Source organism: Citrobacter sp. Cf132 (assembly GCF_030333885.1).
In the GTDB taxonomy this organism is placed as follows: Bacteria; Pseudomonadota; Gammaproteobacteria; order Enterobacterales; family Enterobacteriaceae; genus Citrobacter; species Citrobacter freundii.
On the sequence record NZ_JAOWFA010000057.1, the window covers coordinates 228,797 to 690,169 of the forward strand.

At 51.5% G+C, this 461,373-nt stretch carries 443 protein-coding genes, 6 tRNA genes, 6 pseudogenes, 1 riboswitch and 1 other annotated feature (2 of these 457 only partly in view); of the genes and pseudogenes, 255 read left to right on the forward strand and 200 right to left on the reverse strand.

The genetic code is table 11. From position 1 onward, the window contains the following. Together nrdA and ubiG are read right to left on the reverse strand one after the other, a co-directional pair. Positions 1-1,960, reverse strand: partial view of a class 1a ribonucleoside-diphosphate reductase subunit alpha gene (nrdA, locus tag OGV85_RS14480; protein WP_003027604.1) — the 5' portion only. The gene continues 326 nt to the left of window position 1, outside the view; 1,960 of the gene's 2,286 nt are visible here — the first part of the coding sequence; the start codon lies at positions 1,958-1,960; its stop codon lies beyond the left edge, outside the window. A 488-nt stretch (positions 1,961-2,448) separates the two neighbouring features. Continuing rightward, positions 2,449-3,177: a bifunctional 2-polyprenyl-6-hydroxyphenol methylase/3-demethylubiquinol 3-O-methyltransferase UbiG gene (gene ubiG / locus OGV85_RS14485; RefSeq protein WP_003027601.1), complete on the reverse strand. Its 729-nt coding sequence runs from the start codon at positions 3,175-3,177 to the stop codon at positions 2,449-2,451. A gap of 158 nt (positions 3,178-3,335) precedes the next feature. On the opposite strand from ubiG, the gene gyrA reads away from it, so the two are divergent. Next, positions 3,336-5,972 (forward strand): DNA topoisomerase (ATP-hydrolyzing) subunit A, encoded by a 2,637-nt coding sequence (gene gyrA / locus OGV85_RS14490; protein WP_003027598.1) that lies wholly within the window; start codon positions 3,336-3,338, stop codon positions 5,970-5,972. 121 nt (positions 5,973-6,093) lie between these two features. After that, on the forward strand, positions 6,094-8,940 hold the full coding sequence (rcsC, locus tag OGV85_RS14495) for a two-component system sensor histidine kinase RcsC (RefSeq protein ID WP_061548526.1): 2,847 nt from the start codon (positions 6,094-6,096) through the stop codon (positions 8,938-8,940). A gap of 112 nt (positions 8,941-9,052) precedes the next feature. On the opposite strand, the gene rcsB is transcribed toward rcsC, so the two are convergent. Together rcsB and rcsD are read right to left on the reverse strand one after the other, a co-directional pair. Beyond that, entirely contained in the window at positions 9,053-9,703 is a 651-nt protein-coding gene (rcsB, locus tag OGV85_RS14500; RefSeq protein ID WP_003027592.1) for a response regulator transcription factor RcsB, read from the reverse strand. A gap of 16 nt (positions 9,704-9,719) precedes the next feature. Then, positions 9,720-12,389, reverse strand: coding sequence for a phosphotransferase RcsD (rcsD, locus tag OGV85_RS14505; RefSeq protein ID WP_061548527.1), 2,670 nt, complete (start codon positions 12,387-12,389; stop codon positions 9,720-9,722). Between the two features lie 738 nt (positions 12,390-13,127). Between rcsD and OGV85_RS14510 the strand changes: the two genes are divergently transcribed. The 6 genes from OGV85_RS14510 (at position 13,128) to mgtE (ending at position 20,448) form a co-directional block, all read left to right on the forward strand. Continuing rightward, positions 13,128-14,225 (forward strand): porin OmpC, encoded by a 1,098-nt coding sequence (locus OGV85_RS14510; RefSeq protein ID WP_061548528.1) that lies wholly within the window; start codon positions 13,128-13,130, stop codon positions 14,223-14,225. 115 nt (positions 14,226-14,340) lie between these two features. Continuing rightward, positions 14,341-15,393 (forward strand): FAD:protein FMN transferase ApbE, encoded by a 1,053-nt coding sequence (gene apbE, locus OGV85_RS14515; protein ID WP_003027586.1) that lies wholly within the window; start codon positions 14,341-14,343, stop codon positions 15,391-15,393. Between the two features lie 79 nt (positions 15,394-15,472). Then, positions 15,473-16,537 (forward strand): bifunctional DNA-binding transcriptional regulator/O6-methylguanine-DNA methyltransferase Ada, encoded by a 1,065-nt coding sequence (gene ada, locus OGV85_RS14520; RefSeq protein ID WP_061548529.1) that lies wholly within the window; start codon positions 15,473-15,475, stop codon positions 16,535-16,537. After that, positions 16,537-17,187: a DNA oxidative demethylase AlkB gene (alkB, locus tag OGV85_RS14525; RefSeq protein WP_057064267.1), complete on the forward strand. Its 651-nt coding sequence runs from the start codon at positions 16,537-16,539 to the stop codon at positions 17,185-17,187. The genes ada and alkB overlap by 1 nt, the downstream gene beginning before the upstream one ends. 75 nt (positions 17,188-17,262) lie before the next feature. Then, a complete protein-coding gene (locus OGV85_RS14530) occupies positions 17,263-18,906 on the forward strand; it encodes a multidrug ABC transporter permease/ATP-binding protein (protein WP_054528603.1) in 1,644 nt (547 codons plus the stop codon). Positions 18,907-19,011: 105 nt separating this feature from the next. Next, positions 19,012-20,448 carry a magnesium transporter gene (gene mgtE / locus OGV85_RS14535; protein ID WP_003027576.1) on the forward strand — a complete coding sequence of 479 codons (1,437 nt, stop codon included), beginning with the start codon at positions 19,012-19,014 and terminating at the stop codon, positions 20,446-20,448. On the opposite strand, the gene OGV85_RS14540 is transcribed toward mgtE, so the two are convergent. Beyond that, positions 20,411-21,658, reverse strand: a complete 1,248-nt coding sequence (locus OGV85_RS14540; RefSeq protein WP_032950910.1) for a SulP family inorganic anion transporter — start codon at positions 21,656-21,658, stop codon at positions 20,411-20,413. The two genes, mgtE and OGV85_RS14540, sit on opposite strands and share 38 nt — an antisense overlap. Before the next feature lie 278 nt (positions 21,659-21,936). Here OGV85_RS14540 and mqo point away from each other — a divergent pair, with 278 nt between their 5' ends. Next, entirely contained in the window at positions 21,937-23,598 is a 1,662-nt protein-coding gene (gene mqo / locus OGV85_RS14545; RefSeq protein WP_016150680.1) for a malate dehydrogenase (quinone), read from the forward strand. Between the two features lie 92 nt (positions 23,599-23,690). Here the strand turns inward: mqo and eco are convergent, their stop codons facing one another. Continuing rightward, positions 23,691-24,188 carry a serine protease inhibitor ecotin gene (gene eco / locus OGV85_RS14550; protein WP_003027568.1) on the reverse strand — a complete coding sequence of 166 codons (498 nt, stop codon included), beginning with the start codon at positions 24,186-24,188 and terminating at the stop codon, positions 23,691-23,693. Positions 24,189-24,600: 412 nt separating this feature from the next. Here eco and napF point away from each other — a divergent pair, with 412 nt between their 5' ends. The 15 genes from napF (at position 24,601) to OGV85_RS14625 (ending at position 36,786) form a co-directional block, all read left to right on the forward strand. After that, positions 24,601-25,092 (forward strand): ferredoxin-type protein NapF, encoded by a 492-nt coding sequence (napF, locus tag OGV85_RS14555; RefSeq protein WP_003027564.1) that lies wholly within the window; start codon positions 24,601-24,603, stop codon positions 25,090-25,092. Further along, the gene (napD, locus tag OGV85_RS14560; protein WP_003027560.1) at positions 25,082-25,345 is read left to right on the forward strand and encodes a chaperone NapD; all 264 of its coding nucleotides are present in this window, start codon (positions 25,082-25,084) and stop codon (positions 25,343-25,345) included. The genes napF and napD overlap by 11 nt, the downstream gene beginning before the upstream one ends. Continuing rightward, the gene (gene napA / locus OGV85_RS14565; RefSeq protein ID WP_003027558.1) at positions 25,342-27,828 is read left to right on the forward strand and encodes a nitrate reductase catalytic subunit NapA; all 2,487 of its coding nucleotides are present in this window, start codon (positions 25,342-25,344) and stop codon (positions 27,826-27,828) included. The genes napD and napA overlap by 4 nt, the downstream gene beginning before the upstream one ends. 6 nt (positions 27,829-27,834) lie before the next feature. Further along, entirely contained in the window at positions 27,835-28,530 is a 696-nt protein-coding gene (gene napG, locus OGV85_RS14570; RefSeq protein ID WP_003027555.1) for a ferredoxin-type protein NapG, read from the forward strand. Continuing rightward, positions 28,517-29,380 (forward strand): quinol dehydrogenase ferredoxin subunit NapH, encoded by an 864-nt coding sequence (napH, locus tag OGV85_RS14575; RefSeq protein ID WP_003027552.1) that lies wholly within the window; start codon positions 28,517-28,519, stop codon positions 29,378-29,380. The genes napG and napH overlap by 14 nt, the downstream gene beginning before the upstream one ends. After that, positions 29,377-29,826: a nitrate reductase cytochrome c-type subunit gene (gene napB / locus OGV85_RS14580; RefSeq protein WP_003027550.1), complete on the forward strand. Its 450-nt coding sequence runs from the start codon at positions 29,377-29,379 to the stop codon at positions 29,824-29,826. The genes napH and napB overlap by 4 nt, the downstream gene beginning before the upstream one ends. Positions 29,827-29,835: 9 nt before the next feature. Beyond that, positions 29,836-30,438 (forward strand): cytochrome c-type protein NapC, encoded by a 603-nt coding sequence (gene napC / locus OGV85_RS14585; protein ID WP_003027548.1) that lies wholly within the window; start codon positions 29,836-29,838, stop codon positions 30,436-30,438. Between the two features lie 20 nt (positions 30,439-30,458). Further along, complete coding sequence (gene ccmA, locus OGV85_RS14590; protein WP_003027545.1) at positions 30,459-31,079, forward strand: cytochrome c biogenesis heme-transporting ATPase CcmA; 621 nt, start codon at positions 30,459-30,461, stop codon at positions 31,077-31,079. After that, positions 31,076-31,735, forward strand: coding sequence for a heme exporter protein CcmB (ccmB, locus tag OGV85_RS14595; RefSeq protein WP_003027542.1), 660 nt, complete (start codon positions 31,076-31,078; stop codon positions 31,733-31,735). The genes ccmA and ccmB overlap by 4 nt, the downstream gene beginning before the upstream one ends. Before the next feature lie 76 nt (positions 31,736-31,811). Continuing rightward, on the forward strand, positions 31,812-32,549 hold the full coding sequence (locus OGV85_RS14600; RefSeq protein WP_003027538.1) for a heme ABC transporter permease: 738 nt from the start codon (positions 31,812-31,814) through the stop codon (positions 32,547-32,549). After that, on the forward strand, positions 32,546-32,758 hold the full coding sequence (gene ccmD, locus OGV85_RS14605) for a heme exporter protein CcmD (protein ID WP_003027536.1): 213 nt from the start codon (positions 32,546-32,548) through the stop codon (positions 32,756-32,758). Before OGV85_RS14600 ends, ccmD begins: the two co-directional genes overlap by 4 nt. Beyond that, positions 32,755-33,234 (forward strand): cytochrome c maturation protein CcmE, encoded by a 480-nt coding sequence (gene ccmE / locus OGV85_RS14610; protein WP_016150677.1) that lies wholly within the window; start codon positions 32,755-32,757, stop codon positions 33,232-33,234. Before ccmD ends, ccmE begins: the two co-directional genes overlap by 4 nt. After that, positions 33,231-35,186, forward strand: a complete 1,956-nt coding sequence (locus OGV85_RS14615) for a heme lyase CcmF/NrfE family subunit (protein ID WP_003027529.1) — start codon at positions 33,231-33,233, stop codon at positions 35,184-35,186. Before ccmE ends, OGV85_RS14615 begins: the two co-directional genes overlap by 4 nt. After that, positions 35,183-35,740: a thiol:disulfide interchange protein DsbE gene (gene dsbE / locus OGV85_RS14620; RefSeq protein ID WP_061548530.1), complete on the forward strand. Its 558-nt coding sequence runs from the start codon at positions 35,183-35,185 to the stop codon at positions 35,738-35,740. Before OGV85_RS14615 ends, dsbE begins: the two co-directional genes overlap by 4 nt. Beyond that, complete coding sequence (locus OGV85_RS14625) at positions 35,737-36,786, forward strand: cytochrome c-type biogenesis protein CcmH (RefSeq protein ID WP_003027521.1); 1,050 nt, start codon at positions 35,737-35,739, stop codon at positions 36,784-36,786. The genes dsbE and OGV85_RS14625 overlap by 4 nt, the downstream gene beginning before the upstream one ends. 101 nt (positions 36,787-36,887) lie before the next feature. Here the strand turns inward: OGV85_RS14625 and narP are convergent, their stop codons facing one another. After that, positions 36,888-37,535: a nitrate/nitrite response regulator protein NarP gene (narP, locus tag OGV85_RS14630; RefSeq protein ID WP_003027518.1), complete on the reverse strand. Its 648-nt coding sequence runs from the start codon at positions 37,533-37,535 to the stop codon at positions 36,888-36,890. A 208-nt stretch (positions 37,536-37,743) separates the two neighbouring features. Here narP and OGV85_RS14635 point away from each other — a divergent pair. Continuing rightward, positions 37,744-37,866, forward strand: a pseudogene (locus tag OGV85_RS14635) (transposase); the annotation flags it as partial. Between the two features lie 322 nt (positions 37,867-38,188). Here OGV85_RS14635 and OGV85_RS14640 read toward each other — a convergent pair. After that, on the reverse strand, positions 38,189-38,431 hold the full coding sequence (locus OGV85_RS14640) for a DinI-like family protein (RefSeq protein ID WP_286553692.1): 243 nt from the start codon (positions 38,429-38,431) through the stop codon (positions 38,189-38,191). Positions 38,432-38,650: 219 nt separating this feature from the next. On the opposite strand from OGV85_RS14640, the pseudogene OGV85_RS14650 reads away from it, so the two are divergent. Beyond that, positions 38,651-38,792, forward strand: a pseudogene (locus tag OGV85_RS14650) (S24 family peptidase); the annotation flags it as partial. Positions 38,793-39,168: 376 nt separating this feature from the next. On the opposite strand, the gene OGV85_RS14655 reads toward OGV85_RS14650, so the two are convergent. The 3 genes from OGV85_RS14655 to OGV85_RS14665 form a co-directional block, all read right to left on the reverse strand. Further along, a tRNA-Pro gene (locus OGV85_RS14655) sits at positions 39,169-39,245 on the reverse strand. 74 nt (positions 39,246-39,319) lie between these two features. Next, positions 39,320-41,080, reverse strand: coding sequence for an LPS biosynthesis-modulating metalloenzyme YejM (yejM, locus tag OGV85_RS14660; protein ID WP_003027509.1), 1,761 nt, complete (start codon positions 41,078-41,080; stop codon positions 39,320-39,322). A 31-nt stretch (positions 41,081-41,111) separates the two neighbouring features. Further along, entirely contained in the window at positions 41,112-41,339 is a 228-nt protein-coding gene (locus tag OGV85_RS14665) for a YejL family protein (RefSeq protein WP_003027506.1), read from the reverse strand. Positions 41,340-41,473: 134 nt separating this feature from the next. Here OGV85_RS14665 and yejK point away from each other — a divergent pair, with 134 nt between their 5' ends. Next, the gene (gene yejK / locus OGV85_RS14670) at positions 41,474-42,481 is read left to right on the forward strand and encodes a nucleoid-associated protein YejK (RefSeq protein WP_003027504.1); all 1,008 of its coding nucleotides are present in this window, start codon (positions 41,474-41,476) and stop codon (positions 42,479-42,481) included. Between the two features lie 120 nt (positions 42,482-42,601). Here the strand turns inward: yejK and rplY are convergent, their stop codons facing one another. Continuing rightward, positions 42,602-42,886 (reverse strand): 50S ribosomal protein L25, encoded by a 285-nt coding sequence (rplY, locus tag OGV85_RS14675; RefSeq protein WP_003027502.1) that lies wholly within the window; start codon positions 42,884-42,886, stop codon positions 42,602-42,604. A gap of 124 nt (positions 42,887-43,010) precedes the next feature. Beyond that, complete coding sequence (gene radD, locus OGV85_RS14680) at positions 43,011-44,771, reverse strand: DNA repair helicase RadD (protein WP_044701147.1); 1,761 nt, start codon at positions 44,769-44,771, stop codon at positions 43,011-43,013. 150 nt (positions 44,772-44,921) lie between these two features. Between radD and rsuA the strand changes: the two genes are divergently transcribed. From rsuA to OGV85_RS14695, 3 genes are all read left to right on the forward strand, one after another. Continuing rightward, entirely contained in the window at positions 44,922-45,629 is a 708-nt protein-coding gene (gene rsuA, locus OGV85_RS14685; RefSeq protein ID WP_003027496.1) for a 16S rRNA pseudouridine(516) synthase RsuA, read from the forward strand. 15 nt (positions 45,630-45,644) lie between these two features. Beyond that, a complete protein-coding gene (locus tag OGV85_RS14690; protein WP_061548532.1) occupies positions 45,645-46,835 on the forward strand; it encodes a Bcr/CflA family multidrug efflux MFS transporter in 1,191 nt (396 codons plus the stop codon). A 333-nt stretch (positions 46,836-47,168) separates the two neighbouring features. Next, entirely contained in the window at positions 47,169-47,513 is a 345-nt protein-coding gene (locus OGV85_RS14695) for a YejG family protein (RefSeq protein ID WP_085951589.1), read from the forward strand. Between the two features lie 3 nt (positions 47,514-47,516). On the opposite strand, the gene yejF is transcribed toward OGV85_RS14695, so the two are convergent. From yejF to OGV85_RS14740, 9 genes are all read right to left on the reverse strand, one after another. Next, positions 47,517-49,106 (reverse strand): microcin C ABC transporter ATP-binding protein YejF, encoded by a 1,590-nt coding sequence (gene yejF / locus OGV85_RS14700; protein WP_061548533.1) that lies wholly within the window; start codon positions 49,104-49,106, stop codon positions 47,517-47,519. A 1-nt stretch (position 49,107) separates the two neighbouring features. Then, entirely contained in the window at positions 49,108-50,133 is a 1,026-nt protein-coding gene (locus tag OGV85_RS14705) for an ABC transporter permease (RefSeq protein WP_003840055.1), read from the reverse strand. Next, positions 50,133-51,227 carry a microcin C ABC transporter permease YejB gene (locus tag OGV85_RS14710; RefSeq protein WP_032949670.1) on the reverse strand — a complete coding sequence of 365 codons (1,095 nt, stop codon included), beginning with the start codon at positions 51,225-51,227 and terminating at the stop codon, positions 50,133-50,135. Before OGV85_RS14710 ends, OGV85_RS14705 begins: the two co-directional genes overlap by 1 nt. Further along, positions 51,228-53,042, reverse strand: coding sequence for an extracellular solute-binding protein (locus tag OGV85_RS14715; RefSeq protein WP_061548534.1), 1,815 nt, complete (start codon positions 53,040-53,042; stop codon positions 51,228-51,230). Between the two features lie 100 nt (positions 53,043-53,142). After that, positions 53,143-54,702 (reverse strand): cyclic di-GMP phosphodiesterase, encoded by a 1,560-nt coding sequence (locus OGV85_RS14720; protein WP_177711677.1) that lies wholly within the window; start codon positions 54,700-54,702, stop codon positions 53,143-53,145. A 172-nt stretch (positions 54,703-54,874) separates the two neighbouring features. Then, complete coding sequence (gene mepS / locus OGV85_RS14725) at positions 54,875-55,444, reverse strand: bifunctional murein DD-endopeptidase/murein LD-carboxypeptidase (RefSeq protein ID WP_003027474.1); 570 nt, start codon at positions 55,442-55,444, stop codon at positions 54,875-54,877. Positions 55,445-55,857: 413 nt separating this feature from the next. Next, on the reverse strand, positions 55,858-56,571 hold the full coding sequence (locus OGV85_RS14730) for a phosphatase PAP2 family protein (protein ID WP_061548536.1): 714 nt from the start codon (positions 56,569-56,571) through the stop codon (positions 55,858-55,860). Positions 56,572-56,605: 34 nt separating this feature from the next. Continuing rightward, on the reverse strand, positions 56,606-57,592 hold the full coding sequence (locus OGV85_RS14735) for a CobW family GTP-binding protein (RefSeq protein WP_003027465.1): 987 nt from the start codon (positions 57,590-57,592) through the stop codon (positions 56,606-56,608). 119 nt (positions 57,593-57,711) lie between these two features. Next, entirely contained in the window at positions 57,712-59,178 is a 1,467-nt protein-coding gene (locus OGV85_RS14740) for a mannitol dehydrogenase family protein (protein ID WP_061548537.1), read from the reverse strand. Between the two features lie 202 nt (positions 59,179-59,380). Between OGV85_RS14740 and uxuA the strand changes: the two genes are divergently transcribed. Then, positions 59,381-60,571 (forward strand): mannonate dehydratase, encoded by a 1,191-nt coding sequence (gene uxuA, locus OGV85_RS14745; RefSeq protein ID WP_003027459.1) that lies wholly within the window; start codon positions 59,381-59,383, stop codon positions 60,569-60,571. A 45-nt stretch (positions 60,572-60,616) separates the two neighbouring features. Here the strand turns inward: uxuA and pdxR are convergent, their stop codons facing one another. Continuing rightward, the gene (pdxR, locus tag OGV85_RS14750) at positions 60,617-62,089 is read right to left on the reverse strand and encodes a MocR-like pyridoxine biosynthesis transcription factor PdxR (RefSeq protein WP_181522751.1); all 1,473 of its coding nucleotides are present in this window, start codon (positions 62,087-62,089) and stop codon (positions 60,617-60,619) included. A 164-nt stretch (positions 62,090-62,253) separates the two neighbouring features. Here pdxR and torC point away from each other — a divergent pair, with 164 nt between their 5' ends. The 3 genes from torC to torD are packed head-to-tail and all read left to right on the forward strand — an operon-like array spanning position 62,254 to position 66,517. Continuing rightward, positions 62,254-63,387 carry a pentaheme c-type cytochrome TorC gene (torC, locus tag OGV85_RS14755; RefSeq protein WP_032939215.1) on the forward strand — a complete coding sequence of 378 codons (1,134 nt, stop codon included), beginning with the start codon at positions 62,254-62,256 and terminating at the stop codon, positions 63,385-63,387. Positions 63,388-63,396: 9 nt separating this feature from the next. After that, positions 63,397-65,895 carry a trimethylamine-N-oxide reductase TorA gene (gene torA / locus OGV85_RS14760; RefSeq protein ID WP_061548539.1) on the forward strand — a complete coding sequence of 833 codons (2,499 nt, stop codon included), beginning with the start codon at positions 63,397-63,399 and terminating at the stop codon, positions 65,893-65,895. Beyond that, positions 65,885-66,517 carry a molecular chaperone TorD gene (gene torD / locus OGV85_RS14765; protein WP_003840076.1) on the forward strand — a complete coding sequence of 211 codons (633 nt, stop codon included), beginning with the start codon at positions 65,885-65,887 and terminating at the stop codon, positions 66,515-66,517. Before torA ends, torD begins: the two co-directional genes overlap by 11 nt. Before the next feature lie 715 nt (positions 66,518-67,232). Here the strand turns inward: torD and yeiP are convergent. Then, positions 67,233-67,805, reverse strand: coding sequence for an elongation factor P-like protein YeiP (gene yeiP, locus OGV85_RS14770; protein ID WP_003027452.1), 573 nt, complete (start codon positions 67,803-67,805; stop codon positions 67,233-67,235). Positions 67,806-67,962: 157 nt separating this feature from the next. Here yeiP and OGV85_RS14775 point away from each other — a divergent pair, with 157 nt between their 5' ends. Beyond that, positions 67,963-68,217 carry a YkgJ family cysteine cluster protein gene (locus OGV85_RS14775; protein ID WP_003027451.1) on the forward strand — a complete coding sequence of 85 codons (255 nt, stop codon included), beginning with the start codon at positions 67,963-67,965 and terminating at the stop codon, positions 68,215-68,217. On the opposite strand, the gene setB is transcribed toward OGV85_RS14775, so the two are convergent. Then, a complete protein-coding gene (setB, locus tag OGV85_RS14780) occupies positions 68,214-69,395 on the reverse strand; it encodes a sugar efflux transporter SetB (protein WP_003027450.1) in 1,182 nt (393 codons plus the stop codon). The genes OGV85_RS14775 and setB overlap by 4 nt on opposite strands. A gap of 368 nt (positions 69,396-69,763) precedes the next feature. On the opposite strand from setB, the gene fruB reads away from it, so the two are divergent. Genes fruB through fruA form a run of 3 tightly spaced genes read left to right on the forward strand, consistent with a single transcriptional unit; the run spans position 69,764 to position 73,537 of the window. Next, complete coding sequence (gene fruB / locus OGV85_RS14785) at positions 69,764-70,894, forward strand: fused PTS fructose transporter subunit IIA/HPr protein (protein ID WP_044711441.1); 1,131 nt, start codon at positions 69,764-69,766, stop codon at positions 70,892-70,894. Then, a complete protein-coding gene (gene fruK, locus OGV85_RS14790) occupies positions 70,894-71,832 on the forward strand; it encodes a 1-phosphofructokinase (RefSeq protein ID WP_003027446.1) in 939 nt (312 codons plus the stop codon). Before fruB ends, fruK begins: the two co-directional genes overlap by 1 nt. 16 nt (positions 71,833-71,848) lie before the next feature. Further along, positions 71,849-73,537 (forward strand): PTS fructose transporter subunit IIBC, encoded by a 1,689-nt coding sequence (gene fruA, locus OGV85_RS14795; RefSeq protein WP_057064016.1) that lies wholly within the window; start codon positions 71,849-71,851, stop codon positions 73,535-73,537. 85 nt (positions 73,538-73,622) lie between these two features. On the opposite strand, the gene OGV85_RS14800 is transcribed toward fruA, so the two are convergent. After that, positions 73,623-74,921, reverse strand: coding sequence for an anaerobic C4-dicarboxylate transporter (locus OGV85_RS14800; protein ID WP_054528595.1), 1,299 nt, complete (start codon positions 74,919-74,921; stop codon positions 73,623-73,625). A gap of 75 nt (positions 74,922-74,996) precedes the next feature. Beyond that, a complete protein-coding gene (gene cuyB / locus OGV85_RS14805; protein WP_003027440.1) occupies positions 74,997-75,716 on the reverse strand; it encodes a cysteate racemase in 720 nt (239 codons plus the stop codon). 349 nt (positions 75,717-76,065) lie between these two features. Here cuyB and hypT point away from each other — a divergent pair, with 349 nt between their 5' ends. Beyond that, on the forward strand, positions 76,066-76,977 hold the full coding sequence (gene hypT / locus OGV85_RS14810; RefSeq protein ID WP_044711435.1) for a hypochlorite stress DNA-binding transcriptional regulator HypT: 912 nt from the start codon (positions 76,066-76,068) through the stop codon (positions 76,975-76,977). Positions 76,978-77,016: 39 nt separating this feature from the next. On the opposite strand, the gene nfo is transcribed toward hypT, so the two are convergent. Both nfo and OGV85_RS14820 read right to left on the reverse strand, forming a co-directional pair. Further along, a complete protein-coding gene (gene nfo / locus OGV85_RS14815) occupies positions 77,017-77,874 on the reverse strand; it encodes a deoxyribonuclease IV (RefSeq protein WP_003027428.1) in 858 nt (285 codons plus the stop codon). Positions 77,875-77,939: 65 nt separating this feature from the next. Continuing rightward, complete coding sequence (locus OGV85_RS14820; protein ID WP_003027424.1) at positions 77,940-78,989, reverse strand: YeiH family protein; 1,050 nt, start codon at positions 78,987-78,989, stop codon at positions 77,940-77,942. 178 nt (positions 78,990-79,167) lie between these two features. Here OGV85_RS14820 and yieE point away from each other — a divergent pair, with 178 nt between their 5' ends. Together yieE and lysP are read left to right on the forward strand one after the other, a co-directional pair. Continuing rightward, positions 79,168-80,049: a DNA-binding transcriptional regulator YeiE gene (gene yieE, locus OGV85_RS14825; protein WP_003027421.1), complete on the forward strand. Its 882-nt coding sequence runs from the start codon at positions 79,168-79,170 to the stop codon at positions 80,047-80,049. A 195-nt stretch (positions 80,050-80,244) separates the two neighbouring features. After that, positions 80,245-81,714, forward strand: coding sequence for a lysine-specific permease (gene lysP / locus OGV85_RS14830; protein WP_003027419.1), 1,470 nt, complete (start codon positions 80,245-80,247; stop codon positions 81,712-81,714). Between the two features lie 65 nt (positions 81,715-81,779). Here the strand turns inward: lysP and OGV85_RS14835 are convergent, their stop codons facing one another. Further along, the gene (locus tag OGV85_RS14835; RefSeq protein ID WP_032949650.1) at positions 81,780-83,765 is read right to left on the reverse strand and encodes a ligand-gated channel protein; all 1,986 of its coding nucleotides are present in this window, start codon (positions 83,763-83,765) and stop codon (positions 81,780-81,782) included. A gap of 279 nt (positions 83,766-84,044) precedes the next feature. Next, the gene (gene fghA / locus OGV85_RS14840; RefSeq protein WP_032949649.1) at positions 84,045-84,881 is read right to left on the reverse strand and encodes an S-formylglutathione hydrolase; all 837 of its coding nucleotides are present in this window, start codon (positions 84,879-84,881) and stop codon (positions 84,045-84,047) included. A 322-nt stretch (positions 84,882-85,203) separates the two neighbouring features. Between fghA and folE the strand changes: the two genes are divergently transcribed. From folE to mglC, 6 genes are all read left to right on the forward strand, one after another. Further along, a complete protein-coding gene (gene folE, locus OGV85_RS14845; protein ID WP_003027410.1) occupies positions 85,204-85,872 on the forward strand; it encodes a GTP cyclohydrolase I FolE in 669 nt (222 codons plus the stop codon). 14 nt (positions 85,873-85,886) lie between these two features. Further along, a complete protein-coding gene (yeiB, locus tag OGV85_RS14850) occupies positions 85,887-87,044 on the forward strand; it encodes a DUF418 domain-containing protein YeiB (RefSeq protein WP_061548540.1) in 1,158 nt (385 codons plus the stop codon). A gap of 144 nt (positions 87,045-87,188) precedes the next feature. Next, complete coding sequence (galS, locus tag OGV85_RS14855; protein WP_003027402.1) at positions 87,189-88,214, forward strand: HTH-type transcriptional regulator GalS; 1,026 nt, start codon at positions 87,189-87,191, stop codon at positions 88,212-88,214. Between the two features lie 292 nt (positions 88,215-88,506). Continuing rightward, positions 88,507-89,505 (forward strand): galactose/glucose ABC transporter substrate-binding protein MglB, encoded by a 999-nt coding sequence (mglB, locus tag OGV85_RS14860; protein ID WP_003027399.1) that lies wholly within the window; start codon positions 88,507-88,509, stop codon positions 89,503-89,505. Positions 89,506-89,576: 71 nt separating this feature from the next. Beyond that, the gene (gene mglA, locus OGV85_RS14865; RefSeq protein WP_003027396.1) at positions 89,577-91,097 is read left to right on the forward strand and encodes a galactose/methyl galactoside ABC transporter ATP-binding protein MglA; all 1,521 of its coding nucleotides are present in this window, start codon (positions 89,577-89,579) and stop codon (positions 91,095-91,097) included. A gap of 15 nt (positions 91,098-91,112) precedes the next feature. Continuing rightward, positions 91,113-92,123 carry a galactose/methyl galactoside ABC transporter permease MglC gene (mglC, locus tag OGV85_RS14870; protein WP_003027393.1) on the forward strand — a complete coding sequence of 337 codons (1,011 nt, stop codon included), beginning with the start codon at positions 91,113-91,115 and terminating at the stop codon, positions 92,121-92,123. A 57-nt stretch (positions 92,124-92,180) separates the two neighbouring features. Here the strand turns inward: mglC and preA are convergent, their stop codons facing one another. The 8 genes from preA to OGV85_RS14910 all read right to left on the reverse strand — a co-directional run bounded on the left by preA (position 92,181) and on the right by OGV85_RS14910 (position 99,144). Further along, on the reverse strand, positions 92,181-93,416 hold the full coding sequence (gene preA / locus OGV85_RS14875; RefSeq protein WP_003027389.1) for an NAD-dependent dihydropyrimidine dehydrogenase subunit PreA: 1,236 nt from the start codon (positions 93,414-93,416) through the stop codon (positions 92,181-92,183). Beyond that, the gene (locus tag OGV85_RS14880; protein ID WP_032949646.1) at positions 93,410-94,651 is read right to left on the reverse strand and encodes an NAD(P)-dependent oxidoreductase; all 1,242 of its coding nucleotides are present in this window, start codon (positions 94,649-94,651) and stop codon (positions 93,410-93,412) included. Before OGV85_RS14880 ends, preA begins: the two co-directional genes overlap by 7 nt. A gap of 233 nt (positions 94,652-94,884) precedes the next feature. Beyond that, complete coding sequence (locus tag OGV85_RS14885; RefSeq protein ID WP_061548541.1) at positions 94,885-95,124, reverse strand: DUF2542 family protein; 240 nt, start codon at positions 95,122-95,124, stop codon at positions 94,885-94,887. 2 nt (positions 95,125-95,126) lie between these two features. Beyond that, the gene (sanA, locus tag OGV85_RS14890; protein ID WP_003027383.1) at positions 95,127-95,846 is read right to left on the reverse strand and encodes an outer membrane permeability protein SanA; all 720 of its coding nucleotides are present in this window, start codon (positions 95,844-95,846) and stop codon (positions 95,127-95,129) included. A gap of 134 nt (positions 95,847-95,980) precedes the next feature. Then, positions 95,981-96,865, reverse strand: coding sequence for a cytidine deaminase (cdd, locus tag OGV85_RS14895; RefSeq protein WP_048218239.1), 885 nt, complete (start codon positions 96,863-96,865; stop codon positions 95,981-95,983). 148 nt (positions 96,866-97,013) lie between these two features. Further along, positions 97,014-97,709 (reverse strand): CidB/LrgB family autolysis modulator, encoded by a 696-nt coding sequence (locus tag OGV85_RS14900; protein ID WP_003027380.1) that lies wholly within the window; start codon positions 97,707-97,709, stop codon positions 97,014-97,016. Next, on the reverse strand, positions 97,706-98,104 hold the full coding sequence (locus OGV85_RS14905) for a CidA/LrgA family protein (RefSeq protein ID WP_003027379.1): 399 nt from the start codon (positions 98,102-98,104) through the stop codon (positions 97,706-97,708). The genes OGV85_RS14900 and OGV85_RS14905 overlap by 4 nt, the downstream gene beginning before the upstream one ends. Positions 98,105-98,235: 131 nt before the next feature. Continuing rightward, positions 98,236-99,144 (reverse strand): LysR substrate-binding domain-containing protein, encoded by a 909-nt coding sequence (locus OGV85_RS14910; RefSeq protein ID WP_003027378.1) that lies wholly within the window; start codon positions 99,142-99,144, stop codon positions 98,236-98,238. 126 nt (positions 99,145-99,270) lie between these two features. Between OGV85_RS14910 and mhbT the strand changes: the two genes are divergently transcribed. From mhbT to dusC, 6 genes are all read left to right on the forward strand, one after another. Next, the gene (gene mhbT / locus OGV85_RS14915) at positions 99,271-100,629 is read left to right on the forward strand and encodes a 3-hydroxybenzoate transporter MhbT (protein WP_003027377.1); all 1,359 of its coding nucleotides are present in this window, start codon (positions 99,271-99,273) and stop codon (positions 100,627-100,629) included. 11 nt (positions 100,630-100,640) lie between these two features. After that, entirely contained in the window at positions 100,641-101,678 is a 1,038-nt protein-coding gene (gene gtdA / locus OGV85_RS14920; RefSeq protein ID WP_003840127.1) for a gentisate 1,2-dioxygenase, read from the forward strand. A gap of 15 nt (positions 101,679-101,693) precedes the next feature. Then, positions 101,694-102,395, forward strand: a complete 702-nt coding sequence (locus OGV85_RS14925) for a fumarylacetoacetate hydrolase family protein (protein ID WP_016150651.1) — start codon at positions 101,694-101,696, stop codon at positions 102,393-102,395. An 8-nt stretch (positions 102,396-102,403) separates the two neighbouring features. Next, a complete protein-coding gene (gene maiA, locus OGV85_RS14930; RefSeq protein ID WP_061548542.1) occupies positions 102,404-103,048 on the forward strand; it encodes a maleylacetoacetate isomerase in 645 nt (214 codons plus the stop codon). Between the two features lie 14 nt (positions 103,049-103,062). Continuing rightward, positions 103,063-104,256, forward strand: coding sequence for a 3-hydroxybenzoate 6-monooxygenase (locus OGV85_RS14935; RefSeq protein ID WP_061548543.1), 1,194 nt, complete (start codon positions 103,063-103,065; stop codon positions 104,254-104,256). A gap of 61 nt (positions 104,257-104,317) precedes the next feature. Continuing rightward, positions 104,318-105,256, forward strand: coding sequence for a tRNA dihydrouridine(16) synthase DusC (gene dusC / locus OGV85_RS14940; RefSeq protein ID WP_016150649.1), 939 nt, complete (start codon positions 104,318-104,320; stop codon positions 105,254-105,256). 68 nt (positions 105,257-105,324) lie between these two features. Here dusC and yohP read toward each other — a convergent pair whose 3' ends face one another. Together yohP and OGV85_RS14945 are read right to left on the reverse strand one after the other, a co-directional pair. Beyond that, on the reverse strand, positions 105,325-105,408 hold the full coding sequence (gene yohP, locus OGV85_RS24570; protein ID WP_015572324.1) for a small membrane protein YohP: 84 nt from the start codon (positions 105,406-105,408) through the stop codon (positions 105,325-105,327). Between the two features lie 70 nt (positions 105,409-105,478). Next, positions 105,479-106,213, reverse strand: coding sequence for a class I SAM-dependent methyltransferase (locus tag OGV85_RS14945; RefSeq protein ID WP_032949642.1), 735 nt, complete (start codon positions 106,211-106,213; stop codon positions 105,479-105,481). Positions 106,214-106,382: 169 nt separating this feature from the next. On the opposite strand from OGV85_RS14945, the gene mdtQ reads away from it, so the two are divergent. Further along, positions 106,383-107,822: a multidrug resistance outer membrane protein MdtQ gene (gene mdtQ / locus OGV85_RS14950; protein ID WP_054528583.1), complete on the forward strand. Its 1,440-nt coding sequence runs from the start codon at positions 106,383-106,385 to the stop codon at positions 107,820-107,822. A gap of 37 nt (positions 107,823-107,859) precedes the next feature. Here mdtQ and OGV85_RS14955 read toward each other — a convergent pair whose 3' ends face one another. Further along, positions 107,860-108,429 (reverse strand): DedA family protein, encoded by a 570-nt coding sequence (locus OGV85_RS14955; protein WP_061548544.1) that lies wholly within the window; start codon positions 108,427-108,429, stop codon positions 107,860-107,862. A gap of 242 nt (positions 108,430-108,671) precedes the next feature. Between OGV85_RS14955 and OGV85_RS14960 the strand changes: the two genes are divergently transcribed. After that, complete coding sequence (locus tag OGV85_RS14960; protein ID WP_003840142.1) at positions 108,672-109,259, forward strand: Yip1 family protein; 588 nt, start codon at positions 108,672-108,674, stop codon at positions 109,257-109,259. 180 nt (positions 109,260-109,439) lie between these two features. Then, on the forward strand, positions 109,440-110,387 hold the full coding sequence (pbpG, locus tag OGV85_RS14965; protein ID WP_003027363.1) for a D-alanyl-D-alanine endopeptidase: 948 nt from the start codon (positions 109,440-109,442) through the stop codon (positions 110,385-110,387). Positions 110,388-110,451: 64 nt separating this feature from the next. On the opposite strand, the gene dld is transcribed toward pbpG, so the two are convergent. Beyond that, positions 110,452-112,161: a D-lactate dehydrogenase gene (gene dld, locus OGV85_RS14970; RefSeq protein ID WP_003027361.1), complete on the reverse strand. Its 1,710-nt coding sequence runs from the start codon at positions 112,159-112,161 to the stop codon at positions 110,452-110,454. A gap of 232 nt (positions 112,162-112,393) precedes the next feature. On the opposite strand from dld, the gene bglX reads away from it, so the two are divergent. The 5 genes from bglX (at position 112,394) to OGV85_RS14995 (ending at position 118,641) form a co-directional block, all read left to right on the forward strand. Then, positions 112,394-114,691, forward strand: a complete 2,298-nt coding sequence (gene bglX, locus OGV85_RS14975) for a beta-glucosidase BglX (RefSeq protein ID WP_049015356.1) — start codon at positions 112,394-112,396, stop codon at positions 114,689-114,691. 195 nt (positions 114,692-114,886) lie between these two features. Continuing rightward, positions 114,887-115,804: a glycine betaine ABC transporter substrate-binding protein OsmF gene (gene osmF, locus OGV85_RS14980; RefSeq protein WP_003840148.1), complete on the forward strand. Its 918-nt coding sequence runs from the start codon at positions 114,887-114,889 to the stop codon at positions 115,802-115,804. A 15-nt stretch (positions 115,805-115,819) separates the two neighbouring features. Further along, positions 115,820-116,986, forward strand: coding sequence for an ABC transporter permease (locus OGV85_RS14985; RefSeq protein WP_061548545.1), 1,167 nt, complete (start codon positions 115,820-115,822; stop codon positions 116,984-116,986). Further along, complete coding sequence (locus OGV85_RS14990) at positions 116,979-117,926, forward strand: ABC transporter ATP-binding protein (RefSeq protein ID WP_061548546.1); 948 nt, start codon at positions 116,979-116,981, stop codon at positions 117,924-117,926. Before OGV85_RS14985 ends, OGV85_RS14990 begins: the two co-directional genes overlap by 8 nt. Further along, entirely contained in the window at positions 117,910-118,641 is a 732-nt protein-coding gene (locus OGV85_RS14995) for an ABC transporter permease (RefSeq protein WP_048218229.1), read from the forward strand. The genes OGV85_RS14990 and OGV85_RS14995 overlap by 17 nt, the downstream gene beginning before the upstream one ends. On the opposite strand, the gene OGV85_RS15000 is transcribed toward OGV85_RS14995, so the two are convergent. Beyond that, entirely contained in the window at positions 118,622-118,729 is a 108-nt protein-coding gene (locus OGV85_RS15000) for a protein YohO (RefSeq protein WP_003027354.1), read from the reverse strand. The two genes, OGV85_RS14995 and OGV85_RS15000, sit on opposite strands and share 20 nt — an antisense overlap. 51 nt (positions 118,730-118,780) lie before the next feature. Next, positions 118,781-119,512, reverse strand: coding sequence for an HTH-type transcriptional regulator MlrA (mlrA, locus tag OGV85_RS15005; RefSeq protein ID WP_003027351.1), 732 nt, complete (start codon positions 119,510-119,512; stop codon positions 118,781-118,783). 225 nt (positions 119,513-119,737) lie between these two features. Between mlrA and OGV85_RS15010 the strand changes: the two genes are divergently transcribed. From OGV85_RS15010 to OGV85_RS15020, 3 genes are read left to right on the forward strand one after another with little or no spacing between them, the layout of a single operon-like run. Continuing rightward, positions 119,738-121,423: a sensor histidine kinase gene (locus OGV85_RS15010; RefSeq protein WP_003027348.1), complete on the forward strand. Its 1,686-nt coding sequence runs from the start codon at positions 119,738-119,740 to the stop codon at positions 121,421-121,423. Continuing rightward, a complete protein-coding gene (gene btsR, locus OGV85_RS15015; protein WP_003027347.1) occupies positions 121,420-122,139 on the forward strand; it encodes a two-component system response regulator BtsR in 720 nt (239 codons plus the stop codon). Before OGV85_RS15010 ends, btsR begins: the two co-directional genes overlap by 4 nt. Positions 122,140-122,185: 46 nt before the next feature. Further along, positions 122,186-122,656 (forward strand): YehS family protein, encoded by a 471-nt coding sequence (locus OGV85_RS15020; RefSeq protein ID WP_003027346.1) that lies wholly within the window; start codon positions 122,186-122,188, stop codon positions 122,654-122,656. 41 nt (positions 122,657-122,697) lie between these two features. Here OGV85_RS15020 and OGV85_RS15025 read toward each other — a convergent pair whose 3' ends face one another. Together OGV85_RS15025 and metG are read right to left on the reverse strand one after the other, a co-directional pair. Further along, positions 122,698-123,156, reverse strand: coding sequence for a YehR family lipoprotein (locus OGV85_RS15025; RefSeq protein ID WP_057064672.1), 459 nt, complete (start codon positions 123,154-123,156; stop codon positions 122,698-122,700). Positions 123,157-123,362: 206 nt separating this feature from the next. Then, positions 123,363-125,396, reverse strand: coding sequence for a methionine--tRNA ligase (gene metG / locus OGV85_RS15030; RefSeq protein ID WP_003027344.1), 2,034 nt, complete (start codon positions 125,394-125,396; stop codon positions 123,363-123,365). Positions 125,397-125,560: 164 nt separating this feature from the next. On the opposite strand from metG, the gene apbC reads away from it, so the two are divergent. The 6 genes from apbC to OGV85_RS15060 all read left to right on the forward strand — a co-directional run bounded on the left by apbC (position 125,561) and on the right by OGV85_RS15060 (position 132,259). Continuing rightward, a complete protein-coding gene (gene apbC, locus OGV85_RS15035) occupies positions 125,561-126,670 on the forward strand; it encodes an iron-sulfur cluster carrier protein ApbC (RefSeq protein WP_003027343.1) in 1,110 nt (369 codons plus the stop codon). 264 nt (positions 126,671-126,934) lie between these two features. Beyond that, positions 126,935-127,216, forward strand: a complete 282-nt coding sequence (locus tag OGV85_RS15040; RefSeq protein WP_032949634.1) for a DUF2574 family protein — start codon at positions 126,935-126,937, stop codon at positions 127,214-127,216. A gap of 276 nt (positions 127,217-127,492) precedes the next feature. Continuing rightward, positions 127,493-128,044, forward strand: coding sequence for a fimbrial protein (locus tag OGV85_RS15045; RefSeq protein ID WP_072291337.1), 552 nt, complete (start codon positions 127,493-127,495; stop codon positions 128,042-128,044). A 52-nt stretch (positions 128,045-128,096) separates the two neighbouring features. Continuing rightward, a complete protein-coding gene (locus OGV85_RS15050) occupies positions 128,097-128,780 on the forward strand; it encodes a fimbria/pilus periplasmic chaperone (RefSeq protein ID WP_061548547.1) in 684 nt (227 codons plus the stop codon). A gap of 12 nt (positions 128,781-128,792) precedes the next feature. After that, positions 128,793-131,273 carry a fimbrial biogenesis outer membrane usher protein gene (locus OGV85_RS15055; protein WP_061548548.1) on the forward strand — a complete coding sequence of 827 codons (2,481 nt, stop codon included), beginning with the start codon at positions 128,793-128,795 and terminating at the stop codon, positions 131,271-131,273. An 8-nt stretch (positions 131,274-131,281) separates the two neighbouring features. Further along, positions 131,282-132,259 carry a fimbrial protein gene (locus tag OGV85_RS15060; protein WP_181522754.1) on the forward strand — a complete coding sequence of 326 codons (978 nt, stop codon included), beginning with the start codon at positions 131,282-131,284 and terminating at the stop codon, positions 132,257-132,259. Between the two features lie 71 nt (positions 132,260-132,330). Here the strand turns inward: OGV85_RS15060 and OGV85_RS15065 are convergent, their stop codons facing one another. The 4 genes from OGV85_RS15065 to OGV85_RS15080 all read right to left on the reverse strand — a co-directional run bounded on the left by OGV85_RS15065 (position 132,331) and on the right by OGV85_RS15080 (position 136,045). Next, entirely contained in the window at positions 132,331-132,663 is a 333-nt protein-coding gene (locus tag OGV85_RS15065) for an RcnB family protein (protein ID WP_153983721.1), read from the reverse strand. Between the two features lie 251 nt (positions 132,664-132,914). Then, on the reverse strand, positions 132,915-133,844 hold the full coding sequence (locus OGV85_RS15070; RefSeq protein WP_003027336.1) for an alpha/beta hydrolase: 930 nt from the start codon (positions 133,842-133,844) through the stop codon (positions 132,915-132,917). Between the two features lie 21 nt (positions 133,845-133,865). Beyond that, positions 133,866-135,380: an alkaline phosphatase D family protein gene (locus OGV85_RS15075; protein ID WP_003027333.1), complete on the reverse strand. Its 1,515-nt coding sequence runs from the start codon at positions 135,378-135,380 to the stop codon at positions 133,866-133,868. Continuing rightward, positions 135,380-136,045 carry an SLATT domain-containing protein gene (locus tag OGV85_RS15080; protein WP_181522755.1) on the reverse strand — a complete coding sequence of 222 codons (666 nt, stop codon included), beginning with the start codon at positions 136,043-136,045 and terminating at the stop codon, positions 135,380-135,382. The genes OGV85_RS15075 and OGV85_RS15080 overlap by 1 nt, the downstream gene beginning before the upstream one ends. Positions 136,046-136,572: 527 nt before the next feature. Here OGV85_RS15080 and OGV85_RS15085 point away from each other — a divergent pair. Further along, positions 136,573-137,400: an RES family NAD+ phosphorylase gene (locus tag OGV85_RS15085; protein ID WP_094762035.1), complete on the forward strand. Its 828-nt coding sequence runs from the start codon at positions 136,573-136,575 to the stop codon at positions 137,398-137,400. A gap of 102 nt (positions 137,401-137,502) precedes the next feature. After that, on the forward strand, positions 137,503-138,378 hold the full coding sequence (locus OGV85_RS15090) for a TFIIB-type zinc ribbon-containing protein (protein ID WP_094762014.1): 876 nt from the start codon (positions 137,503-137,505) through the stop codon (positions 138,376-138,378). 265 nt (positions 138,379-138,643) lie between these two features. Here OGV85_RS15090 and OGV85_RS15095 read toward each other — a convergent pair whose 3' ends face one another. From OGV85_RS15095 to OGV85_RS15155, 13 genes are all read right to left on the reverse strand, one after another. Then, positions 138,644-139,870 carry a site-specific integrase gene (locus OGV85_RS15095; protein ID WP_128361332.1) on the reverse strand — a complete coding sequence of 409 codons (1,227 nt, stop codon included), beginning with the start codon at positions 139,868-139,870 and terminating at the stop codon, positions 138,644-138,646. Between the two features lie 317 nt (positions 139,871-140,187). Then, positions 140,188-140,376 (reverse strand): hypothetical protein, encoded by a 189-nt coding sequence (locus OGV85_RS15100; RefSeq protein ID WP_128361331.1) that lies wholly within the window; start codon positions 140,374-140,376, stop codon positions 140,188-140,190. Beyond that, a complete protein-coding gene (locus tag OGV85_RS15105; RefSeq protein ID WP_094762017.1) occupies positions 140,373-141,083 on the reverse strand; it encodes a phage baseplate protein in 711 nt (236 codons plus the stop codon). The genes OGV85_RS15100 and OGV85_RS15105 overlap by 4 nt, the downstream gene beginning before the upstream one ends. Before the next feature lie 38 nt (positions 141,084-141,121). Then, complete coding sequence (locus tag OGV85_RS15110) at positions 141,122-141,256, reverse strand: hypothetical protein (protein ID WP_254922078.1); 135 nt, start codon at positions 141,254-141,256, stop codon at positions 141,122-141,124. A 24-nt stretch (positions 141,257-141,280) separates the two neighbouring features. Continuing rightward, positions 141,281-141,550, reverse strand: coding sequence for a hypothetical protein (locus OGV85_RS15115; RefSeq protein ID WP_128361330.1), 270 nt, complete (start codon positions 141,548-141,550; stop codon positions 141,281-141,283). After that, a complete protein-coding gene (locus OGV85_RS15120; protein ID WP_094762019.1) occupies positions 141,525-141,719 on the reverse strand; it encodes a hypothetical protein in 195 nt (64 codons plus the stop codon). The genes OGV85_RS15115 and OGV85_RS15120 overlap by 26 nt, the downstream gene beginning before the upstream one ends. Then, positions 141,719-142,051 carry a hypothetical protein gene (locus OGV85_RS15125; RefSeq protein WP_128361329.1) on the reverse strand — a complete coding sequence of 111 codons (333 nt, stop codon included), beginning with the start codon at positions 142,049-142,051 and terminating at the stop codon, positions 141,719-141,721. Before OGV85_RS15125 ends, OGV85_RS15120 begins: the two co-directional genes overlap by 1 nt. 158 nt (positions 142,052-142,209) lie before the next feature. Next, the gene (locus OGV85_RS15130; protein ID WP_128361328.1) at positions 142,210-142,785 is read right to left on the reverse strand and encodes a hypothetical protein; all 576 of its coding nucleotides are present in this window, start codon (positions 142,783-142,785) and stop codon (positions 142,210-142,212) included. Continuing rightward, positions 142,782-143,132 (reverse strand): hypothetical protein, encoded by a 351-nt coding sequence (locus tag OGV85_RS15135; RefSeq protein WP_128361327.1) that lies wholly within the window; start codon positions 143,130-143,132, stop codon positions 142,782-142,784. Before OGV85_RS15135 ends, OGV85_RS15130 begins: the two co-directional genes overlap by 4 nt. After that, complete coding sequence (locus tag OGV85_RS15140; RefSeq protein ID WP_094762023.1) at positions 143,129-143,596, reverse strand: DUF5681 domain-containing protein; 468 nt, start codon at positions 143,594-143,596, stop codon at positions 143,129-143,131. The genes OGV85_RS15135 and OGV85_RS15140 overlap by 4 nt, the downstream gene beginning before the upstream one ends. 627 nt (positions 143,597-144,223) lie before the next feature. Next, positions 144,224-145,771: a hypothetical protein gene (locus OGV85_RS15145; RefSeq protein WP_128361326.1), complete on the reverse strand. Its 1,548-nt coding sequence runs from the start codon at positions 145,769-145,771 to the stop codon at positions 144,224-144,226. Positions 145,772-145,858: 87 nt separating this feature from the next. Continuing rightward, positions 145,859-146,065 carry a helix-turn-helix transcriptional regulator gene (locus tag OGV85_RS15150; protein WP_159162431.1) on the reverse strand — a complete coding sequence of 69 codons (207 nt, stop codon included), beginning with the start codon at positions 146,063-146,065 and terminating at the stop codon, positions 145,859-145,861. Positions 146,066-146,154: 89 nt separating this feature from the next. Continuing rightward, complete coding sequence (locus OGV85_RS15155; protein WP_128361324.1) at positions 146,155-147,393, reverse strand: tyrosine-type recombinase/integrase; 1,239 nt, start codon at positions 147,391-147,393, stop codon at positions 146,155-146,157. Positions 147,394-147,596: 203 nt separating this feature from the next. Here OGV85_RS15155 and thiM point away from each other — a divergent pair, with 203 nt between their 5' ends. Genes thiM through OGV85_RS15170 form a run of 3 tightly spaced genes read left to right on the forward strand, consistent with a single transcriptional unit; the run spans position 147,597 to position 149,971 of the window. Continuing rightward, positions 147,597-148,379, forward strand: a complete 783-nt coding sequence (thiM, locus tag OGV85_RS15160) for a hydroxyethylthiazole kinase (protein ID WP_032949629.1) — start codon at positions 147,597-147,599, stop codon at positions 148,377-148,379. A 2-nt stretch (positions 148,380-148,381) separates the two neighbouring features. Then, the gene (gene thiD / locus OGV85_RS15165) at positions 148,382-149,182 is read left to right on the forward strand and encodes a bifunctional hydroxymethylpyrimidine kinase/phosphomethylpyrimidine kinase (protein ID WP_061547678.1); all 801 of its coding nucleotides are present in this window, start codon (positions 148,382-148,384) and stop codon (positions 149,180-149,182) included. A 42-nt stretch (positions 149,183-149,224) separates the two neighbouring features. Next, positions 149,225-149,971, forward strand: coding sequence for a GntR family transcriptional regulator (locus OGV85_RS15170; RefSeq protein ID WP_061547679.1), 747 nt, complete (start codon positions 149,225-149,227; stop codon positions 149,969-149,971). Here OGV85_RS15170 and OGV85_RS15175 read toward each other — a convergent pair. Genes OGV85_RS15175 through OGV85_RS15185 form a run of 3 tightly spaced genes read right to left on the reverse strand, consistent with a single transcriptional unit; the run spans position 149,945 to position 153,185 of the window. Beyond that, positions 149,945-150,910, reverse strand: coding sequence for a PfkB family carbohydrate kinase (locus tag OGV85_RS15175; protein WP_061547680.1), 966 nt, complete (start codon positions 150,908-150,910; stop codon positions 149,945-149,947). The two genes, OGV85_RS15170 and OGV85_RS15175, sit on opposite strands and share 27 nt — an antisense overlap. Beyond that, positions 150,907-151,911 (reverse strand): ADP-ribosylglycohydrolase family protein, encoded by a 1,005-nt coding sequence (locus OGV85_RS15180; protein WP_032949627.1) that lies wholly within the window; start codon positions 151,909-151,911, stop codon positions 150,907-150,909. The genes OGV85_RS15175 and OGV85_RS15180 overlap by 4 nt, the downstream gene beginning before the upstream one ends. Next, positions 151,908-153,185, reverse strand: a complete 1,278-nt coding sequence (locus OGV85_RS15185; protein WP_032949626.1) for a nucleoside permease — start codon at positions 153,183-153,185, stop codon at positions 151,908-151,910. Before OGV85_RS15185 ends, OGV85_RS15180 begins: the two co-directional genes overlap by 4 nt. Before the next feature lie 252 nt (positions 153,186-153,437). Between OGV85_RS15185 and fbaB the strand changes: the two genes are divergently transcribed. After that, positions 153,438-154,490 (forward strand): class I fructose-bisphosphate aldolase, encoded by a 1,053-nt coding sequence (gene fbaB, locus OGV85_RS15190; protein ID WP_003027312.1) that lies wholly within the window; start codon positions 153,438-153,440, stop codon positions 154,488-154,490. Positions 154,491-154,512: 22 nt separating this feature from the next. Here fbaB and yegS read toward each other — a convergent pair whose 3' ends face one another. The 7 genes from yegS to OGV85_RS15225 all read right to left on the reverse strand — a co-directional run bounded on the left by yegS (position 154,513) and on the right by OGV85_RS15225 (position 160,146). Continuing rightward, positions 154,513-155,412 (reverse strand): lipid kinase YegS, encoded by a 900-nt coding sequence (yegS, locus tag OGV85_RS15195; protein WP_061547681.1) that lies wholly within the window; start codon positions 155,410-155,412, stop codon positions 154,513-154,515. Between the two features lie 131 nt (positions 155,413-155,543). Continuing rightward, positions 155,544-156,275 (reverse strand): arginine ABC transporter substrate-binding protein ArtJ, encoded by a 732-nt coding sequence (gene artJ, locus OGV85_RS15200; protein WP_286553729.1) that lies wholly within the window; start codon positions 156,273-156,275, stop codon positions 155,544-155,546. A gap of 262 nt (positions 156,276-156,537) precedes the next feature. Continuing rightward, the gene (gene artM / locus OGV85_RS15205; RefSeq protein ID WP_061547682.1) at positions 156,538-157,206 is read right to left on the reverse strand and encodes an arginine ABC transporter permease ArtM; all 669 of its coding nucleotides are present in this window, start codon (positions 157,204-157,206) and stop codon (positions 156,538-156,540) included. Next, the gene (artQ, locus tag OGV85_RS15210; protein WP_040231854.1) at positions 157,206-157,922 is read right to left on the reverse strand and encodes an arginine ABC transporter permease ArtQ; all 717 of its coding nucleotides are present in this window, start codon (positions 157,920-157,922) and stop codon (positions 157,206-157,208) included. The genes artM and artQ overlap by 1 nt, the downstream gene beginning before the upstream one ends. A gap of 6 nt (positions 157,923-157,928) precedes the next feature. Next, entirely contained in the window at positions 157,929-158,660 is a 732-nt protein-coding gene (gene artI, locus OGV85_RS15215; RefSeq protein ID WP_003027298.1) for an arginine ABC transporter substrate-binding protein ArtI, read from the reverse strand. Positions 158,661-158,676: 16 nt separating this feature from the next. Then, positions 158,677-159,405 (reverse strand): arginine ABC transporter ATP-binding protein ArtP, encoded by a 729-nt coding sequence (gene artP, locus OGV85_RS15220; RefSeq protein ID WP_003027295.1) that lies wholly within the window; start codon positions 159,403-159,405, stop codon positions 158,677-158,679. Positions 159,406-159,630: 225 nt separating this feature from the next. Continuing rightward, the gene (locus OGV85_RS15225; RefSeq protein WP_061547683.1) at positions 159,631-160,146 is read right to left on the reverse strand and encodes a lipoprotein; all 516 of its coding nucleotides are present in this window, start codon (positions 160,144-160,146) and stop codon (positions 159,631-159,633) included. A gap of 126 nt (positions 160,147-160,272) precedes the next feature. Between OGV85_RS15225 and OGV85_RS15230 the strand changes: the two genes are divergently transcribed. Continuing rightward, positions 160,273-160,596, forward strand: a complete 324-nt coding sequence (locus OGV85_RS15230) for a heavy metal-binding domain-containing protein (protein WP_001160725.1) — start codon at positions 160,273-160,275, stop codon at positions 160,594-160,596. After that, the gene (locus OGV85_RS15235; protein WP_003027275.1) at positions 160,593-161,423 is read left to right on the forward strand and encodes an N-acetylmuramoyl-L-alanine amidase; all 831 of its coding nucleotides are present in this window, start codon (positions 160,593-160,595) and stop codon (positions 161,421-161,423) included. Before OGV85_RS15230 ends, OGV85_RS15235 begins: the two co-directional genes overlap by 4 nt. A gap of 105 nt (positions 161,424-161,528) precedes the next feature. On the opposite strand, the gene OGV85_RS15240 is transcribed toward OGV85_RS15235, so the two are convergent. From OGV85_RS15240 to poxB, 4 genes are all read right to left on the reverse strand, one after another. Beyond that, positions 161,529-162,542: a 3-beta-hydroxysteroid dehydrogenase gene (locus OGV85_RS15240; protein ID WP_061547684.1), complete on the reverse strand. Its 1,014-nt coding sequence runs from the start codon at positions 162,540-162,542 to the stop codon at positions 161,529-161,531. A 97-nt stretch (positions 162,543-162,639) separates the two neighbouring features. Then, positions 162,640-164,070 (reverse strand): SDR family oxidoreductase, encoded by a 1,431-nt coding sequence (locus OGV85_RS15245; protein ID WP_061547722.1) that lies wholly within the window; start codon positions 164,068-164,070, stop codon positions 162,640-162,642. Positions 164,071-164,080: 10 nt separating this feature from the next. Continuing rightward, positions 164,081-165,082, reverse strand: a complete 1,002-nt coding sequence (gene ltaE / locus OGV85_RS15250; RefSeq protein ID WP_061547685.1) for a low-specificity L-threonine aldolase — start codon at positions 165,080-165,082, stop codon at positions 164,081-164,083. A 36-nt stretch (positions 165,083-165,118) separates the two neighbouring features. Then, entirely contained in the window at positions 165,119-166,837 is a 1,719-nt protein-coding gene (gene poxB / locus OGV85_RS15255; protein ID WP_003027264.1) for a ubiquinone-dependent pyruvate dehydrogenase, read from the reverse strand. 152 nt (positions 166,838-166,989) lie between these two features. On the opposite strand from poxB, the gene OGV85_RS15260 reads away from it, so the two are divergent. Further along, positions 166,990-167,424 carry a DoxX family protein gene (locus OGV85_RS15260; RefSeq protein WP_032949620.1) on the forward strand — a complete coding sequence of 145 codons (435 nt, stop codon included), beginning with the start codon at positions 166,990-166,992 and terminating at the stop codon, positions 167,422-167,424. Positions 167,425-167,499: 75 nt separating this feature from the next. On the opposite strand, the gene OGV85_RS15265 is transcribed toward OGV85_RS15260, so the two are convergent. From OGV85_RS15265 to aqpZ, 5 genes are all read right to left on the reverse strand, one after another. Next, on the reverse strand, positions 167,500-169,113 hold the full coding sequence (locus tag OGV85_RS15265) for an FAD-NAD(P)-binding protein (protein WP_181522765.1): 1,614 nt from the start codon (positions 169,111-169,113) through the stop codon (positions 167,500-167,502). A gap of 193 nt (positions 169,114-169,306) precedes the next feature. Further along, entirely contained in the window at positions 169,307-170,275 is a 969-nt protein-coding gene (hcr, locus tag OGV85_RS15270) for an NADH oxidoreductase (protein WP_003027256.1), read from the reverse strand. 10 nt (positions 170,276-170,285) lie between these two features. Beyond that, the gene (hcp, locus tag OGV85_RS15275) at positions 170,286-171,938 is read right to left on the reverse strand and encodes a hydroxylamine reductase (protein ID WP_003840204.1); all 1,653 of its coding nucleotides are present in this window, start codon (positions 171,936-171,938) and stop codon (positions 170,286-170,288) included. 155 nt (positions 171,939-172,093) lie between these two features. Further along, positions 172,094-172,993 carry a LysO family transporter gene (locus OGV85_RS15280; RefSeq protein ID WP_003027250.1) on the reverse strand — a complete coding sequence of 300 codons (900 nt, stop codon included), beginning with the start codon at positions 172,991-172,993 and terminating at the stop codon, positions 172,094-172,096. Between the two features lie 144 nt (positions 172,994-173,137). Then, positions 173,138-173,833 carry an aquaporin Z gene (aqpZ, locus tag OGV85_RS15285; RefSeq protein ID WP_003840208.1) on the reverse strand — a complete coding sequence of 232 codons (696 nt, stop codon included), beginning with the start codon at positions 173,831-173,833 and terminating at the stop codon, positions 173,138-173,140. Positions 173,834-174,204: 371 nt separating this feature from the next. On the opposite strand from aqpZ, the gene OGV85_RS15290 reads away from it, so the two are divergent. After that, positions 174,205-175,863 (forward strand): ATP-dependent endonuclease, encoded by a 1,659-nt coding sequence (locus tag OGV85_RS15290; RefSeq protein ID WP_061547688.1) that lies wholly within the window; start codon positions 174,205-174,207, stop codon positions 175,861-175,863. Here OGV85_RS15290 and OGV85_RS15295 read toward each other — a convergent pair. Beyond that, the gene (locus OGV85_RS15295; RefSeq protein ID WP_061547689.1) at positions 175,860-176,807 is read right to left on the reverse strand and encodes a VirK/YbjX family protein; all 948 of its coding nucleotides are present in this window, start codon (positions 176,805-176,807) and stop codon (positions 175,860-175,862) included. The two genes, OGV85_RS15290 and OGV85_RS15295, sit on opposite strands and share 4 nt — an antisense overlap. A 159-nt stretch (positions 176,808-176,966) precedes the next feature. On the opposite strand from OGV85_RS15295, the gene macA reads away from it, so the two are divergent. Together macA and macB are read left to right on the forward strand one after the other, a co-directional pair. Further along, a complete protein-coding gene (gene macA, locus OGV85_RS15300) occupies positions 176,967-178,082 on the forward strand; it encodes a macrolide transporter subunit MacA (protein ID WP_003036818.1) in 1,116 nt (371 codons plus the stop codon). Beyond that, positions 178,079-180,025: a macrolide ABC transporter ATP-binding protein/permease MacB gene (gene macB / locus OGV85_RS15305; protein ID WP_003036815.1), complete on the forward strand. Its 1,947-nt coding sequence runs from the start codon at positions 178,079-178,081 to the stop codon at positions 180,023-180,025. Before macA ends, macB begins: the two co-directional genes overlap by 4 nt. Positions 180,026-180,099: 74 nt before the next feature. On the opposite strand, the gene cspD is transcribed toward macB, so the two are convergent. Then, positions 180,100-180,324, reverse strand: a complete 225-nt coding sequence (gene cspD, locus OGV85_RS15310) for a cold shock-like protein CspD (RefSeq protein ID WP_003036813.1) — start codon at positions 180,322-180,324, stop codon at positions 180,100-180,102. 323 nt (positions 180,325-180,647) lie between these two features. Here cspD and clpS point away from each other — a divergent pair, with 323 nt between their 5' ends. Next, positions 180,648-180,968: an ATP-dependent Clp protease adapter ClpS gene (gene clpS, locus OGV85_RS15315; protein ID WP_003036810.1), complete on the forward strand. Its 321-nt coding sequence runs from the start codon at positions 180,648-180,650 to the stop codon at positions 180,966-180,968. Positions 180,969-180,998: 30 nt separating this feature from the next. Next, complete coding sequence (clpA, locus tag OGV85_RS15320) at positions 180,999-183,275, forward strand: ATP-dependent Clp protease ATP-binding subunit ClpA (protein WP_003036804.1); 2,277 nt, start codon at positions 180,999-181,001, stop codon at positions 183,273-183,275. 269 nt (positions 183,276-183,544) lie between these two features. On the opposite strand, the gene trhP is transcribed toward clpA, so the two are convergent. The 8 genes from trhP to OGV85_RS15360 all read right to left on the reverse strand — a co-directional run bounded on the left by trhP (position 183,545) and on the right by OGV85_RS15360 (position 196,515). Beyond that, positions 183,545-184,906 carry a prephenate-dependent tRNA uridine(34) hydroxylase TrhP gene (gene trhP, locus OGV85_RS15325; protein WP_003036803.1) on the reverse strand — a complete coding sequence of 454 codons (1,362 nt, stop codon included), beginning with the start codon at positions 184,904-184,906 and terminating at the stop codon, positions 183,545-183,547. A gap of 159 nt (positions 184,907-185,065) precedes the next feature. After that, positions 185,066-185,398 (reverse strand): YegP family protein, encoded by a 333-nt coding sequence (locus tag OGV85_RS15330; protein WP_003036800.1) that lies wholly within the window; start codon positions 185,396-185,398, stop codon positions 185,066-185,068. Positions 185,399-185,533: 135 nt separating this feature from the next. Then, positions 185,534-186,256 carry an envelope stress response regulator BaeR gene (gene baeR, locus OGV85_RS15335; RefSeq protein ID WP_003036797.1) on the reverse strand — a complete coding sequence of 241 codons (723 nt, stop codon included), beginning with the start codon at positions 186,254-186,256 and terminating at the stop codon, positions 185,534-185,536. Beyond that, positions 186,253-187,656 carry an envelope stress sensor histidine kinase BaeS gene (gene baeS / locus OGV85_RS15340; protein ID WP_003844344.1) on the reverse strand — a complete coding sequence of 468 codons (1,404 nt, stop codon included), beginning with the start codon at positions 187,654-187,656 and terminating at the stop codon, positions 186,253-186,255. The genes baeR and baeS overlap by 4 nt, the downstream gene beginning before the upstream one ends. Beyond that, positions 187,656-189,068, reverse strand: coding sequence for an MFS transporter (locus tag OGV85_RS15345; protein ID WP_044711356.1), 1,413 nt, complete (start codon positions 189,066-189,068; stop codon positions 187,656-187,658). The genes baeS and OGV85_RS15345 overlap by 1 nt, the downstream gene beginning before the upstream one ends. Beyond that, positions 189,065-192,145: a multidrug efflux RND transporter permease subunit MdtC gene (gene mdtC / locus OGV85_RS15350; RefSeq protein WP_061547691.1), complete on the reverse strand. Its 3,081-nt coding sequence runs from the start codon at positions 192,143-192,145 to the stop codon at positions 189,065-189,067. The genes OGV85_RS15345 and mdtC overlap by 4 nt, the downstream gene beginning before the upstream one ends. Next, a complete protein-coding gene (locus OGV85_RS15355; protein ID WP_061547692.1) occupies positions 192,146-195,268 on the reverse strand; it encodes an MdtB/MuxB family multidrug efflux RND transporter permease subunit in 3,123 nt (1,040 codons plus the stop codon). It abuts the gene before it with no gap. Beyond that, a complete protein-coding gene (locus OGV85_RS15360; RefSeq protein ID WP_061547693.1) occupies positions 195,268-196,515 on the reverse strand; it encodes an MdtA/MuxA family multidrug efflux RND transporter periplasmic adaptor subunit in 1,248 nt (415 codons plus the stop codon). The genes OGV85_RS15355 and OGV85_RS15360 overlap by 1 nt, the downstream gene beginning before the upstream one ends. Before the next feature lie 278 nt (positions 196,516-196,793). Between OGV85_RS15360 and OGV85_RS15365 the strand changes: the two genes are divergently transcribed. After that, entirely contained in the window at positions 196,794-196,853 is a 60-nt protein-coding gene (locus OGV85_RS15365; protein WP_106672390.1) for a type I toxin-antitoxin system Ibs family toxin, read from the forward strand. 99 nt (positions 196,854-196,952) lie between these two features. Here the strand turns inward: OGV85_RS15365 and yegD are convergent, their stop codons facing one another. Then, positions 196,953-198,305, reverse strand: a complete 1,353-nt coding sequence (gene yegD, locus OGV85_RS15370; RefSeq protein ID WP_061547694.1) for a molecular chaperone — start codon at positions 198,303-198,305, stop codon at positions 196,953-196,955. 136 nt (positions 198,306-198,441) lie between these two features. Between yegD and alkA the strand changes: the two genes are divergently transcribed. After that, positions 198,442-199,311 (forward strand): DNA-3-methyladenine glycosylase 2, encoded by an 870-nt coding sequence (alkA, locus tag OGV85_RS15375; RefSeq protein WP_061547695.1) that lies wholly within the window; start codon positions 198,442-198,444, stop codon positions 199,309-199,311. Here the strand turns inward: alkA and OGV85_RS15380 are convergent. Continuing rightward, positions 199,279-202,608 (reverse strand): diguanylate cyclase, encoded by a 3,330-nt coding sequence (locus OGV85_RS15380; protein WP_061547723.1) that lies wholly within the window; start codon positions 202,606-202,608, stop codon positions 199,279-199,281. The two genes, alkA and OGV85_RS15380, sit on opposite strands and share 33 nt — an antisense overlap. 315 nt (positions 202,609-202,923) lie before the next feature. Between OGV85_RS15380 and udk the strand changes: the two genes are divergently transcribed. The 3 genes from udk (at position 202,924) to asmA (ending at position 206,118) form a co-directional block, all read left to right on the forward strand. Continuing rightward, the gene (udk, locus tag OGV85_RS15385; RefSeq protein ID WP_003036776.1) at positions 202,924-203,565 is read left to right on the forward strand and encodes a uridine kinase; all 642 of its coding nucleotides are present in this window, start codon (positions 202,924-202,926) and stop codon (positions 203,563-203,565) included. Between the two features lie 91 nt (positions 203,566-203,656). Then, the gene (dcd, locus tag OGV85_RS15390; protein WP_003036774.1) at positions 203,657-204,238 is read left to right on the forward strand and encodes a dCTP deaminase; all 582 of its coding nucleotides are present in this window, start codon (positions 203,657-203,659) and stop codon (positions 204,236-204,238) included. Between the two features lie 26 nt (positions 204,239-204,264). Beyond that, complete coding sequence (gene asmA, locus OGV85_RS15395) at positions 204,265-206,118, forward strand: outer membrane assembly protein AsmA (protein ID WP_032949611.1); 1,854 nt, start codon at positions 204,265-204,267, stop codon at positions 206,116-206,118. A gap of 44 nt (positions 206,119-206,162) precedes the next feature. On the opposite strand, the gene OGV85_RS15400 is transcribed toward asmA, so the two are convergent. Continuing rightward, positions 206,163-207,746: a TerC family protein gene (locus OGV85_RS15400; RefSeq protein ID WP_003841782.1), complete on the reverse strand. Its 1,584-nt coding sequence runs from the start codon at positions 207,744-207,746 to the stop codon at positions 206,163-206,165. A 656-nt stretch (positions 207,747-208,402) separates the two neighbouring features. On the opposite strand from OGV85_RS15400, the gene OGV85_RS15405 reads away from it, so the two are divergent. From OGV85_RS15405 to ugd, 34 genes are all read left to right on the forward strand, one after another. Then, complete coding sequence (locus OGV85_RS15405) at positions 208,403-209,542, forward strand: polysaccharide export protein (RefSeq protein WP_003036765.1); 1,140 nt, start codon at positions 208,403-208,405, stop codon at positions 209,540-209,542. Between the two features lie 5 nt (positions 209,543-209,547). Then, a complete protein-coding gene (gene wzb, locus OGV85_RS15410; RefSeq protein ID WP_048218108.1) occupies positions 209,548-209,997 on the forward strand; it encodes a low molecular weight protein-tyrosine-phosphatase Wzb in 450 nt (149 codons plus the stop codon). Further along, positions 209,994-212,156, forward strand: a complete 2,163-nt coding sequence (gene wzc, locus OGV85_RS15415; RefSeq protein WP_061547696.1) for a tyrosine-protein kinase Wzc — start codon at positions 209,994-209,996, stop codon at positions 212,154-212,156. The genes wzb and wzc overlap by 4 nt, the downstream gene beginning before the upstream one ends. Before the next feature lie 72 nt (positions 212,157-212,228). Continuing rightward, on the forward strand, positions 212,229-213,071 hold the full coding sequence (gene wcaA, locus OGV85_RS15420) for a colanic acid biosynthesis glycosyltransferase WcaA (RefSeq protein ID WP_049014348.1): 843 nt from the start codon (positions 212,229-212,231) through the stop codon (positions 213,069-213,071). 2 nt (positions 213,072-213,073) lie between these two features. After that, positions 213,074-213,562 carry a colanic acid biosynthesis acetyltransferase WcaB gene (gene wcaB / locus OGV85_RS15425; RefSeq protein ID WP_003036758.1) on the forward strand — a complete coding sequence of 163 codons (489 nt, stop codon included), beginning with the start codon at positions 213,074-213,076 and terminating at the stop codon, positions 213,560-213,562. After that, complete coding sequence (gene wcaC, locus OGV85_RS15430; RefSeq protein WP_003036756.1) at positions 213,559-214,776, forward strand: colanic acid biosynthesis glycosyltransferase WcaC; 1,218 nt, start codon at positions 213,559-213,561, stop codon at positions 214,774-214,776. The genes wcaB and wcaC overlap by 4 nt, the downstream gene beginning before the upstream one ends. Continuing rightward, positions 214,751-215,968, forward strand: coding sequence for a colanic acid polymerase WcaD (gene wcaD, locus OGV85_RS15435; protein ID WP_061547697.1), 1,218 nt, complete (start codon positions 214,751-214,753; stop codon positions 215,966-215,968). Before wcaC ends, wcaD begins: the two co-directional genes overlap by 26 nt. A 5-nt stretch (positions 215,969-215,973) precedes the next feature. Then, on the forward strand, positions 215,974-216,720 hold the full coding sequence (wcaE, locus tag OGV85_RS15440; protein WP_048218101.1) for a colanic acid biosynthesis glycosyltransferase WcaE: 747 nt from the start codon (positions 215,974-215,976) through the stop codon (positions 216,718-216,720). 9 nt (positions 216,721-216,729) lie between these two features. Further along, positions 216,730-217,284: a colanic acid biosynthesis acetyltransferase WcaF gene (gene wcaF, locus OGV85_RS15445; RefSeq protein WP_003036750.1), complete on the forward strand. Its 555-nt coding sequence runs from the start codon at positions 216,730-216,732 to the stop codon at positions 217,282-217,284. A gap of 24 nt (positions 217,285-217,308) precedes the next feature. Continuing rightward, complete coding sequence (gene gmd / locus OGV85_RS15450; RefSeq protein WP_003036748.1) at positions 217,309-218,430, forward strand: GDP-mannose 4,6-dehydratase; 1,122 nt, start codon at positions 217,309-217,311, stop codon at positions 218,428-218,430. A gap of 2 nt (positions 218,431-218,432) precedes the next feature. Then, positions 218,433-219,398, forward strand: a complete 966-nt coding sequence (gene fcl, locus OGV85_RS15455; protein WP_061547698.1) for a GDP-L-fucose synthase — start codon at positions 218,433-218,435, stop codon at positions 219,396-219,398. A gap of 2 nt (positions 219,399-219,400) precedes the next feature. After that, complete coding sequence (locus OGV85_RS15460) at positions 219,401-219,880, forward strand: GDP-mannose mannosyl hydrolase (RefSeq protein ID WP_016150604.1); 480 nt, start codon at positions 219,401-219,403, stop codon at positions 219,878-219,880. Beyond that, positions 219,877-221,100, forward strand: a complete 1,224-nt coding sequence (wcaI, locus tag OGV85_RS15465; RefSeq protein WP_003036742.1) for a colanic acid biosynthesis fucosyltransferase WcaI — start codon at positions 219,877-219,879, stop codon at positions 221,098-221,100. Before OGV85_RS15460 ends, wcaI begins: the two co-directional genes overlap by 4 nt. Before the next feature lie 2 nt (positions 221,101-221,102). Further along, positions 221,103-222,539 (forward strand): mannose-1-phosphate guanyltransferase, encoded by a 1,437-nt coding sequence (cpsB, locus tag OGV85_RS15470; protein ID WP_061547699.1) that lies wholly within the window; start codon positions 221,103-221,105, stop codon positions 222,537-222,539. A 136-nt stretch (positions 222,540-222,675) separates the two neighbouring features. Further along, the gene (cpsG, locus tag OGV85_RS15475) at positions 222,676-224,046 is read left to right on the forward strand and encodes a colanic acid biosynthesis phosphomannomutase CpsG (RefSeq protein ID WP_061547700.1); all 1,371 of its coding nucleotides are present in this window, start codon (positions 222,676-222,678) and stop codon (positions 224,044-224,046) included. Between the two features lie 54 nt (positions 224,047-224,100). After that, positions 224,101-225,495: an undecaprenyl-phosphate glucose phosphotransferase gene (wcaJ, locus tag OGV85_RS15480; RefSeq protein ID WP_061547701.1), complete on the forward strand. Its 1,395-nt coding sequence runs from the start codon at positions 224,101-224,103 to the stop codon at positions 225,493-225,495. A 1-nt stretch (position 225,496) separates the two neighbouring features. Continuing rightward, a complete protein-coding gene (wzxC, locus tag OGV85_RS15485) occupies positions 225,497-226,975 on the forward strand; it encodes a colanic acid undecaprenyl disphosphate flippase WzxC (protein WP_181522767.1) in 1,479 nt (492 codons plus the stop codon). 23 nt (positions 226,976-226,998) lie between these two features. Then, positions 226,999-228,279 (forward strand): colanic acid biosynthesis pyruvyl transferase WcaK, encoded by a 1,281-nt coding sequence (gene wcaK / locus OGV85_RS15490; RefSeq protein WP_061547703.1) that lies wholly within the window; start codon positions 226,999-227,001, stop codon positions 228,277-228,279. Next, positions 228,276-229,496 carry a colanic acid biosynthesis glycosyltransferase WcaL gene (gene wcaL / locus OGV85_RS15495; RefSeq protein WP_061547704.1) on the forward strand — a complete coding sequence of 407 codons (1,221 nt, stop codon included), beginning with the start codon at positions 228,276-228,278 and terminating at the stop codon, positions 229,494-229,496. The genes wcaK and wcaL overlap by 4 nt, the downstream gene beginning before the upstream one ends. 11 nt (positions 229,497-229,507) lie before the next feature. Further along, positions 229,508-230,902, forward strand: coding sequence for a colanic acid biosynthesis protein WcaM (gene wcaM / locus OGV85_RS15500; RefSeq protein ID WP_061547705.1), 1,395 nt, complete (start codon positions 229,508-229,510; stop codon positions 230,900-230,902). 165 nt (positions 230,903-231,067) lie between these two features. Next, on the forward strand, positions 231,068-231,961 hold the full coding sequence (galF, locus tag OGV85_RS15505; protein WP_049002535.1) for a GalU regulator GalF: 894 nt from the start codon (positions 231,068-231,070) through the stop codon (positions 231,959-231,961). 373 nt (positions 231,962-232,334) lie between these two features. After that, positions 232,335-233,420, forward strand: coding sequence for a dTDP-glucose 4,6-dehydratase (rfbB, locus tag OGV85_RS15510; RefSeq protein WP_049002536.1), 1,086 nt, complete (start codon positions 232,335-232,337; stop codon positions 233,418-233,420). After that, positions 233,420-234,319, forward strand: a complete 900-nt coding sequence (gene rfbD, locus OGV85_RS15515) for a dTDP-4-dehydrorhamnose reductase (protein WP_061547706.1) — start codon at positions 233,420-233,422, stop codon at positions 234,317-234,319. Before rfbB ends, rfbD begins: the two co-directional genes overlap by 1 nt. A 51-nt stretch (positions 234,320-234,370) precedes the next feature. Continuing rightward, positions 234,371-235,249 carry a glucose-1-phosphate thymidylyltransferase RfbA gene (gene rfbA / locus OGV85_RS15520; RefSeq protein ID WP_049002538.1) on the forward strand — a complete coding sequence of 293 codons (879 nt, stop codon included), beginning with the start codon at positions 234,371-234,373 and terminating at the stop codon, positions 235,247-235,249. Position 235,250: 1 nt separating this feature from the next. Further along, a complete protein-coding gene (rfbC, locus tag OGV85_RS15525) occupies positions 235,251-235,805 on the forward strand; it encodes a dTDP-4-dehydrorhamnose 3,5-epimerase (RefSeq protein WP_061547707.1) in 555 nt (184 codons plus the stop codon). 44 nt (positions 235,806-235,849) lie between these two features. Beyond that, complete coding sequence (locus OGV85_RS15530; RefSeq protein ID WP_072291300.1) at positions 235,850-237,058, forward strand: flippase; 1,209 nt, start codon at positions 235,850-235,852, stop codon at positions 237,056-237,058. A 7-nt stretch (positions 237,059-237,065) separates the two neighbouring features. Beyond that, positions 237,066-237,971, forward strand: coding sequence for a glycosyltransferase family 2 protein (locus OGV85_RS15535; RefSeq protein ID WP_061547709.1), 906 nt, complete (start codon positions 237,066-237,068; stop codon positions 237,969-237,971). Beyond that, positions 237,968-239,008 carry a WaaS/CpsH family glycosyltransferase gene (locus OGV85_RS15540; protein ID WP_061547710.1) on the forward strand — a complete coding sequence of 347 codons (1,041 nt, stop codon included), beginning with the start codon at positions 237,968-237,970 and terminating at the stop codon, positions 239,006-239,008. Before OGV85_RS15535 ends, OGV85_RS15540 begins: the two co-directional genes overlap by 4 nt. A 5-nt stretch (positions 239,009-239,013) precedes the next feature. Then, on the forward strand, positions 239,014-240,108 hold the full coding sequence (locus tag OGV85_RS24435; RefSeq protein WP_061547711.1) for an EpsG family protein: 1,095 nt from the start codon (positions 239,014-239,016) through the stop codon (positions 240,106-240,108). Beyond that, entirely contained in the window at positions 240,096-241,118 is a 1,023-nt protein-coding gene (locus tag OGV85_RS15545) for a glycosyltransferase family 2 protein (protein WP_061547712.1), read from the forward strand. The genes OGV85_RS24435 and OGV85_RS15545 overlap by 13 nt, the downstream gene beginning before the upstream one ends. Before the next feature lie 4 nt (positions 241,119-241,122). Continuing rightward, on the forward strand, positions 241,123-242,226 hold the full coding sequence (gene glf / locus OGV85_RS15550; RefSeq protein WP_061547713.1) for a UDP-galactopyranose mutase: 1,104 nt from the start codon (positions 241,123-241,125) through the stop codon (positions 242,224-242,226). Then, the gene (locus tag OGV85_RS15555) at positions 242,223-243,146 is read left to right on the forward strand and encodes a glycosyltransferase (protein WP_061547714.1); all 924 of its coding nucleotides are present in this window, start codon (positions 242,223-242,225) and stop codon (positions 243,144-243,146) included. The genes glf and OGV85_RS15555 overlap by 4 nt, the downstream gene beginning before the upstream one ends. An 87-nt stretch (positions 243,147-243,233) precedes the next feature. Then, positions 243,234-244,640 carry an NADP-dependent phosphogluconate dehydrogenase gene (gene gnd, locus OGV85_RS15560; protein WP_061547715.1) on the forward strand — a complete coding sequence of 469 codons (1,407 nt, stop codon included), beginning with the start codon at positions 243,234-243,236 and terminating at the stop codon, positions 244,638-244,640. A gap of 198 nt (positions 244,641-244,838) precedes the next feature. Further along, positions 244,839-246,005, forward strand: a complete 1,167-nt coding sequence (gene ugd, locus OGV85_RS15565; protein WP_003030115.1) for a UDP-glucose 6-dehydrogenase — start codon at positions 244,839-244,841, stop codon at positions 246,003-246,005. 59 nt (positions 246,006-246,064) lie between these two features. Here ugd and OGV85_RS15570 read toward each other — a convergent pair whose 3' ends face one another. After that, a complete protein-coding gene (locus OGV85_RS15570; RefSeq protein WP_061547716.1) occupies positions 246,065-247,069 on the reverse strand; it encodes an NAD-dependent epimerase in 1,005 nt (334 codons plus the stop codon). Positions 247,070-247,468: 399 nt separating this feature from the next. On the opposite strand from OGV85_RS15570, the gene wzzB reads away from it, so the two are divergent. Further along, positions 247,469-248,452: an LPS O-antigen chain length determinant protein WzzB gene (wzzB, locus tag OGV85_RS15575; RefSeq protein ID WP_061547717.1), complete on the forward strand. Its 984-nt coding sequence runs from the start codon at positions 247,469-247,471 to the stop codon at positions 248,450-248,452. 55 nt (positions 248,453-248,507) lie between these two features. Here wzzB and hisIE read toward each other — a convergent pair whose 3' ends face one another. The 9 genes from hisIE to hisL form a co-directional block, all read right to left on the reverse strand. Next, on the reverse strand, positions 248,508-249,119 hold the full coding sequence (hisIE, locus tag OGV85_RS15580) for a bifunctional phosphoribosyl-AMP cyclohydrolase/phosphoribosyl-ATP diphosphatase HisIE (protein WP_003030122.1): 612 nt from the start codon (positions 249,117-249,119) through the stop codon (positions 248,508-248,510). Further along, entirely contained in the window at positions 249,113-249,889 is a 777-nt protein-coding gene (gene hisF, locus OGV85_RS15585) for an imidazole glycerol phosphate synthase subunit HisF (RefSeq protein WP_019077116.1), read from the reverse strand. Before hisF ends, hisIE begins: the two co-directional genes overlap by 7 nt. Continuing rightward, a complete protein-coding gene (hisA, locus tag OGV85_RS15590; RefSeq protein WP_061547718.1) occupies positions 249,871-250,608 on the reverse strand; it encodes a 1-(5-phosphoribosyl)-5-[(5-phosphoribosylamino)methylideneamino]imidazole-4-carboxamide isomerase in 738 nt (245 codons plus the stop codon). Before hisA ends, hisF begins: the two co-directional genes overlap by 19 nt. Continuing rightward, complete coding sequence (hisH, locus tag OGV85_RS15595; protein ID WP_001103544.1) at positions 250,608-251,198, reverse strand: imidazole glycerol phosphate synthase subunit HisH; 591 nt, start codon at positions 251,196-251,198, stop codon at positions 250,608-250,610. Before hisH ends, hisA begins: the two co-directional genes overlap by 1 nt. After that, positions 251,198-252,265 (reverse strand): bifunctional histidinol-phosphatase/imidazoleglycerol-phosphate dehydratase HisB, encoded by a 1,068-nt coding sequence (gene hisB / locus OGV85_RS15600; protein WP_061547719.1) that lies wholly within the window; start codon positions 252,263-252,265, stop codon positions 251,198-251,200. The genes hisH and hisB overlap by 1 nt, the downstream gene beginning before the upstream one ends. Further along, positions 252,262-253,341, reverse strand: a complete 1,080-nt coding sequence (gene hisC / locus OGV85_RS15605; protein ID WP_061547720.1) for a histidinol-phosphate transaminase — start codon at positions 253,339-253,341, stop codon at positions 252,262-252,264. Before hisC ends, hisB begins: the two co-directional genes overlap by 4 nt. Then, positions 253,338-254,642 carry a histidinol dehydrogenase gene (gene hisD, locus OGV85_RS15610; RefSeq protein WP_061547721.1) on the reverse strand — a complete coding sequence of 435 codons (1,305 nt, stop codon included), beginning with the start codon at positions 254,640-254,642 and terminating at the stop codon, positions 253,338-253,340. The genes hisC and hisD overlap by 4 nt, the downstream gene beginning before the upstream one ends. A gap of 5 nt (positions 254,643-254,647) precedes the next feature. Beyond that, complete coding sequence (gene hisG, locus OGV85_RS15615) at positions 254,648-255,547, reverse strand: ATP phosphoribosyltransferase (RefSeq protein ID WP_003030161.1); 900 nt, start codon at positions 255,545-255,547, stop codon at positions 254,648-254,650. 45 nt (positions 255,548-255,592) lie between these two features. Then, positions 255,593-255,715, reverse strand: a sequence feature (His leader region). After that, positions 255,691-255,738, reverse strand: coding sequence for a his operon leader peptide (gene hisL / locus OGV85_RS15620; protein ID WP_100250077.1), 48 nt, complete (start codon positions 255,736-255,738; stop codon positions 255,691-255,693). (Overlaps the previous feature by 25 nt.) Positions 255,739-255,912: 174 nt before the next feature. Between hisL and OGV85_RS15625 the strand changes: the two genes are divergently transcribed. From OGV85_RS15625 to plaP, 4 genes and pseudogenes are all read left to right on the forward strand, one after another. Continuing rightward, on the forward strand, positions 255,913-256,737 hold the full coding sequence (locus OGV85_RS15625; protein ID WP_003030163.1) for an SDR family oxidoreductase: 825 nt from the start codon (positions 255,913-255,915) through the stop codon (positions 256,735-256,737). Between the two features lie 41 nt (positions 256,738-256,778). After that, positions 256,779-257,763: pseudogene (locus tag OGV85_RS15630) on the forward strand (LysR family transcriptional regulator). Positions 257,764-257,925: 162 nt separating this feature from the next. After that, on the forward strand, positions 257,926-257,988 hold the full coding sequence (gene yoeI, locus OGV85_RS24440; protein ID WP_099045591.1) for a membrane protein YoeI: 63 nt from the start codon (positions 257,926-257,928) through the stop codon (positions 257,986-257,988). Beyond that, a complete protein-coding gene (gene plaP / locus OGV85_RS15635) occupies positions 257,978-259,339 on the forward strand; it encodes a putrescine/proton symporter PlaP (RefSeq protein WP_003030167.1) in 1,362 nt (453 codons plus the stop codon). The genes yoeI and plaP overlap by 11 nt, the downstream gene beginning before the upstream one ends. Before the next feature lie 59 nt (positions 259,340-259,398). Here plaP and sbcB read toward each other — a convergent pair whose 3' ends face one another. Continuing rightward, positions 259,399-260,823: an exodeoxyribonuclease I gene (sbcB, locus tag OGV85_RS15640; RefSeq protein WP_003838973.1), complete on the reverse strand. Its 1,425-nt coding sequence runs from the start codon at positions 260,821-260,823 to the stop codon at positions 259,399-259,401. A 400-nt stretch (positions 260,824-261,223) separates the two neighbouring features. Here sbcB and phsA point away from each other — a divergent pair. From phsA to OGV85_RS15675, 7 genes and pseudogenes are all read left to right on the forward strand, one after another. After that, positions 261,224-262,959, forward strand: a pseudogene (gene phsA, locus OGV85_RS15645) (thiosulfate reductase PhsA). 14 nt (positions 262,960-262,973) lie between these two features. Beyond that, on the forward strand, positions 262,974-263,552 hold the full coding sequence (gene phsB / locus OGV85_RS15650; RefSeq protein WP_061548011.1) for a thiosulfate reductase electron transport protein PhsB: 579 nt from the start codon (positions 262,974-262,976) through the stop codon (positions 263,550-263,552). Then, on the forward strand, positions 263,549-264,316 hold the full coding sequence (gene phsC, locus OGV85_RS15655; RefSeq protein ID WP_003838979.1) for a thiosulfate reductase cytochrome B subunit: 768 nt from the start codon (positions 263,549-263,551) through the stop codon (positions 264,314-264,316). Before phsB ends, phsC begins: the two co-directional genes overlap by 4 nt. A 139-nt stretch (positions 264,317-264,455) precedes the next feature. Beyond that, on the forward strand, positions 264,456-265,628 hold the full coding sequence (gene dacD / locus OGV85_RS15660) for a serine-type D-Ala-D-Ala carboxypeptidase DacD (RefSeq protein WP_061548012.1): 1,173 nt from the start codon (positions 264,456-264,458) through the stop codon (positions 265,626-265,628). A 123-nt stretch (positions 265,629-265,751) separates the two neighbouring features. Then, complete coding sequence (gene sbmC / locus OGV85_RS15665) at positions 265,752-266,219, forward strand: DNA gyrase inhibitor SbmC (RefSeq protein WP_003030184.1); 468 nt, start codon at positions 265,752-265,754, stop codon at positions 266,217-266,219. Positions 266,220-266,326: 107 nt separating this feature from the next. Beyond that, positions 266,327-267,385, forward strand: a complete 1,059-nt coding sequence (locus OGV85_RS15670) for an FUSC family protein (protein ID WP_003030186.1) — start codon at positions 266,327-266,329, stop codon at positions 267,383-267,385. Between the two features lie 238 nt (positions 267,386-267,623). Continuing rightward, entirely contained in the window at positions 267,624-267,959 is a 336-nt protein-coding gene (locus tag OGV85_RS15675) for a DUF496 family protein (protein WP_003030187.1), read from the forward strand. Between the two features lie 40 nt (positions 267,960-267,999). Here the strand turns inward: OGV85_RS15675 and OGV85_RS15680 are convergent, their stop codons facing one another. The 21 genes from OGV85_RS15680 to pduA all read right to left on the reverse strand — a co-directional run bounded on the left by OGV85_RS15680 (position 268,000) and on the right by pduA (position 284,760). Further along, complete coding sequence (locus OGV85_RS15680; protein WP_057063971.1) at positions 268,000-268,866, reverse strand: GHMP family kinase ATP-binding protein; 867 nt, start codon at positions 268,864-268,866, stop codon at positions 268,000-268,002. 92 nt (positions 268,867-268,958) lie between these two features. Continuing rightward, the gene (locus tag OGV85_RS15685; protein WP_061548013.1) at positions 268,959-270,173 is read right to left on the reverse strand and encodes an acetate/propionate family kinase; all 1,215 of its coding nucleotides are present in this window, start codon (positions 270,171-270,173) and stop codon (positions 268,959-268,961) included. Beyond that, positions 270,158-270,610: a propanediol utilization protein PduV gene (pduV, locus tag OGV85_RS15690; protein WP_003030195.1), complete on the reverse strand. Its 453-nt coding sequence runs from the start codon at positions 270,608-270,610 to the stop codon at positions 270,158-270,160. Before pduV ends, OGV85_RS15685 begins: the two co-directional genes overlap by 16 nt. Before the next feature lie 4 nt (positions 270,611-270,614). Then, the gene (gene pduU, locus OGV85_RS15695; RefSeq protein WP_003030198.1) at positions 270,615-270,965 is read right to left on the reverse strand and encodes a propanediol utilization microcompartment protein PduU; all 351 of its coding nucleotides are present in this window, start codon (positions 270,963-270,965) and stop codon (positions 270,615-270,617) included. Then, complete coding sequence (pduT, locus tag OGV85_RS15700; protein WP_003030201.1) at positions 270,965-271,519, reverse strand: propanediol utilization microcompartment protein PduT; 555 nt, start codon at positions 271,517-271,519, stop codon at positions 270,965-270,967. Before pduT ends, pduU begins: the two co-directional genes overlap by 1 nt. Before the next feature lie 2 nt (positions 271,520-271,521). Next, a complete protein-coding gene (gene pduS / locus OGV85_RS15705; protein WP_061548014.1) occupies positions 271,522-272,877 on the reverse strand; it encodes a cobalamin reductase PduS in 1,356 nt (451 codons plus the stop codon). Beyond that, on the reverse strand, positions 272,874-273,986 hold the full coding sequence (locus OGV85_RS15710; RefSeq protein WP_048218037.1) for a 1-propanol dehydrogenase PduQ: 1,113 nt from the start codon (positions 273,984-273,986) through the stop codon (positions 272,874-272,876). Before OGV85_RS15710 ends, pduS begins: the two co-directional genes overlap by 4 nt. Positions 273,987-273,996: 10 nt before the next feature. Further along, the gene (gene pduP / locus OGV85_RS15715) at positions 273,997-275,382 is read right to left on the reverse strand and encodes a CoA-acylating propionaldehyde dehydrogenase PduP (RefSeq protein ID WP_003030206.1); all 1,386 of its coding nucleotides are present in this window, start codon (positions 275,380-275,382) and stop codon (positions 273,997-273,999) included. Continuing rightward, a complete protein-coding gene (pduO, locus tag OGV85_RS15720) occupies positions 275,379-276,386 on the reverse strand; it encodes a two-domain cob(I)yrinic acid a,c-diamide adenosyltransferase PduO (RefSeq protein WP_003030208.1) in 1,008 nt (335 codons plus the stop codon). The genes pduP and pduO overlap by 4 nt, the downstream gene beginning before the upstream one ends. An 8-nt stretch (positions 276,387-276,394) precedes the next feature. Next, positions 276,395-276,670 carry a EutN/CcmL family microcompartment protein gene (locus tag OGV85_RS15725; RefSeq protein ID WP_003030211.1) on the reverse strand — a complete coding sequence of 92 codons (276 nt, stop codon included), beginning with the start codon at positions 276,668-276,670 and terminating at the stop codon, positions 276,395-276,397. A 3-nt stretch (positions 276,671-276,673) separates the two neighbouring features. Beyond that, positions 276,674-277,165 carry a microcompartment protein PduM gene (pduM, locus tag OGV85_RS15730; protein WP_061548015.1) on the reverse strand — a complete coding sequence of 164 codons (492 nt, stop codon included), beginning with the start codon at positions 277,163-277,165 and terminating at the stop codon, positions 276,674-276,676. Beyond that, positions 277,162-277,794, reverse strand: a complete 633-nt coding sequence (locus OGV85_RS15735; RefSeq protein WP_061548016.1) for a phosphate propanoyltransferase — start codon at positions 277,792-277,794, stop codon at positions 277,162-277,164. Before OGV85_RS15735 ends, pduM begins: the two co-directional genes overlap by 4 nt. Then, complete coding sequence (locus OGV85_RS15740; RefSeq protein ID WP_016150574.1) at positions 277,794-278,258, reverse strand: BMC domain-containing protein; 465 nt, start codon at positions 278,256-278,258, stop codon at positions 277,794-277,796. Before OGV85_RS15740 ends, OGV85_RS15735 begins: the two co-directional genes overlap by 1 nt. 24 nt (positions 278,259-278,282) lie before the next feature. Then, entirely contained in the window at positions 278,283-278,558 is a 276-nt protein-coding gene (gene pduJ, locus OGV85_RS15745; RefSeq protein ID WP_001057752.1) for a propanediol utilization microcompartment protein PduJ, read from the reverse strand. A gap of 19 nt (positions 278,559-278,577) precedes the next feature. After that, positions 278,578-278,928 (reverse strand): glycerol dehydratase reactivase beta/small subunit family protein, encoded by a 351-nt coding sequence (locus OGV85_RS15750; protein ID WP_048218033.1) that lies wholly within the window; start codon positions 278,926-278,928, stop codon positions 278,578-278,580. Then, positions 278,918-280,750: a diol dehydratase reactivase subunit alpha gene (locus OGV85_RS15755; protein ID WP_061548017.1), complete on the reverse strand. Its 1,833-nt coding sequence runs from the start codon at positions 280,748-280,750 to the stop codon at positions 278,918-278,920. The genes OGV85_RS15750 and OGV85_RS15755 overlap by 11 nt, the downstream gene beginning before the upstream one ends. Positions 280,751-280,765: 15 nt before the next feature. Beyond that, positions 280,766-281,284 carry a propanediol dehydratase small subunit PduE gene (gene pduE / locus OGV85_RS15760; RefSeq protein WP_003030243.1) on the reverse strand — a complete coding sequence of 173 codons (519 nt, stop codon included), beginning with the start codon at positions 281,282-281,284 and terminating at the stop codon, positions 280,766-280,768. A gap of 14 nt (positions 281,285-281,298) precedes the next feature. Further along, positions 281,299-281,973: a propanediol dehydratase medium subunit PduD gene (gene pduD / locus OGV85_RS15765; protein WP_061548018.1), complete on the reverse strand. Its 675-nt coding sequence runs from the start codon at positions 281,971-281,973 to the stop codon at positions 281,299-281,301. A 10-nt stretch (positions 281,974-281,983) separates the two neighbouring features. Further along, complete coding sequence (gene pduC, locus OGV85_RS15770; protein WP_003030249.1) at positions 281,984-283,648, reverse strand: propanediol dehydratase large subunit PduC; 1,665 nt, start codon at positions 283,646-283,648, stop codon at positions 281,984-281,986. An 18-nt stretch (positions 283,649-283,666) separates the two neighbouring features. Then, a complete protein-coding gene (pduB, locus tag OGV85_RS15775; protein WP_003030252.1) occupies positions 283,667-284,479 on the reverse strand; it encodes a propanediol utilization microcompartment protein PduB in 813 nt (270 codons plus the stop codon). Beyond that, the gene (pduA, locus tag OGV85_RS15780; RefSeq protein ID WP_003030255.1) at positions 284,479-284,760 is read right to left on the reverse strand and encodes a propanediol utilization microcompartment protein PduA; all 282 of its coding nucleotides are present in this window, start codon (positions 284,758-284,760) and stop codon (positions 284,479-284,481) included. Before pduA ends, pduB begins: the two co-directional genes overlap by 1 nt. Positions 284,761-285,285: 525 nt before the next feature. Between pduA and pduF the strand changes: the two genes are divergently transcribed. The 23 genes from pduF to ldtA all read left to right on the forward strand — a co-directional run bounded on the left by pduF (position 285,286) and on the right by ldtA (position 305,350). Then, positions 285,286-286,095 (forward strand): propanediol diffusion facilitator PduF, encoded by an 810-nt coding sequence (pduF, locus tag OGV85_RS15785; RefSeq protein ID WP_003030258.1) that lies wholly within the window; start codon positions 285,286-285,288, stop codon positions 286,093-286,095. A 203-nt stretch (positions 286,096-286,298) separates the two neighbouring features. Then, positions 286,299-287,210 carry a transcriptional regulator PocR gene (pocR, locus tag OGV85_RS15790; RefSeq protein ID WP_003030260.1) on the forward strand — a complete coding sequence of 304 codons (912 nt, stop codon included), beginning with the start codon at positions 286,299-286,301 and terminating at the stop codon, positions 287,208-287,210. A 332-nt stretch (positions 287,211-287,542) separates the two neighbouring features. After that, positions 287,543-287,717: riboswitch (cobalamin riboswitch) on the forward strand. 88 nt (positions 287,718-287,805) lie between these two features. Continuing rightward, a complete protein-coding gene (locus tag OGV85_RS15795) occupies positions 287,806-289,185 on the forward strand; it encodes a cobyrinic acid a,c-diamide synthase CobB (RefSeq protein WP_003030262.1) in 1,380 nt (459 codons plus the stop codon). Further along, on the forward strand, positions 289,182-290,141 hold the full coding sequence (gene cbiB / locus OGV85_RS15800; RefSeq protein ID WP_003030265.1) for an adenosylcobinamide-phosphate synthase CbiB: 960 nt from the start codon (positions 289,182-289,184) through the stop codon (positions 290,139-290,141). The genes OGV85_RS15795 and cbiB overlap by 4 nt, the downstream gene beginning before the upstream one ends. Positions 290,142-290,151: 10 nt before the next feature. Further along, positions 290,152-290,784: a cobalt-precorrin-8 methylmutase gene (locus OGV85_RS15805; protein WP_003030267.1), complete on the forward strand. Its 633-nt coding sequence runs from the start codon at positions 290,152-290,154 to the stop codon at positions 290,782-290,784. Beyond that, entirely contained in the window at positions 290,781-291,917 is a 1,137-nt protein-coding gene (gene cbiD / locus OGV85_RS15810) for a cobalt-precorrin-5B (C(1))-methyltransferase CbiD (protein ID WP_003030269.1), read from the forward strand. Before OGV85_RS15805 ends, cbiD begins: the two co-directional genes overlap by 4 nt. Beyond that, the gene (locus OGV85_RS15815) at positions 291,911-292,516 is read left to right on the forward strand and encodes a cobalt-precorrin-7 (C(5))-methyltransferase (RefSeq protein ID WP_003030270.1); all 606 of its coding nucleotides are present in this window, start codon (positions 291,911-291,913) and stop codon (positions 292,514-292,516) included. The genes cbiD and OGV85_RS15815 overlap by 7 nt, the downstream gene beginning before the upstream one ends. Continuing rightward, entirely contained in the window at positions 292,506-293,075 is a 570-nt protein-coding gene (locus OGV85_RS15820; protein WP_003030273.1) for a decarboxylating cobalt-precorrin-6B (C(15))-methyltransferase, read from the forward strand. Before OGV85_RS15815 ends, OGV85_RS15820 begins: the two co-directional genes overlap by 11 nt. Next, entirely contained in the window at positions 293,068-293,841 is a 774-nt protein-coding gene (locus OGV85_RS15825) for a cobalt-precorrin-4 methyltransferase (protein WP_003030275.1), read from the forward strand. The genes OGV85_RS15820 and OGV85_RS15825 overlap by 8 nt, the downstream gene beginning before the upstream one ends. Continuing rightward, a complete protein-coding gene (cbiG, locus tag OGV85_RS15830) occupies positions 293,822-294,877 on the forward strand; it encodes a cobalt-precorrin 5A hydrolase (RefSeq protein WP_003030276.1) in 1,056 nt (351 codons plus the stop codon). Before OGV85_RS15825 ends, cbiG begins: the two co-directional genes overlap by 20 nt. Further along, a complete protein-coding gene (locus OGV85_RS15835) occupies positions 294,877-295,602 on the forward strand; it encodes a precorrin-3B C(17)-methyltransferase (protein ID WP_003030278.1) in 726 nt (241 codons plus the stop codon). Before cbiG ends, OGV85_RS15835 begins: the two co-directional genes overlap by 1 nt. Further along, positions 295,599-296,384 carry a cobalt-precorrin-6A reductase gene (locus tag OGV85_RS15840; protein WP_046670006.1) on the forward strand — a complete coding sequence of 262 codons (786 nt, stop codon included), beginning with the start codon at positions 295,599-295,601 and terminating at the stop codon, positions 296,382-296,384. Before OGV85_RS15835 ends, OGV85_RS15840 begins: the two co-directional genes overlap by 4 nt. 10 nt (positions 296,385-296,394) lie before the next feature. Then, entirely contained in the window at positions 296,395-297,189 is a 795-nt protein-coding gene (gene cbiK, locus OGV85_RS15845) for a sirohydrochlorin cobaltochelatase (protein ID WP_003839033.1), read from the forward strand. Beyond that, positions 297,186-297,899: a cobalt-factor II C(20)-methyltransferase gene (locus OGV85_RS15850; protein WP_003030285.1), complete on the forward strand. Its 714-nt coding sequence runs from the start codon at positions 297,186-297,188 to the stop codon at positions 297,897-297,899. Before cbiK ends, OGV85_RS15850 begins: the two co-directional genes overlap by 4 nt. Then, the gene (gene cbiM / locus OGV85_RS15855) at positions 297,896-298,633 is read left to right on the forward strand and encodes a cobalt ECF transporter S component CbiM (protein WP_003834098.1); all 738 of its coding nucleotides are present in this window, start codon (positions 297,896-297,898) and stop codon (positions 298,631-298,633) included. Before OGV85_RS15850 ends, cbiM begins: the two co-directional genes overlap by 4 nt. A 2-nt stretch (positions 298,634-298,635) precedes the next feature. After that, the gene (locus OGV85_RS15860) at positions 298,636-298,917 is read left to right on the forward strand and encodes an energy-coupling factor ABC transporter substrate-binding protein (protein WP_003030289.1); all 282 of its coding nucleotides are present in this window, start codon (positions 298,636-298,638) and stop codon (positions 298,915-298,917) included. Then, positions 298,904-299,581 (forward strand): energy-coupling factor ABC transporter transmembrane protein, encoded by a 678-nt coding sequence (locus OGV85_RS15865; protein ID WP_061548019.1) that lies wholly within the window; start codon positions 298,904-298,906, stop codon positions 299,579-299,581. The genes OGV85_RS15860 and OGV85_RS15865 overlap by 14 nt, the downstream gene beginning before the upstream one ends. An 8-nt stretch (positions 299,582-299,589) precedes the next feature. Further along, the gene (locus OGV85_RS15870; RefSeq protein WP_003839037.1) at positions 299,590-300,405 is read left to right on the forward strand and encodes an energy-coupling factor ABC transporter ATP-binding protein; all 816 of its coding nucleotides are present in this window, start codon (positions 299,590-299,592) and stop codon (positions 300,403-300,405) included. Beyond that, positions 300,402-301,922 (forward strand): cobyric acid synthase, encoded by a 1,521-nt coding sequence (locus tag OGV85_RS15875; RefSeq protein WP_003030293.1) that lies wholly within the window; start codon positions 300,402-300,404, stop codon positions 301,920-301,922. Before OGV85_RS15870 ends, OGV85_RS15875 begins: the two co-directional genes overlap by 4 nt. Then, the gene (gene cobU / locus OGV85_RS15880) at positions 301,919-302,464 is read left to right on the forward strand and encodes a bifunctional adenosylcobinamide kinase/adenosylcobinamide-phosphate guanylyltransferase (RefSeq protein ID WP_003030294.1); all 546 of its coding nucleotides are present in this window, start codon (positions 301,919-301,921) and stop codon (positions 302,462-302,464) included. Before OGV85_RS15875 ends, cobU begins: the two co-directional genes overlap by 4 nt. After that, the gene (gene cobS, locus OGV85_RS15885) at positions 302,461-303,204 is read left to right on the forward strand and encodes an adenosylcobinamide-GDP ribazoletransferase (protein ID WP_061548020.1); all 744 of its coding nucleotides are present in this window, start codon (positions 302,461-302,463) and stop codon (positions 303,202-303,204) included. The genes cobU and cobS overlap by 4 nt, the downstream gene beginning before the upstream one ends. A 24-nt stretch (positions 303,205-303,228) precedes the next feature. Further along, positions 303,229-304,293: a nicotinate-nucleotide--dimethylbenzimidazole phosphoribosyltransferase gene (gene cobT, locus OGV85_RS15890; RefSeq protein WP_061548021.1), complete on the forward strand. Its 1,065-nt coding sequence runs from the start codon at positions 303,229-303,231 to the stop codon at positions 304,291-304,293. A 127-nt stretch (positions 304,294-304,420) separates the two neighbouring features. Continuing rightward, the gene (gene ldtA / locus OGV85_RS15895) at positions 304,421-305,350 is read left to right on the forward strand and encodes a L,D-transpeptidase (protein ID WP_061548022.1); all 930 of its coding nucleotides are present in this window, start codon (positions 304,421-304,423) and stop codon (positions 305,348-305,350) included. A 24-nt stretch (positions 305,351-305,374) separates the two neighbouring features. Here the strand turns inward: ldtA and OGV85_RS15900 are convergent, their stop codons facing one another. From OGV85_RS15900 to mtfA, 5 genes are all read right to left on the reverse strand, one after another. Beyond that, positions 305,375-306,058, reverse strand: a complete 684-nt coding sequence (locus OGV85_RS15900) for an ABC transporter ATP-binding protein (protein WP_003030299.1) — start codon at positions 306,056-306,058, stop codon at positions 305,375-305,377. Positions 306,059-306,068: 10 nt separating this feature from the next. Beyond that, a complete protein-coding gene (locus tag OGV85_RS15905; protein WP_003844223.1) occupies positions 306,069-307,757 on the reverse strand; it encodes an ABC transporter permease in 1,689 nt (562 codons plus the stop codon). After that, positions 307,741-308,778 carry an extracellular solute-binding protein gene (locus OGV85_RS15910; protein ID WP_003030303.1) on the reverse strand — a complete coding sequence of 346 codons (1,038 nt, stop codon included), beginning with the start codon at positions 308,776-308,778 and terminating at the stop codon, positions 307,741-307,743. Before OGV85_RS15910 ends, OGV85_RS15905 begins: the two co-directional genes overlap by 17 nt. Before the next feature lie 259 nt (positions 308,779-309,037). Continuing rightward, positions 309,038-309,113: transfer RNA gene (locus OGV85_RS15915), tRNA-Asn, on the reverse strand. A 132-nt stretch (positions 309,114-309,245) separates the two neighbouring features. Further along, positions 309,246-310,010, reverse strand: a complete 765-nt coding sequence (gene mtfA, locus OGV85_RS15920; RefSeq protein WP_061548023.1) for a DgsA anti-repressor MtfA — start codon at positions 310,008-310,010, stop codon at positions 309,246-309,248. 93 nt (positions 310,011-310,103) lie between these two features. On the opposite strand from mtfA, the gene OGV85_RS15925 reads away from it, so the two are divergent. Next, positions 310,104-310,193 (forward strand) — tRNA-Ser (locus tag OGV85_RS15925). A gap of 27 nt (positions 310,194-310,220) precedes the next feature. Here OGV85_RS15925 and OGV85_RS15930 read toward each other — a convergent pair. Continuing rightward, positions 310,221-310,400 (reverse strand): annotated as a pseudogene (locus OGV85_RS15930) (hypothetical protein); the annotation flags it as partial. A 296-nt stretch (positions 310,401-310,696) separates the two neighbouring features. On the opposite strand from OGV85_RS15930, the gene OGV85_RS15935 reads away from it, so the two are divergent. Beyond that, complete coding sequence (locus OGV85_RS15935; protein ID WP_003839058.1) at positions 310,697-311,029, forward strand: EmrE family multidrug efflux SMR transporter; 333 nt, start codon at positions 310,697-310,699, stop codon at positions 311,027-311,029. Between the two features lie 102 nt (positions 311,030-311,131). On the opposite strand, the gene ompC is transcribed toward OGV85_RS15935, so the two are convergent. Continuing rightward, positions 311,132-312,319 carry a porin OmpC gene (gene ompC, locus OGV85_RS15940; protein WP_003030408.1) on the reverse strand — a complete coding sequence of 396 codons (1,188 nt, stop codon included), beginning with the start codon at positions 312,317-312,319 and terminating at the stop codon, positions 311,132-311,134. A 442-nt stretch (positions 312,320-312,761) separates the two neighbouring features. Here ompC and OGV85_RS15945 point away from each other — a divergent pair, with 442 nt between their 5' ends. The 3 genes from OGV85_RS15945 (at position 312,762) to OGV85_RS15955 (ending at position 315,409) form a co-directional block, all read left to right on the forward strand. Continuing rightward, positions 312,762-313,454, forward strand: a complete 693-nt coding sequence (locus OGV85_RS15945) for a phosphohydrolase (protein ID WP_181522770.1) — start codon at positions 312,762-312,764, stop codon at positions 313,452-313,454. A gap of 76 nt (positions 313,455-313,530) precedes the next feature. After that, positions 313,531-314,961: a DNA cytosine methyltransferase gene (locus OGV85_RS15950; RefSeq protein WP_054528525.1), complete on the forward strand. Its 1,431-nt coding sequence runs from the start codon at positions 313,531-313,533 to the stop codon at positions 314,959-314,961. Continuing rightward, positions 314,942-315,409, forward strand: coding sequence for a very short patch repair endonuclease (locus OGV85_RS15955; RefSeq protein ID WP_003030411.1), 468 nt, complete (start codon positions 314,942-314,944; stop codon positions 315,407-315,409). Before OGV85_RS15950 ends, OGV85_RS15955 begins: the two co-directional genes overlap by 20 nt. On the opposite strand, the gene yedA is transcribed toward OGV85_RS15955, so the two are convergent. Beyond that, positions 315,401-316,321, reverse strand: a complete 921-nt coding sequence (yedA, locus tag OGV85_RS15960) for a drug/metabolite exporter YedA (RefSeq protein ID WP_003839069.1) — start codon at positions 316,319-316,321, stop codon at positions 315,401-315,403. The genes OGV85_RS15955 and yedA overlap by 9 nt on opposite strands. Positions 316,322-316,496: 175 nt before the next feature. Between yedA and OGV85_RS15965 the strand changes: the two genes are divergently transcribed. Both OGV85_RS15965 and OGV85_RS15970 read left to right on the forward strand, forming a co-directional pair. Next, complete coding sequence (locus OGV85_RS15965) at positions 316,497-317,411, forward strand: DUF808 domain-containing protein (protein ID WP_181522814.1); 915 nt, start codon at positions 316,497-316,499, stop codon at positions 317,409-317,411. Positions 317,412-317,488: 77 nt separating this feature from the next. Then, the gene (locus OGV85_RS15970) at positions 317,489-317,674 is read left to right on the forward strand and encodes a YodC family protein (RefSeq protein WP_003030415.1); all 186 of its coding nucleotides are present in this window, start codon (positions 317,489-317,491) and stop codon (positions 317,672-317,674) included. Between the two features lie 206 nt (positions 317,675-317,880). Here the strand turns inward: OGV85_RS15970 and yodD are convergent, their stop codons facing one another. Further along, positions 317,881-318,108, reverse strand: coding sequence for a YodD family peroxide/acid resistance protein (gene yodD / locus OGV85_RS15975; protein WP_003030417.1), 228 nt, complete (start codon positions 318,106-318,108; stop codon positions 317,881-317,883). A gap of 163 nt (positions 318,109-318,271) precedes the next feature. Between yodD and dsrB the strand changes: the two genes are divergently transcribed. Then, entirely contained in the window at positions 318,272-318,460 is a 189-nt protein-coding gene (gene dsrB / locus OGV85_RS15980) for a protein DsrB (protein WP_003030419.1), read from the forward strand. 54 nt (positions 318,461-318,514) lie between these two features. Here the strand turns inward: dsrB and rcsA are convergent, their stop codons facing one another. From rcsA to fliF, 14 genes and pseudogenes are all read right to left on the reverse strand, one after another. Further along, the gene (rcsA, locus tag OGV85_RS15985) at positions 318,515-319,138 is read right to left on the reverse strand and encodes a transcriptional regulator RcsA (protein WP_003030421.1); all 624 of its coding nucleotides are present in this window, start codon (positions 319,136-319,138) and stop codon (positions 318,515-318,517) included. A 278-nt stretch (positions 319,139-319,416) separates the two neighbouring features. Continuing rightward, positions 319,417-320,212, reverse strand: a pseudogene (fliR, locus tag OGV85_RS15990) (flagellar biosynthetic protein FliR). 8 nt (positions 320,213-320,220) lie between these two features. Then, positions 320,221-320,490, reverse strand: a complete 270-nt coding sequence (fliQ, locus tag OGV85_RS15995; RefSeq protein ID WP_003030425.1) for a flagellar biosynthesis protein FliQ — start codon at positions 320,488-320,490, stop codon at positions 320,221-320,223. A gap of 9 nt (positions 320,491-320,499) precedes the next feature. Next, positions 320,500-321,237: a flagellar type III secretion system pore protein FliP gene (fliP, locus tag OGV85_RS16000; protein WP_003030427.1), complete on the reverse strand. Its 738-nt coding sequence runs from the start codon at positions 321,235-321,237 to the stop codon at positions 320,500-320,502. Further along, positions 321,237-321,614, reverse strand: a complete 378-nt coding sequence (gene fliO / locus OGV85_RS16005; protein WP_086503965.1) for a flagellar biosynthetic protein FliO — start codon at positions 321,612-321,614, stop codon at positions 321,237-321,239. Before fliO ends, fliP begins: the two co-directional genes overlap by 1 nt. Continuing rightward, positions 321,614-322,027 carry a flagellar motor switch protein FliN gene (gene fliN / locus OGV85_RS16010; protein ID WP_003030433.1) on the reverse strand — a complete coding sequence of 138 codons (414 nt, stop codon included), beginning with the start codon at positions 322,025-322,027 and terminating at the stop codon, positions 321,614-321,616. Before fliN ends, fliO begins: the two co-directional genes overlap by 1 nt. Continuing rightward, on the reverse strand, positions 322,024-323,028 hold the full coding sequence (gene fliM / locus OGV85_RS16015; protein WP_048218013.1) for a flagellar motor switch protein FliM: 1,005 nt from the start codon (positions 323,026-323,028) through the stop codon (positions 322,024-322,026). The genes fliN and fliM overlap by 4 nt, the downstream gene beginning before the upstream one ends. Before the next feature lie 4 nt (positions 323,029-323,032). After that, positions 323,033-323,500: a flagellar basal body-associated protein FliL gene (fliL, locus tag OGV85_RS16020; protein WP_003030435.1), complete on the reverse strand. Its 468-nt coding sequence runs from the start codon at positions 323,498-323,500 to the stop codon at positions 323,033-323,035. Positions 323,501-323,604: 104 nt separating this feature from the next. Beyond that, a complete protein-coding gene (fliK, locus tag OGV85_RS16025) occupies positions 323,605-324,819 on the reverse strand; it encodes a flagellar hook length control protein FliK (RefSeq protein WP_048218011.1) in 1,215 nt (404 codons plus the stop codon). Then, positions 324,816-325,259, reverse strand: a complete 444-nt coding sequence (gene fliJ, locus OGV85_RS16030; RefSeq protein WP_003030438.1) for a flagellar export protein FliJ — start codon at positions 325,257-325,259, stop codon at positions 324,816-324,818. Before fliJ ends, fliK begins: the two co-directional genes overlap by 4 nt. A gap of 21 nt (positions 325,260-325,280) precedes the next feature. Then, positions 325,281-326,651, reverse strand: coding sequence for a flagellar protein export ATPase FliI (gene fliI, locus OGV85_RS16035; protein WP_003030440.1), 1,371 nt, complete (start codon positions 326,649-326,651; stop codon positions 325,281-325,283). Beyond that, positions 326,651-327,358 (reverse strand): flagellar assembly protein FliH, encoded by a 708-nt coding sequence (gene fliH / locus OGV85_RS16040; protein WP_003030441.1) that lies wholly within the window; start codon positions 327,356-327,358, stop codon positions 326,651-326,653. Before fliH ends, fliI begins: the two co-directional genes overlap by 1 nt. Further along, positions 327,351-328,349 (reverse strand): flagellar motor switch protein FliG, encoded by a 999-nt coding sequence (gene fliG, locus OGV85_RS16045; RefSeq protein ID WP_003030443.1) that lies wholly within the window; start codon positions 328,347-328,349, stop codon positions 327,351-327,353. Before fliG ends, fliH begins: the two co-directional genes overlap by 8 nt. After that, positions 328,342-330,015, reverse strand: coding sequence for a flagellar basal-body MS-ring/collar protein FliF (gene fliF / locus OGV85_RS16050; protein ID WP_003030446.1), 1,674 nt, complete (start codon positions 330,013-330,015; stop codon positions 328,342-328,344). The genes fliG and fliF overlap by 8 nt, the downstream gene beginning before the upstream one ends. Before the next feature lie 216 nt (positions 330,016-330,231). On the opposite strand from fliF, the gene fliE reads away from it, so the two are divergent. Further along, entirely contained in the window at positions 330,232-330,546 is a 315-nt protein-coding gene (gene fliE, locus OGV85_RS16055) for a flagellar hook-basal body complex protein FliE (RefSeq protein ID WP_003030448.1), read from the forward strand. A 55-nt stretch (positions 330,547-330,601) separates the two neighbouring features. Here fliE and yedF read toward each other — a convergent pair whose 3' ends face one another. Further along, positions 330,602-330,835 carry a sulfurtransferase-like selenium metabolism protein YedF gene (gene yedF / locus OGV85_RS16060; protein ID WP_000790504.1) on the reverse strand — a complete coding sequence of 78 codons (234 nt, stop codon included), beginning with the start codon at positions 330,833-330,835 and terminating at the stop codon, positions 330,602-330,604. Further along, positions 330,832-332,037 (reverse strand): selenium metabolism membrane protein YedE/FdhT, encoded by a 1,206-nt coding sequence (gene yedE / locus OGV85_RS16065; RefSeq protein WP_181522771.1) that lies wholly within the window; start codon positions 332,035-332,037, stop codon positions 330,832-330,834. The genes yedF and yedE overlap by 4 nt, the downstream gene beginning before the upstream one ends. Before the next feature lie 185 nt (positions 332,038-332,222). Here yedE and yedD point away from each other — a divergent pair, with 185 nt between their 5' ends. Further along, positions 332,223-332,636 carry a lipoprotein YedD gene (gene yedD / locus OGV85_RS16070; RefSeq protein WP_003030454.1) on the forward strand — a complete coding sequence of 138 codons (414 nt, stop codon included), beginning with the start codon at positions 332,223-332,225 and terminating at the stop codon, positions 332,634-332,636. 40 nt (positions 332,637-332,676) lie between these two features. Here the strand turns inward: yedD and amyA are convergent, their stop codons facing one another. The 4 genes from amyA to fliD form a co-directional block, all read right to left on the reverse strand. Continuing rightward, positions 332,677-334,164: an alpha-amylase gene (gene amyA / locus OGV85_RS16075; RefSeq protein ID WP_181522772.1), complete on the reverse strand. Its 1,488-nt coding sequence runs from the start codon at positions 334,162-334,164 to the stop codon at positions 332,677-332,679. Between the two features lie 68 nt (positions 334,165-334,232). Further along, positions 334,233-334,604 carry a flagella biosynthesis regulatory protein FliT gene (gene fliT / locus OGV85_RS16080; RefSeq protein WP_181522773.1) on the reverse strand — a complete coding sequence of 124 codons (372 nt, stop codon included), beginning with the start codon at positions 334,602-334,604 and terminating at the stop codon, positions 334,233-334,235. Then, a complete protein-coding gene (fliS, locus tag OGV85_RS16085) occupies positions 334,604-335,011 on the reverse strand; it encodes a flagellar export chaperone FliS (RefSeq protein ID WP_079223690.1) in 408 nt (135 codons plus the stop codon). The genes fliT and fliS overlap by 1 nt, the downstream gene beginning before the upstream one ends. Before the next feature lie 15 nt (positions 335,012-335,026). Continuing rightward, the gene (gene fliD, locus OGV85_RS16090) at positions 335,027-336,427 is read right to left on the reverse strand and encodes a flagellar filament capping protein FliD (protein ID WP_181522774.1); all 1,401 of its coding nucleotides are present in this window, start codon (positions 336,425-336,427) and stop codon (positions 335,027-335,029) included. A gap of 255 nt (positions 336,428-336,682) precedes the next feature. Here fliD and OGV85_RS16095 point away from each other — a divergent pair, with 255 nt between their 5' ends. From OGV85_RS16095 to sdiA, 8 genes are all read left to right on the forward strand, one after another. Further along, positions 336,683-337,945, forward strand: coding sequence for a FliC/FljB family flagellin (locus OGV85_RS16095; protein WP_181522775.1), 1,263 nt, complete (start codon positions 336,683-336,685; stop codon positions 337,943-337,945). A 162-nt stretch (positions 337,946-338,107) separates the two neighbouring features. Then, positions 338,108-338,827 (forward strand): RNA polymerase sigma factor FliA, encoded by a 720-nt coding sequence (locus OGV85_RS16100; protein WP_003030465.1) that lies wholly within the window; start codon positions 338,108-338,110, stop codon positions 338,825-338,827. Positions 338,828-338,884: 57 nt separating this feature from the next. Beyond that, a complete protein-coding gene (gene fliZ, locus OGV85_RS16105) occupies positions 338,885-339,436 on the forward strand; it encodes a flagella biosynthesis regulatory protein FliZ (RefSeq protein ID WP_016150547.1) in 552 nt (183 codons plus the stop codon). Between the two features lie 100 nt (positions 339,437-339,536). Further along, a complete protein-coding gene (tcyJ, locus tag OGV85_RS16110; RefSeq protein WP_003030469.1) occupies positions 339,537-340,337 on the forward strand; it encodes a cystine ABC transporter substrate-binding protein in 801 nt (266 codons plus the stop codon). Between the two features lie 108 nt (positions 340,338-340,445). Beyond that, positions 340,446-341,432, forward strand: coding sequence for a D-cysteine desulfhydrase (dcyD, locus tag OGV85_RS16115; protein WP_003030471.1), 987 nt, complete (start codon positions 340,446-340,448; stop codon positions 341,430-341,432). A 21-nt stretch (positions 341,433-341,453) separates the two neighbouring features. After that, positions 341,454-342,122 (forward strand): cystine ABC transporter permease, encoded by a 669-nt coding sequence (gene tcyL, locus OGV85_RS16120; protein WP_003030474.1) that lies wholly within the window; start codon positions 341,454-341,456, stop codon positions 342,120-342,122. Beyond that, positions 342,119-342,871 carry an L-cystine ABC transporter ATP-binding protein TcyN gene (gene tcyN, locus OGV85_RS16125; protein WP_003030477.1) on the forward strand — a complete coding sequence of 251 codons (753 nt, stop codon included), beginning with the start codon at positions 342,119-342,121 and terminating at the stop codon, positions 342,869-342,871. The genes tcyL and tcyN overlap by 4 nt, the downstream gene beginning before the upstream one ends. A gap of 230 nt (positions 342,872-343,101) precedes the next feature. After that, the gene (sdiA, locus tag OGV85_RS16130; protein ID WP_003030480.1) at positions 343,102-343,824 is read left to right on the forward strand and encodes a quorum-sensing transcriptional regulator SdiA; all 723 of its coding nucleotides are present in this window, start codon (positions 343,102-343,104) and stop codon (positions 343,822-343,824) included. Between the two features lie 66 nt (positions 343,825-343,890). Here sdiA and OGV85_RS16135 read toward each other — a convergent pair whose 3' ends face one another. Both OGV85_RS16135 and OGV85_RS24575 read right to left on the reverse strand, forming a co-directional pair. Then, complete coding sequence (locus OGV85_RS16135; RefSeq protein WP_003030482.1) at positions 343,891-344,115, reverse strand: DUF2594 family protein; 225 nt, start codon at positions 344,113-344,115, stop codon at positions 343,891-343,893. Positions 344,116-344,134: 19 nt separating this feature from the next. Further along, on the reverse strand, positions 344,135-344,278 hold the full coding sequence (locus tag OGV85_RS24575) for a hypothetical protein (protein WP_418219448.1): 144 nt from the start codon (positions 344,276-344,278) through the stop codon (positions 344,135-344,137). 296 nt (positions 344,279-344,574) lie between these two features. Between OGV85_RS24575 and uvrY the strand changes: the two genes are divergently transcribed. The 9 genes from uvrY (at position 344,575) to OGV85_RS16180 (ending at position 349,947) form a co-directional block, all read left to right on the forward strand. Beyond that, a complete protein-coding gene (uvrY, locus tag OGV85_RS16140) occupies positions 344,575-345,231 on the forward strand; it encodes a UvrY/SirA/GacA family response regulator transcription factor (protein WP_003030486.1) in 657 nt (218 codons plus the stop codon). Further along, positions 345,228-347,060 (forward strand): excinuclease ABC subunit UvrC, encoded by a 1,833-nt coding sequence (gene uvrC / locus OGV85_RS16145; RefSeq protein WP_003030488.1) that lies wholly within the window; start codon positions 345,228-345,230, stop codon positions 347,058-347,060. The genes uvrY and uvrC overlap by 4 nt, the downstream gene beginning before the upstream one ends. A 55-nt stretch (positions 347,061-347,115) precedes the next feature. Then, positions 347,116-347,664, forward strand: coding sequence for a CDP-diacylglycerol--glycerol-3-phosphate 3-phosphatidyltransferase (gene pgsA / locus OGV85_RS16150; RefSeq protein ID WP_003030490.1), 549 nt, complete (start codon positions 347,116-347,118; stop codon positions 347,662-347,664). 151 nt (positions 347,665-347,815) lie between these two features. Then, a tRNA-Gly gene (locus tag OGV85_RS16155) sits at positions 347,816-347,891 on the forward strand. A gap of 51 nt (positions 347,892-347,942) precedes the next feature. After that, positions 347,943-348,016, forward strand: a tRNA-Cys gene (locus tag OGV85_RS16160). Positions 348,017-348,028: 12 nt separating this feature from the next. Next, a tRNA-Leu gene (locus tag OGV85_RS16165) sits at positions 348,029-348,115 on the forward strand. Positions 348,116-348,305: 190 nt separating this feature from the next. Then, complete coding sequence (locus tag OGV85_RS16170; RefSeq protein WP_176490915.1) at positions 348,306-348,461, forward strand: hypothetical protein; 156 nt, start codon at positions 348,306-348,308, stop codon at positions 348,459-348,461. Positions 348,462-348,773: 312 nt separating this feature from the next. Then, a complete protein-coding gene (locus OGV85_RS16175; RefSeq protein ID WP_061548592.1) occupies positions 348,774-349,463 on the forward strand; it encodes a LolA family protein in 690 nt (229 codons plus the stop codon). A 13-nt stretch (positions 349,464-349,476) separates the two neighbouring features. Further along, complete coding sequence (locus OGV85_RS16180) at positions 349,477-349,947, forward strand: SRPBCC family protein (protein WP_003034572.1); 471 nt, start codon at positions 349,477-349,479, stop codon at positions 349,945-349,947. A gap of 19 nt (positions 349,948-349,966) precedes the next feature. On the opposite strand, the gene OGV85_RS16185 is transcribed toward OGV85_RS16180, so the two are convergent. Then, positions 349,967-350,992, reverse strand: a complete 1,026-nt coding sequence (locus OGV85_RS16185; protein WP_061548591.1) for a patatin-like phospholipase family protein — start codon at positions 350,990-350,992, stop codon at positions 349,967-349,969. Positions 350,993-351,323: 331 nt separating this feature from the next. Here OGV85_RS16185 and OGV85_RS16190 point away from each other — a divergent pair, with 331 nt between their 5' ends. The 4 genes from OGV85_RS16190 (at position 351,324) to OGV85_RS16205 (ending at position 353,953) form a co-directional block, all read left to right on the forward strand. Beyond that, positions 351,324-352,466, forward strand: coding sequence for a transglutaminase-like domain-containing protein (locus tag OGV85_RS16190; protein ID WP_061548590.1), 1,143 nt, complete (start codon positions 351,324-351,326; stop codon positions 352,464-352,466). Beyond that, positions 352,444-352,800, forward strand: coding sequence for a mercuric transporter MerT family protein (locus OGV85_RS16195; protein ID WP_003034578.1), 357 nt, complete (start codon positions 352,444-352,446; stop codon positions 352,798-352,800). The genes OGV85_RS16190 and OGV85_RS16195 overlap by 23 nt, the downstream gene beginning before the upstream one ends. Continuing rightward, positions 352,797-353,078 carry a heavy-metal-associated domain-containing protein gene (locus tag OGV85_RS16200; RefSeq protein WP_061548589.1) on the forward strand — a complete coding sequence of 94 codons (282 nt, stop codon included), beginning with the start codon at positions 352,797-352,799 and terminating at the stop codon, positions 353,076-353,078. The genes OGV85_RS16195 and OGV85_RS16200 overlap by 4 nt, the downstream gene beginning before the upstream one ends. Positions 353,079-353,287: 209 nt before the next feature. Then, on the forward strand, positions 353,288-353,953 hold the full coding sequence (locus OGV85_RS16205; protein WP_003034581.1) for a YecA/YgfB family protein: 666 nt from the start codon (positions 353,288-353,290) through the stop codon (positions 353,951-353,953). A gap of 26 nt (positions 353,954-353,979) precedes the next feature. On the opposite strand, the gene tyrP is transcribed toward OGV85_RS16205, so the two are convergent. After that, positions 353,980-355,191, reverse strand: a complete 1,212-nt coding sequence (gene tyrP, locus OGV85_RS16210) for a tyrosine transporter TyrP (RefSeq protein ID WP_032949537.1) — start codon at positions 355,189-355,191, stop codon at positions 353,980-353,982. A 226-nt stretch (positions 355,192-355,417) separates the two neighbouring features. On the opposite strand from tyrP, the gene OGV85_RS16215 reads away from it, so the two are divergent. After that, entirely contained in the window at positions 355,418-355,657 is a 240-nt protein-coding gene (locus OGV85_RS16215; RefSeq protein ID WP_003034586.1) for a YecH family metal-binding protein, read from the forward strand. Between the two features lie 45 nt (positions 355,658-355,702). Here the strand turns inward: OGV85_RS16215 and ftnA are convergent, their stop codons facing one another. Both ftnA and yecR read right to left on the reverse strand, forming a co-directional pair. Beyond that, positions 355,703-356,200, reverse strand: a complete 498-nt coding sequence (gene ftnA, locus OGV85_RS16220) for a non-heme ferritin (protein ID WP_003034588.1) — start codon at positions 356,198-356,200, stop codon at positions 355,703-355,705. 194 nt (positions 356,201-356,394) lie between these two features. Beyond that, positions 356,395-356,730 (reverse strand): YecR family lipoprotein, encoded by a 336-nt coding sequence (yecR, locus tag OGV85_RS16225; protein WP_003034590.1) that lies wholly within the window; start codon positions 356,728-356,730, stop codon positions 356,395-356,397. A 267-nt stretch (positions 356,731-356,997) separates the two neighbouring features. On the opposite strand from yecR, the gene OGV85_RS16230 reads away from it, so the two are divergent. Continuing rightward, entirely contained in the window at positions 356,998-357,636 is a 639-nt protein-coding gene (locus OGV85_RS16230) for an RpiB/LacA/LacB family sugar-phosphate isomerase (protein ID WP_061548588.1), read from the forward strand. A gap of 33 nt (positions 357,637-357,669) precedes the next feature. Here OGV85_RS16230 and OGV85_RS16235 read toward each other — a convergent pair whose 3' ends face one another. Then, positions 357,670-359,091 carry an MFS transporter gene (locus tag OGV85_RS16235; RefSeq protein ID WP_061548587.1) on the reverse strand — a complete coding sequence of 474 codons (1,422 nt, stop codon included), beginning with the start codon at positions 359,089-359,091 and terminating at the stop codon, positions 357,670-357,672. Between the two features lie 130 nt (positions 359,092-359,221). Here OGV85_RS16235 and OGV85_RS16240 point away from each other — a divergent pair, with 130 nt between their 5' ends. Next, on the forward strand, positions 359,222-359,473 hold the full coding sequence (locus tag OGV85_RS16240; protein WP_003034595.1) for a DUF2766 family protein: 252 nt from the start codon (positions 359,222-359,224) through the stop codon (positions 359,471-359,473). Positions 359,474-359,612: 139 nt separating this feature from the next. Here the strand turns inward: OGV85_RS16240 and OGV85_RS16245 are convergent, their stop codons facing one another. Beyond that, a complete protein-coding gene (locus tag OGV85_RS16245) occupies positions 359,613-360,116 on the reverse strand; it encodes a non-heme ferritin-like protein (protein WP_003034597.1) in 504 nt (167 codons plus the stop codon). 553 nt (positions 360,117-360,669) lie between these two features. Here OGV85_RS16245 and OGV85_RS16250 point away from each other — a divergent pair. The 6 genes from OGV85_RS16250 to otsA all read left to right on the forward strand — a co-directional run bounded on the left by OGV85_RS16250 (position 360,670) and on the right by otsA (position 367,538). Further along, on the forward strand, positions 360,670-361,227 hold the full coding sequence (locus OGV85_RS16250; protein WP_003034599.1) for a DJ-1/PfpI family protein: 558 nt from the start codon (positions 360,670-360,672) through the stop codon (positions 361,225-361,227). A gap of 315 nt (positions 361,228-361,542) precedes the next feature. Next, positions 361,543-362,532, forward strand: a complete 990-nt coding sequence (locus OGV85_RS16255) for an arabinose ABC transporter substrate-binding protein (protein WP_003034602.1) — start codon at positions 361,543-361,545, stop codon at positions 362,530-362,532. 115 nt (positions 362,533-362,647) lie between these two features. Continuing rightward, positions 362,648-364,162 (forward strand): arabinose ABC transporter ATP-binding protein AraG, encoded by a 1,515-nt coding sequence (gene araG, locus OGV85_RS16260; protein WP_016150536.1) that lies wholly within the window; start codon positions 362,648-362,650, stop codon positions 364,160-364,162. A gap of 14 nt (positions 364,163-364,176) precedes the next feature. Next, on the forward strand, positions 364,177-365,163 hold the full coding sequence (gene araH, locus OGV85_RS16265) for an L-arabinose ABC transporter permease AraH (protein WP_003034609.1): 987 nt from the start codon (positions 364,177-364,179) through the stop codon (positions 365,161-365,163). Positions 365,164-365,338: 175 nt separating this feature from the next. Further along, positions 365,339-366,142, forward strand: a complete 804-nt coding sequence (gene otsB / locus OGV85_RS16270; protein WP_061548586.1) for a trehalose-phosphatase — start codon at positions 365,339-365,341, stop codon at positions 366,140-366,142. Then, a complete protein-coding gene (otsA, locus tag OGV85_RS16275; RefSeq protein ID WP_061548585.1) occupies positions 366,117-367,538 on the forward strand; it encodes an alpha,alpha-trehalose-phosphate synthase in 1,422 nt (473 codons plus the stop codon). Before otsB ends, otsA begins: the two co-directional genes overlap by 26 nt. Positions 367,539-367,555: 17 nt before the next feature. Here otsA and uspC read toward each other — a convergent pair whose 3' ends face one another. After that, on the reverse strand, positions 367,556-367,984 hold the full coding sequence (gene uspC, locus OGV85_RS16280; protein WP_061548584.1) for a universal stress protein UspC: 429 nt from the start codon (positions 367,982-367,984) through the stop codon (positions 367,556-367,558). A 793-nt stretch (positions 367,985-368,777) separates the two neighbouring features. On the opposite strand from uspC, the gene flhD reads away from it, so the two are divergent. From flhD to cheW, 6 genes are all read left to right on the forward strand, one after another. Further along, positions 368,778-369,119 (forward strand): flagellar transcriptional regulator FlhD, encoded by a 342-nt coding sequence (gene flhD / locus OGV85_RS16285; protein ID WP_003034622.1) that lies wholly within the window; start codon positions 368,778-368,780, stop codon positions 369,117-369,119. Continuing rightward, positions 369,116-369,700, forward strand: coding sequence for a flagellar transcriptional regulator FlhC (gene flhC, locus OGV85_RS16290; RefSeq protein WP_008785071.1), 585 nt, complete (start codon positions 369,116-369,118; stop codon positions 369,698-369,700). The genes flhD and flhC overlap by 4 nt, the downstream gene beginning before the upstream one ends. Positions 369,701-369,824: 124 nt before the next feature. Continuing rightward, entirely contained in the window at positions 369,825-370,712 is an 888-nt protein-coding gene (gene motA / locus OGV85_RS16295; protein ID WP_003034628.1) for a flagellar motor stator protein MotA, read from the forward strand. Next, positions 370,709-371,638 (forward strand): flagellar motor protein MotB, encoded by a 930-nt coding sequence (motB, locus tag OGV85_RS16300; protein ID WP_003034631.1) that lies wholly within the window; start codon positions 370,709-370,711, stop codon positions 371,636-371,638. Before motA ends, motB begins: the two co-directional genes overlap by 4 nt. Positions 371,639-371,642: 4 nt before the next feature. Continuing rightward, positions 371,643-373,679, forward strand: coding sequence for a chemotaxis protein CheA (gene cheA, locus OGV85_RS16305; RefSeq protein WP_061548583.1), 2,037 nt, complete (start codon positions 371,643-371,645; stop codon positions 373,677-373,679). 20 nt (positions 373,680-373,699) lie between these two features. Then, positions 373,700-374,203, forward strand: coding sequence for a chemotaxis protein CheW (cheW, locus tag OGV85_RS16310; RefSeq protein WP_003034638.1), 504 nt, complete (start codon positions 373,700-373,702; stop codon positions 374,201-374,203). Positions 374,204-374,279: 76 nt separating this feature from the next. Here the strand turns inward: cheW and OGV85_RS16315 are convergent, their stop codons facing one another. Further along, the gene (locus tag OGV85_RS16315) at positions 374,280-375,539 is read right to left on the reverse strand and encodes a dicarboxylate/amino acid:cation symporter (protein WP_003034641.1); all 1,260 of its coding nucleotides are present in this window, start codon (positions 375,537-375,539) and stop codon (positions 374,280-374,282) included. A gap of 406 nt (positions 375,540-375,945) precedes the next feature. Here OGV85_RS16315 and tar point away from each other — a divergent pair, with 406 nt between their 5' ends. From tar to bglB, 10 genes are all read left to right on the forward strand, one after another. Beyond that, positions 375,946-377,601, forward strand: coding sequence for a methyl-accepting chemotaxis protein II (tar, locus tag OGV85_RS16320; protein ID WP_003833879.1), 1,656 nt, complete (start codon positions 375,946-375,948; stop codon positions 377,599-377,601). A gap of 43 nt (positions 377,602-377,644) precedes the next feature. Continuing rightward, entirely contained in the window at positions 377,645-379,246 is a 1,602-nt protein-coding gene (gene tap, locus OGV85_RS16325) for a methyl-accepting chemotaxis protein IV (RefSeq protein ID WP_057101305.1), read from the forward strand. A 19-nt stretch (positions 379,247-379,265) separates the two neighbouring features. Then, positions 379,266-380,138: a protein-glutamate O-methyltransferase CheR gene (gene cheR, locus OGV85_RS16330; RefSeq protein ID WP_003034649.1), complete on the forward strand. Its 873-nt coding sequence runs from the start codon at positions 379,266-379,268 to the stop codon at positions 380,136-380,138. Then, positions 380,135-381,184, forward strand: a complete 1,050-nt coding sequence (locus OGV85_RS16335; protein WP_003034651.1) for a protein-glutamate methylesterase/protein-glutamine glutaminase — start codon at positions 380,135-380,137, stop codon at positions 381,182-381,184. The genes cheR and OGV85_RS16335 overlap by 4 nt, the downstream gene beginning before the upstream one ends. Before the next feature lie 17 nt (positions 381,185-381,201). Further along, a complete protein-coding gene (cheY, locus tag OGV85_RS16340; protein ID WP_003034656.1) occupies positions 381,202-381,591 on the forward strand; it encodes a chemotaxis response regulator CheY in 390 nt (129 codons plus the stop codon). 10 nt (positions 381,592-381,601) lie between these two features. Beyond that, positions 381,602-382,246 carry a protein phosphatase CheZ gene (gene cheZ, locus OGV85_RS16345; protein ID WP_003034659.1) on the forward strand — a complete coding sequence of 215 codons (645 nt, stop codon included), beginning with the start codon at positions 381,602-381,604 and terminating at the stop codon, positions 382,244-382,246. Positions 382,247-382,404: 158 nt separating this feature from the next. Further along, positions 382,405-383,556: a flagellar biosynthesis protein FlhB gene (flhB, locus tag OGV85_RS16350; RefSeq protein WP_003034664.1), complete on the forward strand. Its 1,152-nt coding sequence runs from the start codon at positions 382,405-382,407 to the stop codon at positions 383,554-383,556. Beyond that, on the forward strand, positions 383,549-385,627 hold the full coding sequence (flhA, locus tag OGV85_RS16355; RefSeq protein WP_003034666.1) for a flagellar biosynthesis protein FlhA: 2,079 nt from the start codon (positions 383,549-383,551) through the stop codon (positions 385,625-385,627). The genes flhB and flhA overlap by 8 nt, the downstream gene beginning before the upstream one ends. Beyond that, complete coding sequence (flhE, locus tag OGV85_RS16360; protein ID WP_046669985.1) at positions 385,627-386,019, forward strand: flagellar protein FlhE; 393 nt, start codon at positions 385,627-385,629, stop codon at positions 386,017-386,019. The genes flhA and flhE overlap by 1 nt, the downstream gene beginning before the upstream one ends. Before the next feature lie 308 nt (positions 386,020-386,327). Next, the gene (bglB, locus tag OGV85_RS16365; protein WP_003034669.1) at positions 386,328-387,467 is read left to right on the forward strand and encodes a beta-galactosidase BglB; all 1,140 of its coding nucleotides are present in this window, start codon (positions 386,328-386,330) and stop codon (positions 387,465-387,467) included. Here bglB and mrdA2 read toward each other — a convergent pair. Both mrdA2 and argS read right to left on the reverse strand, forming a co-directional pair. Then, positions 387,439-389,376 carry a peptidoglycan DD-transpeptidase MrdA2 gene (gene mrdA2, locus OGV85_RS16370; protein ID WP_061548582.1) on the reverse strand — a complete coding sequence of 646 codons (1,938 nt, stop codon included), beginning with the start codon at positions 389,374-389,376 and terminating at the stop codon, positions 387,439-387,441. The genes bglB and mrdA2 overlap by 29 nt on opposite strands. A gap of 227 nt (positions 389,377-389,603) precedes the next feature. Next, positions 389,604-391,337, reverse strand: coding sequence for an arginine--tRNA ligase (gene argS, locus OGV85_RS16375; RefSeq protein WP_061548581.1), 1,734 nt, complete (start codon positions 391,335-391,337; stop codon positions 389,604-389,606). Positions 391,338-391,575: 238 nt separating this feature from the next. On the opposite strand from argS, the gene OGV85_RS16380 reads away from it, so the two are divergent. Both OGV85_RS16380 and cutC read left to right on the forward strand, forming a co-directional pair. Beyond that, complete coding sequence (locus tag OGV85_RS16380; RefSeq protein ID WP_003034677.1) at positions 391,576-392,142, forward strand: VOC family protein; 567 nt, start codon at positions 391,576-391,578, stop codon at positions 392,140-392,142. A 2-nt stretch (positions 392,143-392,144) separates the two neighbouring features. Further along, entirely contained in the window at positions 392,145-392,891 is a 747-nt protein-coding gene (gene cutC, locus OGV85_RS16385; protein WP_061548580.1) for a copper homeostasis protein CutC, read from the forward strand. A gap of 163 nt (positions 392,892-393,054) precedes the next feature. On the opposite strand, the gene cmoB is transcribed toward cutC, so the two are convergent. The 5 genes from cmoB to OGV85_RS16410 are packed head-to-tail and all read right to left on the reverse strand — an operon-like array spanning position 393,055 to position 396,633. Beyond that, the gene (gene cmoB / locus OGV85_RS16390) at positions 393,055-394,023 is read right to left on the reverse strand and encodes a tRNA 5-methoxyuridine(34)/uridine 5-oxyacetic acid(34) synthase CmoB (RefSeq protein ID WP_003034682.1); all 969 of its coding nucleotides are present in this window, start codon (positions 394,021-394,023) and stop codon (positions 393,055-393,057) included. Next, positions 394,020-394,763, reverse strand: a complete 744-nt coding sequence (gene cmoA / locus OGV85_RS16395; protein ID WP_003034686.1) for a carboxy-S-adenosyl-L-methionine synthase CmoA — start codon at positions 394,761-394,763, stop codon at positions 394,020-394,022. The genes cmoB and cmoA overlap by 4 nt, the downstream gene beginning before the upstream one ends. A 40-nt stretch (positions 394,764-394,803) precedes the next feature. Then, on the reverse strand, positions 394,804-395,199 hold the full coding sequence (locus tag OGV85_RS16400) for an MAPEG family protein (protein WP_003034689.1): 396 nt from the start codon (positions 395,197-395,199) through the stop codon (positions 394,804-394,806). 52 nt (positions 395,200-395,251) lie between these two features. Next, the gene (locus OGV85_RS16405; protein ID WP_008323693.1) at positions 395,252-396,070 is read right to left on the reverse strand and encodes a DUF72 domain-containing protein; all 819 of its coding nucleotides are present in this window, start codon (positions 396,068-396,070) and stop codon (positions 395,252-395,254) included. After that, a complete protein-coding gene (locus OGV85_RS16410; RefSeq protein WP_061548579.1) occupies positions 396,067-396,633 on the reverse strand; it encodes a hydrolase in 567 nt (188 codons plus the stop codon). The genes OGV85_RS16405 and OGV85_RS16410 overlap by 4 nt, the downstream gene beginning before the upstream one ends. A gap of 288 nt (positions 396,634-396,921) precedes the next feature. On the opposite strand from OGV85_RS16410, the gene aspS reads away from it, so the two are divergent. The 6 genes from aspS to ruvB all read left to right on the forward strand — a co-directional run bounded on the left by aspS (position 396,922) and on the right by ruvB (position 402,178). After that, positions 396,922-398,694 carry an aspartate--tRNA ligase gene (aspS, locus tag OGV85_RS16415; protein ID WP_003034862.1) on the forward strand — a complete coding sequence of 591 codons (1,773 nt, stop codon included), beginning with the start codon at positions 396,922-396,924 and terminating at the stop codon, positions 398,692-398,694. Position 398,695: 1 nt separating this feature from the next. Continuing rightward, positions 398,696-399,139 (forward strand): dihydroneopterin triphosphate diphosphatase, encoded by a 444-nt coding sequence (nudB, locus tag OGV85_RS16420; RefSeq protein WP_003034863.1) that lies wholly within the window; start codon positions 398,696-398,698, stop codon positions 399,137-399,139. Between the two features lie 28 nt (positions 399,140-399,167). Continuing rightward, complete coding sequence (locus tag OGV85_RS16425; protein ID WP_003034865.1) at positions 399,168-399,911, forward strand: YebC/PmpR family DNA-binding transcriptional regulator; 744 nt, start codon at positions 399,168-399,170, stop codon at positions 399,909-399,911. Between the two features lie 34 nt (positions 399,912-399,945). Then, positions 399,946-400,467 (forward strand): crossover junction endodeoxyribonuclease RuvC, encoded by a 522-nt coding sequence (gene ruvC / locus OGV85_RS16430; RefSeq protein WP_003034867.1) that lies wholly within the window; start codon positions 399,946-399,948, stop codon positions 400,465-400,467. 80 nt (positions 400,468-400,547) lie between these two features. Then, positions 400,548-401,159: a Holliday junction branch migration protein RuvA gene (gene ruvA / locus OGV85_RS16435; RefSeq protein WP_003034869.1), complete on the forward strand. Its 612-nt coding sequence runs from the start codon at positions 400,548-400,550 to the stop codon at positions 401,157-401,159. Positions 401,160-401,167: 8 nt separating this feature from the next. After that, a complete protein-coding gene (ruvB, locus tag OGV85_RS16440; RefSeq protein WP_003034872.1) occupies positions 401,168-402,178 on the forward strand; it encodes a Holliday junction branch migration DNA helicase RuvB in 1,011 nt (336 codons plus the stop codon). 78 nt (positions 402,179-402,256) lie between these two features. On the opposite strand, the gene znuB is transcribed toward ruvB, so the two are convergent. After that, complete coding sequence (gene znuB / locus OGV85_RS16445) at positions 402,257-403,042, reverse strand: zinc ABC transporter permease subunit ZnuB (protein WP_003034874.1); 786 nt, start codon at positions 403,040-403,042, stop codon at positions 402,257-402,259. After that, a complete protein-coding gene (gene znuC, locus OGV85_RS16450) occupies positions 403,039-403,794 on the reverse strand; it encodes a zinc ABC transporter ATP-binding protein ZnuC (protein ID WP_286495593.1) in 756 nt (251 codons plus the stop codon). The genes znuB and znuC overlap by 4 nt, the downstream gene beginning before the upstream one ends. A 78-nt stretch (positions 403,795-403,872) precedes the next feature. On the opposite strand from znuC, the gene znuA reads away from it, so the two are divergent. The 3 genes from znuA (at position 403,873) to lpxM (ending at position 407,243) form a co-directional block, all read left to right on the forward strand. Then, a complete protein-coding gene (gene znuA, locus OGV85_RS16455; RefSeq protein WP_003844151.1) occupies positions 403,873-404,817 on the forward strand; it encodes a zinc ABC transporter substrate-binding protein ZnuA in 945 nt (314 codons plus the stop codon). A 15-nt stretch (positions 404,818-404,832) separates the two neighbouring features. Next, on the forward strand, positions 404,833-406,152 hold the full coding sequence (mepM, locus tag OGV85_RS16460; protein WP_003034883.1) for a murein DD-endopeptidase MepM: 1,320 nt from the start codon (positions 404,833-404,835) through the stop codon (positions 406,150-406,152). Positions 406,153-406,271: 119 nt separating this feature from the next. Beyond that, positions 406,272-407,243 (forward strand): lauroyl-Kdo(2)-lipid IV(A) myristoyltransferase, encoded by a 972-nt coding sequence (lpxM, locus tag OGV85_RS16465; protein WP_003034887.1) that lies wholly within the window; start codon positions 406,272-406,274, stop codon positions 407,241-407,243. Positions 407,244-407,286: 43 nt separating this feature from the next. Here the strand turns inward: lpxM and pyk are convergent, their stop codons facing one another. Both pyk and OGV85_RS16475 read right to left on the reverse strand, forming a co-directional pair. Then, a complete protein-coding gene (pyk, locus tag OGV85_RS16470) occupies positions 407,287-408,729 on the reverse strand; it encodes a pyruvate kinase (protein ID WP_003034890.1) in 1,443 nt (480 codons plus the stop codon). Between the two features lie 118 nt (positions 408,730-408,847). Further along, positions 408,848-409,717 carry a MurR/RpiR family transcriptional regulator gene (locus OGV85_RS16475; protein ID WP_003034893.1) on the reverse strand — a complete coding sequence of 290 codons (870 nt, stop codon included), beginning with the start codon at positions 409,715-409,717 and terminating at the stop codon, positions 408,848-408,850. Positions 409,718-410,084: 367 nt separating this feature from the next. Between OGV85_RS16475 and zwf the strand changes: the two genes are divergently transcribed. The 3 genes from zwf to kdgA all read left to right on the forward strand — a co-directional run bounded on the left by zwf (position 410,085) and on the right by kdgA (position 414,281). Further along, entirely contained in the window at positions 410,085-411,560 is a 1,476-nt protein-coding gene (zwf, locus tag OGV85_RS16480; RefSeq protein ID WP_003034896.1) for a glucose-6-phosphate dehydrogenase, read from the forward strand. Positions 411,561-411,793: 233 nt separating this feature from the next. Continuing rightward, positions 411,794-413,605, forward strand: coding sequence for a phosphogluconate dehydratase (gene edd, locus OGV85_RS16485; protein ID WP_057064580.1), 1,812 nt, complete (start codon positions 411,794-411,796; stop codon positions 413,603-413,605). Between the two features lie 34 nt (positions 413,606-413,639). Further along, positions 413,640-414,281, forward strand: coding sequence for a bifunctional 4-hydroxy-2-oxoglutarate aldolase/2-dehydro-3-deoxy-phosphogluconate aldolase (gene kdgA / locus OGV85_RS16490; RefSeq protein WP_003034901.1), 642 nt, complete (start codon positions 413,640-413,642; stop codon positions 414,279-414,281). 67 nt (positions 414,282-414,348) lie between these two features. Here kdgA and purT read toward each other — a convergent pair whose 3' ends face one another. Further along, positions 414,349-415,527, reverse strand: coding sequence for a formate-dependent phosphoribosylglycinamide formyltransferase (gene purT, locus OGV85_RS16495; RefSeq protein ID WP_003034904.1), 1,179 nt, complete (start codon positions 415,525-415,527; stop codon positions 414,349-414,351). Positions 415,528-415,658: 131 nt separating this feature from the next. Here purT and yebG point away from each other — a divergent pair, with 131 nt between their 5' ends. The 4 genes from yebG (at position 415,659) to ptrB (ending at position 419,319) form a co-directional block, all read left to right on the forward strand. After that, complete coding sequence (gene yebG / locus OGV85_RS16500) at positions 415,659-415,949, forward strand: DNA damage-inducible protein YebG (protein ID WP_003034906.1); 291 nt, start codon at positions 415,659-415,661, stop codon at positions 415,947-415,949. A gap of 121 nt (positions 415,950-416,070) precedes the next feature. After that, the gene (yebF, locus tag OGV85_RS16505; RefSeq protein ID WP_003034909.1) at positions 416,071-416,424 is read left to right on the forward strand and encodes a protein YebF; all 354 of its coding nucleotides are present in this window, start codon (positions 416,071-416,073) and stop codon (positions 416,422-416,424) included. Positions 416,425-416,518: 94 nt separating this feature from the next. Continuing rightward, positions 416,519-417,178 (forward strand): tellurite resistance TerB family protein, encoded by a 660-nt coding sequence (locus tag OGV85_RS16510; RefSeq protein WP_061548578.1) that lies wholly within the window; start codon positions 416,519-416,521, stop codon positions 417,176-417,178. Between the two features lie 86 nt (positions 417,179-417,264). Beyond that, positions 417,265-419,319, forward strand: a complete 2,055-nt coding sequence (gene ptrB / locus OGV85_RS16515) for an oligopeptidase B (RefSeq protein ID WP_003034916.1) — start codon at positions 417,265-417,267, stop codon at positions 419,317-419,319. On the opposite strand, the gene exoX is transcribed toward ptrB, so the two are convergent. The 3 genes from exoX to OGV85_RS16530 all read right to left on the reverse strand — a co-directional run bounded on the left by exoX (position 419,310) and on the right by OGV85_RS16530 (position 420,989). Continuing rightward, positions 419,310-419,972, reverse strand: coding sequence for an exodeoxyribonuclease X (gene exoX / locus OGV85_RS16520; RefSeq protein ID WP_048217917.1), 663 nt, complete (start codon positions 419,970-419,972; stop codon positions 419,310-419,312). The two genes, ptrB and exoX, sit on opposite strands and share 10 nt — an antisense overlap. A 23-nt stretch (positions 419,973-419,995) precedes the next feature. Beyond that, positions 419,996-420,652 carry a carbon-nitrogen hydrolase family protein gene (locus tag OGV85_RS16525; RefSeq protein WP_003034921.1) on the reverse strand — a complete coding sequence of 219 codons (657 nt, stop codon included), beginning with the start codon at positions 420,650-420,652 and terminating at the stop codon, positions 419,996-419,998. Between the two features lie 106 nt (positions 420,653-420,758). Then, positions 420,759-420,989 carry a DNA polymerase III subunit theta gene (locus OGV85_RS16530; protein ID WP_003034925.1) on the reverse strand — a complete coding sequence of 77 codons (231 nt, stop codon included), beginning with the start codon at positions 420,987-420,989 and terminating at the stop codon, positions 420,759-420,761. Between the two features lie 143 nt (positions 420,990-421,132). Between OGV85_RS16530 and yobA the strand changes: the two genes are divergently transcribed. The 4 genes from yobA to pphA all read left to right on the forward strand — a co-directional run bounded on the left by yobA (position 421,133) and on the right by pphA (position 423,796). Next, positions 421,133-421,507: a CopC domain-containing protein YobA gene (yobA, locus tag OGV85_RS16535; protein ID WP_003034928.1), complete on the forward strand. Its 375-nt coding sequence runs from the start codon at positions 421,133-421,135 to the stop codon at positions 421,505-421,507. 3 nt (positions 421,508-421,510) lie between these two features. Beyond that, positions 421,511-422,383 (forward strand): copper homeostasis membrane protein CopD, encoded by an 873-nt coding sequence (gene copD, locus OGV85_RS16540; RefSeq protein ID WP_061548577.1) that lies wholly within the window; start codon positions 421,511-421,513, stop codon positions 422,381-422,383. A gap of 20 nt (positions 422,384-422,403) precedes the next feature. Next, complete coding sequence (locus tag OGV85_RS16545) at positions 422,404-422,742, forward strand: YebY family protein (RefSeq protein ID WP_061548576.1); 339 nt, start codon at positions 422,404-422,406, stop codon at positions 422,740-422,742. Positions 422,743-423,154: 412 nt separating this feature from the next. Then, positions 423,155-423,796, forward strand: coding sequence for a protein-serine/threonine phosphatase (pphA, locus tag OGV85_RS16550; RefSeq protein WP_016150398.1), 642 nt, complete (start codon positions 423,155-423,157; stop codon positions 423,794-423,796). Here the strand turns inward: pphA and OGV85_RS16555 are convergent, their stop codons facing one another. The 5 genes from OGV85_RS16555 to yebS form a co-directional block, all read right to left on the reverse strand. Further along, positions 423,797-423,988 carry a YdfD/YebW family protein gene (locus OGV85_RS16555; protein WP_003034941.1) on the reverse strand — a complete coding sequence of 64 codons (192 nt, stop codon included), beginning with the start codon at positions 423,986-423,988 and terminating at the stop codon, positions 423,797-423,799. It abuts the gene before it with no gap. Between the two features lie 102 nt (positions 423,989-424,090). Beyond that, entirely contained in the window at positions 424,091-424,327 is a 237-nt protein-coding gene (locus OGV85_RS16560) for a YebV family protein (protein WP_029139506.1), read from the reverse strand. Positions 424,328-424,427: 100 nt separating this feature from the next. Further along, a complete protein-coding gene (rsmF, locus tag OGV85_RS16565; protein WP_072291341.1) occupies positions 424,428-425,849 on the reverse strand; it encodes a 16S rRNA (cytosine(1407)-C(5))-methyltransferase RsmF in 1,422 nt (473 codons plus the stop codon). Between the two features lie 79 nt (positions 425,850-425,928). Further along, positions 425,929-428,562, reverse strand: a complete 2,634-nt coding sequence (locus tag OGV85_RS16570) for a PqiB family protein (protein ID WP_003034947.1) — start codon at positions 428,560-428,562, stop codon at positions 425,929-425,931. Then, positions 428,531-429,814, reverse strand: coding sequence for a membrane integrity lipid transport subunit YebS (gene yebS / locus OGV85_RS16575; protein WP_003841983.1), 1,284 nt, complete (start codon positions 429,812-429,814; stop codon positions 428,531-428,533). The genes OGV85_RS16570 and yebS overlap by 32 nt, the downstream gene beginning before the upstream one ends. A 128-nt stretch (positions 429,815-429,942) precedes the next feature. On the opposite strand from yebS, the gene msrC reads away from it, so the two are divergent. The 4 genes from msrC (at position 429,943) to htpX (ending at position 434,365) form a co-directional block, all read left to right on the forward strand. Continuing rightward, on the forward strand, positions 429,943-430,440 hold the full coding sequence (gene msrC / locus OGV85_RS16580; RefSeq protein ID WP_003034953.1) for a free L-methionine (R)-S-oxide reductase MsrC: 498 nt from the start codon (positions 429,943-429,945) through the stop codon (positions 430,438-430,440). A 96-nt stretch (positions 430,441-430,536) separates the two neighbouring features. Continuing rightward, entirely contained in the window at positions 430,537-431,223 is a 687-nt protein-coding gene (gene proQ / locus OGV85_RS16585; protein ID WP_061548575.1) for an RNA chaperone ProQ, read from the forward strand. Positions 431,224-431,242: 19 nt separating this feature from the next. Beyond that, positions 431,243-433,291, forward strand: a complete 2,049-nt coding sequence (prc, locus tag OGV85_RS16590; RefSeq protein WP_003034960.1) for a carboxy terminal-processing peptidase — start codon at positions 431,243-431,245, stop codon at positions 433,289-433,291. Positions 433,292-433,483: 192 nt separating this feature from the next. Beyond that, entirely contained in the window at positions 433,484-434,365 is an 882-nt protein-coding gene (gene htpX / locus OGV85_RS16595) for a protease HtpX (RefSeq protein ID WP_003034964.1), read from the forward strand. Positions 434,366-434,411: 46 nt separating this feature from the next. Here the strand turns inward: htpX and OGV85_RS16600 are convergent, their stop codons facing one another. Next, positions 434,412-435,785: an MFS transporter gene (locus OGV85_RS16600; RefSeq protein ID WP_032935396.1), complete on the reverse strand. Its 1,374-nt coding sequence runs from the start codon at positions 435,783-435,785 to the stop codon at positions 434,412-434,414. Between the two features lie 174 nt (positions 435,786-435,959). Here OGV85_RS16600 and kdgR point away from each other — a divergent pair, with 174 nt between their 5' ends. Then, positions 435,960-436,751 (forward strand): DNA-binding transcriptional regulator KdgR, encoded by a 792-nt coding sequence (gene kdgR / locus OGV85_RS16605; protein ID WP_003833778.1) that lies wholly within the window; start codon positions 435,960-435,962, stop codon positions 436,749-436,751. Positions 436,752-436,865: 114 nt separating this feature from the next. Here the strand turns inward: kdgR and OGV85_RS16610 are convergent, their stop codons facing one another. Continuing rightward, entirely contained in the window at positions 436,866-437,105 is a 240-nt protein-coding gene (locus OGV85_RS16610) for a YobH family protein (protein ID WP_003034975.1), read from the reverse strand. A gap of 164 nt (positions 437,106-437,269) precedes the next feature. Between OGV85_RS16610 and mgrB the strand changes: the two genes are divergently transcribed. The 6 genes from mgrB to rlmA all read left to right on the forward strand — a co-directional run bounded on the left by mgrB (position 437,270) and on the right by rlmA (position 441,612). Further along, positions 437,270-437,413 carry a PhoP/PhoQ regulatory lipoprotein MgrB gene (gene mgrB / locus OGV85_RS16615; RefSeq protein ID WP_003034977.1) on the forward strand — a complete coding sequence of 48 codons (144 nt, stop codon included), beginning with the start codon at positions 437,270-437,272 and terminating at the stop codon, positions 437,411-437,413. Between the two features lie 74 nt (positions 437,414-437,487). Next, positions 437,488-437,772 carry a YebO family protein gene (locus OGV85_RS16620; protein WP_032935398.1) on the forward strand — a complete coding sequence of 95 codons (285 nt, stop codon included), beginning with the start codon at positions 437,488-437,490 and terminating at the stop codon, positions 437,770-437,772. Between the two features lie 636 nt (positions 437,773-438,408). Continuing rightward, positions 438,409-438,552 carry a DUF2627 domain-containing protein gene (locus tag OGV85_RS16625; RefSeq protein ID WP_003034983.1) on the forward strand — a complete coding sequence of 48 codons (144 nt, stop codon included), beginning with the start codon at positions 438,409-438,411 and terminating at the stop codon, positions 438,550-438,552. Positions 438,553-438,564: 12 nt separating this feature from the next. After that, complete coding sequence (gene cspE, locus OGV85_RS16630) at positions 438,565-438,774, forward strand: transcription antiterminator/RNA stability regulator CspE (RefSeq protein ID WP_001062678.1); 210 nt, start codon at positions 438,565-438,567, stop codon at positions 438,772-438,774. 219 nt (positions 438,775-438,993) lie between these two features. Beyond that, positions 438,994-440,739, forward strand: coding sequence for a peptidoglycan DD-transpeptidase FtsI2/PBP3(PARA) (ftsI2, locus tag OGV85_RS16635; protein ID WP_003021017.1), 1,746 nt, complete (start codon positions 438,994-438,996; stop codon positions 440,737-440,739). A 63-nt stretch (positions 440,740-440,802) separates the two neighbouring features. After that, a complete protein-coding gene (rlmA, locus tag OGV85_RS16640; protein WP_003841628.1) occupies positions 440,803-441,612 on the forward strand; it encodes a 23S rRNA (guanine(745)-N(1))-methyltransferase in 810 nt (269 codons plus the stop codon). Here the strand turns inward: rlmA and mntP are convergent. The 5 genes from mntP to manX form a co-directional block, all read right to left on the reverse strand. After that, entirely contained in the window at positions 441,609-442,175 is a 567-nt protein-coding gene (gene mntP / locus OGV85_RS16645; RefSeq protein WP_003021013.1) for a manganese efflux pump MntP, read from the reverse strand. The two genes, rlmA and mntP, sit on opposite strands and share 4 nt — an antisense overlap. A gap of 432 nt (positions 442,176-442,607) precedes the next feature. After that, a complete protein-coding gene (locus OGV85_RS16650) occupies positions 442,608-443,066 on the reverse strand; it encodes a DUF986 family protein (RefSeq protein WP_003021010.1) in 459 nt (152 codons plus the stop codon). Between the two features lie 60 nt (positions 443,067-443,126). Next, the gene (locus tag OGV85_RS16655) at positions 443,127-443,978 is read right to left on the reverse strand and encodes a PTS mannose transporter subunit IID (protein WP_008322630.1); all 852 of its coding nucleotides are present in this window, start codon (positions 443,976-443,978) and stop codon (positions 443,127-443,129) included. A gap of 12 nt (positions 443,979-443,990) precedes the next feature. After that, the gene (locus OGV85_RS16660; RefSeq protein ID WP_003021004.1) at positions 443,991-444,791 is read right to left on the reverse strand and encodes a PTS mannose/fructose/sorbose transporter subunit IIC; all 801 of its coding nucleotides are present in this window, start codon (positions 444,789-444,791) and stop codon (positions 443,991-443,993) included. A 58-nt stretch (positions 444,792-444,849) separates the two neighbouring features. Next, a complete protein-coding gene (gene manX, locus OGV85_RS16665) occupies positions 444,850-445,812 on the reverse strand; it encodes a PTS mannose transporter subunit IIAB (RefSeq protein WP_003021002.1) in 963 nt (320 codons plus the stop codon). A gap of 313 nt (positions 445,813-446,125) precedes the next feature. Between manX and OGV85_RS24580 the strand changes: the two genes are divergently transcribed. Both OGV85_RS24580 and yoaE read left to right on the forward strand, forming a co-directional pair. Continuing rightward, a complete protein-coding gene (locus OGV85_RS24580; protein WP_370766360.1) occupies positions 446,126-446,284 on the forward strand; it encodes a protein YoaL in 159 nt (52 codons plus the stop codon). Beyond that, positions 446,272-447,831 carry a CNNM family cation transport protein YoaE gene (yoaE, locus tag OGV85_RS16670; RefSeq protein ID WP_003020999.1) on the forward strand — a complete coding sequence of 520 codons (1,560 nt, stop codon included), beginning with the start codon at positions 446,272-446,274 and terminating at the stop codon, positions 447,829-447,831. Before OGV85_RS24580 ends, yoaE begins: the two co-directional genes overlap by 13 nt. A gap of 6 nt (positions 447,832-447,837) precedes the next feature. On the opposite strand, the gene pdeD is transcribed toward yoaE, so the two are convergent. The 4 genes from pdeD to pabB form a co-directional block, all read right to left on the reverse strand. After that, positions 447,838-449,439 (reverse strand): cyclic di-3',5'-guanosine monophosphate phosphodiesterase PdeD, encoded by a 1,602-nt coding sequence (pdeD, locus tag OGV85_RS16675; protein ID WP_003020996.1) that lies wholly within the window; start codon positions 449,437-449,439, stop codon positions 447,838-447,840. 130 nt (positions 449,440-449,569) lie between these two features. After that, positions 449,570-450,934 (reverse strand): L-serine ammonia-lyase, encoded by a 1,365-nt coding sequence (gene sdaA, locus OGV85_RS16680; RefSeq protein WP_003020994.1) that lies wholly within the window; start codon positions 450,932-450,934, stop codon positions 449,570-449,572. Positions 450,935-451,117: 183 nt separating this feature from the next. Continuing rightward, the gene (locus OGV85_RS16685) at positions 451,118-451,696 is read right to left on the reverse strand and encodes a CoA pyrophosphatase (protein WP_003020991.1); all 579 of its coding nucleotides are present in this window, start codon (positions 451,694-451,696) and stop codon (positions 451,118-451,120) included. Positions 451,697-451,699: 3 nt separating this feature from the next. After that, entirely contained in the window at positions 451,700-453,061 is a 1,362-nt protein-coding gene (gene pabB, locus OGV85_RS16690) for an aminodeoxychorismate synthase component 1 (protein ID WP_003841618.1), read from the reverse strand. A gap of 83 nt (positions 453,062-453,144) precedes the next feature. On the opposite strand from pabB, the gene OGV85_RS16695 reads away from it, so the two are divergent. Next, on the forward strand, positions 453,145-453,324 hold the full coding sequence (locus OGV85_RS16695; protein WP_003020986.1) for a YoaH family protein: 180 nt from the start codon (positions 453,145-453,147) through the stop codon (positions 453,322-453,324). A 6-nt stretch (positions 453,325-453,330) separates the two neighbouring features. Here the strand turns inward: OGV85_RS16695 and OGV85_RS16700 are convergent, their stop codons facing one another. Continuing rightward, positions 453,331-453,675, reverse strand: a complete 345-nt coding sequence (locus OGV85_RS16700) for a RidA family protein (protein ID WP_003020984.1) — start codon at positions 453,673-453,675, stop codon at positions 453,331-453,333. A 140-nt stretch (positions 453,676-453,815) separates the two neighbouring features. Between OGV85_RS16700 and yoaA the strand changes: the two genes are divergently transcribed. The 5 genes from yoaA to rnd all read left to right on the forward strand — a co-directional run bounded on the left by yoaA (position 453,816) and on the right by rnd (position 460,249). Then, complete coding sequence (gene yoaA, locus OGV85_RS16705) at positions 453,816-455,726, forward strand: DNA repair helicase YoaA (protein ID WP_061548574.1); 1,911 nt, start codon at positions 453,816-453,818, stop codon at positions 455,724-455,726. A gap of 58 nt (positions 455,727-455,784) precedes the next feature. Further along, entirely contained in the window at positions 455,785-456,480 is a 696-nt protein-coding gene (gene tsaB, locus OGV85_RS16710) for a tRNA (adenosine(37)-N6)-threonylcarbamoyltransferase complex dimerization subunit type 1 TsaB (RefSeq protein WP_032949466.1), read from the forward strand. A gap of 94 nt (positions 456,481-456,574) precedes the next feature. Next, positions 456,575-457,159 (forward strand): Slp family lipoprotein, encoded by a 585-nt coding sequence (locus tag OGV85_RS16715; protein ID WP_003020975.1) that lies wholly within the window; start codon positions 456,575-456,577, stop codon positions 457,157-457,159. Between the two features lie 204 nt (positions 457,160-457,363). Further along, positions 457,364-459,049 (forward strand): long-chain-fatty-acid--CoA ligase FadD, encoded by a 1,686-nt coding sequence (gene fadD, locus OGV85_RS16720; RefSeq protein ID WP_003020970.1) that lies wholly within the window; start codon positions 457,364-457,366, stop codon positions 459,047-459,049. A gap of 84 nt (positions 459,050-459,133) precedes the next feature. Continuing rightward, positions 459,134-460,249: a ribonuclease D gene (gene rnd, locus OGV85_RS16725; protein WP_060854772.1), complete on the forward strand. Its 1,116-nt coding sequence runs from the start codon at positions 459,134-459,136 to the stop codon at positions 460,247-460,249. Positions 460,250-460,299: 50 nt separating this feature from the next. Here rnd and OGV85_RS16730 read toward each other — a convergent pair whose 3' ends face one another. Continuing rightward, positions 460,300-461,373, reverse strand: the 3' portion of a protein-coding gene (locus OGV85_RS16730) for a tartrate dehydrogenase (protein WP_061548573.1). Its footprint extends 12 nt past the window's final position; only the last 1,074 of its 1,086 coding nucleotides appear in the window; its start codon lies beyond the right edge, outside the window; its stop codon occupies positions 460,300-460,302.

Below are 461,373 nucleotides of genomic sequence, written 5' to 3' on the forward strand. Positions count from 1 at the left end.
GACGCAGAATTCCATCTTTCGATGCTTTGATGCTCACGTAACCGCGTGGTGGTTCAATACCGTTGGTGGCGTTGGAGATCTGCGAAGAGGTCTCGGACGGCATCAGAGCGGAGAGCGTGGAGTTACGCAGACCGTGAGTTTTAATTGATTCGCGCAGGCTTTCCCAGTTGTAATGCAGGGATTCGCTGACGATAGCATCCAGGTCTTTTTTATAGGTATCGATCGGCAGAATGCCTTTCGCATAGGTGGTTTCGTTAAACCACGGGCATGCGCCTTGCTCTTTCGCCAGCTCGTTAGACGCTTTCAGCAGGTAATACTGAATCGCTTCAAAGGTTTTGTGAGTCAGGTTATTAGCGCTGCCGTCAGAGTAGCGTTTACCGTTTTTCGCCAGCCAGTAGGCATAGTTGATAACGCCAATACCCAGCGTACGACGCCCCATCGCACCGCGTTTGGCGGCCGGAATCGGATAATCCTGGTAATCGAGCAGCGCATCCAACGCACGTACCGCCAGTACGGCCAGCTCTTCCAGTTCGTCCAGACTTTCGATAGCGCCCAAGTTAAATGCGGACAGCGTACACAGCGCAATTTCGCCGTTTTCATCGTTAACGTCGGTCAGCGGTTTGGTCGGCAGGGCGATTTCCAGGCACAGGTTGGACTGGCGTACCGGCGCGACAACCGGATCAAACGGGCTATGGGTGTTGCAGTGGTCAACGTTCTGAATATAGATACGACCAGTAGAGGCACGTTCCTGCATCATCAGTGAGAACAGCTCAACCGCTTTCACGCGCTGTTTGCGGATGCTGTCGTCGTTTTCATATTGTGTATACAGACGTTCGAATTCGTCCTGATCGGCGAAGAACGCATCATACAGGCCCGGAACGTCGGACGGACTGAACAGGGTGATGTCGCCGCCTTTCAGCAGGCGGGTGTACATCAACTTGTTGATTTGTACGCCGTAGTCCATGTGACGAACGCGGTTGCCTTCGACGCCACGGTTGTTTTTCAGGACCAGCAGGCTTTCAACTTCCAGGTGCCACATTGGGTAGAACAGCGTGGCTGCACCGCCGCGTACGCCACCCTGAGAGCAGGATTTCACCGCAGTCTGGAAATGCTTGTAGAACGGAATACAGCCAGTGTGGAACGCTTCACCGCCGCGAATCGGGCTACCCAGCGCACGGATGCGACCGGCGTTAATGCCGATACCGGCACGCTGAGAAACGTATTTCACAATCGCGCTGGAGGTTGCGTTGATGGAGTCAAGGCTGTCGCCGCACTCGATCAGTACGCAGGAGCTGAACTGACGCGTTGGGGTACGCACGCCGGACATAATCGGCGTCGGCAGCGAGATTTTGAACGTAGAAACAGCGTCGTAGAAACGTTTTACATATTGCAGACGTGTTTCACGCGGATAGTTAGAAAACAGGCAGGCTGCTACCAGAATGTAGAGGAACTGTGCGCTTTCATAGATCTCACCGGTAACACGGTTTTGCACCAGATATTTGCCTTCTAACTGCTTCACCGCAGCGTAGGAGAAGGTCATATCACGATCGTGTACGATGAACGAGTCCATCTGCTTGAACTCTTCTTCCGTGTAGTCTTCCAGCAGATGATTGTCGTATTTGCCCATTTCAACCATTTTCACGACATGGTCAAACAGTTTTGGCGGTTCAAACTCGCCGTAGGCTTTTTTGCGCAGATGGAAAATCGCCAGACGGGCGGCCAGATACTGATAATCCGGCGCTTCGCGGGAGATCAGGTCGGCGGCAGCTTTGATGATTGTTTCATGGATATCGGAGGTCTTGATACCGTCATAAAACTGAATGTGGGAGCGCAGCTCGACCTGAGAGATCGATACGTTATTCAGTCCTTCTGCCGCCCAATCCAGAACTCGGTGGATTTTGTCGAGATTGATGCGCTCTGTACTACCATCACGCTTTGTCACCAGCAGACTCTGATTCATGTGGTTTTTTACCTGTCCGTGAAAGAAAAAATATCCCCCATATTATCCACAGAGTCATGTTGTGACTAAGTCTGTGGATAAATACTATATGTAGGGGTTGTTTGATAAAATAGACGCTATATGGTGAGTATTCTAGTAGGGATTCTTTTCAGCACAAGAGTTGATTTTGAGGTTAAATTGAGGTTGCAAAAGGGTGAGAATCGCTAAGTGCGCGTCTTATAAGGCCTGGCGGGGATGTCAATAATTGAGAAAAAAAATAGAAATTTTGATCGAGTGCTGATTTCTTCATCTAAGGTAAGGAAAGTTCTTATGATCTGGCGCAAAAATTGCTGTACCGGTACTACTCAGGATTAGTAGGCGATGCGTAATAACGCAGGCCTGATAAGCGAAGCGCCATCAGGCGTTAAAGCCCGGAGTCATGCCGGATGGCGGCGCTGGCGCGCTTTATCCGGCCTACAATCCAGCGTCATAAGGCCATGAGCGCTGGTTTATTCGCTTTTGGCGGTGGTATGCACCATATAGTTCACATCAACGCCCGGACCGAGTTTGAAGGTGTTGGTGATGGGGTTGTAGTGCAGGCCGGTCATATGACGCTCTTTCAGCACGGTCTGGTCAACCCACTCTAACAGTTCAGCGGGCTTAATGAATTTTTTCACATCATGCGTGCCTTTCGGCACCATCCGCAGAATATATTCCGCTCCGACCACCGCCATCAGCCAGGATTTGCCGTTGCGGTTAAGCGTGGAAAAAAAGACTTCGCCGCCCGGTTTAACCAGTCTGGCGCAGGCCCTGACCACCGACTGCGGATCTGGTACGTGCTCCAGCATTTCCATGCAGGTCACAACGTCATACTGATGCGCATGCTTATCCGCATGTTCCTCGACAGTTTCTTGTACGTACTCCACCTGGATGCCGCTCTCCAGCGCATGCAGTTTTGCGACCTGTAACGGTTCAAAGCCCATGTCCAGCCCGGTGACGGTTGCGCCTTCGCGCGCCATGCTTTCCGCCAGAATGCCGCCGCCGCAGCCGACGTCGAGAACCTTTTTACCAAACAGGCCGCCTGAGCGTTCAGTAATGTAGCCCAGACGCAGCGGGTTAATACGGTGCAGTGGCTTAAATTCACCCTCAAGATCCCACCAGCGTGACGCGACTGCTTCAAACTTGGCAATTTCTTCATGGTCAACGTTGTGAGTAACCGGGGGTTTTTCGGCATTCATTGGGGCTTCTACTCCTAAATTTGCGATGCAAATGAGTATATCAGCCTGACGGGATGAATAAAGCCTCTGTCAGGGGGAATCCATTTACCTGAATCTTCACGTATGTGTTATAATTTGCGACCTTTGAATCCGGGATACAGTAGAGGGATAGCGGTTAGATGAGCGACCTTGCGAGAGAAATTACACCGGTCAACATTGAGGAAGAGCTGAAGAGCTCCTATCTGGATTATGCGATGTCGGTCATTGTTGGCCGTGCGCTGCCAGACGTCCGAGATGGCCTGAAGCCGGTTCACCGTCGCGTACTTTACGCCATGAACGTATTGGGCAACGACTGGAATAAAGCCTATAAAAAATCTGCCCGTGTCGTTGGTGACGTAATCGGTAAATACCACCCTCATGGTGATACCGCCGTTTACGACACCATTGTTCGTATGGCGCAGCCATTCTCCTTGCGTTACATGCTAGTAGATGGTCAGGGTAACTTTGGTTCTGTCGATGGCGACTCCGCAGCGGCGATGCGTTATACGGAAATCCGTATGTCGAAAATCGCCCATGAGCTGATGGCTGACCTGGAAAAAGAAACGGTTGATTTCGTCGATAACTACGACGGCACCGAACAAATTCCTGACGTCATGCCGACCAAAATTCCTAACCTGCTGGTGAACGGTTCGTCCGGTATCGCGGTAGGTATGGCGACCAACATTCCGCCGCACAACCTGACTGAAGTGATCAACGGCTGTCTGGCATATATTGACGATGAAGACATCAGCATTGAAGGGCTGATGGAACATATTCCGGGTCCGGACTTCCCGACTGCAGCGATCATCAACGGTCGTCGTGGTATCGAAGAAGCCTACCGTACCGGCCGTGGCAAAGTGTACATTCGCGCACGTGCGGAAGTCGAAGCGGATGCCAAAACGGGTCGTGAAACCATCATCGTCCACGAAATTCCGTATCAGGTAAACAAAGCGCGCCTGATCGAGAAAATCGCCGAACTGGTAAAAGACAAACGCGTTGAAGGCATCAGCGCACTGCGTGACGAGTCTGACAAAGACGGTATGCGCATCGTGATTGAAGTGAAACGCGATGCGGTCGGGGAAGTGGTTCTGAACAACCTTTACTCCCAGACCCAATTGCAGGTTTCCTTCGGTATCAACATGGTTGCATTGCACCATGGCCAGCCGAAGATCATGAACCTGAAAGATATTATTGCCGCGTTCGTACGTCACCGCCGTGAAGTCGTAACTCGTCGTACTATTTTTGAACTGCGTAAAGCCCGCGACCGTGCGCACATCCTTGAAGCGCTGGCGATTGCGCTGGCGAACATCGATCCGATCATCGAACTGATCCGCCGTGCGCCGACCCCGGCAGAAGCGAAAGCCGCGCTGGTTGCGCGTTCGTGGGAACTGGGCAACGTTTCCGCCATGCTGGAACGTGCTGGTGATGACGCCGCGCGTCCTGAATGGCTGGAGCCGGAATTTGGAGTGCGTGACGGTCAGTACTACCTGACTGAACAGCAGGCTCAGGCTATTCTGGATCTGCGTTTGCAGAAACTGACCGGCCTTGAGCACGAAAAACTGCTCGACGAATACAAAGAGCTGCTGGAACAGATCGCTGAACTGCTGCACATTCTGGGCAGCGCAGATCGTCTGATGGAAGTTATCCGTGAAGAGATGGAGCTGATTCGTGAACAGTTCGGCGACGCGCGTCGGACCGAAATTACCGCGAACAGCGCTGACATCAACATCGAAGATCTGATTAACCAGGAAGATGTTGTCGTGACCTTGTCTCATCAGGGCTACGTGAAATATCAGCCGTTAACCGATTACGAAGCGCAGCGTCGTGGCGGTAAAGGCAAATCTGCAGCACGCATTAAAGAAGAAGACTTTATCGACCGCCTGCTGGTGGCCAACACCCATGACACGATCCTCTGCTTCTCCAGCCGTGGTCGTCTGTACTGGATGAAGGTTTATCAACTGCCGGAAGCGAGCCGTGGTGCGCGTGGACGTCCAATCGTTAACCTGCTGCCGCTGGAAGCTAACGAACGTATCACCGCAATTCTGCCGGTACGCGAGTACGAAGAGGGCGTCAACGTCTTCATGGCAACCGCCAGCGGTACCGTGAAGAAAACGGCATTGACCGAATTCAGCCGTCCGCGTTCTGCCGGTATTATCGCCGTCAACCTGAACGAAGGCGACGAACTGATTGGCGTTGATCTGACGTCCGGTAATGACGAAGTTATGCTGTTCTCTGCTGCCGGTAAAGTGGTGCGTTTTAAAGAGAACGCAGTTCGCGCGATGGGTCGTACGGCGACCGGTGTTCGCGGGATCAAACTGGCAGGTGAAGACTCCGTTGTTTCCCTGATCGTTCCACGCGGTGAAGGGGCAATCCTGACCGTTACGCAGAACGGTTACGGTAAGCGTACAGCGGAAAGCGAATACCCAACCAAGTCTCGTGGTACGCAGGGTGTTATCTCCATCAAAGTCACCGAGCGTAATGGCTCCGTTGTTGGCGCAGTACAGGTTGAAGATACCGACCAGATCATGATGATCACCGATGCAGGTACGCTGGTACGTACTCGCGTGTCGGAAATCAGCGTGGTAGGGCGTAATACCCAGGGTGTTATCCTTATCCGTACTGCGGAAGACGAAAACGTTGTGGGTCTGCAACGCGTTGCTGAACCGGTTGATGATGAAGAGCTCGACTCCATCGACGGAAGTGCAGCTGAAGGTGACGAGGATATCGCGCCTGAAGCGGAAAGCGATGATGATGCAGCGGATGACGCTGAAGAGTAATTAAAACGTAATAAGAAGGGCCGGAGAACTCCGGCCCTTTTTTTAATGGCATTGCGACAAAAGACATTTACCGCTACCTTAACCACACTCTATTAATGCCCTGAGGCGGAGCTTCGCCCCTTTGAAATACCTTGCTTCCGTTCATTCAACCCTAAAAGTCTCACGCTACCTGTTCAGAGCGCTGGCGTTCGTTATCTGGTGTCTGATTGCGTTTGCCTCCGTGTTCTACATTGTGAATGCGCTGCACCAGCGAGAGTCTGAAATCCATCAGGAGCTTAATCTCAGTTCCGATCAGGCCCAACGTTACATTCAGCGCACCTCTGATGTGATTAAAGAGCTGAAATATATTGCCGAAAATCGCTTAACGGCGGAAAACGGCGTGATGTCGTTGCGGGCGCGAGACGATAAAACCGTCGTGCCTAATTTTGAGCCGCTGTTTGCCGACTCCGACTGTTCCGTAATGGGCAACGCCTGGCGAGGTTCTCTGGAATCACTGGCATGGTTTATGCGCTATTGGCGCGACAACTTTTCCGCTGCTTATGATTTAAATCGAGTGTTCCTGATCGGCAGCGACAACCTCTGTATGGCCAATTTCGGTTTGCGTGATATGCCCATCGAACGAGACGAGGCCCTGAAGGCTCTGCATGAGCGCATTATTAAGTATCGCAATGCAACGCAAGAAGAAAACGGCAACAACTTGTTCTGGATTAGCCAGGGGCCGCGTCCGGGAGTAGGGTACTTCTATGCACTGACGCCGGTTTACCTCGCCAATCGCCTCCAGGCACTGTTGGGCGTAGAGCAGCCTATTCGCATGGAGAATTTCTTCACGCCGGGTAGTTTACCGATGGGCGTGACCATCCTCGACGAAAATGGCCATGCGCTAATTTCTCTCACCGGCCCTGAAGGGAATATTAAGGCTGAGCCCCACTGGATGCAGGAGCGCTCCTGGTTTGGTTACACGCCGGGTTTCCGCGAGCTGGTATTGAAGAAAAATCTGCCTCCGTCCTCCCTGAGCATCGTGTACTCCGTTCCTGTCGACCTGGTACTGGAGCGGATCCGCATGATGATCCTGAACGCTATATTGCTGAACGTGCTGGTCGGGGCGGCATTGTTTATGCTCACGCGCATGTATGAACGGCGTATTTTTATTCCAGCGGAAAGTGATGCTCAGCGGCTGGAAGAACATGAGCAGTTTAACCGTAAAATCGTGGCTTCTGCGCCGGTAGGTATTTGTATTCTGCGCACCATGGATGGCATTAATATCTTGAGTAACGAACTGGCGCACACCTATCTGAACATGCTGACGCATGAAGACCGTCAGCGGTTAACGCAAATTATTTGCGGCCAACAGGTCAATTTTGTTGATGTGCTGACCAGCAACAATACCAATCTGCAAATCAGCTTTGTGCACTCGCGCTATCGTAATGAAAACGTGGCAATTTGTGTCCTTGTTGATGTCAGTGCGCGCGTTAAAATGGAAGAGTCGTTGCAGGAGATGGCACAGGCGGCGGAACAGGCTAGCCAGTCAAAATCGATGTTCCTTGCGACGGTGAGCCATGAGCTACGTACACCGCTGTATGGCATTATCGGTAACCTTGATTTGTTGCAAACCAAAGAGTTACCGAGTGGGGTGGATCGTCTGGTAACGGCGATGAATAACTCTTCCAGCCTGCTGCTGAAAATTATCAGCGATATTCTCGACTTCTCAAAGATTGAATCTGAACAGCTGAAGATTGAACCGCGAGAGTTTTCACCGCGTGAAGTCATGAACCATATTACGGCTAACTATTTGCCGCTGGTGGTCCGCAAGCAATTGGGGTTGTACTGCTTTATCGATCCGGATGTGCCTGTGGCGCTGAATGGCGATCCGATGCGTTTACAACAGGTGATTTCTAATCTACTGAGTAACGCAATCAAGTTTACCGATACCGGTTGTATTGTGTTGCACGTGCAGTGCAGCGGCGACTACCTGAGCATTCGAGTGCGTGATACCGGTGTAGGGATCCCTGCCAAAGAGGTGGTTCGGTTGTTCGATCCTTTCTTCCAGGTGGGGACTGGCGTACAGCGTAATTTCCAGGGAACGGGACTTGGTTTGGCGATCTGTGAAAAACTGATCAGCATGATGGATGGGGATATTTCCGTCGATTCCGAGCCGGGAATGGGGAGCCAGTTTACGCTGCGTATTCCGCTTTATGGCGCACAGTATCCGCTGAAAAAGGGTGTTGAAGGATTGGCTGGCACGCGCTGCTGGCTGGCAGTACGTAATGCGTCACTGTACCATTTCCTCGAATCCAGCCTGACGCGTAATGGGATGACGGTGCTGCGATATGAGGGACAACAGCCCGATGCGGATGACCTGTTGGTGGCCGACGATGTGCTGGAACAGGCCTGGCAGGGGCGAGCAGCGGTGATTTTCTGCCGCCGACATATTGGCATTCCGCTGGAAAGAGAGCCTGGAGAATGGATACACAGCGTGGCGTCACCGCACGAACTGCCTGCGCTGTTGGCACATATCTACAGTGTAGAGTTGGGGAGTGAAGAGCTCTCCACGGCGCTGCCAACCCCGGATAAAGCCGGTGCGACGAACGATGACATGATGATCCTGGTTGTTGACGATCACCCTATAAACCGGCGCTTACTGGCCGATCAATTGGGATCGTTGGGATATCAGTGTAAAACCGCGAATGACGGTGTGGATGCGCTCAATGTGCTCAGCAAAAATCATATCGACATTGTGCTGAGTGACGTCAACATGCCAAACATGGATGGTTATCGCCTGACCCAGCGTATCCGCCAGTTAGGGTTAACGCTACCGGTTGTCGGCGTGACGGCCAACGCGCTGGCCGAAGAGAAGCAGCGTTGCCTGGAATCGGGTATGGATAGCTGTCTGTCTAAGCCAGTGACGTTGGATGTATTGAAGCAAACGCTGACAGTCTATGCGGAAAGGGTGAGGAAGGCGCGGGAATAACAGATGCCGGATGGCGGCGCTTGCCTTATCCGGCCTACGGAACACGCACCACGCAGTGTCATTCGTAGGCCTGATAAACGGCGTGCCATCAGGCACTTTGGTGTTAAAAGAATTACTCTTTGTCTGAGGGACTCAGCGTTACGGAAGAGAGGTAATTCAACAGGGCGATATCGTTTTCCACACCGAGTTTCATCATTGCCGACTTTTTCTGGCTGCTGATGGTTTTAATACTGCGGTTGAGTTTTTTCGCGATTTCAGTAACCAGGAAACCTTCGGCAAACAGACGCAGAACTTCACTCTCTTTCGGTGACAGACGTTTGTCGCCATAGCCGCTGGCGCTGATTTTTTCCAGCAGACGAGACACGCTTTCCGGGGTGAATTTCTTACCTTTCTGCAGTGCGGCAAGCGCTTTCGGCAGATCGGTTGGCGCACCTTGCTTCAGTACGATCCCTTCAATATCGAGATCCAGTACCGCGCTCAGAATAGCCGGATTGTTGTTCATGGTCAGAACGATAATCGACAGGCTCGGGAAATGACGCTTGATATATTTAATTAACGTGATCCCATCACCGTATTTATCTCCCGGCATGGAGAGGTCGGTAATCAACACATGCGCATCCAACTTAGGCAAATTGTTGATCAGTGCAGTGGAGTCTTCAAATTCGCCGACAACATTTACCCACTCGATTTGCTCAAGTGATTTACGAATACCGAACAGTACAATCGGGTGGTCATCGGCAATAATTACGTTCATAGTGTTCATGTATTGGGCTACCTTGCTACAGCAAGCTCTTGACGTAAACGTCAATGTCGCTGATGTATTTTTCTATACCTGGAGCATCTTTCTCTTGAATAAGATGTTCCAGCGCTTCACATAACTGCTTGCCGGGTACCAGATTAAGCATGGCAAACACGCCTTTCAGGCGATGGGCCGTTTGGGCTAACGCAGCGAAATCGCTGATAGCCGCCTCAGTATACAACCTCTTAACATCATCCGGTACTGTGTCTACAAAGAGAGCGTAGTAACCACTGGCATGAAGTTCGGCGTTTTCATCTCCGCCGAGGGGGAGTTCCTGGAACCCTTCTTGCGCCAGTTGCTCTTCAATCAGCTCAAGGACAGCTTCCTGCATAGCATTGCTCATATTAAAGTTAACGCGCAGTTGGCCAGGGCCAATTTTCCGCACGCCAGACTCATCATCGCTTAAAAGTAGGCCTGAAGCAGTAAGATTAGACGGATTATCCGTTAAAAAGAGATCATATTCTTGACTATTCAACCGTTCATCGGGCGTGATGCAGGTTGCCCCCCAGTTTTCCAGCTGACGTAATACAATGCTACGTACGTCATTTGAGGTGACATCAACCATTACGCAGACGTCATCCAACAGGCGCTCTTCACTATCAGCATGTTGATCGTGCAGCGGCATTTTAACATGGACGATATAACGTGTTCCAAGTTCTTCCCGCGCTTTGATATTAAGGTGTCCGCCAAGCTTACGGGCTAACTGATCGCACAACCAGAACGTCAGAGGGTTGGCTTTGCCATACCGATCGCCCTGCGTGTCATTGATGAACGGGAAATGGAGATTATCAACTTCATTCAATGTGACGCCTTGCCCGGTATCCAGAATGCGGAAGGTCAGGCGTTCAGCCTCTGACTCATCCTGGTCGACTTCCAGCGTGATTTTACCAATCTGCGTGGTGGTTACCGCATATTGGATCAACAGCAGCAAAATACGGCGCAAGGCATCATGGTCGCCACGGCGTTCATCATGGGCGCTAAGGTGATTTTTAATCAGTAGCTGCAGCCCCTTACGCTTAATGGCTGGCAGAACCTCCGGAACTACGTCGTCAATTAATGCCTGCACGGAAAACAGTGTGGATTCACCTTTCCAGGCATCGTTCTCCAGCAGGTTGGCTAGCTGGATTTCGTCCACCATTCGCACCAGAACGTCGGCCTGATTTGCCAGTTTCTGGCTGTCCGGTGTATTGAGCGCGGCGGCATTGGCAGCCAACGTTTTCGCGGGGTCTTTCAGCGCGCTGCCAATATTCTGCATAAAGGCCGCGCGGGCCTGCTGATTTTTCTCATACAGCCGCTGCGCTTGTTTCAGCTTCTTATTGACCAGCACTTCGCGGTCCTGGTCACGAATGATAAAGATCTGCGTTCTCGGGGAGATCTGGCTGCGAAACAGTCTGATTTCATACAGTTCATTATTGATGGTGGCCTGAATGATTCCCTGATGCTGCTCTGCCATGTTGGTAATGTTTTGCAGATTTAAATGCGGCAGCAGGTGATCGGCAATTTTGTTGCTGATAACCGTACGATTTGCTTCCTGATCGTGTACCAGTAATCCCAGCGGCAGAAGGGAAACAATCTCTTCGTTGATTGCGCGAAGAACGCGCAGTTCATTATTTGCCGCAAGGTTTGGCGCCACTTGGGTGGAACGGACTGGGAGGTGGCGAAAAGTGGTATAGCCAAATAGCGCCAGGGCCAGCAACGCAATGTTCAGCAAAAGCGGTAGCAGAATGCTTTGCAATGTGTCGAGCAGCAATGAGCCAAACGGAACCTGCCATACCAGCCGCATATCCGTTGAGTTTAGCGCCGAAGAGATCTCAATTTTACTGTTGTTGAAATTAATGCTGACGCTGTCAGGCGACTCTTTTTCATTCAGGTGCTCGGTCGTTGAGGTGGCATCAGGTTCCAGATGGAAACTGTCCAGCGGCATACCGGGCGGGATCAAGTCATTAATCGGCAGGTCAAAGGCGACAACCGTTGCCAGATGTCCTGGCTGATTAAAGGTCGTGCGTAGCGTGAAGTAATGCCCGTTCTGCCAGGCCAGACGGCGTAGTGAAGAGAAGCTTTCACGTTCATCTAGCGCATTAGCCTGTTGCAGCATCTCAGCGCGCCGGGAATCGACAATATTGCCAATCGTCGATTCTTTAAAACCGGAGGTAAGATCTTTCAGCGGTAACGTCGAGATTAGGATCAGGCTGTTGTCCTGACCATTCAGGTAATACATTGACCAGGGGACATTCTCCGCGCCCCACAACGTATCCAGATATGTTGAAATGCGCTGGGTCATTTCCAATGTAGAACTGTCATGCGAGCCGAAAATCAGTGCCTCGGTCTTTCTGCGCGGCTTCTCAAGATAATAGACGTCTTGTTTCAGACGCGTTTCCTGCAGCCCTTCTGCACCCGGCGAACTGGTTGAGGCGGCAATATTGTCATAGATTTGCCAGGTCACGTATCGCCAGGTATCGACCCTTTTATGAATGGCATGGGTAATATCGACGATCTGATAGCTCTTATCTTTTAACCAGGTGTTGACGGCGCTTTGGACCATAACACCCATCATCACCAACAGCACAACGATCAGTAATAAGAAGAAACGGGTAATACTTCCTGGCAACAGGGAGAATCGGGTGGAAACCGTTGTGTCAGACTGACTCATTCGTGTTTATGACCTGTTAAACGACGCGAAAGATGAAGGGGCAGTATAAAGGGTAATGTATGAATTACCACACTTACACCGCACGGCAGGGCTTGCATTTTTTACGCCTCATTTGGTTGCAGCCGTGACGGTGCAAAGGTGTACAGTGGATAACGGCGGGTACAAATATTCGTACGGAAAGTATACATTTAGCATTAAATAACAATCAATTATTTGTCAGGCTTATATCTGAGCGCAGTGCTATGAGATAGTTAATAGTCGTTATAGTTTTGCATCGGTAGCACAGAAAGGTAAGTTTTGTGTAAAGAAGGGTAAAAAAAAACCGAACGCTGAGCATTCGGTTGAAATAGGGGTAAACAGACATTCATAAATGAATGACGGTAATAAATAAAGTTAATGATGATAGCGGGTCTATTTTAGTTGCGAGTGAAGATTTTTTTTTGTCATTCAGTGCTATAAGATTTTTTCGTGTAACTTGTTGATTTTAAATAGCATCAATATGATTCTTGATTATTTGTGCTTATTTTGCCTATTTTTTGATTTTAAAAAAGTTCCCTTGCATTAATATTTTGAAACATCTATGCAGATAAATGAAACACCTTAAAAGTTTTAGTATCATATTCGTGTTGGATTATTCTGTGTTTTTGCGGAGAATGAAGTTGCCGACTGGTTAATGACCTTAATCAGTATGCAGTGGCATAAAAAAGCAATAAAGGCATATAACAGAGGGTTAATAACATGAAAGTTAAAGTACTGTCCCTCCTGGTACCAGCACTGCTGGTAGCAGGCGCAGCGAATGCGGCTGAAATTTATAACAAAGACGGCAACAAATTAGACCTGTACGGCAAAGTCGACGGTCTGCACTATTTCTCCGATGACAAAAGCGCTGATGGTGACCAAACCTATATGCGTATCGGCTTCAAAGGCGAAACCCAGGTTAACGACCAACTGACCGGTTACGGTCAGTGGGAATACCAGATTCAGGGTAACTCCTCTGAAAGCGAAAACAACGCCTGGACCCGTGTGGCGTTTGCGGGTCTGAAATTCGCAGACGTGGGTTCATTCGACTACGGTCGTAACTACGGCGTAGTTTACGACGTAACGTCCTGGACCGACGTTCTGCCGGAATTCGGCGGCGACACCTACGGTTCTGACAACTTCATGCAGCAGCGTGGTAACGGCTTCGCGACCTACCGTAACACCGACTTCTTCGGTCTGGTTGATGGCCTGAACTTTGCTCTGCAGTATCAGGGTAAAAACGGTAGCGTTAGCGGCGAAGGCATGACCAATAATGGTCGTGGCGCGCTGAAACAGAACGGCGACGGCGTTGGCGGATCTATCACTTATGATATCGGTGAAGGCTTCTCCCTGGGTACCGCAGTCACCAGCTCCAAACGTACTACCGATCAGAACAACACCGTTAACTACATTGGTAATGGCGACCGTGCTGAAACCTATACCGGTGGTATTAAATACGACGCGAACAACTTCTACTTTGCTACTCAGTACACTCAGACCTACAACGCAACGCGTGCGGGTACTTTGGGCTGGGCTAACAAAGCACAGAACTTCGAAGCGGTTGCTCAGTACCAGTTCGACTTCGGTCTGCGTCCGTCCGTGGCTTACCTGCAGTCTAAAGGTAAAGACCTGGGACGTGGCTATGGCGACCAGGACATCGTGAAATATGTTGATGTTGGCGCGACTTACTACTTCAACAAAAACATGTCCACCTATGTTGATTACAAAATCAACCTGCTGGATGACAATCAGTTCACCCGTGACGCAGGTATCGGTACCGATGATATCGTAGCGCTGGGTCTGGTTTACCAGTTCTAATCTACATTTATTGTTATCAAAGGCCCTGCGGGGCCTTTTTTAATGCTGTTTTTCCGCCGTACAAACAACGATTTTTGGTGTACTCTTGCGCGCGTTCGCATGAGGATAATTACGTATGGAAATGAAATTTTATCGCGCAGCGCTGCTGGCGGTGACGATTTTTTTTGTCGGGTGCGATGAAGCCCCGAAACCTGCTCAGACCACAACGCCAGCCACCGTTCTGGAAGGTAAAACCATGGGCACTTTCTGGCGGGTCAGTGTCGTGGGCGTCGATGCAAAACGCGCCGCAGAACTACAGGTGAAGATCCAGACTCAGCTTGATGCCGATGATCAACTGCTCTCCACCTATAAAAATGACTCTGCATTGATGCGCTTTAACTTATCGAATAGTTTGTCACCATGGCCGGTTAGCGACGCCATGGCGGATATCGTGACCTCGGCGCTACGCATTGGTGCAAAAACCGATGGGGCTATGGATATCACTGTGGGGCCGTTAGTCAACCTGTGGGGCTTTGGCCCGGATCAGCAACCGTTGCATATTCCCACCCAAGGGCAAATTGACGCTGCAAAAGCGCAAACCGGACTTTCACATCTGAAGGTCGTGAATGAAGCGCATCAGAACTACCTGCAAAAAGACTTGCCGGATCTGTATGTGGATCTCTCTACCGTTGGCGAAGGGTACGCCGCCGATCATTTGGCTCGATTAATGGAGCAGGAAGGGATCGCCCGTTATCTGGTTTCCGTTGGTGGTGCGCTAAACAGCCGCGGTATGAATGCTGAAGGGCATCCGTGGCGAGTCGCAATTCAGAAACCGACCGATCGTGAAAACGCGGTGCAGGCGATTGTAGACATTAACGGGCATGGCATTAGCACCTCCGGCAGCTACCGTAACTATTATGAGCTGGATGGCAAGCGTCTTTCCCATGTTATCGATCCGCAAACCGGTCGTCCGATTGAACACAACCTGGTGTCCGTAACGGTGATTGCCCCAACGGCGCTGGAGGCCGATGGCTGGGATACAGGATTGATGGTGCTCGGCCCGGAAAAGGCCAAAGAAGTTGTGCGTCGTGAAGGGCTTGCGGTCTATATGATTATGAAAGAGGGCGAGGGGTTTAAAACCTGGATGTCGCCGCAGTTCAAAAGCTTTCTGGTCAGCGAAAAAAATTAAAAAGCAAGATTGCAGGTTTTTGTATCCGCCTGTGGGGACACACTGAGGCTAAGCGCTATGCTTAACAAAGGAGTCCGAAATGAAAAATCGTTTACGCATCACTGACGATGACCGTTGGCAGTCCGTTTTGGCTCGTGACGCCGACGCCGACGGTCAGTTTGTTTTTGCCGTCCAGACCACCGGTATTTTCTGCCGTCCGTCCTGTCGGGCAAAACATGCGCTGCGCAAAAATGTCTGCTTTTTCTCTGATGCTCAGCAGGCGCAGGCTGCCGGGTTTCGCCCCTGTAAGCGCTGCCAGCCGGATAAAGACAGCGCGCAACAGCATCGACTGGACAAAATTGCCCGCGCCTGCCAGTTGTTGGAGCACGAGTCACCTCTTACGCTGGACGAGTTGGCACAACAGGTGGCAATGAGCCCGTATCACTTACATCGCTTGTTCAAAGCTACGACAGGCATGACCCCGAAAGCGTGGCAGCAGTCCTGGCGTGCCCGCCGTCTGCGCGATGCTCTGGCGAAAGGTGTTCCGGTTACGCAGGCGATTCTCAACGCCGGATTCCCCGACAGCAGCAGCTATTACCGCAAAGCGGATCAGACATTAGGCATGACCGCAAAGCAATTTCGTAAAGGTGGCGACAACGTTTTTGTACGCTATACCCTCGCAGATTGCGCTCTGGGTCGTTGTCTGGTGGCAGAAAGCGAGCGGGGTATCTGTGCGATCTTACTTGGTGATGATGACGCCACGTTAGTTGCGGATCTGCATGAGCTGTTTCCCGCCGCGCAGGATGTTCCTGCAGATGCCGATTTTCAGCAGCACGTGCGCGAAGTGATCGCCGCGATCAACTCGCGTGATGCGTCGCTATCGCTACCCCTGGATATCCGGGGCACCGCATTTCAGCAGCAGGTGTGGCAGGCGCTGCGCGCAATTCCGTGCGGCGAAACAATGAGCTACCAACAGCTGGCCAGCGCCATCGGCAAACCGAAGGCGGTACGCGCGGTGGCCAGTGCCTGTGGGGCCAACAAACTGGCGATTGTTATACCGTGTCACCGGGTGATCCGTGGTGATGGCGCACTTTCGGGCTACCGATGGGGTATTGCGCGCAAGGCGCAGTTACTGCAACGGGAAACTACTGGCGAGGAAACATAATGCTCGATCTTTTTGCGGATGCTAAACCCTGGCAGGAGCCGCTGGCTTCAGGTGCGGTTATTCTGCGACGTTTCGCTTTTGACTCTGCACCCAATTTACTGCAGGCGATAGCGGCTGTCGCCAGACAGTCGCCGTTTCGTCAGATGGTAACGCCCGGCGGCTATACGATGTCGGTGGCAATGACCAACTGCGGCCATCTGGGCTGGACGACGGATCAGCATGGCTATCTTTATTCTCCGTTTGATCCACTCACCGGCGTGCACTGGCCGCCGCTGCCGGATGCATTTGCTGACCTGTGTCAACAGGCGGCGACGGCGGCGGGCTATGCTGATTTTCAACCCGATGCCTGCCTGATTAACCGCTACACGCCAGGGGCAAAACTGTCCTTACATCAGGATAAAGACGAGCCCGACCTGCGGGCGCCGATTGTCTCTGTATCGCTGGGGCTACCGGCCATCTTTCAATTTGGCGGATTGCGCCGTAATGACCCTTTAAAGCGTTTGCTGCTGGAGCATGGCGATGTCGTGGTGTGGGGCGGTAATTCGCGGCTGTTTTATCATGGGATCCAGCCGCTTAAAACGGGGTATCATCCGTTGACCGGAGACTGTCGTTACAATCTGACGTTTCGTCAGGCAGGTAAAAAAGAATAAAAATAAGAATTATTATTGCTGTCAGCGAAGAGATGTTTAAACTGCGGGCTGTTATTACTTGCCCGGGTTGTTCGCATGGAACTTTTACTTCTTGTCTGGCGGCAGTATCGCTGGCCATTTATCAGCGTGATGGCGCTCAGCCTCGCCAGTGCCGCGTTGGGGATTGGGCTGATTGCGTTTATCAACCAGCGTTTGATTGAAACGGTCGACACCACGCTGATGGTGCTACCGGAGTTTCTTGGCCTGCTGCTGTTATTGATGGCCGTCACCCTCGGTTCACAACTGGCGCTCACCACGCTGGGACACCACTTTGTCTACCGACTGCGTAGCGAATTTATCAAACGGATTCTGGACACCCACGTCGAGCGTATCGAACAGCTTGGCAGCGCCTCGTTGCTGGCGGGTTTAACCAGCGACATCCGCAACATCACCATCGCCTTTGTCCGCCTGCCTGAGCTGGTACAGGGGATTATCCTGACCGTCGGATCGGCGGCGTATCTGGCGATGCTGTCGACTAAAATGCTGCTGGTGACGGTAATCTGGATGGCAATCACCATCTGGGGCGGATTTGTGCTGGTGGCGCGGGTGTATAAACACATGGCTACCTTGCGCGAAACTGAAGATAAGTTGTACAACGATTATCAAACGGTGCTGGAAGGGCGCAAAGAGCTGACGCTCAACCGTGAGCGTGCCGAGCATATCTTTAATCAGATGTATGTCCCGGATGCCAAAGAGTACCGTCACCATATTATTCGCGCCGATACTTTCCACCTGAGCGCGGTCAACTGGTCGAACATTATGATGCTGGGCGCCATTGGCCTGGTGTTCTGGATGGCTAACAGTCTGGGATGGGCCGATACCGCCGTAGCGGCGACCTATTCGCTGACGCTGTTATTCCTGCGCACGCCGCTGCTCTCTGCCGTTGGCGCGCTACCGACGCTGCTCACCGCGCAGGTGGCCTTCAACAAGCTGAACAGGTTTGCCCTTGCGCCCTTTAAGGCCGAATTCCCGCGTCCAAATGCGTTTCCGAACTGGCAGACGCTGGAGTTACGTAACGTGGTATTCCACTATCAGGATAACGCCTTCTCCGTTGGACCAGTGAATCTGACGATTCATCGCGGTGAACTGATCTTTCTGATTGGCGGTAACGGTAGCGGGAAATCTACGCTGGCGATGTTACTGACCGGTCTATACCAGCCGCAGTCAGGCGAAATATTGCTTGATGGTAAGGCCGTTGCCGTTGAAAAACCGGAAGACTACCGCAAGCTATTCTCCGCCGTGTTTACTGACGTCTGGCTGTTCGACAAACTGCTGGGGCCGGAAGGTAAAGAGGCTAATCCGCAGTTGGTCGCGAAGTGGCTGGAACATCTGAAGATGGGGCACAAGCTGGAGCTGAGCGATGGCCGTATCCTCAATCTGAAACTGTCGAAAGGGCAGAAGAAACGCGTGGCGCTGCTGCTGGCTCTGGCGGAGGAGCGCGACATCATTCTGCTGGACGAATGGGCTGCCGATCAGGATCCCCATTTCCGCCGGGAGTTCTATCAGGTGCTATTGCCTTTGATGCAGGAAATGGGCAAAACCATTTTCGCCATTAGCCACGACGATCACTATTTTATTCACGCCGATCGTCTGCTGGAAATGCGTAACGGACAGTTGAGTGAACTGCTGGGCGATGAACGTGAAGCCGCCTCGCGTGACGCGGTGGCTCGCACAGCCTGATCCCACGTGCCGCCGGTTTTTTAGCCACCCGGCGGCACTGTTTATTGTTATTTACATAAATCGGCATCATGATTAATGATATTTCATATCATGGATTTATGATTAATGTCCGTAATAAACAAAAACAGCGCCAGGCTGCGTGATGAAGAGCGTGCGCGCCTTATCTGGCTGCTGACCACTGATAAAGCCATTATTTCAACACTGTTGGGCAAGCTTACCCTGGCTGAGCAATATGACGTCGGTACGTTAGCCGACGATATTGCTGAGGTAGGGGCGCTGGTCGCCCACCTGCCGCCTCCCGATTTAGCCGATACCCTCGAAGCATTACCTTCAGAAGAGCGTCACGCCCTGTGGCGACTGGTCGAAAGTGAAAAGCGTGGTAACGTCCTGCTTGAGGCGTCTGAAAACGTCTGGGACGACCTGATCGATGAGATGAGTGACCGCGAAATACTGGATGCGCTGCAATATCTCGATATCGATGAACAGATTTATCTGGTGCAGCATCTCCCGCGTAACCTCACTGGACGGTTGCTGGCGACGTTACCAGCCGAAGAGCGGGCGCGTGTCCGCCAGGTAATGCATTACGAGAAGAATCGCGTCGGCGCGATTATGGAGTTCGAAGTCATCACCGTGCGTCCGGACGTGACGCTGGAAGTGGTGCAACGCTACCTGCGACGGTTGGGCAAAATGCCGGAGAACACCGATAAACTCTTCGTGACCGATCGCAATAAAGTGCTGGTTGGCGAATTGACGCTAACCTGTATTCTGCTCAATGATGTGCAACGCAAAGTCAGCGAGGTGATGGAAGATGACCCGCTCACCTTTTCTCCGGACGATATCGCTGAAAACGCTGCACGTACCTTCGAACGTGACGACCTGGTCAGTGCTGCAGTCGTTGACCCTTCAGGCAAGCTGATGGGCCGCTTAACTATCGATGAGATCGTCGATGTGGTTTATGAAGAAACTGATACCGATTTACGTCGAATGGGGGGCTTAAGCGCCGGAGAGGATGTGTTTGCGCCCGTTACCAAAGCGGTAAAAACCCGTTGGGCGTGGCTGGCCGTTAACCTCTGTACCGCCTTTATCGCCTCGCGGGTGATCGACGGTTTTGAACATACGATTTCGCAACTGGTGGCGCTGGCCTCGCTGATGCCAATTGTGGCGGGAATTGGCGGCAATACCGGGAATCAAACCATCACCATGATCGTTCGAGCGCTGGCGCTACAAAATATTCAGCCGGGGAACCTGACGTTTTTGATCCTGCGCGAAATGGGCGTGGCAGTGATTAATGGCCTCGTATGGGGCGGAATTATGGGCGGTATTACTTGGTGGCTGTACGATGACATGGCGCTCGGCGGAGTAATGACCCTGGCGATGATGCTTAATTTGTTGATGGCAGCATTAATGGGGGTCATCATTCCGATGACGATGGTGAAGCTCGGGCGCGACCCGGCGGTCGGCTCGAGCGTGATGATTACGGCTATCACCGATACCGGGGGATTCTTTATTTTTCTCGGTCTGGCAACGCTGTTTCTGATGTAGCTGCGCGTTTGTTTCTGACGATACGCGGCAGAATGAGCATCGCCATTACCCCGGCAACCACGCCAATCGCCAGGTTGCCGGTGGACACCGTGGCAGCGACGGTCACCAGCATCACCAGCGTTTCAGTGACGGGGAGTTTCCTCAGCGTGGTGGGCTGAATGCTGTGCCAACTGAAGGTTTTTACCGCCACAATCGCCATAATTCCCGCCAGCACCGACATGGGTATTTCTGCCATCACTTCGCTTAATCCAGTGACTAACAGTAGTAATACCAGTCCGGCGGCAACCGTCGAGACGCGGCTGCGTCCTTTGCCCATCTCGACGTTAACGATGGTTTGACCAATCATCGCGCACCCGGCGATGCCGCCATAAAATCCGGCCAGAATATTGGCTATCCCCAGCCCAGCACTCTCGCGATTCTTATTCGACGGCGTCACCGTCAGGTCATCCACCAGACGGGCAGTTAACAGCGACTCCATCAAACCAACAAAAGCGATGCTCAGCGCGCAGGGCCAGATAATCGCTAGCGTTTGCAGGTTGAGCGGAACCAACAACTGGGTGAAACCCGGCAGGCCGCCGCTCATCGAACCTTCGTCACCGACGGTCGGTAACAGTTGCCCGCTGGTGACAGTGAATAAGGTCAGTAGCACGATGGCGATAAGCGGTGCGGGGATGGCTTTAATAAACCGCGGAACCCACAGCACAATCAGCAGCGTCAGGACAAACAGCCCCCAGATGAGCGGGCTTTTCCCCCAGAAATGAGGGACCTGGGCAAAGAAAATCAAAATACCTAGTGCGTTGACAAATCCGGTCATCACCGCCGTAGGGATGAATCGCATCAGACGTGCCATTCCCAATACACCAAACAGGATCTGAATCATCCCGGCCAGCACCACTGCAGGCAGGATGTATTGCACGCCGTGTTGATGCACCATCGGACCAATCACCAGCGCAACCGATCCTGCAGCGGCGGTAACCATTGCGGGACGACCACCTAAAAAGGACATCGCCAGGCACAGTACGACGGAGGCGATCAGACTGACTTTAGGATCAACGCCTGCGATAACGGAAAACGAAATCACTTCCGGGATCAGCGCCAGGGCGGTTACCACACCGGCCAGTGTTTCGCGAACCAGCAGACGGGGTTGGCGGAGCACGGCACGGGTCGCGTTTTCCGCGACTGCGACAGAGGAATGTTGAGTTGCAGACATAGTTACACTCAGGTCAAAAATGGCCTGATACAGCAGACCGACAGGCATCCGTGCGGTGAATAGCAAAGCGCAGCATAGTACCCGTCTGACGGACTGGTTTCCAGAAATGATTGTCAATAACCGTATAAACTATCAACGTATTAATAACATTTTTAAAAATTAAATATAATTTATAAACAATATTTAATTATTTTTACTTAAGTGTTACCGTTGATGCCGCTCGATTTTCACCTGCATTAAAAGCAAAAAAGCGATACTAAAAGTAAGGCATTAACATTATGAAAAAAGTGACTGCCATGCTCTTCACCATGGCTGTAGGGCTGAATGTTGTCTCGATGGCGGCAAAAGCGAAAGCGGCGGAAGAGCAGGAAACGGATGTACTGTTGATTGGCGGCGGCATCATGAGCGCCACGCTGGGAACCTATTTACAGGAGCTGGAGCCGCAATGGTCAATGACCATGGTTGAGCGACTGGATGGTGTAGCGCAGGAAAGCTCAAACGGCTGGAACAACGCCGGAACGGGACACTCCGCACTGATGGAGCTGAACTACACGCCTAAAAAGGCAGACGGTAGCATCAGCATTGAAAAGGCAGTCGACATTAACGAAGCCTTCCAGATTTCCCGCCAGTTTTGGGCATATCAGGTTAATAATGGCGTGATGCATGAACCACGCTCGTTTATCACTACCGTTCCGCACATGAGTTTTGTCTGGGGTGACGAGAACGTCAACTTCCTGCGTGCCCGTTACGCCGCATTGCAACAGAGCACGTTATTCCGCGGTATGCGTTATTCTGAAGATCACGCGCAGATTAAAGAGTGGGCGCCGCTGGTCATGGAAGGTCGTGATCCAAAACAGAAAGTCGCAGCAACGCGTACCGAGATTGGTACTGACGTGAACTACGGCGAAATCACGCGCCAGTTGATTACCTCATTGCAGAAAAAGCCCAACTTTGCGCTGCAGTTGAGCACCGAAGTGCGCGGTTTTAAGCGTAATGCCGACAATAGCTGGACGGTCACGGTCGCCGATCTGAAAAATAACGAAGCGGAACATGATATCAAGGCGAAGTTTGTCTTTATCGGTGCCGGTGGCGCTGCGCTGAAGCTGTTGCAGGAAACCGACATTCCGGAAGCGAAAGGCTATGCCGGATTCCCGGTGGGCGGGCAGTTCCTGGTTGCGGACAATCCGGACGTAGTCAACCGCCACCTGGCGAAAGTGTACGGTCAGGCCTCCGTTGGCGCGCCGCCGATGTCCGTACCGCACATCGACACGCGTATCCTTGATGGCAAGCGCGTTGTGCTGTTTGGGCCATTCGCGACATTCTCCACCAAGTTCCTGAAAAACGGTTCATTGTGGGATCTGCTTAGCTCGACCACCACGTCGAACTTTATGCCGATGGTCAACGTGGGTCTGGATAACTTCGATCTGGTGAAATATCTGGTGAGCCAGGTGATGCTCAGCGACGACGACCGTTTTGCTGCGCTGCAAGAGTACTATCCGCAGGCGAAAAAAGAAGACTGGCGTTTATGGCAGGCGGGCCAGCGTGTGCAGATCATCAAAAGCGATGCGGAGAAGGGCGGCGTGTTGCGTCTGGGTACTGAAGTCGTCAGCGATAAAGAAGGCACGATTGCTGCGCTGCTGGGAGCTTCTCCGGGCGCATCAACCGCGGCACCGATCATGCTGCATCTGATGGAAAAAGTGTTTAAAGATAAAGTGGCCAGCCCCGAGTGGCAGGCGAAGCTGAAAACCATCATTCCGTCTTATGGTACTAAGCTGAACGGTAACGTTGAGGCTACGGAACAAGAGCTGCAGTACACCAGTGAGGTTCTGGGTCTGAAATATGACAAGCCGCAGGTTGCTGATGAAGCGCCGAAACCACAGCTGAAACCTCAGGCACAACCGCAGCCTGAACAGAAAGCCGTCGCGGATATCGCACTGTAAATACAATGCCGGATGGCGCTGCGCTTATCCGGCCTGTTTTATGCGTCTGTAGGCCGGATAAGGCGGTACGCCGCCATCCGGCACATCCTGACTTAGCGCGCGACTGCGTCCTGAATTTTATCTTCTGCTTTCCAGATACGGTATTTAACGTCCACGTTTTCCGGGGTGTAGACCACAATCGGCAGCTTGCTGTTGTAACGGAGCATGCCGTCATCACCCAGATACGCAGTAATGAATTTCTTCTCTTTCTTACCGTCCGGGCAGGCCATCATGGTTGAAACCGGAGATGTGACTTTGTCGAAGACGTAGTAGTCATATCCCCAACCTTCCAGCGTTTTGCTGTCCAGTTCGCCGCCAAGGCGGTGTTGGTTGCAGTCAACTTCCAGCGTTTGTCCGATCAGCAGTTCTACTTTCAGAGTAGATTCATCTTTCTCAGGGGTAAGCTGGATAACCTGGCGCTTCATACCCTTTTCCGCCTTAGGATAAGGGGCGACTTTTTCCAGCGGTTGAGCGCCGGCTTCGTTACTGGCAGCCCATGCAGAGGTGCTGGCAAAGGCGGCGAAAAGTACGGCAGGGACAATTGTCTTCATCTTATTGTTCACAGTGTTTCCTTTCTTCTGTCTTTTGAACGAGTCTGGGGCAGGTTAACATATTCGCATCATCAATTAATCTGTATTTACTTATATTTTAAGTGTATCTAGCAATGGTTTACGTTCAATGTAGTGATATATTCTAAGAATTATCTTAAATGTAAGATTATTCTCTTAATATTGAACCGCTATATACATGGCTATATAACTCATTGAAATGTGAGCAAAAGCGCATTTTTTCCCGCCAACTCAACACTCCTTTGATCCGGCAACAGCATTTACCCCAATTGGGGTATGCACCTCTAACACATCCTGAAATATCTTACGGCTAAAAATAACTACTCATAAATAGTGCAGTTTTTTATGTCGTTCAACCCGCCGAGGGAGGGCGTCATTATGGAAGGACAATGTCATGGTTGATTTATCCCGTCGAGGCATGTTGACAGGCAGTTGGCGAAACGCCAGCGCAGGGATCCGTCCGCCGTGGAGCAAGGAAGACTCTCACTTTCTGGCCCATTGCCTCCGTTGTGACGCCTGCATCCAGGCGTGCGAAACCGACATCCTGCAGCGAGGCCAGGGTGGTTACCCGAGCGTAAATTTCAAACACGGCGAGTGCAGCTTTTGCTATGCCTGCGCAGAAGCCTGTCCCGAATCACTTTTTCTTCCGCGCCACACCAGGGCATGGGATCTGAACTTTACGATTGGGGAAAACTGTCTCGCACATCAGTCAGTTGAATGTCACCGCTGTCAGGATAGCTGTGAGCCCATGGCAATAACCTTTCGCCCCACGCTGTCCGGCATTTATCAGCCGCAGCTCGACAATCAGGACTGTAACGGATGTGGCGCCTGTGTCGCTATCTGCCCGGTATCAGCCATTAACGCGGAGTACAACCATGGACAATAACTGGCAGGTCTGCAGCCTGGTCGTTCAGGCCAAAAGCCAGCATATCAACGATATCGCCACGCAGTTGCGTTCCTTTCCCGGTTGCGAAGTTGCCCTCAGCGATGTGGAAAGTGGTCAGTTGATTGTGGTGGTGGAAGCTGAGCAAAGTGAAACGCTAATGAAAACAATTGAGTCAGTGCGCAACGTTGCGGGCGTGCTGGCGGTGTCGCTGGTTTATCACCAGCAGGATGAGCAAGGTGAGGAAACACCATGAAACTCAGTCGTCGTAGCTTTATGAAAGCTAACGCCGTTGCGGCCGCTGCGGCGGCTGCCGGGTTAAGCGTGCCGGGCGTTGCCCGCGCGGTAGTCGGTCAGCAAGAAGCCATCAAATGGGACAAAGCCCCGTGCCGTTTTTGCGGGACGGGCTGCGGCGTATTGGTCGGAACGCAGCAAGGGCGTGTTGTGGCATGCCAGGGCGATCCGGATGCGCCGGTTAACCGTGGGCTTAACTGCATCAAAGGTTACTTCCTGCCGAAAATCATGTACGGGAAAGACCGTTTAACGCAGCCGATGCTGCGCATGAAAGACGGCAAATATCACAAAGAAGGCGAGTTCACCCCGATTAGCTGGGACCAGGCTTTTGACGTGATGGAAGAGAAATTCAAAACGTCGATGAAAGAGAAAGGCCCGGAATCTATCGGCATGTTCGGCTCTGGCCAGTGGACGATTTGGGAAGGTTATGCCGCTGCCAAATTGTTTAAAGCGGGTTTCCGTTCCAATAACATCGACCCGAACGCACGTCACTGCATGGCCTCAGCGGTAGTCGGCTTTATGCGTACCTTCGGTATGGATGAACCGATGGGCTGCTATGACGATATCGAACATGCAGACGCCTTCGTCCTGTGGGGCGCGAATATGGCAGAGATGCACCCGATCCTGTGGTCGCGCATCACCAACCGTCGTCTGTCCGATCCTAACGTCAACGTCGCGGTTCTCTCCACTTTCCAGCACCGCAGCTTTGAGCTGGCGGATAACGGTATGGTCTTCACGCCGCAAACCGATCTGGTGATCCTCAACTACATCGCGAACTACATCATTCAAAACAATGCGATTAACCAGGATTTCTTTAGCAAGCACGTCAACCTGCGTAAAGGCGTGACGGACATCGGCTACGGTCTGCGTCCGACCCATCCGCTGGAAAAAGCGGCGAAAAACCCGGGATCCGATGCCTCTGAACCGATGAGCTTTGAGGATTACAAAGCCTTCGTTGCTGAGTACACGCTGGATAAAACCGCCGAAATGACCGGCGTACCAAAAGATCAGCTGGAACAACTGGCGCAGCTGTATGCCGATCCGAAGAAAAAAGTCATCTCCTACTGGACGATGGGCTTTAACCAGCACACCCGCGGCGTATGGGCTAACAACCTGGTCTATAACCTGCACTTGCTGACTGGCAAAATCTCCCAGCCAGGCTGCGGCCCGTTCTCTCTGACCGGCCAGCCTTCCGCATGCGGCACCGCGCGTGAAGTCGGTACATTCTCCCATCGTCTGCCTGCGGACATGGTGGTGACAAACGAAAAACACCGCGATATCTGCGAGAAGCACTGGAATATTCCGTCAGGGACCATTCCGGCAAAAATCGGTCTGCACGCCGTGGCGCAAGACCGCGCGCTGAAAGATGGCAAGCTCAATGTCTACTGGGCGATGTGTACAAACAACATGCAGGCTGGTCCGAACATCAATGAGGAGCGTATGCCGGGCTGGCGCGATCCGCGTAACTTCATCATCGTCTCCGATCCGTACCCGACGGTCAGCGCCTTGTCTGCTGACCTGATCCTGCCGACAGCGATGTGGGTAGAGAAAGAAGGTGCCTACGGTAACGCTGAACGCCGTACACAGTTCTGGCGTCAGCAGATTAAAGCACCGGGCGAATCGAAGTCGGATCTGTGGCAACTGGTGCAGTTCTCTCGTCGCTTCAAAACAGAAGAAGTGTGGCCCGAAGAGCTGTTGGCACAAAAACCGGAGCTGCGTGGCAAAACGCTGTATGACGTGCTGTTTGCCACGCCAGCAGTGACAAAATTCCCGGTGACTGAACTGGCTGAAGATCAACTGAATGATGAATCCCGCGAGCTGGGCTTCTATCTGCAAAAAGGGTTGTTCGAAGAGTACGCCTGGTTTGGTCGCGGTCACGGGCATGACCTTGCGCCATTTGACGATTACCACAAAGCCCGCGGTTTACGCTGGCCGGTCGTCGAAGGCAAAGAGACCCAGTGGCGCTACAGCGAAGGCAACGACCCTTACGTGAAAGCAGGTGAAAGCTACAAGTTCTACGGTAAACCGGACGGTAAAGCGGTTATCTTCGCGCTGCCGTTTGAGCCTGCTGCTGAAGCGCCGGATAAAGAATATGACCTGTGGCTATCCACCGGACGTGTTCTGGAACACTGGCATACCGGCAGTATGACGCGTCGTGTGCCTGAACTGCACCGCGCTTTCCCGGAAGCTGTGCTGTTTATCCACCCGCTGGATGCAAAAGCACGCGATCTGCGTCGTGGCGATAAGGTCAAAGTGATTTCCCGTCGTGGCGAAGTGATTTCGATTGTTGAAACACGCGGTCGTAACCGTCCGCCGCAGGGGCTGGTGTACATGCCGTTCTTCGACGCCGCACAGCTGGTGAACAACCTGACGCTGGATGCGACGGATCCGCTCTCCAAAGAGACGGATTTCAAGAAGTGCGCCGTAAAACTGGCGAAGGTGTAACGCGTTATGTCCCGGTCAGCAAAACCCCAAAATGGCCGCCGCCGCTTTCTGCGCGATATGGTTCGCGCAGCGGGCGGGCTGGCCGTCGTTGGCGTGGCGCTGGGGTTGCAACAACAAACCGCACGCGCAACCGGCGTGCGGTTGCGCCCGCCAGGTGCACTGAGCGAGGAGGCATTTGCCAGCGCTTGCGTACGTTGCGGTCAGTGCGTTCAGGCATGTCCGTATGACACGCTGAAGCTGGCGACGCTGGCCTCCGGGCTGGCGGCTGGTACGCCATATTTTATCGCCCGTGATATTCCCTGCGAAATGTGTGAGGACATTCCGTGCGCCAAAGTCTGCCCCAGCGGCGCGTTGGACAGAGAAATTGAATCCATTGACGATTCGCGTATGGGGCTGGCGGTACTGCTGGATCACGAAAACTGCCTCAACTACCAGGGATTACGCTGTGATGTTTGCTATCGCGAGTGCCCGAAAATCGATGAGGCGATCACCCTGGAGCTGGACCGTAACATGCGTACCGGCAAGCATGCGCGGTTTATTCCTACCGTGCACAGCGATGCCTGTACCGGCTGTGGGAAATGCGAAAAAGTCTGCGTACTGGAGCAGCCAGCAATAAAAGTGCTGCCATTGTCGCTGGCGAAAGGGGAGTTAGGACACCATTACCGCTTCGGTTGGCTGGAGGGGAACAATGGCAAATCGTAAACGTGATGCCGGGCGTGAAGCACAGGCAAAAAAAGGATGGTGGAAGAGTCATCGCTGGCTGCTGCTGCGTCGTCTGAGTCAGTTTCTGATACTGGCGATGTTCCTTAGCGGCCCGTGGCTTGGTGTTTGGATCCTGCATGGCAACTACAGTAGCAGCCTGTTGCTGGACGCTATCCCATTCACCGATCCGCTGATTACTCTGCAAAGCCTTGCCAGCGGGCATCTGCCGGCGACGGTGGCGTTAACGGGGGCAGCCATCATTACGGTGCTGTATGCCCTGGCCGGTAAGCGACTGTTTTGCAGTTGGGTTTGTCCCATGAACCCGGTCACCGATTTAGCCAGCTGGTTGCGCAGAAGGTTTGACCTGAATCAGTCCGCAACCCTGCCGCGCCATATACGGTACGTCCTGCTGGTGGTTATCCTGGTCGGTTCCGCCCTGACCGGTACGCTGCTGTGGGAGTGGATAAACCCGGTTTCTTTGCTGGGACGTAGCCTGGTAATGGGATTCGGTAGCGGAGCGCTGCTGATCCTCGCGCTGTTTTTATTTGATTTACTGGTCGTTGAGCATGGCTGGTGCGGGCATCTCTGCCCACTGGGTGCGCTGTATAGCGTGGTGGGAAGCAAAGGTGCATTAACCGTTTCGGCAAAAGAACGTAACAGATGTAACCGCTGTATGGATTGTTTTCATGTTTGCCCGGAACCGCATGTGCTACGTGCGCCGGTGCTGGATGAGCAAAGTCCGGTGCAGGTAACCAGTCGCGATTGCATGGCCTGCGGTCGCTGTGTGGATGTCTGTTCTGAGGATGTTTTTACAATAACAACACGATGGAGTTCGGGAGCGAAATCATGAAAAGCCATGACCTGATTAAAGCGCTGAGTCAATGGATGGCCGCGCTGGCCTTGCTAGTCAGTGGGGCAGTTTGGGCTGCAAACGGAGTGGATCTGAGCCAGTCACCGGAAGTCTCAGGAACACAGGAAGGGGCGATTCGCATGCCGAAAGAGCAAGAGCGCATGCCGCTGAACTATGTGAATCAGCCGCCGATGGTTCCGCATAGCGTTGAAGGGTATCAGGTGACGACGAACACTAACCGGTGCCTGCAATGCCACGGTGTGGAAAGCTATCGCACCACCGGTGCGCCGCGCATCAGCCCGACGCACTTTATGGACAGCGACGGCAAGGTATTGGCTGAGGTTGCGCCGCGTCGTTATTTCTGCCTGCAATGTCACGTTCCGCAGGCTGACGCCGCGCCGATTGTTGAAAATACCTTCACCCCCTCGAAAGGTTACGGGAAATAAGAGGTCATTATGGAAAATTCTAACCGTAAACCAGGCTGGATTAAGCGCGTCTGGCAATGGTGGCGTCGCCCCAGCCGTCTGGCGCTCGGCACGCTGTTGTTAATCGGCTTTGTGGGCGGCATTATTTTCTGGGGCGGCTTTAATACCGGTATGGAAAAGGCCAATACAGAAGAGTTCTGCATTAGCTGTCACGAAATGCGCAATACGGTGTACCAGGAATACATGGAAACCGTACACTACAACAACCGCAGTGGTGTGCGAGCGACTTGCCCTGATTGCCACGTCCCACACGAGTGGGGCCCGAAAATGATCCGTAAGATCAAGGCCAGTAAAGAGCTGTACGCGAAAGCACTGGGGTTAATAGATACACCGCAGAAATTTGAAGATCATCGTTTAACGATGGCGCAAAATGAGTGGCGGCGTATGAAAGATAACAATTCGCAAGAGTGTCGAAACTGTCACAACTTCGAGTTTATGGATTTAACCGCCCAGAAAGGCGTCGCGGCCAAAATGCACGACCAGGCCGTGAAAGACGGGCAAACCTGTATTGACTGCCATAAAGGGATAGCGCACAAACTGCCTGATATGCGCGAAGTCAAACCGGGCTTTTAACAGGATGTAGATAACCAGGTATGCTTGAAGCCAGAGAATTACTTTGCGAGCGGGATGACAGAATACTATTCAGCGAGTTGTCATTTCGCGTCAACGCAGGGGAATGGGTACAAATTACCGGCAGCAACGGCGCAGGGAAAACCACTCTGCTGCGGTTGCTTACCGGGCTGGCGCGTCCCGACGCAGGGGAGGTTTGCTGGCAAGAGCAACCTCTGCATCACGTGCGGGACAGCTACCATCAGCAACTACTGTGGATCGGACATCAGCCGGGGATAAAAACCCGGCTTTCGGCGTTGGAGAACCTGCGTTTCTTCCATCATGACGGCGACATCGCGCAGTGTCTGGCTGCGCTGGCGCAGGCGGGACTTGCCGGATATGAAGATATCCCAGTGAACCAACTTTCCGCCGGACAACAGCGGCGCGTGGCGCTGGCCCGTTTGTGGCTGACCCGCGCCCGACTGTGGATCCTCGATGAACCCTTTACCGCCATTGATGTTAACGGCGTTGAGCGACTGACTCAGCGTATGGCGCAGCATACGGAGCAGGGCGGTATTGTTATTCTCACCACCCACCAACCGCTCAATGTTGAAACCGATAAAGTGCGACGTATTGCGCTGACCAGTGAGAGGGCAACGCAATGATGTGGCGAATCTTTCGTTTAGAACTGCGAGTTGCGTTTCGTCATAGTGCGGAAATTGCTAATCCTTTATGGTTCTTCCTGATTGTTATTACGCTGTTCCCCCTGAGTATTGGGCCGGAGCCACAGCTGCTGGCGCGCATAGCGCCGGGCATCATCTGGGTTGCGGCGCTACTGGCGTCATTGCTGGCGCTGGAACGGCTATTTCGTGATGACTTACAGGATGGCAGCCTTGAGCAACTGATGCTGCTGCCGTTACCGCTACCGGCCGTGGTGCTGGCGAAAGTGATGGCGCACTGGGTCGTGACAGGTCTGCCGCTGCTGATCCTCTCGCCGCTGGTGGCGCTGTTGCTGGGCATGGATATGTACGGCTGGAAAATTATGGCGCTGACCTTGTTACTCGGAACGCCGACGCTGGGTTTTCTCGGCGCGCCGGGCGTGGGGTTGACGGTGGGCTTAAAGCGCGGCGGCGTGCTGTTAAGCGTGCTGGTACTCCCGCTCACCATACCCTTACTGATTTTTGCGACCGCCGCGATGGATGCGGCTTCTATGCACTTACCGGTTGAAGGGTACATGGCGATTCTGGGGGCGTTGCTGGTCGGCAGCGCCACGTTAAGCCCGTTTGCCACAGCCGCGGCGTTACGGATAAGCGTGCAGTAACGAGAATTAGATGTGCAGGCCGGGCAAGGCGCTCCGGCACAACGGATTTTAATTTATGGAGTCTGGTGACTGAACTATGTGGAAAACACTTCATCAATTGGCGATGCCCCCTCGGCTCTATCAGATCTGTGGCTGGTTTATCCCGTGGCTGGCGATTGCCAGCGCGGTGGTACTGATAACGGGATGGGTCTGGGGCTTTGGTTTTGCGCCTGCAGACTATCAGCAGGGGCAGAGCTATCGCATTATTTATCTGCACGTTCCGGCGGCAATCTGGTCGATGGGCATTTACGCCTCGATGGCCGTTGCCGCGTTTATCGGCCTGGTCTGGCAGATGAAAATGGCCAATCTGGCGCTGGCTGCGATGGCGCCGATTGGTGCAGTGTTTACCTTTATTGCGCTGGTGACAGGTTCCGCATGGGGCAAACCGATGTGGGGAACCTGGTGGGTTTGGGATGCCCGACTCACCTCTGAACTGGTGTTGCTGTTTCTCTACGTTGGCGCCATTGCTCTGTGGCATGCCTTTGATGACCGCCGTCTGGCAGGTCGTGCCGCCGGTATTCTGGTGCTGATTGGCGTGGTCAACTTACCGATTATCCACTACTCGGTTGAGTGGTGGAATACGCTGCATCAGGGTTCTACCCGCATGCAGCAAAGCATCGATCCGGCGATGCGTACGCCGCTGCGTCTGGCGATCGTCGGCTACCTGTTACTGTTTGTCACGCTGGCGCTGATGCGCATGCGTAACCTGATTTTGATGATGGAAAAACGCCGCCCGTGGGTGAGCGAACTGATCTTAAAAAGAGGCCGCCAATGACCCCTGCATTTGCATCATGGAGTGATTTTTTCGCGATGGGCGGCTACGCCTTGTATGTCTGGCTTGCCGTAGCGATGAGCGTTATCCCGCTGGTGGTGCTGGTAGTGCATTCCACGTTACAGCATCGCGCAATTTTACGCGGTGTAGCGCAGCAGCGGGCGAGAGAAGCACGTATGCGTGCGGCGCAAGTGCAACGGGAGGCGGCGTGAATATTCGACGTAAAAATCGGTTATGGATAGCCTGTGCGGTACTGGCGGGTCTGGCTTTGACCATTACGCTGGTGCTTTATGCGCTGCGTTCCAATATTGACCTGTTCTATACGCCGGGAGAGATACTCTACGGTAAGCGCGAAACGCAGCAGATGCCTGAAGTCGGTCAGCGCCTGCGCGTGGGCGGTATGGTGATGCCCGGTAGCGTAAAGCGCGATCCGCAGTCGTTGAAGGTGAATTTCAGCATCTATGACGCCGAAGGTGTAGTGGATGTAACCTATGAAGGTATTCTGCCGGATCTGTTCCGCGAAGGGCAGGGTGTTGTTGTTCAGGGCGAACTGAACGAGGGAAATCATGTACAGGCCAAAGAGGTTCTGGCCAAACATGATGAAAATTACACCCCGCCGGAAGTTGAAAAAGCGATGCAGGAAAACCATCGTCGTCCGGAAAGCGTGTATAAGGATAAAACGTCATGATGCCTGAAATTGGCAATGCGCTGTTGTGCCTTGCGCTAGGCGTGGCGTTACTGCTGTCGGTCTATCCGCTGTGGGGCGTAGCGCGCGGCGATGTGCGGATGATGGCTTCCGCGCGGCCCTTTGCCTGGGTGTTATTTATCTGTGTGATGGGCGCGTTCCTGATTCTGGTCAACGCCTTCGTGGTTAATGACTTTACCGTCACCTACGTCGCCAGCAATTCCAATACCCAGCTTCCGGTCTGGTATCGGGTGGCAGCAACCTGGGGCGCGCATGAAGGCTCTCTTCTGCTGTGGGTGCTGCTGATGAGCGGCTGGACGTTCGCCGTTGCGGCATTCAGCCAGCGTATGCCGCTGGACATCGTCGCCCGCGTGCTGGCGGTGATGGGGATGGTCAGCGTTGGCTTTCTGCTGTTTATTCTGTTTACCTCCAATCCATTTGCCCGTACGTTGCCCAACTTCCCTATTGAAGGGCGCGACCTGAACCCGCTGTTGCAGGATCCGGGGCTTATTTTCCATCCGCCGTTGCTGTACATGGGGTATGTCGGTTTCTCCGTGGCCTTTGCGTTTGCGATTGCCGCGTTGATGAGTGGCCGACTGGACAGTACCTTCGCCCGTTTTTCGCGTCCGTGGACGCTGGCGGCGTGGGTGTTCCTGACGCTGGGTATTGTGCTCGGTTCCGCCTGGGCCTATTACGAGCTGGGCTGGGGCGGCTGGTGGTTCTGGGATCCAGTTGAAAACGCCTCGTTTATGCCATGGCTGGTGGGAACGGCGCTGATGCACTCGTTGTCGGTCACCGAACAGCGTGCCAGCTTTAAAGCCTGGACGCTGCTGCTGTCAATCTGCGCCTTCTCGCTTTGCCTGTTGGGGACTTTCCTGGTGCGCTCCGGCGTGCTGGTGTCGGTGCATGCTTTTGCCTCCGATCCGTCGCGCGGGATGTTTATTCTGGCCTTTATGGTATTAGTGATTGGCGGCTCCTTGCTGCTGTTTGCGGTTCGCGGTCACAAGGTCCGCTCACGGGTAAACAACGCGCTGTGGTCGCGTGAATCTCTGCTGTTGGGCAACAACGTTCTGCTGATTGCCGCCATGCTGGTGGTGCTATTGGGTACGCTGCTGCCGCTGGTGCACAAACAGCTGGGGCTGGGTAGCATTTCGATTGGCGAGCCGTTCTTCAACACCATGTTTACCTGGCTGATGGCACCGTTCGCGCTGTTGCTGGGAATAGGGCCATTAGTGCGTTGGGGCCGTGACCGACCGCGTAAGCTGAAAACACTATTGCTTGTCGCGTTTGTCACCACGCTTGTTATGTCGCTGCTGCTGCCGTGGCTGTTTGAGGATCGCATTGCGGCGATGACCGTCGTGGGTCTGGCGATGGCATGCTGGATATTTGTGCTGGCGGTGTCCGAAGCGTTCCTGCGTGTTTCCCGCGGAACGAAGTTAACACCAAGCTATTGGGGCATGGTGTCGGGCCACGTTGGGCTGGCGATTACTATTGTCGGTATTGCCTTTAGCCAGAACTACAGTGTTGAACGCGATGTGCGCATGAAGGCAGGTGATAGCGTCAGTATCCATAACTATCAGTTCACGTTCCGCGAAGTGAAAGATATTACCGGACCTAACTACCGGGGCGGTGTCGCCATTATTGGCGTTACCCGAGATGGTAAACCAGAAGCCACGCTGCATGCGGAAAAACGCTTCTATAACAGCACCAGTTCGATGATGACCGAAGCGGCAATTGACGGCGGATTCACACGCGATCTGTACGCTGCGCTGGGTGAAGAACTGGATAACGGCGCATGGGCTGTGCGTCTGTACTACAAACCGTTTATTCGCTGGATTTGGGCCGGAGGATTGCTGATGGCGCTGGGCGGATTGTTCTGCCTGTTTGATCCACGCTATCGTCAGCGCACGCGTCCTCGCGCCGCGGTGCAAAAAAATGCGTCGGAGGCTGTATGAAGCGCAACGCACTGTTAATTCCGTTTATTATTTTTCTGATCATTGCGGCGGCGCTGCTGTGGCAGCTGGCGCGTAACGCTCAGGGGGACGATCCCACTAATCTGGAGTCGGCGCTGATCGGCAAACCCGTTCCGACATTCCGCCTGGAGTCGCTGGAAAATCCGGGTCAGCATTATCAGGCCGATGTGCTGACCCAGGGCAAACCGGTACTGCTGAACGTCTGGGCGACCTGGTGTCCGACCTGTCGCGCCGAACATCAGTACCTGAATCAGCTGTCTGCGCAGGGCGTGCGGGTAGTGGGTCTGAACTATAAAGACGATCGTCAGAAAGCCATTGTCTGGTTGAAGGAGCTGGGCAATCCTTACTCATTAAGCCTGTTTGACGGCGACGGTATGCTTGGTCTGGATCTTGGCGTGTACGGCGCGCCGGAGACGTTCCTGATCGACGGTAACGGTATTATTCGCTATCGCCGCGCCGGTGATTTGAATGCCAGGGTGTGGGAGAGCGAGATCAAACCGTTGTGGGATAAGTACAGTAAGGAGGCTGCGCAATGAGATTTTTACTGGGCCTGCTGATGCTGGTTATCTCGGGATCCGCGCTTGCGACCATCGATGTGATGCAGTTTAAGGATGAAGCGCAGGAGCAGCAGTTCCGTCAGCTTACCGAACAGTTGCGCTGTCCTAAATGTCAGAACAACAGTATTGCCGATTCTAACTCGATGATTGCCACCGACCTGCGTCAGAAAGTGTACGAACTGATGCAGGAAGGAAAAAGTCAGAAAGAGATTGTCGACTACATGGTGGCGCGCTACGGCAACTTCGTCACTTACGATCCGCCGTTGACGCCGCTTACTGTGCTTTTGTGGGTGATGCCGGTGGTCGCGATTGGTCTGGGTGGCTGGATTATTTTCGCCCGTACTCGCCGACGTGTCCGGGTGAAACAGGAAGAGTTTCCTGATGACGTTATCCCGGATGGCAAGCGCGGTGGATTCGGGTTGTTTGTGCCCGGCATCGTGGTGGCGCTGGTCGTGGGTGCGGTGAGCTATTATGAAACCGGCAACTATAAGCAGGTTCAGGTCTGGCAACAGGCCACCGCTCAGGCTCCGGCGCTGCTGGAGCGGGCGTTGGATCCAAAAGCTGATCCGCTCAATGAAGAAGATATGACGCGTCTGGCGTTGGGTCTGCGCACTCGCTTACAAGCCGATCCTACCAACGTTGAAGGTTGGATCATGCTTGGGCGCATTGGCATGGTACTTGGTAACGCCAGTACGGCCACTGAAGCCTATGCCAATGCTTATCGACTGGATCCGAAAAACAGCGATGCTGCGCTGGGCTATGCGGAAGCGCTGACCCGTTCTTCCGATCCTGACGATAACCGTCGAGGAGGGGAGCTGCTACGCCAGTTGGTACGCGGCGAACATGCCAACGTGCGGGTTCTCAGCATGTATGCGTTTAACGCTTTTGAACAGCAGCGCTTTGGCGAGGCGGTTGCGGCATGGGAGATGATGCTGAAATTATTACCGGCCAATGATACCCGTCGGGCGGTGATAGAACGCAGCATTAAGCAGGCGATGGAGCAGCTAACGCCGCAGGAGAAGTAAGAGTGGAAGATGCCGGATGGCGACGCAAAGCGTCTTATCCGGCCTACTGATGCACGTGACTTGTAGGCCCGATAAGCGTAGCGCCATCGGGCAATATCTGATTACTGCATGCCGCGTGTTTGTAAAAATAGAATGGTGGCAGCTACACGAGAACGCACGTTGAGTTTGCGCAGCAGATTGCGAATATGCACCTTCACCGTCTGTTCAGAAATATTCAGTACTGATGCAATCTGTTTGTTCGACAGCCCCTGAGCAAGTTCATGTAACACATCCAGTTCGCGTTCGGTGAGAACGCTGAATGGGTCTTCCTGAGCGCCAAACAGGTCGCGCTCGCGCAAATATTCGCTGACGCGGGTACTAAAGGCTTTACCACCTTTGGCACCACTGCGAATAGCCTCCAGCAGGACTTCAGGATCACTGTCTTTAAGCAAATAACCATCCGCGCCGGCATCAATTAGAGCATACACATCGTTGGCGGCATCCGATACGGTAAGAATAATAATTTGCGCGGTGACGCCATCCCGACGCAGCGCATTCAGGGTATCCAGTCCGCTCATCCCTTTCATATTGAGATCCAGTAGGATCACATCAAGGTCCAGGCGGTTTGCCAGGTCGATAGCGCTGGCGCCATCACCCGCTTCCGCGACTACGTTAAAGGCGGGATCAAGTTGCAATAATTGACTAATTCCTCGCCGCATCAGTGGGTGGTCGTCAACAATCAGCACCCGAAAAGGCGTTGCTTCAGGCATACTATTCTCCTGAGTTTTTATTAGTATCATTATTGTTTTCAGCGCATCAATCGTCCAGATTCATCACGCTGATGAGAGGATAAATTTTACCCCAATTTGTGCATGGGTAAGTAGTAAAACCTGTACAGATGTAAGTATCCCACATAATCGTGCCATTCATATTTAGAGATCCTCCGGCATAATCAATCTGCCAACAAAGGAGATCACTATGCGTAAAGCCCGTTTTACTGAGCATCAGATCATTGCCGTAATTAAATCGGTTGAATCCGGACGAACCGTTAAAGATGTCTGCCGGGAGGCCGGTATTTCTGAAGCCACCTACTATAACTGGTTGTTGCAAAGGATTGTTCAATGGTGAATAATTTTCATTGGTATTATTTTTCTTGAAGTTGTCGCTTTGTTCTAATATATGATAACCATAGGTTACTGAATCATATCAAGCAGTGTTCCTTTGCCGATATTTGGCGTAATAACGGAAATCATTAAAGATGACCTGGCTGGCCAATTGATGGTGAGTCGTAACGAGAGTTGCCGCAACCACACCGTATGCAAGAGCATGATTGCGGCCGACTGGCGAACGCTCGATAGTGCGAGTATTGAATGATTGCCAGTCACGGCGGATTGTACTTAAGCAATATGACGGTTCAAGGCGTTTAATCTGAAACCAGCCACATATCAACCTCTTCAAACATTTCCTGAACAGTACGGCTTATCTGCTCCTTCTCATGCTTACTGGCGTCAGTATTGATCGCCGGTAGTGTCATCATCGGTTTAACCCGAACATCAGCATCGGGGAAGATTCGCTGAACCCTCTTAGTAAATTCTCCCAGAATGATATCTTTTGCTCCGGGCAAACCATCAAAATTCCTTTTGTCATAAACGAGTTCCACGAACATTGCTTGTAGCTTCTCTACTGGATGTATATACAGTATTTATACTGTGTTTTTATCCGGTATTCAAGAGGGGTTAATTGGTGCTACGACGCAGCGATATTGAAATGGCCTGGCATGCTTCGATACAGAAAGAACCTAGTGGCAGGAAGACCGTCACCACATAGCGGTTTGTCCAGGAACTGAGCAAGGTTAACTGGAACTGGACAATGAAGCCACCTTTAGCCCCACCTGATAAATCTGGAGAACGGGAGCGCTGCCAGAAGATGGTGATGGCTACAATTCCTCACACGCAATATTTGGAGTTATCACGTACATCATTAATGATGCCAGGAACGCGGAGTTTGATGACTGCCCGATTATGTAGATAGAAACACACCAATGGGAAAGGATAATTATGCTTGTTTGATGGTTATTTAACCACTCATGAAATTGGTAATATTTTAGTTAAAAATATTAGATATCAATCACAAAGATTTAATGACAATTGTCTTTGAAATGACTATAAATCTACCCACTCGCTACGGATATAGCGTATCCAATATGCACTGCTGTGTGATTACGGGTGTCTGTGGATGTCAGCAGGCACCCGGTTTTTCATCATCGACTACACGCAGCAGCTACCATGCCTGGCAAATTCTATATTTGAGCGGTGTTTCTCCCCATTCATTCCCCAGAGCTTCCCCACTTAGAAAACAGGCATAAAAAAACCAGCCGTAACAGGCTGGTTCTTAGAGGATTTTTGGTCGGCACGAGAGGATTTGAACCTCCGACCCCCGACACCCCATGACGGTGCGCTACCAGGCTGCGCTACGTGCCGACGCTATGGCTGCTAATACTACTGCTTTCCGCTACGAATGCAAGAGCATGTCTCGCTAACTGATTTATAATTAATCAGTTAGCAATAAATCGCTTCTCATCCGTCAGAACCTGTAACAGCAGACTTAGCTGCGGTTTCTGATCTTTTATTTTCTCGCCGCGCAAATTATAGGTCTGATAATTACCGTTGTTGTTCAGCACCAGCGTCATCTCGGGTGTGGTAACGGCCATCGTGCTGCCGTCAGCGGCAGTAACCCAGTAATGGCGGCGAGTTGCATTGAACAGATCCTGCCCCTGCGAGTATTCGTTAGCAGGTGTACTGACGTGCAGTAGGCGCTGCATCAGCGTTGTCATCAGGTCCGTATGATCGGTAAGACTATTGATGCGCTGTGCAGGCGTTCCCGGCCAGTGAATAACCAGAGGAACCTGCAGATGGCCTCGCGACCAGGCAAAGTTGTTCTCTTCCTGCGTCAGTGGCACGCCCCGACCTGCGGTAATAATCACCACCGTGTTGTTCAGTTTGCCGGAGTCGCGCAGGGCGCTAATAACGCGGTTGATGTTGGCATCCACATCCTGAGCGGCGCTGGCATAGCGTTTGGCAAAATTCTTCTGGTTACTCTCATCAAGGTTGGTCCCGTTAAAGGAGACCCACGAGAACCAGCGGTTATCTTCCTGCGCGTAGCGTCCCAGCCAGTTAATCCACTGGCTTGCAGTTTGCTCGTCAGATTGCGTTTGCACGCTTGGCATGGAGAAATCTGATAGCAGCGCCTGGCGATAAAGCGGGCTGGTAAAGCCATCCGAGGAGAATAGCCCTAACTGATAGCCCTGCTGGTTCAGCGCGGAAATCAACGCCGCAGGCGTTCGGGTCGATAAAATCCCATCCATGTAGCTTGGTGAGACGCCGTAGAACAGGCCAAAAATCCCGTTATCTGTGGTGTTACCGGTGCTCATGTGACGCGTAAAGGAGATATTCTGCCCGGCGAATTCAGCCAGCGCAGGCATCTGCTTTTCAAAGCGTGAATAGTTCAGGCCGTCGACGGTGATTAGCAGGACGTTCTGGCCGGTGCCCATATCGCGATAGCGCAGTTCGCTCAGCGGGTACTGCACGGAAACTGCTTCCGGATTCCCCTGCTCGATCAGGCGACGCTGATACTCTTGCGCATCCAGCAGACCATGTTTTTCCAGGAACTTACGCGCCGTCATCGGGTAGGAGAGCGGCAGGTTCGCGCGCTGCATGGTAATCGGGCGATAGAAATTGGCATCCGCCCAGATATACACCACGTGCGAGGCGATAAAGCAAATGAAGAAGAATGCGGCTAATGGTTTGGCGAAGTGGCGACGACGCGTCAGGCTACGCAGCTTTTGCCAGCTCCAGGTCGCAAACAGCATTTCAATTAACAAAATCACTGGCACGCTGATAAACATCAGTTGCCAGTCACGCGCCGCTTCATTCTGGTCAGGATTGATGACCAGTTCCCAGACGATCGGGTTGAGGTGCAAATGGAAGCGGGTGAAAACTTCGCTGTCGATTAGCAACAGCGTCATGCCCACCGTCGCCAGAATAGCTGATAAGAATCGCATCAGCCTCTGGGACATGACGATAAACGTCAGGGGAAACAGGATTAGCAGATAGGTGGCAAACACCAGAAAACTAAAATGTCCGACCAGGCTTACATAGGAATAAATACGACCTGCAAGCGTTGTCGGCCAGTCGGCGACAAACAGGTAACGGCTACCGAGTACCACGGCCAACAGAATGTTGAACAAGGCAAACCAGTGCCCCCAGCTAACCATCTGGGAGACTTTCTCACGGTAGCGCTGACGATGAGTTACCATAAACTGTTGTTCGTTTCCCCGGAGCAGGCTCTTAATGCGCTTGGTCGTCGTTTACCGAAGACTGTAATGCGCGGGCAAAAGAGTTGGCAATCGCCTGGCGCTGGGCCGGTGCGATGCTTGTATTGATAAGGTTAGTCACCATATTTCCCAGTACCATCAGGGAAAGGTCGGTCGGCGCCTTATGTTTTTCCAGTACGTTGAGCATCTCATTCAGCAGTTGTTCAACGTGTTCGTCACTATAGCGGGAAATTTGTGGCATAAATCGAAATCAGTCTGTTCATGAAAGGGCAACATATTACCGTACAGACAGTTTTTTTTCTGCTTTTTTATCTTCTATTGCGTCACTGCCCGGCAGGTGGTTGAATACCGCCCGGTCTAAAAGGAGAGTTTATCATGAGTCTGGATATCAACCAGATTGCCCTGCACCAGCTTATCAAACGTGACGAGCAGAACCTTGAGCTGGTCTTGCGCGATTCATTACTGGAACCGACAGCGACGGTTGTCGATATGATGGCTGAGCTGCATCGGGTATATAGCGCCAAGAATAAAGCTTATGGCCTGTTTAGCGAAGAGAGTGAACTGGCACAAACGCTGCGTTTACAGCGTCAGGGCGAAGAGGATTTTCTGGCATTTAGTCGTGCCGCGACCGGACGCTTGCGGGACGAGCTGGCGAAATATCCTTTTGCCGACGGCGGCATTGTCCTGTTCTGCCATTACCGCTATCTGGCGGTAGAGTATCTGTTGGTCGCCGTGCTGAACAATTTAAGCAGCATGCGCGTCAATGAAAATCTGGATATCAATCCGACGCACTATCTGGACATCAATCATGCGGATATCGTGGCGCGTATTGATTTAACCGAATGGGAAACCAATCCGGAGTCCACGCGCTATCTGACGTTCCTGAAAGGGCGGGTAGGGCGCAAAGTCGCCGATTTCTTTATGGATTTCCTCGGTGCCAGTGAAGGTCTGAACGCCAAAGCGCAAAACCGTGGCCTGCTGCAGGCGGTCGATGACTTTACTGCCGAGGCGCAGCTCGATAAAGCTGAACGCCAGAACGTGCGTCAGCAGGTGTACAGCTACTGCAACGAACAGCTACAAGCCGGTGAAGAGATCGAGCTGGAGTCGCTGTCCAAAGAGCTTTCCGGCGTCAGTGAAGTTAGCTTCAGCGAATTTACCGCTGATAAAGGCTACGAGCTGGAAGAGAGCTTCCCGGCAGATCGCAGTACGCTGCGTCAGTTAACCAAATTTGCCGGAAGCGGCGGTGGGTTAACCATCAACTTTGACGCCATGCTACTGGGTGAACGTATTTTCTGGGATCCGGCTACAGATACTTTGACCATCAAAGGTACGCCGCCGAACCTGCGCGACCAGCTGCAGCGTCGCACGTCGGGCGGGAAATAAAACCGTTTGCCGGGTGAGAGCGTAAACGCCTTATCCGGTCGACGAGAACCATCAGTATCGATTACAAAATCCCATAAAAAAACCCCGCCTTGGCGGGGTTTTTCTTCAACTTGTTTGCGATTACGCGCGAACGAAGTCGATGTGAGACAGCTTCGGCTTGAACGGGTGACGCTGTACAGCCTGAGCTTTAACTTTAACTTCTTTACCGTCAACAACGATGGTCAGAACTTCGCTGTAGAATTCAGCTTTAGCTTGCATGTTCATAACTGCATCGTGATCCAGTTCGATAGCAATCGGGGCTTCTGCGCCACCGTAGATGATTGCCGGGAACTTGTTAGCGGCACGCAGGCGGCGGCTCGCACCCTTACCCTGCTCTTTACGTACTTCAGCGTTGATAGTAAACATTTAAATCTCTCTTTAATAATTCCTGCTACAGGCGACCCAGCAACAGGTAAGTGATCTGCTTTGCGTATGCAAAAGCGGGCGAGATTCTATACTCAAACGGCTGGTACATCAATCAAAAGTACGATTAACCGCGTAATTCATGTGCCCGACGAAAGCGTCCTTCATAATCGAAGACCTTTTCACGGACCTGCCAGTACTGACCTTTCATGCGCGCGACCACGAAATCAGGATGACGTAACAGCGCCTGCTGGGCGAGGATATCGGCGGCGGTTATCCAGCGTAAGGGAATGCCAGGCGTTCGGGTATGCGGGCGAATAAACAGTTGCTCGAAGGCTGTACGCTGCGCGGGAGTATGCAGGCGAAAGCGTTCGCTGACGTCAGCGCCATCTTCATCGTAATAGGTAATTTTCAGCCATTCGCCTTTTTCATCCTGCCCATTTTGTAGCGCCATCCCGCTGCAGCGCAGAACCAGCGCATCTTTAAGCCTGAGCGCGGCTTTCAGCATGTCATCCGGGTCAACCAGAACTGCGTCGCACTCCCTACAACGGCGGGCGGCGATGTCATTTTCCGCGTTGCACTGCGGGCAGTTTTTAAAACGGAAACGAAAATCGCACTGTTCGCGATGGCCGTCATCATCTTCAAACCATCCCTGACAGCGGCGGCCAAAGTGCTCAATCAGCGTGCCGTCGGCCGTTGTTTTGCCCCAGAAGGTGTTGGCGAAGCCGCAGGCAGGACAGAACACCTGTACTGGAACGTTGTCGCTTTTCCCTTTCGGCGCACCAACTTCCGGCGCGTACAGGTCGTGCGGGTTGCCAGCGTAATCGAGGATCAGACAGTCGGTTTTACCCGGCGCCAGGCGCAGCCCACGACCGACAATTTGTTGGTAAAGGCTAACTGACTCGGTCGGGCGCAGAATGGCGATAAGGTCGACGTGCGGGGCATCGAAGCCAGTGGTCAGGACCGACACATTCACCAGATAGCGAAAACGTTGGGCTTTGAACTCTTCAATCAGCACGTCGCGTTCGGCGCCAGGCGTGTCTCCGGTGATAAGTGCGGCGTCGTCAGCAGGCAGCAGACCCAGAATTTCTTTGGCGTGTTCAACTGTGGCGGCGAAAATCATCACCCCTTTACGCGTCTGGGCAAACTCGACAATCTGGCTGATGATATGCGGCGTTATTCGCTGCTGCTTTTTCAGCTCCTGATTCAGGTCCGCTTCGCTAAACAGGCCGTTACTTTGCGCCTGCAGGCGGCTGAAGTCATATTGCACTACCGGCATGTCGAGGCGTTCTGGCGGCGTCAGGTAGCCGTGTTTAATCATGTAGCGCAGCGGTAATTCATAAATGCAGTCGCGAAACAGTGCTTTTTCATCGCCGCGTACCATTCCGTGATAATGAAAATGATAAATCCAGCCTTTGCCCAAACGAAAAGGTGTGGCGGTAAGTCCGAGCAGGCGTAAGTGAGGATTTACTTTGGTCAGGTGAGTGAGGATTTGCTGATACTGACTCTCTTCATCATCGCCAATGCGATGGCATTCATCGACGATAAGCAGGGAGAATTCTCCCTGAAAGGCGTCCAGATTACGCGCTACCGACTGTACGCTGCCAAATACCACTTTTCCGTGGCTCTCTTTACGCTTCAGGCCTGCGGCAAAAATATCGGCTTCCAGCCCCAGCGCACAATATTTCGCATGGTTTTGTGCGACCAGTTCTTTGACGTGCGCCAGTACCAGTACGCGACCACGCGCTACGCGGGCCAGCTCGGCAATCACCAGACTTTTGCCCGCGCCGGTTGGCAGGACGATAACCGCCGGGGTGCGGTGGTGGCGAAAATGGTTGAGCGTGGCGTCCACGGCTTCTTTTTGGTACGGGCGAAGAGTAAAAATCATGGGCTCACTATGATAAACAATAACAAGGAGTAGTATGCCATGAATCATTTCTCTTGAGGGATGGTGTAACGCCGCTATACTGGGCGGATAACGGTCCCACTTTTCGGGCGTAAACCCGATTCTCGTATTTTTACAGGCAAAATCACACACATGCGACTTGATAAATTTATCGCTCAGCAACTCGGCGTCAGCCGCGCTATTGCCGGGCGTGAGATCCGTGCTAACCGCGTTACCGTCGACGGTGAAATCGTCAGAAATAGCGCTTTTAAGCTGCTGCCAGAACACGACGTAGAATATGACGGTAATTCCCTGGTTCAACAAAATGGCCCGCGCTATTTTATGCTGAATAAGCCTCAGGGTTATGTTTGCTCAACGGATGATCCCGATCACCCGACGGTTCTCTATTTCCTTGATGAACCGGTTGCCTACAAACTGCATGCGGCAGGGCGTCTGGATATCGACACCACTGGACTGGTACTGATGACCGATGACGGACAGTGGTCGCATCGCATCACCTCTCCTCGTCACCATTGTGAGAAAACCTATCTGGTGACGCTGGAGTCGCCAGTGGCAGATGATACCGCCGAACAGTTTGCCCATGGCGTACAGTTGCACAATGAGAAAGACCTGACCAAACCGGCCGTGCTGGAAGTGATTACGCCAACTCAGGTGCGCTTGACCATCAGCGAAGGGCGCTATCATCAGGTTAAACGTATGTTTGCCGCGGTGGGTAACCACGTTGTGGAACTGCACCGTGAACGGATTGGTGACATCAGGCTTGATGAGGATCTGGCGCCAGGTGAATACCGTCCTTTGACTGAAGAAGAAATCGCCAGCGTTAACTTAACCCCGCGTTAATTTCAGGAGCTAAATGTGACCACCCGGCAGAACTCGTCAATTGCCATTGTCTTTATCCTTGGCTTGTTAGCCATGTTGATGCCGTTGTCGATTGATATGTATCTTCCGGCGCTGCCTGTTATCTCTGAACAGTTTGGTGTGCCAGCAGGTAGCGCGCAGATGACCCTCAGTACCTATATTCTGGGGTTCGCAGTGGGGCAACTGTTCTATGGTCCAATGGCAGATAGCCTTGGACGCAAGCCAGTGATCCTGGGCGGGACGCTGGTGTTTGCGGCGGCGGCAGTGGCCTGCGCACTGGCGCAAACCATCGATCAACTGATCGTGATGCGTTTCTTCCACGGCCTGGCTGCGGCGGCGGCGAGCGTGGTTATCAACGCCCTGATGCGTGATATCTATCCGAAAGAAGAGTTTTCGCGCATGATGTCATTCGTTATGCTGGTCACGACAATTGCGCCATTAATGGCACCGATTATGGGTGGCTGGGTGCTGGTATGGCTGAGCTGGCACTATATCTTTTGGATCCTCGCCATGGCAGCTATTCTGGCGTCGGTGATGATCCTTACACTGATCAAAGAGACTCTGCCGGTAGAGCGTCGCCAGCCGTTTCGCCTGCGTACTACTATTGGCAACTTTGCCTCGCTGTTTCGTCATAAACGTGTGCTGAGCTATATGCTGGCCAGCGGATTCAGTTTTGCCGGGATGTTCTCGTTTCTGAGCGCCGGACCCTTTGTCTACATTGAGATCAACCACGTTTCACCGCAACATTTCGGTTATTACTTCGCACTGAACATCGTATTCCTGTTCGTGATGACTATCATCAACAGCCGCTTTGTGCGTCGGGTTGGGGCATTGAATATGTTCCGTACCGGTCTGTGGATCCAGTTCGTGATGGCTGGCTGGATGGTCTTTAGCACACTGTTTGGGTTGGGGTTCTGGGCCCTGGTTGTGGGCGTTGCGGCGTTTGTTGGCTGTGTGTCGATGGTGTCATCTAACGCCATGGCGGTTATTCTGGATGAATTTCCACATATGGCAGGAACGGCGTCATCGCTGGCAGGGACATTCCGCTTCGGCATTGGCGCCATCGTTGGGGCGCTGTTGTCTCTGGCGACCTTTAACTCGGCCTGGCCAATGATATGGTCGATCGCATTTTGCGCTACCTGTTCAATTCTCTTCTGTCTTTACGCCAGTCGCGCCCAAAAACGGTGATCTATTACACATCCTGGGGGCCTTAAGGCCTCCAGAGTTGATATACATCAACCGCAAATCTATCATTTCCCCCGGTTATGTTTATTTTATGTAAAATCAATTTATGTAAAAAGTCACATCATTGTAGTTAAAAAGGTTGAGTTAGATCGCAGAAACGAGTACATATAGCCCGGAAATATGCCAGAACCATTGAATAATTTTAATTACCTGGTTCGGAAAGCGGCATAAAGACAGGGTGTAAACGTTTACCAACTGTCTGAAGACGTATTGTCAATGATGTGTTAATATTGATGTAAAGTAATTGTGAAGTGATTGTGCTTCCAGGGAAAGAAAGTGATGACATTACAACTCTCAATCGTTCATCGTCTGCCGCAGAGCTATCGTTGGTCGGTGGGTTTCGCAGGTTCAAAGGTTGAACCGATTCCGCAAAACGGTCAGAGCAATGAGAACAGCCTGGTGGCGCTCAAATTGCTCAGCCCTGATGGTGACAGCGCATGGTCAGTCATGCATAAGCTCAGCCAGGCCCTCAGCGACATTGAGGTTCCTTGTTCCGTACTGGAATGCGAAGGGGAGCCGTGCCTGTTTGTGAATCGCCAGGATGAATTTGCCGCGACCTGCAGACTGAAAAACTTCGGCGTGGCCATCGCAGAGCCGTTTTCAAATAACAATCCGTTTTGAGCGTCAGCTTAGCGCAAGCAGCTGACGCGTATAGGCTTGCTGTGGCGCGTTAAATACGTGCTCGCATTGCCCTTGCTCCACAACCTCTCCCTGACGTAGCACAATAACCTGATGGCATAACGCGCGTACTACGTGCAAATCATGGCTGATAAAAATATAAGCCAGCCGATGCTTTTCCTGTAAGGACTTTAACAACGTCAGGATTTGCGCCTGTACGGTTCTGTCTAGCGATGATGTTGGCTCATCCAGGATAATCAAGGAAGGTTTGAGAATCAATGCTCTGGCGATGGCAATACGTTGACGCTGACCGCCGGAAAACTCAGCCGGGTAACGATGCCGCGTTTCGCTATCCAGTCCCACTTCCGTCATCACCGCTTTCACCTGCGCCTCGCGTTGTTCGGCTGACAGGGTTGGCTGATGAACGCGTAACCCCTCCTCGATAATCTGTAGCACGCTCAGGCGTGGGTTAAGCGAGGAGTTGGGATCCTGAAATACCACCTGAATACGGTGACGGACCGGCAACAGCTGGCGACGATTTAAGGTATGCAGCGCCTGACCATCGAACACAATACTTCCCTGTGAGGAGATTAACCTCAGGAGCGCCAGTCCGGTAGTGCTTTTCCCCGACCCAGACTCACCTACCAACCCCAGCGTTTCACCGGGCCGAAGAGAGAAACTGATATTGTTAACCACGACGTTGTGGTCCACCACACGCTTCAGGATACCTTTGCGGATGGGGAAGGCGACGTGCAGTTTTTCCACTTCCAGCAGCGGGGCTTGTCCGGCCGGTAAAGGTACCGGGTCGCCGGAAGGTTCACTGTTTAGCAATTTCTGCGTGTAGGGATGCGTGGGCGCAGTGAGCAACTGTGCTGCTTTATTTTGCTCAACGCACTGACCGTTTTGCATGACTGCCACGGTATCGGCCAGCTTTTTCACAATGCTGAGGTTGTGGGTGATGAACAGTAATCCCATGTTCAGCTCGCGCTGTAGTTCCCTCAGCAGTTGCAGGATCTGTGCCTGAACGGAAACGTCCAGCGCGGTAGTCGGTTCATCGGCAATCAGCAGCTCCGGTCGTGTTAGCAATGCCATGGCAATCATCACGCGCTGGCGTTCCCCGCCGGACAGTTGGTGCGGGTAGTCTGCGAGACGTTTGGCCGCCTGACGGATGCCGACGCGATCCAGACAGGTCAGGATTTCTGCTCGCGCGGCCTCCCGACGCATTCCCCTATGCAGCGACAGCACTTCATAAAGCTGTTTTTCCAGATTGTGGAGCGGGTTCAGTGACACCATTGGTTCCTGGAAAATCATGGCGATTTTATTCCCCCGCACGCCGCGAAGCGTTTGCTCATCGGCGTGAAGTAATGATTCACCATGAAAACGGATGTCGCCGGAAAGGTAGACGACCGGAGGGGAGGGCAATAACCGTAAAATAGATAGCGCGGTCACGCTTTTACCTGAGCCGGACTCACCCACCAGTGCCAGCGTTTGTCCGGCATCAACGCGCAGTGACAGACTGTTGACCACGATGCGCACGGTCTCTTGTTGACGAAAACCTACCGATAAATTGTCAATAGCTAACAGAGGTTGTGTCATCTTAAATCGCCTTGTTGGGATCGAACGCGTCGCGTACCGCTTCACCAATAAAGATCAGAAGCGATAAGAGCAGGGCAACGGAGATGAACGCGGTAATGCCAAGCCACGGTGCCTGCAGGTTGTTTTTACCCTGTAACAGAAGTTCTCCGAGCGATGGCGAGCCAAGCGGTAAGCCAAACCCAAGAAAATCCAGCGAGGTTAGAGTGGTTATCGAGGCGCACAAAATAAACGGTAAAAAGGTCAGAGCGGCAACCATCGCATTGGGTAGCATATGGCGCAGAATAATACTGCTATCGCTCACGCCGAGCGCCTGAGCGGCACGAATATAATCAAAGTTTCGGGTACGTAAAAACTCCGCGCGCACCACGCCAACCAGGCTCATCCAGCCAAACAACACCGTAATACCCAGCAGCCACCAGAAGTTAGGCTGGACAACGCTCGACAGTAGAATGATGAGAAACAGCGTTGGCATACCGGACCAAACTTCAATGAATCGTTGCCCCCACAGGTCCACCTTGCCGCCATAATAGCCCTGTATTGCGCCAGCCATAATGCCCATCACGCTCGAACACAGGGTGAGCATTAAGCCAAATAAGACCGAAATACGTGTGCCGTAGAGGATCCGTGCCAGTACATCACCGCCGTTGGCGTCTGTTCCCAGCCAGTTTTGTGCAGAAGGCGGGGAAGGGAAGGGCTTATCGGTGGCAAAGTTAATGCTGGTGGCCCCAAAGCGTATTGGTGCCCACAGGATCCAGCCCTGGTTTTCCAGGCGCTGCTGTAGCCACGGATCCTGATAATCAGCCCGGGTCGCCAGCGGTCCGCCGAAGTCGCTTTCACTGTAGTTTTTGAACAGGGGGAAATACCAGCTATTGTCGTAGCGCACCAGTAACGGCTTATCATTGGCAATCAGCTCTGAACACAGACTAAGACCGAACAGCACCAGAAAAATCCACAGCGACCAGTAGCCGCGACGGTTGTGGCGAAAGCGCGCCCAGCGGGCCTGATTGACGGGGCTTAATCGCGACATTAGCGTCCCTCAAAATCAATACGGGGATCGACCAGCGTATAGCTGATGTCGCTGAGGATATTCAGCAGCAGACCGATCAGGGTGAAGATATAGAGTGTGCCAAACATTACCGGGTAGTCGCGTGATACGGTGGATTCATACCCCAGTAGTCCCAGACCGTTAAGCGAGAACATCACTTCAATCAGCAGCGAACCGGTAAAAAACATGCTGATAAACGTCGCCGGGAAGCCGGCGATCACCAGCAACATGGCATTGCGAAACACATGTTTCCACAGAATATTTTTCTCGCTGACTCCTTTAGCGCGTGCGGTGACGACATACTGTTTGCGCACCTCATCCAGAAATGAGTTCTTGGTCAGCATAGTCAGCGCGGCAAACCCACCAACTACCGTCGCCAGCACCGGCAGGGTAATATGCCAAAGGTAGTCAGTCACTTTCTGATACCAGGGCAGGGAGTCAAAATTGGCGGAAACCAGCCCGCGCAGCGGGAACAGGTCGTAGTAGCTGCCCCCGGCAAAAAAGACGATCAGCAAAATGGCAAACAGAAAGGCCGGAATGGCATAGCCAATAATAATAAATGCGCTACTCCAGATATCAAACCGGCTGCCGTTGTGAACCGCTTTGCGGATCCCAAGCGGTATTGACACCAGATAGATGATGAGCGTACTCCATAGGCCCAGCGTAACGGAAACCGGCAGGCTGTCTTTGATAAGCGTCAGCACAGAGGCGCTACGAAACAGGCTGTCGCCGAAATCGAAACGAATATAGTCCCAAAGCATTTTGAAATAACGCTCATGAATGGGCTTATCGAACCCGTAGCGCCGAGTGATTTCCGCGATGACTTCCGGGTCCAGACCCCGGCCGCCGCGATAATTACTGTCGCTGATGTTACCAACGCCGGTTTGCGCATGGCTGGCGCGAACGCCTTCGCTACCCGCGCCAGGTAATGCCCCGCTTTGCCCGAACTCAATGGCGGCGACGGCCTGTTCAACCGGACCGCCGGGGGCAATTTGCACGATAAAAAAGTTGATGGTGATGATGGCCCAAAGCGTTGGGATCACCAGCAGCAAACGTCGAATCAGATAAGCGCCCATCTATTCTCCCTGCCGTCTGGCTGCGGGCAGTTTCGCCGCTTTGTTGACGTCATACCACCAGTTGTCGAGGCCAATGGTATAAATTGGGCGAATAGCCGGATGCGAAAATTTGTCCCACCAGGCGATACGATCCTCGGCCATAAACCACATCGGCAACATGTAGTAATTCCAGGTTAAAACTCTGTCCAGTACCCGGCCGAGTGGGATCAGTTTGGCTTTATCACCTTGCGCGGCAATGATTTGACCGATCAGCTTATCGATAACCGGGCTTTGCACACCGGGGGCGTTATAGCTGGAGTCAATATATTGAGAAGCCCACAGAATTTGCAGGTCTGAACTCGGCCACGGCATTGCGCGATACAACCTTGGCATCATGTCATAGTCGCGACTGCGTAAGCGGTTGGTAATTTGTGAGTTATCAACCTGGCGGATGTTCATGGTAATGCCTAAGCGTTGCAGGTTGTGCTGGAACGGCAACACCCACTGACTGTTGCTGCCCGCCGGGAGCAATAGTTCAAAGCTCAGAGGTTTACCGCTGACGCTGTTTACGCGCTGCTGCCCCTTGAGTACCCATCCGGCTTGTTCCAGCAAGGTATCGGCTTTCAGCAAGTTCTCACGATCGTAGCCATCGCCTTTTGATTTTGGCGGCTGATAGATTTGGCTGAAGACCTCAGGAGGGAGATCTTTTTTCAAGGGCGCGAGTACCACCAGTTCATCTGCATCGGGGTATTTTGTCGCAGCATATTCGGTATTCTGAAAATAGCTGTTGGTCCGGCTCCAGGCGTTATAGAACAGGGCTTTATTCATCCATTCAAAATCAAAGGCCAGCGTGATGGCTTCCCGCACCCGTCGGTCACTGAACACCGGACGCTGAATATTAAAAGCCAGCCAGCGCGTATCCTGGGCGGATTCATTTTTTTGTTCATCTTTGATGATGTAATGATTCGCAAAATTTTTCCCGGTATAACGCGTCGCCCAGTTTTTGGCATCATTTTCAAGACGCAGATCAAACGCACCGGCCTTAAACGCTTCAAAGGCGACGTTATCATCCAGATAATAGTCGTAGCGGATGGTATCGAAGTTCCAGCGTCCACGATTGACGGGTAGATTAGCGGCCCAATAATCTTTGACGCGCGAATAGACAATATATTGGCCCATCTTCCATTTGGTAATGCGATAAGGGCCGCTGGCGAGCGGTGGCGATGATAAGGGATCGCTGAGCTTATGGTCTTTCCAGTACTTCTCTGGCATCACGGGTAATGAAAACAGGCTGAGCATGTCCTCTTTACTCGGTTTGGCTAATTCAATGCGTACGGTTAATGGCGCGATGGCTTTTACCGTTGTTCCCTTGTAGACCAGACGAAACTGTGGCACGCCTTCAGTCATAAATTTGTGGAAGGTGAATGCGACGTCGCGGGCGGTAATGGGTGATCCATCGTGAAAACGCGCTCGTGGATTAATGGCAATTTCTACCCAGGAATAGTCGTCAGCATAGCGTGCGCTGTCGGCAATGAGCGGGTAATAGCTACCAGGCTCATCGTCAGAGGTTGTAAACAGCGTATCGTAAAGCGTTTCGGTACGTGCGCCTGGATTACCGCGCATTGCATAGCGGTTAAAGTTGTCAAATGTGCCAATGGCGGAGAGGGTGATTTGACCACCTTTAGGGGCTGCGGGATTAACATAATCGAAGTGATTAAAGTTAAATGCGTACTTAGGTTCACCCAGTACAGCAAAAGCATAGCTTTCTTTGATGGATTGCGCCTGAGCGTTAAACCCGATGAGGGCGATAAACAGAAGCAGTACGCGAGGGATCATATAAAAGCGATTTCCTTTTCCTGCCACAACCCGACGGGCATCATGCCTGAAAGATAAGGGATGTAGTGGCGAGTGAGAGTATATGAATCGCATACTGCGATCACCACGTCGGCTTATTGGGCTGTGCCATCCAACGCACGAAATCAGCAAGCTTTAATGGTCGGCTAATCCAGTATCCCTGGAAAAAATGTACTCCATGTTCGCGCAGCCAACGGGCTTGCTCAGGTGTTTCTACCCCTTCAGCAACCGTCAGCATATTGAGACGTTTAGAGAGTGTCAACACGGCGTCCAGAACCGGAGAGGTCAGGGTTTCCGTCCCAATGGCGTTAATAAAGCCGCGATCGATTTTCAGGTAGTCAACGGTAAAGCGTTCCAGATAAATAAGCGCACTATGACCGGTGCCAAAATCATCAATGGCAATCTCAAAACCTGCGGAATGCAGCCATTCAAATAGCTTTGTAGCCTCGTGCTGATTGAGCATATCTCGTTCAGTGATTTCCAGTACTATCTGAAAATAGTTTGCGGGAAGCGAAGCGTGCAGGTGCCGAATGTCGTCCTTAAACGTCTCGCCGTGTAAGTGCGTTGGCGCGATATTGATCCCCAATTTTGCGCCAACGGGTAACACTTTTTGCAGCGCCGGCGCGTCCAGGGCTATCAGCTTGAAGAGGTGCTGAGTTAGCGGCACAATCATTTTCTGTGATTCAGCGTAATGAATAAAGGCATCCGGTGGGATCTCACCCGTTGTTGGGTGATTCCAACGTAACAGTACCTCGACGCCTTTCACCTCGAGCGTTTGCATCTCTACGACTGGCTGGTACACCACATAAAACTGGTTATGTTTGATGGCGTTGAGGATATCTTTGCCTGGGCGTAAACGGATGCTGTAGATGTAGTACCAGAGAAGGAGGGCGGTCATGATCCCGGCCATGCATCCGAGCATGATGGCGTATCCCACATCTTTATATGTCCACCGATCCGCGTAAAAACGCACCTCCAACGGGAATGTAGACAAGGCTGCATTATATGATGGGAGAGCAGGGAGTTCAGACACGGGGATTAATTGTTTGGAAAACGTGGTGATAGCCGTCTTCCCGACGATGAGTGCCACACCGTTGAAATCATCTTGCCGGGCGTTATAGAGAAGATAGGGTGCCAGGTTAACATTCAGGGTGGCAAAAACGCCGCTGTTCTGTAATGAATGATTGCGATACCAAATGAGTATTGCCGGTTTATTCGGCATCATTGGCGTACCGGGCTGGAGATCCATATCGATATCTTTCGTCATGTCCAGCACGGGAACCAATTGCTGAAGAGGCGTATTCATTGAACCGGTTGCTGAAGAGCAGAAAGCGATACCGTCTTTTACCAGCAAAAAGGCCCGCACATTCAGGCTAAACGCGGCGCTGGAAGTGAGTTGAGCTGAAGCTTGCGAGCAGGTGTCTTTTACCAGAGGTTGTAGTGTGTTGGTGGTGGTTTCAAGGTCAGCGAAGAAACTTTCAATATAGTTTTGTATGTTAGACGTTAGCGTGTCGTACTTTGCGTTTCGTTGATGCCATGACATAAAAAACTGCAGTGAGCTGACGAGTAACGCGACGACTATCCCCGTTATAACGCAGGTGAGCAGGAGTTTCCGATCGGAAGAAGAGGAGCGCCTTAACATAGTTCCTTATGTTTACCTGAAGTAACCACTTATCCTGTATGAATATAACCTGAAATGACTCATGTTGTGAGATTTTTCTTAGTCACAAGGGCAAAGCAAAAAAAAGCACCGCCGTAGCAGTGCTTTTTTATATGTCTCATCAGGATAGCCAAGGGATAGCTGCCAAACGAAATTAACTGCGGCTCAGAACCCGGCGAGCTTCGTTGTAACGTTTTTTCCAGTAAGGCTCGTTCATGCTGGAAATGATAACGCCACTGCTGGTCGAGGCATGTACGAACTGGTTGTTGCCGATATAAATACCGACGTGTCGGCCAGTAGAGCCAGCACGGAACAGAACCAGATCGCCTGTACGCAGATTAGTGCGCGAAACGGATTTACCCGTTTCCTGTTGTTCATAGGTTGAGCGAGGAAGCTCTAAACCAAATTGCTCACGAAACGTACGTTGTACGAAGCTTGAACAATCAATACCTTTTTTGGTGCTGCCGCCAAGGCGGTAACGCACGCCTTTCCAGTCAGCATATTGGTCCATAATACGTGATTTAACATCGATATTACGTACCATATTTTCAAATTCATCCTGAGAGGCTTGCAGTGAAGAGTTATCTCCATTGCCCACAGCATGCGTCTCAGAATGCATATTCCTGGCGGTGTTCGTTGTGCTACATGCAGAAAGCAGAACCGCAACTGCTATCGCGGGTATGCCCCGCAAGATATATCTCAAAATCGGTTGAGATTTGACCATTTTGTTTGTTTTCCCTTGAAGTCCTTAACGATAAATATCGTTATAAAAAATGCCAAACGTGACGAGACTAATTACCATCGCACGATGAGACAATTCCTTAAGGTCAAATCTGTGGCAGAACGCACAAATTTATTCTGAAAGGGAATAATTATCCTGCGAGGCAAAACGTGTTCGAGATTACCCGATCGTTCCGGTCAATGCGAGTGATTTTACGTGATTTCTTATAAGAAAAATTGATACAGAAAGTGAATAAACGGCATTGTCTAAATTAAGAACAATCAGGGTGAAAAATACGCAACTTACTCATTTTAAACATGAATAAGATGACAGGAGAATGACAATCAGAATGATGAAATATTGACAGGCATCATCAGGGAATCAGAAGTATCCCTGATGATGTTAATTACTCTGTGTTATTTGTTTAAAAATTGTTTGTTTTTGCCGGGTAGATAATTCACGAACAGAGTGACTAAGCGGTCGCTTATTGGCGTCATTAGCCACCAGGGAAGGCCAATCAGGACCACCGTCATGGAACCAACCACGATATCGGTGAGCCAGTGGGCGCCAATCATTACGCGTGGGAAGGCAAAAACCACAGCGATAATAAGGCCGATTATTCCTGCGACTTTTCCGAAATAACGCAGCATGAATGCGGAAAAAATAAGCAACATCATGCCGTGATCGCCAGGAAAACTGTCTTTCGACGCATCTTTGGTCGGAATATGCAGCAGTTCACTGACGCGATAAATATTATCCAGCATCAGGGTTGGGCTGGCACGTTTAACGGGAATAAGCGCCTGGCCCAGCTGATTTAATATCACTGCGGTAAGCAGCATAACCAAACCGATAGCCACAATGCGTCGGCGACCTTCCGATGTCTCTTTGAGCCAAAAGTGCAGCATCAATGCGCCCATTGCCAGCAATGAGCAGCCATCAAATGCCCGGTTATTGGTTATAGCAACAACCCATAAGAACAGCGGGCTTTCCACCAGTTTATGGTTAAAGAAGCGGAAAACGCCCGTATCCAGTGAAGACCAGAACCCATGCCCGGCTGGAATATACCAGGACAGAAACAGTGCCAGGCCCACAATATTAAGCAGGAGGATTAGAGGGTATCGGGTTTTCATCGTCGTTTACCATTGCTAAAAAACGAAGGCAACCTTACGCGCTAGCGCCTAAACGAAGTCTCAACAATGCGCTCTGTAGCGCATTCCAGTCGGTCTCGGTATCGGCGATGAGTTCAATACGACTATCTGGTGGCGCGACGTTTTGCGTCTCTATATGCCAGTCGTCTCCCTGGCGGTTAATGCGTACCAGTCCTTCTTTAATACGCATTACCCCCTTCACACGTCCAACAGGAGCGAGACGCGACCATTCCAGCAGACCGATAGTATCGAACACCGTATCGGCGTCAAAAATCCAACCGCAGGCCTGATGGCCCTGTCCGCTGTTCAGGCTACGACGCCAGCGCTGCTGTGCGGGTAGACTCAACGCTGCCAGCCCCTTTTTGTCGGCATGACTATGGGCGTGCTCCGCGCTTGCAGGAAGCTCTGCCAGGTTTAGTCGGGGCAAATCCAGTAGCTGTCCGTCAATTTGTCCATGGTCGGCATGAACTAACTGGCGATTACCTCCATAGTGTTGCCACCAGCTTTGTAGGGCGTTTTCGCTTTCCGTCGTGGCACGGTCGGTTTTGTTGGCAACAATGATATCTGCGGCGGCCAGCTGATCGCGGAAATTGTCATTGGCGACGCTTTTTTCATCCAGTAACAGCCGCGGGTCAAGAATACAGAGGGTCGCACGCAGATCGATCCACGGTTCGTAAACCGGTGCGGTGAGTAAATCCAGAATCTGTTTAGGGTGGCCGAGGCCGGTGGGTTCAATGAGCAGACGGTCAGGTTTTCCCTGACGTAGCAGCGTATTGAGACCAACCTGCATCGGCAGACCGTTAACGCAGCACATACAGCCGCCGGGGATCTCTTTTAGCAGTGCGCCGCTGTTAGCCAGTAGCGCGCCATCAATGCCAACTTCGCCAAACTCATTAACCAGCACGGCCCACTTCTCAGCAGGATCTTTGTTTGCCAATAAATGAAGAATAGAGGTGGTTTTGCCACTGCCGAGAAAACCGGTGATGAGATTGGTTTTAGTCACATTTACTCCAGAATCATAAATTACCGTAATGGCATTTAACAATCCTGGCGAAAAACGGTGAAAAAGAGAAGGGGTGAGAGGACGAAGACGCGCTTCGTCCTGTTTAATGGCAGAAATCGTTAACTTTTTAACGTATCAATGACAGCCTGATGCGCACCGTATTGGGCAATTCGTTGCCAGGCCTGCTGAATGCCCGCGACAAACTGCGGATTCTGGACGAGATCGGTAGCGAAAATTTCGCGCAGCGAAAGCAGGGCGCTGACACGTTCTGATTCAGTACTCTGTTTAACCAGATCGGCAATTTTCTCACTTAGTGGGTCACGAATATCAATTGCGGCGCCTGAGTCATCCACGCCGCTCACATAACGCATCCAGCCTGCGACACCGAGCGCCAGCAATGGCCACTCACTTTGGCGGGCTAAATGTACGCGGATCCCTTCCAACATGCGCTGGGGTAATTTCTGGCTACCGTCCATCGCAATTTGCCAGGTTTTATGTTTCAACGCTGGGTTGGCAAAACGCTCCAACAGGCTAAGGGCATACTGGTCTAAATCAACGTCGATAATTTGCAGCGTAGGCGCCTGTTCGTTGAGCATCAGACGGTAGGCGGCTTCACGAAATGCGCTGTCCTGCATGCAGTCGCTGATGTGCTGGAACCCGGCCAGATAACCGAGATAAGCCAGAAACGAATGACTGCCGTTCAGCATCCGCAGTTTCATTTGTTCCCACGGCAAGACGTTTTCGACCATCTGAACACCCGCCGTTTCCCATTGTGGGCGGCCACACACAAAATTATCTTCAATCACCCACTGGATAAACGGTTCGCAGCTGATTGCGCAAGGATCGGCAACGCCCAGCTCGCGTGCGATTTCAGCCAGTGACTCTTCGGTAGCGGCAGGAACAATGCGATCCACCATGGTACCCGGGAAGCTGACATGCTCCTGAATCCAGGTTGCCAGTTCTGGTGAACGTTTTTCCGCCATTCCCAGTACGGCGTTTTTTACCACATGACCATTGTCCGGGATATTATCGCAAGAGAGGACGGTAAACGGCTGTAGCCCGCGTTCACTCCGGCGGTGTAGCGCTTCAACAATAATTCCGGGGACAGAGTGCGGTTCAGTCGGTGTTTGCAGATCGTGAGCAATACGTGGATTACTGAGGTCTAACGAGCCTGTCGCCGGATCGATGCAGTAGCCTTTTTCCGTAATGGTTAACGAGACAATAGCCACCTGAGGCTCGCAGAATTTTTCAATAATAGCCGCCAGTGAATCCAGCCTGGCGTTGAGACATTCGTTGACGGAGCCGATAACAATCGGTTGGTTGCCGTTGGCCCCTTTCTCCAGCACGGTAAATAAATGATCCTGTTCGCGCAGTTGGCTCATCAGTCGATCGCCGCTGAACAGACTGATCTCACAAATACCCCAGTCTCCACCCTGCGCATTCAGCACCCTGTCGGTGAGTAACGCCTGATGGGCGCGGTGAAAAGCACCGAAACCAAAATGTACAATCCGCGTTTTTAATTGCTGGCGGTCGTACTGCGGCATCATGACATTTTCCGCCAGTGGCGCTGAGGCAATAGTTTTCATTAAATACACCTGATTAACCATTAATTAACAATGGCAGTATAAAGTTATATGACAGCAAATTGAATTGGTGTGCCTCATTTATCCGGGGAATGTGAGCTTGATCAACCAATCATCGGCAATGTGTTGATCATCTAACGGATGCCTGTATGGTAGTCGTCATTAAGGTGATTTAATTTGGTATAACAACTTGTGGGGTAAAACAATGGAACAAACCTGGCGTTGGTACGGACCTAACGATCCGGTATCGCTTGATGATGTGCGTCAGGCTGGCGCAACGGGTGTTGTAACCGCCTTGCACCATATTCCTAACGGTGAAGTGTGGCCGGTGGAAGAAATTCAACAGCGTCAGGCCATTCTGGCTGAAAAAGGGCTGACCTGGTCGGTGGTGGAAAGTATCCCTGTCCACGAAGATATCAAAACGCGTTCAGGTCAATATCAAACGTGGATTGCCAACTATCAGCAGAGTATCCGTAATCTTGCGACCTGCGGCATCGATACCGTGTGCTATAACTTCATGCCGATCCTCGACTGGACGCGTACCGACCTCGAATATCAGCTGCCGGATGGTTCCAAAGCGCTGCGTTTTGACCAGATTGCCTTTGCGGCTTTCGAACTGCACATTCTGCAACGCCCGGGAGCTGAAGCGGATTATACCGACGAAGAACAGCGCCAGGCGCTGGACTACTTCAATGCCATGAGCGATGCAGAAATTGAAAAGCTGACACGCAATATCATTGCTGGCCTGCCTGGTGCAGAAGAGGGCTATACGCTGGATCAGTTTCGTGCGCGCCTTGCTGAATATGACGGCATCAGTAAAGACGATCTGCGCGAAAATATGGCGGTATTCCTGCGGGCGATTGTGCCAGTGGCAGAAGAAGTCGGCGTGCGTCTGGCCGTGCATCCTGACGATCCGCCGCGCCCGATCCTCGGCCTGCCGCGTATCGTTTCGACTATCGAAGATATGCAGTGGCTGAAAGAAACCGTCGACAGTATTAATAATGGTTTCACCATGTGTACCGGTTCTTACGGTGTGCGCGCTGATAACGATCTGGTGAAAATGATCGAAACCTTTGGCGATCGTATCCACTTCACGCACCTGCGCTCGACCTGTCGTGAAGATAACCCGAAAACGTTCCACGAAGGTGCGCACCTGCAGGGTGATGTGGATATGGTATCGGTGGTGGCTGCCATTTTGAGCGAAGAGCAGCGGCGTAAAAAGGCGGGCGACCTGCGTCCTATCCCGATGCGTCCGGATCATGGACACCAGATGCTTGACGATCTGCACAAGAAAACCAATCCGGGCTACTCGGCAATTGGTCGCCTGAAAGGACTGGCAGAAGTCCGCGGCGTTGAGCTGGCGCTGAAAAAAACGCAGTTCCGCGACCTGCTGTAAGTCTAACAACAGGGATTGCGCTACAGGTGCAATCCCTGTTATTCATCAAGGCTGCGCGAGCGCCTGCTCCAGCACTGTCAGCACTTTATTGATCTGCTGTATCTGCAATCCACCAAATCCAAAAAACATAACAGCATCGCTGTTTTCTTTGCGCCATGCGGCTTCTGATCCATTTTCTATATCCGGCAGAGTGTCGAAACGGATCCCAGCCAACAGGCAGCTTTGTTGCAACCTGGCGATGAATTCGGTATGTCTGGCAATGCGTAACGAGAGGTGCAGACCTGCCGTTGCGCCAGCGATTTTCCCTTCGGGAAACAGAGTGGACAGGCCATCGCGTAACAGAGTGAGGCGCGTCGCATAGCTGCAGGCCAGCTTGCTGATATGCGTATAAAAAACCTGATTTTGCATCAGTTCGGCTAAAAATTGCTGCAACAACCACTGACTGCCGTTGTTATTGAGCGCTTTCATATTCTGTACCGCCGGAAGCAGTTCATCAGGGCAAATAAGATAGCCAAGCCGTGCGCCTGGCCCCAGCGTTTTAGAAAATGTCCCCATATAGATAACCCGGTTGTGATAATCCATGGCTTTCAGCGCGGGAAGGGGATTGTCCCCATAGGTAAAAACGGCATCGTAATCGTCTTCAATGATGTAAGCGCCGACGCGTTGCGCCCACGTTAATAATGACTGACGGCGCTCCAGCGAAAGCACACTTCCCATCGGATACTGATGAGCTGGAGTAACATAACAAAGCTGGGTTTCATACTCGGGTAAATTATCTGTTTGCAGCCCGTGGTTATCTACGGCAATTGACGTAATGTCTGCACCGTAATAATTAAAGAGATGCCATGCGCCAGAATAACAAGGGGATTCGGTCACAATATGGCACTTTTTTTGCTGACTGACAGCATGATGAATAATAAATATTTGGCTGAGTAGTGATAATCCTTCCTGAATCCCGTTGGTAATGATGATGTTCTCTGCTCGGGTATTAATTCCGCGGGATAAATTAAGGTATCTGACCAGTTGCTCACGTAGTGAAAATAATCCATTTGGTGAATGATACCGGGTAAATAATTGTTCTTTAAGTATGCTTGGAGCATTATTCCATTTCCGCCAGCTTGACCAGGGAAAAGCGTTGGGGTCGGGGACGCCCATCCGGCAGTAGCACTCTCGTCCAGGCTCGGCGTAAACATCGGTAGAGACCCCGGCAGCTTTAGGTTTTACCGGTGGGGAGCCTTGGGTTACGGTCACATGAGTTGGGGTTATACGTACAGGCGTGGTGAATATCACTTCATAGCCAATGCCGTGTCGGCTCTTGATTAACCCAGCCGCCATCAGCTTATCATAGGCCATCACTACCGTTATTTTAGCAACGTGCAATACCTGAGCCTGCTCGCGAATAGAGGGGAGTTTGTCTCCACAAAGCAAATCACCCTGCTGAATTGCCTGGAAATAAAATTGAAATATCTGCAGTTGCAGCGGAGTACGGCTTTCTCTATTGAGCGTCAGTGTTAGCATAAGAAATTCCTTATTTACAGATGGTCACTATATTACGAATTTCTGATCTTTACTATTTGACTCACCTCATAGAGTGGCTGCTGTTCCTATAATCTGCTTTCGCTGTCTCTATTTTTGATTTTTATTATCCCTTAGCGTGTCGCTATTAAAAAATGGAGGCAAGCATGTCGTGGATAAGAAAGAACGCATTGTGGTGCGCATTCGTCGGGGCGGTAGTAATGGCCTTGGCTATTTGGGGAACGTGGCAAGGCGTTCATTACACCAGTACCACCGAATTTTGTTTATCGTGTCACTCGATGCGCACGGCTGGAGAGGAATATAAAACCAGCGTGCATTTTCGCAACGCGTCTGGCGTGCGGGCTGAGTGTAAGGATTGTCATATTCCACCGGGCGTTGTGCCAACGCTTATTCGTAAAACTGAAGCCTTAAACGATCTCTATCACACCTTTATTTCTCCTTCTATCGACACTCCGGAAAAGTTTGCTGCCAAACGCTCGGAGCTGGCCCAACGGGAGTGGGCGCGCATGAGCGCGAATAATTCAGCGGCGTGTAAATCCTGCCATAGCTATGAGGCCATGGATCATGGCAAGCAATCGGCAAATGCGGCGGCGCAAATGACCGCGGCGGCAGCAAAAGACAGTAACTGTATCGATTGCCACAAAGGAATAGCCCATCACAAACCCGATATGAGCAGCGGTTTTCGCGATCGCTTTAAGCAGCTACAGCGTCAGGGAGATACGCCAACGGATGCGTCCACACTGTTCTCATTAAGCGAAAAATCATTGGCGGCAACGGCAGAAAGTCCGGCAGGGAAGGCGCTGTTATTTCCCGCCACCGAGGCCAAGGTGCTGAAAAAAGAAGGCAGTAACGTCCAGCTCGAAATTACGGGCTGGCGTGAAAGCAAAGGGCGTGGACGGGTGATCACCCAGTATATGGGGAAACGCGTTTTCTCCGCCGTGCTCGATGAGCCCCTGATGGCGAACGTAAAAGTGCTACAAACCCAGGTCGATCCTGATTCACATCAGGAATGGCAGCAGGTGAGCGTCACCGCCTGGACCACCGATCAGGACTTTATCAGCACACTTGCGCCAATCTGGGAGTACTCAGATCAAATGCTGCAATCCACCTGTAGCGCCTGTCATAGCACTCCTCCTACGACCCGATATACCGCTAATGGCTGGATCGCTGGATTGAAAGCCATGTCGACCTATTACCGGCTTAATCCGGTGGAGGAACGTACTTTGTTGAAATACCTCCAGACCCACGCCAGCGATGTGTCTGACACCAACAAAAAGTAAGGATAATGTATGGATATTCATGACTTTAATCCGTCCCGCCGCCGTTTTCTCAGCGGTATGTTGGCGGTGGGTGCTGCCAGCGCACTGGCGCCTAATCCGCTGATATCAAAAGTGTGGGCGGCGGGGGAAAATCCCGAACAGTGGATTCAATCAGGTTCGCACTATGGCGCTTTTGAAGCCAAAGTGGTCAACGGTGAGTGGACCGAAATCCGTCCGTTCAAACATGACAAATATCCCTGCGATATGCTGAACGCGGTGCGTGAAGTGGTCTACAACCCGTCGCGGGTGCGCTACCCGATGGTGCGTCTGGACTGGCTGCTTAAACGTGAGAAGTCGGATCGCAGCCAGCGCGGAGATAACCGTTTTGTACGGGTCAGTTGGGATCAGGCGCTGGATTTGTTTTACGAAGAGCTGGAGCGGGTGCAAAAAACCTATGGTTCATCAGGCGTATTTACCGGGCTTGCTGACTGGCAAATGGTGGGCAAATACCATAAAGCGGGCGGGGCGATGGACCGGGGACTTGGCCTGCATGGTAGCTATGTGACAACTGTCGGCGACTATTCTGCGGCAGCGGCCCAGGTCATTTTACCGCATGTGATTGGTTCACTGGAAGTTTATGAGCAGCAGACGTCACTCCCGCTGGTGATTCAAAACAGCAATACCATCGTGTTGTGGGGTTGCGATCCGATCAAGAACTTGCAGATCGAGTTTTTGGTTCCCGATCACGATGCGTTTGGCTACTGGCAGCAGATTAAAGAGGCGGTAGCGCAGAATAAGATGCGCGTTATCAGCGTTGATCCAGTGCGTAGCAAATCTCAAAACTATCTTGGCTGCGAGCAATTGGCGTTGCGGCCACAAACCGACGTCGCGTTAATGCTGGCACTGGCGCATACCCTGTACGAAGAAAAACTGTACGACACGGCGTTTATTACCGATTACACCGTCGGCTTTGAACAGTTTTTACCGTACCTGCTGGGCGAGAGTGATAAACAGCCGAAAAATGCCGAATGGGCGGCAGAAATCTGCGGGCTGACAGCAGAGCAGATCCGAGACTTCGCCCGCCTGTTGGTGAAAGGCCGGACACAGTTTATGGGCGGTTGGTGCGTACAACGCATGCACCACGGTGAGCAGTATCCGTGGATGCTGGTGGTACTGGCCAGCATGGTCGGTCAAATTGGTTTGCCCGGCGGCGGGGTCGGATTTGGCTGGCACTATAACGGCGGTGGGACGGTAACATCGACCGGGCCAGTGCTCTCCGGGCTGGGGAGTATTACTAATCCCCCGCAGGCGAAGTACAAAGCGGATTTTCGCGGCGCATCGGAGCATATCCCCACTTCGCGTATCGTTGACTGCCTGCTTGCGGCAGGCAACAAGATTGCCTTCAACGGTGAGACGTTAACGTATCCTGACATCAAAATGGCGATCTACAGTGCGGCCAATCCATTCCACGCCCAGCAGGACAGGAACCGTATGATTGAGGCATGGAAGAAGCTGGAAACCGTGGTGGTGTTAGATCACCAATGGACCGCGTCGTGCCGTTTTGCCGATATCGTTCTGCCTGTGACCACCCGTTTTGAACGTAACGATATTGAGCAGTTTGGCACGCATTCGAATAAAGGGCTGATGGCGCTGCATCAGATTGTTAAACCGCAATACGAAGCGCGGCATGATTTTGACATCTTTGCCGGGCTGTGTAAGCGATTTGATAAGGAAGCGGTGTACCGTGAAAACCGGAATGAAATACAGTGGATACAGGCTCTTTATGACGAAGGTGTGAAGATGGGGGCGTCGCTCGGTGTTACCTTACCGGACTTTACAACGTTCTGGCAGGGTGACGGATATATTGAATATCCGCCGGGTCAGCCGTGGGTACGTCACGGCGAGTTTCGTGAGCAGCCAGACCTGAATCCGCTGGGAACGCCGTCAGGTCTTATTGAAATCTACAGCAAAACCATCGCGGGCTTTGCCTATGAGGATTGTCCGGGGCATCCGGTGTGGATGGAACCCTTTGAGCGTACCCATAGCGGCAAAAAAGATAAATACCCGCTGCATTTGCAATCCTGCCATCCAGATAAACGTCTGCATTCCCAGTTGTGCTCAAGCGAGGCGTTTCGCAACACCTATGCAGTTGCCGGAAGAGAGCCGCTTTATATCAGCGAACAGGATGCCACCACTCGTGGCTTAAAAGCCGGTGATATCGCCCGCGTTTTTAACGCTCGTGGTCAGGTACTGGCTGGCGTGGTAATCAGTCCGGATTTTACCCCTGGCGTGGTCCGTATTCATGAAGGCGCGTGGTACTCCCCGCAGGAAGGGGGGAAAGCCGGGACATTATGCACCTATGGCGACCCGAACGTGCTGAGTGCGGATATCGGTACTTCACAGCTGGCTCAGGGGCCTTCAGCACATACCGTGCTGGTGGAGGTCGAGCGTTATCAGCAGAAAGCCCCGCAGGTGACGGCTTTCGGTGGTCCGCAGATTGTGAAAGAGGAGGGGACCAGTGCAGCATAATCAAATTCATCAGCAGCGGGCGGCTGTGTACCAGTGGTTTTCGCAACTGTTATTTCGTGAGCTGGATGAAAAACAGCTCGCCAGTCTGGAAAATGGCAATAGCCAGGCATGGATTGCCTCACTTGAGGCGATCCCCGGATTATCTGCCAATGTTAAACGTTTTGAGCGTAGCCTGGGCCGGGTTCTGCGGCGCGACTCCCGACAGCTGGAGTTGGCCGCAGATTTTGCCTCGTTGTTTCTGCTGGCCCCGCCGGCTAGTGTTTCTCCCTATGCGGGGCACTATCCACACACGACGGCGGCAGAAGAACGTCTGCAAATGAATGTACTGCTGGTTGAGCAAGGGCTGGCGGCGCGGGAGAATGAACCCTCCGATCATATTGCCGTACAGTTGGCATTAATGGCGAGGATGGTTGCTAAAGAGGAGAAATTCTCCGCGCAGTATTACTTTTTGCATCATCATATTCTGTGCTGGGCACCGTTATTTCGCGACGCTTGTCTGGTGCGGGATAACGAGGGGTTTTATCCTCAGGCGGTTAATCTGATAGTGCGTTTTATGCAAGAGGATGAACAGTATCTGGAGTCGCTGCTGATGGATGATTTTTATTTCAGCAGTCAGCGCTGAAAATGACAAAGGGACAGCCTGCGCTGTAATGCCAGTCAGTAAAGCATTATGGAGAATATTTGATTGCGGCATAGGGTTCCGTTCACCTCAGTGGAGTCATTTCTCTGAAACGCCGTTACCCGTGAACGTGCAAGGGAGGCTCACCGCCGCCTCCCTTGCATCCCAGGCTCCCGGCGGGAAAATCGTCGCTGCGCGAGTTATTCGTCTTATGCCGTCTGCCTGTCGGGTCGGTGCCGAGCCTGCATCCTTGCAGGCCGTCCCCTCTGCCCGCATCCCTGCGGGCAGCCCCGGTCTGCCGTCAACGCCTCATCGATTTTCAGCCGGACCGGGGTCATCGCTTTAACGCTCTGGCTTCCAGTTAAATCTGTTTTGCTGTTTAAACAAAAAACGCAGGTGGTCAGGTGTGGGCTGGTCCGGCTGAAAATTGCCGACGTGTTTCCGTAAGGCCGGGAGAACCCGCATGGATGCGGGTTCAGGGCGCGTTTTGCAGGGACGCTACCTCGCGCCCGGCCCGGTAGCCTGGAGGAATAAGCGGAGGGAACCACGAAGTGGCAATTTTCCCGCCGGGAGCCGGGATTGTTAAGGGTACGGCGATAGTACCCTTAACACGTTCACAGGCAGTATGGTTTCAGAGAAGTGATACCACTAAAGTGAACGGAACATTTTGCCAGAGATAACATGCCATTATCTTTGGTTCACCTGTAACGACAGGAGATTAATCTGCACGGCCCATATAGCGACGCTCTTCGATATGAATACGGATTTTTTCACCCGCACTCAAATACTCAGGAACCTGGATCACCAGACCGGTGCTCAGGGTTGCTGGCTTGTTGCGCGCACTCGCTGAAGCACCTTTAATACCCGGTGAGGTTTCAACGATTTCCAGGTCTACGGTCTGCGGCAGTTCAAGCGCCAGCAGTTGGCCGTCCCAGGTCAGTACCTGCATATCCGGCATACCGCCTTCCGGCATGAACAGCAGCTCTTCTTCAATCTGGTCTTTGGTGAAGGTATACGGGGTATAGTCTTCTTTATCCATAAAGATGTATTCGTTGCCATCGACGTAGGAGAAATCAACCCCGCGGCGGCTCAGGGTGACGGTATCCACGATATCGTCGCCTTTGAAGCGCTCTTCAACTTTCAGACCGGTACGCACATCAGAAAAACGCATTTTGTACAGCGTAGCTGCACCACGTGCAGACGGTGATTGAATATCGATATCTTTTACAATCAGCAGCTTGCCGTTGTAGTTTAGTACCATACCTTTTTTAATTTCGTTCGCTCTTGGCATCGAAAAAATCCTGTAGTGAGGAGTGTCTAAAATATCGCGTAAAACTACTCGCGCCGGGGCATTCAGGCAAGCGGAATTCATGCTTTTGCTGGTGCCAAAAAGGTGGTACTGTGCGCTTCCCGCACAATCCGATGGTTTACGATAAAGAGAGTACTGTATGGAATGCCGTCCGGATTGTGGTGCATGCTGCACCGCGCCTTCAATCTCCAGTCCCATTCCTGGCATGCCTGATGGCAAACCTGCTAATACGCCATGCGTTCAGCTGGATGAATCCCTGCGTTGCAAAATTTTTGCTTCGCCGCTACGACCAAAAGTGTGCGGCGGTTTACAGCCCAGTGCGGAAATGTGCGGACAGACGACGCACCAGGCCATGGTATATCTCATCGAGCTTGAAGCGCTGACCGCGCCTTAAGCGTCCTTGATGCGCGCCAGGCACACAACGGTGGCGACGATCATCACCAGCGCAAACCAGAACACCGCGTGATAGTTCCAGATTTCAGCGGCAATCCCCGCCAGCGATCCGGCAATAATCCAGCCCACGCGAATGGTATTCGTATACAGGGTCGTTGCTGAGCCTGCCTGTCCTGGCATCAGATCCTGGAAATAGAGCATGCCAATTCCGCCGAGGATGCCGATGTAAATCGCGTTCAGCAGCTGTAAGCCAAGTAATATCGCCGGAGAGTGAGCCAGCAGCATACCGGCATAAAAGAAGAACCCGGCGACGACAGCAATTCTCATCAACAGACGTTTGCCCAGACGCTTTGCAAAATAGCCAGCAATCAACATGGTCGGGATTTCCAGTCCGGCTGCGGTACCCATCATGATGCCAGCCAGTTTTTCCGGCAGATGCAGTTCGTTGATGATAAACAGCGGCATATTAATGATATAGAGACTATTAGTGCCCCACATTAATGTGCAGATAACAAACAGCAGCAGCGTGTCGCGTCGATTGCGGCGTGGGGCCTCAACTGCGCCTGTTGCGAGCGGCACGTTTTTACTCATCGAAGGTAAAAATAACCAGACCATTACGCCGCAGACAACAAACGCCACCGCTGCGCTGAGATACATCACCGTAAAGCTGAACCCCATGGCCAGCGCGTAGGCCAGCGGTGGGCCAATTACCCAGGCCAGCGAAACCTGCGCACGTAATATTGAGCTGAACATGACGGCTTCCCGACCTGTGCGGTCGGCGTGTTCACGGGCGAGAGCGAACATTTGCGGGTTGGCAGTCGATCCAAAGCTGCTGAGGAATACCCCGATAAACAGCAGAATAAAATAGTTACGGTTCCAGGCGAACAGCACGCAGGCCAGCATCCCCAGCACGCAGCAAAACACAATCAGGTTTTTGCGATCGCCTTTTTTATCCGAGCGCCCGGCCAGAAACTGACTCACCAAAATGCCGATCACGGCGCTGCCGGTAAAAAAGAACCCGACCATGCCGGGACGGGCATGGACTTCATCCGTCAGAAAAAGGCTAAGCGTTGGCGTCTGCAACGCACCGGCGATACCCGTCAGAAATGCGACAAGCAGGAACGCCGAAGACGTTAAATCAAACGCCTTGGGTGTGGCGGCTACGGGGGTGTTATGCATGTTTTGATATCAATGATGTGAAGAGACGCGGAGTTTACGCCGCTTGTCAGAAAATAAACAGGGAGCCAAATCAAAATCGGCATCAAAAATCAAAATAGCATTTCAGTCAAAGAATGCTGTTTGCTGACGTTGCTGAATCTGACAAGCTGACGCCGTTTTTCCGTCAGCAGTTTTTTCTCCTTCGCAGAGAAAATGTGCGTTATCTCTAAATTCAGCAAGTAATTTGTCAACTTTACTTGTGTGCTGAAGAAAAAAGAGCAAGACTTCTTGAAACGTTTCAGCGTCATCTCGCCATAACTGATGGAGTCAGGTGACGCCTTTTTTCTCATGTTAGCTGAATCGTTTCAAATCAGCGGGAGAGGAGAACCATGTTCCAGTTATCTGTTCAGGATATTCACCCGGGCGAACAGGCCGGGAATAAAGAAGAGGCTATTCGCCAGGTTGCCGCTGCCTTAGTGCAGGCGGGTAACGTCGCGGAAGGCTACGTCGATGGCATGCTGGCGCGCGAACAACAGACGTCCACGTTCCTCGGCAACGGTATTGCGATTCCGCACGGTACGACGGACACGCGTGATCAGGTGCTGAAAACCGGTGTGCAGGTTTTTCAGTTTCCGCAGGGCGTGACCTGGGGCGAAGGGCAGGTTGCTTATGTGGCAATCGGCATAGCCGCAAGCTCTGATGAACATCTCGGTTTACTGCGTCAGCTGACACACGTGCTGAGCGATGACTCTGTCGCTGAACAGCTGAAATCTGCGACCACGGCGGAAGAACTGCGTGCGCTGCTGATGGGCGAAAAGCAAAGCGAACAGCTGAAGCTTGATAACGAAACGCTGTCGCTGGATGTCGTGGCCAACTCGCTGGTGACGCTGCAGGCACTCAACGCGGCACGACTGAAAGAAGTCGGTGCGGTTGACGCCACCTTTGTGGCCAGAGCAATCAATGAGCAGCCGATGAATCTCGGTCAGGGGATCTGGCTGAATGACTGTGCTGAAGGCAACGTGCGTAGCGCTGTTGCGGTCAGCCGTGCAGCAACAACATTCGATGTAGAAGGTGAAGCGGCAGCCCTGCTGGTGACCGTCGCCATGAATGACGATCAACCGGTTGCCGTGCTGAAGCGCCTTGGCGATCTGCTGCTGAATAATAAAGCTGACCGTTTGTTGAAAGCCGATGCGGCAACGGTGCTGGCGCTGCTGACCAGCGATGACGCCTTAACTGATGATGTACTGAGCGCCGAATTTATTGTGCGCAATGAGCATGGTTTACATGCCCGCCCGGGCACCATGCTGGTGAATACGATTAAACAATTTAACAGTGAAATTACCGTGACAAATCTTGATGGAACCGGCAAACCGGCGAATGGACGCAGTCTGATGAAAGTTGTGGCATTAGGCGTGAAAAAAGGACATCACCTGCGCTTTACCGCCCAGGGTGAAGATGCTGAACAGGCGCTGAAGGCGATTGGCGAAGCCATCGCGGCAGGTCTGGGGGAGGGCGCGTAATGAGCAGACGTGTTGCGACTATCACCCTTAACCCGGCTTACGACCTGGTGGGTTTTTGCCCGGAAATTGAACGCGGTGAAGTGAACCTGGTTAAAACTACCGGTCTGCACGCGGCAGGGAAAGGAATTAACGTCGCTAAGGTTTTGAAGGATTTAGGTATCGATGTCACTGTGGGCGGCTTCTTGGGTAAAGACAACCAGGATGGTTTTCAGCAGTTGTTCAGCGAGCTGGGTATTGCCAACCGTTTTCAGGTTGTACAAGGGCGTACCCGTATCAACGTCAAACTGACCGAAAAAGACGGTGAAGTATCTGACTTTAATTTCTCCGGCTTTGAAGTCACCCCGGCTGACTGGGAACGCTTTGTGAATGACTCGCTGAGCTGGCTGGGCCAGTTCGACATGGTGTGCGTCAGCGGCAGTTTGCCGACCGGCGTGAGCCCGGAAGCCTTCACCGACTGGATGACGCGCCTGCGCAGTCAGTGTCCTTGCATTATCTTTGATAGTAGTCGTGAAGCGTTGGTGGCGGGTCTGAAAGCGGCACCGTGGCTGGTGAAACCAAACCGTCGTGAGCTGGAAATCTGGGCAGGCCGCAAACTGCCGGAAATGAAAGATGTGATTGATGCGGCGCATGCGCTGCGCGAGCAGGGTATTGCTCACGTGGTGATTTCACTCGGCGCGGAAGGTGCGCTGTGGGTTAACGCTTCAGGTGAATGGATTGCTAAACCGCCGTCAGTTGAGGTGGTCAGCACCGTCGGCGCGGGTGATTCAATGGTTGGCGGTCTGATTTACGGCCTGCTGATGCGTGAGTCCAGTGAACATACCCTGCGTCTGGCGACGGCTGTTGCCGCCCTGGCAGTAAGCCAAAGTAATGTAGGCATTACCGATCGTCCTCAGTTGGCCGCAATGATGGCGCGTGTCGACTTAAAACCGTTTAACTGACAGCAGGAGAGGCATAATGAAAACGCTGCTGATTATTGACGCTAATCTCGGCCAGGCTCGCGCTTACATGGCGAAAACCCTGCTTGGAGCGGCGGCACAGAAAGCACATCTGGAAATTATTGATAATCCGAATGATGCCGAACTGGCAATTGTTCTGGGCGATACGCTTCCTGCCGACAGTTCGCTGAACGGCAAAAAAGTCTGGCTGGGCGACATTGGTCGTGCGGTTGCGCACCCTGAACTGTTCCTCAGCGAAGCGAAAGGCCATGCAAAACCTTACAGTGCCCCGGTTGCAACAGCACCTGTGGCCAGCAGTGGTCCAAAACGCGTGGTGGCAGTGACGGCGTGTCCGACCGGCGTTGCTCATACGTTTATGGCTGCTGAAGCGATTGAAACAGAAGCGAAAAAACGTGGCTGGTGGGTGAAGGTCGAAACTCGAGGTTCTGTTGGCGCAGGCAATGCCATTACGCCGGAAGAAGTGGCTCAGGCGGATCTGGTGATTGTGGCAGCTGACATTGAAGTTGATCTGGCGAAGTTTGCCGGCAAACCGATGTACCGCACCTCTACGGGTCTTGCGTTGAAGAAAACCAAGCAGGAGCTGGACAAAGCGCTGGAAGAAGCAACCCCGTACCAGCCAACCGGTAAAACGCAGACTTCAGCAACCGAAAGTAAGAAAGAGAGCGCGGGGGCATATCGTCACCTGCTGACGGGCGTCTCTTACATGCTGCCGATGGTGGTTGCTGGCGGTCTGTGTATTGCACTCTCGTTCGCTTTTGGTATCGAAGCGTTTAAAGAGCAGGGTACGCTGGCGGCGGCGCTGATGCAGATTGGCGGTGGTTCAGCTTTTGCGCTGATGGTGCCGGTTCTGGCAGGTTATATCGCGTTTTCCATCGCTGACCGTCCTGGTCTGACGCCGGGTCTTATCGGCGGTATGCTGGCGGTGAGCACCGGTTCCGGCTTTATTGGCGGGATTATTGCTGGTTTCCTTGCCGGTTATGTGGCGAAGCTTATCAGCACGAAGTTGAAACTCCCGCAGAGTATGGAAGCGCTGAAACCGATCCTGATCATTCCGCTGTTCTCAAGCCTGGTGGTTGGTCTGGCCATGATTTACCTGATCGGCAAACCGGTGGCTGGCATTCTGGAAGGTCTGACCCACTGGCTGCAAACCATGGGTACGGCGAATGCGGTGCTGCTTGGAGCGATTCTTGGCGGCATGATGTGTACCGACATGGGTGGTCCGGTTAACAAGGCGGCGTATGCTTTCGGTGTGGGTCTGCTGAGTACGCAAACTTATGCGCCGATGGCGGCCATCATGGCGGCAGGTATGGTTCCCCCGCTGGCTCTGGGTTTAGCAACGCTGGTTGCGCGCCGTAAGTTCGACAAAGCTCAGCAGGAAGGCGGCAAAGCTGCGCTGGTACTGGGCCTGTGCTTTATCACCGAAGGGGCTATTCCATTCGCAGCCCGTGACCCGATGCGCGTTCTGCCTTGCTGTATCGTTGGTGGTGCGATTACCGGTGCTATTTCGATGGCAGTGGGTGCGAAGCTGATGGCGCCACACGGCGGGCTTTTCGTCCTGTTAATTCCAGGTGCAATTACGCCGGTACTGGGCTACCTGCTGGCCATTATTGCCGGTACGCTGGTAGCCGGTCTCTCCTACGCGGTGCTGAAGCGCCCGGAAGATGAGGTTGTGGCAAAAGCGGCATGATTTAATGCTGACATCAGGGGCAGAGATTTCTCTGCCCCTTTTTTTATCGATTAACTGCTGCCTGAAGATAGATATGTAAAACGGTTCAGGCAATCATTGGCGCTATGATAAAACCAAAGGCAACGCCAGCAATGATCCCACCCAGTCCTGGCAGCATAAACGGATGGTTTAAGACATACTTGCCCACGCGTGTTGTTCCTGTGGTGTCGAACTCCATTGCCGCCAGCGAAGTCGGGTATGTTGGTAGAACAAACACCCCGGTTACCGCCACATAGGAGGCCAGAATCGCCCATGTAGGTACGCCGAGTGCAACGGCCAGAGGGATAATCAGCGGCGTTGTGGCGCCTTGCGAGTAGAGAAGCGCGCAGGTACCAAACAGCACCAGCGCCAACAGCATCGGATAAGCCTGTAGAATATCGCCTGCGATATCCTTAATCTCCGCTAAGTGGGCATCAATGAAGGTCGTTCCCAATGTAACAATCCCGAGAATGACGGCCAGTGAACTCATCCCTGCTCGAAATGTGGAGGTCAGGACAATAGCATCGGTTGATGTTTTGCATAACACCACCATCAGGCAAGCGGCAGATAGCATACAAATAATGATGATATCCCGGGTATTCATTGGGTTGCCGGCATCAAATCCGGGGCGTAGCTGCGGGCAGGCGGCAAGAATAACGATGACGACCGTTGCCAACATGAACAGGGCGACTGAGAGTTTGGCACCCGGTACAGTGCTGTTTTGCCCTTCATATTTACGCACCAACCCTTTTTGCAGGCGTTCAAGATAGACTTCATCATCTTGTAGCTCGCATCCCTGACGTGAGGCGATAAAAGCGGCGGCCATCGCGGCAACAAACGAAGCTGGCAGACATACCGCCATAACCTGGATAAAGGTGACACCGTTGCCTTCCATAATGGTCAGCATCGCCGCCATTGCGGCACTGATCGGCGAACCGGATATCGCCACCTGAGAGGCGACCACGGAGCCGGCGAGCGTACGAGAAGGGCGGATACCGGACTCTTTGGCGACTTCGGCAATCACCGGTAGGGTAGAAAATACAATGAACCCTGTTCCGGCCATAATGGTCATCGACCAGGTGATAATCGGTGCAATAATATTGATATATTTAGGATTACGCCGCATGAAATTACCAGCTACGCGAACCAGATAATCCATACCTCCGGCGGCCTGTAGCGCCGATGCTGCCACGACAACTGTCATAATAATGAGAATAACGTCAACGGGGGGCGAACCAATTTGTAGATCAAATCCCAATGTTAAAATAGCCAGCCCCAGCCCGCCGCATAAACCGATACCTATTCCGCCGAGGCGGATACCAAAAAATATTGCACCCAACACGACGATAATTTCTAACCAAACCATAATGGCCTCCGCCAGAGAATAATTTGTTATTAAAATAAGTGTTTGTCTAATGCTTTATTAATCTGGTGACGGCTGTTATTGCGCCAGAAGATGATGTTTGCCAACCCGTTTTTCGTACCATTTAATACCGGCGCGTACTAATGAACCGGTTGAGTCAATATATTTATCTGGGGAGTTTTTGACTGCGTTGGCAAGAATGACGGGGACTTCAGTACATCCCAGTACAATGACTTCTGCACCGCGTGAAAAGAGCATTTCAGCCTGTTCATTCATCAGCGTTTGTGCCCGCTTAAGATCGCCGGCTTTTAAGCAATAAATACTATCCATGACTTTTTCCTGACCGGATGAATCAGGGCTGACACAGGTTAAGCCAAGAGATTCTATGCCTTTTTGGTAGAGTCCCATGTAAAGGGTGGCGTTGGTAGCAAGTAAACCGATACGCGATTTTCCGCAGTTTTTGACTTCATTCATGGTGGTTTCAACGATACTGAGTAACTCTGTATGACAGCACTCTTTTAATTCATTAAACCAAAAGTGGGCAGTATTACAGGGGATCACAATACACTCCGCACCAGCATCTTCCAGTTTATGCATATAATCACGCATTGCCGGAAGTGGGGAATGACCATGATGCATTAACGCATCAGTTCGATCTGGAATATCAGGGATGGATGAAATAATTAATGGGATATGTTCCTGATCGCGTTGCGCTGCGGTAAAGGTGACGAATTTATTAAAAAGATCGACGGTTGCAGCAGGTCCCATACCACCAAGTACGCCAATTAAACCTTTCACAATATATACCTCTATTACCGATATTTAATATCAGGGCTGGTGTGTGTCTGGTGTCTATGTTTAACAGCAGTGTGTCGTGAGGAGAAATGCAATAATGTATGGTTCAATGCAAAAACTGCATGGGTGCAGTTTCTTTTGCCACCTCAGCAGGCCAGTAATCAGGCTGGTGTCTGAAATTCCGCGGCGATAAGCGGTCGTGGTCGATGGGTAAAGAAACATGTTAATGTCAAAAACGAAGGTGTTATGCAAAAAACGAATCACCAGATGCTGATGTTGAATATCATCTCCGGGCATATTCAGGCATGATGCTTAAGACTAATTGACATATTTAAACATCCGCGTGACAGGCATGAAAAATATCGAGACAAAATGGTTATATGATTTTTTGACGCTGGAAGCGTGTCGTCATTTTTCCCAGGCCGCGGAGGAGCGCAACCTATCCCAACCGGCATTTAGCCGGCGGATCAAGGCGCTCGAATCCGCCGTTGGGGTGTTGCTGTTTGACCGTACGACGAGTCCACTGCAGCTGACGGAGGAGGGTAAGTTATTCCATTCGCAGACTCGTAGCCTGCTGCAACAGCTGGAATGTAACTTAGATGAGCTTAGTGGTCACAACCTGCTTGGCGTTCCCAATATCAAAATAGCGGCAGCGCATTCTCTGTCGCTGACGATGTTGCCCAGATTAGTACATTCAATGTCGGCATGGGGCGAGGAGTTTGTGTACCACGTCGAAGCGATTGACGTAGTCCAGGCAGTGAATACGCTGCGCGAGGGGAAAAGTGATTTCATTATCTCCTTTCGCGATGAAGACTTAATGCAGTCACCTTTCTGCGGCTTGAAGGTGTTTGAGTCTGAGCTGTATCCCGTCTGTGCTGCGGATTCACAGGGTCAGGCGTTGTTTGATATCTATCAGCCGCAGGTGCCGATACTGAACTATACCAGCACATCCTACATGGGAAGATTGGTTAACCGTCACCTGGCGGAGGTGGGGAGTATTTCAGCGCGTACGCTGTTTATGTCTTCGATGAGTGAGCTATTGAAGAATATGGCATTGGATGGGCATGGTATTGCCTGGCTGCCAGCGTGGACGATCGTGAACGAACTACGCGATAAACGCCTGGTTTGTCTGGACACGCCGGAGTTGATGGTGCCTATTCAGGCCTATATTTATAGAATGGATACACGTTTGAATAAAACCGCTGAGCACTTCTGGCGGATTTTGTACAACCATATGCCAGAGGATCTGGTTTCACTTAGTTGATACGCGCCAGTTCGCCTGGCGCGTCTGAAAAACCTCGGGTTAGGCCACCGCTTTTTCTGTTTGCTGGGCTTTCAGCCAGGCAATCTCTTCTGCCCAGATATCTGGATTAATGGTTTCCAACACCAGCGGAATGCCGTCAAAACGATTGTCCTGCATGATCCAACGGAAGGCATCGTGGCCAATATTGCCTTCACCTAAGCTGTGGTGACGGTCAACGCGGCTGCCAAACGTGCTCTTGGCGTCGTTCAGGTGCATACCGCGCAGATACTTGAAGCCGACAATTCGTTCAAATTCCGCAAACGTCTTTTCACATTCCTCAACGGAACGCAAATCGTAACCGGCCGCGAAGGCGTGGCAGGTATCAATACAGACGCCGACACGGGATTTATCTTCTACGCCGTCGATAATGGCGGCCAGGTGCTCAAACTTAAAGCCAAGGTTACTGCCCTGTCCGGCGGTATTTTCAATGACCGCCGTAACGCCCTGGGTCTGGGCAAGGGCAATGTTGATCGATTCCGCAATGCGCGCCAGACATTCATCTTCCGGAATCTGCATCAAATGGCTGCCCGGGTGAAAGTTCAGCAGGGATAAGCCAAGCTGTTCGCAGCGTTGCATTTCATCAAGAAACGCGTCACGCGATTTTTCCAGCGCATCGCTGACCGGGTGACCGAGGTTAATCAGGTAGCTGTCGTGAGGCAGGATTTGTGCGGAAGTATAGTGATACTTCTCGCAGGCAGATTTGAAATCATCAATGATTTCGGTGGTCAGCGGCGCGGCACGCCACTGACGCTGATTCTTGGTGAACAGGGCGAATGCGGTCGCTTCGATTTCTGCGGCTCGAATAGCGGCGTTAGCCAGACCGCCAGCGGCGCTTACGTGCGCTCCAATATATTTCATAAATTAAACCCGCCATACTCAAAAGGGGAGAGTATAGCGGGTTAATGGGGGGGAGTCGTGCTCGTTTATGCCATCAGCGCGTGGATAGCGAGGTTAATCGCGCCACCGCCCACAATCAGCCAGACAAACAGCAGCAGGGCCATCAGTAACGGTTTAGCACCGGCTTTTTTCAGGGCGCTAACGTGAGTGGTCAGCCCCAGTGCGGCCATCGCCATTGCCAGCAAAATGGTATCCAGTGTTACCAGCATGTTCACTACCGACTGCGGCAGAAAGTGGAACGAGTTAAAAATCGCGACCACAATGAACAGGATGGCAAACCACGGAATGGTGATTTTGCTCTTCTCACCACCGGAGGCCGGAGACAGCTGTTTAACGCGAGCGGCCAACAGGATAAGAAACGGTGCCAGCATCATGACGCGCAGCATTTTGGCAATAACTGCGGCATTTTCCGCATCCGGGTTAATGGCGTGCCCGGCAGCCACTACCTGTGCCACTTCATGCATGGTGGAACCAATGTAAATGCCGTAGGTTTCCGGGCTAAACCAGTGTGCCAGCAGCGGATACATTGCCGGATACAGGAAGATAGCGATGGTACCGAAGATCACTACGGTGGCGACAGCGACGGTTACCTTACTGGCTTCCGCCTTCACTACCGGCTCGGTTGCCAACACGGCGGCGGCACCACAAATGCTGCTCCCCGCGCCAATCAGCCAACTGGTGTGGCGGTCCAGACCAAACACTTTTTGCCCCAGGAAACAGGCAATCATAAAGGTACTGCTTAGCGTTAACACATCTATCACGATACCGCTGACGCCGACGTCAGCAATTTGCGCGAAGGTGAGGCGGAAGCCGTAGAGGATGATCCCCAGACGTAATAAATGTTGTTTAGCAAACAGCACACCGCCGTCACAGCTTTTCCAGATGTGCGGATAGACGGTGTTGCCGAGAACCATCCCCAGTAAGATTGCTAAGGTGAGGGCGCTGAACCCGGCACCTGCAACGGCGGGAATGGATCCACCCCATAAGGCGACCCCAGTGATAACTGCACTCAGGGCGAGCCCCGGAATAAAATGCCACGCTGTACGACGATGAGTCTGCAAGGTGAGTTCTGTCATATCCTTCTCCTTTATCTGGGTAAAAGAGTACGGCGAAGTGGTTTAAAAATAAAATTGATTATATATTTATAATTAATCTATATAAGTGGTATACCCGTCATACTTCAGGTTGCATGTGCGCTGGCTGCAACTCGAATTATTTAGGGTATAAGTAACGGTTATCCGGTGGAAAACGACTATGCATATCACCCTGCGACAACTTGAAGTGTTTGCTGAGGTATTAAAAAGCGGCTCAACGACCCAGGCGTCTGTCATGCTGGCATTGTCGCAGTCGGCGGTGAGTGCGGCACTTACCGATCTGGAAGGGCAACTCGGCGTGCAACTGTTTGACCGTGTTGGTAAACGACTGGTGGTCAACGAACACGGGCGCTTGCTCTACCCACGGGCGCTGGCGCTACTCGAGCAAACGACCGAAATCGAACAGCTTTTCCGCGAAGATAATGGCGCTATCCGGGTTTATGCCAGTAGCACCATTGGCAACTATATTCTCCCTGCCATGATCGCCCGCTATCGGCATGATTTCCCTGATTTGCCGCTGGAGCTTAGCGTGGGCAACAGCCAGGACGTGATCAATGCGGTGCTGGATTTCCGGGTAGACATCGGGCTGATTGAAGGGCCGTGTCACAGTACGGAAATTATCTCTGAACCGTGGCTGGAAGACGAGCTGGTGGTGTTCGCCGCACCGTCGTCACCGCTTACAAAGGGACCCGTTACGCTGGAACAACTGGCTGCTTCGCCGTGGATCCTGCGTGAACGAGGATCGGGTACGCGTGAACTGGTGGATTACCTGCTGTTGTCTCATTTGCCGAGATTTCAGATGGCAATGGAGTTGGGTAACTCCGAGGCCATTAAGCATGCGGTGCGCCATGGCCTCGGGATCAGCTGTTTGTCACGGCGGGTCATTGCCGAGCAGTTACAGGCGGGAACGCTGAGCGAAGTTCCTGTGCCGCTTCCACGTTTGGTCCGCACGCTGTGGCGTGTTCATCATCGACAAAAACATATCTCCAATGCCATTACGCGCTTTTTGCGCTACAGCGACCAGGTAGAGCAGGGGGAATAGGACGTTCACTGTCGTAATGACTCCTTTTTGCATAATGGCGGTTACGTTTTAACCGCCTTGCACCCTCTATTTTCTGCTTTACTTATAATCCGCGGCCAGTCATGAAGGTCTCTTATAACAGCGCATTTGTGCCGGAAGAATGCCGTTTCGTCTGCTACAATCGCGCCTCATTTTTTGGATGGATAGCATTTTCACATGGTTTCCGAAACTAAAACCACAGAAGCGCCCACGCTACGTCGTGAACTGAAGGCGCGTCACCTGACGATGATTGCCATTGGAGGCTCCATCGGTACAGGTCTTTTCGTTGCATCTGGTGCAACTATTTCTGCAGCGGGTCCTGGCGGCGCGTTGTTCTCTTATATTCTGATCGGTCTGATGGTGTATTTCCTGATGACCAGCCTCGGTGAACTGGCGGCCTATATGCCGGTTTCTGGCTCGTTTTCCACCTACGGTCAGAACTACGTAGAAGAAGGCTTTGGCTTCGCGCTGGGCTGGAACTACTGGTACAACTGGGCGGTAACGATTGCCGTTGACCTGGTGGCCGCACAGCTGGTGATGAGCTGGTGGTTCCCGGACACGCCGGGTTGGATCTGGAGTGCGCTGTTCCTCGGCGTGATCTTCCTGCTGAACTACATTTCCGTTCGCGGATTTGGTGAAGCGGAATATTGGTTCTCACTGATCAAAGTTACCACCGTCATTATCTTCATCGTAGTTGGCGTAATGATGATTTTCGGTATCTTCAAAGGCGCTCAGCCGGTGGGCTGGAGCAACTGGACGACCGGTGATGCACCGTTTGCCGGTGGTTTTGCTGCGATGATTGGTGTGGCGATGATCGTCGGCTTCTCCTTCCAGGGGACGGAGCTTATCGGTATCGCGGCAGGTGAATCTGAAGATCCTGAAAAGAACATTCCACGTGCGGTACGTCAGGTATTCTGGCGAATCCTGCTGTTCTATGTGTTCGCGATTTTGATTATCAGCCTGATTATTCCGTACACCGATCCAAGCCTGCTGCGTAACGATGTGAAAGACATCAGCGTTAGCCCGTTCACGCTGGTATTCCAGCATGCGGGTCTGCTGTCTGCGGCAGCGGTGATGAACGCAGTTATCCTGACGGCGGTGCTGTCTGCAGGTAACTCCGGGATGTACGCTTCCACGCGTATGCTTTACACCCTGGCATGTGACGGTAAAGCGCCACGTATTTTCGGCAAACTGTCTCGCGGCGGCGTACCGCGTAACGCGCTGTATGCGACCACCGTGGTGGCGGGGCTGTGCTTCCTGACCTCGATGTTTGGCAATCAGACCGTATACTTGTGGCTGCTGAATACTTCCGGAATGACGGGCTTTATCGCCTGGCTGGGGATCGCCATTAGCCACTATCGCTTCCGTCGCGGTTATGTGCTGCAGGGCCACGATGTGAAGGATCTGCCGTACCGTTCTGGCTTCTTCCCGCTGGGTCCGATCTTCGCCTTTGTGCTGTGCCTGATTATCACTCTCGGCCAGAACTACGAAGCGTTCCTGAAAGACAGCATTGACTGGGGCGGCGTGATGGCTACCTATATTGGTATCCCGCTGTTCCTGATTATCTGGTTTGGCTATAAGCTGACCAAAGGAACCCATTTTGTTCGCTACAGCGAAATGAAATTCCCGGGTCGCGTAAAAAAATAACAGTATAAAAAGCATAACAAAAACCCCGGCATGATGAGTGCCGGGTTTTTTTTATTGCGTCAAACTTAGAAGCTGTAAGTCATGCCAACCGTGTAACGACGACCATCGAGAACGGTGTCGTAGGTATCGTAATCGATTTGCTTATCCAGCACGTTATACACGCCAGCGGTCATCAACAGATCCTTGGTGGCATAGTAACGTAAACCCACATCGACCTGCGTATAGGACGGCGTACCCTGTGCCATGGAAGTACGGCTCAGGTATTCAGACGTTTTTCCACGCAGATTCAGGCGGCTCCAGAAACCGAGATCCTGCGTGGCCTGCCAGTCCAGCGTCGTGTTAAACATATGCTTCGGCATTTTGTTCAACGGCTGGCCGGAGAACTGACCGCTTTTCTGCTCAGATTCCGTGTAGGTGTAGTTCGCGGTCCAGTTGATGTCAGAGGTTATTTTCCAGCCGAAGGTGGATTCTACGCCACGCATATTGGCTTTATCGACGTTAACGCGATCGCTGACGAAGTCATAATGGGTATTGCCGATGGTGCAGGCCGGATCGGAACTGCTGTTACAACGGCGCACTTCAGTGATTTTGTTCTTGAAGTCGGTATTGAACAGGGTGACGCCCGCGTTGAGGTTATCGCCGTTATCCCACAGTAAGCCGATTTCTTCGCTGAGGCTTTTCTCCGGCTTCAGGTCCGGGTTGCCGACAATGATTCCGTTCAGACGACCGCCGCCGGTGACCTGTCCCCAGTTTGCTGATGACTGGCGCAGGTCTGGCGCACGGTAGCCCGCTGAAACGCCGCCTTTTAAGGTCCATTGATCGCTCAGATGCCATACGCCATAGCCGCGTGGCGTCCAGTTGTCACCGTAGTTTTCATCCTTATCCATACGCAGACCGCCGGTCAGCGTAAAGGTATCGGTAACGGCCCATTCATCTTCAGCAAACAACGCCCAGCTCCAGCGGGTCAGTTTGTTCAGCCCATCAGCCGCTTGCAGCTGGTTGCCGTTATCGCGCAGTTTTTCATAACGGTATTGCCCGCCTAGCGTCAGGGTATGCGCTCCAAGGAATACCTGATTCTGGTTATTGAAAATCGTGTTGTAGGACTTCATCTGGCGACCCGGGTTTTCGCTCTCTTCCTGCTGGACATAGCTGGTGGAGTTGAAGTCGTCGTAATAACCGCTGTGGGTTAGTGAATATGTGGTGTGCACATACTTGCTTTCGCTTTTGCTGTTCGGCTTACAGCTTCCGTTACGACAGTTTTCCTCAGCCATAGATTTGCCTGGGGTACTGTCGCGATCCTGCAATTCACGTGCGTAATCGAAATCGATATCGTTTTTATCGTCTGGCGTAAAGTTCAGGGTTAAGCCCCCGTTACGCATACGCTGTTCATTGTAGCCATTGAGGATTTTATCTTCCGCCCGATGGGAGAATAACCCGGTCACCTTCGCGCCAAGTAATCCGTCAATCAGTGGCCCAGACGCATAGGCGTTGGTCTGGTAAATATCACCGGAGTCTCTGTCTTCCTGGAAAGTGGCATCGCCGTGCAGAGAACCGGTCCAGGCTTTGGTATTCGACACTTTCTTGGTGATGACGTTAATGACACCGCCCATCGCGTCGGAGCCGTATAGTGATGACATCGGGCCACGGATGACTTCGATACGCTCGATGGATTCAAGCGGCGGCAGCCAACCTTGTTCAATACCTGAGTTGTCGCTATTAGGACGTGTGCCGCGGGTGCTGATGCGTTTACCGTTGACCAGGAAGAGCGTGTATTGCGAAGCCATACCGCGAATACTGATATCGCTGCTGCTCCCCCCGCCGGTGACGACGACGCCAGGGACATCTTTTAGCGCATCGGTGACATCGCGATAGGCTTTGTCCTCAATCTGCTGCTTGGTAATAACAGATATCGAAGCCGGGGCATCCTGAATTTTCTGCTCAAAGCCGGTAGCGGTAACTACCACGGTATCTTGTTCAGCGGCATGGCCGAGTGATGGGAGACTGGCGACGCATACTGCGGCAGCTACAGCCTTAACGTGAGGTATAGTCATTTGTATCATTCCATTTAAATGAATCAAACTGCGCGTCATGTGAAAGGCCATGACAATTGTATGTATTTGTCTTTTAAGGACTCTTTTCAGTAAAGAAGCGGGAGGATTGTACAAAAGTATGAATATTTGTAAACACAAATGATAATAGAAATCATTTGTGTTTGATGTGATTTGGGGTGAAATACTTTTTTAATCAATAAGATAGTGAAGGAAGAAAAAAGGAGAAAAAGTGAAGGAATGATGGAGAAATGAAGAGGGCTTACGCCCTCAACTCAGAAATTACTTCAGCAAATACTGGGCGTGGAAGCGCAGGTGATCCTCAATAAACGACGCAATAAAGTAATAGCTGTGGTCGTAACCTGGCTGGATGCGTAGCGTCATTGGCCATGCGGTCTGACGGGCTATTTCGGCCAGCACTGCTGGCTGCAACTGATCGGCAAGAAACTGATCGCTGTCTCCTTGATCAATTAGCGTCGGAATCGCGTCTGTGGGCTTACTGGCCAGCATTAACGCGCAGCTATCCCACTCAGTCCATTGTGTTTTATCTTCACCCAGATAAGCGCTAAAAGCCTTCTCGCCCCACGGAACGCGACAAGGGTTTACGATCGGCGCAAAGGCTGAAACGCTGGTGTATTTCCCGGGATTTTTCAGCGCCATAATCAATGCGCCGTGCCCCCCCATAGAGTGCCCGCTGATGGCGCAGCGATCGCTGACGTTAAACTGCGAATGAATCAGTGCCGGAAGCTCATCACGCAGATAGTCATACATACGAAAATGCGTTGCCCATGGCTGCTGAGTGGCATTGAGGTAAAATCCCGCGCCCTGGCCTAAATCGTAGCCATCATCGTTGGCAACCTGCTCGCCGCGCGGGCTGGTGTCTGGCATCACCAGAACAATACCGAGCTCAGCCGCGATGCGCTGTGCGCCGGCTTTGGTGGTGAAGTTTTCATCATTGCAGGTCAGGCCCGACAGCCAGTACAGCACCGGAGGCGGGGCGTTATCGCGGGGTGGTGGAAGAAAAATACTGAAGGTCATGGCGCAATTTAACGTGGCGGAGTCGTGACGCCAGCGTTGCTGCCAGCCTTCAAAACAGCGGTGCTCTTCAAGCATTTCCATGCGTGGCTCCTTGTTGTGTTGAACCTGTATGTGTTTGCGAACTCACCATAATACAGATTATTCATTGCACTGTGAGTAACTTTCACTTCCGCATTGAGCAAACATACTTCATCATCTATATAACTTTACATTAACACTCGACGTCACCGGGCTGAACAGAAAGTGAAGTTGCTACAGCTGAAAGGCTGTGCCAATTTCAATAATTATCGCGGTGAATACTGGATTATGTGCGCCGCCTCACGCACAATGTTCTGGCTGTGATACAGCCTAAAAACTTTGCCCCATGCAGGGCAGAGGCGCCCCACCTGCAGGAGAAGAAGAAATGTCATCACTCAGTAAAGAAGCGGCACTGGTTCATGAAGCGCTGGTTGCGCGTGGTCTCGAAACCCCGCTGCGCCCGCCCGTGCAAGAGATGGATAACGAAACACGCAAACGTCTTATCTCTGGCCATATGACCGAGATTATGCAATTGCTCAATCTCGATTTGAGCGATGACAGTCTGATGGAAACTCCGCATCGCATTGCGAAAATGTATGTCGATGAGATTTTCTCCGGCCTCGATTACGCCAACTTCCCGAAAATCACCGTCATTGAAAATAAAATGAAGGTGGACGAGATGGTCACGGTCCGCGATATTACGTTGACCAGCACCTGCGAACACCACTTTGTCACTATCGATGGCAAAGCGACGGTGGCGTATATTCCGAAAGATTCGGTTATTGGTCTGTCGAAGATTAACCGCATTGTGCAGTTCTTCGCCCAGCGCCCACAGGTACAGGAACGCCTGACCCAGCAAATTCTCACCGCGCTGCAAACGCTGCTCGGGACGAATAATGTGGCGGTGTCGATTGATGCGGTGCATTACTGTGTGAAAGCGCGCGGCATTCGTGATGCGACCAGTGCGACCACCACCACTTCTCTTGGTGGATTGTTTAAGTCCAGCCAGAACACGCGTCAGGAATTCCTGCGCGCAGTACGTCATCACAACTGATTAGGGCAGGAACCATGGAGCGTAATGTCACGCTGGATTTTATTCGTGGCGTCGCCATTCTTGGTATCCTACTTCTCAATATTAGCGCCTTTGGCTTGCCAAAGGCGGCATATCTCAATCCTGCGTGGTATGGCGACATCACCTTATCCGATGCCTGGACCTGGGCGCTGCTCGATCTCTTTGCGCAGGTAAAATTCCTCACGCTGTTTGCGCTGCTGTTCGGTGCCGGTCTGCAAATGCTGCTCCCACGCGGTAAACGCTGGATCCAGTCACGGCTTACGCTGCTGGTGCTATTGGGTTTTATTCACGGTTTACTCTTCTGGGATGGCGATATCCTGCTGGCATATGGCTTGATCGGCCTGATTTGCTGGCGGCTGATCCGGGATGCGCCGTCGGTAAAAAGCTTATTTAACACTGGTGTGCTGCTGTATCTGGTGGGCGTTGGCGTACTGCTGCTGTTGGGTGTGATCTCCGGGAGCGAAACCAGCCGCGCCTGGACGCCGGATGCTTCAGCGTTGCTGTATGAAAAATACTGGAAAGTGAACGGCGGAATGGAAGCAATCAGCAATCGCGTGGATATGATGTCCAATAGCTTGCTGGCGTTGGGTGCTCAGTACGGCTGGCAACTGGCGGGGATGATGCTGCTCGGCGCGGCATTAATGCGCAGCGGTTGGCTAAAAGGGCAGTACAGTTTGCAGCACTATCGACGTACCGGCGTGCTGCTGGTCATCGTTGGGATGGCGATAAACCTGCCTGCTATCATCGCTCAGTGGAATCTGGACTGGGCCTACCGCTGGTGTGCTTTCCTGTTACAAGCCCCGCGAGAGCTGGGAGCGCCGATGCAGACCATTGGTTACGCCGCGCTGATGTACGGTTTCTGGCCGCAGCTTAGCCGTTTAAAATGGGTCATTGCCGTCGCCTGTGTGGGACGCATGGCGTTAACCAACTATCTGTTACAAACCTTAATCTGTACCACGCTGTTCTATCAATTCGGCTTATTTATGAAATTCGACCGGCTGGAGCTGCTGTATTTCGTCATCCCGGTCTGGGTCATTAACTTACTTTTCTCCGTGATATGGCTACGTTATTACCGCCAGGGCCCGGTGGAATGGCTGTGGCGTCAATTAACCCTGCGTGCTGCAGGGACATCATTACCGCGAACATCCAGATAACGATCTGGATCACATTCATTAACAAAATGGATGTAAGCGCTTTCATTCCTGTGACATCACTCACGCAGTCCGTTTCATTGTGCTGACAAAATACCCAGCCTGGGGTGTCTGCGGGCAGCCGCAATCTAAAACAGGGCAGTGAATATGGTAACCATTCGTGATGTGGCACGGCAGTCTGGCGTTTCTGTAGCGACCGTTTCCCGCGTACTGAACAACAGTGCGCTGGTGAGTCCCGATACGCGTGAAGCGGTAATGAAAGCAGTCACTCAGCTTGGCTATCGACCTAATGCCAACGCACAAGCGCTGGCGACGCAGGTAAGCGATACGATTGGTGTTGTCGTCATGGATGTATCAGATGCGTTTTTTGGCGCGCTGGTAAAAGCCGTGGATATGGTTGCCCAGCAGCATCAGAAGTATGTCCTGATTGGCAACAGCTACCATGAGGCGGAAAAAGAACGTCATGCCATTGAGGTGTTGATTCGCCAACGCTGTAACGCATTGATTGTACACTCTAAAGCACTGAGCGATCGGGAACTGGCCGAGTTTATGGATCAAATCCCCGGCATGGTGCTGATCAATCGCCTGGTACCGGGTTACGCCCACCGTTGCGTCTGCCTGGATAACATCAGCGGCGCTAAAATGGCGACCCGTATGTTGCTGAATAATGGTCATCAACGCATCGGTTATCTGGCATCAAGCCATCGCATTGAAGATGACACCATGCGCAAAGAAGGGTGGTTAACTGCTCTGAAAGAGCAGGGGATTGTTGCGGCAGAAAGCTGGGTCGGCACCGGTTCGCCCGATATGCAGGGCGGAGAGTCTGCGATGGTGGAACTGCTGGGGCGCAATTTACAACTGACGGCAGTCTTCGCTTATAACGACAATATGGCCGCTGGCGCGCTGACCGCGCTAAAAGATAACGGTATCGCTATTCCATTACACCTTTCAATTATTGGCTTCGATGATATTCCCATCGCGCGTTACACCGATCCGCAGCTAACCACCGTGCGCTATCCCATTGCCTCTATGGCAAAAATGGCGACGGAGCTTGCACTACAGGGCGCGGCTGGCACGTTGGATCCGCAGGCGACGCATTGCTTTATGCCGACGCTGGTACGTCGCCATTCAGTGGCGCTGCGGCAGAATGCGGCACCGATCACTAACTTATAACGCAGCGCGATGTAACCGCTTTCAATATGTGAGTAAATTCACAGTATATTAACAATGCGATAGCTATGATGACACTGTTTGTTGCGCTGTAACTACTATGTAACGGTGAATAATCACTTTCATCGAGGTATAGCTGCCTTAAACGATAATTAAAGCCTGTTTTGGGAGCGTTGCCAGACACGGAAGAAATATTTTTAAAAGTGAGCTTCGGCGTTCAGTAACACTTCAGTAACGTTCTGCCTGCCGAGCATTTATCTCAAGTACTACCCTGCATAATAAAACCGGAGATACCATGAATAAGAAGGTGTTGACCCTGTCTGCTGTAATGGCAAGCATGTTATTCGGCGCGGCTGCGCACGCTGCTGATACCCGTATTGGTGTGACTATCTATAAGTATGACGATAACTTTATGTCAGTGGTACGTAAGGCTATTGAAAAAGATGCCAAAGCGGCGCCAGATGTACAACTGCTGATGAACGACTCGCAGAACGACCAGTCCAAACAAAACGATCAGATCGACGTGCTGCTGGCAAAAGGCGTTAAAGCACTGGCGATTAACCTGGTTGACCCGGCAGCTGCAGGCACGGTCATTGAAAAAGCACGCGGACAGAACGTACCGATCGTGTTCTTCAACAAAGAACCTTCTCGCAAGGCGCTGGACAGCTATGACAAAGCGTATTACGTCGGTACTGACTCTAAAGAGTCCGGTATTATTCAGGGTGATTTGATTGCCAAACACTGGGCAGCTAACCCGAACTGGGACCTGAACAAAGACGGCAAAATTCAGTTTGTTCTGCTGAAAGGCGAACCGGGACACCCGGATGCTGAAGCACGTACTACTTACGTGATTAAAGAGCTGAACGACAAAGGCATTAAAACTGAGCAACTGCAGTTAGATACTGCAATGTGGGATACCGCTCAGGCGAAAGATAAGATGGATGCGTGGATGTCCGGTCCGAACGCGAACAAAATCGAAGTCGTTATCGCCAACAACGATGCGATGGCAATGGGCGCAGTTGAAGCGCTGAAGGCACACAATAAAACCAGCGTACCGGTATTTGGCGTGGATGCCCTGCCTGAAGCACTGGCGCTGGTGAAATCTGGCGCTATGGCCGGTACCGTGCTGAACGATGCTAATAACCAGGCGAAAGCCACCTTTGATCTGGCGAAAAACCTGGCTGATGGCAAAGGTGCGGCAGATGGCACTAACTGGAAAATTGAGAACAAGATTGTTCGCGTTCCGTACGTAGGTGTCGATAAAGATAATCTGGCCGAGTTCACCAATAAGTAAATACTCCGTCTGTGGGCGCAATTTCATTGCGCCCTTAATAACGCACTCTGCAAGGCCAACAAGGTATAATTATGGTCAGCACACATACTCAGTCGTCAGGCGAATACTTGTTGGAAATGACCGGCATCAACAAGTCCTTCCCCGGCGTTAAGGCGCTTGATAATGTCAATTTAAAAGTCCGCCCGCATTCTATTCACGCCTTAATGGGGGAGAATGGCGCGGGGAAATCAACATTATTGAAATGTCTTTTCGGCATCTATCAAAAAGATTCCGGCAGTATTTTATTTCAGGGTAAAGAAATCGACTTTCATTCTGCTAAGGAAGCGCTTGAGAATGGTATTTCGATGGTACACCAGGAATTAAACCTGGTATTACAACGCTCTGTGATGGACAACATGTGGCTGGGACGCTATCCCACCAAAGGCATGTTTGTCGATCAGGAAAAAATGTACCGCGATACCAAAGCGATATTTGATGAACTGGATATTGATATCGATCCGCGTGCGCGCGTCGGCACATTATCCGTTTCACAAATGCAGATGATTGAAATTGCGAAGGCGTTCTCCTATGACGCCAAAATCGTCATCATGGATGAACCAACTTCATCGTTAACCGAGAAAGAAGTTAATCATCTGTTCACTATCATCCGTAAGCTGAAAGAGCGTGGATGCGGTATTGTTTATATTTCTCACAAAATGGAAGAAATTTTCCAGCTGTGTGATGAAATTACCGTTCTACGCGACGGCCAGTGGATTGCGACCCAGCCGCTGGAAGGGCTGGATATGGATAAGATCATCGCCATGATGGTAGGGCGTTCACTGAACCAACGTTTTCCGGATAAAGAAAACAAACCTGGTGAAGTCATTCTGCAAGTGCGTAACCTGACCTCGCTGCGTCAGCCGTCGATTCGTGATATCTCGTTTGATTTACACAAAGGGGAAATTCTCGGGATTGCCGGTCTGGTCGGCGCAAAACGCACGGATATTGTTGAAACGCTTTTTGGTATTCGTGAGAAATCATCGGGTACGATTACGCTACACGGCAAAAAGATTAATAACCACAGTGCAAATGAAGCCATCAACCATGGTTTTGCGCTGGTCACGGAAGAGCGCCGCTCAACCGGTATTTATGCGTATCTGGACATTGGTTTTAACTCGTTAATTTCTAATATCCAAAATTACAAAAACAAAGTCGGTCTGTTGGATAATTCCCGCATGAAGAGTGATACCCAGTGGGTAATTGACTCCATGAGGGTGAAAACACCAGGCCATCGTACGCAAATTGGTTCACTTTCTGGCGGTAATCAGCAAAAGGTGGTTATTGGTCGTTGGTTATTAACGCAGCCAGAAATTCTGATGCTGGATGAACCGACGCGTGGAATCGATGTTGGCGCGAAATTTGAAATTTACCAGTTAATTGCTGAACTCGCGAAAAAGGATAAGGGGATTATTATTATTTCCTCTGAAATGCCGGAGCTGCTGGGTATTACCGATCGTATTCTGGTGATGAGCAATGGTCTCGTTGCCGGAATTGTTGACACTAAAACAACAACGCAAAACGAAATCCTCCGTCTTGCGTCTTTGCACCTTTAAGATTAGGGGCTCCTCATGAGTGCGTTAAATAAGAAAAGTTTTCTTACTTACCTGAAAGAAGGCGGAATTTACGTTGTTCTTTTGGTTTTGCTGGCGATTATTATTTTCCAGGATCCCACTTTCTTAAGCTTACTAAACCTGAGTAATATTCTCACACAATCCTCGGTGCGTATTATTATCGCATTGGGTGTGGCTGGACTGATTGTTACCCAAGGGACCGACCTGTCGGCGGGGCGTCAGGTTGGCCTGGCGGCAGTGGTTGCAGCGACTTTGTTGCAGTCGATGGAGAATGCCAACAAGGTGTTCCCGGAAATGGCGACGATGCCGATCATTGTAGTGGTGCTGATTGTCTGCGTGATTGGTGCCATTATCGGTCTGGTGAACGGTATTATCATTGCTTACCTGAACGTGACGCCGTTTATTACCACCCTGGGTACGATGATTATCGTTTACGGGATCAACTCCCTGTACTACGACTTCGTCGGTGCATCGCCAATCTCTGGCTTTGATAGCGGATTTTCAACCTTTGCACAGGGCTTTATTGCACTGGGCAGTTTCCGACTCTCCTACATCACCTTCTACGCGCTGATTGCCGTGGCCTTTGTGTGGGTGCTGTGGAACAAGACCCGCTTCGGTAAAAACATTTTCGCCATCGGCGGAAATCCGGAAGCAGCGAAAGTGTCTGGGGTAAACGTTGCGCTGAACCTGTTGATTATCTATGCGTTGTCTGGCGTGTTCTATGCCTTCGGTGGTTTGCTGGAAGCCGGGCGTATCGGCTCGGCGACCAACAACCTCGGCTTTATGTATGAGCTGGATGCGATTGCGGCGTGCGTGGTTGGTGGCGTGTCGTTCAGCGGCGGGGTAGGTACCGTGTTTGGCGTGGTGACCGGTGTGATTATCTTCACCGTCATCAACTACGGTCTGACCTACATCGGCGTAAACCCTTACTGGCAGTATATTATCAAGGGCGGCATTATCATCTTCGCGGTTGCGCTGGACTCACTGAAGTACGCGCGTAAGAAGTAATCGTACAATGTAAAAAGCCCGGTGCAGCGCAACCTGCACCGGGCTTTTTTATCTGCGTTACAACGTTAACGCATGTTCTTTCTCTCCGGGTTTAAATTTCACCTCGCCCAGATCAATACAGGCTACCGGGCAAACGTGACCGCACAATAAACATCCCACACATTTTTCCGTATTGCAGTGCGGTGTACGGGTTTCCTCATTCCATTCCATCGCCTGATGCCCGCCGTCATAGCAGGAGATGTAGCAACGACCACAGCCGACGCATTTATCAAGATGGATGTTCGGATAGACAATGTAGCTACGGTCAAGCTCCTCGGCGGGGATGATATTGGCATTGGCCAGACCCACCATCTCCTCCAGTGAGTCAAACCCTTGATCGGCGAGGTAATGTGACAGCCCGCTGATCATGTCCTCCACAATCCGATATCCATATTGCATGATCCCGGTGGTCACCTGCAGCGTGGCCGCGCCTAACAGTAAAAACTCGGCGGCATCTTCCCAGGTCTCAATTCCTCCAATGCCGCTAATCGGAAAATCCCGCAGTTCAGGGTGCATGCGTAGTTGTTGGATAAATCTCAAAGCAATAGGTTTAACGGCCTTGCCGGAGTAGCCGGAAATACTAGATTTACCGTTGACGACCGGCATCCCGATTTTCCTGTTCAGGTCGATATTAGTGATGGATTTAACCGTATTGATGGTCGCGATACCGTCGGCTCCTCCGCGTTTTGCCGCCAGCACCACCTCACACATATCACCAATATTTGGTGTCATTTTAGCCAGCATTGGCAGGGACGAACCGCGTTTAACCGCCCGACAGTATTTTTCAACCAGCTCAGGGCTTTGTCCTACATCGCTGCCCATAGCATGCGAGGTCATTTGCGGGCAGGAGAAGTTACACTCGATCATATCTGCACCCGCTTCTTCAACCAGGCGGGCCAGTTCCTGCCATTGCTGCTCATTTTCCCCCATGATCGACGCAATCAGAACCTTATCCGGGTAGTCTTGTTTCAGTCGCCGAATAGCAGCCAGATTCTCCTCCAGCGGATGCTCGGCAATTTGCTCCATGTTTTTGAAGCCAATAAAGCCGGTATCTTCTTTGCTGAGATGGTCAAAACGTGGGGAAACTTCATTCGCAATAAAGAAACCGATCGTTTTAAAAACAATGCCGCCCCAACCGCTATCATAGGCTTTGGCGCACATTTCATAACAGTTGCCCACCGGGGAGGAAGAGAGGCAGAACGGGTTGGGAAATTTGACGCCGCAAAAGGTAATAGAAAGATCTTTCGTTAACATGAGCAAGCTCCCTCTAAATAGTGATGAATGGCCTGAGCGGCTTCTTTTCCGGTTTTCACGGCGTAAACGACCGTTTTATCGCCTTCAACAATATCGCCTGCAGCAAACAGAACCGGATCAGCAGTTTGGTAGTTTTGCGTATTGATTAGATTGCGCTGTGGCTTTAACGTGGCGAAATTATCAAGCTGAGCGTGTTGACCAACGGCAAGAATAATGTGCTCGGCTTCTAGCATGAGTTCGCCTGGCAGGCGTACGTGCTTAAAGGTAACTTGATTTCCGCTTACCGCCACGGGCGTGAAACCGTCAATAATCGACACGCCTAATGCCTGGGTGCTGCTGAATTCTTTATCGCTGGCCGGAAAATCAGCCAGTTCTTCACGCGCGACACAGGTGACTGACGGGCAGCCCAGCAGTTTCAACGTACTGGCGACATCCATCGCCACGTCGCCACCGCCGATGATCAATGCACTTTTGGCGACGGTAATATCGCCGCTTGATTGCCGGGCGCGTTGCAGAAAATCGACGGCAATTTCAACGTGATTCGCTTTCTCAAAAAGAGGCAATGTTGAGCCGTAAGACATACCTGGGGTAACCAGTACGGCGCGATATTCTGCTTTGAGTTGCTCAACGGAAAGGGCATTGCCGACTTCACAATTGCACTTGATGGTCACGCCCATTTCAACGATACGGGCAATTTCATGATCCAAAACCGAATGCGGCAAACGAAACTCTGGGATGCCATAGCGCAACCAGCCGCCTGGCTGAGCCTGTTTTTCGAAGATGGTTACGTCATAACCAAGATTGCTCAGCGTTACGCTGGCCTGTAATCCTGCCGGACCTGCACCGATAATAGCGACCTTGCCCAGCGTTTTTGTTGCCGGCTGATAGATTTTCATCGCGGTTTGCTGTTCAAAATCGGTAATAAAGCGCTGCAGACGCGCAATATCGATAGGTTTATCAATTCCTGAACGCGTACACCCGCGCTGGCATAATTTTTCGGTTGGGCAAACTCGAGCGCACACCGCACCGAGCGCATTATTTTCGCGGATAGTTTCGGCTGCGCCTTTAAAATTACGGAAATAAATGGAGCGAATAAATTTCCCCGGGTCGGTTTGCGCCGGGCAATCCTGACTACAGGGGGCATCGTGACATAATAAACAGCGGGAAGCCTCTTTTATTGCTAATAATGGGGTAAAAGCAGGCGTGAGCTCATCCAGATAATTTTGTTGTGGCATATTTTCTTCCTTAATGCTTGAGTAAATTAAGGCAAACCGTTAATAACAAAATATAAAAAGTGAAAGGCTATTCTTAAGGCTAAGCACTGCAGGAAGAGTATTCTGTGAAAGGATTCACAAATAGAAGATAGTTTGAGGGAAATGCTGACGGGCAGCATTAATCCCTTATCTTGAAATGGTAACTATTATCAAAATATTAGCTATTCTCAAACGCTAATATAAAGGCAAATGCGTTATCGATAAAAAACTAAGTAAATAACCATACCGAAGGATAAGCACCCGCATCCAGCATAAACCAGTACGTAAGACCAAAATTGCAGCGTCTCTTGATTGCGATAAGCGAAAACCGGTTCGCGCGCATTCTTTTTAATTTTATCTACGGCTCCCGAGCGCCAGCCTTTCCAGGCTTCACGAAAACAAAACACGGGAATGAGCAGAAAGGCCAACACGACGAAAAGGGTTTGTACATCCATGCTTATTTTCCTTGTTTCTTTTGTAATTCGAGCAGTTGTTCAGGCGTGACTGCCGGATATCCCTGTGCATCGTCCGGTACCTGATGCATGGTTGGGATAGGGACCAGTGGGCCTAAAAAGCGGGGTTCACGTTTAAAAATGTAGAGATCGGCAAGTGCGCCAAAACGGGCGCCAAATTCACGTACCCGCACGGTGAGCATATCTTTTGGCGAAGGTACGGCGTAGCACTGGGCCTGGATACCCATATGGAGCGCAATAAACAAGGCACGTTCACAGTGGAATCGCTGGGTAATAATGATGAAATCGTTGGTATCGAACACCTTACGGGTACGCACGATGGAGTCGAGCGTTCGGAACCCGGCGTAATCAAGCACGATGTCAGCGGGATCGACGCCTGCGGCAATCAGATCTTTACGCATCGTCATGGGTTCGTTGTAGCTTTGCTGTGCGTTGTCGCCGCTTAACAGCAGATAGTTTACCTTCCCGCTGTTATAGGCGTTCAATGCGCCCTGAATGCGGTAGCGGTAATACTGATTGATGACGCCGGTGCGGTAATACTTCGCCGTGCCCAGAACCACTCCTACCTGGCGGTAGGGTAAATCCTGCAGTTCGTCGTAAATGTAGGGAGCAGTCTTCCAGCTCATCCACCGATCGAGTCCAAGCACAGTCAAAAGCAGCAAGCCCAGCAGGACTAACAGGCTGTAAAACACGCGCTTTAACATGCAGAAAACTCGTTATTTGGATGGAATTTCAATCAGGCTACTGTACCGGAAGACGTAGCGCAAGAAACAGTAATCTGATTGAGGGGATTTTAGTCACTGTTGCCCGATGACGTTACGCCATCGGGCAACACGACTTAGTCGAGTAGCACGCGCTCTATATTGTCGCAGCCCAGTGCTTTCAGCGTGGCAGATGTCGCATCCCACTGAATTAACGGCGCATCGGCTTTTTCAGCCAGCACGGCGCGTTGGATATCTGAATAATCATAACCGTTCAGATTTAACAGGTTCAACGCGCCTTGCAGTGGTGGCAGGGTTGGGTTAAAAGCGGCATTTTCAGCATAGCTGCCGCTAAAAATACGACCATCTTTACACTCCAGTGCCACGCCGCTTGGGGATTTGCTGTACGGCATATGACATCTATTGGCAGCGGTGATTGCTGCCTGGGTCAACGCATCGCCCTGCAGTGCGAAGCCGTGATCCTGATCGTCCATCAGCAGCGTTTTAATCTCCAGATCCTTCGGGCCGAAGGCATCTGGCAGATAATCGCGCAGCACGTGTGGCGCACGTCCCGGCAGATGAATACGTAAATCCAGTCCGCTGTTTAGTTCGTTCATAAACTGGCGACAGTGACCGCACGGCGTGTAGTTGACGGTGATGGCAGCGAGCCCTTTTTCACCGCGCAGCCAGGCGTGGCTGATAGCGCTTTGCTCGGCATGAACAGTTTGCTGCATGGTCGCGCCCAGGAACTCCATGTTCCCACCGAAGTACCAGTTGCCGCTGATGCCGCGAGAAATAGCCCCAACGTTGAAATTGGACAGTGGAGTACGTGCGCAGGCCGCAGCCAGCGGCAGCAGAGCGAATGCCAGCGCGTCTTCGTCCAGTCCCGATTCGCGTTTCAGCAAAGAGACCTGCTCAGCAGTCAGCATGGCGGGGAAATGCGCATCCGCCAGAACAGGGGCCAGGGCTGATTGCAAGTTATCCGCGAGTTGGGCAAAAGCAGTTTGAAAACGTGGATGCATGGCGATGCCTCATAACAATGTAATGGAATCGTAGTTTACGGACCTGTTATGGCTTTATATGTGATCTAAATCCCATTACGTATGCAACTTATGAAACTTAAATGAAAAATGTGCAACGCATCGCAAATAAATAGCTAAAAAATGAAGGTTAACCCACCACCGCCAGAATAATCGGGAACAGGAATGGGGCAACCAACGAGGTGATAATGCCGCAAATAACCAGCGCCAGAGAACTAAACGCGCCTTCCTGGTAGTCCAGTTCTGCACAGCGTGCGGTACCCAGGGCGTGCGACGCGGTGCCCATTGCCAGCCCCCGAGCGGCCTTGGTGCGAATGCGCATCGCATTAAGCAACGTATGACCAAATACTGCCCCGAGGATACCGACAAAAATAACGCATACGGCGCTGATAGCCGGAATGCCGCCAATACTGCCTCCCACGGCCATAGCGATAGGCGTGGTGACCGATTTTGGCATGATAGACGCGGCAATTTGCGGTGATGCGCCCATCAACAAAGCGATTGTTGTACCTGTTACCATCGCCACAACGCTCCCGGCAAAACAGATAGCAATGATTGATTTCCAGCGGGCGCGAATTTGGTGCAACTGTTCGTATAACGGATAGGCCAGCGCGACCACGGCAGGTTGCAGTAAATCGTTCAGTACTTCGCTGCCTTTGAAATAGTGATCGTAGGGAATGCCGGTCAGCAGCAGAATGGGAATAATCACCACCATGGCAACCAGCAGCGGGTTCAATAGCGGCATTTTAAATCGTGCAGCCAGCTTACGTGCGCCAAAAAACACCGCCAGCGTAAGAGGTAACGACCACCAGATATACGACATCATTCTTTAGACCCTTTTTGCCCAACGATTTTGCGTTCACCGTGCACAATGTGCGAGCTCCAGCTCACCACCAGGAAAACGACCAGCGTACTGATGGTACAGGACACCACTACCGGACCAAATTGTGCGCGGAGCAGGTCAAAGTACTGCATGATCCCCACGCCAATCGGGACAAACAGCAGGGCCATATAACGAATCAGCACGTAGCAGCCAGGGTTAACCCATTTTGCCGGTAACACCTGCAAAGCCAGTAAGACAAACAGAATCAGCATGCCGATAATGCTGCCCGGAATGGTGATAGGAAGTAGCGACGCAAGAAAAATACCTGCGTAGAGGCAGGCATAAATCAGGACGAATGCGCGCAAATATTGCCAGATAACGTTCAGTGCTTTGCTCATAGTTGAAACCCTTGACGAGACTGATTCATCATACAATTAAACTTAAAAACGTGCTACCGATCACATCATGAATTCTAAGCATAGAGGAAATAGATATCTGGAACATCGGGCGATGGCCCTAACTCTCCGCGCTAAGCCTGTGCCAGATAATACAAAAAACGATTCAGGGCGGTAGTAGGTGTTTCGTTGTTGCGCCAGAAGACGCCGACGCTGCCTTTTTGTTCAATCTTCGGCAGATTCAGAATAGCCAGCTGTCCCTGGGCGGCATACCGTTGTGCCAGACGCAAAGAAAGAATAGAGATCATATCGCTACTTTGCAGCAGGTTGGTACTGACGTTGATCGACGCCGATTCAATGATGTTTTCCGGCAACATGACGCCGTTATCAACCAGCGCGTTATCAATGCTTATCCGGATAGGGGTTCCTGTCGGCCAGACAATCCAGCGCCAGTTCGCCAGATCGTGCCAGGTGAGCAAGGGATATTTTGCCAAGGGATGATCGGGACGGGCGACGAAACAGACCGGCTCGGTATACAGCACCTGGTAATTGAGCGGCAACTGAAGCGCCCGGCCACCGACGCGACCGACGACGACATCCACCGAACCCGCGAGCAGATCGTGCAGCAGCGGGGTCATCACTTTCTCTTCGATATTAAGGTTCAGGGTTGGCAACTCTTTGAGCAAACCCAGTATTGCCATTGAAACGCAGTCGGTCGCCACGGGTGAGCAGCCAATCTTCAGACTTCCCACCAGGCCGCCTTGCTTAAAACGGGCGATTTCATATTGCGAACGTTCCATATCATTGAGCAGGCGTTGGGCATGCTGCAGTAGCAGTTTGCCGCCTTCGGAAGGACGCAAGCCTTTGCTATGACGTTCAAAGAGGGTGATGCCAATCTCATCTTCGAGCTGTGATAACCATTTTGACAACGCTGGCTGGGTGATATTCATCATCCGTGCGACGTGAGTCAGATTTCCCTGTTCGCCCAGCGCGATAAGCGTTTGCAGGTGTTGCAACTTAAGTTTCTGCGCCCAGTTTGCCATTTGCTATAACCTCCAGGTTATGCCTCTGCATGAAAAGCCATTGTACATTTCATCTCCAAACATACAAAGTCGCAACATACCTAAAACAAAACAGACATCTACTCTACCTGCACTGAGGCATTCACTATGACTCATCAACGTGATCTACAAGCACTGATCGATTCCGCTCCCGTCGGTAAGACCCAGTGGCGCGTTATCATTTGCTGTTTTCTGGTCGTCATGCTCGACGGATTTGATACCGCAGCTATTGGCTTTATCGCTCCCGACATTCGTACTCACTGGCAGCTGACTGCCGGCGATCTGGCGCCGTTGTTTGGCGCAGGCCTGTTGGGGCTAACCGCTGGCGCATTGCTCTGCGGCCCATTGTCTGACCGTTTTGGCCGCAAACGGGTGATTGAACTCTGCGTGGCGCTGTTCGGCGCCCTGAGCCTGATTTCGGCTTTTTCTCCCGATCTACAAACGCTGGTTATTTTGCGCTTTCTTACCGGGTTAGGTCTGGGCGGCGCGATGCCAAATACCATCACCATGACGTCAGAGTACCTGCCAGCGCGGCGGCGTGGCGCGCTGGTGACCATGATGTTTTGTGGATTTACTCTGGGGTCGGCGATGGGTGGAATTGTGAGCGCGCAACTGGTGCCGGTCATTGGCTGGCACGGCATTCTGGTGCTGGGAGGCGTTCTACCACTCATGCTGTTTGTGGCTCTGCTGTTTGCGCTTCCGGAATCCCCGCGCTGGCAGGTTCGTCGCCAACTGCCGCAAAACGTGATTGCCAGAACCGTTAGCGCCATCACCCGGGAACGTTATGACACTACCCATTTTTATCTCAACGAGGGCACCGCGATTGCTAAAGGAAGCATTCGCCAGCTGTTCGTCGGGCGACAGCTGCCTATTACCCTGATGCTATGGGTAGTGTTCTTTATGAGCTTGCTGATTATTTATCTGCTTTCCAGTTGGATGCCAACGCTGTTAAACCATCGTGGAATTGATCTGCAGCATGCCTCATGGGTAACTGCCGCCTTCCAGATTGGAGGAACGCTGGGGGCGCTGGCGCTGGGCGTGCTGATGGATAAATACAATCCTTTCCGCGTGCTGGCCGTGAGTTATGCACTGGGCGCAGTGTGCATCGTCATGATTGGCCTGAGCGAGAACGGTCTGTGGTTGATGGCTCTGGCTATTTTTGGCACCGGCATTGGTATCAGCGGTTCTCAGGTTGGTCTAAATGCGTTAACCGCCACGCTATATCCGACACAAAGCCGGGCGACGGGCGTCAGCTGGTCTAATGCGGTGGGGCGCTGCGGCGCGATTGTCGGCTCGCTTTCTGGCGGCGTGATGATGGCGATGAATTTCTCATTCGATAACCTGTTTTTCATTATTGCCGTCCCGGCGGCCATCAGCGCGGTGATGCTTACGCTGCTGACGGTTGTTATCCGCCAGTCGGCCTCTGCCTCAAATACTCTGCCTCGCGCAGGTGTTGTGAATGAATAAGGAGAATCCCTATGTCTGAACTGAATCAGGATGTTAAGAACAGCCGTCAACAGTTTTACCAGCATATTTCCGGGCAGAATCTGACCCCTCTGTGGGAGTCGCTGCACCGCCTGGTGCCGCCAACACCGAACGCACATTGCGCGCCTGCGTACTGGAACTATCAGGAGATCCGCCCTCTGCTGTTAGAAAGTGGCGATCTGATTGGCGCGAAAGAGGCGATTCGCCGCGTGCTGGTGCTGGAAAACCCAATGTTGCGCGGACAGTCTTCAATCACCCCAACGCTGTACGCAGGATTGCAGTTAATTATGCCGGGCGAGGTTGCGCCGAGTCACCGCCACAACCAGTCTGCGCTGCGCTTTATTGTCGAAGGGAAAGGGGCATTTACCGCTGTGGATGGCGAGCGCACCCAGATGCATGAAGGCGATTTTATTCTGACGCCGCAGTGGCGCTGGCACGATCACGGCAACCCGGGCAGTGAACCGGTGGTGTGGCTGGACGGTCTGGATCTGCCGCTGGTGAACCTGCTGGGCTGCGGCTTTGCGGAAGACTACCCGGAAGATCAGCAGCCGGTCACGCGCCAGGAAGGGGATTACTTACCGCGCTACGCGGCCAATATGCTGCCGCTGCGCCATCAGAAGGGTAACTCATCGCCGATTTTTAACTATCGCTACGATCGCAGCCGTGAAGCGCTACATGACCTGACCCGTATGGGCGACGCCGATGAGTGGGACGGTTACAAGATGCGTTACGTCAACCCGGTAACCGGCGGTTATCCCATGCCTTCGATGGGAACCTTCCTGCAACTGTTGCCGCAGGGCTTTTCCTCACGAATGGCGCGTACCACTGACAGCACTATCTATCACGTGGTGGAAGGAAGTGGGCAGGTCACCATCGGTAACGAGACCTTCAACTTTTCGCCAAAAGATATTTTTGTGGTGCCGACCTGGCACGGCGTGTCGTTCCAGACCCACGAAGATACCGTCTTATTCAGTTTTTCGGACAGACCGGTTCAGGAAGCGCTGGGGCTGTTCCGTGAAGCACGCTATTAATTTGGGAGAGAGAAAATGACGCAATATGTATTCGAACCACAAGCACCTGTTACCGTTCCGGTGGTTGGTAGTGATGAACAATTTCCCGTACGCCGCGTTTATTGTGTGGGCCGTAACTATGCCGCTCATGCGCGTGAAATGGGCTTTGATCCGGATCGCGAACCCCCGTTCTTCTTCTGTAAACCTGCTGATGCGATAGTCCCGGTGGCAGCTGGTCAGATCCTTGAACTGCCGTACCCATCGCAGACCGATAACTATCACTATGAGATAGAGCTGGTGGTGGCGATTGGTAAAAAGGGCAGCGATATTCCGCTGGAAAAAGCGCACGAATATATCTGGGGCTATGCCACCGGTCTGGATATGACCCGCCGTGACCGGCAGATGGAGATGCGTCAGATGGGGCGTCCATGGGAAATCGGCAAAGCGTTTGATCTCTCCGCGCCCATCGCGCCGTTGCATAAAGCCAGCGAAAGTGTGGATGTTAACCATGCGCCAATCTGGTTGCAGGTCAACGGCGACGATCACCAGCGTAGCGATATTCGCCACCTCATCTGGTCTGTGAATGAAACCATCAGCTATCTGTCAGGCTTTTTCGAACTGCAGCCAGGCGATCTAATCTACACCGGTACACCCGAAGGCGTAGGGGCGGTAGTGAAAGGGGATGTGATCACCGGAAACGTAGACGGTTTAACCCCCATCGCCGTGAAGATTGTCTGAGGTGCATAATGAAGCTGTACAGTTTCTTTAATAGCTCCGCGTCATATCGTGTACGCATTGCGCTGGCGCTGAAGGGGCTCGATTACCAGACGGTGGGCGTCAATATTCGCATTGGTCAGCAGAACGAACTGGCCTATCGGCGAATGAATGCGGTGGGACTGGTGCCGACGCTGGTGACCGATGACGGAGAATCACTCGGGCAGTCTCTGGCGATAACCGACTGGCTGGATGGCCACTTTCCGCAGTCGCCGCTGCTGCCTGCTGACTTCCCGACGCGCAGTAAGGTGCTGGAAATTGTTTATGCCATCGCCTGTGATATTCACCCTGTAAACAATCTACGGGTGCTGCGCTACCTGAGCGAAGAGCTAAAGGTCAGTGAAGAAGATAAAAAACGCTGGTATGCCCACTGGATCCAGCAAGGGTTAAGCGCGGTGGAACAGATGTTGCGCCAGAGTCACTCGGGGACGTTTTGCGTGGGGGACGCACCGACGCTGGCGGATTGCTGTCTGATCCCGCAGTGGGCAAACGCGTTGCGGATGGGTTGCGATCTGAGCGGATATCCACGCTGTAAGGCGGTATATGATGCCTGTACCCAGCTTCCGGCGTTTATCGCCGCCGCGCCCGAGAATCAACAAGACAAAATTCCAGCCTGATAAGGAGAACGACAATGGCTAAAGTGACACGCGCAATTATCGTGGGTGGCGGGATTGGCGGCGCGGCGACCGCGCTATCGCTGGCCCGTCAGGGCATTAAAGTGATGTTGCTGGAGAAAGCGCACGAAATTGGTGAAATTGGCGCGGGTATTCAGCTCGGGCCGAATGCATTTTCTGCTCTGGACAGCCTTGGCGTGGGGGAAGTTGCCCGTCAACGCGCCGTTTTAACCGACCACATCACGATGATGGATGCGGTAAATGCGAAAGAGGTAGTACGCATTGAAACCGGGCAGGCGTTCCGCGATCACTTTGGCGGTCCTTATGCGGTTATCCATCGGGTTGATATTCACGCCAGCGTTTGGGAAGCGGCGCTGGTGCATCCTAACGTTGAGTATCGCACTTCAACTAACGTGGTTGATATTCGCCAGACAGAGAATGACGTGACGGTATTTGACGAACACGGCAACAACTGGACGGCGGATATTCTGGTGGGCTGTGACGGTGTAAAATCGGTTGTTCGTCAGTCTCTGATTGGCGATGCTCCGCGGGTTACCGGGCACGTGGTCTATCGCGCCGTGATTGATTGCGATGATATGCCGGAAGATTTGCGCATTAACGCGCCGGTATTGTGGGCCGGACCGCATTGTCATCTGGTGCACTACCCACTGCGCGGCGGCAAACAGTACAACCTGGTGGTGACCTTCCACAGTCGTCAGCAGGAGGAGTGGGGGGTGAAGGATGGTAGCAAAGAGGAAGTGCTCTCCTATTTTGCGGGTATTCATCCACGCCCTCGTCAGATGCTGGATAAACCGACGTCATGGCGGCGCTGGTCAACCGCCGATCGTGAGCCGGTAGAGAAATGGGGAACCGACCGCATCACGCTGGTGGGAGATGCCGCGCACCCGGTGGCGCAATATATGGCGCAAGGAGCCTGTATGGCGCTGGAAGATGCTGTCACGCTAGGTAAAGCGTTACAGCAGTGTGACGGCGATGCGGCTGATGCCTTCGCGCTGTATGAGTCGGTGCGTATTCCGCGTACCGCACGCATCGTCTGGTCAACCCGCGAAATGGGACGCGTCTACCATGCCGCAGGCGTCGAGCGTCAGGTGCGTAATCTGTTGTGGAAAGACAAGTCGCAGGCGGAATTTTATCGCGGTATGGAGTGGTTATACGGCTGGAAAGAAGATAACTGCCTGCTGCCACGCTGAGCCTCTTTAATCTCCCGAACGGAGGCGCTACCATAGCGCCTCTTTTTTTGCGGGTGACGATATGCGTGTTTTACTGGCGCCGATGGAAGGCGTGCTCGACTCACTGGTGCGCGAGCTGCTGACTGAAGTGAATGATTACGATCTGTGCATCACCGAGTTTGTGCGCGTGGTGGATCAGCTCCTGCCGGCAAAAGTATTTCATCGACTCTGCCCGGAACTGCATAACAACAGCCGGACGCCATCCGGCACGTTGGTTCGCATTCAGCTGTTGGGGCAGTACCCGCAGTGGCTGGCGGAGAATGCGGCGCGTGCGGTAGAACTGGGATCGTACGGTGTCGATCTGAACTGTGGTTGTCCGTCGAAGCTGGTGAACGGCAGCGGCGGTGGCGCAACGTTACTGAAAGATCCTGAGCTTATCTACCGGGGCGCAAAAGCTATGCGCGAGGCGGTCCCGGCTCATCTCCCGGTGACGGTGAAAGTGCGTCTGGGCTGGGATAACAGCGATCGGCAGTTTGAAATTGCCGATGCCGTGCAGCAGGCTGGCGCCAGCGAACTGGCGGTGCATGGTCGAACCAAGGAACAGGGCTATAAGGCAGAACATATTAACTGGCAGGCGATTGGCGAGATCCGCCAGCGACTGACTATTCCGGTTATCGCGAATGGCGAAATCTGGGACTGGCAGAGCGCCCAGGATTGTATGGCCATCAGCGGATGCGATGCGGTGATGATCGGACGTGGCGCATTAAATATTCCAAACCTGAGCCGCGTGGTGAAATACAACGAGCCGCGTATGCCGTGGCCTGATGTTGTGACGCTGTTGCAAAAATATACCCGTCTTGAAAAGCAGGGGGACACCGGGCTGTATCATGTAGCGCGGATTAAGCAGTGGTTAGGGTATCTGCGAAAAGAATATTCAGAGGCAACCGCGCTGTTTCAGGAAATTCGTGCGTTAAACAATTCGCCGGATATCGCGCGTGCGATTCAGGCTATTACCCTTTGAACACAGCTGATGCGCCAGACCGGATTAAATGTTAATGCCTTATCCGGGCTGGCTGATAGGCAGCAATATCAAAAAATCATCTTAAACACGCCTGTTACCACCAACAGTCCAATCAGAAAAATAATCAGAATAACCCACAGCAGAATTTTCATTAACTTTCCTTTTTTTGGTAAGTTCAGATTGAGTATAGGAAAGTATTAATCATTCTGCCTGGAGGCGCTGTTATGCTGGTTTACGTGCGCTGAGCAGAAACACCATCGGCCGCTCTTTTTCTTCATCTAACGCTGGGTTTTCAGCAATCTGTTGCGCGGAAGGTCCCCATTCATCGACACAAACCATGTCGAATCCGGCCCCAATCAGCGCATTAATCCAGGTCGCCAGCTTACGGTGCTGTTTTTTGACGCCCTCAGCAAACCAGTTACTGATGCGCTCACCTTCCTGCTGATAATGATTAATCGGCCAGGAGAGTTGCCCGGTTTTATCTTTGATCCAGCCCTGGTTAAGCGGTGCGGTATAAATTGGATGCTCAGCAGAGAAAACCAACATGCCTCCCGGTGTTAATGACTGGTAAATGGTTACGAATAATCGTTCTATATCGTGCAAATAGTGCAGGGCAAGCGAGCTATAAACCAGATCAAAGGAATTTGGGGACAAGGTAAGCGTTTCAAGATCTTCACGCTGATAAACGATGCCATTACCCTGCGTCATACTGTGCGCCTGAGTTAACATTTTTTGTGAAATATCCAGTCCCACTACACTGGCAGCCTGATTATCGCGTGCGTAGCGGCAAAACCAGCCATATCCACAGCCCAAATCAAGAATGTTTTTGCCTTGAAGAGAGGGGAGCATCGCTTGTATTGTCGGCCATTCTGGCGCGCCGTCGAGCCCCTTTACTGAACGATCCAGTGTGGCATATCCAGCAAAGAACTCAGGATCGTCATAGATATTCTGTGACATAAAATCTCCATCCATTAATTATTAAAACTATTTAACCTATATTATTCGCGAGGTGTATATTTTTCTGATTTTATATTTTTATTGCCAAAGATGTATTGCCACGCGTAACTAAAAAAGCAAAAGCGACAAGTCGTAATCTCTGCACATCTTTTCTTACCTGTATATCTCCATGAATCGTAATTCTGTGTTTATCACCACGGCATTGTTGCCGCTTTTTGTTCTGATGGCAGGCTGTGCGCCTATGCATGATGACCGCCAGTCTCTGTCACAGCAGACCCCTGCTGCGAATGTCGATACCACATTGCCTGCCGCGTTAAAAAATGGCTGGCCGGACAGCCAGTGGTGGAGGGCATATCACGACCCACAACTTAATGCGTTGATTGACAGCACGTTGCGAAATTCTCCTGATATGCAGGTAGCGGAACAGCGCATTCAACTGGCGGAGGCGCAGGCTAAGGCCGTGGAAGCACAGGATGGCCCGGAGATCGACTTCTCCGCAGACGTTGAGCGTCAGAGAATGTCAGCTGAGGGTCTGATGGGACCGTTTGCCATTACCGATCCGGCCGCCGGAACAACAGGACCGTGGTACACCAATGGAACCTTTGGTTTAACCGCTGGCTGGAATCTGGATCTGTGGGGTAAAAATCGGGCTGAAGTGACGGCGCGTATTGGGGCCGTTAAGGCACGTGAGGCTGAGCGCGAGCAAACCCGGCAGCTGCTGGCGAGCGGTGTCTCCCGCCTTTACTGGGAATGGCAGACGCAGGCGGCGCTGAAAACCGTACTGACGCAAATCGAAAGCGAGCAGCAAAATGTGATAAGCGTCGATCGTCAGCTGTATCAAAACGGTCTAACTTCTTCAGTGGAAGGCGTTGAAACTGATATTGACTCCAGCAAAACAGAGCAGCAGTTGAATGATGTCAGCGGCAAAATGAAGGTGATTGAAGCACGGCTGAGCGCGCTGACCAATGCCCAGTCCACGGCCCTGAAGCTCCATTCGACCCCACTGCCCGCGGTCGAAAGCCAGCTCCCGTCACAATTGGGTTACTCGCTACTGGCCCGCCGCCCGGATTTACAGGCGGCGCACTGGTACATTGAGTCATCACTGAGCAGCATTGATGCGGCGAAAGCGGCGTTTTATCCCGATGTGAATCTGATGGCATTTTTACAACAGGATGCGTTACATCTGAGTGACCTGTTCCGCCATTCCGCGCAGCAAATGGGCGTAACCGCCGGGCTGACACTGCCTATCTTTGACAGCGGCAGGCTGAACGCGAATCTCGACATAACGAAAGCGCAAAGCAACCTGACGGTGGCGAATTACAACAAAGCTGTGGTGGATGCGGTGAATGACGTGGCACGTGCTGCATCGCAGGTAGAAACATTAGCGCAGAAAAATCAGCATCAGCAGCAGATTGAACATGACGCTCAGCGCGTAGTGGGGCTGGCTCAGGCGCGCTTTAATGCGGGTATTATTGCGGGCTCCAGGGTCAGCGAGGCAAAGATCCCGGCATTACGTGAGCAGTGCAACGGTCTGCTTTTGCAAGGCCAATGGCTGGATGCCTCAATTCAGTTGACCAGTGCGCTGGGCGGCGGTTATCACGCGTCCTGATTAATCAGCCCGACGGTGTTCCGCTGTCGGGCCATCTTCATTGCGCTTTACGTGTGCTTCGCCGTTTCATCCACCAGCGGATGCCCGCGACAATCCCGATAACCAGCACCAGCCAGATGCCATGCTTGATATGCTGGTCAAGGCTGTGCAGCCACGGCGCTATCACTTCACCACCGATGTAGCCCAGGGTGGTAAATAACGATGCCCAGACAAACGCGCCAAGAATATTTAGCGGTAAAAAGATCTTCGGCGGCAGGTGACTGGCGCCAATCAGTAAGGGACCAATAACGCGAAAGCCGTACATAAAGCGCGTACCGACCACAAACAGGTAAGGACGTCGCTGGATCATCTTCTGTGCGTAATCAATTTTCGCCTGGTGGCGCGAGAAACGCTGCAAAATTTTGCCGCCAAAACGACGTCCGAGTAAATAAAGCAACTGATCGCCAATCATCCCGCCCAGCGCGACCGAGAGTACCACCAGAGGAAATTTCAGGACGCCCTGATGCGCCGCAACGCCGCCTAACAGGGTAATGGTTTCGCCTTCCGCCAGACTGCCGATGATTAACGCAGCATAGCCGTATTGCGCAACATAATGATTTATATCCATACGATTGTATGACCTCCACTGCTAATAGCATACACCCTATGATTATTTGATGCCGGAAAAGCCGCGTAGTAGCGCTTAAGGTCGCTCAGCTCTCCAATGCCTGATGGCGCTTCGCTTATCATGCCTACGCCTGAACAAACTTTTTACCCGGCGCTTCGGTATTTTTTCGGTGTACATAAAATAATCAAAAGCTGAATTATACTTGAAGTGTTGAGGTCCGGAGCTGACAACAAGGGGGCGGTATGAACCATGTCTGGGGGCTGTTTTCCCATCCCGATCGTGAAATGCACGTGATCAACAGCGAAAACGAAAGCGTTTCGCATCACTATACCCACCATGTACTGCTGATGGCGGCAATCCCGGTGGTTTGCGCATTTATCGGCACCACGCAAATCGGCTGGAATTTTGGCGATGGCAATATCCTGAAGCTGTCTCTGTTGACCGGATTTGCGATGGCAATTCTGTTTTACGGGGTGATGCTGGCGGGCGTTGCCGTCATGGGACGGGTTATCTGGTGGATGGCGCGTAATTACCCGCAGCGCCCATCGCTGGCGCATTGTATGGTTTTTGCAGGATATGTCGCGACGCCGCTGTTTTTAAGCGGACTGGTCGCACTTTATCCGCTGGTCTGGCTGTGCGCATTGGTGGGGACCATCGCGTTGTTTTACACCGGCTATTTACTTTATCTCGGTATACCTACGTTCCTGAATATCACACGCGAGGAAGGGTTAAGTTTTTCCAGTTCGACGCTGGCGATCGGTGTGCTGGTACTGGAAGTTCTGCTGGCTATTACGGTAATCCTGTGGGGTTACGGCTACCGATTATTCTGACGGATAAACCTGTCTGCGCTGCGTTGTTGACGTAAAAGTCAGCAACGCAGCATTTCGAGACGATTCTCCTGTGGCGGCAAACCTGCCGGATCGCTATGATGCCTGAGCTAGCTTGAGATAATACTTAGTCTCTGGCGGTGTGCGTTGTGACGTGCGTGAACCATTATCAGAAATCTCATCATGCTGAAATTCCGAGTTTCATTATTAAGCCTTGCCCTGGTGCTGGCCGTTCCTTTTGCACCCCAAGCCGTGGCGAAAACGGCAACTACCGCAGCGGCTTCTCAACCTGAGATAGCGTCCGGTAGCGCGATGATTGTTGATCTGAATACCAACAAAGTTATCTATTCGAACCACCCGGACCTTGTGCGTCCGATTGCGTCGATTACCAAATTAATGACCGCGATGGTGGTGCTTGATGCACGACTGCCGTTGGATGAGAAACTGAAAGTTGATATCAGTCAGACACCGGAAATGAAAGGCATCTACTCTCGTGTGCGACTGAACAGTGAAATTAGCCGTAAAGACATGCTGCTGCTGGCGCTGATGTCGTCAGAAAACCGTGCGGCAGCCAGTCTGGCGCATCATTACCCTGGCGGTTATAACGCGTTTATTAAAGCCATGAATGCCAAAGCGAAAGCGCTCGGCATGACTCAGACACGCTTTGTGGAACCAACCGGCTTATCGATTCATAACGTCTCGACAGCTCGTGATTTAACCAAGCTGCTGATCGCCAGCAAGCAGTATCCGCTGATTGGCCAGTTAAGCACTACGCGTGAAGATATGGCGACCTTTGCCAACCCGGCTTATACGCTGCCATTCCGTAACACCAACCATCTGGTATACCGCGATAACTGGAATATTCAGTTAACCAAAACCGGATTTACCAATGCGGCAGGCCACTGTCTGGTGATGCGCACCGTGATCAATAACAAACCGGTGGCGCTGGTGGTGATGGATGCGTTCGGTAAATATACCCACTTTGCCGATGCCAGCCGTTTACGCACCTGGATTGAAACCGGCAAGGTGATGCCGGTTCCGGCGGCAGCGCTGAGCTACAAAAAGCAAAAAGCGGCGCAGATGGCGGCGGCAGGTTCAGCTACGGGTGAGCAAACCGCGCAAAACGATTAAACCGTAGGCTGGCCAAGCGAAGCGCCCCCGGCAACGTGCCCGATGGCGCTTACGCTTATCGGGCCTACGATTCTTTCCAGAACTTTTGCTTACTCGTTTTACCAATACCCGGATTCATACTGTTGGTGGGGTCATTCTCGCGGTAAAAACGGGTTAATGTTTCCGGTGCTTTATACAGATGTCCGACGTTATGCTCTGCCGGATACTGTGCTCCGCGTTCGTGCAGAAGCTCCAGCATCTGCTCTTTCAGCGCATGTGCATCCACGCCTTTTTTCACGATGTAATCCTGATGGAATACATAGCACATAAAGTGACCGTAATAGAGCTTATGCACCAGTTGACTGTCGATTTCTGGCGGCAGATGCTCATACCATTCGGTGTCGTTACGACGCAGCGCGATATCCAGTGCCAGAATATCTTCTACTTCATCGGCATGTACGGCCTGATAACGAATCGCCGCGCCAGCCGCCGCAAAGCGATGCAAAAACGCCTTGCTGCCTTCTTCTGGGGTACAGGCAAAGAAGTCGCCTTCAGCGGTTTTGAAATATTCGCTGAGCCAGTTTTGCGCTTCAGCCACGCCGCCACCGGCCATTTTTAACAGCAGGTGATGCTCGTACTTATCGCGCCAGCTTTTCATGCGTGCCGGTAAGTGGCTGGGGAACAAATGACCAAATTTCTGCATTGCCCGGTCGGTGAAATGCGGACGGAAAATTTTCACTTTTTCCAGCATCGCATCGGTGCGACCTTTCAGGGTGAAAAAGAACGGCATTTTGTCGGTGCCGAGCTTGTCGATCATCAGAAACGTATCTTTGCCATATTGCTCGGCGATGTCGTAAATATCGCGGTGCATATATTCACCGGCGACCGGCAGGTGCTCAAATTTTGCCAGAATATGACGGCGGATTTCCGTCAGCACTTCAGGCTGATTGGTACCGATGTAAAAGACCTGCTGATTTTTTTCGGCTTCGAAGGTGTCCAGACGCACGGCGAAAACCGCGAGCTTTCCTGCACAACCGGATGATTCAAACAAGCGATCCGGGTCGGCGTTATAGCGGGCAGGCGTGTCCGCCTCAATATCTCTGACGCGGGTGACATAGTCGTGATCGTGCGCGTGTCGCCCGTCGTGGCGGACATCGTCATCTTTAATCCGCTCGTCATCAAGTTTGCTAAGGATCTGTTCCGGGGTCTGGCCCAGCTCGATACCCAGATGGTTGACCAGCTGCAATTTGCCCTGTTCGTCAATACGCGCAAACAGCGACATCTCGGTATATGCCGGGCCGCGCTGTACCAGCGAGCCGCCGGAGTTGTTGCAAATGCCGCCAATTACCGAAGCGCCAATACAGGATGACCCGATCACAGAATGTGGCTCACGGCCAAACGGTTTGAGCGCCTTTTCCAGCGAATACAACGTTGTACCGGGATAAGCCAGCACTTGTTCGCCTTTGCCGATGACGTGCAGTTTATCCAGGCGCAGGGTGCTGATAATGACAATTTCGCGGTCGTAATCATTTCCGCTCGGCGTAGAGCCTTCGGTCAGGCCGGTATTGGCGGCCTGCATCAGGATAATTTTATCTGCGGCGACGCAAGCATTGAGAACGCGCCACAGCTCTAAAAGCGAGCCGGGGAACACGACGGCGAGCGCTTCGCCCTGGCCGGAGCGGAATCCCTTGCGATAGCGGGCTGTTTTAGCAGGTTCAGTGAGCAGGTGAGAATGACCAACCAGACGGGTCAGTTCATTCAGGAAAGCTTTATTATCTGTTGTAATGGAAGACATTCTCCACTCCTTGTGGTGGGACTCAATATCAGGAACAAGCATAGCGCTTTGTATGACAATACGCTTTCTCATTCATATTGTCTCTGGTTCGTCTTCTAATGATTTGCGCTGGTTTTGAAAATTAGGAGAATAACCTTAGCTTTCTTTATCGCTCCCGTTTAGTCTTACGGCAAACTGCGGTTTTTGTTATATTTTCGCTGCCTCGTCGGGAAAAAATAAAGAGAGAATCAACATGAAATGGCTATGTTCTGTAGGTGTCGCGGTGAGTCTGGCGTTGCAACCAGCGCAGGCGGACACGCTGTTTGGTAACCATCCTCTGACGCCAGAAGCGCGGGATGCATTCGTTACCGATTTACTTAAACAGATGACCGTGGATGAGAAAATTGGGCAACTACGCTTGATAAGCGTCGGGCCTGATAACCCGAAAGAAGCCATCCGCGAGATGATCAAAGACGGGCAGGTTGGGGCAATTTTTAACACCGTCACGCGCCAGGATATCCGCAAAATGCAGGATCAGGTGATGGAACTCAGCCGCCTGAAAATTCCTCTCTTTTTTGCCTACGACGTATTGCACGGCCAACGTACCGTGTTCCCGATAAGTCTCGGCCTGGCATCCTCTTTTAATCTCGATGCGGTCAGAACCGTTGGCCGTATTTCCGCGTATGAAGCCGCCGATGATGGTCTGAATATGACCTGGGCGCCAATGGTCGATGTCTCTCGCGATCCGCGTTGGGGCCGTGCTTCAGAAGGTTTTGGTGAAGACACGTATTTAACGGCTACGATGGGTAAAACCATGGTTGAAGCGATGCAGGGTAAAAGCCCGGCGGATCGCTATTCGGTGATGACCAGCGTCAAGCACTTCGCCGCTTATGGCGCGGTTGAAGGTGGCAAGGAATATAACACCGTCGATATGAGCCCACAGCGTCTGTTCAACGACTATATGCCGCCGTATAAAGCCGGGCTGGACGCTGGTAGCGGTGCGGTAATGGTAGGACTTAATTCGCTAAACGGTACGCCTGCAACCTCAGATGCATGGCTGCTCAAAGACGTGCTGCGTGATGAATGGGGCTTTAAGGGTATTACCGTTTCCGATCACGGCGCGATTAAGGAACTGATTAAGCACGGTACTGCCTCCGATCCTGAAGATGCGGTGCGCGTGGCGATCAAGTCCGGCATCAATATGAGTATGAGCGATGAGTATTACAGCAAATATCTTCCGGGCTTGATTAAATCCGGCAAAGTGACGATGGCGGAGCTGGATGACGCCGCGCGCCACGTGCTGAACGTGAAATATGATATGGGGCTGTTTAACGACCCGTACAGTCATCTGGGGGCCAAAGAATCTGACCCACAGGACACCAACGCGGAAAGCCGTTTGCACCGTAAAGAGGCGCGTGAAGTAGCGCGAGAAAGCCTGGTGCTGCTGAAAAACCGTCTGGAAACGTTGCCGCTGAAAAAATCCGCCACCGTGGCAGTCGTCGGTCCGCTGGCCGACAGCAAGCGTGATGTGATGGGCAGTTGGTCCGCTGCCGGTGTTGCCGATCAGTCGGTAACGGTACTGACGGGGATTAAAAATGCCGTCGGCGATCAGGGCAAAGTGCTGTACGCCAAAGGGGCGAATATCACCAACGACAAAGGCATTGTCGATTTCCTCAATCTGTATGAAGAGGCGGTGAAGGTTGACCCGCGCTCGCCGCAGGCGATGATCGATGAAGCCGTGAACGCAGCGAAGCAGTCTGACGTGGTGGTTGCGGTAGTCGGCGAAGCGCAAGGTATGGCGCATGAAGCTTCCAGCCGCACCGATATCACTATTCCACAGAGTCAGCGTGACCTGATTGCCGCGCTGAAAGCCACCGGTAAACCTCTGGTTCTGGTACTGATGAACGGACGTCCGCTGGCGTTGGTTAAAGAAGATCAACAGGCCGATGCGATCCTCGAAACCTGGTTTGCCGGGACGGAAGGCGGTAACGCCATCGCCGATGTGCTGTTTGGCGATTACAACCCGTCAGGCAAGCTGCCGATGTCTTTCCCGCGCTCTGTCGGACAGATCCCGGTCTATTACAGCCATCTCAATACCGGTCGCCCGTATAACGCAGATAAGCCGAACAAGTACACGTCGCGCTACTTTGATGAAGCGAATGGTCCGTTGTATCCCTTTGGTTATGGCCTGAGTTACACCACGTTCACGGTTTCTGATGTGAAGCTCTCTTCTCCAACGATGAAGCGTGACGGGACCGTGACGGCCAGCGTGCAGGTGACCAACACCGGCAAGCGCGAAGGTGCGACGGTGATTCAGATGTACTTGCAGGACGTGACCGCTTCCATGAGTCGTCCGGTAAAACAGCTGAAAGGTTTTGAGAAAGTGAATCTTAAGCCGGGTGAAACCCAGACTGTCAGCTTCCCGATTGACATTGACGCGCTGAAGTTCTGGAATCAGCGTATGCAATACGATGCAGAACCTGGCAAATTTAACGTTTTCATCGGCGTGGATTCCGCCAGAGTGAAGCAGGGCGAATTTGAACTGCTGTAATTGATTAGCGAGTAAAGGCCGGGTTTCCGGCCTTTATCTTTAGGTGTATGCGCCGCGTCTGCTTCTTATTTCTCATCACGTTATTGCTAACGAATCCCTCTCTTACTCCCCAATTGCCAGGTTAAGCCCTGATTTTTCGACTATGCTTTTTCCTCAAGTCTCTGAAAAGGGCCGCAAAAGGATGAGGAGTACAGCATGATAATCTCAAAAGTATCGGTGGGTTCGCTGGCGCTGTTAGCTGCGATAAGCCTACCCTTACAGGCCGCGTCACCCGTCACGGTCGGTTCAAAAATAGATACCGAAGGGGCGCTGCTCGGCAACATTATTTTGCAGGTGCTCGAAAGCCATGGCGTGAAAACCGTCAATAAAATACAGCTTGGTACCACCCCAGTGGTGCGTGGGGCAATCACCTCCGGTGAGCTGGATATTTATCCGGAATATACCGGTAATGGCGCATTCTTTTTTAAAGATGAAAATGATCCCGCGTGGAAAAATGCGCAGGCTGGATTCGACAAAGTGAAAAAGCTGGATGCAGAGCAAAATAAGCTGGTCTGGCTAACCCCTGCACCCGCCAACAACACCTGGACCATTGCAGTACGCCAGGATGTTGCGCAAAAGAACAAACTTGAGTCCCTTGCTGATTTAGGCCGTTACCTGAAGGACGGAGGAACGTTCAAACTTGCCGCCTCTGCTGAATTTATCGAACGGGCTGACGCGCTGCCTGCGTTTGAAAAAGCTTATGATTTCAAACTGAATCAAAATCAGCTGTTGTCGCTGGCTGGGGGAGATACCGCGGTGACGATTAAAGCGGCGGCGCAGCAGACCTCCGGAGTCAATGCGGCGATGGCTTATGGCACCGATGGCCCGGTTGCGGCGCTCGGTCTGCAAACTTTAAGCGATCCAAAAGGTGTCCAGCCCATTTATGCGCCAGCACCCGTCGTACGTGAGTCGGTGCTAAAAGACTATCCGCAAATGGGAGAGTGGCTGCAACCGGTATTTGCCAGCCTGGATGAAAAAACGTTGCAACAACTGAATGCCAGCATTGCCGTGGAGGGACTGGATGCGAAAAAAGTCGCAGCAGATTACCTGAAGCAAAAAGGATGGGTGAAGTAACGGCGTTTGCAGCGGGTGGGTGTTTTGTCGAATATTTCAGTCAATCGGGTGCTGTTGTTGCTGGTGCTTCTTACTTTCGCGTCGGCAGCGCTGCCTTTCATTAGCTATGCACCTAATCGTCTGGTGTCCGGCGAAGGTCGTCAACTCTGGGATATCAGCTCCGACACGGCGTGGGGATTGGCGGTGGCCTGTTTGCTGCTATGTCTTCTGAGCGTTGTACCGGGAAAGCCCGGCAATATATTGGCGCTTATCGTTTGCCAACTGTTGGTGATCGCCGCGCTGGTAACCGCAGGTACAACGGCAACGTATCTGGCGAAGACAGGGAGTCCGCTGGCCAGAACCAGTCTGGGCAGTGGATTCTGGTTGGGCGTGGGGCTGATGCTGCTGGCCGCCAGTGACGCTATTCGTCGCATCACCGCTCAGGCACTGTGGCGTTGGGCGCTGCATGCTCAAATATTCATTGTGCCGCTGGTGCTTTTGTTCTCCGGCACGTTTAACGATCTATCCCTGCTTAAAGAATATGCCAACCGCCAGGATGTCTTCAACGACGCCCTGGCGCAGCATCTGACAATTCTGTTCGCTACCGTGGTGCCCGCGCTGCTCATTGGTGTGCCACTGGGCATCTGGTGTGCTTTCTCTGTCGCCCGTCAGGGGCCGGTATTTGCACTACTGAACATCATCCAGACCATTCCCTCCGTCGCGCTGTTTGGCCTGTTAATTGCGCCACTTGCCGGGTTGGTGAAGCACTTTCCTTTATTGGGCAAGTTCGGCGTCGCGGGAACTGGTATGACGCCTGCGCTTATTGCGTTGGTGCTGTATGCGTTGTTACCGCTGGTACGTGGCGTTGTGGCTGGGTTGAATCAGGTACCGCGGGATGTACTGGAAAGCGCACGAGCGATGGGAATGAACACTTTCCAGCGATTTGTCTCGGTGCAGTTCCCCCTGGCGCTGCCGGTCTTCTTACGCAGTTTACGGGTAGTGATGGTCCAGACGGTGGGGATGGCCGTGATAGCCGCTCTGATTGGCGCAGGGGGATTTGGCGCGCTGGTCTTTCAGGGATTGCTCAGTAGCGCCGTCGATTTAGTGCTGTTGGGCGTGATCCCGGTCGTTGTGCTGGCAGTGTTGATTGATGCGCTGTTTGATTTAGGTCTCGCGCTGCTAAAGGTATCGAATAATGATTGAATTTCGCCACGTCAGTAAAACCTATGGTCAGCAAAAAGCCGTTGATGACCTTAATCTGCATTTAGGGGAGGGCAGCTTTTCGGTGCTAATCGGCACGTCAGGTTCGGGGAAGTCCACCACGCTAAAGATGATTAATCGGCTGGTTGAACATGACAGTGGACAGATCCGCTTTGCCGGAGAAGAAATTCGTAGCCTGCCGGTGCTGGAGCTACGACGGCGCATGGGGTACACGATTCAGTCTATTGGCTTGTTTCCCCACTGGACCGTCGCACAGAACATCGCCACCGTACCGCAACTGCAAAAGTGGTCGCGCTCACGTATTGATGACCGAACAGACGAACTGATGGCGCTGCTGGGTCTTGAGGAAAGTTTGCGCCACCGTTATCCGCATCAGCTTTCCGGCGGACAGCAGCAGCGGGTCGGGGTTGCGCGTGCCCTTGCGGCAGATCCGCAGGTGCTATTGATGGATGAGCCTTTTGGCGCGCTGGACCCGGTCACCCGCGGTGCGCTGCAGCAGGAGATGACGCGTATTCACCGTCTGCTCGGGCGTACCATTGTGCTGGTGACGCATGATATCGACGAGGCGCTAAGGCTGGCGGAGCATCTGGTGCTAATGGATGCAGGAAAGGTCGTGCAGCAAGGCACGCCGCTGTCGATGCTCACTGCGCCAGCGAATGATTTCGTACAAACCTTTTTTGGCCGCAGTGAACTGGGCGTACGGCTGTTGTCGCTGCGTACGGTAGGCGATTTTATCCGTCGCGGAGAACACTCAGACGGCGAGCCGCTGGTGGATGAGATGACGCTTCGTGATGCGTTATCGGTGTTCGTGGCGCGCGGTTGCGACGTTTTACCGGTCGTGACGCTGCAGGGGTTACCCTGCGGAACGCTCCATTTTCGCGATTTGCTTTCGGAGATGCCGACCCGTGAAACGTCTTGCTGATCCACTGCTGTGGCTTGTTGCGTTGTTTCTGATCCTGTTGGTTGGATTGCCTCACAGTCAGACCCTGTTTAGTTCGCTGTTTCCTGAGCTGCCACGTCCCGTGTATCAGCAGGAAAGTTTTACGGCGTTGGCGCTGGCCCATTTTTCTCTGGTGGGGATTTCAAGCCTGATCGCCATCATTATTGGCGTTGGGGCGGGAATTGCGGTAACCCGACCCTGGGGCGCGGAATTCAGGCCGATAGTGGAAACGATTGCCGCCGTGGGGCAGACATTTCCGCCAGTTGCGGTGTTGGCGATCGCTGTACCGGTGATGGGATTTGGTCCTGAACCGGCAATTATTGCGCTGATCCTGTATGGGGTATTACCGATCTTGCAGGCAACCCTGGCGGGACTTGGCGGCATTTCTTCCAGCGTGATGGATATTGCCAGTGGAATGGGCATGAGTCAGGGGCAACGGCTGCGTAAAGTAGAGTTACCGCTGGCGGCCCCGGTTATTCTGGCCGGGATTCGCACGTCGGTGATTATTAATATAGGCACCGCAACCATCGCCTCAACCGTTGGAGCGAACACGCTGGGTACGCCGATTATTATCGGGCTGAGTGGGTTCAATACCGCCTATGTAATTCAGGGGGCGCTGTTGGTCGCGCTGGCAGCGGTAATTGTTGACCGCGGTTTTGAGAAATTAGCGAGACATCTTACCCGGCACGTAAAATAAAGGTATAACCTGCCAGCATGACACCGCCGATACCGCCGATGGCCATCAGCAGGAAGAGGGTAATGACACCGATTTTAGCTGCGCTCATTATGCACTCCTTATGTGAATTCAAGGATTGTACACGTTTGTTAATAGAATATTAAATACCGAGTGGATAAATATCGTGACCCAACGCGCGCCATTCATTCAGCTGTTGTTGCTGAGCGGGCGTTTGGTTCTCGCCGCACCAGACAAGCAAGGTGCGACCTTCAAACAGCTCCGGTCGCAGTTGGTTCAGCGAATGGGCAAGGACGTCAATGCGCCACCCCTGCTGGCTGGCGACCCAACCTTCCAGCCATAAGCGGGTCGTATCCTGAATGTTCCAGCCAACCACCAGAGCATCTTTGCCCTGTTTCTTGCGTGCTGAGGCAAGACAAATCGCGATGTAGTTGATCAGTACGCCGTCGAGGATCCCCAGTAACGCCTGGAGGATCGGCTGCTGACATTGCAGACGTCGGCGTAACGGAATGAATAAATGGGTGTTGAGCGTTTGTGCGGGATAATCCTGACCACGCTCTTTGATCCACAGTCTGAGGCTATGCAGATTATTACTTTGCAAATAGCTCAACAGCGTCTCTTGTTGTTCACGCCAACCGTTATGCACATCAATGCTCTCATTGCTGAGCAACATTTTAACCTTGCTGACCTGGACACCGTTGTTGATCCAGCGTTTTATCTCACGGATCCGATCGATATCCGCGTCGTTAAACAGGCGATGTCCGCCGTCTGTCCGTTGCGGTTTCAGTAATCCGTAACGCCTCTGCCACGCACGTAAAGTGACAGGGTTGATATCACAAAGCAAAGCCACTTCACCTATTGTGTAAAGCGCCATCGTCGTCTCACTTATGCTTGCGAGGTCCCAGTTTTACTTTAGACGCTCTTTTGCGAACCAGGTAGTTTTGTCTGTTTTTTGATCAATAAATGGGTGAGTTTGTAGTCATGCTCGCGCTTTCGAGTGATCGTTCTCACAAATTCCTTTTTTTTTGCAACACTTCAAAGAAAGTTACGCGCAGCCCATGTATGTTACGCGCTTTTAAGAGATGTGTGGTTGGCGGGTATGTACGAGTTTAATCTGGTGTTGCTGCTGCTTCAGCAGATGTGCGTGTTTCTCGTTATCGCGTGGCTCATGAGCAAAACGCGTTTGTTTATTCCGCTGATGCAGGTGACTATCCGGCTGCCGCACAAACTGCTTTGCTACGTGACCTTTTCCATTTTCTGCATTTTGGGCACCTATTTCGGGCTGCACATTGATGACTCCATTGCGAATACTCGCGCTATTGGTGCGGTAATGGGCGGGCTGCTTGGCGGCCCTGTGGTTGGCGGCTTAGTCGGTCTGACCGGTGGTTTACATCGTTATTCAATGGGCGGAATGACGGCGCTTAGCTGCATGATCTCGACCATTGTGGAAGGGTTGCTCGGCGGACTGGTGCACAGCGTGCTCACCCGTCGTGGTCGTACCGATAAAGTATTCAGCCCGCTGACGGCGGGCGCCATTACCTTTGTTGCTGAACTGGTGCAGATGTTGATCATCTTATTGATCGCCAGGCCGTTTGATGATGCCTATCGACTGGTCAGCAATATTGCCGCGCCTATGATGGTGACCAATACCGTCGGCGCCGCCTTATTTATGCGTATTTTGCTCGATAAACGGGCGATGTTTGAAAAATATACCTCCGCTTTTTCCGCCACCGCGCTCAAAGTTGCCGCTTCAACGGAAGGTATTTTGCGCCAGGGGTTCAACGAGGTTAACAGCATGAAGGTTGCTCAGGTGCTGTATGAAGAGCTGGATATCGGTGCGGTGGCGATTACCGATCGTGAGAAACTGCTGGCATTTACCGGTATTGGTGACGACCATCATCTGCCGGGCAAACCTATCTCTTCCTCGTACACTCAGCGGGCGATTGAAACCGGAGAGGTGGTTTATGCCGACGGCAATGAAGTCCCTTATCGCTGCTCTTTGCATCCGCAATGCAAATTAGGTTCGACGCTGGTGATCCCTCTGCGGGGTGAAAACCAGCGGGTGATGGGGACCATCAAACTGTATGAAGCCAAAAACCGTCTCTTTAGCTCAATCAACCGCACGCTGGGGGAAGGGATCGCCCAACTGCTTTCGGCTCAGATTTTGGCCGGGCAGTATGAGCGGCAAAAAGCGATGCTCACGCAGTCGGAAATAAAACTCCTGCACGCCCAGGTCAATCCCCATTTTCTGTTTAATGCGCTCAACACCATCAAAGCTGTGATCCGACGTGATAGCGAGCAGGCCAGCCAACTGGTGCAGTATCTGTCGACGTTCTTTCGTAAAAATTTAAAACGCCCGTCGGAAATTGTGACGCTGGCCGATGAAATTGAACACGTTAATGCTTATCTGCAAATTGAAAAGGCACGGTTCCAATCGCGTCTTCAGGTGACCTTGACGGTGCCAGAAGAACTTTCGCATCAGCAATTACCCGCCTTTACTCTGCAACCCATCGTGGAGAATGCCATCAAACACGGTACTTCTCAGTTGCTGGATACCGGTGAGGTATCGATTACCGCCCGTCGAGAAGGGCAATATCTGATGCTGGATATCGAAGACAATGCCGGGCTGTATCAGCCAACGTCAGAAGCCAGTGGACTGGGTATGAATCTGGTCGATAAACGACTGCGCGAGCGGTTTGGCGATGATTTTGGCATCAGCGTAGCGTGTGAACCTGACCGCTTTACCCGAATCACTTTACGACTTCCTCTGGAGGAACTGGCATGATCAAAGTGCTAATTGTCGATGACGAACCGTTAGCCCGGGAAAATCTGCGGATCCTGTTGCAGGAGCAAAGCGACATCGAGATTGTCGGCGAATGTTCGAATGCGGTGGAAGCCATTGGCGCGGTACATAAATTGCGTCCGGATGTTCTGTTCCTTGATATTCAGATGCCGCGAATCAGCGGCCTGGAAATGGTTGGCATGCTTGATCCCGAGCATCGTCCGTACATTGTTTTTCTGACCGCCTTTGATGAGTATGCGGTGAAAGCCTTTGAAGAACATGCGTTTGATTATCTGCTCAAACCGATCGAAGAAGCTCGACTGGAAAAAACGCTGATCCGTTTGCGTCAGGAGCGCACGAAGCAGGATGTATCACTGCTGCCAGAAAATCAGCAGGTGCTGAAGTTTATTCCGTGCAGCGGCCACAGCCGAATTTATTTGCTGCAAATGGATGACGTGGCGTTTATCAGCAGCCGTATGAGTGGCGTATATGTGACCAGCAGTGATGGTAAAGAAGGCTTCACTGAGCTGACGCTCAGGACGCTGGAGAGCCGTACTCCTCTGCTGCGTTGTCATAGACAATATCTGGTAAATATGGCGCAATTGCAGGAGATCCGTCTGGAAGACAACGGCCAGGCGGAACTGATTTTGCGTAACGGGCTGACCGTTCCGGTGAGTCGTCGTTATCTTAAAAGTCTAAAAGAGGCGATTGGACTGTAAAACTGATACACTGCGCGCCATTGCATCACCGACTGTTGAAGGCTCTATGCTAAGTAACGATATTCTTCGTAGCCTGCGCTACACCCTGAAAGCGAACAATAACGACATGGTGCGTATTCTTGCGCTTGCTGACATGGAATCCATCTCCGCAAATTTCGATACCTGGACGACAAAAGAAGATGAAGACGGGTTTGTTCGCTGCCCGGATATCATTCTCTCCGGTTTTTTAAACGGTCTGATTTATCATCTGCGTGGTAAAGATGATTCTGCACCGGAACTGGCGCTTGAGCGTCGTGTTAACAACAATACGGTGCTGAAAAAACTGCGTATCGCTTTTTCACTGAAAACCGATGATATTCTGGCAATTATGACCGAGCAGAAATTCCGTGTGTCGATGCCGGAAATTACCGCCATGATGCGCGCACCGGACCATAAGAATTATCGCGAATGCGGCGATCAGTTCCTGCGTTATTTTCTGCGTGGTTTAACGTCGCGAGAGCATAAAAAGAAAGCGTAAAGCAGCGCCGGCGACCACGATCAAAATCGGGTCGCCGATGCTTACTTCACTTCTTTAAAACCCGCCGATTCCATTACCGTTTGCATTTGCTTCATGCTGATGTTTTTATCGGCGTTTTCAGATAGTTTCATCCCTGAAATGGCCTGCAACGCTTTTATATCAACTTTTTCCATATCGATAGTGACATTTTCTTGCGCGTAGGTATCTGAATAGGTGAGTTTTTCTTCTATGCCAGTAATGTTTTGATATTTGGCGCTTAATGCGTCGAATACTTTTGCTGCTTCTTCTTTATTGCTGGCACCGACTGATGCATAGCTGATTTTACTTTCAGATATTTGCTTCAGGACCTTATCACCTTTATAGGTGTAAGAGACAGTGATATCCGAACCGTTGAGGTTGGCATTAAATGTTTTTGTCTCTACTTTATCACCGCATCCTGCCAGGGAAAAAAACACAACCGATACCACGGCGAGAGAGAAAAATTTTAGTAACGCTTTCATGTAAAACTCCATTTCATGAATATCGGATGTTAAACAATAATCTCCACGAATCTGGTAAGCCCGGACTACCTTGATCCCAGAGCAGTATAGAATAAATCTAATATTAACAACTGAGCAGTCCGAAAATGGAGCAAGGGTTAAGATTAGAGGAAGCACTCACGTAGCAAAAAAAAAGCGCTGCGGTTGCAGCGCTTGAGATACTTGACTTACTTCACCTGTTGGCCCGGTTTTGCACCTTCATCCGGGCTTAACAGGAAGATATCTTTCCCGCCAGGACCTGCGGCCATTACCATCCCTTCAGAAATGCCGAAGCGCATCTTACGAGGAGCCAGGTTAGCAACCATAATGGTCTGGCGGCCAATCAGGGTTTGTGGATCCGGATACGCAGAACGAATACCAGAGAAGACGTTTCGTTTCTCACCACCGAGATCCAGCGTCAGACGCAGCAGTTTGTCGGAACCTTCCACGAATTCGGCGTTTTCAATCAGCGCTACGCGCAGGTCAACTTTGGCGAAATCGTCAAAGGTGATGGTTTCCTGAATCGGGTCATCCGCCAGCGGACCGGTTACTGGTGCGGCAGCGGCTTTCACTTCTTCTTTCGACGCTTCCACCAGCGCTTCAACTTGTTTCATGTCGATGCGATTGTACAGCGCTTTAAAGGTGTTGACCTTGTGACCGAGCAGTGGCTGCTCAATGGCATCCCAGCTCAGTTCGCAGTTAAGGAACGCTTCCACACGTTCAGCAAGCGTTGGCAGAACCGGCTTCAGGTAAGTCATCAGCACACGGAACAGGTTAATGCCCATGGAGCAAATTGCCTGCAGGTCGGCATCGCGGCCTTCCTGTTTAGCCACAACCCACGGTGCTTGTTCGTCAACGTAGCGGTTTGCCACGTCGGCCAACGCCATGATTTCACGAATAGCTTTACCAAATTCACGGCTTTCCCATGCTTCGCCGATCGCTGCTGCGGCGTCGGTGAAGGTTTTATACAGCGCCGGGTCGGCCAGCTCAGTCGCCAGAATGCCGTCAAAACGCTTAGCAATAAAGCCTGCATTACGGGATGCCAGGTTGACTACTTTATTGACGATATCGGCATTAACGCGCTGAACAAAGTCCTCCAGGTTCAGGTCGATGTCATCAATACGTGAAGATAGTTTCGCCGTGTAGTAATAGCGCAGACTGTCGGCATCGAAGTGCTTCAGCCAGGTGCTTGCCTTAATGAAGGTGCCACGAGATTTAGACATCTTCGCGCCGTTCACCGTCACATAACCGTGGACGAACAGGTTGGTTGGCTTACGGAAGTTACTGCCTTCCAGCATGGCAGGCCAGAACAGGCTGTGGAAGTAAACGATATCCTTACCGATGAAGTGATACAGCTCGGCGTCGGAATCTTTCTTCCAGTATTCATCAAAGCTGGTGGTGTCACCGCGCTTATCGCACAGGTTTTTGAATGAACCCATATAGCCAATTGGCGCGTCCAGCCAGACGTAGAAGTACTTGCCAGGCGCATTCGGGATTTCAAAACCGAAGTACGGGGAATCGCGGGAAATATCCCACTGTTGCAGGCCGGATTCGAACCATTCCTGCATTTTGTTGGCGACCTGCTCCTGTAACGCGCCGCTGCGCGTCCACGCCTGCAGCATTTCGCTGAATGACGGCAGATCAAAGAAGAAGTGTTCGGAGTCACGCATCACCGGCGTCGCGCCAGACACAACGGATTTCGGCTCGATAAGTTCGGTCGGGCTGTAGGTTGCGCCGCAGACTTCACAGTTATCGCCGTACTGATCCGGAGACTTACATTTCGGGCAGGTGCCTTTAACAAAACGATCCGGCAGGAACATGCCTTTTTCCGGATCGTAAAGCTGGGAGATTGTACGGTTCTTAATAAAACCGTTTTCCTTCAGGCGCGTGTAAATCAGCTCAGACAGCTCACGGTTCTCTTCGCTGTGCGTCGAGTGGTAGTTGTCATAGCTGATGTCAAAACCTGCAAAATCAGTCTGATGCTCCTGACTCATTTCACCGATCATCTGCTCTGGCGTGATCCCAAGCTGCTGTGCTTTCAGCATGATTGGCGTACCGTGTGCGTCGTCCGCGCAGATGAAGTTAACCTGGTGGCCGCGCATTCGCTGGTAACGGACCCAGACATCAGCCTGGATGTGCTCCAGCATATGGCCGAGGTGGATTGAGCCGTTGGCGTACGGCAGCGCGCACGTTACCAGAATTTTCTTCGCGACTTGAGTCATAGTGGGCAATTACTTCTTTTGTAGTGAAAAGGGCTTTGATAGTACCAAAATGGTAATTACTGCGCCAAGCGATAAGGGCATTTATCCGTAAATGAATAATTGTTGCGGTTGGAGTAAACTACCTGGTGACTATTGTATATTCAGAACAACAAAAAGGAGTCGGGATGAACGCACAATCCCAGGCCAAATCACCAGAGACCCTGCGCGCCATGGTTGCCGGGACGCTGGCGAATTTTCAGCATTCAACCCTGAAGCATAATCTGACGACGCTTAAAGCGTTGCACCACGTCGCCTGGATGGATGACACGTTGCACGTTGAGCTGGTCATGCCGTTCGTCTGGCATAGCGCGTTTGAGGACTTAAAAGAGCAATGTAGCGCCGATCTGCTGCGTATTACCGGCGCGAAAGCGATCGACTGGAAACTGTCGCATAACATCGCGACGCTGAAACGCGTGAAAAATCAGCCAGGTATTAATGGTGTGAAAAACATCATCGCCGTCAGTTCAGGTAAAGGTGGCGTGGGTAAATCTTCTACCGCCGTGAACCTGGCGCTGGCACTGGCTGCAGAAGGGGCGAAAGTGGGGATTCTGGACGCCGATATTTATGGTCCGTCTATCCCGACAATGCTTGGCGCGGAAAACCAGCGTCCAACCTCGCCAGATGGTACCCACATGGCGCCGATCATGTCTCATGGTCTGGCAACGAACTCCATTGGTTATCTGGTCACTGATGATAACGCGATGGTGTGGCGCGGCCCGATGGCCAGTAAAGCGCTGTTGCAGATGTTGCAGGAAACCTTATGGCCGGATCTTGATTATCTGGTACTGGATATGCCGCCGGGCACTGGTGACATCCAGTTGACACTGGCGCAGAACATTCCGGTAACGGGCGCGGTTGTTGTCACTACGCCGCAGGACATCGCGCTGATCGATGCGAAAAAAGGCATTGTGATGTTCGAAAAAGTCGAAGTGCCGGTATTGGGTATTGTTGAGAATATGAGTATGCATATTTGCAGCAATTGCGGTCACCATGAGCCAATCTTTGGCACCGGCGGCGCGCAGAAACTGGCCGAGCAGTACCACACCCAACTGCTGGGACAAATGCCGCTGCATATTTCGCTGCGTGAAGACCTAGATCGCGGTACGCCGACGGTTATCAGCCGTCCAGACAGCGAATTTACCGCCATTTACCGCGACCTTGCAGGGCGTGTGGCGGCACAGCTGTATTGGCAGGGAGAAGTTATTCCGGGCGAGATTGCTTTCCGCGCGGTGTAATTTATAGCGTTACAGATATTCACCGCATTAATGTATTATTGATGCGGTGAATATATTAAATTTAAAAATATTACGATATTGTTCATTCTGCGTTTATAATTCATGCCTTTTCCCGAATGAATCACCTCAATGCATCATTGCAATTGATCAAATCTATTTCATTAATCTACAATTTCAATTGGATTGAACAGCGCGTTTTGCCCATATTACGCTGACAGGCCATCTGCATGTTATTTGATGTTAACGACAGAGGTGACGATAAAAATGAAAATTAGCTCGCTGATGGGAACTATCATTCTGACTTATGGAATAAGTGCATCTGCGTTTGCTTCCGATACCGCGACCTTAACAATCAGTGGACGAGTAACCGAACCAACCTGTAGTACCGATGTTGTGAATAACAACGTGCAACAGCGGTGTGGCAAGACACTTCATTTTTCAACTGTTAACGATGTTGCTTCTTCACCTGCGCGCGGGGTGGTGACGGAAGTGGTTACTGTCCCTGGCGATACCACGCGACAGATCGTACTCAATCGCTACGATTAAAAAGAACGCCTTTATTAACCACATATCATTTTAATGAATGATATGTGGTTTTCTATGCATTGAATAAATTCTTCCTGGCAGTTAATTACATAGATTTATTAATTCTGAAATAATACAAATCCTGATTTATTTGTTGCATGTATATTGCGATTTGTAACTTGTTTTAAATCAATAAAACAACGTGTTTACATTGCGGCAACGTTTCAGCTGTGAGAATTTCTTTTCAAGAGATAACTGCTCTTAACAAATCGAAATTAATTCATTAGGGAAGATATTATGAAACGTTCAATTATTTCTGCTGCTGTTTTGTCTGTTGTATTTATGAGCGCTGGGGCTTTTGCTGCTGATGAAACAGGAACACTGACTATTAATGGTCATGTGGATAATAGCTCTTGTTATTTTAAAGACAAAAATAATAATAGCATAATTGAGTTACCCACTATTGATGCTTCCCGCTTTGCTAATTTGAGTACTGGGGGTACAGTTGGTGATGTAAAACATGATAGCTCAACGCCGATGATTATTGTCTGTCCAGCTAATACAACTTTAAAAACAGTCAGAATTACGGGTGCAAGTTTTACCTCTGGTGTACTTAATAAAACCTCGGGTGATGCTGAAGGAGTCGGTTTTAACTTAACACTAGGCAGTAAGCAGATTACTGACGTTGAGGAAAGCGACCTTTCAGGAGAACTGACTCCGAAAATAACAAGTGATGGAGTTGAATATACTTTAGATTTTGGCGCTAAATATGCTCGACTTGATACTAGTGTTCCGGTAACTGCAGGGAATTTATCATCAGTTTTAACTATTTCTGTTTCTGCTGACTAACCTTTCATGCCGGTGGCTTCACCGGCGATACCTTTAGAAGGACGAACGCGAAATGAAATGGATTCTAATTGCTTTTTTGATCGCATCTACGCAATCCGTCCATGCTGGTATTGTGATTTATGGTACTCGTATTATCTACCCGGCGGAAAAAAATGAAGTCCTGGTACAACTGATGAATCAGGGAGAACGGTCTTCACTGGTGCAATCATGGATTGATGACGGTGACACTTTGTTACCACCAGAAAAAATCCAGGTGCCGTTTTTACTGACCCCGCCAGTGGTAAAGGTTGCAGGCGATTCAGGTCAGCAGTTGAAAATCAAAAAAATGCCGAATTCGCTGCCTGGCAACAAAGAAAGTTTGTTTTTTCTCAATGTGCTGGATATTCCACCGAACAATCCTGACAGCGCAGGAAAGAATGTACTCAAGTTCGCGATGCAGAATAGGATTAAACTATTTTATCGGCCTAAAGGGGTCTCGCCAGTTAATAAGAATACGTTTCAAAAACTGTCCATGAAACGTAGTGGTAGTATTTACTCTATTAAGAATGATGCGGCTAACTGGATCACGATAACGGAAGTAAAAGCTAATAATGTCAAAATAAATAACGAAAGTATTATGCTTGCACCACTCTCCGGTGCAGATGTGGCATTAAAAAGTGTTAATGCCAATCAGTATAAAATGACCATTATTGACGACCACGGTAATTATATTAGCGATAACGTCAGCCTAAAATAACAGGAGCTGATTATGTTAAGGATGACTCCGATTGCTTCGGCGGTATTACTGTTGCTGCTCGGCATTGATGCTCATGCCGCAGAAGAAACGTTTGATACAAACTTTATGATGGGTGGAATGAAGGGCGAGAAAGTTTCCGATTTCCGCCTCGATGATAATCAACCGTTACCGGGACAATATGACATTGATATCTATGTCAATAAACAGTGGCGCGGAAAATATGAGGTTACTGTTAAAGATAATCCAGATGATACCTGCTTATCACGAGATGTTTTAACTCGTCTGGGAATAAATACGCAAGCTTTGGACAAGAAAAATGAATGCCCAACGCTAAAGCAGGCGGTACAGGGGGGGAGTTTTGCCTGGAATATCGGCACGTTTCGTCTGGATCTTAGCGTTCCGCAGGCGTTTGTCGATGAACTTGAACAGGGTTATGTCCCTCCGGAAAACTGGGATCGTGGCATTAATGCTTTTTACACATCGTATTACGCCAGCCAGTATTACAGTGACTATAAGGATTCTGGTAACAGTAAAAGTACCTATGCGCGTTTTACCAGCGGATTAAACCTGCTGGGCTGGCATTTGCATTCAGACGCCAGTTATAACAAAACCGATGACAGCAGCGGGGAGTGGAAAAGCAACACGTTATATCTGGAACGTAGCATACCGCAAATTCTCGGCACGCTACGTGCCGGGGATATGTATACCTCATCGGATATTTTTGATGCGGTGCGTTTTCGCGGCGTACGGTTGTATCGCGATATGCAGATGCTGCCAAACTCAAAGCAGAATTTTACGCCGCTAGTGCAGGGGATTGCGCAGAGTAACGCACTGGTCACCATCGAACAGAACGGCTTTATCGTTTATCAAAAAGAAGTGCCGCCAGGCCCGTTCTCTATTGCCGATTTACAGCTTGCGGGCGGCGGCGCGGATCTTGACGTTAGCATTAAAGAGGCTGACGGATCGATTACGACCTATCTTGTGCCGTACGCAGCGGTGCCCAATATGTTGCAGCCTGGGGTTTCAAAATATGATTTTGCCGCTGGGCGTAGCCATATCGAAGGTGCCAGTAATCAGACCGACTTTGCGCAACTGAGCTACCAATACGGGCTGAATAATCTGTTAACGCTGTATGGCGGTACCATGCTGGCAGATAACTACAATGCGTTTACGCTTGGTACTGGCTGGAATACGCGTATCGGCGCGATTTCTGTCGATGCGACACAGTCCCACAGTAAGCAGGATAACGGAGATGTGTTTGACGGGCAGAGTTATCAGATTGCTTATAACAAGTATTTGACACAAACTGCCACCCGTTTTGGCCTGGCGGCGTATCGCTACTCTTCCAAAGACTACCGCACGTTTAACGATCACGTCTGGGCAAATAACAAAAACAGCTACCATCGTGATGAAAACGATGTATATGACATTGCGGATTATTACCAGAACGATTTTGGTCGGAAAAACAGCTTTTCGGCTAACGTCAGCCAGTCTTTGCCGCAAGGTTGGGGCTCTGTATCTTTGAGTACGCTGTGGCGAGACTACTGGGGTCGAAGTGGCAGTAGCAAAGATTATCAGCTGAGCTATTCCAATAGCTGGCAACGGATTAGCTATACCTTTTCAGCCAGTCAGACCTATGACGAGGATCATCACGAAGATAAGTGTTTTAACGTCTTTATCTCTATTCCGTTCGACTGGGGGGATGATATTAGCGCTCCGCGTCGACATTTGTATGTGTCTAACTCGACCACCTTTGATAATGATGGTTTTACGTCAAACAATACCGGGATTTCAGGCACCGCAGGCAGTCGCGATCAGTTTAACTATGGGGTAAATCTCAGTCATCAACGGCAGGACAGTGAGACAACGGCTGGCGGTAATCTAACGTGGAATGCGCCGGTCGCCACGCTTAACGGTAGCTACAGTCAGTCTTCTAAATACACACAAACTGGCGGCAGTATTTCAGGTGGTCTGGTAGCCTGGTCTGGTGGCGTGAATTTAGCCAACCGACTGTCGGAAACGTTTGCCGTGATGCATGCGCCGGGTCTGGAAGGGGCGTATGTGAACGGGCAGAAATACCGTACCACCAACCGCAATGGCGTGGTGGTCTACGACGGTTTAACGCCATATCGTGAAAACCACCTGATGCTGGATGTTTCCAACACCAATAGTGAAACCTACCTGCAAGGCAACCGCCGCAGCACCGCCCCGTACCGCGGAGCGGTAGTGCTGGCAACGTTTGATACCGACCAACGTAAACCCTGGTATATCCGGGCGCAGCGCCCTGATGGTTCACCGCTGACGTTTGGTTACGAAGTAGAGGATATTCATGGACACAATATCGGCGTGGTAGGCCAGGGAAGCCAGCTCTTTATTCGCACTAATGAAGTGCCCCCGGAAATAAAAGTGGCGGTCGATAAACAACAGGGACTTTCATGCTCAATCATTTTCGGCAAAACGATTGATGAAAGTAAAGTTTATATTTGTCGGTGAGGTGGTAGATGAAAAAATATCTTATAATATTAATCATGTTATTTCCTATGATGGCTTATGCAACTTGCAATGGTTCACAAAAAAATAGTAATAATATTAGTGTTACCTTAACAGATGGAGCGAGTTCTCAAAACTTCAATACGAACTTCGATGGAAATTTCACTTGTTATTTATCTTCTGATAAAATTCATGTGATCAATGCGTTACAAAATTACATAGTTGAATTATATGATATTTCAGGTGAGAAACCAATCTACATAAAGTTAAATGCATTTGTTGAAGGTAATTTTCCGATAGATACGCCAAGTTCATCCCTAACCGGAAGGCAATATTCGGCGGTAAGTTTATTTAATACAAAAAATATTGTACTTAAGATGGAGTATGTCGACGCTCCTGGTAATGTAAATCTGAGGTCTTCAAATATGAATACCTTTACTATTTCTGATGCGATTATATTTTCATCAAATTCTAGCTGCGGTTGGCCAAATATTTATGCATGCTTTGGGCTTAATGCTTCATTTGCACAAAGTATAACCTTTAATGTAACGCACCAACCTACAACGTGTAAATTCCTACAGTCTGATTATTCTATTACATTACCTAACATTTCTATAAATGATTTACAGGCAGGTAGATATGGAGGAAATGTTTCTGATACATTAAAGCTAGAATGTAATGGTGTGTATAGTGTAGCAACAAACCCGGTAACACTTAAAATTTCTTCTGGCGATTGGTCGGATGATGGACTTACACTAAAAAATACTTTACCTGGTGGGGCGCTAGGTGTGGGGTTTAATATCTACAGTGGTTCAGATACTAGTATCCCCCTAAAAAATGGCTCTGTTTTAAAAAGAATAAAAAAGATGGGGGCGCTTTATAAATATCATGATTTTATAGTTAGTGCCAGGTATGCACGAATTAATGGTGAGTCATTACGAACAGGGAAAGTGCAAAGCAAGGTTGTTTTTACTATTGCATATGATTGATTTTTTTTATAAAAAATAGAACACGAATTGCCCATTGGACAGTACGTGTTCTTCATTTTAATTAAATACCTTCACCGATGATAAAAAATCTCGCCGTCGTAGGCTTTAATGATTTTAGCATCGGCATCATTGACCAGCACATACGCGCCGCCCATGTAGGTCCAGTGGGTGCCTGCCGTCGGCGCGGGCAGATTGCGTAGATTCCACTGTTTAATGGTGTATTCTTCGGTGAGATACAGTGGTGGAACCTTGTCACCGGGTTTGAAATGGGTGAAGTCAGCAATAAAGCTGCTCAGTTCATACTTATCGATACCGGTGGGGGCAGCTGTTGCGGTTGGCGCGGCCCAGACTACGCTGCTTGCAAGCAGAAGTGCACCCAGCAACATTTTCTTCTTCATACCCATCCTCTCTACCTGTTCGGGTCATCAAAATCAGTCATGTATCATTCCTGGCATAAGGGATATCTGACAAGATTTATTTTGTTAGTACTCCACTAATTTCGTAAAAAGTGTAAATGAAAGTATGCTGGCCGTCATCCCGGTGAGGTCTGAATTTAATTATGATGTAAATACAAGGATGCTGTTGTGTGGGTTTGTAGCCGGGTGAGTTCGTGAGTAAGCAACTCACCGTAGCAGAGAGTTAGCCTGAAAAGGCATCAAAGATAGATTGTATCTGGTCCACCGCCATGAATAATAATCGAAATAATCTGCTGAACCACCTTTCCGGGCGCGGTTTCTTTGTTTGCTATATCGGTATAGTAGCTATGACCAAAAAAATTATCGCTTTTCTGATTTACTGCCCGGCAATTCACAGCGGTCACATTGGTTAATCTCGAATAATGCGCAGGTCCGTATGCCCCTAAACGATAGTATCGATCGCCGCGAATTGTTTTGCTGGTATAAAGCGCGCGGTCATCCGGTGCAAAATAGACCACAACTTTTTCACTTTTCTCACAGATCAAATCACCCGGTTTGCCTGGTTCAAGCGAATCATCTTCGATATCAGCGGCAACCAGAAAAGAATTTTTGAAGAAAGGCACATTTATCCGTTTGGGTGTAAGAGTGCTCCATTCCTGCAACGCGCAGGAAAGCACATAATTTCCCATTGAGTGCGCCAGGATATGGATCCCCTTACACTGCTTCATTGCCGGTTTTGTTAATCCATCATACAGCCTCATCACTACGCGTGAGAATGCTGCGCGACTGGCTGAGGCGGAGCCTCGATCGTCCCAGTAACGTGTAAAAATACCTGCATTCTTTTCACATGGCCAGATTAATGGAATAACAAGGATCTTGTTGTCGCCCAGGGTGTTGCATAAGCCCTGTAAGATGCGGGCAGAATTGAGTACATCCTGAGGTTGATTGGAGAAACCATGCAGCAAAAAAAGCAAGTGGGCGTGCGGAGCACGTCGGAGTTCAGCTATCAGGTTATCACTACCTATTTCAGTAATGTGTCCTGTCGGTTCGTTGTGCTGGCAAAAGTACATTGAAGGTGAGGGGGTGTTATCAGTCATATTGAAACGGAATTCACGACCAATTTCGGTAATGACAGAACCCTCGGGTACCCTGTTTGTGATAAAAAGCATACTCACCTCATCTGACATTAATTAAGGTTTATATCCAGCTGGATGAATAACACGTGTAATCAGCTGGTCGCTAAATTCGACGTGCCAGTTGGCCCATAGACGGGAACTGTCATCAGGTTCAATAGAAAGCCAGTTTCTTTCTCCAATTAAATAGTGTCCTTTTGACGTCAGCGGTATCATTTGCGCAGTAATACCACTTTCAATTGTTTCGATTTCTCGGGAATTATTTTCCAGTAAGTAACGAACAAATGCAGATGGGGCAGGATGAACGACACCGGTGGAAATGAGCTGATTGATATTGTTGGAAAAACTGCTGTCAGGATAACGAGTTGATTCTATAACGGCGCTGGCCCCAACATGAACATCGCCCGATACTATAGTGACACGCGTTTTTTTCTGCCGGGTATAATCTAACAAACGATGAATAAACCGTTTGCGTTCCCCCATATGGGCCTCACTACGCCAGTGATCGCGCAGGTCGTCTTCTAGCTCCGCCTGACCCGGTAACATGTTTAATAGTGCTTCCAGCTTATTCAAATTCTGATAAGCAACAGGAATGCTGGATTGTATGATCAAATGACCATCCTCAGGTATTTTATCCAGGTATTGATAAAATATTTTCCAGTTAGCTTCTGACATTATTTGCATCGGTTGAGGCGACCTCTCTTTACGCAGATCGGCAACCATTAATGACAATTCTCCCATTTTCAGATAGCCAAGGCTGTAATTAGTGATGTTCGGGATCGAGGCAGGGTGCACAGTTATATCATCAGCAGGAATTTGCAACTGGAATATACGGAAGTACTTTTCAGCTACACGGAATATTCCCTGATAGACATCACTATTATGTCGTTCGAAAGGATACGATCCCCAGCCATCCATAATATCATGATCATCCCACATCATGATTGTTGGGATACAACTGAGCGCTGAGCGGATCTCATTATTACTGAAATTTTTGAGATATATTTTAAAAAACAGAAAATCAACTTCATCATGCATGGTCTGTGTAAAAGGCGTTTTCCAGCGAGAACTCCCCCATTGGTTGCTCCAGTCCTCCAGCGTTGCAGAATCATGCCAAATACTATCACTATAGATTTGATCTCCACCCATTAATAAAATATTGAAGTTTTTCTTCTGATGCTCATTATTAATATCTCTCCACCGATTGTATTTATCTTCAACATCTTTCATTACCCGGGCGCTGGAAAAACCGTTGCAGGAGACATAAGCCAGATTAGGCGTTGTATTTTTAGCTGGAATAGAAAACTGGAACTGCTCAGTACCGATTTGGTAGGTGACAGTTTGTGGCTTAGTCGTTAATGGTATGGAAAAGTCATATCTAACGGCATCGTACTGTGGTGACGCTAAAGGAACTGAAGCAATGGTTGTAATATTATCAACGGTACCTGATGAGAGGGTCGCCTCATTCGCTGGAGGGGAAGCATTTTTGCGCACAAGGACGAGCGCAGAAATAGTCCATTTGGTACCTGTTGTTTTGCGCAAGTTCAGAATTGGGCCGAATTCAATGCTCATTATTCACTCCATTTTTTGGGTTTTGCAAAGAAGGTTGTTTTGGCGACTGTTTGGGGTTTTCGTGCTTCTTCTGCTTTTGATCTTTCATTCACCATGGCGCGTAACTGGCTGAGGCCATCACCGAATTCAGTCGCCCATTCAGTCATTTCCTGCTTTTGTATTTCCAGTACCTCTGTAATAAATGCGCTTGCTAGTGAGATTCGTTGTTTAAGCTGTTCGCCATTGATTTTGTTGTCTTCGAGATTAATGCTCATCCATTCGAGTAAAAATCGTTGATAACATGCTTCGATGCTCATTACAGCGGAAATATACCTTACCCAACCGGATGTCCAACCAAAGACTTTATCGGCTGTAAATAAAATAGCGGCTAACATATACAGGCCAATAGCTAGTTGTGAGTAAAATACTTTTACTTCCGCTGAGTTAGTTGTTTTGTTGAGCAAGCAAAACTGAGTAAATGTCGCGGAGACTATTAGAACAAAAATGATAATTAACATGATAAATGATGCAAAACGTTTCCTGGCACTGTGTGTCCAGTACCATTGGCAGGTACTCAGCGTCGACTGCTGGAGGAAATAATATATCGCGGTAGATTTGGTATAGAAATCAGCGTGACCCAGAACCACTATTTTATCTAATTCTTTTAAAAAGTTTTTGGATATCATACGTGCCTCCTTATATAATATATAGAGGATGTTGTTAAAGTATGATCTGCTCTTTATTTTCCCAATATGATAATTTTTCATTATTTTTAGACCTGTTTATGAGAAAACTATGAAATAACTTATTGGTACAATAAGCCGGAGTAAAATGCTGCCATGTAATGAGAATGCAGTGGGAATAAAGGGTCATTTACAATTGTTGTTAAGCGACGTATGCTTGTCACAGGACGATATTCAGTAAAATACTTAAATATCGTTTCAACGACTCGGGGTGCCCTTCCTTGTGAAGGCTGAGAAATACCCGTACCACCTGATCTGGGGGATGTCAGAGCCAGTATTGTCGGCATCCTTCGTCGTAAGACACCCAGAAAAGCACCCATCTTTGATTACAACCGGTAAACACACTTTTTTGCACCAGCTCATTGAAAAGTAGATTGGAAACGTTAGCCTGTGCATAGGGCGCAAGTATGGGAACAAGCCAGCATGAAGCGCACAGCTATGCACAGGATTAAGAAGTAATGGGGATGTACATGGATAATAAATTAAAAGTGATTGAGATAAATAGTCTTGATCGATTTCGTAATGATTTGCTAAGCACAGTTGAACCGGAAGAAGTAGAAAAGTTGTTAAGCTGGTATCTTGAATCGTTTGGGGGTATTAACTTTAAGTTTGGCTATGATAGGCAAATTTTTCGGGCAAGGAAATGTTTAACTGAACACGGGTATAATAATATCAGTGAGATATATCCTCCGCCGTTAGATAAATGCAAAACAGGTCGAATGAATGAAGAAGGGCAGGCAATTTTCTATGGCGCATTTAATCCAGGTACCGCCCTTGCTGAAATTAATGCCCGAGAAGGGGATTATGTTCATTTAGCGCATTTTCAGTTACCGGAAAAGTCAGAACACGGAATGCGATGTTTTGCTATAGGTGAAATTTACAATAGCTATCATGGGGTTACTACTATTTCACCAGGCGTTTCTAATGAAATACGTGACGCCATTGGCAGAATTGGTAAAGATGATATCCGTGCTCTATTGTCATATTTGTATATGGATGCTTTTTCGGCAGAACTATTAAACAGCACTAATGCGCATGAGGTAAATTATGTTTACTCAAGAATTTTTTGTCGTCTTCTTTTGGGTAAACACCCAGACGTTGACGGTTTAATATACCCTAGTGCTAAAGTGAAAGGGACATCAAACATCGTATTACGCCCCGAATCCGTTAATTCTAAAATAAAATTGGTCGCTAACGTTGTTTTTAAAATCAACAAAATTTATCCGTATGGATTAGTTGATTTTGATTTGGTCAAAATTGCTAAGGGGCATACTGTAGATGGGAGTATTGTTTGGTAAATCTTGCTAGTGCTTAGAATCGTAACCCTGTATGTATTCAGGGATTACATCACTATGCGATGATGTGTTTTCATGATTAGTATATTGTTAAAGGGAATGTAAATGACACCTGAATATAGAATTGATGCAGAGAAAAGAATTACTGATTATTTAAAGTCACAAGATGTCGAAAATATAAAGTATATGCAGGTCGAGCAGACATTTGATGATTTAGGTTTTGAAGTTAATATTTGGAATGTTAAAACGAAAAATGATGGTAATTGGTGGGTTGCTGAAGGTGAAAATGTTCCTTTAAATTTATACACTCAAGATGAATATTTCTTTTCTGCCGATGAAGCGTACTCTTTTCATCTAGGCATAACACAAAGACTGCAAGCAAGGCATCATGATAATTTCAAACATGTCATTGATGAATTGCCTTTAGATATAGATATGCTGCGTTCCATCAGTCGTAGGCTAAATGCCTCCGCCATTGCATTGAATGATATTAACGCACCTGAAGACATACAAAGTATTGGGCTGACATGCAGAGAAAGCATGGTTGAGCTTGCCGCTCATCTTTATAAAACCCATGAAGATATCTTGAAGAAAGAAAATATTAAGGCTGCTGATTTTAAAAATATCTGCCGTATTATCATTGGATTATACGCCGCAGGGAAACGTAATTCGAGTCTTAGGAAGTACTGCCGATCGACGATCGAATCTGCATGGGATTTATCAGCGGAAACAGTACACTCTTCAAATAAAAATATTCCCGATGCAAAAATTTGCCTTTTACTTACCTGTACTGCTGTTTCATTAATTCAAAATTTATTCCTTAAGTTCATTGGTTTTGATAACGAAATAAAATGCCCTAACTGTCATAGCTTAAATAGTGAAATTTACGAGTCTGAAGAAGACAGCCAACTGCATGTAGTATGTGGAGAGTGCGGGGAAGTAGTACAAGTAATTTCAGAAGAAACAGAGGAACAACCATAGAATCTTTTGTGACTTCTAAAAAGTAATAAGCCCGCCTAAAGCGGGCTATCGTCGTTAATGGTTTGCGAATGACTGTTCACGCCGTTAATACGTGGTGCATGTTTCCGCGCCGGTGCCGTCTGTGTGGCATCGCTTCGTGATCTTGCCGTATTTGCCAGTGCATACCGTGTCGCCCGCCGAGTTAATCCGGCAACGTTCTGTTGTTTCGGCGAACGCGGATACCGTGAACACTGCCAGGACTACCGCTAAAAATAAACGTGCCATATTAAAAGCCCTCCGCTTTGCTTATTGCTTCACTACACCACGCATCCCAACGTTGCCAACCGTCGACAACTGCGGCGCTCTGCATATCGATGCGTAACTTCTGGTACGTGGTCGATGTTGTATCGGCGTTCTGCGGCGTATGCGCCAGCATCAGATCGACAGTTTCACGGTCTAACTTACATTCAGTGCGCAGCAATTCAGCCCACGACCGGCGCAGGTCGTGCACGGTGCACGGTACGACTACCGGTTCGCCGTTCTCGTCTTCGTAACTTGCCATCACGTTCAACCGGTTTAATACCAGGTTCGGTGTTGTCGCGCCGACTTCCCATAAGCGCCCGATCTCGTTGGTGGAACGCGCCAGCACCGCGTGCAGGTTACTAAGGATCGGCACTTCCTGCGGCTTGCCGTTCTTCGTGCGCTTGCCAGGGATGACCCAAATGTCGCCGCGCAGTTCCTGCCGTGCCATCTCCGTGGCTTCACGCTTACGCCGACCTGTCAGCATAATGACCCGCAGCGCGTTACCGGCATCGTTGTCGGGTAGCTGGTTGAACAGTTCGCGGAATTGTCCCGCCGTTAAGGTGGCCTGTCGTGGTTCCGTCTTCGGTGGTAATTGGTTCTTATCGATGCTGGCCTTCAGCGTTTGCGGTACGGCGATCGGCTCGTCTTGTTCGTTGGCTATACCGTGTTTGAAGCCGTAAGCGAACATGCGCGGGATAAAGCGCGCACCACGGCTTAAGGCATTGGCCTGAACTTTGCCATCACGCTCAATCATACCGGCGCGCACGTTATTAACGATTTCCACAATGCGCCGGTAGTTCATTTCGACCGCTACCAGGTTGCCGCATACCGGCGACCAGTGCTTACGCCATAGGCGGGAAAGGTCGACCGCTGCGCCTGGCGTCCCTTCGGCGTCGATCCACTTGTTGAACAGCGTGTCCATTGTCCACCGTGGGCGCTCGTCAGCCGGTTTTACTTCGTTGCGTAGCACTTGTGCCACTAGTTCGCCGTAAAGCTCGCAGGCGGTCGCGTAGGCCGTTTTTGAGTTGCCCACGGTGTGACGCTTGCCGCCGTGTCTGAAAAACCACGTTAGCACTTCGCTACCGGCTGGCGTGACGCGTTTAAGCAGGTACAGCCCGCCAGCGGGCGCGATGGTTTTCACCGGCTGCGTGACGGACTTTTTACCTTCAGGGATCCGCAGTCGTGCGACATCGCGGTCGTTTTTAATCATGGCGCTGTACCCCGCAGAACGGTTGGCATACAGGGAAGGGCGTTTGCTTGTAATGGACGACATCCAGCGCAGGCGGTAAAGTATCGATCAGTTTCACAGATGCTTACCTCATTTGTGAGATTAGAAGACGCCGTTACTGTTGACGCAGTAGCGGCGTTTTTGCGTTTAAGTGGCAACCACTTAAAAACGTGTAATGAGTATATGATGCACATTGGCAAAGCATCAACGATGTAGATGCATTGAACAGTCATAATTAAACTGTAAGCACTAAAAAACCCGCTGATGCGGGCTGAATTACTGGCGGGACCGGTCGCGAATTATTGCGGGGCCGGCGTTCCATATCCGCCGATGATCATTGCGTCGCTATCCTCGTGGAATTGCAGCACCACGGCGACACCTGCGCGCACCATATCGGCGATCACGATTGCGCTTGCACCTGCCCGGACAAGCTCGCCGAGTGTGGCGGGACCAGTGTTAAGGCGTGCGGCGATTTGTTCGACGTTCATTTGTGATACCCCGTTTTTTCACCTGACATCGCGAGCAACGCCGACCGGTGACGCTGGATGGGCTTCGGTACGTTTGGATCGTCCGCTTTCATAACTTTGCCGGTGGATTTACCCGCGTCGACCTTCGAACCTGCGCGGGTCTTTGTGGCGTTGTCGCTTTGCGCACCTGGTTTACCGATGCCCTCTGGTACTGTTCCAGTTTGCGTCGACACAATGTTGATTTGACGGAAGACCAGATCCACGACCAGCGCATCGCCGTTCTCCGCGCTGCGCACGATAGAAACGTCCGCAAGCCCCATGTTTTCGTAGACTTCATAACGCGTCGTCACGGTTACAGGGATCTTAAGTTCCGACAGCGCCTTCAGTTGGTTGTATGCGTCCTGCGTGCGCTTGCGTCCGTTTAAAAAGCGGTCGGTAAAGTTGACCAGTTCGTCAACCAGGCCGCTGATGGGCGTGTTACTGATAAAGCCGGTTAACGTCAGTTCGCGCGGGTTCGGCTTAATGTTGTCGCTGATGTTGACGCTTTCTTCGACAGGAAATTCAGTAATAGTGTTCGACCAGTGATGCTGTTCGTTGTCCACACAGTCAAACGTCATGGAAGCAAGGTTCGTCCCATCGATACGGAACACGGTGTCGGACGTGTCGTTAAACAGGAAATTAACGGGCGACCACTTACGATCCCCCAGGTATTGCGTTAAGTCAGCCATAAGCGATTGTCACTTTATTGGTGAAAGAAAAAGCCGCCTTAATTGGCGGCTTCGTTGGTGTTTGTTGCAGCGGCTGCGGCGCGCTGCCGTTCTTCTCGCCGTTTCATTGCAAGGCGAATAGTGCGGGCGATCTCTGCGCGGCTGCGGCGGTAAATGTAGCGTCGTGCTGTCATGGTGGTTAGTCTCCGTGTGACTGTTTAAGCGCGGGTTAGGCGTTGCAATGCTTCGGCTAACATCATTTTTTCGACGCCGTCGACGTAGCTGTCTTCTTCTTCGTCGCTGGTAAAGTTGCGGTAGCCGACTTTATCAATGAATAAATCATTCATGCGGTCGTCCAGCTTGTCGGCATCCATTGCCAGGGCTTCATGTACGCCGTTAGCCAGCAAAATGATCAGGTTGCGGCGCTGGCGTAGTTCGTTTTCGTTGACCATGTTCAGCGCCTTAAGCCAGTTTGTTTTTGTTGGCATACGCCGCGACCCATCCGTCTACTTCGTCGGTGCGCACTTCGGGATGGTGCTGCGCCATATAGCCAGCGAAGGCCATCTCGACGTGGGTGACACTTGCGCCGGTGTATTTATGCGGCTGGCCTGCGCTGTTCAGGATGTGGCGTTTCACTTCTACGCTGTTCTTTTGCATCAGTTTGATTCCTTCTGTTTCAGTTCAATGTGACTCAGGCCGATCAGTTCGCCGTATTCATTACGCGGCATACCGGCGCTTACTTTGATGCCTCGCCGTTCTGAAGCGCGGCGAAACTCTTTAATCAGGGCATCGGGTGCGTTGCAAAGGCGGAATTTTTGACCCTCTGCGACTTTATCCGCGAACCAGCGCGCCAGTTGTGCGCAGGCTGGCGAACGTCCAGGAGGCGGCAAGACGGAACAGTCAACGATGCTGCGGATCTCGATCTCCGTTTCGTTGCTGCTGCCTGCGTCCAGTGTTACGACAGTTACGGTTTTTTTGGGTGTAATCATTGGTTGGATTCCGGCGGATTGAGCGACCCTACTCACGCATCGGGGTGCGCTTTCGGGTCAAGGGTGTTTCATGATCAACGTTGACGAGAATCAACAAGGGACAAGTTACGGACAATTTAGGGACAAGTAAAGGCAAAAAATCGATCAATATCAATAGCTTAAATCCCGTAACGTGGTAAGCGGTCGCCGCTTGAAGCAACGTGTGACGCGGCGGCGTTGACTTCGTGTGGTAAAACACTGCGGCGTAATTCTTTCGAAATAATATCGATCAGGAACGGCAGGGCATCCGCCATTGGTTCGCGTTCGCCGTCGTGATAAACCACCGTCAGGCGTTTGCCGGTGCCTTCAGCGGTTATGATCGTGCGTAGGACGTCCGCCACGGTGCGATCGGCGGTGTCGGTGCGTGGTTGTACAGGTAAACCGCGTAAAGGCGCTACGGCGTGTTTGTTGCCGCCTGCGCCGGATTCGCTACGCCCTTTCACGATCTGCCGTTTTCCGGTTGTCTTGCGGCCTTCTACCGCTTCCCACGTTGCATCGGCCTGTAAGCCCGCCTGACGGTACGCGGCAGGATCCGCCGGTGTTTCATCCATGCCAGCCATTGAAGCCCGTACGCGGGCGCGCAGGGCGTCTAATTGCCGATGACGCACCGCAGCCGCTGCGCGTTCTTCGCGTTCCTGCCTGGTTAGTCCGTTGTGCGTTTTGGTTGGGTGCGGTTGGTTGGTGTTAATGATCATGCGCCGGTGTCCTCCTTGTGCTGGCGGACGACCATTTCGCCGAATGACCAGGATGGCGCGCCGAACTCTTCCGCGTCAGCCTTCTGGTGCTGCATAAATTCACGCTTCAGGTCGTGATCTGCATATCCGGCGATCATGACTTCCCACGGCAGGAAGAACGCTTCCCAATCGCGGCCTAACACGTCGACCGGATCGCCGATATAGAATTTAAATTCGCGCAACGCTTCGACGAACTGCGGATGCGTGTTCCATGTTGGCTTACCGCTGGCAAGATCTCGCTCCGCGTTCGCCGCTGCCAGGCGTTGACGGACGTTCTTAAGGCGTGCTGCTGTCGTTCCTGTTCTCATTTGCTTAACGCCTCCAGCGCGCGTCGTTCCGCTTCAGCGGCGCGAATATCGGAAAGGCGCTGCACGCAATCAAGCGCGAATTTAATGCTGTCCGGGTTAGCGCCGGTGAATAACTGCTCGACAAGGCGTTCCGTCAGACCGTCCAGATCGCTTAAGTCGACCGCGTCCATGTTGATTGGATCGATCGACGGCTTCGGCATATGCGACAGCAATGCTTTAAACACGGTTTCCGCCTTCGCGCTGGATGCCCGCTTGCCGATATCTTTAAGCAGGCCGGAAGCGTCCAGCGGCGCATCGGGGTGTTCTGCGTTGTGGTCGGCGACCCATAGCCGGATCATGCGGTCGAAGTTCATGCGACCCGCCGGTCTGCCCGCCGGATTACCCGACTGGCCTTTCTGGAATTGAGTTTTAGCCCGACCTTTAGCGGTTGACTGTTTAACAGGTTGTTTCGGCGCGCGTGGCATCGTTGTGAGTCCTTTTTTGCAGTGGTTTACGCCGTCAAGCGTACGATGGCCATCGCGGATGCCTGAAATTTGTATTTGACCTGTTAATGACCTGTTCGACCTGTTCGAAAAAGCGGAACAGGTGATGCCGGTTTTTACGGTGTCGAAGTGATGTATATGGTGAGTGACAACCGCTTATGTCGTATGCAACGGGGTACAAAGATGGCTTAAAATGTTGTCCCCTCTTAAACCCGCGTGGTTACAGGGTTTCAAGTAATGAGGGTACAAAGGGGGACAATAAGCCGTACCCCTTCAAAGCTAGACGTGACGGGGGTTTGAAAGGTAAAGGGGACAAAAAACGATTCTAAAAGGATAATAATATTTTTGAACACATTAAAACTACTGAATTAAAATACAGTGGTTTTTGGGTTTTTATATAAAAAATAATAAAATTATATAAATATTGTACCCTTTACCCATCCAGACCGCGCCAGTAGCGGGCTGTAAGGGGGACAGCGCGTTTGTACCCCATGTCCCCCGTAATCGCTGAGAGCCGTGCCAGTAGCGGGCTACAAGGGGGACAGCTACGGGGTACAAGATTTTGCGAAACCAATAAAAAACCCGCCGAAGCGGGCTTTATTACATAAATTATGCTCGCCGTAACAAGCGAATGTTTAAACCGTTTCTGATCTCCGCGCATTCAATGACGCGTTGTCGTTCCAGTGCAGCGATCGCAAGCGCGAGCGGATCTTTATAGCCGTTAATGCGCGCACGTTCTGCCGCTTCTGCAAAAACACTACGGCGCATAATCTGCTTATTTATCGCCGAAAACTTAACGCCTACCGGCGAATGCTTAATTACGTCAATTACACGTTGCTGTAACGCGGTCTGGATGTCTTCAATTTCGTTTTGCTGCGACAGTCTGGTGACGTCTTCGATGTTACGCATTACAAGTGCAAAGGCATATTTAACGTGTTCGTCGGTGACTTCCCCTTCGTCGGTAGCCAGCAACGACGCGATAGAAATTACTCGTTCATAAGCACGGCGATACAGCGCACCAACGATCGGCGCGTTACGGCGGTCGTCGTCTTCCAGGTATTCGAAGATAGTTTTTAAAAAAGCGCGCGTATTGGGCTGCACTTTTAACGACCTGCCATACGTCGTTAAATCACGAACACGATCGGCAAGTGCATCTGCGACAGTGCTGTCGACGTTTATTTCGTCTGCACGTGATCGCGCTGCTTCGTCGCCGCAGTGAAACAACAAGCCACGACCGATCAGGCCGCTTGCAATGTTGCCGTAGTCGATTACTTTTTCGAAATTACCTGGCGTGCTGCTTAACATTAAACAGACGAGCGGATCTTTAATGCCAGTGTCGACAATAGTTTGTTGCACGTCCAGCGTCGCTAATTGCTTCACCAGTCCCGTGCGTGCTTTGTGCAGGTCTTTATTGCTTTCGTCTGCGTCGATCTGCTTATCGATGCGCTCAAGACGTTTAACGGCCTTTTCGCGCGCCGTGTTGATCAGTGCGTTCACTTCGCGTTTATGCGTACCCGACAGCGTGTACAGTTTCGCCGTAGCCATTGCCAGGATAAGCGGGCCAATAGATTTAGTGTACTGAGAAGAACCTTTGTCGTTAATGCTGCCGATCAGGTCGTGGGCTTCGTCAACGACGTACAGCGCTTTTCCATCGGCGTCCAGGGCGTTCATTATCATGTCTTTGTCAGTACGCGGACGGTTAAACAGGTGCGCCGTTTTACTGATACGTAGCAACACGTCGCTGATAAAACTTTGTGCCGCGTCTTTACCGGCTGCGGATTCGGCGATCGTGATCGTGATAATGTTCATCTTTGCGCCGTTAAGCGATTTGCGCTTACCGATCCCTGCGGCGATAGCCATTAGCTGAAGCGCTGCCGGAATTGCCGCCCATCGTAACGGTCGCATGTTACGTGCTTCGATAGCGTCGACAATTTCGCCCGCCAGCCCTGGCGGGTTCATCAGATCGACAGATCGCCAGTTGGCGACGTCTAAACGGTAGCTGTTACCGGCTACTTTTTTGCCCGCAACGACAGCGGCACAGTGCGCTTCAGCTTCGGCGATTGCTTCTTCCAGGCTGCGATCGCTTTCTTCTTTCAGGCGGTTGTCATTTGTCCCGTTATTCGGTACAATTTTTAAAGCTGGTTTAGCACGCGGCATACAGGCCCCTTGTTGTTAAACTACGCGTTTTAGACCGATTAAAAAAAGCTCGTCTGGCAGGACGGGCTTTTTTATTTCCCTTGTGATTCATGCTGCACGGCCTCTTTCCTGTTTTTGGTTCACCATCTCACTGCGCGCCAGCGCCCAGGCATCGATCGCGACATCCAGCCAATGCGGGCGTGATGGGGTGAGTTGAACAGGTTTAGGGAATGTCGGATCAGTCTTGATAATGTAATCGACGTTGGTTCTACCTACCCCGATACGATGTGCGACTTCAGTTTTATTTAAAAACACGTTAGTTACCTCTATGAGCATATTTACGTGTTTTTAGTATGGGCATCGCATTTCACTAAGGCAATAACTTTTTCATTTAAATCAATATGTTACGGGATGTCTATTATCTCTTTTTCTAACCAATTCTGGTACTTAGCGATCGCATCAGTAACCATTTTTTGTAGTGTTTCAGGTTGATATGTGCTCGCGATAGCGCTCGCTTGGCTCTTTGCACCTTTGACGTGGTTTAAAATTAGATCCGCCTCAATAAACGTTAACCCGCTCCCTGGTTCGTTCAGTTCATCGCTAGCCGACAATTGCGAAGCAGTGCGACGCAAATCATGTACCGTCATTTCGGCGTTACCGCAGGCCGCGCGCATTTCCGGCAAGCGGTGATTAATCGCCGACGAACTGATTCCGAAAATAAAACCACCGTCAACGCATCTGCGTGCCGCTTCGAATATCTCTTCCATTGCTGGACTGATCGGCACGTTGAGCGGAAAACCTGTTTTAGTACGTGAACCAGGGATCCGCCATAAGCCCGCATCCTCGTCGACTTCCTCCCATCGCCCGCCGACAACTTCACCTTTACGCAATGGTGCACAGATAAGCATACGTGCAGCCAGATGCGCAGGTCTGGTTTCGTCTTCGCACAAATACCGCCATAACGCGCGAAGCTGGTCTTTTTCCAGGTAGTTCGTGCGCGGCTGTCGCGACCGTTCAAGCTCGGTGTTGTTTTTGCCTAACAGTTTTTGCAGCGTCATAAGCGTTTCAAACGCTTCTATATCGAACTGGCTTTCCAGGTAGTGGCGCAGTGCTAACAGAATGTCGCGCAGTTTTTTAGCGCTGTTTACGCTGTGCTTTTCGGCGACGGTACGGATAAGACTGTGAGCACTGGCGCGCGTGAAGTTTTCGATCGTGGTTTCGCCGTAAGCCGACAAGCGGTTACAATACTTTTGCCAGGTACAAACGTATGTTTTAACCGTTGAGTCAGCAGGCGCAAAAGCAGGATTATTAATATAAACGCGGAACAGGGCGTTAAGGTCGTGCGGAACAGTGATCGCTTCTGTCCTTGCGTCAATACCGCGCGTCATGTTGGTCATGATTTCCCGATGGCGCTCCTGTGCAGCCGCAAGCGTCCAGGACGTGCGCGGGCCAATTGATATGTCCTTACCATCTCGGCGGGTGATATAGCTGCCAGTGACGCCGCCGGAAGAAGTACGACGTAAAACCAGCGAAAGACCCGTCAACGCGCCGTTTAGTACAGAGATCCGCATTACATTTTTATCGGCGGGTAGTGTTAGTGCGTCAACCTGGGATTGTTTAGTGATTTTCTTTGGTGCTTTCATTTCAATTACCCAATTTTTGAGAATGTACCCATTTAAGCACCCAGATAAATGCACGTAAATATGTTTTTAAAAGTTTATAAGTGCCTGTGTATCCCGTAACAGATGCGGTTTATCATATGGCGTACCACCTGATCTGGATAATGCCAGCGTAGGGAAGTCTGACACTGCCCGTGTCCCTTCTTCGCGCGGGCAGGAGCTGAACCATGCAGCCTGACCTGCACAGCCGCGCGCTCGCGGCTCACACTTTGCACCAATTTAGAACCCTATCCCCGCTCACACACTGTATGACCAATGAGGTCGTGCAAAGCTTTACTGCCAATACACTACTGGCGCTGGGCGCATCGCCGGCGATGGTGATCGAACCTGAAGAAGCCAGCCAATTCGCCGCTATTGCCAGTGCATTGCTGGTTAATGTCGGCACCTTAACTCAGGAGCGGGCCACGGCGATGCGCGCCGCCGTTGAGCGGGCTTATCATGCTAAAACCCCGTGGACGCTCGATCCCGTTGCCGTAGGCGCGCTTGAGTTTCGCCGCCGCTTTTGTCTGGATTTACTGTCGCTACAGCCTGCTGCTATTCGTGGCAACGCTTCGGAAATACTTGCTCTGGCCGGCATGAACGGTGGGGGACGTGGCGTGGATACAACCGATACAGCTGTCGCTGCGCTTCCGGCAGCGCAGGCGCTGGCTCGTCAGATTGGGACCATTGTCGTGGTTACCGGCGAAGTGGATTACGTCACCGATGATCAGCGTACCGTTTGCGTGGACGGCGGCGACTCGTTAATGACTCGCGTGGTGGGCACCGGATGCGCGCTATCAGCGGTTGTTGCAGCCAGTTGTGCCTTGCGTGGTGACCGACTTGATAACGTCGCCTCCGCCTGTAGCTGGATGAAACAGGCCGGGCAAATCGCCACCGAGCAATCAAACGGACCGGGCAGCTTTGTCCCGGCATTTCTCGACGCCCTTTATAACCTGAACGCCCAGGAGTAAGCATGAAACGGATTAACGCATTAACGATCGCCGGAACCGATCCAAGCGGTGGCGCGGGTATTCAGGCCGATTTAAAAACCTTCTCGGCGCTGGGCGCATACGGCTGTTCCGTTATTACGGCGTTGGTGGCGCAAAATACGCGCGGGGTGCAGTCGGTGTATCGTATTGAACCTGACTTTGTCGCTGCGCAGCTGGACTCTGTGTTGAGTGATGTGCGTATCGACACCACAAAAATTGGTATGTTGGCGGAGACGGATATTGTTGAAGCGGTCGCCGAACGTTTGCGTCGTCATCGGGTACAAAATGTGGTGCTGGACACGGTGATGTTGGCGAAAAGCGGCGATCCGTTGCTGTCACCCTCGGCGGTAGAAACGCTGCGTACCCGTTTGCTGCCACAGGTTTCGATTATCACCCCTAATTTACCCGAAGCTGCTGCACTGCTCGGGGCATCGCATGCGCAGACTGAGCAGGAGATGTTAGAGCAGGGAAGAGCGCTACGGGCGCTGGGTTGCGAGGCGGTGTTGATGAAGGGCGGTCATCTGGATGACGCGCAAAGCCCCGACTGGCTCTTTACTCGCGAAGGCGAGCAGCGTTTTACCGCGCCGAGGGTGATGACCAAAAATACCCATGGCACCGGTTGTACGCTATCGGCGGCGTTGGCAGCCCTGCATCCGCGCCATAACAACTGGGCCGATACCGTACAGGAAGCCAAACTGTGGCTTTCAGCGGCGCTGGCACAGGCAGACACGCTGGAAGTTGGCGAGGGAATTGGTCCGGTGCATCATTTTCACGCGTGGTGGTAATGGGTATACTGGCTGCAGAAACGGCGGCCAGGGAAAAGATAAATGGAACAAGCGCATACCCAGCTTATCGCACAACTGAATGAACGTATTTCAGCGGCGGATAACACGCCGCTGTATATGAAATTTGCGCAGACGGTGAAGAATGCTGTGCGCAGTGGGATCCTGGAACACGGCAATATCCTGCCCGGCGAGCGCGACCTCAGCCAGTTGACCGGCGTTTCTCGGATTACGGTACGCAAGGCGATGCAGGCCCTGGAAGAAGAAGGTGTAGTAACACGTGCCCGCGGTTACGGAACGCAAATCAACAATATCTTCGAGTATTCGCTCAAAGAAGCGCGCGGTTTTTCTCAGCAGGTGGTGTTGCGCGGTAAAAAACCGGATACGTTGTGGGTTAACAAAAGAATTGTACCTTGCCCGGAAGAGGTGGCACAGCAGTTGGCTGTTATCACAGGAAGTGATGTCTTTCTGCTCAAACGCATTCGTTACGTTGACGAAGACGCAGTATCTATTGAAGAGTCTTGGGTACCCGCACATCTAATTCATGACGTGGATGCCATTGGTGTTTCTCTGTATGACTATTTTCGTAGCCAGCATATTTTCCCACAGCGCACGCGCTCACGCGTTAGCGCCAGAATGCCGGATGCAGAGTTCCAGGCGCACATTCAAATGGATAGTAAAGTGCCGGTACTGGTGATCAAGCAGGTAGCGCTTGATCAGCAGCAACGGCCTATTGAATACAGCATCAGTTACTGTCGTAGCGATCTATACGTTTTTGTGTGCGAGGAGTAGCGCCTCGCGTGATGGGGCGCAATCGCCGCCACGATGCCCAACTACCCATGACGCCACCGCGTTACCTAACAGCACTGAGTCGGCCAGCGTCCAGCCAGACGCTAGTCCGGCCAGCATGCCGCCGGCATGGCTGTCTCCTGCGCCGATAGTATCAATGACCGCCGTTGCAAATGCCGGTACGCAGCCGGATGTCTGTGCGCTGAAATACCATGCGCCGTCTTTATCGTGACGCACGACCACCGGTGCGGTGAAACGCTGCACCCATTCTGCGCCAAAACCTTCCACATCCTGACTCAATGCAAATCGCTCGGCAGCAATTTCCGCCTCCTGACGATTAAGTGACACCAGCGGACGGCGGGCCATAATTCGTACCAGTAAGGGCTCAGGAATGTCGCCGATGCGCGGACCAAAATCGATAAACGGTGTCACCTCTTCCAGACCTTCCAGCCACTGCACCAGCAATTCACCGCACGGGGACGCTAGCTGATAACCCGAGAGATACACCAGGCTATGACGCGGGATATCCAGCTGTGCCAGCCAGGCGGCATTCCACTGATTCTCAACGCCGCTAAAGGACATAAAGGTACGTTCGCCATCCGGTTCCACCAGCGCCAGGCACCAGCCGTTATCGCCTTCAGCGTTGTCGATCAGGCTGTGCAGCCCCTCTTTTGCCATCCGATTGCGGATAATGTCGGCCCACACCCCCTGACCCAGCGGTAACGCATTACTGGCGTCGATACCTAAACGCTTGAGCGCTACGGCAATATTGAGCGCGCAGCCGCCAACGTTCACGCCTTGCTGTTTGAGTTCGATGTCACAGCCTCGCCAGGGAAGGGCATACGCATCGGCAATGACATCAATCACCGCTGCACCCACCACCGTTACTGGCCGCTGTGTACGTAACTGCGAGAGAAGTTGTTGCAGATGCGTATTGCTCATAGCGCCTCCCGCTGCTCACGCAGTCGCATTAACCCACTGGCGTAGCGGGTAAAGTCCAGCTGATTAACCGCATCCAACTCCTGCTTCAATGCCGGGTCAATCGCGCCGACGCCGTGCAGCGCGCCACAAATGGCGGTAGCCATCGCTCCGATGGTATCGGTATCGCCGCCGAGGTTCGCGCACAGAATGGCGCAGCGGTTGGGATCGGTCTGCGCCAGTTCGACCATCGCGATGGCGCAAGGCACGGACTCAATCGTACTGGTTCCGGCTCCCACCACCTGATACAGCTGTTCGCTGGCAGACTCAATGCCGTCGGCATTACGGACGATTTTCAGCGCCATCTCAAGGCGTGCAGAGAGAGAGGCGCTAAAGGTAGTGATCCGCTTTTGCTGCGCATGCAGGGCAATGGCAGGCAGCGCATCAACAATCTCTGACCATGTTCCTCCGTCGATGGCGCGCGATACCGCCCACGCGACGACAACGGCTCCCGCGATAGCCAGATCCGATTTATGCGTCGGGCTGGAGGCCAGTGCCACATCATCGATAAAGGCATCAAGATTGCGGGCGGGTAGCAGGCATCCTAGTGGCGAAACGCGCATTGCCGCACCGTTGGTCACGCCATTATTCTCCAGTTCGGCGACAGGTTTGCCGTCGCGAATGGCTTTGAGCGCAATTTTTGAGGTCGGGCCGAGCACGTTTTTATTAAAGGCATCAAATTGCTCGGCCCAGGCCAGAATATTGCGACCAATTACGTCTGGTACAATTTCGCCGTCGCATTCAAGCAGGGCATCTGCCAGACACAGCGCCATGGACGTATCATCAGTGAACTCCGCCTGGTTAAAATAGCAGGCGGCATTATTTTCCGCAGGGCCGGGTAAAAAACGGTCGATCCAACCGAAATGGGCTTTAACCCGGGTTCTTGGCCACAGTTCCGACGGCATGCCCATCGCATCCCCTAACGCCTGCCCATAAAGAGCACCGAGAATACGTTCTGCTTTCATTTTACTTCCCCTTGTTTCAACGCTACATCGCGATCGTCCACCTTAATGGCGGTGATTTCTTTGTCAGATTCGCGAAAGAAAATCATAAACATCACGGCAATGACGGCAATCATGACCGCGCCAAATCCCCACATGCCAGCCCAGTTAAAGGTGAGACCATTAACCGGTTCCTGGTAAGCAAACATTTTTTCCATCATCACGCCGCCCAGACGGTAACCGAGCAGGCTGCCGAATCCCTGACAGCAGAGGGTGATAAGCCCTTGCGCTGCGGTGCGCATGTGAACCGGCGCTTTTTTATCGACATAGATGTAGGCCGTGACGTAATAGAAGTCGTAACTGACGCCGTGCAGCAGAATGCCGAGAAACAGCAGGGCGTAAGTGAAATATTCTTCCGCACCGCCGTAAACGAAAAATCCGTAGCGGATCGCCGCAGTAATAAGACCAAGTAACAATACCTTTTTAATGCCAAAGCGTTTGGTGAAAAATGGTAGCGCCAGCATAAAGAAGATTTCAGAGAACTGGCCCAGCGTCATCCAGCCGGTGGCGTTTTTCATTCCGACCTCTGTCAGGTAGCCGTTGGCGAAGATGTAATAGAACGCCAGTGGCATCGCAAACAGGAAAGAGCAAAAGAAAAAGACGAGGAAGTTCTTATCGCGCAGCAGGATCAGCGCATCCAGACCCAGCATGACTTTGAAATCCATTTTACCGGTACTTTTTGGTGGCGTATCCGGTAAGAAGAACGCAAAGACGCCCAACAGTACAGAGCTTCCGGCAGTGATCAGCAGGGGAATATTGGTGGGTGAAATGTCGCTATAGCCAAGCATTTGCGGTAAGAAACCACAGGCCAAACCAGAGGCAATCCAGCCGATGGTTCCCATCACTCGGATGCGCGGGAAATCACGCTCAACGTCCGGTACGTTGGCAAAAGCAATACTGTTAGTCAGCGCAATCGTCGGCATATAGGTCAACGAATAGGCCAGTAACAGCGGGAAGAATCCGCTGAAGGTGGTTTGCTGGGCGGCGAAGTACATCAGAATAGCGCCGACGAACATCAACACCGCCAGCACTTTTTGCGCGGAGAAAAAGCGGTCAGTGATTGAACCGACCAGAATGGGCGACAGGATCGCGGCGATCGCGGTACAAGCGTAGGACCAGCCGATCTCCCCGGCGCTAAAGCCGCTTTTACTCAGCCACAGCCACAGCGGTACAAACCAGGCGCCCCAGATAAACCACTCTACAAACATCATGAACGACAGCTTAACTGTAGTTTTCATCTTTAAATCCTTCATGACAGGTAAGGTACGCATTGATAGTACCATCTAATAATACCTTTAAAATACCTTTGCGGTCTAAATTTGACCGCCTTAACATTATTTCTTCCTGAATCGAGCCAGCAGAAGTTGCTGAAAAGTGCGCTAAAGATGGAAAAAAAACGCAGTCGGTACCAGGCTTAATGCTGCCCGCAACAAAGCGGGTCAGGACAATCCACATTCCGGTTTCAAATCGGAAATTACGGGAGCATAGCTATGACTGATATTGCGCAGTTGCTTGGCAAAGACGCCGACAACCTTTTACAGCATCGTTGTATGACCATTCCTTCTGATCAACTTTACCTGCCTGGACATGATTACGTCGACCGTGTGATGGTGGATAACAATCGGCCGCCTGCCGTGCTGCGTAACATGCAGACGCTGTATAACACGGGGCGACTGGCCGGGACAGGGTATCTGTCGATTCTACCGGTGGACCAAGGGGTAGAGCACTCCGCTGGCGCATCGTTTGCGGCTAACCCGCTGTACTTTGATCCGAAGAATATTGTGGAGCTGGCTATCGAAGCAGGGTGCAACTGCGTGGCATCGACCTATGGCGTGCTGGCTTCTGTCTCCCGCCGCTACGCGCACCGCATTCCGTTCCTCGTTAAAATTAACCACAACGAAACGCTCAGCTATCCGAATACCTTTGACCAGACGCTGTATGCCAGCGTAGAGCAGGCGTTCAATATGGGCGCGGTTGCGGTAGGGGCAACAATCTATTTCGGTTCTGAGGAATCTCGCCGCCAGATTGAAGAGATTTCGGCCGCGTTTGAGCGCGCCCATGAGCTGGGTATGGTTACCGTGTTGTGGGCGTATCTGCGTAACTCCGCGTTTAAAAAAGATGGCGTGGATTACCATGTTTCTGCCGATCTTACCGGACAGGCTAACCATCTGGCTGCCACTATCGGAGCGGATATCGTTAAGCAGAAAATGGCGGAAAATAACGGTGGGTATAAAGCGGTTAATTTTGGCTACACCGACGATCGCGTCTACACCAAGTTGACCAGCGAGAATCCAATTGACCTGGTACGTTATCAACTGGCGAACTGTTATATGGGGCGCGCCGGGTTAATTAACTCCGGCGGCGCGGCTGGCGGCGAAACCGATCTTAGTGATGCGGTACGTACGGCGGTGATTAACAAACGGGCAGGCGGCATGGGGCTGATTCTTGGACGCAAAGCATTCAAGAAAACCATGGCCGACGGCGTTAAGCTGATTAACGCCGTGCAGGATGTTTATCTGGACAGCAAAGTTACCATCGCCTGATTACAGCCGGGGTGTCGTTGTGTTAGCGCAACAGTGGACAACCCGGCGGCAGTCTGCAACGTAACGCCTCAGGCAGGATTTCAATATGAAACTCCTGTCCGCTGAGCGGTTCGCCGTCAAGATTAAAGGTAATTTCGTGTGGGGCGCGGATATCAAACCACGATGATGCGCCCTCGATGATGTTAGGGTTGTTTTCGGATTGCGTTAACGCCGAAAGCAGCCCTGGCAACAGTTCTTCGCCGGTAAAAATGCGCAGTTGCAACAGACCATCGTTGATCAGCGCCGTTGGGCAAAGCTGTTGCCCGCCTCCAGCCTGACGACCATTACCAATACCAATCACCAGCGCCTTACCCTGCCAGTGAAAATCTGCCCCACGAATATCGCAGACGTCGGGTTTGAGCGTATCCATGCGCATTAATCCGTGGATAAAGTATGATACGCCACCCAACGCAGCTTTGAGTTTTTCCGGCGTCTCGGTAGTGATGCGTGTGCCGAAGCCGCCGGTCGCCATGTTGATAAAACAGGTTTTATCATTGACCTGCACCATATCGATCGCTGTCGCATTTGCGGCGATAGCCAGCTTTAACGCCTTATCAAGGTCGTCGGGTATCCCCACGCTGGTGGCAAAATCATTTGCCGTTCCCAACGGTAAAATACCCAGCGCCGGAATATTGTCGCCCTGCGACTGGATCAGCGCCGTCGAAACTTCGTTGATGGTGCCGTCGCCGCCGCCGGCAATCACCGTTTCAACGCCTAGCTGACGAGCTTCATCAACGTAGCGTTGGGCATCGCCTTTTTCCCAGGTCACGCGAACATGGATTTCCACGCCTTCATCGCGAAGCTTCGCAATGGCATCACGCAGGGGGAGATTATCAGCACTTTTTCCATTGAGGATCAGTAAACTGGCAGGGAACGCTATCATCCGTTTGCCTCACTTTTTTTCGTTTTAACAAGTGTATGCCAGGAAAGCATTTATGGCGTAAGAACTGACTGAAAGCGCAGGCGAAGAGATAAAAAAAGCCGCAGAGCGCGGCTTTTCAGTTTGGGCAGACGTTACTGCGGGAACCACTGATCGCTGATTTTCTGGTACGTGCCGTCAGCTTTGATTGCCGCCAGCGCGCTGTTCAGTTTTTCCAGCAGGGCTTTGTTATCCGGGCGAACCGCGATGCCAAGGCCAGTACCGAAGTATTGCGGGTCGGTTACTTTGTCAGTGGCTACGCCTAACTGCGGGTTGGTTTTCAGCCACTCATTAACCACAGCAGTATCGCCAAATACGCCATCAATACGGCCATTTTTCAGGTCGATAATCGCATTCTGATAGCTATCGTAGGCCACGGTTTTCACCTCAGGATGTTTATCCTGCAGGTATTTCTGATGGGTGGTGCCGTTTTCCATACCGATGCGCTTACCTTTCAGGTCGGCAAAGGTTTTATAGGTGTCTTTTTTCGCAATCACCAGCGCGGAGTTGGCATAGTAAGGCTGAGTAAATGCAACCTGCTTGCTACGCTCAGGGGTGATATCCATTCCGGAAATAACCGCATCATATTTCTTGAATTTCAGCGCGGGGATCAGGCTATCGAAAGCGTGATTGGTGAAAGTACATTCTGCCTGCATTTGTTTGCACAGCGCTGTTGCCAGGTCGATGTCAAAACCGACAATTTTATTGCTCACATCCAGTGATTCAAATGGCGGATACGTGGCTGATACACCGAAACTAATTTTATCAGCAGCTGAGGCGCCAGCGGCGAAAGTAGCAAGTAATGCGGCCAGTACTAACTTTTTCATGGTGGAACTCCCGTCTGTCAATCTTATGATTATTTACCGTGTCTGCGGCGTGGATTAACAATGCCATCTAATGAATTTATATGCAATAAAAATGATTAAATATTTTTAATGGCATAAAAAAAGACGGACAATTTAGGTTGTTGTCCGTCTTTATATTTTTTGTTTATGCACATTTTTCGGATGGCGGTGCTAGCACCTTATCCGGCCTACAAAAGGTGCATGAACCGTAGGCCTGATAAGCGTTGCGCCATCAGGCATATGCTTAATTCCGGTGTTCAAACGCCAGCGCTTTACGTTCGATTAAGCGCATCATCAGCGTCAGCAAGCCGTTGACGATCAGGTAAATCACACCCGCCGCACCGAAGACCATAACGTCGTATGTGCGGCCGTACAGCAGCTGGCTATAACCCATGACTTCCATCAGGGTGATGGTGTAAGCCAGTGAGGTACTTTTAAATACCAGCACCACTTCGTTGGAATACGAGGAGAGGGCGCGTTTAAAAGCGTACGGCAACAGAATCGCCAGCGTATCCTTTTTGCTCATCCCCAATGCACCGCAGGACTGCCACTGGCCTTCCGGGATTGCACGGATAGCGCCGTAGAACAGTTGCGTAGTGTAGGCCGCACTGTTTAACGACAGCGCAATTAAGGCGCATAACCAGGGTTCAGAGAGCAGGTGCCACAGTAGCGGATATTCTTGCAACGTCGGAAACTGTCCTGGCCCGTAGTAGATCAGGAAGATTTGCACCAGCAGCGGTGTACCGGTAAACAGCGTGATATAAGCGCGAACCAGCCACACCAGTACCGGCGTTTTCAGCGTCAGGATGACGGTGAAGATCAGCGCCAGCACCAGAGCAACCACGATGGAGGCGACTGTCAGCGTCAGGCTGGTATGCAGCCCTTTCAACAATTCAGGTAAATACTCAAGCATCAGCCTGGTCTCCGCTCAAAACGTGTCGCGCGCAGGTCAATGCGTTTGAGAATGTACTGACTCACCAGCGTAATCACCAGGTAAATAGCGGCCGCCACAATGTACCAGGTAAACGGCTCCTGGGTACGGGTAGCGATGCTCTTGGTTTGCAACATCAGATCGTTCACGCTGATAAGGCTGACCAGCGCGGTATCTTTCAGCAATACCAGCCACTGGTTACCCAGTCCCGGTAAGGCATGACGCCACATCTGCGGCATCACCAGACGAAAGAAGATCGCGGTTTTAGACAAACCTAACGCCTGACCTGACTCCCATTGCCCGAGTGGCACGGCCTTCAGCGCGCCACGCAGCGTTTGCGACGCGTAAGCGGCATACAGCAATGACAGTGCAATGACACCGCACAGGAACGGGCTGACGTCGAAGTTTTCGATCTGCATCTGAACCGGGATTTGTACAAACCCGAGATTTATCGTAAAGCCATCGGCCAGCGTCAGCAGCAGTTGTGAGGAGCCGAAATAGATAAACAGAACCACCAGAATTTCTGGCAGACCGCGCAGGATGGTGACCAGGGCCGAGCCCGCCCATGCCACCGGGCGCCATTTTACTGACTCCCAGACGGCAAAAAACATGGCGAGCGCAAGGCCAATGATCAGCGCACAAACGGCAAGGCCGACGGTCATCCCGGCGGCGCTTGCTAAAGGAAAAAATTCATTCATCAAATATTACTTCTGGAACCATTTGTTGTAGATGGTCTCGTAAGTCCCATCTTTCTTCACTTTTTCCAGCGCAGCGTTAAATTTCTGCTGCAGCTCGGTATTGCCCTGGCGCACAGCGATGCCCAGACCGGTACCGAAGTAATCTTTATCAGTGACTTTGTCGCCAACCGCGGCCAGTTTTGGATTGTCTTTCAGCCACTCTGTCACTACTGCGGTATCACCAAAGACGCCGTCAATACGACCGTTTTGCAGATCGAGTTTGGCATTCTGATAGCTGTCATACGGTACGGTAGTCACTTCCGGATGTTTATCCATAATGAATTTCTGGTGCGTCGTTCCGTTTTGAACGCCGACTTTTTTGCCTTTCAGCTGATCAATGCTGGTGTATTTACCCTGTTGGCCAACAAACAGCGCAGAGTTGTCGTAGTAAGGGGTGGTGAACAGAACCTGTTTTTCACGCTCAGGCGTGATGTCCATACCGGCCATCACCGCGTCAAAACGACGGAATTTCAGGCTCGGGATCAGGCTGTCGAAGGCCTGATTGGTGAAGGTACAGGTAGCGTCAATCTCTTTACACAGCGCATTCGCCAGATCAACGTCAAACCCTACGATCTTGTTGTTAGCATCGATCGATTCAAACGGAGGATAAGACGCTTCGGTGGCGAAACGAATGGTTTGGGCTGCGGTAGCGGAAAGGCTAAAACCTGCGATTAGCGCGGCAATCAGAACTTTTTTCATTGTATTGTCCCGAATCTTAGTGAGAAAGATAGTTTTTAAACGCTTCGGTTTGCGGGTTGGCAAAGCAGCTCGCATCCCCAAACTCGACGATATGACCGTTTTCCATGTACACCACGCGACTGGCCGTTTTACGAGCAACTTCCACTTCGTGGGTGACGATCACCTGAGTAATATTGGTTTCCGCCAGCTCACGAATGATGCTGACGATTTGGGCGGTGATTTCCGGGTCAAGCGCTGCGGTAGGCTCATCAAACAGCAGCACCTGTGGTTCCATCATCAACGCGCGGGCAATGGCCACACGCTGCTGCTGGCCGCCGGACAGATGCAGTGGATAGCGATCGCTGTACGGCTTCAGACGCAGTCGTTCCAGCAGTTTCTCGGCACGCGCCATCGCTTGCTCTTTCGTCAGCCCCAGTACGCGGCAGGGCGCTTCAATCAGGTTCTGCACCACCGTGAGATGCGGCCAAAGATTATATTGCTGGAAGACCATGCCCACGTTTTGACGCAGATCCCGAATGGCTTTATCTGACGGGGTTTTCGTGAAGTCGAAACGGTTACCAGCAATAGAGAGCGTGCCCGAGCGCGGCATCTCAAGCAGGTTGAGTACGCGCAGTAGCGAGCTTTTCCCGGCTCCACTTGGGCCAAGTAACACCAGTGTTTCACCCTGAGGGCAATCCAGCGTGATATCGAACAGCGCCTGATGTGCGCCGTAGAAGCAGTTAATGCCGTTTAATTGAATACTCATTGACACTCGATACTGGCAGTCTGATAGCTATTGAAGCCGCAGATACTACCTTTGACAGAATAGTTATGCAATATTTATGCGTTAAAAGTTAAATGCAAACCGCATTCTTCTCTAAACATAGCACAAAATAGCGAGGCCACCAGTGGGCAAGAATAATTGTCGGCATTCTATGCAGAATGCCAGACAATTAATGGGGGTTATGATTTGGGCGAGTAAATGGCGCGATTAACGGTTTTCGACAGACTGGCGCAACGTCCCGGCTGGCGCGTGTACGCTGCCGCCCAGATAGCGTACATCATCAACGACCCAGCACTGGCCTTCGCGGATCATCAGCACTTCATCACGCCAACTCTGGTCACCCTGTTTCAGCTCTACGCGTAGCGGAATGTTGCGTGCATCACTATTCGGAATAGTCGATGCGCTGGCGACGCTGGCACTGTCCGGAAGTGTGGCGCGGCTGGAGAACGGATCACTGTTAAACAGGTCGCGGTGTGCGTTATCGCGACTGGCATCGTTCAGCAGTTTAGCCAGGTTGTCGCTAAGGTATGGACGAAGTGGGGTAAGATCATTGTTTCGATGCTGAATACGGTAATCATAGAATTGTTGAGCCACGCTGTCTGGCCCGCCTTCTACGCATGAACCGCTACGCGTGCCGTTATCTTTATAGACCGGCGTCACGGTCGTACAGGCGCTGAGAAGTAGTGCAAATGGAACCAGCTGAGAGAGTTTCGAGTAGCGCATAATGATTTCCTTATTAGCTTTCTACTATTAGTGTTCTACGTTGATAGAATATATCCTTTCAATGATAGTGGATCGGTTCGATAATGCTTTTGAGATCGTGCTCTTAGCGCAAAAAGGAGATTAACCATGCAGTTTTCGACTACCCCTACGCTGGAAGGGCAGAGCATCGTGGAATACTGCGGTGTTGTGACTGGCGAAGCCATTTTAGGCGCGAATATTTTCCGCGATTTTTTCGCCGGCATTCGCGATATTGTCGGCGGTCGCTCCGGCGCGTATGAAAAAGAGCTGCGTAAAGCGCGTGAAATTGCTTTCCAGGAGCTGGGCGAACAGGCCAAAGCGCTGGGTGCTGATGCGGTGGTCGGTATTGATATTGATTACGAAACCGTGGGCAAAGACGGCAGTATGCTGATGGTGAGCGTCAGCGGTACCGCGGTGAAAACTCGCCGATGAAGCGTCTGTTGTGTCTGCTGGCATTTACGCTGTTGCTGGTGGGATGTGCTGGCGAAAAAGGGATAGTCGACAAAGACGGGTATCAGTTAGATACCCGCCGTCAGGCACAGGCTGCTTATCCACGCATTAAAGTGCTGGTTATCCATTACACGGCCGATGATTTTGACTCTTCTCTGGCTACGCTGACCGATAAAAACGTCAGCTCGCACTATTTGATCCCGGCTGTGCCGCCGCTCTACCACGGCAAACCGCGTATCTGGCAACTGGTGCCGGAAAAAGATCTGGCCTGGCATGCGGGGATTAGCTTCTGGCGTGGCGCTACGCGTATTAACGATACCTCAATTGGCATTGAGCTGGAAAACCGCGGCTGGCAAAAATCGGCAGGGATAAAATATTTTGCGCCGTTTGAACCCGCGCAGATTCAGGCGCTGATCCCATTGGCGAAAGATATTATCGCCCGCTACGACATAAAACCGCAGAACGTGGTAGCCCATGCGGACATCGCGCCGCAACGTAAGGACGATCCTGGACCGCTTTTCCCATGGAAAGTGCTGGCCGAACAGGGAATTGGCGCGTGGCCGGACACTCAGCGCGTAGCGTTTTATCTTGCCGGGCGAGCGCCTCATACGCCGGTAGCAACCGAATCTTTACTCGATCTGCTGTCGCGTTACGGCTATGAGATAAAATCTGATATGACGCCGCGCGAACAGCAGCGGGTGATTATGGCCTTCCAGATGCACTTCCGCCCGACGCTGTGGAACGGCGTGGCGGATGCAGAAACTCAGGCGATTGCCGAAGCGTTACTGGAAAAATACGGGCAGGGTTAACGCAGAATACCAATGCCTGATGGTGCTTCGCTTATCAGGCCTACGGCTAATTTAGGCTGGATTTTGTAGGCCGGATAAGGCGCTTGCGCCGCCATCCGGCAATGGTTAACGCGGCAGCTTACCGTGGTCGCGCAGCCAGGCCGCGGTACGTTCAATCCCTGTATCCAGCGTCACAATGGGCTGATAACCCAACTCTTCCTGAGCGCGGGTAGTATCCAGCGTAAAATCAAAATTTAGCTTCGAGACGCCGTAATGCGTCAGCTTTGGCTCTTTTGCCGATTTATTGCCTAAACGCTCCATGCTGCGGGCAATCATGTCCAGCATCGGGTAGGGAACGGAGCGGATCCGACAATCAATATTCAGCTCGTCGATGAGCTTCTGCACAATGCTGCGCAGAGTGCGATGCTCGCCGTTGGTAATGTTGTACGCGCGACCTGACGGCAGCTTATCGCAGGCTTGCTGACTTGCCAGCCACATCGCGTGCACTGCATTTTCGTAGTAGGTCATATCTACCAGCGCACTTCCGCCGTGCGGCAACAGGATGCTGCCATAGTGGTACATCATATGGGCCAGGCGCGGGATAAAGACCTTATCGTGTGGTCCGAACAGGCTTTGCGGACGCAATACCGTAAAACGCGTCTGCGGGTTGGCCTGCGCCAGCAACGCGATCACGTCTTCGCCAGCTGCTTTGCTGCGGGCAAATTCATTGGCGAAGCGGTGCGGGCGAAAGTCCTCTTTGATATCGCGATGGTGGTGATAATCAAAATAGAGCGACGGCGAGGAGATATGAATGAAGTTGCGAACGCCCCAGGCCACGGCCCACTCGCCCAGACGGCGAGTTGCGCGAACGTTGGCCAGATCGAAGGCTTCCTGAGTTCCCCACGGTGAGGTAAAACTGGAGCAGTGCCACAGCGTGTCGATGCCGGCAAGCATCACTTTTGCTTGCGAAGAAACCAGCTCGGTCAAATCCGCATGCACAAACTCTGCGCCCATTTTCTCCAGCAGCTTGCCCATCGCTTCGTTGCGACCGGTGGCTCTGACGCTGACGCCTTTGCTGCATAAAAATTCAACCGCGTTTCGGCCCAAGCCGCTGGTGGCTCCGGTAACCAGTACCTTCATATCAATCCACTGTGTTTAAAAAACGTCGTGCGCATTCTTCCGTGAAATACGCCTGTATGCAATGGGAAACATGAAAGAATACAGGCTCTTTTTATCATTAGTCTGTGATTTGTTCTGCAAGTTTGGCTATACGCTTCGCCATCCCCCTGAAAATGAACAGGTGGGCGGGGATCATCAACAGCCAGTAGAAGAGGCCAGGCATACCGTGTGGATGCCACCAGGCGCGTACATCAATGCGTCGATGATCGCCTTTATCTTCCAGTGTGAAGCTCAGGCGACCCAATCCCGGCGCTTTCATCCCAAACAGCAGCGTCAGCTGTTTCTCCGGCTCAACGATGATGACTTTCCAGCTATCAACGGTGTCGCCAACTTGCAATAGTGGGTGTTCGGGACGACCTTTTGCCAGCTTATGGCCGACCAGCAGGTCCAACGCCGCGCGCGTCTTCCATAGAATATTGCCAAAGAAATAGCCTTCTTTGCCGCCGAGTCGATTCACTACCTGCCACAGTGCTTTTTTACTGGCGGAGGTTTCAACGCTAAAGCCAGCTTGTTTGGCGAAATAGCCATATTCTGGACGCCAGCGGGCAAACGCCTGTGCGTCGTAACCCCAGTCGCTGGAGTTGACCAGCTTTTCTTCTTCCTTCAACGTACTGCGCACCGCGTCATCAAAGGCAATCAGCTTTTGCGGGATCAGCGCACGTAGTTCGGTGTCATCGGCCAGCAGGTCGTGTTTTAAGCCCTGGGTCAGCGCCTTGGCCGTGGTTGGCGGCACTGACGTAATGACGTTTAAAAACCAGACCGAAATCCAGCGGGTAGGGAAGGGGATGGGGATGAGCAGGCGATGTTTACCGCTGACCGCCATAAAATGCTCGAACTGTTCCTGATAGCTCAACACCTGCGGGCCGGCTGCTTCGAGTACGCGGTGATGTTGCGTGGGATGATCCAACAACGCTACCAGGTAGTACATCAAATTCTCTAGCGCGATGGGTGTGGTACGTGAGCGCACCCAGCGCGGAGGGGTGAGTACCGGCAGGTTGTAGACCATGTCGCGCATCACTTCAAAGGCAGCGGAACCTGCCCCCACGATAATGCCCGCACGCAATTCCGTCATTGGCACGCCTGATTCACGCAGAGTATCTGCGGTTATCTGTCGCGCACGCAGATGATCGGATTGTTCATGCCGGGGAGCCTGTAATGAGCTCAGGAAAATAAGCTGTTTGACCGGTGTATTACGCAGTGCATCGCGGACATTCATCGCCACCTGACGTTCGTGGGCGATAAAATCACCGCCTTCACCCATGCCATGGACCAGGTAATAAACCGTATCAACACCCGCCAGCAGCGGGGGGAGGTTATCTGGCCAATTCAAATCGACTTTATGGCAACTGACGTTGGCCAGTTGCTGCTTTTCCAGTCGTTCAATGCGACGTGCCGCAGCCAACACCTGATGCCCTTGCTGACTGAGCGCCTGTACCAAATGCTGACCAATGTAGCCACTGGCGCCAAGAACCAAAATCCGTTGCGGCACGCCCATCTCCTTATTGGGTTAAAAAAGTGCGCCAGTGGGCGACGACTTCAGCAAGTTGTCCACGTGATACGTCAAGATGCATCACCAGGCGCACAATCGGGGAGGCGTTAATCAGCACACCCTGCGCTTTCATATATTCACCCAGCGCGGCCGCGTGCTCTTCGCCAACGCGAACAAACAGCATGTTGGTGTCGTGGCGCATGACGTCCGCCCCTGCTTCGCGCAGTTGCTCCGCCATCCAGGCGGCGTTGTCATGGTCCTCCTGCAAACGCGCCACGTTATTTTTCAGCGCATACAGTCCGGCCGCCGCCAAAATACCCGCCTGGCGCATTCCGCCGCCGGTCATTTTGCGCCAGCGAATGGCACGCTTGATGTACTCGTGGCTGCCGACCAGCAGCGAGCCTACCGGCGTTCCCAGACCTTTGGAAAGACAAATGGTGAACGAGTCGCAGTATTGCGTGACATCTTTAAGCTCACAGCCATAGGCGACGACGGCGTTAAAAATACGCGCGCCGTCGACGTGCAGGGCAAGATTGCGCTCCCGGGTGAATTCCCAGGCCTCTTTCAGATACTCGCGCGGCAGCACTTTGCCGTTATGCGTGTTTTCCAGACTGAGCAGACGGGTGCGGGCAAAATGGATATCGTCTGCTTTGATTTTTGCTGCCACTTTGTCCAGCGGCAGGGAGCCATCCGGCGCGGCATCGATGGGTTGCGGTTGAATGCTGCCGAGCACCGCTGCGCCACCCGCTTCGTAGAGATAGTTATGCGCGCCCTGACCGGCGATATACTCTTCGCCGCGCTGACAATGGCTGAGCAGTGCAACCAGGTTCGCCTGAGTGCCAGTAGGTAAGAAAATGGCAGCTTCTTTGCCAGAAAGCTCGGCCGCGTATTGCTGGAGGGCATTAACGGTAGGATCATCACCGTAGACGTCGTCCCCGACTGGGGCGGCCATCATCTCTTCGAGCATGGCGCGACTGGGTCGGGTGACAGTATCACTGCGTAAATCAATCACGGGCATTCCTTTTTAAGTGAGGTAATGCCCTCTGTTTTACCTGAGCCAGTTAGTTTTCGCCAGTTCGATCACTTCATCACCGCGTCCGCTGATGATTGCGCGCAGCATATACAGGCTAAAACCTTTGGCTTGTTCGAGTTTGATCTGCGGCGGGATCGCCAGCTCTTCTTTCGCCACCACCACATCGACCAGCACCGGACCGTCAATTGACATCGCCCTTTGCAGCGCCTCATCAACCTCTGAAGATTTCTCCACGCGAATGCCCGTGATGCCACAGGCCTCGGCAATCCGCGCGAAATTCGTGTCGTGCAGTTCGGTGCCGTCAGTCAGATAACCACCAGCTTTCATCTCCATCGCCACAAATCCCAGCACGCTGTTGTTGAAGACAATAATCTTCACCGGTAACTTCATTTGTACCACCGACAGAAAATCGCCCATCAGCATGCTAAAGCCGCCGTCACCGCACATTGCCACAACCTGACGTCCTGGTTCGGTCGCTTGTGCGCCGAGTGCCTGCGGCATGGCATTAGCCATCGACCCGTGGTTAAACGATCCGAGCAGGCGACGTTTGCCGTTCATTTTCAGATAGCGTGCTGCCCACACCGTTGGCGTGCCAACGTCGCAGGTAAAGATGGCATCGTCAGCGGCAAAGTGGCTGATCTGTTGCGCCAGATATTGCGGGTGAATGGCTTTATCGCTGGGTTTGGCTAAATCATCCAGCCCTTTGCGCGCTTCGCGGTAGTGCTCCAGTGCTTTGTCCAGGAACTGCCGCTCGGTTTTCTCTTCCACCAGAGGTAGTAGGGCGCGTAACGTGGATTTAATATCGCCTACCAGCGCCATATCAACTTTACTGTGCGCGCCAATACTCGCCGGATTGATATCAATCTGAATAATTTTGGCGTCGGTGGGGTAAAACGGGCGATAGGGGAACTGGGTACCGAGCAGGATCAGCGTGTCGGCATTCATCATGGTATGGAAGCCGGATGAAAAGCCAATCAGCCCGGTCATACCCACGTCATAGGGGTTATCGTACTCAACATGCTCTTTCCCGCGCAGAGCGTGCACGATCGGGGCTTTGATTTTAGCCGCAAACTCAACCAGCTCTTTATGCGCACCGGCGCAGCCGCTGCCGCACATCAGGGCGATGTTGCTGGAGTAGCGCAGCAGTTGCGCCAGTTTTCTCAGCTCTTCCTCTTCCGGGGTGACTACCGGGAGCGGTGCATGATACCAGTGCGTGGTGGCGCTTTCAGGGGCGGGCTTCAGCGCCACGTCGCCGGGTAATACCACCACGGAGACGCCACGGTTGAGCACCGCTTTACGCATAGCTATAGCCAGCACCTGGGGGATCTGCTCAGGGCTGGAGACCAGCTCGCAATAGTGGCTACATTCACGGAACAACTCCTGCGGGTGGGTCTCCTGAAAATAACCGCTGCCTATCTCACTGGAGGGAATATGCGCGGCAATCGCCAGCACCGGGACATGGTTGCGGTGGCAATCAAACAGGCCGTTAATCAGGTGCAGGTTTCCCGGTCCGCATGAGCCGGCACAGACGGCCAGCTCACCGGTCAGTTGGGCTTCTGCGCCTGCGGCAAAAGCGGCAACCTCTTCATGGCGGGTTGGCATCCAGTCAATCGTGCCCATACGATTCAGACTGTCACTAAGGCCATTGAGCGAGTCTCCCGTCACACCCCAAATACGTTTAACGCCAGCTTGTTCGAGTGTTTTAGCAATAAAAGCGGCAACCGTTTGTTTCATGGTTTTCCTTCTCCTCTAATGTGATACCGGTTACAAGTTTAGATGAAGATAATCGTTATGCTTCTCATTACCCCTTATTTCCGGCAGGTTTCATTTAATCTGTATTAAGCGTAGTTTGTTATTGGACATGGTGAAACAAGGAATAAATTCAAATGGTTATAAAACTATTAAATACAGTTAACCGGGTACTGGCTCACGAAGATTTTGGCAAGTTTTTGTTACGCCTTGCCGTCGGTGGGCTGATGCTGTTTCATGGGCTGCATAAACTGTTTGCTGGTATTGATGGCATCAGCGGTATGTTGATAGCGAAAGGTTTCCCGGGCTTTATTGCGTACGGCGTTCTGCTGGGAGAGGTTGTAGCGCCGTGTCTGATTATTCTAGGCATCCTGACGCGTCCGGCAGCGTTGGGGCTGGCGTTTACGATGGTTGTGGCATGGCTGATGGTCGGGATGGGCGAAACCTGGACACTGGATAAAACCGGTGCATGGGCGATTGAAAGTCTGGTGTATTTCTTCATCGGTGCGCTGGCCGTGGCGTTTTTGGGGGCGGGGCGTTACTCCGTTGCAGGAAATTCTGCCTGGCGATAGTTACCATTTGAGAGTCAATACCGAGGCGGGGGGCGCTAACGGTTTGCCCGCCTCGCCGTTCAATCTGTCGCTAATCTATATGTCATCACTGTTCCATAGTTTGTGCCGACGTCTCAGCGCTCGCTGCGTCAATGCCCTTGCCATCGCGGCGCCTATTTCAGCACTGACAACCAGTCCCTGAATAAACGGACGATCGTGCATCAACCACGGCAGCCCGCCAAAAGCGATGCGATTGCGGGCGTTTTCCGGCGCTTGCAGCGTGTAATCTTCGCCGATGTCCGGGATCTCATCGCCACAGGCCAGCAGTTGATGGCGTAGCGTTGGGAAAGGGATATCTTTGCTCTGCAATGCCCGTTGCCCTCGGGCGTCAATAAACACATCGAATTCGCTGCGTCGACCGTGGTGGTAAATTACCGTCATTTCCTGCTCATTCGTACGCTCATAATCCGCACCAAGTGTGAGGATCTCAATCAGCCCGGCGTCGTGCAGCGCCAGCAGTCGGCGGACTGATTCAGACGGGATTGCCGCATAATTATCGATAAACACGCGCGCCAGTCCTTGCTTAAAGCGCTTTTCATCAGGCGGATCAAGATGTGGGACGATCTCTTCGATTACTTCGTGTAGCCGCAGCAGGGTATAGCGCCACGCGACGGTACGCTGTTCCTGTTTGTTGCGTTCAACTTCAATCAGGTTGCGCTTCGCCCATTCAAAAGGTTCGTGCTCAAGCCTGTCGGCAAAGTAGGCCTCGGGGAATGTATCGGCGTTGAGCGTCTCAAGTGCTATCTCTTGGCTCCATTGCGGGGCTGCATCTTGCAGTTGTTGTACAATAATCCGGAAAATGCGGTCCAGTAATCCTTTTTGCCCATGGACAATGACGTCTTCAATTGCTTCAGGCGTTGCGATATTCAACGATTCATAGGGCAGAGGGCAGTAAAAATCCGCTTCAGGCAGCACACCGCTGCGCGACATTAGGGTCAGCTTCAGGCTTTGGCTGTCGGATTTACAGATAAACTGGAGTGCGTTATCAGCCCCGGTGGTGAAGTCACCGTGTTGGCAGGCCACGGCCATCGCTGCGTCAATCGCGCTGAGCGAGGTGCCGAGAATTCCTACCCGACAAGCGCTAATCTGGACGTCCATCAGACCGGTCCACGGGCTGGGGAAAAACTTCCGTTTCTGTACATCCGTTTCAGGCCACAGATGACCGGTGGCGATAGCGGCGAAGTCCACCTCGACAGGCTGTAAAGCATGATTGATCCACAGAGAGACCCCATTCGGGGTCGCTTGCAGGTCGGTGACTTTGCTTAATTCGTTTATGCTAATCGTGAAGCCTGAGCCTCGCGCTTTCTCGACGATAGCGAATAAACGATCGCGATAATAGTCACCGAGGATCACGCGGGGCAAAAATTGCCGTTCATGCAAAGAATTACGTTCAATCCGAAACTGCGCCAGATAGTCATCACTTTGATTCTGTAGCCACGTCAGATAACTGATATAAATCGGTGGGATCTCTATGCTGGCTATATTTGCCAGCATGAAGTCTGCGTTGTTGTCGCTGTTATAAGGCATGCCAACGCCCGCCTCTTCAGCTTGCTCATAAAGCTCTATTTCCAGCGGTTCACCGCGCTCAACCAGGGCATGAAACGTATAAATCCCGGTGGGACCGACGCCGACAATGGCCACTTTTTTCATGGGGATCCTTGTAGAAAGTTCGACGTGGTAGTCGGGGATTATGCTTAATCTGCGAAGGGTAAGTGTGGTCGATAATTCACGGGGGGAAGGAGGTATTTTGCCGGGGAGAATGAAAATATCAGAATTTTGCGGCGCCTGAGAGCATAAAAAAAGGCCACCCGGTACAGCCAGGCAGCCTTTTGCACATCACCAATTACGCCAGCACTAAATCACCCTGCGGATGGCAGGAACAGGCCAGCACATAACCTTCAGCGATTTCTGCGTCGGTCAACGTCATGGTGCTGCTGACCGTGTAGTTACCGTCAACCACTTTGGTTTTGCAGCAGCCGCAAACGCCTGCACGGCATGCGGCGACAACCGGAACCTTGTTGCTTTCCAGCGCTTCCAGCAGCGTACTACCCACCGGCGCATAGAACTCTTTCGCCGGCTGTAGCTTGGTAAACTTCAGACCACTGGTGGCGGCTTCGGCAACAGGTGTGAAGAACTGCTCTTTAAAGAAGCGCGTCACACCCAGTGCTTTGACTTCTTTCTCGACCAGATCCATATACGGTGCCGGGCCACAGGTCATCACTGTACGCGAGGTCAGATCCGGTACGCTTTTCAGTAGTTCGGTAGTCAGTCGGCCGGAAACAAAACCTTCGGTGGCATTGTTTTCAGCAACTAATGTCACCGGATATTCACGCCACTCGTCGGCAAAAATGACATCTTGCGGCGAGCGAACGTTAAAGATTACCTGTACATCCGCTTGCGGGCGGTACTTTGCCAACCAGCGACGCATTGACATGATTGGCGTAACGCCACAGCCTGCGGCCAGCATCAGGAACTTGTCTTCCGCTTTATCTTCACAGGTGAACTCACCCATGGCATCGGACAGCCAGATATAGTCGCCGCGCTTCACGTCGCGGGTTAGCCACTGTGAACCTGCGCCATCGTCAATCCGGCGGATGGTCAACGTAATGTACTCGCTAACGCCCGGTGTTGAGGAAATGGTGTAAGCACGCAGCGTATCCGCTGAATTACGTACGCTGACCAGTGCATACTGCCCGGCGCGGTAAGGATAATAATCGTGGCACAGCAACGAAATTGTCCATACATCCGGCGTTTCCTGATGGATGTGGTGAACCTGCATCCGCCATGGGCACTGATGAGTTGGCATTGTCATTCTTTACTCCTTACGCGCTCAGCAGTTGCTTCATGTCTTCTTCAACGGTGGTCACGGAACGCAGACCAAATTTCTCGTTAAGAACTGCCAGCAAATCCGGTGTGAAGAAACCAGGCGCAGTCGGGCCAGTGACGATGTTTTTCACGCCCAGAGACAGCAGGGTCAGCAGAATAACAATCGCTTTCTGTTCGAACCAGGAGAGCACCAGAGACAGCGGCAGATCGTTCACGCCACAGCCCAGTTTCTCTGCCAGGGTGACCGCCAGGATAATGGCAGAGTAGGCATCGTTACACTGACCGGCATCGACCAGACGCGGCAGACCTTCGATATCACCGAACTCCAGTTTGTTGAAACGGTATTTACCGCAAGCAAGGGTCAGGATCAGGCAGTCGTCCGGTACGCTGGTGGCGAAGTCGGTGAAGTAGTTACGTTCACCACGTGCGCCGTCACAACCGCCAACCAGGAAGATGTGACGCAGTTTTTCGCGGCTCACCAGGTCGATCAGGGTATCAGCAGCGCCCAGCAGGGTCTGACGACCGAAACCTACGGTGATCAGGTGCGGAATTTCACTGTACGGGAAGCCAGCCATCTGCTGCGCCTGTGCGATAACCGGACCGAAATCGTCACCTTCAAGGTGGCTCACGCCCGGCCAGCCGACGATGCTACGGGTCCAGATACGGTCGTCGTAGGCGCCAACGGTTGGGTCGATGATGCAGTTAGAAGTCATCACGATTGGGCCAGGGAAGCGGGCGAATTCAACCTGCTGGTTCTGCCAGCCGCTGCCGTAGTTACCGATTAGGTGTTTGAACTTACGCAGTTCCGGATAGCCATGTGCTGGCAGCATTTCGCCGTGGGTATAAACGTTAACACCGGTGCCTTCAGTCTGCTCAAGCAGGTTGTACAAATCTTTCAGGTCGTGACCGGAGATCAGGATGCACTTACCTTCGGTTGCTTTTACGTTGACCTGAGTCGGGGTCGGGTGACCGTATTTAGTGGTTTCACCGGCGTCCAGAATGCTCATCACTTTGAAGTTCATCTGGCCGATTTCCATTGAACACTCCAGAAGAGCGTTCATATCGGAAGGCCAGGTACCCAGCCACGCCATGATTTTGTGGTACTGAGCATAGATATCGTTGTCGTACTGACCAAGAACGTGGGCGTGCTCCATGTAAGCTGCCGCACCTTTCAGGCCGTACAGACACAGCAGACGCAGGCCGAGGATATTATCGCCGATGGTCGCTTTGTCTTTATTCGGGGTGAATTCAGCGGCCTGACGTTGCAGGTCTCCCAGATCGTCGCTGACCAGTTGCAGATCGGCCATCGGGTTGGTGACAGCTGCGTTCGCGTCGATGTTCAGGCATTGTGCTTTCAGGGCGTCGCGCATGGCGATAGCTTCACGGGCATAGCCAACAATACGCGGGGAATCGAAGTTTACGTTAGTCAGCGTGGAGAAGAACGCACGCGGCGCAAAGTTATCAACCTCATGGTCGATGATGCCGTATTCACGTGCTTTAACAGCCCATGCAGACAGACCTTGTAGGGAAGCAATCAGCAGATCCTGCAAATCGGAGGTTTCAGCCGTTTTACCGCACATACCCTGCGCGTAAGAGCAGCCGTTTCCTGCCGGAGTACGGATGGTTTGTTCACATTGCACACAAAACATGGTCACACCTTTTAAAGTTATATTTAATATACATGTTTAAGATTATGCCTGTGCGCGTAGGGATAAAAGGGATTTCTGCTACTACTTGCAGGGAGATTGATTTAGCGCAATTTTGGCGGTAGCTGACTACCGCCAGAGAGGTATTTGCCCGGGCGTCAGGCGGAGAAAAACGCCATCAGCAGAGGCACTAACAGACTCAAAATAAAGCCGTGGACGATGGCTGCCGGGACCATTTCCAGGCCGCCGCTGCGTTGTAAAACGGGCAGGGTGAAATCCATTGATGTCGCCCCGCATAATCCCAGCGCGGTAGAGCGGCTGCGGCCCACCATTCCTGGAATCAACATAATGGCGATCAGTTCACGGGCCAGGTCGTTAAAGAAGGCGGCACTACCAATTACGGGTCCGAACGATTCGGTCAACAGAATACCGGACAGGGAATACCAGCCAAAACCTGATGCCATCGCCAGCGCGGTTTTCAGCGGCAGACCGAGGATCAATGCATTGATAACCCCCGCCAGCATCGAACTGGCGACGACGACGACGGCTACGATCATCCCCCGACGGTTCAGCACAATTTGCTTTAAGGTCATACCGCTGTTGCGCAGCTGGATCCCCACCAGGAACAGTAAAAAGATTAACGTATATTCGCTGGCTTCGGTGGCATGCTGCAGAATGGAAAGCCCAGTGAGGCCGAGCAGGAAACCGATGACGACGACGCCGCAAAGCTGGAGCGACTCAAGCGCCATTGCAATTCGCGAGGGGAGCTTTTCTTGCTTGTGGTTGTGTCTCCAGGGCAGCGAACGCTCCAGCCAGAACAGCGCCGCAATATTACACAGTATAATGACCGTCACGCTGACTGCAGAATAATGAAGAATAGCTAACAGGTTGCTGGCGAGATTATCCAGAAACGCCAGGCTAATACCCATAAAAAAGAGAATAAGGTAGACGATCCAGCTCAACAGGCGATTGATAAGTTGTAATGCAGTCCTGTGCCGGAGCGGAATAAGGTAGCCCACAATAAGGGGAACCAGAATGATTAACAGCCCTGAAAACATGAAAACCAGATCCTTGCTGAGAAGTAAGACGAAATGCGCTAGCACACACTACTCAAAGCAAAGAGGGGAGTAAAGTTGCAAATAAAAGGAAATATAGAGAGGATAAAAAAGACCTGACTTGCGCCAGGCCTTTTTTGTTAGCGATTAATCGCGTTTTTCCAGCAGAGTGCGGTAAATAAGGCCGCCGAGTACCCCACCGATAATCGGCATAACCCAGAAGAACCACAATTGTTGCAATGCCCAGCCGCCCTGGAAAATGGCTACTGCGGTACTACGTGCCGGGTTTACGGAGGTGTTGGTGACTGGAATACTGATCAAGTGGATCAGAGTTAACGCCAGACCAATTGCGATAGGTGCAAAACCTGCCGGAGCATGTTTATCGGTCGCGCCGTGGATCACTAATAAGAAGCCTGCGGTCAGAATAATTTCAATGACGACGGCAGAAAGCATGGAATAACCGCCTGGTGAATGTTCACCAAAGCCGTTTGAAGCAAAACCACTGGCCGTTGCATCAAAACCTGCTTTACCGCTGGCAATAAGATACAGCGCCGCTGCTGCAACAATACCGCCTACAACCTGAGCAATAACGTAACCAATAACATCTTTTGCCGGGAAACGACCGCCAGCCCATAAACCGAAGGTTACCGCCGGGTTAAAATGCCCACCTGAAATATGACCCACGGCGAATGCCATGGTTAATACGGTCAGGCCGAATGCCAGCGCGACACCGGCAAATCCAATTCCCAATTCCGGGAATGCGGCTGCCAGCACTGCACTACCGCACCCACCAAAAACGAGCCAAAACGTACCGAAGAATTCAGCTGCTAATTTCCTGAACATAACCACCTCAATTAAAAGTTCCGGGTTCGTATTCCTTGCCCGGTAATTCATCGCTAAAAGGGACGATGATGAAAGAGCGGGTATTTTAGAAAAAAATATCATCCCTTCGCCAGTTAAATTGATGAAAAAATTTGATTTAAGGCAATATGTTGCGATTCCTTTTTGAATCTTGGATGAATGAAGCATAGTCCAACTAGCGAAAGGACGATGATTAAGTTCTGAAATTATATTCAGGAGAAAACATAAGAAGAATATTCTTATTTTTTTTGCTTTTGCGATTCACGCCAGATTGATATCGGGTGTCCTGAGCACCCGCTTGCCGTTATACTCCTGATAACTTGAAGGAAAAAGTTAGCATTTCCGGAGGCTATATGATTCTCGAACGCGTTGAGATTGTTGGATTTCGTGGTATTAACCGTCTGTCGTTGATGCTGGAGCAGAGCAACGTGCTGATTGGGGAGAACGCGTGGGGTAAATCCAGTCTGCTGGATGCCTTAACCCTGCTGCTGTCGCCGGAGCCAGACTTGTATCATTTTGTCCGCGAGGATTTCTGGTTCCCGCCGGGCGATATACAGGGCCGGGAACACCACCTGCACATTATCCTGACGTTTCGTGAATCCCAGCCGGGTCGTCACCGGGTACGTCGCTATCGCCCTCTGGAAGCCAGCTGGACACCGTGCCAGGATGGCTATCACCGCATTTTTTATCGTCTGGAAGGCGAGTGTGCGGATGACGGTAGCGTTCTGACCTTGCGCAGTTTTCTTGACGGCGACGGCCATCCATTACCTCTCGATGACATTAACGATCAGGCGCGGCTTCTTGTGCGCCTGATGCCGGTACTGCGTCTGCGCGACGCGCGGTTTATGCGACGGATCCGCAACGGTACCGTGCCGGATTCGGCGGACGTCGAAGTCACCGCCCGCCAACTGGATTTTCTGGCGCGTGAGCTGGCTACCCGACCGCAAAACCTGACCGACGGGCAGATCCGCCAGGGGTTATCGGCCATGGTGCAGTTGTTGGAGCACTATTTTTCCGAGCAGGGGGCTGGCCAGTCCCGTTACCGTCTGATGCGCCGTCGCTCCAATAACGAACAACGGAGCTGGCGCTATCTGGACATTATTAACCGCATGATTGATAAACCCGGCGGACGTACGCACCGGGTTATTCTGTTGGGCCTGTTTTCGACCCTGTTGCAGGCCAAAGGCACGCTGAGGCTGGATAAAGACGCCCGACCTTTATTGCTGGTGGAAGATCCGGAAACGCGTTTACATCCCATCATGCTGTCGGTGGCCTGGCACTTGTTGAATTTACTGCCTCTGCAGCGAGTGGCGACAACCAACTCCGGTGAGCTGTTGTCCCTTACGCCCGTGGAACATGTTGTTCGTCTGGTTCGTGAATCATCCCGCGTCGCCGCCTGGCGGCTGGGGCCGGGTGGGATCAGTGCAGAAGATGGTCGGCGAATCGCATTTCATATTCGTTTTAATCGTGCGTCATCGTTGTTTGCCCGCTGCTGGTTGCTGGTAGAAGGCGAAACGGAAACCTGGGTTATTAACGAACTGGCCCGTCAGTGCGGACATCACTTTGATGCAGAAGGGATTAAAGTTATTGAATTCGCCCAGTCCGGCCTTAAGCCGCTGGTTAAATTCGCCCGCCGGATGGGTATCGAGTGGCATGTGCTGGTCGATGGTGATGAGGCCGGAAAAAAGTATGCGGCCACGGTACGTAGCTTATTGAATGACGACAGAGAGGAAGAGCGTGAGCATTTGACCATGCTCCCCGCGCTGGATATGGAACACTTTATGTATCGCCAGGGGTTTGCTGACGTCTTTCACCGGGTGGCGCAAATCCCGGAGAACGTGCCCATGAATATGCGCAAAATTATCTCCAAGGCGATACATCGTTCGTCAAAACCGGATTTAGCCATTGAGGTAGCGATGGAAGCCGGGCGGCGCGGCGTTGACGCAGTGCCAACGCTGCTGCGAAAAATGTTTTCCCGCGTGCTGTGGCTGGCACGCGGCAGAGCGGATTAGTGGTGAAACATCGACGACAGCTGCGAATGGATGCTGTCCAGTAGCTGATAGCGGCGGCGGTATTCTGCGCGTTTTTTGCTGGCAATATCCGCCTCGCTTTTTCGCGCCAGCGTGCGCGGAATATGATAGTACCCGTGTCTGTCGCACTCGCCGCCAACCGATTCCCAAAATGCGTTGTAGTCGGAATGAATTACCTTATTTTTATCGTGGTAGCGTTGGCTGCGAAAGATATGCTGTTCATTGCTGACTGCCATAACATTATCGATATTCAATCGTTCTGCTAACCGGCAAATGGCTTCCATTACAATACGTTTTGGGAATATCCCGTGACAGGACTTGGTCGCTTTTTGGATTGCTTCGTGAGGAAGTTGCGCATTGCCCTGCACACCGCCAATAAATAATGTACTTTTGCCATTATATTCGCAGAACGTAAACGTCATTTTAGTCAGCACGTCGCCGTCGCCATTTTGCACCTGAATAGTGCTCTCTCCCTCTTTATCCAGCACCGGGAACATCATCATGGTTACGGTAAATATATCGCCATCTTTGCCTTCAATTTGCGCCAGCTGTAAGCCGTCATTGCTTAATAAGGCGTTAAATTCTGCGGGTAAAAATGCATGGCGGATAGCATTATAATGAAAACGCACCGCGTCTAAACGCATTTTACGGGTGAAGTTTGCGGCAAGGTAAGGACGATGCAAACGCACCGGCAGTCGGGGTTGGTGGGATAGCAGGTTTTCAAGATCCGGCCATTGGGACAGTTCTGTCATCCATTCCTGGGTGAGGCGAGGTATCAAGAGTGAGCGCCAGATAAACTTACGACGAAAGCTCCGCTTATCCCAGCAATGTGCGGGACGTAAATGGCCGCTGCTCAGGCTGTAAAAAAGACCAAAGCTGGTGACGGGTTTGGTGGAAAGAAAAGTGCTTTCAGTTAGTTGACTCATAATATAAATCCGATTGATACCCTGGTACTAATTTCAGCACAGGGGATCTTAACCATTCATCAATAACTCTGTTATTCTTGCGCTTTTCAACGGCGATTTATTTAACGTTGATGTTTAGCACTCCACTCTGGTGGACGTATTGGGGGAATTGGGGCATTTATGAAGCTCAAGGGAAAAATCAAAAAACGCTATTTTCTGTTCGCCATCATCCTTATTGTGGCGGTAATTGCACTTTGGCGAACGCTTAATGCGCCTTTACCTCAGTATCAAACATTAATTGTTCGTCCGGGCGATCTGCAGCAAAGCGTGCTGGCTACCGGTAAACTGGATGCGCTGCGTAAAGTTGACGTCGGGGCGCAGGTCAGCGGGCAGTTAAAAACGCTGTCGGTCGCGATTGGCGATAAAGTAAAAAAAGATCAGTTGCTCGGCGTAATCGATCCTGAACAGGCGCAAAACCAAATCAAAGAGGTTGAAGCGACGCTAATGGAATTGCGCGCCCAGCGTTTACAGGCAGAAGCTGAGTGGAAACTGGCGCGGGTGACGCTTTCCCGTCAGCAACAGCTGGCAAAAACCCAGGCCGTTTCACAGCAGGATCTCGACACGGCGGCCACCGAAATGGCGGTCAAACAGGCGCAAATTGGCACAATTGACGCGCAAATTAAACGTAATCAGGCTTCTCTCGATACGGCAAAAACCAACCTTGATTACACCCGCATTGTCGCGCCAATGGCAGGCGAAGTAACGCAAATTACTACCCTGCAAGGGCAAACCGTTATTGCCGCCCAGCAGGCACCTAATATTCTGACGCTGGCGGATATGAGCACCATGCTGGTAAAAGCGCAGGTTTCTGAGGCTGATGTAATTCACCTGCAACCTGGGCAAAAAGCCTGGTTTACCGTACTGGGCGATCCGCAGACGCGCTACGAAGGCACGCTCAAAGATGTTCTTCCGACGCCAGAGAAAGTGAATGATGCGATTTTCTACTATGCCCGCTTCGAAGTTCCCAATCCGAAAGGGATCCTGCGTCTGGATATGACCGCGCAGGTCCATATCCAGCTCACTGATGTCAAAAATGTTCTGACGATCCCGCTGTCGGCACTGGGCGATCCTATTGGTAACAACCGCTATAACGTCAGGCTACTGCGTAACGGCGAAACCCGCGAACGTGAAGTGGTTATCGGCGCGCGGAATGACACCGATGTGGAGATCGTGAAAGGGCTGGAAGAGGGTGATGAAGTTATTACCGGCGAGGGCAACGCTGGAGCTGCAAAATGACAGCATTGCTTGAACTGAGCCATATCCGCCGCAGCTATCCCTCAGGTGAAGGCCTGGTTGAGGTGTTGAAGGACGTATCCTTGAGCATTCAGGCCGGGGAAATGGTGGCGATTGTCGGGGCGTCGGGTTCGGGTAAATCGACGCTGATGAACATTCTCGGCTGTCTGGACAAACCTACCAGCGGTACGTATCGGGTTGCCGGACGCGATGTCTCCACGCTGGATAGCGATGCGCTGGCACAGCTGCGCCGTGAGCATTTCGGCTTTATCTTCCAGCGCTATCATTTGCTGTCACATTTAACCGCGGCGCAAAATGTCGAGGTGCCTGCGGTCTACGCTGGCACCGAGCGTAAGCAGCGCCTGGCGCGTGCGCAGGAATTACTCCAGCGGCTGGGTCTGGGCGACAGGGTTGACTATCAACCTTCTCAACTTTCCGGTGGTCAGCAGCAGCGGGTAAGTATTGCGCGTGCGCTGATGAACGGGGGACAGGTTATTCTTGCCGACGAACCCACTGGCGCGCTGGATAGCCATTCCGGCGAAGAAGTAATGGCAATTTTGCATCAGCTGCGCGATCGCGGACACACGGTAATTATCGTCACGCACGACCCGCAGGTTGCCGCACAGGCCGAGCGGGTCATTGAAATTCGTGACGGCGAGATTGTGCGCAATCCGCCGCCACAGAAACCTTCTGGCGGACGCGATATCGCGGAGCCAACGGTGAAAACGGCATCCGGCTGGAGTCAGTTTGTCAGCGGTTTTCGTGAAGCGCTTACCATGGCCTGGCTGGCAATGGCCGCAAATAAGATGCGAACGCTACTCACCATGCTTGGGATCATCATCGGTATTGCTTCGGTGGTGTCGATCGTGGTGGTAGGCGATGCGGCTAAACAACTGGTACTGGCAGATATTCGCGCTATTGGTACTAACACCATTGATATCTATCCTGGCAAAGATTTCGGCGACGACGATCCGCAATATCAACAGGCATTGAAGTATGACGATTTGACGGCGCTACAGAAGCAGCCCTGGGTCAGTTCGGTAACGCCTGCCGTATCGAAGAACCTGCGGTTACGCTATGGCAATATCGACGTTGCTGCCAGTGCTAACGGCGTGAGCGGCGACTATTTCAACGTCTATGGCATGACATTTAGCGAAGGGACCACCTTTAACGCCGAGCAACTGGCGGGGCGCGCTCAGGTGGTGGTGCTTGACAGTAATACCCGGCGCCAGTTGTTCCCCAATAAAGCGAAAGTTGTCGGCGAAGTCGTGCTGGTGGGAAATATGCCGGCCACGGTAATTGGCGTTGCAGAAGAGAAACAGTCGATGTTCGGCAGTAGCAAGATCCTGCGGGTCTGGCTGCCCTACAGCACCATGTCCGGACGAATTATGGGGCAGTCGTGGCTGAACTCGATCACCGTGCGAGTAAAGGATGGTTTTGACAGTGCCCAGGCCGAACAGCAACTGACCCGACTGTTGACGTTGCGCCACGGTAAGAAGGATTTCTTCACCTGGAATATGGACGGTGTCTTGAAAACCGCTGAAAAGACCACACGTACATTACAACTCTTCCTGACGCTGGTGGCGGTGATTTCGCTGGTGGTTGGTGGGATTGGCGTGATGAATATTATGCTGGTTTCGGTAACCGAACGAACGCGTGAGATTGGCATTCGTATGGCGGTTGGCGCGCGTGCCAGTGATGTGCTGCAACAGTTCTTAATTGAAGCGGTGTTAGTGTGTCTGGTTGGTGGCGCGTTGGGCATTAGCCTGTCGATGCTGATCGCCTTTACACTTCAGCTATTCCTGCCGGGCTGGGAAATTGGATTCTCACCCGTCGCGCTGTTGACGGCGTTCCTGTGTTCGACTGCAACTGGGGTGTTGTTTGGCTGGCTACCGGCGCGGAATGCGGCACGTCTGGATCCAGTAGATGCTCTGGCGCGGGAATAATGCCACAGAGATAAAAATGCCAGCCGCAAAGGCTGGCATTTTGACTGCAGGATGTACACAATGAGACAGAAGAGCTATGCGACAGCTTCTGCTTCAATGACAGGCACGATGACACTGGCATGATTGCCTTTTGGCCCCTGGTGGACATCAAACTGGACAGACTGTCCGGCTTTTAGCGTTCTGTAACCATCCATCTGAATGGTGGAATAATGGGCGAAAATATCTTCGCCGCCGCCTTCGGGGCAAATGAAACCAAACCCTTTGGCGTTGTTGAACCACTTAACAGTACCCGTTTCCATACTTCGACATCCTTCGTAAATCTTATATAAGTAAGATGGAATGAACCGGTGGCGGAGTGGGGGCTGTTCAAAACCTCGCCAACTCTCGAAACTACAATTTAGAGAAATCAGGCGGGGCGTCAAGCGCCAGGCAGACAGAATAGGGTAAAAATGCATCAAAATTTGAAGCAGTTAACGCTATTGTCGGTTATGTGACAGATGTCGCGGATGGCACTAATAGATGATAGTTATCTAATACTTGAGGTAGATTGATTGTGCGCATAGGCTGCTTGTCAGCGGCAAGATTTTCTGCCGGAAACCGTAACTGAAGATGACGACTGACAATGGGTAAGACGAACGACTGGCTGGATTTCGATCTGCTGGCGGAAGACAAATTGCGCGACGCGCTAAAACCGCCATCTATGTATAAAGTGATATTAGTCAATGATGATTACACTCCGATGGAGTTTGTTATTGACGTGTTACAAAAATTCTTTTCTTATGATGTAGAACGTGCAACGCAACTGATGCTTGCAGTTCACTATCAAGGCAAAGCGATTTGCGGCGTGTTTACTGCCGAAGTGGCTGAAACCAAAGTAGCGATGGTGAACAAATATGCGAGGGAGAACGAGCATCCGTTGCTGTGTACGCTGGAAAAAGCCTGAATGCAGGCATAAACATTGGGGGAGGTGCCTATGCTCAATCAAGAACTGGAACTCAGTTTAAACATGGCTTTCGCCAGAGCGCGCGAGCACCGACATGAGTTTATGACCGTCGAGCACTTGTTACTGGCGTTGCTCAGTAACCCGTCGGCCCGCGAAGCGCTGGAAGCGTGTTCTGTGGATCTGGTGGCGCTCCGTCAGGAACTCGAAGCCTTCATTGAACAGACCACACCTGTATTGCCTGCCAGTGAGGAAGAGCGCGACACGCAGCCGACGTTGAGTTTTCAGCGTGTACTGCAACGTGCGGTCTTTCATGTTCAGTCCTCCGGACGCAATGAAGTTACCGGCGCAAATGTGCTGGTTGCTATCTTCAGCGAGCAGGAATCTCAGGCGGCTTATCTGCTGCGTAAGCATGAAGTAAGTCGTCTTGATGTGGTGAATTTTATCTCTCATGGCACGCGTAAAGATGAACCCAGCCAGTCTTCTGACTCTGGGAATCAGCCAAATAACGAAGAGCAAGCTGGCGGGGAGGACCGTATGGAGAACTTCACGACTAACCTTAACCAGCTTGCCCGAGTGGGCGGAATTGATCCGCTCATTGGCCGGGACAAAGAGCTGGAGCGCGCCATTCAGGTACTGTGCCGTCGCAGAAAAAACAACCCGCTGCTGGTGGGAGAGTCTGGTGTCGGTAAAACCGCCATTGCCGAAGGCCTCGCCTGGCGTATCGTCCAGGGTGATGTGCCTGAAATCATGGCTGATTGCACCCTTTACTCCCTGGATATCGGCTCGCTGTTGGCTGGCACCAAATATCGCGGTGATTTTGAGAAACGCTTTAAGGCGCTGCTGAAACAGCTGGAACAGGATACTAACAGCATTCTGTTTATCGATGAGATCCACACCATTATCGGTGCGGGTGCGGCATCGGGCGGCCAGGTGGATGCGGCTAACCTGATCAAGCCGCTGCTCTCCAGTGGTAAGATCCGTGTGATTGGCTCCACAACCTATCAGGAATTCAGCAATATCTTTGAAAAAGATCGTGCGTTAGCGCGCCGTTTCCAGAAAATCGATGTCACTGAGCCATCGGTAGAAGAGACCGTGCAGATAATCAATGGTCTGAAGCCGAAATACGAAGCGCACCATGACGTCCGCTATACCGCCAAAGCTGTGCGTGCAGCGGTCGAACTGGCGGTGAAATACATTAACGATCGTCATCTGCCGGATAAAGCGATTGACGTGATTGATGAAGCGGGCGCACGTGCGCGTCTGATGCCGGTCAGCAAGCGCAAGAAAACCGTCAACGTGGCGGATATTGAGTCCGTAGTGGCCCGCATTGCGCGGATCCCGGAGAAGAGCGTATCGCAGAGCGATCGCGACACGCTGAAAAACTTGGGCAACCGTCTGAAAATGCTGGTATTCGGACAGGATAAAGCCATTGAGGCGCTGACTGAAGCGATCAAAATGAGCCGTGCCGGTCTGGGACATGAGCATAAGCCGGTCGGTTCGTTCCTGTTTGCCGGACCAACTGGTGTCGGTAAGACCGAAGTCACGGTGCAGCTCTCCAAAGCCCTCGGCATTGAACTGCTGCGTTTTGATATGTCCGAGTATATGGAACGCCACACGGTCAGCCGTCTGATTGGTGCGCCTCCAGGATATGTCGGTTTTGACCAGGGCGGTTTGCTGACTGATGCTGTTATTAAGCATCCGCATGCGGTACTGCTGCTGGATGAAATCGAAAAAGCGCACCCGGATGTCTTTAACCTGTTGCTGCAGGTGATGGATAACGGCACGCTGACCGACAATAACGGGCGTAAAGCGGATTTTCGCAACGTGGTGCTGGTCATGACCACCAACGCTGGTGTACGTGAAACTGAGCGTAAATCGATTGGGTTGATTCATCAGGACAACAGTACTGATGCGATGGGCGAAATCAAAAAAGTGTTTACGCCGGAATTCCGTAACCGTCTCGACAACATTATCTGGTTCGATCATCTCTCTACCGAGGTGATTCATCAGGTTGTTGATAAGTTTATCGTCGAGCTTCAGGTTCAGCTGGATCAGAAAGGTGTCTCTCTTGAAGTGAGTCAGGAAGCACGTGACTGGCTGGCAGAGAAAGGCTATGACCGCGCAATGGGCGCACGTCCAATGACGCGTGTTGTCCAGGATAACCTGAAAAAACCATTGGCTAACGAACTGCTGTTCGGTTCGCTGGTGGATGGCGGTCAGGTGACCGTTGCGCTGGATAAAGAGAAAAATGAGCTGACCTATGGCTTCCAGAGTGCGCAAAAGCACAAGCCAGAAGCGGCACATTAATCTTTAATCACCTAATGAGCCGGGCGTAATGCCCGGTTTTTTTTCGCCTGAAAGTAAAGATTTGAATTGGGGAGATTCGGAGAGTTTAAACGGCAGGCAAAAAATAAGCCTGCGTAAGGGAGATTACGCAGGCTAAGGAGGTGGTTCCTGGTACAGCTAGCATTTATGGGTTATGTTTTTCAGCGGAGTGGATAATACCCTTAATGAACGAAACGGTATGTGATCGATTTCTAAGAATCTTCCGAACGCTGAAAAATAACCGTAATTAACTACTTAGCATGCGGGTTTCGTGTGGACTCGCTGGCAAAATTACGCATCAATAATGCATAATTCAGATCGATATCCTCTGGTACAGGCATCCACACGGTGTAACCATCGCCCGGCGCAACTGGCATGGCTTCGCCTTTCGCGTTTTCCATCTGCTCGAGAGTAAAGTTGATATTGCCTTGTGGGGTCATCAGCTCCAGGCTGTCGCCGACGGTGAATTTGTTTTTTACCAGCACGGCCGCCAGTTCACCTTTACGTTCGCCGGTGAATTCGCCGACAAACTGCTGACGCTCGGAAACAGAGAAGCCGTATTCGTAGTTTTGATAGTCGTCATGTGTATGGCGGCGCAGGAACCCTTCGGTGTAACCACGATGCGCCAGGCCTTCCAGCGTTTCCAGCAGTTGCGGGTCGAACGGTTTACCGGCTGCGGCATCATCAATGGCTTTACGATAGACCTGCGCGGTACGTGCACAGTAATAGTACGACTTGGTGCGGCCTTCGATCTTCAGGGAATGCACGCCCATCTGCGTCAGGCGCTCAACGTGGGCAATGGCACGCAAATCCTTCGAGTTCATGATGTAAGTGCCGTGTTCGTCTTCGAATGCGGTCATGTACTCACCCGGGCGCTGGGCTTCCTCAATCATAAAGACTTTGTCTGTTGGTGCGCCAATACCCAGCGTGGGTTCGACGTTTTGTACCGGGATAGGCTCGTACTTATGCACGATATTGCCCACTACATCTTCTTTCCCTTCCTGCACGTTGTATTCCCAGCGGCAGGCATTGGTACAGGTACCCTGGTTTGGGTCACGCTTGTTGATGTAGCCAGAGAGCAGGCAACGGCCGGAGTAAGCCATGCACAGCGCGCCGTGAACGAAGATCTCAAGCTCCATATCCGGCACCTGGGTGCGGATCTCTTCAATCTCTTCCAGCGACAGCTCACGGGAGAGGATCACGCGGGTCAGCCCCATCTGCTTCCAGAATTTCACCGTCGCCCAGTTTACGGCGTTAGCCTGTACCGAAAGGTGAATGTCCATGTCAGGGAAGTTTTCGCGCACCAGCATAATCAGACCAGGGTCTGACATGATCAGTGCATCCGGCCTCATTTCCACCACCGGTTTCAGATCACGAATGAAAGTCTTCAGCTTGGCATTATGTGGGGCAATGTTAACCACCACATAGAATTTTTTACCCAGTTCATGGGCTTCATTAATACCGAGCTGCAGGTTTTCGTGGTTGAATTCGTTGTTGCGTACGCGCAGTGAGTAACGCGGTTGGCCCGCATACACAGCGTCTGCGCCATAGGCGAAAGCGTAACGCATGTTTTTCAGCGTTCCCGCCGGGGAAAGGAGTTCCGGTTTAAACATAATTTTCTCGTTCTGATGACAGGTCAGACTCGCCTCACTCAATGAGGCGGTTAGGGGAGTGCCCCCATATTAAGGGCGGGCATTGTAGCGCTGCAGGGAAGGCAGGTAAAGAAAAACGCCGGGCGACAGCGTTGCGTTACCCGGCTGAGCGAGTAATTATCAGGTCTTATCTTTTATCGTCTGACTGACACCATTGGTCTTAACCGAAGTAATACCGGTCTCGCGTGACTGTTCATTCGCATACAGTTGACTGCTACCAATAATCTGGTGGTTTGCAGCTTTCAGGTTGAAATGTAATTTTCCATTAGCCGCTGTTTTTTTCTCATAACGCTCATCCAGAGGGCTGTTAGCCTGGACAGATGCGATCCCTTTTTCCGCAGCGCTTTTGGTAGTGTAAAGCTCACTGGTAAGGATTATTTCCCCGTTCCCAGCTTTAAGAACAAAGCGGTACTGATCATCGCTACTCTTACTTAATTCAAACCAACCAGCCATATGAACTCCTTGATTAAAAGTTTTAGATCAAACAGTTATTGACGACAGTGTTGTCAGAAAGAGTATGAGCGATATTTGGAGAGTTGCTAGTCACCAGGGCCCCATGAAGCAGCGGGCCCTGAAGGGCAGGAGTGTTTAAGCAATTCGGCAGGCGTCGGCTTCCCAGCGATACCCCACGCCATAGACCGCGCGGATAAACGACTGCTCAGCATCCAGCGACTCCAGCTTGCGTCGCAGGTTCTTAATATGGCTGTCGATGGTGCGGTCGGTAACGACGCGATAATCGTCATAGAGATGGTTAAGCAATTGTTCTCGGGAGAATACTTTTCCCGGCTCATGTGACAACGTTTTAAGTAAGCGGAATTCAGCGGGTGTTAAATCGAGCATCTTCCCACGCCAGGAGGCCTGAAAACGGCCTTCATCGACGATAAGCGGGCTTTCTGCATCCATTTGTTGTAGTTCGCGCTGCGGTTTGCATCGGCGCAGGATCGTTTTAACACGCGCGACGACTTCGCGCGGGCTGTACGGTTTACAAATATAATCATCTGCACCGATCTCCAGCCCCAGCAGGCGATCAATCTCTTCGATTTTAGCGGTTACCATCATGATGGGGACTTCTGAGAAGCGGCGGATTTCCCGACACAGGGTCAGACCATCGGTACCGGGCAGCATCAGATCCAACAAGATCAGATCGGGCGGTGTTTGGCGCACGTAAGGCAGAACCAGGTCGCCGTGGCTGATGAGCGTAGGAGCGTAGCTCGCTGCCCGCAGGTAGTCGATGAGCAGTTGCCCCAGCTTGGGTTCGTCTTCCACGATCAGAATACGCGGTGTGTTTTCATCAATGGGTAACTCAGTCATACATCTCTCTGTAAATCGCGTTCCAGCGGTAACTCTACTGTAATGCTAACCCCACCAAAAGGCGAATGGGCGGCGCGGATCAGACCATTATGCGCTTGTACGATATTGACGCAAATCGCCAGCCCCAGCCCGGAACCTCCGCTGGCGCGGTTACGCGAGCCTTCGGTGCGATAAAATCGTTCAAACAGCTTCTGTAACTGCTCATCACTTACGCCGGGAGCGGAATCCGCGAAGGTTAATAACACCATGCGTTCGCGTTGTTCGGCGCTGATGTGCAGCCCGCCGCCGCTGTCGGTGTAGCGCAGGCTGTTTTCCAGCAGATTGTTGAACAACTGCATCAGGCGATCCCTGTCGCCAAATACCGTCATGCTGTCCGGGAGCGAGAGTTGAATCGTCAGTCCACGGCTGGCAAAGCGTTCACGAAATGCGCCGCTTGCCACCTCAAGCAGCGGGATAAGATCCAGCGATGATTTCTGATAGGCCAGCGCGCCTTCATCTGACATGGAGAGCTGATGAAGGTCGTCAACCAGTTTGGTGAGCGTACCCACTTCAGCCTGCAAAGAAGCAACGGAGTCGGGCGTGAACTGGCGGACGCCATCCTGAATGGCCTCCAGTTCACCGCGCAACACCGCCAACGGCGTGCGCAGTTCGTGAGAAATGTCGGCCATAAAGTCACGACGCATCTGCTGGTTTTTTTCCAACGTACTGGCGAGCTGGTTGAAGTCCTGCGCCAGCTTGCCTAGCTCATCCGTACTGGTTGGCGTAACGCGAGTGGTGAAATCGCCCGCCGCCAGTTTGTGCGTGCCTTCCACCAACCGTTTAACCGGGGCCAGCAGGCTGCGCGCCAGCGTAAACGTTGCCAGCGCAGCCAGAATCGTGGAGAGCGCGACGATAAGCCAGCTGGAACGTCTTTGCTGCATGTCGAAATTGATATCGGTATTACGCGTTAAACGCTCCACCGGAGAGGCAATCACAGCACCCACTTCGCTACCGTTGACGCGGATGGGATGGCGCATACCGTCGCGGGGGACAGGAGCCCGCGGGCCGACCAGTACGTGGGCATTTTGATCGACAACCCAAAACTGTGTACGCCAGCCGTGTGGCGGCATGCCTGGACCCGGTTTATCATCGTCGTTGTCGTGTTCAAAAGAGCGCAGGATCTGGAAAACGAAACGATCGTTATTGCGTAAGAATCGCCAGTTGCCGTGCTGCGCGTACTGCTCGCTTAACGCGTCGCTGAGCATTTGCAGCCGCTGTTCGTTACCGTGCTTAATATAGTCGATAAAACCGCGTTCGAAGCTTATGCGTACGGCCCAGTGCATGCTGATCAGCAACACAATGCAGGTGGCGAAAATCGCCAGAAACAGTTTGCCGGTGATACCGGGCCGCCAGAACTTCATCAGGTGCTCCTTTTGCGTCGTGAAATCACCGCATTGGTTTGCGTGTCGTTCGGCACGCGGGCAAAAATAATGGCGGGCAGCGCAATAATGAATGCAATGCACAGCCAGGTATACATAAAGACGCTATGCGTACTACCGCTGTCGATGGCGATATGTTGCTGGCCAAACATGCCTAACAGCAGACCCGCGATGGTCACCCCGATACTCATCGACAGCTGCATGATCATCGACAGCAAGCTGTTGCCGCTGCTGGCGAGATCGTCAGGCAGATCTTTTAACGTCAGGGTATTCATGGATGAAAAGCGCGTTGAGTTGACCATTCCCTGTAAAAACAGCACGAAGGGCAGGGCGTAATACCAGCCCAGCAGTGCCGTGGTCATTAGCAACAGACTGACCAGCGACAGGCCAAGCGTGGTGGTAATCAGTACGCGACGATAACCAAAGCGGTTAACGACCTGCACCACAATGCGCTTCATGCCCATACTGCCCAGCACCATCGGGATCATCATCAGTCCGGCATGAAACGGTGAAAAACCGAGGCCAATCTGTAAAAACACCGGCGTCATAAACGGCAGCATACCGCTGCCGATGCGTCCGGCAAAACTGCCGAACAGACCTAGCGAGAAGGTCGATGTGCGAAACAGATTCAGGCTAAACAGCGCGCGGGGATTTCGATGGGCGTGTTTCAGATACAGCGCAATAGCCAGCACCCCGCAGATAACCAACGCCGCCAGCGTGATACTGGAGAGTCCGGTTCCTTTGCTGCCATCGAGCGCCAGCGTCAGAACCGCCATACCGACCGCCAGCATCGCGAATCCGGAGAGGTCGAAGCGTCGGGTTTGCATGGTGTAGTTGGGCATCAACATTAACGTCGCTATCGCGCCGACAATGCCTACCGGAATGTTAATCAAAAAGATCCAGTGCCAGGAGGCGTATTCAACCAGAATTCCGCCTAACGCTGGGCCCAGCAGCGGGCCGATTTGACCGGGTAAAGTGACAAACGTCATCGCCGCCATATATTGCTCACGCGGGACGATTTTCATCACCGTCAGCCTGCCGACTGGCACCATCATCGCACCGCCAACGCCTTGTAAGACGCGCGCCATCACCAGCTCGTTGAGCGTGCTGGACCAGGCGCAAAACAGCGAACCAAGCGTAAACAGGATAATGGCGGTGAAGAAGATATTACGCACGCCAACTTTGTCCGCCAGCCATCCGCTGGCGGGCAGCATCACGGCAACGGTTAAAACATATGACACAATGACCATATGCATGTGTAACGGGCTTTCCCCGAGGCTTGCCGCCATCGAGGGAAGCGCGGTATTAACGATGGTGGTATCCAGCGACTGCATAAAAAAACCAAATGCCACAATCCAAAGTTGCCAGCGGGTGCTGTCGGGAAGTTCTGTCATAACTCTGCTACCGGTTTGCTGTTTTTACGCGAAAAACGCAGACGCAGACGGTCGAAAAAGAGATAGACCACAGGCGTGGTGTACAGCGTCAGGAGCTGGCTCACGACCAGCCCACCGACAATGGTTATCCCCAACGGCTGGCGCAGCTCAGAGCCATCCCCTGCGGATAACACTAACGGCAGTGCGCCAAATAACGCCGCCAGCGTGGTCATCATGATTGGGCGAAAGCGCAACAGGCAGGCCTGGAAAATAGCTTCTTCCGGCTGCAGCTTACCGTTTCTCTGCGCTTCCAGTGCAAAATCGACCATCATGATGGCGTTTTTCTTCACAATTCCAATTAATAGCATGATCCCTATCAGGGCGATTAGGCTGAATGGGGCATTGAACAGCTCCAGCGCCAGCAAAGCCCCGACCCCTGCCGAAGGTAGCGTGGAGAGAATGGTCAGCGGATGTACATAGCTTTCATACAGCATACCCAGCACGATATAGACGGTGGCGATGGCGGCGATAATCAGGATCATCTGCGAGTTCATAGTGTCCTGAAATACCTGGGCGGTACCGGCAAAGCTGCCACGAACCGTGGAGGGGACGCCGAGCTGGGTCATGGTTCTGTTGATGGCCTCTGTCGCTTCTGACAGTGAAGAACCTGTCGGCAGGTTAAACGACACGGTTGAGGCGGCAGATAATCCCTGATGGTTTACCGACAGTGGGGCATTCGCTGGCTGCCATTTGGCAAAGTACGATAACGGGATCGCTTTACCGTCATTGTTGATGACGAACATTTTGTCCAGTGCGCTGATGTCCTGGGTGTAACGTCGATCGACCTCCATCACCACTTTGTACTGGTTCATCGGCTGATAGATGGTTGAAATTTGTCGCTGACCAAAGGCGTTATTCAGCAGGCTGTTGGCGGCTGCCACGTCGATCCCAAGACGAGACATGGTGTCGCGATCGTAAATCAGATTCATCTCCGCGCCATTGTCCTGCTGATCGGAGTTGACGTCCGCCAGTTGGGGCAGGGCGGCAAGCGCCTTACGGATCTTCGGTTCCCACTCACGCAGCGCCGCCAGATCGTCGGACAGCAATGTGTATTGATAGCTGGCGTTGGCCTGGCGTCCGCCAACGCGGATGTCCTGCACCGCCATCAGAAACAGATTCGCACCTGGTTCTTTTGAAAGCGCAACGCGCAGGCGGTCGATCACCTGCTGAGCGGTTTCACGGCGCTCATCGCGTGGCTTGAGGGTAATAAACATCATCCCGCTGTTAACCCGTGACCCACCGGTAAAGCCGGTGACATTGTTCACCGCCGGATCGTCGCGGATGATCTTCATAAAATCCTGCAGTTTACCGCGCATCGCCTGGAAAGAGATGCTCTGGTCAGCCTGGATCCCTCCCATCAATACGCCCGTATCCTGCTCCGGGAAGAAGGTTTTGGGGATGGAAACATAAAGCCAGATATTCAGCGCAATGGTGCCGAGTAATACCACGCCCACCAGTCGCGTGTGGCGCAGTACCCATTTAAGTGAAGTGCTGTAGCTTTGCTGCAGCGCTACCAGCACGCGACCAAATCCCCGTTTACGCGGCTGTTCACGCGGGGCGCTGGATTTAAGCATCCAGCCGCACATCATTGGCGTTAATGTCAGCGACACCAGCAGCGAGATACCGATGGCAACCGACAGCGTGACGGCAAATTCGCGCAGCAGGCGTCCAGGCAATCCGCCCATTAACAGCAGCGGCAGGAATACCGCCACCAGCGACAGGCTCATGGAAAGCACGGTGAATCCCACTTCGCGCGTACCCTGTAACGCCGCCTGGAGTGGCTTCATTCCTGCTTCCAGGTGGCGGGCAATATTTTCCAGCACCACGATGGCGTCATCTACGACAAATCCCGTGGCAATGGTTAACGCCATCAATGACAGGTTGTTCAGGCTGAATCCGCACAGATACATGGCGGCAAAGGTACCGATCAGCGAGACCGGAACCGCTACCGCGGGGATCAGAGTCGCACGCCCGGATCGCAGGAAAACAAAGACCACCAGGATAACCAGCGCCACGGAGATAATCAGCGTCTGTTCAACTTCCTCTAATGAAGCGCGAATGGTCGGTGAACGGTCCTGGGCGATTTGCAGATCGATGGCGGCCGGGACCAGCGTTTGTAGCTCCGGTAATTTGGCGCGAATGCTATCTACCGTCTGAATAATATTGGCTTCCGGCAGCTTGCGGATCATCAGCAGAATGGCCGGTTTGGCGTTGGTCATCCCCGCGTTACGAACGTCCTGTACAGAGTCGGTTATAGACGCAACATCACCCAGTTGCACCGCTGCGCCGTTGTTATAGTGGATGATAATCGGTTGATATTCGGCGGCGGTTTTCAGCTCATCGTTAGTTTGTACCTGCCAGCGATGGGTATCATTCTCGATAGCGCCCTGCGGCTTACGCACGTTGGCATTGTCGATCGCGCTACGCACGTCGTCCAGTGACACGCCCTGGTTAAACAGCGCCTGCGGGTTGAGTCCTACCCGCACGGCAGGCAGAGAACTGCCTCCAACGTCCACGTCGCCCACACCGTCGATTTGCGCGATGGTCTGCGCCAGTTGTGTTGATGCGAAATCGTACAGTTCACCCTGCGAGTAAGTGTCCGACGTCAGCGTCAGGATCATGATTGGCGCATCGGAAGGGTTAGCTTTGCGATACGTTGGTCGGCTCGGCATCCCGCTGGGCAGCAGGCTTTGCGCGGCGTTAATCGCGGCCTGAACGTCCCGCGCCGCGCCATTGATGTCACGGTCGAATTTGAATTCGAGAATAATACGCGTACTGCCAAGCGAACTACTCGAAGTCATTTCGTTTACGCCCGCGATGCGGCCCAGCGAGCGCTCCAGCGGAGTTGCGACCGAAGACGCCATCGTTTCAGGGGAGGCACCGGGTAATGATGCGCTGACCATTATCACCGGAAAATCCACCTGCGGCAGCGGAGCGACCGGCAGCAGACGAAAGCCCAGAATACCGCATAGGGTGATAGCCACCGAAATGAGAATGGTCGCCACCGGCCGATGAATGAAAAGCGCGAAAAATTTCATTTACGCTTCCTCTTCCTGACGCGGGAAGCGGCTTTTCACATACAGCGACAGACGGTCAAACAGCAGATAAATTACTGGGGTGGTAAACAGGGTTAATACCTGACTCACAAGCAGTCCACCGACCATGCCAATGCCTAACGGACGGCGTAACTCTGCGCCCACGCCGGTACTTAACATCAGCGGCAACGCGCCGAGCAGTGCCGCCAGCGTAGTCATCAGAATTGGGCGGAAACGCAGCAGACAGGCCTGGAAAATAGCATCGCGCGGTGCCATGCCTTGTTCGCGCTCCGCGGCAAGGGCAAAGTCGATCATCATGATGGCGTTTTTCTTGACGATACCGATGAGCAAAATAATGCCAATAATCGCGATGACGTCCAGTTCGCTGCCGGCAATCATTAACGCCAGCAGTGCCCCGACGCCCGCCGTCGGCAGCGTGGAGAGAATAGTAATTGGGTGAATAAAGCTCTCATACAGCACGCCGAGCACGATATACATCGCCACAACCGCAGCCACAATCAACCAGATCGTATTTCCCAGCGCGGCCTGGAAGGCGAGCGTGCTGCCCTGGAACTGGGTCGTAATATTTGCGGGCAGGTTAAGCGTTTTTTCGGCGTCCAGAATCGCCTGTACCGCATCACCCAGCGAATGTTCGTCTGGCACGTTGAACGAGATGGTAGTGACCGGGAACTGATCGAGGTGGTTAATCGACAGCGGTGCAAAACGCTGTTCAATACTGGCGATTGCGCTGAGCGGTACTATGCCACCGTCGCTACTGGTCAGACGTATTGTATCCAGTGCCGCAAGCCCCGGCGTATTGTTGGTGTTATGTTCTAACACCACGCGATATTGATTTGCCTGGGTGTAAATAGTCGAAATCAAACGCTGGCCGAAGGCGTTGTACAGGGCGTTGTCGACATCTGACATGCTGATGCCCAAACGGCTTGCGCTGTCGCGATTGACGTTCACATACGCTACCAGCCCTTTGTCCTGCCAGTCGCTGCTGACGTCGGACAGTTGCGGTAGCTGCTGTAGTTTTGCTAACAGCTGTGGAACCCAGGTGCTGAGGGCATCAAGGGATGTCGCTTGCAGCGTGAACTGATATTGCGTCCGGCTCACCTGAGTATCAATCGTCAGATCCTGAGTGGGCTGAAGATAAAGGTCAACTCCGGGAACCCTGTCAACCGCATCCTGTAAGCGCGCAATCACTTTCTGCACCCGATCGTCACGTTCATCCAGCGGTTTAAGGTTGATTTGCAAACGCGCGCTGTTCAATGCCGGATTAGTACCATCCACACCGACAAAAGCGGTCAGGCTCTCTACCGCCGGATCTTTAAGGATGACATCTGAAACCTGGCGCTGGCGCTCGGTCATGCTGGCGAATGAGCTGGACTGCGGCGCCTGTAGCGTACCCTGGATAATGCCGTTGTCCTGGATTGGGAAGAAACCTTTGGGGATGAAAACCCATAGCATGACGCTCAATGCCAGCGTGCCGAGCGCTACGCTAAGTGTGAGCCACGGATGGTTAAGTACTTTTGCCAGCCAATGACCGTACCCGGCTATGACGCGATCAAACATTCGCTCTGAGGCGCGGGAGAAGCGATTCTGCTTACGCAATGAGGCCTGATTCAGCATACGCGCGCACATCATCGGCGTAAGAGTGAGCGAGACAACGGCAGAAATCAGAATCGCCACCGCCAGCGTAACGGCGAATTCACGGAACAAACGCCCGACAATATCGCCCATGAATAACAGTGGGATCAATACCGCAATCAATGAAAACGTCAGGGAGATGATGGTAAAACCAATTTCGCCTGCGCCCTTCAGGGCAGCAGTCAGCGGTTTTTCGCCTTTTTCGATATAGCGTGAAATATTCTCGATAACCACGATAGCGTCATCCACAACAAAGCCTGTCGCGATGGTTAGCGCCATTAAGGTCAGATTGTTGATGGAGAAATCAAGAAATACCATCACCGCGAAGGTGCCGATTAACGACAACGGTACGGCGACTGCAGGAATAATCGTCGCCGGAATATTGCGCAGAAATAGGTAGATAATCATCACCACCAGCGCTATCGCCAGCATCAACTCGAACTGGGTGTCTGCAACGGAGGCTCGAATATTGGTGGTACGATCGGAAAGTACGCTGACCTTAACCGATTTGGGCAGGCTTTCGGTGAGCTGTGGCAGCATCTGGCGGATACTGTCTGCCGTGGAGATAATGTTCGCCCCAGGCTGGCGCTGCACATTCATCACTATAGCTTGTTGCTTATTTGCCCATGCACCCAGCCAGCTGTTTTCTGCTCCTTGTTCGACGGTAGCAACATCGCCCAGACGAACCGGCGCACCGTTTTTATAGGCAATAATGAGCTGACGATATTCATCTGCGGACTGCATTTGGTCGTTAGCTGAAAGGGTAACGGCGCGCGTTGGGCCATCAAGACTCCCTTTTGCTGAATTGACGTTGGCACCGGTAATGGCCGTACGGATGGTTTCGCTGGTAAGACCGAGTGCGGCAATGGCCTGAGCGTTAAGTTTCACGCGGACCGCCGGACGTTGCCCACCGGAAAGTGTTACCAGACCCACGCCGGATACCTGAGAGATTTTCTGCGCGACGCGGGTTTCGACCATATCTTCCACCTGCGTCATCGGCATGGCGCTGGAAGTGACCGCCAGCGTCATGATCGGCGGATCTGCCGGGTTTACCTTGCTGTAGACCGGAGGGTTAGGTAGATCGCTGGGTAATAAATTGGTGGCGGCGTTAATCGCGGCCTGAACTTCTTGCTCGGCAACATCCAGCGGGAGCGTCAGTTGAAACTGTAACGTAACGACCGATGCGCCACCGGAGCTTTGTGATGACATCTGTTTTAAGCCAGACATCTGGCCAAACTGACGTTCAAGCGGCGCGGTTACCGCCGAGGTCATGACGTCCGGGCTGGCGCCAGGGTAGAGCGTAACGACCTGAATCGTGGGGTAATCCACTTCAGGTAAGGCGGCGATTGGCAGGAAGCGATAACCGATAATACCGGCAAGCAAAATCGCGACCATCAGCAGCGTAGTGGCGACGGGGCGCAGAATGAACAGGCGCGATGGTCCGCCTGTGTTGTCCGGAGGTAACACCTGCATCAGGAGTTGGCTCCTTTTTTGCCGTATCCGCGTGGCGCTGTTTTCTCATCGGAAACAGAGGCGTCGTGCGCCTCAACGACTTCGACTTTTGCGCCTTCCGTCAGACGGTCAATACCGTCAGTCACGACCCGATCGCCTGCGGACAACCCAGCGGCGATCACCACTTTTTGGCTGTCCTGAATACCCGGTTTAACCAGATGCTTGCTCACTTTGTTGTCGCTATTCAGTACCCAGACAAAGTGCCCTTCGTTGCCCATCTGCAGGGCTGCTGTTGGGATCACAACGGCATTTTGCTGCGTGTCGACCAGCATGCGGGCGTTGACGAACTGGTTAGGGAATAACGCATCATCCTGATTGTTAAAACGGGCTTTAACTTTGATGGTTCCTGTAGTGGCATCAATCTGATTGTCGAGACTGAGCAGGACGCCTTCACTCAGTTTTTGTGAATTGGTTCGGTCCCAGGCTTCGACCTTCAGCTGGTTCCCCGATTTTTGTGCCTGCAACACGGTAGCAATGTCGTTTTCAGGCAAAGTAAATATCAGGTCGATGGGATGAGTTTGCGTAATGACGACGATCCCGGTGGTATCGCCGCTGGAAATTTGGTTACCGACATCGACCTGCTTCAGGCCGACACGACCATCGACAGGTGCGGTTATCCGACTCCAGTCGAGCTGCAACTGAGCGCTGGCGACACTGGCTTCATCCGCTTTGATTGTGCCTAACGTCTCATTGACCAGCGCCTGCTGGGCATCCAGCTCCTGGCGGGAGACCAGATTGGTTTTAACCAACTGTTGATAGCGGGCAAGATCGCGACGGGCATTCGCCAGCGTGGCTTTATCTTTTGCCAGTTGTCCCTGCGCCTGAGCCAGAGCGACTTTGAACTGGCTGGGATCTATCTCTGCCAGCAGGTCGCCGGCTTTTACCTGTTGTCCTTCCTCAAAGTGTAAGGCAATGAGCTGACCGTCCACCCGGCTACGTACCGTGGCGGTATTGGCGGCAGTAATGGTACCCAGCCCTGTCAGGTAACGTGGAACGGCTTCCTCGGTGGCAGTGGCAGCCTGCACGGGAGCCAACGGTCCGGAGCGCAATCCACGGCGTGCCGACCCAGGCGTGTGCTGCGCTGGTTTGGTAGCGTCCGGTGCGGTTTCCTGGGAAGCGCTGCGGCTTTGCCAGAACCAGATGGCGGCGACGGTGGCCACGACGATCACGATTGCTATCACCCAGCGGGATTTATTACTGCCTTTCATTGTTATGAGTTTCTCATCCTGAAACGATTCGCGGAATGATACTAGTTTAGCCAGTGAACAAGGGAGAAAAATGGAGGAATTATGAAACACTGTCGGGATTCGTCTGAATGCTGACGCGGCTTTGCGAGGCGTTACGCAACAATTTGCGGCGAAAATAGCGAATGCGTCATTGTGCGTTAGAGTGCGGTCAAGGCAAAAGGAGGTTAGCCAGAGATTTCAGCGGGACGCTGGAACGGGAAAGCCCCTCCCGAGGAAGGGGCCAAAATAAGGAAAGGGTTATGATGAAGTACGTCATCATACTGGTGATACTCTTAGTCATTAGCTTACCGGCTTACTAAGACACCAGGGGGAGGGGAAACCTTCCCTAACCCTCACTCCTGAAAATAAGCCACAGCAACGGTGATGTCAATACGCACACCTTTCAGCTTGCGAGCGGCTTAGCGGAAAACAACGTCAGCCCAGAGGGCCAGACCGGCGGTGACAGAACCGAAGTCATCGCCACCCGCGATAGGGATCCCTGGAAGCTGCTGGGCGAGGGCTTTTTTAATCAGCGGTGAACGCGCGCTGCCGCCGGTCAGATAAATCACGTCCGGTTTTTCCTGCGCGTTGTCCAGCGCCAGTTTGACCTGCTCCAGAATGCGCGCCAGGGGCTGATTGAGCGCGGCCTCCAATCCATGTTGACTAATATCGGTTGCCAGCGTGTCGCTGATAAACGGTATCGCCGCCGTTACAATGGTCTGGTCGGAAAGCGCGATCTTGCTCTCTTCTGCGCTGCGCACCAGGCGATAGCTCAGACGCTCGCGCCAGACTTTAAGCAGCAAGGCTACTTTATCGGCTTCTTTCGCGTCGCGGACAAGATCGTTCAGTAAACGACCGTTGGCGCTGCTGTAGAAATCACTTTGCGCGGGAACATCGTTGATCGCAACCGCGTTCCACCAGGGGAGAATCGGTAAGGCGATCCCTTTTTCAGTCTCACCGCCCATACCTAGCAGCGGCATCAGGTGTTTAAACGCCAGCGCGATATCCAGATCGTTCCCGCCTACACGGCAGCCACTGTGTCCCAGCAGGCTGTTTTCGCGATCGGCGCGCTGATGCCATTGCGGCCCCATCAGCAGTAGTGAACAGTCGGTCGTACCCCCGCCAATATCTACCACCAGCACGCGTTTCTCATCCTGCAGTGTGGCTTCGTAATCCAGCCCCGCTGCTACCGGCTCGTACTGGAAGACGACATCCTGAAAACCGGCACGTTTGGCCGCACGTTCAAGAATCCCCTGCGCCTGGGTGTTGGCGTCATCGCCGCCTAATCCCTGGAAGTTGATGGGGCGACCAATTACGGCCTGAGTGATAGCTTCCGGCAGTTGGCTTTGCGCCTGGTTGCGAATGTGCAGCATCATTGCACAGACCAGATCTTCAAAAAGCGCAACTTGCTGCGGCTTTAGACCGCTGGCGCCCAAAAATGATTTTGGCGATTTAACGAAGTACACCTCTTCCGGGTCTTCAATATACTGACCCAGCGATGTCAGACCGAACTGCACGCTGTTGGCGTTAACGTCGATGTCCTCTTCGCGATTGTAGCGCATCGCACGGCTAAGCAGCGCCTGTGTTTCATCGTCCGTGGTTGGAACGTCGTGATGGCGATACAGCCACTCGCTAACCGCTTCGCGCGTTGGTGCACACAGCATTGAGGGTAGCAGCGTGCTGTTATTTTCCATTTTGAGCAGGTGGGGCTGCCCATCACGCATAACGGCCACTGAACAGTTTGCCGTACCGTAGTCAAAACCAATAAACACCGTAAAAATCCCCATGCCAGTGAAGAAGGGGCGTGACTTTAACGAATAGTTGACGGCCCGACAACTGGAATATGAAAGCAAGGCGTACTGATTGAATACCGTTTATGCTGTAAGTTTGCTTTAAAAGGAAAACCGAATGTTCACGCTGAGCTGGCAACCGCCTTATGACTGGCCCTGGATGCTGGGATTTCTTGCCGCCCGTGCGGTTGAAGGTGTCGAAACCGTAGAAGAACTGAGTTATGTCCGAAGTCTGTCCGTAGGGGAGCATCGTGGTCTGGTGAGCGTTGTCCCGGATCTGCACGCCAATGTGTTACACGTGACGTTGAGCTCAGGGTTACAGCCTGTAGCCTCCGTGTGCCTGGCAAAAATAACGCGCTTGTTCGATCTTTCATGTTGCCCGCAGCAAATTGTCTGCGCGCTGGGTAACCTCGGCGCGGCGCGTCCGGGATTGCGCCTGCCGGGATGTGTCGATGCTTTTGAGCAAGGGGTACGGGCGATTTTAGGACAGTTAGTCAGCGTGGCGATGGCCGCGAAACTGACAGCGAAAGTAGCGCACGCTTATGGCAATACGCTGGAGGATGCGCCCGAGTATGTGTGTTTTCCCTCTCCAGAAGAGCTTGCCAACGCCGATCCGCTGCACCTGAAAACGTTAGGAATGCCGCTCAAACGCGCTGAAGCGTTGATTCACCTTGCTCATGCAACCCTTGAAGGAACGCTCGCGACAACAGCCCCTGCCGATATCGAACAAGGCGTTAAGCAGCTACAAACATTTCCCGGGATAGGGCGATGGACCGCCAACTACTTTGCGCTGCGCGGCTGGCAGGCGAAGGACGTTTTTCTGCCGGATGATTATCTGATTAAGCAGCGTTTTCCCGGCATGACACCAGCCCAGATCCGGCGGTATGCAGAGCGCTGGAAACCCTGGCGCTCCTATGCGCTGTTGCATATCTGGTATACGGATGGTTGGCAACCGTCAGTTGATGGCGAAATTGCTGGTATTCAGTAGCAGATCCAGCGGTTGGGCGTCGGCAATAATATCGCCATAAATCATATCAATACCGATGCCAGAAAGCGTATCCATGATGAGTGGCAGTTGCACCGGACCGGCGATGGTTTTAATGTCCAGGCGCTGAGCATGACCCTGGATAATGGACACCCACATTTCGTCGATCAAGTTGCCGGGAGCGCTGGCACTTAGCTCGCTGTCGAGTAACAGGTAATCGACAATGTGATATTTCAGGTTGTCAAAAAGCTCTAAGTCGCGACCAACCTGACTTAACACAATTCGACAACCGTACTGCCGCAGTCGATGCAGGGCGGATACCGCCTGCGTTGGGCTTGTTTTGATGACGCTTGATGGAACGGTCAGATGCAGCAATCGTGGCGGTAGCGGGCTGCGTTGCAAGTGCTCCAGCAGCTCATCTACCAGCTCTGTGTTGAGCAGGCCGGCGGCGGAAAGGGGCAGGGCAATACTGAGGCCCTTGTTGGCGACAGCCGGGGCAGCACTCTGGAAGAACTCGCCGAATACCCGACGATCGAGCGCCTGACTCAACGTGGGATCGACCAACCCGGCATGGAAGGCTTGATCTTCAATGACTTCACCCTCAGCGGTGCCTAAGCGAAGCGAGATAATCCAGAAGCTAAAAGTCTCCGGTATACGCGGAGAAGCAACACCTCTGGCGATCATCAGCATAGGGTTGTGTGTAATAGTGTGTCTTTGTTCATCCAATGACAGTTGGCTACGCGCGGCATGGGCCTGGCTTTGCTGAGGTTCATAGACACAGACTCGCCCACGGCCGCTGTTTTTCGCCGCGTAGCAGGCGATATCGGCCTGAGACATAACGTCAGTCGCGACATGGTTTTTCTCATCAATCAGCGTAATTCCCGCACTGGCGCCAATACGGTGCAAACGGCCTTCCCACATAAATTGGTAATTGTTAATAGCACTGATGATGCGTCCTGAGATAAAGCGGGCGCTTTCGATATTACAATCCGGCAGCAACAGACCAAACTCGTCGCCGCCAAGGCGCGCCAGCATATCGCTGGATCGCAACATGCTGAGCATAAGCGCAGAGAGTTCACGCAGCAGGGCATCGCCGGCGGCATGACCCGCGCTGTCGTTCACCGCTTTAAAACGATCCAAATCGATAAAAACCAGTACATGGCACTGGCGAGTGTCGTGTACTGAATGCAGCAATTGTTTTAGATGGTTTTCGAAGCTGACCCGGTTTGCCAACTGCGTCAGATCATCATGTGAGGCACTGTAGCTAAGCTGGCGGAGCATCTTCCGTGACTCTGTGACGTCCTGAATGACTAACACCGAACCAATGCTGCCACCGTCAAGGGTGCTGAGGGGCGTGATGCTGTACTGAATGTCATAACTGTTGCCGTTACGACAATGCAGGACCACTTCCTGCTCGATTGCCGTACGCGACATGTCAGCACTGTAGATATTTTCCATCAGCGGACCGTTCTCGCCAAAAGTAATATGTAGTACCGTCAATAGCGGAATGCCGATGGCACTGTCCTGTTGCCAGCCGCTCATTTTCTCAGCGACCGGATTCATAAAGGTCACGTTCATATCGACATCAATACAAATTACCGCTTCGCCGATTGAGTCCAGCGTAATGTGCAGGCGCTCTTTTTCCTGATACAGCGCTTCGTTAAGCTGCTTCACTTCGGTCATATCCATATTGATACCAAGTAAGCGTTCAACTTCACCGTCTTTATTCAGCACCCGGTTGGCCAACGAGCGGATATGGCGTATGCCATCTTTTACTGCGATACGAAACTCAAGCTTAAACGGAGCCCGTGCGGCCAGCGAATCACGAATCACATTTTCGGCGTACTCGCGATCTTCAGGTACGAGGCATTGATACCAGACTTGCCAACTGGGTTTGATATGTGCAGGAACTTCATACAGATCGAACATCCGTTTATCCCAACTGATCACGTCAGGCTGCAGTTCCCATTCCCAAATCCCAATCCCCCCGGCTTCATTGGCGAGAGTAATGCGCTCCATCAGCCGTTTATTAATCCACTCGGTATGCTTCAGGTCGTTAATGTCTTCAACCTGCGCGATAAAGTAGAGTGGAGTGTTGTCGCTATGGCGCACCAGCGAAACGGCCAGCAACGCCCAGACGACGTCGCCCGCGCGGGTGTAATAGCGTTTTTCCATGGAATAGCTATTAATCTCTCCGCGTGCCAGCATGTTGAGCTGTTCAAGGTCGTTGTTCAGATCTTCCGGCCAGGTTAATTGCTGGAAGGTCAGCGAACGTAGCTCCTCCTGGCTATAGCCCAGAAACTGGCACAAGGCTTTATTGGCCTGTAGCCATTGCCCCTCGGTGCCAACCAGTGCCATGCCAATCGCGGAATATTCCATGGCGTTGCGAAAGCGCGATTCGCTTTCTGAAATGTGCTTGCGTTCGGCTCGAAACGCGTACATCACCATGGTCATCATGTTGGCTGGCAACAGGATCATTAAAAACGGCAGCCAGGGTATGCTGGTCAACATGGTCAGTTTGGGGGTGTAGAGCAACGAAGGGTCGGCGGCCAACATCAGCGAAACCATCATCACGGTGCTGAGGAATATTAAAAACGCCTCCATACGCGGCAGACGGACAGCGCTCCACATCAGCAGGACAATAACGCAAGTGAACGGCCATGGAATGTACATCATCGACAGCCAACTAAGCGTTAAGGTCACCAATAGCGTAATCAGGGTCTCAAGCAGTAAACGCGGGTCGCGATGACGCAGCAGATAATGTGGTTTAAACAGCAAACCTAACGGCACCAACGCCAGTGCGCCAATGGATTCTGACAGTACCCAAATGAGAAAGGTATTTAACGTAGTTTCCTTCGGCAGCAACATCCACATCAATACGCCGCCCAGCAGTGGCGGAACAACCGCGCTGCCAAATGCCAGACGCGCCCAGTCGTTAAGATTTTGTAAGGGATTGTACCAGGGCAGCAGTTTACGCAATAACATTGCGCCAACAACAGCCTCAATAATGTTAATGACCGTATAGGAGAAATTAAGCGACTGTACGGGGAAGAAGAGTAAAGAGGCGCCGATGCTACCGAATGAGCAAGCCAGCGCGATCCCAGGCCACATCTTTCCAGCGTGACGGTAAAAAGCCACCATCATGATAGAGGTTGGAAACCACAGCGGCGCAAGCTGTGCGCCGTAACGTGACAGTTCCAGCGAAAACAACGTAAAGATGAAAGCCACCAGACCTAAACTGGCCAGGCGCAGTAGAGGATGGGGTAAGGTAACTAAAACATGTTGGGATTGTTTACTCATTACCACTCTACCCAAATAGCCGTTGTCGCCCAGCAGAGATGCCGGACGCATCACATTTAATCTGGGATTATGCTAGTACAAACAATTTACAATTTATACGCCAGCTGCTCATAAATTAACACTCCCAAGCTATTAATTCCTAAGGCAGGTGAATAAATATAGCGGCTGTTCTAAATCTGACCATTTTAATTTGCGACAGGGACAGCATTGGTGCAGCCTGGGGTGGCATCGCGCCGCTGAAATCCCTATAATTGCCGCGTTTGGCGTTTCGGCGCCGCCCTTCCTTACATCCAGGTTAATCAGGTCGCTAAATTTATGACTGATCAGTCCCATCAGTGCGTCATTATCGGCATTGCCGGCGCATCGGCTTCCGGCAAGAGCCTTATTGCCAGTACTCTTTATCGCGAATTGCGTGAACAAGTCGGTGACGAACATATTGGCGTTATTCCCGAAGACAGCTATTACAAAGATCAAAGCCATCTGTCGATGGAAGAACGTGTAAAAACCAACTACGACCATCCGAACGCGATGGACCATAGCCTGCTGTTTCAACATCTGCAAACGCTGAAACGCGGCTCTGCCATTGAGCTGCCGGTATATAGCTATGTTGAGCATACGCGTACGCAAGACACTATTCATATCGAACCCAAGAAAGTCATCATCCTGGAAGGCATTTTGCTGCTGACGGATGCGCGTTTGCGTGACGAGATGAACTTCTCTATTTTTGTTGATACGCCGTTGGATATTTGCCTGATGCGCCGTATCAAGCGGGATGTGAACGAACGTGGTCGTTCAATGGATTCGGTGATGGCGCAATACCAGAAAACCGTCCGCCCAATGTTCCTGCAATTTATTGAGCCTTCAAAACAATACGCCGACATCATTGTGCCGCGCGGGGGTAAAAACCGCATCGCCATCGATATTCTGAAGGCTAAAATCAGTCAGTTCTTTGAATAAGTTCAGCGAATTGTGTACCGTTCAGTGATAACCTGGTTCACCCTTAACGCACCTGGCATTAAGGGTTTGAAGCACGAAAGGAGAAAGTGCCATGCGTTTATGTGACCGAGATATTGAAGCCTGGTTGGATGAAGGTCGCCTGTCGATCAATCCACGCCCTCCTGTCGAGCGAATCAATGGCGCCACGGTAGATGTGCGCCTTGGCAACAAATTCCGTACGTTCCGCGGTCATACGGCGGCGTATATCGATTTAAGCGGACCGAAAGATGAAGTCAGCGCCGCGCTGGATCGCGTGATGAGTGATGAAATCGTCCTCAAAGACGGCGAAGCCTTTTTCCTGCATCCGGGGGAACTTGCACTGGCGGTAACATTCGAATCCGTGACGCTGCCTTCCGATCTCGTCGGTTGGTTAGATGGCCGTTCTTCGCTGGCTCGTCTGGGACTGATGGTACACGTCACCGCACACCGTATCGATCCGGGCTGGTCTGGCTGTATCGTACTGGAGTTTTACAACTCCGGAAAATTACCGCTGGCTCTGCGTCCGGGGATGCCGATTGGCGCGTTAAGTTTCGAACCGCTTTCCGGTCCGGCAGCGCGACCCTACAACCGTCGTCAGGATGCGAAGTATCGCGACCAGCAGGGCGCCGTTGCCAGCCGGATCGATAAAGACTGAGTGTTTATCAGTCCATTGGGGATAGCATGAGACGATTTCTGACGACGCTGATGATTCTTCTGGTCGTGCTGGTGACCGGCTTTTCTGCGTTAGTACTGTTGGTGAATCCGAATGATTTCCGCGCGTATATGGTCAAGCAGGTTGCCGTACGTAGCGGGTATCAGCTGCAGTTGGATGGCCCCCTGCGTTGGCACGTATGGCCGCAACTGAGTATCCTCTCAGGGCGAGTGATGTTAACGGCTGAAGGCGCCAGCGAACCCCTGGTTCGTGCTGATAATATGCGTCTCGACGTTGCATTGTGGCCGCTGTTGAGTCATCAGCTCAGCGTGAAGCAGGTGATGCTCAAAGGCGCAGTGATTCAATTGACCCCGCAAACTGAGGCGGTACGCGGCAAAGATGCACCCGTTGCCCCAAAAGACAATATGTTGCCCGATCTGGCGGAAGACAAAGGATGGTCGTTTGATATCGCCCGTCTGCGCGTTGCCGACAGTGTTCTGGTGTTCCAACATGAAGATGATGAACAGGTTACCGTTCGCGATATTCGTCTGGAGATGGAACAAGATAGCCAGCACCGCGGCACGTTTGATTTCTCCGGGCGTGTGAACCGCGATCAGCGCGATCTCGCGTTATCCTTTAACGGTACGGTCGATGCCTCCGATTATCCGCACAACTTATCTGCGAATATTGAGCAGTTAAGCTGGCAACTGCAGGGGGCCGATCTGCCGCCGCAGGGGATTAACGGTCAGGGACATCTTCAGGCGCAATGGCTGGAAGAGAAAAAACAGCTTTCATTTAGCCAGATAAATTTGACCGCTAATGACTCTTCTTTCTCCGGGCAAGCGCATGTGGCCTTGTTGGAAAAACCGGAATGGGCCGTTGACCTAAAATTTGGTCAGCTCAATCTGGATAACCTACTCGTACAACATGACGCAGCGGTGACAGCAAAAGGTGAAGTTCAGCAAGGTCAGAGTCAGTCAACGCTGGCGCGCCCCGTTATTGCTTCCCAGGTTGATGCTGTTTCGTATCAGGGACTCAAGGGTTTTTCGGCAGACATCGCTTTGCAGGCTGACAAAGTGCTGTGGCGGAAAATGGCGTTTGAGAATGTCTCGGCAAAAATAGACAACCGGTTCGGCTTACTGAGCATTGCACAGTTGCAGGGAAAAAGTGATGGCGGGCTGATCTCATTGCCCGGCACGCTGGATGCCAGAAAGGGAGAACCGCGAGCGGTCTTTCATCCGCGCCTGGAAGGTGTTGAAATTGGCACTATTCTGAAGGCCTTTGATTACCCCATCGCACTCACCGGCAAGCTGTCGTTGGCAGGAGATTTTTCCGGCTCGGATATTGACGCCCAGGCGTTTCGTCACAGCTGGCAAGGGCAGGCCCATGTCGAAATGAACGATACGCGAATGGAAGGGATGAACTTCCAGCAGATGATACAGCAGGCCGTCGAGCGTAGCGGTGGAGATGCTAAAGCCCAGCAAAATATGGAGAACGTGACCCGTCTGGATCATTTTGTAACCGATATGACGCTGGATAACGGTGAGGTGACGCTGGATAACATGGTAGGGGAGTCCGCTATGTTGGCACTGACCGGCAAAGGAACGTTAGATCTGGTGAAGCAGAATTGCGACACGCTGTTTAACATTCGCGTGCTGGGCGGTTGGGATGGCGAAAGTAAGTTGATTAATTTCCTGAAGGCCACCCCGGTTCCTCTCAGAGTCTATGGTCAATGGCAATCACTGAACTACAGTCTGCAAGTTGATCAGCTTTTGCGTAAACATCTGCAGGATGAAGCAAAACGTCGCCTGAATGACTGGGCCGATCGCAATAAAGATTCCCGCAACGGCAAAGATGTTAAAAAGTTGCTGGATAAGCTCTGATTCATATTGCCGGATGGTGGCTAATGCCCCATCCGGCTCGTGACTTACACCTCGTAATCCATCTCTTCTTCACTGTGTAGCGGTATCAGCTGGACTTTTTGCACGCGATGATTTTCTACCTGCAGGGTTTTTAGCCGATAGTCGCCAACCTGGACTTCCTCCCCGGTTTTTGGGATGCGCTGCAAATATTCCATTAAAAGCCCGGCAATGGTGTGATACTCACGTTTTTCATCTAATGGGATAGGGACGTACTGCACCAGGTCTTCCAGCGGCATATGCCCGTTAGCGGTCCATGAACCATCGGCGTTTTTCTGAATATCATGGCGGGCGTCGATTTCCTCTACCTCGTTTGGCAGATTGCCGGCGATGGTTTCCATCACATCACTCAGCGTCACAATCCCTTCGACGGAACCAAATTCATCGGCTACAAATGCGAAGTGCGTCCGGGCGTTTCGGAACTGCTCAAGCGCCGGAAGTAGCGGCAGAGTTTCCGGGAACACCAGCGGCTGGCGAATCAAGACGCGCAGGTCGAGCGGCTCGCCGCGCAGAGACTGTTGCAGCAAATCGATGACATGCACCACGCCAAGCAGTTCTTCCTGCCCGTCTTCGCCAGTGACCACCAGACGCGTATGCTGGTTTTTTTCCAGTAAGGCGCGGATTTCTGCTTCGGGAGCATTGAGGTCGATGTGTTCAATATCGTGACGCGAGGTCATGATACTGCTGACGGTACGCTGATTAAGGTTCAGCACACGTTCAATCATCCTCCGCTCCTGAGGCGCGAAAATCTGACCTTCATGATGGTCCGCCAGCATTGCCGCGGTTTCGGCATCCAGTTCGGCATCTTCTTTTTGCCCGCTCAGCAGCCGCATTACCGCCTCGGCGGTGCGCTGGCGCAGAGTATGGTTGGCTGAGAGGAAGCGACGACGGTTAAAGATAGCCAACTGGTTTAATGCTTCGATCATCACCGAGAAGCCGATGGCCGCATACAGGTAACCTTTCGGGATATGGAAACCAAATCCTTCGGCGACCAGGCTAAAACCAATCATCAGCAAGAAGCTCAAGCACAGAATAACGATAGTTGGATGACTGTTGACAAAGCGTGTCAGCGACTTGCTCGCCAGCACCATCAGGCTGATGGCAATAATCACCGCAGCCATCATCACGGCCAGGTGATCGACCATCCCAACAGCGGTAATGACGGAATCGAGAGAGAATATGGCGTCCAGCACCACGATCTGCGCGACCACACCCCAGAACTTAGCGCCTTTACGCTGGGTGGGATTGTCGCTGTCTTTTCCTTCCAGCCGTTCGTTGAGCTCCATAGTGGCTTTAAACAGCAGGAAGAAACCGCCGAACAGCATGATCAGATCGCGGGCGCTGAAGCTGAGATCGCGAATGCTGAACAGCGGCGTGGTCAGTGTTACCAGCCAGGATATTGATGCCAGCAGCAGCAGGCGCATAACCATCGCCAGCAGTAGCCCGGTAATACGCGCCTTATCCCGCTGGGCAGGAGGTAGTTTCTCCGCGAGGATGGCAATAAAAACAAGATTATCAATGCCAAGAACAAGTTCGATCACGATTAACGTGACCAGTCCGGCCCAGATTGACGGATCGGCAATCCATTCCATAGTAAATGCTATACCCATAGTTGTATGACAATTGTCACAATTCGATCATGGGTAAAACTGGCGAAAAATGCAATGGCGAGAGGGGATTTCTCTGTCGGTTATATCAGAACAGATGCAGGATAATAGCCTTAATGTAACTACAGGAAATGATTTTATTAATCTAAATATATTTAGGAAATATCGCAGGTGGGATGTTTCTATATCAATATTGTCAACATCAATAAAATCCTAAAAATATACTAATCCAACGCTTAATATTAATCTTAAAAGCTTGGTATCGGTGGCTTGTTATCTTGCCTGATATTCGCTTAGCTGCAACAATTCTTGCGGTAATAATCAAAAGATAAATATTTCCTCATTAACCAGTGGCGCGCATTCCCGATGCGTTGCCGCTGTAAATGTGATGAAAATAAAGGAGAAGATAAAAATTTAAATTAATCAGTGCATTGGTAGCTAGTGAAGCCAGGGGCGGTAGCGTGTCTGGTCGCCTGAAACAAGCCTAAATTATTCTGTCAAGAGACCGCAGATGAATTCATTTTTTTTAGGACTGATGCCAGTTAAATTCCATTTCAATTAACGGCAAGGTAAATACGTACAGGCGAAGTCGCTATTTAGATTGCATGTGATAATTACTCTGCCAAAGTGATAAATAATCAATGATGAAATCCAAACTTAAATTGATACCAGTATTGGTATCGGTAATCTTGATAAACGGTTGTACCGTGCTTCCGGGCAGCAATATGTCTACGATGGGCAAAGATGTGATTAAACAGCAGGACGCTGATTTTGATATCGATCGCATGGTGAATGTTTATCCACTCACCCCACGGCTGGTAGAACAATTACGTCCTCGACCAAATGTTGCACAACCTAATATGTCGCTGGACCAGGAGATTGCCGGGTATCAGTACCGGGTTGGCCCGGGGGATGTCCTAAATGTGACCGTCTGGGACCATCCTGAACTCACCACCCCGGCCGGGCAGTACCGTAGTTCAAGCGATACCGGCAACTGGGTACAACCTGATGGCACGATGTTTTACCCCTACATCGGCAAAGTCAGCGTGGTAGGGAAAACGTTGGCAGAGATTCGTAGTGATATTACCGGGCGCTTAGCGAAGTACATTGCTGACCCGCAGGTGGACGTTAATATCGCCGCTTTCCGCTCGCAGAAGGCCTATGTCTCCGGGCAGGTGAACAAATCCGGTCAGCAGGCCATCACCAACGTGCCGCTTACCGTTCTCGATGCCATTAACGCCGCTGGCGGTCTCACCGAAGCGGCAGACTGGCGCAACGTTGTGCTGACTCATAAAGGGCAGGAGCAACGCATTTCACTGCAAGCACTGATGCAAAATGGCGACCTGAGCCAGAACCGACTGCTCTATCCTGGCGACATTCTGTTTGTCCCGCGTAATGACGATCTGAAAGTCTTCGTAATGGGAGAAGTGAAAAAACAGAGCACCCTCAAAATGGACTTCAGTGGCATGACGCTTACCGAAGCGCTGGGCAATGCCGAAGGTATTGACCTGACAACCTCCAATGCCAGCGGTATTTTCGTTATTCGACCATTGAAAGGCGAAGGCGGGAACAACGGCAAGATCGCCAATATCTATCAGCTTGATATGTCCGATGCGACGTCGCTGGTGATGGCAACATCATTCCGACTCCAGCCATACGATGTGGTGTACGTCACTACTGCGCCGGTTGCTCGCTGGAACCGTTTGATCAATCAGTTGCTGCCGACTATTAGCGGTGTTCGCTATATGACGGACACGGCCAGCGACCTTCACAACTGGTAATCGTCATGTTTAACAAAATCTTAGTTGTCTGTGTGGGGAACATTTGCCGTTCCCCGACGGCAGAGCGCTTGTTAAGGCAATTTCACCCGGCGTTGACGGTCTCTTCTGCCGGTCTTGGGGCGCTGGTGGGGAAAGGCGCGGATCCGTGCGCCATTAGCGTGGCACAGGCGCACAACCTGTCACTGGATAATCATTGTGCCCGGCAGATCTCGGGACGAATGTGCCGGGAGTATGACCTGATCCTGACCATGGAAAAGCGCCATATCTCTGCCCTGTGTGAAATGGTGCCGGAGATGCGCGGCAAAGTGATGCTTTTTGGTCACTGGGACAGCGAGCGCGAAATTCCCGATCCGTATCGTAAAAGCCGTGATGCGTTTGACGCGGTGTACACATTACTTGAACGGTCTGCCCGCCAATGGGCTCAGGCACTGAACGCAGAGCAGGGAAAACGATGACAGAAAAAGTTAAACAGTCTGCTGCGCCGGTAACGGGCAATGATGAAATCGATATTGGTCGTCTGGTCGCAACGGTGGTGGAAGCCCGCTGGTGGGTACTTGGCATTACCGCGGCTTTTGCATTGTGTGCCGCGGTCTACACGCTGTTCGCCACCCCCATCTATAGTGCGGACGCGCTGGTGCAAATTGAGCAAAATACTGGAGATTCACTGGTGCAGGATATTGGCTCGGCGTTGTCGAACAAACCCCCGGCCTCGGAAGCGGAAATTCAGCTCATTCAGTCACGACTGGTATTAGGGAAAACGGTAGACGATCTCAACCTCGATATCGGCGTGACCAAAGATACGTTCCCTATTTTTGGCGCGGGCTGGGACCGGCTGATGGGCCGTCAGAACGAAACGGTTAATGTGACTACCTTCACGCTGCCAAAGGCTATGAATGAACAGACCTTCACGCTCAATGTGCTGAATGACAAAAGCTATCAACTGGTGAGTGACGGGGGTTTTAGCGTTCGGGGGCAAGTCGGCAAGGTGTTGGAACACGATGGCGTGACGATGCTGGTTGAGGCGATTCATGCCAGCCCGGAGAGCCAATTTACCGTCAGCAAATTCTCCACGCTGGGCATGATAAACACCCTGCAAAATAACCTGATGGTGACGGAAACAGGCAAAGATACCGGTGTATTGAGCCTGACTTTTACCGGTGAAGACCGCGAGCAAATCCGCCAGATCCTCGACAGTATTACCCGTAACTATCTGCAACAAAACGTGGAACGTAAATCCGAAGAGGCCGCCAAAAGTCTGGCGTTTCTGGCCAGACAGTTGCCCGAAGTGCGTAGCCACCTGGATGTTGCTGAAAACAAGCTGAACGCCTTCCGTCAGGATAAAGACTCCGTGGATTTGCCGCTGGAAGCCAAAGCGGTGCTGGATTCGATGGTGAATATCGATGCTCAGCTTAATGAACTGACCTTCAAAGAAGCGGAGATTTCCAAGCTGTTCACCAAAGCGCATCCGGCGTACCGCACGCTGCTGGAAAAACGCCAGGCGCTGGAAGATGAGAAAAGTAAGCTGAACGGGCGTGTAACGGCGATGCCGAAAACACAGCAGGAAATTGTTCGCCTGACGCGTGATGTGGAGTCCGGTCAGCAGGTCTATATGCAGTTGCTGAACAAGCAACAGGAACTGAAGATTACCGAGGCCAGTACGGTCGGTGATGTGCGCATTGTCGATCCAGCGATTGCCCAGCCTGGCGTGCTGAAGCCGAAAACGGCGCTGATTATTCTCGGCAGTATCATTCTCGGTTTAATGCTTTCCGTGGTGGGCGTACTGCTGCGTTCTCTGTTTAATCGCGGTATTGAAAGCCCGCAGGCGCTGGAAGAGCATGGTATCAGCGTGTATGCCAGTATTCCGCTGTCTGAATGGCAAAAAGCGCGTGATAACGTTCAGACCATTAAAGGTGTGAAACGCTACAAGCAAAGCCAACTGCTGGCCGTGGGGAATCCGACGGATCTCGCCATCGAAGCGGTCCGCAGCCTGCGCACCAGCCTGCACTTTGCCATGATGCAGGCGCGCAACAACGTTTTGATGCTGACCGGCGTCAGCCCGTCGATCGGTAAAACGTTTGTCTGCGCCAACCTGGCGGCGGTCATCAGCCAGACCAACAAACGCGTGCTGTTGATCGACTGCGACATGCGCAAAGGCTATACCCACGAACTGCTGGGGACCAATAACGTCAACGGCCTGTCTGAGATCCTCATTGGCAAAGGGGATATCTCATCCAGCGCTAAACCGACATCGATTCCGCATTTTGATCTGATCCCTCGCGGTCAAATTCCTCCCAATCCTTCCGAACTGTTGATGAGCGAGCGCTTCGGTGAACTGATTGCCTGGGCCAGCTCGCACTATGACCTGGTGTTGATTGACACCCCACCAATTCTGGCGGTGACCGATGCGGCTATCGTAGGGCGCCACGTCGGCACCACGCTGATGGTAGCGCGTTATGCGGTCAACACGCTTAAAGAGGTGGAAACCAGCCTGGGCCGCTTCGAGCAAAATGGCATTCAGGTGAAAGGGGTGATCCTCAACTCGATCTTCCGCCGCGCCAGCGGGTATCAGGATTACGGCTACTACGAATACGAATACACGTCGGATTCGAAATAACTAACAGCAACGCATATCGAATGTAGGCCTGATAAGCGTAGTGCCATCAGGCAACTTTTTTTGGAAACGAAAATGACCACAGAAAACCCGCTAATTTCAATTTACATGCCAACCTGGAACCGCCAGCAGCTGGCCATTCGGGCGATTAAATCGGTGTTGCGCCAGGACTATCCTTACTGGGAGATGATCATTGTGGATGATTGCTCTTCCTCATATGAGCAGTTGCAGCAGTTTGTTGAGGAACTCAACGATCCGCGCGTGTCGTATACGCATAATTCCACCAACTCCGGGGCCTGCGCGGTGCGTAATCAGGCCATTATGCAGGCCAACGGGCAATACATTACGGGGATTGATGATGATGATGAATGGACGCCGAACCGACTGAGTGTATTTCTCAACTATCGCCATCATTTGGTCACGCGGGCGTTTCTGTATGCCAATGACTATGTCTGTGAGGGCGAAGTGTATTCGCAGCCGACCAGTCTGCCGCTCTATCCGAAGTCCGTTTATTCACGCCGCAGGTTTTATAAGCGCAACATCATTGGTAATCAGGTATTTACCTGGGCATGGCGGTTTAAAGCTTGTCTGTTCGATACCACGCTGAAAGCGGCGCAGGATTACGACATCTTCCTGCGCATGGTGGTGGCGTATGGCAAACCGTGGAAGGTCAAAGAGGCAACGCAGATCCTGCATGTGAATCACGGTGAGATGCGCATTACCTCATCGCCGAATAAATTCTCCGGCTACTTTCAGTTTTACCGCAAGCACAAAGGCAAATTTGACCGGGCTAGCAAGAAATATCAGCTGTTTACCCTCTATCAGATCCGCAATAAACGGATGAACTGGCGCACGCTACTGACGCTGCTTTCTGTTCGCAACAGTAAGCGTCTGGCCGACGGACTGCGAGGACGCTAATTATGCTGGAAGATTTACGCGTGAACGGCTGGAGTCTGCGCCCCTGCTGCATGGTGGTGGCCTATCGGATTGCCCATTTTTGCTCCGTCTGGCGTAAAAAAAACATCTTAAACAACCTGTGGGCCGCTCCGATACTGGTGATGTACCGCCTTATCACCGAATGCCTGTTTGGCTATGAAATTCAGGCTGCTGCATCAATCGGTCGTCGTTTCACCATCCATCATGGCTATGGGGTGGTTATCAATAAACACGTGGTTGTGGGGGATGATTTTACCCTACGTCACGGCGTCACCATCGGCAATCTTGGCACCAACGATTTGTCCTGCCCGGTAATCGGTAACAGCGTTGAGCTGGGGGCCAATGTCACTCTGCTTGGCGACGTTGCTATTGGCGATAACGTGACGATTGGTGCCGGGAGCGTCGTGGTGGATAGCGTTCCGGACAATGCGCTGGTCGTGGGCGAGAAGGCACGGGTGAAGGTAATAAAATGAAGATATTACAATTTAATGTGCGACTCGCAGAAGGTGGGGCGGCAGGCGTGGCGTTAGATTTGCATCTGAGGTCGCTGGAAAAAGGGCTGTCGTCGCGTTTTGTTTATGGCTATGGCAAAGGCGGTAAAAAAAGCGCCAGCCATGCGAAATACCCGCAGGTTATCAAATATACGCCGCGCCTGACGTCGGCGGCGAACATTGCGCTGTTTCGTTTCGCGAACCGCGACATGTTCGGCAATCTCGACAAGCTATATCGTACGGTTACCCGCACTAACGGCCCGCTGGTACTGCATTTTCATGTGTTGCACAGCTACTGGTTGAACCTGGAAGAGGTAGTCTCCTTTTGCCAAAAAGTGAAAGCGCATAAACCGGATATCACCTTCGTCTGGACGCTGCACGATCACTGGAGTGTGACCGGGCGCTGTGCCTTTACCGATGGCTGCGAAGGCTGGAAAACGGGCTGTCTGCAATGCCCAACGCTGAGCAACTATCCGCCGGTAAAAATCGATAAAGCCCATCAACAGTTGCCCGTTAAGCGGCAGATGTTTCGTGCGATGCTGGCGCTGGGTTGCCAGTTTATCTCGCCCAGTCAGCATGTGGCCGACGCCTTCAACAGCCTGTATGGCGCGGGACGCTGCCGCATTATCAATAATGGCATTGATGTGGCAACTGAAACCATTCTTGCCGAACTACCCGCGATGCCTGAGGAGAGCGGTCGGCCGAAAATTGCCGTGGTGGCTCATGACCTGCGCTATGACGGCAAAACCAGTCAGCAACTGGTGCGAGCTATTACCGCGCTCGGAGACAAAATTGAGTTGCATACCTTCGGCAAATTTTCGCCATTTGCGGGAGATAACGTCATCAATCACGGTTTTGAGAGCGATAAGCGCACGTTGATGAGTGCGCTTAATCAGATGGATGGACTGGTGTTCAGCTCCCGTGTCGATAACTACCCGCTGATTCTGTGCGAAGCGCTGTCCATCGGCGTACCGGTAATAGCCACGCACAGCGATGCCGCGCAGGAAGTGCTGGCTAAATCAGGTGGAAAAACGTTCAGCGAAGCTGAAGTGTTGCAACTGGTGCAGCTGAAAAAATCAGACATTGCGCAGGCGGTATTTGACACGTCGCTTGCCGCATTTAGCCAGCGCAGCCAGTTGGCATACAGTGGACAACAGATGCTGGAGGAATATGTCTCGTTCTATCAGAATCTGTAGCTATCTGGTGCTACCGCTGCTTTATCTGCTAGTAAACGTCAAACTCGCCCAGCTTGGCGAGAGCTTCCCGATAACTATAGTCACCTTTTTACCCGTTCTGCTGTTGCTGTTTATCGAGCGCATCAATATCAAAAAAATAATGATCGCGCTGGGCGTAGGGGGCGGACTGACGGCATTTAACTATCTGTTCGGTCAGTCACTGGATGCCAGCAAGTACGTGACGTCCGCCATGTTGTTTATCTATACCGTGGTGATTATTGGCATGGTATGGAGTATTCGCTTCAAATCCATTTCACCGCATAACTACATTAAAATCTTGCGCTTTTTCTGGCTGGTCGTGGGACTGGTGGTGGGGTTAGCTGCAGCTGAAATGGCACAGATAATTCTCAGCGGCGGCAGCAGTTTAATGGAAGTTATTTCGAAATATCTTATTTACAGTAACAGCTATGTTCTGAACTTTATTAAGTTTGGTGGGAAGCGAACCACCGCGCTCTATTTCGAACCGGCATTCTTCGCTCTGGCGTTAATCTCAATTTGGCTCAGTATCAAACAGTTTGGTATCAAAACACCTAAGTCCGATGCTATGATTCTGGTAGGGATAATATTATCGGGATCGTTTTCAGGAGTAATGACGTTTATTTTGTTTTACCTCCTGGAATGGGCGTTTCAGTACCTAAATAAGGATGCGATAAAAAAGAAGCTACCTCTGGCGATAATCTCATTGAGCGTGTTTTTAGTTGGTGTGATATTTGCTTTTCCGTACATCGCAACGCGGCTTGGTGATTTAGGAACTGAAGGTTCGTCATCGTATTATCGTATCGTAGGACCATTAGTGATGGTCGGTTATTCATTACTGAACGTTGATGGCGTAGTGAGATTTGGCTCACTTTATGAATACGTCGCGTCATTCGGAATTTTTAACGGTGCAGATGTCGGTAAAACAATAGACAATGGCTTGTATCTGCTGATTATTTATTTTTCATGGTTCGCGGTGATATTAGCCCTATGGTACATGGGGAAGGTCATGAAAATGATGATCAATGCGTTTGGCGATAATCAGAATTATCGGGTGCAGCTTTATCTTTTTACACCATTGTCACTGTTTTTTACAGGTTCAGTATTTAGTCCGGAATACGCATTTTTAATTGTGTGTCCGTTTATTTTGCGCAAGGCGCTGAATATCGCGAGGTAACTTACATGCTGCTCAGTATCATTACCGTCGCCTTTCGCAATCTGGAAGGGATCGTCAAAACTCACGCGTCGCTGGCACATCTGGCGCAAGCGGGTGATATCAGTTTTGAGTGGATTGTTGTTGATGGCGGCTCCTCGGATGGTACGTCGGCGTTTCTTGAAGGACTCAGTGGAGAACACCGGTTACGGTTTGTCAGCGAGCCGGATAACGGCATCTATGATGCGATGAACAAAGGCATCGCCATGGCGCGCGGGCGGTTTGCACTGTTCCTCAACTCCGGGGATATTCTGCATGCGAATGCGGCTTGTTTTATCCGCCAGCTAAAAATGCAGAGTGACCAAACTATGGTCATTGGCGATGCGTTGCTGGATTTCGGCAATGGCAACAAAATTAAGCGTCGGGCAAAACCGGGTTGGTATATTTATCACAGCCTGCCCGCCAGCCATCAGGCAATATTTTTTCCGCTCTCAGGACTGAATGTCTGGCATTATGATTTGCAATATAAAATATCGTCAGATTACGCGTTGGCAGCCAAATTATACAAGTCCGGTTACGCTTTTAAAAAGCTGCGCGGGCTGGTGTCGGAATTTTCTATGGGCGGAGTGTCAACGACGAATAATCTGGAATTGTGCCGGGATGCCAAAAAAGTACAGCGCCAGATATTACACATGCCAGGTTTTTGGACCGGATTGTCAGGATATTTGCGTCTGCGCACAACCGATAAAACAAAAACCTTATATGGAAAAACGTAAGGGCACAGTATGCAAGACTTAAGCGGATTTAAAGTGCCTGGAGGTTTTCGCGGCGGCGGCGCTATTAAAGTGCAATTATGGTGGGCGGTGCAAGCAACATTATTTCGCTGGTCTCCACAGGTCATGTATCGCTGGCGTGCATTTTTATTACGGATGTTTGGCGCAAAAATAGGAAAAAACGTAGTTATTCGGCCTTCAGTAAAAATTACTTATCCGTGGAAACTAACTCTGGGAGATTATGCCTGGGTGGGTGATGACGCGGTTTTATATACGTTAGGTGATATTACGATTGGGGCCCACGCAGTTATTTCGCAAAAAAGTTATTTATGCACTGGGAGTCATGATTATGCCAGCCAACATTTTGATATTAACGCCACACCGATAGTGGTTGGCGATAAATGCTGGCTGGCGACAGATGTCTTTGTCGCGCCTGGCGTAACGATTGGCGATGGCACCGTCGTCGGAGCACGAAGCAGCGTATTTAAATCGCTGCCAGCAAATGTCATTTGTCGGGGAAATCCCGCAGTAGTCACGCGCGAACGCGTCGAGAAAGTTACTCCCTGAGGGGATCACTGAAGAGGTTATAACATGTCAAAAGTCGCTCTCATTACTGGCGTAACCGGGCAGGATGGTTCTTACCTGGCAGAACTCCTGCTGGAAAAAGGGTACGAAGTACACGGTATTAAGCGTCGCGCTTCATCATTCAACACCGAACGTGTGGACCACATCTACCAGGATCCGCATTCAGGCAATCCCAAATTTCATCTGCACTATGGCGATTTGACGGACTCCTCCAATCTGACCCGTATTTTACAGGAAGTCCAACCGGATGAAGTCTATAACCTGGGTGCCATGAGCCACGTTGCGGTGTCGTTTGATTCACCGGAATACACCGCAGACGTTGATGCGATCGGCACCTTGCGTTTGCTGGAGGCAATTCGCTTCCTTGGTCTGGAGAAAAAGACCCGTTTTTATCAGGCGTCCACCTCTGAGCTGTACGGTCTGGTTCAGGAAATCCCGCAGAAAGAGAGCACGCCGTTCTATCCGCGTTCACCGTATGCCGTTGCTAAGCTGTATGCCTACTGGATAACCGTCAACTACCGTGAGTCTTACGGGATGTATGCCTGTAACGGCATTCTGTTTAACCACGAGTCTCCGCGCCGTGGCGAAACCTTTGTCACTCGCAAAATTACCCGGGCGATCGCCAACATCGCTCAGGGGCTGGAGTCTTGCCTGTACCTGGGCAACATGGATTCACTGCGCGACTGGGGGCATGCCAAAGATTACGTCAGGATGCAGTGGATGATGCTGCAGCAGGATAAGCCGGAAGATTTCGTGATTGCCACCGGCGTGCAGTATTCCGTGCGCCAGTTTGTAGAAATGGCGGCTGCTCAGCTGGGGATTAAATTGCGCTTTGAAGGTGAGGGCGTGAATGAAAAAGGCATCGTGGTTTCCGTGACCGGACATGATGCGCCGGGCGTGAAGCCAGGCGATGTCATGATTGCCGTTGACCCGCGCTACTTCCGTCCGGCTGAGGTGGAAACGCTGCTGGGCGATCCGGCCAAAGCACATGAAAAACTGGGCTGGAAACCGGAAATCACGCTGCGCCAGATGATCTCGGAAATGGTTGCTAACGATCTTGATGCGGCGAAGAAACATTCCCTGCTTAAGTCGCACGGTTACGAGGTTGCCATCGCGCTGGAGTACTGAGGATGAAGGCACAACGTATTTTTGTGGCGGGCCATCGCGGGATGGTGGGGTCCGCCATCGTCAGACAATTGTCGCAGCGAAATAATGTGGAGCTGGTGCTGCGTACCCGCGACCAGCTTAATCTGCTGGACGCCAGTGCGGTGCAGGCGTTTTTTGCCGCTGAACGTATTGACCAGGTTTATCTGGCGGCGGCAAAAGTAGGAGGGATTGTGGCAAACAATACTTATCCTGCTGATTTTATTTATGAAAATATGATGATTGAGAGCAACATTATTCATGCTGCACATCTGCATAACGTGAATAAACTGTTGTTTCTCGGGTCATCCTGTATTTATCCCAAGCAAGCTACCCAGCCAATCGCCGAGAGTGAACTGTTGCAGGGGACACTTGAACCGACCAATGAGCCGTATGCGATTGCCAAAATTGCCGGGATCAAGCTGTGTGAATCGTATAACCGACAGTATGGCCGTGATTATCGCTCGGTGATGCCGACCAATCTGTATGGGCCGCATGACAACTTTCATCCGAGTAATTCGCATGTGATCCCGGCGCTGCTGCGCCGCTTTCATGAAGCTCGCGGGCAAAATGCGCCGGATGTGGTGGTATGGGGCAGCGGGACGCCAATGCGTGAATTTCTTCATGTCGACGATATGGCGGCGGCCAGTATCCACGTGATGGAGCTGGCTCAGGAAGTGTTGCAGGAATATACCCAGCCGATGCTGTCGCATATCAACGTGGGGACCGGCGTGGACTGCACCATCCGTGAACTGGCGCAGACTATTGCGGAGGTCGTGGGCTACAAGGGGCGCGTGGTGTTTGACGCCAGCAAACCGGACGGCACACCGCGCAAATTGCTCGACGTTACGCGTCTGCATCAGTTGGGCTGGTATCACGAGATATCTCTGCAAGCGGGGCTTGCCAGTACATATCAGTGGTTCCTTGAAAACCAGCAGCGTTACCGGGGGTAAGCATGTTTTTACGTCATGAGGATTTTGCCACCGTTGTACGTTCAACTCCGCTGATTTCCATCGATTTGATCGTGGAAAACGCCCACGGTGAATTTCTGCTTGGCAAGCGCCTCAATCGTCCTGCGCAGGGGTACTGGTTTGTGCCCGGCGGTCGGGTGCAAAAAGATGAACCGCTGCACGCGGCCTTTGAGCGGCTTACTGAAGCTGAGCTGGGGTTACGTTTACCGCTGTCCGCTGCGCAGTTTTACGGTGTCTGGCAGCACTTCTATGACGACAACTTTTCCGGGGAAGATTTCTCAACGCATTACATCGTGCTGGGATTTCGTCTGCGGGTGTCGGAAAACGACCTGCAACTGCCTGACGTTCAACATGACGCGTACCGCTGGCTGGCAATTGAAGAGATTCTGGCCAGTGACCACGTGCACGACAACAGCCGGGCTTACTTCTGTGAGAAGAGTCAGGCCGGAGCACCCGGGCTATGAAGATCCTTGTGTATGGCATCAACTATTCGCCGGAGTTGACCGGTATCGGTAAATACACCGGTGAAATGGTGGAGTGGATGGCGCAACAGGGGCATGACGTACGGGTGATCACCGCGCCGCCTTATTATCCGCAGTGGAAAGTCAACGGTCGCTATTCATCCTGGCGCTACCGTCGTGAAGAGGGCGATGCCATCGTCTGGCGTTGCCCGCTGTATGTGCCTGAGCAGCCCTCCACGCTCAAGCGTCTACTGCATTTAGGCAGTTTCGCCCTGAGCAGTTTCTTTCCGCTGCTGGCGCAGCGCCGCTGGAAGCCGGATCGCATCATTGGGGTAGTGCCGACGCTGTTTTGTACGCCGGGAATGCGCCTGCTGGCGAAGCTGTCCGGGGCGCGCACGCTGCTGCATATTCAGGATTACGAAGTTGATGCCATGTTGGGACTTGGCATGGCGGGCAAAGGCAAGCGCGGTATGGTGGCAAAACTGGCCAGCGCCTTTGAGCGCAGTGGGCTGTTGAATATGGATCATATTTCGACCATTTCTCGCTCAATGATGAACAAAGCACAGGAAAAGGGCGTTGATGCACAGAAGGTTATTTTCTTTCCGAACTGGTCAGAAGTAGCGCGTTTTCGCGATGTGGACGCCGCTGATGCTCTGGCGTTGCGCCAGCAGCTGGGCTTGCCTGATGAAAAAAAAATCATTCTCTACTCGGGCAATATCGGTGAAAAGCAAGGGCTGGAGAGTGTGATCGACGCAGCGGCCCTGTTGAGCGAGCGGCCCTGGCTGTTTGTGATTGTCGGGCAGGGCGGGGGTAAAGCGCGGCTGGAGAGTATGGCCAGCGAACGCGGCCTGAACAATGTGATGTTCTTTCCGCTGCAATCTTATGACGCGCTGCCTGCGCTGCTCAAGATGGCGGACTGTCATCTGGTGGTACAAAAGCGCGGTGCGGCGGATGCCGTACTGCCTTCCAAACTGACCAATATCCTCGCCGTTGGTGGTAACGCGGTGATTACCGCCGAGCCGGAAACCGAGCTGGGGCAGCTCTGTAACATTGTTCCAGGCATCGCAGTATGCGTGGAGCCGGAATCGGTAAACGCGCTGGTTTGCGGTATCCAACAAGCGTTGAGGATGCCAAAAGTCAATACGGTGGCACGTGACTATGCCGAACGCACGCTGGATAAAGATAACGTGCTTAGCCAATTTATTGCTGATATTCGGGGTTAATGATGAGTCAAAGCAAACTCTTTCCGGTAGTGATGGCCGGTGGCTCGGGTAGCCGTTTATGGCCTCTGTCCCGCGTATTGTATCCAAAGCAGTTCCTGTGCCTGAAAGGTGATCTCACCATGCTGCAGACAACGATCTGTCGTCTGAACGGTGTGGAGTGTGAAAGCCCGGTGGTTATCTGTAATGAACAACACCGTTTCATCGTCGCGGAACAGCTACGGCAACTGCACAAGCTGACTGAGAACATTATTCTCGAACCCGCCGGTCGTAACACGGCACCGGCGATAGCGCTGGCCGCACTGGCGGCAAAACGTCAGTGTCCGGGGGACGATCCGCTGCTGCTGGTATTGGCGGCCGATCACATGATTGCCGACGAAGAGGCTTTTCGCGAGGCGGTTCGCAATGCAATGCCCTATGCCAGGGCGGGTAAGCTGGTGACGTTTGGTATCGTGCCGGACCAGCCGGAAACGGGCTATGGCTATATCCGCCGTGGCGAGGTTTCGCCAACGAATACCGACGCCGTGGCGTTCGAAGTGGCGCAGTTTGTTGAAAAGCCCAATCTGGAAACCGCGCAGGCTTATGTGGCGAACGGCGATTACTACTGGAACAGCGGCATGTTCTTGTTCCGCGCCGGACGTTATCTGGAAGAACTGAAAAAATATCGCCCCGACATTCTTCAGGCCTGTGAGAATTCCATGAGTACGGTTGACCCCGATCTCGATTTTATCCGCGTTGATGAACAGGCGTTTCTCGCCTGTCCGGAAGAGTCTGTGGACTATGCGGTAATGGAACGTACGGCGGATGCGGTGGTAATGCCCATGAACGCAGGCTGGAGCGACGTTGGCTCCTGGTCATCGCTGTGGGAAATCAGCGCCCATACCGCCGAAGGCAATGTGCATCATGGCGACGTCATTAGCCACAAAACGGAGAACAGCTACGTGTATGCCGAATCTGGCCTGGTGACGACCGTCGGGGTGAAGGATCTGGTGGTGGTGCAGACCAAAGATGCGGTGCTGATCGCCGATCGCAACGCGGTGCAGGACGTCAAAAAAGTGGTGGAGCAAATTAAAGCTGACGGACGACATGAACACCATATTCACCGTGAAGTTTACCGTCCGTGGGGCAAGTACGACTCCATTGATGCCGGAGACCGTTACCAGGTGAAGCGAATTACCGTTAAACCAGGTGAGGGATTGTCCGTGCAGATGCATCATCACCGGGCTGAACACTGGGTGGTGGTGGCCGGTACCGCGAAAGTGACGATCAATGATGACATCAAACTGCTCGCTGAAAACGAGTCTGTCTATATTCCGCTTGGGGCGACCCATTGTCTGGAGAATCCCGGGAAAATCCCGCTCGATCTGATTGAAGTGCGCTCCGGATCTTACCTCGATGAGGATGATGTGGTGCGGTTTGCGGACAGATACGGGCGCGCCTGATGCAGGATGCGCCGCGCTTATGCGGCCTACAACAACGTAGGTGCGGTAAGCGAAGCGCACCGGGCAATGCATTTAACACTCATTAAAAAGGCTCATTAAGAGTCAGGGCCTCCTGTTGCCTGAAGAAGGGTAAATCATGACGAAATTAACCTGTTTCAAAGCCTACGATATTCGCGGCAGGCTGGGCGAAGAGCTGAATGAAGATATCGCGTGGCGTATTGGTCGCGCTTACGGTGAGTTCCTGAAGCCAAAAATGATTGTCCTCGGCGGTGATGTGCGCCTGACCAGCGAGACGCTGAAGCTGGCGCTGGCGAAAGGACTACAGGATGCGGGGGTGGATGTGCTGGATATTGGCATGTCGGGTACCGAAGAGATTTATTTCGCCACCTTCCACCTGGGTATTGACGGCGGTATTGAAGTGACAGCCAGCCATAATCCTATGGATTACAACGGCATGAAGCTGGTGCGGGAAGGGGCGCGGCCCATCAGCGGTGATACCGGTCTGCGCGACGTACAGCGTCTGGCGGAAGCCAACGACTTCCCGGCGGTTGATGAGACAAAACGTGGCCGCTACCAGCGTATTACTATCCGTGATGCCTACATTGACCACCTGCTGGGTTACATCAATCCCGCCAATCTGAAACCGATGAAGCTGGTGCTCAATTCCGGCAACGGCGCGGCAGGTCCGGTGGTTGACGCCATTGAAGCCCGTTTTAAAACATTGGGCGTGCCGGTCGAGTTCATCAAAATCCACAATACGCCGGATGGCAACTTCCCCAACGGTATTCCCAATCCTCTGCTGCCGGAATGCCGGGCTGACACGCGCAACGTGGTGATTGAACACGGCGCCGATATGGGGATTGCCTTCGACGGTGATTTTGACCGCTGCTTCCTGTTCGATGAAAAAGGTCAGTTCATTGAGGGCTACTACATTGTCGGCCTGCTGGCGGAGGCGTTTCTGGAGAAGAATCCGGGGGCGAAGATTATCCACGACCCGCGTCTGTCCTGGAACACAGTGGACGTGGTGACGGCGGCAGGCGGTAAACCGGTGATGTCAAAAACCGGACACGCGTTTATCAAAGAGCGGATGCGCCACGAAGATGCCGTCTACGGCGGTGAGATGAGTGCGCATCACTATTTCCGTGACTTTGCCTACTGTGACAGCGGAATGATCCCGTGGCTGCTGGTGGCTGAATTGCTTTGTCTGAAAGGACAGTCGCTGGGCGAACTGGTCCGCGACCGGATGGTGGCCTACCCGGCGAGTGGTGAAATAAACAGCACGCTGGCAGAGCCAGCGGCAGCGATTGCGCGCGTGGAGCAGCATTTTTCCCGTGAGGCGCTGACGGTAGACAGAACGGACGGTATCAGCATGTCGTTTGTCGACTGGCGCTTCAATTTACGCTCTTCCAATACCGAACCGGTGGTGCGCCTGAACGTGGAATCGCGCGGAGATATTCCGTTGATGGAAGCGCGAACGCGCACTCTTCTGGCGTTACTGAATAAGTAATGCTGGTGCTTCCTTTGCCCGATTCTGGGCAAAGGGTGACTAACAGGAACCACGATGACACATCTAAAGAAGCGCGAGCGCACCAAAACCAATGCGTCGTTAATTTCGATGGTGCAACGCTTTTCAGATATCACCATCATGTTTGGCGGGTTGTGGGTAATCTGCGAATTAAGCGGTTTGCCTTTCCTGTACATGCACCTGCTGGTGGCGCTGATCACGCTGGTCGTTTTTCAGATGCTCGGTGGCATAACGGATTTTTACCGCTCCTGGCGCGGCGTCAAAATATCCACTGAGCTGGTGCTGTTGCTGCAAAACTGGACGCTGAGCCTGATTTTTTGCGCAGGTCTGATCGCCTTTAATAACGATTTTGATAACCGTCTCGCCGTCTGGCTGGCGTGGTATCTGCTATCCAGCGTTGGCCTGGTGTTGAGTCGTTCGTTTATTCGCTACGGCGCGGGATGGCTGCGCAATTGCGGGTACAACACTCGTCGGGTGGCGGTGGCAGGGGACCTGCCAGCTGGACAAATGCTACTGGACAGTTTTCGCCATGAACCGTGGCTGGGGTTTGAAGTAGCAGGTATCTATCACGACCCTATCCCTGGAAAAAACTCCCGCGACTGGGCCGGTAATCTGCAACAACTGGTTGATGACGCTAAAGCCTCACGCATTCATAACGTTTATATCGCCATGTCGATGAGCGATGGTGCCAGCGTCAAAAAATTGGTGCGCGAGCTGGCCGATACCACCTGTTCAGTGATCCTAATTCCTGATGTCTTTACCTTCAACATTCTGCATTCCCGGATTGAAGAGATGAACGGCATTCCGGTGGTGCCGCTGTATGACACGCCACTCTCGGGGATTAATCGTCTGTTAAAACGCGCGGAAGATATCGTGCTGGCTTCAATGATCCTGCTACTTATTTCCCCGGTGCTGTGTGGCATAGCGCTACTGGTAAAACTGACCTCCAAAGGACCGGTGATTTTCCGCCAGACTCGCTATGGCATGGACGGCAAACCGATCAAAGTCTGGAAGTTTCGCTCAATGAAAGTGATGGAGAACGACGCGGTGGTGACGCAGGCGACGCAAAACGATCCGCGCGTTACCCCTGTGGGAAATTTCCTGCGCCGGACGTCGCTCGATGAGCTGCCGCAGTTTATTAACGTGCTCACCGGGGGGATGTCTATCGTCGGACCACGTCCGCATGCGGTGGCGCATAACGAACAGTACCGCCAACTGATTGAGGGATACATGTTACGCCATAAGGTGAAACCGGGTATTACCGGCTGGGCGCAAATCAACGGCTGGCGCGGTGAAACCGATACGCTGGAAAAAATGGAGAAACGTGTGGAGTTTGACCTCGAATACATTCGCGAGTGGAGCGTGTGGTTCGATATCAAAATTGTTTTTCTGACGATATTCAAAGGCTTTGTTAACAAAGCGGCGTATTAACATGAGTTTACGAGAAAAAACGCTTAATGGCGCAAAGTGGTCGGCGATTGCGACGGTGATCATTATTGGGCTCGGACTTATTCAGATGACCGTCCTGGCGCGAATTATTGATAACCACCAGTTCGGGTTGTTAACCGTGTCGCTGGTGATCATAGCGCTGGCCGATACGCTGTCGGATTTCGGTATCGCCAACTCAATTATTCAACGCAAAGAGATTGGTTATCTGGAGCTGACGACGCTGTACTGGCTAAATGTTGGGCTGGGTATCATGGTATGCGTGGCGATGTTTTTGCTGAGCGAGACGATTGCCCATGTGCTCAATAACCCAGAACTGGCACCGCTCATCAAAACCTTATCACTGGCGTTTGTGGTGATACCGCACGGGCAGCAGTTTCGCGCGCTGATGCAAAAAGAGCTGGCCTTCAACAAAATTGGCATGATTGAAACCAGTTCGGTGCTGGCTGGATTTACCTTTACCGTGGTCAGTGCCCATTTCTGGCCGCTCGCGCTGACGGCCATTCTTGGGTATCTGGTGAATAGTACGCTACGTACGCTGCTGTTCGGCTATTTTGGCCGCCGGATTTACCGTCCGGGGCTACATTTTTCGCTGGCATCCGTTTCGTCGAACCTGCGTTTTGGCGCATGGCTGACGGCAGACAGCATCATCAATTACATCAATACCAACCTTTCCACGCTGGTTTTAGCCCGCACGTTGGGAGCTGGCGTGGCGGGCGGATTCAATCTCGCCTGGAACGTGGCGATTGTCCCGCCGATAAAACTGAACCCGATTATCACCCGCGTGCTGTTTCCGGCGTTTGCCAAAATCCAGGACGACAGCGAAAAACTACGGGTGAATTTTTACAAGCTGCTGTCAGTGGTTGGGATTATCAACTTCCCGGCGCTACTGGGACTTATGGTGGTGTCGGACAACGTGGTGCCGCTGGTGTTTGGCGAGAAGTGGAACGGCATTATTCCGGTCCTGCAACTATTGTGCATTGTGGGTCTGCTGCGCTCGGTGGGGAATCCAATAGGATCGCTCTTGATGGCGAAAGCCCGGGTCGATATCAGCTTCAAATTCAATGTGTTCAAAACCTTTCTGTTTATTCCTGCCATTTTCATTGGCGGTCATCTGGCGGGGGCGATTGGCGTGACGCTGGGCTTTCTGTTGGTCCAGGTGATTAACACGATCCTCAGCTACTTCGTGATGATCAAACCTGTTCTTGGCTCCAGCTACCGTCAGTACATGCTCAGCCTGTGGCTGCCGTTGTATCTCTCCTTACCAACCCTTGTGGTGAGCTATGCGTTTGGCTTAACCCTTCGCAACCAAGTGCCATTAAGCGCGCTGCTGGGGATCCAGATAGCGGCAGGAGCACTGGTGTTTGCGCTAATGATCGTGCTGTCGCGCCATCCGCTGGTGGTGGAAATAAAACGCCAACTCTGTCGCAGTGAAAAAATGAAAACCTTGCTCCGTGCGGGATAAGAACAACGTTTTAAGAGGTCATAATGAAATTACTAATTTTAGGCAACCATACCTGCGGGAACCGAGGGGATAGCGCGATCCTGCGCGGTTTGCTGGATGCCATTAACGCGTTGCGTCCCGAGACCGAAGTGGATGTGATGAGTCGTTACCCGGTGAGCTCTTCGTGGTTGCTAAACCGCCCTGTGATGGGCGACCCGCTGTATTTGCAGATGAAGCAACACAACAACGCAGCGGGTGTTATGGGGCGCGTGAAGAAAGTGCTGCGTCGTCGCTATCAGCATCAGGTACTGCTCTCGCGTGTTACCGATTCCGGTAATCTGCGCAATATCGCTATCGCCCAGGGCTTTACCAATTTTGTCCGTCTGCTGTCGCGCTATGACGCCATCATCCAGGTCGGCGGATCGTTCTTTGTCGATCTGTATGGCGTGCCGCAGTTTGAACATGCCCTGTGTTCGTTTATGGCGAAAAAACCGCTGTACATGATTGGTCACAGCGTGGGGCCATTCCAGGATGAGCAGTTTAATCAACTGGCGAACTACGTGTTTGGTCACTGTAATGCGCTGATTTTACGTGAATCCGTCAGTCTGGATCTGATGAAGCGCAGCGCAATTACCACGGATAAAGTCGAAACAGGCGTGGATACGGCCTGGCTGGTTGACAACCATCATGAGGATTTTGAGCCAGGTTATGCGGTACAGCACTGGTTAGACATGGCGGCTAAACAGAAAACCGTTGCCATTACATTGCGTGAGCTGGCTCCTTTTGATAAGCGTCTGGGGACAACGCAGCAGGCCTATGAGCAAGCCTTTTCTGGGGTGGTGAACAGCATCCTCGACGAAGGTTACCAGGTGATAGCGCTGTCAACTTGCACCGGTATTGATAGTTACAACAAAGATGACCGCATGGTGGCGTTAAACCTGCGCCAGTATGTTAACGATCCGGCCCGATATCACGTAGTGATGGATGAACTTAACGATCTGGAGATGGGGAAGATTCTGGGCGCATGCGATCTGACGGTGGGGACTCGCTTGCATTCTGCCATCATCTCGATGAATTTTATGACGCCTGCCATCGCCATTAACTACGAGCACAAATCCGCCGGGATCATGCAACAACTGGGGTTACCGGAGATGGCTGTTGATATTCGTCATCTTCTCGATGGCAGTCTCGAAGGGAAGGTTGCCGATACTCTCGGACAGTTACCTGAGCTGCGCATACGTCTCGGCGACGCGGTTATGCGCGAACGCGAACGTGGGGTACGCATGGTGCAGTCGGTTTTAACGCGTATTGAGGGGGAAAAATGAAGATTGGTTTTTTCCTGCTTAAATTTCCGCTCTCCTCCGAGACATTTGTACTCAATCAGATAACCGCATTTATCGATATGGGCTACGACGTGGAGATTGTCGCTTTGCAGAAGGGCGATCTTGAAAATACTCATGCCTCCTTTAATACCTACCGTCTGGGTGAAAAAACGCGCTGGTTGCTGAATGAACCGGAAAGCAAACTGGCGAAACTGAAATATAGGGCAGCGGCGGCTCTGCACGGTATTACCCGCGCAGCGACCTGGAAAGCGCTTAATGTTGCACGCTATGGTGAGGAGGCGCGCAATCTGATTTTGGCAGCTATTTGCGGCGGGAATCCGCGAGCGTTTGAGGCGGATGTCTTTATTGCTCATTTTGGGCCCGCAGGCGTAACTGCCGCCAAGCTGCGTGAGCTTGGGATGATCCGCGGAAAAATCGCCACGGTATTTCATGGGGTTGATGTTTCGCACCGGGGCGTTTTGGCCCGCTATACCCCTGAGTATCAGCAGCTGTTTCAACGCGGTGATTTAATGTTGCCCATCAGCAATCTCTGGGCCGGACGTTTGAAAAGTATGGGGTGCCCGCCGCAGAAAATCGCGGTTTCGCGTATGGGTATCGATATGACCCGTTTTACGCCACGCCAGTTGAAATCACCCGCCGCACCGCTGGAGATTATCTCTGTCGCCCGCTTAACCGAGAAAAAAGGACTGCACGTCGCCATCGAAGCCTGTCGTCAGTTGAAAGAGCAGGGCATCTCATTTCGCTATCGCATTCTGGGGATTGGCCCGTGGGAGCGTCGTTTACGTACGCTGATCGAGCAATATCAACTCGATGATGTGATTGAGATGCCCGGCTTTAAGCCCAGTCATCAGGTAAAGGAGATGCTTGAACAGGCGGATGTATTTTTGCTGCCTTCGATCACCGGAAGAGACGGCGATATGGAAGGGATCCCGGTGGCATTGATGGAGGCGATGGCGGTGGGTATTCCGGTGATTTCCACCGTTCACAGCGGGATCCCGGAGCTGGTCGAGTCGGGTAAATCAGGCTGGCTGGCACCGGAAAACGACGCGCAGGCACTGGCAGAGCGTTTAGCGGCATTTAGCCTGCTCGACAGTGAGCAGGTACAGTCGATTGTGCAGTGTGCGCGCGAAAAAATTGAAAATGAATTTAATCAGTTAGCTATCAATAAACAGTTAGCCAGTCTGCTGCAAACGATGTAAATCGAGGTTGTATGTCAGAGAACAAACTCTCACGCCGTACTTTTCTGACGGCGGGCTCTGCGCTTGTCGTGCTGCATTCTCCCGTTGTTCGCGCGCTTGAATCATCGGGCAGCGTCAACATTCAGGATTACAACCCACAGGATTGGGTGGCCTCTTTCAGGCAGGCGTTCAAAGAAGGGCAAATGGTCGTCGTACCAAAAGGCCTGGAATGTAAGGATCTCAATACTGCTATTGTTATTCCGCCAGGCAAAACGCTCTTCATACAAGGGCGAATAAGTGGCAATGGCCGTGGGCGCTTTATTTTACAGGATGGATGCAACGTTGTGGGCGAGCAGGGCGGGAGCCTGAAGAACGTTACCCTGGATGTACGTGGTTCGGACTGTGTAATAAAAGGGATTGCCATGAGCGGTTTCGGTCCGGTGACGCAAATCTATATCGGCGGTAAAACTTCAAGGCTGATGCGTAATCTGATTATCGATGATATTACTGTCACACGCGCTAACTATGGGATTTTGCGTCAGGGTTTTCATAACCGAATGGACGGCGTAAAGATCACGAACAGCCGTTTTAGCGATCTACAGGGAGATGCCATTGAGTGGAATGTGGCTATCAACGACAGCAACATCCTCATTTCTGACCATGTCATTGAACGTATTAACTGTACCAATGGCAATGTGAACTGGGGCATCGGTATCGGGCTGGCGGGCAGTACCTATGACAATAGCTATCCCGATGAACTGGCGGTAAAAAACTTCGTGGTGGCGAACATCACCGGTACCGACTGTCGGCAGTTAGTTCATGTTGAGAACGGCAAACACTTTATTATTCGTAATATAACCGCGCGAAATATCACCCCGGATTTCAGTAAGAAAGCGGGCATTGATAATGCGACGGTTGCTATTTATGGATGTGATAACTTCGTGATTGATAATATCAATATGGAGAACAGCGCAGGTATGCTCATTGGTTATGGCGTCATCAAAGGTCGATATTTATCCATTCCACAAAACTTTAAGCTAAATAATATCCATCTCGATAACACCAAACGTGAATACAAATTACGCGGAATTCAGATCTCCTCTGGTAATGCAACGTCATTCGTGGCCATCACCAACGTGGAGATGAAGCGAGCCACGCTTGAGTTGCACAACCAACCGCAGCACCTTTTTTTACGTAACATCAGGGTGATGCAGCAATCGGCCACGGGGCCCGCACTTAAGATGCACTTCGATCTGCGTCAGGACGTACGCGGTAAGTTTATGGCTAAACAGGACACGCTACTCTCGCTGGCCAGTGTTCATGCAGTAAACGAAGTCGGGCAAAGTTCAGTTGACATTGACCGTATAAACCATCAGGTAGTGAATGTAGAAGCGGTGAATTTTCGACTACCGGGGCAGGGGAGGTAACTTTGCGACCATTCCTGGCTCAAGTCGCACATACTTGAGCTTAAGATTACTGCATTCTACAGATAAGCGGCGTAACATACGCGGCAACTGTACAATGTAATTCATACTGGCTAAAACAAGCTAAAAAGCTATAATTCAGCAACTAATGAATAGGTGAATGACTTAATGATTAATTTGAAAGCAGTTATCCCGGTAGCGGGCCTGGGGATGCACATGTTGCCAGCCACGAAGGCAATCCCTAAAGAGATGCTGCCGATCGTTGACAAGCCGATGATTCAATACATTGTCGACGAAATTGTAGCTGCAGGTATCAAAGAAATCGTTCTGGTAACTCATGCGTCTAAGAACGCGGTTGAGAACCACTTCGACACCTCTTACGAACTCGAATCGTTGCTTGAGCAGCGTGTTAAGCGCCAGTTATTAGCCGAGGTGCAGTCTATCTGTCCTCCGGGCGTGACTATCATGAACGTCCGTCAGGCTCAGTTACTGGGTCTGGGTCACTCCATTCTTTGTGCTCGTCCTATCATTGGTGATAACCCGTTTGTCGTGGTATTACCTGACGTTATTCTGGATACCGCAAGTGCGGATCCGCTGCGCTATAACCTCGCTGCTATGGTTGCTCGTTTTAATGAAACCGGGCGTAGCCAGGTGCTGGCTAAGCGTATGGAGGGCGATCTGTCTGAATACTCTGTTATTCAAACCAAAGAGGCTTTGGACAACGAAGGTAAAGTCAGCCGTATCGTTGAGTTCATCGAAAAACCGGATCAGCCGCAAACGCTGGATTCCGATCTGATGGCCGTAGGACGCTATGTGCTTTCTGCTGATATTTGGGCAGAGCTGGAAAAAACTGCTCCAGGTGCCTGGGGACGTATTCAGCTGACTGATGCCATTGCAGAGTTGGCTAACAAACAGTCTGTTGATGCCATGCTGATGACGGGTGACAGCTACGACTGCGGTAAAAAGATGGGCTACATGCAGGCATTCGTTAAGTATGGGCTGCGTAACCTGAAAGAAGGTCCGAAATTCCGTAAGAGCATCGAGAAGCTACTGAGCGAGTAGATATTTACAGGTCTTTGTGACGGTAAGCCAGAAAAAATAGCGGCAGCTAACATCCCAGCTTCTATGCTTTAAGCAATGGAATGTTACTGTCGCTTTTTTATGAAAAATGACCAATAACAACAAGTTAACCTACCAAGTTTAATCATGGCTTTGTCAGATTTTTTCTTGTTTCTGGTAGCATTTGGTAAGACAATTAGCGTTAGAATTTAACAGAGCTTTGCGAAAGCTGGCGGGGCTGGTTACATCTTTGGAATTTAGGTAGTGCTCTGGTAGCTGCAAGGCCAGGGGCGGTAGCGTGCATAATGCCCAGATGCGTGCATTATGTGCCAGCATATTAAATAGTATTCGTATAAACGATATTCGGAATTAAAACGTGAAAATACTAGTTACTGGTGGGGCGGGTTTCATTGGATCCGCAGTAGTTCGTCATATAATAAAAAATACTCAGGATACCGTTGTTAATGTCGATAAACTTACCTACGCCGGTAACCTGGAGTCGCTTGCCGAAGTCAGCGAAAATAATCGCTATTATTTTGAACACGCGGATATCTGTGATAAAGCGGCAATGGAGCGTATTTTTGCCACTCATCGACCGGATGCGGTGATGCATCTGGCAGCTGAGAGTCATGTTGATCGCTCTATTACAGGGCCTGCGGCTTTTATCGAAACGAATATCGTCGGTACCTATGTACTGCTGGAAGCTGCTCGTGGCTACTGGAACGGGCTGGAGGCAGATAAAAAACAGGCATTTCGTTTCCATCATATCTCCACAGATGAAGTATACGGCGACCTGCCACATCCAGATGAAGTGGCTGCTGGTAGTGTGTTGCCTCTGTTCACCGAAAAGACGGCTTATGCGCCGAGTAGCCCGTATTCTGCTTCTAAGGCATCCAGCGATCACCTGGTTCGCGCATGGTTACGTACCTATGGTTTCCCAACGATTGTCACCAACTGTTCCAATAACTACGGGCCGTATCATTTCCCTGAAAAGCTGATTCCGCTGGTGATTCTTAATGCGCTGGAAGGTAAAGCATTGCCAATTTATGGCAAAGGCGACCAGATTCGCGACTGGCTTTATGTTGAAGATCATGCCCGAGCGTTGTACACCGTGGTGACTCAAGGCGAGGTGGGTGAGACTTACAATATCGGTGGTCATAACGAGAAGAAAAACCTGGACGTTGTCCATACTATCTGCGATTTGTTGGATGAGATTGTGCCTAAAGAAGGTTCTTACCGCGAGCAAATTACATATGTGGCGGATAGGCCAGGGCACGATCGCCGCTATGCGATTGATGCGGCAAAAATCAGCGATGAACTGGGCTGGAAGCCGCAGGAAACCTTTGAGAGTGGGATCCGTAAGACTGTTGAGTGGTATCTGTCGAATACGCAGTGGGTTGAGAATGTGAAAAGCGGCGCCTACAAGACGTGGATCGAACAGAATTATGGAGAACGTCAGTAATGAATATTCTGCTGTTTGGTAAAACGGGCCAGGTGGGTTGGGAATTGCAACGTGCGCTAACCCCGTTGGGGAACTTGATCGCATTAGATGTACATTCGACTGACTATTGTGGTGATTTTAGTAATCCACAAGGCGTGGCAGACACCGTTCGTCGTATCCGGCCTGACGTTATCGTCAACGCGGCTGCCCATACGGCAGTAGATAAGGCTGAGTCCGAAGTTGAATTTGCCCGGTTGCTTAATACGACCAGTGTGGAGGCAATTGCCAAAGCTGCTGCAGAAATCGGGGCGTGGGTAGTGCATTACTCCACGGACTATGTTTTTCCTGGCACCGGTGAAACACCATGGCGCGAAACGGACGCTACAGGGCCGCTGAATGTCTACGGTGAAACCAAACTGGCGGGAGAAAAGGCGCTTCAGACGCACTGCGCCAACCATTTGATTTTCAGAACCAGCTGGGTGTATGCAGGTAAAGGCAATAATTTTGCGAAAACGATGCTGAAACTGGCAAAAGAGCGCACAGAGCTTTCGGTGATTAACGACCAGTTCGGTGCGCCAACCGGGGCTGAACTTCTTGCTGACTGTACGGCGCATGCTATCCGTGTTGCGATGAACAAACCCGATATGGCTGGACTCTACCATCTGGTTGCGGGTGGAACCACGACCTGGCATGACTATGCAGCACTGGTGTTCGATGAAGCCCGTAAGGCAGGAATTGAACTGGCATTGACCCAGTTAAATGCGGTGCCGACCAGTGCGTATCCTACTCCCGCACACCGCCCAACAAATTCTCGCCTGAACACCGATAAATTCCAGAATAACTTTGAGCTGGTATTACCGCAGTGGGATGCTGGTGTAAAACGTATGTTGGCTGAGTTGTTCACGACAACGGCGATCTGAATTTATTTTAATGCCCCTTGACGGGCATTTTGCACATAAAGAGATGATGAAATGAAAACGCGTAAAGGGATTATTTTAGCTGGTGGCTCAGGTACTCGTCTTTATCCTGTCACTATGGCTGTAAGCAAACAACTGCTGCCAATCTATGATAAACCTATGATCTATTATCCGCTTTCTACGCTAATGTTGGCAGGGATTCGTGACATCTTGATTATTAGTACTCCTCAGGATACCCCACGATTTGAACAGTTATTGGGTGACGGTAGCCAGTGGGGACTAAATTTACAATATAAAGTACAACCGACCCCAGATGGCCTAGCCCAGGCATTTATTATAGGTGAAGAGTTTATCGGTAATGATGATTGTGCTCTTGTTCTGGGTGACAACATTTTTTACGGACATGACTTACCAAAATTAATGGATACTGCCGTAAATAAAGAAAGCGGTGCAACAGTATTTGCCTATCATGTCAACGATCCTGAACGTTACGGGGTAGTTGAGTTCGATAAAAGTGGTACAGCAGTTAGCCTTGAAGAAAAACCACTCGAGCCTAAAAGTAATTATGCAGTAACCGGGTTGTATTTCTATGACAACGATGTTGTTGAAATGGCAAAGAACTTAAAACCTTCTGCACGTGGTGAGCTTGAAATTACCGACATTAACCGAATTTATATGGAACAGGGAAGGTTATCTGTTGCAATGATGGGACGTGGCTATGCGTGGCTTGATACAGGTACGCATCAGAGTCTGATTGAAGCAAGTAACTTTATTGCCACAATTGAAGAGCGTCAGGGATTAAAAGTTTCCTGTCCAGAAGAGATAGCATACCGTAAAGGATTTATTGACGCGGAGCAGGTTAAAAAACTAGCTATCCCATTATCAAAAAATGCTTATGGACAGTATTTGATTAAAATGATTAAAGGTTATTAATATGAATGTTATCAAAACTGAAATTCCTGAAGTTTTAATTTTCGAACCTAAAGTGTTTGGTGATGAACGTGGTTTTTTTATGGAGAGCTTTAACCAGAAGATATTTGAAGAGGCTGTTGGACGTAAGATCGAATTTGTGCAGGACAACCATTCTAAATCTGCGAAAGGTGTGCTTCGAGGACTGCATTATCAACTTCCACCTTTTGCCCAAGGAAAATTAGTTCGCTGCGTTGTAGGCGAAGTTTTTGATGTTGCTGTAGATATACGAAAAAATTCTGATACATTTGGCAAGTGGGTAGGTGTGAATTTATCAGAATTTAATAATCGTCAATTATGGATTCCTGAGGGATTTGCTCATGGATTTCAGGTGTTAACTGACGTGGCGCACTTTCTATATAAAACCACAAATTATTACTCATCTTTGCATGATAGAGGAATAAAATTTGATGATCCAGATATTGGTATTGTTTGGCAAAATATAGAACAGAGGATTTTATCCGCGAAAGATAGTAATCAACCTTATCTAAAAAATGTTGCATTATTTGATATATTTTAATGATAAGAATTTATTTTTGATGCGACACGAAGATTTTTATTGGAATGATAAAAAATATACTATATTTAACATTTGTGCAATCAACAAACTATATCTTTCCACTGCTTATGTTACCTTATTTGGTCCGTGTTTTAGGTCCTTCTGGGTATGGTAGTCTTATGCTGGCGCTGGCACTTATACAGTACTTTTTGATTGCTACTGATTATGGTTTCAATTTAAGTTCGACGAAGAAAATAGCTGTAGCAAAAAGCAGTAAAGAAGTTGATGTTATTTATACGAATACATTAAATGCTAAAATAATAATTTTTTTTGTGGGTATTTTTGTAATAACTCCAGTTTTGTATTTTTTCTTCAATTCGTTACTCGTCGTGTCAATTATTTTTATCTCATTGCTCGCTGTTCTGGGAAATATTATATTTCCACTCTTTCTATACCAAGGGCTGGAAAGAATGAAGGATATTATGTGGATAACAATGTTGGCAAAAGTTGTCATGACAGGATGTATTTTTATCTTTGTTAAAAATAAAAATGATCTTTTTATATCCGCATTTATTATGACTTTCCAATACTTAATTCCGGGATTGTTATCTTTATATGTGCTAAGAAAAAATAAAGTGGTAAAATATACTGGTTTCTGCTTTCGCTCCGCAATTGAAGAATTGAAGCATGGAAAGCCATTGTTCTTATCACAAATGGCTGTAACATTTTATACAACCTTCAATACTATTTTATTGGGGTATTTTTATAATCCGGTAGTTGTTGGTCAGTATGTCGCTGCGGATAAAATGAGAATGGCAGCACAATCATTATTAAACCCTATTCAACAAGTGGTATTTCCTAAGGTCAATAAAGAGCAGGGTAGTACTGACAGTAAGATTAAGAAATATCGACTAATAATTCTAGCTCCATCTTTTATTATGGCCATAGTCAGTTTGTTTTTTGGCCAGAAGGTGGCTCTTTTATATCTTGGTAATTCCTATCTGGAAGCATCTCATTTATTTGTATTAATGATGTGTCTACTACCTATAATTTCATTATCAGTAATATATGGGCAGTGGGGATTAATAGTAATAGGAAAGGAAAGAGTGCTGACAAAGATATATTGTTTTGCCGCTGTCATTCATGCTGCTTACAGTGTGCCATTAGTTATTAAATATTCAACTATTGGTATGGTTATATCTGTATTTTTAACTGAAGCTGTAGTTTCTATTTTAATGATCTATTTTTTCAATAGATATAAACAAATAAGTTAATAGTTAAATGCGAAATATATTTACAATTATTGTGACATATAATCCAAATTATGATGTCCTTTTTTTAAACATTAAACGGCTTTTATTATCATCAAATGTTATTATCGTTGACAATACACCAGATACTGATGCCGTTAATTTATATGAAGATAGGTTTTCTGATACCGAATACAATGTTGAGTATTTTGCGTTGCGTGAGAACAAAGGGATAGCATATGCGCAGAATAAAGGGTTTATTGAGGGTCTGAAAAAGAAAGCCGATTTTTTTATCCTCTTAGATCAAGATTCAAATATAAATGATGGCTTTATTTCCCATTTAATGGATGAATATAATGTTGCTATTGAGCACTTTAAAAAAGTAGCAGCTATTGGTCCTGCTATAATAAATGAGAGGAATCATACTCAGGATAATTATGAGATTAGTAAATCAGTTAAAACCTATAATGGTATCTATGATGTTGATGTGTTAATATCTTCGGGTTCATTAATTCCTGTTGACGCTTTGGTAGAAGTTGGGATGAACAATAGCTCATTATTTATAGATTTGGTTGATTTTGAATGGTGCTACAGAGCAAAATATGCAGGATATCATGTTTTAATGACTTCTAACGTCACTATGAAGCATAATGTTGGTCTGACGGATAAGAAAATCTGGCGAGGGAAGTATACTTCCATATGTTCACCTTTTAGGCTGTATTATGTATTCCGTAACTGCATTTTTGCTGTTAAAATGCCTCATTTTCCACTAAGCTTCAAATTCAGAATTATACTAAGTTTGCCTCTAAAATGCTTGATTCACATGACTTGTGATAGAAAATTTGAACGTTTAGGCTATATATGTAAAGGCGTCATCGATGGTGTTTTAAGTAGAGCGGGTGATTATAATAAGAATTGGGTTAAAAATAAAAAATGATTGCTTCTGGAAAAAAAATCGTTATCAATGATAGTTATTTTTTAACAAATTTAGTCTTCGGTTGTTTAAAATCAGATGATACTGAAGTTGTTGAATTACAAAATAAACCAGAAAAAAATAATATAATAAATAGAATTATATCGATAATTTTGAAAAAAAGATTGTTTCCGTGGTTTTTTATCTTAATGCTAGCATTTAATAGACGATTCATAAAAAAAAGAAACCAACACTATGAGTTGTTATTAACTGTCGGAGTAGAAGATTTATCTCGCTTGTCGAAAATATATTTTTCTTATTATACTATCGACAAACTTATCTATTGGCAATGGAATCCATCTCCTAAATCAAACTTCCTTAAAAAAATTGATTTTATGTTGAGAATAAAACTTCTTAAGTTAGCCGGGTTTACTATTTATACATTTGATCATGATGATTCAAAAAAATATGATCTTTATTATTATCCTCAATTATATTCTCGCGCATTAGTTTGTAGTATAAAAAATCGAAAAGAACCTGTGAAAGGAACAGTATTCTTTGTTGGTGATAATAAGGGTAGATTAGATAAGCTTAAATTTCTTTCAGGGGTAATGAAAAAGCTAGATTTAAAACCCAACTTTTATGTGCTTGATAATAAGAATGAAATATCTTCTGGTATTTCAACAGAAGGATTACAGTTCATATCCGAGCTAATGGATTATAAAACGTCTCTTAACATGATTGATAAGGCAGAGTATTTGCTGGAAGTAACTCAGACAGGGCAAAGTGGTTTAACTTTAAGAACTTTAGAATCTCTTTTTTTTGGGAAGAAGCTAATCACAGATAATTCATCCATTTATATGTATGATTTTTTTAATCCAGCTAATATTTATATTATAGATTACCATAAAAAAGAGTCGGTAATTATTGATGAAATTGAAAGGTTCAAGCTTATGAAATATGAAGATATCGAAGATTCTACTCTGAATAAATATGATGTTAAATCATTTTTTGAACATGTTTCCAGTGATGATTATAAAGACACAACGTTAAGATATTAAATGACATGATAACTTTGATCATATTTTCATTAGGTTTTTATATCTTTGCATATTATATAGGAACCTTTAATTTTAATACTAAAGTACAGTTGTTTTTAACATTATTTCCTCTATTTATTATTTCAGCCTTTAGATATAATGTTGGATTTGATTTTACGTCATATCAAGATTATTTTTATTTGGTTCAGGAAGACAATGATGTCTATCTTGATATGACATATAAGTCATTATCTCGATTGTTTTATGACGTTGGAGGTAATGAACAATGTATTTTTATAATTTACTCATTGTTAACCGTTTTTTTGCTCTATAAAATATTTGAATATATAGTTGTAAATTATGATGTTAAAAACAGAAGAATATATATCATAGGGTTAGTTTTTTCTTTTTATTCATTTTACTTTTTTTTGAGTTTAAATCAGATTCGCTCGTCTCTTTCAGCTTTATTCCTTTGTTATGCCTTTATCAAAGATAAAAGGACAATTGTTTTTTATTTGTGTTTCTTTTTTGCTTTTTTATTCCATTCAGCAAGTATTTTTTTATTTCCTGTTTATTTTGTGATTAAAAAATTAAATTTTAAATTTATGCTTTTTCTTTTTCCGGTATTAGCGTTACTTTCATTCTTTAATCTTTTTTCGGAATTAATTAAGGTTTTGTTGCTAGTTAGTAATAGTAGGTTCTCAGTTTATTTCAACTCAGAGTTTTTTACGCCTAAGGTAGGGTTGGAAAAGTTCTACACATTGGCTACAACTTTTGTTACTTTAGTTATACTTGGGATCTCAATTCTCAATCTTCCACGAAGATATGAGATGTTGTTAAGGTTGGTATATTGTTTTATATTATTACGATTAATGTCAATGGATGCGCTTATTTTTGCACGATTAAGTGATTTTTTAAAGCCAGTTAGTATTATTATTGTATTTGCCACGATATATGAAATATCCTTTAAGTTTAGACCGAATTTTATATTGCCGTTTTATATCATAGCTATAATGATTCTTGCTCTATTTAATATATATATTGGTTCAAATATCTCTGAAATCCCAAACTATAAGTATTATTTTAACTTCTGCATTTTTGGTAAAGTATGTCCAATCTAAAGATAAATGATGAAAAATTGTTATCAATAATTATACCTGTATATAACGTTGAGGAATATCTTCAATTATGTCTCGAATCATTGCTTAGAAACATCAGCAAAGATGCCGAGAACTATATCGAAATATTAATAATTAATGATGGTAGCACTGATAATAGTCAAGCGGTTATAAATTCTTATCTTGGAAAAGCATCGTATATTAGGGCATATGTTAAACAAAATGGTGGTTTATCCGATGCAAGGAACTACGGTATACAACGGTCAAGAGGTAAATATATAAGCTTTATTGATTCTGATGATATAGTTAATCCTGAATTTATCAATGTGGTCGTGAGTATACTAATACAGAATGAATTCGATGTTATGTCATTTGAGTTTAAAAAATTTTTTGGCATGGGCACAACGGCTTTAGAGTCATATTCCTTTGCACCGAAAAAACTTAATGATCATTTGCATAATGTTGACCTTAATTTCTATTTAGACGGTGCTTTGGTTGCGTGGAATAAAATCTATTCTAAAAAATGTTTCGATGAAATACAATTTACTAAAGGGTTGTATTATGAAGACGTTGCACTAGTTCCACTTATTCTTGATTCTGCAAAAGTTATCAAACATCTTGATTTAGTACTTTACGGTTACAGACAAAGAAAAGGTTCAATTACATCGCAGCAAGATGATAAATATATGGATTTGTTAAAAGGTGTGGAGTTTATTTATAGCAAATCCACTTCAACGTTTATTCGAAAAATAATTATTTCACAATTTTTTACATTGTGTTTGATTACTTTAAGATTACCATTAAAGCATTGTATACGAAATATGAATAGAATTTCACACATATATATAAATAATTTTGATTTTAGCAATGATAAAATTTCATTTTCAATAAAAAATTCTCCGTTTTTATTGCTTAAAATTTTTGGACGTACGTCCGTTTACTTGCTGTTAGGTGCAAAGCCGTTAATAAAAATACATTTGTGGCTAAAAAATACACTCTCTACATTTAGGTGATGATATGAAGGTTGATTATTTAATCGTCGGCTCTGGTCTTTTTGGTGCTATTTTTGCATATGAGATGAATAAGCGCGGGTTTAATGTTAAAATAATTGAAAAACGTTCTCATGTAGGAGGTAATATATATTGTGAGAAAATAGAGGATATTAATGTTCATAAATATGGCGCCCATATATTTCATACAAATGATAAAAACATATGGGAATATGTAAACAAATTAACAGAGTTTAACCGATTTACAAATTCTCCAATCGCAATATCCAAAGGTGAAGTTTATAATTTACCTTTTAATATGAATACGTTTAATAAGATATGGGGGGTTAGTCGTCCTCAAGAGGCAATGTCAATAATTGCTTCTCAACGAGCAGAACTATGTAATGAGGTGCCTTCAAATTTGGAGGAGCAGGCTATATCGTTAGTTGGCAGAGATGTTTATGAGTTATTAATAAAAGAATACACTGAGAAGCAATGGGGAAGAAGTTGCAAAGATCTCCCTGCATTCATTATCAAGAGACTCCCTGTTAGGTTCACTTACGATAACAATTATTTTACTGATAAATATCAAGGGATCCCTATTGGTGGATACAATGAAATCATTGATAAACTATTGGATGGTATTAATTGCGAAACAAATGTTGATTTTTTTGATGATAAAGATATGTGGTTAACCAATGCTAATAAAATAGTATATACAGGACCTATAGATAAATTCTTTGATTACAAGCACGGCGCTCTAGAGTATAGAAGCTTGAGGTTTGAGAACGAGATTTATAATATTGATAACTTTCAAGGTAATGCCGTTGTAAATTATATAGATAGCAAATATGAATTTACTCGTATAATTGAACATAAACATTTTGAATTTGGGATGCAACCAAAGACGGTAATTACTAAAGAGTTTCCAAAGGAATTTGTTTCTGGAGACGAACCATATTATCCCGTCAATGATTCAAAAAATAACAGGATTTATTCTAAATATAAATCCGAAACAGAGCAATGTCCTTGTGTAATATTCGGTGGTAGATTGGCAGAATATAAATACTATGATATGCACCAAGTCATTTCTTCTGCGCTGAAAGCTGTGGATTTGGAGCTTGGAATATGAGCGAAAACGAAGTTGTGTGTATTATTGTTACATTCAATCGAGCCGAATTGTTAAAGAAAGTAGTCCATGGTGTGCTTAATCAAACAAAGCATGTTTCAAAGATAATAATTGTTGATAATAATAGTCAAGATAATACTTCTGAAATTGTTGCTTTGTTTAAATTATCGTTTGATAATATAGTGTATCATAACACTGGTAGTAATTTGGGGGGGGCTGGTGGCTTTCATGCTGGTTTTACCATTGCTGAAGATTACCCGTATGACTATATATGGGTAATGGATGACGATTGCCTCCCTGAACCGAATTGTTTAGAAGAGTTGCTTAAAGTAAATATTGAAAGCGTTGGGATCGTTCAACCCATGCGATATAACCTTGATGGCTCTTGTGCTGAGTTATCTCCGGTTGAATATGATCTTAAGAATCCTTTCAATTTGAATCCAAAAACTAAATCGGTGCTCGATTGTTATGACGGCTTGACAAGCGATTCTATCATAGAATTACATGGGGTTCCTTTTGAGGGACCTTTGATTTCTAAGAAAGTAATTCAAGATGTCGGATATCCGAATCCTAATTTTTTTATTTTTTATGATGATCTTGATTTTTCTATAAGAGCAAGGAAACTAGGATATAAAATTTTTTGCTCAAGTAAGGCGAAAGCCACAAGATTACTGATAAATAATCAGCGTAATGATTTGAGGTCATGGAAAGGCTATTTTATGCTGCGTAATTTATTCTATATACATTCAATCTACGGTGAAAACAGCTTTGTGAAATTTAAACCCTACATCCTGGTTTTGGGATATTCATTTTTATCGTTCTTACGTTTCGATTTTGTACAGATAGGGACTATTTGTGCAGCAATTAGAGATTCAAAAAAACTAGCTAATACTGATTTGTACAAGCCGAGAAAAAAAAATTAGCACGGCCCTCAATTGATTTGAATCGAAGGTATGTAGCTTATAAACTCTCTGAGAGAATCAATAAAAGTCACCTGACAGGAGTATGTAATGTCCAAGCAACAGATCGGCGTCGTCGGTATGGCAGTGATGGGGCGCAACCTGGCGCTCAACATCGAAAGCCGTGGTTATACCGTCTCCATCTTCAACCGCTCCCGCGAGAAAACTGAAGAAGTTGTTGCCGAGAACCCGGGTAAGAAACTGGTTCCTTATTACACGGTGAAAGAGTTCGTCGAGTCTCTTGAAACCCCACGTCGTATCCTGTTAATGGTGAAAGCGGGTGCTGGCACCGATGCTGCCATCGATTCCCTGAAGCCGTATCTGGATAAAGGCGACATCATCATTGATGGTGGTAACACTTTCTTCCAGGACACCATTCGTCGTAATCGTGAACTGTCAGCCGAAGGCTTCAACTTCATCGGTACCGGTGTTTCCGGCGGTGAAGAGGGCGCACTGAAAGGCCCATCCATCATGCCTGGTGGTCAGAAAGAAGCGTACGAACTGGTTGCTCCTATCCTGACCAAGATTGCCGCGGTTGCTGAAGATGGCGAACCGTGCGTGACCTATATCGGTGCGGATGGTGCAGGTCACTATGTGAAGATGGTCCACAACGGTATCGAATACGGCGATATGCAGCTGATTGCTGAAGCCTATTCCCTGCTGAAAGGCGGCCTTAATCTGTCTAACGAAGAGCTGGCAACTACTTTCACCGAGTGGAATGAAGGCGAGTTGAGCAGTTATCTGATCGACATCACCAAAGATATCTTCACCAAGAAAGACGAAGAGAGTAAATACCTTGTTGATGTGATCCTGGACGAAGCGGCGAACAAAGGCACCGGTAAATGGACCAGCCAGAGCTCTCTGGATCTGGGCGAACCGCTGTCGCTGATCACCGAATCCGTATTCGCTCGCTACATCTCTTCTCTGAAAGACCAGCGCGTTGCGGCATCTAAAGTGCTGTCTGGCCCGCAGGCTAAACTGGCTGGTGATAAAGCAGAGTTTGTTGAGAAGGTCCGTCGGGCGCTGTATTTGGGCAAAATCGTCTCTTATGCCCAGGGCTTCTCTCAACTGCGAGCCGCATCTGACGAATACAACTGGGATCTGAACTACGGCGAAATCGCGAAGATCTTCCGCGCGGGCTGCATCATTCGTGCGCAGTTCCTGCAGAAAATCACCGACGCCTATGCTGAAAACAAAGGCATCGCGAACCTGCTGCTGGCACCGTACTTCAAAAATATCGCAGATGAATATCAGCAAGCGCTGCGTGATGTAGTGGCTTACGCTGTGCAGAACGGTATTCCGGTACCGACCTTCTCTGCAGCAGTAGCCTACTACGATAGCTACCGTTCTGCGGTACTGCCGGCTAACCTGATCCAGGCCCAGCGTGACTACTTCGGTGCGCACACGTATAAACGCACTGATAAAGAAGGTGTGTTCCACACCGAATGGCTGGATTAATCTGATTTAGTCTAACTGTGAATCCAGGCCCGGAGCGCTCCTCCGGGCTTTTTTATTGCCAAAAAATGGGATTCAGTCAGGTCCGATATCCGGTGTTGTAGCAAATCACGATATACTGGCGCAATGCAGAGCCGATGCGCCACGTTGTTGGCAGCGTGTTCACCCTCAAATGTTCAACCGGAAGAAGTTACACAGCGAATGAAGATAACTATCTCAGGAACAGGTTATGTAGGTTTGTCGAACGGTATTCTGATTGCCCAGCACCACGAAGTGGTCGCTCTGGATATCGTTCCGACGAAGGTCGAGATGCTGAATCAGAAAAAATCGCCGATCGTTGATAAGGAGATCGAAGAATATCTGGCGACAAAACAGCTGAATTTCCGTGCAACGACCGATAAGTATGATGCTTACCGCGACGCGGACTACGTTATTATCGCGACACCGACTGATTACGATCCGAAAACTAATTACTTTAACACCTCGAGCGTCGAGTCAGTGATCCGCGATGTGGTCGAAATTAACCCAAATGCGGTGATGGTAATTAAATCAACGATTCCGGTTGGCTTTACGAACTCCATTAAAGAACAGTTGGGTATCGACAATATTTTCTTTTCGCCAGAATTCCTGCGTGAAGGCCGTGCGCTATACGACAACCTGCATCCGTCCCGTATCGTTATTGGTGAACGTTCCGAACGCGCCGAGCGTTTTGCCGCGTTGCTGCAGGAAGGTGCGGTTAAAAAAGACATTCCGACGCTGTTTACCGACTCGACTGAAGCCGAAGCCATCAAGCTGTTTGCCAACACCTACCTGGCGCTACGTGTGGCCTACTTTAACGAACTGGATAGCTATGCAGAAAGTCTTGGCTTGAACTCACGGCAGATTATTGAAGGTGTGTGCCTGGATCCGCGTATCGGTAATCACTACAACAACCCGTCATTCGGCTATGGTGGTTACTGTCTGCCGAAAGATACTAAGCAGTTGCTGGCTAACTACGCGTCTGTGCCGAATAACATTATTGGCGCGATCGTTGATGCGAACCGTACGCGTAAGGATTTCATTGCAGATTCTATTCTTGCGCGTAAGCCTAAGGTGGTTGGCGTGTACCGTTTGATCATGAAAAGTGGTTCCGATAATTTCCGGGCATCATCGATTCAGGGCATCATGAAGCGCATTAAGGCAAAGGGCGTGCCCGTTATTATCTATGAACCGGTCATGGAAGAGGATGAATTTTTCCATTCCCGAGTTGTGCGTGATCTTAATGCGTTCAAAAATGAAGCAGATATTATTATTTCTAACCGCATGACATCAGAATTAGCTGATGTTGCCGATAAAGTTTATACCCGCGATTTGTTTGGTAGTGATTAATCTCGTCTCCATAAAAAAGGCCTTATATAAGGCCTTTTTTATTTTAATCAGGTCAGTAATTAAACTTTGTAGAAATCACGGTACCAGTCAACAAAGTTCTTCACCCCATCTTTAACCGTGGTTTCAGGTTTAAAACCAATTACCTCATACAGTGCTTTAGTGTCTGCGCTGGTTTCCAGTACATCACCTGGCTGTAGTGGTAGCATGTTTTTCTTCGCTTCAATACCCAGAGCATCTTCCAAAGCCTGGATATAGTCCATTAGCTCAACCGGTGAACTATTGCCGATATTGTAGACGCGCCAGGGCGCAATGCTGGCTGCTGGGGTGCCTGTTTCAACGGTCCATTGTGTGTCTGCGTGTGGAATGACATCCTGCAGGCGAATGATTGCTTCTGCGATATCATCAATATAGGTAAAGTCACGCTTCATTTTGCCATAGTTATAGACGTCAATACTCTTCCCTTCCAGCATCGCTTTGGTGAACTTGAACAGCGCCATATCCGGTCGACCCCACGGACCGTAAACGGTGAAAAAACGCAACCCGGTTGTGGGCAATCCGTACAGGTGGGAATAAGTATGGGCCATCAGTTCGTTGGCTTTTTTGGTTGCCGCATACAGAGATACGGGGTGATCAACGGAATCATCCGTTGAGAAAGGCATTTTGCGATTCAGGCCGTAAACTGAACTGGAGGATGCGTAGAGTAAATGCTGAATTTTATTATGGCGACACCCTTCCAGTATGTTCAGAAAGCCTGTGAGATTTGAGTCTGCGTAGGCATGCGGGTTTTCGAGTGAATATCGTACGCCAGCCTGTGCTGCGAGATGGATCACACGCTCAAAATGCCCGGATGCGAAAAGTTCAGTCATGCCTTCGCGGTCGGCTAAATCAATTTTATGAAACTGGAAACCAGGCTGTGCAAGTAATTCCAGACGAGCTTGTTTAAGGCTGACGTCGTAGTAATCGTTCAGGTTATCAATACCGACTACTTGATGGCCAGCCTCAAGGAGGCGTTTGCTAACGTGGAAGCCGATGAAACCAGCGGCACCCGTAACCAAGTATTTCATGTTTATTCCTCTTTTTGGCTAAATAATAGCCAGTCGCCAACAGGTGCTACTAAAAAGTGGAATGATACCGTTAGATGGTAAAAAAGCTAATTGTTATATTATTTACGCCAACCATTTTTACTGGTTAGACGGTAAGTATTCACGATATGAATTCAAAAAAATGAATTGTAAAGTATAACGATTAGCGGGCATGAAACCTGTCTGTTGATGGTTTTTTGCGCATGAAGATGTTCTTTGAGTATTTACACTCTTATTTAATCGTATCGATTTTCAGTAGTGATTGAAATATCAATCAAAATCCCAGAAACAATTTGATTTTTTTATCATTAATCCTATGGCATTGCCTCAATTTATAGCTAAACTAATCCCAGTTTAAGTCTTTCCTTATCTAGGGTTTCTATGTCTGTAAGTGATAACAACATGTCCGGGCGCAGTCACGATCCGGAACAGATTGATCTGATTGATTTACTGGTACAGTTGTGGCGTGGGAAAGTAACAATCGTTATCGCGATTGTTATTGCCATAGTGCTTGCTGTGGTCTATTTGACAGTTGCTAAGGAGAAATGGACCTCAACAGCCATTATTACTCAACCGGATGTTGGTCAGATCGCCACATATAACAACGCCCTCAATGTGTTGTATGGTGCCAGCGCTCCCAAGGTTACTGAACTGCAGACAAACGTGGTTGGTCGTTTCAGTACCTCTTTCTCTGCATTGGCTGAAACGCTTGATAATCAGGAAGAACCACAGAAACTGTTAATTGAACAGTCTGTGAAAGGTCAACCGCTGCCGTTAGCGGTTTCTTATGTGGGTGGCTCACCTGAAGACGCTCAGCGTCAACTGGCTGAATACATTCAACAAACAGATGAAAAGGTTGCTAAAGAGCTGGAGCTTGACCTGGTTGATAATATCAAGTTGCAAACAACCACGTTGCAAGACTCTCTGAAAACTCAGGAAGTGGTCGCGCAGGAGCAAAAAGATCTGCGAATTAAGCAAATTCAGGAAGCGCTGCGTTATGCAGAGCAGGCCGGGGTGACTAAGCCGCAAATTCAGCAGACGCAGGATGTGACGCAGGACAGTATGTTCCTGTTGGGTAGTGATGCCCTGAAATCCATGATTGAGCACGAATCTACACGTCCTTTGATATTGTCTGATAACTACTTCCAGACCAAGCAAAAGCTTTTGGATATTGAAAGTCTTAAGCTTGAAGGGGCTGAGTTACACGCCTACCGCTATGTGATGAAACCAACGTTACCGATTCGTCGTGACAGCCCGAAAAAAGCGATTACCCTCGTGCTGGCGTTTCTGCTCGGTGGGATGATTGGTGCAGGCGTAGTGCTGGGGCGAAATGCTCTGCGTGGTTACAAAGTCAAAGCTGAGTAAGTCTAAAGCTGACAACAAAAAACCGGGCTCTGCCCGGTTTTTTTACGTCTGCAGATTACTGATGACGCTTACGTAAATTCTCAATCACCGTCGTCAGGTCGAGGTCCTGGTCTTGCAGCAGCACCAGCAGGTGATACATCAGATCAGAAGCTTCATTTGTCAGCTCAAAACGGTCGTTCACCGTCGCGGCCAGAGCGGTTTCTACGCCTTCTTCACCCACTTTCTGTGCGATGCGTTTGGTGCCGCTGGCATACAGTTTCGCAGTGTAGGAACTGGCTGGATCAGCGGTTTTGCGTTCGGCCAGCAGTTGCTCAAGCTGATACAGGAACAGCCACTGGTGGCTGGTGTCGCCAAAGCAGCTTGAGGTGCCTTTATGGCAGGTTGGACCAATCGGGTTAACCAGCACTAGCAGAGTGTCGTTGTCGCAGTCAGGCGCAATGCTCACCACATTCAGGAAGTGACCGGATGTTTCTCCTTTGGTCCACAGGCGCTGCTTAGTCCGCGAGAAAAAGGTCACTTTGCCGCTTTCGAGCGTTTTATCCAGCGCCTCCGGATTCATATAACCCAGCATCAATACTTCACCGGAAACCGCATGCTGCACGATGACTGGCATCAGCCCGTCGGTTTTTTCCCAGTCCAGCTCGCGGCATTGTTGCTTCGTTAACATATCCTGATCTCCACGCCCTGTGTTGCCAGGTACGCTTTTAATTCGCCAATATTGATGATTTGCTTGTGGAAGACGGAGGCGGCAAGCGCGCCGTCAACGTCGGCATCCCGGAAGGCTTCGAGAAAGTGTTCCATGGTGCCCGCTCCGCCGGAGGCAATCAGCGGGACGTGACAAACGTCACGTACTTTTTTCAACTGTTCCAGGTCATAACCATTACGTACGCCGTCCTGATTCATCATGTTCAGGACGATTTCGCCCGCGCCGCGTTTTTGGACTTCCTGCACCCAGTCCAGTGTTTCCCATTGCGTGACGCGGGTACGGCTTTCATCCCCGGTATACTGATTAACGTGATATTTGCCGGTTTCGGCGTCATACCAGGTATCAATGCCCACCACGATGCACTGCACGCCAAAGCGATCCGCCAGACGGGTGATAAGTTCCGGTTCGGCCAGCGCCGGGGAGTTGATGGAGATTTTGTCCGCCCCGAAAGAGAGGATACGTGCCGCATCGTCGATGGATTTAATGCCACCGGCAACACAGAACGGAATATCGATAACTTCCGCCACGCGTGATACCCAGCTTTTATCCACTACGCGGCCATCGCTGGAAGCGGTGATATCGTAGAACACCAGTTCATCTGCGCCTTCATCGGCATAACGTTTTGCCAGTGGGACAATGTCGCCAATAATCTCATGATTACGGAACTGGACGCCTTTTACCACCTGTCCATCGCGAACGTCCAGACAGGGAATTATGCGTTTTGCCAGCATTGTATGGCCTCCTCAACGGTGAACTTACCTTCCAGCAGGGCTCGTCCGACGATAACACCACGAACACCGGTCCCGCGCAGGGCCGCTACGTCCTCGATTCCACCAATACCACCAGATGATTGAAACGCCACCTGCGGGTATTTGGCGCATACTTCTTCATACAGCGCGACGTTTGAGCCTGCCAGCGTACCGTCGCGGGAAATATCGGTGCACAGCACGTGTTTCAGGCCGACGGGTAAATAGGTCTCAACCAGTTCTTCCAGTGAAACCCCGGAATCTTCCTGCCAGCCGCTAACCGCTACCTGTTTGTTCCCGCGCTCGTCAATACGAACGTCCAGTGCCAGCACCAGCGCATCGGCACCAAAACGAGCAAACCAGCTTTTGACTTCTTCGGGGGATTTTACCGCCGTCGAACCCACCACCACGCGCGCCACGCCAGCGTCAAGCAGCGCCGCCACGTCAGCTTCCGTACGCACGCCGCCGCCAACCTGTACCGGAACATTGACGCCAGCGACCAGCGTTTTGATCAGCGGGATTTGCCGCTGCGCCGGGTCTTTCGCGCCGGTTAAATCAACCAGGTGCAGTACTTCGGCCCCCTGGGATGCGTAATCCTGCAAACGGGAGAGAGGATCGTTACCGTAATCACGTTGCCTGGCGTAATCGCCCTGATGAAGACGCACCACCGTGCCGTCGATTAAATCTAATGCCGGAATAATCATTACATCTCCAGAAAGTTTTTCAGCAACTGCGCCCCAGCTGCGCCCGAACGTTCCGGGTGAAACTGCACGCCAAAGAAATTGTCCTTTTGTACTGCCGCGGTAAACGGTTCGCCGTAATTGCACTGGGCGATGGTCCACGGGTTTACCGGCATAGCGTAACTGTGTACAAAGTAGAAATACGCGCCATCTTCAATGCCCTGGAACAGACGATTTCCCGCTTGTGGATAGACGCGATTCCAGCCCATGTGTGGCAGCGGTAAACCGAAATCGGTCATCTTCGGGACGTCCTGCTCAATAATGCCCAGCAGGGAGACACCGTTACTCTCTTCGCTGCGACGGCCCAGTAGTTGCATACCTAAACAGATCCCCAGTACCGGTTGCGTACAGGCTTTAATCAGTTCAATCAGTTCGCGCTCGTGCAACTGGTCCATAGCCGCCTGCGCGGTGCCTACGCCCGGCAGAAATAGTTTATCGGCGCGCAGCACCACGTCCGGGTCACGGCTGACAACCGGGTCGTATCCGTGGCGTGCGACGGCGGATTTTACCGAATGCAGGTTGGCGCAACCGGTGTCCAGAATCACCACATTCATTACAGCACTCCTTTTGAGGAGGGCAGCGCGTCGCCTTCTACACGAATTGCCTGACGCAGCGTACGGCCAAAGGCTTTAAACAGGCTCTCCACACGGTGGTGGTCATTTTTGCCTTTGGTTTTCAGGTGTAGGGTGACGCCCATAGTGTAAGAGAGTGAACGGAAGAAGTGTTCGATCATCTCCGTGCTCAGATCGCCAACGCGCTGGTAGGTAAACTCCGCGCGGTACTCCAGGTGCGGGCGGCCGGAAATATCCAGTGCGCAACGCGCCAGGCACTCGTCCATCGGCAGCACAAAACCAAAACGATTGATGCCGCGTTTATCGCCTAATGCCAGCTTTAAGGCTTCACCCAACGCCAGACCGGTATCTTCAACTGTGTGGTGATCGTCTATATATAGATCGCCCTTGACGGCTATCTCCATGCGAAAACCGCCATGGGTGGCGATTTGGTCCAGCATGTGGTCAAAGAAGCCAACGCCGGTATTGATTTTGCTACGGCCTTCGCGGTCCAGCCAGACTTTGACGTCAATCTGCGTTTCTTTAGTATTACGCTCAACGTGTGCGTAGCGGTCACGTTTGGTCAACTGCTCGCCGATCATTGCCCAGTTCAGGGTGTCGCGATGGTAACGTACTCCGCTAATGCCCATGTTTTCAGCGAGCTGAATATCGGTTGCCCGATCGCCAATCACGTAGCTGTTCGCCATATCCATGGCCTGTTCAACCAGATACTGTTCAACCAGCTTCACTTTTGGCTTACGGCAATCGCACTCGTCCGCTGGCAGGTGCGGGCAAATCAGTACCTCATCAAATGTCACACCCTGAGAGGTGAAAATTTGCATCATCAGGTTATGCGGACCGTCAAAATCAGCCTGTGGGAAACTCTGTGTTCCGAGTCCATCCTGGTTAGTGATCATAACCAGCTTAAAACCTGCTTTTTGCAGTTTCAGCAAAACGGGAACAACTTCCGGCTCGAAGGCGAGTTTGTCAAAGCGATCGACCTGAAAGTCACTTGGCGGTTCGGAAATCAGGGTTCCATCACGGTCAATAAAAAGATACTTCTGGCTCATACTTGCTCCGCACGTAAGGCGTCAATGACGCGCTGGCTCTCTTCACGGGTTCCGACAGTAATTCGCAGGCAGCCGCTTAACGAAGGTTGTTTATTCTGATCTCGTAAGATAATGCCCTGATCCCACAAAGATTTAAATACGCTGCTTGAGGCAGTGAAGCGCGCCAGAACATAGTTGGTTTCAGACTCGAAAACCTGCTCTACACAGCGAATTGTTTTCAGGTTTTCCACCAGGTACTGACGTTCTTCCAGGATCTGTTCTACGCGTTGGCGCATGGCGGAAATCCCCTGCGACGTCAGTGCCTGGGCGGCGATATCCGCTACTGGCGTAGAGAGTGGGTAAGGGGCAATCACCTTTAACAGCAGATTGATAACCTCTTCATTCGCCAGCGTAAACCCGCAGCGTAAACCGGCGAGAGCAAACGCTTTTGACAACGTGCGTAATATCACCAGATGCGGATACTCAGACAGCCAGCCTGCCAGCGTGGCCTGCGGGCAAAACTCAATATAGGCCTCATCAGCGACCACAATAGCTTTACCCTGCGTCATTTCGAGCAGTGAACGCAGATCCTGCGGGTTAATCAACTGGCCGGTTGGGTTATTAGGGCTGCAAACGTAGACCACCTTCACGCCATCAATCTTGTCCGCGATGCCTTGCAAATCCAGCTGCCAGTTATCAAGGGTCGGAACGGTGCGGCATTCGACGCCAATCGTTTCGGCGCTGACGCTGTACATGCCGTAAGTCGGCGGGCAGTAGAGAATGGCATCTTTACCGGGTTCGCAAAACGCGCGCACCAGCAGCTCGATCCCTTCATCTGCGCCGCGGCTGACCAGCACCTGCTCCGGTTTGACGCCAGCATACTGCGCGTAATTCTCAATCACCGCTTTCGGCTGACACTCCGGGTAGCGGTTTAGCGTTTGTTGACTGAGCTGGAACTCCACGGCGGTGGGATATTCATTCGCGTTGAGCCAGACATCGCCGTTACCGCCGAGACGACGGGCAGACTGATAGGGCGTTAATTCGCGAACATTCTTACGGGCTAAATCAGTGACGCTGAGAAAGTTGTCAGTGCTCATGCTTGCTCCTTCAGGGCGTTAACGCGCAGGGTAACGGCATTTTGGTGGGCAGTCAGTCGTTCAGCAGCGGCCAGTACTTCAATGGTTGAGGCCAGGCCAGAGAAACCTTGCGGGGTTAATTCCTGTACAGTCATCCGTTTCTGGAAGTCAGCCAGCCCAAGGCTTGAGCAGGTCGCGGTATAGCCGTAGGTCGGAAGAACGTGGTTGGTGCCAGAAGCATAGTCGCCTGCGGATTCCGGCGACCAGTCGCCGAGGAACACCGAACCGGCGCTGGTGATCTCATCAACCAGTTCACGTGCGTTGCGAGTCTGAATAATCAGGTGTTCTGGACCGTAGGCGTTAGAAATGGCCACGCACTGTTCAAGATCTTTGGCGATAATCAGTCGGCTGGCGGCGAGCGCCTGGCGGGCGGTGTCGGCGCGGGAAAGCTCAGCCAGCTGGCGTTCAACGGCTTTGGCAACGCCTTCGGCAAGCGTAGCGTCTGGCGTCAGTAGGATAACCTGCGAGTCGGGGCCGTGTTCTGCCTGAGAAAGCAGGTCAGAGGCAACAAAGTCCGGCGTCGCGCCGCTGTCGGCGATAACCAGCACTTCGGACGGGCCAGCAGGCATGTCGATCGCCGCGCCGTCAAGACGCTGGCTGACCTGGCGTTTGGCTTCGGTCACATACGCATTGCCCGGCCCGAAGATTTTATCGACCTTAGGAATAGATTCGGTGCCCAGCGCCAGCGCGGCAATGGCCTGCGCGCCGCCCACATTAAACACCTCTTTTACACCACACAGCTGCGCGGCGTAGAGAATTTCATCGGCAATCGGCGGTGGTGAGCACAGCACCACTTTTTTGCAGCCGGCGATGCGCGCCGGGGTCGCCAGCATTAATACGGTAGAGAACAGCGGCGCCGAACCTCCAGGAATATACAGGCCCACGGAAGCGATAGGGCGGGTAACCTGCTGGCAGCGCACACCCGGCTGAGTTTCGATATCCACCGGCGGCAGGATCTGAGCGGTGTGGAAAGTATCAATATTACGCACCGCCACCTGCATAGCTTGTTTCAGTTCGTCGCTCAGGCGACTACTGGCTTGCTGGATTTCTTCCTCGGTGACGCGCAGCGCGCCGACCTCGGTTTTATCAAACTTCGCGCTGTATTCACGCAGCGCCCGGTCGCCGTTATTTTTGACGTTCTCAAGGATCTCGGCCACCGTACGGCTGATGCTTTCCGAGGCGGAAATAGCCGGGCGCATCAGCAGTTCGCGTTGCTGCTCGGGGCTACAGCTATTCCAGTCAATCAGGGTATTGAAGCTCATGGCTATCACTCCATCATCTTCTCAATTGGCAGCACCAGAATTGAGCTGGCACCGAGCGCTTTCAGTTTTTCCATCGTTTCCCAGAACAGGGTTTCGCTGCTGACCATGTGCATGGCAACACGCTGCTGGTCGCCGGCCAACGGCAGAATGGTCGGACGCTCAGCGCCAGGCAGCAGGGCGATAACTTCGTCCAGACGCTCGCTCGGCGCGTGCATCATGATGTATTTGGATTCACGAGCCTGAATAACGCCCTGAATACGGGTCAGCAATTTGTCGATCAGTTGTTGCTTGGCGTCGGCCATTTCGCCGTCGCGCTGAATCAGGCAGGCTTTAGAGCGGTAAATGACTTCCACTTCACGCAGACCGTTGGCTTCAAGCGTTGCGCCGGTGGACACCAGATCACAAATCGCGTCGGCCAGACCCGCACGGGGAGCGACTTCTACAGAGCCGTTTAACAGACAGGATTTAAACGACACCCCTTTTTGATCGAGATAACGTTTGAGCAGGTGTGGGTAAGAGGTTGCGATACGCTTACCGTTCAGCGCTGCCGGGCCATCCCAGGCTTCATCAACCGGGGTTGCCAGCGAAAGACGGCAGCCGCCGAAGTCCAGACGACGCAGGGTAAAATAGCGAGGGTCTTCACCCTGTGCCCGGCGGTTGAGCAGTTCCTCTTCCAGAACGTTTTCCCCGATGATGCCGAGGTCAACGACACCGTCCATCACCAGACCCGGGATATCGTCATCACGTACGCGCAGAATATCGATAGGCATATTCTCTGCCATTGCAATCAGGCGCTGGGTGTGAAGATTAATTTTAATGCCGCAACGGGCCAGCAATTCGCGTGAATCATCGCTTAAACGGCCAGATTTCTGCATAGCTATGCGTAAACGGGTGTTGTCTAACATTCTTTATTCCTCGTTATCCTGTCTGAATCAGTTTGGGTCACGCACAAAAAAAAGCCCCCGGAAGCAATCTTCCGGGGGCTTTCTCATACGCTCATGCACCGCTGGAAGATTTAAATGTCTCCCAGCACACATCGCCTGAAAGACTAGTCAGGATGATGGTGATGATGGTGTTTGAATTGAGCGCGTGTCATAAATTTTCTCGATGAATGTTTATTCATTTGATGTCTTTTAACCTAAACCACTTTAGCTACGGAAAGCAAGGGCTTTTTTTGATCATTAATTCATTTCATATTGATACTATGAATTGTCAGCCACCGTGGGCTGGCGTAGCCTTGCGTTATAGGCCAAAAGTCAGGAGAGAAGGCATGAAAAAGGTCGCAATTGTCGGATTAGGTTGGTTAGGCATGCCGTTAGCCATGTCGCTGGCGGCGAGAGGCTGGCAGGTTACCGGCAGCAAAACCACATTGGATGGGGTGGAAGCGGCCCGCATGAGCGGTATCGAGAGTTACTCGCTGCGCCTGGAACCTGAACTGGTCTGTGAGGCTGACGATCTCGACGCACTGATGGACGCCGATGCGTTGGTTATTACGCTGCCTGCACGCCGTAGCGGTCCTGGGGAAGCATTTTACCTGCAGGCAATGCAGGAACTGGTCGACAGCGCGCTGGCGTATCGGATCCCTCGGATTATTTTTACCAGTTCTACGTCAGTCTATGGTGACGTTCAAGGAACAGTGAAAGAGGGGACGCCGCGTAATCCGGTCACGGCAAGTGGTCGTGTTCTGAAAGAACTTGAAGACTGGTTGCACAATTTACCTGGCACGTCGGTGGATATTTTGCGTCTGGCCGGGTTAGTTGGTCCGGGAAGACATCCTGGTCGCTTCTTTGCCGGCAAGACGGCACCAGACGGACATCATGGCGTCAATCTGGTGCATCTGGACGATGTGGTTTCTGCCATCACGTTACTGCTGCAAGCGCCTAAAGGGGGACACATCTATAATATATGTGCGCCTATGCATCCGGCGCGTAACGTGTTCTATCCGCAGATGGCCCGCCAGTTGGGGATGGAGCCGCCGGAATTTCGCGACGGTACGGATAACGGTAAAGGTAAAGTCATTGATGGCAACCGTATTTGTAATGAGCTTGGGTTTGAGTACCAGTATCCTGATCCGCTGGTGATGCCGATGGAGTGACAAGCCAGCAGAGTGCCGCTGTATACCGCCAGGGGGCGAGTATGAAACCACTGCTGGACGTTCTTATCATCCTCGATGCCTTAGAAAAAGAGGGCAGTTTCGCGGCGGCGTCGGCAAAATTGTTTAAGACGCCGTCTGCGCTTAGCTACACCGTCCATAAGCTGGAAAGCGATCTTAATATTCAGCTACTCGATCGCAGCGGGCACCGGGCTAAGTTCACCCGCACCGGACAGATGCTGCTGGAAAAGGGGCGGGAGGTGCTGCATACCGTCCGTGAACTCGAAAAGCAGGCCATTAAACTACACGAAGGCTGGGAGAATGAACTGGTTATTGGCGTAGATGATACCTTTCCCTTTTCATTGCTGGCCCCACTCATCGAGTCTTTCTATCAACATCACAGCGTGACGCGTCTGAAATTTATCAATGGCGTGCTGGGCGGCTCATGGGATGCCCTTACTCAGGGCCGGGCGGATATTATTGTCGGTGCCATGCATGAACCTCCTGCAGCGAGCGAATTTGGCTTTGCACGGCTGGGGGTTCTGGAACAGGTGTTTGTGGTTGCGCCGCATCACCCGCTGGCGCAGGAACAGGAACCGTTAAATCGTCGTACTATTCGCCGTTTTCGCGCCATTGTGGTGGGCGACAATGCTCAGCATGCCAACGTCTCAGGTTCTCAGGTGCTTGACGATCAGGAAGCCATTACCGTTTTTGACTTCAAAACCAAGCTGGAACTACAAATCAGCGGTCTGGGATGTGGCTATATTCCGCGCTATCTGGCGCAGCGATTTCTGGAGAGCGGCGCACTGATTGAGAAAAAAGTGGTCGCGCAAATTGTCTTTGAACCCGTGTGGATAGGCTGGAATGAACAGACCGCCGGGTTGGCCAGTGCCTGGTGGCGGGATGAAATTTTAGCAAATAGTGCTATTGCGGGGGTGTATGTTAAAACGGCTGCTGACAAATCAATCAGTTAAGAAAAAATATTCTTTCGTGGCCACTTCAATCTCTTGTTATTTCTCCCCAATTTAGTGCAAAATACGCCGCTTGCAAAAAATGACATTAACCGACGTTTTAATACGCGTCGGTTATTTTTTTGCATCAAACCAATCATTCATAAAAGAGGCCGGGCTTCGTACCGGATAGATACTTACTTAAAAATCGACAGTTGTTGTCGCTGAGGATTAACAAAAAATGGGGCAATTTTTTGCTTACGCGACGGTTTTCGCCGTAATGGGGGATAACCATGTCGCATAACGCTACTCCAAACACCTCTCGCGTGGAATTACGTAAAACGCTTACGCTGGTTCCGGTTGTCATGATGGGCCTTGCCTATATGCAGCCGATGACGCTGTTCGATACATTCGGTATCGTATCAGGAATGACCGATGGTCACGTCCCGACAGCTTACGCCTTTGCACTGATCGCCATCCTTTTTACTGCACTGAGCTACGGTAAACTGGTACGCCGCTATCCGTCTGCAGGCTCTGCCTACACTTACGCCCAGAAATCCATTAGCCCGACCGTTGGCTTTATGGTGGGTTGGTCATCACTGCTGGACTACCTGTTCGCCCCGATGATCAACATTCTGTTGGCAAAAATTTATTTTGAAGCGCTGGTGCCGTCGATACCGTCATGGATGTTCGTGGTGGCGCTGGTGGCCTTTATGACCGCCTTCAACCTGCGTAGCCTTAAATCCGTCGCCAATTTCAACACCGTGATCGTGTTGTTGCAGGTGGTACTGATTGCGGTGATCCTCGGCATGGTCGTTTATGGCGTGTTCGAAGGGGAAGGTGCCGGTACGCTGGCGAGCAGTCGTCCATTCTGGTCCGGTGATGCGCACGTGATCCCGATGATCACCGGTGCGACCATCCTGTGCTTCTCGTTCACCGGTTTTGACGGTATCAGCAACCTGTCAGAAGAAACCAAAGACGCTGAGCGCGTGATCCCGCGTGCGATTTTCCTGACCGCGCTGATTGGTGGCCTGATCTTTATCGTCTCCACCTATCTGTTGCAGTTGTACTTCCCGGATATTTCGCGCTTTAAGGATCCAGATGCTTCGCAGCCGGAAATCATGCTGTATGTTGCCGGTAAGTTCTTCCAGGTCGGCGCGCTGATTTTCTCTACCATTACCGTACTGGCGTCCGGTATGGCGGCGCATGCAGGCGTTGCGCGTCTGATGTACGTGATGGGTCGTGACGGCGTATTCCCGAAAAGCTTCTTCGGTTATGTACACCCGAAATGGCGTACTCCGTCCATGAACATCATTCTGGTTGGGGCGATTGCTCTGTTGGCAATCAACTTCGACCTGGTGATGGCGACGGCGCTGATTAACTTTGGTGCGCTGGTGGCATTTACCTTCGTTAACCTGTCGGTAATCTCCCAGTTCTGGATCCGTGAGAAGCGTAACAAGACGCTGAAAGATCACTTCCAGTACCTGTTCCTGCCAATGTGCGGTGCGCTGACCGTTGGCGCGCTGTGGGTGAACCTGGAAGAAAGCTCAATGGTTCTGGGCTTAATCTGGGCGGGTATCGGTCTGATCTACCTGGCTTGCGTGACCAAAAGCTTCCGCAACCCGGTCCCACAGTACGACGAAGATATCGCGTAATAACTGCATTTAGCTGAAAAAAAACGGAGACATGTTCTCCGTTTTTTTATACGTGGGATTTATACAATCTCTTCGGCATACTGCCAGAGTGATTTCAGCAGCATCAACTTTTCTTTGTTATCCGCATATTGCTGGCTCAATAGCTGCAATTCATTGGCGTAATTTTGCAAAAACTCCGGTGTGAATACCTGGCGACGATGGTCCAGCCAGCGCTGCTGTTCAGCTTCGTCCAGCGTTCCCGGGAAGTTACGTGCACGGTAATTAAACAACAGTTTTTCAATGCGCTTATCGACAAAGGAGATATCCAGCGCCGGTAAATTGCGTGGTTCGGTTTCCAGAACGATTTTCATCGCCGCACGGTCAGCATCGCTGAAAAAGCCGTTGTACAGTTGGGCATCCACGTTATCTGATGGAGTAAAGGGTTCCGCATCGGCAAAGATCGCGACCACTTTGTCGCGTATCTGCGGGTTTTCGCGCAGAACTTTGAGATTATCCAGACAATGCTGGCGGTTAATGCCAAGACGGTCGGCATCTTCCGGACGCAGGGTATTCGCCTGTGCCAGTACCGGGCATTTGTTGATGTGCACCAATTTAACCGGTACGGCCGGGTTATCACCCAGATCCGCTTTAGACGTGTAGAGCCGCTCGCGCAGGGCGTCGCTGTCGAGTTCGAGCAGCGGCGAAATATCACCAGCTAAGTCGACCATAATAACTGCGTTACGATTCTCCGGATGCCACGCCAATGGCGCCACCCAACTGGTGTTACCGCGCCATGCGCCGAACATACCAGAGACATGGACCAGCGGTTTCATTTGCGGGACATCAACCAGTGCGGCCAGCTTGTGCTTATTACGATGGCTGTAGAGATAATCAAACAGACGCGGCTGACGTGACTTCACTAATTGCGCCATTGCGATCGTGGCGTATACGTCCGCCATCGCATCGTGAGCATTGGCATGCTCAATACCATTAGCTTTGGTCAAATGCTCCAGGCGGAAGCTGGGTAAGCCGTCGTCGTTTTCCGGCCAGTTAATGCCTTCAGGGCGCAGGGCATAGCAGGCGCGCATCACATCCAGCAGATCCCAGCGCGAATTATCGTTCTGCCAACTCCAGGCATAGGGATCGTAGAAATTGCGATACAGGATGTTGCGCGTCACCTCATCATCGAAGCGCACGTTGTTATAGCCCAGGATACAGGTTTTCGGCACGGTGAACAGGGCGTGGATGCGCGCAGCAAAAGCGGCTTCATTCTCTCCCTTTTCACGTGCTTCCTGCGGTGTGATACCCGTAATCAACACCGCCTCAGGCTGCGGCAGATAATCGTCCGCGGGTTTGCAATAAAAGACTTCTGGTTCACCGATGATGTTGAAATCATTATCTGTGCGGATAGCCGCAAATTGCGCGGGTCTGTCCAGCGCCGGATGGGTACCAAAGGTCTCGTAATCGTGGAAGAGAAAACCAGGTTGCTGCTTGCCGTCATTCATTGTTCAGTTATGTCCGGGATCAATTTAGCGCTCGTCCAAGAATACCAAAAAATAGTGAGATAATCAGCTATGGTATTATCGAAGCTGGATTGTGTACGCAATAAAGTTGAGATAAACAGGACTTTTATAGAATTAATAAATAAATTTTGCACTGTTAAAATAAATTACGGAAATAAAATATCTTGGAGTTGCGGATTTGTAAATAATCTAATTGATAACCATTATTGTTATTTTCTTCTTCTTTTATTGTGTTCTGGAAACTTTAAAAGTCTTTTATAAACAAAGAGTTTTTATTTGTGCCAATTCGCTGTCATGCATTGTAATGAAATGTGATTGATGTAAAAAATAAATATTCTAAACGCCATATAATTATTGGATATATCTAATAACAGGAGGTTATATGAGCATTAGTCGGCGTAATTTTTTGCGAGGAGTGGGTATAGGCTGTTCAGCCTGTGCGATAGGCAGTTTCCCGCCTGGGGCACTGGCACGAAATTCTCCTGAGAGTATCAAAGGGAAGACATCCCTGACGCCAAGTTTGTGTGAAATGTGTTCTTATCGTTGCCCGATACAGGCGCAGGTAATTAATAACAAAACGGTTTTTATTCAAGGGAACCCTAATGCGCCTCAACAAGGCACGCGTGTCTGCGCTCGTGGCGGCAGCGGCGTTAGCCTGGTCAACGACCCTCATCGCATTGTTAAACCCATGAAACGCACAGGACCTCGCGGGAGCGGAGAATGGCAGGTTATTAGCTGGGAACAAGCGTATAAAGAAATTGCCGAAAAAATGACGGCAATCAAAACGCAGCATGGTCCTCAGGGCGTCGTGTTTTCTTCTAAATCCGGTTCGCTTTCAGGGCATCGCAAGAAGAAATTGATATGCGGCGCATGATTTTTACCCTCAATGTGCTGCTTGGCAATATTGAGCGTGAAGGCGGTTTGTACCAGAAAAAAGCGGCGGCAACTTATAATAAGCTGGCTGGCGAGAAGGTCGCTCCGGTGCTGGCAAAACCCGATGTCAAATTACCCAAGCCAACGGCGCAGCGTATCGATTTGGTAGCCCCGCAGTTTAAGTACATCGCGGCGGGCGGTGGTGTGGTGCAAAGCATCATTGATGCTGTGTTAAACCAGACGCCTTATCCGGTGAAGGGATGGATTATGTCCCGACACAACCCTTTCCAAACCGTTACATGTCGACCGGATCTGGTCAAAACCGTTGAACAGCTCGATCTTGTGGTCAGTTGTGATGTCTATCTTAGCGAAAGCGCGGCGTATGCCGACTACCTTTTGCCTGAATGTACTTACCTTGAGCGCGATGAAGAAGTTTCAGACATGTCGGGTCTGAATCCAGCCTATGCCCTGCGCCAGCAGGTAGTAGAACCTATTGGTGATGCGCGTCCAAGCTGGCAAATCTGGAAAGAGCTGGCCGTGCAGTTAGGCCTTGGGCAATTCTACCCATGGCAGGATATGCAAACGCGTCAGTTATACCAGCTTAATGGCGATCATGCGCTGTCTGCTGAACTGCGTGAGAAAGGGTATCGGGAGTGGGGTGTTCCGTTACTGCTGCGTGAACCTGAAGCGGTGCGTCAGTTTGTGGAACGCTATCCGGGCGCGGTGGCGGTTGACAGCGACGGTACCTATGGCGAGCAACTGCGCTTTAAATCCCCTTCAGGAAAAATAGAGCTTTATTCTGAAGAGCTGGAGACGCTCCTGCCTGGCTACGGTATTCCGCGCGCGCGCAATTTTGCGCTCAAAGGCGATAGTGAGCTCTATTTTATCCAGGGAAAAGTGGCGGTTCATACCAACGGTGCGACGCAATACGTGCCACTGCTTAGCGAGTTGATGTGGGACAACGCGGTGTGGATCCACCCGCAAACGGCCCGTGAAAAAGGCATCAAAAGCGGCGATGACATCTGGCTGGAAAATGCGACCGGCAAGGAAAAAGGCAAAGCGCTGGTCACCGCCGGAATTCGGCCCGATACGCTGTTTGTTTATATGGGGTTTGGCGCCAAGGCGGGAGCCAAAACCGCAGCGACAACGCACGGTATCCATTGCGGTAATTTGCTTCCGCATGTCACCAGTCCGGTTTCCGGTACAGTGGTGCACACCGCTGGCGTTACGCTTCGTCGGGCATGAGAAAGGAGAACATCATGAATCAATCTACAAACCCTTATGTCATGCTGCATGACGAGAAACGCTGTATTGGCTGCCAGGCATGTACGGTTGCCTGCAAAGTTTTGAATGACGTGCCAGAGGGATTTAGCCGTCTACAGGTGCAGATCCGTTCACCTGAACATGAACCCGAGGTGCTATCCCACTTCCAGTTTGTTCGCGTTTCCTGTCAGCATTGTGAAGATGCGCCGTGTGTCAGCGTTTGTCCGACCGGTGCGTCATTTCGCGACGAAAATGGCATTGTGCAAATGGATAAGTCTCGCTGTATTGGCTGTGACTATTGCGTTGCCGCTTGTCCGTTCCACGTCCGTTATCTCAATCCGCAAACGGGAATTGCCGACAAATGTAACTTCTGTGCAGATACCCGACTGGAGACTGGACAATCGCCCGCCTGCGTTTCCGTTTGCCCGACGGATGCGCTGAAATTTGGTCGTCGTGACGACCCGGAAATTCAGCACTGGATAAATCAAAAAGAGGTTTATCGCCAGCAGGATACGCGTAGCGGCCCGGTGAGTGTTTATCGGCGTAAAGAGATCCATCAGGAGGGTAAAGCATGAATTCTATCTGGGGAGCAGAGCTTAACTATGCGCCGGACTACTGGCCGCTGTGGCTCATTTATGCAGGCGTTGTTATTGTGCTGATGATTGCGGGCCTGGTTATACACGCGCTGTTACGTCGGATGTTGTCACCCAAAACAGCAACTGGAGAAGAACATCGGGATTACCTCTATTCGCTGGCAGTTCGCCGCTGGCACTGGGGTAATGCGCTGCTTTTTATCCTGCTTCTGCTGAGTGGCCTGTTTGGGCACTTCTCTGTCGGACCGGTGGCATTGATGGTGCAGGTACATACCTGGTGCGGCTTCGCCCTGTTGGCCTTCTGGGTTGGTTTTGTGCTAATCAACGCAACCAGCGGCAACGGTTGTCATTATCGGGTGAAGTTTAACGGGTTGATATCACGCTGCTTGTTGCAAACGCGCTTTTATCTGTATGGCATCATGAAAGGTGAGCCGCACCCGTTTGCCGCAACGGCAGAGAGTAAATTTAACCCACTACAACAGTTGGCTTATCTGGCCATCATGTATGCGCTGGTTCCGCTGTTGATCATTACCGGGTTGTTATGTCTCTACCCGCAGGTGATAGGGGCAGGGCCTGTGATGCTGGTGCTGCATATGGTGTTGGCGATTGTCGGCTTACTGTTCATCTGTGCACATATTTACCTGTGCACGCTGGGTGACACACCGGGGCAAATTTTCCGCAGCATGATAGATGGCTATCATCGTCATCGCAGCCATCACGCAGAGACAGCACCGCGCAAAGGGTAATGTCCGCCGCGGTTGATATCTGAAAACCTTTCCTTACAGCAAGAAAATGTGCCTTGTGTCACATTTTCTTGCAATTTATCCATGTTTGTTCGCCAGAACTTCCGTAAAAAGAACGGCTATTTCTCCATTTCCTGAGGACATGCTGTTGAAACGCCGTTTGTTTATTGCCGCTTCACTCTTTGCGATGAGTTTTTCGCCCGCGTACGCGACCGAGGTCGTAAGCTTTTCCCCACAGCCACCTGCGATTAATGCCGGAGCGTGGGTATTAATGGATTACACCACGGGCCAAATCCTGACAGCCGGAAATGAACACCAGCAGCGCAACCCTGCCAGCCTGACCAAGCTGATGACTGGTTATGTTGTCGATCGCGCAATCGACAGCAAGCGTATTAGTCCGACAGATATTGTCACCGTTGGGCGCGACGCCTGGGCGAAAGATAATCCGGTATTCGTCGGTTCATCCTTAATGTTCCTGAAAGAAGGGGATCGCGTTTCTGTGCGCGACCTGAGTCGCGGGTTAATTGTTGATTCCGGTAATGATGCCTGTGTGGCGCTGGCGGATTACATCGCCGGAGGGCAGCCGCAGTTTGTCGCGATGATGAACAACTATGTGCAAAAGCTGAACCTGCGGGACACGCATTTTGAAACGGTACATGGTCTGGATGCGCCAGGTCAGCATAGCTCAGCTTACGATCTGGCCGTGCTGTCGCGAGCTATCATCCATGGAGAGCCGGATTTCTACCATATGTACAGTGAAAAAAGCCTTACCTGGAACGGAATCACGCAGCAAAACCGTAACGGTTTGTTGTGGGATAAAACCATGAACGTCGACGGTCTGAAGACTGGGCATACCTCCAGCGCTGGATTCAACCTGATTGCTTCTGCTGTTGATGGGCAGCGCCGCCTGATTACGGTTGTGATGGGGGCGGAGAGTGCGAAAGGACGTGAAGACCAGGCGAGAAAACTGCTGCAATGGGGACAACAGAACTTCGATACCGTGCAGGTTTTACGTAGCGGTAAGCAGGTCGGTATTGAACGGATCTGGTATGGCGATAAAGAAAAAATTAGCCTTGGCACAGAGCAGGATTTCTGGATGGCCCTGCCTAAAGCCGAAGTCGCGAATATCAAGGCAAAATATGTTCTTGATAAGAAAGAACTGGTTGCCCCCATTGCTGCCCATCAACGTGTGGGGGAAATTGAACTCTACGATCGGGATAAACTGGTGGCGCACTGGCCTCTGGTTACGCTGGAGTCTGTCAACGAAGGCGGCGTCTTCTCGCGTTTGAGCGATTACTTCCACCATAAGGCGTAGTTTTTCCTGATGTGCCTGACTGGCAAGAGTGCGAATCTGCTCACATAATAATCACTGATTCCTTGTGGCCGTCATACCTAAAAATTACACTGTATATAAATACAGTGTAATAACGGAGGTTATATGGAGTACGAGATAAAGCAGGTCGAGAAACGCATAATTGCCGGTTTCCATATGGTTGGACCGTGGGAACAAACGGTAAAGCAAGGTTTCGAACAGTTAATGATGTGGGTCGACGGTAAGCAGATCGTACCGCTGGAATGGATAGCCGTTTATTACGACAATCCTGACGTTGTTCCGGCGGAAAAACTTCGTTGTGATACCGTGGTGTCTGTGCCTGAAGGTTTTGAGATCCCGGAAAACAGCGAAGGCGTGATCCAGACCGAGCTGGCAGGTGGCGACTATGCTATAGCCGTTGCGCGCGTTGAAAATCATGACTTCGCGACGCCGTGGTATCAGTTTTTTGAGCGCCTGATGCAGGATTCGACGTATGCGATAGCGGCTAAACCCTGTTTTGAAGTTTATATGAACAACGGCATGGAGGACGGTTACTGGGACATTGAAATGTACGTGCCGGTACAGTTGAAGTAACTGTTTTTGGTGTAAATCAGGATGAATGTCCTGGTTATCAGGATGATGTTTTCACCGTAAAAACAGGTACAATTCGCTTCTTTGCTATTCCCTGACGGAGTGCATGAGTGCGTGCAGATAAGTCGCTGAGTCCTTTTGAAATTCGTTTGTATCGTCATTATCGTGTGGTGCATGGCATTCGCATTGCGCTGGCGTTTCTTCTTACTTTTCTGTTGGTACGCCTGTTAAACATTCCCGAAGGTACATGGCCTCTGATCACGCTGGTGGTGATTATGGGGCCAATTTCTTTTTGGGGTAACGTTGTTCCCAGAGCGTTTGAGCGTATAGGCGGAACGATCCTGGGCTCGGTGCTTGGATTGATTGCCCTGCGTCTGGAACTCTTTTCGCTTCCGCTAATGCTGATCTGGTGCGCGGTGGCGATGTTTCTCTGTGGCTGGTTGGCGTTGGGTAAAAGGCCGTATCAGGCGCTGCTGATTGGCATTACGCTTGCCGTGGTCGTGGGGGCGCCTGCCGGAGATATGAATACCGCGTTATGGCGCGGTGGCGATGTTATTTTGGGTTCGTTACTGGCGATGCTGTTTACCGGCATCTGGCCGCAGCGGGCATTTATACACTGGCGTATCCAATTGGCACATTGTGTGACGGGATATAATCGGGTGTATCAGGCCGCGCTATCCCCTAATTTGCTTGAGCAACCGCGGCTTGAGAAGCATTTACAGCAGCTCTTAAGCGACGTTGTCAAAATGCGCGGGCTCATCGTTCCCGCCAGTAAAGAAACCCGTATTCAAAAATCCATTTTTGAGGCTATTCAAACGGTTAACCGCAATCTGGTCTGCATGCTTGAGCTGCAAATTAATGCACTTTGGGCCAGCCGCACCAGCCACTTTGTCATGCTGAATGCGCAAACTTTACGTGAAACTCAGCTCAGGACGCAGCAGGCGCTACTGACCATAACCCACGCCTTGTACGAAGGGAATCCGCAGCCGGTGCTTGCCAATACGGAAAAGCTCAATGACACCGTGGCGGAGTTACGTCAGCTCATTGCTGAGCATAAAGGCGATTATGTCGCAGAAACGCCCATTCACGGCTACGTTTGGTTGAACATGGAAATGGCGCGACAGCTGGAGTTGCTCTCACATTTAATCTGTCGCGCGCTGCGCAAATAAAGAGCAGATGAGGCGATAGGTTCTACTGCTGCTTCGATTCAGCAAAGATTAGAGGTATGATACTGAAAAAGGCTAAAACCATTGGTAACTGCAATGGCTTTACCCTCGATAATTCAGGTTTCAACCATGCATTGTCGATGCAGATGCAACTTGAAGTATGGCGGGCATGAAAGTAATGTTGACCCACTTTAGCCGTTGTTTTAACGAATCCGAATCTCACATTATCAGGGGTGTAAAAATGGAAACTACCAAGCCTTCTTTCCAGGACGTGCTGGAATTTGTTCGTCTGTTCCGTCGTAAAAACAAACTGCAACGTGAAATTCAGGACGTTGAGAAAAAGATCCGTGACAACCAGAAACGCGTTCTGCTGTTGGACAACCTGAGCGACTACATCAAGCCTGGAATGAGCGTGGAAGCGATTCAGGGCATTATCGCCAGTATGAAAAGCGATTATGAAGATCGTGTTGATGATTACATCATCAAAAACGCTGAGATCTCTAAAGAGCGCCGCGACATCTCTAAAAAGCTGAAAGCGATGGGCGAAGTGAAAAACGCCGATGCGAAAGCTGAGTAACGATTTTATGCTCGTTTGGGTCGCTGCTTAGCGGCGGCCCTTATTGCAGTTCGACCCCGCCAGTTACCATCCGCAACAAATGTTGTTCCGGCCAGTGCAATGTTAATTTTTTCTGCGTCAGCATCCATTTAATGTAGTCCACATCATGACGCTTTCTGTCGAGCATCAGACCGACGACGCTGCCGCTGTGCGCGACGTTGACACCGTATAAATCACATTCTTCTACCAGTGCTAATAGTGAATCAAAATCTGGTTTAGGTAACAGCAACTGGCTGGCGATCGCGCTCAGCGTGGCGGCCTCGCCCATCCGATAAGGGTTTTGACTGATACAGGCTTCCTGTACCTTTTCCCATGCGCGTTTCAGTGCTGGGGCGCCCGCCAGTAGCCCTGACTGACGTGGAGTACGGTGATAATCAGCAGTAAGCAAGATTTCCGGACTTTCGAGAACCAGCAGATCGAGTTGAGGCTGGGATTCACAGGCAATTTGCGTGGAGGCGTCGTTATGATCGAACAGCGTAAGCTGGCGGAAAACGGTGCTGTCGGTAGGTTCCAGCGAAACGCAAAGCTGCGCCAGAGTGGATTCGTCTAGCTGATGCCCCAGATACTGTGCCGTGGCGATTGCCGTGGCGGCGATATCCGCTGTGCTGCTGGCCATCCCTTTAGCGACAGGAATGGTTGACTGGACATCTATTCGGATATCCTGACTCATGTGTGCCGGGTATTGCCAGTGCAGCAATAACCTCTCAACCATTGCTCGCGAAAGTGGACGTTCATCTGTCAGCGGTGAACCTGAAGTGACCTCAACGGTGCTATACCATTCAACCGGGCAGGAGACCAATTTCTCACTGCCCAGAATCCAGCCCTGGATAAGTTCTCCGCACGATGCGGGACATTGCGCAACAGCCACGTCTTCACCTATGTGATCAGCAATCCTCGGCGCATAGTGTCATGGCGATCGCGCTATTACCATGATTTGCCGCAATTTGAGGTGCTGCAGTATTATGCAGGAATGCCCAATGTCACAGTTTCAGATATCGCTAAACGCATAACGTCTTGCGCAATCATTAGCTCTTCATTGGTATTAATCACTGCTACTTTGACCATCGCATTTTCCGTTTGAATGAAGGTGGCATTACGCTGATTTTTTTCCTCATCAACGGCCAGACCCAGGAAATTCAGGTTACGACAAATCGCAGCGCGCGCCCGTGCGGAGTTTTCGCCAATACCACCGGTAAAAACCAGGGCATCCAGACCGCCCATCTGCATAATATAGCTACCAATGGTGGCACGAATGCGCTCAGCAAAAAGCGTCAACGCCAGCGCAGCCTGGTGATTGCCCGTATCTGCGGCATGTTCAACGTCGCGGTAGTCAGGTGAGATGCCAGAAACACCGAGCAATCCGGACTCATTGTTGAGCAATTGGTTGAGCTGCTGCGGTGTTTTGCCTTCTCGCAGGGCTATCCAGGGCAAAATGGATGGATCAATATCGCCACTTCGCGTGCCCATCATCACGCCAGATTGTGGTGTAAAGCCCATTGACGTATTCACCGATTGTCCGCCTTTGATGGCGCAGATGCTGCTGCCGTTGCCCAGATGACAACAAACAACGCGCAGGGCGCTGAGTGGCACACCCAGTTTTTCAGCAAGCTGTGAGCTAACGTATTTGTGGCTGGTACCATGAAAACCGTAACGACGAATACCCAACTCGACATAGTAACGCCAGGGCAGGGGATAGATGAAAGAAGGCTCATCAAGCGTTTGATGAAACGCGGTGTCGAACACCGCAACGGCTGGCGTTTTGGGCAATAGCTGGCGGAATACCGCGATCCCCAACGCATTTACTGGGTTATGCAGAGGAGCCAGTTCCGCGAGTCGCTCGATTTCTGCCAGCGTTTCATCAGTTACCAGCGCGGAGTCTTTAAAGGATTCCCCGCCGTGTGCGACGCGGTGGCCCACGCCGTCGATCTCTTCCAGACTGCTGATAATGTGGTGGTTGAGCAGTTTTTCCAGAAGCAACGTTACGGCTTCACGGTGCTCTGCTACAGGCAAAGTCTCCTGCCATTTCTGCGCTGGTGTTTTTAGGGTGACCTGTGCATCAGACAAACCGATACGTTCTATCAACCCCTGGCAGATCATTTCACCCTGCGGCATCGCCAGTAGTTGAAACTTAAGCGAGGAACTACCTGCATTAATGGCCATTATTTTGTGAGACATGAAGGTTCCTTTGCATTCAGAAAAATGAACATCTCATCGACTCCGGTATTCTCCAGCGCGCTGGTGACAAATACTTTTTGCGCACCAGCCTGAACTAACCAACTCTCCACAAGAGAAATACGCTGCGGGTTGGCTAAATCGGCTTTGGTAACGAGGCCAATAACGGGTCGGTTCATTGGTCCGGTAAAACCGGGAGAAAATGGTGACCACGGCGCGTCTGCATTGAGTACCAGCGCAATAATGTCCGCTTCACAGGCGCTGGCCAGCAGCGCACTGTACAGGCAGCGGTTCTCAAGATATTCACCCGGTGTGTCTATTGTCGTAGGAGACCAGACTATGGCCTGGGTCTTCTGATAGTGGAGCACCTCTCCGCGCATGCACTGCGTGAGCGACGTTTTACCGCACTGGCTGGGACCAATTAGCATGATACGTTTCATGAGATTACGTCCGGGTGATGGGACACGCGGTAAAACGCATCATTTCGCCCAGCGTTCGGGTTACCTGTTTCAGCGCGTACTCAACGGCTGAAACATCGCCCGTCAGTACCACCGCGCCGGTAAACCGGTCGAGAAAACCAATCTCTACCGCCCCTGATTTCGTGGCGATATCACAGGCGATGATTGAGGCTTCGCTAGGGGTAATGGTCAGAATACCGATCGCAGAAACCGAATCAGGTAATCCCAGTTTCTTGAACAAATCCTTACCGGGATTGGCGATAAGGTGCGCCAACGTGACCTGTTTGCCAGGAACATATTCCTGAATCATACGATCCGTGGTGGGTTGTCTTTCCATTATCCTTCCACCATTTGTCGCCACATGCTTTCGTGTGGACGGGGGATGACCGAGCGGTAAACCAGCAGGCCTTTTTCACCCGCACTTTCACTGGCAACCGTCACCGCGTTATTCACATCGGATACATCGCCAGCTACGACCATGTAACACTTGCCGCCAATACCAAATGCCATATGGACGCGTACCAGCGTGACGTTGGAGGCTTTAACCGCCCGGTCGGCGGCGCAGATGCAGGCAGCAACGCTCCATGTTTCGACAATACCAACTGCCTGACGCTTATCTACGCTGTTTAGTCCGCTGATTGCGGGTAGTACGCTGGCATGAATGTTGGGGAGTACCAGACTATCAACGAGCATATCGCCAGCAAGAGATGTTCCAGTGGCAATCGCCTGTTGTACGGCACCTACGTCACCACCGAGCATGAGTAGAAATTTTCCCGGGCAGATGGTCTTGCTGACCAGTAAATTCACATTCGCGCTTTTTAACATGGCATCGCCAGCTTCCATTCCTTTGGCAATGCTGGTGAGTTCTAGAATCCCTATAGCCTGAGACATGATTAACCTCTTATTACCGTGATGGATTGCTCAGTGATTTCGCTGACAATACCGTCAATACTGGCGTGAACAGGCGCGCCTAATGCACCGGACGGCACATCGGCAACGCATTGACCGCGAACAACGCGTTCGCCTTGTTCTACACATGGGATAGCGCTGGCACCTATATGCTGGCGTAACAACAGCGTCGTTTTGTCTGTGGAGTAGTCAGTCTCAGCCAGTGGCGCATCGTGATACCAGTCGCTAAGGCCCAGTTTGGTAATAAGGCGCTTAACCGGGATCAGCCGGTACTTCGCCATTTCATCCTCAGGATTTAGCGGCCCTTCATAACGATGGTTGAGCGCCCGCAGCTCGCGTTTAAGCATGCGGTTGATTCGCATCGGCGAAATCCCAACTGGACAGGCAACGCTTTCACACACATTGCATTCTGAGCAGGTCAGGGCCGTGAGCAGCAATTGCGGCGTGGCTGCCTGCTGATAATTAACCGCACGAACCAGCAGATGCGGGGATAATTCATGACCGATCAAATGCCTTGGGCACAAATCCGTACACAAACGGCACTGCTCGCAAACGGTTTTTGCAACAGAAAGCACAGTGCGTTCATCCTGCATCCGCCGCTGAATCAACGCATGAGATTTAGGCAAAACCAGCAGGCCCCCGGTGGTCTTGCTGACTGGGGTATCCAGTGAAGTAATCAGGCCGCCCATCATCGGACCACCGTTAATAAAGCCGGGATCGTCAACGGTTGCACCCCCGGCCAGCGCCAGAACGTCACGTAAAGACATTCCGATAGGGACTGTGAGTGTGATGGGACTGGCGACTGCGCCGTTAACGGTCAAGGTACGACGCGTAACCGGGTACTGCTGCTCAACTGCTCTCGCGATGTTGAGCACGGTCTGGACGTTATTGACCACTACGCCGACGCTGACAGGCAGCGCGGTAGGCGGAACTCTCCGGCCTGTTGCCATCCAGATGGTCAGAACCTCGTCACCTGCCGGGTAGACATCGGGCAAAATATGTAAGCGGATCCCGGCAGGCAGAAGGGGCGTTAATGCATTGATAGCCTGTTGGTATTTCTCTTTGAGCGCAATAATTCCGGAACTGGCTCCGGTAGCCGTCATGGCATATTGAACGCCGTGGATAAGTCGCTCAGCCTGGACGGCCATCAACTGCTGGTCAACTTTCAGCATTGGCTCACATTCAGCCGCATTGACCAGAAAAGTATCGACCTGCGCCTGTAATTTTACGTGAGCAGGAAAGCCTGCGCCTCCGGCTCCGACAACACCCGCTGCGCGAACGCGTTCGCGAATTGTCTGCGCATCATAGAGCGTGGACTCTGCCTTCATGGCTGTCTTCATAATAATTCCTCAAGCAGTTCCTGCATGGCACTGGCGTCGGCAACACGAGGATTGGTTTGCAGCGTGACATCAGCCAGCGCGGCCTGAACCATCGACGGGATACGTTGCGACCAGGCTTGCTTTCCGTCTTTAAGCGCGTCAACTAAAGAAGGCAACGCACACTGTTTTTTGAGTAGCTCGATATGATGAATGAGCGCATTCAATGCCGCTGTATCGTTCGCGTTATCCGGGCATAAATGGCAGGCTTTAGCGAAACGGGCATAGCGCTTCGCAGCCCGCGGATCGCGAGCATTAAAATAAATGACATGGGTCAGCAGCAGCGCATTGGCAAGTCCGTGTGGCAGATGAAACTGACCGCCCAACTGATGGGCAATCGCATGATTGATCCCCAGTCCAGCCTGACTAAATGCCATTCCCGCGAGCGTTGACGCATTGTGCATTTTCCCTCTTGTTGCCAGGCATTCGCCTTTGCTGACGGCGACAGGCAGGTACTGGAAGACGATTTGAGCCGCTTTTTCAGCCAGTGCATCGGTGAAGTCGCTGGCCTTCGTGGACACGTATGCCTCCAGCGCATGCGTTAACACGTCCATGCCGGTATTCGCGGTTATGGCTGGCGGTACGCTGACGACCAGCGTTGGATCAAGGATGGCCATGTCTGGATAAAGCGCATTATTAAACAATGGATATTTAATGCCTTTATCCGGATCGCTAATCACGCAGGCGCTGGTTACCTCGGAGCCCGTACCGCTGGTAGTGGGAATTGCGACACAGGTTTCAATTTCAATACCGAACTGGCGGCTGAACCAGACGATGGCTTTTGCGGCGTCCAGTGCTGAGCCGCCACCAAAACCCATCACGATGTCCGGCCGCAGGGACTGCATTTGTGCAATCCCTTGAACTACAGTGCTGATGGTGGGATCGGGGGTGATATCGCTGAAAATGCTGATGCGGTTATCCGCTGGCAGAGCGTTGCGCAGCTTTTCAATCAGGGGAGAACGCGCGAGAAAACCATCGCAAATAATCCAGATATGCTTATTCGTGAAGCGCTTGAGCACATCCAGACTTCCCTGGCCGCTGTACAATCGAGTTTGCAGTGAAAAGCTATTCATAACGGCCCCATTAACGAATAGAAAAACCGTTTGTCAGCACGCAACGACGAGAGCGTGCGAAAGTGCGCGCAGATGTTGTTCCTTCACCGGTTGGCGTCGCAATAGTGAAGGTTGTAAAGCCTTCACCACCAACGCCGATCCCGGCGTAAGAGGGGCCATTTTTCACAAAGATGGAGGTCTGAAGCGTGCGCGCGGCAAGGTTCAAACGTGACACATTTTGCGAATGCATAATGGCCGTGTGATGCAATCCCTCTTCAACCTTCAGGGCCAACGTTAATGCACTATCAAAATCGCTCACCGTTACGACGGGGAGCATTGGCATCAGTTGCTCGCTGGTAACCCACGGGTCGTCCGCATGGACGATGCCTATCAGTAATCGAGGTGCTTTTGCCGGAACCGGTATTCCTGCTGCTTCCAGTAAGGTTGCCGGGCTTTTACCTACCAGTTTTTTATTGGCTATGCCTTCTGGTAGACAGACGGCTCGCAGTTTGTCTACCTCTTCTCTATTGAGAAGCATCGCACCAAAAGACTGCATCTGTTGAACCAGTCGTTCGGCAACGGCATCAACAACAATCAGGCTCTTCTCAGCAATGCAGGGGAGGTTGTAATCAAAGGATGCGCCATTGATGATATCTTCCGCCGCCTTAACCAGGTCGGCCGTTTCATCAACAATGCAGGGGGGATTTCCTGCGCCTGCGCCGATGACTTTTTTCCCGCTTTTCATGCCCATAGCAACAATGCCTGGGCCACCGGTAATCGCCAGAACTGCGATTTTAGGGTGCGCCATCATCTGCTGGGTAGCCTCAAAAGTGGGTTCTGTGACCGTGACGACAAGATTACGAATTCCGCAGCAACGGAAAGCAATATCTTCAATCATGGCAATCAGCTTGAGTGAAATCTTTTTAGCACCCGGATGCGGACTGAAGTAAACGCTATTCCCTGCCGCCAGCATGCTGATGCTGTTGTTAATAATGGTCTCTGTCGGATTAGTACTGGGGGCGACAGAACCAATTACGCCAAACGGTGAATACTCGAATAACACCATGCCGCCATCGCCGGTTAGCGCCGTGGTGGTGAGATCTTCGATACCCGGAGTGTTGTCCAGCGCGGCTTTATTTTTAAGGAACTTATCCTCTTTGTTGCCCATACCCGTTTCGGCAGCGCTCTCAGCGGCCAGTGAAGCAAGATGAGGCGTCAGTTCTTCGCGTAGGGCGTTTATGATGGCGCTGCGGGTTTTCAATGGACATTGCTGGTAACGCAGAAAAGCCTGATGAGCGGCATCGATCGCTTCGCCAACGGACGGAAAAATACCGTTACCCTTAACTTCTGCTTTTGCCGGGGCGAGTTGCTCACTCAAAATGTTACGAATAAGGGTTTCAAGTTCTGAAGTATTCATTGATGTGTTCTCACGTTAATCGCCGCAATGGCCGTTTCTGCAATGTCCATATCCTGTTCAACGCTTCCTCCGCTGATGCCAAGACCCCCGAGGAGTAAACCCTCACGCCATAATGCGTACCCGCCACCGAAGGTGACGACTTTTCCCTGCATATGGCTTTCCAGACCGTAAAGCGCGGCGCCTGGTTGCACTGCTGATGTCAGCTCATGCGTGGCGGTTTTCATCGCCACGGCAGTCCATGCTTTTTTCGGTGCCAGTTCGCTACTCACGAGTAATGCGTCAGGCATGCGCCAGGCCACCGTTTGGGTACCGTTCGCATCAACAATACTAATGACGACCGGAACCTGAAGTTCTTCTGCTCTCGTCACCGCAGCGCGAGTGAGTTGGTGGAGCTCCTGAAAAGACAGAGACATAGTCGGCTCCTTTGTGGCTGGTGGTTGAACGGCAGCGAGATAGCGCTCAGCCACTTTCTGAATGATTTCGTTTTGATGGGCGTCATGATCTTCTGCTCGTGCAAGCGCATATAAGCAGTCGGACAGGCGGTTGATATAACGCATCAGCACGTGTCTGACGGAGATCTCGGTGGACAGCTCGACCAGTCGTCTCTCTGCGCGACGTGCCAGAGTTCGGGCAAAGTGCAGTCGGCTGGCGGCTTCGCTGCGGCCTGGTAAAATAAAGCTGCGCAGGGGCGGTACTCTTCCCATTGCGATATCGATGGCAGCTTCCAGTGCCGCAATTTCTTCTGAGCTGATGTAGCGCTGCTCTGGCGTCGGTTCTTCGCTTTCGCTTGCCAGTTCGGCGCTGAACCAAAAAAGCTGCAGCTGGATATTTTCAAGTAACTGCCGGTGCTGAGGGTTTTTCGCCACGCAAACGCATAGGCTAAGCGCCGCATTCAGTTCGTCCAGCGTACCGTAGGCTTCCACGCGCGGATGCGTTTTGCTCACGCGCTGTCCGGTAAATAGGGCTGTTGTTCCGGCATCACCTGTGCGGGTATAAATCGCCATAGTTCCTCCTAACGAGAAAGCGTGTCGACAATGCCGACGATAGCCAGATCAATGGCCTCATTAGGGCCGGAAAATACGTGTCTGGCGCTGGACCCGCTGCTGAGTAATACCAGTTCGCCGGTCCCCGCGCCGACAGAATCAACAGCGACTTCATCTCCACTCACTGGGGACGCAGGAAGCTCTCCGTCAGCACTTACCCGACGTACCAGCAACAGTTTTTTTCCCACCAGTGATGGGGATTTTTGCGTGGAAACCACAACGCCTGTAACCCGTGCCAGATGCATAGCTCACTCCTGCTTAATTAGTTGGACATTTCGCAGACTGACAGCTTCCTGAGCCAGAGCCGTCACGACACATCGACGGCGTAACACCAGTACGCCATCCCTCAATTGGGCGACGTCGGCATAGCTGAGAAGCTTCTCAGGATGCAAAAAGATGATTCGCCCCAGTTCATCACTGAATTCCAGTGGCAGACGCGCGAGTTTTTTCACGGGGATTGCGGGTAACAATCGGTGTTGTAGTGAAATCTTCACGCGGACTCCGCATGCCAGCGCGTCGTGAATCGTTACCACCGACATGTTGACTGGGCAGCCTTCGGCAATTTGCTCCAGAAATGGCAGGTCCACTTGCTGGAGATGGAGCGACGAGTACTGGCAGCATACTGTCCGTGAATCGATTTTCCGTAACTGCGCGACGCTAAGAGTGAGCGTGCTTTCCGCGCGTTTTTTTAATCGGGAAACAACCTCCTCGATAATGCGTTGCAGCAGTTCGTTGTTCATCGTGAGGTCACCAGTGTGGCAAATGCCTGGGGATTATCAGCGCCTGCAGCATTGGCTTCGTCTGTATCGATATGCATTTCGAGGCGCATATCCGGCGAAACGCGTACGGCGACGTTATCGAAAATCAGTCGACGTTCATCGCCATTAATGGCGACCGAGACTTTATCACCATGGGAAACTCGCAGAATCAGAGCATCGAGCGGCGACATATGGATATGCCGTTGGGCAACGATCACCCCGGATGCTAACTCCAGTTCAGCAAATGGGCTGACAAGACGAACACCGGGTGTGCCCTGAATATTACCCGACATCCGCAGCGGAGCAGCAATTCCCAACGTGCGGGCGTCGGTACGAGAAATTTCAACCTGGCTGGTACTGCGCAGCGGGCCGAGTAAACGCACATTTTTTAACTGACCTTTTGGCCCCACCAGCGTGACAGTCTGCTCTGCTGCATATTGTCCTGGCTGCAGCAGCTCTTTTTTCTCACTAATTGGGTGATTGGGAAACAAGCGACCGTAATCTTCAGCGCACAGATGAATATGCCGATTAGAGATCCCCAGCGGAATCGGGCGCTCGCGCATTTCATCCAGAACCTTAGCGACAGTGGTTTCCAGTTGCTGTTTATCCATCACGCTTCACCTCGTTTGCCGGAGTGAAGACAAAGTGTGCGCGGCTCACCTTTTTGGCGAGGGCAGGCAGGATCAAGACACAAATTGCAGCTAATCAATTCTGCATCTTGCGGTGCTTCGGGGGCCGCATGGTCTACAAATATCTCTTCATGCGGTATGGCTGGTATGGGTTCGGGCGTTGGTTCAGGCTCCAGGACAACGCTATGCGACAGGATCCCGTCCCCGGGTCTGGAAATGACTTTGTGAGCCACCAGTCCATCTCGCTGGTCAGCGAAACTGACACCGGTGGAAATGGCCGCCTGGACGGAGGCCACATCCCCGATTATCTTGATCACCGTCCAGCCTGAGCCGTTGGTTTTTTCGAGGCCCACCAGCGTGATGGAGGCGGCTTTCGCCATGACGTCCGCGCAACTGATGGCTAATGCCAGACCACTAACTTCAAGTAATCCCAGTGATTGCTTCACGCTGTGCTCCTTGGTTGCAACGACTTATGCGGATTTAGGTAAAATGGCTTCAACGTCGCTGTGCGGACGCGGGATAACGTGGCAGGATTTCACCTCGCCAACGGCGCTTGCGGCTGCGCTTCCAGCATCTACGGCTGCTTTCACCGCGCCGACATCACCGCGAACCATAACGGTGATCAGGCCAGAGCCGATTTTTTCGTAACCAACCAACTGCACGTTTGCGGATTTCACCATGGCATCAGCGGCTTCAATAGCGCCGACAAGCCCTTTTGTTTCAACCAGTCCCAGTGCGTTATTCATACTGCTTTTCTCCTGTGGGTTATGAGTGGCATTCCCGGAACGGAATGCCTTTAACCAGCCGCGCAGCGTTGTTACCAATGCTGCGGCGATCGTGGCTATTTTGTTGATACGTCAGCGTAAAAAGCGGTGCTGATGAGGGTAAGTTTTTGTAGTGCACGACCAGTTTTTCACGGCTACAGCCAATACCAACCAGCAATGGCGATTGGCAGGCTGCCAACCATGCGTTGTGAATAATGTCAGTTGAGTCATTCTCCTGAATCACAAAGGGGATCCCTTCTTCTTCAATACCCAGCAGTACGTCATTCCAGACGTCAGCGCAGTCAGCACTGGTGAAGATAACGATGGCTGGCGTGGTGAGATTACTTTCCATGAGCGAATGCCTTATGCCAGGAGAGAATCAGCCCTGTCGCAACCGCATTGCGCGGACCTTCTGTACCACGAATATTGCCGCGCCCGGCAACCAGTCGATAATGCGCCAGAGCATCGGTGACCAGCTGCGGAACTTCAAAATCCAGGGATGAGCCGCCAACCAGTACCACAAAGGGAATATCCCGAATGTTCCCGGTCGGACTCACCTGACGTAGCGCTCTGAGTGCGTTAGTAACGAAAACGCGTTCCTTAGCACTTCGACGAATGGCCCGTACTTTCTCCAGCGCCAGTTCACCCGGCAGTGGCACCAGTTCATCGGGCTTCACTACGCACACGCGCGCAAAAACCGTTGGCGGGAGAGGTGTAGGGAAGAACTGAACGCTGCCGTCTTCGTGGCGAAGATGGAACAAGCTCTCAACTTTCGCCAACGGATACTTTTTAATCTCTTCCGCGAGATAACGGTCATCCAGACCCAGTTCACGGGCAATGATCATCGTGACCATATCGCCTGCCCCCGCCAGGTGCGTGGCAATAATTTCGCCCTTAGGATTGATGATAGAAGCGTCGGTTGAACCCGCGCCGAGGTCCAGAATAGCCAGTGGTCGCGTGGTGCCCGGAGTAGTTAAGGCCCCCAGAATGGCAGCTTCGGCTTCGGCCCCGCCAACCTGGACGTCAATGTTGAGCTTTTGCGTGATCTCCTGGGCAATCATCGCCATTTGCAGGCGGTCTGATTTCACCATGGAGGCTATGCCGACAGCCTGTTCCAGCGAGAACTCACCGGCAAGTCCACCCGTCACGCTGACAGGAACCGAGGTATCGACCGCCAGCAGATCCTGAATAAAAATTTCATGACTGGGTTTGTTGGTTAATTCAGCCATAGTCTGGCGCACATGCTCCAGCATGCCGCCAATATTGGTGCCAGCTTCTCCGGTAACGTTATCCAGTTTCGGGCATTCACCAATCGCTTTCATAATCGCTTCGGCGCCCGCTGCAACGTCGACCCGTACTGTACGTCCCTGAGACTGTAGCTCCAGATTTCCGGCAGGAATCGCTCGCGCTTTCACATCACCTGACGGCGTTTTCACCACCACAGCTGAACGGTTGCCGATCAGCGCCCGTGCCATCGGAACAATGTTTTTAGTCTCATCGGCATTGAGGCCAAAGACAGTTGCAATACCGTAGGGGTTAGAAAGTGTTTCAATAACCTTTCCTGGTACGGCGACCTCAATGGCAGCCAGCATCCCCAACGGGATACGGTCAATATGAAGGACTTCATCGACTATGGGCAGGGGATGAGTCAGACGATTACTGACCAACACACCATCGTCCTGCTGCAAAATAACACCAGTCAACTGGTATCCGGCACGGACGGAGGCATTAATCATCGTAGCAACATCGGCGAAATCAAATGCCGATGACACCACCAGAATATAGGGCGTATCCGCCGGGCGACTGAGAAGGTCTTCCGGCGTAATAGTGACGCCCACGCCTAACCCGACACCGCCCGGTGTTTTAGGGTTATGGCCGATCATGGTGGATTCAGTGATGATGGTTTCGGTTATTGTTTCCATCGCCACGTCGCCAATGACCGGGGTGGCTTCGTTAATACGGATGAGCGAAATATCGCTGACATTGATACCGGCGTTTTTTGCCGCCAGCGTAAGGGCCTCCTGAATGCCAAACACATTACGTAATGTGCCCTTAATTCCGGTGGTTTCTGCCAGCGCGCTGCCGGTGATGCTCAGCACGCCAGACTCATCCAGAGTAGCCAGAGCGACTTCCGTTGATGAGTTGCCTATGTCAATGCCAGCTATATATCGCATGATCCTGTCCCTGAGTTAGTCGTCGCCTTTGAGTTTTTTACGCTCAACGTACAGCGCTGCCGCTTCACGAACGAAAGCTGCACAGATTTTTGCCTGATAACGATTTTCGAGATCGTCGGCGATAGCCATCAGCTCATCTTTTGTTGAGCGGTACGGGCGCAGCGCGTTGTAGATCTCAAGAATGCGATCGTCAGGAACAGCGGTTAGCTCGGCAGCGCGCTCAAAGTTCATCGCCAGCCTGTCACGTCCGGCATCTTTGGCGATTTCCGCCTGGAGGCGCAGTGTTTCAGGAGTGATGCGCATGTCCTGCGCGGTCACTTTGTTGCTCAGAACATTTTCAAGCGTGAAGTCGTCCAGCGTTTTGTTGGTCGCAGTTTTTACCCATTCAGGATGTTTATTCGCGAGAGGGTAATCCGTGACTTTCGCGGTATGTGCTGATGAACTCGCCGCGGGCGGAGTCGCGGACTCGCCTTGCAGGCTGTTCATCCGGCTCAACACATCCCGAACCATCGATTCAATTGCGTCGGTATTCATGGAGGTATCCTTTATCAAAGCGTCACGCGCAGTTCCTGCGGGTTTTTGCCTGTCACAACGTATTTGGTCTCTTTAATGTGCAGAATGGCTGATTTCGCCTGGTACTTAGGACGAGCCATCTGGTCATTCAGCGTAGGGACCGGTTGCGGAGATTCACGCTTGGCATAACGCGCGGCGTTTTTACCGATCTGACGATAGGTTTCCAGCGTCAGAAGCGGTGCCTGAGGGAACAGCTCCAGGTTTGAAAGCGGCGGTAACCCCTGCTGGTGGATAACCGTCGTGCCTTTTGACTGGATACCGATAGAGATCCCGGAACCGCTCAGACGGTTACCCTCAACGGCAACAAACGCCACATCGGAGGATTTAAAGCAGCGGATAACGCGCGCTTTAATGCCTTCTTCTTCAATACCGGCAATCACTTCGCGCAAGATATTCTTATGCGGGATCCCTACAATATTGACGGTTTGTGACAGGCCAAACGCCGGCCCTACGGCAATAATCACTTCGTCCTGTTGCTGGCCTTGTTTGGCTTCACCAATCTCGGTCAGAAAGCTGTCGTCCTGTGCCGCAGCAGCCTGAGGTGCGCTTGCCGCTGTAGATGCGCGGAAAGAGACGGGTTTGTCGCTGGTCTGCATTTCAGACAACACATCTTCAATTATCTGGCGCAGCAGTTTTTCATTAATTTCCATTTTTCACCCCTTAGCCAAGCTCGTTGGGATCAAGTGCGCCAGGGATGTTTTTGATCTCTTCCCAGCGTTCGCCTTGCAGGCGATAACCTGTTGCCGGACCGGCATAGTCGTTAACATCATTGACAGCGGATAGCACCTGTCCGTCGCCAACGATAATGGCGGAGGTATGCAGGTAATCCCCAGTTAACTTGGCTTTCTGGATGTTGAGCATGTCCTGAGCGACATCGGTAAATCCGCCCTGAGCAAGGGCTTTCACCACTTCCAGACCGTTACGGTTTTTGTTGATGATCTCTTGTGCAAACTTGATATCTTCAACGATGTTACGTTCCGGCATATCTTTCGAACCGTGGGCGTAGGTCGCCGCTTCCACTTCTTCATCAGTGATTGGCGGTAATCCCATCCCGGCAAAGACGGCCTGCAGCGCACGCGCCGCTTTGTTACGAATGGCGATAACGTCTTCTTCACGAACCGGGCGCAGACCACCGTCTACTTTCAGGTCACGCTGGAGAACGTTGTAGTCGTCAAAATCTTCAGCATCCTCGTTCGAACCCGCAAACATGTTGTCGTAGTTCGGCACTGCGGAATAACCAGAAGAAATGAAGTCAGTACCCGGCAGGAACTGCATCAGCAGACGCGCAGTACGACGCATATCCGAATGGGTAAAGGTTTGGTCGTTGCTGGAGGCGCATTCCAGATCCAGAGAGGAGCAGATCAGGTTTTCAGCCAGCACAGCACGAATTCCTGACGGCACGGCGGAAGGGACTCCGATGCAGCTTACGGAACCGTTTTGCAGACCCTGTACGCCAGCAGCTTTGGTGATGTAAATACAGCGGGCTTCCAGATAAAGCATCGATTTGCCTTCGGCGTAACCCATCTGAACTTCTGAACCAGAGCCGGAGGTAAAGCGCATTTTCAGACCACGGGATGCGTAGGACGAGGCGAGGAAGCCTTTAGACCATGGCGTGTCATCGCCGTCGGTAAAGACGGGTTCAGTACCATAGACGGAGATGGTTTCAGCGTAGCAAGTGTGGCCTAGCATCCCGAGTTTGAGTTCGGTTGCTTCTTCCAGAGAACACTGAGTTAACACGCCCGGGCGTCCAACCTGTGAGCCGACTAACAGCGCAATGGCGTTAAATGGCGCATAACGCGCAACGGCAACGGTCGTTTCCTGTTCGTCAAACCCGCGCCATGCGCCTTCAGCGGCATCAGCGGCAATTTGCACGGGGTTATCTTTGACATTAGTGACGTGCGCTTGTTGAGATGGTGTACGACGAGCACGCATTTTCTGCATGGCCATCATCATCTCAACGACGTTCATATGGGATACGACTTCGACGATTTTTGCCGGCGTCATTGCGGTGGTCAGCGGCACAATGTCTTTGCGCTTCACGTTGGGATCGCAAAGCATATTGGCCAGTTTGACCGAATCCATCGCCATGACTTCTTCAGCGCGTGCCAGGTTAATGCCGTAGCGGGCAATGAAATGGTCGATTAAGTCAAATTCACTGGCGGATTTACCGTCCAGTTCAGTGACTGTACCGTTGACGATTTTAATCGACGGTTTGGGGTCGTTCGGGCTTTCCATCGCAATGAAGCCTTCTTCGATCCACTCCTTAACGAAGCCATCCTGATTCACAGGGCGCTTCGCCAGTGCTTCAAATCTTTTCGATCTCATGAATCAGCCTCACTGATATCAGATGTAGGACGGACGATCGTTTTTCGGCTCTGAGCCGAGGGTCCCGAGTACGGTTTTACCGATTTCACGGGCGGAGATAACAGCCTGACGAACAGCGCCAGAGTCACCCGAAATAACCAGAATGGCTTCGTTACTGAAGCTGGTGCCATGAGCAGGGGAGCTGTAAGCCACAACTTCCACGTTGGCGGATTTCAGGGCAGTATCAGCCATCAGGACACCAACGGATGCTGGTGCGCCGACGATGACGCCACAGGCACGACCAATCGGTGCGCCAAAGGCTTTTTCCAGTGCGTAGCTGGCGCGTGCGGTGTACTGCATTTCGATGTGACCGGCTTCGTTGGCATAAACGTCGCCAAAGGTGCGATCCAGTTCTTTCAGTGCGACTTCAATGCCGCGTTTCACGTCGGAAACATCGTTGCCGCCAAGAATAATCAGCGAGCCATGACCTGCGCCGCCTTTGGTATCACGTGGTAACTCAATACTGACGACTTCAGTATTGGTGGCTTTCACCGCTTCATCGGCGGCCATGATGTGCGGGCCTGCGCCAGTACGGGCGCCAAGGATGCCAATGGAGCGATAGCGTTTTTCAAGTTTCATTGCGTCCAGTAGGGCACTGTCTACGTTGGCGATTACCAGACCGACGGTGTCGCCAATCGCGGTACCGACAAACTCCGTTAAACTGCAGCTTTTCTCTGCCATAGCCGTTTCTCGTGTTGGGTGATTATTTTCTGGGATAGCCTGCTGTTCTGGCGTTGCCACACGAGCAATCACCTGCGCCATGATCTGTTCAACCAGTTCATTGCTGCTCATTAGCTAATTCCCTTCGGTAAGATTTTTTCTACATCGGTATGCGGGCGTGGGATAACGTGTACGGCTTTCACTTCTCCCACATTACGGGCTGCGGCGGCACCGGCATCTGTTGCTGCTTTGACTGCGCCGACATCGCCGCGGACAATAACTGTTACCAGCCCCGAACCAATTTTTTCGTAGCCGACCAGCATTACATTGGCTGACTTCACCATTGCATCTGCGGCCTCTATGGCTGCAGTTAAGCCTTTGGTTTCTACCATTCCTAACGCTTCTTGTTGCATAAAGACCTCGCCTGGGTTGTCCCGATTTTCATGACTATAAAAAGAAGCGAGGAAAAAGAATGGCTGAGTTGAAAGTAAGAGTGAAAAAATAGTGGGGTAACGGTGAGATAAAATTGCTGTGTGTTATTGTAATACTATGTTTTTATTGGTTATTTTAATCTTAATCGATATGACTATTTGGTTATGTTAATTCCATATTTACACTTTTCTGAGTGACAGTTTAAATATCATTTGCTATGCGAGAAAAATGAAATTGTGATGATCGTTTGAAAATGGAATTCTGCTGTTCGCAATATTTTATTATTTTGAAAATGTACTTTTAATTGGGTGAATCCACGTTTTGTCGCCTGTTTTAATAAAGGTGATAGCAAAAATTTGCTATCACAACACGATTTTTAAGGGTATGTCGCTTGCAGATTGCCAACAATTTGCCGATACAGATTTTTATAGTAAGTCTTGAAGTAACCTTCCTGCCAGCAAGGAGTCCGCTGGTAAAGACACGAACTCTGCTTAGAAGGTGTCACAATGAACGATTCACTAAGAGCGCAATGTATTGCTGAGTTTTTGGGTACCGGGCTATTTTTGTTTTTTGGTATTGGGTGCCTGAGCGCCCTTAAAGTCGCGGGTGCCAGTTTGGGATTGTGGGAGATCTGCATCATATGGGGCTTGGGGATCTCGCTTGCAGTTTACCTGACAGCCGGGATTTCTGGGGCCCATCTCAATCCTGCTATTACCATCGCACTTTGGTTGTTTGCCTGTTTTCCTGGTCGTAAAGTACTGCCTTATTCTGTCGCTCAGATAGCGGGTGCCTTTGGTGGCGCTATGCTGGCCTATTTGTTGTACGGCAGTTTATTCATTGAGTATGAATCAGCCCACCAAATGGTACGCGGCAGTCTGGAAAGCCTGCAACTTGCCAGTATTTTTAGCACGTATCCTGCCGCCGCACTGAGTGTCTGGCAGGCCGCACTAGTCGAAGTGGTGATTACCTCCATTCTGATGGGGATGATTATGGCGCTAACGGACGACGGTAACGGCGTTCCCAAAGGCCCTCTGGCACCACTGTTGATTGGTATTCTGGTTGCTGTTATCGGCGCATCAACCGGCCCACTTACCGGCTTTGCGATGAACCCGGCACGTGATTTTGGTCCTAAATTGTTTGCCTGGATGGCCGGGTGGGGTGATGTTGCGATGACCGGCGGGCGCGATATCCCTTATTTCATCGTGCCGATTGTGGCTCCCATCATCGGCGCCTGTGCGGGCGCAGCAATTTATCGTTATTTTATTGGCAAAAATTTACCGTGTAATTCGTGTAAGTTGGAGGAAAACGAGAGCTAGCTTCATGAAAGATGTTTATTATTGAAAGGCAAAAACTGTTTTCGTGATCCGGTTTCCTGAACGGCTTAAAAAGTCTCCCAAGAATGGGAGACTTTTGTTATGTTCAATGCTGACTTTCATCAGAGCGCTGGATCGCGAGATGAAAATGAATGTGTGAATAATATGTTTTATTTATAACAATAAATTAACTGAGAGGTTTTATCATGATTTCTGCGAGTGCCCTGAACTCAGAACTCATTAATAAAATCGCACAGGATTTTGCACAGGCCACCAGTCTGGCTGTTGTGGTTGTCAATATTCACGGTGATGAAATTTCTGAGCTTTTTAATTTCACTCCTTTTTGCCAGTTGATGCGCCAGCATCCTCAGCATAGTACGCGTTGTCGTATGAGCGACCGCTGTGGCGGGTTGGAAGCCTCTAAGTCCGATCAACCTTGCATTTATCGCTGCCATGCCGGGCTTACCGATTTCTCAATTCCGCTGGTCATCGCGGGACACCTGGTAGGGTTTGTGCTTTGTGGACAAGTACGCTTAAGTAACGATGTAGGCCTCGTTGATATTCTGAACGTCGATGACCGCTGGCAAGCCGATCCTGAGCTGGTCAACGAGTTCCGTAATGTACCTGAGATGGACTATTCTCGTGTCATTGCCTCAGCGGATTTACTCAAGCTCATCGTCGAAAATTGCCTTAAGAAACAACTCAATTTTGTTGTTATCAAAGATAACCCGCAGCAGTCAGAGCCGGTACGCGCTAACCGCAGTACCAACCCCCATGACAGTAAAATGAAAAAAGCCCTGCGCTATATTGATGCGCATTTATCAGACGAGCTGCGTCTGGAAGATGTTGCCTCTCATGTTTTCCTTAGCCCGTACTATTTCAGTAAATTGTTCAAAAAATATCAGGGTATCGGTTTTAACGCATGGGTAAACCAACAGAGAATGGCAAGTGCCAAAGAGTTGCTTTGCCACAGTGACTGGAGCATAGCCAGCATTGCGCGTAATTTAGGCTTTTCGCAAACCAGCTATTTTTGCAAAGTGTTCCGTCAAACGTATCAGGTTACGCCGCAGGCATTTCGCCAGCAAATTAATGTCATTTCACGCGGAGAGTCCGCTTAAATAGCAATATTTTGCTATTGCCGATTTTTGATATGTGGCGCTATGCCCGTCATTATAAAATGAAAAATAATGACAGCTGCCAATAAATTGTCATAGCGCAACAAAATAATGGTATTAGAGGGATAAACTGCACCAGTTTTTATTTTTGTGATGAGATACAGTGTCTGTGTGAATGACTTTCTTTATTCTTAGCTGATACTTTCATTCAAAAAGTGAACGTATGAATATGTGGGAAAAGGCCAGGAAATTGGCTGAATGAATTCGGAAAGATATTAAACTGAATTATTGTCATGAGGTCGTGAATTTACCTCATAACAGAGAGCTTAATTAACCAGGCTCTTGAACTGACAGGTTTGCCACATTTGTGGTAGGGAAGGGGGTGAGAATCCCCCGCAGCCCCCGCTGCTGTGATGCTGACGACCCCGTATGGACCACTGATCGCAAGATTGGGAAGGACGGGTTAGGATGACGCTAAGCCAGAAGACCTGCCTGTCAGTGACTACCAACAACTTCGGTGGGAAGTGGGTGGTTCAGATGCATACAGTCGAGAGACTGGGTATCTCTACACCCCTACCACCCTGAACAGGATCAGGGTATGGCGGCCAATTTTCACGCATTTGTTCTTGCAGGTACCGGAAGCGGCTGTGGTAAAACCACGGTGACGCTGGGCTTGTTGAGCTTGTTGAAAAAACGCGGTTTGCGCGTCCAGCCTTGCAAAGTGGGTCCTGATTACCTTGATACCGGCTGGCATACAGCGGTATGCGGTACCGCTTCCCGCAATCTTGATAGCTTTATGCTTCCCGTCCCCACGCTGAACGCTCTATTCAACGAGCAGATGCGACATGCAGATATCGCCGTTATTGAAGGTGTGATGGGGTTGTATGACGGCTATGGTACCGACCCAAACTACTGCAGCACCGCCGCGATGGCTAAACAGTTAGGCTGTCCGGTCATCTTACTGGTTGATGGCAAAGCCGTTTCCACCTCAATCGCCGCAACAGTAATGGGTTTTCAGCATTTTGATCCCACCCTGAACATCGCCGGCGTTATTGTTAATCGGGTTAACAGCGAAACGCATTACCAGTTACTGAAAGTCGCAATCGAACGTTACTGCGATGTACCCGTCTTAGGTTACGTACCCCGTATGGATGGGGTTGCCCTTCCCGAACGACATTTGGGTTTAGTCACCGCACGTGAGTCGGTTGTCAATCAGCAACCGTGGCAGGAGTTTGCCGCGACGCTGGAGCAAACCCTTGATATTGGCGCACTGCTGACATTAAGCCTGTCAACCAATCTTCCTGCTGGCGAATGGCCTGCGCTGCCTGCCGCAGATGCCGGAGCAGGGCTAACGCTTGCAATTGCCGATGACGAAGCCTTCAACTTCTACTACCCGGACAACATTACGCTGCTGGAACGTACGGGGCTTAATATTGTTCGTTTTAGCCCGTTGCACGACACCTGCTTACCCGACTGTCAGATGATCTGGTTAGGTGGTGGATATCCTGAGCTACATGCTGCGGCGCTGGCTCGCAATGTCTCGATGCTGAAGCAACTGCGAGCGGCACATCAACGTGGCGTCGCGATTTACGCAGAGTGTGGGGGGCTGATGTATCTCGGCAGTTCGCTTGAGGACAGTAACGGCGATACCTGGCTGATGGCGGATATCATTCCCGGCCACAGCAAAATGGGAAAACGTCTGACCCGATTTGGCTACTGCGAAGCGCAGGCCGCGCAGCAAACATTGTTAGCAGCAGAAGGGGAAGTGCTGCGCGGACATGAATTCCACTATTCCGATTTTACCCCTGAAACGCCAGCGGTGATGAACTGTCGCAAAGTGCGCGATGGTAAAACGCTGCAAGCCTGGTCTGGCGGCTGGCAGGTCGGAAACACCTTCGCCAGCTATCTACACGTTCATTTTGCTCAACGTCCGCAGATGCTTAACCACTGGCTGACAGCCGCGAGGAGCGCGCTATGACGATCCTTGCGTGGTGTGTTGCCTGGTTGCTTGATTTTATCATCGGCGATCCGCAGAACTGGCCGCATCCGGTGCGCTGGATTGGCAATCTGATTTCTGCAGTGCAGCGAATTATTCGGCGTTATTGTCATAGCGACCGTGCGCTGCGCATTGGTGGCGCGGTGATGTGGATTGTGGTGGTTGGTCTGACCTGGGCTGCGTCCTGGGGCGCGCTGGTACTGGCAAAATCTGTTCATCCCTGGTTGGGTTGGGTGGTAGAGGTATGGATGATCTTTACCGTGCTGGCCGGGCGATGCCTGGCGAATGCCGCACAGGATGTCGAACGTCCTCTACGGGCCGGTGACATTGCCGCGAGTCGGGAAAAACTGTCGTGGATAGTGGGTCGTGATACCTCGCAACTGCAACCGCAACAGATCAATCGCGCGGTGGTGGAAACCGTGGCTGAAAACACCGTCGACGGCATTATCGCGCCGCTGTTCTTTCTCCTTCTCGGCGGTGCGCCCCTGGCGATGGCCTACAAAGCGGTAAACACCCTTGACTCCATGGTGGGCTACAAACATGAAAAATACCGCGCTATCGGTATGGTCAGCGCGCGTCTGGACGATGTCGCGAACTTTATTCCTGCAAGACTGAGCTGGCTGCTGCTGGGCGTGGCGGCATTTTTATGCCGTAAAGACGGCTCGCGAGCTTTACAGATTGGCTGGCGCGATCGCTACAACCACAGCAGCCCAAACTGCGCGTGGTCAGAGGCATCCGTAGCCGGGGCATTAGGCATTCGTCTGGGTGGTCCTAATGACTACTTTGGCGAGCGCGTTGAGAAACCGTGGATCGGTGATGCACAACGCGACATTTCGGTAGACGACATTTCCCATACGATTCGACTGATGTGGGTGGCATCGACGCTGGCACTGGCGCTGTTTATTGCGCTGCGGTGGCTGTGGGCCGGTGTAGCCTGAGGACAACATAATGCAATATATCCAGCAACCCCAGGCGATTGAAGCCAAAAGTTTCGACATTATTGGCGAGATCATCCGTGAAACCCGTCCGGACTATCAGTTTGCCAGTCCGTTACATGAAGCCATTATCAAGCGGGTCATTCACACGACGGCAGATTTCGACTGGCTGGACATTCTGTGGTTTTCCAGTGATGTGCTGGAGCAGTTTTGTGCGGCACTTAGCCGTTCGAGCGTGATTTATACCGACACCACGATGGCGCTTTCCGGGATCAATAAAACGCTGCTGGCAAAATTCGGCGGTGAATGCCGCTGTTACATCAGTGACCCGAGGGTTGTGCGTACGGCAAAAGAGCAGGGTATTACCCGGTCCATGGCTGCTGTCGACATTGCGGTGAAGGAAGAGGGGGAAAAGCTGTTTGTCTTTGGCAACGCGCCGACAGCGCTGTTTCGCCTGCTTGAGCATGATGTCGCTGTCAGCGGTGTGGTTGGCGTACCGGTCGGGTTCGTTGGTGCAGAAGAGTCGAAAGATGCCTTGACCCAAAGCAAGTTGCCCGCCATTGCCGCGTTAGGCCGTAAAGGGGGGAGTAATGTCGCTGCCGCTATCGTCAACGCCATGCTTTATCACATGCAGGGGGCGCGATGAGCGAGGCCTTCGATACGCCGGTGTGGCACAACGGTAAAGCGCTGCGTAAAGGATATACCACGGGATCGTGCGCCACGGCGGCGGCAAAAGTGGCAGCGTTGATGGTATTGCGCCAACACCTCATCCATCAGGTTTCCATCGTCACGCCTTCCGGGGTGACGTTGTGCCTGAATGTTGAGTCGCCACATATCGAAGGGCAGCAGGCGATAGCCGCCATCCGCAAAGACGGTGGTGATGATGTGGACGCCACACATGGGATGCTGATTTTTGCGCGCGTGACGTTAGACGATAGTGGCGTGATTGCCTTACAGGGCGGTGAAGGGGTCGGTACGGTAACCCGTAAAGGGATTGGCCTACCGGTCGGCAGCTCGGCGATTAACCGTACACCTCGCCAGACCATTGAATCTGCCGTCCGCGAAGCGATTGGCCCAAATCGTGGGGCGCAGATTGAAATCTTCGCGCCAGAAGGAGAAGAACGGGCGCAAAAAACCTACAACTCCCGCCTTGGCATTCTGGGCGGTATTTCGATTATCGGCACCACGGGTATTGTCACGCCGATGTCGGAAGAGAGCTGGAAACGTTCGCTGTCGCTGGAGCTGGAAATTAAGCGGGCGGCTGGGCTGGAGCGTGTCGTACTGGTGCCGGGAAACCACGGCGAGCGTTTTGTGCGCGAGCAGATGGGTATCGACACCCAGGTTGTAGTCACCATGAGCAACTTTGTCGGCTACATGATTGAAGAAGCCGTACGTCTTGGATTCCGGCAAATTGTGCTGGTGGGACATCCCGGTAAGCTCGTCAAAATCGCGGCGGGGATCTTCCATACCCATAGCCATATTGCCGATGCCCGCATGGAAACGCTGGTGGCCCACCTCGCATTACTTGGCGCACCGCTGGAACTGCTGACGCTGGTCAGCGAGTGCGATACCACCGAAGCGGCGATGGAGCATATCGACGCATACGGTTTCCAGCACATTTATGACCATCTGGCTCAGCGCATTTGTATGCGTGTTCTGCAAACATTGCGCTTTACCAAAAATCCGCCGACCTGCGATGCCATCATGTTTTCCTTTGATAATCAGGTTCTTGGCAGTAATCGTCCGGTCGCAGAAATTGCTGAGGAGATGCAATGTTAACCGTTGTAGGGATGGGCCCCGCCGGTTTGCATTTGATGACGCCTGCGGCACGTGAAGCGGTCGCGGCGGCGGATGTTCTGGTCGGTGGAAAGCGGCATTTGCAGCAATTCCCGGATTTTGCCGGTGAACAGTTTGCTCTTGGCGCCAATATCCCGGAACTCCTGAGCTGGATTAGCGCGCACCAGGAGAAGCATGTTGTGGTACTGGCATCTGGCGATCCGCTGTTTTACGGCATCGGGACGCGCATGGTGGCGCATTTTGGTATTGAGAATGTGCGGATTATTCCCGGCATTAGTGCGGTGCAGTACCTGTGTGCGCAGTCCGGTATTGATATGAACGATATGTGGCTGACCAGTAGCCATGGCCGCAGCGTCTGTTTTGATGAGCTGGCGCGACATAACAAGGTAGCGATGGTGACTGATGCGCTGTGTGGCCCGCGTGAAATCGCGCAGCAGCTCATTGCCCGAGGCAAGGGGCATCGCTGGATGGTGATTGGCGAAAACCTGGCGATGGAAAACGAAAAGATCCATTTCCTGCCTGTGCGTGAAGTTAACGCCGACTATGACATGAATGCAGTGGTGATCCTCGATGAAAGATGAGCTTTTTCTGCGTGGAGAGAAAGTGCCGATGACCAAAGAAGCGGTACGCGCACTTGCCCTCTCAAAACTTGAATTACACCGCGCCAGTCACCTGATTGATATAGGCGCCGGAACCGGCAGCGTGTCGATAGAGGCGGCGTTGCAATATCCCGGATTACGTGTCACGGCCATCGAACGTAACCCGGCGGCGCTCAGGTTGCTGGACGAAAACCGCCAGCATTTTGCCTGCGCAAATATCGATATTTTTCCCGGCGTTGCTCCCATGACTATCGCGGAAAAAGCCGATGCCATTTTTATGGGCGGCAGCGGTGGTCATCTGACCGACCTGATTGACTGGTCGATGCGCCAATTGCATCCCGCAGGGCGTTTGGTGATGACATTTATCCTCCAGGAAAACCTCAACACCGCGCTAACACATCTGGACCATCTTGGCGTACAGGGAGTGGATTGCCTGCAGCTACAGGTTTCCTCGCTTACCGCGCTTGGCAGTGGTCACTATTTTAAACCGAATAACCCCGTATTTGTTATCGCCTGTCAGAAGGAAGGAAACCATGTCTGAGATTTTTGATCCCCGTAGCGTGTGGTTTGTTGGCGCAGGTCCTGGCGATCGCGAGCTGATTACCCTCAAAGGTTACCGATTGCTGCAGCAGGCGCAGGTTGTTATCTACGCCGGATCGCTGATTAACACCGAACTGCTGGAGTATTGCCCTGCTGGTGCTGAATGTCACGACAGTGCCGAACTGCATCTGGAGCAGATCCTTGATCTGATGGAAGCCGGAGTGAAAGCGGGTAAGACCGTCGTGCGTCTGCAAACCGGCGATGTCTCGTTGTATGGTTCCGTGCGCGAGCAGGGCGAGGAGCTGACCAAACGCGGGATTGACTGGCAGGTGGTGCCCGGCGTCAGCGCGTTCCTCGGCGCGGCGGCGGAGCTGGGCGTTGAGTATACCGTGCCCGAAGTTTCACAGAGCCTGATCATTACGCGCCTGGAAGGCCGCACCCCGGTACCAGAGCGTGAACAGCTGGAGTCTTTTGCCAGCCACCAAACATCAATGGCGATATATCTTTCCGTCCAGCGTATTCATCGGGTGGCTGAGCGTCTGATTGAAGGTGGCTATCCGGCGACCACGCCCGTGGCGGTGATCTATAAAGCAACCTGGCCGGAAAGCCAGACCGTACGCGGGACCCTGGCGGATATTGGCGACAAGGTTCGCGATGCTGGCATCCGTAAAACGGCCCTTATTCTGGTCGGTAATTTCCTGGGCTCGGAGTATCACTACTCCAAACTCTATGCGGCGGACTTTAGCCATGAATACCGTAAAGCCTGAGTCAATTGCGCTTTTTTGCCTGACTCCTGGCGGCGTTGTGCTGGCGAAACGTCTGGCAGCTATGCTGCCGGTTACCTGTTTTACCAGTGAAAAGCTGCTGGAGGAGGGGTTTATTCCCTTCGAAAACGGCTTTGCGAATACCGCTCGCGAAGCGTTTACGAATTATTCGGCGCTGATTTTTATCGGGGCGACCGGCATTGCGGTGCGCGTACTGGCCCCGCTGGTCAACGACAAGTTTTGCGATCCGGCGGTGGTGGTCATTGATGAACGTGCCCAGCATGTCATCAGCCTGCTCTCCGGTCACGCGGGCGGTGCTAATGCGTTGGCACGTTATCTGGCGGGCATGTTGGGCGCCGACCCGGTTATCACCACCGCGACGGATGTGAACGATATGGCGGCACTGGATACGCTGGCATTTCAACTGAATGCCCGAATGAGTGATTTCCGTTCGGCGGTGAAGATCGTCAATCAGATGTTGGTCAGCAATAAGCGGGTTGGGCTGTGGTGGGATGACGAACTGACGCAGGATGTCAGCCATTGCGACCGGCGCGGATTTATTACGGTCACCGATCTCAACCAGCTTCCTGAACTGGATGCGTTGGTGTGCATCACCTTACGCACCAATTTACCTGAGCTGCCTGTTCCTCACTGGAAGCTGGTGCCGCAGCGGGTTGTGGCCGGAATTGGTTGTCGGCGTGATACGCCGTTCCCGCTGCTGGCTGCGCTGCTTGCCCGCCAACTCGAAGCCCAACAGCTCGATCCGCTGGCGCTAAAAGCGATTGGCAGCATCACGCTGAAAAAAGATGAACAGGGACTTATCCAACTGGCTTCATGCTGCCGCGTTCCTTTCGAAACCTTTACTGCTGACGCGCTGCGTGAGCATGAGCACCGTTTTCCGGCCTCATCGTTTGTTCGCAAAACGGTGGGTACAGGAAGCGTTTCTGGTCCTGCAGCCTGGCTGTTGAGCCACGGACAACTGTTAGGCGAGACCCTGCGAGAACAGGGCGTCACTATCACTTTGGGAGTTTCACACTGATGTTAAGCGTAATTGGAATTGGCCCTGGCTCGCAGGCAATGATGACCATGGAAGCCGTTGAAGCACTGCAGGCAGCGGAAATCATCGTGGGCTATAAAACCTACACCCATCTGGTAAAAGCGTTCACTGGCGACAAGCAGGTGATCAAAACCGGGATGTGCAAAGAGATTGAACGCTGTCAGGCGGCGATCGAACTGGCGCAGGCGGGGCACAACGTGGCGCTGATCAGCAGCGGTGACGCGGGGATTTACGGTATGGCCGGGCTGGTGCTCGAGCTGGTCAGTAAGCAAAAGCTGGACGTTGAGGTCAGGCTAATCCCAGGGATGACCGCCAGCATTGCCGCCGCCTCTTTGCTGGGTGCGCCGTTGATGCACGATTTCTGCCACATCAGCTTAAGCGATCTGTTAACGCCGTGGCCGGTTATCGAAAAACGCATCGTTGCCGCTGGTGAAGCCGATTTTGTTATCTGTTTCTACAACCCGCGCAGTCGGGGTCGCGAAGGTCATCTGGCGCGCGCATTTGAGCTGTTATCTGCCAGCAAGAGCGCACAAACGCCGGTTGGTATTGTGAAGTCAGCCGGACGTAAAAAGCAGGAAAAATGGCTGACCACGCTGGGTGAAATGGACTTTGAGCCGGTTGATATGACCAGTCTTGTGATCGTGGGCAATAAAACAACCTATGTTCAGGACGGCCTGATGATCACGCCACGAGGTTATGTGCTGTGAATTATGGTGATGTGCTGGTCATGGGCGGCACCAGCGACGCGCGCATGCTGTGCCAGCAACTGGATGCGGCAAACGTGGCCTACACCCTGTCCGTTGCGACCCCGACGGGAAAGCAGCTGGCGGGAGACATCAAAGGCCAGGTGCGCTGCGGGCGTCTGGAACGTGAACAAATGATTGCCTGGCTACAGGAAAATCAGACGCGCTGGGTGATCGATGCCTCGCATCCGTACGCCGAGGTGGTGAGTCGCAACATCATGAATGCCTGCGAAGCGGCGGGCGTACTGCTGAGCCGCTACCAGCGCCCTGAGCAGTTGAGCGGATTAACTCACCCGCAGCTTTATACCGTACAAAGTATTCCGCAAGCCTGTGAGGTGGCGCGACGCTTCGGCGATCGCGTGCTGTTGACGACTGGCAGTAAAGATCTGTCCATCTGGCGCGAAGGGTTGCCTGAAAAAACGCTGCTGGCGCGCGTTCTGCCTGTACCTGAGGTCATTCAGCAATGCGCGGATCTGGGATTTGGCGTCGGTGAAATCTTCGCACTGTGTGGGCCGTTTAGCGCCGAGTTCAACGCCGCGTTTTATCGCCAGTGTCAGGCTGATGTGGTGATCACTAAGGCTTCAGGCGCTGAAGGTGGTTATCAGGAAAAAGTTCAACCCTGTCTGGATGCCGGTATCCCCTGCATCGTGATTACACGTCCGGCACCGTTGGTGACGGGAGACGAGTTACTGGAAAGTCAGGCCGCCTTTGCGGCGCGTTTAACGCGCTGGCTGGCCGCGGCTTAAGGAGTTAAAGATGAAAAAGGCGCTTCTGGTGGTCAGCTTTGGCACCAGCTATCACGACACCTGTGAGAAAAATATTGTGGCCTGTGAGCGCGATCTTGCAGCCAGTTGCCCTGACCGCGACCTGTTCCGGGCGTTTACCTCCGGGATGATTATCCGCAAGCTCAAGCAGCGTGACGGCATTGAAATCGACACACCGCTGCAGGCGCTGCAAAAACTGGCGGAGCAGGGGTATCAGGATGTGGCTATTCAGTCGCTGCACATTATCAATGGCGACGAATACGAAAAAATTGTCCGCGAAGTGCAAAGTATGCGTCCGCTGTTTTCACGCCTGACGCTGGGTGTACCGCTACTGAGCAGCCATGAAGATTACGCCCAGCTGATGCTGGCGCTGCAACAGCAAATGCCGACGCTTAGAGAAAATGAAAAAGTGGTGTTTATGGGACACGGCGCCAGCCATCATGCCTTTGCCGCCTATGCCTGTCTCGACCATATGATGACGGCGCAGCGCTTTCCGGCGCGGGTTGGGGCGGTGGAAAGCTATCCGGAAGTGGATGTGCTGATTGAAAGTTTATCCCAGGAAGGGGTGACGGCGGTGCATCTGATGCCGCTGATGTTAGTTGCTGGTGACCATGCCATCAATGATATGGCCTCTGACGAAGATGATTCGTGGAAAACATTGTTCAATGCGGCCGGGATAACGGCTACGCCATGGCTCAGTGGACTGGGTGAGAATCCGGCGGTTCGCGCCATGTTCGTGGCACATTTACAGCAGGCGCTTAATGTGGCGCTGGAGGAAGCAGCATGAGCGGGAAACTGTACGCATTAAGCACCGGACCTGGCGCTTCCGATCTGATCACCGTACGTGCTGCACGTACGCTGGGCATGCTGGATATTCTCTATGCGCCTGCCGGGCGTAAAGGCGGCGATAGCCTGGCGCTGTCGATTGTACGGGAGTATATCGGCGAGCAGACCGAGGTCCGCTGCTGCCATTTTCCCATGAGTGCCGACAGCGCGGAAAAAGAGGCCGTCTGGGATGAGGTTGCAACCGCGCTGGTTCAGGAAGTCGAAGCTGGAAAAAAAGTAGGCTTTATTACGCTCGGCGACGCCATGCTGTTCAGTACCTGGGTCTTTTTACTGCAGCGCATTGGCTCGCCTGACTGGTTAGAAATCGTCCCGGGCGTGACTTCTTTCGCTGCGATTGCCGCGCGTTCGAAAACCCCGCTCGCTATGGAGCAACAATCGCTGGCAGTGGTCTCCTGTACCGCGCCGGAAGCTGAAATTCAGCAGGCGTTAAAGCAGCATGACAGTCTGGTGTTGATGAAAGTGTACGGTCGTTTTGCGCGTATCAAAGCACTGCTGCAACAAGAGGGTTTGTTGGACTGCGCATTAATGATGTCTGAAGCCACGCTGCCAGGTGAACAGTGCTGGCGTCATCTCGATGAGGTGAGCGACGATCAGCCGCTGCCTTATTTCTCGACCATTCTGGTCAATAAACAGTGGGAGTATGCACAATGAAGCTTGAACAACAGCTAAAACAGCTGTCTTTCAGCGGGTTGGCTGCGGCGCTATTACTGATGATTGTTCCTGAGCAAGCGTTCGCCATGCACATTATGGAAGGTTTCCTGCCGCCGATGTGGGCGCTGGCATGGTGGCTGCTGTTTTTACCCTGCCTGTGGTACGGGCTGGTGCGCCTGCGCCAAATCGTGCAGGAAGATAACCACCAGAAAGTTTTGCTGGCACTGTGCGGCGCCTTTATTTTTGTGCTGTCGGCGCTGAAAATTCCTTCCGTTACCGGAAGTTGTTCACACCCTACCGGCGTAGGCCTGGCGGTTATCCTGTTTGGACCTGGCGTAGTGGCCATCCTCGGGGCGATCGTTCTGCTGTTCCAGGCACTGCTGCTGGCGCACGGTGGTTTGACGACACTCGGCGCGAACGGCATGTCGATGGCGGTAATTGGCCCGGTAGTGGGTTACATGGTGTGGAAAATGGCCTGCCGTGCAGGGCTGCGTCGTGATGTTTGCGTCTTCTTGTGCGCGATGCTGGCGGATCTCGTCACCTATTTCGTGACGTCGGTACAGCTGGGCGTCGCGTTCCCGGATCCCTCTGCTGGCGCTACCGGTTCAATCATTAAGTTCATGGGGATTTTCTGTTTGACGCAGATCCCAATCGCGATTGCGGAAGGGTTACTCACCGTGCTGATTTACGATCAGCTAACCAAACGCCAGTTAATAACCGCACAAGGACATTAACGATGAAAAAGACGCTGATTATATTGGGCATGGTAGTGGCGCTGGTGATCCTGCCGTTCTTTATCAACCACGGTGGAGAGTACGGCGGTTCAGATGGTGAGGCTGAGAGTCAGATTCAGGCTATTGCCCCGCATTATGAACCCTGGTTCCAGCCGCTGTATGAACCGGCAAGCGGTGAAATTGAAAGTCTGCTGTTTACACTTCAGGGATCGCTGGGCGCAGCCGTGATTTTCTATATCCTGGGTTATACCAAGGGCAGGCAACGCCGTGATGACCGGGCTTGACAGGCTTAGCTATCAAAGCCGTTGGGTTCATGTCTCGCCAGTGCGGAAATTTCTGCTCTGGCTGGTGATGATGATTCTGGCGTTTACTCTGCCCCCGTTGGGGCAGGGTATTGAGCTGTTATTGATTGCCGCGCTGAGCTGCTGGCTGCTGCGTATTTCATTCTGGCGCTGGTGCCGTTGGATGGCATTACCGTTTGGTTTTCTGGCGGTTGGCGTAGTGACCATCCTGTTTAGCATCAGCCGCGATCCACAGACGCTGTTGGCCTGCATACCTGTGGGAAGTTACTGGTTGGGAATCAGCGCACCAGGTCTGGTGACAGCGAATGAAACGTTCTGGCGCAGCCTTGCAGCGCTGGCGGCAACCTTCTGGCTGGTACTGAATCTGCCGTTTCCGCAATTAATTATCCTACTCAAACGCGCGCACGTTCCTCGCCTGTTAACTGAGCAGATCCTGCTGACCTGGCGGTTTATTTTTATTCTCTTAGACGAGGCGCTGGCTATTCACCGCGCACAAACGCTGCGTTTTGGTTATCGTAGCTTGCCGTTGGGCTACCGCTCTCTGGCAATGCTGGTGGGATTGCTGTTCACCCGCGTGTTGATCCGCTACCAGCAAATGACCACCACACTGGATATCAAACTTTATCAGGGTGATTTTCACCTGTAAGGAAAAGTATGCTTGCCACCTCAGCGCTTTGGTTTCGCTATCAGGATGACCCGATCCTCAAAGGGCTAACGCTGGATTTTTCTACGCATGCCGTCACCGGGTTGGTAGGCGCTAATGGTTGCGGGAAATCCACGCTGTTTATGAACCTGAGTGGCTTATTGCGCCCACAGCAAGGCGCGGTGATGTGGCAGGGCAAACCGCTGGATTACAGCAAACGCGGCCTGCTGGCGCTGCGTCAACAGGTGGCAACGGTATTTCAGGACCCCGATCAGCAAATCTTTTATACCGATATCGACAGCGATATCGCCTTTAGCCTGCGCAATCTCGGGGTGGATGAGGCTGAAATCGCCCGACGCGTGGAAGATGCGCTTACGCTGGTCGACGCCCAGCATTTTCGCCATCAGCCCATTCAGTGTTTAAGCCATGGGCAAAAAAAACGCGTAGCGATAGCCGGGGCGTTGGTGTTGCAGGCGCAGTATCTGCTGCTGGATGAACCTACTGCGGGCCTCGACCCGTCAGGCCGCACGCAGATGATTGAGATTATCAAACGCATCGTAGCGCAAGGAAACCATGTCGTAATTTCAAGCCATGATATCGATCTTATCTATGAAGTCAGCGATGCGGTGTACGTTTTACGCCGGGGCGAAGTACTCACGCACGGCACGCCAGGCGACGTTTTCGCCCGTACGGATCTTATTGAACAAGCGGGATTAACTCAGCCCTGGCTGGTGAAGCTGCATACCGAGTTGGGCTTCCCGCTGTGTAAAACAGAGGCTGAATTTTTTAGCTGTATGCGAGAGAACGCACTGAAGGAGGCGTCATGACGCAGGCAATAATGTTGCAGGGAACGGCATCTGATGTGGGTAAAAGCGTATTGGTCGCCGGGCTGTGTCGTATTTTTTATCAGGATGGACTGCATACCGCACCGTTCAAATCGCAGAACATGGCGCTGAACTCTGGCATTACGCCAGAGGGAAAAGAAATGGGCCGCGCGCAAATTTTTCAGGCTGAAGCCGCAGGTATTACGCCAGATGTGCGTATGAACCCGGTTCTGCTTAAACCGACCAGCGATCGCAAAGCGCAGGTAGTGCTGATGGGCAAAGTAGCGACTGATATGGACGCGGTGAGTTACCACGAGTACAAACCACGTCTGCGGGAACAGATCCTGTCAGTTTATAACAGCCTGGCGCAGGAGTTCGATGTGCTGGTGCTGGAAGGTGCGGGGAGCCCGGCAGAGATTAACCTGCGCGATCGCGATATCGTCAATATGGGCATGGCAGAAATGGCGCAGTGCCCTGTCGTTTTGGTGGCGGATATCGATCGTGGTGGGGTATTCGCCTCCATTTACGGCACGCTGGCGCTGTTGCACGATCACGAACGCGCACGCGTAAAAGGGGTGATCATCAATAAGTTTCGCGGTGATGTGACGCTGCTGCACTCCGGTATCGAGCAAATTGAAGCGCTGACCGGTGTTCCGGTGCTGGGCGTGATGCCATGGCTGGATGTTGATCTGGAAGATGAAGATGGCGTTGCGCTGCAAAAGGGCAAGTATTTGCGCACTGATAAACGCGACATCGACATCGCCGTTGTGCAAATACCGCACATTTCTAACTTTACGGATTTCAATGCGCTTGCTGCGCAGCCGGATGTGCGTGTGCGCTATGTTCGCCAGCCTGAAGAGCTGGCGGGGGCCGATCTGGTGATTTTGCCCGGCAGCAAAAATACCCTTGGCGATCTGGTGTGGCTGCGTGAAAGCGGGATGGCGCATGGCGTCGTGCAATTGCATCGTAATAACGTACCGGTGGTGGGGATTTGCGGCGGTTATCAAATGCTCGGCGATACCATCATTGATGAAGTGGAGTCAGGACTCGGTACGCTGCCGGGGCTGGGCTTGCTCAATACCGTCACCCATTTTGCTCAGCACAAAACCACGACCCTGGTTAAGGGGCAAATGTCCTCATCGCTGCCTGACTGGCTGGCGGGCACAGCGGGGTTATCCGTTCGCGGTTATGAAATTCATATGGGTGAAACAGCATTAACCGATGAATGTCAGTCGGTGATGACGTTGCACAAAGACGGCGGCAACGTTGTTGACGGCGCGGTCACTGCGGATGGTCTGGCGTTCGGCACCTATCTTCACGGTCTTTTCGACAGCGATGATTTCACCCGTGCGTTGGTCAATGGCCTGCGAGAACGTAAAGGGTTAGCTCCGCTGGATTCCACCTTCCATTACGCGCAATATAAATCGCAGCAGTTTGATCTGCTGGCGGATGCGATGCGGCAACACATCGATATTGAGAAAATTTATACCATCATGCAGCAACACCGGGAGCCAGTATGATGATTCTGGTTACTGGCGGCGCGCGAAGCGGTAAGAGTCGGCATGCGGAAGCGCTGATCGCTGATTCCCCAAACGTTTTGTATATTGCGACTTCGCAGATTTTTGATGAGGAGATGGCTGCGCGAATTCAGCATCATCGCGATGGACGTCCTGCGCACTGGCGTACAGCCGAACGTTGGCAACATCTTGATGAACTGATCACGGCAGCGAACGATCCTCAGGAAGCCATTCTGCTTGAATGCATCACTACGATGGTGACCAACCTGCTGTTTGCTCTGGGCGGTGACAGCGATCCGGATAGCTGGGATTACGCGGCGATGGAGCAGTCTATCGAAGGTGAAATCCGTTCGCTGATTGCAGCCTGTCAGCGCTGCCCGGCAAAGATCGTGTTGGTCACTAACGAAGTGGGAATGGGGATTGTGCCGGAGAACCGTCTGGCGCGGCATTTTCGTGATATTGCAGGACGCGTGAACCAGCGACTGGCGGCGGCGGCTGATGAGGTCTGGCTGGTGGTATCAGGAATTGGAGTCAAAATTAAATGAGTAAGTTGTTCTGGGCAATGCTCTCTTTTATCAGTCGCTTGCCCGTTCCTGCTCGCTGGTCGCAAGGACTGGATTTCGAGCATTATTCCCGCGGTATTGTGATGTTCCCCCTGATTGGCGTCGTGTTGGGAGGGGTGACGGGGCTGGTCTTCATGGCGCTCCAGACCTGGTGCGGTATACCGTTGGCTGCCCTTTTTGCGGTGCTGACGCTGGCGTTATTGACCGGGGGATTTCATCTGGATGGTCTGGCGGATACCTGTGACGGCATTTTTTCGGCGCGCCGACGCGAGCGGATGCTGGAAATCATGCGCGACAGTCGCCTGGGAACCCATGGTGGACTGGCGTTAATTTTCGTTTTACTGGCGAAGGTGCTGGTGGTGAGCGAACTGGCTTTGCGTGGCACGCCGATGCTGGCTGCGCTGGCGGCGGCATGTGTCGCCGGGCGAGGAACGGCGGTGTTGCTGATGTATCGGCATCGCTATGCCCGCGAAGAAGGGCTGGGCAACGTTTTTATTGGTAAAGTCACCGGGCGTCAAACCTGCGTTACGTTGGGATTGGCGGCGATCCTTGCCGCCGTGCTGCTTCCCGGCATGCGCGGCGTGGCAGCGCTGGTTGTCACAATGGTGGCGATTTTTATTCTTGGGCAGTTATTAAAACGCACGTTGGGTGGGCAAACCGGCGATACGCTGGGCGCTGCCATTGAACTTGGCGAGTTGATTTTCTTGCTGGCTCTGCTCTGAGTCAGCCCACATACTGGAACCCTTATGCAGACTTTAACCTCTTTACTCCGCGCGATCCCATTACCTGACAGTGCCGCGATGCTGCGCGCGCAGCAGCATATCGACGGCTTGCTTAAGCCGCCGGGAAGTTTGGGGCGACTCGAATCTCTCGCCGTGCAATTGGCCGGGATGCCAGGCTTGAAGGGTGTGCCGCATGTGAATGGCAAAGCGATGCTGGTGATGTGCGCCGATCACGGCGTGTGGGATGAAGGGGTTGCCGTTTCACCTAAAGTTGTCACGGCTATACAGGCTGCCAATATGACGCGTGGAACGACCGGCGTCTGCGTCCTCGCCGCTCAGGCGGGGGCGAAGGTCCATGTGATAGATGTGGGGATTGATGCTGAACCTATTCCCGGCGTGGTGAATATGCGTGTGGCACGCGGTTGCGGCAATATAGCCGAAGGCCCGGCAATGAGCCGTTCACAGGCCGAGGAGCTGTTGCTGGAAGTCATTCGCTATACCCATGAACTGGCCAAAGACGGCGTAACTCTGTTTGGTGTCGGTGAGCTTGGTATGGCAAATACTACACCTGCGGCGGCCATTGTTAGCGTGCTTACCGGCAGTGATGCTAAGGAAGTCGTGGGTATTGGCGCTAACCTTCCTCTTTCTCGGGTGGGGAATAAGGTAGACGTTGTGCGTCGGGCAATTGCCGTCAATCAGCCGGATCGCCATGACGGTGTCGATGTGCTGGCTAAAGTTGGTGGGTTCGATCTTGTCGGCATGGCAGGGGTTATGTTGGGGGCGGCCTCCTGCGGCCTGCCGGTCGTGCTGGATGGTTTTCTTTCTTATTCCGCTGCGCTGGCGGCCTGCCAGATTGCACCACAAATTAAACCCTACCTAATCCCGTCACATTTCTCCGCTGAGAAGGGCGCCCGTACCGCGTTGGCGCATCTTGAATTGGATCCGTATCTGAATATGGGGATGCGTTTGGGCGAAGGCAGTGGGGCCGCGTTGGCGATGCCAATTATTGAGGCTGCTTGTGCGATGTACAACAATATGGGGCAGTTAGCCGCCAGTAACATCGTGCTTCCGGATGGTAAGGAAGCGTAGTTACCGCTCAACCTGAACCTCGCCTGTTGGCGAGGTTTTTTTATGCGCAAATATGTCGTAACCCACTAAAACAGATAATAAAAGCTATAATTAACGGATATCTGCTGCGACGAAGGAAAGGAAAAAGATGCGTCGTGTAAAACTGCTTTGTTCACTCATTATGCTGCTTGCGAGTCAGGGCGCGCAGGCGGTGAGTTATCCACTGCCGCCAGAGGGCAGTCGCCTGGTGGGTAGCCCTTTGACTGTTACGGTTCCACCAGGTAATACCAAGCCGCTGGAGGCATTTGCCGCTCAGTACGGGCAGGGGTTGAGCAATATGCTTGAAGCCAATCCGGGCGTCGATGTTTTTCTGCCTAAATCGGGTTCAACGCTGGCTGTGCCGCAGCAACTGATATTACCGGATACCGTACGCGAGGGGATTGTCATCAACGTCGCCGAGATGCGGCTTTACTATTATCCTGCTGGCAGCAATACGGTTGAGGTTTTACCCATTGGCATTGGTCAGGCGGGTAGAGAAACGCCGCGCAACTGGGTGACGGCGGTAGAGCGTAAGCAGGAAGCGCCAAGCTGGACACCGACGCCAAATACCCGACGCGAATACGCCGCTCGCGGGGAAAGCTTGCCAGCATTTGTTCCTGCCGGGCCAGAAAATCCGATGGGCCTGTATGCAATTTATATCGGCAGGCTTTATGCCATTCACGGGACAAATGCCAATTTCGGTATTGGTCTGCGTGTAAGCCAGGGGTGCATCCGTTTGCGGAATGACGACATCAAGTACCTGTTTGATACGGTGCCTGTAGGGACGCGTGTACAATTAATTGACCGACCGGTGAAATACAGCGAAGAGCCGGACGGTAGTCGCTGGGTGGAAGTACATGAGCCGCTGTCACGAAACCGTTCGGAATACGAGTCTGACAGAAAGGTTCCCTTGCCCGTCACTCCCGCTCTGCGCACCTTTATCAGTGGGAATGACGTGGATGTGAGCCGCGGAAGCCAGGCACTGGAAAGACGTTCCGGTATGCCGGTGAACATCAGCCTGGTACAGAAACATTATTAATTTTCAGGGCGACCCTCGTGACCTTCAGGTCGGATGGGTCGCTTTTTTTATTTGATACTGCCCCATTTTTACCACGCCAATATGGTCTGCCATTAGTTGAGCTTCGTGTTCGCTGTGGGTAACCAACAGCGCCGTTTGCCCGGCGGCGCGCAAAATATCCCGTACCTCGTTGCCAAGACGTTCACGTGTGCGCTTATCCAGGCTGGAGAAGGGTTCATCGAGCAACAGGATTTCCGGATGTGGCGCCAACGCGCGCGCAAGGGCGATACGCTGTTGTTGCCCGCCTGAAAGCTCATGCGGATAGCGGTTGGCATGGCTGTGTAACTCCACCATTTTCAGCAGCTCAGTCACTCTGGCCTGTTGTTCCTCACGCGGCATGCGACGCAATCCAAAGGCCACATTTTGCTGCGCGGTCAGATGGGGGAATAACGCATATTCCTGGAAGACCATGCCGACATGACGTTTTTCCGGTGGCAGATGAATGCCGGGACCGGCAACACGGCGCTGTGACACATAGATCTCTCCGTTTTGCAGGCGTTCAAATCCGGCAACTGCGCGTAGCACCGTGGTTTTCCCGCAGCCTGAAGCGCCCAGCAGACAGGCGATTTCACCTTTATGTACCGACATTGAAAATCCGCTCAGTACCGATTGCTGGCTGTTGCCATAAGTAACGTGTACATCCTGGAGTCGTAATGCAATTTCTGACATTGTTGCTCTCTTAACCACGGCGAGTCATTTGGTGACGCACCAACAAAATAACCGGTAGCGTGCCAGCTAAAACAATCATTAGCGCGGCGATAGCACCTTCTTCATAGGTTCCACGGGCGGCTTCCGCATACAACAATGTTGCCAGCGTTTCGAAATTGACCGGGCGCAAAAGCAACGTTGTTGGCAGTTCTTTCATGGCATCGGCAAAAACCAGCAGGGCACTGCTGACTAACGCTGGACGCAGCAGGGGAAAATGGACCCGTGCAAACGTCCCCGCACCATTCTCACCCAACAGACGAGACGCCTGTTCCAGCGAGGGGGGGATACGGCCCAGACCAGAATCCAGTGCGCCAATGGCAATCGCCTGGAATCGCATGGCACAACAAATTACCAGCAGGATCCCGGCGGACATCAGCGGCAGACCACGAACATCCAGTAAATCGGCCAGCCAGCGGTCGACCGCCATGGCGGGTGTCAAAAAACCAATTGCCAGAATTGTGCCGGGGACCGCATAGCCTAAAGAAGCCAGACGCATCACGCCGCGACGAAATCCTGGCATGGCGTTGTCGGCGGCGCTATGACGCGCACTCCAGGCCACTAACATACTGACGCAAACCACCACCAGCGTGGTTCCCGCCGCCAGCGATAGCGTATTTTGTAATGCTGACAGTAACGAAGAGGAAAGCGGATTCTCATCACCTATGCGTTTGGCGCTTTCCCACATTAAAAACAGAACCGGAGCCAGAAAACCCAGCAGGACAGGCAGTGAAATAACGCCACCGAGCAGCCAGCCACGCCAGCCCTGCACGCGCGTAGGTTGAATTTCCCGCAGGCTGCGACTGCTGAATCCTTGTTTTCTGCGACCATAAAATTCCAGCGTCAGAATAAGGAATATAAACATCAGCATCATGCAGGCAATTTGTGCCGCGGCAGATAAATCAGAACGCGAGATCCATGTGGTGTACACGGTAACGGTTAACGTCTGTACCCCGAGAAACTCCGATGCGCCGATATCGTTGAGCGTTTCCAGCAGTGCCAGGCTGATCCCAACGGCCAGTGCCGGACGGGCCATGGGCAATGCAACACGAAAGAAGGTTCCGGTTGCGCTGCATCCCAGCGTGCGTGCGGCTTCCAGTAAATGGGCCGGTTGGCTAATAAACATGGCGCGGGTTGTCAGATACACGTATGGGTAAAGCACTAATCCGAGTAGGATGATTGCGCCGGAAAGTGAGCGTAAATCTGGCAGACGGAACTGTCTTGGGCTGTCAAAACCCAGTAAAAAACGGATAAAGGTTTGCAGGGGGCCAATCGGATGCAGCAGATCGAGCCACGCAAAGGCCACAATGTAGGTCGGCATCGCCAGCGGCAACAGTAACGCCCAGCTAAGTATTTTACGTCCAGGGAAATCCCATGCCGTTACCGCCCATGCGCTGCCTACGCCAATCACGCCGACCATCACCGCGACACCGGCTAATAACAGCACGGTATTTTTTAGTGCGGCAGGTAGTACATACGTCAGGAGATTATCCCAGTGAGATAAATCGGCCTGGGTAGCCTGCCAAATCAGCGCAATGATCGGTGTCAAAACGCCAAGCGCTACGCACAGTGCGCCAAGATGTAGCGGCGTTAATAATGACTGCGGCCCGGAAACCAGGCCGCGTAACGTCGGAAACTGCAGAGGTTTATTGATCGAATCCAACTTTATCTACCAGCAGACTAGCTTGTTTACGATATTTAACGATTTCGGTTAATGGTGTTTTATCGACGTCGATTTCGCCAATAGTTGCGTTGATAACCGGGTCAAGCGTCACGCCTTTCAGTACCGGGTATTCGAAGTTCGCTTTCGCATATTGCTGCTGGGCAGGTGCGGAAACCAGATATTCCATCAGCTTAACGGCATCGGCTTTATTTGGCGCATAGCGGGCTACAGCTGCACCACTGATGTTGACGTGTGTACCGCCATTTTCAAAGGTAGGTTTAACGACTTTAATCGCATCGCCCCATTGACGCGCATCGCTGCCTTCTTTGGCATTTTTCATATGGCCGACGTAATAGGAGTTGGCGAGACCAATATCGCAAATACCGCCGAGGATATCGCGAGCAACATCGCGATCGCCACCGGTAGCTTTACGCGCCAGGTTAGCTTTCACACCGCGCAGCCATTCTTCGGTCTTTGCTTCGCCGTGATGAGCAATCATTGCGGCGATCAGCGCCGTGTTATACGGGTGCTGTCCGGAACGAATACAGACTTTACCTTTGTACTCAGGGCTGGCGAGTTGTTCGTAATGCCAGTTATCGATTGGCAGTGACTTCTCGGCATACAGCACGCGGGCACGCATCGACAGCGCAAACCACTGATTATCTGCACCGCGCAGATTAGCTGGAATAGCGGTTTTCAGTGCTTCTGACTCTACTGGCTGAGTTACACCCGCTTCCACTAAATCAATGAGATTACCGGCATCGACGGTCATCAGCAGGTCGGCAGGTGAATTTTTACCTTCAGCTTTAACGCGCTCAAGCATACCGTCCTTGATATAGACCGTACTGACTTTGATGCCGCTGGTTTTGGTCCAGCTATCAAGTAAAGGCTGGATCAGACCCGGTTCGCGGGTTGTATAGAGCGTTAACGTTTCCTGAGCGAAAGCCGGTAGGCTAACTGAGAAGACCAGGGAAGAGGCAAGTGTGATACGGCGCAGTCCGGCGCGAGGCAGAGAATTCATCGTTTATATCCCAGAGTAATTGGAACGTACAGTGAACCGAGCGAGGGCTCGTTCCTTTGGCTCGCGTACAATAAATGATAATCACTAGCACTTACAATAATTGCAAAGTTTAAACGATTTACATTTACATAACTTTAATCAACGTTGTGATGCGGCATGTAACGGGGTGCAGAGCAGGCAGGGTGCTTATCAGAGGGGATTTTATAGCGACCGAAAAAGCAAAAAACCTGCTTAGTTTCCTAAGCAGGCTTCTTAAATATGGCTCCTCTGACTGGACTCGAACCAGTGACATACGGATTAACAGTCCGCCGTTCTACCGACTGAACTACAGAGGAATCGTGTGAACGAGGCGCATATTACTGACCTCACCATGAGGTGTCAACAGTAAAATTAGCGCGTCATTTCAATTGCTTAATTAATCTTCAAATTCAGCGTTAATGCACATTTGCTGAGCGATAATGACCATCTTAGCGGGTATCGCGTAACCGCTCCATGGGGTTCTGGCGGTAAAACTGAATAAAACGCTGCCATAAGGCCGGAAAACGTGGCGCAAATAATTCAGGAGCACTGAAGAAATACTCCGATAGAACGGCAAAGCATTCGGCCGGGTCGGTTGCTGCGTAAGCATCTATACTGCACGCGGTTTCACCGACCAGATCAATTTCATCCTGAATATTATTCATTGCGGCATACAGGTCGTGCTCCCAACCGGCAATATCTCGCAGAGGGATCGCCGGAATACCGCTGGCGCGGTCGCCATTACGCATATCAAGCTTATGTGCCACTTCATGGATGATTAGATTAAAGCCGGAGGCATCAAAAGAATCCTGAATGTCGAGCCAGTTAAGGATTATCGGACCTTGCTGCCAGCTCTGCCCGGACTGTACAACCCGTTGATTATGCACCAGCCCAATATCGTCTTCCCATTCATCGTCCACGACAAACGGGGCAGGGTAGATGAGAACTTCATGAAACCCGTCGAGCCACTCGACCCCTAATTCCAGGACAGGCAAACAGAAAAGCAGCGCAATGCGCGCACTTTTCAGCGGGTCAAGTTCAAACCCCTGAAGCGCTACCAATCTTTTTTGCTGTAAAAAGCGCTCGGCCAGGGCGATAAGTCTGGCTTGTTCTTGCTCGGTGAGATTCACCAGAAGAGGAATAGCCTGGGCGTCGTCCCACGGCCAGTCGTCACTCCGGGTTGTTTCTTGCTCTTTCCAGGGCCACTTAATCATCGTTTTGCTCGCAAACTCGTCACTTGAACGAAATTGACGGAACGGGGTCTGTTAAAATGCCAAATTACCTGGCATCATGGCAACCGCCAAAACGGAGAGATGCCAGAGCGGCTGAATGGACCGGTCTCGAAAACCGGAGTAGGGGCAACTCTACCGGGGGTTCAAATCCCCCTCTCTCCGCCACTATTCAAACACTTAGCTCAATTCCTTTCAACGACTCATGTCACACTTGGTATAGTGTTGATATATTCGCTTAGTATAAAGCTCGCCATCATCATGTTCTGATTTGCCCAATACTGGAAGATCCAGTGTGGGGGAAATTTTCACTTTTCTGTCATAAACCGCAACCTGGCGTTCAGTTTTGTGATCTGAGAATAGTTGTTTGTCCTTTCTCGTTTCTATCAAGTTTTTTTCCTGCGGCTCAAAGTTAAACCAGGGGCAGGGTAGCTAAAGTTATTTTGGCTTTTATGCTAGAAGAAGATAGCCCCAGAAACCAGGCCGTCAGAGAAATTAGCAACAAGCCTCGAGAATAAATCTGACAGTTATCTTTGGGCGATAAGCGGACGCACAAGACGGTGACAAGATTGCAATATTTGTTGGGGTTATGCCCACGACTTGTTTTGGATAAACTCACTTAACCCTTTGTGATACGATAATTATCTTAGATTGTCACATGGGGCCAGATTTTGAATTCATACATTTTCCTTGCCGGGGCCATTGTAGCTGAAGTAATAGGTACAACCCTGATGAAGTTCTCTGACGGATTTACACGTCTATGGCCATCTGTCGCAACCATTGTGTGCTACTGCACTGCTTTTTATCTTCTCGCTCAGACGCTGTCGACGATTCCAACGGGTATTGCATACGCAATTTGGTCAGGTGCTGGAATCGTATTAATCAGCCTTTTGGGCTGGTTGGTAAGTGGGCAAAAGCTGGATTTCCCGGCGATCGCAGGCATGTTCCTGATTTGCGCTGGGGTTCTGGTTATCAATATTTTTTCAAAATCTTCCCCGCATTAATTCTAAAAGAGTGTCGGATATCTGGCGCTGTTAGCAGAGCTTATCCCTGTGCGGTGAAAAAGCCCGCTTGGTATGAAGCGGGCTTGCGTATTTTTGTCGTAATTAGAACTGGTAGACTAAACCAACGGCAACGATGTCGTCAGTTGCGATACCATTGCTTTCATAGAAGCTGTCGTCTTCGTCCAGCAGGTTGATTTTATAATCAACGTAGGTGGACATGTTTTTGTTGAAGTAGTAAGTCATACCCACATCAACATATTTGACCAGATCTTTGTCGACGTAACGCCAGTTACCATGGCTCACTTCCTGACCCCCTAAATCCTTGCCTTTAGACTGCAGGTAAGCGATGGATGGGCGCAGACCGAAATCGAACTGGTACTGAGCTACAATTTCAAAGTTCTGGGTTTGGTTAGCAATGCCACCATTACCTTCACCGTTGCCGCCGCCGTAATAGGTCATATTGCGGGTTTCTGCATACATGGCTGCCAGGTAAACGTTATTAGCGTCATACTTCGCGCCAACAGTCCAGGCTTCAGCTGTTTCGCCGCCAGCGTAGTTGTTGCGCTTGTTCATACCATCCTGGTAACCGCGAGCAACCTGGTCATCAGTACGATCAGAACTGGAATACGCCGCACCGAGGCTTAAACCGAAGTCGAAGTCATAGGAGGTGGACATACCGAAACCGTCGCCGTTTTCTTTCGCCAGTTTACGACCTTCGCTATTACCGGAACCTTCCTGGCCGCTCCAGGTGCCTTCGCCTTCATTATTACCCTGATATTGCAGGGCAAAGTTCAGGCCATCAACCTGACCAAAGAAGCCTTTATTACGATAGGTAGCAACGCCGTTGGTACGGCCCAGCATGTAAACGTCGGTCTGAGTGTAGGTATCACCACCGAATTCTGGTAGCATATCGGTCCAGGCTTCAACGTCGTACACGACGCCGTAGTTACGACCGTAGTCGAAAGTACCGTTTTGACCAAAACCTAAACCGGCAAAGGCCAGACGAGTCCAGGAATCGCCTTTGTCACCTTCGGTACCGTTGGCCTTAATGTTGTATTCCCACTGACCATAACCGGTCAGCATGTCGTTGATCTGTGTTTCGCCCTTAAAACCCAGACGGGCATAGGTCTGATCGCCATCGTCGCCAGGGTTATCAGAGAAATAACGCAGACCATCGACTTTTCCGTACAGATCCAGTTTATTGCCGTTTTTATTATAGATTTCAGCCGCATTTGCTGCGCCTGCAGCTAATAAAGCAGGGAGAAGCAGTGCCAATACTTTTCTTTTCATTATGTATTCCCTTTGCATGATAATTAAAATGAATATGTAGTACTATCCAAGCAACTACATTTGGATACTATCTATGAAGTTCATTTAATTTAAAATATAACATGTAACAAATATATTTAAAATATTTCTAAATATTTCTTGAATGTGTTTTTATAACTATAAATGTATGTATATTACATTGTTATTTGCCACGAAAATCATTTTTTAATCAATGCGTTATGTGTGTCTAGTTATTTATTTGCAACTTGAATTTTATTTGTGGGAAGTATTTGTCTTTATTATTCATATAATATGGTTGTTGATATTGAGATTATGGTTTTTATAAATTCATGTGGGTTTTATTTTCGGTGTGATAATAAAAATTAATTATGTAATGGGGCAGGCAGTGGTTTGCAATGAAAATTGTTGCTAAGGTGATTTTCTTTCTACAAAGGGAGATAGCATGAAACTGCACGACTGGCAGTCGCAATTTGAAGCTTGGTTAGCTGATAACCATTCCGGACAAGATGCTGCGCATGACATCTTTCACTTTCGTCGTGTGTGGATGACGGCGCAAAAGCTGAGTACAGATGCAACTGTAGACTGGCTGGTGGTGCTGACCGCGTGCTACTTCCATGATCTCGTCAGCCTGCCAAAGAACCATCCTGAGCGTCATTGTTCGTCGGTACTGGCAGCCCAGGAAACACGTCGCGTTTTGATGCGCGATTTTCCGGATTTTCCACAACAGCGGTTATCGGCAGTGTGTCATGCCATTGAGGCGCATAGTTTTAGCGCCAAAATCGCGCCAGAAACCCTTGAAGCGAAAATCGTGCAGGATGCAGATCGGCTTGAGGCGCTGGGTGCAATTGGTTTAGCGCGCGTATTTGCCGTTTCAGGGGCGTTGGGGGTTGCGCTGTTTGATGCGGAAGATCCGTTTGCCCGAAAGCGTAGCCTTGACGACAAACAGTACGCGCTCGATCACTTCCAGACCAAGTTATTGACGTTGCCGTCGACGATGCAAACTGAACAAGGACGACATTTAGCGCAGCATAATGCTGACTTCTTACTGACGTATATGGCGAAGCTGAGTGCGGAGTTAAAAGGAGAGTATGAAATGCTGGATCTTGACGCGATTCAACCCTTTAAAGCACGTTAGTCGCCAGTGCAGCCGCAACGTCAATCGCACTATTTTATGTTAATCTGTCGGTTATCCATTTCGGCCGGTTAAATGTATGCAGGATAATTTTTCAGTAGCAGGCTCCATGAACCCGATGACAGATGATAACAAGGCCGCCGCGCAGGTGATTTTGGCTAAGTTGCTTGAAATATATGACGTGAAAACCCTGGTTGCTTATCTGAACGGTGTTGGCGAGAACCGCTGGAGTCCGGCCATCTTTAAGCGAGTGGTGGCGAACGAAACATGGCATCGCCTCAGCGACAATGAGTTTACTTATCTGAATTCCTTGCTGCCGACGCCACCTGCGCATCATCCGCATTATGCCTTTCGATTTATCGATCTGTTTGCCGGCATTGGCGGGATTCGTCGCGGCTTTGAGGCAATTGGTGGGCAGTGCGTGTTTACCAGCGAGTGGAACAAGCATGCGGTGCGCACCTACAAAGCGAACAACTATTGCGATCCCTTCCAGCATCACTTTAATGAAGATATTCGTGATGTCACGCTGAGCCATCAGGATGGGGTGAGCGACCAGCAGGCGGCAGAACATATTCGCCAGCACATTCCAGAACATGATGTACTGCTGGCGGGATTTCCTTGTCAGCCCTTCTCCCTGGCCGGAGTGTCAAAGAAAAATGCGTTAGGGCGGGCCCACGGTTTTGCCTGCGATACACAAGGCACACTCTTTTTTGACGTGGTGCGCATTATCGACGCTCGTCGACCAGCAATATTTGTGCTCGAAAACGTCAAAAACCTGAAGAGTCACGATCAGGGCAAAACGTTTCGCATCATTATGCAGACGCTGGACGAGCTGGGTTATGACGTGGCAGATGCGGCGGATAACGGTCCGGATGATCCGAAAATTATCGATGGGCAACATTTTTTGCCTCAACATCGCGAACGTATCGTGCTTGTCGGTTTCCGACGCGATCTGAATTTGAAATCAGACTTCACGCTGCGGGATATTGTCACGCGTTATCCGCAGCGGCGTACTACCCTGGCGGAACTGCTTGAGCCGACCGTCGATGCGAAATATGTGCTGACGCCGGTGCTGTGGAAATACCTCTATCGCTATGCGAAAAAGCATCAGGCGCGGGGAAATGGATTTGGCTATGGCATGGTGTATCCCGGTAACCCTGATAGCGTAACGCGCACATTATCTGCGCGTTATTATAAGGATGGGGCGGAGATCCTGATTGACCGTGGCTGGGATATGGCGCTGGGTGAAAAAGATTTTGACGATCCGCAGAATCAGCGACACCGCCCACGCAGACTTACGCCCAGAGAGTGCGCGCGCCTGATGGGGTTTGAATCTCCGCAAGGCTATCAGTTCAGGATCCCCGTGTCAGATACTCAGGCTTATCGCCAGTTTGGTAATTCGGTGGTCGTTCCGGCATTTGCGGCGGTGGCCAGGCTGCTGGAGCCAAAAATCAGGCAGGCAGTTGCTATTCGCGAGAAAGAGAACCTGCATGGCAGACGTTCACGATAAAGCAACACGCAGTAAAAATATGCGGGCGATAGCCACCCGCGATACCGCGATTGAAAAACGCCTTGCCAGCGTGCTGACAGAGCAGGGGGTAACGTTTCGCGTGCAGGATGCGACGTTACCCGGTCGCCCCGATTTTGTGGTGGATGATTATCATTGTGTGATTTTTACTCACGGTTGTTTCTGGCACCACCACAATTGCTATTTGTTTAAAGTCCCCGCGACACGAACGGAATTCTGGCTGGAAAAAATAGGCAAAAATGTCCAACGCGATGCGCGGGATTGTGAAAAATTGCAGGCTCTTGGCTGGCGCGTACTGATTGTCTGGGAGTGCGCCCTGCGTGGTCGCGAAAAGCTGGATGATGAAGCGTTATCTGAACGTGTCATCGAGTGGATCTGCGGCGGTGGCGACACCGCGCAGATCGACACTCTCGGTATTCATTTACTGTAATGTTTTTTCCGACGAACTCGCGACGGCATCCGCTTTAACAGGGAACAGGTATTTCCCCAACGTTACCAGCACCACAGCAAACACGATCACGCCGAGCGCCAGCCATTCGATAGGGGCCAGTCTTTCTCCCCCCAGACCGGTACCTAACAGCACCGCAACAACCGGATTGACGTAGGCGTAGCTGGTGGCTAGCGCCGGGCTGACATTGCGGATCAAGAACATATACGCATTAATGGCAATAATGGAGCCAAACAGGGCCAGGTAAGCCACCGCCATAAAGCCGGAAAATGTTGGCATGGTGGTCAGTTTTTCCCCGGAGAGTAACGATGCGCACATCAGCACAATACCGGCTGCTAACATTTCAATGGCTCCGGCCATCATGCCAACGGGCAGCGTAATGCGTGAACCGTACACCGAGCCAAACGCCCAGCTTATCGAACCGATCAGGATTAAAATAGCGCCCCACGGATTGCCACTTAAATTGCCTCCGCTGTTCAGCATGATGATCCCTGCGAGCCCAATCGCTATTCCCAACCATTCCAGTTTGCGCGTTTTGATGCCAAAAAAGTGGCTAAAACACAGCGTAAATAGCGGGACGGTGGCGACCACCACGGCGGCAATACCGGAAGGGACATTTTGATGTTCTGCGACGGTGACCAGTCCATTACCCACAGCCAGCAGCAGGATACCAATTAACGCGGCGTTCAGGATTAAGCGTAAGGGGGGGAGCTTATGCCCGCGAATAAGTAAAAAACTTGTTAATAAAATTCCCGCAGAGAGAAAACGTACGGCTGCCATCATTAACGGCGGCCAGCTTTCAACACCAATGCGAATAACGAAGTACGTGGAACCCCAAATGATGTACAGCGCGAATAGCGCACTGAAAAGCGGTAACAATTGCCTGAAACGCATAATCCCTCACGGTAGAAATAAAAAGGTGCAACATAGTAAACGTCAAAACTATCTTACTGGCGAGATTTATAATTACGTGTCGATGTTAAAAACTTGTTGACCAGAAAGGTCAGTTTCAGCATGGCGTGTTTTACTTCATACTTATGACTGCAAAAAAATAATATTGAGGGTCAAAATTTTGGCAGGAAGTAGCTTACTAACCTTACTCGATGATATCGCCACGCTGCTGGATGATATATCAGTGATGGGAAAATTGGCCGCGAAAAAAACCGCGGGCGTGCTGGGAGATGATCTGTCGCTTAATGCGCAGCAGGTATCGGGCGTGCGGGCGAACCGTGAACTCCCGGTGGTCTGGAGCGTGGCGAAGGGGTCGTTTGTAAACAAAGTTATCCTTGTACCGTTGGCGCTATTGATAAGCGCATTTATTCCCTGGGCGATCACCCCCTTATTAATGGTAGGTGGGGCGTTTCTCTGTTTTGAAGGGGTAGAAAAGGTTCTGCATACCCTGGAGGCGCGTAAGCACAAAGAAAGCCCGGAAGAGCGTCAGCAGCGTCTGGCTGCTCTGGCCGCACAGGATCCACTCACCTTTGAGAAAGATAAAATCAAAGGGGCAATACGTACTGACTTCATTTTGTCTGCCGAGATTGTTGCGATTACGCTGGGTATTGTAGCGGATGCACCTTTGCTGAATCAGGTGTTGGTGTTATCGGGTATCGCGTTAGTGGTGACCGTGGGCGTGTATGGCCTGGTCGGGATTATCGTTAAGCTTGACGACATCGGGTACTGGCTGGCAGAAAAACGTAGCCAACTTGCCCAGTCGCTGGGGAAAGGGTTGCTGGTGGTTGCCCCCTGGCTGATGAAAACACTTTCTGTGGTCGGTACATTGGCGATGTTTTTGGTGGGGGGCGGTATTGTGGTACACGGAATATCACCGCTGCATCATGCGATTGAACATTTTGCTCAACAGCAAAGTACATTGATTTCGCTAATGCTTCCGACCCTGCTTAACCTGGTGCTCGGCTTTATCATCGGTGGGATTGTCGTTCTGCTGGTGAAAACTGTCGCCAGACTGCGCGGAGTTTCGCACTAATTGTTACAGGACTGATTATGCAAAACGCCTCTTTGTCATCTAAGGTGTAAAGGTTTCTCTTGATACAGGAGGCAGGTATGGTCTTTTCTGTCAGTGAGGAAGTCACCTCCAAAGAGGGTGGCCCACGTATGATCGTTACCGGGTATGCCAGCGGAATGGTGGAGTGTCGCTGGTACGACGGCTTTGGCGTTAAACGGGAAGCATTCCGTGAAGATGAACTGGTGGTGCCGGGCGAGCGAAGACAGCTCTGTCAGGATGCCTGAACATTTGACTCGACCGTAACCTGGTGATCTCTCAACCATTAGTTATATTTATCATTTTGGTGAGAATTATTTACTTGTCAGGCAAAAAAATTGCAGATAAGGTTTGGTTCACATCAGATTTTCTGGTGTAACGAATTTACAAGTGCTTCTTGCATAAGCAAGCTTGATCCCGACCCGATAAGGGCCGGGATTTTTTTCGCCCTCAGTCAGCGATTGATCTCCGATACGCTAAAGTCATGGATATCAAGCTCGAACGCGTCGGCCAGTTCATGCCATGTATGGTAATCTCGGCCGTCGACGCTAACGCGCTCCGGGTCATCCTGGCTGCGATGAATTTCACTCTCGCAGATTTCGTTGATTGCCTTTAGCAGCGCGTCGACATCGACGCTGACTTCACGTTTGGCCGTATCGCTGTACTCTTTCGCGGTTTTCATCCTCATACCTCTCAACCGTTAAGGATACCGGGGGAGCGTACCCAAACATCAGATACGCACAACTTAAGTATAGACCGTCGATAAAACCCGCAATCGCGCGTGCACAGCGCTGCCAGAAAAAGGAATTTGTTCTACACTGGCACAAAGCCACAGGAGGAAAACTATGAAGGTGAATGATCGGGTCACAGTCAAAACGGACGGCGGTCCTCGTCGACCGGGCGTGGTACTGGCAATCGAAGAGTTTAGTGAAGGCACCATGTACCTGGTTTCGCTGGAAGACTACCCGCTCGGTATCTGGTTCTTTAATGAATCAGGTCATCAGGATGGTATCTTTGTGGAAAAAGTGGAGTGAGATGAGTTCCGCTATTTGATTCTGACTGGTGGAGTCGCCACCAGTCAGAACGTCTTAGCGCATATTCACAAAGATACCATTGGTGACGTTGTCCGTAAGTCTCACAACGTGATAGATAACTTGCTTATTATGCGTCTTAATCTTTCGTTTTATATTCCCCTTATGGGATGACACCGTCTTGGCTTTGATATTCATTTGATCTGATATCTGTATTGTTCCCTGACCCTCCATCCACATACGCAACATGCTGGATTCGGTTCGACTTAATGATAATGTCGGCAGATTCACATCAATAGCAATATCTACTTCTTTTTTCAGAATATCGCCAAGTAGTTTATCCAGTGAGTCAGGCTTAATCGATTTAGAACTAATCAATAAATTTTTTCTGACGAGTAGATATTCATCAAAATGCACATTGGCAATTGCCATAAAGACAATAAATAATGTGCTGGGATGCTGATTAATGATTTGCTTTATTTGCTGGCTATTAGCAGGATCGTGGATAAAGCAGTCCTCATTAATAAACACCACAGCGGGTTGTTGAGAGACACAGGCGAGACTGAGTTCATCAACGTTGGAAATGTTGTTGATTTCCCTTTTTTTCACTCCCCGACTTACCAGATACCCGGTTAACCCTAGTCGGGTGTAACTGCATAAATCCATAATAATCGTTGACATGGCATACCCTCACTCAATGCGTAACGATAATTCCCCTTACCTGATTATTTCATCACAACTAAACGGAATAATAACGACCCAAGATGACACTTTCGCTGTTTTTCAGGCGAATTTACTATCCCGTAAAGTTGCGTATAATTTGCCAGGAAACATCTTAAAGTAAAGTGAATGTTGCGTTATGTGAGTGAGGCAAAAACAAATAAGCCGCGACAGAGATATCCTGGTGGATGTTGTCACTTTTTAAAATTAGGACAATCCTTAGTAAAACAGGATAAAAATTAAGGGTTATTATTTTCCAGGCATTTCGCTGACGATATCGGCCAGTAAATTAAAAATTTCACTGAATAATCGTTCGCAGAATGGCGCAATTAATGGCATTAGCGCCGCCATCAGTGAAATACCTACGGTCAGAGTGAGAGGAAAGCCGATGACGAAAACCGACAGCTGTGGCGCCATGCGATTTAACAAACCAAGTGCGAGGTTCAGCGTGAGTAGCAGCGTCATTACCGGCAGGGCCAGCATTAGCCCATTGAGGAAAATCAGGCTACCCGCCCGTGCCAGCGCGAGAAACGCATTGCTGTTCACCGGATTGCCGCCGATGGGCAGAGTATGAAAAGTATCTACCAGCAGCGAAATCAGCCATAAATGGCCGTTAAAGGTCAGGAACAGCAGCATGGCGAGCATGTCGATCAGTCGTGCCAGAACCGGCATATTCAGACGGCTACCGGGATCGAAGAACGTCGCGAAGGAAAGGCCCATTTGCAGGCCAATTAATTCCCCGGCGGTACGTACTGCGGCAAACGCAAACTGCATGGTGAAGCCTAAAGCGATACCGATCAGGATTTGTTGCATTGCCTGCCATAGCGCGCCAACAGAAAATATGGGGACGTCAACGGCGGGAATCGACGGGGCGATAACGACGGTAATCATCAACCCCAGCCCCAGCTTTACTCGTTTGGGGATGGCTCGTTCACTGAGGATGGGGGCCGTTGAGATGAGCGCCAGTATGCGCAGCAAAGGCCAGAAGTATAAATTCAGCCAGTGGAGCCACTCAACGCTGGTCACCTGTAACATAACGTTGTCTACCCGATGATATAGGGGATATTGCTGAACAGCGTACGCACGTAGTCGAGCAGCAGGTTAAGCATCCACGGGCCAGCAACAATGATGGCAATAAACACCGCGACAATTTTGGGAATGAAGGACAGCGTCATTTCGTTAATCTGGGTCGCCGCCTGCAGAATACTGATGATAAGACCTGTGACGAGAGCGACCAACAGCAAAGGCGCAGCAAGGGCCAGGGCGACTTTCATCGCCTCTGTGCCCATCATCATGACCGATTCAGGAGTCATTTCGCGCCTCTAACTGTAAAAGCTTTGTGCCAGCGAGCCGACAAGTAGCTGCCAACCGTCTACCAACACAAACAGCATCAGCTTAAACGGCAACGCGATTGTGGCTGGTGGTACCATCATCATCCCGAGCGCCATCAGTACGCTGGCAATCACCAGGTCGATAATCAGAAACGGAATAAAAATGGTAAAACCTATCTGGAATGCTGTTTTCAACTCACTGGTGACATAAGCGGGTAGCAAAATTCGCATCGGCACGGCTTCTGGTCCCTGTAATGGACCGCTGTTTGCTAAGCGCGCGAAGAGTGCCAGATCGGCTTCACGGGTCTGGCGCAACATAAACTCACGCAGCGGCTGGGCGCCTTTCTCCATAGCTTCCTGCATGGAGATCTTCTCTTCGCTGAACGGTTGATATGCGTCGACGTAGATTTTATCGATCACCGGCGACATGATGAAAAAGGTCAAAAAGAGCGCCAGGCCCAGTAGCACCTGATTAGGTGGTGCAGAGGGGGTACCCAGCGCATTTCGCAGGAGACCGAAAACAATGATGATGCGGGTGAAGCTGGTCATCATCAGCAAAATTGCAGGCAGGAACGTCAGCGAGGTGATGAACACCAGTGTCTGCACGGGCAAAGACCAGCTTTGTCCGCCGCCCGGCAACGGCTGACTAACCAGACCCGGGAGTTGGGCGAGGGCAACGGGACTGAAAAGCCACAAGCCTGCCAGCGTGAGGGATAACAAACGGCGCATCAGGATCTCCCAGAACGCTTAAGCAAACTCTTCATCATGGCCTGGAAATCCGCAGGGGAGGCCGTTTTTTCTTCTGCATCGGCAGGTGCCGGGGGCAGGGTGTGCAGGACGTTAATCTGCGAGGCTGTGACACCCAGTACCAGACGGGCATCTTCGACCTCGACAATCACCACGCGCTCACGTGGACCCAATGAGGTGCTGGCCGTGACTTTCAACCCGCGTGTACCGGCACTTTTGGGGGCAAACCCCAGACGTTTAATGACCCAGGCCACCGCCAGGATCAAGACGATGATCCCGAGCAGCGCGCCGCTTACCTGCACCAGCGGTGAGCCGGGAACGGCGGCGGGTTGAGAAACGGTAGCCTGGGTATTCATGATTAACGGCTCAGACGGCGCATACGTTCAGACGGGGTGATAATGTCAGTGATACGCACACCGTATTTATCCGCGACCACGACGACTTCGCCTTGGGCAATCAGATAACCGTTGATCAGGATATCCAGCGGTTCGCCTGCCAGGCCATCCAGTGCGACAACCGACCCCTGCGTCAGGCGCAGCAGCTCTTTGATGGTCATGCGGGTACGGCCCAGTTCGACGGTCAGTTTGACCGGAATGTCCATGATCAGGTCGATGTCCTGCAAAGCACCGCTGACGTCGCCGCCACCTAACTGCTGGAATACCGCATCGGCCGCACTTTTGGTGGGCGTGGTTTTTTGCTCGTTTAACGCGTCAGCCCACAGATCGTCCAATGCGCCAGTGTTCTCATCGGACGGATTATTCATATCACTCATTTGGGCTGTTCCTCATTCAGCGAATTCAAAATCGGGTTTATCAGATGTTCTACGCGTAACGCATACTGACCGTTTACGGTGCCATACTGGCTGGTCAGCACAGGCACGCCGTCCACATGAGCAATAATGCGGTCGGGTTTTTCAATCGGCAGTACATCGCCGGGTTTCAGTTTTAAAATCTGGGATAGCCGCAGCGGAATGTCGGCAAAGTTTGCCACCAGCTCCAGCTCAGAATGCTGAACCTGACGCACCAGATTATTGCGCCAGTTCTGATCTTCATTACGCGAGTTTTCCAGCGGCGGATTCACCAGCAGCTCACGCAACGGCTCAATCATGCTGAATGGCAGACAGATGTTAAATTCACCGGTCAGGTTGCCAATTTCAACGTGGAACGGGGTGTTCACCACAATGTCGTTCGGGGAGGTGGTGATATTGGTAAATTTCACCTGCATCTCGGAACGGACGTATTCCACTTCCAGCGGGTTGATGGCCTTCCACGCATCGCTGTAGCCTTCCAGCGCCAGCTTCAGCATGCGGTTGATAACGCGCTGTTCTGTGTGCGTAAATTCGCGGCCTTCCACTTTCGTCGGGAAACGACCATCACCACCGAACAGGTTGTCTACGGCGATAAATACCAGACTTGGTGAGAACACAACCAGACCCGTACCGCGCAGCGGCTTCAGGTGGATTAGGTTCAGGTTAGTCGGAACCGGCAAGTTGCGCGCAAATTCGTGGTAAGGCTGGATACGGATCGCCCCCACGGTAATATCCGGGCTACGGCGCAACAGGTTAAATAACCCCATACGGAACTGGCGCGCAAAGCGTTCGTTAATGATCTCCAACGCCTGTAAACGCTCACGTACCACGCGACGCTGAGTGTTGGGATCATAAGGACGAATATCGCTTTCTTTTGCGATACCTGAAATGGGTTCGTCTTTGGTTTCGCTATCGCCGTTCAGCAATGCGTCGATTTCTGCCTGAGAAAGAATACTGTCGCCCATGTCTTTACCGCAGAATAAAAGCTGTATAAAGAACGTCGGTGACAACCTGTTTCGGCTGCCCAACAACAAGCGGAGTCGCCAGCGTCTCTTTGATAGCGGTAATCAGCTGTTGCTTACCTTCCTCGGTGGCGAGTGTGGCCGCATTCTGACGAGAAAATAGCAGCAGCAAGCGGCTGCGCACTTCCGGCAGATATTCGTTAAGACGTGAACGTGTCGCCTCATCTTTCATGCGCAATGTGATACCGATATACAGCACACGGTCTGCATCACCCAGATTGACGGTAAAGGTATCCAGCGCAAAGAACACCGGGGCTGGCGGTGGAGCCGGTTCCGCTTTGACGCTGGCGGAAGGCTGCTGCTGCATGCGCCAGTAGCTATAACCTGCAGTTGCGCAGGCGGCGAGGGTAATTAATACCAGCAGAGGGATCCAAATAGCGCGTTTACTTTTTTTGTTAATCGCGGAGTCAGTCATCAGATACGGGCTTCCTGTTTCGGTACAGCTTATGGGCTGATTATCCCGTGTCCTGTCCACGACAAAGCGTGGAAAAGACGCGGATAATCATGCTACCTCTGGCGTTAGGCGAAGATGTCTACTGCGCCATCGCCGCGGGCAGCGGCTTGCAGCGAGGCTGGGGTTGCCAGTATTGCGTCATCTTCAGCGGCAAAAATGTCTTGTCCTTGAGCGCGACCAGACTGCTGTTGCTGTCCGGAAGACTGCTGATGGCCAGCGAAGCTTTCACTGCTGATGTTGCTTTGTCCCAGTTGGATCCCGCTTTCAGCCAACTGTGTACGCAGCATCGGTAATGCGGCTTCCAGTGCGGCGCGCACGTGACTGTGCGGTGAAACCATTTGTAACTGCGCGAGGTTATCGTCCAGCTTGAGCGAAATATGTACCTGACCCAGGTCCTGCGGATGCAGACGCAGCTCTGCGCTTTGCTGGCCCTGGCGCGTGAACAAGGTGACGTGCTGGCTCAGCGATTGCTGCCATTCATGGCTACCTAACGGAGCGCTTAACACCGGCGCGGCCGTCGGTAACGGTTGTGCGTGTGTTTGTGAACCACTTAGCGGGGCCGCAGTCATGCCAATGCTGGTCGGTGACGGGGTGCTGTCGATTTCAGTTCTGGCGTTCGCTGCCGCCGTCAGCGGGGTTAATGCCGGGTTGTTTGCCTGATTAGCACCACCGCCAGCAATCGTGACATCCGCTTTGCCTTTTTTGGCATCACCAGGCAGTAATTCGTCTGCATTATCAGTTGCCGCGCCGTGTACCGCGCCTCGTGACAATGCGGAAAGCGCCGCATCAACAGGGGCTGGTGCGCTATCGACGGCAGGCGTAGCCAGTGGTTGTCCTGGCAGCATGGCGAACAACGCGCTCAGGTTGGCGAGATCGTCATCACTCAGCGTAGTGTTTTTTTCGTCCTGCTGCGCGACTTTGCCCAGTGTCGTCAGGGCATTCGCTTTCAGTGAAGGCGTGAGAGCGGACAACAGTTGCTGAGCGTCAGTCATGTCGGCAAGAGAAGTCTCGGTTTGCAGCTCCTGTTGCGCCAGCAGATCGGTTAATTTGACCGACGGTGTGGCATCGCCATTTTTTTGCAGCAACCCTTTTTGCAGCTTACTGCTGGCCGCCTGTAAGTCGGCAAGCGACAGCGGGGCGTCTTTACCTTGTGCGTCGCCCGCACCTAATGCGCCAGCCAGTAGCGCTAAAAAATCCTCGGGTGAATCTACCGCTTTGCTTGACTGAAGACCTGCGGCTACATCGGTGTCGGTGGTAATCAGTTGGGGTAAAGTAATCATTCGGGTTTCCTCATAGCTGCGCGCTGAGCAAATTCATCCATTTTTTTCTGATCCAGACGGTTTTCGGCCAGTAACGCCGCCGAGGTTTGTCTGTCCTGCAACGTCTGCCACGCCTGTAATCGTTGTTTTTTGTCGCGCCAACTGTTCAATGCCTGGTCTACTTTCTGTGTCCATTGATTGAGCTGTTGGCGATGTTGCTCAATCGCTTTTTCCAGCGTCTGAATAAATTGTTGGTAATTGATCCAGCGATTGCTGGTAATACCCTGGCCCATGTCGTTGTTCAGATTGTTGCGATACTCATGCTGATAATCGATCAGCATTTTCAACTGCTCTTCCGCCTGCTGACAGCCACGACGCATCTCTCCCAATAAGACAGCAGCGTCATCTACCTCTTTTTCAGCCAGGTCTTTCAATGTTGCTAATGCACCATGTTGTGCCATGACCTATGCTCTCCTGCTTAATCACACACCAGGGAAAATCAGTTCCAAAGCTTGTAGAGAATCTTCCCAGTCAGCCCGTTCAAAAATACCTTGCTGTAAGAATGCTTCCAGCTGCGGCCATAAGGCGATGGCTTTATCCAGCATCGGATCGCTGCCTTTGGCATACGCCCCCACGCTGACCAGATCACGGTTACGCTGGAAGCTGGACAGCAACTGTTTAAAGTTACGCACCCGTGCATAGTGTTTTTCACTAATGAGCGCGGTCATGGCGCGGCTGATCGAGGCTTCAATATCGATGGCCGGATAGTGACCCGCCTCGGCCAGATGACGAGACAGCACAATGTGACCGTCCAGAATCGCGCGCGCGGAATCGGCAATCGGGTCCTGTTGGTCGTCACCCTCGGTCAGTACCGTATAAAACGCGGTGACTGAACCGCCGCCGTGGATACCGTTACCGGCCCGTTCGACCAGCGCCGGTAACTTAGCGAATACTGAGGGTGGATAACCTTTGGTTGCCGGTGGCTCGCCGATCGCCAGGGCTATCTCACGTTGTGCCATCGCGTAGCGGGTGAGGGAGTCCATAATCAGCAATACATGCTGTCCGCGATCGCGAAAATCTTCGGCGATGCGCGTGGCGTAGGCCGCGCCTTGCATACGTAACAGCGGCGAGACGTCCGCCGGAGCGGCAATCACTACCGAGCGTGCGCGACCGTCAGCACCGAGAATATTTTCAATAAAATCTTTAACTTCGCGACCACGCTCGCCAATCAGACCCACGACGATAACATCGGCCTGGGTATAGCGTGCCATCATGCCGAGCAGGACGCTTTTACCGACGCCGGAACCGGCGAAAAGCCCCATACGCTGGCCGCGGCCAACGGTTAACAACGCGTTGATGGGGCGTACGCCGGTATCCAGGACGTGTTCAATTGCGGTCCGTTGCAGCGGGTTAAACGGCGGCGTAATCAATGCGCCGGTTTCGGTGGTATCCGGGGCGGGCAGTCCGTCGAGCGGTTTGCCGCTACCGTCCAGCACACGACCCAGCAGAGCAGGGCCAAGCGGTAATTGCTTCCCGCTTTGCAGACCTTCTCCGGCAATGTTCTTCGCGTATACGCGTGCGCCGGGCAGAACGCCTTCGACCTCTTCGAGCGGCATCAAAAACAGACGTTGACCGTTAAAGCCCACGACTTCGCTTTCGACCTCCTGGGTTTCGTTGCCGTCCTGGCGTTCAATGACGCAGGTGGCACCGAGCGGCAGCTGTAATCCTGTGGCCTCCAGCACCAGCCCGGTTGCGCGGGTCAGGCGACCATAACGACGCACCGCAGGCAGCAGTGACATTTTCTCTTCGAAGTTGTCCAGCGTATTGAGCCAGCGAGTCAGGCGAGTGGTCATTACACGACTCCTGGCGCTGCCAGACGGCAGAGTTCTTGCCAGCGTGTGGCGACGCTGGCATCCAGATCGCCTTCGTCGGCGGAGACTTTACAGCCGCCGTGATGCAGAGTCGGGTCGCCGCGCAGCCGCCAGCCGTGCAGGCTGAGAGTGGCACCGAGCATCTCCTCTACACGCTGGAGATCGTCCGGATGTACGCGCAGCTGAGGCTTACCGCTAAACAGCGGTTCCTGTTGCAATAACTGTTGGATTTGCTTAATCAGCGCCGCGTTATCCACGATTGGCGTCTGACCAATCACCTGACGCGCAGCTTCCAGCGCCATTTGCATCAGTCGCGAGGCAATGACGCTATCCAGCGCGTCCAGCGTATTCTGAAATTCACTCACCAGCTGCTGCATGCGGGCATGGATCGGCGCATGCTGTGCTCGCGCCTGGTTCTGGCCTTGCTCCAGCCCCTGGCTCAGACCTTCCTGATAGCCTTGTTCGTGACCTTTTTGTCGACCTTCCGCCAGCCCCGCGTTATACCCTTGCTCATGGGCCTGCATTTGCAGCTGTGCGAGCTGCTGTTCAAGCTGTTGCTCTGCGGAAAGCTGTGGCTCTTCAGCTTCTTCTGACAGCGGCGTTTCGCTGTGGTCGGCCAGTACGAACTCCGCCATCGGTGGGGCGAGGTCGTCCGGAGTCCAGACTTTCCACGGCAGTTCGTTAGACATAGGTATCCTCGCCGCTGCCTATCACCATCTCTCCAGTTTCCGCCAGACGACGCACAATAAGCAGAATGGCTTTCTGTTCGTTTTCCACCTGCGACAAACGCACCGGGCCGCGGTTGGCAAGGTCGTCACGCAGAATATCGGCAGCACGTTGCGACATGTTGCGCAGGAACTTCTCGCGTAGCGGCTGTTCGGCACCTTTCAGGGCAATCAGCAGAGATTCGGAATCCACTTCCTGCAACAGACGCTGGATACTGCGATCGTCGACGTCCACCAGGTTTTCGAACAGGAACATCTCGTCGATAATTTTCTGTGCCAGCTCGCCGTCGAATTCGCGTACGGCGGTAATAACCGCTTCTTCCTGCTGGGTTTTCATCAGGTTGATAATTTCTGCTGCCGTTCTCACGCCGCCCATTTTGCTGCGCTTGAGGTTCTGACCATCGAGTAGACCGTTCAGTACCTCGGTCAGTTCTGCCAGCGCGGCAGGCTGCACACCGCCGAAGGTGGCGATACGCAGCATCACGTCGTGACGTAAACGCTCGTCGAACAGTGCCAGAATATCGGCGGCCTGGCCCCGTTTGAGGTGTACCAGAATGGTGGCGATAATCTGTGGATGCTCGTCGCGGATAAGGTCGGCGGCGCTTTGTGGCTCCATAAAGTTGAGCGTTTCAATGCCGCTGGTGGTATCGCGGGTTTCCAGAATATCTTCCAGCAGGCTGGAGGCGCGTTCCTCGCCCAGCGCTTTCACCAGCACGGAGCGCAGATATTCGTTGGCGTTGATATTCAGCGCGGCAAATTGTTCTGCTTCTTGCTCAAACTCGGCCAGTACTTCCGTCAACTGTTTGTTGGAGATCTGGCGTACGTTCGCCATCGCTGTACTGAGCGCCTGAACTTCGCGCGTGGAAAGGTGTTTAAACACCTCCGCCGCGCGATCTTCGCCAATGGTCATCAGCAAGATGACGCTTTTATCGGTACCGGTAAGGGCATTACTCATGATCGTTACTCATCCACTGGCGAATGACCAGCGCCACGACGCGCGGATCGTTATCTGACATTTCACGAATACGCTGGCTCATCACTTCTGCACCCAGACGTTGATTCGTACGACGCTGCTGGGTTTGTTCGTCTTTGCTGAGGCGAACTTCTACCGCTTCTTCGGTTTCCTGACGGATACGCGTTTGTTCTTGTACCGCTTTTGCTTCTTCGCTGCGGCGAACCAACTGCGGGCGAACAGCCTTACGCCACAGGATCCAGGCAACAAGCAGAACCAGCAACCAACGGCCTGCGGTCATCAACTGTTCAATAAAGACCTGCTGTTTCCAGAACGGCAGCTCGCCAAGGGAATCGTCGGTTGCCGTGAAAGGCGAGTTCACCACGTTCAGGGTATCGCCACGCTTGTCGGAGAAGCCCATCGCTTCGCGGGTCAGGTCCTCAATCTGTTTCATCTGATCTGCGGTTAACGGCAGCGGTTTACCGTCCGGCAACGTTTTATAGTTGACCACCACTGCAACCGAGAGACGCTGCACATCGCCGACGTTCATTTTGGTGTGGCGAATGGTACGGTCGACTTCATAGTTGCTGGTTTCATTACGCTGCGTACTGCGTGGACCAGAATTATTGTTGTTATTTGCCGTTTGCGTGGTTTGCGCATTTTGCTGATTAGCCGGAGGGGTGGCGATTGGCGCGGTATTAGCCGGTGCTGGTTGGTTAGACAATGCGCCCGGTACGCCGCCTGGCGCTCCGCTACCGATCTGCTCGCTGACGTTTAACTGGCGTGAACGCAGCACGGCCTGGGAATCATCACCGTTTGGACGGTACTGTTCTTCGGTTTGCTCTTTATTAGCAAAATCCAGTTGTGCGGTGACCTGCGCATGTACGTTACCGTTGCCGACAATCGGCGACAGGATCGATTCAATACGACGTTGAACGCGCCCTTCGACATCGCTGGCGTATTTCAACTGCGCATCGTTAAGATCGCGGCTGCTGGTGTTTGACTGAGTTAACAGATGACCCGCCTGGTCGACCAGCGTAACGTTGCCCGGTGGCAAGCCTGCAACAGCGCTGGAAACCAGATGCGTGACCGCACTGATTTGACCTTCATCCAGTGCGCGACCCGGTTCAAGGTTAACGGTCACGGAGGCTGAAGGCGCTTTTTGCTCACGCACAAACAGCGACGGTTTTGGCATTGCCAGATGCACGCGGGCGCGTTTTACCGGTCCCAGCGTTTCAATAGTACGGGCTAATTCACCTTCCAGCGCACGCTGGTAGTTGACCTGCTCGCTAAACTGGCTAATACCAAACTTTTCCTGATCCAGCAGCTCAAAGCCAACGGCGCCGCCCTTCGGCAGACCTTGTTGTGCCAGACGTAACCGCAATTCGTGAACTTTATCGGCAGGAACTTCTATAGCACCGCTTCCCTCAGTAAAACGATAGGGAACGTTCATCTGCGTCAGTTGGGTGACAATCGCGCCACCATCCTGATCGGATAGGTTGCTGAACAGTGTGCGGTAGTCAGGTGTTTTGGCCCACAGGACCATCGCCACGATGATAGCGACGGCAGCGGCTCCCGCCACAATCAGAGGAATTCTGGGATTCGCGCGCAGGCGGTTTAACCACTCGAGAGGTTTAAGCTGGGTTGCAGTCGATGCTGTCGCACTCATCTCGCACCTCGTGGCTTATCGTGGACGGCGTTTTTTGCAAAGTGGAACAAGACTCACTCCCGGGTCAGCAAACTCGAAAAATTGACGGTCTCATTATTTGCGGTTTCGAATTTTTCTATGCGTTAAAAACCGTGGTTTTTTATCGTTATTTAACGCCTTTATCTTATTGACTAACTGGTAATCTCAGCTAAGTAAAAAATCATCCAGGGGATCAGAATGTCGGCAATACAGGGGATTGAAGGGGTCATCAGCCAGTTACAGGCCACGGCGATGTCAGCAAAAATGCAGGATATGCAGCCACAACCGACCGTAAGTTTTGCCGGTCAACTGCATGCGGCGTTAGACAGGATCAGCGATGTGCAAACCGCGTCCCGTACGCAGGCTGAGAAATTTACCCTCGGTGAACCGGGTATTGCGCTGAATGATGTGATGACCGATATGCAAAAAGCGTCGGTATCAATGCAGATGGGTATTCAGGTGCGTAACAAGCTGGTGTCGGCCTACCAGGAAGTGATGTCGATGCAGGTGTAGGTTTAACGTGCAGAGATTGTTTGCCGGATAAGCGCAGCGGCCATCCGGCAACCAGTTACTTCTGAATCAAATAGCGGATCGTTGGGCCATCCTGCTGAATATCCAGCACCGTATAGCCGTGATTACGCGCATCCAGTGGAATATTGTTGATTGACTGCGGGCAATCGCTCACCACTTCCAGAATTTCACCTTTCTTCAATTGCGGCATCGCTTCCAGCGTGGCGACAGCCGGGTATGGACACGGTTCGCCGACCATATCGAGGCGATAATCAGGCACGATATTTTTCATACAGACTCCTTGGCAGGCGTCAGTCCTGCGCGACGGAAGAAGCGTTTTTCCCAGCCGATAATGAGCATCAGCGCGGCAAACAACAGCAGATAGGTCACCAGTAGGCCGCCGAGCGGACCGAAGGTGTTGAGCAGATTCACTTTGTCCCAGTTGGTGGCAAGCGCGGGAGCAAAATCATCCCAGTAGTAGGCCAGAATGGTCGAGCCAATAACGTTGCCCAGACCAACCCACCAGTAATGCACCTGGCCTTCAACGGCGCGGTACATCCAGCCGGTTTCACATCCACCCGCTAAAACGATGCCAAAGCCGAACAGCAAGCCGCCGATCACCGCATTTGGACCCGCCCACATGATTTTAGGCTCGACGCCCAGTTGTACGTAGCTAAAGATACCGATGGCGCTGACCGCCATCCCGAAGATGATTGCTTTTGCCATATGGGTGCGACCAGAAATCCACAGGTCGCGGAAGGCGGAGGTGAAGCAGATTTGCGCCCGTTCAATCAGCAGACCGAACCCAACGCCAAATAGCATCGCCAGACCGAGCTTGGGTTTATCCATCGCGGTGAGCAGCGCCCAGCCGATCATGCCGATAAACACCAGCATACCAAGGCGGAAACGGCGACGGGCCTGATCCGGCTTTTGCGTTAACGGCGAAGCGGCAGAGACTTTCTGCATTTTGACCGGAATACGAAACATTGGCAGCAGGGTAAAGCGTGCGCCAAACCATGAGCCAATGGCCGTGGCCAGCGCAAAAAACCAGGCGTGTAATGAGAACTGCGGAATGCCGGTGAAGAATGCGGCCAGGTTACAGCCCATTGCCAGCCGGGCACCGAATCCGGCGATCGCCCCGCCGACTATCGCCTGCATAATGCGCACCCGACTGCGCGGCATGCGCAATTTGACGTTGTTGGCCCACAGTGCGGCAGCAAAACAGCCGCCGAACATACCGAGGATCATCATGCCGTCGATGCGGGTCAGGGGCGAACCTTCGAGATGGATCAGCTTGTAGTATCCCCACTCTTCGGCGTGCACGCCAAACAGTTGCAGGATTTGACCACCCCAACGGGTGAATTCACCGGTAACGGCCCAGAAGGTTCCCATAATGCCGAAATAATAAGTGGAGAGAATACCCGCTGCGATGACCGCAGGGGCGGGGGCCCAAAATTTAATTAACCAGGCCTGTTTGAAGTGTTGCCATGACATGCGTTGTGCCTCTGAACTCAGAAGGTATGTAACAAGAAGTGTGGATACTACACCGTTCAGAATTTTTGACTATGAGTAATAAGAGGTAACACCGTATGGATCAATCTTTCTCAACGCTGCCGAAAGGCTGGCGACATCAGGCCTTTAATGCCACAATCCCATTTTCTTCGCATGCAGGATGAATGATGAAAAAATTAGCAATCGTTGGTGTATTTCTGGCGCTTACCGGATGCGCCGAAGTAGAAAATTATAACGACGTGGTGAAAACGCCAGCGCCAGCCGGTCTGGAAGGATACTGGCAGTCAAAAGGTCCGCAACGCAGTCTGGTGAGTCCGGAAGCCATTGCCAGCCTGGTGATAACGAAAGAGGGCGATACGCTGGATTGTCGCCAGTGGCAGCGGGTGATCGCGCTGCCGGGGAAACTGACGATGCTCTCTGGCGATCTCACCAACGTGACGGTGAAACGCGAGCTGTACGAGATCGAGCGCGAAGGCAATACGCTGGAATATGACGGTATGACGCTGCAACGGGTGGATCGCCCGACGCAGGAATGTGCTGACGCGTTAAAGAAAACGCCTCTGGCCACACCGCTGCCATAAACCGTACGCCCCGGTAGCCAACAGCCACCGGGGTTGAACTTTACAACACGTCTTCAATCACCCACACGCTGACGCTCCCGCCGTTACAATAAAACGTCGCTTCACCGTTATCATCGGTGACCACACTTTCTGCACGATTTCCCAGATAGTCACGCCAGGTTTTATTGCCATAATTGGCGCCGAGATTGATGGTCTTTTCCCCGTCATCGCCGTTAGACAACACCACCACGCAGCCGGGATCTTCGTCCGTTCCGCTGCGACTAAAAGCGATACAGTTAGGGTGATCGAAAAAGAGCGTCTGTACCCCGTGCGCAAAGCGCTGACGCGCGAGGATCAGTTCATCAAGCTGTTCAATGATCGGCATGTCGATAGGATAAGTTTCGCCATCGCCGCCGGTGTCTTCGTAATGCGCTCCGTAGAGGTCGGGGTAAAACACCGACGGCACGCCGTTTTCGCGCAGCAGGATCAGTGCATAGGCCAGCGGCTTAAACCACGGTTCGACAGGGGCTTCGAGTGCCTGCAAGGGTTGGGTGTCGTGATTGGCCACCAGCGTGACGGCATGAAACGGATCGGCCTCCACTAACGTGTCGGTAAAAATCTGGCTCATGTCGTAATCGCGGCCCTGACGGGAGGCTTCGTGGAATTTCATCTGCAAAGGGGCGTCGAACAGCATGGTTTTCCCCTCCACCTGATTAATGTAGGTTTGCAGCTTATCGACTTCATGGGACCAGTATTCCGCAACGATAAACAGTGGCTTGGGGGCGACTTCCTGTACGTGCTCGATCCACTCTTTGTAAAACCATGCCGGAATATGTTTCACCGCATCTAAACGAAAACCGTCACACTGGGTTTGCTCCATTACCCAACGCGCCCAGTATTTGAGCTCCTCAGTCACCGCGTGATTGCGAAAATCGATATTTTCGCCCATCAGATAATCAAAATTACCCAACTCATCATCAACCTGATCGTTCCAGCCTTCGCCGGTGTAGTCGTTAACGATTTTGAAAATGCCGTCTTCGGTGGGATTCTCGATATGGTCAATGCCGCTGAAGCATTTAAAGTCCCAAATGAATTGCGAATACTGGCCAGCGCGGGCAGGGAAGGTGTAGCGCGTCCAGCCTTCGCATTCGATAATCTCATCGTCTATTTGTGTGCGATCCTCGGCGTTAACCCGTTGGACGCGGATCTTTTCTTTCTCATCTGCGCCCATTTTGTGGTTAACCACCACGTCCAGCAGTACGGCAATATCATTGTGCTTAAGCGCGTCTATCGCCGCCAGCAGCTGGTTTTTATCGCCGTATTTGGTGGCGACGGTTCCCTTTTGGTCGAATTCGCCCAAATCAAACAGATCGTAGGAATCATAGCCAACGGAATAACCGCCGGACGCGCCTTTATAAGCGGGGGGCAGCCATACCATATTGATGCCGATATCATTGAGTCCGCCTGCGCGTTCGGCAAGCTCGGGCCAGAGTTGACCGCCATCGGGGTAATACCAGTGAAAATACTGCAATAACGTGGGATTTTTCATCTTCCGTGCTCCAGAAGTCGTTTGGTCGACCTCTGGAGTATGGAAGATAATTCAGACGAGACGGGAAATTATTGTGGCGTAGTGGGGGCGTCGGGTACTAACAGCATCCCGGAAAGACGGCCATAGGCGTTATTGAGCGTCTTTTGGCGCGTCGACTGACCGATGAGATTGCTGAGTTCATCCAGCCGCTGCTGCAACAGGGTTTTGAGCAACTGTTCGTTATCCAGCGTCTGTTTAATATACCCAGCCACTAAGTCCTGAATACTTCGCGTAATGCCCGGTGGAGTTTGCTCTTCCATGACCACTTCAATACTTTGCAGATAGCTAACTTCCTGTTCCAGTAAAAGGTCCCACTCACCCCGCTGTGCCAGTTCCAGCAGCGAGTGACTGAGTAGCGCGATGCGCTGCCAACGGTTGATAAACTCCACGGCTGAGGTCATTAACGAGACTCCTGGGACGACGCTTTCGGTGAGATCTGTTTCCAGGCTTCCGCAATGTTGCCGAGCAACCCTTCGACTTCTTCAATAGCCTGACAATCATTACGCAAGTTGGCTTGCAGTAAACGGCGAATCATATAGTCATACAGCGCAGACAGGTTGGTGGCGATTTCACCGCCATTCTCCTGATCCAGACCTGCTTTCAGGCCATTGTCGATAATATTAATGGCTTTGCTTAAGGCCTCGCCTTTGGCGACAATATCGCCCTGTTGCATAAACAGGCGAGCGCGCACCAGGGCGCTGTTCGCGCCATCAAACAACATTTCGATCAACTGATGCGGATTGGCGCTCATCACGCCACTCTCTATGCTGACCTGTGCATAGGCTTTGGTACCGCTCGCGGTATACATGCTTACCTCGTGTTATCAGGATTTATTCATTGCTGTAAATTGTTGGCCCAGATAGTTACTGGTGTTATTCAGCTTGCTCATCATGCTATCCAGTTGGGTAAACTGGGCGGTGTAACGCGCAACCATGTCGTCGATACTGGCGCTGACGGACAGGTACTGTTTGGTCAGTTTTTTCAGCGTGGCGTTAATGCTGTCTTGTGCGCTGTCGATAATGCCGTCATCGGCCAGGTAGCTTTTCACTTCGGCGGCAATTTTGGTGGTGATCCCGGTTTCTTTACCGTCGCCAGCCAACAGCTCACGTACCGAAGCGGTGTTTTCGTCCAGCGCTTTTTTCAGTTTGGTGTCATCGATGGTCATCTTGCCGGTTTTGCCATCCTGCTTGATGCCAATTTCATTCAGCGTCTTAAAGGCGCCTTCGCTACCAGAGTTGGCAAACTGCGCGCGAATACCGGTCTGAATGGTACGCACCACGCTGTCACCCACTAGGGCACCGTTATCCTTGTCCTGACCTTCAGCACCTTGATCAACGGCTTTATATTTGGTCAGCGTATTAAAGGTATCAATAAGTGAGTTATAGGCATCCACCCAGCCTTTAATCGCTTCCGTGGCTTTCTCATTGCTTTTCGTGACGGTGACACGCGCGTCGGTGACTTTTTTGGTCAGTTCTAGCGTCACGCCCTGCGGGGCATCGGTGATTTTGTTACTCTGGCGTTCAATAGGGATCCCGTTCATGGTTAATTGAGAGTTTTGCGCAACTACTCGTTCATCCATTTTACCGGTACCGGTTTTGCTGTCGTAAGCCAGTAGATCGTTAAGCTTGCTGTCGCCGTCAACAGAGATAGTCATTTCGCTGTCCAGACCTTCGGCGGCGGTCAGCACCAGTTTAAACTCATCGTCTTTCACCTTGACGATACTGGCAGAAATCCCGCTGTCGGAATCGTTAATCGCCTTACTGATATCGTCCAGCGTGGTTTTGTCCTGCGACAGTTTAATCTCCAGCGGCTCTTTCCGACCCGGCTGCTCAATTTTAATCGTGCGCGTGGCAGAACCATCACCGAGAGCCTCTTTGTTTGAACCAACCGTTGCAGTACTCAAAGATTGCGCCTGCGCCAGCTGTGTAACGCTGATGGTATAAATACCCGGTGCCGCGCCGGCTTCGGTGGTCACTTTCAGATCTTCAGTACTGCTGGTCACATTACTGCTTTTGAACAGTTCCGGTTTATTTAATGCGGTATTGGCCGTCTGGAATTTTTCCAGCGCACTCTTCAGCGTACCGTAAGCCGTCAGGCGTGCATTATTATCGCTCTGTTGCTGAGTGATTGGATTTAAACGTTTTTTCTCAGCAATAGTCAGGTTGTTTAGCAACGTATCCAGTGGTAAGCCTGAGCCTACGCCCAGTGATGTAAATGAAGCCATGCCCGATTCCTTGTGATTGCAAACAATTGTTAAGCGGGTTATCGGCAATCTGCGCGCAAAGTTTAATGATAGTTTTGCAAAAATAATGCGCGGAATAGTGGTGAATATTGCGGGTATTTCAGGGGCTAAGAAAAAAGTGAGCGGAAAGTAAAAATTTTCTAAAGTTCGAATTTAAGGTGCCGATACAAGGGTTACGGTGAGAAACCGTGGGCAACAGCCCAATAACATCGAGTTGTAATTGATAAGGAAAAGATCATGGCACAAGTCATCAATACAAACAGCCTGTCGCTGTTGACCCAGAACAACCTAAATAAATCTCAGTCTTCCCTGAGCTCCGCTATCGAGCGTCTGTCTTCCGGCTTGCGTATCAACAGCGCGAAAGACGATGCTGCTGGCCAGGCGATTGCAAACCGCTTCACCTCTAACATCAAAGGTCTGACTCAGGCGTCCCGTAACGCCAACGACGGTATCTCTATCGCACAGACCACTGAAGGTGCTCTGAACGAAATCAACAACAACCTGCAGCGTGTGCGTGAACTGTCCGTGCAGGCGGCGAACGGAACGAACTCCGGTTCTGATTTAACCTCTATTCAAGATGAAATTAACCAGCGTTTGTCAGAAATCAATCGCGTAGCTGAACAGACCGATTTCAATGGCACGAAAGTGTTGAGTAAAGATGGTAAATTGACTATTCAGGTTGGTGCGAACGACAATGAAACAATTTCTATTGACCTGAAAAAAATCGACTCTTCGACGCTGGGGCTAGATAAGCTTGATGTTACCAAAATGGCAAACACCGTTTCAAATGGTACATCATTGAATGTAAGCGCTACTTTTGATGAAAGCATGCTCAAAGATTTGGGGGGGGCAGCAGTAACCGGTGGCAAGCTTATGACAGATGATGATGGTAAAACATATGTTACTGTTAACACTAAGAGTTATGAAGCTAAAGTTGATAGCACAAAAGGCACGGTAACATACGATTCTACAGGAGCTGAATATACCCCGGCAGCAAATCCTGTAGAAGTTAAAACAGTAGGCAAGACTGTTAAAGTAGATGCTGAGACAGGTTTTGCGAAAAACCAAGATTTAGTAAAATACAAAACTGGAACAGGCGTTAATGCCAAAGATGCTTACGCTATTAGAACAACCGACGCTGTCACAGGTCATGCTACCTATACATCCGCAACATTTGATGCTGATGGTAAAGTTACCGCTGGTACTGCTGTCACTCCTGATATTACGGTAAACCCACTGGATAAAATTGATGCTGCGTTATCCGATGTAGATAAATTCCGTAGCCAGTTGGGTGCTGTTCAGAACCGTTTTGAATCTGCAATCACCAACCTGGGTAATACCGTAAACAACCTGTCTTCTGCTCGTAGCCGTATCGAAGATTCCGACTACGCGACTGAAGTGTCCAATATGTCTCGCGCACAGATCCTGCAACAGGCGGGTACTTCTGTACTGGCACAGGCTAACCAGACCACGCAGAACGTTCTGTCTCTGCTGCGTTAATTTACGCTTATCGCGCAAACCCCGCTCCGGCGGGGTTTTTTACACTTAGCTTTACCCGTAACCCCCAAATAACCCCCCATTTCACCCACTATTCACCCGATTAAAACCCCTGCAGAAACGGATAATCATGCCGATAACTCATTTAACGCAGGGCTGTTTATCGTGAATTCACTGTATACCGCTGAAGGTGTAATGGATAAACACTCGCTGTGGCAGCGTTATGTACCGTTGGTGCGTCACGAAGCATTGCGCCTTCAGGTGCGTTTGCCGGCGAGCGTAGAACTGGATGACCTGCTACAAGCGGGCGGCATCGGGTTATTGAATGCCGTTGACCGATATGACGCTTTGCAAGGAACGGCATTTACCACTTACGCAGTGCAGCGTATTCGTGGAGCAATGCTGGACGAACTACGTAGCCGGGATTGGGTGCCGCGTAGCGTTCGGCGCAATGCTCGCGAAGTGGCACAGGCGATGGGACAACTGGAGCAGGAATTAGGACGCAACGCGACGGAAACCGAAGTGGCGGCGCGTCTGGCTATTCCTGTGCAAGAGTACCGTCAGATGTTGCTCGATACCAATAACAGCCAACTCTTCTCTTATGACGAGTGGCGGGAAGAGCATGGCGATAGTATCGAGCTGGTGACGGAAGAACATCAGCAGGAAAACCCGTTACAACAGCTACTTGAGGGTAACCTCCGCCAGCGCGTAATGGACGCGATCGAGGCGTTGCCGGAGCGCGAAAAGCTGGTGTTAACGCTGTACTACCAGGAAGAGCTGAATCTGAAAGAGATTGGCGCGGTACTGGAAGTCGGGGAGTCACGGGTTAGCCAGTTGCACAGTCAGGCCATCAAACGTCTACGCACCAAGCTGGGTAAGCTATAGGGGTACATCATTACCCCTGAACAATGCCGCATTACGAATTGACTACCAGGAGTTCTCATGACGGTGCAGCAATCAAAAAGACGGCCTCTAAGCCGCTACCTCAAAGATTTCAAACACAGCCAGACGCATTGCGCCCATTGCTTTAAGTTGCTCGACCGGATCACGCTGGTTCGTCGCGGGCAAATTGTGAATAAAATCGCCATCGCCCGCCTGGACACTTTGTTGGATGAAGCCGAGTGGGAGCAGGAGAAAAAAGAGTGGGTGGCACTGTGCCGTTTTTGCGGTGATTTGCATTGCAAAGAGCAGAGCGACTTTTTCGATATTATCGGTTTTAAACAGTTTTTATTTGAGCAGACCGAAATGAGTCACGGCACGGTACGTGAATACGTTGTCCGTCTGCGTCGCCTCGGGAATCACCTGACCGAACAAAATATCTCTCACGATCTGCTGCAGGAAGGGTTCCTCGACGAAAACCTTGCCCCGTGGCTGCCGGAAACCAGCACCAACAATTACCGCATCGCCTTACGTAAGTATGAGCAGTTTAAAGCCCATACGCATATAGGGCATATGCAGAAATCCTCCTGGACAGCCAGTTCTGATATATATTAAAAACGAATAAGGTGTAACAGAGTCGTGTTTGTGGATCACAGCAAACGTTTTACACTGTAGTCATAAATGATAGTCACTAATGACAATATTCGGGGTAACTATGAAATTAGCACTTCTGGGACGTCAGGCTCTGATGGGTGTAATGGCTGTTGCACTTGTCGCCGGAATGAGCGTAAAGACTTATGCAGATGAAGGTCTGTTAAATAAAGTTAAAGAGCGCGGCACGCTGCTGGTGGGCCTGGAAGGGACCTATCCCCCGTTTAGTTTTCAGGGCGATGACGGCAAGCTGACCGGTTTCGAAGTGGAATTTGCTGAGGAACTGGCCAAGCACCTTGGGGTGAAAGCTAACCTGAAGCCGACCAAGTGGGACGGTATGCTGGCCTCTCTTGATTCCAAGCGCATTGATGTGGTCATCAACCAGGTGACCATCTCTGACGAACGTAAGAAAAAATACGATTTCTCTACCCCGTATACGGTTTCTGGTATTCAGGCGCTGGTGAAAAAAGGCAATGAAGGTGTTATTAAGACCGCTGCCGATCTGAAAGGTAAAAAAGTCGGCGTTGGTCTGGGCACCAACTATGAAGAGTGGCTGCGCCAGAACGTGCAGGGCGTAGATATTCGTACCTATGATGACGACCCGACCAAATACCAGGATCTGCGTGTAGGCCGTATCGACGCCATTCTGGTTGACCGTCTGGCGGCGCTGGATCTGGTCAAGAAAACCAAGGATACGCTGGCTGTGACAGGTGAAGCGTTCTCCCGTCAGGAGTCCGGCGTGGCGCTGCGCAAAGGCAATGAAGATCTGCTGAAAGCGGTTGATGCGGCCATTGCTGAAATGCAAAAAGACGGTACGCTGAAAGCCCTGTCTGAAAAATGGTTTGGAGCGGATGTGACGAAATAATCGGCATCCGACGAAAAAAAGGCGCCTTTAACAGCGCCTTTTTTTATTTCATTGCGCCTGAGCGTGCATAATAAAAAGAACATCACAACAACGAATACCGGAGGCTGTATGCCGCTGCATAACTTAACGCGCTTTCCACGTCTGGAATTTATTGGCGCGCCAACGCCGCTCGAATATCTTCCACGTTTCTCCGACTACCTCGGGCGCGATATTTTCATCAAACGCGATGACGTCACGCCGATGGCCATGGGCGGCAATAAGCTGCGTAAGCTGGAGTTTCTGGCCGCAGACGCGCTGCGTGAAGGCGCTGATACGCTGATAACCGCGGGTGCCATCCAATCTAACCACGTTCGTCAGACTGCGGCGGTAGCGGCTAAGCTTGGCCTGCACTGCGTGGCGCTGTTGGAAAATCCGATTGGCACCACGGCGGAAAACTATCTCACCAATGGCAACCGTCTGCTGTTGGATCTGTTTAATACGCAGATCGAAATGTGTGACGCGCTAACCGATCCGAATGCGCAGTTGCAGGAGCTGGCGACGCGCATTGAAGCGCAAGGGTTCCGCCCGTATGTGATCCCTGTTGGGGGCTCTAATGCTCTGGGGGCGATGGGTTATGTGGAGAGCGCGCTGGAAATTGCCCAGCAGTGTGAAGGGGCCGTTTCGCTCTCTTCCGTGGTGGTCGCGTCGGGCAGTGCGGGAACGCATGCCGGGCTGGCGGTGGGGCTGGAGCAACTGATGCCAGATGTCGAGCTTATCGGTGTGACCGTTTCGCGCAGCGTCGCCGATCAAAAACCCAAAGTTGTTACGCTGCAGCAGGATATTGCCCGTGAACTGGAACTGACGGCCTCAGCGGATATCCTGTTATGGGATGATTATTATGCGCCGGGCTACGGTACGCCAAACGAAGAAGGCATGGAGGCAGTAAAACTGCTGGCGCGCCTGGAAGGCATTTTGTTGGATCCGGTGTATACCGGTAAGGCGATGGCGGGTTTGATTGACGGCATCAGCCAGAAGCGCTTCAAAGATGAAGGGCCAATCCTCTTTATCCATACCGGTGGGGCGCCTGCACTGTTTGCCTACCATCCTCACGTGTAACAACCAGGTCGAAAAACGCTAATGCATGAAAGTATCCAACTGGTAATTGATTCCCTGCCGTATCTGCTTAAAGGCGCGGTTTTTACGCTGCAACTGAGTATCGGCGGGATGTTTTTTGGCCTCGTGCTGGGGTTTATCCTGGCGTTGATGCGTCTGTCGCCGCTGCTGCCTGTGCGCTGGCTGGCGCGTTTTTATATCTCTATTTTTCGCGGAACGCCGTTGATTGCCCAGCTGTTTATGATTTATTACGGTCTGCCGCAGTTTGGAATTGAGCTTGATCCCATCCCGGCGGCGATGATTGGCTTGTCGCTTAATACAGCCGCCTACGCTGCGGAAACCCTGCGTGCGGCAATCTCTTCCATCGACAAAGGACAGTGGGAGGCGGGTGCCAGTATTGGTATGACGCGCTGGCAGACCATGCGCCGGGCAATCCTGCCACAGGCTGCGCGCGTTGCGCTGCCGCCGCTGAGCAACAGCTTTATCAGTCTGGTGAAAGATACCTCTTTGGCCGCCACTATTCAGGTACCGGAACTGTTCCGTCAGGCGCAGCTGATTACCTCGCGTACGCTGGAAGTCTTTACGATGTATCTGGCGGCCTCGTTGATTTACTGGGTGATGGCGACGGTGCTTTCTGCGCTGCAAAACTATTTTGAAGAACAACTGAACCGCCAGGAGAGAGAGCCGAAATGAGTGCTATCGAAGTCAGAAACCTGGTCAAAAAATTTCATGGGCAAACGGTGCTGCATGGGATCGATCTTGACGTCAAACCTGGTGAAGTAGTAGCGATTATCGGGCCGAGCGGATCGGGCAAAACCACGCTGCTGCGTAGCATTAATTTGCTGGAGCAACCGGAGGCGGGCACCATTAAAGTGGGTGAGATTACCATTGATACCGCGCGTTCGTTGACCCAGCAGAAAGGGCTGATTCGTCAGTTACGCCAGCACGTCGGTTTTGTGTTCCAGAACTTTAATTTGTTTCCCCATCGGACAGTGCTGGAAAACATTATTGAAGGGCCGGTGATAGTCAAAGGTGAACCAAAAGCTGAAGCGACAGCTCGTGCGCGTGAATTGCTGGCGAAAGTCGGGCTGGCAGGTAAAGAAACCAGCTATCCACGGCGTTTATCGGGTGGACAGCAGCAGCGCGTAGCGATTGCCCGAGCGCTGGCGATGCGACCTGAGGTTATTCTTTTTGATGAACCGACCTCCGCGCTTGATCCTGAATTGGTTGGCGAGGTACTTAATACCATCCGCCAACTGGCGCAGGAAAAACGCACCATGGTAATTGTGACGCATGAAATGAGCTTTGCTCGCGATGTCGCCGATAGAGCGATATTTATGGATCAAGGACGGATAGTCGAGCAGGGACCAGCAAAATCCTTATTCACACATCCGCAGCAGCCGCGTACCCGTCAGTTTCTTGAAAAGTTTTTGATGCAATAAATAGTGTATATGGCACTCGCCGGGATTGTTTCTGGCGAGTGCTCTTCGCATAACTATTTATAATTATTGCTTTATTATTAACATTTGATTCTGTTACTTACTTCCGCTGTTGAGTAATACTCAAGTAATTGTTCATTTGTCCGATAATTTGCATATATAAAATACATTTATGTGTTAGCTTGTTTCATATGTTTGGATGATTATCAATCTCAGGGGCATTACCACTTAGTATGCAGGATCTTGATTTCTTCACCTGGCGACGGAGCATGCTGTTACGCTTTCAGGAAATGGCGACGGCAGAGGATGTCTATACGGAATTGCAACAACAGACGCAGCACTTAGAGTTTGATTTTTACGCGCTCTGTGTTCGTCATCCGGTACCTTTTACCCGACCTAAAACGTCACTTCATACGACCTATCCCAAAGCATGGGTGGCGCATTATCAGTCCGAAAATTATTTTGCCATTGATCCGGTGCTGAAACCTGAAAACTTCAGTCAGGGGCATTTACCCTGGAACGATACTCTGTTTCGCGATGCGCAACCTTTGTGGGACGCCGCGCGCAATCACGGTTTACGCAAAGGGATGACGCAATGCTTAATGTTGCCTAACCGGGCGTTGGGTTTTTTATCTGTATCGCGTGCAAGTATCCGTAACAGTCGCCTTGCGAGCGATGAAGTGGAGCTCAGGATGCAGCTTTTGGTACGGGAAAGTCTGTCTGTACTGACGCGACTGGAAGATGACATGGTTATGGCGCCAGAGATGCGTTTTAGCAAGCGGGAAAAGGAAATATTGAAATGGACGGCAGAAGGGAAGACCTCTTCAGAGATAGCCATCATTCTGTCGATTTCTGAAAATACCGTGAACTTCCACCAGAAGAATATGCAAAAGAAATTCAACGCGCCAAACAAAACGCAGATAGCCTGTTATGCCGCGGCAACCGGGCTTATCTGAGTAAATTATCGTTCTGAGTGTCAGACGCAAAACCGGCTGAGAGCATTGCTATCAGCCGGTTTCTTATTACTGGCGGTAAGCTTGTTTAATTTGCTTAACCGTGTTGGAAAATACCGCAGCCTGTGATTGATCTTCAATCAGCGCGAGCTGTTTTTCCATTTTAAGAATCACGCGGCCTGCATCGGCTTGACCCATTGCCTGCAGCATCAGCGTTAACATGGCTTTCAGGCAGGTGACTTCATTGGCCAGTTCCTGGTTATTCTCAGCAGTGGAAAAGTCAGGCGTACTCATTTATTTTCCTCGTTATGTTTCAATGAAAAAGTGCGATGTCAAATCTTAAGGCGGCGGAGTATACCATAAGCGAGGCTAAAAATATCTGTGGTTGTTTTTTGCGCGGACCAATGTTGTGGACATTAAAATAAACAACATGTTGCAGTGCATATATTTTCTCCACATGTTGTTTATTTCGAGTATTTTCCTCGTTAATTATTGTTACAACTTTGACTGCCTGGTTTGCATTCAGCGAAGGAATATGATCTTTTTGTCACCATTATGAAACAGCTACACAGATATAACCGTGGCAAAAGGTTACCAGTACTGAAAGTTTCCACTCGTCGTACAATCTAATTTCCAAAAACGAGAGCAAAATCGAAAGTCGGGCGTTTTTTACATTTCAAAGTTGAGATAAAACCCGTTAACATAGGACCGATTAACTATCGGTAGCGTTATCCCTATTCTGGAGATATTCCTTTGATCAACGTTTTTCTTGTTGATGACCACGAACTGGTGCGCGCAGGGATACGACGCATTCTGGAAGATATAAAAGGCATAAAAGTTGTCGGCGAAGCGTGCTGCGGTGAAGATGCGGTAAAATGGTGCCGCTCAAATTCCGTTGACGTTGTGCTGATGGATATGAATATGCCCGGTATTGGCGGTCTGGAAGCAACCCGCAAAATTGCGCGTTCCACGGCAGACATTAAAGTGATCATGTTGACGGTACACACCGAAAACCCATTACCTGCAAAAGTTATGCAGGCAGGGGCCGCAGGGTATCTCAGCAAAGGCGCCGCCCCCCAGGAAGTAGTGAGTGCGATTCGTTCGGTTTTTTCCGGGCAACGGTATATTGCCTCCGATATCGCTCAGCAAATGGCGCTCAGCCAGATTGAGCCTGAGAAAACGGAAACCCCGTTTGCCAGTTTGTCTGAACGCGAGTTGCAGATTATGCTGATGATCACCAAAGGTCAGAAGGTTAATGAGATCTCAGAGCAACTGAATCTTAGTCCTAAAACGGTGAACAGCTATCGCTATCGAATGTTCAGTAAATTAAACATTCATGGCGATGTAGAGCTGACTCACCTGGCAATTCGCCATGGCCTGTGTAATGCGGAGACATTAGCAAGCCAGTGACAGATCAGTTTGATGCCAAAGCGTTCCTGAAAACCGTGACCAGTCAGCCCGGCGTCTATCGTATGTATGATACCGCCGGAACGGTTATCTATGTCGGGAAAGCGAAAGACCTGAAAAAAAGGCTTTCCAGCTACTTCCGTAGTAATCTTGCGTCACGCAAGACCGAAGCGCTGGTCGCGCAAATCCAGCAGATTGATGTCACGGTAACGCACACTGAAACCGAAGCGTTATTGCTTGAGCACAACTACATCAAGCTATATCAGCCGCGTTATAACGTATTGCTGCGTGATGATAAATCCTACCCCTTTATATTCCTTAGCGGCGATACCCACCCGCGTCTGGCGATGCATCGTGGGGCAAAGCATGCCAAAGGCGAGTACTTTGGACCGTTCCCTAACGGTTATGCGGTGCGTGAAACGCTGGCGCTGTTGCAGAAAATATTCCCTATCCGCCAGTGCGAAAACAGCGTTTATCGCAACCGTTCTCGACCTTGTCTGCAATATCAGATTGGCCGCTGTCTCGGCCCGTGTGTCGCGGGTCTGGTGAGCGAGGAAGAGTATGCTCAGCAGGTCGAGTATGTTCGTCTGTTCCTGTCCGGAAAAGACGATCAGGTGTTAACACAGCTGATTACCCGCATGGAAAAGGCCAGCCAAAATCTCGAATTTGAAGAGGCTGCGCGAATTCGTGACCAAATCCAGGCCGTACGCCGCGTGACCGAAAAACAGTTTGTCTCTAATACTGGAGACGATCTGGACGTCATTGGCGTGGCGTTTGACGCCGGCATGGCCTGTGTGCACGTTCTGTTTATTCGCCAGGGTAAAGTGCTGGGCAGCCGCAGCTATTTCCCTAAAGTACCCGGTGGTACGGAACTCGGCGAGGTCGTCGAAACCTTTGTCGGGCAGTTTTATCTGCAGGGGAGCCAGATGCGTACCTTACCCGGGGAGATCCTGCTCGATTTCAATCTTAGCGATAAAACCCTGCTGGCAGACTCTCTGTCTGAACTGGCCGGACGGAAGATTAACGTGCAGACGAAACCGCGAGGGGATCGCGCGCGTTATCTGAAGCTGGCGCGGACCAACGCGGCAGTGGCGCTCACCACGAAACTTTCTCAGCAGTCGACGATTACGCAACGTCTGACGGCGCTGGCCTCCGTATTGAAGTTACCTGCGGTGAAGCGTATGGAGTGCTTCGACATTAGCCATACGATGGGGGAACAGACGGTAGCCTCCTGCGTGGTTTTTGATGCCAATGGCCCGCTGCGTGCAGAATATCGGCGTTACAATATTACCGGCATTACGCCGGGTGATGATTATGCGGCGATGAATCAGGTCTTACGTCGGCGTTATGGTAAGGCGATTGAAGAAAGTAAGATTCCGGACGTCATATTGATCGACGGCGGTAAAGGTCAGTTAGGGCAGGCGAAAGCCGTTTTTGCTGAACTGGACGTTCCCTGGGACAAACAGCACCCACTTTTGCTGGGGGTGGCAAAAGGGGCCGATCGTAAAGCCGGTCTGGAAACACTGTTCTTTGAGCCGGAAGGTGAGGGCTTTAGTCTGCCGCCGGATTCGCCTGCATTGCACGTTATCCAGCATATCCGCGATGAATCTCACGATCATGCGATTAGCGGGCATCGTAAAAAACGGGCGAAAGTGAAAAGTACCAGCACGCTTGAGACCATCGAAGGTGTCGGGCCAAAGCGTCGCCAGATGTTGTTGAAATATATGGGAGGTTTGCAAGGTCTTCGTAATGCAAGTATCGAAGAAATTGCAAAAGTGCCGGGTATTTCGCAAGCTCTGGCAGAAAAGATCTTCTACTCGTTGAAACATTAGGCCCTCTGTAGCAACATAGGGGTAATTTCACTGACAACAGATAGTTATCCGTCATATGCAATTTAATATCCCTACGTTGCTCACGCTGTTTCGCGTCATCCTGATCCCATTCTTTGTATTGGCTTTTTACCTGCCATTCACCTGGGCTCCTTTTGTTTGTGCGCTGATCTTCTGTATCGCAGCGGTCACAGACTGGTTTGACGGTTTTCTGGCTCGCCGCTGGAACCAAAGCACGCGTTTTGGCGCCTTCCTCGATCCGGTCGCTGATAAAGTGCTGGTAGCTATTGCGATGGTACTGGTGACAGAGCATTACCACAGCTGGTGGGTGACGCTCCCTGCCGCAACAATGATTGCGCGTGAAATCATCATCTCTGCACTACGTGAATGGATGGCCGAACTGGGTAAACGCAGCAGCGTAGCCGTATCCTGGATTGGTAAAGTGAAAACCACTTCGCAAATGGCTGCACTGGCCTGGCTGCTGTGGCGTCCAAATATCTGGGTTGAGTATGCTGGGATCGCACTTTTCTTCGTCGCCGCGATACTGACTTTGTGGTCAATGTTCCAGTATTTGAGCGCTGCACGTGGAGATTTGCTTGATCAGTGATCGTTTCGACGCAAATTTCAGCAAACGATCGTTAGTGGTGAAAAATATCGTTGACTCATTGCGTCAGGTAAGTAGAATGCAACGCATCGAACGGCAGCACTGATTGCCAGACGATAACAAAATCAAGTGATTAACAAAGTTACTTGGTGATGCGGGAATAGCTCAGTTGGTAGAGCACGACCTTGCCAAGGTCGGGGTCGCGAGTTCGAGTCTCGTTTCCCGCTCCAAATTAGAGACATCGGCAATCGCGGATGTCGGCTGTAAAGCCAGAAGATTTCGGCGCGTTAGCAAAGCGGTTATGTAGCGGATTGCAAATCCGTCTAGTCCGGTTCGACTCCGGAACGCGCCTCCAATTTCTTCCCGAGCCCGGATGGTGGAATCGGTAGACACAAGGGATTTAAAATCCCTCGGCGTTCGCGCTGTGTGGGTTCAAGTCCCACTCCGGGTACCATGGGAAAGAACAGAATAATCAAAGCAATAAGCAGTGTCGTGAAACCACCTACGGGTGGTTTTTTTGTGCTTGTTTTTTACAAGCATAGAACTCACTATTGCTCATCAATCTATCGCCGAATAGGCGCGTTAAACATAAAGCCCCCTCGGGCAGGGTTGTTGATAAAACCATCGCGGGCGGGATTATAGTTGTGGTCCTGGAAACCATTCATCAGGATGGGATCGCCAAAGTCATCCTGTATCGCCAGGTGTCTGTGGATTCGGTTTCGTGCCCTGAACGTGAAAACGAAATCATCCGTCCCGCCAATGATGATCACGCCATTACCGGCTCGAAGTGCCGCGCTTAACTCTTGCTCTCTGACGGCCTGGTTTTGTAACGCGCTGGATGTGGCAGAAGATGACGACAGCAACAGTAATATGAGAACGGTGCATGAAAATACCGATGGCAGTTTCATGATTAATACCTATTAAAAGTATGGCTATTAAAGTATAGCTTTATGTTGTCATCTCAACTAAAAAGAAAACCAATAATTTAAACCTGCTGCCCATACTGAGTCTGAGGGGCCGGAAGAGTAGTGCCGCGCAGTTAAGAACTATAATAAAAACAGTCGGCAGGTGATAACTCCTGTTTGCCAATCGCGCTGGTTCAGGGGGCAGCTATGAACATTTCATCTTCTCCGATAGTCATGTTCGCAGCATTGCTCACCTTTAGTTGTGCAGCATATTCGGTGGAAAAAGGTAATATTTTTTCGCAGAATGCCAGGGCTATGGATCCCATCGCATTTTCTCAACAGTCATTTAATAACCTGACCTCTTATCAGGTCATGATGCGCTCTTCGTCGCCATCCGATGAAAGTAAAATTATTCGCTATAGCTTTCAAAAGCCTGGGTATGTGCGGATGGATTTTACCCAACCGCATTCAGGAGCGGTGCTTATCTTTAATCCTGTCAGCGGTAAAGTGACGTTATGGCCATTTGGTGTGGGTTCTTTGCCCATTTTGCACCTGTCGCCTACTAATTCATTGATCCAGGATGAGCGTGGTCATCGGGTGGATCGCTCTGATATCGGCGTGTTGTTGGGCAATATTCGTCATCTGCAACGCGAAGGGACAATGACCACTGTTGGTAAGGAAAACCTTGCAGGACGGGCGACGACGCACGTATCTGTGGTTGGGCCTGGAACAATGGTGGTTGATGGTGTTCACCGCTATGACGTCTGGCTGGATAATTATCACGGACTCCCTGCCAAAGTGATCAGCTATGCGCCAGATGGGCAGCGATTAGAAACCGTGCTTCTGGATGCTATGGTCATTAACATCCGTTTTCCCGCCAATTTCTTCTCACCTTGAAGGAGGCTGTATTATGGCTGACTATCAGTTTTCCACCGTCTGGCGGGTTGAGGCTTCTATTCAGGAGGTATGGGATGTTTTTTCTCATCCCGATCAGTGGCCTGAATGGTGGGAAAGTCTGGAACGCATTGTTGAGATTAAAAAAGGTGATGTACAGGGCATTGGGGCGCTGCATCGTTATACCTGGAAAGGAGCGCTTCCCTATCGCTTAACCTTTGACATCAACGTGTTAAATATTCTGCCTTGCTCGCTGCTTGAGGGACAAGCCAGTGGGGCGGTAGAAGGGCGAGGAGTGTGGTATTTTTCTGCCAGTGGCGCTGAGACCATCGTCAGATATGACTGGAATGTTCGCACCACGATTCCTTGGATGAATTACTTGGCCCCGCTGGCGGCACCCGTTTTTCGCTGGAATCACGATACGGTCATGCGCGAAGGGGCCAGAGGATTAGCCCGCAAACTGGCAACGAATGTACATATATTTTGAGTTCAGTCAGGGTTGAGGATTAATTAGCGTCCTGATATTTAAAATTGCCTCCACTACTGATTAATAACTTAGCGATCTCAGTCAATTTCTTATCATACACGGCGGCATTTTGTAGGCCTGCCTTGCGCAGAAGTTCTAAGTTTTCACGCGATGCGTTATCCAGCGTTGGATCGGCGCCGTATAGTTCAGGCTGAATTCTGTAGTATTTAGAGTTTTTTACCGTTGAGGCCATTTGTTGCAGATAATACGCGGTCATCTGTGGCCCCCCCTCTAGCGCGATATCAATAGCCGGTTTTGCCCAGCCAAAGGGGCCCCAGTCCTTAACTTCGGAATAAGAATACCCCTGCAATTTCTTGCCGGTGCCCAGTGAGACAATAATCATATCCTTAATGCCAGCGACATTACTGAATTTAATCGCTTCGGAATAGGCGCAGAGTGCCGGGTCGTTTGCCACCACACCGCCATCAACCAGGACAAATTTTTCGGGTACCGGGGGTAATGAATAAATACGCGCTGCCTCGAAATAAGTGGGAGCTGCTGAGGTACCCCGTAAAGCATCCCTGACCAGGAAGTCCCGATTCTTGGCGAGGGCGGAGTGTTGTTTGAAAATGACAGGAAGACGACTGCTCACGTCATAAGAAACAAAGCAGGTTGGTCTTAATAATTCACTGATTTTTGTTTCACCAAATGCTGTTTTTAATACCCTCTCCAGCTCCTTTGCAGAATATTTTTCATCGCTAGCACCACCCAGTGAACTGATTGTTTTCCAGACGCCGACATCAAAAATTTCATCCCCATCCTGAAGGTAGAAATTGACGGCTTCCTGAGCGGAGAACTTGGGCTTTCCTTTCGCATCAGGGCAAACGTAAGCAGAACACAGAATGGCCCCGGTACTGGTACCGGCAACGAGATCGAAGTAATCCGCAATTCTGGCGGCAGGATTTTGTGATATATCCTGCAATTTCTTCTCCAGTGCCACAAGTAGCATACCCGGCAGGATGCCTCTGATCCCGCCACCATCGATAGACAGTATTCTCATTGCCATTTTTATGTCCTCCAAAGATAAGAAACGGGATTTAGGGGTAGGGTTGTTTCCGCTATGGCTGCAGTTAAATATAGACAGGATTTACGCTGAGTTTGTTTCATAAGAAGGGGGCTGGCAGATTGATATCCGCTCACTGCTGTACTTTTTTGCCTGTAAATGGCTTAATAGCGACCTTGTAGTATCTTATTTCATTCACAGTTAACAGGTCTGTTATTGATGAATAACCTCCATCGGCTCACCTTTTTATGTCAGCGTCTGTCTGCTGTGATGATCGTATACGGTTTTTACCGGCTTAGCCGTAGTTCAACTCTTACAACATGGACAGACAGCAATGCAACGTCGACAATTTCTCAAAAATAGCGTTCTCCTTTCGGCCGCCGGTTTAGTCGGTCCTGCGGTTATTAGTCAGACGGTTCGCGCCGCTGAGCCATCCGTTGCACCAGTCGCGCGTCGGCGCTTTGTGTTATCCCAGACCTATAAACTTAACCCTCCTAAGGGCTCGAGCGGTGTAGTAAAACTGTGGATCCCGCTTCCTGTAGATACCGCGTTTCAACAAATGACGGCGCTTGCCTTTAGCGGAAACTATAAGCAAGCGTATGTCACCACTAATAATACTTATGGCGCGAAAACGCTGTTTGCCACCTGGCCTGACTCGCAGGGCGAACTGTTGATTAACGTTGATATCGACATTGAAACCGCCGACTGGGAACCGCTGAAGCAGGACGCGTTGAAAACCAGGCAAGCGCCGGAGCAGATTATTTACCCGCTGGATGTAAAACCGTACCTTTTGCCGACGGCACATACACCAGTTGATGGGCTAGTTCTGGAAACCGCACGTAAAATCACCGGTAATGAGCAGGATCCGCTGAAAAAAGCACGCCTGATTTACGAGTGGGTGAGTAGCCATATGGAGCGCGATAACGACGTTATCGGCTGCGGCACGGGGGATGTAGCGGAGATCTTAAAAAGCGGTAAGCTCAAAGGAAAATGCACCGACATGAGCTCCGTTTTTGTGGCTCTGGCGCGTGCCAGCGGCATTCCGGCGCGTGAACTGTTTGGTATCCGTCTGGGCAAGGCCAATAAGCTCGAACGTTACTCGAAAAGTGCATTTGGCAAAGCAGACAGCGCAGGCGTTGCTGATGTGAGCGGTGGGCAACATTGTCGTGCCGAGTTCTATCTGGCCGGTTACGGTTGGTTACCTTGCGATCCTGCTGATGTGACCAAAATGCGTCTGGCAGAGAAAAAATCGCATCAGGACGCCGATGTCCAGGCGGTAAACACTTACCTGTTTGGTAACTGGGAAATGAACTGGGTTGGATTCAACTACGGGCGTGATTTCGAGCTGTATCCGGCAACGGAGCAGGGCGCGGTGAACAACTTTGGTTATCCTTATGCTGAAGTTGATGGCGACCCGATCAATTTCTATGATCCTAAAGCGTTCTCCTACAGCTATGTCGCCACAGAACAACGCTAAACGGGCGGGACTCACCCTGTTGACGGCTGCGGTAGCTGCCGTCACTGCGGGCTTATGCTGCGTTGGACCGCTGCTCTACCTGCTGTTTGGTATTTCGGCGGCGAGCTTTGCTGTTTTCACCAAGTTTGAGTTTTTGCGAACGCCTCTGGTGCTGCTATCCCTGGGATTATTACTGCATGTCTTCTGGCGGCTCTATTTTTCCAAACGGCTGTGGTGTTCAGGCTGGCTAACGCTGAGGCAAGCGCGCATGTTCTACTGGTGCGCACTGGCATTGATTTTGCCAGTGTTATTTTACCCAACGCTTGTTGCCTGGTTTTATGAGGTATTTGAATGAAGATCTTCACGTTAGTTGCATGCTTGCTATTACCGCTGTGGGCTCAGGCGGCAAACCAAAAAGTGGTGCTGGATATACAAAATATGACCTGCTCGCTATGCGTTATTTCGGTCAATCAGGCGCTACGTGAAACCGACGGCGTGATTAAAGCAAAGTCCTCCCTAAAAACCCGACAAGCAGAAGCGATAGTGCCAGAAAGTTTCCCAACCGATACTTTACTTAACGCGGTAGCGAAAACGGGCTATACCGCAACGCTCAACCGTATTGAACAACAGTAAATCACCTGCGGGTGGTTTTATTGTGTTTTCTCGGTATGATGCCCGGCGGCTTAGTGTTCTCTTTTGTGCGTTAACTTCCGGAATTCCCCTCGTTTCCTGTTAACCTGAACAGGCGGCAACTGTATGCCGCATATGCCCATTTGTATCTGTTATCCCTCCAGCCATGTAGGATGATCACAGGCAAGATTTTTTGACTAAGGAAAAGCGTTATGAAAACGGGACCATTAAACGAGAGCGAACTGGAATGGCTGGATGATGTACTGACTAAGTACAATACTGACAAGGCTATTCTGGATGTGTCAGAACTGGATGGTTTGCTGACGGCGGTGCTGAGTTCACCGTATGAAATTGAACCAGAGCAGTGGCTGGTCGCTATTTGGGGGGGCGCGCAGTATGTCCCTCGCTGGTCCTCCGAAAAAGAAATGACGCGTTTCATGAACCTGGCGTTTCAACATATGGCGGATACGGCCGATCGTCTGGATGAATATCCTGAGCAGTTTGAGCCGTTGTTTGGTTTGCGTGAAATTGACGAGCATGAACTGACCATCGTTGAAGAGTGGTGCTTTGGTTATATGCGCGGCGTTGCACTGTCAGACTGGTCCGCGTTACCGGACACGTTAAAACCAGCACTTGAGGCTATTGCGCTGCACGGTACGGAAGAGAACTTTGCGGTGGTTGAGAAATTGACACCTGAAGCGTTTGAAGAGAGCGTCGATGCCATCCGCCTTGCTGCGCTGGACCTGCATGCTTACTGGATGGCGCATCCTCAGGAAACGCCGGTCAAAGTACCGGTGAAAGTGGATGCCAAAGTAGGGCGCAATGACCCTTGCCCCTGTGGCAGCGGCAAGAAATATAAGCAGTGCTGTTTGCATTAACAGAAAGGGGCGAAAGCCCCTTTGTTTTAACCCACTTCTGGTAGTAATCCTGCTGCAATAGAAAACTGCACTGCTATCACCACAATGCCGCACAAAAATACTAGTGCCAGCGCCGGAGCACCGCCGGCTACGCGGTAGTTGGCCTGCGGATTATGTTTTCTGCTCTGCCAGGCCAGCATCGAGGGAATGAGCAGCGCCAGCACCGCCAGGGCAACGCCCGCATACCCTAATGCCATGACAAAACCACGCGGATAGAACAGCGCGAATGCCAGCGGCGGCAGGAAGGTCACCACGCCGGTTTGCATTCTTCCCGCTACGGTATTGCGGCGCTGGAAGAGGTCGGCCAGGTAGTCAAATAATCCCAATGCAACGCCGAGGAAAGAGGTTGCCAGCGCGAGGTCGGCAAACAGATGTACCGCCAGTTCGACGTGCGGCGAAGCCACGACTTCACGCAATGCCTGCAATAAGCCGTTTAAGCCTGCGTGGTTGGCTAAAAGCCCCATGAACGTTGTCGAGTTAATGCTGCCAAGCGTCGCCAGTTGCCAGAAGATATAGGCGACCAGTGGAATAGCGCTACCCGTAATAAACACCCAACGCAGTTTACGGATGTTACCGTTCATATAGCTGACGATACTGGGAACACTGCCGTGAAAACCGAACGAGGTGAAGATGACCGGGATTGCGGAGAGCGCCAGTCCCTGTTGCAGCGGCAGCGTAAGCAGGTTCACTTTATGGATATGCGGCATTAACAGAGCCAGCATCGCCACCAGGAAGATTATCTTGGCACTGAATAGCAGACGGTTGAACAGATCGACCAGCGAGGTCCCAACACAAACCACGCCTCCGGCAACAAAGGTGAACAGCAGTACGCCTGTTGTCGGGGATATATTTGTTCCGGTCCAGTCGCTGATGCTGGAGGCCAGCAGTTCACCTGCACCACTGATGTACGCCGCCGTCAGGGCATACATTAAAAACATCATACTAAATCCCGTTACCCATTGTCCGTAACGACCAAGATACCGTTTTGCCAGCGTACCCAGCCCGGTGTCTGCCGGGACATGTTGATATACTTCAAGCAGCAACAGCGCGGTGTAGCACATCAACGCCCAAAGACTGACTAACAATACCAACGTGACGCTAAACCCCACGCCTGCCGCAGCCAACGGCATTGCCAACATACCGGCACCAATCGTGGTTCCCGCCACGATAAAAATACTACCCAGGGTTCTGTTTTTCACGCTTTCCTCTGTCCCAGAGATAATCAACGGTTATATCTGCGGCGCAGGTTAAGGCAAAACGCTATGTTCGTCAAATCGTCGTTACAATGGTTGTACATTAATGTTTACGATATTTTTGACCATTAAGATGTATAACAAATGACATTTATCTGCGGATAAACCTGCGTTAGCGCAAAGCAGCGCCGTGCGGTTCACATTAGGCTACGGTCTTTATTGAGGAGGTAGTATGGAATCTATTCACGGTCACGAAGTGCTCAACATGATGATTGAATCTGGCGAGCAGTATTCAAATGCCAGCCTTGAAGCGGCGATTACGGCACGTTTCGGCGAGCAGGCACGTTTCCACACTTGTTCTGCGGCAGATATGACGGCAGGCGAGCTGGTGGCGTTTTTAGCGGCGAAGGGAAAGTTTATTGCAAAAGAAGACGGCTTCTCTACGCACGAAAGCAAGATCTGCCGTCACTGATTTTAATGGGTAATGATGGCGGGTTGCCTTCATTACCCCAAATTATTAATTCTGCGTATCAAGCGTAGCCAGTTCTTTATCGATGAAATAAAGACCTTCGCCGCTTTTCCCTGCCAGCGACAGCTTATCAATAACAGATTTAAATAATTTCTCTTCTTCATGTTGCTCGGCAACATACCACTGCAGGAAATTAAAGGTTGGATAATCCTGGTGGGTCATTGCCGCGTGTGCCAGCTCATTAATTTTCTGGGTGATCAACTGCTCGTGTTCGTAAGTGACACGGAACAGTTCATCCAGAGACGCATATTCAGCAAAAGGTGAAGAAACGGTATTAATACGCGGCAAGCTGCCGGTATCGGTCAGGTAATCGAACAGACGCTGCATGTGCGTCATCTCTTCCTGGGCGTGACGGCGTAAAAACGCGGCGGCACCTTCGAAGCTGTGATAGCTGCACCACGCGCTCATCTGTTGGTAGAGCAGAGATGAATATAATTCAAGATTCATTTGCTCATTCAGTTGGTCGATCATTTCTGTTTTCAGCATGGTTCTGCTCCACAAACATTATTATATATTGACGTGGCGTCACTATAATTTGTTATTTAATTATTTGCAAAAGGTAAAATAATAAAATTATTTATTAAAAATGCGAATGGGAATAAAACGCATTAACGATATTAAGCAGGGGATATAAATAATAAAGTGGTAAAAGACCAGCAAAAATGTGCTGGTCGGAAATATTAATAATTGAATGAGGGGGATTGCGATACCGCGACTCCATGACACTGCCAGGCGAGTGTAATTTTGGTATTTAAGCACAGAGAGCCTGCATATACGCTGCAGGTTGACACCGGCTGACCAAACGCTTCAGCGCTGGCATAGCCCAGGCGCTGACACTCTTTGGTGGCTGTTCCTTGGGTAACGTAGTCATCGGTACGTGCTGTTTGTAACATGGCCTGATTATAAGTCAGGCGAACCACACCAGTGATGGCGCTGGCTTCGCTGACCTGTGCCTGTTTTGTAATTGTGCATCCTGTCAGCACGAGCGGCAAAAGCGCTAGGATAAAGGTCTTCATGAGATCGCTCTGAAAGTTCGAAGATACACTATCATGGCATACAGAGGCCCTCATCAATGGCTTGAATAGCCCGAAGATCACCTGTGATTAATCACAACGAGGTCATTCGTTTGAGGCAATTCTGAACTGTTCAGACAAGAATGTGAGCGCAACTTTGTTTTTTAAAACTAAATTTCATTAAATTTGAAAGTGTGATTGCAAAATAGTAATGTGGCTGAATGTTATGACTTTCAGCGGGCTACCGCAGCGCATTCAGGAGAGTACAGAATGAAAATTGCATTGATGATGGAAAACAGCCAGGCAAGCAAAAACGCCATCATCCATAACGAGCTTAAAACCGTTGCGGATGAGAAAGGTTTTCCGGTCTATAACGTTGGGATGAGCGATGAAAATGATCATCATCTGACCTACATCCATTTAGGAATTATGGCCAGCATCCTGCTTAATTCCAAAGCGGTTGATTTCGTGGTCACCGGTTGCGGCACGGGCCAGGGGGCAATGATGTCACTGAATATCCATCCGGGTGTGGTGTGTGGTTATTGCCTCGATCCTGCAGATGCGTTCTTGTTCTCTCAGATCAACAACGGCAACGCGCTTTCTCTGGCATTCGCCAAAGGTTTTGGCTGGGGTGCTGAGCTGAATGTGCGCTATATGTTTGAAAAAGCGTTCACCGGGCGTAACGGCGAAGGCTACCCACCGGAGCGTAAAGAGCCGCAGGTGCGTAACGTCGGTATTCTGAATCAGGTGAAAGCGGCTGTAGTAAAAGAAAATTATCTGGACACGCTGCGCGCTATCGATCCTGAGCTGGTGAAAACCGCTGTATCGGGCCCGCGCTTCCAGCAGTGCTTCTTTGAAAACTGCCAGGACAAAGCAATCGAAGCGTTTGTACGCGAGGTAATTGGCTAAATCCTGTTGGCCCGGCAGCGTTCACCCTCCGGGCTACCTGTTCTTGTTCGATACTGCACTTCCTGCATCACGGGTGAGCCGCAGCGTATCCACCATACCTACCAGACAAATAATGGCAATAGCGACAAAGGCCAGCCGGAAACTGATCCCTGGAATATTGCCCAATGCCAGCCTTTCACTGACCACATCGCCAATGCGGATCCCAATAGCGGCTAAAGAAATGCCCAATCCTACCGCTAATTGTGTCGCTGTACTGAACAGCGTATTAGCGTAGCTCATTTGTGCCGCGGGGACGTCCGCGAAGGCAAGCGTGCTGACGCCGGTAAACTGAATTGAGCGGAACACACCGCCCAGATACAACACCAGCAAAATAACCCACACGGGGGTCTGCGGCGTAATTAATGCACAGGCCAGCAGCGCCAGAACGTTAAGCGCACCGTTAATCAACAGCAGTTTCTTAAAGCCCAGCCAACGTATCAACGGTGTGGTGGCCGGTTTAATCGTCAGATTGCCCACAAATACCGCCAGCACCAGCGAACCCGCGTGAAAAGCGTTCATGCCAAAACCTACCTGAAACATTAACGGCAGCAGAAACGGCACGGCGCTGATAGAGGCACGAAACAGCGATCCGCCATACATGGTGACGCGAAAAGTAGGGACGTTCATGGCATCAAGGCGAATCATTGGCCATGCGGCGCGACGAAAATGATGCAGGGCAAACAGAAATGTCACTGTTCCTAGCGCCAAAAGTCCGGCGGTCAGCCAGCCCTGAGGCTGTTGGGTTCCCAGTAACTCCATGGCATACACCAGGCTTACCATCGCAATAGAGGTTGCGATAAATCCCGTTATATCAAATGGGCGGCGCTCGTCGTCATGAATATCCGGGATAAAACGAAGCGCCAGCGCAATCGCCAGTATCCCGAGCGGTACATTGATGAAGAAGATCCAACGCCAGTTGGCATAGCTGGTAATGAATCCGCCAAGGGGAGGGCCAATGATGGGGGCGACTAACGCGGGCCAGGTCAGGGTCGCAATAGCGGTGATCAACTGATGTTTAGGCGTGGTACGCAATACCGCAAGTCGGCCAACCGGAACCATTAGCGCGCCACCTACACCCTGTAAGATTCGCATGGCGACAAAGCTCTCAAGGCTTTCGGACAAACCGCATAAAACCGAGGCGAGAGTAAATATCGCCAGCGCCAGGGTAAACACCTTTCGGGCGCCGAAGCGATCCGCAATCCAGCCGCTGGCGGGAATCAGCACCGCGAGGGTAATCAGATAGGCGCTGATACCTATGTTCAGGTCTACCGCTTGCACGGCAAAACTCTTCGCCATGTCGGGCAGTGCGGTGGCAATCACCGTGCCGTCAATAAACTCCATAAAGAAAGCCCCGGCAACAAGTAATGCAGCCGGGGATAGACCGCGTTTGTTCTCAACCGCTAAATGTTCACTCATGTTGTGTTTGCCATCTCAAAAGAAACTGACTGGATCTATTTTTATTTTCCAGCGCATTCGTAATGCATGCGCGGCTATCGTTTCGTTCGTTGAATAGGTACTATGACGACCTTTCTATAAGGAGCTCACTATGTCCCAAACACTGAATGCCGATCAGGAACTGCTCTCGGACGTTGTTGCCTGTCAGCTGGTTATCAAGCAGATTCTGGATGTTCTTGATGTTATTGCCCCAGTAGAAGTGCGGGAGAAAATGTCCAGCCAACTGAAAAGCATCGATTTCTCCAGCCATCCTGCGGGCGCCGATCCGGTTACTATGCGCGCAATACAAAAAGCAGTTGCCTTGATCGAGTTGAAATTCACGCCGCAGAATGAATCTCACTAAAATAAACCGTTGTTTCAGGTTTTAGAAAGGTTTTTTTGCGCCTCGCAGAATGAGAGGCGTGAGCGTAGAGAAAATTAAGCACCAGCCGGATAAGGTGCGTCGCATCGTTATCCGGCATTAACACGATGAAAATTGAAGATTAGTGATGTTGATAATTCACGACGTTCAGCAGATGCTTATCGGTTTGCGCCATGCACAGTCCCGCACGTTTAGCGCTGCGGACTTCATCAAGAATCGTTTGTAACAGCACGCCATCCTGCTGCTGCTCTTTTTCCAGATCGTGAAGAAAATCAATGGTTGTTGCATCATTCAAGGCTTCTGCTTCATTGGTCAAGCGTGATAGCTTGCTGTAACGCTGTTGGTATTCATCCAGCGTTTTCTGAAACAGTTCTTCAAGAGAAGTTAGTTCATCACCCGGAACATCAATAGCCTTGACGATGGGGTTAGCCCCGGCACTTTTCATAAAATTGAACATACGCATCATTTGAGTCACGTTACCTTGTGCCTGAGTGCGTAGAAAGGTTGCGGTGCCAGTCAGGCTGTGTTCGTAACACCATTCACTGAGATGCAGGTAAAGATTCGATGCGTAGAACTCGAGGTTCATTTGTGTGTTGAGTTTATGAACAATTCCAACTGCAGCCATATCAATATCCTTATTTCCAGAAAGGGGGATGTACGTTACTTACGTCAGTGCAACGGGCTGCCGCTACACATCACCTCTACGTACAATTAAAACTGTTAGCAGAATAAATCCGTTCCGCCGGTCCTTTAGTGATCACGAATTATATTCGCTCCCGATCGAGATTCAGCATAACTCCTGTTCCGACTTAAGAAAATCCTTAAATCTGCGTATTTATGATTTTTTACATATTGTCATAGCAATATTAGTGATTTTTCTGCTTGTGTATATAAGTGGTGTGAATATAAGAGATTGATATTTATGGGATTAAATCCAAGTATTAATATTGAAATGATGTTTCATATCACGAAATTGAATTTCACAATCAGGTATTGTCTCTCACCGGATGATTATCCGGCCTTGGGATGGAGAAATTTCATTATCGGGACGTGTCAGTGAACGTTATCTGCTGGCTAATTTTTTGCGCCAGATCAGTTTTGTGGAAATTAATAAAGCTAAGCGCCTGAATGATTCGGCATTTATGGTTTGGTGTATTTGGAAAAATCGAGGAGTGTGTATGAAAAAGGTTGCCGTGCTACTGGCACCTGGTTTTGAAGAGGCGGAAGCCATTGTTACCATTGATATTCTGCGCCGCCTGCAGATCGAAGTTGAAACACTGGCCTGCGCCGAGTCCCGTGCGGTGGTGAGCTATCATGACGTGCCGATGGTGACGGACAGCACGCTGGCTGCGCGTCAGACGGATCTTTACGATGCCGTTGTGTTACCGGGCGGGCCGCAGGGCAGCGTTAATCTTGCCGCCAGTAAGGCTGTCATCCAGTTTATCGCTCGCCATGACGAGGCAGGAAAACTCATTTGCCCGGTGTGTTCCGCGGCTGCGCGCGTGCTGGGTGGCAACGGCCTGCTGAAGGGGCGTCGCTACGTGTGTTCGGGGGATCTGTGGCAAAACGTAACGGATGGGGAATATATCGATGCGCCGATTGTGGAAGATGGCAACCTGATTAGCGGTAAAGGGTTAGGGCATATTTTCGATTTTGCATTGACGCTTGCGGCGCGTCTATTGGGAGATGATATTCCGGTTCGCGATCACGCTGATCACATTTATTACCGATGGTAATCATTTTCCCGAATACTCCGGTATTCGGGAACAAGGATTCGTTGGCTGATGTTATGGACTAATCTGCTATTCCTCTTTTTTCCCGTCGACAAAACCGCGTTTTTTTATGTCATTTCCCGCTGAATTTATGTACGCAATTACTGTAATTCTGTGGTGTGATGCCGCTCTCTTATGGAGAATCAATTTCCCGCTACAAATACTCTCAGCACTGGCATTGATCTTATCAATAAAAGGTAATGCCTTGTTTTACGTCCGAATTACAAAAAATCGTCTGATTTTACCCTACATAAAAGAACGTTAAAGCTGGAGTTAACCATGCACAAATTCACTAAAGCGCTGGCTGCCATCGGTCTGGCGGCCATTATGTCACAATCCGCTATCGCTGAATCCATGAAGCTCGGTTTCCTGGTCAAACAGCCGGAAGAACCGTGGTTCCAGACTGAATGGAAATTCGCCGATAAAGCCGGTAAAGACCTTGGTTTTGAGGTGATTAAAATTGCCGTCCCGGATGGTGAGAAAACCCTTAACGCCATCGACAGCCTGGCTGCAAGTGGAGCAAAAGGGTTTGTTATTTGTACGCCAGACCCAAAACTGGGGCCAGCTATTATGGCTAAGGCGCGTGGCTACGATATGAAAGTCATTGCCGTCGATGACCAGTTTGCCAATGCCAAAGGTAAGCCGATGGATACCGTACCGCTGGTGATGATGGCGGCAACCAAAATTGGTGAGCGCCAGGGCCAGGAGCTGTACAAGGAGATGCAAAAACGCGGTTGGGATGTGAAATCCACCGCCGTAATGGCCATTACCGCCAACGAACTGGATACCGCACGTCGTCGTACTTCTGGTTCAATGGAAGCGCTTAAAGCCGCAGGCTTCCCGGAAAAACAGATTTACCAGGTCCCAACAAAATCGAATGACATCCCCGGCGCATTCGACGCCGCTAACTCCATGCTGGTTCAGCATCCTGAAGTCAAACACTGGCTGATTGTCGGCATGAACGACAACACCGTGCTGGGCGGCGTACGTGCAACCGAAGGGCAGGGCTTCAAAGCGCCAAACGTGATTGGTATCGGGATTAACGGCGTTGACGCGGTTAGCGAACTGTCTAAAGGCGAAGCGACCGGGTTCTACGGTTCACTGCTGCCAAGCCCGGACGTTCACGGCTACAAGTCCAGTGAAATGCTCTACAACTGGGTAACGAAAGGTGCAGAGCCACCGGCATTCACTGAAGTGACGGATGTGGTGCTGATTACCCGCGATAACTTCAAAGAAGAGCTGGCGAAGAAAGGCTTAGGCGGTAAGTAACACAAATGCCGGATGTGACGTCAACGCGTCTTATCCGGCCTACGAATTGCGTCCTCAGAAGGCCGGATGAGGCAAAGCCCCCCTCCGGCATAAAGATCTGACTCACGGAGACGTTATGCAACAGTCTACCCCGTATCTCTCATTTCGCGGCATTGGCAAAACGTTCCCCGGCGTTAAGGCGCTGACGGATATCAGTTTCGACTGCTATGCCGGACAGGTGCATGCGCTGATGGGCGAAAATGGCGCCGGGAAATCAACACTCTTAAAAATTCTCAGCGGTAACTATGCGCCAACGACGGGATCATTGACGATCCGCGGACAAGAAGTTTCCTTCGCGGATACCACTGCCGCGCTCAGCGCCGGCGTCGCCATTATTTATCAGGAACTGCATCTCGTCCCGGAAATGACCGTTGCCGAGAATATTTATTTAGGGCAGTTACCGCACAAAGGCGGGATTGTGAACCGCTCGCTGCTGAACTATGAAGCAGCAATCCAGCTGAAGCATCTGGGCATGGATATCGATCCCGATACCCCATTGAAATACCTCTCCATTGGTCAGTGGCAGATGGTGGAGATTGCAAAAGCGCTGGCGCGAAACGCCAAAATTATTGCGTTTGATGAACCGACCAGTTCCCTGTCAGCACGTGAGATTGAGAATCTGTTTCGTGTCATCCGTGAGCTGCGCAACGAAGGACGCATCATTCTGTACGTTTCGCACCGTATGGAGGAGATTTTTGCTCTCAGCGATGCCATCACTGTGTTTAAGGATGGTCATTACGTCAAAACGTTCACGGATATGCAGCAGGTCGATCACGACGCGCTGGTGCAGGCGATGGTCGGGCGCGACCTCGGGGATATCTATGGCTGGAAATCCAGACCGTATGGCGCAGAGCGTCTGCGGTTGCATGAGGTAAAAGCCCCGGGCGTGCGTACACCAATCAGTTTATCCGTGCGAAGCGGTGAAATTGTCGGGCTGTTTGGCCTGGTGGGGGCCGGACGTAGCGAATTAATGAAAGGACTGTTCGGTGGTACGCGTATCACGGCGGGCCAGGTATTTATTGATGAACAGCCTATCGATATCCGTAAACCAAGCCATGCCATTGAAGCAGGGATGATGCTGTGCCCGGAGGATCGCAAAGCCGAAGGGATCATTCCGGTCCATTCAGTGCGCAACAACATCAACATTAGTGCACGACGTAAGCATGTTCTGGGGGGATGCGTGATCAACAACGGCTGGGAAGAGACCAATGCCGATCACCATATTCGTTCACTCAACATCAAAACACCGGGTGCAGAGCAACTGATCATGAATCTCTCCGGCGGTAATCAACAGAAGGCTATCCTCGGTCGTTGGTTATCGGAAGAGATGAAGGTGATTTTGTTGGATGAGCCTACACGCGGCATTGATGTAGGCGCCAAGCATGAAATTTACAACGTGATTTATGCCCTCGCAGCGCGCGGTGTGGCCGTATTGTTTGCTTCCAGTGACCTGCCAGAAGTGCTCGGTGTCGCCGATCGTATTGTGGTGATGAGAGAAGGCGAAATTGCCGGTGAGTTACTTCATGAACAGGCGGATGAGCGCCAGGCGTTGAGCCTTGCTATGCCTAAAGTCAGCCAGGCTGTAGCCTGAATAAGGAGAGTATGATGTCTTCCGTTTCTACATCGGGTTCTGGCGCAGCGAAGTCGGCGCTAAATCTGGGCCGCATTTGGGATCAATACGGTATGCTGGTGGTGTTCGCCGTGCTGTTCCTCGTTTGTTCCCTGTTTGTGCCAAACTTTGCCACCTTCATCAATATGAAGGGACTGGGGCTGGCAGTATCGATGTCGGGCATGGTCGCGTGTGGGATGCTGTTTTGTCTGGCATCCGGTGATTTCGACCTGTCTGTCGCATCTGTGATTGCTTGTGCTGGTGTTACCACTGCCGTAGTCATTAACATGACTGAAAGTTTGTGGATTGGCGTGGCTGCCGGACTTCTGCTCGGTATTCTGTGTGGCCTGGTGAATGGGTTCGTGATTGCGCGGTTAAAAATTAACGCCCTGATCACTACTCTTGCGACGATGCAGATTGTACGTGGTCTGGCTTATATTATCTCCGACGGTAAGGCTGTCGGGATTGAAGACGAGCGTTTCTTTACACTCGGTTATGCTAACTGGTTTGGTCTGCCTGCGCCTATCTGGATCACTGTCGTTTGTTTCATTGTCTTTGGTTTACTGCTGAACAAAACCACGTTTGGTCGTAATACGCTGGCCATTGGGGGCAATGAAGAGGCGGCGCGCCTGGCAGGGGTTCCGGTTGTTCGTACCAAGATTATTATCTTTATTCTTTCCGGTCTGGTATCCGCCATTGCCGGGATTATCCTCGCATCGCGTATGACCAGCGGCCAGCCAATGACCTCAATCGGTTATGAGTTGATCGTGATTTCAGCCTGCGTGTTAGGGGGCGTTTCGCTTAAAGGTGGCATCGGAAAAATCTCATATGTGGTGGCCGGGGTGTTAATCCTGGGTACGGTTGAGAATGCGATGAACCTGCTGAATATCTCTCCGTTCGCGCAGTATGTGGTACGTGGCCTCATCCTGCTGGCGGCGGTGATCTTCGACCGTTACAAGCAAAAAGCGAAGCGTACCGTTTGATGATTTAAACCCTAACTTTTTAGTCTAGCTTCTGCCCATCGCCAGCCGCTACCCGGCTGGCGATTGTTTTTCCAAATGGCGAGCATGGTCACACTGTCTATACTTATATCCGTCATACATCATCTATACGCCGCGATCCGCGTGGCGTTCTGACTATGATGAGGAGGATAACCGGGTGACAGCATCACTGATCTTACCCCCTGAACAATCTGTAAACTGTGCTTACTTTTTTGATCTCGATGGGACACTTGCTGAGATTAAACCCTTTCCCGACCAGGTCGTTGTCCCTAAGGCAATCCTGCAATGTTTACATCAGTTAGCGACGCATAATGCGGATGCGCTGGCATTGATTTCAGGGCGCTCAATGGTTGAGCTTGACGCACTCACTACTCCGTTTCGTTTTCCGCTTGCCGGAGTGCATGGGGCAGAACGCCGTGACATCAATGGTCAAACGCACATAGTACACCTGCCTGAAGGTATCGAGCGTGAAGCTGGGGCTTTATTACACGCAGCGTTAGTGACGTTACCGGGGACGACGCTGGAAACCAAAGGTATGGCTTTCGCGTTGCACTATCGCCAGGCACCCGAACACGAAGCTGCGCTGATTACCCTGGCTGAACGCATCACGCGCAGATGGCCGCAGCTTGCTCTGCAGCACGGAAAATGTGTCGTGGAAATAAAGCCTAAGGGCAGCAATAAAGGCGACGCGATAGCTGCATTTATGCAGGAAGCGCCTTTTGCTGGCCGGATCCCTGTGTTTTTCGGTGATGATCTGACAGATGAAACAGGATTTGCTGTGGTTAACCGCGCTGGCGGTATTTCCGTGAAGGTGGGGATCGGGCCGACGCAGGCGACATGGCGTCTGGATGGTGTCAGGGATGTCTGGCGCTGGCTGGAGCAAATTGACTCTTCGCAGCAAGAATCGAAAGCAACGAATAACAGAAGAGGTGGCTATGAGTCGTTTAGTCGTAGTATCTAATCGTATCGCCTCACCAGATGACAAAGGGAGCGCGGGTGGGCTCGCGGTCGGTGTACTGGGCGCGTTAAAAGCTGCTGGTGGTCTGTGGTTTGGCTGGAGTGGTGATACAGGTAATGAGGATAAACCGTTAAAAAAAGTCACGCGTGGCAATATCACCTGGGCCTCGTTTAATTTGAGTGAGCAAGATTACGAAGAGTATTACTGCCAGTTTTCAAATGCGGTTTTATGGCCCGCATTTCACTATCGACTGGATTTAGTTCAGTTTCAGCGCTCTGCCTGGGAAGGCTACCAACGGGTTAATGCCTTACTGGTAGATAAACTTCTGCCGCTGCTTGGCGATGACGACATCATCTGGATTCATGATTACCATCTGTTGCCGTTTGCCTGCGAGTTACGTAAGCGCGGTGTGAATAACCGCATCGGTTTTTTCCTGCATATTCCTTTTCCGACGCCGGAAATTTTTAATGCGCTCCCTCCACATCTGGCGCTACTTGAGCAAATGTGTGATTTTGATTTGCTTGGTTTCCAGACCGAAAACGATCGCCAGGCCTTTCTGGACTGTCTCGCAGCCCAGACTCGGGTGTCCACGCATAAAGATAAGCAGCACCTGGCATGGGGAAAAGCGTTTCGCACTCAGGTCTATCCCATCGGTATCGAACCTGATGAGATTGCACGACAGGCGTCCGGGCCGCTGCCGCCAAAACTGGCGCAGCTAAAAGCGGAGCTTAAAAATGTGCAGAATATTTTCTCCGTGGAGCGTCTGGATTACTCCAAAGGCTTGCCGGAGCGCTTTCAGGCCTACGAGGCCTTACTGGAAAATTATCCGCAGCACCACGGTAAAATTCGCTATACGCAGATAGCGCCGACCTCGCGTGAAGAGGTGCAGGCCTATCAGGATATTCGCCACCAACTGGAAACAGAAGCAGGGCGAATCAACGGCAAATATGGGCAACTGGGCTGGACGCCGCTTTACTATCTGAACCAGTACTTTGATCGTAAATTGCTGATGAAGATCTTCCGCTACTCTGACGTAGGATTGGTGACCCCGTTGCGCGATGGTATGAACCTGGTGGCGAAAGAGTTTGTGGCCGCACAGGATTCTGCTAACCCTGGCGTGCTGGTTTTATCGCAATTTGCCGGGGCGGCGAATGAGCTAACCTCTGCGCTTATTGTTAATCCTTATGACCGGGATGAAGTGGCAGGCGCATTAAACCAGGCGCTGACGATGCCACTTACCGAACGCATCTCGCGCCACGCTGAAATGCTTGAGACTATCGTTAAAAACGATATCGACAACTGGCAGGCGACGTTCATTAGTGATCTTAAAACAGTCACGCCGCGTCGGAGTCAATGCCAACTGCCAGACAATATTTCTTCCTGTTCTAAACTCGCATGAAGTCCTGGCGCTGTGTATTAATCTCCGGCTAGCGGAACCAGAAGAACGTCCACCTGGCTGGTATGAATCACGCTTTTCGCTGAACAGGAAGCGCGTGAAAAAAAACTGTGGTTATGGTTGCCGTAAATGACCAGGTCAATGGCGTATTTGCGGCATACATCCAGGATATGTTCATTCAGAGCCCCATAGGTAATAAAGGTATGCTCAATGGGGTATTCTGCTTCTTTGCTAAGTTTGTCGATAAAATCCTGAGTTTCTTCCTGCATGACTTCACGCAGGTCTTCCAGCATGGGAGCTGCAAACTGGTTATACAGTTCGGGGTCTGAGACCAGTGTAATCAGGCTAATTCGGGCGTTGACAGGGCGAGCGATAGAAACCGCCTTGTTTAACAACTGCTGACTTTCAGGGGTGGCGGCAACAGCAACAAGAATGTGCGAATAGCTCATAACTCGCTCCTTTTTTTCAAGAATTATGAGAGGGCTTTTCAGCTTTACTCAGCTTACTCCATACTGCAACGTTTCCTTCCTTCATAGTGTGAATGTCATCATGATTATTCATTAATTATTCTTATAAATAGAATAATCGATTCATATTGGTTGCAGATATGTTCAGGTAACTTAAGTAAAACCCACGGTTAATGAAAACAATGTGTTAATAAAAAATAAACATACATTAACATTTGCAAGGTCGTCACATCGCGGTATTAATTAATCGCTCTAAATATTTAAGTCATTGTTTATAAAGAATTTAATTAAAAAAGTTTTTTGAGTTAAATATGTGATCCAGCTCGCTATTTCACGGCGTGATATTAACGGTCGTGAACATAATACTATTCGCTTTTATTGCAAGAATATTCGTACATCAGGAATCGAAATGGATAATGGAAGGTTAAGAAATAAGCAAAGTAAAAGCCATGCTGATGGATTTATGTTAAGTGTTTGGCTGGTTTATGTGATCTTGATCACATATTCTTTAAATTCGCAGCATAGCTCCGTTGTATGTGTAACTGACGGCGGGTAGAGTTGCGTCGAATTAGGAAAAATCTTAGACATTTGTAAGAATTGATGTGAGCTTGTAAGGGACGCTGCCTTCTTAAAAGGGATTGTTTAGACGACGCGTAAGTGTCGTTACGCTGCTATGTATTTGACCTTTTGCTTTTTTTTACCGGGCCTTCCCGGCGACATCACGGGGTGCGGTTTTACCGCATGAAAACAATGTTGGTTATTATGGATGCAAATAATGCATACATCCGAGTTGCTGAAACACATTTATGACATCAATTTGTCATATTTATTGCTTGCACAGCGTTTGATCGTTCAGGACAAAGCATCTGCGATGTTTCGCCTTGGTATCAGCGAGGAAATGGCGGACACGTTGGCAACATTAACACTTCCTCAAATGGTCAAACTGGCCGAAACAAACCAACTGGTATGTCATTTCCGTTTCGACGATCACCAGACTGTTACTCGCCTGACGCAAGACTCCCGCGTTGACGATCTTCAGCAAATTCATACTGGTATCATGCTTTCAACACGCCTGTTAAGCGACATCGATGATGCAGCACGTAAGAAAAGGGCTTGATGATGAGCGAAAAAAGCATTGTTCAGGAAGCGCGTGATATCCAGTTGGCAATGGAATTAATCACATTGGGCGCCCGTTTGCAAATGCTGGAAAGCGAAACGCAATTAAGCCGTGGTCGATTAATCAAGCTGTACAAAGAATTACGCGGTAGTCCTCCGCCAAAAGGGATGCTCCCGTTTTCCACCGACTGGTTTATGACGTGGGAACAAAATATTCATGCGTCGATGTTTTGCAATGCATGGCAATTCCTGCTCAAAACGGGTCTCTGTAGCGGCGTGGATGCCGTGATTAAGGCGTATCGGTTATATCTTGAGCAGTGTCCGCAGCCTGAAGAAGGGCCATTGCTGGCGTTAACTCGCGCGTGGACGCTGGTACGATTTGTCGACAGCGGATTGCTGGAGTTGTCCCAATGCAATTGCTGCGGTGGGAATTTTATCACCCATGCACACCAACCCGCAGGCAGCTTTGCCTGTAGTTTATGCCAGCCGCCATCAAGGGCCGTAAAAAGACGTAAACTTTCCCAGAATGCTGCCGATATTATTCCACAACTGCTGGATGAACAGATCGAACAGGCTGTTTAACTGATACGGTGTGGATGAACACTCCAGCAGCGGTAAGCGATTACCGCTGCTTTTTTTTGTCCTGACCTTACGTTAATTGCCCGACTGCGCATCCTGTCATAGTCAATTGCGAAAGGATGATGTCGTGCTTATCTTATTAGGTTACCTGGTTGTTATTGGTACAGTTTTCGGCGGTTACATGATGACCGGCGGACACCTTGGGGCACTCTATCAACCGGCTGAGCTGGTGATTATCGGTGGCGCGGGTATTGGGGCATTCATCGTCGGTAATAACGGGAAAGCCATCAAAGGGACGATGAAAGCGATCCCGCTGCTTTTCCGTCGTTCGAAATACACCAAAGCGATGTATATGGATCTGCTGGCGCTCCTGTATCGCCTGATGGCCAAGTCACGTCAACAGGGCATGTTCTCGCTTGAGCGCGACATCGAAAACCCCAAAGAAAGTGAAATCTTCGCCAGCTATCCGCGCATTCTTGCCGATGCCGTAATGCTTGATTTTATTGTCGATTATCTGCGCCTGATTATCAGCGGCAATATGAATACGTTCGAAATTGAAGCGCTGATGGACGAAGAAATTGAGACTCATGAGAGTGAGGCCGAAGTTCCGGCGAATAGTCTGGCGATGGTCGGCGACTCACTGCCGGCATTCGGGATCGTCGCGGCCGTTATGGGGGTTGTGCATGCACTGGCTTCTGCCGATCGCCCGGCAGCAGAGCTGGGGGCGTTGATTGCGCATGCGATGGTGGGAACATTCCTCGGTATTTTGCTGGCCTATGGATTTATTTCTCCGCTTGCCAGCGTTCTGCGCCAGAAAAGCGCTGAAACAACCAAAATGATGCAGTGCGTGAAGATAACGCTGCTCTCCAATCTGAATGGCTACGCGCCGCCGATTGCCGTTGAATTCGGTCGTAAGACTCTGTACTCCAGCGAACGTCCTTCGTTTATCGAACTGGAAGAACATGTTCGTGCGGTGAGAAATCCAACTGCGCAACAGACGACCGAGGACGCATGAAAAATCAGGCCCATCCCATTATCGTTGTAAAGCGACGCAAACATAAGAATCACGGTGGTGGGGCGCATGGCTCGTGGAAAATCGCCTACGCCGATTTTATGACCGCGATGATGGCCTTCTTTCTGGTGATGTGGCTCATTTCTATATCCAGCCCTAAAGAATTGATCCAGATTGCCGAATATTTCCGTACACCGCTGGCCACCGCGGTGACCGGGGGAAATCGTATTTCGAATAGCCAAAGCCCGATTCCAGGCGGCGGGGATGATTACACCCAGCAGCAGGGTGAGGTGAACAAGCAGCCGAATATTGATGACCTGAGAAAACGTATGGAACAGAGCCGCTTGAGCAAACTTCGTGGCGATCTCGATCAACTGATTGAATCCGATCCCAAACTGCGAGCGCTGCGTCCGCATTTAAAGATTGATTTAGTTCAGGAAGGGTTGCGGATACAGATTATCGACAGTCAGAATCGCCCAATGTTTAAGACCGGTAGTGCTGAAGTTGAGCCGTACATGCGCGATATCCTGCGCGCGATTGCACCAGTGCTCAACGGGATCCCTAACCGGATCAGCCTTTCCGGTCACACGGATGATTACCCTTACGCGAATGGTGAGAAAGGGTACAGCAACTGGGAATTGTCTGCCGATCGCGCAAATGCATCGCGTCGCGAGCTGGTTAGCGGCGGTCTGGATGATGGAAAAGTATTACGTGTGGTAGGTATGGCCGCCACGATGCGTCTGAGCGATCGCGGTCCTGAAGACGCTATCAACCGCCGTATTAGCCTGCTGGTTCTCAATAAGCAGGCAGAAGAGGCCATTTTGCATGAAAACGCTGAAAGCCAGAATGAGCCGGTAAGTGTCTTACAACGGCCAGCGGAACTCCCGCCGGTAAGCGTTCCCACATCGCCACCAGCCAATCCGAGGTGATAGCGTGAGCATGGATATTAGCGATTTTTATCAGACATTTTTTGATGAAGCTGACGAACTGTTGGCTGATATGGAGCAACACCTTCTTGATTTGGTTCCTGAAGCCCCGGACTCCGAACAGCTGAATGCCATTTTTCGTGCAGCGCACTCGATTAAAGGCGGGGCGGGCACCTTCGGCTTTACCATTTTGCAGGAAACGACCCATCTGATGGAAAACCTGCTGGATGAAGCGCGGCGTGGCGAGATGCAGCTCAATGCCGACATTATCAACCTGTTTTTGGAAACGAAAGATATTATGCAGGAACAGCTCGACGCCTATAAAAGCTCAGTGGAGCCTGATGCCGACAGTTTTGAGTATATTTGCCAGGCGTTACGGCAGTTAGCGCTCGAAGCGAAAGGTGAAACCGCACCGTCAGTTGTCAACTCAGCAAAACTGAGCGTTGTTGATAGCACCGCGATGCAGGAAGAGGCGGTTGCAAAGCCTGAACTCGCCAATGAAGAGAGCAAAAAACGCATTACTCTCTCGCGTCTGAAAGCCAGCGAAGTGGATTTGCTGGAAGAGGAACTGGGAAATCTGGCGACCTTAACCGATGTGGTAAAAGGAAGCGACACGCTGTCAGCTACGCTTGATGGCAACCTCGCAGAAGATGACATCATTGCAGTACTCTGCTTTGTCATTGAAGCTGACCAAATTGAATTCGAAACCGTCAGCGCAGCGCCCGCGACTGTTGAAACTGAAGAGGTAGCCGTTGTCGCGAAGCCGCAGCCGGTTGCCGTTGCGCCAGCGGTGAAAGCCGCCGCCAGTGACGCGCCACATGGGCGCGCGGAGCGTGAAAAACCAGCCCGCGCCAGCGAGTCGACCAGCATCCGCGTAGCGGTTGAGAAGGTCGATCAGCTCATTAACCTGGTCGGTGAGTTGGTGATCACCCAGTCGATGCTGGCCCAGCGATCTAACGAACTGGATCCCGTCAATCATGGCGATCTCATCACCAGCATGGGTCAGTTACAACGTAACGCCCGCGATTTGCAAGAGTCGGTGATGTCGATTCGTATGATGCCAATGGAGTATGTGTTCAGTCGTTTCCCTCGTTTGGTGCGCGATCTGGCCGGTAAGCTGGGTAAACAGGTCGAGCTGACGCAGGTAGGTAGCTCAACCGAACTCGATAAGAGCCTGATTGAACGCATCATCGATCCGTTGACGCACCTGGTGCGTAACAGCCTCGACCATGGTATCGAACTGCCGGAAAAACGCCTTGAATCCGGCAAAAGCCCAATCGGCAATCTGACGCTTTCCGCGGAGCACCAGGGTGGGAATATTTGTATTGAAGTGACTGACGATGGCGCTGGCCTGAACCGCGAACGTATTCTGGCCAAAGCTATCTCCCAGGGTATGCCGATCCACGAAAACATGAGCGATGACGAAGTGGGTATGTTGATCTTCGCTCCAGGCTTTTCGACCGCCGAACAGGTGACGGATGTCTCTGGACGCGGCGTGGGTATGGATGTGGTGAAGCGAAATATCCAGGAGATGGGCGGCCATGTTGAGATCCAGTCCAAACAGGGACAGGGGACCACTATTCGCATTCTGCTGCCGCTGACGCTGGCGATCCTCGACGGGATGTCCGTGCGTGTGGCGGATGAGGTCTTCATTCTGCCACTAAATGCCGTTATGGAATCGCTGCAACCGCGCGAAGAAGATCTCCATCCGTTGGCCGGAGGCGAACGCGTTCTGGAAGTGCGTGGCGAATATTTACCGCTGGTTGAGTTGTGGAAGGTCTTTGAGGTTGAAGGCGCTAAAACTGAAGCGACTCAGGGCATTGTGGTTATTTTACAAAGTGCAGGGCGTCGCTATGCGCTGCTGGTCGATCAGTTAATTGGCCAACACCAGGTAGTGGTCAAAAACCTGGAAAGCAACTACCGCAAAGTGCCAGGTATTTCTGCAGCAACGATCCTCGGCGACGGCAGCGTCGCGCTGATTGTCGATGTCTCTGCATTGCAGGGATTAAACCGCGAACAACGTGTGGCGATCACAGCCGCCTGATTGAGTGAGAAGGGAATAATATGACCGGTATGAGTAATGTAACTAAACTGGCCGGCGAACCGTCAGGTCAGGAATTCCTCGTGTTTACGCTGGGGGATGAAGAGTACGGTATCGATATCCTGAAAGTGCAGGAAATCCGTGGTTATGATCAGGTGACGCGCATCGCTAACACGCCTGCGTTTATCAAAGGCGTCACGAACCTGCGTGGTGTGATTGTGCCTATCGTCGACCTGCGCGTGAAATTTAGCCAGAGCGATGTGGATTACAACGAAAACACCGTGGTGATTGTGCTGAACCTGGGTCAGCGGGTGGTTGGGATTGTGGTGGATGGCGTTTCGGATGTGCTGTCTCTGACAACGGATCAAATCCGTCCGGCACCGGAGTTTGCGGTCACGCTGTCGACGGAATATTTGACGGGATTGGGTGCGCTGGGTGACCGAATGCTGATTCTGGTCAACATTGAGAAGCTGCTGAACAGCGAAGAAATGGCGCTGCTGGATATTGCCGCTTCCCACGTCGCATAATCGCCATAACTCATCCGGCCTACAATGATTGCTATTGTAGGCCGGATTAGCGTAGCGTATCCGGCAGATTTCCTTCTTACGCTTCCCGCTCAACCAGCTCAGGTTCTTCTTCCAGTAAACCTTCATCCTGCGCCAGCATCGCCGTTGCAATCCCATTACCTAATACGTTGATTGCTGAACGTCCCATATCCAGGAAGTGGTCAATACCCATCAGTAGCAGAATTCCGGCAACCGGAATATTGAAGCTTGGGATGGTTGCCGCCAGTACCACCAGCGCTGAACGCGGCACACCGGCAATTCCTTTGGACGCCAGCATCAGCGTCAGCATCAGGACGGTGATTTCTGCGAAAGAGAGGTGAATATTATAGGCCTGCGCGATAAACATGGAGGCAAATGAACAATAGACCATGGAACCGACCAGGTTGAACGAATAACCGATAGGCAGCACGAATGACACGATGTTGGGTGAGCAGCCAAATTTAGTTAATTGCTCCAGCGTTTTCGGATAAGCGGCCTCAGAGCTGCTGGTGGTGAATGCGACCAGAACCGGGTCTTTCAGCATGCTCACCAGGCGAAATACCTCTTTTTTCAGCATGACATAACCCACCGCCAACAGAACCAGGCAGGTCAGCAAAATCGCCACATAGTAGCCGCCGATAAACGATGCATAGTTAAGCAGGATCCCCAGACCCTGGGTAGAGATTACGGAAGAGATGGCGGCAAAAATTGCCAGCGGCGCGACGTACATCACGTAGCCGGTCACCTTCAGCATAATGTGGGAAACCACATCCAGCGCGGCAACCAGCGGAGCGTTAAATTTCTCTCCGAGCGATGCTCCACCAATACCGAAGAACATTGAGAACACCACGATTTGCAGGATCTCATTGTTAGCCATTGCCTCGGCTATGCTGGTTGGAATGGTATGTGTCAGAAAACCTTTCAGGCTCATGCCGCCTACGGCCAGACCGGTGTCGGTGGCTTCCAGCGGGATCGCAAGGTTTAACCCGCTCCCGGGTTGCTCAAGGGAAACCACAAACAGACCGACCAGAATAGACAATACAGAAGAGCTGATAAACCAGATCATCGCTTTGCCGCCCACGCGACCGATGGTGGACGTTTCCCCCAGGCGCATAATACCAACGGTCAGGGTGCTGAATACTAAAGGCGCAATCACCATCTTAATCAGACGTAAAAAGATGTCGGTGAGAAGCGTAATATTATCGGCCCAGGCGGTCACAACGCCGGGGGAGGCATAAGAGTGGATCACCGCACCCGACAGGATCCCCGCCAGCATGAAGATCACGATAAACAACGTGAGTTTGTTTGCATTTGCCACTAAAAAGCCCTCAGTAAGGATTTAACATTTATTGATCTGTTACTCATTTTTTATACTTATTAAGTGGTAACGAAGTATTCATCATATAAATTGGATTAAAGCGTAAACGGATACAACTTTTTTTAATTTTTTATCCATTTTGTTGTGGTATTTACGATACGTATGTGTGATCCAAATCACACAAAAAAGTGTATTTCAGCCAATCTGGCCGTGCTCACCGATGAGTATGAATGTTATTTGCATGATAATTATGGTGTTTTTATGTGAATAATTTGTGGTTGCTGCACACCCGTTTTACCTTCCCCTCGCCAGGCTTCACATCCCTTCAGGATTTCCTTTTTGCAAACGTAAAGTTATCTCTGCCACTGCCGATAACGTTGGTAACTCGTTTTCAGGAAGGTGCCTTATGTTTAACCGTATCCGCGTTGTTACAATGCTGATGATGGTGCTGGGGGTTTTCGCACTGCTACAGCTTGTTTCCGGTGGTCTGTTGTTTTCTTCATTGCAGCAGAATCAGCAAAGTTTTGTTATTTCTAACGATCTTCGACAGCAGCAAAGTGAACTCACCTCAACATGGGATCTGATGCTGCAAACACGAATCAATTTAAGCCGTTCTTCTGCGCGCATGATGATGGATGCGTCTAACCAGCAAAGCAGTGCCAAAAACGATCTGCTGAAGAATGCGAAAGCTTCGCTGGCGCAAGCTGAAACGCATTACGCAAAATTTAAAAACATCACACCGTTGCCGGAAATGGCAGAAGCCAGCGGCAACGTTGAGGAAAAATATCAGCAGTACCATGCGGCCTTGGCAGAACTGGTTCAGTTTCTGGAAAGCGGCAATATGGACGCCTACTTTGCGCAGCCTACGCAGGGAATGCAAAACGCACTCGGCGAGGCGCTGGGCAAGTACGCCAGCGTTAGCGAAAAGCTTTACGTTCAGGCATTTGATCAAAGCGCGCGGGATTACCATTTCGCCCAATGGCAGCTTGGCGTGCTGGCCGTGGTGCTGGTGCTGATTCTGGTGGTGGTCTGGTACGGCATCCGTCATACCCTACTTAATCCTCTGTCCCGTGTTATTGCCCATATTCGGGAAATCGCCAGCGGTAACCTGACCGCAACTCTTGCCGTTAGTGGTCGTAACGAAATCGGCGAGCTGGCCAGTACGGTTGATCATATGCAGCGCTCGCTGACGGAAACCGTCACTCTGGTGCGTGAAGGCTCTGATGCGATTTATTCCGGTACCAGCGAAATTGCCAGCGGAAACACGGACCTCTCATCTCGTACGGAACAGCAGGCGTCTGCGCTGGAAGAGACTGCAGCCAGCATGGAACAACTGACCGCAACCGTGAAGCAAAACGCGGACAATGCGCGTCAGGCCTCGCAACTGGCGAAAAGCGCCTCGGACACCGCGCAGCATGGCGGCAAAGTGGTTGATAGCGTGGTGAACACCATGCACGAAATTGCCGATAGCTCGAAGAAAATTGCCGACATCATTAGCGTCATCGATGGCATTGCCTTTCAAACCAACATTCTCGCACTGAACGCGGCGGTTGAAGCTGCCCGCGCCGGTGAGCAAGGCCGCGGCTTTGCCGTGGTGGCGGGCGAAGTGCGTAATCTGGCAAGCCGCAGTGCGCAGGCGGCGAAAGAGATTAAAGCGTTGATTGAAGATTCCGTTTCCCGGGTTGATACCGGTTCTGTACTGGTAGAAAGCGCTGGGGAAACGATGAACGACATCGTCAATGCCGTGACGCGGGTGACCGATATCATGGGTGAGATTGCCTCGGCCTCCGACGAGCAAAGCCGGGGGATTGATCAGGTTGCGCTCGCGGTCTCTGAAATGGATCGCGTTACGCAGCAGAACGCCTCTTTGGTACAGGAGTCGGCTGCCGCAGCGGCCGCTCTTGAAGAACAGGCCAGTCGCCTGACGCAGTCGGTATCGACTTTCCGTCTTGCGTCACGTCCGGCCTCGACAAAACCACGCGATACACGATTACCTGCAGCGCCGAGCGCATCCTATCCGCGCCAGAGCATTGAACAAGATACGAATTGGGAAACATTTTGACTGACAGTTAAACCGCGGCCAGTGCCGCCTGATGGGAGCGTTGATGTTTAATCGTATTCGAATTTCGACCACGCTGTTTTTGATTTTAATCCTCTGCGGTGTTTTGCAGATTGGCAGTAATGGCTTGTCCTTCTGGGCATTTCGGGACGGTTTTCAGAACCTGAATCAGGTCGAACGGAGTAATCAGCAACGCGCTGCGCTGGCCCAAACCCGCGCTGTGTTATTACAGGCCAGTACGGCCCTTAATAAGGCAGGGACGCTGACCGCCCTGAGCTATCCGCCAGAGGACATCAAAACGCTGATGACCCTCGCGCGCGACAGCCTGGCGCAGTCTGAATTGATGTTTAAACGCTTTATGGCGACGTCGGATTCGACGGAACAAGGCAAGGCGCTGTTTAGCGCGACGGAGAAAAGTTTCAACCAGTGGCACAGCGATCTCGCGCATCAGGCCACCTGGCTTGAAAACAATCAGTTGTCAGATTTTCTGACCGCGCCGGTGCAGGCGGCTCAAGATGCTTTTGATGCGAATGTGAATGCGTGGCAGAGCAACATCGACCGCGTGTTGCAAACGGCAGGAGAGCAGAGTCAGCGCAATTACCATATGTCGGGGGTGATTTTCGCCACCATGGTGGTCCTGGCGGCACTGCTCACCAGCGGTGCGCTGTTCTGGTCACGCAAGATGATTGTTCAGCCGCTGGCGATTATTGGCAGCCATTTCGACAGTATTGCCGCGGGGAATCTGGCACGGCCAGTAGCGGTTTATGGGCGCAATGAGATCTCGGCCATTTTTGCCAGCCTGCAGAAGATGCAAAAGGCATTACGCGAAACAGTAAATGACGTTCGTCAGGGCAGCTCAGCCATGCATAGCGGTATTTCAGAAATCGCGATGGGCAATAACGATTTATCTTCGCGAACCGAACAGCAGGCGGCCGCGCTGGCACAAACGGCGGCCAGCATGGAACAACTTACCGCCACCGTCGGCCAGAACGCTGATAACGCGCGCCAGGCGTCAGGAATCGCCAAAAGTGCGGCAGACACAGCGCATAAAGGTGGCGAGCAGACGTCCCGGGTTGCCAGCACCATGCATGAGATTTCTGCCAGCTCGCAGAAAATCGGCGACATCATCGGCGTGATTGACAGCATTGCCTTCCAGACCAATATCCTGGCGTTGAATGCCGCGGTCGAGGCCGCCAGGGCAGGGGAGCAAGGGCGTGGTTTTGCCGTCGTCGCTGGTGAAGTGCGTAATCTGGCAAGCCGTAGCGCGCAGGCGGCGAAAGAAATTAAAGGGCTCATTGAGGAGTCAGTCACCCGGGTGCATCAGGGCTCGCAACTGGTGGATATGGCGTCGCGCACGATGACGGAAATTGTCAGTTCGGTGACCCGGGTTAACGACATCATGGGCGAGATTGCCTCGGCATCCGATGAACAGCGCAGAGGCATTGAGCAGGTGGCGCAGGCCGTCAGCCAGATGGACTCAGTGACGCAGCAAAACGCCGGGCTGGTGGAAGAAGCCGCATCCGCCACCGGACAACTCGCTACACAGGCCGATAATCTTTCCGCCTGTGTCGCATTTTTCAAGCTTGAAGAGCAAACCGTAGCAAAACAAGAGTTGGCGCAGCCGCAGGTTGCGCCCGTTGTATCCTGAATGTGATTGAGAAGGCGCTATGACATCATCTCTGCCCACTGGGCAAACGTCATTATTGTTACAGATGACACAGCGCCTCGCGCTGTCTGACGCGCACTTTCGTCGGATATGTCAATTAATCTACCAGCGTGCGGGGATCGTACTGGCCGACCACAAGCGGGATATGGTTTATAACCGCCTGGTCCGCCGTTTGCGTACCCTGGGGCTGGATGACTTTGGTCGCTATCTGAGCATGCTGGAAGCTAACCAGAACAGTGCTGAGTGGCAGGCTTTTATTAACTCCCTGACTACCAACCTGACCGCATTTTTTCGCGAAGGGCATCATTTTCCGGTGCTGTCAGATCATGCTCGTCGGCGCAGCGGTGAATACCGCGTCTGGAGCGCGGCAGCGTCAACCGGAGAAGAACCCTACAGCATTGCGATTACGCTTGCCGATACCTTAGGTATGGCACCGGGCCGCTGGCGTGTTTTTGCCAGCGACATTGATACCGAAGTGCTGGAAAAGGCCAGAAACGGCATTTATCGCCTCGATGAGCTAAAGACGCTGTCACCCCAGCAGTTGCAGCGTTATTTCATGCGCGGCACCGGGCCGCATGAAGGGTTGGTACGCGTTCGGCAGGAACTGGCAGGTCATGTTGAATTTTCCAGCGTCAATTTACTGGATAAGCAGTACAACGTGCCAGGCCCTTTTGATGCCATATTTTGCCGTAACGTGATGATCTATTTCGATAAAACGACGCAGCAGGACATTTTGCACCGTTTTGTTCCACTTCTTAAACCTGACGGACTGCTGTTTGCAGGTCATTCAGAAAACTTTAGCAACCTTGTGCGCGAGTTTAGCCTGCGTGGACAGACCGTGTATGCGCATGCGCCAGGTAAGGATAAAGCATGAGTAAAATCAGGGTGTTGTCGGTAGATGATTCTGCATTGATGCGTCAAATCATGACCGAAATTATTAACAGCCACAGTGATATGGAAATGGTGGCGACGGCGCCGGATCCGTTGGTCGCCCGGGATTTAATCAAAAAATACAATCCCGACGTCCTGACGCTGGACGTGGAAATGCCGCGCATGGACGGCCTCGATTTCCTTGAGAAGTTGATGCGCCTGCGTCCGATGCCGGTGGTTATGGTTTCTTCACTGACCGGTAAAGGTTCTGAGGTCACGCTGCGGGCCCTGGAACTGGGGGCGATTGACTTTGTCACCAAGCCTCAGTTGGGGATCCGCGAAGGCATGCTGGCGTATAGCGAGATGATTGCGGAGAAAATCCGCACCGCATCGCGGGCAAAACTGGCCGCCCACAAACCCTTGGCGGCACCGACGACCTTGAAAACGGGGCCATTACTCAGTTCAGAAAAACTGCTGGTCATCGGCGCCTCAACCGGAGGAACAGAGGCAATTCGCCATGTACTCCAGCCATTGCCGCTTTCAAGTCCCGGTATTCTTATTACCCAGCATATGCCGCCAGGATTTACCCGTTCGTTCGCCGAACGTCTGAACAAACTGTGTCAGATTACCGTGAAAGAGGCAGAGGACGGAGAGCGCGTTCTCCCTGGGCATGCGTATATCGCGCCTGGCGACAAGCATATGGAGCTGGCGCGCAGCGGCGCGAACTATCAAATCAAAATTCATGACGGTCCGCCGGTTAACCGGCACCGGCCCTCAGTGGATGTGCTGTTTCATTCGGTGGCGAAACATGCGGGGCGTAATGCCGTTGGGGTGATCCTGACCGGTATGGGCAACGATGGCGCAGCCGGAATGTTAGCGATGAACCAGGCGGGTGCCTGGACCATTGCGCAAAACGAAGCAAGTTGTGTGGTGTTCGGCATGCCGCGCGAGGCCATCAATATGGGTGGCGTAAGCGAAGTGGTCGATCTTAGCCAGGTGAGCCAGCAAATGCTGGTGAAAATTAGTGCCGGACAGGCAATACGTATTTGAATCAGGAGTTTATTTTTATGGCGGATAAAGAGCTTAAGTTTTTGGTTGTGGATGACTTTTCCACCATGCGTCGCATCGTGCGTAACCTGCTTAAAGAGCTGGGATTCAACAATGTTGAAGAGGCTGAAGATGGCGTGGATGCGCTGAACAAGCTGCAGGCAGGGGGATTCGGTTTTGTTATTTCTGACTGGAACATGCCGAACATGGATGGACTGGAACTGCTGAAAACCATCCGTGCAGATGGTGGGATGGCTTCTCTGCCGGTGCTGATGGTCACGGCGGAAGCGAAAAAAGAGAACATCATTGCGGCGGCGCAGGCAGGCGCCAGTGGCTATGTCGTGAAACCGTTCACGGCGGCGACGCTGGAAGAAAAACTGAATAAAATCTTTGAGAAACTGGGCATGTGAGGGTGTGATGATGATGCAACCACAAATTAAACCTGCTGACGAACACTCTGCAGGGGACATCATCGCGCGCATCGGCAGTTTGACCCGAATGCTGCGCGACAGCCTGCGTGAACTGGGGCTGGATCAGGCCATTGCCGAAGCGGCAGAAGCAATTCCCGATGCCCGCGATCGTCTCGATTACGTTGTACAGATGACCGCTCAGGCGGCAGAGCGCGCGCTGAACAGCGTCGAAGCTTCGCAGCCGCACCAGGACGCGATGGAAAAAGGGGCCAAAGACCTGACCAAACGCTGGGATGAATGGTTCGAAAATCCGATCGAACTGTCAGACGCTCGTGAACTGGTCACCGATACCCGTCAGTTCCTTGGTGATGTGCCCGGACATACCAGCTTTACCAATGCCCAGTTGCTGGACATCATGATGGCGCAGGATTTCCAGGATCTCACCGGACAGGTCATCAAGCGCATGATGGATGTTATCCAGGAAATTGAACGTCAGCTGCTGATGGTTTTGTTGGAAAACATTCCGGAACAGGGCGCTCGTCCTAAACGTGAAAACGAAAGCTTGCTGAACGGCCCGCAGGTTGACGCCTCGAAAGCTGGCGTAGTGGCAAGCCAGGATCAGGTTGACGACCTGCTGGATAGCCTCGGGTTCTGATGAGTATTTGCCGGATGTGAGGCGTGGGCCTCTCATCCGGCTTACGCGCAATTCTGCTTAAAGCCATAAATCCCGTCTTTTTTACCGCTTACTCTTCCCATTGCTGGATAGCTGTTCTGGCATCATTCTCGCCTATATCTCTATCCAGGGTCTGATGCGTGGCAGAAGAAAGCGACGACGACAAAACAGAAGCCCCCACCCCCCACCGACTTGAAAAAGCGCGGGAAGAAGGGCAGATCCCCCGATCCAAAGAGCTAACCTCACTACTTATTTTGCTGGTGGGCGTGTGCATTATCTGGATTGGCGGGGAGTCGCTTGCCCGCAGACTGGCCGGTATGCTGTCGGCCGGATTACGTTTTGACCACAGTATGGTCAACGATCCAAACCTGATCCTCAGCCAAATCATCCTGCTGATTAAAGACGCGATGATTGCGCTGTTGCCGTTGATTACCGGCGTCGTTCTGGTGGCATTAATCTCCCCGGTGATGCTTGGCGGCTTGATTTTCAGCGGTAAATCCCTGCAACCCAAATTCTCTAAGCTGAATCCGTTGCCGGGCATTAAGCGCATGTTTTCCGCGCAAACCGGCGCAGAACTGCTCAAAGCGATACTGAAGTCGACGTTAGTGGGCAGCGTGGCCGGGTTTTATCTCTGGCACAAGTGGCCAGAGATGATGCGGCTGATGGCAGAATCTCCGATTACGGCGATGGGCAACGCCCTGGATTTAGTCGGCATGTGCGCGTTGTTGGTGGTGCTTGGCGTCATTCCGATGGTGGGATTCGACGTTTTTTTCCAGATTTACAGCCATCTGAAAAAGCTGCGCATGTCGCGCCAGGATATCCGTGACGAATTTAAGCAAAGCGAAGGTGACCCGCACGTTAAGGGCAAAATTCGTCAAATGCAGCGCGCGGCCGCTCAGCGTCGCATGATGGCGGATGTACCAAAAGCAGACGTTATTGTCACTAACCCCACGCATTATTCAGTGGCGTTGAAGTATGACGAGAACAAAATGAGTGCGCCGAAAGTTGTCGCTAAGGGGGCCGGGCTGGTTGCGCTGCGCATTCGTGAAATTGGCGCAGAGCACCGAGTCCCTACGTTAGAAGCGCCACCACTGGCGCGTGCGCTTTATCGCCATGCTGAAATTGGTCAGCAAATACCGGGTCAATTATATGCCGCCGTTGCCGAAGTGCTGGCATGGGTATGGCAGCTAAAACGCTGGCGTCTGGCTGGCGGCAAACGTCCACCACAACCTGAAAACCTTCCGGTGCCTGAAGCACTGGATTTCATGAACGAGAAGAATACTGATGGCTAATCTGGTCGCGATGCTGCGTCTGCCCAGCAACCTGAAATCCACGCAATGGCAAATCCTTGCCGGACCGATCCTCATCCTGCTGATCCTGTCGATGATGGTGCTGCCGCTGCCGGCTTTCGTCCTCGATTTGCTGTTCACATTTAACATTGCGCTGTCGATCATGGTACTGCTGGTGGCGATGTTCACCCAGCGTACGCTGGAATTTGCCGCATTCCCGACGATTTTGCTGTTTACCACATTATTACGCCTGGCGCTGAACGTCGCGTCGACCCGTATCATTTTGATGGAAGGACACACCGGCGCGGCGGCGGCGGGGAAGGTGGTTGAAGCTTTTGGTCACTTCCTGGTGGGCGGTAACTTTGCGATCGGCATCGTGGTCTTCGTGATTCTCGTCATCATTAACTTTATGGTAATCACCAAAGGTGCAGGGCGTATCGCCGAGGTTGGCGCGCGCTTCGTGCTGGATGGTATGCCCGGCAAGCAGATGGCGATTGATGCGGATTTGAATGCCGGTCTGATTGGCGAAGATGAAGCTAAAAAACGACGCTCGGAAGTGACCCAGGAAGCGGATTTTTACGGCTCAATGGACGGTGCGAGTAAATTCGTCCGTGGAGACGCCATTGCCGGTATTTTGATCATGGTGATCAACGTAGTCGGCGGTCTGTTAGTTGGGGTGTTGCAGCATGGTATGAGCATGGGCAGCGCTGCGGAAAGTTATACCCTGCTGACCATCGGTGACGGGCTGGTGGCACAAATTCCTGCTCTGGTTATCTCTACCGCGGCGGGCGTTATCGTGACCCGCGTGAGTACCGACCAGGACGTAGGCGAACAGATGGTGACCCAACTGTTCAGCAATCCTAGTGTCATGTTGCTCAGTGCGGCGGTTCTTGGACTTTTGGGCCTGGTTCCGGGCATGCCGAACCTGGTGTTTCTGATGTTTACTGCCGCATTGCTGGGCCTGGCCTGGTGGATGCGCGGTCGTGAGCAAAAAGCGCCAGATGAACCGCAGCCGGTGAAAATGCCGGAAAACAACTCCGTGGTGGAAGCCACGTGGAACGACGTGCAGTTGGAAGATTCGCTGGGAATGGAGGTAGGTTATCGCCTGATCCCAATGGTGGACTTTCAGCAGGATGGCGAGTTACTGGGGCGAATTCGCAGTATTCGTAAGAAATTTGCTCAGGATATGGGCTTCCTGCCGCCGGTGGTACACATCCGTGACAATATGGATCTGCAGCCGGCCCGCTATCGAATTTTGATGAAAGGGGTAGAAATTGGCAGCGGTGACGCCTATCCGGGACGCTGGCTAGCCATTAACCCGGGTACTGCTGCCGGGTCGCTGCCGGGCGAGAAAACGGTCGATCCGGCTTTCGGACTGGACGCTATCTGGATTGAAAGCGCATTGAAAGAACAGGCGCAGATTCAGGGTTTTACGGTGGTTGAAGCCAGTACAGTTGTCGCTACGCATCTAAATCACCTGATTGGCCAGTTTGCCGCTGAGCTGTTTGGCCGTCAGGAAGCGCAGCAGTTACTGGATCGAGTGTCGCAGGAAATGCCAAAGCTGACGGAAGATCTGGTGCCGGGCGTTGTGACGCTCACCACGCTGCATAAAGTGCTGCAGAACTTACTGGACGAGAAAGTACCGATTCGTGATATGCGCACCATTCTTGAAACGCTGGCGGAACATGCGCCGCTGCAAAACGATCCGCATGAGCTTACCGCGGTCGTCCGTGTTGCGTTGGGACGCGCCATCACTCAGCAGTGGTTCCCGGGTAATGAAGAGGTTCAGGTTATCGGTCTTGATACTCCGCTCGAGCGTTTGCTGCTGCAAGCGCTGCAGGGGGGGGGAGGCCTGGAGCCTGGGCTTGCAGACCGCCTGCTGGCCCAAACACAGGAAGCGCTGTCCCGGCAGGAAATGTTGGGCGCGCCGCCGGTCTTGCTGGTTAATCACGCGTTGCGTCCGCTGCTGGCGCGGTTTTTACGTCGCAGCATCCCGCAGTTGGTGGTGTTATCGAACATGGAGCTTTCCGATAACCGCCATATCCGCATGACGGCGACCATTGGAGGTAAATAATGCGCAAGTTACTGTGGTTGTTGTTTTTTCCTCTGGTGGCGCAGGCCGCCGGAGAAGGGGCCTGGCAGGCAAGCGGTATGGGGATCACCTTAAATTACCGTGGCCAGTCAGCCTCGTCTGCGCCTTTGGTTCCTGGCCAGCCGGTCTCAGGCTTAATGACGCTGGTAGCCTGGCGCTATGAGCTGAATGGCCCCACGCCCGCAGGTCTGCGGGTGCGTTTATGTTCTCAGTCCCGTTGTGTCGAGCTGGACGGGCAAAGTGGGACCACCAACGGGTTCAATAATGTTCCGGCCATTGAACCGATGCATTTTGTCTGGGAAGTCCCCGGCGGTGGTCGCCTGATCCCCGCGTTACGCATTCAGAGCAATCAGGTGATTGTGAACTACCGTTAACACCCTCCGTCATTCAGACCAGCAGTTGAAACTGCTGGTTGTTTCAACATTCCAGCCTCTCATTCAATTAAATAGAAACGCAGTTTTATAAAATAGGTGACGTACGTTGCCGGACTCTTTGTATTGTTGCCATTTCACGAATCCTTCTGGCAGAAATAGAAAGGTTTCGCTTCCTGTTTGCTTTTACTGTGCCTCTATAAGGATGCCCATTGTCAAAGCGAGGATTGCGGGGCCTCCCAAATACAGCTGCTGCGCCGCAACAGGGGCAGGTCACAGCATTGAATCCGACATTGACAGAGGTTAAGTAAATGATTGTTTACCCGGTTAAACATAGCCCGTTGTTGCGCCAGCCAGAACATTTTATTGCCAGGGATGAATTAAAAACGCTGATCAAAAAGGTGACGCATAACCTGGTCAATATTCATGACGAAACTGGTGAGTTCTTGCTGCGTCTGGACGATGGACGCGTAATTGATACCAAAGGCTGGGCGGGATGGGAGTGGACGCACGGCGTCGGCTTGTACGGGATGTATCAGTACTATCTGCAAACCGGCGATGAAACGATACGCGATATCATCGATAGCTGGTTTGCCGATCGCTTTGCTGAAGGTGCAACCACCAAAAACGTTAACACCATGGCGCCATTTTTAACGTTGGCGTATCGCTATGAAGAGACGCGTAATCCAGCGTATCTACCGTGGCTCGACAGCTGGGCTGAGTGGGCAATGCATGAGATGCCGCGTACCGAGTTCGGCGGTATGCAACACATTACGCTGGCGGAAGAAAACCACCAGCAGATGTGGGATGACACGCTGATGATGACGGTTCTACCGCTGGCGAAGATTGGCAAGTTACTCAATCGCCCTGACTACATCGAAGAGGCAACGTATCAGTTCCTGCTGCACGTGCAAAACCTGATGGATAAAGACACGGGGCTGTGGTTCCACGGCTGGAGCTATGAAGGAAATCATAACTTTGCCAATGCCCGCTGGGCGCGTGGCAACAGTTGGTTAACTATCGTGATCCCGGACTTTCTCGAATTACTTGATTTACCAGAAAACAATGCCGTTCACCGCTATCTGGTACAGGTCCTGAACGCACAAATCGCGGCGCTGGCGAAATGCCAGGATGAAAGTGGGTTGTGGCATACCTTGCTGGACGACCCGCAGTCGTATCTGGAAGCATCGGCAACTGCCGGATTTGCTTATGGGATCCTCAAAGCTGTACGTAAACGCTATGTTGGGCAAGAGTATACGCTGGTGGCCGAAAAAGCCATTCGTGGCATTGTGCAGCATATTTCACCGGAAGGTGAACTGCTGCACACCTCGTTTGGCACCGGGATGGGACACAATCTCGATTTCTACCGCAACATCCCTCGGACTTCTATGCCTTACGGACAAGCGATGGCGATGCTGTGTCTTACCGAATACTTGCGTAAGTATTTTTGATATCGGTATTCGATGGCGCTAACGCTATCGGACCTGATGGTTGAGTCGTCACTGTGTGTACCGTGTTGTCCTGCGGGGCAAAGAGATGATCCATGATTTGACGCATAACCGGCGCGGCGGTGACACCATCGCTGCCGCCGTTTTCCAGAATTAACGCCACCGCGACCTTCGGGTTCTTATAGGGCGCAAATGCGGTATAGAACACGTGGTCGCGCAAGCGGACAGGGATCATCTTCGCATTGTAGGTCTGATTTTCTTTCAGGCTAAAGACCTGCGAGGTGCCGCTTTTCGCCGCAATGCCGTAAGGTGCTGTGTGAAAGAACTTATAACCTGTACCATTTGGTTCATTCGCCATGCCGAACATCGCCTGACGCACCAGTCCCCAGTAGGGTGACGAGGCTGAGGCGATTTGTGACGGTGCTTCTGGAGCCTGATACGGCGTGAAGGTTTTGCCATTTTCTTCATCGAGTAGCAGGTGAGGGACGATAACCTTGCCGTTGTTAATCAGTGCGACCATGGCTTTGACCATCTGGATAGGAGTGGCAATCCAGTAGCCCTGGCCGATGCCAACTGAGATAGTATCCCCCTGATACCAGGCTTTTTTATGCACTTTTTGCTTCCATTCACGGCTCGGGAGCAGGCCGTTATACTCCTCATCAAGATCGATGCCGGTCGGTTTACCGTAACCAAACTGGCTGAGCATGCTGTTAATCCGGTCGATCCCCATCATATACGCTACCTGATAGAAGAACGTATCGGCAGACTCTTCTATCGCTTTGGTGACATCCAGCATACCGTGGCCTGTTTTTTTCCAGTCACGGTAATGTCGCTCGGTGCCGGGTAGCGTCCAGGTAGGAGCACCGAAGAAACTGGTCTGCGGCGTGATCACACCGTTTAGTAATGCTGACATCGCCATATACGGTTTGACCGTTGAAGCGGGGGGGTACAATCCCTGTGTGACGCGGTTGATTAATGGCAGGTCTTTATCCTGGAGTAGCTTGTTATAGTCCTGATAGCTAATGCCTTTGACAAACGGATTAGGGTCATAGCTGGGGTTTGAGACCATCGCCAGTACAGAACCGTCGTGTGGATCTTCAACCAAAACGGCGGCACGCTGGCCAGCCAACAAGCTCTCAATATATTGCTGTAAATGTAAATCCAGCGTCAAATGGATATTTTTTCCGGCAACGGGCGGCACATCTTTGAGCAGGCGTACGATGCGTCCGTGGTTATCTACTTCCACCTCCTGATAACCGGTCTTTCCATGCAGTTCATTTTCGTAATAGCGCTCAATACCTTGCTTACCGATATTGTGATCGGCGGCGTAGTTCTCTGCCTGACCCTTTTGATCCAGTGCTTTCAGGTCGTTGTCATTGATTTTTGAAACATAGCCAAGGACATGTGCCAGCGCCGCGCCATAGGGATACTGGCGGTCTTCGTAGCTATTGATGTTGACACCGCTAAAATGAAACTGGTTTACCGAGAAACGGGCGATTTCCACATCGGTAAGCGCATTTTTTAGCACGACCGGACGATAACGGCTGCTGGCTTTTAGCTCATGGCGAAACTGCTCAATATCATCAGGAGTGAGGTCAACGATGGGCGTGAGCTGCTGGATCAACGCATTCATATCGCTGATTTTATAAGGCGTAACGGAAATATCGTACCAGGTGACGTTGCGCACCAGCGGGATGCCGTTGCGATCGTAAATCATGCCACGTGTGGGGGCGACGGGTAGCATTTTGATGTCGTTTGCATTCGACCGGGTGGTGTAATACTGGTGCTGACAGATTTGTAAGTTATACAGATTGTAAATCAGGATGCCAAAACAGATGACCACCAGGCCAAAGGCCACCAACACACGCCGCTGAAAGAGTTTTTCTTCCGCCTCAAAATCTCTGAATGTCATTGACCCGTACCCGATTAATTCGCCGCCTAATGATACGGAGGCTTAAACGGGATGACAGGCAAAAAATGTTCCATATCTCTAGGGAAATGTGTCATTCCTTGTGGGCTGTTACAAATTACAGTGAACGTCGCCGCTTCTCGTAGGCCTGATTGCGCTGCCATGAGAACGGGTCAGGGAAAATAAAAAAGCCCGCGACATAGCGCGGGCTTTCACATTACTTGAGGTAATTACATACGTTCTACGGTTTCGATACCCAGTGTATCCAGACCCAGCTTCAGGGTTTTCGCCGTCAGCTGTGCCAGTTTCAGCCGGCTGTTACGAATATCTTCGTTTTCAGCGCTGAGGATAGGGCAGTGCTCGTAGAAGCCAGAGAACAGACCGGCAACGTCGTACAGGTAAGCACACATCACGTGCGGTGTACCTTCACGCGCAACGACGGTCAGCGTTTCTTCAAACTGCAGCAGACGCGCAGCCAGCTGAGCCTCGCGATCTTCGTTGATAATCACCTGCGCATTTGCCAGCGCGCTTTCGTCGATATCCGCTTTACGGAATACGGACAGTACGCGGGTGTAAGCATACTGCATGTACGGCGCGGTATTGCCTTCGAACGCCAGCATGTTGTCCCAGTCGAAGATGTAGTCGGTGGTACGGTTTTTGGACAGATCCGCGTATTTCACTGCACCGATACCGACCGCATTTGCCAGCTTTTCCAGCTCATCGGCAGGCATGTCCGGGTTCTTCTCCGCGACCAGACGACGTGCGCGCTCCAGCGCTTCATCCAGCAGATCGGCCAGTTTAACCGTGCCGCCAGCGCGGGTTTTGAACGGTTTACCGTCTTTGCCCAGCATCATACCGAACATGTGGTGTTCCAGCGGCACCGAATCCGGCACATAACCAGCTTTACGCACGATGGTCCAGGCCTGCATTAAGTGCTGATGCTGACGAGAGTCGATGTAATACAGTACGCGATCGGCATGCAGGGTTTCGTAACGATACTTGGCACAGGCGATGTCGGTTGTGGTGTAGAGATAGCCGCCATCTTTCTTCTGAATGATAACGCCCATCGGTTCGCCTTCCTTGTTTTTATACTCATCAAGGAATACGACGGTAGCGCCTTCGCTTTCAACAGCCAGGCCTTTGGCTTTGAGATCGGCCACGATGCCAGGCAGCATCGGGTTGTACAGGCTCTCGCCCATGACGTCGTCACGGGTCAGGGTAACGTTGAGGCGATCGTAGGTTAACTGGTTCTGTGACATGGTAATGTCGACCAGTTTACGCCACATCTCACGGAAGTATTCGTCGCCGCCTTGCAGCTTCACGACATAGCTACGAGCGCGTTCCGCGAAGGCTTCATCTTCGTCGTAATGTTTTTTCGCGTCACGGTAGAAACCTTCCAGGTCAGCCAGCGCCATCTCTCCGGCATTTTCCTGCTGCTGTTTTTCCAGCCATGCGATGAGCATACCGAACTGAGTTCCCCAGTCGCCGACGTGGTTGGCGCGGATAACCTTGTGACCAAGGAATTCCAGCGTACGCACCGCCGCGTCACCGATGATGGTGGAACGCAGGTGACCAACGTGCATCTCTTTCGCTACGTTAGGCGCGGAGTAGTCAACCACGACGGTTTGTTTAGTCGGTTGGGTGACGCCCAGACGATCGGAAGCCAGCGCCTGCTGAACGTGCTGCGCCAGAAATGCCGGGTCGAGAAAAATGTTGATAAAGCCCGGGCCTGCAATTTCAACTTTGCTGGCAATCCCGTTGAGATCCAGATGAGTCAGCACCTGCTCAGCCAGTTGTCGCGGCGCCATACCCAGTTTTTTAGCGACAGCCATCATGCCGTTAGCTTGATAGTCGCCGAACTGTACTTTTGCTGACTGACGAACCTGTGGTTCGCAATCTGCAGGCGCGCCTGCAGCAATCATGGCCTGACTGACTTTTTCTGAGAGAAGAGCCTGAATATTCACCGGAATACCTTACATTTATGAAGCGGTCTAAAATTCACCGCACCAGTTTAAGAATTAAGGGCGGGAGTATACTGCAAATGCCCGTTGCCGTCAGCATTGTGTGTACCGCCAGTAGCCTGAAATATAAACCATGCAATGGCGTAAATTTATCCATGATGTGTTCGGAGAAAACAGCGGTTGGATGGCGCAGCGCAACAGAGTAAATTAGCGACTTTGAACATGGATATGAGCTTTTAATATGGCGAACTGGCAAACCGTTGCAGAACTACAGGATATTTCTGCAGATTTACCGCATTTCACGCAGGCATTAACGGAACTTTCTACCCGTCTTGGGCTGGATATCACAGGCCTGGAAGCCGATCACATTTCCTTGCGTTGCCATCAAAATACCACTGCAGAACGCTGGCGTCGTGGGTTTGAACAGTGCGGTGAATTGTTGTCAGAAAACATTATTAACGGCAGACCTATTTGTCTTTTTAAACTGCATGAGCCGGTTTGTGTGCAACATTGGCAATTTTCCATCGTCGAACTGCCGTGGCCGGGCGAAAAACGTTACCCGCATGAAGGCTGGGAACATATTGAAATTGTTCTGCCGGGTGAGGCACAAACGCTGAATGCGCGAGCGCTGGCGCTGCTTTCCGATCACGGTCTGAGTCAACCTGGTATATTTGTGAAAACCAGCTCGCCAAAAGGAGAACGTGAACGTTTACCGAATCCGACGCTGGCGGTTAGCGATGGTAGCGTGACGATTAAATTCCACCCGTGGTCGATTGAAACCATTGTGGCAAGCGAGCGTCAGGAGTGAGCATGACTATACTGGAAATCTGCTGTTACAGCATGGAGTGCGCGCGCACGGCGCAGCAAAACGGCGCGGATCGTATTGAGCTTTGCTCGGCACCCAAAGAAGGGGGCTTAACGCCTTCACTGGGCGTCTTGCGTTCTGTTCGCCAGCACATTTCGATTCCCGTCAATCCCATTATTCGTCCACGTGGAGGCGACTTTTGTTACACCGAAGGTGAATTCGCTGCAATGCTGGATGATATAGCGATGGTCAGAGAACTGGGGTTCTCAGGGCTGGTGACCGGCATTTTAGATGCGAATGGCGATGTCGATATGCCGCGCATGGAGAAAATAATGATCGCCGCCGGTTCACTGCAAGTCACTTTTCATCGTGCCTTTGATATGTGTGCTAACCCACTCAATACGCTTAAAAAATTAGCTGATTTGGGCATCGCCAGAGTACTCACCTCCGGGCAAAAATCAGATGCGGCGCAAGGTTTAACAAAAATAATGGAACTTATTGCGCAGCCTGGTGCTCCAATCATTATGGCCGGAGCGGGGGTTCGCGCCTCGAATTTGTCCCTGTTCCTTGATGCTGGGGTGCAGGAAGTCCACAGTTCTGCCGGAGTATGGCTGGCTTCACCAATGCGTTATCGCAATTCGGGGTTGTCGATGTCTTCGGATGCGCAGGCGGATGAGTATTCTCGCTATGCGGTAGACGGGGCGGCGGTTGCTGAAATGAAAGCAATCATTGCACACCATCAGGCCAACTGATTTTACCGTTGCATCATGTCGCCCAATATGATGCTTGCTCGTACCAGGCCCCTGCAATTTCAACAGGGGCCTTTTTTTATCCTTTTATGCCTGATGGCGGCGATGCCTTATCAGGCCTACGAAATTTGTAGGCCCGGTAAGCGTAGCGCCACCGGGCAATCCATTACGGTTTACGTGCAATCAATACCGCACGCAGTGGGGCAGGGTAGCCTTCCACCGTCTTGCTGTGGTCGTTCGGGTCAAGGAAGTCGGCCAGCGATTCGGTAATCATCCATTCGGTGCGGCGCTGTTCTTCGGTAGTGGTCACACATACGTCGGCAATGCGCACATCAACAAACCCGCATTTTTCCAGCCAGTTTTTTAGCGCCAGTGCAGACGGGATAAAGTAAACGTTACGCATCTGGGCGTAGCGATCGCCCGGCACCAGCACGGTATTTTCATCGCCTTCGACAACCAGCGTTTCCAGTACCAGTTCGCCATCTTTAACCAACTGATCCTTTAACTGCCACAGGTGTTCCAGCGGCGAGCGGCGGTGATAAAGCACGCCCATGGAGAATACGGTATCAAAGGCGTTGAGCGCCGGAAGCTGTTCAATACCCAGCGGCAGCAGATGCGCGCGCTGGTCATTGCCCAGCAGTTTACGCACCGCCTCAAACTGGCACAGGAACAGTTGGGTCGGGTCGATACCGACCGCCAGATGTGCGCCCGCGCCAATCATGCGCCACATGTGATAGCCACTGCCGCAGCCGACATCAAGAATGGTACGTCCGGTGAGATCAGACAAGTGCGGCAGGACGCGATCCCACTTCCAGTCGGAACGCCATTCGGTATCGATGTTGACGCCGTACAGCGAGTACGGTCCTTTACGCCATGGCATCAGGTTACGCATCAGGGTGTCTATGCGTTTAAGCTGACCTTCGCTGAGCGGCTCTTTGCTTTCTGCGGTAACGCTATGCATTAAGTCCAGACGATGCGGCGTTAGCTCGGGCAGAAACTCGACGGCGTTTGACCATTGTTTAAAAAGACCGTGCTGATCGCGCTGCCAGGCAGCGATTTGCGCCGGAAGTGTTTCCAGCCAATGGGACAGATGATTTTTGGCAATCAACTGATAAAAGTTACCAAAATCGATCATGCGCTAACCTCAGCTTTCAACGCCACCAGAGAGCCAAAGTTGAAGCACTGGAACCACAATTCGCTGTGCTCAAAGCCGGCCTGATGCAGTCGCGCTTTATGCGTTTCGACCGAGTCGGTGAGCATCACGTTCTCCAGCATGCTGCGCTTCTGGCTGATTTCCAGTTCGCTATAGCCATTGGCTCGTTTGAAGTCGTGGTGCATGTTGAACAGCAACTCGCCTACGTTCGCGTCTTCGAAGCTGAATTTTTCAGATAGCACCAACGCGCCACCGGGATTCAGCCCCTGATAAATCTTATCCAACAACGCCTGGCGCTCGGGTGGCTCAAGGAATTGCAGGGTAAAATTCAGCACCACCATCGAGGCATTTTCGATAGTAATGTTGCGAATATCGCCTTCGACAACCTCAACCGGAGTCGGTGCTTTATAAGCGTCGATGTGACGACGGCAGCGCTCAACCATCGCCGGGGAGTTATCGACAGCAATAATTTTGCAATTCTCGTGATGAATATTGCGACGCACCGAGAGCGTCGCCGCGCCCAGAGAACAGCCCAGATCGTAGACCTGCGTGTTGGGTTGTACGAAACGTTCGGCCAACATGCCAATCATAGAAATAATATTGGAATAGCCAGGAACGGAACGCTGGATCATATCCGGGAAGACTTCAGCTACCCGTTCATCAAAGGTCCAGTCACCCAGACTGGCGATAGGCGCAGAAAAAAGCGTGTCGCGGTGAGACATAACGTAAAAATCCGGGAAAAATAAAGTGGCGTATTGTGCGCTAATGCAGGGAGAAAACCAACTCCCAGGGCATATACCAAAGATTCGCCAGCACCATTAGCAACAGCGAACACCAGGTTGCGCTCATGCCTGAACGGCGCCAGCGGAAAAGCCGGTGGTGGAATCCGTAATAATGCATCAGTCGTCCGGCAATCAACATCAGCCCGCAAAGATGCACCATCCACGTCTCTGCGCCGTTCATTTCCATAAATAACAGCAGCACTAACGCGACGGGAATATATTCCACCGCGTTACCGTGAATGCGGATAGCGCTTTGCAGTTCGCTAAAACCTCCATCGCCATAGGCAACGCGATATTGCATGCGCAGGCGAACAACGTCAAAGGAGAACTTTATTAACAATAACGCACCCAATACGGCATAAAGCGCGCTTACCATACAAACTCCCTTTTAAAATGGCTGCTGGCATTGACTATGATAGGTGGCATTTTCAGAAAAGAGAAGATTGCTGTGGAATAGACGGTGCTGATCCGATCTCTGGCAGAGCATTGCGTAAATCTGCCCATAGCGTATCGACAAGCTCCGGGGCCTGCGCGATGTCCGGCGTATGCAAAAACAGATACGGCGTCGTGGTGTGATGCCATAGCGACAGCTTGGTCAGCCAGACGGCAAAAAGCGCGCTGTTTTGTGCCATATCATCGCTACCGATAAAGCGTACCATCGGATGGTTTGCCGTCACCACCGCATGCACCGGAACCTTCGGTTTCTTGCGCTGGGCGTCACGTATCGCTTCGGTATGTGGGATTGCGGCATGTACCGGGCGGCTGTCCAGAATCACCCGGTTTACTCCACGCTCGTGTAACCCGCGATTAAATAGCTGTTCGGCTTCGCCTTTGGCAAAGAAGTCTGGATGGCGAACTTCCACACCGTAGGTAAAGCATTTGGGGAGCGCATCGAGAAACTGCCACAGGGCAGGCAGGTCGCGTGGGCTAAAAGTCGCGGGTAATTGCAGCCAGTATTGTCCAATGCGCGATTCTAGCGGCGACATGCGCATAAAAAATTCCTGTACCAGGTCATCACAATTCCGCAGCGCGGCCTTATGCGAAATGGTCGCCGGAAACTTAAAACAAAATCGAAACGTATCGGTGGTCTGTGCCTGCCAGCGGGCAACAATATCGGCTTTAGGCAGCGCATACAGCGTGGTATTGCCCTCCACGCAGTTAAAGTGGCGGGCATACTCTTCAAGGCTTGTGATCCCCAAACGCACCCATTTTGGATGCGACCACTGGGGTAAACCGATATAGATCATAGCGCTTGCAAAATCTCCTCCACGCTGCGAACGCGCGCAATGCGGGGGAAAATGTGAGTCATGCTACCCTGGTGTTGCTCAGCACTGGCGGCGCTACAGGCATCCTCTGCAATGATAAGACTGAAACCCAGCTCCCACGCATTTCGCGCCGTCGACTCAACGCCAATGTTCGTAGAGATGCCGCACAGGACGATGGTATCGATACCCCGGCGACGCAGCTGTAATTCCAGATCGGTGCCATAGAAGGCTCCCCACTGGCGTTTGGTTACTTCGAGATCGCTGGTGCATTTACCCAGAGCAGCCGGGTAATTCCACCAGTTTTCGGGCAACGCTTTTGCTGGAATCTGAGCATCTACTGGTTGTTTCAGCGCTTCGGCGTAATCGTCAGACCACCCGACGCGCACCATTACCACCGGGGAACCGTGGGTACGGAATTTTTCCGCCAACTGCGCGGTGCGGGCAACCACAGCGTGTGCCGTATGAGGTCCGCCAGCGAAAGGCAGGATCCCTTCCTGTAAGTCAATCACGACAAGGGCAGTTGTTTTTGCGTTCAGTTCCAGCATGTTCACTCCAGTAAAAAATAGAATTCCGTTACACCTTAAGCGCGAATCAGTGTGAAAGGGGCGACAATTTTTGTTATTTTTTGTGAGATTACGCAATGCCCGTCCAGGAAACAGGCGTACAGTCAGTACCGGACTAAGAGTCTATCCCAGTAGGCTCTTATCGTGCGGCAGAATTTCCAGTATAATAGCCGCCTTTTTTCATTCAGTTGTGACATTCAGCTAAAGCTGCGACTTCGTCATCTGCGAGACAGGTGACAATCCGCCTGCGGCAAAGTTAAGGGATATCTCATGCGTACAGAATATTGCGGACAGCTACGTCTGTCCCACGAGGGGCAGCAGGTGACTCTGTGTGGTTGGGTCAACCGTCGTCGTGATCTTGGTAGCCTGATCTTTATCGATATGCGCGACCGCGAAGGTATCGTGCAGGTATTTTTCGATCCGGACCGTGCGGACGCGTTAAAGCTGGCCTCCGAACTGCGTAATGAGTTCTGCATCCAGGTTACGGGCACCGTGCGTGCGCGTGACGCGAAAAACGTCAACGCCGAGATGGCGACGGGCGAAATTGAAGTGCTGGCCTCCGATCTGACCATCATCAACCGTTCAGACTCGCTGCCGTTGGACTCTAACCACGTCAACACCGAAGAAGCGCGACTGAAGTATCGCTATTTAGATCTGCGTCGCCCTGAAATGGCGCAGCGCCTGAAAACGCGTGCCAAAATTACCAGTCTGGTGCGTCGTTTTATGGACGACCACGGCTTCCTCGACATCGAAACACCGATGCTGACCAAAGCGACGCCGGAAGGCGCGCGCGATTACCTGGTACCTTCTCGCGTACATAAAGGTAAATTCTACGCGCTGCCGCAATCACCTCAGTTGTTCAAACAGCTGCTGATGATGTCTGGCTTTGACCGCTACTATCAGATCGTAAAATGCTTCCGTGATGAAGACTTACGTGCTGACCGTCAGCCTGAATTTACCCAGATCGACGTTGAGACTTCCTTCATGACCGCACCGCAGGTGCGTGAAGTGATGGAAGCGCTGGTGCGTAATCTGTGGCTGGAAGTTAAAGGGGTGGATCTGGGTGATTTCCCGATCATGACCTTTGCCGAAGCTGAGCGTCGTTACGGTTCCGATAAACCAGACCTGCGTAACCCGATGGAGCTGGTTGACGTTGCCGATCTGGTGAAAGACGTTGAGTTCGCAGTGTTCTCTGGTCCGGCAAACGATGCGAAAGGCCGCGTAGCTGCTCTGCGTGTACCGGGCGGTGCCGCACTGAGCCGTAAGCAAATTGACGATTACGGCAACTTTATTAAGATTTACGGCGCGAAAGGTCTGGCTTACATCAAAGTCACCGAGCGTGCGAAAGGTCTGGAAGGTATCACCAGCCCGGTTGCTAAGTTCCTGAACGCAGAAATCGTGGAAGCGATTCTGGCGCGTACCGGTGCGCAAGACGGCGACATGATTTTCTTCGGTGCCGACAACAAGAAAGTGGTTGCCGACGCGATGGGCGCGCTGCGTCTGAAACTGGGTAAAGACCTGAACATTACCGACGAAGCCAAATGGGCGCCGCTGTGGGTTATCGACTTCCCAATGTTTGAAGACGATGGTGAAGGCGGACTGACCGCAATGCACCATCCGTTCACCGCGCCGAAAGATATGACAGCTGCTGAGCTGAAAGCTGCGCCGGAAGACGCGGTTGCTAACGCATACGATATGGTTATCAACGGCTACGAAGTGGGCGGCGGTTCCGTGCGTATTCACAACGGCGACATGCAGCAGACCGTATTTGGTATTCTGGGCATTAACGAGCAAGAGCAGCGTGAGAAATTCGGCTTCCTGCTGGATGCGCTAAAATATGGTACACCACCGCATGCGGGCCTGGCGTTTGGTCTGGACCGTCTGACTATGCTGCTGACCGGTACTGACAACATTCGTGACGTTATTGCTTTCCCAAAAACCACTGCTGCAGCGTGTCTGATGACTGAAGCGCCGAGCTTTGCCAACGAAGCTGCGCTGGCGGAACTGAGCATTCAGGTTGTTAAGAAGGCCGAGAATAACTGATATGACATACAAACAGCCTGTCTCGGTGTTAGTCGTGATTTATGCAAAGGACACCGGGAGAGTGCTGATGTTACAGCGACGCGACGATCCTGATTTCTGGCAGTCGGTCACCGGCAGCCTTGAAGAGGGTGAAACCGCGTCGCAAGCCGCTATGCGCGAAGTAAAGGAAGAGGTCGCCATTGATGTTGCATCTGAGCAACTGACCTTAATTGACTGTCAGCGCACGGTGGAGTTTGAGATTTTTAGCCATTTACGTCATCGCTATGCACCGGGAATTGAACGAAATACTGAATCCTGGTTTTGCCTGGCACTTCCCTCAGAACGAGAGATCGTGTTCACCGAACATCTGACCTATCGTTGGGTTAATGCGGTTGAAGCCGCCCAATTAACCAAGTCGTGGAGTAACCGGCAGGCGATTGAAGAGTTTGTAATTAACGTCGCCTGAAAAGGCGCGCTTTTTGGAGATATTATTTATGGCAGGTCATAGTAAATGGGCCAACACCAGACACCGTAAAGCAGCGCAGGATGCTAAACGCGGTAAAATTTTCACCAAAATAATTCGTGAGCTGGTGACGGCGGCAAAACTCGGCGGCGGCGATCCGGACGCTAACCCGCGTCTGCGTGCAGCGGTTGATAAAGCGCTGGCTAACAACATGACCCGTGACACCCTGAACCGTGCAATCGCGCGCGGTGTGGGTGGTGATGAAGATTCCAACATGGAAACCATCATCTATGAAGGTTATGGTCCTGGCGGTACAGCCGTTATGATTGAATGTCTGTCTGACAACCGTAACCGTACTGTTGCGGAAGTGCGTCACGCGTTCACGAAAACGGGCGGCAACCTCGGTACCGACGGTTCCGTGGCTTACCTGTTCAGCAAAAAAGGCGTGATCTCCTTTGAACAAGGCGACGAAGACGCCATCATGGAAGCGGCGCTGGAAGCAGGTGCTGAAGACGTGGTGACCTTTGACGACGGCGCAATTGACGTTTACACCGCGTGGGAAGAGATGGGTAAAGTGCGTGACGCGCTGGAAGCGGCGGGTCTGAAAGCGGACGCGGCTGAAGTGTCTATGATTCCATCCACCAAAGCAGATATGGATGCAGAAACAGCGCCGAAGTTGTTGCGTCTGATCGATATGCTGGAAGACTGCGACGACGTGCAGGAAGTTTACCATAACGGCGAGATCTCTGATGAGGTTGCAGCTACCTTAGAATGAGGTGGCTGTACCACAACCTGACAGGAGGTGCGTGATGTCTATCATTCTCGGCATTGACCCGGGGTCGCGCATCACCGGTTATGGCGTTATTCGTCAGGTCGGCAGACAGCTGACCTACCTCGGCAGCGGTTGTATCCGCACCAAAGTCGACGATCTCCCGTCACGTCTGAAGTTAATTTACGCGGGCGTGACGGAAATCATCACCCAGTTCCAGCCGGACTATTTTGCCATTGAGCAGGTCTTTATGGCGAAGAACGCTGACTCGGCGCTAAAGCTTGGACAGGCACGCGGCGTGGCAATCGTTGCGGCGACCAATCAGGATCTACCGGTCTTTGAATACGCGGCCCGCCAGGTAAAACAGACTGTGGTGGGGATCGGTAGTGCGGAAAAAAGCCAGGTCCAGCATATGGTGCGCACGCTGCTAAAACTCCCGGCGAATCCGCAAGCGGATGCCGCGGATGCGCTGGCGATTGCTATTACCCACTGCCATGTCAGTCAGAATGCCATGCAAATGAGCGAGTCGAGGCTGAATTTGGCGCGAGGTCGATTACGTTAGTGACAAATGAGGCTGGATATCTATCCAGCCTTTTTTTATGATAGCGCATTACCTTTTAGCCCTTAACGCAGGAGCGTCACGTGATAGGCAGACTCAGAGGCATCATTATTGAAAAACAACCCCCGCTGGTCCTTCTGGAAACGGGTGGGGTAGGCTATGAAGTGCATATGCCGATGACCTGTTTCTACGAGTTGCCGGAAGCCGGGCAGGAAGCGATTATCTTCACCCATTTTGTGGTGCGTGAAGACGCTCAACTGCTGTATGGCTTTAACAACAAGCAAGAGCGCACGCTGTTTAAAGAGTTAATCAAAACCAATGGCGTGGGGCCGAAGCTGGCGCTGGCGATCCTCTCCGGAATGTCTGCGCAGCAGTTTGTTAATGCCGTTGAGCGCGAAGAGCTTGGCGCGTTAGTGAAATTACCGGGCATTGGTAAGAAAACCGCAGAGCGTTTGATTGTTGAAATGAAAGACCGCTTTAAAGGCCTGCATGGTGACCTCTTTACCCCGGCGGCGGATCTGGTTCTGACCTCTCCGGCCAGTCCGACAACGGACGACGCCGAGCAGGAAGCGGTTGCTGCGCTGGTGGCGTTGGGCTATAAACCACAAGAAGCCAGCCGCATGGTGAGCAAAATTGCCCGCCCTGATGCCAGCAGTGAAACCCTGATTCGTGAAGCGCTTCGCGCGGCATTGTGAGGTAAAGGATGATTGAAGCAGATCGCCTGATTTCGGCTGTCAGCACGACCCCTGAAGACCTGGTGGATCGTGCGATCCGCCCTAAATTGCTGGAAGAGTATATTGGCCAGCCTCAGGTCCGTTCGCAAATGGAGATTTTTATCCAGGCGGCGAAGCTGCGTGGTGACGCTCTCGATCACCTGCTGATTTTCGGTCCTCCAGGTCTTGGTAAAACCACGCTTGCCAATATTGTCGCCAATGAAATGGGCGTTAATCTGCGCACCACGTCCGGTCCGGTACTGGAAAAAGCGGGTGACCTGGCGGCAATGCTTACCAACCTTGAACCCCACGATGTGCTGTTTATCGATGAAATCCATCGTCTTTCACCGGTGGTGGAAGAGGTGCTGTATCCGGCGATGGAAGATTATCAGCTGGATATCATGATTGGTGAAGGGCCGGCTGCACGTTCGATCAAGATCGATCTGCCACCGTTTACGCTAATCGGGGCGACGACGCGCGCCGGGTCGTTAACGTCTCCGTTGCGTGACCGTTTTGGTATTGTACAGCGCCTGGAATTCTATCAGGTGGCTGATCTGCAGCACATTGTAGGACGCAGTGCGCGTTTTATGGGCCTGGAAATGAGCGATGAAGGCGCGCTGGAAGTGGCACGCCGCGCTCGCGGTACGCCGCGTATCGCCAACCGCTTATTACGCCGGGTACGTGATTTCGCCGAAGTGAAGCATGACGGCACGATTTCAGCAGATATCGCCGCTCAGGCGCTGGATATGCTCAATGTGGATGCGGAAGGATTTGATTATATGGACCGTAAGTTGCTGCTGGCGGTTATCGACAAATTCTTCGGCGGACCGGTCGGACTGGATAACCTGGCAGCGGCGATCGGGGAAGAGCGTGAAACCATTGAGGACGTGCTTGAGCCATATCTGATTCAGCAAGGTTTTCTGCAGCGTACGCCGCGTGGACGTATGGCAACCGTACGCGCCTGGAACCATTTTGGCATTACGCCGCCACAGATGCCTTAATGCATGATGTCGCTACGCTCACCAGGCCTGGGCGATTTTGTAGGCCCGGTAAGCGCAGCGCCACCGGGCAACGCATGCTTAGCTCGCTTGCTTTTTCATCATGCTGAAAATAAACAGCAGCGCGGCACACAGCACCACGGAGGGACCTGCCGGGGTGTCATAGAAGGCCGAGAAGGTCAACCCGCCTGTAACCGCTATCATTCCCACACCAACGGCAACACCTGCCATCTGTTCCGGCGTACGGGCAAAGCGACGGGCGGTCGCCGCAGGGATAATAAGCAGCGAGGTGATAATCAACGCCCCGACAAACTTCATCGCCACGCCAATCGTTAACGCCGTAACCAGCATCAGCAGCAGCTTCACGCGTTGCAGCTTCACGCCATCGACAAATGCCAGATCCGGACTGATGGTCATCGACAGCAGGTTACGCCACTGCCAGAACAGAATCGCCAGAACAATAACCACGCCGATGGCGATGGAGATAAGATCTTCAGGCGTCACGGCGAGCAAATCACCAAACAGGTATGCCATCAGATCCACACGGATGTTGGACATCAGGCTGACGACAACCAGCCCCAGCGACAATGCACTATGCGCCATAATGCCCAGTAAGGTATCGATCGCAAGGTGAGGGCGCTTTTCAAGCCATACCAGACCGCCAGCCAGCAACAAAGTGACGGCGATAACCGCATAGAAAGGGTTTACATCCAGCAGCAGGCCAAAGGCGACTCCCAGCAGCGAAGCGTGGGCCAGCGTATCACCGAAATAAGACATTCGACGCCAGACCACAAACGAGCCGAGTGGGCCAGCAGCACAGGCCAGCATGATCCCGGCTAACCAACCGGGTAATAACAATTCAATCATGAGTGACCATTTCCCCGACGTAAGACGATACGACCCTGTAAATCGTGGCGGTGATTGTGATTATGACGGTAAATTCCGAGTTGTTCGGCGCCGCGTTGCCCGAACATTGAGATGAATTCCGGGTGCATGGAAACCATTTCCGGTGCACCGGAACAGCAAATATGATGGTTCAGGCACAGTACTTCATCGGTTTTGGCCATCACCAGATGCAGGTCATGGGAAACCATCAGTACGGCGCAATCCAGTTCACGTCGCAACTGGTCGATAAGGTCGTACAGTGCGACCTGCCCATTGACATCTACGCCCTGGGTCGGCTCATCGAGCACCAGTAGCTGAGGTTTATTCAATAAAGCACGGGCTAACAGGACGCGTTGCGTTTCCCCGCCAGAGAGCTTTTGCATCGGCGCATTCATCAGATGTCCGGCCTGAACGCGCTTCAGTGCCGGAAGGATATCCTCTTTTTTGGTGCCGGGACGTAAGCGCATAAACCTGCTTACCGTCAGCGGAAGCGTAGTATCGAGGTACAGTTTTTGCGGTACATAGCCAATCCGCAATTGGCCATTACGCTTGATAACTCCCTCATCAGCCGCTACCAGTCCTAATACAACGCGTACCAGCGTAGACTTCCCGGCACCATTTGGGCCGAGAAGCGTTAAAATTTTACCGGGTCGAAGTTCAAGCGATACGTCAGACAGGACGCGGCGTTGACCATAAGAGACCGAGACATTTTCCAGTGAAACCAAAGTCGTCATATCAATTTTAGTCTTGCAGAAGTTATAGAATGTTATAATATCACATTTCTTACATTCATTACGATGATTGGTCGCATTATGTTACATAAAAATACGCTTCTTTTCGCAGCATTATCCGCTGCTCTTTGGGGTAGTGCAACACAGGCAGCAAATGCTGCTGTGGTGGCCTCGCTCAAGCCGCTGGGATTTATTGCTTCGGCCATTGCGGACGGGGTAACAGACACTGAAGTTTTGCTGCCTGACGGGGCTTCCGAACACGACTATTCACTGCGTCCATCAGACGTAAAACGCTTACAGGGCGCGGACTTAGTCGTTTGGATTGGACCTGAGATGGAAGCGTTTATGGAAAAGTCAGTCAAGAATATTCCTAACGCGAAACAGGTAACGATTGCGCAGCTCAATGACGTGAAACCGTTACTCATGAAAGGTGCTGACGACGACGATGACGATCATGGACACAATGATGCTGGCAGTGAAAAAAGTGACGAGCATCACCATCACGGCGATTACAACATGCATCTTTGGCTTTCCCCAGAGATAGCGCGGGCCTCAGCGGTTGCAATCCATGAAAAATTAGTGGAACTTATGCCGCAAAGTCGAGCCAAACTTGACGCCAACCTGAAGGATTTTGAGGCACAATTAGCCGCAACCGATAAGCAGGTAGGTAACGAGCTCGCACCGCTCAAGGGAAAAGGTTATTTCGTTTTTCATGACGCCTATGGCTACTACGAAAAACACTACGGACTAACACCGCTTGGTCACTTTACCGTGAACCCTGAGATTCAACCTGGTGCGCAGCGTTTACATGAAATAAGAACACAGTTGGTTGAGCAAAAAGCAACCTGCGTTTTTGCTGAGCCACAGTTCAGGCCAGCGGTCGTTGAAGCCGTCGCGAGAGGGACATCCGTTCGAATGGGAACGTTGGATCCGCTCGGTACGAATATCAAACTGGGTAAAACAAGCTATTCAGCGTTTTTGAACCAATTAGCCAACCAGTATGCGAGCTGCCTGAAAGGAGATTAATGAGGAAGTGAATACGTGCAACAGATAGCCCGCTCTGTCGCTCTGGCATTTAATAATCTGCCGCGACCCCATCGTGTTATGCTGGGGTCGCTTACCGTACTGACATTGGCCGTCGCCGTCTGGCGGCCTTATGTTTACCATCCCGATTCTGCACCCATCGTTAAAACTATCGAGCTGGAAAAAAGCGAGATTCGTTCACTGTTGCCTGAGGCAAGCGAACCTATTGATCAGGCTGCACAAGAAGACGAAGCCATTCCACAGGATGAACTGGATGACAAAACGTCTGGTGAAGCCGGTGTGCATGAGTATGTCGTCTCCACAGGCGATACGCTGAGCAGTATTCTGAATCAGTACGGCATCGATATGGGCGATATCAGTCAACTCGCTGCTTCCGATAAAGAGCTGCGTAATCTGAAAATTGGTCAGCAGCTTTCATGGACCTTAAGCGCGGAAGGTGACCTGCAGCGTCTGACCTGGGAAGTATCCCGCCGTGAAACCCGTACTTACGATCGCACTGCGACGGGTTTCAAAATGAGCAGCGAAATGCAGCAGGGCGATTGGGTTAACAGTCGTATCAAAGGCACGGTGGGCGGAAGCTTCGTCGCCAGCGCCAAAGATGCCGGGCTGACCAGCTCTGAAATCAGCGCAGTGATTAAGGCCATGCAGTGGCAGATGGATTTCCGCAAACTGAAAAAAGGCGATGAGTTCTCGGTGCTGATGTCTCGCGAAATGCTGGACGGCAAGCGCGAGCAAAGCCAACTGCTGGGCGTGCGTTTACGTTCTGAAGGCAAAGACTATTATGCCATCCGTGCTGCAGACGGTAAGTTCTATGACCGTAACGGTACCGGGCTGGCGAAAGGCTTCATGCGTTTCCCGACGGCGAAACAGTTCCGTATTTCCTCGAACTTTAACCCGCGTCGCCTGAATCCGGTGACTGGACGCGTAGCGCCGCACAAAGGTGTCGACTTTGCGATGCCACAGGGGACGCCGGTACTGTCGGTGGGCGATGGTGAAGTGGTTGTAGCGAAGCGTAGCGGCGCTGCCGGATACTATGTTGCGGTTCGTCATGGTCGCACCTACACCACGCGTTATATGCACCTGCGTAAGCTGTTGGTGAAACCAGGTCAAAAAGTGAAACGTGGCGATCGTATCGCGCTGTCAGGTAACACCGGACGTTCAACGGGGCCGCATCTGCACTATGAAGTATGGGTTAACCAGCAGGCCGTGAACCCTTTGACGGCGAAACTGCCGCGTACAGAGGGTCTGACCGGCTCGGATCGCACCGATTACCTGGCGCAGGTGAAAGAGGTTATGCCTCAGCTACGTTTTGATTAATTAGCACACTGACAAAGCCGGTACGCTATGCGTGCCGGCTTTTTTATTTTGTACGGCGCACGGTGCGCCGCTACACTATCAGCAGATTTACTTTTCGCGGCACCAGACACTGGAAGAGCATGGAAACGAAAAAAAAGAATATTGAGTATATCCCTGAGTTTCACAAATCATTTCGCCATCCGCGCTACTGGGGCGCCTGGCTGGGGGTGGCGGCGATAGCTGGGATTGCGTTAACACCTGCGTCATTTCGTGATCCTATTCTGGCAAAACTCGGACGGCTCGCCGGAAGACTGGGAAAAAGCTCCCGTCGCAGAGCATTGATCAATTTATCCCTCTGCTTTCCTGAACGTAGCGAAGCTGAGCGTGAAGCCATTGTTGATGATATGTATGCAACTGCGCCTCAGGCGATGGTCATGATGGCTGAATTAGCAATACGTGGCCCGGAGAAGATTCAAAACCGTGTTGACTGGCAAGGCCTGGAAATCATCGAAGAGATGCGGCGCAACGATGAAAAAGTTATTTTTCTCGTTCCACATGGCTGGGGTGTAGATATCCCGGCGATGCTGATGGCGTCCCAGGGACAGAAAATGGCGGCGATGTTCCACAATCAGGGGAACCCGGTATTCGATTACGTCTGGAACACGGTACGCCGTCGCTTTGGTGGTCGTTTGCATGCGCGTAATGATGGCATCAAACCGTTTATTCAGTCTGTCCGTCAGGGATATTGGGGATACTACCTGCCGGATCAGGACCATGGGCCTGAACACAGCGAGTTTGTCGATTTTTTTGCTACCTATAAAGCAACGTTACCGGCGATTGGACGTCTGATGAAAGTCTGCCACGCGCGCGTGGTACCGCTGTTCCCCGTATACGATGGGAGAACGCACCGCCTGACGATCCATGTTCGTCCACCGATGGATGACATCCTGACGGCGGATGACCACACCATTGCCAGACGGATGAACGAAGAGGTGGAGATTTTTGTCACGCCTCATGTCGAACAATACACCTGGATTCTGAAACTGCTTAAGACACGTAAACCCGGCGAGATTGAGCCCTATAAGCGCAAAGATCTCTATCCGAAGAAATAAAAAAAAGCCTCTCAAACGAGAGGCTTTTTTACATTTAAGCGACTTATTCTACGGTCAGGATACGCGTGGTATTGGTTGAGCCAATGGTGCTCATCACATCGCCCTGGGTCACGATCACCAGGTCACCAGAAACCAGGTAGCCTTTATCGCGCAGCAGGTTCACCGCTTCATTGGCGGCAACGACGCCGTCAGTTTCGCTGTCGAAGTGAACCGGGGTGACACCGCGGTACAGGGAGGTCAGATTCAGCGTACGCTCATGACGGGACATCGCGAAAATCGGCAGACCGGAACTGATACGAGAAGTCATCAGCGCAGTGCGACCGGACTCCGTCATTGCGATGATAGCGGTGACCCCTTTCAGGTGGTTAGCAGCGTACATCGCTGACATCGCAATCGCTTCTTCAACGTTATCAAACTGCACGTCAAGGCGGTGTTTAGAGACGTTGATGCTCGGGATCTTTTCAGCGCCGAGACAGACGCGCGCCATTGCCGCGACGGTTTCCGCCGGGTACTGACCTGCTGCTGTTTCTGCAGAGAGCATCACGGCATCGGTGCCGTCGAGGACGGCGTTAGCCACATCCATCACTTCCGCACGAGTCGGCATTGGGTTGGTAATCATCGACTCCATCATCTGCGTAGCGGTGATGACCGCACGGTTCAGCTGGCGCGCGCGACGAATCAACGCTTTCTGAATACCTACCAGCTCAGGGTCACCGATTTCAACACCCAGGTCGCCACGGGCTACCATCACTACGTCAGAAGCCAGGATGATGTCATCCATCGCATTCTGGTCGCAGACGGCTTCTGCACGTTCTACTTTGGCGACAATTTTCGCATCGCAACCGGCATCACGCGCCAGACGGCGGGCATAATTCAGATCTTCGCCGCAGCGCGGGAAGGAGACAGCCAGATAGTCAACGCTGATTTGCGCTGCGGTAATGATGTCGGCTTTGTCTTTTTCGGTCAGGGCTTCAGCAGAGAGACCGCCGCCCAGTTTGTTGATGCCCTTGTTATTGGATAGCGGGCCACCGACGGTGACTTCGGTGAAGACTTTCATGCCCTGAACTTCCAGCACCTTAAGCTGTACGCGACCGTCGTCGAGCAGCAGGATATCGCCAGGCACGACGTCAGCAGGCAGCCCTTTATAATCAATACCGACTTTTTCTTTGTCGCCTTCGCCTTTGCCGAGGTTGGCGTCTAACAGGAACTTGTCGCCAACGTTAAGAAATACTTTACCTTCTTTAAAGGTGGATACGCGGATTTTAGGTCCCTGCAGGTCACCCAAAATAGCTACATGACGTCCCAGTTTTGCGGCAATTTCACGGACTTTATCTGCCCGCAGTTTGTGATCTTCTGGAGAGCCGTGGGAAAAGTTCATACGTACGACGTTCGCACCCGCGGCGATAATCTTCTCAAGGTTGTTATCGCGGTCAGTTGCCGGGCCTAACGTGGTAACGATTTTGGTTCTGCGAAGCCTTCTGGACATGTAATACTCCGTTGACTGAAACAACTTGGTGTTGCGTGAACATTGATCCGGCCGTTCTCAAACATTAACGGTAAATGAACAACCCGGATGATAAAAGGGTAGAACATTGTTATTGCTTTTAGCGGTCATCACTCTTGATGAGTAATTCTTTATCAAAACGCGATTCCTTGAGCGCTTCCTTGACACGCTTCAAGTTATCTCTAAATTTTGCCCCTCGGCGCAAAGTAAATCCTGTAGCCAGCACATCTATCACGGTCAGTTGAGCAAGTCGAGAGACCATGGGCATATAAATGTCAGTATCTTCCGGTACATCGAGGGTAATTGCCAGCGTGGCTTCCCGCGCCAGTGGTGTACCGGGAGAGGTGAGGGCGATAACCATGGCATCGTTTTCCCGCGCTAACTGCGCCAGTTCAACCAGACTTTTGGTTCTTCCGGTATGAGAAATAAGCACAATGACGTCGTCGTCGCTACAATTCATACAACTCATGCGTTGCAGAACAATATCGTCGGAATAAATTACCGGCACGTTAAAGCGGAAAAATTTATTCATCGCGTCATGCGCTACCGCGGCGGAAGAACCTAAACCAAAGAAGGCAATTTTCTTCGCCTGGGTTAATAAATCTACCGCCCGGTTTACCGCCGCGTTATCCAGCGACTGGCGAACGTGGTCGAGGCTTGCCATCGCTGACTCGAAGATTTTCCCCGTGTAAGATTCTACGCTGTCATCCTCATCCACATTGCGATTAACATAAGGGGTGCCATTTGCCAGACTTTGCGCCAGATGCAGTTTAAAATCAGGAAAGCCGCGGGTGTCCATGCTGCGACAGAAACGGTTCACCGTTGGCTCGCTGACATTCGCTTCTACAGCAAGTGCGGCGATGCTTGAATGGATTGCCCGCTCGGGAGAGGCAAGAATAATGTCGGCGACTTTACGCTCTGACTTGCTCAAATGTTCCAGTTTTAACTGGATTTTTTCCAGCATATTCATGATGTAGGTAGACTCATGGGTCATGGGCAAAAACGATTTCAGCGATACGGGGAAACCGATACACAATTTAGTGTATAGATATTACCCCTGCTAATGCAGCAACGGGGCAAAATGGACAGAATAGTTGTTGTTTTTTTTCATTACATGATCGGAGTCGGATTTTCATACTTCGTCATGGGTACGAAAAATACGACTTTTTTATCCATTTTGATGGGTTATACGCCAATAAAGCGGCTGTTCGCGGTAACAGCACGGCTGGATAAGCGTTTACGGTTTCCGGATTCACGTAAAAGCAGTACAGTGCACTGTAATAAAATTACAACCAGTGTCTGGCAAAAGCACCAGGCACTTAATTGAGGAGAATGACATGGCGGTAACGCAAACAGCCCAGGCATGTGACCTGGTCATTTTCGGTGCGAAGGGCGACCTGGCGCGACGGAAATTGCTGCCTTCCCTGTATCAACTGGAAAAGGCCGGCCAGATTAACCCGGAAACCCGTATCATTGGGGTTGGGCGTGCCGACTGGGACAAAGCAGCTTATACCAAGGTTGTGCGCGAAGCGCTCGAAACCTTCATGAAAGAAAAAATCGATGAAGGTTTATGGGAGACCCTCAGCGGTCGTCTGGAGTTTTGTAATCTGGACGTCAATGATACCGCCGCATTTAGCCGTCTGGGTGAAATGCTGGATCAGAAATCACGTACCACTATTAACTATTTCGCGATGCCGCCAAGCACTTTTGGCGCAATCTGCAAAGGTTTGGGTGAAGCAAAGCTGAATGCTAAGCCTGCCCGCGTGGTGATGGAAAAACCGTTAGGAACGTCACTGGCAACATCGCGCGAAATCAACGATCAGGTCGGCGAGTATTTCGAAGAGTGCCAGGTTTACCGCATCGACCACTATCTCGGCAAAGAGACGGTACTGAACCTGTTGGCACTGCGTTTTGCCAACTCCCTGTTTGTGAACAACTGGGATAACCGCACTATCGATCACGTAGAAATTACCGTGGCGGAAGAAGTGGGCATTGAAGGGCGCTGGGGCTACTTTGACCAGGCCGGTCAGATGCGCGACATGATCCAGAACCACCTGCTGCAAATCCTATGCATGATCGCGATGTCTCCACCGTCCGATCTGAGCGCTGACAGCATCCGTGATGAAAAAGTGAAGGTACTGAAATCACTGCGTCGCATCGATCGTTCGAACGTGCGAGAAAAAACGGTTCGCGGTCAGTACACCGCCGGTTTTGCCCAGGGCAAAAAAGTTCCGGGATACCTGGAAGAAGAAGGTGCGAACAAGAGCAGCAATACGGAAACGTTTGTGGCAATCCGTGTGGATATCGATAACTGGCGCTGGGCGGGTGTTCCATTCTACCTGCGTACCGGTAAACGTTTACCGACCAAGTGCTCTGAAGTCGTGGTTTACTTCAAAACGCCTGAGCTGAACCTGTTCAGAGAATCCTGGCAGGACCTGCCACAGAACAAGCTGACCATCCGTTTGCAGCCTGATGAGGGTGTCGATATCCAGGTCCTGAATAAAGTGCCGGGCCTGGATCACAAGCATAACCTGCAAATTACCAAACTTGATCTGAGCTACTCCGAAACCTTCAATCAAACACATCTGGCCGACGCTTATGAGCGTCTGCTGCTTGAAACGATGCGCGGCATTCAGGCGCTGTTTGTGCGTCGAGATGAAGTTGAAGAAGCATGGAAGTGGGTCGACTCTATTACCGAAGCCTGGGCAATGGACAACGACGCACCGAAGCCTTATCAGGCCGGGACCTGGGGACCGGTTGCCTCTGTGGCCATGATTACCCGTGATGGTCGTTCCTGGAACGAATTCGAGTAAAATATCATCTAGCCCATAGGTGTTATTTTACCGGTAACATGATCTAACACAGATTGTAGAATAATTTTTGCACTTTTAAGCCTCGCGTGGATTCACCCGCGGGGCTTTTTTTATTACACTGCCTGAAACGATTTTGCCCCTGAGCTACGGATAACAAGCGATTCAGCTGTTTTTAACCCAACTGAAACACATTGTTTTTCCAACGCTCTGACAGATAAATTTTAGGAGCCTCTATGAATCCGAATTTGTTACGCGTAACACAGCGTATCGTCGAACGTTCTCGCGACACACGTTCCGCCTACCTTGCCCGTATTGAACAAGCGAAATCGACTACCGTTCATCGTTCACAACTGGCGTGCGGTAATCTGGCGCATGGTTTTGCTGCCTGCCAGCCGGATGACAAGGCTTCGCTGAAAAGCATGCTGCGTAACAATATCGCGATCATTACCTCCTATAACGACATGCTTTCCGCGCATCAGCCGTACGAACATTACCCGGACATCATTCGTAAAGCGCTGCATGAAGCCAATGCGGTAGGCCAGGTCGCTGGCGGTGTTCCTGCGATGTGCGACGGTGTGACCCAGGGACAGGATGGGATGGAGCTTTCGCTGTTGAGTCGCGAAGTGATTGCTATGTCGGCTGCTGTGGGACTCTCACACAATATGTTCGACGGCGCGTTATTCCTTGGCGTGTGCGACAAAATTGTCCCGGGTCTGGTGATGGCGGCACTGTCATTTGGTCATCTGCCTTCGATCTTTATTCCCTCCGGCCCGATGGCTAGTGGTCTGGCGAACAAAGAAAAAGTGCGTATCCGTCAGCTGTATGCTGAAGGTAAAGTCGATCGTATGGCGCTGCTTGAATCCGAAGCTGCGTCTTATCACGCACCGGGTACCTGTACGTTCTATGGCACGGCAAACACCAACCAGATGGTAGTGGAGTTTATGGGGATGCAACTGCCTGGATCCTCATTCGTGCACCCGGATGCGCCGCTGCGCGAAGCGTTGACCGCCGCTGCGGCTCGTCAGGTAACGCGTCTGACCGGCAACGGCAATGAATGGATGCCGATCGGTAAAATGATCGATGAAAAAGTAGTGGTCAACGGTATTGTCGCGCTGCTGGCGACCGGGGGCTCCACTAACCATACAATGCACCTGGTCGCAATGGCGCGCGCGGCCGGTATTCTGATTAACTGGGACGACTTCTCCGATCTGTCCGATATCGTGCCGCTGATGGCGCGTCTGTACCCGAATGGTCCGGCAGACATTAACCACTTCCAGGCGGCGGGTGGCGTGCCGGTGTTAATGCGTGAACTGCTTAACGCGGGTCTGCTGCATGAAGATGTGAACACCGTTGCCGGGTTTGGTTTATCGCGCTACACCATGGAACCCTGGCTCAACGAGGGTGAGCTGGACTGGCGTGAAGGTGCGGCGAAGTCGCTGGACAACAACGTGATAGCCACCTTTGACCAGCCTTTCTCCCACCACGGTGGCACCAAAGTGCTGAGTGGAAACCTCGGCCGCGCAGTGATGAAAACGTCGGCGGTACCGGTAGAAAATCAGGTGATTGAAGCGCCCGCGGTTGTTTTCGAAAGTCAGCATGATGTATTACCTGCCTTCGATGCGGGACTGCTCGACCGTGATTGCGTAGTGGTTGTGCGCCATCAGGGACCAAAAGCAAACGGAATGCCAGAATTACATAAACTCATGCCGCCACTTGGTGTATTATTGGACCGTTGTTTCAAAATTGCGTTAGTTACCGATGGACGACTTTCAGGTGCTTCAGGTAAAGTGCCTTCAGCAATCCATGTAACTCCAGAAGCCTATGATGGCGGGCTGCTGGCAAAAGTACGCGATGGCGACATCATTCGTGTGAATGGACAGACAGGTGAATTGACGCTGCTGGTTGATGAAGAGGAACTTGCTTCTCGTCAGCCTCATATTCCTGACCTCAGCGCATCGCGCGTGGGCACAGGCCGTGAAATGTTCAGCGCGTTGCGTGAAAAGCTGTCCGGTGCGGAACAGGGCGCAACCTGTATCACTTTTTAAGACTTATTTTGTAATCAGGCGAGAGAAAACTCTGATGAAAAACTGGAAGACAAGTGCAGAAGCAATCCTGACCACTGGCCCGGTTGTACCGGTTATCGTGGTTAATAAACTGGAACACGCAGTGCCGATGGCAAAAGCGCTGGTTGCAGGCGGCGTGCGCGTTCTGGAAGTGACCCTACGTACCGCATGTGCGATGGATGCCATTCGCGCGATCGCAAAAGAAGTTCCGGACGCTATCGTTGGTGCAGGTACTGTACTGAATCCACAACAGCTGGCTGAAGTTACCGAAGCCGGTGCACAGTTTGCTATCAGTCCGGGTCTGACCGAGCCGTTGCTGAAAGCCGCAACGGAAGGCACTATTCCGCTGATCCCTGGTATCAGCACCGTATCTGAACTGATGCTGGGTATGGACTACGGTTTGAAAGAGTTCAAATTCTTCCCTGCTGAAGCAAATGGCGGTACTAAAGCGCTGCAGGCGATTGCGGGTCCGTTCTCACAGGTCCGTTTCTGCCCAACCGGTGGTATCTCTCCAGCGAATTACCGCGACTACCTGGCACTGAAAAGCGTGCTGTGCATCGGCGGTTCCTGGCTGGTTCCGGCAGATGCGCTGGAAGCAGGTGATTACGATCGCATTACCAAACTGGCTCGTGAGGCTGTTGAAGGCGCGAAGCAATAATTGAGCAAAATGCCCGGTAATCACTACCGGGCCTGCGAATCTGTAACGGGCCATTCGGCCCGTTTTTTTATCCAGTAACTTTCACCTGTGCGGCCGCGTCTTTCGCGCGTATCACCGCATCTTCAATGCTCTGTGCTGTGGCCAGCACAACGCCCAGACGACGGCTCCCGTCGATTTCCGGTTTGCCAAAGAACCTAACTTGCATACCCGCACCTACAGCGGCCTGCACGTTATCAAACGTGATATTCTGACTGGTAAGTTGCGGCAGAATAACAGCGGAAGCAGAAGGCCCATACTGGCGGATTTCGCCAACGGGCAGACCGAGAAATGCACGTACGTGCAGGGCAAACTCAGACAGATCCTGCGAAATTAAGGTCACCATACCCGTGTCGTGAGGGCGAGGGGAGACTTCGCTGAAAATCACCTCATCACCGCAGACAAACAGCTCCACACCAAACAGTCCGTGACCACCCAGCGCCAGAACCACCTTGCGGGCAATCTCCTGCGCGCGCGCCAGCGCCAGTTCACTCATCTGTTGCGGCTGCCAGGACTCGCGATAATCGCCATCTTCCTGTCGATGTCCAACCGGCGCGCAGAAATGCACGCCATCAACGGCGCTAACGGTTAGCAGGGTGATTTCAAAATCAAAATTCACTACGCCTTCGACGATAACGCGTCCGGCACCAGCCCGACCGCCCTGTTGAGCATAGTCCCAGGCTGCAGCGAGCTGATCGGCTGAACGGATAAAGCTTTGTCCTTTACCGGATGAACTCATTACCGGTTTCACGATGCAAGGGTAGCCGATTTCAGCGACGGCTTCGCGAAAGCGGACTTCACTGTCAGCAAAGCGGTAAGAAGAGGTCGGTAGAGACAATTCTTCGGCGGCGAGGCGACGGATTCCTTCCCGGTTCATGGTCAGTTGCGTTGCTCTTGCACATGGCACAACACGCTGGCCTTCCTGCTCCAGTTTTACCAGCATATCCGTGGCGATCGCCTCAATTTCCGGCACGATATAATGTGGTTTTTCACGCTCGACGAGCTGGCGTAATGCTTCGCCATCCAGCATGTTGATAACGTATGAGCGATGGGCAACGTGCATGGCTGGCGCGTCGGGGTAACGATCCACGGCAATGACTTCCACACCCAGGCGTTGACATTCAATTGCTACTTCTTTACCCAGTTCTCCCGAACCTAATAACATCACTCGCGTTGCTGCTGGACGCAGCGCTGTGCCTAATAACGTCATAAATTAATCCCCTGTTTTATCTGGGCGCAGTATATACGAAAACGTTTGCGTCTGTCTTTATTACCAGGTTGATTTCAGGGCTTAAAAAGAATATACTGTACATAAATACAGGTAATTTAAGAGGCTGCAAAATGGCGGTTGAAGTTAAATACGTAGTCATTCGGGAAGGTGAGGAAAAAATGTCGTTTACCAGCAAAAAGGAAGCCGATGCGTATGACAAAATGCTGGATACAGCAGATCTGCTCGACACATGGCTGGAGCAATCGCCGGTAGCGCTTGAAGACGAGCAGCGCGAAGCGCTTTCCCTGTGGCTGGCTGAGCAAAAAGATGTGCTGAGCGCCATTCTGAAAAATGGCAAGCTGCCTTCGCCGCAGGCTGTCGAAAACGATGCGCACGCTGGGGATGATACTCAGGCTGCCTGAAACGACTTGCGCTCCTGACGTTTTGTACCATGCTTTTCCCTGAATCATTGTGCAATCCCTGACGTTATTTCACGTTGCTACAGGCAATCTGAATGACGAAGGGGAGATTAAGGAGAAAAGAATGTATAAAAAAAGAACGTTATTGAGCCTGCTGCTGCTGTCTGCCAGCGTATCTGTATTTGCGGCAAATATGGAAAGCAAAAACGTCCAGTTCCCCAAGTGTGAGGGACTGGACGCTAACGGTATTGCGGCGAGCGTGAAACGTGATTATCAACAAAATCGCATCGCGCGCTGGGCTGACGATCAAAAGCGCGTCGGGCAAGCCGATCCTGTCGCCTGGGTAAACACGCCCGATATTACGGGCAAAGACGGGAAATGGTCAGTTCCCCTGACTGTTCGCGGTAAAAGTGCGGATATTCACTATCAGGTAAAAGTCGACTGCAAAGCCGGAACAGCGGAGTATCAGCCGCAGTAACGGAGGTATTTGCACATCTTTTGATGACCTGAACACTTCCTGACATCCCCTCGGGTACGCTTTGATGATTATTCGTCTGTACTTGAGGGGCAAAATGGCTAACTGGCTAAATCAACTACAATCTCTTCTTGGGCAAAAAGCTTCCTCCGCGTCATCTTCTGGCGAGCAAGGGCTGAGTAAACTTCTGGTTCCAGGCGCGTTAGGCGGTCTGGCAGGATTACTGGTTGCCAACAAATCTTCTCGTAAATTACTGAGTAAATACGGCACCAGCGCGCTTCTGGTGGGCGGCGGCGCGGTTGCCGGGACTGTGTTATGGAACAAGTACAAGGATAAAGTTCGCGCAGCGCATCAGGATGAGCCGCAGTTTGGCGCACAAAGCTCACCGCTGGATGAGCGAACCGAACGTCTGATTCTGGCGCTGGTTTTTGCGGCGAAAAGCGATGGCCATATTGATGCCAAAGAACGTAGCGCCATTGAGCAGCAGCTCCGTGAAGCGGGCGTGGAAGAGCAGGGCCGCATTCTGATTGAACGCGCCATCGAACAACCGTTAGACCCTCAACGACTGGCGCATGGGATCCGTAACGAAGAAGAAGCGCTAGAAATTTACTTCCTCAGTTGTGCGGCGATTGATATCGACCACTTTATGGAACGTAGTTATCTCAATGCGCTGGGCGATGCGTTGAAGATCCCGCAGGATGTTCGTGAAGGCATTGAACAGGATCTCAAGGAACAAAAACAGGCGTTACCGGGTTAATTACTTACCGCTAAGGCGCATGTTTCGCTTGCATCATTGCTGTCTTTTGCCACCCTTATAGGATGTTTAAGCAAAAGAACAATGACATGCTACCAAAAGCTTCTCGTATTCCCCACGCCATGACGCAGCATGGCGATACTCGTGTTGATAATTATTACTGGTTGCGAGATGACACTCGCTCGCAGCCAGAAGTGCTGGATTATCTGCAACAAGAAAATGCGTATGGCCGTCAGGTTATGGCCTCGCAGCAGGCTTTGCAGGATCGCGTCCTGAAAGAGATTATCGACCGTATCCCGCCTCAGGATGCTTCTGCCCCCTATGTGAAGAATGGTTATCGCTACCGGCATATTTATGAACCGGGGTGCGAATATGCCATTTATCAGCGTCAGTCTGCCTTCAGTGAAGAGTGGGATGATTGGGACACTTTGTTGGATGGGAACCAGCGCGCGGCACACAGCGAGTTTTATACGCTGGGAGGGCTGGCGATATCACCGGATAACACCATCATGGCACTGGCCGAAGATTATCTCTCTCGCCGGCAATATGGCGTGCGTTTTCGCAACCTGCAAAGCGGCAACTGGTATCCGGAAGTGCTGGAAAACGTCGAAGCGGATTTGGTATGGGCGAATGATTCTCAGACTTTCTATTACGTGCGCAAGCACGAAACGACGTTATTGCCGTATCAGGTCTGGCGACATACAGTCGGCTCGCCATCGTCACTGGATGAGCTGGTGTATGAAGAAGCCGATGACATGTTTTATGTCAGTCTGCATAAAACCACATCATTGCATTATGTGATTATCCACATTGCCAGTGCGACCACCAGTGAAGTTTTGTTGCTTGATGCAGAACTGGCAGATGCCGAACCGTTGGTCTTTTTAGCGCGACGCAAAGACCACGAATACAGTCTCGATCACTATCAGCACAATTTTTATCTGCGCTCCAACCGTCAGGGGAAAAATTTCGGCCTGTACCGTACCCGTGTTCGTGATGAGCAAGCCTGGGAGACGCTGATCCCACCGCGTGACAACGTGATGCTGGAGGGCTTTACGTTATTCACCGACTGGCTGGTGGTAGAAGAGCGGAAGCGGGGCTTAACCAGCCTGCGGCAGATTAATCGTAAAACGCGCGAAGTGGTCGGGATCGCCTTTGACGATCCGGCATATGTGACCTGGCTTGCCTATAATCCAGAGCCGGAGACATCGCGCCTGCGCTATGGCTATTCCTCCATGACTACCCCGGACACATTGTTTGAACTGGATATGGACACCGGGGAACGTCGTGTGCTTAAGCAGACGGAGGTCCCCGGATTTGATGCGGCGAATTACCGTAGCGAACACGTATGGATAACGGCACGTGATGGCACCGAGGTTCCGGTTTCGCTGGTTTATCATCAAAAGTATTTCCTGAAAGGAAAAAATCCGTTACTGGTTTATGGCTATGGCTCATATGGCGCCAGCATGGATGCCGATTTCAGCAGCAGCCGTTTAAGCTTACTGGATCGCGGCTTTGTTTACGCCATTGCCCATGTGCGTGGCGGTGGTGAATTAGGACAACAGTGGTACGAGGACGGTAAGTTTCTGCGCAAGAAAAATACTTTTAATGATTACCTCGACGTCTGTGATGCGCTGCTAAAAATGGGCTACGGCGCGCCTGAGTTATGTTATGGAATGGGAGGAAGCGCCGGGGGAATGTTAATGGGCGTCGCCATTAATGAGCGCCCGGAACGCTTCCATGGTGTTATTGCTCAGGTGCCGTTTGTCGATGTGGTAACCACAATGCTCGATGAATCAATTCCCCTGACGACCGGTGAGTTTGAAGAGTGGGGTAATCCGCAGGACGAAGAGTATTACACCTATATGAAAAGCTACAGCCCGTATGACAATGTAACCGCGCAGGCGTATCCGCATCTGCTGGTCACGACGGGATTACACGATTCCCAGGTGCAATACTGGGAACCAGCAAAATGGGTGGCAAAACTGCGTGAGCTGAAAACGGACGATCGTTTGCTGCTACTTTGCACGGATATGGATTCCGGACACGGCGGTAAATCCGGGCGTTTTAAATCTTACGAAGGTGTGGCTCTTGAGTACGCTTTTTTGATTGGACTGGCGCAGGGAACACTGCCTGCTCAGGCGTGATCCAAATAGTGTTTTAGCGTTAATCGCAGTTCCGGGCTCATATTATCAAGGTTATTAAATAACCAGCGCAGATAGCCCGGATCGCGTTCAGCCACTTCTGATACCGGTTTTCCGCGGTACTTACCAAAAGTGAAAGTAGTGAGTAACGCGGGACGGCCGGTGATATCGACCATTTGATCGGCTGTCCAGCCTGACGTCTGCATGATGTCGATCAGGAGTGCCGCAGTGATATAGCAGTCGTACAGGGCGCGGTGATGGTGGAGACCCGCTGGCGTCTGGACACTCAGCTTGCGCGATTTATACAGCGCCATGTTGCTGTATTTGATCCCCGGCCACAAACGGCGGGAGAGCTTCATGGTGCAAATCCACTCCCCGGGCATATCGGGTAATACGCGGCGGTCAAAGCTGGCATTGTGCGCCACGTACCACTCGCTGCCGTAATACTTCGGGATGACGTCTTCAATCCACGGCTTATCGGCCACCATTGCTTCAGTAATGCGATGGATAGCCATCGCCTGTGGGCTGATGGGGCGGTCAGGGCGTACCAGGTGGCTCATTGGGTTGACTATTTTTCCGTCAACCACATCGACAGAAGCAATTTCAACAATGCCTCCCTGTAGACCACAGGTTTCTGTATCTATTATGCGCAACATGCCATGCTCCTGACCCAAAACGACTAGCGTAATGGAATGATATCACCTTGCCAACCCCGTGGCGTGCGTTGACCGGTTAACAGCAAAGAACCGCTGTCTGCGCGAACAATCAATCGGCCTCGCTCATCCCATAACGCGCTGCTGCCACGCGCATTGGCCATTAATACAGCTATGGCAAACTTATGCGAGAAACTCTGTAGACGAGATGTGGAGGAGAGCAATTCGGGTTCGCTAATGGACTGACTACTGGTAAACAGGGAGTAAGCCGGGTCGATATCGATACCTTCCGGCTGGCTATCCACTACGCTAATGGCATTTTGCTGTCTGGCAATACAGGCTCCGTGACTTTGATGAAACGTTAAGGGCGAGGTCATCCAGGGAGAAAAGAGCGCGATGCCTTTTACGAACCGGTTGTTATGTTCCACCGGTAGTCCCGCAATGATTGTCATACGATAAATCGCGGCGGCATGGGCGAGAGGTTCTAACAGCGCTTCATCGGGTGGGGCAGGAAGCGCGTCATGTTCATCAACACAACCTAACAAGGAGAGGGAAGGAAAAACCAGCAATTCACATTGGCATTGGGCGGCTGCCTGAATGAATTGCAGGTGATGTGCGACATGCTCGGTAACTGAGGTGTGAAGAGGTTCGTACTGCGCTGCTGCGATTTTCCAGTGTGACATAATGATTTCCTTTTCATAGTGTCTACAATCATCCTGAAAGTATAGATTAAGAATATACTTATACTGTAGCAGCCATCATGTAAGGAATCGTAACGTAGTATAAGTTTTATTTAACTTTAGGCTCGTAAGGTAAACGTGAAAGGGAAACGGATGCCAGTCGGTGCGCGATGAGTCTTTCGCGAAACCAGTCGCGTAAATGTTCGGGCTGTTCGCGTTCAACAACTTCGGCAACAACCGGCATGTTGTATCGCTCCTTGAATGCCACTCCCGCGGCAGCCAGATCGACATTGACCTTATCCATTTCCGCTTGCTCAAGTTTGGCCAGATTGATGTTCATGGGCTTCTCCTTTTCTCTGTCTTTCGGCGCGCAAAGTTACTAAGAGTGTGCATTAATGGCAAGACCGAAATGATGATTCTCGACTCGATCATTGTAGAAGGTTATTCTCTATAGATTAGACATAACAAAAAGGAATAGTTGAAATGGCTTCATCTGCATCTATGCTTCGCAGCGCTCTCATCGTACTCGCCAGCGTGCTGGCAACGCCCGCCGCCCTGGCGCATGCCCACCTCACAAAACAAAGCCCGGCTGCTAATGCCGAGGTTGCGGCATCTCCTCAGGCGTTGACGCTGAATTTTTCTGAAGGCGTAGAGCCGGGATTCAGCGGCGCAAAGCTGACAGGTCCAAACAAAGAACAGATCAAAACGGGCAAGGCGTCACGCAGTGAGCAGGACAAAACGCAGCTGATTGTTCCGCTTGATCAAACACTTGAAGCAGGAAAATATACGGTCGACTGGCACGTTGTTTCCGTGGATGGTCACAAGACGAAGGGGCAATATACCTTTAGCGTGAAATAACTGATGCTGGCATTTACCTGGGTTGCATTACGGTTTATCCATTTTACCACTTTGATGCTGGTGTTTGGTTGTGCGCTTTACGGCGCATGGCTGGCTCCCGTTTCGGTTCGTCGTTTAATGATGCGTCGTTTTTTGCGTCTGCAACGGCATGCCGCAACGTGGAGCTTTATCAGCGCGACGCTGATGCTGGCGATCCAGGGTGGGTTAATGGGCTCAGGCTGGCGGGATGTTATCTCTACAGATGTATGGGGCGCGGTGTTGCAAACGCAGTTTGGCGGCGTCTGGTTATGGCAGATTATCCTCGCGCTGGTCACTCTGGTGGTGGTTATTATCGTACCGCGTAGCATGCCGCGACGGCTGTTAATGCTGACGATTGCGCAGTTTATTTTGCTGGCTGGCGTAGGGCATGCGACGCTGCATAGTGGTATTACTGGGGCAATCCAGCAGGTTAACCATGCCTTGCATCTGATATGCGCCGCCGCCTGGTTCGGTGGCCTGCTACCCGTACTTTACTGTATGCGAATGGCGCATGGCCGCTGGCGAGAACAGGCCATCAGCACCATGATGCGTTTCTCCCGCTACGGGCATCTTTTTGTTATCGGTGTTTTACTTACCGGTATTATGAATGCGCTGTTTATTGTCGGTTTTTTTGTTCCCTGGCACATGGCTTACGGGCGGCTGCTTTTGTTAAAAGGTGCCCTGGTCATGCTAATGGTGGCGATTGCGCTGGTGAATCGGTATGTTCTGGTACCACGCATGCAGCAGGATAACCGCGGCATGACTCTCTATTTTATTTGGATGACCAAGCTGGAATGGGGTATAGGAGCCGTTGTGCTGGCAATTGTCAGCCTGTTCGCAACCCTTGAACCTTTCTGATTGATGGACTGGCGAAACGCATGAAAAAAATCATTATCTCTTTATTACTCCTGGCAAGCTCCGGAGCCGCGCTGGCTGCGCCGCAGGTCATTACCGTCAGCCGTTTTGAGGTTGGCAAAGATAAGTGGGCGTTTAATCGGGAAGAGGTGATGCTGACCTGCCGCCCGGGTAACGCGCTGTATGTCATCAATCCCAGTACGCTGGTGCAATACCCGTTGAATGATGTTGCCAGACAGCAGATGGAGAGCGGAAAAACCACGGCAAAGCCGATCGAGATTATCCAGATTGATGATCCGGCGAAACCGGGCAAAAAAATGAGCCTGGCACCGTTTGTGGAGCGTGCAGAAAAGCTCTGCTAATTGTCAGATGTAGTGCTCTGATTTCCAATAAAAAACCGCAAGGATCTCACACGAGAACTTGCGGTTTTTGCGTTTGGATGCGTAACAAACGTCCTTTTTTTCCGGCCACTTTAGTCGCGGACTGGAAAACCTGGCGCTGTCATCTATTCTTAAATGGCAGGGTAACTTAGCCTGCATTAATGCCAACTTTTAGCGCACGGCTCTCTCCCAAGAGCCATTTCCCTGGACCGAATACAGGAATCGTATTCGGTCTCTTTTTATTTGGCGAATGCGATGCCATCCAGGGCAAAACACGTCTTATCGCATGCTGCATTCTCCATAAACCATACCATACTCCTGCCCTCGATCGTCCAGGCTTTTTTACCATCATTGCTAAAATTATAACCAGGTACCCTTGTACTCTGGAGGCGACATGGGACGACCTGACAATATCTATCAACGAATCGACGGTACACAGTGGCGTCACGTCTGGGTGGTTGGGGATATCCACGGCTGCTTCTCGATGCTGATGGCTAAACTGCGCCAGTACCGTTTTGATCCCTGGCAGGATCTGCTGGTTTCAGTGGGGGATGTTATCGACCGCGGACCAGACAGTTTGCGTTGTCTGAAATTATTGCGTAAACGCTGGATTGTCGCGGTCAGGGGGAATCATGAACAGATGGCGCTGGACGCGCTGGCGACGGGGGATCAATTCATGTGGTTAATGAATGGTGGTTCGTGGTTTGCGCAGGCGGAGCAACCGGCAGCGAAATTCGCTCTTGAAGAGTGTTGGCAATTACCCTGGATTCTGGAGCTGCACTGTCAAAACGGCATACACGTTATTGCTCATGCCGATTACCCGGATGATGATTATCAGTGGCTAAAAAAGATCGATTTACAGCGTGTGCTGTGGGATCGTTCGAGATTAATGAACAACGGTTGTGGGATTCGCGGTGCGGATCACTTCTGGTTTGGCCACACGCCGTTGCGCCATCGGCTGGATCGCGAGAATCTGCATTATATTGATACCGGTGCTGTATTTGGCGGCGAGTTAACGCTGGTACAACTGCAATAATCAAAAATCGCTGTATTCCTGGGCCGGGTGCCAGAAACTATCGATGTAGTCATCCGCGGGTAAACACCCTCCGTTACGAATACGTTGATCGTCCATCGATATCAGGCACTGCTGCTCAGTTTTGTAGACATCAACCACGATATCTTCACAACCGCCATCCAGGTAGCACACAAAAAGAACCAGCGTGAACATTCCATCCTCAAATGGTAAAGCCATAGCTGTAGTGTAGAAGATGTTGATAGATGAGGGAAATTGACCAAGAAATAACCCGTCTGGCGACGGGTTCTTTTTGAATCAGGCAAGGCGCATGATCCAGGCATCTGACTTACGATCGTAGTGTTCGCGAAATAGTACTGAATGTTCTCCGTTCAACAGGGCCGGGACACTGGTATCGGCATCCCAGGCATCCAGTTGCATACATAAATCCGGGTCGGATTTACACGGAATGGTTAACGTTCGGTCCCCCGGCGATTCGCCATGTAACTCGGCGTCGTCGATTTCAAAAGCGCCAATGCGCACACTGGTTTTCATCATCGTGCTCTCCGTTAATTTGCTAATTGTGGTACGACCAGTTAGGTCGTCCATTTTTCAGCGTAGTCAACGTTAGCAAAAGCGCCAGTAAAAACGTGCGTTATCCCGTAAAGAGTTTGCCATCCCGGACAAGATCGCGTGGGTAGCTATTCTTCAGTCGCGATCCAATACGTTTTGCCAGACCGATAGGCTGATGCTGGAATGTAACCAGTACGTCGTCACTCGTCGGTGTGGCTTGTGGGTAGACATCCCGGCCGCGGTACCACTCTTCAGCTTCGGCAAGCGTCAGTTCAAACGCATGGCTGTGATTTGGGTTGGCGAGCGCGATGACGGCTTCATGCTGCCAGCGGTAGCCTTTATTGTGCGTTTCGGCTAATTTGACGCCGAGTCGGGAAAAGCGGACTTTGCCGATCAGTGACTCAATTTCTGTTGGGAACAGCCAAATCTCTTTATCGCGCTGCCACAGGCGTAAATTATCTTCCCACTGCAGTCCACAAGCGCTCGCGGCTTGCGCGATAAGCGCGGACTCGCGTCCTTTCAGCGGGCTAAACGGGAAGTTACCGACTTTATATGTCGGCGCAGGTAGTGGAGGGATGGCGGCTGTTTTGCGCAAACGCGCAACGAAGAAACCTTCGCAATCGTAAATTTGCGGAAACACATGCAGGAATCCTTCCGGCGTCAGGGCGCGTTCGGCCTGTGGAAATAAATCGCCGAGTGGTAAAAACTCGACGGCGTCCGGGTAGGTTTCAATCAACCACCGCATGATATTTTCATTTTCGTCACGATTAAGCGTACAGGTCGAGTAAACCAACGTGCCGCCGGGGCGCAGAGCGTGAAAGGCGCTGTCGAGCAGTTCGCGCTGAGTTGCGGCAATTTCCAGATTACTTTCTGGCGACCAGTTTTTTAGCGCATCGGGGTCTTTACGCACTACGCCTTCCCCGGAACACGGGGCGTCCAGCAATATGGCATCAAATGATTCCGGCAACGCAGCGCCAAATACTCGTCCGTCAAAATGGGTCAGGGCGACGTTGGCTATCCCGCAACGGCTGATATTGGCATGCAGGACTTTGACGCGACTGGCAGAAAATTCATTCGCCAGAATGGCGCCTCGATTATTCATTTTTGCGGCAATTTGCGTGGTTTTGGAGCCAGGGGCTGCCGCGACATCCATTACGCGTTCCGGGGTATTGCCTTCGGCAAACAGCGCAGCGACTGGCAGCATTGAGCTGGCTTCCTGAATATAAAACAGGCCGCTTAAATGTTCTGCTGTGCTACCGAGCGGCACTAACTCATCTTCATCGCGTTCGATCCAGAAACCTTCAGCACACCAGGGAACCGGAGTGAGAGACCAGTTGTAAGGTGCTGTCAGTGTGAGGAAATCGGCAACGGAGATTTTCAGCGTATTGACGCGAATGCTGCGGCGCAACGGGCGCTGACAGGCAGCGAGAAAATCATCAAATGAGAGCGTGGAAGGCATTGCTTCACGCATTTTAGTCAGAAAGGCGTCGGGAAAATAAGCCACTTGGTACCACCGGCAAAAAAACAGGTGCGCAGTGTAGCATAAGTGCTCCGGCGCGAGTACGCCGGAGCAAGTGGAGAGATTATCGTGGCAGGGCTGTTCCCCATTCACGCCACTCTTTCGGTTCGCTTTCGAGCAACAGGAAGTGTTTACCTGCCTGCGCTTTAGGAGCCAGCGGTGTACCTGGTGGAGTCGCGAAGGCGATGCCGCCGCGGATGAACTGATTGAAGGTACCGGTCTTCACGACACCGCCGGTCAGGCCGAAGTCAAGATTGTAGCCGGATGCCAGCCAGAACACGGAGTTGTTGCGCACCAGATGCTGATAGCGCTGGCTAATGCGCATGGCAACCATCACACGATCGGAAAGCGAGCCCAGCGTCAGCCCGGTGACGGTCCCCACTTCAATACCTCTGAACAAAACTGGGGTTCCGATATTCAGTGAACCTGCTTCCGGTGCTTCCACCACAATACTCAGACCATCGAGGTAACGAGAGTCGGTAATGGTGGCTTCCTGCAGCTCAAAATCACGGCGCGGATTACCGCGTCCGGGTTCAACGTTGATGTACGGCTGCAGGATTGTATCCAGATGCTCCACGCCAGCTGCCGAAATTTGCGGGGTGATCACGGAGAAACGGGTACCGCTTCGCGCGAAGGTCTGCACGTATTCCGGGTACAGAACCGCTTTTGCCTGCACTTCGTTACGGGCGGTGATCAGCTCAAGCGTCTGAATCTGGCCGATATCGATTCCCAGGTAGCGAATCGGCATGCCAGCAGCGAGTTTACCGGCATCGAACGCATGCAGCGTTATCTGGCCGCCTACCGCACGCGCGGCGGTTTCCGAAGCATATAGAATACGCTTGTCGCCTTTGCGTTGGCTGGCGCTGGCACCGCTTAAATTATCGAAGCTAATTGCCCCTTTGAGCGCGCGTGAAAGGGGAGATGCCTGTACGGTTAATCCGCTGCCGTTAAGCTGAACTTTTGCTCCGCCTTCGGCCCAGAACACGCTGTTGCTGGTCAACAGGTTGCGATATTCCGGTTTAATATGCAGATCGATATCAAACGCATCGGCGCGAGGACGAACGCTGATCACTTCACCGACCTCGAATTTGCGGTATAGAACCACCGAGCCGGCCTGCACATCAGGCAGCGTTTCGGCGCTCAGGCTGACCGTGGTGGTTGGCAGATCGCTCAGGCTGTTTTCAATCGCTTTTTCCAGGTTGGCATACAGCGGGTAGCTTTTTTTCATTTCCCCCTTCGTACCGGGCAAAATACGAATGCCGCCGCTGAGCCACTCGCTGGCGCTGGCGCCAAGGAACTCCACGCCATCAAGTCCGACTTTAACGTCCACGCGACTGTTGACCACGAACTTACTGTCACCTTGCACCAGGTCACGATGCTGCGGTTCGATGGCAACGGTAAATGAAACGCCTTTGCTGGAAAGCGTGCGCTCAATCACCTGACCGACCTGTACGCCGTGGAGAATCAGCGGCTGGCCAGCATCAATACCGTAACTTTCCGGTGCGGTGAGCGTAAATGTCATGACCCCTGGATCGTGTAACAACGACTTCTCTGCGGGGATAACCACAAACTGGCTACGCGGCTCGCCTTCGCCGGGGACCAGTTCAAACGTTTTACCCGTCAGCAGTGAGCTGAGATTGGCATCGTTTAACGATAATTTAGGGCTGTGTAATTCAATCCGCGTGTTGTCGCGCAGCAGCGTTACGACGCTGGGGTCGACAGTCATTTCTCCAGTCACTTTACCGCCTGGATTTAAATCCAGTTTGGTGAGTTGGCCGACTTGTAATCCTTGATACATCAGCGATGTTGAGCCCGCTTTGAGTCCGTCCCCGCTGGGTAAGTCAAGCTTGACGATCACCCCGCGCTGGCTGTGCGCGAGATCCTGATATAAACCAAACGTGTCGTCGGCTGCGGCGGGTTTTGAGTCTTCAGGCGAATCAAAAGCAATGGCGCCATTGACCAGCGCGGCCAGACTCTCCAGTTTGATCTTCGCGCCGCTGAGGCTGACATCCGCATTCACACCGGAGACGTTCCAGAAGCGGCTGCCCTTTTTCACCAGATTGGTAAACCGACGTTCAATCAGCACGTCGATAGTTACGCCTTGATTGTTGGGGTTGATAGTGTAGTCATACACCCGGCCCACCGGAATCTTACGGAAATAAACCAGCGAACCGCTATTGAGCGAACCGAGGTCAGGCGCCCGCAGATGCAGCATCAAATCGCCATTATCCAGACGGTATTTGGGCTGCGTGTCGAGGGCAACAAAATGATCTTCTTCCTCGCCGGTGCCGGGCATCATGCCGATATAGTTACCACCAACCAACGCATCCAGACCCGAAACTCCGGCCAGCGACGCTTTCGGCGTGACCAGCCAGAACTGGGTATCTTTGCGCAGTGCATCTTTCATGCTCGATTTGATGCTGACGCGGACTTCAATTTTACGCAGATCTTTGCTGAGGTTGATATCCTGCACCGTGCCCACTTCAACGCCCTGATAACGAACGGGCGTGCGTCCTGGTACAATGCCGTCCGCGGACATGAAGTCAATGGTTACGGTATTGCCGCGATCTTCATAGCTTCCCCAGATAAGCCATCCTGCGATCATCAGCGCAATGAACGGCAGCAGCCAGAATGGAGAGATACGGCGTTTTGTTTTAATCTGCGCTTCAGTCTGCGAAGCGGGCGTTTCCTGACTCATGTGCATCCCAAAGTAAGCGGCTGTCCAGCCATTCCACAGCAAGAATAGTCAATATTACCGCCGCGCCGAAATAAAACGCAGCCGGTCCCATAGTAAAAGCAAGTATCTGATCGCGATTAATCAGCGACATGGTTAAAGCGATAACAAAGAGATCCAGCATCGACCAGCGGCCAATCCAGGTCACCATACGCAGCAGTTTTATGCGGGTACGCAATCCTTGCTCGCAGTTAAAATGGATGCTGATGAGCAACGTAAACATCACAATTACTTTGGTGAATGGCACCAGAATACTGGCGATAAAAACGATCGCCGCCACGCCGACGTTGCTGTTTGCCAAAGACATTATGCCTGACAGGATAGTGTCTTCCTGCCTACCACCGTTGACATAAATTACCGAGATGGGCAGCAGATTAGCAGGCAAAAGCAGGACAATCGAGGCCAGTAGCGCCGCCCAACACTTTTGGATACTTTGATTCCTGCGCCAGCGCAGCGGGATATGGCAACGAGGGCAGCGACCCCGAGCGTCCGGATAACCTGTAAAGTGACAACCGAGGCAGACGCGGAGCTTTTCATCAGGGCGACGGGCTGGTCTTTGCGGGTAAAATCGGTCCCAAAGCTGCTCTACGTTGAGGTGCGACAGCGTCAAAATACTGAGGATCACCAGCGCAATAAAAGCAAACAGCCCCACACCGGGTTGCAAAAAAGCATAGTCCTGAACTTTGATCGACGCGACGCCAATGCCCACAAGATAGATATCGAGCATCACCCACTCTTTGAGCCTTTCCAGCATCAGCAGCACCGGGCGCAGGTTCATCCCAAGAATATTGCCAAACCACAGATAAGCAATTGAGGTCACGAGAATTAGCGGCGCGCCAGCGACGCAAAAAAGCACGAAAGAAGCAGTGAGGGGATCACCTTGTCGGGTCATTTGCCAGATGCCTTGCATAACATTGGCATCAATGCGCACGCCTAATAAATAGATGTGCAGGAGTGGCTCTCCCCAGGCAAAGGGCATCAGCAGCAACATGGTGAAAGCCATTGCCGCAAGTCGCGTTAATGACCAGTCGCGTCCGTCACGAATTTTTGCCTGGCAGCGTGGGCAAAAGGCACTTTGGTGCGAACGCATTTTAGGCAAGCTAAATATCAGGTCACATTCAGGGCAGCGATGATAATGTGCACGAGGTAGTGCCTCACCGATGGACCTGATGGCTATTTTTTTAGTTGGCGTGATGCGTGGTGTCGTTAAGGCCATGTATCGCGAATCAAATTGTTGAAGTAATGTTATCTTAACTCATGACGGGAATGATCTTGAGCATTAACGCATTTAATGTTTATTTTAGTAGGCTGCAGTTTTAAGTAAGACAACTAAGTGATTACATAATGAACAAAATAGAGCTATACACGGATCTGAACCGTGATTTTCAGGCATTGATGGCAGGTGAAACCAGTTTTCTGGCAACGCTGGCGAATACCAGCGCATTGTTGTACGAGCGTCTTGCAGAAGTGAATTGGGCCGGTTTTTACCTGCTTGAGGACGATACGCTGGTGCTTGGTCCCTTCCAGGGCAAAATTGCCTGCGTGCGGATCCCGGTAGGGCGTGGTGTGTGCGGTACAGCAGTGGCGCAGAACCAGGTTCAGCGTATTGAGGACGTACATGCTTTTGATGGGCACATTGCTTGTGATGCCGCCAGCAACGCTGAAATCGTCCTGCCAATCACCGTCGAAAATCAGATAATCGGCGTGCTGGATATCGATAGCACGGCGTTTGGCCGCTTTACTGAGGAAGATGAACAAGGTCTGCGTACACTGGTGGCACAGCTTGAAACCGTGCTTGCAACGACGGATTACAAAAAATTCTTTGCGCACGTCGCAGGATAATCAACGGATAACGTAGCAATTACTGATGACGTCATTATAATGTCGCCTGTTCATGCCTGCGCTTGTTGGCTACGTCCGTTGTAATCAGGAAATTTCATGGAAAATCAACCTAAGTTGAATAGCAGTAAAGAAGTCATCGCGTTTCTGGCCGAACGCTTCCCGCAGTGTTTTAGTGCGGAAGGCGAAGCGCGCCCACTGAAAATTGGCATTTTTCAGGATCTGGTAGAGCGTGTTGAGGGCGAAATGAACCTCAGCAAGACTCAGCTCCGTTCTGCCTTACGTCTCTATACTTCAAGCTGGCGCTATCTGTACGGCGTTAAATTGGGCGCAACGCGTGTTGATCTCGACGGCAACCCTTGTGGTGAGCTGGATGAACAACATGTTGAACATGCGCGCAAACAGCTGGAAGAAGCTAAAGCCCGTGTTCAGGCGCAACGCGCAGAGCAACAGGCGAAAAAACGCGAAGCGGCTGCTGCTGCCGGTGAAAAAGAAGGCGCAACGCGTCGCGAGCGTAAGCCGCGTCCTGCACCGCGTCGTAAAGAAGGTGCAGAGCGTAAACCTCGCGCTGAAAAACCAGCAGCAAAAGCACCGCGTGCTCCTCGCGAAGAACAGCATACCCCGGTATCTGATATTTCAGTACTGACGGTAGGGCAGTCTCTGAAGGTGAAAGCAGGAAATAATGCGATGGATGCCACCGTATTAGAAATCACCAAAGATGGCGTCCGTGTACAGCTGAATTCGGGTATGTCTTTGATTGTACGCGCAGAACACCTGGTGTTCTGAAACGGAGGCCAGGCCTGGCATGAACACTTTTTTTAGGCTTACTGCGTTAGCTGGTCTGCTTGCATTAGCAGGCCAGGCACTTGCTGTGGAAGATATCACGCGTGCCGATCAGATCCCCGTTTTAAAGGAAGAAACCCAGCATGCGACGGTAAGCGAACGTGTGACGTCGCGTTTTACGCGATCACACTATCGCCAGTTCGATCTGGATCAGGCGTTTTCGGCAAAAATTTTTGACCGCTATTTGAATTTGCTCGACTACAGCCACAATGTGCTGTTGGCGAGCGATATCGAACAGTATGCAAAAAAGAAAACGGTCCTCGGCGATGAACTGCGCACCGGCAAGCTGGATGTCTTTTACGATCTCTATAATCTGGCGCAAAAACGCCGATTTGAACGTTATCAGTACGCATTAAGCGTACTGGCACGTCCAATGGATTTTACCGGTAACGACACGTTTAACCTCGACCGAAGTAAAGCGCCGTGGCCGAAGAGCGAAGCAGAGCTAAATGCGCTGTGGGACGGCAAGGTTAAATTTGACGAACTCAGCCTGAAGCTGACCGGTAAAACCGATGCGGAAATTCGCGAAACGCTGACGCGCCGCTACAAATTTGCGATTCGCCGTCTGGCGCAGACCAACAGCGAAGATGTGTTCTCACTGGCGATGACAGCGTTCGCCCGTGAAATCGACCCGCATACTAACTATCTCTCTCCGCGCAATACCGAGCAGTTCAATACTGAAATGAGCTTGTCTTTGGAAGGTATTGGCGCGGTTCTGCAAATGGATGATGACTACACCGTCATTAACTCCATGGTGGCAGGTGGTCCGGCAGCCAAGAGCAAGTCGATCAGCGTTGGCGATCGTATTGTCGGCGTCGGGCAGACGGGCAAGGGCATGGTCGATGTGATTGGCTGGCGTCTGGATGACGTCGTGGCACTGATCAAAGGACCTAAAGGCAGCAAGGTACGCCTTGAAATTCTGCCTGCCGGTAAAGGTACCAAGACGCGCACCGTGACGCTAACGCGTGAACGTATTCGTCTCGAAGACCGCGCCGTAAAAATGTCCGTGAAAACCGTTGGCAAAGAAAAAGTTGGCGTACTGGATATTCCTGGCTTCTATGTAGGCCTGACTGATGATGTCAAAGTCCAACTGCAGAAACTGGAAAAACAAAATGTCAGCAGTATTATCATCGATCTGCGTACTAACGGTGGTGGAGCACTGACTGAAGCGGTTTCGCTTTCCGGTCTGTTCATTCCTTCCGGCCCGGTGGTTCAGGTTCGTGATAATAACGGTAAAGTGCGTGAAGACAGCGATACCGACGGCGTTGTGTACTACAAAGGCCCGCTGGTGGTATTGGTCGATCGCTTCAGCGCCTCAGCATCAGAGATTTTCGCTGCGGCAATGCAGGATTATGGCCGAGCGTTGATCGTTGGTGAACCGACCTTTGGGAAAGGCACCGTCCAGCAGTATCGTTCCCTGAACCGTATTTACGATCAGATGCTGCGTCCGGAATGGCCAGCGCTGGGTTCTGTTCAGTACACGATCCAGAAATTCTACCGTGTAAACGGTGGCAGCACGCAGCGTAAGGGCGTTACGCCGGATATCATCATGCCGACAGGTAATGAAGAAACTGAAACCGGCGAGAAGTTTGAAGATAACGCACTGCCGTGGGACAGCATTGATGCTGCGACCTACACTAAGTCAGATAATCTGACGCCGTTCGGACCTGAATTGCTGAAAGAGCACAATGCACGTATTGCGAACGATCCTGAGTTCCAATACATCATGAAGGACATTGCGCGTTTCAATGCGATGAAGGATAAGCGCAACATCGCTTCTCTGAATTACGCTCAGCGTGAAAAAGAGAATAACGAAGATGACGCAATGCGTCTGGCGCGTATCAACGATCGGTTTAAACGTGAAGGCAAACCGCCATTGAAGAAACTGGACGATCTGCCGAAGGATTACCAGGAGCCGGATCCGTACCTGGATGAAACGGTAAAAATCGCGCTCGACCTGGCGCATCTTGAGAAAGAGAAGCCAGCGGAACAGCCCGCAACCAGTCAATAACCTCGAACAGGCACAAGAAATTGTGCCTGTTTTTTTAACAAGTGCATGAAGACGTCAGCCTGATACGATAAAATGTAAAGTTGTGTCTTTCTGGTGACTTAGCACCTATGGATGCTTGAAAATAGTCATAAGACCCATACGATATGGGTAATCGCATAGTGCGTTTTGTTAAATTGAGGTTAAAAGAAAATTATGATGCGAATCGCGCTCTTCCTGCTGACGAACCTGGCTGTGATGGTCGTTTTCGGGCTGGTATTGAGCCTGACAGGGATCCAGTCAAGCAGCGTTCAAGGCTTGTTGATCATGGCACTGCTGTTTGGTTTTGGTGGTTCCTTCATTTCGCTGCTGATGTCCAAATGGATGGCGTTAAAGTCCGTTGGCGGGGAAGTGATCGAACAGCCTCGCAATGAAAGAGAACGCTGGCTGATGAATACAGTTGCGAATCAGGCCCGCCAGGCCGGGATCGCTATGCCACAGGTTGCAATCTACCACGCGCCAGATATTAACGCGTTTGCGACCGGTGCCCGCCGGGATGCCTCGCTGGTGGCTGTAAGTACTGGCCTGTTGCAAAACATGAGCCCGGATGAAGCCGAAGCGGTTATCGCGCATGAGATCAGCCACATTGCCAATGGCGATATGGTGACCATGACGCTCATTCAAGGGGTAGTAAACACCTTCGTTATCTTTATCTCACGTATTCTGGCGCAAATTGCCGCTGGCTTTATGGGCGGAAACCGTGATGAGGGTGAGGGTAGCAACGGTAACCCGTTGATCTACTTCGCGGTGGCGACGGTGCTGGAACTGGTGTTTGGTATTCTGGCGAGCATCATTACCATGTGGTTCTCACGTCATCGTGAATTCCATGCGGATGCAGGCTCAGCGAAACTGGTGGGGCGTGAAAAAATGATCGCCGCGCTGCAGCGCCTGAAAACCAGCTATGAACCGCAGGAAGCGACCAGTATGATGGCGTTCTGCATCAACGGTAAATCCAAATCGCTGAGTGAGCTGTTTATGACTCACCCCCCGTTGGACAAACGTATTGAAGCGCTGCGCAGCGGTGAGTACCTGAAATAATCTGCAGCAGACAACAACAAAAAGCGCGTCGACAGACGCGCTTTTTTTATGACTGAACTCGCGGTTGTGTAATACGTAAGCCACTTACGATTGCGGCCAGCGAAGCCAGAATACCCGCTGTTATCAGCGAGACGTGCGTTCCACTGCCACCAAACTGATTTAGCATCAGCGCAACCAGTGCGGCCCCGGTACTCTGACCCAGTAAGCGCGCTGTTCCGAGCATACCGCTCGCGCCTCCGCTACGATCGCGCGGCGCGGAGGTGATGATGGTGTGATTATTCGGTGACTGGAACAAGCCAAAACCCGCACCACACAAAATCATTGGCCAGATGATATTAAAATCGGAAGGTGATGCGGGCAGTAACACCAGAGAAAACAGCCCACAAGCCATTACTGCCATGCCCAGCGCGCCAAGCAGACCTGCATGAACACGTTCAATCAAATATCCCGCCAGTGGGGCCATCACCATGGTTGCCAGCGGCCACGGCGTCAGCAGCAGGCCCGTTTCAACTTCGCTGCGTCCGAGAACCGTTTGCATAAAAAAGGGCAGGGAAACCATCGCCAGCATTTGTGCGCTGAATGAACAGATTGAGGTGCAAATAGAGAGTGAAAACAGCGGAATACGTAGCAGATCAACCGGTAATAACGGTACTGGCAATGCGAGTTGGCGGCGGATAAAGAAAAACCCTACTACGAGAAGCCCCACAAGTTCAGCACCAATCAGTTTTAGCGACTGTCCCTGTGCAAATCCGCTGAGTGCCGTGATCAACAAACCGAATGTTAAGGCGTTCATTATTGCGCTGGGCAGATCAAAGCGCGGTTTATTGCTACGTGATGAATTGGGTGGCAAAAAACGCATAGCCAGCAGCAGGGCGATGATCCCCAATGGAACGTTAATTAGAAATAGCCATTTCCACGAGGCAATAGAAAGAATTGCCGCCGCAATAGTCGGACCCGCTGCCGAGGATACAGCCACGATAAAGGAGTTAATACCCATCCCGCGGCCAAGCTGGCGCTGAGGATAAATGAGTCGGATCAATGCCGTATTAACGCTCATCAGCGCCGCGCCGCCAAACCCCTGAGCCACGCGCGCTAACGTCAGCATATGCAGCGAGTCAGACAAGGCACAAAACAGCGATGCCAACAGAAATACGACCAGACCACACTTATAAATGCGTCGGTAGCCAAACATATCACCTAAAAAAGAGAGCGATAACAGCGAAACAACGATCGCAATTTGGTAGGCGTTCACAATCCAGATTGAGCTGGCGGGTGAGGCCTGAAGATCGGTGGCGATAGTGGGGAGGGCAACGTTCGCTATTGCGCCGTCGAGTACTGCCATAGAGATGCCAATAACAATGGTTAAAATTGCGCCATATCGCTGGGGCAATGGCAGACCATCGGTCTGAGTTTTTTCCATAGGAAGTCAATACTGTTGGAATTTATGATGAGAATAATAATTTTAGCATTGATATTCAGGCGTTAGGTCGCAGATTTGTAACTAAGTAAGCAAAGAGCGATTGCGAGGGCTGATACGTGAAATTATAATAAAAACCGGTTCTGATTTTTATAAAACACTCGAAAGGGGTGATAAATGGCAATCGCAGATCTGGATAAACAACCCGATTCTGTATCTTCCGTGCTGAAGGTTTTTGGCATTCTGCAGGCGCTGGGTGAAGAGCGCGAAATTGGTATTACCGAGTTGTCGCAACGCGTCATGATGTCAAAAAGCACCGTTTATCGCTTTTTGCAGACCATGAAAACGCTGGGTTATGTGGCACAAGAAGGGGAGTCTGAGAAATACTCACTGACCCTGAAACTATTCGAGCTGGGTGCTCGCGCGTTACAAAACGTCGATCTTATCCGTAGCGCTGATATTCAGATGCGCGAACTTTCGCGCCTGACCAAAGAGACAGTGCACCTTGGTGCACTGGATGAAGACAGCATCGTCTACATCCATAAAATCGACTCTATGTACAATCTGCGCATGTATTCTCGCGTAGGTCGCCGTAATCCGCTGTACAGCACGGCTATCGGTAAAGTTCTGCTGGCATGGCGTGACCGCGATGAAGTGAAGCAGATTCTGGATGGTATTGAGTACAAGCGCAGCACCGACCGTACTATTACCAATACTGATGAGCTGTTGGTATTGCTGGATAAAGTACGCGAGCAGGGCTACGGTGAAGATAACGAAGAACAGGAAGAAGGTCTGCGCTGCATCGGTGTACCGGTGTTTGACCGTTTCGGTGTAGTGATTGCAGGCTTGAGTATTTCATTCCCGACGCTACGTTTCTCAGAAGAACGTTTGCACGAGTATGTGGCGATGCTGCATACGGCTGCGCGTAAAATTTCAGAACAAATGGGTTATAACGACTATCCGTTCTAATCTGATGTAATAGCGTCAAGGTAAAAACCCCAGGTATTTTTGTATCTGGGGTTTTTTATGAACAGTCATAACGTTAGTTGGTGCAAATAACGTAGCGGATGTATTGCTGCTATATTAACCGTTATCAATAATGACTGTGCTTTTTCTTAACAAGGGACAATCCGACAGGCCAATGATACCGCTGTTTGTGTGGACGTATTGCGCGGTGCTGGTTCCGCGGGCGGTCAGATACTGGCATTGCAAGCCCAGGCCCGCTGCATTCTCCTTACTTCCAATCAAAATTCCGTAGCCACTCAGTAATAAACCGATCCAAACCAGAGCTAACAACACAATAGCGCGGATTATCAGACGCATTACAACCTCTTATCTTTTCTCGTTATTATTAGATTAGCCTGTACATGAGATGAAACAAGTGAATCATTCCTAAAAAGATTGAATGCCGATACAGTTAACGCTGGGTTTAGGTAACGCATGATAATTTATAGGCATAAGATGTTGATTCGAAGAGTGGAGCTGGAGTGAAAAAAATTCGCTGGGTAGTGCTGATAGTTGTCGTGCTGGTATGCATACTGATGTGGGCGCAAGTGTTCAACATCATGTGCGATCAGGATGTACAATTTTTCAGCGGTATTTGTGCCATTAATAAATTTATTCCCTGGTAAGCGCATTTTTGCCACAGTTGATTACCTTCTTGTGCGGCAGTGGTAAACTACGCTGTCTACATTGAGGTGGTGAAATGAACGAAATTTTGAATTCTGGCGCGTTGAGTTTGGCGTCTTTGGCTGTATCGGTGGTGATTCTGGTTGTCGGGCTTGTACTGTGGTTTTTCGTCAATAGGGCAAGTTCGCGTACTAATGAGCAGATTGAGTTGCTTGAAGCATTGTTAGATCAGCAAAAAAGACAGAACGCATTGCTCCGTCGCCTTTGCGAAGCTAACGAACCTGAAAAATCGGCAGAGCCTGCTGTGGTCACAGCGAAGGACGAAGATGATGACATCATCCGCCTGGTAGCTGAGCGGTAAAAACGGTATGACAGGGTGAGGATCTGTTGCTTACGTTCTCAGATGTTTCATCCTGTCGCCAACATGCCAGATTATTTTCTTCTGCACATGTCGTGTAATTAGCACTCTGATTCTCGTGTTAACTCAGTATTTTCAGATGCTCCAGCCAATTAATATATTATCCCCGGTCTGATATAAATATAATTTCCCATACGATAAAAATATGATTATGTCATTTTTGTGATAGCGATCGTCTTATTAACAGCGAAACGTTTCTCTTACTTTTTTTGTGCATTGTCATCATTCTTTCATTATTTTGGTGCAAAAGCAGAAGGCAGATCTCATTTTTACGCTTGTGACATTTTATGCATTACTAAGCATAAAAAATGATATTCGGCACACCCTGTAACAGCTAATCTGGAACAACCGAAGCTATTGAGCTATGGTAGAAATGTCCCGGCTATGGCGCAAGCCTGGCGGGGGGTGGGGCGAGCGGCGGGAATATAACACCACTCGCTGTGGCGCATAACTGTGCAGTTGCTGTTTGATGAACGACAGGATTTGTGCGACCGATCGAGACACGTTTAAAAATGGCTTGCCATTATTAACGTTGTATGTGATAACACGTTTTGGGTTAAACGAGGTACAGTTCTGTTTATGTGTGGCATTTTCAGTAAAGAAGTCCTGAGTAAACACGTTGACGTTGAATACCGCTTCTCTGCCGAACCTTATATTAGTGCCTCAAGCAGTAATGTCTCAGTTTTATCTATGTTATGCCTGCGGGCGAAGAAAATACTCTAAGGAATTTTGCAAATGGCAAAGATTAAAGGTCAAGTTAAGTGGTTCAACGAGTCTAAAGGTTTTGGTTTCATTACTCCGGCTGATGGCAGCAAAGACGTGTTCGTACACTTCTCCGCTATCCAGGGTAACGGCTTCAAAACTCTGGCTGAAGGCCAGAACGTTGAGTTCGAAATTCAGGACGGCCAGAAAGGTCCGGCTGCTGTTAACGTAACAGCTATCTGATCGACACCACTGATTTGAAGCGCATATGCGCAACCATCTCAGATATAAAGCCTCGCCTATGCGGGGCTTTTTAATTCAAAATACGTCTAAATATTTCTAAATGCCCTCCCATTAGCGCTTTGTTGCAAAGGCGTGATGTTCGTAGCATAGTTTTCCCCGCTTTCTTACGACATTTCTCGTTAAATCAGACACCTGAAAAACTATCTTGCTGGAGTTCAGGTGAAAAAGAAAAACGACGGCGACGCGCGCAATTTTACTCCCGTACGTTTTGCCCTGCTTTGTGTGGCAATATTATTGAGTCTGGGATTGCTGCTGGGTCGGGTTGCATGGCTGCAAATTGTCACGCCGACAAGTCTGGTGAAACAGGAAGACATGCGTTCATTACGTGAGGTAACTATTGCCTCGCCGCGCGGGATGATTACCGACAGAGAAGGGCGACCGCTGGCGGTAAGTGTTCCGGTTAACGCCGTATGGGCCGATCCTAAGACCATCATCAGCAAGGGAGGCGTGGGTTATAACGAACGGTGGCAGGCTCTGGCAAGGGCTCTGCATCTGTCACTGAGTACGCTGGCGGAACGCGTTAACAGTAATCCTGGCGGACGTTTTATTTACCTGGCACGACAAATTTCCCCTCAGCAGGCTGAGTGGGTCGATGATCTTAATCTCCCAGGCATTAACCTGCGCGAGGAATCCCGCCGGTTCTATCCTGCTGGCCACGTAGCGGCGAATCTCATAGGTTTTACCAACATTGATGGACAAGGCATTGAAGGGCTGGAAAAAAGCTTTAATAACCAGTTGATGGGTAAACCTGGCTCCCGTCTGGTACGTAAAGACAAATTTGGCCATGTAATCGAGAATATCACCGAAGTCACGCCTGTTCCTGCACACCAATTACAGCTCAGCATCGATGAGCGCCTGCAGACGGTCACCGAAGATGCGTTGGACAATGCCGTTACGTGGAATAAAGCGGAATCAGGAGCCGCAGTGCTGGTCAACATTGCTACCGGTGAAATACTGTCCATGGCAAGCTTTCCTGACTTCAACCCCAATAACCGTGAGGGCGCGGTACTGGATGATTTTCGTAACCGTGCAATAAGCGATACGTTTGAACCCGGTTCAACCGTTAAACCGCTGGTGATCATGACTGCACTCCAGCAGGGGATAGTACAACCGGACAGCGTGATTGATACCCATCCTTTTTACCTTGATGGACATCGCATTCGCGACGTCGGATTTTACCCGGAGCTGTCGTTGACCGGAATTTTGCAGAAATCGAGCGATACCGGCGTGTCGCACCTTTCACTGGCTATGCCTGTTCAAAAGTTGCTGGATACCTATAAGAGCTTTGGTTTTGGCGATCCAACCGGACTGGGATTAACCGGTGAAAGTAGCGGTTTAATGCCTCAACGCCGCTACTGGAGCGATTTGGATCGCGCGACCTTTGCATTCGGCTATGGATTAATGGTAACGCCGCTGCAGTTGGCGCACGTATATGCAACCATTGGTAGTTTTGGTATCTATCGACCCCTTTCGATTACCCGTATTGACCCGCCGGTAATCGGTACCAGAGTGATGCCGGAGGCGCTGGTTCACCAGGTTGAACATATGATGGAAAGCGTCGCGTTACCCGGTGGTGGGGGAACTAAAGCCGCGGTCAGAGATTATCGCGTGGCGGTTAAAACAGGAACGGCAAAGAAAATTGGTGATGACGGTAAGTATGTCGATAAATACGTGGCCTACACGGCAGGCGTTGCGCCAGCGAGCGACCCGAAATTTGCACTGGTGGTCGTCATCAATAATCCGCAAAACGGTGCTTATTATGGCGGGGCTGTCTCTGCGCCTGTCTTCAGCCAGATAATGGGAGATGTCCTGCGTCTGGAGAACGTTAAACCGGATGGCATGCCTGCCGACTCTGATCATCTGCTGGTGATGCACGGCAGTAACGTATCCTCGCCGTCGCTGTAAGTTATTTTCCCTGGGCGCAATTCGCGTTACACTTGCGCCCTTAAGTCACCTGCCGGAGTTGTCATGTCGTTTTCCTGTCCTCTTTGCCACCAGCCTCTTACTCAAGCGAATAACAGTTTTGTCTGCCCCGGGCGGCACCAGTTTGACGTGGCGAAAGAAGGGTATGTCAACTTACTGCCGGTTCAGCATAAGCGGTCGCGCGATCCGGGTGATAGCGCTGAAATGATGCAAGCCAGACGGGCATTTCTTGATGCAGGGCACTATCAACCGTTGCGTGATGCGATTGTGAATGTGCTTAAAGAAAAGTCGAATTCAGAAGATGCAGCGATCCTGGATATTGGCTGTGGGGAAGGGTATTACACCCATGCGTTTGCCGACGCGCTGGCGGGCTGTACAACCTTTGGTCTTGACGTCTCCAAAGTGGCAATTAAAGCCGCAGCCAGACGCTATCCGCAGGTGATCTTTTGCGTTGCCTCCAGCCATCGTCTGCCGTTCGCAGACGAGTCAATGGATGCAATCATCCGGATCTATGCGCCCTGTAAAGCGCAAGAGCTGGCTCGCGTGGTTAAACCGGGTGGATGGGTGATCACCGCCACGCCGGGACCGCGTCATTTAATGGAACTGAAAGGGCTGATTTATGATGAGGTGCGTTTGCATGCGCCCCATACTGAGCAACTGGACGGTTTTGTTCTGCAACAGAGCATTGCGCTGGGATATCAGATGCAGCTTCAGGGCAGCGAGGCCGTTGCGTTACTGCAAATGACGCCGTTCGCCTGGCGGGCAAAGCCGGAAGTGTGGGAAACGTTAGCGGGGAAAACGACGTTTGACTGCCAGACCGACTTTAGTATTCATGTCTGGCAGCGTCTGAATTAACCGTGGAAGTGTGCCCAGAGGATCTGGGCACCGATACCAATCAGCACCACCCCACCCAAAATTTCAGCTCGTTTGCCCAGCATTGGGCCAATGAAACGACCAATCATCATGCCGAGCGTGGACATAATCAATGTGGCGCAGCCGATGGCCAGCGCTGTGGCAATAATGTTGACCTGCAGGAAAGCCAGACCCACCCCGACGGCCATTGCGTCGAGACTGGTGGCAATGGCGGTGGTAACCAGCAGCCAGAAACCGTGGCGGCGCTGCGGTTCTTCCTCTTCATCGCCGTTGTCGCGAAAACCTTCGATTATCATTCGCCCGCCTAAAAAGATCAGCAGAATGAAGGCGATCCAATGGTTCCACTCCAGCACGAATTTGCTGGCCAGCATCCCCATGCCCCAGCCAATCAGTGGCGTAAGCGTTTCAACTGCGCCGAATATCAGTCCGGTGCGCAATGCTTCAGAAAATTTGGGTTTATGCAGGGTGGCGCCTTTGCCAATTGATGCGGCGAAAGCATCCATCGACATGCCGAAAGCGAGAAGAACGGTAGCGGTGAGATTCATAACAGCGTCCTGACCGGGGTATCCATAAAACACATCACTGCCCCCAGTAACCATGCATACAAGCTGGAATCACTGTAAATACAGCGCCATTCAAATATGCATTGCAGTTGATGTGCCTATGGTCTCGCCTGACTAAACCTGTAAGTTCAGTCCGTACGCGCCACGTTTTTCAACGAGTATGTTGACACGTACATTTCCGGAGTCTGGAAATCGGCTACTCCCCAACGACGGGCGCAACCTTAACATATTTTGAGAATATAAAACAAGAAACGCAGAAATAATATTTGACTTCTAGTTGAAAACGATTTTCATTTAGATTTATTTATAAATAAAACGTTAAAATAAATAACATTGAGGACAATAAAATATAGCCTTGGCTATGTTTGCTTTTACACTGATATATAAAAACATAGTTCAGGCTATATTTATAAGCTATTGATTTGAAATTAATAGTTTATATATCCTCTCAAGATCGTCTATATTTCGTACGCGAATCAACAATCTTCGATGTTCTAATTGCATCACCAATACACCGTCTTCAGATAAATTCATCTCTTTAATGCGGTTATATTCAATCCAGACGTTGGCGAAGAAAAAGCCTTTCTGCTTGAAGATGATTTTTGGCGTACGGATCCAGAACAGATACAAACCCATCAATACCAGTGCACATAATAACCATGTGGTAAATTGCGCGCCGTGGCTGGTGATGTTGTTGTAGATAAGAATAGCTACCAGGCCAAGGAAGATAACGCTGTCGACTCTGCTGCGGGGAAGCAGGGCGACAGTAAGCAGAGTAGGGCCATTACGGCGGGGCATGATGAACTGATCGTAAATGGCATACGCCAGCAGCGAAAAGATAAATAGAACCAGCACCAGGTCCGTGATAGTCATGAATCCTCAACCCTCTAAATAGAAAAACCGGGGGCAAGCCCCCGGTGATGTACAACAGTTTTACAGGCCGAGCAGTCCGACAGCGTAGCCCGCGATACCGATGACGAAGAAGCCAACGATGATCCACAGCGGGTTCACTTTCTTACGCAACAGCCACATACAGGCGAATGTCAGCAGCAGAGGAACCAGACCCGGCATCAGCTGGTCAAGGATAGTCTGCACAGTGGTAACACGAGTCTGACCATCCTGACCGGTGATAGTAGAAACCACCAGTGGAATGTTTACGTGCGTCCACTTGTTAACCAATGCCCCCATGACAAACAGGCCGAGGATTGACGCCCCCTCAGTCAGTTTCTGCAGGAAGCCGCCGCCCATATCTTTAACGATATCGACACCTTTACGGTAGCCATATGCCACACCGTAATAACGGGTTGCCAGACGAACCAGGTTAAACAGAACGAAGAACAGCAATGGCCCCAGCAGGCTGCCGCTCATCGCGATACCTGCGCCGAGCGCGGCGAATACTGGGCGAACGGTACCCCAGAAGATCGGGTCGCCGACGCCTGCCAGCGGACCCATCAGACCAACTTTGATACCGTTGATGGCACCATCGTCAATCTCTGCGCCGTTTGCACGCTGTTCTTCCATCGCCAGCGTAACGCCCAGTACTGGAGCCGCTACGTACGGATGAGTGTTAAAGAATTCCAGGTGACGCTTAATCGCTTGCTTACGTGCGTCGTTGTTTTCCGGGTACAAGCGGCGGATAGCCGGCACCATGGAGAAACAGAAACCCAGCGCCTGCATACGTTCGAAGTTCCATGAACCCTGAAACAGGTTAGAACGAATGAACACGCCACGAATGTCACTCGGAGTGAGTTTTTTCTCGGTGGTAGTTTTAGTCATATCAACCATTTCGCTCACCTGCTAGTCCAGTTCGTTATCGAGATCGTTATTGCCAGCCGCCGCAGCAGGTGCACCGGCTACGCGGTTATATTTCGGGCTCAGCTGAATGTAGAGGATCGCCATTACTGCGCCAATCACGCCCAGAGCAACCAGGTTGAAGTTAGTAAATGCCGCGGTGACGAAGCCGAGGTAGAAGAATGGCATCAGGTAGCCTGCGCGCATCATGTTGATGACCATCGCATAACCAACCACCACGATCATACCGCCTGCGATGTTCAGACCGCCGGTCACGACTTCCGGAATGGCGTTAAGCATGCTCTGAACTTCACTGGTACCAACAGAAATCGCTACGATTACCGCTGGGATAGCGATACGCATAGCCTGCAGGAACAGAGAGGATACATGCAGCCAGGAGAGTGCCGTCAGGTTACCGTTTTCGGCCGCCTTATCCGCTGCGTGCTGGAATGCTACGGTGATAGTACGAACGATAATGGTCAGTACCTGGCCTGCGGCTGCCAGTGGGATAGCCAGCGCGATACCGGCACCAATGCTTTGGTGACCTGCGATAACCAGAACGGTAGAGATAATTGAGGCCAGTGCGGCATCTGGTGCAACCGCAGCACCGATGTTCATCCAGCCCAGGGCGATCATTTCCAGGGTACCACCGATGATAATACCGGTTTTCATGTCCCCGAGAACGGCACCAATCAGCGTACAGGCCACCAACGGACGGTGGAACTGAAATTCATCGAGTACCGACTCCATACCCGCGATACATGCGACGATGAACACCAGCACAATCTGAAGAGTGGTAATCTCCATTGTACTTCTCCTATTGCTATACAGACTTAAGTGTGAAAACTAAGTAAATGCCAGGAAATTATTTCACCTTGGCAATCAAATCCATCATTTTCAGTTTCTGATCGGTAGAAACCTTACGTGCCTCAAGCTCAATACCGCGTTCGTTGAGTTTCTTGAAGGCTTCGATGTCTTTGTCATCGACAGAAATTGCGTTGTTTACCTGCGTTTTACCCTGACGGAAAGCCATACCGCCAATGTTTACGGAGGTAATTTTCACACCACCTTCAACGATACGTTCTACGTCGGTTGGGTTGGTGAACAACAGCATCACACGCTCACCTGCATATTTAGGGTTGTTGTAGACGCGGATCATTTTCGCGACATCAACCACATGCGCCGTCACACCCGGAGGTGCTACCTGAGTCAGCAGCGTTTTACGCACGGTATCGGCGGCAACTTCATCACTGACGACGATAATGCGTGTTACGTTGGTTTCTTTGGTCCAGCGAGTTGCCACCTGACCATGGATTAAACGGTCATCAATACGCGCCAGGCCGATCTGCATATAATCGTTCGGACCCATCGGTTTGGCGGGAGCTGCTGTTTTGGGTGCTGCTACTGGGGCAGGAGCGGCTTTCTCAACCGATTTGGCTTTCAGCGCTTTCACGCCTTCGCTACCGGTTTCAACTGCCAGTGCCACTAATTCATCAAAGCTCGGGTTGTCATCACGCGCCATGAAGGTTTCAACCAGCATGGGAATGTTCACACCGGCGATAACTTCGTAATGCTCTTTATCGACGACAATGCGGCTTGCAGCGTTGAACGGGCTGCCTCCCCATGTGTCAACGAGAAACAGCACGCCTTTACTGGTATCGAGTTTTGCCAACTGAGCGTTGTACTTTTCGATCAGCGTTTCGGCATTTTCGCCTGGAACGAAATCGATCCAGCCGACATTTTCCTGCTCGCCTAACAGCATTTCTGCCGTCTTAAGTAACTGCTCTGCAGCCCAACCATGTGTGCCTATTACAATAGCAATGGTCACTTGCTACCTCCTTTATTATCGTTAACACATCAACGTGAAGATGTATTTGAATCGTCGTCCGCAATCGAATCGATTCAGATAAGGGTTACAAAGAAAAACCTATGATTTTCGTGAATTATTTTAGATATCGAAAAAAATATTTTATGTGATGAAGATCCGTAATTTAACTTCCGATTTAAAGAAATTTCGAAGGGTAAAATATCTCCGAAACAACTTATTGCAAAGGAAGGTAAATCTTTGCTAAAAACCGCTTCTCTCTGTTATGTTTAGCATCTGTTTAATTACTCAGGAGTATAGGGCAGTAGCCCACCATATGGATCGTCACCGACGTCATTTCACCTTCAGGCCGTATCAAGCCTGTCAGATTGGCACTTTTTGCCACAAATTTTCTCTGCATATCGCTTTAACGCCTGAGATCCTCAGCGCGCAGTTTGGTCATTCCTTAAGCAGGAGCTTGTCATGGAATTATTAATGGACCCGCAGATTTGGGTGGGTTTGCTCACGCTTGTCGTTCTTGAAATTGTTCTGGGTATTGATAACCTGGTCTTCATTGCGATCCTGGCTGATAAGCTGCCGCCGAAACAGCGAGATAAAGCGCGTTTAATCGGTTTGTCACTGGCACTGATTATGCGTCTGGGCCTGTTGTCCGTGATTTCGTGGATGGTGACGCTGACAAAGCCGCTGTTCACGGTAATGGACTATGCGTTCTCGGGGCGCGATCTGATTATGCTGCTGGGGGGTATCTTCCTCTTGTTCAAGGCTACGACAGAGCTGCATGAGCGGCTGGAAAACCGTGAACATGATACCGGGCAGACGAAAGGGTATGCGAGCTTTTGGGTTGTCGTAACGCAGATTGTCATCCTCGATGCAGTGTTCTCGCTGGATGCTGTGATTACGGCGGTCGGTATGGTCAACCATCTGCCAGTGATGATGGCGGCAGTAGTGATTGCCATGGCCGTGATGCTGTTGGCCTCTAAGCCGCTGACCCGATTTGTGAACCAACATCCGACGGTGGTGGTGCTGTGTCTGAGCTTCCTGTTGATGATTGGTCTGAGCCTGGTTGCCGAAGGGTTTGGCTTCCATATTCCGAAAGGCTATCTGTATGCGGCGATTGGCTTCTCAATCATCATTGAGCTGTTTAACCAGATTGCCCGTCGTAACTTTATTCGCCACCAGTCGACGCTGCCATTGCGTGCGCGTACTGCCGATGCGATTCTCCGTCTGATGGGCGGTAAACGTCAGGCCAGCGCGCAGATGGAATCCGACAATCCGGTACCGGTTCCCGTCCCGGAAGGCGCATTTGTAGAAGAGGAACGCTATATGATCAACGGCGTACTCTCACTGGCGTCGCGTTCATTACGCGGCATTATGACGCCTCGTGGGGAGATTAGCTGGGTTGATGCAGACCTGAGCGTGGAGGAAATTCGCGAGCAGTTGCTTTCGTCACCTCATAGCCTGTTCCCAGTATGCCGTGGCGAACTGGATGAAATCATCGGTATCGTGCGTGCTAAAGAGCTGCTGGTGGCGCTGGAAGACGGTGTGGATGTGGCGGCGATTGCCTCTGCTTCTCCGGCTATTGTTGTTCCGGAAACGCTGGACCCGATCAATCTGTTAGGCGTTCTGCGTCGTGCCCGCGGTAGCTTTGTTATCGTCACTAATGAGTTTGGCGTAGTACAGGGTCTGGTCACGCCGCTGGATGTATTAGAAGCCATCGCCGGTGAGTTCCCTGATGCCGATGAAACGCCTGAAATTATAGCTGATGCAGGCGGTTGGTTGGTCAAAGGCGGTACCGATCTGCATGCGTTGCAACAGGCGCTGGACGTGGATACGTTAGTGAATGAAGACGAAGACATCGCTACGGTGGCAGGTTTAGTCATTGCGGCTAACGGTCATATTCCTCGTGTAGGTGATGTTATCGAGGTCGCGCCGCTGAGCATTACGATTGTCGAAGCGAATGACTATCGTGTGGATTTAGTTCGCATTGTTAAAGAACAACCCGCTCACGACGAAGACGAGTAACCGGGTTTAGCGAAACGGCATGACGGGCATACTGTGTCGCCCGTTATGCCGGGTGGGCGGCGGCGTGCTGCCCGCCAGCCATTTTGGAAAATCGCGTAGCGGCATTGGCTTGGCATACAGAAAACCTTGCAATAAATGTACGCCGTGTCGGCGCAAATGCTGAGCTTGCGCCTGTGTTTCAACGCCTTCCGCCACCAGTTCTATATTCAATTTTTTCCCCAAAGCGATAATGATGTCTGTGACGGTTGAGTTCACGGCGTCTGTTCCTATTGCCGAAGTAAATGATTTATCGATCTTCAGCACATCCGGGCGGAGCTTTTCCAGCCAGGAGAGCGAGCTATTGCCGGTGCCGAAATCATCAATCGCCAGTTTTACGCCAAGCCGATTTAATTCACGTACGATCCGATAATCCACATCCAGTAACGCATCGCGTTCGGTCAGTTCGATAACCAATTGCTGGATTGGGTGCTGGCTGAACCAGTACTGATTAAGATCTTTTAGCAACGTGCCGTTACGAAAATGGCTGGCGGCGACATTAATCCCAATATGAAACTGGCTGCTCATTGGGAAGACGTGCCGCTGCTGAATGGTTTCTGCGATGACATGACGGGTAAGCGGTACAATCAGGTTGTGCTCCTCAGCGATGGGAATAAACACTTCCGGAGAGATCCAACCCTGGCGTGGGTTATTCCAGCGTAAAAGGATTTCCACGCCCATGCATTGCTGGGTTTGCGCATTAAGCAGCGGCTGGCAAAACAGCTCGAATTCCCGAGCAGCTAGGGCCAGATTAATCTCCCATGAGAAACTCATTCTGCTGGCGGTAGCCAGCCATGCCAGATAACCCACTAATAAACTTAGGATCACCGCCAGCGGCAGCTGTGTTGGCAGGTGTTTTACCGCCAACTCACTGGGACCGGGGCCGGTGACGCTAATGGTAAACGGGAAATGTTGAGATGAAAGCTGGTAGCGTTTTTCATCATTTAGCTTAGGCAGAGTATCGACAACACCTTGATCATACAGTAGATGCCGATTACCAACGGTTAAGCTGGCATCGGTGATCTGCGGCGGCTGGGGTTCAAGCAACATAGACGACAATAAGTCAATATTGACGATTTCCAGCACGCCATCTTCACCATCGGCAGAGGACGGATACCACTGAGTCAGAATCGGACTGCCTTTAATCAACGAATGGTCGGTAGACAGCAGCAGTTGCGGTTCTCTGCTGGGTAATTCGGGCTGCAGTTGACTAATGGGAACATTACGATAACCAAAAATGCTGGAGCAATAGAGGATCCCGCTTTGAATCAGATTAATAGAACGTACCGTTTGCAACCTTGCGGCATGTTTGCTTAAGGGTAAACGCGCCACTGAGCAGGGGAGGCCAATCAACGGCAGCAATACATCCCGTCCGGTCTGCAAGGGTAAAAGCACGTCATCCAGTTCTTCTACAGCATGGTTGGCAAAGGTGACGATATTTCGGTGATTTAAATTACGCTCCGAAATAAATCGGACAGTTAATGTGAGGATGAGCGTCAGTAGTGCACATACTGTGCAGACGATTAAGCGATTCCGGCGATAATTTTTAATGATCCGTTGTGCTGTTTGCATGCGGGCCGCCCGATAAGCCGTTGGTCACAGAAGCCAACAGCAACAGAGCAAGTGTAGTGGGGAAAATTACAGTAGACGAGGGAGAGGGGGCAAATTCGCCCATCCGTCGCAGATGGGCGAAAATTAAGTATTAGTCACATTGAACTTTGATCGCCAGGCCACCGCGTGACGTTTCGCGGTATTTGGCGTTCATGTCTTTACCCGTTTCGTACATAGTCTCAATGACTTTATCCAGCGAGACGCGCGGCGCGCTGGTACGGCGCATTGCCATACGCGCAGCGTTGATCGCCTTCACTGAAGCAATTGCGTTACGCTCAATGCACGGAACCTGTACCTGACCGGCAACCGGATCGCAGGTTAAACCGAGGTTATGTTCCATGCCGATTTCAGCAGCAACACACACCTGCTCCGGGCTTGCGCCTAACAGTTCAGCCAGACCCGCGGCAGCCATGGAGCAGGCTACGCCCACTTCACCCTGACAACCTACTTCTGCACCAGAGATAGAGGCGTTCATTTTGTACAACGCGCCAATCGCACCGGCCGCCAGGAAATAGCGGGTATAGATATCCGGGCTAACGGACTCAATGAAATGATCGTAATAGGCCAGTACCGCAGGCACGATACCGCAGGCACCGTTGGTTGGCGCTGTCACTACGCGACCGCCCGCGGCGTTTTCTTCGTTAACGGCCAACGCAAACATGTTCACCCAGTCGATCACGTTCATTGGATCGTTGGACAGCTTATCGCTGGAAACCAGCATACGACGCAGGGCTGAAGCACGGCGAGGAACGCGCAGCGGACCCGGCAGCACACCTTCGGTGTTCATGCCACGATCGATACATGCCTGCATGGTTTGCCAGACGTGGCCAAAGTACTCTTCAATCTCTTTCTTACTGTGCAGCGCAAGTTCGTTCTGCATTGCCATGCCAGAGAGAGACAGGCCGGTGCTGTTGCAATATTCCAGCATTTCAGTGGCGGATTTGAACGGATAAGGCACGCTGACCTCGCCCGAGGCATCCTGACCAAAATGTTCTTCATCAACGATGAATCCACCGCCGATTGAGTAGTAGGTTTTGCTATAAATGACGGTTTCGCCATTGTACGCATGGATCTGCATTCCGTTTTCATGCAGCGGCAGGTTGCCGTTGTGAAAACGCATCCCGTCATTCTGCGGGAAATCCACTTCGTGCTGACCCTGCGCAAGCAGCAGGCGTCCACGCGTTTCTACGTCGCGGATAAATCCGGGGATGCTATCAATATCCACGGTAGCAGGCTCATTGCCCGCCAGACCCATAATAATGGCGATATCGGTGTGGTGACCTTTACCCGTGAGCGACAGTGAACCATACACGTCGACGGCGACACGAGTAACGCTGTCCAGTAATCCTTTTTCGACCAGGTCATCGACGAACTGTTTACCCGCCTTCATAGGCCCTACGGTATGGGAAGATGAGGGACCAATCCCCACCTTAAACATGTCGAATAGACTAATCACGATAATACTCCTACAGGGCGACTGGGCTTTCCAGTAACGATGTTATAACTGCGCATAGTGTAAGAGGGAACGCGGCGATCGGCTTAACTATTCACATGAATTAAACTAATAGATAACCGCGGTTTTACTAATGTTGTGACCTGAGTTTCAAGTTGTCTATTGTGTGCGTAAAGATAAGTATAGTCAGGGCTTGACGCCAATTTGCAGCGCCAGCTCACGAATTATTCCGGCAGTCATTCCCCAGACGAAATATTGCTCATACCAGGAAAGCCATACGCGATGTGAATCGCCACGACGGTAAATATCCAACGGGTGGTAACGACCTAAATGCAGGGCCTGGGCCAGCGGCATTTCGAACACTGCGGAAACTTCATCTTCACTGGCGCGATACGGCAGATTAGGCGGGATAATGCCTACCACAGGGGTGACCTGGAAACCGGTCACGCTGTCGACAGGCGGCAGAACGCCAATCACTTCTACGCATGAAGGTGGGATCGCCACCTCCTCCTGCGCTTCGCGAAGGGCGGCGGCAATTAACGAGGCATCACTGCTATCCACCGCCCCACCGGGGAATGCGACCTGTCCGGCGTGCTTGCGCAGGTGAACGGAACGCTGGGTTAACAGCAACCCCGGCTGTGGGCGACGCACGACGGGGATCAGTACGGCGGCCTGGCGCTGGTTTAACGCGGCATGATTGACCTGCGGGCGCAGGAGTTGAAAGCGCGATAAAAAATCATCAAGCGTCAGGCTGCTGTATTCCACGTGTCAATTCTCCAGTTGGTGCAAAATGCGATTCACTTTATCAAATGTTTCCTGATATTCAGCGTCTTCCTGACTGTCTGCAACAATACCACCGCCTGCGGAGCAATAAATTTGTCCGTTTGTGGCTGTCAGCGTGCGAATGGTAATGCTGGTATCCATATTGCCGCAAAAGCTCAGATAACCAATGCTGCCGCACCAGGCGTTGCGTCTTTGCGGCTCCAGTTCGTCGATAATTTCCATCGCCCGCACTTTCGGCGCGCCGGTAATAGAGCCGCCGGGGAAGGCGGCGCGTAGCAGATCGGTGGCGTATAATGACTCTGGCAGACGTGCGGTAATGGTGCTGACCAAATGATGAACGGCAGGGAACGGTTCGACGATAAACAGCTCCGGAACCTGTACCGAACCCGGTACGGCAACGCGGCCAATATCATTACGCATCAAATCGACGATCATCAGGTTTTCCGCACGATCCTTCGGCGAATTCGCCAGTCGCCGGGCCTGCTCACGATCGGCATCGGTATCTCCAAGCCTCGGTAGCGTGCCTTTAATCGGACGCGTCTGTATGTGCTGGTTTTCCAGCAGAATAAATCGTTCCGGCGAAAGGCTGAGGATTGCACCTTCCTCAAGACGAATAAATGCACTAAACGGGGCGCGGTTGGCGTGATTGAGAGTGACAAATGCCTGCCACTCATCGCCCTGGTAATGCGCCTGAAAACGCTGGGCAAGATTGACCTGGTAACAGTCTCCGCTGTGCAGATAATCCTGCACCTGGCGGAATTTTTCGCCGTACTGAGCACGGCTCATATTAGACTGCCACGCCGAAGTTAATGTAAACGGCTCACGCGTTGGCGGTTGTTGCGCGTCGAGCCATTTCAGGCGAGCCTCGACATCGGTATGGCTGAGCAGCGATACGGTCTGCAACTGGTGATCGACAATCAGTGCCCAGTCGTAAATGCCAACGGCCATATCCGGCAGCGTAATATCGCGCTCTGCAATAGTGGGCAGAGATTCGAAGCGTCGGCCAAGATCGTAGCCAAACAGACCTAACGCACCGCCCTGAAACGGCAGGTCGGGGTGATATTCGGGGTGAATCTTGTGTGCGGTTAGTGCGGAATGTAATACCGTCATGGGATCATCAAGCGAGCACGTGGTTGCGTGCCCGTCCTGCACTACGGTCTCTGTAGCTCGCGTAACAAGCGTGGTGACGGGATCCGCCACCAGAATATCAAAGCGGTTATGCGGATGGTCGGCTTGACCCGAATGCAGCAGCATCGCCCAGGGCAGATGGCTTAATGTCGAAAAATAGCGTTCAGCGGCGTCCTGACGCCAGGGTAATGTGATTACTGCGGGAGATAACGTCTTCATCAGTCCTGACTCGTTGCTACTCTACTGGCTAACTGCCCGGTAGCATGAAATAATTAGCGCAGACAATTTAGCAGGAGTTAACAATGTTTGCAGGTTTACCTTCACTCAGTCATGAGCAGCAGCAAAAAGCGGTAGAGCGTATTCAGGAGCTGATGTCGCAGGGGATGAGCAGCGGACAAGCCATTGCTCTTGTTGCTGAAGAGTTACGCGCCAGTCATACCGGCGAGCGGATCGTGGCGCGTTTTGAAGATGAGGACGAATAACGCCGCTTAAACTGCAGCGATAATCTTAATCTCAACTTTGTATTTCGGGTTCATCAACCCGGCCTGAACGGTACAACGTACCGGCGCGTGACCCGCAACAACCCACGCGTCCCAGGCTTTGTTCATGGCGGCAAAATCGTTTTTGTCTGCCAAAAACAGGGTGGCATCAAGAATACGTGACTTGTTGCTGCCTTGTTTTTCCAGCACCGCATCAATTTGCGCCAGCGTATTTGCCGTTTGCTCAAAAGCGTCTGCATCCAGATTTTCCGGCACGCCGGTGTAATACAGCGTGTTGTTGTGGATAACCACGTCGGACCAACGCGCTTCGGCATCAATGCGCACAATCGTCATAAATCATTCCTCATTTACGTGTTTTCAAATGGCTTTGGGTTGCGCCAAGACTGCCATAATGTTGTGCCCACGTCACCTCTTCAACTGGCGAAAGAGCTGCTGGCCTGACATAATCCCTGTTCAAATGAACAGGGGGCAGTGTGACGGACGATTTTGCAGCAGACGGTCAGTTGGCTAAAGCGATACCGGGTTTTAAACCGCGAGAACCACAGCGGCAGATGGCCATCGCCGTCAGTCATGCCATCGAAAAATCACAACCGTTGGTGGTAGAAGCCGGAACCGGGACGGGTAAAACCTATGCTTATCTTGCCCCAGCGCTGCGTGCCGGAAAGAAGGTCATTGTCTCCACGGGCTCGAAGGCGTTGCAGGATCAGCTATACAGCCGCGATCTCCCGACCGTCGCTAAGGCACTAAAGTTCACCGGTAAACTGGCGCTGCTGAAAGGGCGTTCAAACTATCTGTGCCTTGAACGTCTTGAACAGCAGGCACTCGCGGGTGGTGACTTGCCGGTACAAACGTTAAGCGACGTCATCCTGCTGCACTCCTGGTCAAATCAAACCCTTGATGGGGACATCAGCACCTGCGTCAGCGTGGCGGAAGACTCTCAGGCCTGGCCGTTGGTCACCAGCACTAATGACAACTGTCTGGGCAGCGACTGCCCGCTGTATAAAGAGTGTTTTGTCGTGAAAGCGCGTAAAAAAGCGATGGATGCGGATGTCGTCGTGGTTAACCACCATCTGTTTCTCGCTGATATGGTGGTAAAAGAGAGCGGGTTTGGCGAACTGATCCCGGAAGCTGATGTAATGATCTTCGATGAAGCGCATCAGCTACCGGATATCGCCAGCCAGTACTTTGGTCAATCGCTCTCCAGTCGCCAACTGTTAGACCTGGCGAAAGACATCACCATTGCCTATCGCACCGAGCTGAAAGACACTCAGCAGTTGCAAAAGTGCGCCGATCGCCTTGCACAAAGCGCTCAGGACTTCCGCTTGCAACTTGGTGAGCCGGGCTATCGCGGAAACCTGCGGGAACTGCTGGCCGACCAGCGCGTACAGCGCGCGTTTTTGCTGCTCGATGACACGCTGGAGCTATGTTATGACGTGGCGAAGCTGTCTCTTGGGCGTTCGGCGTTGCTGGATGCCGCGTTTGAACGCGCCACACTTTACCGTGCGCGCCTGAAGCGTCTGAAAGAGATCAACCAGCCAGGCTTCAGCTACTGGTATGAATGCACCTCCCGCCATTTCACTCTCGCGCTGACGCCGCTCACTGTGGCGGATAAATTCAAAGAAGTGATGGAACAAAAGCCGGGCTGCTGGATTTTTACTTCCGCGACGCTGTCGGTAAACGATGACCTTCATCATTTTACCGCGAGGTTGGGGATTGAAGATGCCGAGTCGATGTTATTGCCGAGTCCATTTGATTACACGCGCCAGGCGCTGCTGTGCGTGCCGCGTAATCTCCCGCAAACCAACCAGCCGGGGGCTGCGCGCCAGTTAGCATCCATGCTGCGACCTATTATTGAAGCGAACAACGGTCGCTGCTTTATGCTGTGCACTTCGCACGCGATGATGCGCGATCTGGCGGAACAATTCCGCGCCACCATGACGCTTCCCGTTCTGCTGCAGGGCGAAACCAGTAAAGGGCAACTGTTACAGCAGTTTGTCAGCGCAGGTAATGCGCTACTGGTTGCCACCAGCAGCTTCTGGGAAGGCGTGGACGTGCGCGGTGATACGCTGTCGCTGGTGATAATCGACAAACTGCCGTTTACCTCGCCGGACGACCCGCTGTTAAAAGCCCGAATGGAGGATTGTCGACTGCGCGGCGGCGATCCGTTTGAAGACGTCCAGTTGCCGGATGCGGTCATCACCCTGAAGCAGGGGGTAGGGCGTCTGATACGTGATGCCGACGATCGCGGCGTGCTGGTGATTTGCGACAATCGTCTGGTTATGCGGCCATACGGCGCCACCTTCTTGGCGAGTCTTCCTCCTGCGCCGCGGACGCGTGACATAGCTCGCGCGGTTCGCTTTCTTGCCATACCAACGACTGAGTAATTTGTTACGGAGTGTGGTAAGATGCGCGCCAAATTTATTGATCTGATCACAAACACCCATGCGAATTCTGGCTATCGATACCGCCACAGAGGCGTGCTCTGTTGCCCTGTGGAATGACGGTACTATCAAGGCTCACTTTGAGCTTTGCCCACGAGAACACACCCAACGAATTTTACCGATGGTTCAGGAAATCCTGGCCGCTGGCGATCTCACGTTAACCGATATCGACGCCCTGGCGTTTGGTCGCGGTCCCGGCAGTTTCACCGGCGTGCGTATCGGTATTGGCATTGCTCAGGGGCTGGCGTTAGGCGCAAACTTACCGATGATCGGCGTCTCCACCCTGGCGACCATGGCGCAGGGCGCCTGGCGTAAGTCGGGCGCGACTCGTGTACTGGCGGCGATTGACGCGCGAATGGGCGAAGTCTACTGGGCCGAATACCAGCGTGATGACAACGGCAACTGGCACGGTGAAGAAACCGAAGCGGTGTTAACCCCCGAGCAGGTACATGAGCGTTTACTGCAGCTTTCTGGCGAGTGGGTAACTGTTGGGACGGGGTGGCCAGCCTGGCCTGAGCTTGGTAAAGACAGCGGTCTGACGCTCAGCGATGGTGACGTGCTGCTTCCTGCGGCTGAAGATATGCTGCCTGTCGCCACGCAAATGCTGGCTGCGGGTAAGACCGTAGCGGTCGAACACGCGGAACCGGTTTATTTACGTAACACCGTGGCGTGGAAGAAACTTCCCGGTAAAGAATGAATCTTAGTAGTACATCCCCGGTTAATTTTCATAGACGTCGGTGCACAGCGTTGTGAACAGGCCGGGGCAGAAGCTAAGAAAAGGGAGTCGCAATATGGCGGTGCAAAAGCAGTTATTGAAAGGTGTGTTGGCGGGGGCCTTGGCGTTAATGCTTAGCGGCTGCGTCACCATCCCGGATGCGATTAAAGGTTCGAGCCCGATGCCGCAGCAGGATCTGGTGCGGGTGATGAATGCGCCGCAGCTGTATGTCGGACAGGAAGCGCGTTTTGGTGGCAAAGTGGTGGATATTCAGAACCAGCAGGGAAAATCCCGTCTGGAAATTGCCACCGTTCCGCTCGATAGTGGTGCGCGTCCAGTGCTGGGTGAAGCCTCTCGCGGGCGTATATATGCTGATGTAAATGGCTTCCTCGACCCGGTGGACTTTCGCGGGCAACTGGTCACCGTCGTCGGCCCGATTAGCGGTACGGTGGACGGAAAAATAGGTAATACGCCGTATAAATTCATGCTGATGCAGGTAACCGGTTATAAACGCTGGCATATTACTCAGCAGATTGTCATGCCGCCTCAGCCTATCGACCCCTGGTTCTACGGTGCGCGTGGCTGGCCTTACGGTGGCTATGGCGGATGGGGCTGGTACAATCCCGGCCCGGCACAGGTTCAGACCATAGTAACAGAGTAACTCTTTGTTTTATTGGTAAAAGAAACAGCGGCCTGTCCGCTGTTTCTGCATTAACGTGGATATAAGAAAAATAAATAGTGACGTGCTTCGCAACCTTGTCGTTGTGTAATAAACAAACTGGTACGCTGAGTTAATATTATGTTAACAGTTTGTTTATTGTCTGGGGTTGTGATGACGACGAATACGCATTTTAGAGGTGATGTATTGAAAAAGGTTTGGCTTAACCGTTATCCCGCTGGTGTTCCTGCGGAGATCAATCCTGACCGTTATCAATCCCTGGTGGAACTCTTTGAACACTCAGTAAGACGGTATGCCGATCAGCCCGCGTTCGTAAACATGGGGGAGGTGATGACCTTCCGCAAGCTTGAAGAGCGTAGTCGTGCGTTTGCCGCTTATTTGCAACAGGGGCTCGGGCTGAAAAAGGGCGATCGCGTCGCGCTGATGATGCCGAATCTGCTGCAATATCCGGTCGCACTGTTTGGGATTTTACGTGCCGGCATGATCGTCGTGAACGTAAACCCGCTGTACACGCCTCGCGAGCTGGAACATCAGCTCAACGATAGCGGCGCGTCGGCGATTGTCATCGTATCTAACTTTGCCCACACGCTGGAAAAAGTAGTCGACAAAACGTCTGTGCAACACGTGATCCTGACGCGTATGGGCGATCAGCTGTCCACCGCCAAAGGGACGCTGGTTAACTTCGTCGTCAAGTATATCAAGCGTCTGGTGCCGAAATATCACCTGCCGGATGCCATCTCGTTTCGCAGTGCGCTGCAAAATGGTTATCGCATGCAGTATGTGAAGCCCGAAGTCGTGTCGGAAGATTTGGCGTTCCTGCAATATACTGGCGGGACAACCGGCGTGGCGAAAGGCGCGATGCTTACACACCGCAACATGCTGGCTAACCTGGAGCAGGTTAATGCCACCTATGGCCCGTTGCTGCATCCGGGTAAAGAGCTGGTGGTAACGGCCCTACCGCTGTATCACATTTTTGCGCTAACGATGAACTGCCTGCTGTTTATTGAGCTAGGTGGTCAAAACCTGCTGATTACTAACCCGCGTGATATTCCGGGGCTGGTAAAAGAGCTGGCGAAGTATCCATTTACCGCGATGACTGGCGTCAATACGCTGTTTAACGCGCTGCTGAATAACAAAGAGTTCCAGCAACTGGATTTCTCTTCACTCCACCTCTCGGCAGGCGGCGGAATGCCGGTTCAACAGGCGGTAGCTGAACGTTGGGTGAAGCTGACAGGTCAGTATCTGCTGGAAGGCTACGGCCTGACGGAGTGCGCGCCGTTGGTAAGCGTCAACCCTCACGATATCGACTACCACAGCGGCAGTATCGGGTTACCGGTGCCTTCCACCGAGGTCAAGCTGGTGGACGACGACGACAACGAAGTGCCGCCGGGAGAACCGGGGGAGCTCTGCGTGAAAGGCCCGCAGGTGATGCTGGGCTACTGGCAGCGACCAGACGCCACTGACGAAATCGTCAAAGACGGCTGGCTGCACACCGGCGATATTGCAGTGATGGATGATGAAGGCTTCCTGCGTATTGTCGATCGTAAGAAGGACATGATCCTCGTGTCCGGCTTTAACGTCTATCCGAACGAAATTGAAGACGTGGTCATGCAACATCCTGGCGTGCAGGAAGTGGCTGCGGTTGGTGTTCCGTCCGGCAGCAGCGGTGAAGCGGTAAAAATTTTCGTGGTGAAGAAAGACGCCTCGTTAACCGATGAAGCGCTGGTCACTTTCTGTCGTCGTCACCTGACGGGCTATAAAGTACCGAAGCTGGTGGAGTTTCGCGATGAGTTGCCGAAATCTAACGTCGGTAAAATTTTGCGACGAGAATTACGTGACGAAGCGCGCGCCAAAGTGGACAATAAAGGCTGAGCGTTAAGTCAGCCAGCAGAAAACGCCGGGTAATCCGGCGTTTTTTTTGGCGCAAACCTAAGAGAGCACGATTTGAATTATCAAATGATCACCACGGACGACGCGTTGGCCACGCTGTGCGAAGCCGTCCGTGAATTTCCGGCGATAGCCCTGGATACAGAATTTGTTCGCACGCGTACCTATTATCCGCAGTTGGGGCTGATCCAGCTGTTTGATGGCAAACACGTTGCTCTGATTGATCCGCAGGGGATCACCGACTGGTCGCCGCTGCGCGATATTCTGCGTGATACTGCCATCACCAAATTCCTACATGCAGGTAGCGAAGATCTGGAAGTGTTTCTCAACACTTTTGGCGAACTGCCGCAGCCGTTGATTGATACACAAATTCTGGCTGCTTTTTGCGGTCGTCCGCTGTCGTGGGGCTTTGCCGCGATGGTGGAAGAGTTTACGGGCGTGGCGCTCGACAAAAGCGAGTCGCGTACCGACTGGCTGGCCAGACCGCTGACCGAGCGTCAGTGTGAGTACGCGGCGGCTGATGTCTGGTATCTATTACCGATCACCACAAAACTGATGGTCGAAACTGAAGCCAGCGGCTGGCTGCCAGCCGCACTGGACGAATGTCGCTTAATGCAGCAGCGTCGCCAGGAGGTTCTGGCACCTGAAGACGCATGGCGCGACATCACCAACGCCTGGCAACTGCGTACCCGTCAGTTGGCCTGCCTGCAACTGCTTGCCGACTGGCGACTGCGTAAAGCTCGTGAGCGAGATCTGGCGGTGAACTTTGTGGTGCGTGAAGAACACCTGTGGTCGGTCGCTCGTTATATGCCGGGCAGTCTGGGTGAGCTGGATAGTCTGGGACTTTCCGGCAGTGAAATTCGCTTCCACGGCAAGACGCTGATCTCCCTGGTAGAAAAGGCACAGGCCTTACCGGAAGAGTCGCTGCCGCAGCCGCTGCTGAATTTGATGGATATGCCAGGCTATCGCAAGGCGTTCAAAGCCATTAAGACGCTGGTTGCTGAAGTGAGTGCGGAACATAATCTTAGCGTCGAGCTGCTTGCTTCGCGTCGTCAGATTAACCAGTTGCTCAACTGGCACTGGAAATTAAAGCCGCAGCAGACTCTGCCGGAGCTGATTTCCGGTTGGCGTGGCGAGTTGATGGCAGAACGACTCAACGCGCTGCTGCAAGAATACCCACAGTAGAAAACCTAAAAAAACGGGAGCTGGCGCTCCCGTTTTTAATCGGATTTGAGTTAGCGACACAGTGCCTGACGAATGGCTTCACCTACCTGTTGGGTGGTGGCGAAGCCTTTCATATCTGGCGTTTTCGGGCCGCTGGCAATGATCTGCTCAATTGCCGCCAGAATACCGTCGTGGGCGGCTTTATAGTTGGTATCACCGTTGCCAAGGAAGTCGAGCATCATGGCTCCAGCCCAGATAGTCGCTATAGGGTTGGCGATATTCTGACCGTAGATATCCGGGGCCGAACCGTGTACCGGCTCGAACAGGGACGGGAAGGTGCGTTCCGGATTTAAGTTGGCAGAAGGCGCAATGCCAATCGTTCCGGTACAGGCTGGACCGAGATCGGAGAGGATGTCACCAAACAGGTTGGAAGCAACCACGACGTCAAATCGCTCAGGCTGCATGACAAAGCGGGCGCACAGAATATCAATATGCTGTTTATCCCAGCGGATCTCAGGATAGTGTGACGCCATCGCTTCGACGCGTTCATCCCAGTAGGGCATGCTGATGGCCAGCCCATTGGATTTGGTCGCCGAAGTCAACGTTTTGCGTGGGCGACTTTGTGCCAGTTCAAAGGCAAAACGCAAAATTCGGTCGACGCCACGGCGGGTGAAGACCGACTCCTGGATCACCATCTCGTGTTCAGTACCTTCGCTCACGCGTCCGCCGAGGGCAGAGTATTCTCCCTCGGTGTTTTCGCGTACGACGTAGAAATCAATGTCGCCAGGCTGCTTGCCAACCAGTGGGCAAGGAACTCCCGGAAACAGGCGCACCGGTCGCAGGTTGACGTACTGGTCAAATTCGCGGCGAAACTTAAGCAGCGAACCCCATAATGAGATGTGGTCAGGCACGGTGTCCGGCCAGCCAACCGCGCCAAAATAGATAGCATCGAAGGATTGCAACTGCTCATGCCAGTCATCGGGCATCATTTTGCCGTGATGGGCGTAGTATTCGCAGCTGGCCCATTCCATTTGCTCAAAGCTGAGCGACAACCCCCAACGCTCGGCGGCTGCCTGCAAAACATGAATGCCCTCAGGCAGGACTTCTTTACCAATGCCATCTCCGGGGATAGCGGCGATACGCCA

What these genes read in the sequence shown, in the direction of transcription:
- ubiG (WP_003027601.1), bottom strand. Translation starts at nt 3,177, where the DNA reads ATGAATGCCGAAAAACCCCCGGTTACTCACAACGTTGACCATGAAGAA.
- gyrA (WP_003027598.1), top strand. Translation starts at nt 3,336, where the DNA reads ATGAGCGACCTTGCGAGAGAAATTACACCGGTCAACATTGAGGAAGAG.
- rcsB (WP_003027592.1), bottom strand. Translation starts at nt 9,703, where the DNA reads ATGAACACTATGAACGTAATTATTGCCGATGACCACCCGATTGTACTG.
- rcsD (WP_061548527.1), bottom strand. Translation starts at nt 12,389, where the DNA reads ATGAGTCAGTCTGACACAACGGTTTCCACCCGATTCTCCCTGTTGCCA.
- OGV85_RS14510 (WP_061548528.1), top strand. Translation starts at nt 13,128, where the DNA reads ATGAAAGTTAAAGTACTGTCCCTCCTGGTACCAGCACTGCTGGTAGCA.
- apbE (WP_003027586.1), top strand. Translation starts at nt 14,341, where the DNA reads ATGGAAATGAAATTTTATCGCGCAGCGCTGCTGGCGGTGACGATTTTT.
- ada (WP_061548529.1), top strand. Translation starts at nt 15,473, where the DNA reads ATGAAAAATCGTTTACGCATCACTGACGATGACCGTTGGCAGTCCGTT.
- alkB (WP_057064267.1), top strand. Translation starts at nt 16,537, where the DNA reads ATGCTCGATCTTTTTGCGGATGCTAAACCCTGGCAGGAGCCGCTGGCT.
- OGV85_RS14530 (WP_054528603.1), top strand. Translation starts at nt 17,263, where the DNA reads ATGGAACTTTTACTTCTTGTCTGGCGGCAGTATCGCTGGCCATTTATC.
- mgtE (WP_003027576.1), top strand. Translation starts at nt 19,012, where the DNA reads ATGTCCGTAATAAACAAAAACAGCGCCAGGCTGCGTGATGAAGAGCGT.
- OGV85_RS14540 (WP_032950910.1), bottom strand. Translation starts at nt 21,658, where the DNA reads ATGTCTGCAACTCAACATTCCTCTGTCGCAGTCGCGGAAAACGCGACC.
- mqo (WP_016150680.1), top strand. Translation starts at nt 21,937, where the DNA reads ATGAAAAAAGTGACTGCCATGCTCTTCACCATGGCTGTAGGGCTGAAT.
- eco (WP_003027568.1), bottom strand. Translation starts at nt 24,188, where the DNA reads ATGAAGACAATTGTCCCTGCCGTACTTTTCGCCGCCTTTGCCAGCACC.
- napF (WP_003027564.1), top strand. Translation starts at nt 24,601, where the DNA reads ATGGTTGATTTATCCCGTCGAGGCATGTTGACAGGCAGTTGGCGAAAC.
- napD (WP_003027560.1), top strand. Translation starts at nt 25,082, where the DNA reads ATGGACAATAACTGGCAGGTCTGCAGCCTGGTCGTTCAGGCCAAAAGC.
- napA (WP_003027558.1), top strand. Translation starts at nt 25,342, where the DNA reads ATGAAACTCAGTCGTCGTAGCTTTATGAAAGCTAACGCCGTTGCGGCC.
- napG (WP_003027555.1), top strand. Translation starts at nt 27,835, where the DNA reads ATGTCCCGGTCAGCAAAACCCCAAAATGGCCGCCGCCGCTTTCTGCGC.
- napH (WP_003027552.1), top strand. Translation starts at nt 28,517, where the DNA reads ATGGCAAATCGTAAACGTGATGCCGGGCGTGAAGCACAGGCAAAAAAA.
- napB (WP_003027550.1), top strand. Translation starts at nt 29,377, where the DNA reads ATGAAAAGCCATGACCTGATTAAAGCGCTGAGTCAATGGATGGCCGCG.
- napC (WP_003027548.1), top strand. Translation starts at nt 29,836, where the DNA reads ATGGAAAATTCTAACCGTAAACCAGGCTGGATTAAGCGCGTCTGGCAA.
- ccmA (WP_003027545.1), top strand. Translation starts at nt 30,459, where the DNA reads ATGCTTGAAGCCAGAGAATTACTTTGCGAGCGGGATGACAGAATACTA.
- ccmB (WP_003027542.1), top strand. Translation starts at nt 31,076, where the DNA reads ATGATGTGGCGAATCTTTCGTTTAGAACTGCGAGTTGCGTTTCGTCAT.
- OGV85_RS14600 (WP_003027538.1), top strand. Translation starts at nt 31,812, where the DNA reads ATGTGGAAAACACTTCATCAATTGGCGATGCCCCCTCGGCTCTATCAG.
- ccmD (WP_003027536.1), top strand. Translation starts at nt 32,546, where the DNA reads ATGACCCCTGCATTTGCATCATGGAGTGATTTTTTCGCGATGGGCGGC.
- OGV85_RS14615 (WP_003027529.1), top strand. Translation starts at nt 33,231, where the DNA reads ATGATGCCTGAAATTGGCAATGCGCTGTTGTGCCTTGCGCTAGGCGTG.
- dsbE (WP_061548530.1), top strand. Translation starts at nt 35,183, where the DNA reads ATGAAGCGCAACGCACTGTTAATTCCGTTTATTATTTTTCTGATCATT.
- OGV85_RS14625 (WP_003027521.1), top strand. Translation starts at nt 35,737, where the DNA reads ATGAGATTTTTACTGGGCCTGCTGATGCTGGTTATCTCGGGATCCGCG.
- narP (WP_003027518.1), bottom strand. Translation starts at nt 37,535, where the DNA reads ATGCCTGAAGCAACGCCTTTTCGGGTGCTGATTGTTGACGACCACCCA.
- OGV85_RS14640 (WP_286553692.1), bottom strand. Translation starts at nt 38,431, where the DNA reads ATGTTCGTGGAACTCGTTTATGACAAAAGGAATTTTGATGGTTTGCCC.
- yejM (WP_003027509.1), bottom strand. Translation starts at nt 41,080, where the DNA reads ATGGTAACTCATCGTCAGCGCTACCGTGAGAAAGTCTCCCAGATGGTT.
- OGV85_RS14665 (WP_003027506.1), bottom strand. Translation starts at nt 41,339, where the DNA reads ATGCCACAAATTTCCCGCTATAGTGACGAACACGTTGAACAACTGCTG.
- yejK (WP_003027504.1), top strand. Translation starts at nt 41,474, where the DNA reads ATGAGTCTGGATATCAACCAGATTGCCCTGCACCAGCTTATCAAACGT.
- rplY (WP_003027502.1), bottom strand. Translation starts at nt 42,886, where the DNA reads ATGTTTACTATCAACGCTGAAGTACGTAAAGAGCAGGGTAAGGGTGCG.
- radD (WP_044701147.1), bottom strand. Translation starts at nt 44,771, where the DNA reads ATGATTTTTACTCTTCGCCCGTACCAAAAAGAAGCCGTGGACGCCACG.
- rsuA (WP_003027496.1), top strand. Translation starts at nt 44,922, where the DNA reads ATGCGACTTGATAAATTTATCGCTCAGCAACTCGGCGTCAGCCGCGCT.
- yejF (WP_061548533.1), bottom strand. Translation starts at nt 49,106, where the DNA reads ATGACACAACCTCTGTTAGCTATTGACAATTTATCGGTAGGTTTTCGT.
- OGV85_RS14705 (WP_003840055.1), bottom strand. Translation starts at nt 50,133, where the DNA reads ATGTCGCGATTAAGCCCCGTCAATCAGGCCCGCTGGGCGCGCTTTCGC.
- OGV85_RS14710 (WP_032949670.1), bottom strand. Translation starts at nt 51,227, where the DNA reads ATGGGCGCTTATCTGATTCGACGTTTGCTGCTGGTGATCCCAACGCTT.
- OGV85_RS14715 (WP_061548534.1), bottom strand. Translation starts at nt 53,042, where the DNA reads ATGATCCCTCGCGTACTGCTTCTGTTTATCGCCCTCATCGGGTTTAAC.
- OGV85_RS14720 (WP_177711677.1), bottom strand. Translation starts at nt 54,702, where the DNA reads ATGTTAAGGCGCTCCTCTTCTTCCGATCGGAAACTCCTGCTCACCTGC.
- mepS (WP_003027474.1), bottom strand. Translation starts at nt 55,444, where the DNA reads ATGGTCAAATCTCAACCGATTTTGAGATATATCTTGCGGGGCATACCC.
- OGV85_RS14730 (WP_061548536.1), bottom strand. Translation starts at nt 56,571, where the DNA reads ATGAAAACCCGATACCCTCTAATCCTCCTGCTTAATATTGTGGGCCTG.
- OGV85_RS14740 (WP_061548537.1), bottom strand. Translation starts at nt 59,178, where the DNA reads ATGAAAACTATTGCCTCAGCGCCACTGGCGGAAAATGTCATGATGCCG.
- uxuA (WP_003027459.1), top strand. Translation starts at nt 59,381, where the DNA reads ATGGAACAAACCTGGCGTTGGTACGGACCTAACGATCCGGTATCGCTT.
- pdxR (WP_181522751.1), bottom strand. Translation starts at nt 62,089, where the DNA reads ATGCTAACACTGACGCTCAATAGAGAAAGCCGTACTCCGCTGCAACTG.
- torC (WP_032939215.1), top strand. Translation starts at nt 62,254, where the DNA reads ATGTCGTGGATAAGAAAGAACGCATTGTGGTGCGCATTCGTCGGGGCG.
- torA (WP_061548539.1), top strand. Translation starts at nt 63,397, where the DNA reads ATGGATATTCATGACTTTAATCCGTCCCGCCGCCGTTTTCTCAGCGGT.
- yeiP (WP_003027452.1), bottom strand. Translation starts at nt 67,805, where the DNA reads ATGCCAAGAGCGAACGAAATTAAAAAAGGTATGGTACTAAACTACAAC.
- OGV85_RS14775 (WP_003027451.1), top strand. Translation starts at nt 67,963, where the DNA reads ATGGAATGCCGTCCGGATTGTGGTGCATGCTGCACCGCGCCTTCAATC.
- setB (WP_003027450.1), bottom strand. Translation starts at nt 69,395, where the DNA reads ATGCATAACACCCCCGTAGCCGCCACACCCAAGGCGTTTGATTTAACG.
- fruB (WP_044711441.1), top strand. Translation starts at nt 69,764, where the DNA reads ATGTTCCAGTTATCTGTTCAGGATATTCACCCGGGCGAACAGGCCGGG.
- fruK (WP_003027446.1), top strand. Translation starts at nt 70,894, where the DNA reads ATGAGCAGACGTGTTGCGACTATCACCCTTAACCCGGCTTACGACCTG.
- fruA (WP_057064016.1), top strand. Translation starts at nt 71,849, where the DNA reads ATGAAAACGCTGCTGATTATTGACGCTAATCTCGGCCAGGCTCGCGCT.
- OGV85_RS14800 (WP_054528595.1), bottom strand. Translation starts at nt 74,921, where the DNA reads ATGGTTTGGTTAGAAATTATCGTCGTGTTGGGTGCAATATTTTTTGGT.
- hypT (WP_044711435.1), top strand. Translation starts at nt 76,066, where the DNA reads ATGAAAAATATCGAGACAAAATGGTTATATGATTTTTTGACGCTGGAA.
- nfo (WP_003027428.1), bottom strand. Translation starts at nt 77,874, where the DNA reads ATGAAATATATTGGAGCGCACGTAAGCGCCGCTGGCGGTCTGGCTAAC.
- OGV85_RS14820 (WP_003027424.1), bottom strand. Translation starts at nt 78,989, where the DNA reads ATGACAGAACTCACCTTGCAGACTCATCGTCGTACAGCGTGGCATTTT.
- yieE (WP_003027421.1), top strand. Translation starts at nt 79,168, where the DNA reads ATGCATATCACCCTGCGACAACTTGAAGTGTTTGCTGAGGTATTAAAA.
- lysP (WP_003027419.1), top strand. Translation starts at nt 80,245, where the DNA reads ATGGTTTCCGAAACTAAAACCACAGAAGCGCCCACGCTACGTCGTGAA.
- OGV85_RS14835 (WP_032949650.1), bottom strand. Translation starts at nt 83,765, where the DNA reads ATGACTATACCTCACGTTAAGGCTGTAGCTGCCGCAGTATGCGTCGCC.
- fghA (WP_032949649.1), bottom strand. Translation starts at nt 84,881, where the DNA reads ATGGAAATGCTTGAAGAGCACCGCTGTTTTGAAGGCTGGCAGCAACGC.
- folE (WP_003027410.1), top strand. Translation starts at nt 85,204, where the DNA reads ATGTCATCACTCAGTAAAGAAGCGGCACTGGTTCATGAAGCGCTGGTT.
- yeiB (WP_061548540.1), top strand. Translation starts at nt 85,887, where the DNA reads ATGGAGCGTAATGTCACGCTGGATTTTATTCGTGGCGTCGCCATTCTT.
- galS (WP_003027402.1), top strand. Translation starts at nt 87,189, where the DNA reads ATGGTAACCATTCGTGATGTGGCACGGCAGTCTGGCGTTTCTGTAGCG.
- mglB (WP_003027399.1), top strand. Translation starts at nt 88,507, where the DNA reads ATGAATAAGAAGGTGTTGACCCTGTCTGCTGTAATGGCAAGCATGTTA.
- mglA (WP_003027396.1), top strand. Translation starts at nt 89,577, where the DNA reads ATGGTCAGCACACATACTCAGTCGTCAGGCGAATACTTGTTGGAAATG.
- mglC (WP_003027393.1), top strand. Translation starts at nt 91,113, where the DNA reads ATGAGTGCGTTAAATAAGAAAAGTTTTCTTACTTACCTGAAAGAAGGC.
- preA (WP_003027389.1), bottom strand. Translation starts at nt 93,416, where the DNA reads ATGTTAACGAAAGATCTTTCTATTACCTTTTGCGGCGTCAAATTTCCC.
- OGV85_RS14880 (WP_032949646.1), bottom strand. Translation starts at nt 94,651, where the DNA reads ATGCCACAACAAAATTATCTGGATGAGCTCACGCCTGCTTTTACCCCA.
- OGV85_RS14885 (WP_061548541.1), bottom strand. Translation starts at nt 95,124, where the DNA reads ATGGATGTACAAACCCTTTTCGTCGTGTTGGCCTTTCTGCTCATTCCC.
- sanA (WP_003027383.1), bottom strand. Translation starts at nt 95,846, where the DNA reads ATGTTAAAGCGCGTGTTTTACAGCCTGTTAGTCCTGCTGGGCTTGCTG.
- cdd (WP_048218239.1), bottom strand. Translation starts at nt 96,865, where the DNA reads ATGCATCCACGTTTTCAAACTGCTTTTGCCCAACTCGCGGATAACTTG.
- OGV85_RS14900 (WP_003027380.1), bottom strand. Translation starts at nt 97,709, where the DNA reads ATGATGTCGTATATCTGGTGGTCGTTACCTCTTACGCTGGCGGTGTTT.
- OGV85_RS14905 (WP_003027379.1), bottom strand. Translation starts at nt 98,104, where the DNA reads ATGAGCAAAGCACTGAACGTTATCTGGCAATATTTGCGCGCATTCGTC.
- OGV85_RS14910 (WP_003027378.1), bottom strand. Translation starts at nt 99,144, where the DNA reads ATGGCAAACTGGGCGCAGAAACTTAAGTTGCAACACCTGCAAACGCTT.
- mhbT (WP_003027377.1), top strand. Translation starts at nt 99,271, where the DNA reads ATGACTCATCAACGTGATCTACAAGCACTGATCGATTCCGCTCCCGTC.
- gtdA (WP_003840127.1), top strand. Translation starts at nt 100,641, where the DNA reads ATGTCTGAACTGAATCAGGATGTTAAGAACAGCCGTCAACAGTTTTAC.
- OGV85_RS14925 (WP_016150651.1), top strand. Translation starts at nt 101,694, where the DNA reads ATGACGCAATATGTATTCGAACCACAAGCACCTGTTACCGTTCCGGTG.
- maiA (WP_061548542.1), top strand. Translation starts at nt 102,404, where the DNA reads ATGAAGCTGTACAGTTTCTTTAATAGCTCCGCGTCATATCGTGTACGC.
- OGV85_RS14935 (WP_061548543.1), top strand. Translation starts at nt 103,063, where the DNA reads ATGGCTAAAGTGACACGCGCAATTATCGTGGGTGGCGGGATTGGCGGC.
- dusC (WP_016150649.1), top strand. Translation starts at nt 104,318, where the DNA reads ATGCGTGTTTTACTGGCGCCGATGGAAGGCGTGCTCGACTCACTGGTG.
- yohP (WP_015572324.1), bottom strand. Translation starts at nt 105,408, where the DNA reads ATGAAAATTCTGCTGTGGGTTATTCTGATTATTTTTCTGATTGGACTG.
- OGV85_RS14945 (WP_032949642.1), bottom strand. Translation starts at nt 106,213, where the DNA reads ATGTCACAGAATATCTATGACGATCCTGAGTTCTTTGCTGGATATGCC.
- mdtQ (WP_054528583.1), top strand. Translation starts at nt 106,383, where the DNA reads ATGAATCGTAATTCTGTGTTTATCACCACGGCATTGTTGCCGCTTTTT.
- OGV85_RS14955 (WP_061548544.1), bottom strand. Translation starts at nt 108,429, where the DNA reads ATGGATATAAATCATTATGTTGCGCAATACGGCTATGCTGCGTTAATC.
- OGV85_RS14960 (WP_003840142.1), top strand. Translation starts at nt 108,672, where the DNA reads ATGAACCATGTCTGGGGGCTGTTTTCCCATCCCGATCGTGAAATGCAC.
- pbpG (WP_003027363.1), top strand. Translation starts at nt 109,440, where the DNA reads ATGCTGAAATTCCGAGTTTCATTATTAAGCCTTGCCCTGGTGCTGGCC.
- dld (WP_003027361.1), bottom strand. Translation starts at nt 112,161, where the DNA reads ATGTCTTCCATTACAACAGATAATAAAGCTTTCCTGAATGAACTGACC.
- bglX (WP_049015356.1), top strand. Translation starts at nt 112,394, where the DNA reads ATGAAATGGCTATGTTCTGTAGGTGTCGCGGTGAGTCTGGCGTTGCAA.
- osmF (WP_003840148.1), top strand. Translation starts at nt 114,887, where the DNA reads ATGATAATCTCAAAAGTATCGGTGGGTTCGCTGGCGCTGTTAGCTGCG.
- OGV85_RS14990 (WP_061548546.1), top strand. Translation starts at nt 116,979, where the DNA reads ATGATTGAATTTCGCCACGTCAGTAAAACCTATGGTCAGCAAAAAGCC.
- OGV85_RS15000 (WP_003027354.1), bottom strand. Translation starts at nt 118,729, where the DNA reads ATGAGCGCAGCTAAAATCGGTGTCATTACCCTCTTCCTGCTGATGGCC.
- mlrA (WP_003027351.1), bottom strand. Translation starts at nt 119,512, where the DNA reads ATGGCGCTTTACACAATAGGTGAAGTGGCTTTGCTTTGTGATATCAAC.
- OGV85_RS15010 (WP_003027348.1), top strand. Translation starts at nt 119,738, where the DNA reads ATGTACGAGTTTAATCTGGTGTTGCTGCTGCTTCAGCAGATGTGCGTG.
- btsR (WP_003027347.1), top strand. Translation starts at nt 121,420, where the DNA reads ATGATCAAAGTGCTAATTGTCGATGACGAACCGTTAGCCCGGGAAAAT.
- OGV85_RS15020 (WP_003027346.1), top strand. Translation starts at nt 122,186, where the DNA reads ATGCTAAGTAACGATATTCTTCGTAGCCTGCGCTACACCCTGAAAGCG.
- OGV85_RS15025 (WP_057064672.1), bottom strand. Translation starts at nt 123,156, where the DNA reads ATGAAAGCGTTACTAAAATTTTTCTCTCTCGCCGTGGTATCGGTTGTG.
- metG (WP_003027344.1), bottom strand. Translation starts at nt 125,396, where the DNA reads ATGACTCAAGTCGCGAAGAAAATTCTGGTAACGTGCGCGCTGCCGTAC.
- apbC (WP_003027343.1), top strand. Translation starts at nt 125,561, where the DNA reads ATGAACGCACAATCCCAGGCCAAATCACCAGAGACCCTGCGCGCCATG.
- OGV85_RS15040 (WP_032949634.1), top strand. Translation starts at nt 126,935, where the DNA reads ATGAAAATTAGCTCGCTGATGGGAACTATCATTCTGACTTATGGAATA.
- OGV85_RS15045 (WP_072291337.1), top strand. Translation starts at nt 127,493, where the DNA reads ATGAAACGTTCAATTATTTCTGCTGCTGTTTTGTCTGTTGTATTTATG.
- OGV85_RS15050 (WP_061548547.1), top strand. Translation starts at nt 128,097, where the DNA reads ATGAAATGGATTCTAATTGCTTTTTTGATCGCATCTACGCAATCCGTC.
- OGV85_RS15055 (WP_061548548.1), top strand. Translation starts at nt 128,793, where the DNA reads ATGTTAAGGATGACTCCGATTGCTTCGGCGGTATTACTGTTGCTGCTC.
- OGV85_RS15060 (WP_181522754.1), top strand. Translation starts at nt 131,282, where the DNA reads ATGAAAAAATATCTTATAATATTAATCATGTTATTTCCTATGATGGCT.
- OGV85_RS15065 (WP_153983721.1), bottom strand. Translation starts at nt 132,663, where the DNA reads ATGGGTATGAAGAAGAAAATGTTGCTGGGTGCACTTCTGCTTGCAAGC.
- OGV85_RS15070 (WP_003027336.1), bottom strand. Translation starts at nt 133,844, where the DNA reads ATGCTTTTTATCACAAACAGGGTACCCGAGGGTTCTGTCATTACCGAA.
- OGV85_RS15075 (WP_003027333.1), bottom strand. Translation starts at nt 135,380, where the DNA reads ATGAGCATTGAATTCGGCCCAATTCTGAACTTGCGCAAAACAACAGGT.
- OGV85_RS15080 (WP_181522755.1), bottom strand. Translation starts at nt 136,045, where the DNA reads ATGATATCCAAAAACTTTTTAAAAGAATTAGATAAAATAGTGGTTCTG.
- OGV85_RS15085 (WP_094762035.1), top strand. Translation starts at nt 136,573, where the DNA reads ATGGATAATAAATTAAAAGTGATTGAGATAAATAGTCTTGATCGATTT.
- OGV85_RS15090 (WP_094762014.1), top strand. Translation starts at nt 137,503, where the DNA reads ATGACACCTGAATATAGAATTGATGCAGAGAAAAGAATTACTGATTAT.
- OGV85_RS15095 (WP_128361332.1), bottom strand. Translation starts at nt 139,870, where the DNA reads ATGATTAAAAACGACCGCGATGTCGCACGACTGCGGATCCCTGAAGGT.
- OGV85_RS15100 (WP_128361331.1), bottom strand. Translation starts at nt 140,376, where the DNA reads ATGAACGTCGAACAAATCGCCGCACGCCTTAACACTGGTCCCGCCACA.
- OGV85_RS15105 (WP_094762017.1), bottom strand. Translation starts at nt 141,083, where the DNA reads ATGGCTGACTTAACGCAATACCTGGGGGATCGTAAGTGGTCGCCCGTT.
- OGV85_RS15110 (WP_254922078.1), bottom strand. Translation starts at nt 141,256, where the DNA reads ATGACAGCACGACGCTACATTTACCGCCGCAGCCGCGCAGAGATCGCC.
- OGV85_RS15115 (WP_128361330.1), bottom strand. Translation starts at nt 141,550, where the DNA reads ATGCCAACAAAAACAAACTGGCTTAAGGCGCTGAACATGGTCAACGAA.
- OGV85_RS15120 (WP_094762019.1), bottom strand. Translation starts at nt 141,719, where the DNA reads ATGCAAAAGAACAGCGTAGAAGTGAAACGCCACATCCTGAACAGCGCA.
- OGV85_RS15125 (WP_128361329.1), bottom strand. Translation starts at nt 142,051, where the DNA reads ATGATTACACCCAAAAAAACCGTAACTGTCGTAACACTGGACGCAGGC.
- OGV85_RS15130 (WP_128361328.1), bottom strand. Translation starts at nt 142,785, where the DNA reads ATGATCATTAACACCAACCAACCGCACCCAACCAAAACGCACAACGGA.
- OGV85_RS15135 (WP_128361327.1), bottom strand. Translation starts at nt 143,132, where the DNA reads ATGAGAACAGGAACGACAGCAGCACGCCTTAAGAACGTCCGTCAACGC.
- OGV85_RS15140 (WP_094762023.1), bottom strand. Translation starts at nt 143,596, where the DNA reads ATGCCACGCGCGCCGAAACAACCTGTTAAACAGTCAACCGCTAAAGGT.
- OGV85_RS15145 (WP_128361326.1), bottom strand. Translation starts at nt 145,771, where the DNA reads ATGCCGCGTGCTAAACCAGCTTTAAAAATTGTACCGAATAACGGGACA.
- OGV85_RS15155 (WP_128361324.1), bottom strand. Translation starts at nt 147,393, where the DNA reads ATGAAAGCACCAAAGAAAATCACTAAACAATCCCAGGTTGACGCACTA.
- thiM (WP_032949629.1), top strand. Translation starts at nt 147,597, where the DNA reads ATGCAGCCTGACCTGCACAGCCGCGCGCTCGCGGCTCACACTTTGCAC.
- thiD (WP_061547678.1), top strand. Translation starts at nt 148,382, where the DNA reads ATGAAACGGATTAACGCATTAACGATCGCCGGAACCGATCCAAGCGGT.
- OGV85_RS15170 (WP_061547679.1), top strand. Translation starts at nt 149,225, where the DNA reads ATGGAACAAGCGCATACCCAGCTTATCGCACAACTGAATGAACGTATT.
- OGV85_RS15175 (WP_061547680.1), bottom strand. Translation starts at nt 150,910, where the DNA reads ATGAGCAATACGCATCTGCAACAACTTCTCTCGCAGTTACGTACACAG.
- OGV85_RS15180 (WP_032949627.1), bottom strand. Translation starts at nt 151,911, where the DNA reads ATGAAAGCAGAACGTATTCTCGGTGCTCTTTATGGGCAGGCGTTAGGG.
- OGV85_RS15185 (WP_032949626.1), bottom strand. Translation starts at nt 153,185, where the DNA reads ATGAAAACTACAGTTAAGCTGTCGTTCATGATGTTTGTAGAGTGGTTT.
- fbaB (WP_003027312.1), top strand. Translation starts at nt 153,438, where the DNA reads ATGACTGATATTGCGCAGTTGCTTGGCAAAGACGCCGACAACCTTTTA.
- yegS (WP_061547681.1), bottom strand. Translation starts at nt 155,412, where the DNA reads ATGATAGCGTTCCCTGCCAGTTTACTGATCCTCAATGGAAAAAGTGCT.
- artJ (WP_286553729.1), bottom strand. Translation starts at nt 156,275, where the DNA reads ATGAAAAAGTTAGTACTGGCCGCATTACTTGCTACTTTCGCCGCTGGC.
- artM (WP_061547682.1), bottom strand. Translation starts at nt 157,206, where the DNA reads ATGCTTGAGTATTTACCTGAATTGTTGAAAGGGCTGCATACCAGCCTG.
- artQ (WP_040231854.1), bottom strand. Translation starts at nt 157,922, where the DNA reads ATGAATGAATTTTTTCCTTTAGCAAGCGCCGCCGGGATGACCGTCGGC.
- artI (WP_003027298.1), bottom strand. Translation starts at nt 158,660, where the DNA reads ATGAAAAAAGTTCTGATTGCCGCGCTAATCGCAGGTTTTAGCCTTTCC.
- artP (WP_003027295.1), bottom strand. Translation starts at nt 159,405, where the DNA reads ATGAGTATTCAATTAAACGGCATTAACTGCTTCTACGGCGCACATCAG.
- OGV85_RS15225 (WP_061547683.1), bottom strand. Translation starts at nt 160,146, where the DNA reads ATGCGCTACTCGAAACTCTCTCAGCTGGTTCCATTTGCACTACTTCTC.
- OGV85_RS15230 (WP_001160725.1), top strand. Translation starts at nt 160,273, where the DNA reads ATGCAGTTTTCGACTACCCCTACGCTGGAAGGGCAGAGCATCGTGGAA.
- OGV85_RS15235 (WP_003027275.1), top strand. Translation starts at nt 160,593, where the DNA reads ATGAAGCGTCTGTTGTGTCTGCTGGCATTTACGCTGTTGCTGGTGGGA.
- OGV85_RS15240 (WP_061547684.1), bottom strand. Translation starts at nt 162,542, where the DNA reads ATGAAGGTACTGGTTACCGGAGCCACCAGCGGCTTGGGCCGAAACGCG.
- poxB (WP_003027264.1), bottom strand. Translation starts at nt 166,837, where the DNA reads ATGAAACAAACGGTTGCCGCTTTTATTGCTAAAACACTCGAACAAGCT.
- OGV85_RS15260 (WP_032949620.1), top strand. Translation starts at nt 166,990, where the DNA reads ATGGTTATAAAACTATTAAATACAGTTAACCGGGTACTGGCTCACGAA.
- OGV85_RS15265 (WP_181522765.1), bottom strand. Translation starts at nt 169,113, where the DNA reads ATGAAAAAAGTGGCCATTGTCGGCGTCGGTCCCACCGGGATTTATACG.
- hcr (WP_003027256.1), bottom strand. Translation starts at nt 170,275, where the DNA reads ATGACAATGCCAACTCATCAGTGCCCATGGCGGATGCAGGTTCACCAC.
- hcp (WP_003840204.1), bottom strand. Translation starts at nt 171,938, where the DNA reads ATGTTTTGTGTGCAATGTGAACAAACCATCCGTACTCCGGCAGGAAAC.
- OGV85_RS15280 (WP_003027250.1), bottom strand. Translation starts at nt 172,993, where the DNA reads ATGTTTTCAGGGCTGTTAATCATTCTGGTTCCCCTTATTGTGGGCTAC.
- aqpZ (WP_003840208.1), bottom strand. Translation starts at nt 173,833, where the DNA reads ATGTTCAGGAAATTAGCAGCTGAATTCTTCGGTACGTTTTGGCTCGTT.
- OGV85_RS15290 (WP_061547688.1), top strand. Translation starts at nt 174,205, where the DNA reads ATGATTCTCGAACGCGTTGAGATTGTTGGATTTCGTGGTATTAACCGT.
- OGV85_RS15295 (WP_061547689.1), bottom strand. Translation starts at nt 176,807, where the DNA reads ATGAGTCAACTAACTGAAAGCACTTTTCTTTCCACCAAACCCGTCACC.
- macA (WP_003036818.1), top strand. Translation starts at nt 176,967, where the DNA reads ATGAAGCTCAAGGGAAAAATCAAAAAACGCTATTTTCTGTTCGCCATC.
- macB (WP_003036815.1), top strand. Translation starts at nt 178,079, where the DNA reads ATGACAGCATTGCTTGAACTGAGCCATATCCGCCGCAGCTATCCCTCA.
- cspD (WP_003036813.1), bottom strand. Translation starts at nt 180,324, where the DNA reads ATGGAAACGGGTACTGTTAAGTGGTTCAACAACGCCAAAGGGTTTGGT.
- clpS (WP_003036810.1), top strand. Translation starts at nt 180,648, where the DNA reads ATGGGTAAGACGAACGACTGGCTGGATTTCGATCTGCTGGCGGAAGAC.
- clpA (WP_003036804.1), top strand. Translation starts at nt 180,999, where the DNA reads ATGCTCAATCAAGAACTGGAACTCAGTTTAAACATGGCTTTCGCCAGA.
- trhP (WP_003036803.1), bottom strand. Translation starts at nt 184,906, where the DNA reads ATGTTTAAACCGGAACTCCTTTCCCCGGCGGGAACGCTGAAAAACATG.
- OGV85_RS15330 (WP_003036800.1), bottom strand. Translation starts at nt 185,398, where the DNA reads ATGGCTGGTTGGTTTGAATTAAGTAAGAGTAGCGATGATCAGTACCGC.
- baeR (WP_003036797.1), bottom strand. Translation starts at nt 186,256, where the DNA reads ATGACTGAGTTACCCATTGATGAAAACACACCGCGTATTCTGATCGTG.
- baeS (WP_003844344.1), bottom strand. Translation starts at nt 187,656, where the DNA reads ATGAAGTTCTGGCGGCCCGGTATCACCGGCAAACTGTTTCTGGCGATT.
- OGV85_RS15345 (WP_044711356.1), bottom strand. Translation starts at nt 189,068, where the DNA reads ATGACAGAACTTCCCGACAGCACCCGCTGGCAACTTTGGATTGTGGCA.
- mdtC (WP_061547691.1), bottom strand. Translation starts at nt 192,145, where the DNA reads ATGAAATTTTTCGCGCTTTTCATTCATCGGCCGGTGGCGACCATTCTC.
- OGV85_RS15355 (WP_061547692.1), bottom strand. Translation starts at nt 195,268, where the DNA reads ATGCAGGTGTTACCTCCGGACAACACAGGCGGACCATCGCGCCTGTTC.
- OGV85_RS15360 (WP_061547693.1), bottom strand. Translation starts at nt 196,515, where the DNA reads ATGAAAGGCAGTAATAAATCCCGCTGGGTGATAGCAATCGTGATCGTC.
- alkA (WP_061547695.1), top strand. Translation starts at nt 198,442, where the DNA reads ATGTTCACGCTGAGCTGGCAACCGCCTTATGACTGGCCCTGGATGCTG.
- OGV85_RS15380 (WP_061547723.1), bottom strand. Translation starts at nt 202,608, where the DNA reads ATGAGTAAACAATCCCAACATGTTTTAGTTACCTTACCCCATCCTCTA.
- udk (WP_003036776.1), top strand. Translation starts at nt 202,924, where the DNA reads ATGACTGATCAGTCCCATCAGTGCGTCATTATCGGCATTGCCGGCGCA.
- dcd (WP_003036774.1), top strand. Translation starts at nt 203,657, where the DNA reads ATGCGTTTATGTGACCGAGATATTGAAGCCTGGTTGGATGAAGGTCGC.
- asmA (WP_032949611.1), top strand. Translation starts at nt 204,265, where the DNA reads ATGAGACGATTTCTGACGACGCTGATGATTCTTCTGGTCGTGCTGGTG.
- OGV85_RS15400 (WP_003841782.1), bottom strand. Translation starts at nt 207,746, where the DNA reads ATGGAATGGATTGCCGATCCGTCAATCTGGGCCGGACTGGTCACGTTA.
- OGV85_RS15405 (WP_003036765.1), top strand. Translation starts at nt 208,403, where the DNA reads ATGATGAAATCCAAACTTAAATTGATACCAGTATTGGTATCGGTAATC.
- wzb (WP_048218108.1), top strand. Translation starts at nt 209,548, where the DNA reads ATGTTTAACAAAATCTTAGTTGTCTGTGTGGGGAACATTTGCCGTTCC.
- wzc (WP_061547696.1), top strand. Translation starts at nt 209,994, where the DNA reads ATGACAGAAAAAGTTAAACAGTCTGCTGCGCCGGTAACGGGCAATGAT.
- wcaA (WP_049014348.1), top strand. Translation starts at nt 212,229, where the DNA reads ATGACCACAGAAAACCCGCTAATTTCAATTTACATGCCAACCTGGAAC.
- wcaB (WP_003036758.1), top strand. Translation starts at nt 213,074, where the DNA reads ATGCTGGAAGATTTACGCGTGAACGGCTGGAGTCTGCGCCCCTGCTGC.
- wcaC (WP_003036756.1), top strand. Translation starts at nt 213,559, where the DNA reads ATGAAGATATTACAATTTAATGTGCGACTCGCAGAAGGTGGGGCGGCA.
- wcaD (WP_061547697.1), top strand. Translation starts at nt 214,751, where the DNA reads ATGTCTCGTTCTATCAGAATCTGTAGCTATCTGGTGCTACCGCTGCTT.
- wcaE (WP_048218101.1), top strand. Translation starts at nt 215,974, where the DNA reads ATGCTGCTCAGTATCATTACCGTCGCCTTTCGCAATCTGGAAGGGATC.
- wcaF (WP_003036750.1), top strand. Translation starts at nt 216,730, where the DNA reads ATGCAAGACTTAAGCGGATTTAAAGTGCCTGGAGGTTTTCGCGGCGGC.
- gmd (WP_003036748.1), top strand. Translation starts at nt 217,309, where the DNA reads ATGTCAAAAGTCGCTCTCATTACTGGCGTAACCGGGCAGGATGGTTCT.
- fcl (WP_061547698.1), top strand. Translation starts at nt 218,433, where the DNA reads ATGAAGGCACAACGTATTTTTGTGGCGGGCCATCGCGGGATGGTGGGG.
- OGV85_RS15460 (WP_016150604.1), top strand. Translation starts at nt 219,401, where the DNA reads ATGTTTTTACGTCATGAGGATTTTGCCACCGTTGTACGTTCAACTCCG.
- wcaI (WP_003036742.1), top strand. Translation starts at nt 219,877, where the DNA reads ATGAAGATCCTTGTGTATGGCATCAACTATTCGCCGGAGTTGACCGGT.
- cpsB (WP_061547699.1), top strand. Translation starts at nt 221,103, where the DNA reads ATGAGTCAAAGCAAACTCTTTCCGGTAGTGATGGCCGGTGGCTCGGGT.
- cpsG (WP_061547700.1), top strand. Translation starts at nt 222,676, where the DNA reads ATGACGAAATTAACCTGTTTCAAAGCCTACGATATTCGCGGCAGGCTG.
- wcaJ (WP_061547701.1), top strand. Translation starts at nt 224,101, where the DNA reads ATGACACATCTAAAGAAGCGCGAGCGCACCAAAACCAATGCGTCGTTA.
- wzxC (WP_181522767.1), top strand. Translation starts at nt 225,497, where the DNA reads ATGAGTTTACGAGAAAAAACGCTTAATGGCGCAAAGTGGTCGGCGATT.
- wcaK (WP_061547703.1), top strand. Translation starts at nt 226,999, where the DNA reads ATGAAATTACTAATTTTAGGCAACCATACCTGCGGGAACCGAGGGGAT.
- wcaL (WP_061547704.1), top strand. Translation starts at nt 228,276, where the DNA reads ATGAAGATTGGTTTTTTCCTGCTTAAATTTCCGCTCTCCTCCGAGACA.
- wcaM (WP_061547705.1), top strand. Translation starts at nt 229,508, where the DNA reads ATGTCAGAGAACAAACTCTCACGCCGTACTTTTCTGACGGCGGGCTCT.
- galF (WP_049002535.1), top strand. Translation starts at nt 231,068, where the DNA reads ATGATTAATTTGAAAGCAGTTATCCCGGTAGCGGGCCTGGGGATGCAC.
- rfbD (WP_061547706.1), top strand. Translation starts at nt 233,420, where the DNA reads ATGAATATTCTGCTGTTTGGTAAAACGGGCCAGGTGGGTTGGGAATTG.
- rfbA (WP_049002538.1), top strand. Translation starts at nt 234,371, where the DNA reads ATGAAAACGCGTAAAGGGATTATTTTAGCTGGTGGCTCAGGTACTCGT.
- rfbC (WP_061547707.1), top strand. Translation starts at nt 235,251, where the DNA reads ATGAATGTTATCAAAACTGAAATTCCTGAAGTTTTAATTTTCGAACCT.
- OGV85_RS15530 (WP_072291300.1), top strand. Translation starts at nt 235,850, where the DNA reads ATGATAAAAAATATACTATATTTAACATTTGTGCAATCAACAAACTAT.
- OGV85_RS15535 (WP_061547709.1), top strand. Translation starts at nt 237,066, where the DNA reads ATGCGAAATATATTTACAATTATTGTGACATATAATCCAAATTATGAT.
- OGV85_RS15540 (WP_061547710.1), top strand. Translation starts at nt 237,968, where the DNA reads ATGATTGCTTCTGGAAAAAAAATCGTTATCAATGATAGTTATTTTTTA.
- OGV85_RS24435 (WP_061547711.1), top strand. Translation starts at nt 239,014, where the DNA reads ATGATAACTTTGATCATATTTTCATTAGGTTTTTATATCTTTGCATAT.
- OGV85_RS15545 (WP_061547712.1), top strand. Translation starts at nt 240,096, where the DNA reads ATGTCCAATCTAAAGATAAATGATGAAAAATTGTTATCAATAATTATA.
- glf (WP_061547713.1), top strand. Translation starts at nt 241,123, where the DNA reads ATGAAGGTTGATTATTTAATCGTCGGCTCTGGTCTTTTTGGTGCTATT.
- OGV85_RS15555 (WP_061547714.1), top strand. Translation starts at nt 242,223, where the DNA reads ATGAGCGAAAACGAAGTTGTGTGTATTATTGTTACATTCAATCGAGCC.
- gnd (WP_061547715.1), top strand. Translation starts at nt 243,234, where the DNA reads ATGTCCAAGCAACAGATCGGCGTCGTCGGTATGGCAGTGATGGGGCGC.
- ugd (WP_003030115.1), top strand. Translation starts at nt 244,839, where the DNA reads ATGAAGATAACTATCTCAGGAACAGGTTATGTAGGTTTGTCGAACGGT.
- OGV85_RS15570 (WP_061547716.1), bottom strand. Translation starts at nt 247,069, where the DNA reads ATGAAATACTTGGTTACGGGTGCCGCTGGTTTCATCGGCTTCCACGTT.
- wzzB (WP_061547717.1), top strand. Translation starts at nt 247,469, where the DNA reads ATGTCTGTAAGTGATAACAACATGTCCGGGCGCAGTCACGATCCGGAA.
- hisIE (WP_003030122.1), bottom strand. Translation starts at nt 249,119, where the DNA reads ATGTTAACGAAGCAACAATGCCGCGAGCTGGACTGGGAAAAAACCGAC.
- hisF (WP_019077116.1), bottom strand. Translation starts at nt 249,889, where the DNA reads ATGCTGGCAAAACGCATAATTCCCTGTCTGGACGTTCGCGATGGACAG.
- hisA (WP_061547718.1), bottom strand. Translation starts at nt 250,608, where the DNA reads ATGATTATTCCGGCATTAGATTTAATCGACGGCACGGTGGTGCGTCTT.
- hisH (WP_001103544.1), bottom strand. Translation starts at nt 251,198, where the DNA reads ATGAATGTGGTGATTCTGGACACCGGTTGCGCCAACCTGCATTCGGTA.
- hisB (WP_061547719.1), bottom strand. Translation starts at nt 252,265, where the DNA reads ATGAGCCAGAAGTATCTTTTTATTGACCGTGATGGAACCCTGATTTCC.
- hisC (WP_061547720.1), bottom strand. Translation starts at nt 253,341, where the DNA reads ATGAGCACTGACAACTTTCTCAGCGTCACTGATTTAGCCCGTAAGAAT.
- hisD (WP_061547721.1), bottom strand. Translation starts at nt 254,642, where the DNA reads ATGAGCTTCAATACCCTGATTGACTGGAATAGCTGTAGCCCCGAGCAG.
- hisG (WP_003030161.1), bottom strand. Translation starts at nt 255,547, where the DNA reads ATGTTAGACAACACCCGTTTACGCATAGCTATGCAGAAATCTGGCCGT.
- OGV85_RS15625 (WP_003030163.1), top strand. Translation starts at nt 255,913, where the DNA reads ATGAAAAAGGTCGCAATTGTCGGATTAGGTTGGTTAGGCATGCCGTTA.
- plaP (WP_003030167.1), top strand. Translation starts at nt 257,978, where the DNA reads ATGTCGCATAACGCTACTCCAAACACCTCTCGCGTGGAATTACGTAAA.
- sbcB (WP_003838973.1), bottom strand. Translation starts at nt 260,823, where the DNA reads ATGAATGACGGCAAGCAGCAACCTGGTTTTCTCTTCCACGATTACGAG.
- phsB (WP_061548011.1), top strand. Translation starts at nt 262,974, where the DNA reads ATGAATCAATCTACAAACCCTTATGTCATGCTGCATGACGAGAAACGC.
- phsC (WP_003838979.1), top strand. Translation starts at nt 263,549, where the DNA reads ATGAATTCTATCTGGGGAGCAGAGCTTAACTATGCGCCGGACTACTGG.
- dacD (WP_061548012.1), top strand. Translation starts at nt 264,456, where the DNA reads ATGCTGTTGAAACGCCGTTTGTTTATTGCCGCTTCACTCTTTGCGATG.
- sbmC (WP_003030184.1), top strand. Translation starts at nt 265,752, where the DNA reads ATGGAGTACGAGATAAAGCAGGTCGAGAAACGCATAATTGCCGGTTTC.
- OGV85_RS15675 (WP_003030187.1), top strand. Translation starts at nt 267,624, where the DNA reads ATGGAAACTACCAAGCCTTCTTTCCAGGACGTGCTGGAATTTGTTCGT.
- OGV85_RS15685 (WP_061548013.1), bottom strand. Translation starts at nt 270,173, where the DNA reads ATGTCTCACAAAATAATGGCCATTAATGCAGGTAGTTCCTCGCTTAAG.
- pduV (WP_003030195.1), bottom strand. Translation starts at nt 270,610, where the DNA reads ATGAAACGTATCATGCTAATTGGTCCCAGCCAGTGCGGTAAAACGTCG.
- pduU (WP_003030198.1), bottom strand. Translation starts at nt 270,965, where the DNA reads ATGGAAAGACAACCCACCACGGATCGTATGATTCAGGAATATGTTCCT.
- pduT (WP_003030201.1), bottom strand. Translation starts at nt 271,519, where the DNA reads ATGTCTCAGGCTATAGGGATTCTAGAACTCACCAGCATTGCCAAAGGA.
- pduS (WP_061548014.1), bottom strand. Translation starts at nt 272,877, where the DNA reads ATGAAGACAGCCATGAAGGCAGAGTCCACGCTCTATGATGCGCAGACA.
- OGV85_RS15710 (WP_048218037.1), bottom strand. Translation starts at nt 273,986, where the DNA reads ATGAATAGCTTTTCACTGCAAACTCGATTGTACAGCGGCCAGGGAAGT.
- pduP (WP_003030206.1), bottom strand. Translation starts at nt 275,382, where the DNA reads ATGAATACTTCAGAACTTGAAACCCTTATTCGTAACATTTTGAGTGAG.
- pduO (WP_003030208.1), bottom strand. Translation starts at nt 276,386, where the DNA reads ATGGCGATTTATACCCGCACAGGTGATGCCGGAACAACAGCCCTATTT.
- OGV85_RS15725 (WP_003030211.1), bottom strand. Translation starts at nt 276,670, where the DNA reads ATGCATCTGGCACGGGTTACAGGCGTTGTGGTTTCCACGCAAAAATCC.
- pduM (WP_061548015.1), bottom strand. Translation starts at nt 277,165, where the DNA reads ATGAACAACGAACTGCTGCAACGCATTATCGAGGAGGTTGTTTCCCGA.
- OGV85_RS15735 (WP_061548016.1), bottom strand. Translation starts at nt 277,794, where the DNA reads ATGGATAAACAGCAACTGGAAACCACTGTCGCTAAGGTTCTGGATGAA.
- pduJ (WP_001057752.1), bottom strand. Translation starts at nt 278,558, where the DNA reads ATGAATAACGCACTGGGACTGGTTGAAACAAAAGGGCTTGTCGGCGCT.
- OGV85_RS15750 (WP_048218033.1), bottom strand. Translation starts at nt 278,928, where the DNA reads ATGGAAAGTAATCTCACCACGCCAGCCATCGTTATCTTCACCAGTGCT.
- OGV85_RS15755 (WP_061548017.1), bottom strand. Translation starts at nt 280,750, where the DNA reads ATGCGATATATAGCTGGCATTGACATAGGCAACTCATCAACGGAAGTC.
- pduE (WP_003030243.1), bottom strand. Translation starts at nt 281,284, where the DNA reads ATGAATACCGACGCAATTGAATCGATGGTTCGGGATGTGTTGAGCCGG.
- pduD (WP_061548018.1), bottom strand. Translation starts at nt 281,973, where the DNA reads ATGGAAATTAATGAAAAACTGCTGCGCCAGATAATTGAAGATGTGTTG.
- pduC (WP_003030249.1), bottom strand. Translation starts at nt 283,648, where the DNA reads ATGAGATCGAAAAGATTTGAAGCACTGGCGAAGCGCCCTGTGAATCAG.
- pduB (WP_003030252.1), bottom strand. Translation starts at nt 284,479, where the DNA reads ATGAGCAGCAATGAACTGGTTGAACAGATCATGGCGCAGGTGATTGCT.
- pduA (WP_003030255.1), bottom strand. Translation starts at nt 284,760, where the DNA reads ATGCAACAAGAAGCGTTAGGAATGGTAGAAACCAAAGGCTTAACTGCA.
- pduF (WP_003030258.1), top strand. Translation starts at nt 285,286, where the DNA reads ATGAACGATTCACTAAGAGCGCAATGTATTGCTGAGTTTTTGGGTACC.
- pocR (WP_003030260.1), top strand. Translation starts at nt 286,299, where the DNA reads ATGATTTCTGCGAGTGCCCTGAACTCAGAACTCATTAATAAAATCGCA.
- OGV85_RS15795 (WP_003030262.1), top strand. Translation starts at nt 287,806, where the DNA reads ATGGCGGCCAATTTTCACGCATTTGTTCTTGCAGGTACCGGAAGCGGC.
- cbiB (WP_003030265.1), top strand. Translation starts at nt 289,182, where the DNA reads ATGACGATCCTTGCGTGGTGTGTTGCCTGGTTGCTTGATTTTATCATC.
- OGV85_RS15805 (WP_003030267.1), top strand. Translation starts at nt 290,152, where the DNA reads ATGCAATATATCCAGCAACCCCAGGCGATTGAAGCCAAAAGTTTCGAC.
- cbiD (WP_003030269.1), top strand. Translation starts at nt 290,781, where the DNA reads ATGAGCGAGGCCTTCGATACGCCGGTGTGGCACAACGGTAAAGCGCTG.
- OGV85_RS15815 (WP_003030270.1), top strand. Translation starts at nt 291,911, where the DNA reads ATGTTAACCGTTGTAGGGATGGGCCCCGCCGGTTTGCATTTGATGACG.
- OGV85_RS15820 (WP_003030273.1), top strand. Translation starts at nt 292,506, where the DNA reads ATGAAAGATGAGCTTTTTCTGCGTGGAGAGAAAGTGCCGATGACCAAA.
- OGV85_RS15825 (WP_003030275.1), top strand. Translation starts at nt 293,068, where the DNA reads ATGTCTGAGATTTTTGATCCCCGTAGCGTGTGGTTTGTTGGCGCAGGT.
- cbiG (WP_003030276.1), top strand. Translation starts at nt 293,822, where the DNA reads ATGAATACCGTAAAGCCTGAGTCAATTGCGCTTTTTTGCCTGACTCCT.
- OGV85_RS15835 (WP_003030278.1), top strand. Translation starts at nt 294,877, where the DNA reads ATGTTAAGCGTAATTGGAATTGGCCCTGGCTCGCAGGCAATGATGACC.
- cbiK (WP_003839033.1), top strand. Translation starts at nt 296,395, where the DNA reads ATGAAAAAGGCGCTTCTGGTGGTCAGCTTTGGCACCAGCTATCACGAC.
- OGV85_RS15850 (WP_003030285.1), top strand. Translation starts at nt 297,186, where the DNA reads ATGAGCGGGAAACTGTACGCATTAAGCACCGGACCTGGCGCTTCCGAT.
- cbiM (WP_003834098.1), top strand. Translation starts at nt 297,896, where the DNA reads ATGAAGCTTGAACAACAGCTAAAACAGCTGTCTTTCAGCGGGTTGGCT.
- OGV85_RS15860 (WP_003030289.1), top strand. Translation starts at nt 298,636, where the DNA reads ATGAAAAAGACGCTGATTATATTGGGCATGGTAGTGGCGCTGGTGATC.
- OGV85_RS15865 (WP_061548019.1), top strand. Translation starts at nt 298,904, where the DNA reads ATGACCGGGCTTGACAGGCTTAGCTATCAAAGCCGTTGGGTTCATGTC.
- OGV85_RS15870 (WP_003839037.1), top strand. Translation starts at nt 299,590, where the DNA reads ATGCTTGCCACCTCAGCGCTTTGGTTTCGCTATCAGGATGACCCGATC.
- OGV85_RS15875 (WP_003030293.1), top strand. Translation starts at nt 300,402, where the DNA reads ATGACGCAGGCAATAATGTTGCAGGGAACGGCATCTGATGTGGGTAAA.
- cobU (WP_003030294.1), top strand. Translation starts at nt 301,919, where the DNA reads ATGATGATTCTGGTTACTGGCGGCGCGCGAAGCGGTAAGAGTCGGCAT.
- cobS (WP_061548020.1), top strand. Translation starts at nt 302,461, where the DNA reads ATGAGTAAGTTGTTCTGGGCAATGCTCTCTTTTATCAGTCGCTTGCCC.
- cobT (WP_061548021.1), top strand. Translation starts at nt 303,229, where the DNA reads ATGCAGACTTTAACCTCTTTACTCCGCGCGATCCCATTACCTGACAGT.
- ldtA (WP_061548022.1), top strand. Translation starts at nt 304,421, where the DNA reads ATGCGTCGTGTAAAACTGCTTTGTTCACTCATTATGCTGCTTGCGAGT.
- OGV85_RS15900 (WP_003030299.1), bottom strand. Translation starts at nt 306,058, where the DNA reads ATGTCAGAAATTGCATTACGACTCCAGGATGTACACGTTACTTATGGC.
- OGV85_RS15910 (WP_003030303.1), bottom strand. Translation starts at nt 308,778, where the DNA reads ATGAATTCTCTGCCTCGCGCCGGACTGCGCCGTATCACACTTGCCTCT.
- mtfA (WP_061548023.1), bottom strand. Translation starts at nt 310,010, where the DNA reads ATGATTAAGTGGCCCTGGAAAGAGCAAGAAACAACCCGGAGTGACGAC.
- ompC (WP_003030408.1), bottom strand. Translation starts at nt 312,319, where the DNA reads ATGAAAAGAAAAGTATTGGCACTGCTTCTCCCTGCTTTATTAGCTGCA.
- OGV85_RS15945 (WP_181522770.1), top strand. Translation starts at nt 312,762, where the DNA reads ATGAAACTGCACGACTGGCAGTCGCAATTTGAAGCTTGGTTAGCTGAT.
- OGV85_RS15950 (WP_054528525.1), top strand. Translation starts at nt 313,531, where the DNA reads ATGCAGGATAATTTTTCAGTAGCAGGCTCCATGAACCCGATGACAGAT.
- OGV85_RS15955 (WP_003030411.1), top strand. Translation starts at nt 314,942, where the DNA reads ATGGCAGACGTTCACGATAAAGCAACACGCAGTAAAAATATGCGGGCG.
- yedA (WP_003839069.1), bottom strand. Translation starts at nt 316,321, where the DNA reads ATGCGTTTCAGGCAATTGTTACCGCTTTTCAGTGCGCTATTCGCGCTG.
- OGV85_RS15970 (WP_003030415.1), top strand. Translation starts at nt 317,489, where the DNA reads ATGGTCTTTTCTGTCAGTGAGGAAGTCACCTCCAAAGAGGGTGGCCCA.
- yodD (WP_003030417.1), bottom strand. Translation starts at nt 318,108, where the DNA reads ATGAAAACCGCGAAAGAGTACAGCGATACGGCCAAACGTGAAGTCAGC.
- dsrB (WP_003030419.1), top strand. Translation starts at nt 318,272, where the DNA reads ATGAAGGTGAATGATCGGGTCACAGTCAAAACGGACGGCGGTCCTCGT.
- rcsA (WP_003030421.1), bottom strand. Translation starts at nt 319,138, where the DNA reads ATGTCAACGATTATTATGGATTTATGCAGTTACACCCGACTAGGGTTA.
- fliQ (WP_003030425.1), bottom strand. Translation starts at nt 320,490, where the DNA reads ATGACTCCTGAATCGGTCATGATGATGGGCACAGAGGCGATGAAAGTC.
- fliP (WP_003030427.1), bottom strand. Translation starts at nt 321,237, where the DNA reads ATGCGCCGTTTGTTATCCCTCACGCTGGCAGGCTTGTGGCTTTTCAGT.
- fliN (WP_003030433.1), bottom strand. Translation starts at nt 322,027, where the DNA reads ATGAGTGATATGAATAATCCGTCCGATGAGAACACTGGCGCATTGGAC.
- fliM (WP_048218013.1), bottom strand. Translation starts at nt 323,028, where the DNA reads ATGGGCGACAGTATTCTTTCTCAGGCAGAAATCGACGCATTGCTGAAC.
- fliL (WP_003030435.1), bottom strand. Translation starts at nt 323,500, where the DNA reads ATGACTGACTCCGCGATTAACAAAAAAAGTAAACGCGCTATTTGGATC.
- fliK (WP_048218011.1), bottom strand. Translation starts at nt 324,819, where the DNA reads ATGATTACTTTACCCCAACTGATTACCACCGACACCGATGTAGCCGCA.
- fliJ (WP_003030438.1), bottom strand. Translation starts at nt 325,259, where the DNA reads ATGGCACAACATGGTGCATTAGCAACATTGAAAGACCTGGCTGAAAAA.
- fliI (WP_003030440.1), bottom strand. Translation starts at nt 326,651, where the DNA reads ATGACCACTCGCCTGACTCGCTGGCTCAATACGCTGGACAACTTCGAA.
- fliH (WP_003030441.1), bottom strand. Translation starts at nt 327,358, where the DNA reads ATGTCTAACGAACTGCCGTGGAAAGTCTGGACTCCGGACGACCTCGCC.
- fliG (WP_003030443.1), bottom strand. Translation starts at nt 328,349, where the DNA reads ATGAGTAATGCCCTTACCGGTACCGATAAAAGCGTCATCTTGCTGATG.
- fliF (WP_003030446.1), bottom strand. Translation starts at nt 330,015, where the DNA reads ATGAGTGCGACAGCATCGACTGCAACCCAGCTTAAACCTCTCGAGTGG.
- fliE (WP_003030448.1), top strand. Translation starts at nt 330,232, where the DNA reads ATGTCGGCAATACAGGGGATTGAAGGGGTCATCAGCCAGTTACAGGCC.
- yedF (WP_000790504.1), bottom strand. Translation starts at nt 330,835, where the DNA reads ATGAAAAATATCGTGCCTGATTATCGCCTCGATATGGTCGGCGAACCG.
- yedE (WP_181522771.1), bottom strand. Translation starts at nt 332,037, where the DNA reads ATGTCATGGCAACACTTCAAACAGGCCTGGTTAATTAAATTTTGGGCC.
- yedD (WP_003030454.1), top strand. Translation starts at nt 332,223, where the DNA reads ATGAAAAAATTAGCAATCGTTGGTGTATTTCTGGCGCTTACCGGATGC.
- amyA (WP_181522772.1), bottom strand. Translation starts at nt 334,164, where the DNA reads ATGAAAAATCCCACGTTATTGCAGTATTTTCACTGGTATTACCCCGAT.
- fliT (WP_181522773.1), bottom strand. Translation starts at nt 334,604, where the DNA reads ATGACCTCAGCCGTGGAGTTTATCAACCGTTGGCAGCGCATCGCGCTA.
- fliS (WP_079223690.1), bottom strand. Translation starts at nt 335,011, where the DNA reads ATGTATACCGCGAGCGGTACCAAAGCCTATGCACAGGTCAGCATAGAG.
- fliD (WP_181522774.1), bottom strand. Translation starts at nt 336,427, where the DNA reads ATGGCTTCATTTACATCACTGGGCGTAGGCTCAGGCTTACCACTGGAT.
- OGV85_RS16095 (WP_181522775.1), top strand. Translation starts at nt 336,683, where the DNA reads ATGGCACAAGTCATCAATACAAACAGCCTGTCGCTGTTGACCCAGAAC.
- fliZ (WP_016150547.1), top strand. Translation starts at nt 338,885, where the DNA reads ATGACGGTGCAGCAATCAAAAAGACGGCCTCTAAGCCGCTACCTCAAA.
- tcyJ (WP_003030469.1), top strand. Translation starts at nt 339,537, where the DNA reads ATGAAATTAGCACTTCTGGGACGTCAGGCTCTGATGGGTGTAATGGCT.
- dcyD (WP_003030471.1), top strand. Translation starts at nt 340,446, where the DNA reads ATGCCGCTGCATAACTTAACGCGCTTTCCACGTCTGGAATTTATTGGC.
- tcyL (WP_003030474.1), top strand. Translation starts at nt 341,454, where the DNA reads ATGCATGAAAGTATCCAACTGGTAATTGATTCCCTGCCGTATCTGCTT.
- tcyN (WP_003030477.1), top strand. Translation starts at nt 342,119, where the DNA reads ATGAGTGCTATCGAAGTCAGAAACCTGGTCAAAAAATTTCATGGGCAA.
- sdiA (WP_003030480.1), top strand. Translation starts at nt 343,102, where the DNA reads ATGCAGGATCTTGATTTCTTCACCTGGCGACGGAGCATGCTGTTACGC.
- OGV85_RS16135 (WP_003030482.1), bottom strand. Translation starts at nt 344,115, where the DNA reads ATGAGTACGCCTGACTTTTCCACTGCTGAGAATAACCAGGAACTGGCC.
- pgsA (WP_003030490.1), top strand. Translation starts at nt 347,116, where the DNA reads ATGCAATTTAATATCCCTACGTTGCTCACGCTGTTTCGCGTCATCCTG.
- OGV85_RS16175 (WP_061548592.1), top strand. Translation starts at nt 348,774, where the DNA reads ATGAACATTTCATCTTCTCCGATAGTCATGTTCGCAGCATTGCTCACC.
- OGV85_RS16180 (WP_003034572.1), top strand. Translation starts at nt 349,477, where the DNA reads ATGGCTGACTATCAGTTTTCCACCGTCTGGCGGGTTGAGGCTTCTATT.
- OGV85_RS16185 (WP_061548591.1), bottom strand. Translation starts at nt 350,992, where the DNA reads ATGGCAATGAGAATACTGTCTATCGATGGTGGCGGGATCAGAGGCATC.
- OGV85_RS16190 (WP_061548590.1), top strand. Translation starts at nt 351,324, where the DNA reads ATGCAACGTCGACAATTTCTCAAAAATAGCGTTCTCCTTTCGGCCGCC.
- OGV85_RS16195 (WP_003034578.1), top strand. Translation starts at nt 352,444, where the DNA reads ATGTCGCCACAGAACAACGCTAAACGGGCGGGACTCACCCTGTTGACG.
- OGV85_RS16200 (WP_061548589.1), top strand. Translation starts at nt 352,797, where the DNA reads ATGAAGATCTTCACGTTAGTTGCATGCTTGCTATTACCGCTGTGGGCT.
- OGV85_RS16205 (WP_003034581.1), top strand. Translation starts at nt 353,288, where the DNA reads ATGAAAACGGGACCATTAAACGAGAGCGAACTGGAATGGCTGGATGAT.
- OGV85_RS16215 (WP_003034586.1), top strand. Translation starts at nt 355,418, where the DNA reads ATGGAATCTATTCACGGTCACGAAGTGCTCAACATGATGATTGAATCT.
- ftnA (WP_003034588.1), bottom strand. Translation starts at nt 356,200, where the DNA reads ATGCTGAAAACAGAAATGATCGACCAACTGAATGAGCAAATGAATCTT.
- yecR (WP_003034590.1), bottom strand. Translation starts at nt 356,730, where the DNA reads ATGAAGACCTTTATCCTAGCGCTTTTGCCGCTCGTGCTGACAGGATGC.
- OGV85_RS16230 (WP_061548588.1), top strand. Translation starts at nt 356,998, where the DNA reads ATGAAAATTGCATTGATGATGGAAAACAGCCAGGCAAGCAAAAACGCC.
- OGV85_RS16235 (WP_061548587.1), bottom strand. Translation starts at nt 359,091, where the DNA reads ATGAGTGAACATTTAGCGGTTGAGAACAAACGCGGTCTATCCCCGGCT.
- OGV85_RS16240 (WP_003034595.1), top strand. Translation starts at nt 359,222, where the DNA reads ATGTCCCAAACACTGAATGCCGATCAGGAACTGCTCTCGGACGTTGTT.
- OGV85_RS16245 (WP_003034597.1), bottom strand. Translation starts at nt 360,116, where the DNA reads ATGGCTGCAGTTGGAATTGTTCATAAACTCAACACACAAATGAACCTC.
- OGV85_RS16250 (WP_003034599.1), top strand. Translation starts at nt 360,670, where the DNA reads ATGAAAAAGGTTGCCGTGCTACTGGCACCTGGTTTTGAAGAGGCGGAA.
- OGV85_RS16255 (WP_003034602.1), top strand. Translation starts at nt 361,543, where the DNA reads ATGCACAAATTCACTAAAGCGCTGGCTGCCATCGGTCTGGCGGCCATT.
- araG (WP_016150536.1), top strand. Translation starts at nt 362,648, where the DNA reads ATGCAACAGTCTACCCCGTATCTCTCATTTCGCGGCATTGGCAAAACG.
- araH (WP_003034609.1), top strand. Translation starts at nt 364,177, where the DNA reads ATGTCTTCCGTTTCTACATCGGGTTCTGGCGCAGCGAAGTCGGCGCTA.
- otsA (WP_061548585.1), top strand. Translation starts at nt 366,117, where the DNA reads ATGAGTCGTTTAGTCGTAGTATCTAATCGTATCGCCTCACCAGATGAC.
- uspC (WP_061548584.1), bottom strand. Translation starts at nt 367,984, where the DNA reads ATGAGCTATTCGCACATTCTTGTTGCTGTTGCCGCCACCCCTGAAAGT.
- flhD (WP_003034622.1), top strand. Translation starts at nt 368,778, where the DNA reads ATGCATACATCCGAGTTGCTGAAACACATTTATGACATCAATTTGTCA.
- motB (WP_003034631.1), top strand. Translation starts at nt 370,709, where the DNA reads ATGAAAAATCAGGCCCATCCCATTATCGTTGTAAAGCGACGCAAACAT.
- cheW (WP_003034638.1), top strand. Translation starts at nt 373,700, where the DNA reads ATGACCGGTATGAGTAATGTAACTAAACTGGCCGGCGAACCGTCAGGT.
- tar (WP_003833879.1), top strand. Translation starts at nt 375,946, where the DNA reads ATGTTTAACCGTATCCGCGTTGTTACAATGCTGATGATGGTGCTGGGG.
- tap (WP_057101305.1), top strand. Translation starts at nt 377,645, where the DNA reads ATGTTTAATCGTATTCGAATTTCGACCACGCTGTTTTTGATTTTAATC.
- cheR (WP_003034649.1), top strand. Translation starts at nt 379,266, where the DNA reads ATGACATCATCTCTGCCCACTGGGCAAACGTCATTATTGTTACAGATG.
- OGV85_RS16335 (WP_003034651.1), top strand. Translation starts at nt 380,135, where the DNA reads ATGAGTAAAATCAGGGTGTTGTCGGTAGATGATTCTGCATTGATGCGT.
- cheY (WP_003034656.1), top strand. Translation starts at nt 381,202, where the DNA reads ATGGCGGATAAAGAGCTTAAGTTTTTGGTTGTGGATGACTTTTCCACC.
- cheZ (WP_003034659.1), top strand. Translation starts at nt 381,602, where the DNA reads ATGATGCAACCACAAATTAAACCTGCTGACGAACACTCTGCAGGGGAC.
- flhA (WP_003034666.1), top strand. Translation starts at nt 383,549, where the DNA reads ATGGCTAATCTGGTCGCGATGCTGCGTCTGCCCAGCAACCTGAAATCC.
- flhE (WP_046669985.1), top strand. Translation starts at nt 385,627, where the DNA reads ATGCGCAAGTTACTGTGGTTGTTGTTTTTTCCTCTGGTGGCGCAGGCC.
- bglB (WP_003034669.1), top strand. Translation starts at nt 386,328, where the DNA reads ATGATTGTTTACCCGGTTAAACATAGCCCGTTGTTGCGCCAGCCAGAA.
- mrdA2 (WP_061548582.1), bottom strand. Translation starts at nt 389,376, where the DNA reads ATGACATTCAGAGATTTTGAGGCGGAAGAAAAACTCTTTCAGCGGCGT.
- OGV85_RS16380 (WP_003034677.1), top strand. Translation starts at nt 391,576, where the DNA reads ATGGCGAACTGGCAAACCGTTGCAGAACTACAGGATATTTCTGCAGAT.
- cutC (WP_061548580.1), top strand. Translation starts at nt 392,145, where the DNA reads ATGACTATACTGGAAATCTGCTGTTACAGCATGGAGTGCGCGCGCACG.
- cmoB (WP_003034682.1), bottom strand. Translation starts at nt 394,023, where the DNA reads ATGATCGATTTTGGTAACTTTTATCAGTTGATTGCCAAAAATCATCTG.
- cmoA (WP_003034686.1), bottom strand. Translation starts at nt 394,763, where the DNA reads ATGTCTCACCGCGACACGCTTTTTTCTGCGCCTATCGCCAGTCTGGGT.
- OGV85_RS16400 (WP_003034689.1), bottom strand. Translation starts at nt 395,199, where the DNA reads ATGGTAAGCGCGCTTTATGCCGTATTGGGTGCGTTATTGTTAATAAAG.
- OGV85_RS16405 (WP_008323693.1), bottom strand. Translation starts at nt 396,070, where the DNA reads ATGATCTATATCGGTTTACCCCAGTGGTCGCATCCAAAATGGGTGCGT.
- OGV85_RS16410 (WP_061548579.1), bottom strand. Translation starts at nt 396,633, where the DNA reads ATGCTGGAACTGAACGCAAAAACAACTGCCCTTGTCGTGATTGACTTA.
- aspS (WP_003034862.1), top strand. Translation starts at nt 396,922, where the DNA reads ATGCGTACAGAATATTGCGGACAGCTACGTCTGTCCCACGAGGGGCAG.
- nudB (WP_003034863.1), top strand. Translation starts at nt 398,696, where the DNA reads ATGACATACAAACAGCCTGTCTCGGTGTTAGTCGTGATTTATGCAAAG.
- OGV85_RS16425 (WP_003034865.1), top strand. Translation starts at nt 399,168, where the DNA reads ATGGCAGGTCATAGTAAATGGGCCAACACCAGACACCGTAAAGCAGCG.
- ruvC (WP_003034867.1), top strand. Translation starts at nt 399,946, where the DNA reads ATGTCTATCATTCTCGGCATTGACCCGGGGTCGCGCATCACCGGTTAT.
- ruvB (WP_003034872.1), top strand. Translation starts at nt 401,168, where the DNA reads ATGATTGAAGCAGATCGCCTGATTTCGGCTGTCAGCACGACCCCTGAA.
- znuB (WP_003034874.1), bottom strand. Translation starts at nt 403,042, where the DNA reads ATGATTGAATTGTTATTACCCGGTTGGTTAGCCGGGATCATGCTGGCC.
- znuC (WP_286495593.1), bottom strand. Translation starts at nt 403,794, where the DNA reads ATGACGACTTTGGTTTCACTGGAAAATGTCTCGGTCTCTTATGGTCAA.
- znuA (WP_003844151.1), top strand. Translation starts at nt 403,873, where the DNA reads ATGTTACATAAAAATACGCTTCTTTTCGCAGCATTATCCGCTGCTCTT.
- lpxM (WP_003034887.1), top strand. Translation starts at nt 406,272, where the DNA reads ATGGAAACGAAAAAAAAGAATATTGAGTATATCCCTGAGTTTCACAAA.
- pyk (WP_003034890.1), bottom strand. Translation starts at nt 408,729, where the DNA reads ATGTCCAGAAGGCTTCGCAGAACCAAAATCGTTACCACGTTAGGCCCG.
- OGV85_RS16475 (WP_003034893.1), bottom strand. Translation starts at nt 409,717, where the DNA reads ATGAATATGCTGGAAAAAATCCAGTTAAAACTGGAACATTTGAGCAAG.
- zwf (WP_003034896.1), top strand. Translation starts at nt 410,085, where the DNA reads ATGGCGGTAACGCAAACAGCCCAGGCATGTGACCTGGTCATTTTCGGT.
- edd (WP_057064580.1), top strand. Translation starts at nt 411,794, where the DNA reads ATGAATCCGAATTTGTTACGCGTAACACAGCGTATCGTCGAACGTTCT.
- kdgA (WP_003034901.1), top strand. Translation starts at nt 413,640, where the DNA reads ATGAAAAACTGGAAGACAAGTGCAGAAGCAATCCTGACCACTGGCCCG.
- purT (WP_003034904.1), bottom strand. Translation starts at nt 415,527, where the DNA reads ATGACGTTATTAGGCACAGCGCTGCGTCCAGCAGCAACGCGAGTGATG.
- yebG (WP_003034906.1), top strand. Translation starts at nt 415,659, where the DNA reads ATGGCGGTTGAAGTTAAATACGTAGTCATTCGGGAAGGTGAGGAAAAA.
- yebF (WP_003034909.1), top strand. Translation starts at nt 416,071, where the DNA reads ATGTATAAAAAAAGAACGTTATTGAGCCTGCTGCTGCTGTCTGCCAGC.
- OGV85_RS16510 (WP_061548578.1), top strand. Translation starts at nt 416,519, where the DNA reads ATGGCTAACTGGCTAAATCAACTACAATCTCTTCTTGGGCAAAAAGCT.
- ptrB (WP_003034916.1), top strand. Translation starts at nt 417,265, where the DNA reads ATGCTACCAAAAGCTTCTCGTATTCCCCACGCCATGACGCAGCATGGC.
- exoX (WP_048217917.1), bottom strand. Translation starts at nt 419,972, where the DNA reads ATGTTGCGCATAATAGATACAGAAACCTGTGGTCTACAGGGAGGCATT.
- OGV85_RS16525 (WP_003034921.1), bottom strand. Translation starts at nt 420,652, where the DNA reads ATGTCACACTGGAAAATCGCAGCAGCGCAGTACGAACCTCTTCACACC.
- OGV85_RS16530 (WP_003034925.1), bottom strand. Translation starts at nt 420,989, where the DNA reads ATGAACATCAATCTGGCCAAACTTGAGCAAGCGGAAATGGATAAGGTC.
- yobA (WP_003034928.1), top strand. Translation starts at nt 421,133, where the DNA reads ATGGCTTCATCTGCATCTATGCTTCGCAGCGCTCTCATCGTACTCGCC.
- copD (WP_061548577.1), top strand. Translation starts at nt 421,511, where the DNA reads ATGCTGGCATTTACCTGGGTTGCATTACGGTTTATCCATTTTACCACT.
- OGV85_RS16545 (WP_061548576.1), top strand. Translation starts at nt 422,404, where the DNA reads ATGAAAAAAATCATTATCTCTTTATTACTCCTGGCAAGCTCCGGAGCC.
- pphA (WP_016150398.1), top strand. Translation starts at nt 423,155, where the DNA reads ATGGGACGACCTGACAATATCTATCAACGAATCGACGGTACACAGTGG.
- OGV85_RS16555 (WP_003034941.1), bottom strand. Translation starts at nt 423,988, where the DNA reads ATGTTCACGCTGGTTCTTTTTGTGTGCTACCTGGATGGCGGTTGTGAA.
- OGV85_RS16560 (WP_029139506.1), bottom strand. Translation starts at nt 424,327, where the DNA reads ATGAAAACCAGTGTGCGCATTGGCGCTTTTGAAATCGACGACGCCGAG.
- OGV85_RS16570 (WP_003034947.1), bottom strand. Translation starts at nt 428,562, where the DNA reads ATGAGTCAGGAAACGCCCGCTTCGCAGACTGAAGCGCAGATTAAAACA.
- yebS (WP_003841983.1), bottom strand. Translation starts at nt 429,814, where the DNA reads ATGGCCTTAACGACACCACGCATCACGCCAACTAAAAAAATAGCCATC.
- msrC (WP_003034953.1), top strand. Translation starts at nt 429,943, where the DNA reads ATGAACAAAATAGAGCTATACACGGATCTGAACCGTGATTTTCAGGCA.
- proQ (WP_061548575.1), top strand. Translation starts at nt 430,537, where the DNA reads ATGGAAAATCAACCTAAGTTGAATAGCAGTAAAGAAGTCATCGCGTTT.
- prc (WP_003034960.1), top strand. Translation starts at nt 431,243, where the DNA reads ATGAACACTTTTTTTAGGCTTACTGCGTTAGCTGGTCTGCTTGCATTA.
- htpX (WP_003034964.1), top strand. Translation starts at nt 433,484, where the DNA reads ATGATGCGAATCGCGCTCTTCCTGCTGACGAACCTGGCTGTGATGGTC.
- OGV85_RS16600 (WP_032935396.1), bottom strand. Translation starts at nt 435,785, where the DNA reads ATGGAAAAAACTCAGACCGATGGTCTGCCATTGCCCCAGCGATATGGC.
- kdgR (WP_003833778.1), top strand. Translation starts at nt 435,960, where the DNA reads ATGGCAATCGCAGATCTGGATAAACAACCCGATTCTGTATCTTCCGTG.
- OGV85_RS16610 (WP_003034975.1), bottom strand. Translation starts at nt 437,105, where the DNA reads ATGCGTCTGATAATCCGCGCTATTGTGTTGTTAGCTCTGGTTTGGATC.
- OGV85_RS16620 (WP_032935398.1), top strand. Translation starts at nt 437,488, where the DNA reads ATGAACGAAATTTTGAATTCTGGCGCGTTGAGTTTGGCGTCTTTGGCT.
- OGV85_RS16625 (WP_003034983.1), top strand. Translation starts at nt 438,409, where the DNA reads ATGTGTGGCATTTTCAGTAAAGAAGTCCTGAGTAAACACGTTGACGTT.
- cspE (WP_001062678.1), top strand. Translation starts at nt 438,565, where the DNA reads ATGGCAAAGATTAAAGGTCAAGTTAAGTGGTTCAACGAGTCTAAAGGT.
- rlmA (WP_003841628.1), top strand. Translation starts at nt 440,803, where the DNA reads ATGTCGTTTTCCTGTCCTCTTTGCCACCAGCCTCTTACTCAAGCGAAT.
- mntP (WP_003021013.1), bottom strand. Translation starts at nt 442,175, where the DNA reads ATGAATCTCACCGCTACCGTTCTTCTCGCTTTCGGCATGTCGATGGAT.
- OGV85_RS16650 (WP_003021010.1), bottom strand. Translation starts at nt 443,066, where the DNA reads ATGACTATCACGGACCTGGTGCTGGTTCTATTTATCTTTTCGCTGCTG.
- OGV85_RS16655 (WP_008322630.1), bottom strand. Translation starts at nt 443,978, where the DNA reads ATGGTTGATATGACTAAAACTACCACCGAGAAAAAACTCACTCCGAGT.
- OGV85_RS16660 (WP_003021004.1), bottom strand. Translation starts at nt 444,791, where the DNA reads ATGGAGATTACCACTCTTCAGATTGTGCTGGTGTTCATCGTCGCATGT.
- OGV85_RS24580 (WP_370766360.1), top strand. Translation starts at nt 446,126, where the DNA reads ATGGATCGTCACCGACGTCATTTCACCTTCAGGCCGTATCAAGCCTGT.
- yoaE (WP_003020999.1), top strand. Translation starts at nt 446,272, where the DNA reads ATGGAATTATTAATGGACCCGCAGATTTGGGTGGGTTTGCTCACGCTT.
- pdeD (WP_003020996.1), bottom strand. Translation starts at nt 449,439, where the DNA reads ATGCAAACAGCACAACGGATCATTAAAAATTATCGCCGGAATCGCTTA.
- pabB (WP_003841618.1), bottom strand. Translation starts at nt 453,061, where the DNA reads ATGAAGACGTTATCTCCCGCAGTAATCACATTACCCTGGCGTCAGGAC.
- OGV85_RS16695 (WP_003020986.1), top strand. Translation starts at nt 453,145, where the DNA reads ATGTTTGCAGGTTTACCTTCACTCAGTCATGAGCAGCAGCAAAAAGCG.
- OGV85_RS16700 (WP_003020984.1), bottom strand. Translation starts at nt 453,675, where the DNA reads ATGACGATTGTGCGCATTGATGCCGAAGCGCGTTGGTCCGACGTGGTT.
- tsaB (WP_032949466.1), top strand. Translation starts at nt 455,785, where the DNA reads ATGCGAATTCTGGCTATCGATACCGCCACAGAGGCGTGCTCTGTTGCC.
- OGV85_RS16715 (WP_003020975.1), top strand. Translation starts at nt 456,575, where the DNA reads ATGGCGGTGCAAAAGCAGTTATTGAAAGGTGTGTTGGCGGGGGCCTTG.
- rnd (WP_060854772.1), top strand. Translation starts at nt 459,134, where the DNA reads ATGATCACCACGGACGACGCGTTGGCCACGCTGTGCGAAGCCGTCCGT.